The 450,530-nt window shown below is 59.3% G+C and carries 417 protein-coding genes, 2 tRNA genes and 7 pseudogenes (2 of these 426 cut by a window edge); 253 read left to right on the top strand and 173 right to left on the bottom strand.

Annotated elements, in window-relative coordinates; genetic code table 11:
* Positions 1–122, bottom strand: the start of a protein-coding gene (locus ACZ9BB_RS20165; RefSeq protein WP_476215654.1) for a hypothetical protein. It extends 424 nt beyond the left edge of the window; the window shows 122 of its 546 coding nt (coding positions 1–122); the start codon lies at positions 120–122; its stop codon lies beyond the left edge, outside the window.
* Between the two features lie 303 nt (positions 123–425).
* On the opposite strand from ACZ9BB_RS20165, the gene ACZ9BB_RS20160 reads away from it, so the two are divergent.
* On the top strand, positions 426–731 hold the full coding sequence (locus ACZ9BB_RS20160; RefSeq protein ID WP_008009657.1) for a DUF6388 family protein: 306 nt from the start codon (positions 426–428) through the stop codon (positions 729–731).
* A 50-nt stretch (positions 732–781) separates the two neighbouring features.
* On the opposite strand, the gene nadC is transcribed toward ACZ9BB_RS20160, so the two are convergent.
* A complete protein-coding gene (nadC, locus tag ACZ9BB_RS20155; RefSeq protein WP_476215652.1) occupies positions 782–1,630 on the bottom strand; it encodes a carboxylating nicotinate-nucleotide diphosphorylase in 849 nt (282 codons plus the stop codon).
* A 360-nt stretch (positions 1,631–1,990) separates the two neighbouring features.
* On the opposite strand from nadC, the pseudogene ACZ9BB_RS20150 reads away from it, so the two are divergent.
* The 5 genes and pseudogenes from ACZ9BB_RS20150 to ACZ9BB_RS20130 all read left to right on the top strand — a co-directional run bounded on the left by ACZ9BB_RS20150 (position 1,991) and on the right by ACZ9BB_RS20130 (position 7,978).
* Positions 1,991–4,199 (top strand): annotated as a pseudogene (locus ACZ9BB_RS20150) (DUF1631 domain-containing protein).
* Between the two features lie 64 nt (positions 4,200–4,263).
* Positions 4,264–4,824: a 1,6-anhydro-N-acetylmuramyl-L-alanine amidase AmpD gene (gene ampD / locus ACZ9BB_RS20145; protein ID WP_476215650.1), complete on the top strand. Its 561-nt coding sequence runs from the start codon at positions 4,264–4,266 to the stop codon at positions 4,822–4,824.
* Complete coding sequence (gene ampE, locus ACZ9BB_RS20140) at positions 4,821–5,657, top strand: regulatory signaling modulator protein AmpE (RefSeq protein ID WP_476215648.1); 837 nt, start codon at positions 4,821–4,823, stop codon at positions 5,655–5,657. The genes ampD and ampE overlap by 4 nt, the downstream gene beginning before the upstream one ends.
* A gap of 323 nt (positions 5,658–5,980) precedes the next feature.
* Positions 5,981–7,072 (top strand): annotated as a pseudogene (locus ACZ9BB_RS20135) (methyl-accepting chemotaxis protein); the annotation flags it as partial.
* Positions 7,049–7,978, top strand: coding sequence for a methyl-accepting chemotaxis protein (locus tag ACZ9BB_RS20130; RefSeq protein ID WP_476218362.1), 930 nt, complete (start codon positions 7,049–7,051; stop codon positions 7,976–7,978). The pseudogene ACZ9BB_RS20135 and the gene ACZ9BB_RS20130, both read left to right, overlap by 24 nt.
* A 202-nt stretch (positions 7,979–8,180) precedes the next feature.
* On the opposite strand, the gene ACZ9BB_RS20125 is transcribed toward ACZ9BB_RS20130, so the two are convergent.
* Together ACZ9BB_RS20125 and cra are read right to left on the bottom strand one after the other, a co-directional pair.
* The gene (locus tag ACZ9BB_RS20125; protein ID WP_476215646.1) at positions 8,181–8,960 is read right to left on the bottom strand and encodes a TatD family hydrolase; all 780 of its coding nucleotides are present in this window, start codon (positions 8,958–8,960) and stop codon (positions 8,181–8,183) included.
* Between the two features lie 3 nt (positions 8,961–8,963).
* Complete coding sequence (gene cra / locus ACZ9BB_RS20120; protein ID WP_476215645.1) at positions 8,964–9,959, bottom strand: catabolite repressor/activator; 996 nt, start codon at positions 9,957–9,959, stop codon at positions 8,964–8,966.
* Positions 9,960–10,262: 303 nt separating this feature from the next.
* Here cra and ptsP (ACZ9BB_RS20115) point away from each other — a divergent pair, with 303 nt between their 5' ends.
* From ptsP (ACZ9BB_RS20115) to ACZ9BB_RS20100, 4 genes are all read left to right on the top strand, one after another.
* Positions 10,263–13,124 carry a phosphoenolpyruvate--protein phosphotransferase gene (gene ptsP, locus ACZ9BB_RS20115; RefSeq protein WP_476215643.1) on the top strand — a complete coding sequence of 954 codons (2,862 nt, stop codon included), beginning with the start codon at positions 10,263–10,265 and terminating at the stop codon, positions 13,122–13,124.
* The gene (gene pfkB, locus ACZ9BB_RS20110) at positions 13,124–14,065 is read left to right on the top strand and encodes a 1-phosphofructokinase (RefSeq protein WP_476215641.1); all 942 of its coding nucleotides are present in this window, start codon (positions 13,124–13,126) and stop codon (positions 14,063–14,065) included. The genes ptsP (ACZ9BB_RS20115) and pfkB overlap by 1 nt, the downstream gene beginning before the upstream one ends.
* Positions 14,066–14,076: 11 nt before the next feature.
* Complete coding sequence (locus ACZ9BB_RS20105) at positions 14,077–15,816, top strand: PTS fructose-like transporter subunit IIB (RefSeq protein ID WP_476215639.1); 1,740 nt, start codon at positions 14,077–14,079, stop codon at positions 15,814–15,816.
* A 187-nt stretch (positions 15,817–16,003) separates the two neighbouring features.
* Positions 16,004–17,545 (top strand): alkaline phosphatase D family protein, encoded by a 1,542-nt coding sequence (locus ACZ9BB_RS20100; RefSeq protein WP_476215637.1) that lies wholly within the window; start codon positions 16,004–16,006, stop codon positions 17,543–17,545.
* 177 nt (positions 17,546–17,722) lie between these two features.
* Here the strand turns inward: ACZ9BB_RS20100 and ACZ9BB_RS20095 are convergent, their stop codons facing one another.
* Both ACZ9BB_RS20095 and ACZ9BB_RS20090 read right to left on the bottom strand, forming a co-directional pair.
* On the bottom strand, positions 17,723–20,251 hold the full coding sequence (locus ACZ9BB_RS20095; RefSeq protein WP_476215635.1) for a PepSY domain-containing protein: 2,529 nt from the start codon (positions 20,249–20,251) through the stop codon (positions 17,723–17,725).
* Positions 20,252–20,399: 148 nt separating this feature from the next.
* Complete coding sequence (locus ACZ9BB_RS20090) at positions 20,400–22,658, bottom strand: TonB-dependent receptor (protein ID WP_476215633.1); 2,259 nt, start codon at positions 22,656–22,658, stop codon at positions 20,400–20,402.
* A 206-nt stretch (positions 22,659–22,864) separates the two neighbouring features.
* On the opposite strand from ACZ9BB_RS20090, the gene ACZ9BB_RS20085 reads away from it, so the two are divergent.
* A complete protein-coding gene (locus tag ACZ9BB_RS20085; RefSeq protein ID WP_476215631.1) occupies positions 22,865–23,545 on the top strand; it encodes a Fe2+-dependent dioxygenase in 681 nt (226 codons plus the stop codon).
* A 57-nt stretch (positions 23,546–23,602) separates the two neighbouring features.
* Positions 23,603–24,385: a tetratricopeptide repeat protein gene (locus tag ACZ9BB_RS20080; protein WP_476218360.1), complete on the top strand. Its 783-nt coding sequence runs from the start codon at positions 23,603–23,605 to the stop codon at positions 24,383–24,385.
* 35 nt (positions 24,386–24,420) lie between these two features.
* Here ACZ9BB_RS20080 and ACZ9BB_RS20075 read toward each other — a convergent pair whose 3' ends face one another.
* The gene (locus ACZ9BB_RS20075; RefSeq protein ID WP_018929507.1) at positions 24,421–25,584 is read right to left on the bottom strand and encodes a type III PLP-dependent enzyme; all 1,164 of its coding nucleotides are present in this window, start codon (positions 25,582–25,584) and stop codon (positions 24,421–24,423) included.
* 576 nt (positions 25,585–26,160) lie between these two features.
* Here ACZ9BB_RS20075 and ACZ9BB_RS20070 point away from each other — a divergent pair.
* Positions 26,161–27,075 (top strand): putative periplasmic lipoprotein, encoded by a 915-nt coding sequence (locus ACZ9BB_RS20070; RefSeq protein WP_476215628.1) that lies wholly within the window; start codon positions 26,161–26,163, stop codon positions 27,073–27,075.
* A gap of 76 nt (positions 27,076–27,151) precedes the next feature.
* On the opposite strand, the gene ACZ9BB_RS20065 is transcribed toward ACZ9BB_RS20070, so the two are convergent.
* The 4 genes from ACZ9BB_RS20065 to ACZ9BB_RS20050 are packed head-to-tail and all read right to left on the bottom strand — an operon-like array spanning position 27,152 to position 30,602.
* Complete coding sequence (locus ACZ9BB_RS20065) at positions 27,152–28,309, bottom strand: osmoprotectant ABC transporter ATP-binding protein OsmV (RefSeq protein ID WP_476215626.1); 1,158 nt, start codon at positions 28,307–28,309, stop codon at positions 27,152–27,154.
* Positions 28,306–28,959: an ABC transporter permease gene (locus ACZ9BB_RS20060; RefSeq protein WP_007900392.1), complete on the bottom strand. Its 654-nt coding sequence runs from the start codon at positions 28,957–28,959 to the stop codon at positions 28,306–28,308. The genes ACZ9BB_RS20065 and ACZ9BB_RS20060 overlap by 4 nt, the downstream gene beginning before the upstream one ends.
* Before the next feature lie 12 nt (positions 28,960–28,971).
* Positions 28,972–29,865: a glycine betaine ABC transporter substrate-binding protein gene (locus ACZ9BB_RS20055; protein ID WP_476215624.1), complete on the bottom strand. Its 894-nt coding sequence runs from the start codon at positions 29,863–29,865 to the stop codon at positions 28,972–28,974.
* Between the two features lie 20 nt (positions 29,866–29,885).
* Positions 29,886–30,602 carry an ABC transporter permease gene (locus tag ACZ9BB_RS20050; RefSeq protein WP_192417399.1) on the bottom strand — a complete coding sequence of 239 codons (717 nt, stop codon included), beginning with the start codon at positions 30,600–30,602 and terminating at the stop codon, positions 29,886–29,888.
* 380 nt (positions 30,603–30,982) lie between these two features.
* On the opposite strand from ACZ9BB_RS20050, the gene ACZ9BB_RS20045 reads away from it, so the two are divergent.
* The 3 genes from ACZ9BB_RS20045 to ACZ9BB_RS20035 all read left to right on the top strand — a co-directional run bounded on the left by ACZ9BB_RS20045 (position 30,983) and on the right by ACZ9BB_RS20035 (position 33,768).
* Positions 30,983–32,566 carry a peptide chain release factor 3 gene (locus ACZ9BB_RS20045; protein ID WP_476215621.1) on the top strand — a complete coding sequence of 528 codons (1,584 nt, stop codon included), beginning with the start codon at positions 30,983–30,985 and terminating at the stop codon, positions 32,564–32,566.
* A 318-nt stretch (positions 32,567–32,884) separates the two neighbouring features.
* Positions 32,885–33,370 (top strand): GNAT family N-acetyltransferase, encoded by a 486-nt coding sequence (locus ACZ9BB_RS20040; RefSeq protein ID WP_476215619.1) that lies wholly within the window; start codon positions 32,885–32,887, stop codon positions 33,368–33,370.
* Between the two features lie 182 nt (positions 33,371–33,552).
* On the top strand, positions 33,553–33,768 hold the full coding sequence (locus ACZ9BB_RS20035; protein WP_476215617.1) for a hypothetical protein: 216 nt from the start codon (positions 33,553–33,555) through the stop codon (positions 33,766–33,768).
* Between the two features lie 103 nt (positions 33,769–33,871).
* On the opposite strand, the gene ACZ9BB_RS20030 is transcribed toward ACZ9BB_RS20035, so the two are convergent.
* The 8 genes from ACZ9BB_RS20030 to ACZ9BB_RS19995 form a co-directional block, all read right to left on the bottom strand.
* Positions 33,872–34,852, bottom strand: a complete 981-nt coding sequence (locus ACZ9BB_RS20030) for a peptide ABC transporter ATP-binding protein (protein WP_008009640.1) — start codon at positions 34,850–34,852, stop codon at positions 33,872–33,874.
* Entirely contained in the window at positions 34,852–35,820 is a 969-nt protein-coding gene (locus ACZ9BB_RS20025; protein WP_476215615.1) for an ABC transporter ATP-binding protein, read from the bottom strand. Before ACZ9BB_RS20025 ends, ACZ9BB_RS20030 begins: the two co-directional genes overlap by 1 nt.
* A gap of 10 nt (positions 35,821–35,830) precedes the next feature.
* Positions 35,831–36,742, bottom strand: a complete 912-nt coding sequence (locus tag ACZ9BB_RS20020) for an ABC transporter permease subunit (protein ID WP_476215614.1) — start codon at positions 36,740–36,742, stop codon at positions 35,831–35,833.
* A 10-nt stretch (positions 36,743–36,752) separates the two neighbouring features.
* A complete protein-coding gene (locus ACZ9BB_RS20015) occupies positions 36,753–37,763 on the bottom strand; it encodes an ABC transporter permease subunit (RefSeq protein ID WP_476215612.1) in 1,011 nt (336 codons plus the stop codon).
* A 73-nt stretch (positions 37,764–37,836) separates the two neighbouring features.
* Positions 37,837–39,432, bottom strand: coding sequence for an ABC transporter substrate-binding protein (locus tag ACZ9BB_RS20010; RefSeq protein ID WP_476215611.1), 1,596 nt, complete (start codon positions 39,430–39,432; stop codon positions 37,837–37,839).
* Between the two features lie 77 nt (positions 39,433–39,509).
* Complete coding sequence (locus ACZ9BB_RS20005) at positions 39,510–40,943, bottom strand: OprD family porin (protein WP_476215610.1); 1,434 nt, start codon at positions 40,941–40,943, stop codon at positions 39,510–39,512.
* Positions 40,944–41,114: 171 nt separating this feature from the next.
* Positions 41,115–42,716 carry an ABC transporter substrate-binding protein gene (locus ACZ9BB_RS20000; RefSeq protein WP_476215608.1) on the bottom strand — a complete coding sequence of 534 codons (1,602 nt, stop codon included), beginning with the start codon at positions 42,714–42,716 and terminating at the stop codon, positions 41,115–41,117.
* Between the two features lie 257 nt (positions 42,717–42,973).
* Positions 42,974–44,584 (bottom strand): ABC transporter substrate-binding protein, encoded by a 1,611-nt coding sequence (locus ACZ9BB_RS19995; protein ID WP_476215606.1) that lies wholly within the window; start codon positions 44,582–44,584, stop codon positions 42,974–42,976.
* A 698-nt stretch (positions 44,585–45,282) separates the two neighbouring features.
* On the opposite strand from ACZ9BB_RS19995, the gene ACZ9BB_RS19990 reads away from it, so the two are divergent.
* Positions 45,283–45,651, top strand: a complete 369-nt coding sequence (locus tag ACZ9BB_RS19990) for a DUF6124 family protein (RefSeq protein ID WP_476215605.1) — start codon at positions 45,283–45,285, stop codon at positions 45,649–45,651.
* 144 nt (positions 45,652–45,795) lie between these two features.
* Here the strand turns inward: ACZ9BB_RS19990 and ACZ9BB_RS19985 are convergent, their stop codons facing one another.
* Entirely contained in the window at positions 45,796–46,512 is a 717-nt protein-coding gene (locus ACZ9BB_RS19985) for an SIMPL domain-containing protein (protein ID WP_476215603.1), read from the bottom strand.
* Between the two features lie 375 nt (positions 46,513–46,887).
* Here ACZ9BB_RS19985 and ACZ9BB_RS19980 point away from each other — a divergent pair, with 375 nt between their 5' ends.
* The 4 genes from ACZ9BB_RS19980 (at position 46,888) to ACZ9BB_RS19965 (ending at position 51,497) form a co-directional block, all read left to right on the top strand.
* The gene (locus ACZ9BB_RS19980) at positions 46,888–48,150 is read left to right on the top strand and encodes an ATP-binding protein (protein ID WP_476215602.1); all 1,263 of its coding nucleotides are present in this window, start codon (positions 46,888–46,890) and stop codon (positions 48,148–48,150) included.
* Positions 48,143–48,703, top strand: a complete 561-nt coding sequence (locus ACZ9BB_RS19975) for a response regulator transcription factor (protein WP_017336511.1) — start codon at positions 48,143–48,145, stop codon at positions 48,701–48,703. The genes ACZ9BB_RS19980 and ACZ9BB_RS19975 overlap by 8 nt, the downstream gene beginning before the upstream one ends.
* A gap of 96 nt (positions 48,704–48,799) precedes the next feature.
* Complete coding sequence (locus tag ACZ9BB_RS19970; protein ID WP_476215600.1) at positions 48,800–50,527, top strand: ABC transporter ATP-binding protein/permease; 1,728 nt, start codon at positions 48,800–48,802, stop codon at positions 50,525–50,527.
* A gap of 220 nt (positions 50,528–50,747) precedes the next feature.
* Positions 50,748–51,497 (top strand): FadR/GntR family transcriptional regulator, encoded by a 750-nt coding sequence (locus ACZ9BB_RS19965; protein WP_476215598.1) that lies wholly within the window; start codon positions 50,748–50,750, stop codon positions 51,495–51,497.
* On the opposite strand, the gene ACZ9BB_RS19960 is transcribed toward ACZ9BB_RS19965, so the two are convergent.
* Positions 51,494–51,655: a hypothetical protein gene (locus tag ACZ9BB_RS19960; protein WP_476215596.1), complete on the bottom strand. Its 162-nt coding sequence runs from the start codon at positions 51,653–51,655 to the stop codon at positions 51,494–51,496. The genes ACZ9BB_RS19965 and ACZ9BB_RS19960 overlap by 4 nt on opposite strands.
* Before the next feature lie 330 nt (positions 51,656–51,985).
* Positions 51,986–52,285 (bottom strand): hypothetical protein, encoded by a 300-nt coding sequence (locus ACZ9BB_RS19955; protein ID WP_476215594.1) that lies wholly within the window; start codon positions 52,283–52,285, stop codon positions 51,986–51,988.
* A 364-nt stretch (positions 52,286–52,649) separates the two neighbouring features.
* Here ACZ9BB_RS19955 and kdgD point away from each other — a divergent pair, with 364 nt between their 5' ends.
* From kdgD to ACZ9BB_RS19930, 5 genes are all read left to right on the top strand, one after another.
* Positions 52,650–53,561, top strand: coding sequence for a 5-dehydro-4-deoxyglucarate dehydratase (gene kdgD / locus ACZ9BB_RS19950; protein ID WP_476215592.1), 912 nt, complete (start codon positions 52,650–52,652; stop codon positions 53,559–53,561).
* Positions 53,562–53,621: 60 nt separating this feature from the next.
* Positions 53,622–55,067 carry an aldehyde dehydrogenase family protein gene (locus ACZ9BB_RS19945; RefSeq protein ID WP_476215591.1) on the top strand — a complete coding sequence of 482 codons (1,446 nt, stop codon included), beginning with the start codon at positions 53,622–53,624 and terminating at the stop codon, positions 55,065–55,067.
* A gap of 78 nt (positions 55,068–55,145) precedes the next feature.
* Positions 55,146–56,519 (top strand): MFS transporter, encoded by a 1,374-nt coding sequence (locus ACZ9BB_RS19940; RefSeq protein ID WP_476218358.1) that lies wholly within the window; start codon positions 55,146–55,148, stop codon positions 56,517–56,519.
* Between the two features lie 11 nt (positions 56,520–56,530).
* Positions 56,531–58,084, top strand: a complete 1,554-nt coding sequence (gene garD / locus ACZ9BB_RS19935; RefSeq protein WP_476215589.1) for a galactarate dehydratase — start codon at positions 56,531–56,533, stop codon at positions 58,082–58,084.
* Positions 58,085–58,280: 196 nt separating this feature from the next.
* Positions 58,281–59,222, top strand: coding sequence for an AEC family transporter (locus tag ACZ9BB_RS19930; protein WP_476215588.1), 942 nt, complete (start codon positions 58,281–58,283; stop codon positions 59,220–59,222).
* Positions 59,223–59,271: 49 nt separating this feature from the next.
* Here ACZ9BB_RS19930 and ACZ9BB_RS19925 read toward each other — a convergent pair whose 3' ends face one another.
* From ACZ9BB_RS19925 to gatC, 6 genes are all read right to left on the bottom strand, one after another.
* Positions 59,272–59,652: a carboxymuconolactone decarboxylase family protein gene (locus ACZ9BB_RS19925; RefSeq protein WP_476215586.1), complete on the bottom strand. Its 381-nt coding sequence runs from the start codon at positions 59,650–59,652 to the stop codon at positions 59,272–59,274.
* A complete protein-coding gene (locus ACZ9BB_RS19920; protein WP_476215584.1) occupies positions 59,649–60,710 on the bottom strand; it encodes a calcium/sodium antiporter in 1,062 nt (353 codons plus the stop codon). Before ACZ9BB_RS19920 ends, ACZ9BB_RS19925 begins: the two co-directional genes overlap by 4 nt.
* Before the next feature lie 50 nt (positions 60,711–60,760).
* The gene (locus tag ACZ9BB_RS19915) at positions 60,761–61,135 is read right to left on the bottom strand and encodes a septal ring lytic transglycosylase RlpA family protein (protein ID WP_476215582.1); all 375 of its coding nucleotides are present in this window, start codon (positions 61,133–61,135) and stop codon (positions 60,761–60,763) included.
* 224 nt (positions 61,136–61,359) lie between these two features.
* Positions 61,360–62,805: an Asp-tRNA(Asn)/Glu-tRNA(Gln) amidotransferase subunit GatB gene (gene gatB / locus ACZ9BB_RS19910; protein WP_476215580.1), complete on the bottom strand. Its 1,446-nt coding sequence runs from the start codon at positions 62,803–62,805 to the stop codon at positions 61,360–61,362.
* A 10-nt stretch (positions 62,806–62,815) separates the two neighbouring features.
* Positions 62,816–64,267, bottom strand: a complete 1,452-nt coding sequence (gatA, locus tag ACZ9BB_RS19905) for an Asp-tRNA(Asn)/Glu-tRNA(Gln) amidotransferase subunit GatA (protein WP_476215578.1) — start codon at positions 64,265–64,267, stop codon at positions 62,816–62,818.
* Between the two features lie 16 nt (positions 64,268–64,283).
* Positions 64,284–64,571 carry an Asp-tRNA(Asn)/Glu-tRNA(Gln) amidotransferase subunit GatC gene (gene gatC, locus ACZ9BB_RS19900; RefSeq protein ID WP_007901429.1) on the bottom strand — a complete coding sequence of 96 codons (288 nt, stop codon included), beginning with the start codon at positions 64,569–64,571 and terminating at the stop codon, positions 64,284–64,286.
* A gap of 210 nt (positions 64,572–64,781) precedes the next feature.
* Between gatC and mreB the strand changes: the two genes are divergently transcribed.
* The 8 genes from mreB (at position 64,782) to tldD (ending at position 76,131) form a co-directional block, all read left to right on the top strand.
* Positions 64,782–65,819, top strand: coding sequence for a rod shape-determining protein MreB (gene mreB, locus ACZ9BB_RS19895; protein WP_002555108.1), 1,038 nt, complete (start codon positions 64,782–64,784; stop codon positions 65,817–65,819).
* A gap of 143 nt (positions 65,820–65,962) precedes the next feature.
* A complete protein-coding gene (gene mreC, locus ACZ9BB_RS19890; protein WP_476218356.1) occupies positions 65,963–67,108 on the top strand; it encodes a rod shape-determining protein MreC in 1,146 nt (381 codons plus the stop codon).
* Positions 67,108–67,599, top strand: a complete 492-nt coding sequence (gene mreD / locus ACZ9BB_RS19885) for a rod shape-determining protein MreD (RefSeq protein WP_476215575.1) — start codon at positions 67,108–67,110, stop codon at positions 67,597–67,599. The genes mreC and mreD overlap by 1 nt, the downstream gene beginning before the upstream one ends.
* A gap of 89 nt (positions 67,600–67,688) precedes the next feature.
* Positions 67,689–68,285: a Maf family protein gene (locus ACZ9BB_RS19880; RefSeq protein WP_476215573.1), complete on the top strand. Its 597-nt coding sequence runs from the start codon at positions 67,689–67,691 to the stop codon at positions 68,283–68,285.
* Positions 68,286–68,342: 57 nt separating this feature from the next.
* Complete coding sequence (gene rng, locus ACZ9BB_RS19875; protein ID WP_476215571.1) at positions 68,343–69,800, top strand: ribonuclease G; 1,458 nt, start codon at positions 68,343–68,345, stop codon at positions 69,798–69,800.
* A gap of 75 nt (positions 69,801–69,875) precedes the next feature.
* The gene (locus ACZ9BB_RS19870; RefSeq protein ID WP_476215569.1) at positions 69,876–73,679 is read left to right on the top strand and encodes a YhdP family protein; all 3,804 of its coding nucleotides are present in this window, start codon (positions 69,876–69,878) and stop codon (positions 73,677–73,679) included.
* 142 nt (positions 73,680–73,821) lie between these two features.
* The gene (locus ACZ9BB_RS19865) at positions 73,822–74,676 is read left to right on the top strand and encodes a carbon-nitrogen hydrolase family protein (protein WP_476215568.1); all 855 of its coding nucleotides are present in this window, start codon (positions 73,822–73,824) and stop codon (positions 74,674–74,676) included.
* Positions 74,677–74,688: 12 nt separating this feature from the next.
* Complete coding sequence (gene tldD, locus ACZ9BB_RS19860; RefSeq protein WP_476215566.1) at positions 74,689–76,131, top strand: metalloprotease TldD; 1,443 nt, start codon at positions 74,689–74,691, stop codon at positions 76,129–76,131.
* A 59-nt stretch (positions 76,132–76,190) separates the two neighbouring features.
* Here tldD and yjgA read toward each other — a convergent pair whose 3' ends face one another.
* Positions 76,191–76,715: a ribosome biogenesis factor YjgA gene (gene yjgA, locus ACZ9BB_RS19855; protein WP_476215564.1), complete on the bottom strand. Its 525-nt coding sequence runs from the start codon at positions 76,713–76,715 to the stop codon at positions 76,191–76,193.
* Positions 76,716–76,823: 108 nt separating this feature from the next.
* Here yjgA and pmbA point away from each other — a divergent pair, with 108 nt between their 5' ends.
* The gene (gene pmbA / locus ACZ9BB_RS19850; RefSeq protein WP_476215562.1) at positions 76,824–78,170 is read left to right on the top strand and encodes a metalloprotease PmbA; all 1,347 of its coding nucleotides are present in this window, start codon (positions 76,824–76,826) and stop codon (positions 78,168–78,170) included.
* 95 nt (positions 78,171–78,265) lie between these two features.
* Positions 78,266–78,427: pseudogene (locus ACZ9BB_RS19845) on the top strand (ZIP family metal transporter); the annotation flags it as partial.
* A 34-nt stretch (positions 78,428–78,461) separates the two neighbouring features.
* Here the strand turns inward: ACZ9BB_RS19845 and ACZ9BB_RS19840 are convergent.
* The 10 genes from ACZ9BB_RS19840 to ACZ9BB_RS19795 form a co-directional block, all read right to left on the bottom strand.
* Positions 78,462–78,737, bottom strand: coding sequence for an HPr family phosphocarrier protein (locus ACZ9BB_RS19840; protein ID WP_033058002.1), 276 nt, complete (start codon positions 78,735–78,737; stop codon positions 78,462–78,464).
* A gap of 15 nt (positions 78,738–78,752) precedes the next feature.
* Positions 78,753–79,610, bottom strand: coding sequence for an RNase adapter RapZ (gene rapZ / locus ACZ9BB_RS19835; protein ID WP_476215560.1), 858 nt, complete (start codon positions 79,608–79,610; stop codon positions 78,753–78,755).
* Positions 79,611–79,612: 2 nt separating this feature from the next.
* Positions 79,613–80,077 (bottom strand): PTS IIA-like nitrogen regulatory protein PtsN, encoded by a 465-nt coding sequence (ptsN, locus tag ACZ9BB_RS19830; RefSeq protein ID WP_476215558.1) that lies wholly within the window; start codon positions 80,075–80,077, stop codon positions 79,613–79,615.
* Between the two features lie 12 nt (positions 80,078–80,089).
* The gene (gene hpf / locus ACZ9BB_RS19825; RefSeq protein ID WP_007941242.1) at positions 80,090–80,398 is read right to left on the bottom strand and encodes a ribosome hibernation-promoting factor, HPF/YfiA family; all 309 of its coding nucleotides are present in this window, start codon (positions 80,396–80,398) and stop codon (positions 80,090–80,092) included.
* Between the two features lie 79 nt (positions 80,399–80,477).
* On the bottom strand, positions 80,478–81,971 hold the full coding sequence (locus ACZ9BB_RS19820; protein ID WP_026331852.1) for an RNA polymerase factor sigma-54: 1,494 nt from the start codon (positions 81,969–81,971) through the stop codon (positions 80,478–80,480).
* Between the two features lie 186 nt (positions 81,972–82,157).
* Positions 82,158–82,883 (bottom strand): LPS export ABC transporter ATP-binding protein, encoded by a 726-nt coding sequence (gene lptB, locus ACZ9BB_RS19815; protein ID WP_476215556.1) that lies wholly within the window; start codon positions 82,881–82,883, stop codon positions 82,158–82,160.
* Positions 82,883–83,431 carry a lipopolysaccharide transport periplasmic protein LptA gene (gene lptA, locus ACZ9BB_RS19810; RefSeq protein ID WP_476215554.1) on the bottom strand — a complete coding sequence of 183 codons (549 nt, stop codon included), beginning with the start codon at positions 83,429–83,431 and terminating at the stop codon, positions 82,883–82,885. Before lptA ends, lptB begins: the two co-directional genes overlap by 1 nt.
* Positions 83,418–83,990 (bottom strand): LPS export ABC transporter periplasmic protein LptC, encoded by a 573-nt coding sequence (gene lptC, locus ACZ9BB_RS19805; protein ID WP_476215553.1) that lies wholly within the window; start codon positions 83,988–83,990, stop codon positions 83,418–83,420. The genes lptA and lptC overlap by 14 nt, the downstream gene beginning before the upstream one ends.
* A 7-nt stretch (positions 83,991–83,997) precedes the next feature.
* On the bottom strand, positions 83,998–84,522 hold the full coding sequence (locus ACZ9BB_RS19800) for a KdsC family phosphatase (protein WP_030128008.1): 525 nt from the start codon (positions 84,520–84,522) through the stop codon (positions 83,998–84,000).
* Positions 84,522–85,496 carry a KpsF/GutQ family sugar-phosphate isomerase gene (locus ACZ9BB_RS19795; RefSeq protein WP_476215550.1) on the bottom strand — a complete coding sequence of 325 codons (975 nt, stop codon included), beginning with the start codon at positions 85,494–85,496 and terminating at the stop codon, positions 84,522–84,524. Before ACZ9BB_RS19795 ends, ACZ9BB_RS19800 begins: the two co-directional genes overlap by 1 nt.
* A 276-nt stretch (positions 85,497–85,772) precedes the next feature.
* Between ACZ9BB_RS19795 and ACZ9BB_RS19790 the strand changes: the two genes are divergently transcribed.
* The 10 genes from ACZ9BB_RS19790 to hisC all read left to right on the top strand — a co-directional run bounded on the left by ACZ9BB_RS19790 (position 85,773) and on the right by hisC (position 93,737).
* Entirely contained in the window at positions 85,773–86,582 is an 810-nt protein-coding gene (locus ACZ9BB_RS19790; RefSeq protein ID WP_476215549.1) for an ATP-binding cassette domain-containing protein, read from the top strand.
* Complete coding sequence (gene mlaE / locus ACZ9BB_RS19785; protein ID WP_367374184.1) at positions 86,582–87,379, top strand: lipid asymmetry maintenance ABC transporter permease subunit MlaE; 798 nt, start codon at positions 86,582–86,584, stop codon at positions 87,377–87,379. The genes ACZ9BB_RS19790 and mlaE overlap by 1 nt, the downstream gene beginning before the upstream one ends.
* Positions 87,379–87,846 (top strand): outer membrane lipid asymmetry maintenance protein MlaD, encoded by a 468-nt coding sequence (gene mlaD, locus ACZ9BB_RS19780; protein WP_046026814.1) that lies wholly within the window; start codon positions 87,379–87,381, stop codon positions 87,844–87,846. The genes mlaE and mlaD overlap by 1 nt, the downstream gene beginning before the upstream one ends.
* An 11-nt stretch (positions 87,847–87,857) precedes the next feature.
* On the top strand, positions 87,858–88,511 hold the full coding sequence (locus ACZ9BB_RS19775; RefSeq protein WP_476215547.1) for an MlaC/ttg2D family ABC transporter substrate-binding protein: 654 nt from the start codon (positions 87,858–87,860) through the stop codon (positions 88,509–88,511).
* The gene (locus ACZ9BB_RS19770) at positions 88,508–88,813 is read left to right on the top strand and encodes an STAS domain-containing protein (protein ID WP_476215545.1); all 306 of its coding nucleotides are present in this window, start codon (positions 88,508–88,510) and stop codon (positions 88,811–88,813) included. The genes ACZ9BB_RS19775 and ACZ9BB_RS19770 overlap by 4 nt, the downstream gene beginning before the upstream one ends.
* A gap of 115 nt (positions 88,814–88,928) precedes the next feature.
* Positions 88,929–89,180 carry a BolA family protein gene (locus ACZ9BB_RS19765; RefSeq protein ID WP_038978976.1) on the top strand — a complete coding sequence of 84 codons (252 nt, stop codon included), beginning with the start codon at positions 88,929–88,931 and terminating at the stop codon, positions 89,178–89,180.
* 22 nt (positions 89,181–89,202) lie between these two features.
* Positions 89,203–90,468, top strand: a complete 1,266-nt coding sequence (gene murA, locus ACZ9BB_RS19760) for a UDP-N-acetylglucosamine 1-carboxyvinyltransferase (protein WP_008070575.1) — start codon at positions 89,203–89,205, stop codon at positions 90,466–90,468.
* A gap of 128 nt (positions 90,469–90,596) precedes the next feature.
* A complete protein-coding gene (hisG, locus tag ACZ9BB_RS19755) occupies positions 90,597–91,232 on the top strand; it encodes an ATP phosphoribosyltransferase (RefSeq protein ID WP_476215543.1) in 636 nt (211 codons plus the stop codon).
* A gap of 124 nt (positions 91,233–91,356) precedes the next feature.
* On the top strand, positions 91,357–92,682 hold the full coding sequence (hisD, locus tag ACZ9BB_RS19750) for a histidinol dehydrogenase (protein ID WP_476215541.1): 1,326 nt from the start codon (positions 91,357–91,359) through the stop codon (positions 92,680–92,682).
* 2 nt (positions 92,683–92,684) lie between these two features.
* Complete coding sequence (hisC, locus tag ACZ9BB_RS19745) at positions 92,685–93,737, top strand: histidinol-phosphate transaminase (protein WP_476215540.1); 1,053 nt, start codon at positions 92,685–92,687, stop codon at positions 93,735–93,737.
* 124 nt (positions 93,738–93,861) lie between these two features.
* Here hisC and algW read toward each other — a convergent pair whose 3' ends face one another.
* Positions 93,862–95,022 (bottom strand): Do family serine endopeptidase AlgW, encoded by a 1,161-nt coding sequence (algW, locus tag ACZ9BB_RS19740; protein WP_476215538.1) that lies wholly within the window; start codon positions 95,020–95,022, stop codon positions 93,862–93,864.
* Positions 95,023–95,125: 103 nt separating this feature from the next.
* On the opposite strand from algW, the gene ACZ9BB_RS19735 reads away from it, so the two are divergent.
* The 3 genes from ACZ9BB_RS19735 to cysN all read left to right on the top strand — a co-directional run bounded on the left by ACZ9BB_RS19735 (position 95,126) and on the right by cysN (position 98,879).
* A complete protein-coding gene (locus ACZ9BB_RS19735) occupies positions 95,126–95,884 on the top strand; it encodes a Nif3-like dinuclear metal center hexameric protein (RefSeq protein ID WP_476215536.1) in 759 nt (252 codons plus the stop codon).
* A 169-nt stretch (positions 95,885–96,053) separates the two neighbouring features.
* Positions 96,054–96,971: a sulfate adenylyltransferase subunit CysD gene (gene cysD, locus ACZ9BB_RS19730; protein ID WP_007941268.1), complete on the top strand. Its 918-nt coding sequence runs from the start codon at positions 96,054–96,056 to the stop codon at positions 96,969–96,971.
* 9 nt (positions 96,972–96,980) lie between these two features.
* The gene (gene cysN / locus ACZ9BB_RS19725) at positions 96,981–98,879 is read left to right on the top strand and encodes a sulfate adenylyltransferase subunit CysN (RefSeq protein ID WP_476215533.1); all 1,899 of its coding nucleotides are present in this window, start codon (positions 96,981–96,983) and stop codon (positions 98,877–98,879) included.
* A 181-nt stretch (positions 98,880–99,060) separates the two neighbouring features.
* Here the strand turns inward: cysN and ACZ9BB_RS19720 are convergent, their stop codons facing one another.
* From ACZ9BB_RS19720 to ACZ9BB_RS19710, 3 genes are read right to left on the bottom strand one after another with little or no spacing between them, the layout of a single operon-like run.
* Positions 99,061–99,969: an acyltransferase gene (locus tag ACZ9BB_RS19720; protein WP_476215532.1), complete on the bottom strand. Its 909-nt coding sequence runs from the start codon at positions 99,967–99,969 to the stop codon at positions 99,061–99,063.
* Positions 99,970–102,069, bottom strand: coding sequence for a phosphate acetyltransferase (gene pta, locus ACZ9BB_RS19715; RefSeq protein ID WP_476215530.1), 2,100 nt, complete (start codon positions 102,067–102,069; stop codon positions 99,970–99,972).
* A 60-nt stretch (positions 102,070–102,129) separates the two neighbouring features.
* Positions 102,130–102,468 (bottom strand): DUF3565 domain-containing protein, encoded by a 339-nt coding sequence (locus ACZ9BB_RS19710; RefSeq protein WP_476215529.1) that lies wholly within the window; start codon positions 102,466–102,468, stop codon positions 102,130–102,132.
* Between ACZ9BB_RS19710 and ACZ9BB_RS19705 the strand changes: the two genes are divergently transcribed.
* From ACZ9BB_RS19705 to ACZ9BB_RS19695, 3 genes are all read left to right on the top strand, one after another.
* The gene (locus ACZ9BB_RS19705) at positions 102,437–102,922 is read left to right on the top strand and encodes an FKBP-type peptidyl-prolyl cis-trans isomerase (protein ID WP_476215527.1); all 486 of its coding nucleotides are present in this window, start codon (positions 102,437–102,439) and stop codon (positions 102,920–102,922) included. The two genes, ACZ9BB_RS19710 and ACZ9BB_RS19705, sit on opposite strands and share 32 nt — an antisense overlap.
* Before the next feature lie 125 nt (positions 102,923–103,047).
* The gene (locus ACZ9BB_RS19700; protein WP_476215525.1) at positions 103,048–103,530 is read left to right on the top strand and encodes a glutathione peroxidase; all 483 of its coding nucleotides are present in this window, start codon (positions 103,048–103,050) and stop codon (positions 103,528–103,530) included.
* Between the two features lie 146 nt (positions 103,531–103,676).
* Complete coding sequence (locus tag ACZ9BB_RS19695; RefSeq protein WP_476215523.1) at positions 103,677–104,780, top strand: NADH:flavin oxidoreductase; 1,104 nt, start codon at positions 103,677–103,679, stop codon at positions 104,778–104,780.
* 88 nt (positions 104,781–104,868) lie between these two features.
* Here the strand turns inward: ACZ9BB_RS19695 and ACZ9BB_RS19690 are convergent, their stop codons facing one another.
* Together ACZ9BB_RS19690 and cysZ are read right to left on the bottom strand one after the other, a co-directional pair.
* Positions 104,869–106,095: a glycosyltransferase family 4 protein gene (locus ACZ9BB_RS19690; protein ID WP_476215521.1), complete on the bottom strand. Its 1,227-nt coding sequence runs from the start codon at positions 106,093–106,095 to the stop codon at positions 104,869–104,871.
* A 40-nt stretch (positions 106,096–106,135) separates the two neighbouring features.
* A complete protein-coding gene (gene cysZ / locus ACZ9BB_RS19685; protein WP_476215519.1) occupies positions 106,136–106,891 on the bottom strand; it encodes a sulfate transporter CysZ in 756 nt (251 codons plus the stop codon).
* Positions 106,892–107,204: 313 nt separating this feature from the next.
* Between cysZ and trxB the strand changes: the two genes are divergently transcribed.
* Complete coding sequence (gene trxB, locus ACZ9BB_RS19680; protein WP_095055091.1) at positions 107,205–108,167, top strand: thioredoxin-disulfide reductase; 963 nt, start codon at positions 107,205–107,207, stop codon at positions 108,165–108,167.
* A gap of 123 nt (positions 108,168–108,290) precedes the next feature.
* On the opposite strand, the gene ACZ9BB_RS19675 is transcribed toward trxB, so the two are convergent.
* From ACZ9BB_RS19675 to ACZ9BB_RS19645, 7 genes are all read right to left on the bottom strand, one after another.
* The gene (locus ACZ9BB_RS19675; protein WP_476215516.1) at positions 108,291–109,541 is read right to left on the bottom strand and encodes a 2-aminoadipate transaminase; all 1,251 of its coding nucleotides are present in this window, start codon (positions 109,539–109,541) and stop codon (positions 108,291–108,293) included.
* A 265-nt stretch (positions 109,542–109,806) separates the two neighbouring features.
* The gene (locus ACZ9BB_RS19670; RefSeq protein WP_222589812.1) at positions 109,807–110,145 is read right to left on the bottom strand and encodes a HopJ type III effector protein; all 339 of its coding nucleotides are present in this window, start codon (positions 110,143–110,145) and stop codon (positions 109,807–109,809) included.
* Positions 110,138–110,434, bottom strand: a complete 297-nt coding sequence (locus ACZ9BB_RS19665; protein WP_476215513.1) for a DUF1244 domain-containing protein — start codon at positions 110,432–110,434, stop codon at positions 110,138–110,140. Before ACZ9BB_RS19665 ends, ACZ9BB_RS19670 begins: the two co-directional genes overlap by 8 nt.
* Before the next feature lie 68 nt (positions 110,435–110,502).
* Positions 110,503–110,874: a dihydroneopterin triphosphate 2'-epimerase gene (gene folX / locus ACZ9BB_RS19660; protein WP_476215511.1), complete on the bottom strand. Its 372-nt coding sequence runs from the start codon at positions 110,872–110,874 to the stop codon at positions 110,503–110,505.
* A gap of 2 nt (positions 110,875–110,876) precedes the next feature.
* Positions 110,877–111,437 carry a GTP cyclohydrolase I FolE gene (gene folE, locus ACZ9BB_RS19655; protein ID WP_476215509.1) on the bottom strand — a complete coding sequence of 187 codons (561 nt, stop codon included), beginning with the start codon at positions 111,435–111,437 and terminating at the stop codon, positions 110,877–110,879.
* 22 nt (positions 111,438–111,459) lie between these two features.
* Entirely contained in the window at positions 111,460–112,170 is a 711-nt protein-coding gene (gene folM / locus ACZ9BB_RS19650) for a dihydromonapterin reductase (RefSeq protein ID WP_476215507.1), read from the bottom strand.
* A gap of 88 nt (positions 112,171–112,258) precedes the next feature.
* Positions 112,259–112,828, bottom strand: a complete 570-nt coding sequence (locus ACZ9BB_RS19645; RefSeq protein ID WP_476215505.1) for an antibiotic biosynthesis monooxygenase — start codon at positions 112,826–112,828, stop codon at positions 112,259–112,261.
* 180 nt (positions 112,829–113,008) lie between these two features.
* Here ACZ9BB_RS19645 and ACZ9BB_RS19640 point away from each other — a divergent pair, with 180 nt between their 5' ends.
* A complete protein-coding gene (locus ACZ9BB_RS19640; protein WP_476215503.1) occupies positions 113,009–113,968 on the top strand; it encodes a MerR family transcriptional regulator in 960 nt (319 codons plus the stop codon).
* Between the two features lie 19 nt (positions 113,969–113,987).
* Here ACZ9BB_RS19640 and ACZ9BB_RS19635 read toward each other — a convergent pair whose 3' ends face one another.
* Positions 113,988–114,593, bottom strand: a complete 606-nt coding sequence (locus ACZ9BB_RS19635; protein WP_007901651.1) for a hypothetical protein — start codon at positions 114,591–114,593, stop codon at positions 113,988–113,990.
* Between the two features lie 54 nt (positions 114,594–114,647).
* A pseudogene (locus ACZ9BB_RS19630) lies at positions 114,648–114,851 on the bottom strand (hypothetical protein); the annotation flags it as partial.
* 99 nt (positions 114,852–114,950) lie between these two features.
* Here ACZ9BB_RS19630 and ACZ9BB_RS19625 point away from each other — a divergent pair.
* From ACZ9BB_RS19625 to ACZ9BB_RS19590, 8 genes are all read left to right on the top strand, one after another.
* Positions 114,951–115,406: a flavodoxin gene (locus ACZ9BB_RS19625; protein WP_476215501.1), complete on the top strand. Its 456-nt coding sequence runs from the start codon at positions 114,951–114,953 to the stop codon at positions 115,404–115,406.
* A 166-nt stretch (positions 115,407–115,572) separates the two neighbouring features.
* Entirely contained in the window at positions 115,573–116,355 is a 783-nt protein-coding gene (locus tag ACZ9BB_RS19620; RefSeq protein ID WP_476215499.1) for a class II aldolase/adducin family protein, read from the top strand.
* Complete coding sequence (locus ACZ9BB_RS19615; protein ID WP_476215497.1) at positions 116,356–117,258, top strand: alpha/beta fold hydrolase; 903 nt, start codon at positions 116,356–116,358, stop codon at positions 117,256–117,258.
* A 108-nt stretch (positions 117,259–117,366) separates the two neighbouring features.
* Positions 117,367–118,278, top strand: a complete 912-nt coding sequence (locus ACZ9BB_RS19610; RefSeq protein WP_476215495.1) for an SDR family oxidoreductase — start codon at positions 117,367–117,369, stop codon at positions 118,276–118,278.
* A gap of 807 nt (positions 118,279–119,085) precedes the next feature.
* The gene (locus tag ACZ9BB_RS19605; protein WP_476215493.1) at positions 119,086–120,879 is read left to right on the top strand and encodes a DUF1302 domain-containing protein; all 1,794 of its coding nucleotides are present in this window, start codon (positions 119,086–119,088) and stop codon (positions 120,877–120,879) included.
* 23 nt (positions 120,880–120,902) lie between these two features.
* On the top strand, positions 120,903–122,270 hold the full coding sequence (locus tag ACZ9BB_RS19600) for a DUF1329 domain-containing protein (RefSeq protein WP_476215492.1): 1,368 nt from the start codon (positions 120,903–120,905) through the stop codon (positions 122,268–122,270).
* A gap of 140 nt (positions 122,271–122,410) precedes the next feature.
* Entirely contained in the window at positions 122,411–124,969 is a 2,559-nt protein-coding gene (locus tag ACZ9BB_RS19595) for a LuxR C-terminal-related transcriptional regulator (RefSeq protein WP_476215491.1), read from the top strand.
* 275 nt (positions 124,970–125,244) lie between these two features.
* Positions 125,245–127,554: a dermonecrotic toxin domain-containing protein gene (locus ACZ9BB_RS19590; RefSeq protein ID WP_476215490.1), complete on the top strand. Its 2,310-nt coding sequence runs from the start codon at positions 125,245–125,247 to the stop codon at positions 127,552–127,554.
* A 27-nt stretch (positions 127,555–127,581) separates the two neighbouring features.
* Here the strand turns inward: ACZ9BB_RS19590 and ACZ9BB_RS19585 are convergent, their stop codons facing one another.
* A complete protein-coding gene (locus tag ACZ9BB_RS19585; protein ID WP_476215488.1) occupies positions 127,582–128,370 on the bottom strand; it encodes an IclR family transcriptional regulator in 789 nt (262 codons plus the stop codon).
* 166 nt (positions 128,371–128,536) lie between these two features.
* Between ACZ9BB_RS19585 and hmgA the strand changes: the two genes are divergently transcribed.
* Genes hmgA through maiA form a run of 3 tightly spaced genes read left to right on the top strand, consistent with a single transcriptional unit; the run spans position 128,537 to position 131,797 of the window.
* Positions 128,537–129,841 carry a homogentisate 1,2-dioxygenase gene (gene hmgA, locus ACZ9BB_RS19580; protein WP_476215486.1) on the top strand — a complete coding sequence of 435 codons (1,305 nt, stop codon included), beginning with the start codon at positions 128,537–128,539 and terminating at the stop codon, positions 129,839–129,841.
* Positions 129,842–129,844: 3 nt separating this feature from the next.
* Positions 129,845–131,149, top strand: coding sequence for a fumarylacetoacetase (fahA, locus tag ACZ9BB_RS19575; protein WP_476215484.1), 1,305 nt, complete (start codon positions 129,845–129,847; stop codon positions 131,147–131,149).
* Positions 131,150–131,161: 12 nt separating this feature from the next.
* Positions 131,162–131,797 carry a maleylacetoacetate isomerase gene (gene maiA / locus ACZ9BB_RS19570; RefSeq protein ID WP_476215482.1) on the top strand — a complete coding sequence of 212 codons (636 nt, stop codon included), beginning with the start codon at positions 131,162–131,164 and terminating at the stop codon, positions 131,795–131,797.
* 28 nt (positions 131,798–131,825) lie between these two features.
* On the opposite strand, the gene ACZ9BB_RS19565 is transcribed toward maiA, so the two are convergent.
* A complete protein-coding gene (locus ACZ9BB_RS19565) occupies positions 131,826–132,629 on the bottom strand; it encodes a SirB1 family protein (RefSeq protein ID WP_476215480.1) in 804 nt (267 codons plus the stop codon).
* Between the two features lie 183 nt (positions 132,630–132,812).
* Between ACZ9BB_RS19565 and ACZ9BB_RS19560 the strand changes: the two genes are divergently transcribed.
* From ACZ9BB_RS19560 to ACZ9BB_RS19545, 4 genes are all read left to right on the top strand, one after another.
* Entirely contained in the window at positions 132,813–133,832 is a 1,020-nt protein-coding gene (locus ACZ9BB_RS19560) for a Glu/Leu/Phe/Val dehydrogenase family protein (protein ID WP_476215478.1), read from the top strand.
* A 128-nt stretch (positions 133,833–133,960) separates the two neighbouring features.
* The gene (pdhA, locus tag ACZ9BB_RS19555; protein ID WP_476215476.1) at positions 133,961–135,055 is read left to right on the top strand and encodes a pyruvate dehydrogenase (acetyl-transferring) E1 component subunit alpha; all 1,095 of its coding nucleotides are present in this window, start codon (positions 133,961–133,963) and stop codon (positions 135,053–135,055) included.
* A complete protein-coding gene (locus ACZ9BB_RS19550; protein ID WP_476215474.1) occupies positions 135,048–136,034 on the top strand; it encodes an alpha-ketoacid dehydrogenase subunit beta in 987 nt (328 codons plus the stop codon). The genes pdhA and ACZ9BB_RS19550 overlap by 8 nt, the downstream gene beginning before the upstream one ends.
* A 28-nt stretch (positions 136,035–136,062) precedes the next feature.
* A complete protein-coding gene (locus ACZ9BB_RS19545) occupies positions 136,063–137,172 on the top strand; it encodes a dihydrolipoamide acetyltransferase family protein (protein ID WP_476215473.1) in 1,110 nt (369 codons plus the stop codon).
* Between the two features lie 167 nt (positions 137,173–137,339).
* Here ACZ9BB_RS19545 and ACZ9BB_RS19540 read toward each other — a convergent pair.
* A pseudogene (locus ACZ9BB_RS19540) lies at positions 137,340–137,594 on the bottom strand (YebG family protein); the annotation flags it as partial.
* A 316-nt stretch (positions 137,595–137,910) separates the two neighbouring features.
* Between ACZ9BB_RS19540 and ACZ9BB_RS19535 the strand changes: the two are divergent.
* On the top strand, positions 137,911–138,411 hold the full coding sequence (locus ACZ9BB_RS19535; protein ID WP_018927152.1) for a phosphate-starvation-inducible protein PsiE: 501 nt from the start codon (positions 137,911–137,913) through the stop codon (positions 138,409–138,411).
* Here ACZ9BB_RS19535 and ACZ9BB_RS19530 read toward each other — a convergent pair.
* From ACZ9BB_RS19530 to ACZ9BB_RS19520, 3 genes are all read right to left on the bottom strand, one after another.
* Positions 138,408–138,725, bottom strand: coding sequence for a DUF3509 domain-containing protein (locus ACZ9BB_RS19530; RefSeq protein ID WP_476215470.1), 318 nt, complete (start codon positions 138,723–138,725; stop codon positions 138,408–138,410). The two genes, ACZ9BB_RS19535 and ACZ9BB_RS19530, sit on opposite strands and share 4 nt — an antisense overlap.
* Positions 138,726–138,936: 211 nt before the next feature.
* On the bottom strand, positions 138,937–140,238 hold the full coding sequence (locus ACZ9BB_RS19525; protein ID WP_476215469.1) for a serine/threonine transporter: 1,302 nt from the start codon (positions 140,236–140,238) through the stop codon (positions 138,937–138,939).
* 63 nt (positions 140,239–140,301) lie between these two features.
* On the bottom strand, positions 140,302–141,678 hold the full coding sequence (locus tag ACZ9BB_RS19520) for an L-serine ammonia-lyase (protein ID WP_476215468.1): 1,377 nt from the start codon (positions 141,676–141,678) through the stop codon (positions 140,302–140,304).
* 135 nt (positions 141,679–141,813) lie between these two features.
* On the opposite strand from ACZ9BB_RS19520, the gene ACZ9BB_RS19515 reads away from it, so the two are divergent.
* From ACZ9BB_RS19515 to ACZ9BB_RS19495, 5 genes are all read left to right on the top strand, one after another.
* On the top strand, positions 141,814–142,761 hold the full coding sequence (locus ACZ9BB_RS19515; protein WP_476215466.1) for a LysR substrate-binding domain-containing protein: 948 nt from the start codon (positions 141,814–141,816) through the stop codon (positions 142,759–142,761).
* A gap of 213 nt (positions 142,762–142,974) precedes the next feature.
* Positions 142,975–143,385, top strand: coding sequence for an HPF/RaiA family ribosome-associated protein (locus tag ACZ9BB_RS19510; protein WP_064620217.1), 411 nt, complete (start codon positions 142,975–142,977; stop codon positions 143,383–143,385).
* Positions 143,386–143,610: 225 nt separating this feature from the next.
* Positions 143,611–144,183 (top strand): RNA polymerase sigma factor, encoded by a 573-nt coding sequence (locus tag ACZ9BB_RS19505; RefSeq protein WP_476215464.1) that lies wholly within the window; start codon positions 143,611–143,613, stop codon positions 144,181–144,183.
* Positions 144,180–145,169 (top strand): FecR family protein, encoded by a 990-nt coding sequence (locus ACZ9BB_RS19500; RefSeq protein ID WP_476215462.1) that lies wholly within the window; start codon positions 144,180–144,182, stop codon positions 145,167–145,169. The genes ACZ9BB_RS19505 and ACZ9BB_RS19500 overlap by 4 nt, the downstream gene beginning before the upstream one ends.
* 146 nt (positions 145,170–145,315) lie before the next feature.
* Positions 145,316–147,745, top strand: a complete 2,430-nt coding sequence (locus ACZ9BB_RS19495) for a TonB-dependent siderophore receptor (RefSeq protein WP_476215460.1) — start codon at positions 145,316–145,318, stop codon at positions 147,743–147,745.
* Between the two features lie 72 nt (positions 147,746–147,817).
* Here ACZ9BB_RS19495 and ACZ9BB_RS19490 read toward each other — a convergent pair whose 3' ends face one another.
* Positions 147,818–148,693 carry a helix-turn-helix domain-containing protein gene (locus ACZ9BB_RS19490; protein ID WP_476215459.1) on the bottom strand — a complete coding sequence of 292 codons (876 nt, stop codon included), beginning with the start codon at positions 148,691–148,693 and terminating at the stop codon, positions 147,818–147,820.
* A gap of 137 nt (positions 148,694–148,830) precedes the next feature.
* On the opposite strand from ACZ9BB_RS19490, the gene ACZ9BB_RS19485 reads away from it, so the two are divergent.
* Positions 148,831–149,733 carry a DMT family transporter gene (locus ACZ9BB_RS19485; RefSeq protein WP_476215458.1) on the top strand — a complete coding sequence of 301 codons (903 nt, stop codon included), beginning with the start codon at positions 148,831–148,833 and terminating at the stop codon, positions 149,731–149,733.
* Positions 149,734–149,762: 29 nt separating this feature from the next.
* Here ACZ9BB_RS19485 and ACZ9BB_RS19480 read toward each other — a convergent pair whose 3' ends face one another.
* Both ACZ9BB_RS19480 and ACZ9BB_RS19475 read right to left on the bottom strand, forming a co-directional pair.
* Positions 149,763–150,272: a DUF2165 family protein gene (locus ACZ9BB_RS19480; RefSeq protein ID WP_476215456.1), complete on the bottom strand. Its 510-nt coding sequence runs from the start codon at positions 150,270–150,272 to the stop codon at positions 149,763–149,765.
* Between the two features lie 192 nt (positions 150,273–150,464).
* A complete protein-coding gene (locus ACZ9BB_RS19475; protein ID WP_476215454.1) occupies positions 150,465–151,439 on the bottom strand; it encodes a 2-hydroxyacid dehydrogenase in 975 nt (324 codons plus the stop codon).
* Between the two features lie 273 nt (positions 151,440–151,712).
* On the opposite strand from ACZ9BB_RS19475, the gene ACZ9BB_RS19470 reads away from it, so the two are divergent.
* Positions 151,713–151,970: a hypothetical protein gene (locus tag ACZ9BB_RS19470; RefSeq protein WP_476215452.1), complete on the top strand. Its 258-nt coding sequence runs from the start codon at positions 151,713–151,715 to the stop codon at positions 151,968–151,970.
* 143 nt (positions 151,971–152,113) lie between these two features.
* On the top strand, positions 152,114–153,256 hold the full coding sequence (locus ACZ9BB_RS19465; RefSeq protein WP_476215450.1) for a transporter substrate-binding domain-containing protein: 1,143 nt from the start codon (positions 152,114–152,116) through the stop codon (positions 153,254–153,256).
* Between the two features lie 53 nt (positions 153,257–153,309).
* On the opposite strand, the gene ACZ9BB_RS19460 is transcribed toward ACZ9BB_RS19465, so the two are convergent.
* The 5 genes from ACZ9BB_RS19460 to norR form a co-directional block, all read right to left on the bottom strand.
* Positions 153,310–154,059 (bottom strand): YkgJ family cysteine cluster protein, encoded by a 750-nt coding sequence (locus tag ACZ9BB_RS19460; protein WP_476215448.1) that lies wholly within the window; start codon positions 154,057–154,059, stop codon positions 153,310–153,312.
* Between the two features lie 83 nt (positions 154,060–154,142).
* Positions 154,143–154,469: a hypothetical protein gene (locus tag ACZ9BB_RS19455; protein ID WP_476215446.1), complete on the bottom strand. Its 327-nt coding sequence runs from the start codon at positions 154,467–154,469 to the stop codon at positions 154,143–154,145.
* 85 nt (positions 154,470–154,554) lie between these two features.
* Positions 154,555–155,013: a GNAT family N-acetyltransferase gene (locus tag ACZ9BB_RS19450; protein ID WP_476215444.1), complete on the bottom strand. Its 459-nt coding sequence runs from the start codon at positions 155,011–155,013 to the stop codon at positions 154,555–154,557.
* 27 nt (positions 155,014–155,040) lie between these two features.
* On the bottom strand, positions 155,041–155,943 hold the full coding sequence (locus ACZ9BB_RS19445) for a chemotaxis protein CheW (protein ID WP_476215442.1): 903 nt from the start codon (positions 155,941–155,943) through the stop codon (positions 155,041–155,043).
* A gap of 288 nt (positions 155,944–156,231) precedes the next feature.
* Positions 156,232–157,785 carry a nitric oxide reductase transcriptional regulator NorR gene (gene norR, locus ACZ9BB_RS19440; protein WP_476215440.1) on the bottom strand — a complete coding sequence of 518 codons (1,554 nt, stop codon included), beginning with the start codon at positions 157,783–157,785 and terminating at the stop codon, positions 156,232–156,234.
* A 147-nt stretch (positions 157,786–157,932) separates the two neighbouring features.
* On the opposite strand from norR, the gene hmpA reads away from it, so the two are divergent.
* Both hmpA and ACZ9BB_RS19430 read left to right on the top strand, forming a co-directional pair.
* Positions 157,933–159,114 carry an NO-inducible flavohemoprotein gene (gene hmpA, locus ACZ9BB_RS19435; protein ID WP_476215438.1) on the top strand — a complete coding sequence of 394 codons (1,182 nt, stop codon included), beginning with the start codon at positions 157,933–157,935 and terminating at the stop codon, positions 159,112–159,114.
* A gap of 251 nt (positions 159,115–159,365) precedes the next feature.
* A complete protein-coding gene (locus ACZ9BB_RS19430) occupies positions 159,366–160,142 on the top strand; it encodes an ABC transporter substrate-binding protein (RefSeq protein ID WP_476215436.1) in 777 nt (258 codons plus the stop codon).
* Positions 160,143–160,255: 113 nt separating this feature from the next.
* Here the strand turns inward: ACZ9BB_RS19430 and ACZ9BB_RS19425 are convergent, their stop codons facing one another.
* The 5 genes from ACZ9BB_RS19425 to ACZ9BB_RS19405 form a co-directional block, all read right to left on the bottom strand.
* The gene (locus tag ACZ9BB_RS19425) at positions 160,256–160,897 is read right to left on the bottom strand and encodes a helix-turn-helix transcriptional regulator (RefSeq protein WP_476215435.1); all 642 of its coding nucleotides are present in this window, start codon (positions 160,895–160,897) and stop codon (positions 160,256–160,258) included.
* Between the two features lie 92 nt (positions 160,898–160,989).
* Positions 160,990–162,117, bottom strand: coding sequence for an NAD(P)/FAD-dependent oxidoreductase (locus ACZ9BB_RS19420; protein WP_476215433.1), 1,128 nt, complete (start codon positions 162,115–162,117; stop codon positions 160,990–160,992).
* A gap of 60 nt (positions 162,118–162,177) precedes the next feature.
* The gene (locus ACZ9BB_RS19415; protein WP_476215431.1) at positions 162,178–163,125 is read right to left on the bottom strand and encodes an ornithine cyclodeaminase family protein; all 948 of its coding nucleotides are present in this window, start codon (positions 163,123–163,125) and stop codon (positions 162,178–162,180) included.
* Positions 163,126–163,266: 141 nt separating this feature from the next.
* A complete protein-coding gene (gene rhlB, locus ACZ9BB_RS19410; protein ID WP_476215429.1) occupies positions 163,267–164,754 on the bottom strand; it encodes an ATP-dependent RNA helicase RhlB in 1,488 nt (495 codons plus the stop codon).
* 85 nt (positions 164,755–164,839) lie between these two features.
* Positions 164,840–165,496, bottom strand: a complete 657-nt coding sequence (locus ACZ9BB_RS19405; protein ID WP_476215428.1) for an alpha/beta hydrolase — start codon at positions 165,494–165,496, stop codon at positions 164,840–164,842.
* Between the two features lie 469 nt (positions 165,497–165,965).
* On the opposite strand from ACZ9BB_RS19405, the gene ACZ9BB_RS19400 reads away from it, so the two are divergent.
* From ACZ9BB_RS19400 to ACZ9BB_RS19385, 4 genes are all read left to right on the top strand, one after another.
* Positions 165,966–166,997 carry an amino acid ABC transporter substrate-binding protein gene (locus ACZ9BB_RS19400; protein ID WP_476215427.1) on the top strand — a complete coding sequence of 344 codons (1,032 nt, stop codon included), beginning with the start codon at positions 165,966–165,968 and terminating at the stop codon, positions 166,995–166,997.
* A 65-nt stretch (positions 166,998–167,062) separates the two neighbouring features.
* Positions 167,063–168,244 (top strand): amino acid ABC transporter permease, encoded by a 1,182-nt coding sequence (locus tag ACZ9BB_RS19395; protein ID WP_476215425.1) that lies wholly within the window; start codon positions 167,063–167,065, stop codon positions 168,242–168,244.
* 10 nt (positions 168,245–168,254) lie between these two features.
* Complete coding sequence (locus ACZ9BB_RS19390; protein ID WP_476215424.1) at positions 168,255–169,352, top strand: amino acid ABC transporter permease; 1,098 nt, start codon at positions 168,255–168,257, stop codon at positions 169,350–169,352.
* An 11-nt stretch (positions 169,353–169,363) separates the two neighbouring features.
* Positions 169,364–170,128 carry an amino acid ABC transporter ATP-binding protein gene (locus ACZ9BB_RS19385; RefSeq protein WP_476215423.1) on the top strand — a complete coding sequence of 255 codons (765 nt, stop codon included), beginning with the start codon at positions 169,364–169,366 and terminating at the stop codon, positions 170,126–170,128.
* A gap of 65 nt (positions 170,129–170,193) precedes the next feature.
* Here ACZ9BB_RS19385 and ACZ9BB_RS19380 read toward each other — a convergent pair whose 3' ends face one another.
* Together ACZ9BB_RS19380 and ACZ9BB_RS19375 are read right to left on the bottom strand one after the other, a co-directional pair.
* The gene (locus tag ACZ9BB_RS19380; protein WP_476215421.1) at positions 170,194–170,676 is read right to left on the bottom strand and encodes a type II TA system antitoxin MqsA family protein; all 483 of its coding nucleotides are present in this window, start codon (positions 170,674–170,676) and stop codon (positions 170,194–170,196) included.
* Positions 170,673–170,984, bottom strand: coding sequence for a type II toxin-antitoxin system MqsR family toxin (locus ACZ9BB_RS19375; protein WP_476215419.1), 312 nt, complete (start codon positions 170,982–170,984; stop codon positions 170,673–170,675). Before ACZ9BB_RS19375 ends, ACZ9BB_RS19380 begins: the two co-directional genes overlap by 4 nt.
* 165 nt (positions 170,985–171,149) lie before the next feature.
* Between ACZ9BB_RS19375 and ACZ9BB_RS19370 the strand changes: the two genes are divergently transcribed.
* From ACZ9BB_RS19370 to ACZ9BB_RS19350, 5 genes are all read left to right on the top strand, one after another.
* Entirely contained in the window at positions 171,150–171,809 is a 660-nt protein-coding gene (locus ACZ9BB_RS19370; RefSeq protein ID WP_476215417.1) for a FadR/GntR family transcriptional regulator, read from the top strand.
* A complete protein-coding gene (locus ACZ9BB_RS19365; protein ID WP_476215415.1) occupies positions 171,799–173,115 on the top strand; it encodes a CynX/NimT family MFS transporter in 1,317 nt (438 codons plus the stop codon). The genes ACZ9BB_RS19370 and ACZ9BB_RS19365 overlap by 11 nt, the downstream gene beginning before the upstream one ends.
* A 113-nt stretch (positions 173,116–173,228) precedes the next feature.
* Positions 173,229–173,699, top strand: a complete 471-nt coding sequence (locus tag ACZ9BB_RS19360) for a nuclear transport factor 2 family protein (RefSeq protein WP_008004941.1) — start codon at positions 173,229–173,231, stop codon at positions 173,697–173,699.
* Positions 173,700–173,739: 40 nt separating this feature from the next.
* A complete protein-coding gene (locus ACZ9BB_RS19355; RefSeq protein WP_476215412.1) occupies positions 173,740–174,060 on the top strand; it encodes a GIY-YIG nuclease family protein in 321 nt (106 codons plus the stop codon).
* A gap of 88 nt (positions 174,061–174,148) precedes the next feature.
* Positions 174,149–175,084 carry a glutathione S-transferase family protein gene (locus ACZ9BB_RS19350; protein ID WP_476215410.1) on the top strand — a complete coding sequence of 312 codons (936 nt, stop codon included), beginning with the start codon at positions 174,149–174,151 and terminating at the stop codon, positions 175,082–175,084.
* A 163-nt stretch (positions 175,085–175,247) separates the two neighbouring features.
* Here the strand turns inward: ACZ9BB_RS19350 and ACZ9BB_RS19345 are convergent, their stop codons facing one another.
* Positions 175,248–175,598, bottom strand: coding sequence for a glutaredoxin family protein (locus ACZ9BB_RS19345; RefSeq protein ID WP_476215408.1), 351 nt, complete (start codon positions 175,596–175,598; stop codon positions 175,248–175,250).
* Positions 175,598–176,602, bottom strand: coding sequence for a nucleoid-associated protein YejK (yejK, locus tag ACZ9BB_RS19340; RefSeq protein ID WP_476215406.1), 1,005 nt, complete (start codon positions 176,600–176,602; stop codon positions 175,598–175,600). The genes ACZ9BB_RS19345 and yejK overlap by 1 nt, the downstream gene beginning before the upstream one ends.
* A gap of 396 nt (positions 176,603–176,998) precedes the next feature.
* Here yejK and ACZ9BB_RS19335 point away from each other — a divergent pair, with 396 nt between their 5' ends.
* Positions 176,999–177,280 carry an HU family DNA-binding protein gene (locus ACZ9BB_RS19335; protein WP_007905514.1) on the top strand — a complete coding sequence of 94 codons (282 nt, stop codon included), beginning with the start codon at positions 176,999–177,001 and terminating at the stop codon, positions 177,278–177,280.
* A 215-nt stretch (positions 177,281–177,495) separates the two neighbouring features.
* Here ACZ9BB_RS19335 and rlmF read toward each other — a convergent pair whose 3' ends face one another.
* The 5 genes from rlmF to ACZ9BB_RS19310 form a co-directional block, all read right to left on the bottom strand.
* Complete coding sequence (gene rlmF / locus ACZ9BB_RS19330; RefSeq protein WP_476215404.1) at positions 177,496–178,518, bottom strand: 23S rRNA (adenine(1618)-N(6))-methyltransferase RlmF; 1,023 nt, start codon at positions 178,516–178,518, stop codon at positions 177,496–177,498.
* Between the two features lie 229 nt (positions 178,519–178,747).
* Positions 178,748–181,594, bottom strand: coding sequence for a valine--tRNA ligase (locus ACZ9BB_RS19325; protein WP_476215402.1), 2,847 nt, complete (start codon positions 181,592–181,594; stop codon positions 178,748–178,750).
* 269 nt (positions 181,595–181,863) lie between these two features.
* Positions 181,864–182,253, bottom strand: coding sequence for a DNA polymerase III subunit chi (locus tag ACZ9BB_RS19320; RefSeq protein ID WP_476215400.1), 390 nt, complete (start codon positions 182,251–182,253; stop codon positions 181,864–181,866).
* An 8-nt stretch (positions 182,254–182,261) separates the two neighbouring features.
* Positions 182,262–182,690 (bottom strand): DNA polymerase III subunit chi, encoded by a 429-nt coding sequence (locus ACZ9BB_RS19315; protein WP_476215398.1) that lies wholly within the window; start codon positions 182,688–182,690, stop codon positions 182,262–182,264.
* A 61-nt stretch (positions 182,691–182,751) separates the two neighbouring features.
* Positions 182,752–184,242: a leucyl aminopeptidase gene (locus tag ACZ9BB_RS19310; protein ID WP_476215396.1), complete on the bottom strand. Its 1,491-nt coding sequence runs from the start codon at positions 184,240–184,242 to the stop codon at positions 182,752–182,754.
* Positions 184,243–184,537: 295 nt separating this feature from the next.
* Here ACZ9BB_RS19310 and lptF point away from each other — a divergent pair, with 295 nt between their 5' ends.
* The 8 genes from lptF to pdxJ all read left to right on the top strand — a co-directional run bounded on the left by lptF (position 184,538) and on the right by pdxJ (position 193,022).
* On the top strand, positions 184,538–185,656 hold the full coding sequence (gene lptF, locus ACZ9BB_RS19305; protein WP_476215394.1) for an LPS export ABC transporter permease LptF: 1,119 nt from the start codon (positions 184,538–184,540) through the stop codon (positions 185,654–185,656).
* On the top strand, positions 185,649–186,710 hold the full coding sequence (lptG, locus tag ACZ9BB_RS19300; protein ID WP_476215392.1) for an LPS export ABC transporter permease LptG: 1,062 nt from the start codon (positions 185,649–185,651) through the stop codon (positions 186,708–186,710). Before lptF ends, lptG begins: the two co-directional genes overlap by 8 nt.
* 171 nt (positions 186,711–186,881) lie before the next feature.
* On the top strand, positions 186,882–188,681 hold the full coding sequence (gene lepA, locus ACZ9BB_RS19295) for a translation elongation factor 4 (RefSeq protein ID WP_018927092.1): 1,800 nt from the start codon (positions 186,882–186,884) through the stop codon (positions 188,679–188,681).
* Positions 188,682–188,686: 5 nt separating this feature from the next.
* Entirely contained in the window at positions 188,687–189,541 is an 855-nt protein-coding gene (gene lepB / locus ACZ9BB_RS19290) for a signal peptidase I (protein WP_476215390.1), read from the top strand.
* A gap of 184 nt (positions 189,542–189,725) precedes the next feature.
* Positions 189,726–190,415 carry a ribonuclease III gene (rnc, locus tag ACZ9BB_RS19285; protein WP_103405809.1) on the top strand — a complete coding sequence of 230 codons (690 nt, stop codon included), beginning with the start codon at positions 189,726–189,728 and terminating at the stop codon, positions 190,413–190,415.
* A complete protein-coding gene (era, locus tag ACZ9BB_RS19280; protein ID WP_018927088.1) occupies positions 190,408–191,310 on the top strand; it encodes a GTPase Era in 903 nt (300 codons plus the stop codon). Before rnc ends, era begins: the two co-directional genes overlap by 8 nt.
* Before the next feature lie 229 nt (positions 191,311–191,539).
* Positions 191,540–192,229 carry a DNA repair protein RecO gene (gene recO, locus ACZ9BB_RS19275; RefSeq protein ID WP_476215387.1) on the top strand — a complete coding sequence of 230 codons (690 nt, stop codon included), beginning with the start codon at positions 191,540–191,542 and terminating at the stop codon, positions 192,227–192,229.
* A 49-nt stretch (positions 192,230–192,278) separates the two neighbouring features.
* Positions 192,279–193,022 carry a pyridoxine 5'-phosphate synthase gene (pdxJ, locus tag ACZ9BB_RS19270; RefSeq protein WP_476215385.1) on the top strand — a complete coding sequence of 248 codons (744 nt, stop codon included), beginning with the start codon at positions 192,279–192,281 and terminating at the stop codon, positions 193,020–193,022.
* Between the two features lie 64 nt (positions 193,023–193,086).
* Here pdxJ and mltF read toward each other — a convergent pair whose 3' ends face one another.
* Positions 193,087–194,547: a membrane-bound lytic murein transglycosylase MltF gene (mltF, locus tag ACZ9BB_RS19265; protein ID WP_476215383.1), complete on the bottom strand. Its 1,461-nt coding sequence runs from the start codon at positions 194,545–194,547 to the stop codon at positions 193,087–193,089.
* A 274-nt stretch (positions 194,548–194,821) separates the two neighbouring features.
* Here mltF and purL point away from each other — a divergent pair, with 274 nt between their 5' ends.
* Together purL and ACZ9BB_RS19255 are read left to right on the top strand one after the other, a co-directional pair.
* Positions 194,822–198,718, top strand: a complete 3,897-nt coding sequence (gene purL / locus ACZ9BB_RS19260) for a phosphoribosylformylglycinamidine synthase (protein ID WP_476215381.1) — start codon at positions 194,822–194,824, stop codon at positions 198,716–198,718.
* A gap of 5 nt (positions 198,719–198,723) precedes the next feature.
* On the top strand, positions 198,724–199,035 hold the full coding sequence (locus tag ACZ9BB_RS19255) for an NGG1p interacting factor NIF3 (protein WP_476215379.1): 312 nt from the start codon (positions 198,724–198,726) through the stop codon (positions 199,033–199,035).
* Positions 199,036–199,164: 129 nt separating this feature from the next.
* On the opposite strand, the gene ACZ9BB_RS19250 is transcribed toward ACZ9BB_RS19255, so the two are convergent.
* Complete coding sequence (locus tag ACZ9BB_RS19250; protein WP_476215377.1) at positions 199,165–199,668, bottom strand: L,D-transpeptidase family protein; 504 nt, start codon at positions 199,666–199,668, stop codon at positions 199,165–199,167.
* Positions 199,669–199,714: 46 nt separating this feature from the next.
* Positions 199,715–200,266, bottom strand: coding sequence for an NUDIX hydrolase (locus tag ACZ9BB_RS19245; RefSeq protein WP_476215375.1), 552 nt, complete (start codon positions 200,264–200,266; stop codon positions 199,715–199,717).
* A gap of 146 nt (positions 200,267–200,412) precedes the next feature.
* Here ACZ9BB_RS19245 and ACZ9BB_RS19240 point away from each other — a divergent pair, with 146 nt between their 5' ends.
* The 5 genes from ACZ9BB_RS19240 to purT all read left to right on the top strand — a co-directional run bounded on the left by ACZ9BB_RS19240 (position 200,413) and on the right by purT (position 203,785).
* The gene (locus tag ACZ9BB_RS19240) at positions 200,413–201,012 is read left to right on the top strand and encodes a CoA pyrophosphatase (protein ID WP_476215373.1); all 600 of its coding nucleotides are present in this window, start codon (positions 200,413–200,415) and stop codon (positions 201,010–201,012) included.
* Positions 201,013–201,080: 68 nt separating this feature from the next.
* Complete coding sequence (locus ACZ9BB_RS19235; RefSeq protein WP_476215371.1) at positions 201,081–201,605, top strand: gamma carbonic anhydrase family protein; 525 nt, start codon at positions 201,081–201,083, stop codon at positions 201,603–201,605.
* A complete protein-coding gene (locus ACZ9BB_RS19230) occupies positions 201,602–201,817 on the top strand; it encodes a DUF1289 domain-containing protein (protein WP_007897551.1) in 216 nt (71 codons plus the stop codon). Before ACZ9BB_RS19235 ends, ACZ9BB_RS19230 begins: the two co-directional genes overlap by 4 nt.
* A 228-nt stretch (positions 201,818–202,045) precedes the next feature.
* On the top strand, positions 202,046–202,513 hold the full coding sequence (locus ACZ9BB_RS19225) for a VUT family protein (protein ID WP_476215369.1): 468 nt from the start codon (positions 202,046–202,048) through the stop codon (positions 202,511–202,513).
* A gap of 90 nt (positions 202,514–202,603) precedes the next feature.
* Positions 202,604–203,785, top strand: coding sequence for a formate-dependent phosphoribosylglycinamide formyltransferase (gene purT, locus ACZ9BB_RS19220; protein WP_476215367.1), 1,182 nt, complete (start codon positions 202,604–202,606; stop codon positions 203,783–203,785).
* A gap of 99 nt (positions 203,786–203,884) precedes the next feature.
* Here purT and ACZ9BB_RS19215 read toward each other — a convergent pair whose 3' ends face one another.
* The 4 genes from ACZ9BB_RS19215 to ACZ9BB_RS19200 form a co-directional block, all read right to left on the bottom strand.
* Positions 203,885–205,201: an MFS transporter gene (locus ACZ9BB_RS19215; protein ID WP_476215365.1), complete on the bottom strand. Its 1,317-nt coding sequence runs from the start codon at positions 205,199–205,201 to the stop codon at positions 203,885–203,887.
* Positions 205,202–205,389: 188 nt separating this feature from the next.
* The gene (ltrA, locus tag ACZ9BB_RS19210) at positions 205,390–207,096 is read right to left on the bottom strand and encodes a group II intron reverse transcriptase/maturase (protein WP_476215363.1); all 1,707 of its coding nucleotides are present in this window, start codon (positions 207,094–207,096) and stop codon (positions 205,390–205,392) included.
* Positions 207,097–208,387: 1,291 nt separating this feature from the next.
* Complete coding sequence (locus ACZ9BB_RS19205; protein WP_476215361.1) at positions 208,388–209,629, bottom strand: transporter associated domain-containing protein; 1,242 nt, start codon at positions 209,627–209,629, stop codon at positions 208,388–208,390.
* A 12-nt stretch (positions 209,630–209,641) separates the two neighbouring features.
* Positions 209,642–210,454 (bottom strand): cytochrome C assembly family protein, encoded by an 813-nt coding sequence (locus tag ACZ9BB_RS19200; RefSeq protein WP_476215359.1) that lies wholly within the window; start codon positions 210,452–210,454, stop codon positions 209,642–209,644.
* Positions 210,455–210,664: 210 nt separating this feature from the next.
* Here ACZ9BB_RS19200 and ffh point away from each other — a divergent pair, with 210 nt between their 5' ends.
* The 5 genes from ffh (at position 210,665) to rplS (ending at position 214,235) form a co-directional block, all read left to right on the top strand.
* Positions 210,665–212,041, top strand: coding sequence for a signal recognition particle protein (gene ffh, locus ACZ9BB_RS19195; protein WP_476215357.1), 1,377 nt, complete (start codon positions 210,665–210,667; stop codon positions 212,039–212,041).
* 249 nt (positions 212,042–212,290) lie between these two features.
* The gene (rpsP, locus tag ACZ9BB_RS19190) at positions 212,291–212,542 is read left to right on the top strand and encodes a 30S ribosomal protein S16 (protein ID WP_003198088.1); all 252 of its coding nucleotides are present in this window, start codon (positions 212,291–212,293) and stop codon (positions 212,540–212,542) included.
* Positions 212,543–212,547: 5 nt separating this feature from the next.
* Complete coding sequence (gene rimM / locus ACZ9BB_RS19185) at positions 212,548–213,084, top strand: ribosome maturation factor RimM (RefSeq protein WP_105340217.1); 537 nt, start codon at positions 212,548–212,550, stop codon at positions 213,082–213,084.
* The gene (trmD, locus tag ACZ9BB_RS19180; RefSeq protein WP_476215353.1) at positions 213,066–213,839 is read left to right on the top strand and encodes a tRNA (guanosine(37)-N1)-methyltransferase TrmD; all 774 of its coding nucleotides are present in this window, start codon (positions 213,066–213,068) and stop codon (positions 213,837–213,839) included. The genes rimM and trmD overlap by 19 nt, the downstream gene beginning before the upstream one ends.
* A 45-nt stretch (positions 213,840–213,884) precedes the next feature.
* Positions 213,885–214,235: a 50S ribosomal protein L19 gene (gene rplS, locus ACZ9BB_RS19175; protein WP_003175895.1), complete on the top strand. Its 351-nt coding sequence runs from the start codon at positions 213,885–213,887 to the stop codon at positions 214,233–214,235.
* Positions 214,236–214,447: 212 nt separating this feature from the next.
* Here the strand turns inward: rplS and suhB are convergent, their stop codons facing one another.
* Positions 214,448–215,266, bottom strand: coding sequence for a type III secretion system regulator SuhB (gene suhB, locus ACZ9BB_RS19170; protein ID WP_085709393.1), 819 nt, complete (start codon positions 215,264–215,266; stop codon positions 214,448–214,450).
* A gap of 248 nt (positions 215,267–215,514) precedes the next feature.
* On the opposite strand from suhB, the gene trmJ reads away from it, so the two are divergent.
* The 21 genes from trmJ (at position 215,515) to ACZ9BB_RS19065 (ending at position 234,320) form a co-directional block, all read left to right on the top strand.
* Positions 215,515–216,285: a tRNA (cytosine(32)/uridine(32)-2'-O)-methyltransferase TrmJ gene (gene trmJ / locus ACZ9BB_RS19165; RefSeq protein ID WP_476215350.1), complete on the top strand. Its 771-nt coding sequence runs from the start codon at positions 215,515–215,517 to the stop codon at positions 216,283–216,285.
* Between the two features lie 2 nt (positions 216,286–216,287).
* Positions 216,288–217,064: a serine O-acetyltransferase gene (gene cysE / locus ACZ9BB_RS19160; RefSeq protein WP_476215349.1), complete on the top strand. Its 777-nt coding sequence runs from the start codon at positions 216,288–216,290 to the stop codon at positions 217,062–217,064.
* Positions 217,065–217,301: 237 nt separating this feature from the next.
* Positions 217,302–217,793: a Fe-S cluster assembly transcriptional regulator IscR gene (gene iscR, locus ACZ9BB_RS19155; protein WP_003227911.1), complete on the top strand. Its 492-nt coding sequence runs from the start codon at positions 217,302–217,304 to the stop codon at positions 217,791–217,793.
* A 50-nt stretch (positions 217,794–217,843) separates the two neighbouring features.
* Entirely contained in the window at positions 217,844–219,058 is a 1,215-nt protein-coding gene (locus ACZ9BB_RS19150; RefSeq protein ID WP_095632458.1) for an IscS subfamily cysteine desulfurase, read from the top strand.
* An 85-nt stretch (positions 219,059–219,143) separates the two neighbouring features.
* Positions 219,144–219,530 carry a Fe-S cluster assembly scaffold IscU gene (iscU, locus tag ACZ9BB_RS19145; RefSeq protein ID WP_003443374.1) on the top strand — a complete coding sequence of 129 codons (387 nt, stop codon included), beginning with the start codon at positions 219,144–219,146 and terminating at the stop codon, positions 219,528–219,530.
* 34 nt (positions 219,531–219,564) lie between these two features.
* The gene (gene iscA / locus ACZ9BB_RS19140) at positions 219,565–219,888 is read left to right on the top strand and encodes an iron-sulfur cluster assembly protein IscA (RefSeq protein WP_007941391.1); all 324 of its coding nucleotides are present in this window, start codon (positions 219,565–219,567) and stop codon (positions 219,886–219,888) included.
* A gap of 8 nt (positions 219,889–219,896) precedes the next feature.
* Positions 219,897–220,418, top strand: a complete 522-nt coding sequence (hscB, locus tag ACZ9BB_RS19135) for a co-chaperone HscB (protein WP_476215346.1) — start codon at positions 219,897–219,899, stop codon at positions 220,416–220,418.
* 51 nt (positions 220,419–220,469) lie between these two features.
* Positions 220,470–222,335, top strand: coding sequence for a Fe-S protein assembly chaperone HscA (gene hscA, locus ACZ9BB_RS19130; protein ID WP_476215344.1), 1,866 nt, complete (start codon positions 220,470–220,472; stop codon positions 222,333–222,335).
* The gene (fdx, locus tag ACZ9BB_RS19125; protein WP_008014719.1) at positions 222,335–222,676 is read left to right on the top strand and encodes an ISC system 2Fe-2S type ferredoxin; all 342 of its coding nucleotides are present in this window, start codon (positions 222,335–222,337) and stop codon (positions 222,674–222,676) included. Before hscA ends, fdx begins: the two co-directional genes overlap by 1 nt.
* 14 nt (positions 222,677–222,690) lie before the next feature.
* Complete coding sequence (gene iscX, locus ACZ9BB_RS19120; RefSeq protein ID WP_223489030.1) at positions 222,691–222,891, top strand: Fe-S cluster assembly protein IscX; 201 nt, start codon at positions 222,691–222,693, stop codon at positions 222,889–222,891.
* Positions 222,892–222,979: 88 nt separating this feature from the next.
* Complete coding sequence (gene ndk, locus ACZ9BB_RS19115; protein WP_007903599.1) at positions 222,980–223,405, top strand: nucleoside-diphosphate kinase; 426 nt, start codon at positions 222,980–222,982, stop codon at positions 223,403–223,405.
* A gap of 28 nt (positions 223,406–223,433) precedes the next feature.
* Positions 223,434–224,582 carry a dual-specificity RNA methyltransferase RlmN gene (gene rlmN, locus ACZ9BB_RS19110; protein ID WP_476215340.1) on the top strand — a complete coding sequence of 383 codons (1,149 nt, stop codon included), beginning with the start codon at positions 223,434–223,436 and terminating at the stop codon, positions 224,580–224,582.
* A gap of 12 nt (positions 224,583–224,594) precedes the next feature.
* Complete coding sequence (pilW, locus tag ACZ9BB_RS19105) at positions 224,595–225,353, top strand: type IV pilus biogenesis/stability protein PilW (protein WP_476215338.1); 759 nt, start codon at positions 224,595–224,597, stop codon at positions 225,351–225,353.
* Positions 225,353–226,375 (top strand): RodZ domain-containing protein, encoded by a 1,023-nt coding sequence (locus tag ACZ9BB_RS19100; RefSeq protein ID WP_476215337.1) that lies wholly within the window; start codon positions 225,353–225,355, stop codon positions 226,373–226,375. The genes pilW and ACZ9BB_RS19100 overlap by 1 nt, the downstream gene beginning before the upstream one ends.
* A 3-nt stretch (positions 226,376–226,378) precedes the next feature.
* Entirely contained in the window at positions 226,379–227,488 is a 1,110-nt protein-coding gene (ispG, locus tag ACZ9BB_RS19095; RefSeq protein WP_476215336.1) for a flavodoxin-dependent (E)-4-hydroxy-3-methylbut-2-enyl-diphosphate synthase, read from the top strand.
* Positions 227,489–227,511: 23 nt separating this feature from the next.
* Positions 227,512–228,801 (top strand): histidine--tRNA ligase, encoded by a 1,290-nt coding sequence (gene hisS / locus ACZ9BB_RS19090; protein WP_476215334.1) that lies wholly within the window; start codon positions 227,512–227,514, stop codon positions 228,799–228,801.
* 40 nt (positions 228,802–228,841) lie between these two features.
* Positions 228,842–229,483 (top strand): tetratricopeptide repeat protein, encoded by a 642-nt coding sequence (locus tag ACZ9BB_RS19085; RefSeq protein ID WP_476215333.1) that lies wholly within the window; start codon positions 228,842–228,844, stop codon positions 229,481–229,483.
* Positions 229,476–230,627 carry an outer membrane protein assembly factor BamB gene (bamB, locus tag ACZ9BB_RS19080; protein ID WP_032836290.1) on the top strand — a complete coding sequence of 384 codons (1,152 nt, stop codon included), beginning with the start codon at positions 229,476–229,478 and terminating at the stop codon, positions 230,625–230,627. The genes ACZ9BB_RS19085 and bamB overlap by 8 nt, the downstream gene beginning before the upstream one ends.
* Positions 230,628–230,767: 140 nt before the next feature.
* Positions 230,768–232,237, top strand: a complete 1,470-nt coding sequence (gene der, locus ACZ9BB_RS19075; RefSeq protein ID WP_476215330.1) for a ribosome biogenesis GTPase Der — start codon at positions 230,768–230,770, stop codon at positions 232,235–232,237.
* Between the two features lie 155 nt (positions 232,238–232,392).
* Entirely contained in the window at positions 232,393–233,541 is a 1,149-nt protein-coding gene (locus ACZ9BB_RS19070; protein ID WP_476215328.1) for a pyridoxal phosphate-dependent aminotransferase, read from the top strand.
* Entirely contained in the window at positions 233,529–234,320 is a 792-nt protein-coding gene (locus tag ACZ9BB_RS19065; RefSeq protein WP_476215326.1) for an amidohydrolase, read from the top strand. The genes ACZ9BB_RS19070 and ACZ9BB_RS19065 overlap by 13 nt, the downstream gene beginning before the upstream one ends.
* Positions 234,321–234,435: 115 nt before the next feature.
* Here the strand turns inward: ACZ9BB_RS19065 and leuA are convergent, their stop codons facing one another.
* The 4 genes from leuA to ACZ9BB_RS19045 form a co-directional block, all read right to left on the bottom strand.
* A complete protein-coding gene (gene leuA / locus ACZ9BB_RS19060; RefSeq protein ID WP_476215324.1) occupies positions 234,436–236,115 on the bottom strand; it encodes a 2-isopropylmalate synthase in 1,680 nt (559 codons plus the stop codon).
* Positions 236,116–236,617: 502 nt separating this feature from the next.
* On the bottom strand, positions 236,618–237,439 hold the full coding sequence (locus ACZ9BB_RS19055; protein ID WP_476215322.1) for a peptidoglycan DD-metalloendopeptidase family protein: 822 nt from the start codon (positions 237,437–237,439) through the stop codon (positions 236,618–236,620).
* 3 nt (positions 237,440–237,442) lie between these two features.
* Positions 237,443–238,822, bottom strand: coding sequence for an exodeoxyribonuclease VII large subunit (gene xseA / locus ACZ9BB_RS19050; RefSeq protein ID WP_476215320.1), 1,380 nt, complete (start codon positions 238,820–238,822; stop codon positions 237,443–237,445).
* A gap of 216 nt (positions 238,823–239,038) precedes the next feature.
* Positions 239,039–239,935 (bottom strand): LysR family transcriptional regulator, encoded by an 897-nt coding sequence (locus ACZ9BB_RS19045; RefSeq protein WP_476215318.1) that lies wholly within the window; start codon positions 239,933–239,935, stop codon positions 239,039–239,041.
* A 100-nt stretch (positions 239,936–240,035) separates the two neighbouring features.
* Between ACZ9BB_RS19045 and ACZ9BB_RS19040 the strand changes: the two genes are divergently transcribed.
* The 4 genes from ACZ9BB_RS19040 (at position 240,036) to guaA (ending at position 244,813) form a co-directional block, all read left to right on the top strand.
* Positions 240,036–240,803: a sulfite exporter TauE/SafE family protein gene (locus tag ACZ9BB_RS19040; RefSeq protein ID WP_476215316.1), complete on the top strand. Its 768-nt coding sequence runs from the start codon at positions 240,036–240,038 to the stop codon at positions 240,801–240,803.
* Between the two features lie 174 nt (positions 240,804–240,977).
* A complete protein-coding gene (locus ACZ9BB_RS19035) occupies positions 240,978–241,526 on the top strand; it encodes a sugar ABC transporter ATPase (protein WP_476215314.1) in 549 nt (182 codons plus the stop codon).
* 140 nt (positions 241,527–241,666) lie between these two features.
* The gene (guaB, locus tag ACZ9BB_RS19030) at positions 241,667–243,136 is read left to right on the top strand and encodes an IMP dehydrogenase (RefSeq protein WP_429432436.1); all 1,470 of its coding nucleotides are present in this window, start codon (positions 241,667–241,669) and stop codon (positions 243,134–243,136) included.
* Between the two features lie 99 nt (positions 243,137–243,235).
* Positions 243,236–244,813 (top strand): glutamine-hydrolyzing GMP synthase, encoded by a 1,578-nt coding sequence (guaA, locus tag ACZ9BB_RS19025; RefSeq protein ID WP_476215311.1) that lies wholly within the window; start codon positions 243,236–243,238, stop codon positions 244,811–244,813.
* A gap of 75 nt (positions 244,814–244,888) precedes the next feature.
* On the opposite strand, the gene treR is transcribed toward guaA, so the two are convergent.
* On the bottom strand, positions 244,889–245,593 hold the full coding sequence (treR, locus tag ACZ9BB_RS19020; RefSeq protein WP_019647781.1) for a trehalose operon repressor: 705 nt from the start codon (positions 245,591–245,593) through the stop codon (positions 244,889–244,891).
* Between the two features lie 237 nt (positions 245,594–245,830).
* On the opposite strand from treR, the gene treP reads away from it, so the two are divergent.
* The 5 genes from treP to ACZ9BB_RS18995 all read left to right on the top strand — a co-directional run bounded on the left by treP (position 245,831) and on the right by ACZ9BB_RS18995 (position 253,172).
* Entirely contained in the window at positions 245,831–247,273 is a 1,443-nt protein-coding gene (treP, locus tag ACZ9BB_RS19015; protein ID WP_476215308.1) for a PTS system trehalose-specific EIIBC component, read from the top strand.
* 41 nt (positions 247,274–247,314) lie between these two features.
* On the top strand, positions 247,315–248,964 hold the full coding sequence (gene treC, locus ACZ9BB_RS19010) for an alpha,alpha-phosphotrehalase (RefSeq protein WP_476215306.1): 1,650 nt from the start codon (positions 247,315–247,317) through the stop codon (positions 248,962–248,964).
* A 94-nt stretch (positions 248,965–249,058) separates the two neighbouring features.
* Positions 249,059–250,282 (top strand): carbohydrate porin, encoded by a 1,224-nt coding sequence (locus tag ACZ9BB_RS19005; protein WP_476215304.1) that lies wholly within the window; start codon positions 249,059–249,061, stop codon positions 250,280–250,282.
* Between the two features lie 62 nt (positions 250,283–250,344).
* Positions 250,345–252,879 carry a phosphoenolpyruvate--protein phosphotransferase gene (gene ptsP, locus ACZ9BB_RS19000; protein ID WP_476215302.1) on the top strand — a complete coding sequence of 845 codons (2,535 nt, stop codon included), beginning with the start codon at positions 250,345–250,347 and terminating at the stop codon, positions 252,877–252,879.
* 2 nt (positions 252,880–252,881) lie between these two features.
* Positions 252,882–253,172 (top strand): PTS sugar transporter subunit IIB, encoded by a 291-nt coding sequence (locus ACZ9BB_RS18995; protein ID WP_218398969.1) that lies wholly within the window; start codon positions 252,882–252,884, stop codon positions 253,170–253,172.
* Between the two features lie 243 nt (positions 253,173–253,415).
* Here the strand turns inward: ACZ9BB_RS18995 and ACZ9BB_RS18990 are convergent, their stop codons facing one another.
* On the bottom strand, positions 253,416–253,739 hold the full coding sequence (locus tag ACZ9BB_RS18990; protein ID WP_476215299.1) for a hypothetical protein: 324 nt from the start codon (positions 253,737–253,739) through the stop codon (positions 253,416–253,418).
* Between the two features lie 947 nt (positions 253,740–254,686).
* Between ACZ9BB_RS18990 and ACZ9BB_RS18985 the strand changes: the two genes are divergently transcribed.
* Positions 254,687–256,063 carry a multicopper oxidase family protein gene (locus tag ACZ9BB_RS18985; RefSeq protein ID WP_476215297.1) on the top strand — a complete coding sequence of 459 codons (1,377 nt, stop codon included), beginning with the start codon at positions 254,687–254,689 and terminating at the stop codon, positions 256,061–256,063.
* On the top strand, positions 256,063–256,560 hold the full coding sequence (gene tadA / locus ACZ9BB_RS18980; RefSeq protein WP_476215295.1) for a tRNA adenosine(34) deaminase TadA: 498 nt from the start codon (positions 256,063–256,065) through the stop codon (positions 256,558–256,560). The genes ACZ9BB_RS18985 and tadA overlap by 1 nt, the downstream gene beginning before the upstream one ends.
* Positions 256,561–256,627: 67 nt before the next feature.
* Here the strand turns inward: tadA and cmoB are convergent, their stop codons facing one another.
* The 6 genes from cmoB to lon form a co-directional block, all read right to left on the bottom strand.
* The gene (cmoB, locus tag ACZ9BB_RS18975) at positions 256,628–257,584 is read right to left on the bottom strand and encodes a tRNA 5-methoxyuridine(34)/uridine 5-oxyacetic acid(34) synthase CmoB (protein ID WP_476215293.1); all 957 of its coding nucleotides are present in this window, start codon (positions 257,582–257,584) and stop codon (positions 256,628–256,630) included.
* A complete protein-coding gene (gene cmoA, locus ACZ9BB_RS18970) occupies positions 257,581–258,360 on the bottom strand; it encodes a carboxy-S-adenosyl-L-methionine synthase CmoA (RefSeq protein WP_019647788.1) in 780 nt (259 codons plus the stop codon). The genes cmoB and cmoA overlap by 4 nt, the downstream gene beginning before the upstream one ends.
* A gap of 159 nt (positions 258,361–258,519) precedes the next feature.
* Positions 258,520–259,005 carry a hypothetical protein gene (locus ACZ9BB_RS18965; RefSeq protein ID WP_476215290.1) on the bottom strand — a complete coding sequence of 162 codons (486 nt, stop codon included), beginning with the start codon at positions 259,003–259,005 and terminating at the stop codon, positions 258,520–258,522.
* Positions 259,006–259,148: 143 nt separating this feature from the next.
* Entirely contained in the window at positions 259,149–259,790 is a 642-nt protein-coding gene (locus tag ACZ9BB_RS18960) for a lysoplasmalogenase (RefSeq protein WP_476215288.1), read from the bottom strand.
* 2 nt (positions 259,791–259,792) lie between these two features.
* Positions 259,793–260,185, bottom strand: a complete 393-nt coding sequence (locus ACZ9BB_RS18955; RefSeq protein WP_476215287.1) for a protease inhibitor I42 family protein — start codon at positions 260,183–260,185, stop codon at positions 259,793–259,795.
* Positions 260,186–260,306: 121 nt separating this feature from the next.
* Positions 260,307–262,724, bottom strand: coding sequence for an endopeptidase La (gene lon / locus ACZ9BB_RS18950; RefSeq protein ID WP_476215285.1), 2,418 nt, complete (start codon positions 262,722–262,724; stop codon positions 260,307–260,309).
* Positions 262,725–262,985: 261 nt separating this feature from the next.
* Between lon and ACZ9BB_RS18945 the strand changes: the two genes are divergently transcribed.
* Positions 262,986–264,332, top strand: a complete 1,347-nt coding sequence (locus ACZ9BB_RS18945; RefSeq protein WP_476215283.1) for a Fic family protein — start codon at positions 262,986–262,988, stop codon at positions 264,330–264,332.
* Positions 264,333–264,442: 110 nt separating this feature from the next.
* Here ACZ9BB_RS18945 and ACZ9BB_RS18940 read toward each other — a convergent pair whose 3' ends face one another.
* The 3 genes from ACZ9BB_RS18940 to plsB are packed head-to-tail and all read right to left on the bottom strand — an operon-like array spanning position 264,443 to position 268,121.
* The gene (locus tag ACZ9BB_RS18940; protein ID WP_476215281.1) at positions 264,443–265,132 is read right to left on the bottom strand and encodes a DUF4197 domain-containing protein; all 690 of its coding nucleotides are present in this window, start codon (positions 265,130–265,132) and stop codon (positions 264,443–264,445) included.
* A gap of 34 nt (positions 265,133–265,166) precedes the next feature.
* Complete coding sequence (locus tag ACZ9BB_RS18935; RefSeq protein WP_476215279.1) at positions 265,167–265,565, bottom strand: YbaY family lipoprotein; 399 nt, start codon at positions 265,563–265,565, stop codon at positions 265,167–265,169.
* 51 nt (positions 265,566–265,616) lie between these two features.
* Positions 265,617–268,121: a glycerol-3-phosphate 1-O-acyltransferase PlsB gene (gene plsB / locus ACZ9BB_RS18930; RefSeq protein WP_476215277.1), complete on the bottom strand. Its 2,505-nt coding sequence runs from the start codon at positions 268,119–268,121 to the stop codon at positions 265,617–265,619.
* Between the two features lie 166 nt (positions 268,122–268,287).
* Between plsB and ACZ9BB_RS18925 the strand changes: the two genes are divergently transcribed.
* From ACZ9BB_RS18925 to ACZ9BB_RS18915, 3 genes are all read left to right on the top strand, one after another.
* Positions 268,288–268,497 carry a cold-shock protein gene (locus tag ACZ9BB_RS18925; RefSeq protein ID WP_476215275.1) on the top strand — a complete coding sequence of 70 codons (210 nt, stop codon included), beginning with the start codon at positions 268,288–268,290 and terminating at the stop codon, positions 268,495–268,497.
* A 340-nt stretch (positions 268,498–268,837) separates the two neighbouring features.
* The gene (locus ACZ9BB_RS18920) at positions 268,838–270,673 is read left to right on the top strand and encodes a hypothetical protein (protein ID WP_476215274.1); all 1,836 of its coding nucleotides are present in this window, start codon (positions 268,838–268,840) and stop codon (positions 270,671–270,673) included.
* A gap of 345 nt (positions 270,674–271,018) precedes the next feature.
* Positions 271,019–272,926 (top strand): hypothetical protein, encoded by a 1,908-nt coding sequence (locus ACZ9BB_RS18915; protein WP_476215272.1) that lies wholly within the window; start codon positions 271,019–271,021, stop codon positions 272,924–272,926.
* Positions 272,927–272,980: 54 nt separating this feature from the next.
* Here ACZ9BB_RS18915 and ACZ9BB_RS18910 read toward each other — a convergent pair whose 3' ends face one another.
* The 4 genes from ACZ9BB_RS18910 to ACZ9BB_RS18895 all read right to left on the bottom strand — a co-directional run bounded on the left by ACZ9BB_RS18910 (position 272,981) and on the right by ACZ9BB_RS18895 (position 278,106).
* Positions 272,981–273,358, bottom strand: coding sequence for a hypothetical protein (locus ACZ9BB_RS18910; RefSeq protein ID WP_476215270.1), 378 nt, complete (start codon positions 273,356–273,358; stop codon positions 272,981–272,983).
* 83 nt (positions 273,359–273,441) lie between these two features.
* A complete protein-coding gene (locus ACZ9BB_RS18905; RefSeq protein ID WP_476215269.1) occupies positions 273,442–274,251 on the bottom strand; it encodes a putative RNA methyltransferase in 810 nt (269 codons plus the stop codon).
* Positions 274,251–275,402, bottom strand: coding sequence for a succinyl-diaminopimelate desuccinylase (gene dapE / locus ACZ9BB_RS18900; RefSeq protein ID WP_476215267.1), 1,152 nt, complete (start codon positions 275,400–275,402; stop codon positions 274,251–274,253). Before dapE ends, ACZ9BB_RS18905 begins: the two co-directional genes overlap by 1 nt.
* A gap of 112 nt (positions 275,403–275,514) precedes the next feature.
* Positions 275,515–278,106: a glycosyltransferase gene (locus ACZ9BB_RS18895; protein ID WP_476215265.1), complete on the bottom strand. Its 2,592-nt coding sequence runs from the start codon at positions 278,104–278,106 to the stop codon at positions 275,515–275,517.
* 288 nt (positions 278,107–278,394) lie between these two features.
* On the opposite strand from ACZ9BB_RS18895, the gene tcdA reads away from it, so the two are divergent.
* Entirely contained in the window at positions 278,395–279,207 is an 813-nt protein-coding gene (gene tcdA / locus ACZ9BB_RS18890) for a tRNA cyclic N6-threonylcarbamoyladenosine(37) synthase TcdA (protein WP_476215264.1), read from the top strand.
* A gap of 92 nt (positions 279,208–279,299) precedes the next feature.
* Here the strand turns inward: tcdA and ACZ9BB_RS18885 are convergent, their stop codons facing one another.
* From ACZ9BB_RS18885 to map, 7 genes are all read right to left on the bottom strand, one after another.
* Positions 279,300–279,710: a SufE family protein gene (locus ACZ9BB_RS18885; protein WP_476215262.1), complete on the bottom strand. Its 411-nt coding sequence runs from the start codon at positions 279,708–279,710 to the stop codon at positions 279,300–279,302.
* Positions 279,707–280,912: an aminotransferase class V-fold PLP-dependent enzyme gene (locus tag ACZ9BB_RS18880; RefSeq protein WP_476215260.1), complete on the bottom strand. Its 1,206-nt coding sequence runs from the start codon at positions 280,910–280,912 to the stop codon at positions 279,707–279,709. The genes ACZ9BB_RS18885 and ACZ9BB_RS18880 overlap by 4 nt, the downstream gene beginning before the upstream one ends.
* Before the next feature lie 170 nt (positions 280,913–281,082).
* Positions 281,083–282,117, bottom strand: coding sequence for a 2,3,4,5-tetrahydropyridine-2,6-dicarboxylate N-succinyltransferase (gene dapD, locus ACZ9BB_RS18875; protein ID WP_123719855.1), 1,035 nt, complete (start codon positions 282,115–282,117; stop codon positions 281,083–281,085).
* Between the two features lie 33 nt (positions 282,118–282,150).
* Positions 282,151–282,513, bottom strand: a complete 363-nt coding sequence (locus tag ACZ9BB_RS18870) for an ArsC family reductase (protein WP_476215257.1) — start codon at positions 282,511–282,513, stop codon at positions 282,151–282,153.
* A gap of 244 nt (positions 282,514–282,757) precedes the next feature.
* Positions 282,758–283,957: a succinyldiaminopimelate transaminase gene (gene dapC / locus ACZ9BB_RS18865; RefSeq protein ID WP_476215255.1), complete on the bottom strand. Its 1,200-nt coding sequence runs from the start codon at positions 283,955–283,957 to the stop codon at positions 282,758–282,760.
* 230 nt (positions 283,958–284,187) lie between these two features.
* Positions 284,188–286,890: a [protein-PII] uridylyltransferase gene (locus ACZ9BB_RS18860; RefSeq protein ID WP_476215253.1), complete on the bottom strand. Its 2,703-nt coding sequence runs from the start codon at positions 286,888–286,890 to the stop codon at positions 284,188–284,190.
* 40 nt (positions 286,891–286,930) lie between these two features.
* On the bottom strand, positions 286,931–287,713 hold the full coding sequence (gene map / locus ACZ9BB_RS18855) for a type I methionyl aminopeptidase (RefSeq protein WP_476215251.1): 783 nt from the start codon (positions 287,711–287,713) through the stop codon (positions 286,931–286,933).
* A 373-nt stretch (positions 287,714–288,086) separates the two neighbouring features.
* Here map and rpsB point away from each other — a divergent pair, with 373 nt between their 5' ends.
* From rpsB to ispD, 23 genes and pseudogenes are all read left to right on the top strand, one after another.
* On the top strand, positions 288,087–288,824 hold the full coding sequence (rpsB, locus tag ACZ9BB_RS18850) for a 30S ribosomal protein S2 (RefSeq protein ID WP_154743990.1): 738 nt from the start codon (positions 288,087–288,089) through the stop codon (positions 288,822–288,824).
* Between the two features lie 193 nt (positions 288,825–289,017).
* The gene (tsf, locus tag ACZ9BB_RS18845) at positions 289,018–289,884 is read left to right on the top strand and encodes a translation elongation factor Ts (RefSeq protein ID WP_476215249.1); all 867 of its coding nucleotides are present in this window, start codon (positions 289,018–289,020) and stop codon (positions 289,882–289,884) included.
* A gap of 211 nt (positions 289,885–290,095) precedes the next feature.
* Positions 290,096–290,839 (top strand): UMP kinase, encoded by a 744-nt coding sequence (gene pyrH, locus ACZ9BB_RS18840; protein ID WP_003198235.1) that lies wholly within the window; start codon positions 290,096–290,098, stop codon positions 290,837–290,839.
* Complete coding sequence (gene frr, locus ACZ9BB_RS18835) at positions 290,836–291,393, top strand: ribosome recycling factor (RefSeq protein WP_007940501.1); 558 nt, start codon at positions 290,836–290,838, stop codon at positions 291,391–291,393. Before pyrH ends, frr begins: the two co-directional genes overlap by 4 nt.
* A gap of 13 nt (positions 291,394–291,406) precedes the next feature.
* Positions 291,407–292,162, top strand: a complete 756-nt coding sequence (gene uppS, locus ACZ9BB_RS18830) for a polyprenyl diphosphate synthase (protein ID WP_476215244.1) — start codon at positions 291,407–291,409, stop codon at positions 292,160–292,162.
* Positions 292,162–292,968 carry a phosphatidate cytidylyltransferase gene (locus tag ACZ9BB_RS18825; RefSeq protein WP_476215242.1) on the top strand — a complete coding sequence of 269 codons (807 nt, stop codon included), beginning with the start codon at positions 292,162–292,164 and terminating at the stop codon, positions 292,966–292,968. Before uppS ends, ACZ9BB_RS18825 begins: the two co-directional genes overlap by 1 nt.
* A complete protein-coding gene (ispC, locus tag ACZ9BB_RS18820; protein ID WP_476215240.1) occupies positions 292,965–294,155 on the top strand; it encodes a 1-deoxy-D-xylulose-5-phosphate reductoisomerase in 1,191 nt (396 codons plus the stop codon). The genes ACZ9BB_RS18825 and ispC overlap by 4 nt, the downstream gene beginning before the upstream one ends.
* Positions 294,156–294,207: 52 nt before the next feature.
* A complete protein-coding gene (gene rseP / locus ACZ9BB_RS18815) occupies positions 294,208–295,560 on the top strand; it encodes a sigma E protease regulator RseP (protein WP_476215238.1) in 1,353 nt (450 codons plus the stop codon).
* 72 nt (positions 295,561–295,632) lie between these two features.
* A complete protein-coding gene (bamA, locus tag ACZ9BB_RS18810; RefSeq protein ID WP_476215237.1) occupies positions 295,633–298,023 on the top strand; it encodes an outer membrane protein assembly factor BamA in 2,391 nt (796 codons plus the stop codon).
* Positions 298,024–298,068: 45 nt separating this feature from the next.
* Positions 298,069–298,572, top strand: a complete 504-nt coding sequence (locus ACZ9BB_RS18805; RefSeq protein WP_007907155.1) for an OmpH/Skp family outer membrane protein — start codon at positions 298,069–298,071, stop codon at positions 298,570–298,572.
* Between the two features lie 3 nt (positions 298,573–298,575).
* Positions 298,576–299,631: a UDP-3-O-(3-hydroxymyristoyl)glucosamine N-acyltransferase gene (gene lpxD, locus ACZ9BB_RS18800; protein ID WP_476215235.1), complete on the top strand. Its 1,056-nt coding sequence runs from the start codon at positions 298,576–298,578 to the stop codon at positions 299,629–299,631.
* A gap of 108 nt (positions 299,632–299,739) precedes the next feature.
* Positions 299,740–300,180 carry a 3-hydroxyacyl-ACP dehydratase FabZ gene (fabZ, locus tag ACZ9BB_RS18795; protein ID WP_007940511.1) on the top strand — a complete coding sequence of 147 codons (441 nt, stop codon included), beginning with the start codon at positions 299,740–299,742 and terminating at the stop codon, positions 300,178–300,180.
* Positions 300,177–300,954, top strand: a pseudogene (lpxA, locus tag ACZ9BB_RS18790) (acyl-ACP--UDP-N-acetylglucosamine O-acyltransferase). Before fabZ ends, lpxA begins: the two are co-directional and overlap by 4 nt.
* A 2-nt stretch (positions 300,955–300,956) precedes the next feature.
* A complete protein-coding gene (gene lpxB / locus ACZ9BB_RS18785; protein ID WP_476215233.1) occupies positions 300,957–302,084 on the top strand; it encodes a lipid-A-disaccharide synthase in 1,128 nt (375 codons plus the stop codon).
* Complete coding sequence (gene rnhB / locus ACZ9BB_RS18780; RefSeq protein WP_476215231.1) at positions 302,084–302,725, top strand: ribonuclease HII; 642 nt, start codon at positions 302,084–302,086, stop codon at positions 302,723–302,725. The genes lpxB and rnhB overlap by 1 nt, the downstream gene beginning before the upstream one ends.
* Before the next feature lie 82 nt (positions 302,726–302,807).
* On the top strand, positions 302,808–306,329 hold the full coding sequence (dnaE, locus tag ACZ9BB_RS18775) for a DNA polymerase III subunit alpha (RefSeq protein WP_476215229.1): 3,522 nt from the start codon (positions 302,808–302,810) through the stop codon (positions 306,327–306,329).
* 150 nt (positions 306,330–306,479) lie between these two features.
* Positions 306,480–307,427 (top strand): acetyl-CoA carboxylase carboxyltransferase subunit alpha, encoded by a 948-nt coding sequence (locus ACZ9BB_RS18770; protein WP_476215227.1) that lies wholly within the window; start codon positions 306,480–306,482, stop codon positions 307,425–307,427.
* Positions 307,428–307,579: 152 nt separating this feature from the next.
* Positions 307,580–308,908 carry a tRNA lysidine(34) synthetase TilS gene (gene tilS / locus ACZ9BB_RS18765; RefSeq protein ID WP_476215225.1) on the top strand — a complete coding sequence of 443 codons (1,329 nt, stop codon included), beginning with the start codon at positions 307,580–307,582 and terminating at the stop codon, positions 308,906–308,908.
* Positions 308,909–309,182: 274 nt separating this feature from the next.
* Entirely contained in the window at positions 309,183–310,814 is a 1,632-nt protein-coding gene (locus ACZ9BB_RS18760; protein WP_476215224.1) for a CTP synthase, read from the top strand.
* Positions 310,815–310,819: 5 nt separating this feature from the next.
* Positions 310,820–311,665 (top strand): 3-deoxy-8-phosphooctulonate synthase, encoded by an 846-nt coding sequence (kdsA, locus tag ACZ9BB_RS18755; RefSeq protein WP_007970708.1) that lies wholly within the window; start codon positions 310,820–310,822, stop codon positions 311,663–311,665.
* A 156-nt stretch (positions 311,666–311,821) separates the two neighbouring features.
* A complete protein-coding gene (gene eno, locus ACZ9BB_RS18750) occupies positions 311,822–313,111 on the top strand; it encodes a phosphopyruvate hydratase (protein ID WP_093436567.1) in 1,290 nt (429 codons plus the stop codon).
* Between the two features lie 171 nt (positions 313,112–313,282).
* Positions 313,283–313,561 carry a cell division protein FtsB gene (ftsB, locus tag ACZ9BB_RS18745; protein ID WP_192344221.1) on the top strand — a complete coding sequence of 93 codons (279 nt, stop codon included), beginning with the start codon at positions 313,283–313,285 and terminating at the stop codon, positions 313,559–313,561.
* Positions 313,558–314,265 (top strand): 2-C-methyl-D-erythritol 4-phosphate cytidylyltransferase, encoded by a 708-nt coding sequence (ispD, locus tag ACZ9BB_RS18740; RefSeq protein WP_008072677.1) that lies wholly within the window; start codon positions 313,558–313,560, stop codon positions 314,263–314,265. The genes ftsB and ispD overlap by 4 nt, the downstream gene beginning before the upstream one ends.
* A 25-nt stretch (positions 314,266–314,290) precedes the next feature.
* Here ispD and ACZ9BB_RS18735 read toward each other — a convergent pair whose 3' ends face one another.
* Entirely contained in the window at positions 314,291–315,187 is an 897-nt protein-coding gene (locus ACZ9BB_RS18735; protein WP_476215219.1) for a LysR substrate-binding domain-containing protein, read from the bottom strand.
* A 106-nt stretch (positions 315,188–315,293) separates the two neighbouring features.
* Between ACZ9BB_RS18735 and ACZ9BB_RS18730 the strand changes: the two genes are divergently transcribed.
* The 8 genes and pseudogenes from ACZ9BB_RS18730 (at position 315,294) to rpoS (ending at position 322,430) form a co-directional block, all read left to right on the top strand.
* Positions 315,294–316,406, top strand: coding sequence for an S-(hydroxymethyl)glutathione dehydrogenase/class III alcohol dehydrogenase (locus ACZ9BB_RS18730; protein ID WP_018927002.1), 1,113 nt, complete (start codon positions 315,294–315,296; stop codon positions 316,404–316,406).
* Positions 316,407–316,414: 8 nt separating this feature from the next.
* Positions 316,415–317,260 (top strand): S-formylglutathione hydrolase, encoded by an 846-nt coding sequence (fghA, locus tag ACZ9BB_RS18725; RefSeq protein ID WP_476215218.1) that lies wholly within the window; start codon positions 316,415–316,417, stop codon positions 317,258–317,260.
* A gap of 43 nt (positions 317,261–317,303) precedes the next feature.
* A complete protein-coding gene (ispF, locus tag ACZ9BB_RS18720; protein WP_476215217.1) occupies positions 317,304–317,777 on the top strand; it encodes a 2-C-methyl-D-erythritol 2,4-cyclodiphosphate synthase in 474 nt (157 codons plus the stop codon).
* A pseudogene (gene truD / locus ACZ9BB_RS18715) lies at positions 317,774–318,833 on the top strand (tRNA pseudouridine(13) synthase TruD). The gene ispF and the pseudogene truD overlap by 4 nt, the downstream one beginning before the upstream one ends.
* Positions 318,821–319,573 (top strand): 5'/3'-nucleotidase SurE, encoded by a 753-nt coding sequence (surE, locus tag ACZ9BB_RS18710; protein ID WP_476215215.1) that lies wholly within the window; start codon positions 318,821–318,823, stop codon positions 319,571–319,573. Before truD ends, surE begins: the two are co-directional and overlap by 13 nt.
* 38 nt (positions 319,574–319,611) lie before the next feature.
* On the top strand, positions 319,612–320,247 hold the full coding sequence (locus ACZ9BB_RS18705; RefSeq protein ID WP_173861137.1) for a protein-L-isoaspartate(D-aspartate) O-methyltransferase: 636 nt from the start codon (positions 319,612–319,614) through the stop codon (positions 320,245–320,247).
* A gap of 211 nt (positions 320,248–320,458) precedes the next feature.
* On the top strand, positions 320,459–321,316 hold the full coding sequence (locus ACZ9BB_RS18700) for a peptidoglycan DD-metalloendopeptidase family protein (RefSeq protein ID WP_476215213.1): 858 nt from the start codon (positions 320,459–320,461) through the stop codon (positions 321,314–321,316).
* A 106-nt stretch (positions 321,317–321,422) separates the two neighbouring features.
* Positions 321,423–322,430, top strand: coding sequence for an RNA polymerase sigma factor RpoS (gene rpoS, locus ACZ9BB_RS18695; protein WP_007907200.1), 1,008 nt, complete (start codon positions 321,423–321,425; stop codon positions 322,428–322,430).
* A 492-nt stretch (positions 322,431–322,922) separates the two neighbouring features.
* Here rpoS and fdxA read toward each other — a convergent pair whose 3' ends face one another.
* Both fdxA and mutS read right to left on the bottom strand, forming a co-directional pair.
* Positions 322,923–323,246 carry a ferredoxin FdxA gene (fdxA, locus tag ACZ9BB_RS18690; protein WP_007940535.1) on the bottom strand — a complete coding sequence of 108 codons (324 nt, stop codon included), beginning with the start codon at positions 323,244–323,246 and terminating at the stop codon, positions 322,923–322,925.
* 142 nt (positions 323,247–323,388) lie between these two features.
* Complete coding sequence (gene mutS / locus ACZ9BB_RS18685) at positions 323,389–325,959, bottom strand: DNA mismatch repair protein MutS (protein WP_476218354.1); 2,571 nt, start codon at positions 325,957–325,959, stop codon at positions 323,389–323,391.
* 319 nt (positions 325,960–326,278) lie between these two features.
* Here mutS and ACZ9BB_RS18680 point away from each other — a divergent pair, with 319 nt between their 5' ends.
* From ACZ9BB_RS18680 to ACZ9BB_RS18650, 7 genes are read left to right on the top strand one after another with little or no spacing between them, the layout of a single operon-like run.
* Complete coding sequence (locus ACZ9BB_RS18680) at positions 326,279–327,295, top strand: glycosyltransferase family 2 protein (RefSeq protein ID WP_476215211.1); 1,017 nt, start codon at positions 326,279–326,281, stop codon at positions 327,293–327,295.
* Positions 327,295–328,452, top strand: coding sequence for an NAD(P)/FAD-dependent oxidoreductase (locus ACZ9BB_RS18675; RefSeq protein WP_476215209.1), 1,158 nt, complete (start codon positions 327,295–327,297; stop codon positions 328,450–328,452). Before ACZ9BB_RS18680 ends, ACZ9BB_RS18675 begins: the two co-directional genes overlap by 1 nt.
* A complete protein-coding gene (locus tag ACZ9BB_RS18670; RefSeq protein WP_476215207.1) occupies positions 328,453–328,761 on the top strand; it encodes a hypothetical protein in 309 nt (102 codons plus the stop codon).
* A complete protein-coding gene (locus ACZ9BB_RS18665; RefSeq protein WP_476215205.1) occupies positions 328,739–329,233 on the top strand; it encodes a hypothetical protein in 495 nt (164 codons plus the stop codon). Before ACZ9BB_RS18670 ends, ACZ9BB_RS18665 begins: the two co-directional genes overlap by 23 nt.
* A complete protein-coding gene (locus ACZ9BB_RS18660) occupies positions 329,230–330,066 on the top strand; it encodes a sugar phosphate isomerase/epimerase family protein (protein WP_476215203.1) in 837 nt (278 codons plus the stop codon). The genes ACZ9BB_RS18665 and ACZ9BB_RS18660 overlap by 4 nt, the downstream gene beginning before the upstream one ends.
* Entirely contained in the window at positions 330,063–330,419 is a 357-nt protein-coding gene (locus ACZ9BB_RS18655; RefSeq protein ID WP_476215201.1) for an SMR family transporter, read from the top strand. The genes ACZ9BB_RS18660 and ACZ9BB_RS18655 overlap by 4 nt, the downstream gene beginning before the upstream one ends.
* A gap of 11 nt (positions 330,420–330,430) precedes the next feature.
* The gene (locus ACZ9BB_RS18650; RefSeq protein WP_476215199.1) at positions 330,431–331,243 is read left to right on the top strand and encodes a glycosyltransferase family 2 protein; all 813 of its coding nucleotides are present in this window, start codon (positions 330,431–330,433) and stop codon (positions 331,241–331,243) included.
* A 44-nt stretch (positions 331,244–331,287) separates the two neighbouring features.
* Here ACZ9BB_RS18650 and ACZ9BB_RS18645 read toward each other — a convergent pair whose 3' ends face one another.
* The gene (locus tag ACZ9BB_RS18645; protein ID WP_476215197.1) at positions 331,288–333,075 is read right to left on the bottom strand and encodes a hypothetical protein; all 1,788 of its coding nucleotides are present in this window, start codon (positions 333,073–333,075) and stop codon (positions 331,288–331,290) included.
* 398 nt (positions 333,076–333,473) lie between these two features.
* Between ACZ9BB_RS18645 and ACZ9BB_RS18640 the strand changes: the two genes are divergently transcribed.
* The 22 genes from ACZ9BB_RS18640 to recX all read left to right on the top strand — a co-directional run bounded on the left by ACZ9BB_RS18640 (position 333,474) and on the right by recX (position 351,182).
* Complete coding sequence (locus tag ACZ9BB_RS18640) at positions 333,474–334,208, top strand: XRE family transcriptional regulator (protein WP_305481114.1); 735 nt, start codon at positions 333,474–333,476, stop codon at positions 334,206–334,208.
* 523 nt (positions 334,209–334,731) lie between these two features.
* Positions 334,732–335,082 (top strand): phage holin family protein, encoded by a 351-nt coding sequence (locus ACZ9BB_RS18635; RefSeq protein WP_007940540.1) that lies wholly within the window; start codon positions 334,732–334,734, stop codon positions 335,080–335,082.
* A gap of 47 nt (positions 335,083–335,129) precedes the next feature.
* Positions 335,130–335,648 carry a hypothetical protein gene (locus ACZ9BB_RS18630; RefSeq protein WP_476215195.1) on the top strand — a complete coding sequence of 173 codons (519 nt, stop codon included), beginning with the start codon at positions 335,130–335,132 and terminating at the stop codon, positions 335,646–335,648.
* 3 nt (positions 335,649–335,651) lie between these two features.
* Positions 335,652–336,263 (top strand): phage baseplate assembly protein V, encoded by a 612-nt coding sequence (locus tag ACZ9BB_RS18625; RefSeq protein WP_476215193.1) that lies wholly within the window; start codon positions 335,652–335,654, stop codon positions 336,261–336,263.
* A gap of 10 nt (positions 336,264–336,273) precedes the next feature.
* On the top strand, positions 336,274–336,606 hold the full coding sequence (locus tag ACZ9BB_RS18620; RefSeq protein WP_476215191.1) for a phage baseplate protein: 333 nt from the start codon (positions 336,274–336,276) through the stop codon (positions 336,604–336,606).
* Entirely contained in the window at positions 336,603–337,598 is a 996-nt protein-coding gene (locus ACZ9BB_RS18615; RefSeq protein ID WP_476215189.1) for a baseplate J/gp47 family protein, read from the top strand. Before ACZ9BB_RS18620 ends, ACZ9BB_RS18615 begins: the two co-directional genes overlap by 4 nt.
* On the top strand, positions 337,595–338,230 hold the full coding sequence (locus ACZ9BB_RS18610) for a phage tail protein I (protein WP_476215187.1): 636 nt from the start codon (positions 337,595–337,597) through the stop codon (positions 338,228–338,230). Before ACZ9BB_RS18615 ends, ACZ9BB_RS18610 begins: the two co-directional genes overlap by 4 nt.
* Positions 338,231–340,618, top strand: a complete 2,388-nt coding sequence (locus ACZ9BB_RS18605; protein ID WP_476215185.1) for a phage tail-collar fiber domain-containing protein — start codon at positions 338,231–338,233, stop codon at positions 340,616–340,618. It abuts the gene before it with no gap.
* A gap of 10 nt (positions 340,619–340,628) precedes the next feature.
* Positions 340,629–341,054, top strand: coding sequence for a tail fiber assembly protein (locus tag ACZ9BB_RS18600; RefSeq protein WP_476215183.1), 426 nt, complete (start codon positions 340,629–340,631; stop codon positions 341,052–341,054).
* A 100-nt stretch (positions 341,055–341,154) separates the two neighbouring features.
* Positions 341,155–341,364 (top strand): hypothetical protein, encoded by a 210-nt coding sequence (locus ACZ9BB_RS18595; protein ID WP_476215181.1) that lies wholly within the window; start codon positions 341,155–341,157, stop codon positions 341,362–341,364.
* Between the two features lie 2 nt (positions 341,365–341,366).
* A complete protein-coding gene (locus ACZ9BB_RS18590) occupies positions 341,367–342,533 on the top strand; it encodes a phage tail sheath protein (RefSeq protein WP_476215179.1) in 1,167 nt (388 codons plus the stop codon).
* Positions 342,533–343,039: a phage major tail tube protein gene (locus ACZ9BB_RS18585; protein WP_347929098.1), complete on the top strand. Its 507-nt coding sequence runs from the start codon at positions 342,533–342,535 to the stop codon at positions 343,037–343,039. The genes ACZ9BB_RS18590 and ACZ9BB_RS18585 overlap by 1 nt, the downstream gene beginning before the upstream one ends.
* A gap of 117 nt (positions 343,040–343,156) precedes the next feature.
* Positions 343,157–343,738, top strand: coding sequence for a phage tail assembly protein (locus tag ACZ9BB_RS18580; protein ID WP_476215177.1), 582 nt, complete (start codon positions 343,157–343,159; stop codon positions 343,736–343,738).
* Positions 343,739–343,866: 128 nt separating this feature from the next.
* Positions 343,867–346,023, top strand: coding sequence for a phage tail tape measure protein (locus tag ACZ9BB_RS18575; protein WP_476215175.1), 2,157 nt, complete (start codon positions 343,867–343,869; stop codon positions 346,021–346,023).
* Positions 346,023–346,406, top strand: a complete 384-nt coding sequence (locus ACZ9BB_RS18570; protein ID WP_476215173.1) for a phage tail protein — start codon at positions 346,023–346,025, stop codon at positions 346,404–346,406. Before ACZ9BB_RS18575 ends, ACZ9BB_RS18570 begins: the two co-directional genes overlap by 1 nt.
* Positions 346,399–346,611, top strand: a complete 213-nt coding sequence (locus tag ACZ9BB_RS18565) for a tail protein X (RefSeq protein ID WP_476215171.1) — start codon at positions 346,399–346,401, stop codon at positions 346,609–346,611. The genes ACZ9BB_RS18570 and ACZ9BB_RS18565 overlap by 8 nt, the downstream gene beginning before the upstream one ends.
* Before the next feature lie 9 nt (positions 346,612–346,620).
* Entirely contained in the window at positions 346,621–347,637 is a 1,017-nt protein-coding gene (locus ACZ9BB_RS18560; protein ID WP_476215169.1) for a phage late control D family protein, read from the top strand.
* Positions 347,638–347,925: 288 nt separating this feature from the next.
* Positions 347,926–348,489 (top strand): glycoside hydrolase family 19 protein, encoded by a 564-nt coding sequence (locus ACZ9BB_RS18555; RefSeq protein ID WP_476215167.1) that lies wholly within the window; start codon positions 347,926–347,928, stop codon positions 348,487–348,489.
* The gene (locus ACZ9BB_RS18550; protein ID WP_476215165.1) at positions 348,471–348,989 is read left to right on the top strand and encodes a lysis system spanin subunit; all 519 of its coding nucleotides are present in this window, start codon (positions 348,471–348,473) and stop codon (positions 348,987–348,989) included. Before ACZ9BB_RS18555 ends, ACZ9BB_RS18550 begins: the two co-directional genes overlap by 19 nt.
* 80 nt (positions 348,990–349,069) lie before the next feature.
* Positions 349,070–349,570 (top strand): CinA family protein, encoded by a 501-nt coding sequence (locus ACZ9BB_RS18545; protein WP_476215163.1) that lies wholly within the window; start codon positions 349,070–349,072, stop codon positions 349,568–349,570.
* An 83-nt stretch (positions 349,571–349,653) separates the two neighbouring features.
* Positions 349,654–350,706: a recombinase RecA gene (gene recA, locus ACZ9BB_RS18540; protein WP_007940559.1), complete on the top strand. Its 1,053-nt coding sequence runs from the start codon at positions 349,654–349,656 to the stop codon at positions 350,704–350,706.
* Positions 350,707–350,714: 8 nt separating this feature from the next.
* On the top strand, positions 350,715–351,182 hold the full coding sequence (gene recX / locus ACZ9BB_RS18535; protein ID WP_476215161.1) for a recombination regulator RecX: 468 nt from the start codon (positions 350,715–350,717) through the stop codon (positions 351,180–351,182).
* A gap of 41 nt (positions 351,183–351,223) precedes the next feature.
* Here the strand turns inward: recX and ACZ9BB_RS18530 are convergent, their stop codons facing one another.
* Complete coding sequence (locus ACZ9BB_RS18530) at positions 351,224–352,342, bottom strand: LOG family protein (RefSeq protein ID WP_476215160.1); 1,119 nt, start codon at positions 352,340–352,342, stop codon at positions 351,224–351,226.
* A gap of 490 nt (positions 352,343–352,832) precedes the next feature.
* Here ACZ9BB_RS18530 and ACZ9BB_RS18525 point away from each other — a divergent pair, with 490 nt between their 5' ends.
* Positions 352,833–353,027, top strand: coding sequence for a hypothetical protein (locus tag ACZ9BB_RS18525; protein ID WP_476215158.1), 195 nt, complete (start codon positions 352,833–352,835; stop codon positions 353,025–353,027).
* On the opposite strand, the gene ACZ9BB_RS18520 is transcribed toward ACZ9BB_RS18525, so the two are convergent.
* Positions 353,028–353,453 carry a PA3611 family quorum-sensing-regulated virulence factor gene (locus ACZ9BB_RS18520; protein ID WP_007940563.1) on the bottom strand — a complete coding sequence of 142 codons (426 nt, stop codon included), beginning with the start codon at positions 353,451–353,453 and terminating at the stop codon, positions 353,028–353,030.
* A 189-nt stretch (positions 353,454–353,642) separates the two neighbouring features.
* On the opposite strand from ACZ9BB_RS18520, the gene ACZ9BB_RS18515 reads away from it, so the two are divergent.
* The 3 genes from ACZ9BB_RS18515 to ACZ9BB_RS18505 all read left to right on the top strand — a co-directional run bounded on the left by ACZ9BB_RS18515 (position 353,643) and on the right by ACZ9BB_RS18505 (position 355,727).
* On the top strand, positions 353,643–354,386 hold the full coding sequence (locus ACZ9BB_RS18515) for a tRNA-uridine aminocarboxypropyltransferase (RefSeq protein ID WP_476215156.1): 744 nt from the start codon (positions 353,643–353,645) through the stop codon (positions 354,384–354,386).
* Positions 354,387–354,637: 251 nt separating this feature from the next.
* Entirely contained in the window at positions 354,638–355,288 is a 651-nt protein-coding gene (gene erdR, locus ACZ9BB_RS18510; protein ID WP_476215154.1) for a response regulator transcription factor ErdR, read from the top strand.
* Positions 355,289–355,364: 76 nt separating this feature from the next.
* Positions 355,365–355,727 (top strand): diacylglycerol kinase, encoded by a 363-nt coding sequence (locus ACZ9BB_RS18505; RefSeq protein WP_019580981.1) that lies wholly within the window; start codon positions 355,365–355,367, stop codon positions 355,725–355,727.
* Here the strand turns inward: ACZ9BB_RS18505 and ACZ9BB_RS18500 are convergent.
* Positions 355,724–356,650: a LysR family transcriptional regulator gene (locus ACZ9BB_RS18500; RefSeq protein WP_476215151.1), complete on the bottom strand. Its 927-nt coding sequence runs from the start codon at positions 356,648–356,650 to the stop codon at positions 355,724–355,726. The two genes, ACZ9BB_RS18505 and ACZ9BB_RS18500, sit on opposite strands and share 4 nt — an antisense overlap.
* 149 nt (positions 356,651–356,799) lie before the next feature.
* On the opposite strand from ACZ9BB_RS18500, the gene fpr reads away from it, so the two are divergent.
* Positions 356,800–357,579, top strand: coding sequence for a ferredoxin-NADP reductase (fpr, locus tag ACZ9BB_RS18495; protein ID WP_003443014.1), 780 nt, complete (start codon positions 356,800–356,802; stop codon positions 357,577–357,579).
* A 64-nt stretch (positions 357,580–357,643) separates the two neighbouring features.
* On the opposite strand, the gene tsaA is transcribed toward fpr, so the two are convergent.
* The 5 genes from tsaA to rimO all read right to left on the bottom strand — a co-directional run bounded on the left by tsaA (position 357,644) and on the right by rimO (position 361,955).
* Entirely contained in the window at positions 357,644–358,342 is a 699-nt protein-coding gene (gene tsaA, locus ACZ9BB_RS18490; RefSeq protein WP_476215149.1) for a tRNA (N6-threonylcarbamoyladenosine(37)-N6)-methyltransferase TrmO, read from the bottom strand.
* Between the two features lie 241 nt (positions 358,343–358,583).
* Positions 358,584–359,054 (bottom strand): YehS family protein, encoded by a 471-nt coding sequence (locus tag ACZ9BB_RS18485; protein WP_476215147.1) that lies wholly within the window; start codon positions 359,052–359,054, stop codon positions 358,584–358,586.
* Between the two features lie 75 nt (positions 359,055–359,129).
* A complete protein-coding gene (locus ACZ9BB_RS18480; protein WP_476215145.1) occupies positions 359,130–359,840 on the bottom strand; it encodes an rRNA pseudouridine synthase in 711 nt (236 codons plus the stop codon).
* Positions 359,841–360,031: 191 nt separating this feature from the next.
* The gene (locus tag ACZ9BB_RS18475) at positions 360,032–360,505 is read right to left on the bottom strand and encodes an acetyltransferase (RefSeq protein ID WP_476215143.1); all 474 of its coding nucleotides are present in this window, start codon (positions 360,503–360,505) and stop codon (positions 360,032–360,034) included.
* 112 nt (positions 360,506–360,617) lie between these two features.
* Positions 360,618–361,955, bottom strand: a complete 1,338-nt coding sequence (gene rimO, locus ACZ9BB_RS18470; RefSeq protein ID WP_258697298.1) for a 30S ribosomal protein S12 methylthiotransferase RimO — start codon at positions 361,953–361,955, stop codon at positions 360,618–360,620.
* A gap of 289 nt (positions 361,956–362,244) precedes the next feature.
* Between rimO and ACZ9BB_RS18465 the strand changes: the two genes are divergently transcribed.
* Positions 362,245–364,146 (top strand): potassium transporter Kup, encoded by a 1,902-nt coding sequence (locus ACZ9BB_RS18465; RefSeq protein ID WP_476215140.1) that lies wholly within the window; start codon positions 362,245–362,247, stop codon positions 364,144–364,146.
* Between the two features lie 116 nt (positions 364,147–364,262).
* On the opposite strand, the gene ACZ9BB_RS18460 is transcribed toward ACZ9BB_RS18465, so the two are convergent.
* From ACZ9BB_RS18460 to ACZ9BB_RS18440, 5 genes are all read right to left on the bottom strand, one after another.
* Positions 364,263–364,589, bottom strand: coding sequence for a DUF3077 domain-containing protein (locus tag ACZ9BB_RS18460; protein ID WP_476215138.1), 327 nt, complete (start codon positions 364,587–364,589; stop codon positions 364,263–364,265).
* 638 nt (positions 364,590–365,227) lie between these two features.
* Positions 365,228–366,523: a virulence factor family protein gene (locus ACZ9BB_RS18455; protein WP_476215136.1), complete on the bottom strand. Its 1,296-nt coding sequence runs from the start codon at positions 366,521–366,523 to the stop codon at positions 365,228–365,230.
* On the bottom strand, positions 366,523–369,165 hold the full coding sequence (gene mprF, locus ACZ9BB_RS18450; RefSeq protein ID WP_476215134.1) for a bifunctional lysylphosphatidylglycerol flippase/synthetase MprF: 2,643 nt from the start codon (positions 369,163–369,165) through the stop codon (positions 366,523–366,525). Before mprF ends, ACZ9BB_RS18455 begins: the two co-directional genes overlap by 1 nt.
* Before the next feature lie 277 nt (positions 369,166–369,442).
* Positions 369,443–369,519, bottom strand: a tRNA-Met gene (locus ACZ9BB_RS18445).
* Between the two features lie 220 nt (positions 369,520–369,739).
* Positions 369,740–369,816: transfer RNA gene (locus ACZ9BB_RS18440), tRNA-Met, on the bottom strand.
* A 301-nt stretch (positions 369,817–370,117) separates the two neighbouring features.
* On the opposite strand from ACZ9BB_RS18440, the gene dinB reads away from it, so the two are divergent.
* On the top strand, positions 370,118–371,179 hold the full coding sequence (gene dinB, locus ACZ9BB_RS18435; RefSeq protein ID WP_476215132.1) for a DNA polymerase IV: 1,062 nt from the start codon (positions 370,118–370,120) through the stop codon (positions 371,177–371,179).
* Between the two features lie 63 nt (positions 371,180–371,242).
* On the opposite strand, the gene ACZ9BB_RS18430 is transcribed toward dinB, so the two are convergent.
* The 4 genes from ACZ9BB_RS18430 to ACZ9BB_RS18415 form a co-directional block, all read right to left on the bottom strand.
* Complete coding sequence (locus ACZ9BB_RS18430; RefSeq protein ID WP_476215130.1) at positions 371,243–372,196, bottom strand: hypothetical protein; 954 nt, start codon at positions 372,194–372,196, stop codon at positions 371,243–371,245.
* 17 nt (positions 372,197–372,213) lie between these two features.
* Positions 372,214–373,929 (bottom strand): proline--tRNA ligase, encoded by a 1,716-nt coding sequence (locus ACZ9BB_RS18425; RefSeq protein WP_476215128.1) that lies wholly within the window; start codon positions 373,927–373,929, stop codon positions 372,214–372,216.
* A gap of 144 nt (positions 373,930–374,073) precedes the next feature.
* Positions 374,074–375,633: an AmpG family muropeptide MFS transporter gene (locus ACZ9BB_RS18420; RefSeq protein WP_476215126.1), complete on the bottom strand. Its 1,560-nt coding sequence runs from the start codon at positions 375,631–375,633 to the stop codon at positions 374,074–374,076.
* Between the two features lie 44 nt (positions 375,634–375,677).
* Entirely contained in the window at positions 375,678–376,031 is a 354-nt protein-coding gene (locus ACZ9BB_RS18415; protein ID WP_476215125.1) for an MGMT family protein, read from the bottom strand.
* Between the two features lie 166 nt (positions 376,032–376,197).
* Here ACZ9BB_RS18415 and ACZ9BB_RS18410 point away from each other — a divergent pair, with 166 nt between their 5' ends.
* Positions 376,198–377,205: a DUF481 domain-containing protein gene (locus ACZ9BB_RS18410; RefSeq protein WP_476215124.1), complete on the top strand. Its 1,008-nt coding sequence runs from the start codon at positions 376,198–376,200 to the stop codon at positions 377,203–377,205.
* A 145-nt stretch (positions 377,206–377,350) separates the two neighbouring features.
* Here ACZ9BB_RS18410 and ACZ9BB_RS18405 read toward each other — a convergent pair whose 3' ends face one another.
* Positions 377,351–377,560, bottom strand: a complete 210-nt coding sequence (locus tag ACZ9BB_RS18405; protein WP_002554837.1) for a cold-shock protein — start codon at positions 377,558–377,560, stop codon at positions 377,351–377,353.
* A gap of 354 nt (positions 377,561–377,914) precedes the next feature.
* On the opposite strand from ACZ9BB_RS18405, the gene dcd reads away from it, so the two are divergent.
* A complete protein-coding gene (gene dcd, locus ACZ9BB_RS18400) occupies positions 377,915–378,481 on the top strand; it encodes a dCTP deaminase (protein ID WP_007904652.1) in 567 nt (188 codons plus the stop codon).
* A gap of 107 nt (positions 378,482–378,588) precedes the next feature.
* Complete coding sequence (locus ACZ9BB_RS18395) at positions 378,589–378,795, top strand: hypothetical protein (RefSeq protein ID WP_476215122.1); 207 nt, start codon at positions 378,589–378,591, stop codon at positions 378,793–378,795.
* Between the two features lie 31 nt (positions 378,796–378,826).
* Here the strand turns inward: ACZ9BB_RS18395 and ACZ9BB_RS18390 are convergent, their stop codons facing one another.
* From ACZ9BB_RS18390 to ACZ9BB_RS18355, 8 genes are all read right to left on the bottom strand, one after another.
* Positions 378,827–379,591, bottom strand: a complete 765-nt coding sequence (locus ACZ9BB_RS18390; protein WP_476215120.1) for an ABC transporter ATP-binding protein — start codon at positions 379,589–379,591, stop codon at positions 378,827–378,829.
* 13 nt (positions 379,592–379,604) lie between these two features.
* Positions 379,605–380,723, bottom strand: a complete 1,119-nt coding sequence (locus ACZ9BB_RS18385; RefSeq protein ID WP_476215118.1) for a succinylglutamate desuccinylase/aspartoacylase family protein — start codon at positions 380,721–380,723, stop codon at positions 379,605–379,607.
* Positions 380,724–380,735: 12 nt separating this feature from the next.
* Entirely contained in the window at positions 380,736–381,446 is a 711-nt protein-coding gene (locus tag ACZ9BB_RS18380; protein ID WP_476215116.1) for an ABC transporter permease, read from the bottom strand.
* Positions 381,443–382,171 carry an ABC transporter permease gene (locus ACZ9BB_RS18375; RefSeq protein ID WP_476215114.1) on the bottom strand — a complete coding sequence of 243 codons (729 nt, stop codon included), beginning with the start codon at positions 382,169–382,171 and terminating at the stop codon, positions 381,443–381,445. The genes ACZ9BB_RS18380 and ACZ9BB_RS18375 overlap by 4 nt, the downstream gene beginning before the upstream one ends.
* 56 nt (positions 382,172–382,227) lie before the next feature.
* Positions 382,228–383,010 (bottom strand): transporter substrate-binding domain-containing protein, encoded by a 783-nt coding sequence (locus ACZ9BB_RS18370; protein ID WP_258697277.1) that lies wholly within the window; start codon positions 383,008–383,010, stop codon positions 382,228–382,230.
* Between the two features lie 330 nt (positions 383,011–383,340).
* Positions 383,341–385,791, bottom strand: coding sequence for a penicillin acylase family protein (locus ACZ9BB_RS18365; RefSeq protein ID WP_476215111.1), 2,451 nt, complete (start codon positions 385,789–385,791; stop codon positions 383,341–383,343).
* Between the two features lie 326 nt (positions 385,792–386,117).
* Complete coding sequence (locus tag ACZ9BB_RS18360; protein ID WP_476218351.1) at positions 386,118–386,762, bottom strand: glutathione binding-like protein; 645 nt, start codon at positions 386,760–386,762, stop codon at positions 386,118–386,120.
* A 26-nt stretch (positions 386,763–386,788) separates the two neighbouring features.
* Entirely contained in the window at positions 386,789–386,911 is a 123-nt protein-coding gene (locus tag ACZ9BB_RS18355; RefSeq protein WP_476215109.1) for a hypothetical protein, read from the bottom strand.
* Between ACZ9BB_RS18355 and ACZ9BB_RS18350 the strand changes: the two genes are divergently transcribed.
* Positions 386,910–387,464, top strand: coding sequence for a cysteine hydrolase family protein (locus ACZ9BB_RS18350; RefSeq protein WP_476215108.1), 555 nt, complete (start codon positions 386,910–386,912; stop codon positions 387,462–387,464). The two genes, ACZ9BB_RS18355 and ACZ9BB_RS18350, sit on opposite strands and share 2 nt — an antisense overlap.
* 114 nt (positions 387,465–387,578) lie before the next feature.
* Here ACZ9BB_RS18350 and ACZ9BB_RS18345 read toward each other — a convergent pair whose 3' ends face one another.
* The 4 genes from ACZ9BB_RS18345 to ACZ9BB_RS18330 form a co-directional block, all read right to left on the bottom strand.
* Positions 387,579–387,788, bottom strand: coding sequence for an SEC-C metal-binding domain-containing protein (locus tag ACZ9BB_RS18345; RefSeq protein ID WP_007906737.1), 210 nt, complete (start codon positions 387,786–387,788; stop codon positions 387,579–387,581).
* A 5-nt stretch (positions 387,789–387,793) separates the two neighbouring features.
* Positions 387,794–388,279: an LEA/WHy family protein gene (locus ACZ9BB_RS18340; RefSeq protein WP_476215107.1), complete on the bottom strand. Its 486-nt coding sequence runs from the start codon at positions 388,277–388,279 to the stop codon at positions 387,794–387,796.
* Between the two features lie 64 nt (positions 388,280–388,343).
* A complete protein-coding gene (locus ACZ9BB_RS18335) occupies positions 388,344–388,820 on the bottom strand; it encodes a YchJ family protein (protein WP_476215105.1) in 477 nt (158 codons plus the stop codon).
* A gap of 4 nt (positions 388,821–388,824) precedes the next feature.
* The gene (locus tag ACZ9BB_RS18330; protein ID WP_476215103.1) at positions 388,825–389,322 is read right to left on the bottom strand and encodes a DUF6231 family protein; all 498 of its coding nucleotides are present in this window, start codon (positions 389,320–389,322) and stop codon (positions 388,825–388,827) included.
* Positions 389,323–389,497: 175 nt separating this feature from the next.
* On the opposite strand from ACZ9BB_RS18330, the gene ACZ9BB_RS18325 reads away from it, so the two are divergent.
* From ACZ9BB_RS18325 to ACZ9BB_RS18310, 4 genes are all read left to right on the top strand, one after another.
* Complete coding sequence (locus ACZ9BB_RS18325; protein ID WP_476215101.1) at positions 389,498–390,193, top strand: PA1041 family peptidoglycan-binding anchor lipoprotein; 696 nt, start codon at positions 389,498–389,500, stop codon at positions 390,191–390,193.
* Positions 390,194–390,283: 90 nt separating this feature from the next.
* On the top strand, positions 390,284–390,997 hold the full coding sequence (locus tag ACZ9BB_RS18320; protein ID WP_476215099.1) for a PA1041 family peptidoglycan-binding anchor lipoprotein: 714 nt from the start codon (positions 390,284–390,286) through the stop codon (positions 390,995–390,997).
* A 138-nt stretch (positions 390,998–391,135) separates the two neighbouring features.
* Complete coding sequence (locus ACZ9BB_RS18315) at positions 391,136–391,414, top strand: DUF1145 domain-containing protein (protein WP_476215097.1); 279 nt, start codon at positions 391,136–391,138, stop codon at positions 391,412–391,414.
* Positions 391,407–392,165, top strand: coding sequence for a collagen-like triple helix repeat-containing protein (locus tag ACZ9BB_RS18310; protein WP_476215095.1), 759 nt, complete (start codon positions 391,407–391,409; stop codon positions 392,163–392,165). The genes ACZ9BB_RS18315 and ACZ9BB_RS18310 overlap by 8 nt, the downstream gene beginning before the upstream one ends.
* 210 nt (positions 392,166–392,375) lie before the next feature.
* Here ACZ9BB_RS18310 and ACZ9BB_RS18305 read toward each other — a convergent pair whose 3' ends face one another.
* Entirely contained in the window at positions 392,376–392,840 is a 465-nt protein-coding gene (locus ACZ9BB_RS18305) for a CopD family protein (RefSeq protein ID WP_476215093.1), read from the bottom strand.
* Positions 392,841–392,938: 98 nt separating this feature from the next.
* Between ACZ9BB_RS18305 and dinG the strand changes: the two genes are divergently transcribed.
* The 5 genes from dinG to pdxH all read left to right on the top strand — a co-directional run bounded on the left by dinG (position 392,939) and on the right by pdxH (position 400,649).
* Positions 392,939–395,083 carry an ATP-dependent DNA helicase DinG gene (dinG, locus tag ACZ9BB_RS18300; RefSeq protein ID WP_476215091.1) on the top strand — a complete coding sequence of 715 codons (2,145 nt, stop codon included), beginning with the start codon at positions 392,939–392,941 and terminating at the stop codon, positions 395,081–395,083.
* Positions 395,084–395,179: 96 nt separating this feature from the next.
* The gene (locus tag ACZ9BB_RS18295) at positions 395,180–397,591 is read left to right on the top strand and encodes a beta-agarase (protein WP_476215089.1); all 2,412 of its coding nucleotides are present in this window, start codon (positions 395,180–395,182) and stop codon (positions 397,589–397,591) included.
* Positions 397,592–397,720: 129 nt separating this feature from the next.
* Positions 397,721–398,866, top strand: a complete 1,146-nt coding sequence (locus ACZ9BB_RS18290) for a serine hydrolase domain-containing protein (protein WP_476215087.1) — start codon at positions 397,721–397,723, stop codon at positions 398,864–398,866.
* Between the two features lie 112 nt (positions 398,867–398,978).
* Positions 398,979–399,977 carry an OmpA family protein gene (locus ACZ9BB_RS18285; RefSeq protein ID WP_476215085.1) on the top strand — a complete coding sequence of 333 codons (999 nt, stop codon included), beginning with the start codon at positions 398,979–398,981 and terminating at the stop codon, positions 399,975–399,977.
* Between the two features lie 24 nt (positions 399,978–400,001).
* Positions 400,002–400,649, top strand: coding sequence for a pyridoxamine 5'-phosphate oxidase (pdxH, locus tag ACZ9BB_RS18280; protein WP_217856680.1), 648 nt, complete (start codon positions 400,002–400,004; stop codon positions 400,647–400,649).
* Between the two features lie 5 nt (positions 400,650–400,654).
* On the opposite strand, the gene ACZ9BB_RS18275 is transcribed toward pdxH, so the two are convergent.
* Positions 400,655–400,891, bottom strand: a complete 237-nt coding sequence (locus tag ACZ9BB_RS18275; protein ID WP_476215082.1) for a hypothetical protein — start codon at positions 400,889–400,891, stop codon at positions 400,655–400,657.
* A 168-nt stretch (positions 400,892–401,059) separates the two neighbouring features.
* On the opposite strand from ACZ9BB_RS18275, the gene ACZ9BB_RS18270 reads away from it, so the two are divergent.
* Positions 401,060–401,524 (top strand): outer membrane lipoprotein, encoded by a 465-nt coding sequence (locus tag ACZ9BB_RS18270; RefSeq protein ID WP_476215080.1) that lies wholly within the window; start codon positions 401,060–401,062, stop codon positions 401,522–401,524.
* 91 nt (positions 401,525–401,615) lie between these two features.
* On the opposite strand, the gene ACZ9BB_RS18265 is transcribed toward ACZ9BB_RS18270, so the two are convergent.
* The 3 genes from ACZ9BB_RS18265 to nhaA all read right to left on the bottom strand — a co-directional run bounded on the left by ACZ9BB_RS18265 (position 401,616) and on the right by nhaA (position 404,357).
* On the bottom strand, positions 401,616–401,861 hold the full coding sequence (locus ACZ9BB_RS18265; protein WP_476215078.1) for a pyocin S6 family toxin immunity protein: 246 nt from the start codon (positions 401,859–401,861) through the stop codon (positions 401,616–401,618).
* A 15-nt stretch (positions 401,862–401,876) separates the two neighbouring features.
* The gene (locus tag ACZ9BB_RS18260; RefSeq protein WP_476215076.1) at positions 401,877–403,049 is read right to left on the bottom strand and encodes an S-type pyocin domain-containing protein; all 1,173 of its coding nucleotides are present in this window, start codon (positions 403,047–403,049) and stop codon (positions 401,877–401,879) included.
* A 120-nt stretch (positions 403,050–403,169) separates the two neighbouring features.
* Complete coding sequence (gene nhaA / locus ACZ9BB_RS18255; protein WP_476215074.1) at positions 403,170–404,357, bottom strand: Na+/H+ antiporter NhaA; 1,188 nt, start codon at positions 404,355–404,357, stop codon at positions 403,170–403,172.
* A gap of 248 nt (positions 404,358–404,605) precedes the next feature.
* Between nhaA and ACZ9BB_RS18250 the strand changes: the two genes are divergently transcribed.
* A complete protein-coding gene (locus ACZ9BB_RS18250) occupies positions 404,606–405,703 on the top strand; it encodes a PLP-dependent cysteine synthase family protein (RefSeq protein ID WP_476218349.1) in 1,098 nt (365 codons plus the stop codon).
* A 144-nt stretch (positions 405,704–405,847) separates the two neighbouring features.
* Here ACZ9BB_RS18250 and ACZ9BB_RS18245 read toward each other — a convergent pair whose 3' ends face one another.
* Positions 405,848–407,461 (bottom strand): NAD(P)/FAD-dependent oxidoreductase, encoded by a 1,614-nt coding sequence (locus ACZ9BB_RS18245; protein WP_476215073.1) that lies wholly within the window; start codon positions 407,459–407,461, stop codon positions 405,848–405,850.
* Between the two features lie 95 nt (positions 407,462–407,556).
* Positions 407,557–408,210 carry a COG3650 family protein gene (locus tag ACZ9BB_RS18240; protein WP_476215071.1) on the bottom strand — a complete coding sequence of 218 codons (654 nt, stop codon included), beginning with the start codon at positions 408,208–408,210 and terminating at the stop codon, positions 407,557–407,559.
* 148 nt (positions 408,211–408,358) lie between these two features.
* Here ACZ9BB_RS18240 and ACZ9BB_RS18235 point away from each other — a divergent pair, with 148 nt between their 5' ends.
* Positions 408,359–408,757, top strand: coding sequence for a hypothetical protein (locus ACZ9BB_RS18235; RefSeq protein ID WP_476215069.1), 399 nt, complete (start codon positions 408,359–408,361; stop codon positions 408,755–408,757).
* Positions 408,758–408,792: 35 nt separating this feature from the next.
* Here the strand turns inward: ACZ9BB_RS18235 and ACZ9BB_RS18230 are convergent, their stop codons facing one another.
* Positions 408,793–409,392, bottom strand: a complete 600-nt coding sequence (locus ACZ9BB_RS18230; RefSeq protein WP_476215067.1) for a short chain dehydrogenase — start codon at positions 409,390–409,392, stop codon at positions 408,793–408,795.
* 105 nt (positions 409,393–409,497) lie between these two features.
* On the opposite strand from ACZ9BB_RS18230, the gene ACZ9BB_RS18225 reads away from it, so the two are divergent.
* Positions 409,498–410,406, top strand: coding sequence for a LysR family transcriptional regulator (locus ACZ9BB_RS18225; protein ID WP_476215066.1), 909 nt, complete (start codon positions 409,498–409,500; stop codon positions 410,404–410,406).
* A 47-nt stretch (positions 410,407–410,453) separates the two neighbouring features.
* Here the strand turns inward: ACZ9BB_RS18225 and ACZ9BB_RS18220 are convergent, their stop codons facing one another.
* The 9 genes from ACZ9BB_RS18220 to ACZ9BB_RS18180 all read right to left on the bottom strand — a co-directional run bounded on the left by ACZ9BB_RS18220 (position 410,454) and on the right by ACZ9BB_RS18180 (position 418,104).
* Positions 410,454–410,957 carry a DoxX family protein gene (locus ACZ9BB_RS18220; RefSeq protein ID WP_476215064.1) on the bottom strand — a complete coding sequence of 168 codons (504 nt, stop codon included), beginning with the start codon at positions 410,955–410,957 and terminating at the stop codon, positions 410,454–410,456.
* The gene (locus ACZ9BB_RS18215) at positions 410,954–411,712 is read right to left on the bottom strand and encodes an HvfC/BufC N-terminal domain-containing protein (RefSeq protein ID WP_476215062.1); all 759 of its coding nucleotides are present in this window, start codon (positions 411,710–411,712) and stop codon (positions 410,954–410,956) included. The genes ACZ9BB_RS18220 and ACZ9BB_RS18215 overlap by 4 nt, the downstream gene beginning before the upstream one ends.
* Positions 411,709–412,563, bottom strand: coding sequence for an MNIO family bufferin maturase (gene bufB, locus ACZ9BB_RS18210; RefSeq protein WP_476215060.1), 855 nt, complete (start codon positions 412,561–412,563; stop codon positions 411,709–411,711). Before bufB ends, ACZ9BB_RS18215 begins: the two co-directional genes overlap by 4 nt.
* 25 nt (positions 412,564–412,588) lie before the next feature.
* Positions 412,589–412,894 carry a BufA1 family periplasmic bufferin-type metallophore gene (locus tag ACZ9BB_RS18205; protein WP_454187585.1) on the bottom strand — a complete coding sequence of 102 codons (306 nt, stop codon included), beginning with the start codon at positions 412,892–412,894 and terminating at the stop codon, positions 412,589–412,591.
* A gap of 212 nt (positions 412,895–413,106) precedes the next feature.
* Positions 413,107–413,808: an ABC transporter ATP-binding protein gene (locus ACZ9BB_RS18200; RefSeq protein WP_476215057.1), complete on the bottom strand. Its 702-nt coding sequence runs from the start codon at positions 413,806–413,808 to the stop codon at positions 413,107–413,109.
* Positions 413,809–414,576 (bottom strand): high-affinity branched-chain amino acid ABC transporter ATP-binding protein LivG, encoded by a 768-nt coding sequence (gene livG / locus ACZ9BB_RS18195; RefSeq protein ID WP_476215055.1) that lies wholly within the window; start codon positions 414,574–414,576, stop codon positions 413,809–413,811.
* Entirely contained in the window at positions 414,573–415,829 is a 1,257-nt protein-coding gene (locus tag ACZ9BB_RS18190; RefSeq protein WP_476215053.1) for a high-affinity branched-chain amino acid ABC transporter permease LivM, read from the bottom strand. The genes livG and ACZ9BB_RS18190 overlap by 4 nt, the downstream gene beginning before the upstream one ends.
* The gene (gene livH / locus ACZ9BB_RS18185; protein WP_007935857.1) at positions 415,826–416,749 is read right to left on the bottom strand and encodes a high-affinity branched-chain amino acid ABC transporter permease LivH; all 924 of its coding nucleotides are present in this window, start codon (positions 416,747–416,749) and stop codon (positions 415,826–415,828) included. Before livH ends, ACZ9BB_RS18190 begins: the two co-directional genes overlap by 4 nt.
* Before the next feature lie 227 nt (positions 416,750–416,976).
* Positions 416,977–418,104 (bottom strand): branched-chain amino acid ABC transporter substrate-binding protein, encoded by a 1,128-nt coding sequence (locus tag ACZ9BB_RS18180; RefSeq protein ID WP_476215050.1) that lies wholly within the window; start codon positions 418,102–418,104, stop codon positions 416,977–416,979.
* Between the two features lie 348 nt (positions 418,105–418,452).
* Between ACZ9BB_RS18180 and ACZ9BB_RS18175 the strand changes: the two genes are divergently transcribed.
* Entirely contained in the window at positions 418,453–418,758 is a 306-nt protein-coding gene (locus tag ACZ9BB_RS18175; protein ID WP_476215048.1) for a DUF2288 domain-containing protein, read from the top strand.
* Positions 418,759–419,833: 1,075 nt separating this feature from the next.
* Here the strand turns inward: ACZ9BB_RS18175 and ACZ9BB_RS18170 are convergent.
* Complete coding sequence (locus ACZ9BB_RS18170) at positions 419,834–422,032, bottom strand: hypothetical protein (RefSeq protein WP_476215046.1); 2,199 nt, start codon at positions 422,030–422,032, stop codon at positions 419,834–419,836.
* A gap of 199 nt (positions 422,033–422,231) precedes the next feature.
* Here ACZ9BB_RS18170 and ACZ9BB_RS18165 point away from each other — a divergent pair, with 199 nt between their 5' ends.
* Entirely contained in the window at positions 422,232–423,128 is an 897-nt protein-coding gene (locus ACZ9BB_RS18165) for an NAD(P)-dependent oxidoreductase (protein ID WP_476215042.1), read from the top strand.
* Positions 423,129–423,367: 239 nt separating this feature from the next.
* Positions 423,368–424,717 (top strand): spinster family MFS transporter, encoded by a 1,350-nt coding sequence (locus ACZ9BB_RS18160; protein WP_476215040.1) that lies wholly within the window; start codon positions 423,368–423,370, stop codon positions 424,715–424,717.
* Between the two features lie 114 nt (positions 424,718–424,831).
* On the opposite strand, the gene rapA is transcribed toward ACZ9BB_RS18160, so the two are convergent.
* Entirely contained in the window at positions 424,832–427,678 is a 2,847-nt protein-coding gene (gene rapA, locus ACZ9BB_RS18155; protein WP_476215038.1) for an RNA polymerase-associated protein RapA, read from the bottom strand.
* Between the two features lie 184 nt (positions 427,679–427,862).
* Between rapA and ACZ9BB_RS18150 the strand changes: the two genes are divergently transcribed.
* The 3 genes from ACZ9BB_RS18150 (at position 427,863) to ccoM (ending at position 428,731) form a co-directional block, all read left to right on the top strand.
* A complete protein-coding gene (locus ACZ9BB_RS18150; RefSeq protein WP_476215036.1) occupies positions 427,863–428,204 on the top strand; it encodes an aspartate-semialdehyde dehydrogenase in 342 nt (113 codons plus the stop codon).
* A 104-nt stretch (positions 428,205–428,308) separates the two neighbouring features.
* Positions 428,309–428,470, top strand: a complete 162-nt coding sequence (locus ACZ9BB_RS18145; RefSeq protein WP_007935839.1) for a hypothetical protein — start codon at positions 428,309–428,311, stop codon at positions 428,468–428,470.
* A gap of 144 nt (positions 428,471–428,614) precedes the next feature.
* Positions 428,615–428,731 carry a cytochrome c oxidase subunit CcoM gene (gene ccoM, locus ACZ9BB_RS18140; RefSeq protein ID WP_018926882.1) on the top strand — a complete coding sequence of 39 codons (117 nt, stop codon included), beginning with the start codon at positions 428,615–428,617 and terminating at the stop codon, positions 428,729–428,731.
* A gap of 167 nt (positions 428,732–428,898) precedes the next feature.
* On the opposite strand, the gene ACZ9BB_RS18135 is transcribed toward ccoM, so the two are convergent.
* Positions 428,899–430,374: an inorganic phosphate transporter gene (locus tag ACZ9BB_RS18135; protein ID WP_476215033.1), complete on the bottom strand. Its 1,476-nt coding sequence runs from the start codon at positions 430,372–430,374 to the stop codon at positions 428,899–428,901.
* 377 nt (positions 430,375–430,751) lie between these two features.
* Positions 430,752–430,952, bottom strand: a complete 201-nt coding sequence (locus ACZ9BB_RS18130) for a hypothetical protein (protein ID WP_205887505.1) — start codon at positions 430,950–430,952, stop codon at positions 430,752–430,754.
* A 666-nt stretch (positions 430,953–431,618) separates the two neighbouring features.
* Here ACZ9BB_RS18130 and pcaR point away from each other — a divergent pair.
* The 11 genes from pcaR (at position 431,619) to pcaC (ending at position 442,671) form a co-directional block, all read left to right on the top strand.
* Positions 431,619–432,461 (top strand): pca regulon transcriptional regulator PcaR, encoded by an 843-nt coding sequence (gene pcaR, locus ACZ9BB_RS18125; protein WP_476215032.1) that lies wholly within the window; start codon positions 431,619–431,621, stop codon positions 432,459–432,461.
* Positions 432,462–432,775: 314 nt separating this feature from the next.
* Positions 432,776–434,122, top strand: coding sequence for a 4-hydroxybenzoate transporter PcaK (pcaK, locus tag ACZ9BB_RS18120; RefSeq protein WP_476215030.1), 1,347 nt, complete (start codon positions 432,776–432,778; stop codon positions 434,120–434,122).
* 271 nt (positions 434,123–434,393) lie between these two features.
* Positions 434,394–435,251: a CoA transferase subunit A gene (locus ACZ9BB_RS18115; RefSeq protein WP_476215028.1), complete on the top strand. Its 858-nt coding sequence runs from the start codon at positions 434,394–434,396 to the stop codon at positions 435,249–435,251.
* Positions 435,251–436,030, top strand: a complete 780-nt coding sequence (locus ACZ9BB_RS18110; protein ID WP_476215026.1) for a CoA-transferase subunit beta — start codon at positions 435,251–435,253, stop codon at positions 436,028–436,030. The genes ACZ9BB_RS18115 and ACZ9BB_RS18110 overlap by 1 nt, the downstream gene beginning before the upstream one ends.
* Positions 436,027–437,232, top strand: coding sequence for a 3-oxoadipyl-CoA thiolase (pcaF, locus tag ACZ9BB_RS18105; RefSeq protein WP_476218347.1), 1,206 nt, complete (start codon positions 436,027–436,029; stop codon positions 437,230–437,232). Before ACZ9BB_RS18110 ends, pcaF begins: the two co-directional genes overlap by 4 nt.
* Before the next feature lie 37 nt (positions 437,233–437,269).
* Positions 437,270–437,974 carry a protocatechuate 3,4-dioxygenase subunit beta gene (gene pcaH, locus ACZ9BB_RS18100; protein WP_476215024.1) on the top strand — a complete coding sequence of 235 codons (705 nt, stop codon included), beginning with the start codon at positions 437,270–437,272 and terminating at the stop codon, positions 437,972–437,974.
* 1 nt (position 437,975) lies between these two features.
* The gene (pcaG, locus tag ACZ9BB_RS18095) at positions 437,976–438,542 is read left to right on the top strand and encodes a protocatechuate 3,4-dioxygenase subunit alpha (RefSeq protein ID WP_476215022.1); all 567 of its coding nucleotides are present in this window, start codon (positions 437,976–437,978) and stop codon (positions 438,540–438,542) included.
* Positions 438,543–438,758: 216 nt separating this feature from the next.
* On the top strand, positions 438,759–440,054 hold the full coding sequence (locus tag ACZ9BB_RS18090) for an MFS family transporter (RefSeq protein ID WP_476215020.1): 1,296 nt from the start codon (positions 438,759–438,761) through the stop codon (positions 440,052–440,054).
* A 45-nt stretch (positions 440,055–440,099) separates the two neighbouring features.
* The gene (locus ACZ9BB_RS18085) at positions 440,100–441,464 is read left to right on the top strand and encodes a 3-carboxy-cis,cis-muconate cycloisomerase (RefSeq protein WP_476215018.1); all 1,365 of its coding nucleotides are present in this window, start codon (positions 440,100–440,102) and stop codon (positions 441,462–441,464) included.
* Positions 441,465–441,475: 11 nt separating this feature from the next.
* Complete coding sequence (gene pcaD, locus ACZ9BB_RS18080; protein ID WP_476215017.1) at positions 441,476–442,267, top strand: 3-oxoadipate enol-lactonase; 792 nt, start codon at positions 441,476–441,478, stop codon at positions 442,265–442,267.
* Between the two features lie 11 nt (positions 442,268–442,278).
* On the top strand, positions 442,279–442,671 hold the full coding sequence (gene pcaC, locus ACZ9BB_RS18075) for a 4-carboxymuconolactone decarboxylase (protein WP_007935810.1): 393 nt from the start codon (positions 442,279–442,281) through the stop codon (positions 442,669–442,671).
* 154 nt (positions 442,672–442,825) lie between these two features.
* Here pcaC and ACZ9BB_RS18070 read toward each other — a convergent pair whose 3' ends face one another.
* The gene (locus ACZ9BB_RS18070; protein ID WP_476215015.1) at positions 442,826–444,085 is read right to left on the bottom strand and encodes an OprD family porin; all 1,260 of its coding nucleotides are present in this window, start codon (positions 444,083–444,085) and stop codon (positions 442,826–442,828) included.
* 616 nt (positions 444,086–444,701) lie between these two features.
* On the opposite strand from ACZ9BB_RS18070, the gene ACZ9BB_RS18065 reads away from it, so the two are divergent.
* The 5 genes from ACZ9BB_RS18065 to ACZ9BB_RS18045 all read left to right on the top strand — a co-directional run bounded on the left by ACZ9BB_RS18065 (position 444,702) and on the right by ACZ9BB_RS18045 (position 449,342).
* A complete protein-coding gene (locus ACZ9BB_RS18065; protein ID WP_019647907.1) occupies positions 444,702–444,965 on the top strand; it encodes an Os1348 family RiPP precursor in 264 nt (87 codons plus the stop codon).
* A 111-nt stretch (positions 444,966–445,076) separates the two neighbouring features.
* A complete protein-coding gene (locus ACZ9BB_RS18060) occupies positions 445,077–445,553 on the top strand; it encodes a GNAT family N-acetyltransferase (protein ID WP_476215012.1) in 477 nt (158 codons plus the stop codon).
* 15 nt (positions 445,554–445,568) lie between these two features.
* A complete protein-coding gene (locus ACZ9BB_RS18055; protein ID WP_476215010.1) occupies positions 445,569–446,729 on the top strand; it encodes an aKG-HExxH-type peptide beta-hydroxylase in 1,161 nt (386 codons plus the stop codon).
* Between the two features lie 16 nt (positions 446,730–446,745).
* Positions 446,746–448,701 (top strand): multinuclear nonheme iron-dependent oxidase, encoded by a 1,956-nt coding sequence (locus ACZ9BB_RS18050; RefSeq protein ID WP_476215008.1) that lies wholly within the window; start codon positions 446,746–446,748, stop codon positions 448,699–448,701.
* Positions 448,702–448,853: 152 nt separating this feature from the next.
* Positions 448,854–449,342, top strand: a complete 489-nt coding sequence (locus tag ACZ9BB_RS18045; protein WP_476215007.1) for a hypothetical protein — start codon at positions 448,854–448,856, stop codon at positions 449,340–449,342.
* A gap of 76 nt (positions 449,343–449,418) precedes the next feature.
* Here ACZ9BB_RS18045 and emhC read toward each other — a convergent pair whose 3' ends face one another.
* Positions 449,419–450,530: the 3' portion of an efflux RND transporter outer membrane subunit EmhC gene (gene emhC / locus ACZ9BB_RS18040; protein ID WP_476215005.1), read on the bottom strand. 349 nt of this gene lie beyond the right edge of the window; the window shows 1,112 of its 1,461 coding nt (coding positions 350–1,461); the start codon falls outside the window, past its right edge; its stop codon occupies positions 449,419–449,421.

The following is a 450,530-nucleotide window of genomic DNA, read 5'->3' as shown; positions in this document are numbered from 1 at the left end:
TACAACGCAGGGTCAGAAGTGACTTCGACAGCCGCTTGAGCCGCGCTGGCCAATGTCAGGCTGCCGAGCAGCAGGGTAGCGGTGGCAAGCCGGGTAGACAAAACCTTCGAAAAACTGCGCATCACTGGGGTTCCTTGTGAAGTACCGATATGGCACATCGCTATGACTTGGGATTTCGATTTATGTTCCCAAGGACTCTGGCACCTTATGCGCGTGGCTTTTTGTGAAATGGATGTAAAGACTCGTGTAAATCATCGGCAAAACGTCCTATATTCGTTGCCTGCATGAGCATCGCCCAGCAGTTTTCAGATGATCCCGAATGGTTCTGAAGGCCAGACAAACCGGGCTTAAAACGGTTTTTTTGCGTCAGAGAGATCCTTGATGATCCAGATCCATCTTCCATTCCCCAGATCAGCGAGAACGCCATGACCGTTAAAGAATTGACCCAAGAAGCCAGACACGAAGAAGCCCTCAAAAAGTACGCGCTAGACGCGCACGAATTGATGGAAGAGATCAAGGACCTGCCCGCCGACGATCAGAAAGACCAGATTCAGTGGGCGTTCGAGGATGAGGCAGAAGCCCAGGGTTTGCAGCCGTGGGAACTGACGCTCAAGTACACCTCAAGCCCGGAAGAGTACGAGGCCGCGCGCCTGGCCCTGCACAAGGAGGCGGCCGAGGTATTGGGCGTCGAGTGGGAAGAGTACTGCGAGATGAACAATCTGGTGGTCTGACAAAAACGCCAGCCTTCATAAGGCTGGCGTTTTTCATTCAACAAGCGCGATCAAAGGCTCAGACGCATAGACAGGTCGACAGCCTTCACATCCTTGGTCATCGCACCAATCGAAATGTAATCCACCCCGGTTTCGGCGATGGGCAGCAGCGTGCTTTCGTTGACGCCGCCGCTGGCCTCCAGTTTTGCCTTGCCGGCGTTCAGGCGCACGGCTTCGCGCATGTCATCCAGGCTCAGTTCATCGAGCATGATGATGTCGGCACCGGCCGCCAGGGCTTCTTTCAGCTCCGCCAGATTCTCCACTTCAATCTCCACCGGTTTGCCCGGGGCGATCTTGTGCGCAGCATGGATGGCTTGCGGGATGCCACCGCAGGCGGCGATATGGTTTTCCTTGATCAGGAACGCGTCATACAGGCCGATGCGGTGGTTGTGGCAGCCACCGCAGGTTACGGCATATTTCTGGGCCAGACGCAGCCCCGGCAGGGTTTTGCGGGTATCGAGCAACTTCACCTGAGTGCCGGCGACGAAGTCGGCCAGGAACTGTGCGCGAGTGGCTACCCCGGACAGCAGTTGCAGGAAGTTCAGCGCGCTACGTTCGCCGGTGAGCAGTGAGCGCGCCGGGCCTTCGAGGTGGAATAGCACCTGATTGGGTTTTACCCGCTCGCCGTCGCTCACCTGCCAATGCACCGCAACCCGCGGGTCCAGCTGCCGAAACACAGTATCGACCCACGCGGTGCCGCAGATGATGGCGGCGTCGCGGGTGATGATGGTGGCTTTGGCCAGGCGTTCGGCCGGGATCAGTTGCGCGGTGATATCGCCGCTGCCGATGTCCTCGAGCAACGCACGGCGCACGTTGGCTTCGATTTCGGCGGTCAAATCGGCGAGACGTAGATTCGGCATAACGGACTCCACAAACAAAGTGGCCCGATTATAGGGCCTTGGTGCGAGGCAACCCAAGGCATCAACGACCATCCCGTCGTTCGCAAGCCCGCATTTGGTCGATTTACGCGAGCAATCGATGCTAAGCAAGGGGCTTTTCTAAACGTCTATTTCCATGGGGAGCGCAGAGTCTGCTGGCACAACAGAGGTCTTTTATCGATAATCCGCCTTGCATTTGACGTCATAGCCTTGACGTAACTTTGGATTCCTTATTATTGAATGACAACGGGTGGTGACTGTTCCCGTTGAGCGCCGGCTGTGTAGCCTGCGCGCTCGATCTTTCTTACCGAACCACAGAATCACCGTTTCAGGGAGGCTTGGATGCACAATGACGGGAATGTAGTGCCTTTGCACAAGGCCGCTACCGACCAGGCGACTCACTCGCCGCTCGCCCGCCTGCCCGTGATTCTGCTTCAGGTTCGCGACAAGGCCGCGCAACAACTCAAGGAGGGCTTGCAGGCGCTGTTCGATAACGCCGATGACACCCTGTTCGAAATGGCCGACCGGGCCCGCAACGACATCGAGCAAAACATCTTCTTTGAAGCCATGCGCGATCTGCGCCTCAAGCGTAAAAGCATCGAGACGCGGTTTTCTCGAGCAATTCTTCGAGGCTTTCATCGGCCTCACCCAGCGCGACACCTTTCAAGCGGCCTTGCCCCCGGCATTGGCTTTCGATGCCTCGGCGCCGCTACCCCATGACGACATGGAACGTAATGTGGCGGTGGAGGCCATGGTCGGCAAAGTGCTGAGCCGCGACGGTTTCGCCCTCGATCAACTGACGGCCCGACTCAGCATGCTGCTGGGCAAGTCGCTGATCGAACGGCACAACCCCATGGGGCCGACGCTGCTCTGCGAGTATTTCTTGCAGGCCGGGCGCAACCTGGGGATGGAGATCAAGGTCAAGCTGATCATCCTTAAGTTGTTCGAGCGCTATGTACTCAGCAGCGCTGATCAGCTCTACGCCGAAGCCAATCAACTGCTGATCGCCACCGGCGTGCTGCCGGACCTAAAACCCGCTCCGGCGCGACGTGCCTCCGATCGGGCGGCCGCCAGTGTGCATGCCGACGCCGCCGAGGCAGGCGTGCACTCTGGCAACCCTCAGATGGACGATGGCGTGCAGGAGGTCTTCGCCGCCTTGCAGGAGTTGCTGTTCCACGTGCGTGGCAGCGTCGCGCCGACCCTGGAGGCCAGTGCCCAGACCCAACCCATTTCTACCCGCGACCTGCTGCGCCTGCTCTCGCACTTACAGCAATACGTGCCGGCGCTGGCGGTACAGGACGACTTCGATCTGCGTAATCAGCTCGAACAACTGCTGACCCGGGTCAGCGTCAAAAGCGGCAGGTCACGCGTGGTCGGGGTGGCCGACGAAGACGTGATCAACCTGATTGCCATGCTCTTCGAATGCATCCTCGATGACCGCAATTTGCCGGACTCCCTCAAGGCGCTGATCGCTCGTTTGCAGATCCCGATGCTGAAAGTCGCGGTACTCGACAAGAGCTTTTTCAGCCGCAGCAGCCATCCCGCCCGGCGCTTGCTCAACGAAATCGCCGCCGCGGCCATGGGCTGGGGCGAATGCGATGACCATCAGCGTGACAGCCTGTACCTGCGCATCGAGCAGGTGGTGCAGCGCTTGTTGAACGACTTTGTCGATGACCCTGCGATCTTTTCCGAACTGCTGGCGGATTTTCTCGCCTTCACCAGTGACGAGCGCCGTCGCAGCGAATTACTGGAACAGCGCACCCGTGACGCCGAAGAAGGCCGCGCCAGGACCGAACTGGCTCGCCAGCATGTCGAGCAGGCGCTGAACCAGGCGTTGGTGGGCAAGGTTCTCCCGCGCCGCGTGGTGGCGTTTGTTCAGGAGGCCTGGAGCAAAGTGCTGTTGCTGACTTGCCTCAAACACGGTGATCAGTCCGCCGAATGGCACGCCGATGTGCAGACCATGGCGCAATTGATCTGGAGCGTGCAGCGCCATGACGAACCTGACGCGAATCTGCGCTTGTTGGCGTTGGTGCCGGGGTTGCTCAAGTCATTGCGCGATGGGTTGAGCAGCTCGGCCTTCGACCCGTTCGCCACCAGCGAGTTTTTCAGCGAGCTGGAAGCCTTGCACGTTCAACTGTTCGAGCGTCCGAGCTTGAAAAGCACGCGTGTTGACGGGCCGGCGATGATTGAAGTGCGGCAGGAAATCGTGCTTCGTACCGCTGACGAAGGCCCGGTTGCTACGGCCTCGGTGTTTTTTCATGAGGACGATGTTGCTCTGCTTCAGGTCGATCAACTGCGTCCGGGCTGCTGGGTGGAGTTTCAGGAAGACGAGGAAAATACCCTGCGCTGCAAGTTGGCGGCGATCATTGAAGCCACCGGCAAGTACATCTTCGTCAACCGCACCGGGATGAAGGTGCAGGAACACAGCCGTACCGGTCTGGCCCTGGAGTTCCGGCGTGGCGCGGTGCGAACGCTGGACGACACTTTACTGTTCGACCGGGCGCTGGAATCGGTGCTCGGCAACTTGCGGCGTCTCAATCGCGGCAAGTGATCGCGCGTCGAGGGTCTATCGCGGCATACTGGGCGCCAACACAGTCGTCGTTGAAGGAACCTGTATGCAGTTGGACCCCGCGAGCGGTTGGTGTCAGGGTGTGCGTTTATGCCCCTCGCCCAACTTCAATGCGCGCCCCGAGGGCGAAATTTCCTTGCTGGTGATCCACAACATCAGCCTGCCGCCCGCGCAGTTTCTGACCGGCAAGGTGCAGGAATTTTTCCAGAATCGTCTGGATGTCACGGAGCATCCCTACTTTGCAGGGATCGCCGACCTGCGGGTATCAGCGCATTTTCTGATTGAACGTGACGGCGCCGTCACTCAGTTTGTCTCTTGTCTTGAGCGCGCCTGGCACGCTGGCGTCTCGTGTTTCGAAGGGCGGGACACTTGTAATGATTTTTCCGTGGGCATCGAGCTTGAAGGCACGGATGATCTACCGTTCACCGACGCCCAATATCAGGCGTTGACGACCCTGACCCGACAGCTGCAAAGCGCCTTCACGGGCATCACCGCGCAACGTATCTGCGGGCATAGCGACATTGCACCCGGACGCAAGACTGATCCGGGACCGGCGTTCGACTGGGCACGCTATCGCGCGGCTCTGGAAAAAAAGGAGCAACAATGAGTTTTCTGGTGCTGCTGCTGGCGGTATGGATCGAAAAGTTCTCGGCCTTGCGCCATCAGGTTCAACGTGATGGCGGCTGGGTGCGTGAACTGAACAAGCTTGAAGCCAACCCCCGCATGACGAGCCGTCCGTGGTTGATACTGCTGGTGCTGGTGTTGTTGCCGGTGGCGCTGCTGGGGTTGCTGTTGGTGGTGCTGGAGCCGGTGGCCTACGGCTTGTTGGCGTTGCCGGTGCACCTGCTGGTGGTGATTTACAGTCTGGGCCGTGGCGATCTACTGACTGGCCTGGGGCCGTTTCGCGACGCCTGGCGCCGGGAAGACCTGCAAGCCGCCGCCCATGTGGCCAAACGCGATCTGGATATCTGCGCCGACAGTGGCGAGCAACTGCTGGAGCGAGTCGAAGGGCATCTGCTGTGGGAGGCCTATCAGAGCTTTTTCGCGGTGATCTTCTGGTACTTCCTGCTGGGTCCGGTCGCGGCCCTGAGCTATCGACTGCTGGCGCTGGCCGAAGAGTACGGGCAGAACCCGGCCGTGGTCGAGCGCGCGGCACAACTGCGTCACGCATTCGATTGGGTGCCGGTGCGGCTGCTGGCGGCGAGTTTTGCGCTGGTCGGCAACTTTGTCGCGGTCAGCCGGGTGATGCTGCATGAACTGCTGAACTGGAACATCAGCGCCGCCCAACTGATCGAGAAGGTCGGGCTGGTGGCCGGGGAAATCCCGGCGCCGGTGGTGGGGCCGGATGGTATCAACAGCCTGGACCGGATCTGGGAGCTGCTGCTGCGCGCGGCGGTGCTTTGGTACGCCGGGTTTGCGTTGTGGACGGTGTTGTCGTAAACCACAACACATGTGGCGAGGGGGCTTGCCCCCGTTGGGTCGCGAAGCGGCCCCCAGGGTCCGTTCAGACAGATCGAGTTATCCGGATTTACGACTGCTTCGCAGCCGAACGGGGGCAAGCCCCCTCGCCACAGGGGGGCTCATCAGCTCCAACAACGGTACCCCGTCGTTAACCTTAAGTTACAAAACCTTCCTCCGATTTAGGCTATACAGAGACAGCGCCAATAGTGGCTATCTGCTGTATCTGCGCACCTGCCAATAAAAATAAAAAATCGAAGGGAGACTTCACAGTGAAGAGCTTGCTCTATCCCGCTGTCGCGCTGATGAACCGCCTGAGCTTCGGCATGAAGTTCAGCCTGATCAGCGTGCTGTTCCTTGTGCCGATGCTGGTGACCAACTTCTATCTGGTGCGCGACTCCTATCGCGAATTCCAGGGCACCCGGGTCGAGCTGCAGAGCCTCGACCTGCTGGGCAGCGGCCTGAGCCTGCGCCGGGACCTGGAAACCCTGAACAACCTGGTACAGATCAACGTCACCCTCGGCCAGTCCGGCAAGGCCGGTCACGTCGAGTCGAACATCAGTGCCCTGGAGCAAAGCGTGCTGACCCGTTTGCAAGGGCTGGTGGCGATGACCACTGACCCGGAACAAGTCACGTTTTTCAATGGCAAGCGCGATGAAATGATCGCGGCGTTCAAGGCCCAGCAAGGGGAAAACTCCCTGCAAAGCAAAAGTGCACTGATTGGCAAATTGCTCGGCAACGCGCAGATTTTCAGCCAGATCATTGCCAGTCAGGCCGGCCTGAGTCGCGACAGCCAGAGCGACATGCGTCAGTTGAGTGAGCTCATTACCAACGTCACGCCGGCCGTCACCCAAACGCTCGGCGAAGGCCGGGCGATGGGTTCTTACTCGTTGGGGCTGGGCTTTCTCAATTCGGCCTCGAGTACCCGATTCGATGAGTTGCTGGCGCAGATCGAAAAACTCCAGGCCGAATACGGTCTGAAATTGCAGGATGCTCTGGGCTCCAGTAAAGCCGCACGCGAAACGCTGGTCGCTCAGGCCGAAAGCAGCAAGGCCTCCCTGAAAAAGGCCAGTGAACTGTTCGAAGAACAGGTGGTGATGGCCGATTCCCTCGATGCGCCATGGCAGGCCTTTTTCGATCAGGTCACGGGCCTGATGGACCAGACCTACCAATTCAATGAAGCCACCCTGAAGTTTCTCGGTAGCCAGTTGCAGCAGCGCCTGGAGCAGCACCGCACCCACATGGTCTTGCAAGCGGTGGCGCTGGCGCTGGTGTTTGTGCTGATCTTTTACCTCTACGGCGGTTTCTACGCCTCGACCCGCACCACTCTCAAGCGTCTGGGCGCGGTGATGGACAAGGTGGCGGCCGGTGACATGACCGTGACCTTCAGCGCCAACAGCCGCGATGAACTGGGCGAGTTGGGCGAGGTGTTCACCGGCACGGTGAAAAAAATCCATGACCTGATTGAGCGGGTGGGCCAGACCGTCAGTGAAGTCGAGCGCCAGGCCGGCCAGGTCGAGAGCGTGTCCGCCCAGAGCAATCAGGCGGTGGCGGGGCAGCGGACACAAATCGAGCAGGTCGCCACGGCGATGAACCAGATGTCAGCCACTTCGCTGGAGGTGGCGCGCAGTGCTTCTGCAGCTGTCAGCAGCGCCCACAGCGTCAATGACGAGACCATCAGTGGTCGCGGGCTGGTGGAGTCCCAGCAGTGCAGCATCGCAGCCCTTGCCAGTGAGATCGATCAGTCAGTGCGGGTGATCAATCAATTGGCCAGCGACAGTCAGTCCATCAGCCGCGTGTTGGAAGTGATCAAGAGCATTGCCGAGCAAACCAACCTGCTGGCTCTCAACGCAGCCATCGAAGCCGCGCGTGCGGGCGAGCAGGGCCGGGGTTTTGCGGTGGTGGCGGACGAGGTCCGGACCCTGGCCAAGCGCACCCAGCAATCGACCGAAGAAATCGAACAGATGATCGCCAAGCTGCACGGCGGTGTTGGTGCAGCGGTCAAGGCCATGGGCACCAGCCATCAAATGGCCAATGGCACGGTGGGGCAGTCGGAAAAGGTCCAGCAGGCCCTGGAAAATATCCTCGGCGCGGTCGGCATGATCGTCGATCAGAACCAACAGATTGCCGCCGCGGTAGAGCAGCAGACTGCCGTGGCTCACGACATCGACCAGAACATCGTCGAGATCAACCGCGCCGGTGAGCGCACCGCTGACGGCGCGCACCAGACTGAAAATGCCAGCCGAGCGTTGTCGGCGCAGGTGTTGGAACTCAAGCAATTGATCAGCGCGTTCCGGGTTTAAAAAGCACCGCGAAACAAATGTGGGAGAGAGCTTTTGTGGCGAGGGGGCTTGCCCCCGTTGGGTCGCGAAGCGGCCCCCGGCGCCCATCCAGACAGACCAGGTTGTCCGGATTTACGACTGCTTCGCAGCCGAACGGGGCGATGCGGCGTTCCGACAAGCCCCCTCGCCACAGAGCTCGCACCACAGGGGATGTGTGCGGTGACTAACGCCAGTTGAACAACTCGCAGGCGTTAGCCGTGCTGGCGGCGGCCAGTCGTTCGGGACTGACTGCCATGATGGCGGCCAGTGCCTCGCAGATCGCCGGCAAATGGCTCGGGCTATTACGCTGGCCGGGGAACATGGCAGGAGCCATGTCCGGTGAGTCGGTTTCCAGTACCACCGATTCAAGGGGTAATGTGGCGATCACCCGGTGCATGCGCAGAGCCTGCGGCCAGGTTGCGGCGCCGCCGAGGCCGAGTTTGAACCCGAGCTTGATGTATTCGCGAGCCTCTTCCTGGCTGCCGGCGAAGGCATGAATGATCCCCGCCCGCTTCAAGCGAAACCGTTTGAGCGTAGCAATCACCGCCGCATGGCTGCGTCGCACGTGAATCAGTGCCGGCAGATTGAAGTCCGCCGCCAGTTGCAGTTGAGCGTCGAACAGCGCCTGCTGGCGTTCACGATCCAGGGTTTCGATGAAGTAATCCAGACCGATCTCGCCCACCGCGCATAACTGTCGATGGCCCGCTAATCGCGTCAGCCAGTCACCGAGTTCGGCCAAGTCTTCAGGGCGATGGTCATCCAGATACACCGGGTGCAAACCGAACGCCGCGTACAAATCAGGATCGCTTTGCACCAACTCCCAGACCCGCTGCCAATTGGCCTGATAAACCCCCAGCACCACCATCCGCCGCACGCCGAGGGTGCGGCTCTCGGCCAGCAGCGCCTGACGATCCTCGTCGAAGTCCGGAAAATCCAGATGAGTGTGGGTGTCGATCAGTTCCACGTTTCAGTCCTGATGAATACGCTGCTTGAACGTCCGCGCGATGGCCTGCACGCCGGGTTGGTAATCGGCCTGTTCGATGGCCGCCAGCGCCAGTTGCAGCGCTTTGTCGGCGATCAGTTGGTGCTGCTGGGACATGGCGTTGACCGGCAGCGGCAGGAAGTCCAGCAACTGCGTATCACCGAAGGTGCCCAGGCGCAGCGGACGGGTTTTCAGCGGGAAGTCGTGCAAGGCATCGAACACGCCCTGAAGCAGCACGTAGGACGTGGTCACCAGCGCATCCGGCAAATGGCCCAGACGCTGAATTAATTCTTCCATCAATTGTTTGCCGCACTCGCGGCTGAACGACTCGCCGTGCTCAATCAGTGCCTCGCCTTTGAAGCCGTTCAGCGCTTCCTTGAAGCCCGCCGCCCGCTCCTGGCTGATACTCAATTCGGGGCGTGCGCCGATCAGTGCGATCTGCTTGGGTAGCGGGTCCAGCAGGCTGCGGGTCAGGTGCAGACTGGCTTCGCGGTCGTCGCTGATCACCGAGCAGAAGTGCTCGGGTTCCATCACCCGGTCGATGGCGATGATCGGAATGCCTTTGGCCTGCAACTGGTGATAGCTGTCGTCGCCAGCCGGCAGGCAACTGGCGACAATCAACGCATCGCAGCGGCGCGCGCGGAACAGTTGCAGCAATTGCCGTTCACTGTCTGGCGCATCGTCGGAGCTGGCGATCAGCAACTGATAGCCGCGAGCCCGGGCGCCTTGTTCCAGCAGCTTGGCGATTCGTGCGTAACTGGGGTTTTCCAGGTCCGGCAGAATGAAGCCCAGGGTGCGGGTGTGCCGACTGCGCAGTCCGGCAGCCTGGGGATTGGGCGTGAAGCCGTGCTGTTCGACCACCGCACGCACGCGCTCGACGGTAGCGCTGCTGATGCGTTGCTGTTCGGCTTTGCCGTTGATGACATAACTGGCGGTGGTCACGGAGACGCCGGCCAATTGTGCAATATCACTGAGTTTCAACCCGGGTTTTCCTTTTTTGTTCGAGTTTGCCCCGACATTTTTGCCAATCCTACCCGATTCGGGCAGGCGACCATTGTCGCAGCACATCCGACAATTGGACTTCAAGGATGAGACATTATCGAGTAACGTGCCTAACATTCTAGATTAAACGTTTCAGCAGGCGTATTTTCTACGTTATAGGTCGCTTTGGACGGTTCTGCCGCGAAACCGCCAAAACTGCCCCTGAAAAGGTGTTTTCAAGCGCCTAAGCTGAAATCAATCAAAACAATACCTGGCGTCACTCGGCGCCAAAAAGGAGAAAGCATGCTCGAGCTCACCATAGAGCAGATATCCATGGGCCAGTCGGCTGTGGATAAAGCCACCGCCTTGCAACTGCTCGCTGATCGACTTGTGACCGATGGCCTGGTGGCCGACGGTTACCTTGCGGGCTTGCAGGCCCGGGAAGCCCAGGGCTCGACCTTTCTAGGCCAAGGAATTGCCATCCCCCACGGCACCCCGCAAACCCGCGATCAAGTGTTCGCCACCGGCGTTCGGCTGATGCAGTTTCCTGATGGCGTGGACTGGGGCGATGGCCAGATTGTGTATCTGGCCATCGGTATCGCCGCCAAATCCGATGAACACCTGCGTCTGCTGCAACTGCTGACCCGCGCCCTCGGTGAAACCGATCTGGGCCAGGCGTTGCGCCGCGCCAGTTCCCCCGAAGCCTTGTTGAAACTGTTGCAAGGTGCGCCGCAAGAATTGGCGCTGGACGCACAAATGATCGGCCTCGGTGTTTCTGCCGATGATTTCGAAGAACTGGTCTGGCGCGGTGCCCGTTTGCTGCGTCAGGCCGATTGCGTGAGCAACGGTTTTGCCGGCATTTTGCAGCAGGTCGACGCGCTGCCGTTGGGCGATGGCCTGTGGTGGCTGCACAGCGAACAAACGGTGAAGCGTCCAGGCCTGGCCTTCGTCACCCCGGACAAACCCATGCGCTACCTCGGTCAGCCGTTGAGCGGTCTGTTCTGCCTGGCCAGCCTAGGTGAAGCCCATCAGGCATTGCTCGAACGCCTTTGCGCGTTGCTGATCGAAGGCCGTGGTCATGAATTGGGCCGCGCCACCAGCAGCCGTGCGGTGCTGGAAGTCCTTGGCGGTGAAGTGCCGGCGGATTGGCCGAGCGCACGCATTGCCTTGGCCAACGCCCACGGTTTGCATGCGCGCCCGGCGAAGATCCTCGCGCAACTGGCGAAAAGTTTTGAAGGCGAAATCCGCGTGCGCATCGTCGATGGCCACGACAGCGCGGTGTCGGTGAAGAGTTTGAGCAAACTGCTCAGCCTGGGCGCCCGTCGCGGTCAGGTGCTGGAATTCATCGCCGAGCCCACCATCGCCGCCGATGCCTTGCCGGCCTTGCTGGCGGCCATCGAAGAAGGCCTCGGTGAAGAAGTCGAGCCGCTGCCCGTGGTGAGCCAACAGCGCGAGGTGATTGCTGATATCGCCGAAGTACTGCTCGCGCCAAACTCCGGCAGCCTGATTCAGGCAATTGCCGCCGCGCCGGGGATCGCCATCGGCCCGGCACATATTCAAGTGCTGCAAGCCATCGATTACCCGTTGCGCGGCGAGTCTGCCGCCATCGAGCGCGAACGTCTCAAGCAAGCGCTGGCGGATGTGCGTCGCGACATCGAAGGCCTGATCGAGCGCAGCAAGGCCAAAGCCATTCGCGAGATTTTCATCACCCACCAGGAAATGCTCGACGACCCGGAACTGACCGACGAAGTCGACACCCGCCTCAAGCAAGGTGAAAGCGCTGAAGCGGCGTGGATGGCGGTGATCGAAGCAGCGGCCAAACAACAGGAATCGCTACAGGACGCCTTGCTCGCCGAACGTGCCGCCGACTTGCGCGACATTGGCCGTCGGGTGCTGGCGCAATTGAGTGGCGTCGAGACACCGGCCGAGCCGGAGCAGCCATACATTCTGGTGATGGACGAGGTCGGCCCGTCCGACGTTGCGCGTCTTGATCCGGCGCGCGTCGCCGGCATTCTCACCGCTCGCGGTGGCGCCACCGCCCATAGCGCCATCGTCGCTCGTGCCCTCGGTATTCCAGCGCTGGTGGGCGCTGGTGCTGCTGTGTTGTTGCTGAAACCGGGCACGCCGCTGTTGATCGATGGCCAACGCGGTCGCTTGCACGTGGACGCCGATGCTGCGACTTTGCAGCGCGCCACCGAAGAGCGCGACACCCGTGAACTGCGCCTGAAAGCCGCCGCCGAACAACGCCATCAACCGGCGCTGACCACCGACGGCCACGCGGTGGAAGTGTTCGCCAATATCGGCGAAAGCGCTGGCGTCACCAGTGCGGTGGAGCAGGGGGCCGAAGGCATTGGCCTGCTGCGTACCGAACTGATTTTCATGGCCCACCCGCAAGCGCCAGACGAGGCGACTCAGGAAGTCGAATACCGTCGCGTGCTCGATGGCCTGGCCGGTCGACCGTTGGTGGTGCGCACCCTCGACGTCGGTGGCGACAAACCACTGCCGTACTGGCCGATCGCGAAAGAAGAAAACCCGTTTCTGGGGGTGCGCGGCATTCGCCTGACCCTGCAACGTCCGCAGGTCATGGAAGCACAGTTGCGCGCCTTGCTGCGTGCGGCCGATAACCGTCCGTTGCGGATCATGTTCCCGATGGTTGGCAGCGTCGATGAGTGGCGTCAGGCGCGGGATATGACCGAACGTCTGCGCCTGGAAATCCCGGTTGCGGACCTGCAACTAGGCATCATGATCGAAGTACCGTCAGCCGCCTTGCTGGCGCCGGTGCTGGCCAAGGAAGTGGATTTCTTCAGCGTCGGCACCAACGACCTGACGCAATACACCCTGGCCATCGACCGTGGTCATCCAACCTTGTCGGCCCAGGCTGACGGCTTGCATCCGGCGGTGCTGCAACTGATCGACATCACCGTGCGTGCGGCTCATGCTCATGGCAAGTGGGTCGGCGTGTGCGGTGAACTGGCGGCCGATCCGCTGGCGGTGCCGGTGCTGGTGGGCCTGGGTGTGGATGAATTGAGCGTGTCGGGCCGCAGCATTGCCGAGGTCAAGGCGCGCATTCGTGAACTCAGCCTGACCCAGACTCAAACCCTTGCCCAACAGGCCTTGGCCGTGGGCAGCGCAAACGAAGTACGCGCATTAGTGGAGGCGCTGTAATGGCCAAGATCTTAACCCTGACCCTTAACCCGGCGCTGGACCTCACCGTTCAGTTGCCGATTCTTGCACCCGGTCAGGTCAACCGCAGTGACGAAATGCACACCCACGCCGCCGGCAAAGGGGTGAACGTGGCGCAGGTGCTGGCCGACCTCGGGCATCAGCTGACCGTCAGCGGTTTTCTCGGGGCAGACAACCTTCAGGCGTTCGAAACCCTGTTCGCCAAACGCGGTTTTATCGACGCGTTTGTCCGCGTCCCCGGCGAGACCCGCAGCAACATCAAACTGGCAGAAAGCGACGGGCGTATCACTGACATCAACGGTCCGGGGCCGAGGGTCAGTGAAGCGGCGCAGCAGGCCTTGCTCGACCGTCTCGACCAGATTGCCCCCGGTCATGACGCGGTCGTCATTGCCGGTAGTTTGCCCCGTGGCGTGAGCCCTCAGTGGTTGCGCGAGTTGATTCAGCGCTTGAAAAAACGCGGTTTGAAGGTTGCACTCGACACCAGCGGTGAAGCCTTGCGCACAGGTCTGGCGGCCGGCCCGTGGCTGATCAAACCCAACACCGAAGAACTGGCGCAAGCACTGGATTGCGAGGTGGTTTCCGTGGGCGCCCAAGCCGAGGCGGCGAGCCGATTGCATGCACATGGTATCGAGCACGTGGTGATTTCCGACGGTGCCGACGGGGTGAATTGGTTCAGTGTCGGCTCGGCCATGCACGCCACGCCGCCCAAGGTCAGCGTGGTCAGCACTGTCGGTGCGGGGGATTCATTGCTGGCGGGCATGCTGCACGGTTTGCTCAGTGCCGATACGCCCGAACAAACCTTACGCACCGCCACCGCGATTGCCGCCATGGCCGTCACCCAGATCGGTTTTGGTATCGGCGACGCCGCGCAACTGGCGCACCTTGAACAGGGCGTACGTGTGCGTCCGCTGACAGAACAATAAGAGGGGTTGTCATGAAGTTAGCCATTGTTACGGCCTGCCCGAACGGTATGGTCACCAGTGTGCTGTGCGCACGTCTGCTCGATGCAGCGGCCCAGCGTCAGGGCTGGAGCACCAGTGTCGAAGTCGTTGACGCGGCCCATCCGGAACGCCAACTGTCGGCCGCGACTATCGAGGCCGCCGAGTGGGTGTTGCTGGTCACCAGTGCACCTGTGGATATGTCGCGGTTCGTCGGTAAACGGGTGTTCCAGAGCACCCCGGCCCAGGCCCTGCAAGATGTCGAAGCGGTGCTGCGGCGTGGGGTGGAAGAGGCCGAGGTTTATGTCGCGCCCGAAGTCGCCGCCGAGCCTGCTGCCGCCGTTAAAAGTGCTCCGCGCCTGGTGGCCATCACCGCGTGCCCGACCGGCGTCGCCCACACCTTCATGGCCGCCGAAGCCTTGCAGCAAGCGGCCAAGCGTTTGGGCTATGACCTGCAGGTAGAAACCCAGGGCTCGGTCGGCGCGCGCAATCCACTCAGCGCAGAGGCGATTGCCGATGCCGACGTGGTGCTGCTGGCGGCAGACATCGAAGTCGCCACTGAGCGTTTCGCTGGCAAGAAAATCTACCGTTGCGGCACCGGCATTGCGCTGAAACAGGCCGAAGCGACGCTGAACAAAGCCCTGGCCGAAGGCAAGCAGGAAAGCGCTTCGACCGGCGCCAAAGGCCCGGCCAAGCAAGAGAAGACCGGCATCTACAAACACCTGCTGACCGGTGTGTCGTTCATGTTGCCGATGGTGGTAGCGGGCGGTCTGATGATCGCCTTGTCCTTCGTGTTCGGCATCACCGCGTTCAAGGAGCAAGGCACGCTCGCCGCCGCACTGATGCAGATCGGTGGCGAGACCGCGTTCAAGTTGATGGTGCCGCTGCTGGCGGGGTACATCGCCTACTCGATCGCCGACCGCCCGGGCCTGGCGCCGGGGATGATCGGTGGTTTGCTGGCGAGCACCCTGGGCGCCGGTTTCATCGGCGGGATCATTGCCGGTTTCATCGCCGGCTATGCGGCCCAGGCGATTAACCGTTACGCCCGTTTGCCGCAGAGCCTCGAGGCGCTGAAACCGATCCTGATCATCCCGTTGCTGGCGAGCCTGTTCACCGGTCTGGTGATGATCTACGTGGTCGGCAAACCGGTGGCCGGGATGCTCGCGGGACTCACGCACTTCCTCGACAGCATGGGCACCACCAACGCCATTCTGCTGGGTGTGCTGCTGGGCGGCATGATGTGCGTCGACCTCGGCGGGCCGATCAACAAGGCGGCTTATGCGTTTTCGGTGGGGCTGCTGGCGTCGCAAAGTTATGCACCGATGGCCGCGACCATGGCCGCCGGCATGGTGCCGCCGATTGGCCTGGGCATTGCCACGTTCATCGCCCGACGCAAGTTCGCCCAGACTGAACGCGAGGCCGGTAAAGCGGCGCTGGTGTTGGGGCTGTGCTTTATCTCCGAAGGGGCGATTCCGTTTGCGGCGAAAGACCCGCTACGGGTTATTCCGGCGAGCATCGCCGGCGGCGCACTGACCGGCGCGTTGTCGATGTACTTCGGCTGCAAACTCATGGCGCCCCACGGCGGTTTGTTCGTGATGCTGATTCCGAATGCGATCAACCATGCGCTGTTGTATCTGCTGGCGATCGTTGCCGGGAGTCTGCTGACGGCGGTGGCGTATGCGTTGCTCAAGCGGCCGGAAACGGTGGAACTGGCGCTGGAACCGGCCAGCGCCTGACCTTATAGGTAGGAGCGAGGCTTGCCCGCGTAGGCGCAAGAGGCCTCAACATCTGAGCCGCCTGAAACGACGCCTTCGCGTGCAAGCCTCGCTCCTACAGGAGAGTGGATTGGCATTCGGACGCTTCTGTTTGTCATACCGGTTTCATGCGGCCATGTTTTAGTTTTCCTTTTTCAGGGAGAACACCATGAGCGAATTCGACCTCGGCCGCCGTCGTGTCATACAAGCTGTCGGGGCCGGGCTGTTGCTGCCCGGCCTGGCGCCGGCGGTAATTGCTTCGGTCAAGGATCGGCCGCAACTCACCGATGGCGTGCAGTCCGGCGACCTGTTGGGCGACCGGGCGATGGTCTGGAGCCGTAGCGACCGTGCGGCGCGGATGGTGGTGGAATGGGACACGCGCAGCCTGTTCAGTAATCCTCGTCGATTCGTCTCGCCATTGGCCGATGCCCGCACCGACTTCACCGCCCGGGTCGAACTCACTGGCCTGCCCGCCGATCAGGCGATTTTCTACCGCGTGACTTTCGAAGACGCCCAGAGCGGTGTCGCCAGTGAACCCTGGTTCGGTCATCTGCGCAGTGTGCCAACCGCCCGGCGGGATATTCGGTTCGTCTGGAGTGGTGACACGGTCGGCCAGGGCTTCGGCATCAACCCGGATATCGGCGGCATGCGCATCTACGAAGCCATGCGTCTGCGCCTGCCGGACTTTTTTATCCACAGCGGCGACACCATCTACGCCGACGGCCCGGTGCCGGCGCAACTGACCACCGAAAGTGGCCGGGTGTGGCGCAACATCACCAGCGAAGCCAAGAGCAAAGTCGCCGAAACCCTCGACGATTATCGCGGCAATTACCGTTACAACCTGATGGACGAAAACATCCGTCGCTTCAATGCCGAGGTCCCGCAAATCTGGCAGTGGGACGACCACGAAGTGGTGAACAACTGGTCGCCGGGCAAACAACTGGATGAGCGTTATAAAAGCAAAGATATCCACAGCCTGGTAGGCCGCGCGCGCCAGGCCTGGCTGGAATACGCGCCGATGCGTTTGCAGAGTGCCGATGGCGTCGGGCGGATTTATCGCAAGCTGAGTTATGGGCCGCTGCTGGATGTGTTCGTGCTCGACATGCGTAGTTATCGCGGTGCTAACGACGATAACCTGGGTGCCGCCAAGCCGTTTCTCGGTCGAGAACAATTGGACTGGCTCAAGCGTGAATTGAAGGGTTCCCAGGCCCAATGGAAAGTCATCGCCGCCGATATGCCTATTGGCCTCGGCGTACCCGATGGAGAAGTCAGCCCTGGTGTGGCGCGTTGGGAGGCGGTGGCTAACGGTGACCCCGGCCCGGCGCAGGGCCGTGAGCTGGAAATCGCCGAATTGCTTGGATTTTTGCGGGCGCAGCAGGTGCGCAATTTCGTGTTTCTGACGGCCGATGTGCATTATTGCGCGGCGCATCATTACCACCCGGATCGTGCGGCATTTCAGGATTTCGAACCGTTCTGGGAGTTTGTCGCCGGGCCGCTGAATGCGGGAAGCTTCGGGCCTAATCCACTGGATAAAACCTTCGGGCCTGAAGTGGTATTCGAGAAAGCACCACAGGCGCAAAACACCTCGCCGTTTGCCGGGTTTCAGTTTTTTGGCGAGGTGAATATCGATGGGCAGACGGGGGAGCTGAGTGTGGTGTTGCGGGATCTGGATGGGGTGGGGGTGTTTGAGCGCACGTTGCAGCCGGTTTGAGAAGAAGTAAGCCGATACTCGATCAATGTGGGAGCGCCCCGTGGCGAGGGGGCTTGCCCCCGTTTGAGTGCATAGCACTCACAAAATCTTTGGTACATCAGAGATTTTGGGGCCGCTTCGCAGCCCAACGGGGGCAAGCCCCTCGCCACAGGTCTCTCCCACAGGGGATCAAGGGTGTCAGTAGACGTCGCGGCGGTAGCGGCCTTGTTCGATCAAGCGCTCGACTTCATCCGCACCGAGCACTTCGTTGAGCACTTGATCCACGCCTGAAGCCATCCCCTGCAAACTGCCGCAGATGTAAATCACGGCGCCATCGGCCAGCCACTTTTTCAGCTCGCCGGCAGACTCGCGCAGGCGATCCTGCACATAGAACTTCTCGGCCTGATCTCGCGAGAACGCCAGGTCCAGTCGCGCCAGATCACCGTTGATCAACCACTCTTCCAGTTCTGCGCGGCACAGGTAATCGTGCTCACGATGACGCTCGCCAAACAGCAGCCAGTGGCGCTGCTGCCCGTCGGCAATCCGTGCCTTGAGCAAACTGCGTAACCCGGCCAGCCCAGTGCCGTTGCCCAGCAGGATCATCGGCACCGGTTCGTTCGGTAGATGGAAACCTCTGTTGCGTCGTACTCGCAGGCTGATGCTGCTACCCACGGGAGCGTGTTCGGTCAGCCAGCCGGAACCGACGCCCAGGCTGCCGTCGGCATGCAATTCCTGACGCACGATCAATTCCAGCACGCCGTCGGCGGCGATCGAGGCGATGGAGTATTCACGCATGGCCAACGGCACCAACGCGTCCACCAGCGCTTGCGCATGCAGGCCGACCAGATGCGCGCGGTTCTCGGGCAGTTGGCGGCCGGCCAGGGCTTGTTCCAGCGTTTGCGACAGGCCATCGAGCTCAACCATGGCCCGACCGTCAATCCCCAGGCCGTCGAGGAAGTGCTCGATGGCCCAGGGGCAATTGCGCGGCAGCACTTCCACCAGATCACCGGCCAGCCAGCTGCTGGTGGTGGGCGCGCTGAGGCCCAGCAGGTACACGGGCGCACCGCTGCTGTCCGGGTTCATCAATTCGCGACGGCTCAGGGTCCAGTTGTCGTAGCTGGGCGCTTGCCAGGTATCCACCGGCGCTTGTCCGGTCAGCAGGCCAAGTTGTTGCTGCCAGTGGCGCAGTGCGTAAGGATCACCGCTGTCGACTTCCACCGGGGCGAACAAGGTCTTGCCACCGTGCTCGCCCAGCCACGTGTGCAAACGACGGGCGAAGCCGCAGAAATGTTGATACTGGCGGTCACCGAGGCCGAGCACGGCATAGTTCAGGCTTTCGAGGCTCGGCGCACGCCCCAGCACTTTGCGTTCGAAACCGCGGGCGCTGTCCGGTGCTTCACCGTCGCCGAAGGTGCTGACCACGAACAGGGCGTTGCTGGAACCGCGCAGGTCCTGTTCGCTGACATCGGCCAGCGGTTGAACCTTGACGGGCAGCCCGGCGGCCTGCAATTGCCCGGCGGTCTGCCAGGCGAGCTGCTCGGCAAACCCGCTCTGGCTGGCGAAGCCGATCAACCATGCCGGTGTATCGCCGTCCGGTTGCGCGAGGCCTTTGCGGGCATCCTTGATCTGACGTTTCTTGCGTCGACGATCCAGGTACAGCAACCAGCCAGTGATGAAAAAAAGTGGCATGGTCAGCGCGGCGATTGTCAGGATAATCCGCCCGATCATCCCGAAATAACTGCCGACGTGCAGCGCATAGATGCTGGTCAGCAGCTGCGCCTTGAGGCTCTTGTCGCTATAGCGATCATGACGGCTGACGATGCCGTTCGCCGGATCGAGGGTGATCTGGTTCAGTGCGCGGTCATGAGGTGAATTCTTCAGCAGGTAGAACACGGTTGCCGGTTGCCCGGCCACTGGCGGCATACGCACGTTGTAGGACGAAAGACCAGGGCCGGCGGCGCTGTAGATGCTGCTCCACATGGCAGTGTAATCGGCGGTGGGCGCCGGCCCGCTTGGCGCGGGGCCGCGACCACTGCGCACCCGCTCGTTTTGTGGCGAGTCGGAAAGCAGCTTGGTCAGACCTTTGTTGTACCACTCGTATGACCAGGACAACCCGGTCAGCGCCAACAGCAGATATACCAACAGGCACCAGGTACCGGCCACCGAGTGCAGGTCCCAATTGAAGCTGCGACCTTTTTTCTTCCAGTCGAGGGTCAGCCAGGCGCGCCAGCTTTTCCACTGGCGCGGCCAGCGCAGGTACAGGCCGGACAGGCAGAAAAACACCAGAATCAGCGTGCAGGCGCCGGTGATCTGCCGGCCGATATCGCCCATGGCCAGCACTCGGTGCAGTTGCAGCATCAGGCCAAAGAAGTCCTGGCCCGTGACGTCGCCCATGAACTCGCCGGTGTACGGGTCGAAGTAGCGCATCGGCCCGCGACGTTCACCGGGTGGCGCCGTGAAGATCACCCGCGCGGCATTGCCGCTGTCGGTCTCGACCCAGAGCATCGAGACGGTCTTGCCCGAGGCGCCTTCGATTTTCTCCACCAGTTCGGCCGGTGGAAGCACGCCGGCGATCTGTTTCTCGACATGCAGAACAGAGGGATTCAGCGCCCGCAGGATTTCATCCTGAAACGATACTGTCGCCCCGGTAATGCCCATAAGGGCCAGGACCAGCCCGGCACTGATACCGAAAAACCAGTGCAACTGGAACAGGGTTTTCTTCAACACGTCACTCGCCTTGTTCGTTCAAAGTCATCATCACGGCGCGCATTATGCCGTGAGTTGTCGAGAAGCATTCTTTTTTACACACAAAAGCCCCGTTCACTTGGATGAACGGGGCTTTGGCCTAAGCGCTTTGGCCTTCACGCTTGCGTTATCAGAAGTGGAAGTTGGCACTCAGCAGGGCAGTACGGCCCGCGGCTACGTGGGCGTAGTGGTTCTGGAGGATCTGGTCGAAGTAGCGCTTGTCGGTCAGGTTCTGCACGTTGAGTTGCAGGTCGACGTTCTTGGTCAGGCGATAGCTGGCCATCGCGTCATAACGCCAGTAGGACGGGATCTCCACCGAGTTGGCGACGTTGCCGAACTGCGAATCGACGAAGGTTGCACCGGCACCGACGGTCAACTTGTCCGGTACCAGGTCGTAGGTCGACCAGAACGTGAAGTTGTTCCGTGGGGTGCTTGGCATGTGGTTGCCTTCATCGGCGGCGAGGGTGGTTTTGACCACTTCGCTGTCCATGTAGGTGTAGCCGCCGAAGACTCTCCAGTTACGGGTCAGCTTGCCGGAGTAGCTCAGTTCCAGGCCGTTGACCTGCTGTTCACCGTCCAGCACTTGTGTGGCGCCACCGTCCGGATCGTTGATGCGCGCGTTGGTTTTCTCGGTGCGGAACAGCGCGGCGGTCAGCGACAGATCGTCACCGAAGAAGTCCCACTTGGTGCCGATTTCGTAGTTGCGGTTTTTTTCCGGGTCCAGCGTGCTGTTGTTCGCCGCCAGTTCCAGGCCACCATTACCGCTGGTTTCGCCGGCCGGGTTGCTGGAGGTGGAGTAGGCCGCGTAGATGCTGCCGTTAGGCAGCGGGTTGTAGACCACGCCGATCTGGTAGTTCACCAGGTCGCTGGTGTTCTCGCGGGAGAAGCTGCCCGCTGGAGCTGTGCTGCTAGCGTTGGCGAAGCCGCTGGAGGCGACCTGGTAGTTGTCATAACGCAGGCCCAGGTTCAGGGACCACTGCTCGTTGAACTTCAAAGTGTCGAAGGCATAGACCGCAGCGGTCTTGGTGTCGGTATCGGTGAATGCTTTGCTGTCGCTGATCGTGCCGTTCCAGTTATCCCCAGGCGTCGGGTTGTACAGGCTGGTGCAATCGCCGGAGTTGAACAGTGCGCGGTTGCAGCGGGTGCCGCTGGCGGTCGAGGTCAGGATGTACGGGCGGTTGTGGGTGTCTTGATAGGAGAACTCGAGACCCGTCACCAGGCTGTGCTCGATGGCGCCAGTGTTGAATTTTGCACTCAGGTCGGTCTGGTTGACCCAGCCGCTGGACGTCGAGTTGCGGCTCTTCGCGCCACGGTAAGCGCTGCCATTGACCACGTTGCCCTTGCTGTCGTCCGGGTTGGTGACGATGTAGTCCAGGGTCGAACGGGACATGCGGAAACTGTTCGACAGGGTCAGGTTTTCATTCAGATCGTGTTCGATCTTGATGGTGCCGCTGTCATTGGTGGTCTGGCGGTAATCGCGACTGGTGAGGCCGTAGAAGTTGTCGCGGTTAACGTTGGCCGGCTTGTCGACGTTGTACTTGCTGCGGTTGGGGCTCAGGGTCAACGGGATGCCGTAGTCGGGCATCTCGTCGGTTTCGACGTGGTAGTAGCCGACGGTCAGGCGTGTGTCGGTGCCCAGGCCGAAGGCGAAGGACGGCGCTACGCCCCAGCGACTGACGTCCACGGTGTCACGTCCGGCGACGTTGGCTTCGTGCTTCATCAGGTTCAGACGAAAGGCCGAGGTGTCGGTCATTTGCTGGTTCAGATCGAGGGTGGTGCGCTTGGTCTGGTCCGAGCCCCAGGTGAAGCCGCCGTTATAAGCATTTCCCAGTTTGGCAGTCTTGCTCACCAGGTTCAGGCTGCCACCGGTGGAACCAGCGCCGGTGAAGGCTGACCCCGGGCCCTTGCTGACTTCGATCGATTCAACGTTGAAAATCTCACGGCTCTGGGAAGCCGGGTCGCGCATGCCGTCGACGAACGTGTCGCTTTCGGCGTTGAAGCCGCGAATGATCGGACGATCGCCGGCCGGATTGCCGCCCTCGCCAGCACCGAAGGTGATGCCCGGAGTGGTGCGCAGGGCGTCGACCAGGCTGGTGGCGCCAGTGTCGCGAATCACTTGTTGCGGAATCACGGTGACGCTTTTCGGCGTCTCGCGCAGTGGCGCGGTGTACTTCTTGGAGGCCGAGGTATCGGTCTTGTAGGAGGTGTCATCCTGCTCGCCGACAACGCTGGTTGCGTCCAGGGAAATCGCATTGGCGGGTGCTTTTTCGTCGTTCTTCTCGGCCGCGAAAACCATGTGGCCTGCAGAGCCGGCGGTGATCGCCACGCCAATTGCAGACGCGAGCAAGCGTGGTGAACTGACCGTTGATTGTGGTTGTTGGCGTGACATGTGAATTCCCCTCCCCAAGGATTTGAGGCCGCGGAATGTAGAGTAAATACGTATTTGTATCAATTGCGAAATATTACTATTAGCGACAAATTTACATTCTTTACAATTTGCCTTTACGGTTTTTGCGGTTTCATTCGTCTCTCGGGTTTTACATTGGCAATAAGAATCAATACCATTAGCGCCCCTTTGCCTGCAGGTGCCTTTCCATGTTGCTGCACATTCCCGGCGTGTTCGCGAAAGAAGAAGTGCAGCGCATTCGCGAGGCCCTGGCGCAGGCGGATTGGGCCGATGGCAAAATCACCGCCGGTTACCAGTCGGCCAAGGCCAAGCACAACCTGCAGCTGCCGGAAGGGCATCCGTTGGCCAAGGAGATCGGTGCCGCGATGCTCGAACGGTTGTGGAAAAATCCGCAGTTCATGTCAGCGGCGTTACCGCACAAGGTTTTCCCTCCGTTGCTCAACTGTTACACGGCCGGTGGCAGTTTCGACTTCCACATCGACAATGCCGTGCGTCAGCCCAAGGGCAGCATCGAGCGGGTGCGCACCGATTTGTCGGCGACGCTGTTCTTCAGTGAGCCGGACGACTACGACGGCGGCGAACTGGAAATCCAGGACACCTTCGGCACTCAGCGCGTGAAGCTGCCGGCCGGCGACATGGTCCTGTATCCCGGCACCAGCCTGCACAAGGTCAACGCCGTTACGCGTGGCGCGCGCTATGCATCATTTTTCTGGACCCAAAGCCTGGTCCGCGATGACAGCCAGCGCGCCTTGTTGTTCGAGATGGACGGGGCGATTCAGCAGCTGACACAAGATATGCCCGACCATCCCTCGCTGATTCGCCTGACCGGCACCTATCACAACCTGTTGCGGCGCTGGGTTGAGGTGTAAGTGACGGACTTTCGTTTGCGCCGCGAGGAAGTCCTCGACGGCGATCGCCTCAAAGCCATGCTCGACGAAAGCCCGGCGCGGGCGGCTCAGGCGATTCTGAGCGCCGCTCGTGAGGGCGTTCTCGATGCTCAGGCATTGCTGGGGCAGATTCTGCTCGATGGGCGGGGTATTGAGCAGGATCAACCATTGGCGCTGCGCTGGTTCGATATCGCTTCTCAACGTGGGCATTTGATGGCGCGCAACATGCTCGGTCGTTGCCATGAACACGGTTGGGGGTGTGCCGCCGATGCTTCGGTTGCCGCGCGGCATTATCGTGTCGCCGCCGAAGCCGGACTGGATTGGGCGATGTACAACTACGCCAATCTGTTAGCCACTGGCCGGGGAGTGATCGAAGATCAGTTGCAAGCGCTGAGTCTGTATCGGCAGGCAGCTGAATTGGGCCACGCGAAGTCGATGAACCTGCTGGGGCGTTATCTGGAAGAGGGCAGGGTTTGCTTGGCGGATCCGCAGGCTGCCCGTGACTGGTATCGACGCTCGGCGTTCGGCGGGGATTTTCGTGGGCAGTTCAGTTATGCCGCCGTTCTGGCGGATGAAGGCAAGATCGACGAGGCGCTGGGTTGGCTGCACAAGGCACTGGATGGCGGGAATCTGAATTTCTTGCGGGTGGCGAGCAAGGCACTGTTGAGCGCAGTGAATCCGCAAATTCGGGAAATGGCGACCCTCTATCATCAACGCTTCGTTCAGATGAGCGATGAACGGGGGGTGTATCAGGGGGGGTGTGAGAAGACCGATAGCAACTACCTCGACAGCTTGGAACATCAGACACAAAAAAGCCCATGACACGTCATGGGCTTTTTGATTTCTGCGTGTAGCGCTTACACGTAGAACGACTTCAACGGCGGAAAGCCATTGAATTCAACTGCGCTGTAACTGGTGGTGTACGCACCAGTCGACAGCCAGTACAAACGATCACCAATTGCCAGGTTCAGCGGCAAACCGTACTTGTAGTTCTCGTACATGATGTCGGCGCTGTCGCAGGTTGGGCCGGCGATCACTACTTCTTCCATCTCGCCTTTCTTCTCGGTCCAGATCGGGAACTTGATCGCTTCGTCCATGGTTTCGATCAGGCCAGAGAATTTGCCCACATCCGTGTACACCCATCGCTCTACGGCGGTACGGGATTTACGTGCGACCAAGACAACTTCGCTGACCAGGATGCCGGCGTTGGCAATCAACGAACGGCCCGGTTCCAGAATGATTTCCGGCAGGTCGTCACCGAAGTCTTCCTTGAGGAAACGGATGATTTCTTCAGCGTAGGTTTCCAGGCTGTTGGTGCGGGTGATGTAGTTGGCCGGGAAGCCACCACCCATGTTGATCAGCTTCAGATGAATGCCGTCTTCTTCTTTCAGGCGTTCGAAGATCACTTTGACCTTGGCGATCGCCGCGTCCCAGACGCTGATGTCGCGCTGTTGCGAGCCGACGTGGAACGAGATGCCGTACGGCACCAGGCCCAGGTCACGGGCGAGGATCAGCAGGTCCATGGCCATGTCGGTCTGGCAGCCGAATTTGCGCGACAAAGGCCAGTCGGCGGTGGTCGAGCCTTCGGTCAGGATGCGCACGTAGACTTTCGAGCCCGGAGCTGCCTTGGCGATGTTGCGCAGGTCGGCTTCGGAGTCGGTGGCGTACAGGCGCACGCCCTTGTCGTAGAAATAGCGAATATCTTTGGATTTCTTGATGGTGTTACCGTAGCTGATCTGGTCGGCGCTGACGCCACGGCTCAGCACTTTGTCCAGCTCATAGATCGAGGCGATGTCGAAGCTCGAGCCTTTCTCTTTGAGCAGGTCGATGATTTCCACGGCCGGGTTGGCCTTGACCGCGTAGTAGACCTTGGCAAATTCGAAACCGGCACGCAGGTCGTCATAGGCCTGGGCGATCATCGCGGTGTCGATCACCACGAACGGGGTTTCTTGTTTGTCGGCGAAGGCCTTCATTTTCTGGAAGGTTTCGCGCGCGAAATAGTCTTCGACGTTGATCGACATGCTGGGAACTCCTACTGGCAAACTAGATTAATCAATGGGTGCAAATGAACGCCCTCCGTATCCCCACTTTGGTTCGCCTACTTCCCAAGGCATGTCGCCGAAAGCAAAAAGGCCATGGGAGGCGGTGCTTCCCTTGGCCTTGCTGTCTCGTCGTCAGTACTTGAGCCGGATGGATCGTTTCCAGCATGGACGTTCGGCGCGAACTTTAGGGCGTGGGGAGCTCGAGATCAACAAAAAATGTCGCGTTTTTGCACGCTTCCGTCGTGCGGTCCCGCTCAGCCTCTGATGTAACCGACCCACATGACAGGTTGATGTTCCCCTGATCCTTCATTTTTCGTCGGGGTGCAGTGATCGACGAGTGGTTATAAGTGGTGGGTTTTAATCTCGAACAATTATGGCCAAGGCATCATTACTGTTATTTCTAGCAGGTGTGGGATGGCTGCGATCTTATTAAGGTAACAACACTTTTATTTTATCTGTGGGCTCTTTCGGGCACGCCATCAAAATGGACAGCTGTCGCTGTGGTGCTGTGTGTTTGTTTCTACCTTGAATATTAGTCGCAGGGAGTGCATGAAGATGAATAGAATAATTGTCTGGTTGATGGCATTGGTGTTGGCTGGCTGTGCGACACAAGAAGTTGCACCGGTCAAGGTGCAGGGTTCCGATGAGCAAGTTATCGAGTCTTCCGCGGTCGGTACCGCGGCATCCGGCCCGGTGACCGCGCAATACCTCACGGAACGTTACCGCAATAAGGCGAACATGTGCGGCAATAACCCTTCTGCACCGGCCTTCCTGTGTTCGGGCGTGCTGTTACGTGCCACCCAACACTCCACCCAATTTCACTTCTGGAACCCGAATCCCGCAGCTACCGGGGTTTCGTTTTCCTATCTGCGGGCGGATGCCAAGTTTAACAAACTGGTGTTTGGCTACAACAATGGCTTTATTTTTTATCCGATATTTTTTGCTCCTGTCGATAAGATGGATCCGGAAATACTCTGTTTCTTTCCGGTGGATGGGGCAACAAACAGTCGAGAACAACAGGGGTGCGGACAAGTTCCCGGCGTTCCTTCCGGAAGGCCCTGTCAGTCTCAAGGCATTAACACCGCAGCTCAATACATGACTCATTACAATAGCCATCCGTCCAAGTATGGCAAATTGTGCGGATTTGACGTTCGCGACGCTTTAGACCAGGGGGCAACCACTGCCTTCAATGAAGCGATTAAAGCACAGGGGATGGGTGGCACTTTTGCTTTCAATACGCAGAACGAATTCCGCATGGCCAAATGGGGTCAGAATATGGGTAAAACCCTCCCGGTCGAGGCGGTTTTCTATATCAACGATGCCGGTAAGGCGGGGGCGCAATATGACCAGCGAGACTTCAAGACGCAAACCGGCATCTGGATCCCGATGATCCGTATAACGTTTCCGCAAACGACGACTGCTGATGCGATCTTCCAGTTCATTCCCGCCGATCAGGCGATCTCCTCCTGATTGAACAACTTGGCCGCGCTCCCACAGGTACGGCGGAGAACCTGTAGGAGCGAGGCTTGCCCGCGAAGACGTCAGATCAGGCGACAGCAGTCTCGGCAGGCGAAACAATGCTGGTCTTGCCCCCTCGAGACTTACCAGAGCTCAAATATTCGGCAATCGATTCCTGAGTCACCTCACCCAGGAATACCCGCTCGGCGTCCATCACCGGTAGCCACGAGCGGTTGAACTCGTACATGCGCGACAGCAGGATGCGCAGATGTTCGTCGTACGCCGCGGTGGCGTTGAACTCACGCAGGTATTGCGCGCAAGTGCCGGTCTGGCGGTGCAGGTCGCGACGGCGCACGTAGCCCAAGGCTTTGTTGTCGGCACAGGTCACCACCACGTAGCGACGGTCCAGTTCGTCCATCAATTCCAGCGCTTCGGCCACCGGCGTTCCCGGGCTCACCGAGGGCGCGTTGTCCGCCGCGTCTTCGGCTTTCACCAGCAGCAGACGCTTGAGGGTGCTGTCCTGGCCGACGAAGTTGCTGACAAAGTCGTCCGCCGGGTGCGCGAGAAGCGTGTCTGGATGGTCGATTTGCAGCAGTTTCCCGGCACGGAAAATCGCGATCTTGTCGCCGAGCTTGATCGCTTCGTCGATGTCGTGGCTGACCATGATCACGGTCTTGTTCAGCGCCCGTTGCATCTCGAAGAACTCGTTCTGAATCATCTCGCGGTTGATCGGGTCGACCGCGCCGAACGGTTCGTCCATCAACAACAGCGGCGCATCCGCCGCCAGCGCGCGAATCACGCCGATCCGCTGCTGCTGGCCACCGGACAATTCACGCGGGTAGCGACTCAGGTACTGCTTGGGTTCCAGCTTGATCATGCTCATCAACTCGCGGGCACGGTCGTGGCATTTCTGCTTGTCCCAGCCGAGCAGGCGCGGAACGATGGTGATGTTTTCCTCGATGGTCATGTTCGGGAACAGACCGATCTGCTGGATCACATAACCGATGTTGCGGCGCAGGGTCACGGCGTCGAGGTCAGTGGTGTCTTCGCCGTTGATCAGGATCTTGCCGGAGGTCGGCTTGATCAGGCGGTTGATCATCTTCAGCGTGGTGCTTTTGCCGCAACCCGACGGGCCGAGGAATACGCAAATCTCGCCTTCGTTGACGGTCAGGCTTATGTCGTTGACGGCGGAAACAGTCTTGCCGTTGCTTTGAAAAGTCTTGGTCAGATTTTGAAGTTCGATCATTTGAGCAGTCCTTTTGGAGTCAGCGTGCGTTGCAGCCATTGCAGAAGCAGGTCGGCGAAAATGGCCAGAAGACTGACCAGCACGGCGCCGACGATCAGCATCGACATGTCGCTGCGGCTGATGGAAGCGAGAATGAGTACACCGAGGCCACCGGCACCGATGGTCGCGGCGATGGTCATCACACCAATGTTCATGACCACGGCGGTGCGCACACCGGCGAGGATCACTGGCACCGCAATCGGCAATTCGACCATGCGCAGGCGCTGGCCGAAGGTCATGCCGATGCCACGCGCTGCTTCGCGAATGCCAGGTTCCACGCCGGTCAGGGCCAAATAGGTGTTACGCATGATCGGTAGCAACGAGTACAGAAATACTGCGGTGATCGCCGGCATCGGGCCGAGGCCCTGGCCGAATTTCGAATAGAACGGCAGCAGCAGGCCAAACAGTGCAATCGATGGCACGGTCAACAACACTGTGGCGCTGGCTTGCAACGGGCCGGCCAGTGTCGGGAAGCGGGTCATCAGGATGCCCAGTGGCACGCCGACCAGAATCGCCAGGGTCACGGCGATGCCAACCAGGGTGATGTGCTGCCAGGTCAGGTGCAAAACCTGCGGCCAATCGAGATGGGAAAAGGCGTTCAAGAATTCCATGGCTTTTCCTCCTCAGTTGATGGGGTGCTGGCGCAGGAAATCTGCAGCAACGGATGAAGGACTTTCGTGATCGACATCGACCCGCGCATTGAGCTGACGCATGGTGGCGTCGTCGAACAGTTCGGCCAGCGGCTTGAGCTCTTCGGCGAGTTTCGGGTGGGCGTCGAGGTAAACCTGACGCACCACCGGCGCGGCGGTGTAGTCCGGGAAGTAGTGCTTGTCGTCTTCCAGCAGCTTCAGCTTGAAGGCGTTCAAACGACCGTCAGTGGTGTAGACCAGACCGGCAAACACCTGGCCATTGCGCAGGGCGGTGTAGACCAACCCGGCATCCATCTGGCGGATGTTGTTGCGCGTCAGGTTCATGCCATAGAGATCAACCATGCCATCGAGACCGTCGGAGCGGTTAGCAAACTCGGTGTCCAGGGCGACGAGGTGATTGGTCTTCGCCTCGGCCTGCATCACCGTGTTCAGTTCGCTGATGGTGCTGATCTGCGGGTAAGCCTTCGCGGTGTTTTCCGGCAGGGCCAGGGCGTAGGTATTGCTGAATTTCGACGGGGTAAGCCAGACCAGGCCTTTTTTCACGTCGAGTTCTTTCACCCGGGCGTAGGACTGAGCGCTATCGAGCTTGTCGGTGACGTGGTTGTAAGCCACCAGCGACACGCCAGTGTATTCCCACATCAGATCCAGCTGACCACTTTCGTGGGCGCTGCGGGCCAGGTTACTGCCCAGGCCGCCGGTCACCTGGGTGTCGTAACCCTTGGCGCGCAGGTATTGGGAAGTGATTTCCGCCAGCAGGGTTTGTTCAGTGAACACCCGGGCGCCGATGCGGATCACCGGTTTTTCAGCGGCTTGGGCAAATCCTGCGAGCAGCAGAACGCAGCCTATTAAAAAGCTTAATGTCTTCATGAATATTCCTTTGCCGAGGCTTAAGACGGGCGCAGGCCGCGTTCGAGCCAGAGGCGGCTGGCGAGTGTCACCAGACCGTCGAGCAGCAAGGCCAGCAGGGCGGTGCACGCCGCGCCGAGCAGCAGTTGCGGCTGATTGTTCAGGGCGATGCCGGGGAAAATCAGGCTGCCCAGGCTGTTGGCGCCAATCAGGAACGCCAGCGGTGCCGTACCGACGTTGATCGCCAGCGCCACGCGCACACCACCGATGATGATCGGCACGGCGTTCGGCAGTTCGACCCGCCACAGCACCTGAGTCGGTGTCATGCCGATGCCGACGGCCGCTTCCTTGAGCGAACCCTGGACGTTTTTCAGCCCTTCGTAGGTGTTGCGCACAATCGGCAACAGTGAGGCGAGGAACAAGGCGAAAATCGCAGGGCCGCTGCCGATGCCGAGGATACCCAGGGCGATGGCCAGTACGGCGAGAGGCGGCACGGTATTGCCGATGTTGAAGATCTGCATGAAGCGTTCGGCGCGTCCAACCATGGTCGGGCGGCTGAGGAAGATACCGGCGGGTATGCCCACTACAAGGGCGGCCAGCATGGAAACGAGGACGAGAATCAGATGAGCTTGCAGGTAAAACAACAAATCGTCGCGGTACTGTTCGATCGTGTTGATGCCAATCCAGTGGACCAGCAGGGCCAGAAGGGCGACGACAACCGCACCTCCTGTCAGCCCTTTGCCATAGCGAATAGCCACAGGCGGACTCCTTTTTTCTTTGTCGGCAAACGCAGTCCCGAGTGGCAATGCCATGCCTGGCTGCCGGGAAAATAACGTTCGCGAGAAGCAGCTCTTCATGCTGATGAAACCGCATGAGATAGAGCCATAAGCGCAGCCTCGTCAGGCTAACTTGCTGATTTTTCAGCCCCTGGTACGAGTGCCGTAACAGGGGAGTGGACGCCTCCACCTTTTAAAAGGTTCCATAATTAACAGCATTTAGCCACCCCGCATCCCGGTTTGCCCCTGTAGCAGCTGCCGAGCCTGCGAGGCTGCTGCTACACGGGTGAACGGTGGTCCGTAGATCACTTTTTAAGCTATACTCGCCGCCCTTTTTTGAATCACCTGCCAGGCGATTTCCCATGACCAAACAGGCCGCCGAAGTCGCGAAACGCCGCACTTTCGCCATTATTTCCCACCCCGATGCCGGTAAGACCACTATCACCGAGAAGCTCTTGCTGATGGGCAAGGCGATTGCGGTAGCCGGCACGGTGAAGTCTCGCAAGTCCGACCGCCATGCCACCTCCGACTGGATGGAAATGGAAAAACAACGGGGTATTTCCATTACCACGTCGGTCATGCAGTTCCCATATCGCGACCATATGGTCAACCTGCTCGACACCCCGGGCCACGAAGACTTCTCCGAAGATACCTACCGCACCCTGACGGCGGTGGACTCGGCCTTGATGGTCCTCGACGGCGGTAAGGGTGTAGAGCCTCGGACCATTGCGCTGATGGACGTCTGCCGTCTGCGTGACACACCGATCGTCAGCTTCATCAACAAACTCGACCGTGACATTCGCGACCCGATCGAATTGCTCGACGAAATCGAAGCGGTCCTGAAGATCAAGGCTGCGCCGATCACCTGGCCTATCGGTTGCTACCGCGATTTCAAGGGTGTTTATCACCTCGCCGACGACTACATCATCGTCTACACCGCCGGCCACGGTCACGAGCGCACCGAAACCAAAATCATCGAGAAGCTCGACTCCGACGAAGCCCGTGCGCACTTGGGTGACGAGTACGAGCGTTTCATCGAGCAGCTGGAGTTGGTGCAGGGCGCTTGCCACGAGTTCAACCAGCAAGAGTTCCTCGACGGCCAACTGACCCCGGTATTCTTCGGTACCGCGCTGGGCAACTTCGGTGTCGATCACGTGCTCGACGCTGTGGTCGACTGGGCGCCGAAACCGCTGGCCCGTGTCGCCAACGAGCGCACCGTGGAACCGGTGGAAGAGAAGTTCAGTGGTTTCGTGTTCAAGATCCAGGCGAACATGGACCCGAAACACCGCGACCGTATCGCCTTCATGCGCATTTGCTCCGGCAAGTACGAAAAAGGCATGAAGATGCGCCACGTGCGTACCGGCAAGGACGTACGGATCGGCGACGCGCTGACGTTCTTCTCTTCCGAGCGTGAGCAACTGGAAGAAGCGTTTGCCGGCGACATCATCGGCCTGCACAACCACGGCACCATCCAGATCGGCGACACTTTCACCGAAGGCGAAACCCTGGGCTTCACCGGCATCCCGCACTTCGCCCCGGAACTGTTCCGCCGCGTGCGCCTGCGTGATCCGCTGAAATCCAAGCAACTGCGCCAGGGCTTGCAGCAACTGGCCGAAGAAGGCGCTACCCAGGTGTTCTTCCCCGAGCGCAGCAACGACATCATCCTCGGCGCCGTCGGCGTGCTGCAGTTCGATGTGGTCGCCAGCCGCTTGAAAGAGGAATACAAGGTCGAGTGCTCGTACGAGCCGATCACCGTTTATTCCGCGCGCTGGATCGAGTCCGGCGACAAGAAGAAGCTTGAGGAATTCACCAACAAGGCCGTGGAAAACCTCGCCCTCGACGGCGGTGGTCACCTGACCTACCTGGCTCCGACCCGGGTCAACCTGGCACTGATGGAAGAACGCTGGCCGGACGTGAAATTCCGTGCGACGCGTGAGCATCACTAAGCGCTGAGTTGCAAACCCCAAAGCCCCGATGCGCGAGCCTCGGGGCTTTTTATTGTCTGGGCGGCGAGCCGCACCGGGCCAAGAAGCAATGTGCGACAACAATTGCAGATTGCAGCGAGCCATTGGCTGTAGTTCGATACATGTGGTGTGCTAGGCGTAGCAGGTTGGACGGTCTCTTGGCAGGCTTGGATGATGCGCGACTCTGCAGCCCTCCCAGTAACGTACAGTGAGACAGAATAGGTTTTGAGTCGTAGGCTAAGCGTCGTTGATGTGACTATTTGCAGGGACTCGCCCAGAATGGAAGATGGAGTACACAGGATGTCGTTTCCCACCACGCATAACCCGTTGGTCACTCTTGTCGAGACTCAATCCAGTGACTTCGAAGCGCTTGTTGCCATACGGATTGAGGCCATGCGTGAAAGCCTTGAGCGTATTGGTCGCTTCGATCCCATGCGTGCACGAGAGCGCTTTCGCGATGGTTTTTCTCCCGCGCTCACACGTTACATCGAGGTGTGCGGCGAGCAGGTTGGTTTCGTCGTAGTCAAACCGCTCATCGATGGGTTATTGCTTGATCACTTGTACATCAAGCCGAGTGCTCAAGGGCGGGGCATCGGTTCGGCTGTCCTTCGCCAAGTCTTCATGGAGGCGGATGCATCCGCATTGCCATTGCGGGTTGGTGCTCTCAAAGAGAGCGCGTCAAATCGCTTCTATATTCGTCATGGCTTTCAGTTCGTCGAAAGTAGCGAATTCGACAACTACTATGTTCGTCCGACAGTACAGGTGCGTCCGGCGGCAGATACTTGATCCTGTTTTAGATATAACCCTTATTAAAAACTGATCTGTCCAGCCATAGCATTTACCTGCAATCAGTGGCGTCCTATCTGGAGAGTCCGGCTGATCGGACCTGGATTTCATTCAGCGTCACGGCAATCGGGCTACCCGCCGTCAGGCACCCATGCAGCGTCTATGAAAGGATGGAATCGGCTATGAGCATTTTTCAACGCATTGTGTTGTTGCTTAAGGTTTTGATGATGCTGTCCCTCGGCACGTCGACGGTGGCGTGGGCAGAATGTGAGGACCATGAAAAACAGGCCTTGAACGGGCAAGGCGTGCACAGCGAGCTGATGATCGCTGCGACCGAATCAGACGATGACGACCCAGACACCGATGAGGATGAGGAAGAGGAAGACAAACAAACGTAATTGACGGATTAAAAAACCCCTCCTGCCGGACTGATGCGCAATCTGGCGGAAGGGGTCTGGTCAACTCAGTGAAAACGCGCCCCGATATCCGAGGCGCGTTTTTTTATGCCGCACCGTCGAGGAATTGCTCGGCGTAGTGACAAGCCACCTGACGGGTGTCGACCAGGCGCAGAAGCGGTTCTTCTGTGGTGCAGCGCTCGGTCGCGTACGGGCAGCGCTTGTGGAAGGCGCAGCCGGACGGCGGGTTCAGCGGGTTCGGCAGTTCGCCGACGATCTTGATTTTCGGCTTGTCCGGATCCGGGTGGATGGTCGGGGTCGCCGACAACAGCGCCTGGGTGTACGGGTGCAGAGGACGGGTGTAGATGTCCTCTTTCGGGCCCATTTCCACCGGACGGCCGAGGTACATCACCATCACGTGATCGGCGACGTGGCGCACCACCGCCAGGTTGTGGGAGATGAACACGTAGGCGGTGTTGAACTCTTGCTGCAAATCCATGAACAGGTTGAGTACCTGCGCCTGAATCGACACGTCCAGCGCCGAGGTCGGTTCGTCCGCCACCAGCACTTTGGGTTGCAGCATCATCGCGCGGGCCAGGGCAATCCGCTGGCGCTGACCGCCGGAGAACATGTGCGGGTAGCGCTGGTAATGCTCAGGCCGCAAGCCCACCTGTTTCATCATGGCCTGGACTTTCTCGCGACGTTCCGAGGCGCTCAGGTTGGTGTTGATCAGTAATGGCTCTGCAAGCTGATCACCGATCTTCTGCCGTGGGTTCAGCGATGCGTAAGGGCTCTGGAACACCATCTGCACGTCTTTGCGCAGTTGCTTGCGCTGGGCCTTGTCGGCGCCGGCGACTTCCTGCCCGGCGATTTTCAAGGAACCGGAGGACGGTTCTTCGATCAGCGTCAGGGCGCGGGCCAGGGTGGATTTGCCGCAGCCGGACTCACCCACGACAGCGAGCGTCTTGCCGGCCTCCAGTTCGAACGACACACCGTTAAGGGCGCGCACGGTCGCGTGACCCTTGAACAGGCCACGGGACACTTCGTAGTGACGAGTCAGGTTGCGGGCGGTAAGTACGACGGCCATTACGCCACCTCCTGATTCAGCGGGTAGAAGCAGCGGGCGAGGCTGTGGCTTTTCGGGTCAAGGGCTGGACGCTGGGTGCGGCAGTTGTCCTGCACGTACGGGCAGCGCGGCGACAGCAGGCAGCCTTGCGGACGGTCGTAACGACCGGGGACGATGCCCGGCAATGTCGACAGGCGCGCGGCGCCCAGGCTGTGTTCCGGAATCGCCTTGAGCAGTGCTTCGCTGTATGGGTGTGCCGGGATGTCGAACAGTTGTGGCACCTGACCGACTTCAACTGCTTGGCCGGCGTACATCACGCACACGCGCTGGGCGGTTTCGGCGACGACCGCGAGGTCGTGGGTGATCAGCACCAGGCCCATGTTCTGCTCTTTTTGCAGGGCCAGCAGCAGGTCCATGATCTGCGCCTGAATCGTTACGTCCAGCGCTGTGGTCGGTTCGTCGGCGATCAGCAGTTTCGGTTCGCCGGCAATCGCCATGGCGATTGCAACACGCTGGCTCATGCCGCCGGAGAGTTGATGCGGATAGGCGTCCATACGGCTGGCGGCGCCCGGGATTTCCACTTTTTCCAGCAGTTCGATGGCACGCTTGCGGGCGTCCTTGCGGGACATTTTCAGATGCAGGCGCAGCACTTCTTCGATCTGGAAACCGACGGTGTAGCTCGGGTTCAGCGCGGTCATCGGGTCCTGGAAGACCATGGCCAGGTCTTTGCCGACGATTTGCCGACGCTGACGGTTACTAAGCTTGAGCATGTTCTTGCCGTCGAAATTCAGGGCGTCGGCGGTGACGATCCCCGGATGCTCGATCAGGCCCATCAGCGCCATCATGGTCACGGACTTGCCGGAACCCGATTCGCCAACGATGGCCAGCACTTCGCCCTTTTCCACGGAAATGTCGAGGCCGTCGACCACCGGAACGGCGTTGGCGTCGCCGAAGCGAACGTTGAGATTCTTGATTTCTAACAGTGACATTTGAATCTCCTCAGGCGGCGTTCTTGAGTTTCGGGTCCAGCGCATCGCGCAGGCCGTCGCCCATCAAGTTGATTGCCAGCACGCTGAGCAAAATGGTCAAACCAGGCAAGCTCACCACCCACCAGGCACGTTCGATGTAGTCACGAGCCGAAGCCAGCATGGTGCCCCACTCAGGCGTTGGCGGTTGTACGCCAAGGCCGAGGAAGCCCAGTGCCGCGGCATCGAGAATGGCCGAAGAAAAGCTCAAGGTGGCCTGAACGATCAGTGGCGCCATGCAGTTGGGCAGCACGGTGATGAACATCAGGCGTGGCAGGCCGGCACCGGCCAGGCGCGCGGCGGTCACGTAGTCGCGGTTCAATTCGCCCATCACCGCGGCACGGGTCAGACGAACATAGGACGGCAACGAAACCACGGCGATGGCAATAATGGTGTTGATCAGGCCAGGGCCGAGGATGGCGACAATCGCCACGGCCAGCAGCAGGGACGGCAGGGCCAGCATGATGTCCATCAGACGCATGATGGTCGGGCCGAGCACGCGCGGGAAGAACCCGGCGAACAGTCCCATCAGGATGCCTGGAATAAGCGACATCACCACCGATGACAAGCCGATCAGCAGGGACAGGCGCGAGCCGTGAATCAAACGCGACAGCAGGTCACGACCGAGTTCATCGGTACCCAGCAGGAACTGGATATGCCCGCTTTCCAGCCAGGAGGGCGGGGTCAGCAGGAAGTCGCGGTACTGTTCGCTCGGGTTATGCGGTGCGACCCATGGGGCGAAGATCGCGCAGAAAATCACCAGCAGCATGAACATCAGGCCGGCGACGGCGCCTTTGTTCCTGGAAAACGCATGCCAGAATTCTTTGTACGGGGACGGGTACAGCAGGCTTTGATCGACTGCTACCGGTGTAGTGAGAGTGGTCATGGTCTTGATCTCAGCGCTGATGACGGATGCGTGGGTTGGCAAAGCCGTAGAGGATGTCCACTACGAAATTGACCACAATCACCAGGCAGGCGATTAACAGGATGCCGTTCTGCACCACGGGATAGTCCCGTGCGCCAATGGCTTCGATCAGCCATTTGCCGATGCCGGGCCAGGAGAAGATGGTTTCGGTCAGGACCGCGCCGGCCAGCAGCGTGCCGACTTGCAGGCCGACCACCGTCAGTACCGGGATCAGCGCATTGCGCAGGCCATGGACGAACACCACGCGTGCCGGCGACAGGCCTTTGGCGCGGGCGGTACGGATGTAGTCTTCACGCAGCACTTCAAGCATCGACGAACGGGTCATCCGCGCGATCACCGCCAACGGGATGGTGCCGAGCACGATGGCCGGCAAAATCAGGTGATGCAGGGCATCGAAGAATGCACCGACGTCATCGGCCAGCAACGTATCGATCAGCATGAAGCCGGTACGCGGCTCGATGTCGTAGAGCAGGTCGATACGCCCGGACACCGGGGTCCAGCCCAGGCTCACCGAGAAGAACATGATCAGGATCAGGCCCCACCAGAAGATCGGCATCGAATAACCCGTGAGGGAAATGCCCATCACCCCATGGTCGAACAGGGACCCTCGCTTGAGTGCCGCGATCACCCCGGCCAGAAGGCCCAGGATGCCGGCGAACAACATGGCGGCCGAGGCCAGTTCCAGGGTCGCGGGGAATAGAGAGCTGAATTCGGTCCAGACGCTTTCACGGGTACGCAAGGATTCGCCGAGATCGCCGTGGGCCAGTTTGCCAATGTAATCCAGGTATTGGGCATACAGGGGTTTGTTCAGACCTAGGCGTTCCATTGCCTGAGCATGCATTTCAGGGTCGACCCGACGTTCGCCCATCATCACTTCCACGGGGTCGCCCGGAATCATGCGAATCAACGCGAAAGTCAGCAAGGTGATGCCGAAGAATGTGGGGATCAATAACCCCAATCGGCGGGCAATAAAACTAAACATCTTGTGTGGTACCTCATCAGCCGGTTAGGCGTGCCCGGCAGCGCTGGGGTCAGCGATGCCGGGAGTTTCTTATCTACTTCACCTGGGTGGTGGCGAAGTTATTAGTGGTGAGGGGGCTAATGTGATAGCCCTCTACGTTGTTGCGCATGGCGGTGAACATCCGGGTGTGCGCCATGCTGATCCATGGCTGGTCCTGATTGAAAACGTCCTGGGCTTGTTCGTAGAGCGCCGTGCGTTCGGCCGGGTTCACTTTCGCCCGTGCTTCGTCGATCAGCGTCTGGAACTTTTCATTGCACCAGCGAGCGTAGTTTTCGCCGTTCTTGGCGGCCTCACAACTGAGCATAGGCGTCAGGAAGTTATCCGGGTCGCCGTTATCGCCTGCCCAACCGGCGGACACCATATCGTGCTCGCCGTTCTTTGCGCGCTTGAGCATTTCGCCCCATTCCATGACACGAATATCGACCTTGATTCCGACCTTGGCCAGATCTGCCTGCATCATTTGTGCGCCGAGCATCGGATTAGGGTTGGTCGGTCCGCCGCCGTTACGGGTGAACAGGGTGAACACGGTGCCATCCGGCACACCGGCTTCCTTGAGCAGGGCGCGCGCCTTGTCGAGGTCACGCGGTGGGTTGGTCAGTTTATGGTTGTAACCCAGCAGGGTATCCGGATAAGGGTTGACCGCCACCGTCGCATTGCCTTTGCCGAACAGCGCGTTGACATATGCCTCTTTGTCGAACGCGATGTCGATGGCTTTACGCACCCGTACGTCGCTTATGTACTTGCGTGTGGTGTTCATGGCGACATAGGAGACGGTCATCGCGTTCAGCTCATCAACCTTCAGGTTGGTGTCTTTCTTGATGCTCGGGATGTCATCCGGTTTTGGATACAGCGCGATCTGGCACTCGTTGGCCTTGAGCTTTTGCAGGCGCACGTTGTTGTCGGTGGCAATCGCCAGGACCAGCGCATCAGCCGGTGGCTTGCCACGGAAGTAGTCCGGGTTGGCCTTGAAACGCACCTGGGCGTCCTTGGCGTAACGCTGGAAGATGAACGGGCCGGTGCCGACCGGTTTGTTGTTCAGGTCGCCGGTCTTGTTGGCCTTGAGCAGTTGATCGGCGTACTCGGCGGAGTAGATCGAGGAGAAGGCCATGGCGATGTCGGCCAGGAACGGCGCTTCGCGGCGGGTCAGGGTGAACTTGACCGTGTTGTCGTCGACTTTCTCTACGCTTTTGAGCAGTTCCTTGAAGCCCATGCTCTCAAAGTACGGGAAGCCCACGCTCGACAGCTTGTGCCATGGGTGATTCGGGTCCAGCTGACGCTGGAAGCTCCAGACCACGTCGTCGGCGTTCATGTCGCGGGTCGGCTTGAAGTATTCGGTGGTGTGAAACTTGACGCCTTTGCGCAGGTGGAACGTGTAGGTCAGGCCGTCTTCGCTGATGTCCCAGGATTCGGCCAGCGCCGGAATCACTTCAGTGGTGCCGGGCTTGAAGTCCGCCAGGCGATTGAAGATGGTTTCGGCCACTGCGTCGGCTGTGACTGCAGTCGTGTACTGGGCCATATCGAAGCCTTCCGGGCTGGCTTCGGTACAGACCACCAAGGGTTTGGCCGAGACGCCAACAGCGACACTCAGCAATGCGGCAGCGACGGCCGCTCGTAGGGGAAGCATTTTCATCAAGAACCCTCTGCAATCGGTTGAACAGGAAAAAACCGAACGGCCAACTCGTCATGAGTCAGCCGCCGGCGTGCGTTTTACAAAATGTTGAACGGGATGGTGGTCACGAGACGGAACTCGTTGATGCTGCCATCCGCCTGGTTTTCGCTGGCACGGTGAGCGGTGTAGGTTGCGCGAACAGTGGTGGCCTTCAGCGGGCCGCTCTGTAGGGCGTAGGTCGCACCGATACCGTATTCGTAATGGGTTTCGCCATCCTGGGCCTGGATACCGTCGTAACCCTTGCCTGCTACGCCGCCGTTGCCGGTGTAGTGAGTGCCGTCGATACCCCAGCCGCGAGCCTGGTAGATGTTGAACTTCAGGCCTGGCACGCCGTATTCGGCCATGTTCAGGCCGTAGGCGATCTGGAAGGACTTCTCGTTCGGGCCGTTGAAGTCCGACAGCAGGGAGTTGGCCAGGTAGATGCCGTTGGTTTCGTGCAGGTAGTCGAAGTACTCGTTACCGTTCACTTCCTGGTAGGAGAAGGTCAGGCTGTGGGCCTGGTGGGTCAGGCCGAACGACAGGGAGTAGGTGTCGTTGTCGATCTCGCCGAGCTTGGCTTTACCTTCGTCCACGGTTTTGTAGTAGTTCAGGCCGGTGGTCAGGCTCAGGATCGAGCTATCGCCCAGTACATGGGTGGCGCCGAAGTAGTACTGGTTCCACAGGTCTTCAGCCTGGGTGCCCCAAAGGCTGGTGGTCAGGCTGGCGAATGGCTGGTAGGTGATACCGGCAGTGTGGACGTGATCGGCTTCGGCATTGGTGTCGCCGTATTCGGAACGGAATTTGCGCTGGCTTTGTTCAGTACGCGGAGAGTTACGATCGAACGTACCGAGGTCGAAGGTCAGGTTTTCCAGCTCTTCACTGTGCAGGGTCACACCTTCGAAGCTCGAAGGCAGGGCACGGTTACCGATGACGTCTACCTGCGGGCTGCTGAAGTTCTGGCGGCCGGCGGTCAGCGTGGTGTTGGAGATACGGGCCTTGACGTTGGCCAGGCCCAGTTTGCTCCACTGGCCGACGGCATCGCCGCCTTCCTTGGTCAGCGTACGGTTATTGCCCGCGCCAGGACGAGTGGTCGGTGCGCCGCCGTTGTTGGATGCCAGGTTCTCGCGATCACGTTCCAGGGCAATGGCGTTGTAGGCTGCCACTTCAGTACTGAAACCCACGGTGCCTTCAGTGAAACCGGAGTTGTACTTGACGATAGTGCCCTGAACCCAGTTGATACGACGATCAGTCGGGGTCGATACACCGTCCTTCTTGTAAGCGAACTTGCCGCCGCGCTTCAATTGCTCGTTGGCGTACCAGTTACGCGTGCTGCCGGTGATGGATTGGCCTTCGACAAAGCCAGTGGCTTCGCTCTGGGCACTTTTCTCTTTAACGGTAACCGGCGTGTACGCCTGGCTCTGGGATTCTGCGTACGCCGTGGCGGTCACGCTGCTGATGGCCAAGGCCAGTAACGCGGTGCTGCTCAGTTTCATGGTTGAAGCTCCTTACTTTCTTTTTTAATGCCGGTCTTTTTTTGGTGATCCGGCTATTTGGTTTGAACTCATTCAACGCAAGGCAAACGTTTGCTATAGGCCAGATTGTCGAATTACGGCAATACGCTTGCATGAGGGCGGAACTCGCCCCCAGCGTTTATGGCTAATCGGTTATTGGTCGATACTGACACCCGAGAACACGTTACGACCGAAAGGGCTCACCTTGAATCCTTCGATTTTGGCGCTCAACGGCTGGTTAACCGTTGAATGGGCGACGGGCGTGATCGGTACCTGCTGCTTGAGGTACTGCTGCGCCTGTTTGTAGAGCACGGTGCGCTGATCGCGATCGGTCACGACCTTGGCTTGCTTGATCAGCTTGTCGTAAGCCGGATCACACCACATGGAGTAGTTGTTGCCACCAATGGCATCGCAGCTGTACAGCGTGCCGAGCCAGTTGTCCGGATCGCCGTTGTCACCGGTCCAGCCGATCAGGCTGATGTCGTGCTCGCCGTTCTTGGTGCGCTTGATGTACTCACCCCATTCGTAGCTGACGATCTTGACCTTGAGGCCGATTTTCGCCCAGTCCGCCTGGAGCATTTCGGCCATCAACTTGGCGTTGGGGTTATACGGACGCTGGACCGGCATGGCCCAGAGGGTGATCTCGGTGCCTTCCTTCACGCCGGCAGCCTTGAGCAGTTCCTTGGCTTTTTCCGGGTTGTAGGCGGCGTCTTTGATGGTGTCGTCGTAGGACCACTGGGTCGGTGGCATGGCATTGACCGCCAGTTGACCGGCGCCTTGATAGACGGCGTTGAGAATGCCTTGCTTGTTCACCGCCATGTCCAGCGCCTGGCGCACTTCGAGCTGATCGAACGGTTTGTGCCGCACGTTATAGGCGATGTAACCGAGGTTGAAGCCGGGCTTTTCGATGAGCTTGAGCTTCGGGTCGTTCTTCAGTGCCGTCACATCGGCGGGGCGCGGGTGCAGGGTGATCTGGCATTCGTTGGCCTTGAGCTTCTGCACCCGCACCGAGGCGTCGGTGTTGATGGCGAAAATCAGGTTGTCGAGCTTGACCCGGCTCGGGTCCCAGTACTGCTTGTTGCCGCTGTAACGGATGTTGGAGTCTTTCTGGTAACTCTTGAACACGAAAGGCCCGGTGCCGATCGGCTTCTGGTTGATCTCGCTCGGCTTGCCGGATGCCAGCAACTGGTCGGCGTATTCGGCCGAGAGGATGGCGGCGAAGCTCATGGCGATGTTCTGGATGAACGCGGCGTCGACGCTGTTGAGCGTCATCACCACGGTCAGCGGCCCGGTCTTCTCGACCTTGGCGATGTTCTTGTTCAGGCTCATTCCGTTGAAATACGGGAACTCGGTCGGATAAGCCTTACGGAAGGGTTGCTGTGGATCGAGCATGCGATTAAAGGTGAACAGCACGTCGTCGGCGTTGAACTCACGAGTCGGCTTGAAATACGGGGTGGTGTGGAACTTGACGCCTTCACGCAGGTGGAAGGTGTAAGTCAGGCCGTCATCGGAAATGTCCCACTTGGTCGCCAGGCCAGGAACAACGGCGGTGCCGCCGCGCTCGAACTGGGTCAGGCGGTTGAACATGGTTTCTGCAGAGGCGTCGAAGTCGGTTCCGGTGGTGTACTGACCAGGGTCGAAACCGGCCGGGCTCCCTTCGGAGCAGAACACCAGGTTAGTCGCCGCTTGGGCGAAAGGTGCGCTGGCTAACAGGCTTGCGCCGACTAAAAACGGAATGACCGCGTGTTTAAGCATGGTGGCCTCATGATTTGTTGTCATTTTTGGATTAGAGGACGACCTCGTGAGTCGACCTGCGGATACTTATGCAGGGGCCATACCCAATGCAAGATCCGGAATGGCTGCAAACCTTAAACAGTGGCACGAACGTACCTTAATGTCGCATATGTATAAATTCCCGCACATTTGACCGTTTGCGCAGGTTTTTTACGGTGCAAATCGCGCACCGACAAGGGGCAACCGGGGCGTTTGATGCACCCGGTTGGAGCCTGGTGTTACTTATTTATACCCACGCCATAGAACGGTGTGAGGCCAAACGGGCTGATCTTGAAGTCGGTGACTTCCTTGCGCAGTGGCTGGAACACCGTCGAGTTGGCAATCGGTGTGATAGGTACTTGTTGTTTAAGGATTTGCTGTGCCTGCTGGTACAGTTTGACCCGCTGCTGTTTGTCCGTGGACACCTTGGCTTGCTGTACCAGTTTGTCGTAGGCCGGGTCACACCATTTGGCGTAATTGCTACCTTTCACCGCAGCGCAGCTGTAGAGCACGCCGAGCCAGTTGTCCGGGTCACCATTGTCGCCGGTCCAGCCGTAGATCATCGCGTCGTGTTCGCCATTCTTGGCGCGCTTGATGTACTCGCCCCATTCATAGCTGACGATGTTGGCCTTGATCCCGACTTTCTCCCAATCCTGCTGGATCATCTGCGCCGACATCCGCGCATTCGGGTTGGAGGCGCGCTGCACGGTCATGGCCCACAAATTAATGGTGGTACCGGGTGCGACCCCTGCTTCTTTCAGTAGCGCTCGTGCCTTGGTCGGGTCGTGGGGGGCGTCTTTAATGGTTGGGTCATACGACCATTGCGCCGGTGGCAAGGCGTTTTGTGCCAGTTGCCCGGCACTCTGGTAGACAGCCTTGATGATCGCCGGCTTGTCGATGGCCATGTCCAGCGCCTGACGCACCTTGAGCTGATCCAACGGCGGGTGGGTCACGTTGTAAGCGAGGAAGCCGAGGTTGAAACCGGCCTGTTTGAGCACGGTCAGGTTCGGGTCTTTCTCCATGACGTCGATGTCCGCCGGGCGCGGGTAACCGCTGACCTGGCACTCGCCGGCCTTGAGTTTTTGCAAGCGCACGGCGGCGTCCGGGGTGATCGAGAAAATCAGGTTGTCGAGTTTCACGTCCTCGGGTTTCCAGTAGGCCTTGTTGGCGGCGTAGCGTATCTGCGAGTCCTTCTGATAGCGCTTGAACACGAATGGGCCGGTGCCGACCGGTTTCTGGTTGAGGTCGGCGGCTTTGCCTTCCTTTAACAGTTGGGCGGCGTACTCGGCGGACTGCACCGAGGCGAAGCTCATGGCGAGGTTTTGCACGAACGCGGCGTCGATGTTGTTCAAGCTGAAGCGCACGGTGTGGTCGTCGATCTTGTCGATGCTTTTGATCGTGGTGTTCAGGCCCATGTCGGTGAAGTACGGCGACTCGGCGGGGTAGGCCTTGCGGAAGGCGTTGTCCGGGTCGAGCAGGCGCTGGAAGGTGAACAGCACGTCGTCGGCGTTGAAGTCGCGGATGGGGGTGAAGTAGTCGGTGGTGTGGAATTTCACGCCGTCGCGCAGGTGGAAGGTGTAGGTGAGGCCATCCTGAGAGACATCCCAACTTGTGGCCAGGCCGGGTTCGACTTCGGTACCGCCGCGTTTGAATTGGGTGAGGCGGTTGAAGACGGTTTCGGCGGAGGCGTCGAAGTCGGTGCCGCTGGTGTATTGGCTGGGGTCGAAGCCGGCGGGGCTGGCTTCGGAGCAGTAGACCAGGGTGGTGGCGGCTTGGGCGAGTGAGGCGGTGGTGGCGATTGTGGCGAGGGTAAAGGCAAGTAGAAGTGGTTTGACGGTGGTTCTTTCCATGGAGTCCCCGAGGGTTTGGCGGCGGTGTTTTCCTGAGGGTAGCGTTGTTGGTGAGATTGACGGAAATATCCGTTTGTAAGGGAGCCCCCTCTATCTCGGCATATTCAAGCTGGTTGTTGGCTTGGCGGCCTTCTAGCCGACCAGTCTCTCTCAGATTTACCCAGTCGAACTGTGGGAGCCTGCTCGCGAAGGCCTTTGGGTATGAGTTTTTTCACGCTCGTGTCCCGTTCCTTGGAACGGGAGACTTTGGCGAGAGAACCCAAGTAGAGATGCCGGCGGATTCGGTTTTGGGTGTAGGGGAAGTCCGAGTTTTTTGGTGCAGTCCATTTTGTGTAGGCATGCCGCCCGGGATGCTCTGCGTTCCATTTTTTGTGTTGAATGATGTGTAAGAAACACAGAGCTTTCCCACGCATTTTTCAGGTTGCCGGGTAGGAAGCAGTGCCTCTAATCTTTGGCTGTCGCTGAAAACTCAGTGATCGGGAGTGAGATCCCGGCTAAACGATTGGAAACCCACGCGAGCCACTCCATAATTGCCGCCAGCTTATCCGCTGCCAGCAAATGCGTTATGGCGGCTGTGTGCGGGCAGACCTCGGTCTGGCCGGGTTCCTTTTGCCGGTAATCTCACACCGCACATAGCTGCCACCTCTTCGCCGAGTGAGATCGGAAATTGATGGCTCCAACTTCAAAAGGAAAATTGCATGGATAAGTTAATCCCGGACCCACCCTTCAACACCACCACCCCCAACGCCGAAGCTTCGCGCACCGAAGAATTACTCAAAGACCGCGAAGCCATAAAACGCGCCCTCGATTACTACCTCGATCCACCCGTCCCCTATGCCGCAAAACCCCGTCGTCCCAGCACGATGTATATGATTGCCCCCAACATGGATACCGAAAGCCTGCTGGCACAAGCCTGCGAGTCATTGGCCTCGGCCAGTGTCCTGGCCAGTGATTTCGCCACGAACCTGATCGGCCCGCAGCGCAATACAGTGTTGGCGATTCAACAGATCATCATGCTGGCGGAACTGGCGGTGAATCGGGCGTTGGATAACGTCGATCCGGCGTAGACGTAGACCGCGTTATCGTTCGACTTGCCCGCGATTGACGGCAGATCAATCTACACAAGGCCTGACGGACAAACTCCATTTCTTCAGGGCAAAAAAAACCGGCGATCACTTATTGATCGCCGGTTTTCGTTCAACCCTTACCAATCACTGCATCAACACTTCAATCGCCCCATCCGCCGTCATGCTGACCTGGCTGGTGCCCGCTTCAACCTCGGGTGTCACTGGCGCTGAATCCATGGCAGCGGCTTTCATCATCATCGGCCCGCGCATGTACGGCTGTGGATAACCGTTGCTGTTGAGGTTCAGGTTGACGATTTTGTAGCTCTTGCCGCCCAAGGCATCGGTGGCCAGTTGGGCGCGGGACTTGAAGGCGGTCACGGCTTCTTTGAGCAGGGCGTCTTCGCTGGCTTTGCGGGTTGGCGTCGCGATGGCGAAGTCCATGCCGCCCATTTTCAGGTCGGTGAGCAATTCGCCGGTGAGTTTGGACAGGGCGGCGAAGTTCGAGCTTTCCAGGCGCAGTTCGGCGCGTTCACGCCAGCCGGTGATTTTCTGGCCTTTGGTGTCGTAGATCGGGTAGCTGTTGCGGCTGCCCTGACGCAGGGTGATGTCTTTGACTTCTTTAGCCTGGGCCAGTGCCTTGTTCATGGTGGTGCTGACATCGGCGGCGAGTTTGGCCGGGTCGCTGTTTTGCTCTTCGGTGTAGAGGGTCACGATCATCAAGTCACGGGCCACTTCCTGACTGACTTCAGCGCGCAGGGAGATCTGGTTGTAATGCAGCTCGTCGACGGCCAGGGCCGGGAGGCTGGCGACGGTGCCAACGCTTAAGGCAAGAAGAGCGGCGCTTCGGCGCAATGTGTGCATGAAAAACTCCTTGGACGGTGCGCAGGGGTTAGGGTCCGAGCCTGCGTGAACCCATCAGACTCTAGCTTCAACGATCCGGTTCGCCCAGTTACAACTTCTATACAGATGGAAGGCTGGTGACCCTGTGGCGAGGGGGCTTGCCCCCGTTCGGCTGCGCAGCAGTCGCAGCTAGACTGATGTGGTTTGTCTGATAAAACATGGTGGCTGGTTTTAGGACTGCTTCGCAGTCCAACGGGGGCAAGCCCCCTCGCCACAGGGTTACTCGTCGCAGATAGATGGCTGGTCACTGTGGTCGTTTGCCGCACTTTCGCCTCTCAAGCCCGCGGCTTGGTTATACTCCGTGCGATCCGCCTGGAGCGCTCATCAGGAGAGCTCATGCTCGCCCCCGTCCAAATCACTTCCGCCACTCGCCAGAATCTCTGGCGGCTCACGTTCATCCGCACGTTGGTGCTGGCCGCTCAAGCCGGTTCCGTAGGCCTGGCCTACTGGTTCGACCTGTTGCCGTTGCCCTGGATGCAATTGGCGATCACCCTCGGTTTTTCCATGGTGCTCTGCGCGCTGACGGCGATTCGCCTGCGTACATCGTGGCCGGTGACCGAGCTCGAATACGCCGTGCAACTGGCCTGCGACCTGTTTATCCACAGTGCCTTGCTGTATTTCTCCGGCGGTTCGACCAACCCGTTCGTCTCTTATTACCTGGTGCCGTTGACCATCGCCGCCGTGACGTTGCCGTGGCGCTATTCGGTGATTCTGTCGGGTATCGCGCTGGCGTTGTATACGTTGCTGCTGGCGCGGTTCTATCCGCTGGAAACGTTCCCGATCGCCCGGGAGAACCTGCAGATCTACGGCATGTGGCTGAGTTTCGCCCTGGCGGCGGCGGTCATCACGTTCTTCGCCGCCCGCATGGCCGAAGAGCTGCGTCGTCAGGAAGAATTGCGCGCCATTCGTCGCGAAGAAGGCCTGCGGGATCAGCAATTGCTGGCCGTCGCGACCCAGGCTGCCGGCGCCGCTCATGAGTTGGGCACGCCGTTGGCGACCATGAGCGTGCTGCTCAAGGAAATGCGCCAGGACCATCCCGACCCGCTGTTGCAGGACGATTTGAGCGTGTTGCAGGATCAGGTCAAACTCTGCAAAGAAACCTTGCAGCAGTTGGTTCGGGCGGCGGAAGCCAATCGTCGTCTGGCGGTGGAGATGCAAGACGTCACCGACTGGCTCGACGAAGCCCTGAACCGCTGGCACTTGATGCGCCCGGAAGCCAGTTATCGCTTCCAGCGCCTGGGCCAAGGCGCGGTGCCGCGCATGGCGCCGCCGCCGGACCTGACCCAGGCGCTGCTGAATTTGCTGAACAACGCCGCCGACGCTTGCCCCGAAGGCTTGCAAGTGACGCTGGACTGGAATGCCGAGGACTTGACCATCAGCATTCGCGACCATGGCGCCGGTGTGCCATTGGCCATTGCCGAACAGATCGGCAAACCGTTTTTTACCACCAAGGGCAAAGGTTTCGGCCTGGGCCTTTTTTTGAGCAAGGCCAGCGTGACACGCGCCGGCGGCTCAGTGAAACTCTATAGTCATGAGGAAGGCGGTACGCTCACCGAGCTGCGCCTGCCCCGTGTCGCCCGAGGAGACGAACATGAGTGACGAGATCCAAGTCGAAGGCGAAGAACTGCCGCATTTGCTGCTGGTAGACGACGACGCAACCTTCACCCGTGTGATGGCCCGCGCCATGGCCCGCCGTGGTTTTCGCGTGAGTACCGCAGGGTCCGCCGAAGAAGGCCTGACCATCGCCCAGGCCGACATCCCGGATTACGCCGCGCTGGACCTGAAAATGGACGGCGATTCGGGCCTGGTGTTGCTGCCCAAGCTGCTCGAACTCGACCCGGACATGCGCGTGGTGATCCTCACCGGTTACTCGAGCATTGCCACCGCCGTCGAGGCGATCAAGCGCGGCGCCTGCAATTACCTGTGCAAACCGGCGGACGCCGATGACGTGCTGGCCGCGTTGCTCTCCGAGCACGCCGACCTCGATACCCTGGTGCCGGAAAACCCGATGTCCGTGGACCGCCTCCAGTGGGAGCACATCCAGCGCGTATTGACCGAGCACGAAGGCAACATCTCCGCCACCGCCCGCGCCCTGGGCATGCACCGCCGCACGCTGCAGCGCAAACTGCAGAAACGCCCGGTCCGTCGCTGAACGGGCGCTGAACGATTATCGCCAGCCCTCGCGATAACACGAACCGATCCTTTATGATCGGTTCATGTGTGTTCTTTTCTTTATCGAGCCTTTTCCATGAATCAGAACGCTGAATATTCCGCGGTCAACGATGCTGTGCGCGGGCAGTTTTTTCGCAAAGTCTGGGCGATGACCACGCCTTACTGGCGCAGCGAAGAGAAGGGCAAGGCCTGGACGCTGCTGATCGCCGTGATCGCGTTGTCGTTGTTCAGCGTGGCGATTTCGGTGTGGATCAACAGTTGGTACAAGGATTTCTACAACGCCCTGCAGAAGAAGGACGAAGCGGCGTTCTGGCAATTGATCCTGTATTTCTGCGGCATCGCGGCCGTGGCGATTCTTGGCGCGGTGTACAGGCTCTACCTGACCCAGATGCTGACCATTCGCTGGCGGGCCTGGCTCACCGAGAAACACTTCGCCCGCTGGCTCGGCGACAAGAATTACTACCATCTGGAGCAGGGCGGTTACACCGATAACCCGGACCAGCGGATTTCCGAAGACCTCAATAAATTCACCACCAACACCTTGGGCCTGGGCCTTGGTTTGATCCGTAACGTCGTCAGCCTGGTGTCGTTCTCGATCATTTTGTGGGGCGTGTCGGGCAGTATCGAAGTGTTTGGCTTCACCATCCCCGGCTACATGTTCTGGTGCGCGCTGGTTTATGCCGCCGTCGGCAGCTGGCTGACACATGTGATCGGTCGTCGCTTGATCGGCCTCAACAACAACCAGCAACGTTTCGAAGCCGACTTGCGTTTCTCCATGGTGCGGGTCCGCGAGAATGCCGAGAGCATTGCGTTGTACAACGGCGAGCCCAATGAGAATCGTCGCTTGAGCAGCCGTTTCGGGCTGGTCTGGCACAATTTCTGGGACATTATGAAAGTGTCCAAGCGCCTGACCTTCTTCACCTCCGGTTATGCCCAGATCGCGATCATCTTCCCGTTCATGGTCGCCGCGCCGCGTTACTTCGCCGGCAAGATCGAGCTCGGTGAGCTGATGCAAATCAACTCGGCGTTCGGCAACGTGCAGGAGAACTTCAGCTGGTTCATCAGCGCGTACCAGGACCTCGCCGAGTGGCGTGCCACCTGTGATCGTCTACTGAGTTTCCGTCAGGGCATGACCGACAACGAAGAGCGCGCACCGGCCATCGATGTGCATAACCAGGGCTCGGCGTTGAAGGTGCACAACCTTGGCCTCGACCTCGCTGACGGTCGTCATCTGCTGACCAACGCCGACATGACCGTGGAGGAGGGCGAGCGCGTCATGCTCAGCGGTCGTTCCGGCAGCGGCAAATCGACGTTGCTGCGGGCGATGGGGCACCTTTGGCCGGCCGGCCACGGCAGCATCCGTCTGCCGACGGGGCGTTATCTGTTCCTGCCGCAAAAACCGTATCTGCCGATTGGCACCTTGCGCGAGGCGCTGAGTTATCCACAGCCCGGCGACACCTACCCGCACGAGCACTACGTTCACGTGCTGGAAACCTGCCGCTTGCCGCACCTGGTTTCGCGTCTGGATGAAGCCAACCACTGGCAGCGCATGCTCTCACCGGGTGAGCAGCAACGTCTGGCCTTCGCCCGTGCGCTGCTGTATGCGCCGCAATGGCTGTACATGGACGAAGCCACTTCGGCAATGGACGAAGAGGATGAAGCGTCGCTGTATCAGGCGTTGATCGATGAATTGCCGGGCTTGAGCATTGTCAGCGTCGGGCATCGCAGCAGCCTGAAGCGCTTCCATCCACGGCATGTGCGTATCGAGAATGGGCATCTGGTGGATCAGACCGTGACCGCCTGAATTCCACCACCTCTGTAGGAGCGAGCTTTTGTGGCGAGGGGTCTTGCCCCCGTTGGGGCGCGAAGCGGCCCCAAGTTCAAGGGACTGCTGCGCAGTCCAACGGGGGCAAGCCCCCTCGCCACAGGCCTCCCACAAGGGCCGGCGTTCACCGACGGTGATCGTACAACCGCGTTGAGCTATGATGCGGTTTCAGCCGCTTTTTTCGAGACAGACGTTCACCATGGAAAACCCGATCGACGCACCACGCCTCCCTCGCAAGCGCCGCAGCCTCGCTCAGGAACTGGTGACGGTGCTGTCCGAGCAGATCCGCGACGGTCACCTCAAGCGTGGCGACAAGTTGCCCACCGAGTCGGCGATCATGGATGCCCATGGCGTCAGTCGCACCGTGGTGCGCGAAGCGATTTCCCGTTTGCAGGCCGCAGGCCAGGTTGAAACCCGTCACGGCATTGGCACCTTCGTACTCGATACCCCGAGCCCGAGCGGTTTCCGTATTGATCCGGCCACCGTGGTGACCTTGCGTGATGTGTTGGCGATTCTTGAATTGCGCATCAGCCTGGAAGTGGAATCCGCCGGCCTCGCCGCGCAACGTCGCAGCCCCGAGCAACTGGCGTTGATGCGCGCGGCGCTGGATGCATTGAATGAAAGTGTCTCCCATGCCAGCGATGCCGTGGCTTCCGACTTCCAGTTCCACCTGCAAATCGCCCTGGCGACGGGCAACCGCTATTTCACCGACATCATGACCCACCTGGGCACCAGCATTATTCCGCGAACGCGCCTGAACTCCGCGCGCCTGGCCCATGATGATCAGCAGCACTACATGAGTCGCCTGAGCCGTGAGCATGAAGAGATTTACGATGCGATTGCGCGTCAGGATTCGGATGCAGCGCGGGCGGCGATGCGGTTGCATTTGACGAATAGCCGGGAGCGGCTGCGCCATGCCCATGAAGAGGCAGAGGCGCAGCGGGGTTAGGTGCGTTCAGGCAACACCAGCTCCGTATCGTAATCGATGTACTTAATGGAGTTGTTGCCCAACACCGTGAATTTTTTTTGGATGATTTTCAAGGTGTACCCCGACATCCATTCAAACTCGACCCAATCTCCGATGTTCACGTGGAGGTCGAATTCCATTGGCATGTCCCGAGGCTGCTGAGGAGCATCGGGCGGAAATTTAAATCGATGTGTTATTTTCATGAGCGCTGACCTGAGCAGTGATTGAGCGGCGATTTAGCCTTGTTCAGGGACTGCTTAAAACTGTTAGAAATAACAGTTTCGATGAACGGTCAGTGTGCATTTTCACTTTCCGTTGCGCCTGGAATAACGCCTTCGCGAGCAAGCCCGCTCCCACACGTGTTCTACGTCGACACATTATTTGTGCCGAAATGAAACCGTGGAAGCAGACTTGTCTAGGGCGAAACCGGGACACCTTTGCAGGGGCGAGCTACGGCTGGATGCGAAGCATTATCGAAGAACTGTCTTGGGGCTCGGTTTCCCCCCGACTTGGTAAGTTAGCGTGACAGTCTGGTTCACGCGCTTCTCCAGTTCTTTTTTGGGGACATACACCGTCAGATCTGGCGTTCTATTGTCGTCATCGTCTCCGGTCCGGACTTTTTCACCGTGCCATTTCCCGTGCTCCTGATCTTCCAAAATCGCAAAAGCCTCGTTTAATGTGAACGGATAGGCGGAATCCGGGATGCGGATTTCCAATCGATCTTCGAGCTTGGACAGTTTCAAAATAAGAATAGGGGCTGCAAGCGCCATGATGAATCTCCTCTGAATGGCAAAATTGGCCGCATCGACGTGCAGCCGGAGTCAAGCTCCTGAAGCGATTTATCTCGCGCGTTCATTCAGATCGAGTGGTCATGGCTTCGTCTCGCTCGAAGTTTGAACCCTGCACTGCGTTTGAAGACCATCTCTTCCGACAACGTATCACTTACCTTCGTACGCTCTGCGGCAGCAGATGCAGCGACTACCGCTGCCTTCCAGGGATTTTTTTGTCCAAATTTCATGGGCGGGCGATGAAATGCAGTTGACGGTTGCATTTTAAGTTGTACGATGACCTACAACTTCGGCGAAGGCTGAACGGTTTTCTCACACAACGTTGCTACCCCAGGGTGTTCGAATAATGAATCCACAAGAACTGAAGTCCATCCTCTCTTCCGGCTTGCTGTCGTTCCCGGTCACCGACTTCAATGCTCAGGGCGATTTCCATCGCGCGGGCTACATCAAGCGTCTCGAATGGCTGGCCCCATACGGCGCCTCGGCATTGTTCGCCGCGGGCGGCACCGGTGAGTTCTTCTCTCTGGCGGCCAGCGAATATTCGGAAATCATCAAGACGGCCGTCGACACTTGCGCCAGCAGCGTGCCGATCCTGGCCGGTGTCGGTGGTGCCACCCGCCAGGCCATCGAATACGCACAGGAAGCCGAGCGCCTGGGCGCCAAGGGCCTGTTGCTGCTGCCGCATTACCTGACTGAAGCCAGCCAGGACGGCGTTGCCGCCCACGTTGAAGCGGTGTGCAAATCGGTGAACATCGGCGTGGTGGTTTACAACCGCAACGTCTGCCGCCTGACCGCGCCGCTGCTGGAACGTCTGGCCGAACGCTGCCCGAACCTGATCGGTTACAAGGATGGTCTGGGTGATATCGAGTTGATGGTGTCGATCCGTCGTCGCCTCGGCGATCGCTTCAGCTACCTGGGCGGTTTGCCGACCGCTGAAGTCTACGCCGCGGCCTACAAGGCGCTGGGCGTGCCGGTTTATTCGTCGGCGGTGTTCAACTTCATCCCGAAAACCGCGATGGATTTCTACCATGCCATCGCCCGCGACGATCACGCCACCGTCGGCAAAATCATCGATGACTTCTTCCTGCCGTACCTGGACATCCGTAACCGCAAGGCCGGTTACGCGGTGAGCATCGTCAAGGCCGGGGCAAAAATCGCCGGCTATGACGCAGGCCCGGTGCGTGCACCGCTGACCGATCTGACGGGCGAAGAGTACGAAATGCTCGCCGCGCTGATCGACAAGCAAGGCGCGCAGTAACACCCGATAAAACCAAGGCCGCTGAGCAATCAGCGGCTTCTTGCGTGAGGAGATCTTCAAGTGGCTGATGCAAAGCGTTACGACAACTACATCAATGGTGAATGGGTCTCGGGTGCCGATTACTCGGCCAACATCAACCCGTCGGAGTTGACCGATACCATCGGCGACTACGCCAAGGCCGATCTGGCTCAGGTCCACGCCGCCATCGACGCCGCCCGCGCCGCGTTCCCGGCCTGGTCGACGTCGGGCATTCAGGCTCGCCACGATTCCCTGGATAAAGTCGGCAGCGAAATCCTCGCCCGTCGCGAAGAACTCGGTACCTTGCTGGCCCGGGAAGAGGGCAAGACCCTGCCCGAAGCCATCGGCGAAGTGACCCGCGCCGGCAACATCTTCAAGTTTTTCGCCGGTGAATGCCTGCGCCTGTCCGGCGATTACCTGCCGTCGGTGCGTCCGGGCGTAAACGTCGAAGTCACCCGCGAAGCCCTCGGAGTGGTCGGCCTGATCACCCCGTGGAACTTCCCGATTGCGATCCCGGCCTGGAAAATTGCTCCGGCCCTGGCCTACGGCAACTGCGTCGTACTGAAACCGGCGGATCTGGTACCGGGCTGCGCCTGGGCACTGGCGGAAATCATTTCCCGCGCAGGCTTCCCGGCCGGCGTGTTCAACCTGGTGATGGGCAGTGGTCGCGTGGTTGGCGATGCGCTGGTGCAGAGCCCGAAAGTTGATGGCATCAGCTTCACCGGTTCCGTGGGCGTGGGTCGCCAGATCGCTGTTAGCTGCGTGTCGCGCCAGGCCAAGGTGCAGCTGGAAATGGGCGGCAAGAACCCGCAGATCATTCTCGACGATGCCGACCTCAAGCAAGCGGTCGAGCTGTCGGTACAGAGCGCGTTCTATTCCACCGGCCAGCGTTGCACCGCGTCGAGCCGCTTCATCGTCACCGCAGGCATTCATGACAAGTTTGTCGAAGCCATGGCCGAGCGCATGAAGTCGATCAAGGTCGGTCACGCGTTGAAATCCGGTACCGATATCGGTCCGGTGGTATCGCAAGCTCAGCTTGAACAAGACATGAAGTACATCGACATCGGCCAGGGCGAAGGTGCGCGTCTGGTCAGTGGTGGTGGTCTGGTGACCTGCGACACCGAGGGCTACTTCCTCGCCCCGACGCTGTTTGCCGACAGCACAGCTGCGATGCGCATCAGCCGTGAAGAGATCTTCGGCCCGGTGGCCAACGTCGTTCGCGTAGCGGATTACGAGGCGGCACTGGCCATGGCCAACGACACCGAGTTCGGCCTGTCGGCGGGCATCGCCACCACGTCGCTGAAGTACGCCAACCACTTCAAGCGCCACTCCCAGGCCGGGATGGTGATGGTCAATCTGCCGACCGCCGGTGTGGATTACCACGTTCCGTTTGGTGGGCGTAAAGGTTCATCCTATGGCTCACGTGAGCAAGGTCGCTATGCACAAGAGTTCTACACGGTCGTGAAGACTAGCTACATCGGTTCCTGACACGAAACACCGCGGTATCGGCATCGATACCGCAACACAACAGATTCACCCGCGCATAAAAATAATCAGTGGGAGTACATCTACATGCAATCGACCAAGCCGACTCACGTCCGCTATTTGATCCTGCTCATGCTGTTTCTGGTGACCACGATCAACTACGCCGACCGGGCTACCATCGCAATCGCCGGCTCCAGCCTGCAAAAAGACCTCGGCATCGACGCGGTCACCCTCGGTTATATCTTCTCCGCATTCGGTTGGGCCTACGTGGCCGGGCAAATTCCCGGTGGCTGGCTGCTGGACCGTTTCGGTTCGAAAAAAATCTACGCCCTGAGCATCTTCACCTGGTCGCTGTTCACCGTGCTGCAAGGCTATGTCGGTGAGTTCGGGCTTTCCACCGCTGTCGTCGCGCTGTTCATGCTGCGCTTTCTGGTGGGCCTGGCCGAAGCGCCATCTTTCCCCGGCAACGCACGTATCGTGGCGGCCTGGTTCCCGACGGCTGAGCGCGGTACAGCGTCTGCGATCTTCAACTCGGCGCAATACTTTGCCACTGTGTTGTTCGCACCGCTGATGGGCTGGATCGTTTACAGCTTCGGCTGGCAGCACGTGTTCATCGTCATGGGCGTGATCGGCATCATCTTCTCGGGGATCTGGCTGAAGGTTATCCACAGCCCGCGCCAGCACCCGATGATCAACGACGCCGAGTTCAAGCACATCGCCGACAACGGCGGCATGGTCGATATGGACCAGGACAAAGGCAAAGGCAAAAAAGGCGACGGTCCGAAGTGGGACTACATCCGCCAACTGCTCACTAACCGCATGATGCTCGGCGTGTATCTGGGCCAGTACTGCATCAACGGTATCACCTACTTCTTCCTGACCTGGTTTCCGGTGTACCTGGTGCAAGAACGTGGCATGACCATCCTCAAGGCCGGTTTCATTGCCTCGTTGCCGGCGATCTGCGGGTTTATCGGTGGGGTGCTCGGCGGGGTGATTTCCGATTACCTGTTGCGCAAAGGCCACTCGCTGACCTTCGCCCGCAAAGCGCCGATCATCGCCGGTCTGCTGGTTTCCAGCAGCATCGTGGCTTGCAACTACGTGGACGTGGAATGGATGGTCGTCGGCTTCATGGCCCTGGCTTTCTTCGGCAAAGGCGTCGGTGCGCTGGGCTGGGCGGTGGTGTCCGACACCTCGCCGAAACAGATCGCCGGTCTCAGTGGTGGCCTGTTCAACACCTTCGGCAACCTTGCGTCGATCACCACGCCGATTGTCATCGGCTACATCATCAGCTCCACTGGCTCGTTCAAATGGGCGCTGGTGTTTGTCGGTTGCAACGCGTTGGTGGCAGTGTTCAGCTACCTGGTGATCGTCGGTCCGATTAAACGCGTGGTGCTCAAAGAGCCGCCAGTCAGCGGTCCTGAAACCAACAATAAGTTATCTGAAGCGCATTCCTGAGGAGCGGCGTCATGCAGTTGATTGAACATTCCGACTCGCCGCGCTACATCCGCCTGCACGAGCGGGACAATGTGGTGATCGTGGTCAACGATCAGGGCGTGCCGGCCGGCACCGAGTTTCCCGATGGCCTGGTGACTGTGGATTTTGTGCCGCAGAGCCACAAGGTCACCCTGGAAGACATTCCCGAGGGCGGGCAGGTGATTCGTTACGGCCAGACGATTGGCTACGCGTTACAGCCGATTCCTCGCGGCAGCTGGGTCAAGGAAGATCAATTGCGCATGCCCGTCGCGCCGCCACTGGACAGCTTGCCGCTGTCCACCGAAGTGCCGGCCGCGCAGGCACCGCTGGAAGGCTTCACTTTCGAGGGTTATCGCAACGCCGACGGTACCGTCGGCACGCGCAATATTCTGGGCATTACCACCACCGTACAGTGCGTCACCGGGGTGCTGGATCACGCGGTGAAACGCATCAAGGACGAATTGCTGCCCAAGTACCCGAACGTCGATGACGTGGTGGCGCTCACCCACAGTTACGGCTGTGGCGTGGCGATCACCGCCACCGACGCGTACATCCCGATCCGCACCGTGCGCAACCTGGCGCGCAACCCGAACCTGGGGGGCGAGGCGTTGGTGATCAGCCTGGGCTGCGAGAAATTGCAGGCCGGGCAGGTGATGCACGAGAACGACAGCTCGGTGGATTTGAGCGAGCCGTGGCTGTATCGCTTGCAGGATTCCAGCCACGGCTTCACCGAGATGATCGAGCAGATCATGGCGCTGGCCGAAACCCGCTTGAAGAAGCTCGATCAGCGCCGCCGGGAAACCGTGCCGGCGTCCGAGCTGATCCTCGGCATGCAGTGCGGCGGTAGCGATGCGTTCTCCGGGATCACCGCCAACCCGGCGCTGGGTTATGCCTCGGACCTGTTGCTGCGGGCGGGGGCGACGGTGATGTTTTCCGAAGTCACCGAAGTGCGCGATGCCATTTATCTGCTGACCTCTCGGGCCGAAAGCAAAGAAGTCGCCGAGGAGCTGGTGCGGGAAATGGACTGGTACGACCGTTACCTGGCCAAGGGCGAAGCGGATCGCAGCGCTAATACCACGCCGGGAAACAAGAAGGGCGGGTTGTCGAACATTGTCGAGAAGTCCTTGGGTTCGATCGTCAAATCCGGCAGCAGCGCGATCAACGGAGTGCTTGGCCCGGGTGAGAGATTCAAGCGCAAAGGGCTGATTTTCTGCGCGACCCCGGCCAGTGATTTTGTCTGTGGGACGTTGCAGTTGGCGGCGGGGATGAACCTGCATGTGTTCACCACCGGGCGTGGTACGCCTTATGGGTTGGCGATGGCGCCGGTGGTGAAAGTTTCGACCCGCACAGAACTGGCGCAGCGCTGGCCGGACCTGATCGACATCGATGCAGGGCGAATTGCTACCGGGCGAGCGTCGATTGAAGAGCTTGGCTGGGAGTTGTTCCACTACTATCTGGACGTGGCCAGCGGCAAGAAACAGACGTGGGCGCAGCAGCATAAGCTGCATAACGACATTACCTTGTTCAATCCGGCGCCGATTACCTGATCCTGTGGCGAGGGAGCTTGCTCCCGCTGGGGCGCGAAGCGGCCCCCAAAATGGGCCTGCTGCGCAGTCCAGCGGGAGCAAGCTCCCTCGCCACAGGTTGCTCATCGCCTGCTCGCGATGATGCCCTACCAGACGCCGATGTCTCCGGTGGCTTATCATTAGCCCCCTAACGACGCCCACCCAAGGTTCCTCCGGCATGCTGGCTATCTTCCTCGAAACCCTGAACATCACCGCGCCGGTGTTCGCCATGCTGTTTCTGGGTGTGTTGCTCAAGCGCATCGACTGGATCAACGACAACTTCATTCATACCGCGTCGGCCCTGGTGTTCAACGTCACCATGCCCGCGTTGCTGTTTCTGGGCATCTTGCATGCCGACCTGCACGCCGCGCTGCAACCGGCACTGCTGATCTACTTCTCGGTCGCGACGCTGGTGTGTTTCGCCATCGCTTGGGGCTGGGCGATCTGGAAGTGCCCGCGCGAAGACCGGGGCATTTACACCCAAGGCGCATTTCGTGGCAACAACGGGGTGATCGGCCTGGCGCTGGCGGCGAGTATGTATGGCGCTTACGGGATTTCCCTCGGGGCGATTCTCGCGGCGCTGGTGATCCTGTTTTACAACACGCTCTCGACCATTGTGCTGGCGGTTTACAGCCCGGTGATCAAGTCTGACCCGTTGAGCATTTGCAAAAGTGTGATGGTCAATCCGCTGGTCATCAGTGTGTTGGCGGCGGCGCCATTTGCCTGGTTCCAGATCGGCTTGCCGGGATGGCTGGAGAAGTCCGGCCAATACCTGGCGCAAACCACCTTGCCGTTGGCGCTGATCTGCATCGGTGGCACGTTGTCGCTGGCGGCGATGCGCAAAAGTGGCACGATGGCGCTGAGTTCAAGCCTGGTGAAAATGATCGGCCTGCCGGTGTTGGCGACGCTGGGTGCCTGGCTCTGCGGCTTTCGCGGGGCGGAGTTGGGGATTCTGTTTCTGTACTTCGGCAGCCCGACCGCCGCGGCCAGTTTCGTCATGGCTCGGCAGGCCAATGGCAATCATGAACTGGCGGCGGCGATCATCGTGATTACCACGCTGATGGCGGCGGTCACCACCAACATCGGGATCTTTTTGTTGCAGTGGGGTGGGTGGATTTAACCTCGGGAGCTGCGGTGTTCTCCAGAATAATCAACACAAATTCCGACGATTACTCCGGCTTCTGGTAGCTATCAATCACTTCCTGCGCCGCCCGAAACGCATCGATCGCCGCCGGCACGCCGGCATACACCGCGCAATGCAGCAGCGCTTCGCGAATCTCTTCCACGGTGCAGCCGTTGTTCAGCGCACCGCGCACATGGCCTTTCAATTCTTGCGGGCACTTCAATGCAGTCAGCGCAGCGAGGGTGATCAGGCTGCGGGTTTTGAGCGGCAAACCTTCGCGGTTCCACACACCGCCCCACGCATGCTCATTGACGAAGTCCTGCAAAGGTTGAGTGAACTCGGTGGCGTTGCTCAGGGCACGATCGACGAAAGCGTCGCCCATCACTTGGCGGCGGACTTCAACGCCAGGCTTTTTGTTGTCGGTCATGGCAATTCCCTCTTGTGGTGTTGGCGACGCCAGGCGCGTAGTGAGGTGAACAACAAAAACGCCACCAGCGCCGGCAGGACGAAAAACAGCATCAGGTGTTCAAGCTTGCCGGCCAGCGGCATCCCCGTGGTGAACGACACCACGTGCAGCCCATAGGCCAGGTACAAACCCAAAAACAACAGGCCTTCGGCGCGCGTCACGCGGTAGCCGGAATAGAACACCGGCAGGCACAGCACCGCTACCCCGAGCATCACCGGCAAATCGAAATCCAGGGCGTTGGGCGAGACCGACAGCGGCGACGGTGCAATCAATGCGGTAAGCCCGAGCACGCCCAAAAGGTTGAACAGGTTGCTGCCGATCACGTTGCCCACCGCGATGTCCCGCTGACCGCGCAACGCGGCGATCAACGACGTGGCCAGCTCCGGCAGGGATGTGCTGACGGCGACGATGGTCAGGCCGATGATGCGCTCCGACAACCCCAGGTCGGTCGCGACCGCCACCGCGGCGCCAAGCAGCAATCGCCCGGCGAACACCAGCATCGCCAGCCCGGCGATGATCATCAGCAGGCTGCTGAACCACGGTGCCTGCGGTACGTCATGAGCCCCCGATGTCGGGCGGGCCGAGTGCCGCGACTGGCGCAGCAGCAAGCCCAGGTACAGCACCAGCGCGGCGAGCAGAATCATGCCGTCGCCCCGGTTCAACTCTTCGTTCCACGCCAGCACGAACACCAGCAGGCTGGCGCCGATCATCAGTGGAATATCCAGGCGCACCAATTGTCGCGAAACCCGCAACGGAATAATCAGCGCCGAGAGCCCGAGGGTGACGAGAATGTTGAAGATGCTGCTGCCGATCACGCTGCCGACGGCGATGTCGGCGTTTTGCGCCAGGGTGGCTTGCAGGCTGACCGCCATCTGCGGTGCACTGCTGCCGAGGGCCACGATGGTCAGGCCGATGATCAGCGGCCGCACATGCAGTCGAGCGGCCAGGCGCACGGCGGCGCGCACCATCAGTTCGGCACCGGCGATCAGTAACAACAGACCGCTGAACAATTCAATCACGCTGATCAGGGGTAAATCGGCCAGTCCGAAAATAGTCAGCGCTCCGTCTATCAGTCGTCGAGGGCTTGCACGCGAACCTTCGCGGTGCCACTGCGCAGCATGCCCAACTGTTCGGCCGCTTCACGGGACACGTCGATCAGGCGTCCACGGGAATACGGCCCGCGGTCGTTGATGCGCACCACGCAGGACTTGTCGTTATTGAGGTTGGTAATCTTCACCCGGGTGCCGAACGGCAATTGGCGATGGGCGGCGGTCAGGCCGTGCTGGTTGAAACGCTCGCCGCTGGCGGTGCGTTTGCCATGATGCTTGGCGCCGTAATACGAAGCCGTGCCGGTCTTGTCATAGCCGTGTGGGTCGATGGTATCCGTGCTGGCACAACCGGCCAGCAGAGAGAGCAGGGCGCAGGCGCTGAGCAGACGTTTCATAAAAGGTATCCCTGAAACAAGTGTGGGAGCGAGCTTATGTGGCGAGGGGGCTTGCCCCCGTTGGACTGCGCAGCAGTCCCAAAAACTGAGCACTCGGTTTGTCAGATGCAACCCGAATCCAGATATTGGGGCCGCTTCGCGACCCAACGGGGGCAAGCCCCCTCGCCACAAAAGCCCGCTCCCACAGGGAATGGAGCCAGGCTTGAGATCTGGCTCCATTCTCATCAGCCTTCGAGCTTGCTTTTGAGCAGTTCGTTGACCTGTTGCGGGTTGGCCTTGCCTTTGGAGGCTTTCATGGCCTGGCCGACGAAGAAGCCGAACATTTTGCCGCGTTTGGCTTCGTCTGCCGCGCGGTATTGTTCGACCTGTTCGGCGTTGGCCGCGAGCATCTCGTCCAGCACCGCCGAGATCGCGCCGGTGTCGGTCACTTGCTTGAGACCGCGCTTGTCGATGATCTCGTCCGCGCTGCCTTCGCCGTTGGCCATGGCCTCAAAGACCACCTTGGCGATCTTGCCGGAGATGGTGTTGTCCTTGATGCGCAGCAGCATGCCGCCCAGTTGCTCGGCGGAAACCGGCGACTGGTCGATGTCCAGGCCTTGCTTGTTCAACAGGCTGCCCAGTTCAACCATGACCCAGTTGGCCGCCAGTTTGGCGTCGCCGCCGATGCTCACGACTTTCTCGAAGTAATCGGCTTGCTCGCGGCTGGTGGCCAGGACGCTGGCGTCGTAGACCGACAAACCGAACTGCGCCTGGAAACGCTCGCGTTTTTGCGGTGGCAATTCCGGCAGGGTGGCGCGCACGTCGTCGAGGAACGAATCCTCGATGACCACCGGCAGCAGGTCAGGATCGGGGAAGTAACGGTAGTCGTTGGCTTCCTCTTTACTGCGCATCGGACGGGTTTCGTCCTTGTTCGGATCGTACAGACGGGTCTGCTGGATCACCTTGCCGCCGTCTTCGATCAGCTCGATCTGACGCTGCACTTCGGTGTTGATCGCCTTCTCGATGAAGCGGAACGAGTTGACGTTCTTGATCTCGCAGCGCGTGCCGAACTCAACCTGGCCCTTTGGCCGGATCGACACGTTGCAGTCGCAACGCAGCGAGCCTTCGGCCATGTTGCCGTCACAGATGCCGAGGTAGCGCACCAGCGCGTGGATCGCCTTGACGTAAGCCACGGCTTCCTTGGCACTGCGCATGTCTGGCTCGGAAACGATTTCCAGCAGTGGCGTGCCGGCGCGGTTCAGGTCGATGCCGGTGGCGCCGCTGAATTCTTCGTGCAGGCTTTTACCGGCGTCTTCTTCCAGGTGCGCGCGGGTGATGCCGACGCGTTTGACGGTGCCGTCTTCCAGGGCGATGTCCAGGTGGCCCTTGCCGACGATCGGCAATTCCATCTGGCTGATCTGGTAGCCCTTGGGCAGGTCCGGGTAGAAATAGTTTTTACGGGCGAACACGTTGTGCTGACCGATCTGGGCATCGATCGCCAGACCGAACATCACCGCCATGCGCACCGCTTCCTGGTTCAGCACCGGCAATACGCCGGGCATGCCCAGGTCAACCAGGCTGGCCTGGGTATTCGGCTCGGAACCGAACGTGGTGGAACTACCGGAAAAGATTTTCGACCGGGTGGTGAGCTGGGTGTGAATCTCCAGCCCGATCACGACTTCCCATTGCATGTGTTTCTCCTCAGAAGCCGGTTGGGGTGCGGGTGTGCCAGTCAGTGTTCAACTGATACTGGTGCGCAACGTTGAGCAAGCGGCCTTCCTGGAAATACGGGGCGAGCAATTGCACGCCGACCGGCAGGCCATCGACAAAACCTGCAGGCATGGACAAGCCCGGCAGACCGGCGAGGTTGGCGGTAATGGTGTAGACATCTTCCAGGTACTCAGAGACCGGGTCGTTGTTCTTGGCGCCGAGCTTCCAGGCCGGGTTAGGCGTGGTGGGGCCGAGGATGATGTCGACCTCGTTGAAGGCTGCCATGAAGTCGTTCTTGATCAGGCGACGGATCTTCTGGGCCTTCAGGTAGTAGGCGTCGTAGTAACCGGCCGACAGCGCATAGGCGCCGACCATGATCCGGCGCTGCACTTCCGGGCCGAAACCTTCGCCACGGGAACGCTTGTACAGGTCTTCCAGGTTTTTCGGGTCTTCGCAGCGATAGCCGAAACGCACACCGTCGAAGCGCGACAGGTTGGAGGACGCTTCTGCCGGAGCGATCACGTAGTACGCAGGAATCGCGTGCTGCATGTTCGGCAGGCTGATTTCCTTGACCACGGCGCCGAGCTTTTTCAGCTCTTCAACGCTGGCCATGACCAGGTCGGCGATGCGTGGGTCCAGACCTGCGCTGAAGTATTCCTTCGGCACGCCGATGCGCAGGCCTTGCAGCGAACCGTTGAGGCCGGCGCTGTAATCAGGCACGGGCTCGTCGATGCTGGTGGAGTCCTGCGGGTCGAAACCGGCCATGCCTTGCAGCAGGATCGCGCAGTCTTCGGCGGTGCGGGCGAGCGGGCCGCCCTGATCGAGGCTGGACGCGTAAGCGATCATGCCCCAGCGCGAAACACGACCGTACGTCGGTTTCAGGCCGGTGAGGTTGGTAAAGGCTGCCGGTTGTCGGATCGAACCGCCAGTGTCGGTGGCCGTCGCTGCTGGCAACAGACGAGCGGCTACCGCAGCCGCCGAACCACCGGACGAACCACCTGGAACGCATTCCTTGTTCCACGGGTTTTTCACCGGGCCGTAGTAGCTCGACTCGTTGGCCGACCCCATGGCGAATTCGTCCATGTTGGTCTTGCCCAGGGTCACGGCTCCGGCCGCGGCCAGTTTGGCGACCACGGTGGCGTCGTACGGTGCTTTGAAGTTGTCGAGCATCTTCGAGCCGCAGCTGGTGCGGATGCCCTGGGTGCAGAACAGGTCTTTGTGGGCGATCGGCGCGCCGAGCAGGGCGCCGCTCTCGCCAAAGGCCCGACGTGCGTCAGCGGCTTTCGCCTGCTGCAGCGCCAGGTCTTCGGTGAGGCTGATGAAACTGTTGAGCTGCGGGTCGAGCTGGGCGATACGCGCCAGCAGGACTTTGGTCAGCTCTTCGGAGGAAAACTTTTTATCGGCGAGTCCGCGGGCGATCTCGGCCAGAGTCAATTGATGCATTGCAGGCTCTTTCCCTTTAGTCGATGACTTTCGGAACCAGATACAGGCCGTTTTCGACCGCTGGTGCGATGGACTGATAGGCCTCGCGATGATTGGTTTCAGTCACGACGTCTGCACGCAGGCGCTGGCTGGCTTCCAGTGGGTGGGCCAGCGGCTCGATACCGTCGGTATTGACCGCTTGCATTTCGTCGACCAGCCCGAGAATGCTGTTCAGGGCTGAAGTAATGTGTGGAAGATCGGCATCATTGAGGCCAAGGCAGGCCAGATGAGCGATTTTTTCCACGTCGGAGCGTTCAAGCGCCATGGGATTCTCCAGTGGAAAACAGGACGGACGGCGTCCGTGTGTTAGATTGTCGGAACACTACCGCATATCTACGGTCTCAAGGCCGCGATTGTGGGGCTTGGTGCACAGAAAAGCGGCCAATTTAACATATTGGCGCCTTGCCCAAAATCCCTGTCGTTGTTAGAGTTTGCCGCACTTTTTTACCCACGCGTTGCCTAGGGTCCCTTTCCCATGTTCAAGAAACTGCGTGGCATGTTTTCCAGCGATCTCTCCATTGACCTGGGCACTGCCAACACCCTTATTTACGTGCGCGAGCGCGGTATCGTCCTGAATGAGCCCTCCGTTGTGGCTATTCGGACACACGGTAATCAGAAAAGTGTCGTGGCTGTCGGCACCGAGGCCAAGCGCATGCTCGGTCGTACGCCGGGCAACATTGCTGCCATTCGTCCGATGAAGGACGGCGTGATCGCCGACTTCAGCGTCTGCGAAAAGATGCTGCAGTACTTTATCAACAAGGTTCATGAAAACAGCTTTCTGCAGCCTAGCCCTCGTGTGCTGATCTGCGTTCCTTGCAAGTCCACCCAGGTTGAGCGTCGTGCCATCCGTGAGTCGGCCCTCGGTGCCGGCGCCCGCGAAGTATTCCTGATCGAAGAGCCAATGGCTGCCGCGATCGGTGCCGGCCTGCCGGTTGAAGAAGCTCGTGGCTCGATGGTTGTCGATATCGGTGGCGGTACCACTGAAATCGCACTGATCTCCCTCAACGGTGTGGTCTATGCCGAATCCGTACGGGTTGGCGGCGACCGCTTCGACGAAGCGATCATCACCTACGTGCGTCGCAACTACGGCAGCCTGATCGGCGAATCCACCGCCGAGCGCATCAAACAGGAAATCGGTACCGCCTACCCGGGCGGCGAAGTTCGCGAAGTCGACGTTCGTGGCCGTAACCTGGCCGAAGGCGTTCCACGCGCATTCACCCTGAACTCCAATGAAGTGCTGGAAGCTCTGCAAGAGTCCCTGGCCACCATCGTTCAGGCGGTGAAAAGTGCGCTGGAGCAATCGCCTCCGGAACTGGCATCGGATATCGCCGAACGCGGTCTGGTACTGACCGGCGGTGGCGCCTTGCTGCGCGACCTCGACAAGTTGCTGGCCCAGGAAACCGGTCTGCCGGTGATCGTCGCCGAAGACCCGCTGACCTGCGTTGCTCGCGGCGGTGGCCGTGCATTGGAAATGATGGATAAACACACCATGGACCTGCTCTCCAGCGAATAAGTCGTTGGGTTGCCTCTATGCTGTTGAGCGCGCAGGCAGCACTTTGCAGTGCTGCCTGTTCGCGTTTATCTTCTGTCAGTCTGCATCCAGGCCGGTTTGATGCCGTATGAATAAAGAGAACATTTGCCTGGGAGGAGCGGCCTATTAAACCGCTTTTCACCAAAGGCCCCTCATTGGGCGTGCGCTTGTTGGTGCTGGTCGTGCTATCGGTCGCGCTAATGGTGGTCGATGCCCGCTTCACACTGCTCAAACCAGTGCGTAGCCAAATGTCGCTGGTGCTGATGCAGTCTTACTGGATCACCGACCTGCCGCAGCGGCTATGGCAAGGTGTGGCCAGCCAATTCGGCAGCCGCACTGAACTGGTCGCCGAGAACGAAAAACTCAAGACCGAAAACCTGCTGTTGCAGGGGCGCATGCAAAAGCTGGCGGCCCTCACCGAGCAGAACGTTCGGCTGCGCGAGTTGCTCAACTCCTCTGCACTGGTCAATGAGAAGGTCGAAGTGGCCGAGTTGATCGGCATGGACCCCAACCCCTTTACCCATCGCATCATCATCAATAAAGGTGAGCGCGACGGTGTGGTCCTCGGTCAGCCGGTACTCGATGCCCGTGGCTTGATGGGCCAGGTGGTCGAGTTGATGCCGTACACCTCCCGTGTCCTGCTGCTGACTGACACCACCCACAGCATTCCGGTGCAGGTGAACCGTAACGGTCTGCGGGCGATTGCCAGCGGCACCGGCAACCCGGAACGCCTTGAGTTGCGGCATGTGGCCGATACCGCTGACATCAAGGAAGGCGATCTGCTGGTCAGCTCCGGCCTCGGGCAGCGTTTTCCGGCGGGTTATCCGGTGGCGACGGTCAAGGAAGTGATCCACGATTCGGGCCAGCCGTTTGCCATTGTCCGTGCGGTGCCGACCGCCGCGTTGAACCGCAGCCGTTATTTGTTGCTGGTGTTCACTGACGGCCGTACCGCCGAGGAGCGCGCCAACGAAGCCGCCCAGGCCCAGGAGTCTCTGGACCAGCACGGCGGTGGGCCAATCATTCCGGCGACTGTGCCCAAACCGGCCTCGTCGCTGATACCGGCTGCCGTCGCTGCTCCGGCTGTTCCGGTGGCTGCACCTGCGGCACCTGCCGCCGCGACCCCGGCCAAACCTGCCGCAGCCCATCCTGCTGGCAGGTCGCCCGCCGCCGCACCGGCAGCCGCCAAACCACCGGCGGCCCAACCCACGGCCGTGAAGCCTGCTGCCAAACCGCCTGTCTCCGCGCCGGCCACCACTGGGGGAAGAGAATAATGGGCGGTACAACGTCATCCCGAAACGGCTGGATGGTCTGGCTGACCTTCGCCATCGGCATGCTGCTCAGCGTTTCGCCATTGCCGCAATTCATGGAAATCCTGCGTCCTTTGTGGCTGGCCTTGCTGTTGGCCTTCTGGGCGTTGGCCCTGCCGCAGAAAGTCGGCATGGTGACCGCCTGGTGCCTGGGGCTGGCCGAGGACGTGCTGTATGGCACGTTGCTGGGCCAGAACGCGTTGATCCTCACGCTTATTACATTCCTGGTGCTGTCGCTGCAACAGCGCCTGCGCATGTTCCCGATGTGGCAACAGAGCCTGGTGATCCTGGTGATCTTCGGCCTCGCCCAACTGGTTCAGTTGTGGCTGAGCGCCCTGACCGGCAATCGTCAGCCGACCCTGGCGCTGGTATTGCCGGCGCTGGTCAGTGCATTGCTCTGGCCTTGGGTCAGCTACGGTTTGCGCGGTTTGCGTCGACGCTACAAAATCAATTGACTGGGTCAGGCATGTGCCCGCGCCGGTGCCCTGTCTCGCCAAAAAGGAACAGTATTCGTGAGACAGGGCACTAGACAGGGAGATGTCTTATGAAACAGCTGTACCTCGCCTCAGGCTCGCCGCGTCGGCGTGAACTGCTCACGCAGATTGGCGTGCCGTTCTGCGCCATCAGCGCGGACATTGATGAAACCCCCTTACCTGAAGAGTCCCCATCGGCCTATGTCGAGCGTCTGGCGCGCGGCAAGGCCCAGGCCGGTCGCACGGCGGTCGTGTCCGACGCAGAGTTTTGCGTGCTGGGCGCCGACACCGCCGTGGTGCTGGACGGAAAAATTCTCGGCAAACCGATGGACGCAACCGAGGCGTGCACCATGCTCATGCTGCTGTCCGGGTGTGAGCATGAAGTACTGACGGCTATTGCGGTGCAGGACGGCGAGCGCTGCAAGTCTTTGGTGGTGCGCAGTCTGGTGCGTTTTCGCACGATCGGGCGTGATGAAGCGGCGGCCTACTGGGCCAGCGGCGAACCCCGGGACAAGGCTGGCGGCTACGGGATTCAAGGACTGGGCGCGGTGTTCGTCGCCGGGCTTAGTGGCAGCTACTCGGCGGTGGTCGGATTGCCGCTGTGCGAAACCGCAGAACTACTCGGCCATTTCGGCATACCCTGTTGGCAAAACCTTAACGCGCACTGAGCGTCGTACTGACAAGATGCGGCCATTATCGTGAACATGCCTGAACGAGACCCTGCCATGAGTGAAGAGATCCTGATCAACATCACGCCGATGGAATCGCGCGTGGCGGTGGTCGAAAACGGTGTGCTGCAAGAGGTCCATGTCGAGCGCACGCAAAAGCGCGGGATCGTCGGCAACATCTATAAAGGCAAGGTCGTGCGGGTATTGCCGGGTATGCAGGCCGCCTTCGTCGATATCGGTCTGGACCGCGCCGCGTTCATTCACGCCTCGGAAATTTCCCTGCGCGAAGGCCCGGCGGTAGAGAGCATCAGCGCGCTGGTTCATGAAGGTCAGAGCCTGGTGGTGCAAGTCACCAAGGACCCGATCGGCTCCAAAGGCGCGCGCCTGACGACGCAACTGTCGATTCCGTCGCGCTATCTGGTGTACATGCCGCGCACCGCTCACGTCGGTATTTCCCTGAAGATCGAAGACGAAGCCGAGCGCGAACGCCTCAAGCAAGTGGTCACCGACTGCGTGGCCAAAGAAGGCATCCAGGAAGCTGGCGGCTTCATTCTGCGTACCGCTGCCGAAGGGGCCGGGGCCGATGAAATCCTCATGGACATCCGCTACCTGCGCAGGCTCTGGGACCAGATCAACGTCCAGATCAAAACCATCAGCGCACCGAGCGTGATCTACGAAGACCTTGGCCTGGCGCTGCGCACCCTGCGCGACCTGGTGAGCCCGAAGATCGAAAAGATCCGCATCGATTCCCGGGAAACCTTCCAGAAAACCACGCAGTTCGTCGCCGAACTGATGCCGGAAATCGCTGACCGCCTGGAGCATTACCCTGGCGAGCGGCCGATTTTCGACCTGTATGGCGTCGAAGACGAAATCCAGAAAGCCCTGGAGCGCAAGGTGCCGCTCAAATCCGGCGGCTATCTGGTGGTCGACCCTGCGGAAGCCATGAGCACCATCGATGTCAACACCGGGGCGTTCGTCGGTCATCGCAACCTCGAAGAAACCATCTTCAAGACCAACCTCGAAGCCGCCACCGCCATTGCCCGTCAGCTGCGCCTGCGTAACCTGGGCGGGATCATCATCATCGATTTCATCGACATGGAAGATGAAGAGCATCAGCGTCAGGTGTTGCGCACCCTTGAGAAGCAACTGGAACGCGATCACGCCAAGACCAATATCATCGGCATCACCGAGTTGGGCCTGGTGCAGATGACCCGCAAGCGCACCCGTGAAAGTCTTGAGCAAGTCCTGTGCGAACCGTGCAGCAGCTGTCAGGGTCGCGGCAAGCTCAAGACTCCGGAAACCGTGTGCTACGAGATCTTTCGCGAAATCCTGCGTGAGGCCCGGGCCTATCAGGCCGAAGGCTATCGCGTGCTGGCGAACCAGAAAGTGGTCGACCGTTTGCTCGATGAAGAGTCGGGCAACGTCGCCGAGCTCGAAGGCTTTATCGGGCGCACCATTCGGTTCCAGGTCGAAACCATGTATTCCCAGGAACAATACGACGTGGTGCTGCTCTGAATCGTTGTATTTCAACTCCACTAGAACGGCTGGCCTCAGCTTTTTGCAGTATTTTTGCCATGGGAGCCAACTGACATGGACCGTCTGACACGCATTTTGGCCGCACTGACCCGCTGGGGCCTGGGCCTGTGCGCGTTGGTTTTGGTGCTGACGGCGCTGTTCGTCAGCCTCGGTCGGGAGTTGACGCCGCTGGTGGCCGAGTACCGTGCCGAGGTCGAAACCAAAGCCAGTGATGCCTTGGGCATGCCGCTGCAGATCGGTAAGCTCGAAGGCAACTGGAGCGGCCTCGCCCCGATTCTATTGGCCCATGACGTGATGGTCGGCGCGGGCTCCAATGCCCTGCGCCTGGATCAGGTGCGCGCGGTGCCGGATCTCTGGGCCAGCCTGCTGGCGCGCGAAGTGCGCGTCGCCCACCTGGAACTCAACGGCCTGAAGATCAGCCTCAAGGAAGGCGAGGACGGTCATTGGGCGTTGGAAGGTTTGCCGGTGCAGCAGGACCAGCCACTGGATCCGGAGCAACTGCTCAATCGCATGCAAATGGTTCAGCAACTGTCGGTGCTCGACAGCCAGATCACCTTGCAGCCGTTGGGGGAGTCGCCGCTGACCCTGACCTACGTTGGCCTCAATCTGAAAACCGGTGTGTCGCGTCAGCGCCTCGACGCCCGTTTGACCCTGCCTGACGGCCAGCCGGTTGCGATGAGCCTGCGCACCCGTATCCGCGCCAGCCAGTGGCAGGACGGCGAGGCTGAGGCTTACCTGAGCCTGCCGCAAAGTGATTGGTCGAAATGGTTGCCCGAACGCCTGACCCAACAATGGAATTTCTCCGAGATCAAGGCCGGTGGCGAGCTCTGGGTGAACTGGAGCAAGGGCAACCTGCAAAGCGCCGCGATCCGTTTGAACGCACCGCAACTCAAGGGCGCCTACGCTGAGCGCAAGCCGATCCAGATCAACAATCTGGCGCTTAACGGCTATTTCCAGCGCAGCTCCACAGGTATCCAGGTGACCCTGGATTCCCTGGCCATGAACCTGGGCGATACCCGTTGGGAATCGAAACTGCTGTTTCAACAAACCGCAGCGACCGACAAGGCGCAAGAGCGCTTGCATCTGCAAGCCGACCGTTTCGATCTCACGCCGCTCACCCCCCTGCTGAACGCCTTGGGGCCACTTCCGGAAGGTGTCGCCACCGCGGTCGAACGGCTCAAGGTCACCGGCGTTTTACGCAACGTGCTGATCGACATCCGCCCCCAGGCGACCGACGACAGCAAATTCAGCTTTGCCGCCAATCTGGAAAAGGTCGGCTTCGACGCTTATCACGGTGCACCGGCGGCGCGAAATGTCAGCGGCAGCATCAGCGGCGATCTCGGACAGGGCGAGCTGCGCATGGACAGCAAGGATTTTTCCCTGCACCTGGACCCGATTTTCGCCAAGCCATGGCAGTACATTCAGGCCAACGCCCGGTTGACCTGGAAGCTCGACAAAGAAGGTTTCACCCTGATCGCGCCGTACCTGAAGGTGCTGGGCGAGGAGGGCAAGATTGCCGGCGACTTCCTGATTCGCCTGCATTTCGATCATACCCAGGAAGACTACATGGACCTGCGGGTCGGCCTGGTCGACGGCGATGGTCGCTACACCGCCAAGTACCTGCCGACAATGTTGAGCCCGGCGCTGGACGAGTGGTTGCGCACGGCGATTCTCAAAGGCGCGGTGGATGAAGGCTTCTTCCAGTATCAGGGCTCGCTGAACCACGGCGCCGCCGAAACGGCTCGCAGCATCAGTCTGTTTTTCAAGGTTCACGATGCCGAGCTGGCGTTTCAGCCAGGCTGGCCACACGTCAGCAAGGTCAGCGGCGATGTATTCGTCGAAGACAGCGGCGTGCGGATCCTCGCAAGTACGGGCCAATTACTCGACACCCAGGTCAGCGATATCTACGTCAATATTCCCCGTGTGCCTGCCGGACAGAGCACTCATTTGTTCCTCGACGGCGGGTTCGCTGGCGGGTTGGGTGATGGCCTGAAGATTCTGCAGGAGGCGCCGATCGGCACCGCCGACACGTTCGCCGGTTGGGAAGGCGAGGGCGATCTGCAAGGCAAACTCAAACTCGATATCCCGCTGGTCAAAGGCGAGCGGCCGAAAATCCTCGTCGACTTCAAGACCGACAAGGCCCGTTTGAAACTTAGCGAGCCCACCCTGGAACTGACACAACTCAAGGGCGATTTCCGTTTCGACAGCACCAAGGGCTTGAGCGGGCAAAAGATCACGGCGCGAGCGTTCGACAAACCGGTGACCGCACAGATCTTCGCCGATGGCAATGCGGGCAAGCTCAACACTCGGGTCACCGCTGCGGGTGAGGTTGAGGTCAAGAAACTCACCGAATGGCTGAACGTCACTCAGCCGTTGCCGGCGACAGGCACGATTCCTTATCAGTTGCAGCTCAACCTTGATGGCGCCGACAGCCAATTGATGGTCAGCTCCAGTCTCAAGGGGGTGGCAGTGGATTTGCCGGCACCGTTCGGCATGACAGCCGATGTCGGGCGCGACACCGTATTTCGCATGACCCTGCAAGGGCCAGAGCGACGTTACTGGGTCAACTACGGTGAGCTGGCGAATTTCACATTTGCAGCCCCGACCGGCCATTTCGTCGACGGTCGCGGCGAGTTGTTTCTCGGTGGCGGCGATGCCGTGTTGCCCGGGGCCAAAGGCTTGCGCGTACGCGGTGTATTGTCCGAGCTGGATGTCGCCCCCTGGCAGGATCTGGTGAACAAGTATGCCGGCCAGGATCCGGGTGGCAGTGCCAAGCAGTTGCTCAGCAGCGCGGATTTCAAGGTCGGCAAGCTCAGCGGTTTCGGTACCACCCTCGATCAGGCATCGGTGCAGTTGACGCGTAAACCGGCCGCATGGGCCATGCAACTCGACAGTCAGCAAGCCAAGGGCACCGTCGGTATCCCCGATGCGAAAGCCGCACCGATTGCGGTCAATCTGCAGTACGTACGTTTGCCGGCGCCAGACCCGACAGTCCTGGCCGACGAGAATTCGCCGGATCCGCTGGCGACTGTAGACCCAACGAAGATCCCGGCGCTGGATATCACCATCAATCAGCTGTACCAGGGCCAGGATCTGGTAGGCGCCTGGCAAATGAAAGTCCGCCCGACCGCCAAGGGCATTACCCTCAATGCCCTGGATCTGGGCCTCAAGGGCATCCTCTTGCAGGGCAGCGGCGGCTGGGAAGGTACGCCGGGTAACTCCAGCAGTTGGTACAAGGGGCGGGTCAACGGCAAGAACCTCGCCGACGTACTCAAGGGCTGGGGGTTTGCGCCGAGCGTCACCAGTGAAGAGTTTCACATGGACGTCGACGGTCGTTGGCCCGGTTCTCCGGCGTGGCTGGCCACCAAGCGCTTCTCCGGCAGCCTTGATGCTTCGCTCAATAAAGGTCAGTTCGTTGAAGTCGAGGGTGGTGCCCAGGCGCTGCGCGTATTTGGCCTGCTCAATTTCAACTCCATCGGCCGTCGCTTGCGCCTGGACTTTTCCGATCTGTTCGGCAAAGGCTTGAGCTATGACCGGGTCAAAGGCCTGTTGGTCGCAAGTAATGGGGTCTACGTGACCCGTGAGCCGATCTTGCTGACGGGGCCGTCGAGCAATGTGGAACTCAACGGCACCCTGGACCTGGTGGCAGAACAGGTCGATGCCAAGTTGCTGGTGAGCTTGCCGGTGACCAACAACCTGCCAATTGCCGCGCTGATCGTCGGTGCACCGGCTGTCGGCGGGGCGCTGTTTTTGATCGATAAGCTGATCGGTGATCGCGTGGCGCGTTTCGCCAGCGTCAAATACACGGTCAAAGGCCCATGGAAAGAGCCGAAAATCACCTTCGACAAGCCTTTTTGAATTCTTTTGAAAAAGCACTCTTTGGGCCTATGGAGTAGCATGTCCAAAGGGTTTTTTGTAGCCGCCACGTTCCCTGCGGCAGCTGCTACAAAAGAGCGTCGTTGACCGGCGACAGTGTGAAATCACAAGAAAGGAAATGGCCATGTCTGTAGCGGTGATTCAAATGGTCAGCCAGAGTGATGTGCTGGCCAATCTGGCCCAGGCCCATCGTCTGCTTGAGCAGGCGGCGGCCGGTGGCGCGCGGCTTGCCGTACTGCCGGAAAACTTCGCTGCCATGGGCCGTCGAGACATTGCCGACATCGGCCGCGCCGAAGCCCTGGGTGAAGGCCCGATCCTGCCGTGGTTGAAACAGACCGCCCGCGACCTCAAGTTATGGATAGTGGCCGGCACGTTGCCGTTGCCGCCGGAGGATCAACCGACGGCCAAAGTGCATGCGTGTTCATTGCTGGTCGATGACCAGGGCCAGACCGTTGCGCGTTACGACAAGCTGCACCTGTTCGACGTGGACGTGGCGGACAATCGCGGGCGTTATCGCGAATCCGATGACTATGCTTATGGCAGTGGTGTGGTAGTTGCCGATACGCCAGTCGGTCGAGTCGGCCTGACGGTCTGCTACGACTTGCGCTTCCCGGAGCTGTACAGCGAATTGCGTGCTGCAGGCGCGGAATTGATTACCGCACCGTCAGCCTTTACCGCGGTGACCGGCGCGGCCCATTGGGATGTGCTGATTCGCGCGCGGGCCATCGAGACTCAGTGTTATGTACTCGCGGCTGCCCAGGGTGGAACGCATCCGGGGCCACGAGAGACGTTTGGTCATGCCGCGATTGTCGACCCGTGGGGGCGCGTGCTGGCACAACAGGATCAAGGCGAGGCCGTGCTGCTGGCCGAACGCGACAGCAGCGAACAGGCGTCCATCAGGGCGCGGATGCCGGTATCCACTCACCGGCGCTTTTTCTCGCAGGGCGCCCAGCGACCTGCATCAGAACGACGAATTTAAGGCGTAAAGCATATGAGCGAGTTGTTGTCCTCCGTCAGTGAACACCTCCTGGCACCTGGCGGCGTAACGATCGAGAGCCTGCAAGGCGTGCTCGGCGATCTGGCCGGACCGGGCATCGATGCCGCCGACCTGTATTTCCAGGGGCAGATTTCCGAGTCCTGGGCGCTGGAAGACGGCATCGTCAAGGAAGGCAGCTTCCACCTCGACCAGGGTGTCGGCGTGCGTGCGCAATCGGGCGAAAAAACCGGCTTTGCCTACAGTAATGCGATCACCCTCGAAGCGCTGGGCGCGGCGGCTCGTGCGGCCCGTTCGATCTCCCGGGCCGGGCAGAACGGCACCGTGCAGGCGTTCACCACCCAGGATGTCGCCCAGTTGTACGGGCCGGACAACCCGCTGGAAGTGATGACCCGTGCCGAGAAAGTCGAGTTGCTCAAGCGTATCGATGTGGCAACCCGTGCCCTTGACCCGCGTATCCAGCAAGTCACCGTGAGCATGGCCGGGGTCTGGGAGCGGATTTTGATCGCCTCCACCGACGGCGGCCTGGCGGCGGATGTGCGACCGCTGGTGCGTTTCAACGTCAGCGTGATCGTCGAGCAGAACGGTCGCCGTGAACGCGGCGGTCATGGCGGTGGCGGTCGTACCGACTACCGCTATTTCCTCAGCGACGATCGCGCCATGAGCTATGCCCGCGAAGCGTTGCGTCAGGCGCTGGTGAACCTGGAAGCGATCCCGGCACCGGCCGGTACATTGCCGGTGGTGTTGGGTTCGGGTTGGTCCGGCGTGTTGCTGCACGAAGCCGTCGGCCATGGTCTGGAAGGCGATTTCAACCGCAAGGGCAGTTCGGCCTACAGCGGGCGAATGGGCGAGATGGTTGCGTCGAAGCTCTGCACCATCGTCGATGACGGCACCCTCGCCGGGCGTCGTGGTTCGTTGAGCGTCGATGACGAAGGCACGCCCACCGAGTGCACCACGCTGATCGAAAACGGCGTGCTCAAAGGTTATATGCAGGACAAGCTCAACGCGCGCCTGATGGGCGTGGCCCGCACCGGCAACGGTCGTCGTGAATCCTACGCGCACCTGCCGATGCCGCGCATGACTAACACCTACATGCTCGGTGGCGAAAGCGACCCGGCGGAAATCATCGCCTCGGTGAAAAAAGGCATCTACTGCGCCAACCTTGGCGGCGGTCAGGTGGACATCACCAGCGGCAAGTTCGTGTTCTCCACCAGCGAGGCGTACCTGATCGAAGACGGCAAGATTACCGCCCCGGTCAAAGGCGCGACGTTGATCGGCAATGGGCCGGAAGCAATGAGCCGGGTGTCGATGGTCGGTAACGACCTGGCACTGGACAGCGGTGTGGGGACGTGCGGCAAGGATGGGCAGTCGGTGCCGGTGGGTGTCGGCCAGCCAACGCTGAAAATCGATGCGATCACTGTGGGTGGCACAGGCGCATAAGTGGTGTTGAGAAAGTGAAGCTTCGGGTGACCCGCTGGGCGGCTCACCCGACTCGGAACTCAGCGCAGACCGCGTTGAGTTTCGTCCAGCTCACGGATGTACTTGAAGATTTTACGGCTCGAGGCCGGTGGCTTGTTGGTCGCCAGTTCGTGCTGGGCCTGACGGATCAGGGAGCGCAATTGTTGACGATCGGCCTCCGGGTAATCGACGACGAATTTCTCCAGGACGGCGTCGTCGCCTGCGATCAAGCGATCGCGCCAGCGTTCCAGGCCGTGGAAACGTTCGTTGTACTGCCGGGTGGAGGCATCGAGTTGATCGAGCAGAGTCAGAATGGCGTCAGTGTTCTGATCGCGCATCAGCTTACCGATGAACTGAAGATGCCGTTTACGCGCGATGTGCGCGGTGTGCTTGGGTGCTTCGGCCAAGGCCCGGCGCAGAGCGTCGGTCAACGGCAGTTTGGCCAGCAGATCAGGCTTGAGCGTTGTGAGGCGCTCGCCAAGGTCAACCAGAGCATGCAGCTCGCGTTTGACTTGGGTTTTGCTTTTTTCTCCCCCGTCGAGGGAGTCGTCGTAAGAATCAACCATGGTGGCAGTCCGCAAAGAAACGCCGCCATGATAACCAGTCGGGGGCCGCTTGTCCGGCCCGGTCGCTCGAAGGCCCCAGCCGAAAGCAGAATTTGAGTGGAGAACAGCATGAGTGCAGTTGAAAGCGTCGGCCCACAAGCGTTGCCGGCACTGCAAGAACAAGTCGAGCAGATCATCGCTGAAGCCAAGCGTCAGGGCGCCAGTGCCTGTGAAGTGGCGGTGTCGCTGGAACAGGGGCTCTCGACCACCGTGCGTCAGCGGGAAGTCGAAACCGTTGAGTTCAATCGCGATCAGGGCTTTGGCATCACCTTGTATGTGGGGCAGCGCAAAGGCTCGGCCAGCACCTCGGCCAGTGGTTCCGAGGCGATTCGCGAAACCGTCGCCGCCGCGCTGGCCATTGCCAAACACACCTCCGAAGACGAAGCCTCGGGCCTGGCGGATGCCGCGTTGATGGCCAAGGATCTGCAGGATTTCGACCTGTTCCACCAATGGAATATTAACCCGGAGCAAGCCATCGAGCAGGCCTTGGCCTGTGAAGCAGCGGCGTTTGCCGCCGACAGCCGGATCAAGAATGCCGACGGCACCACCCTCAGCACTCACCAGGGCTGCCGGGTTTACGGCAACAGCCACGGTTTTATCGGTGGCTACGCGTCGACTCGTCACAGCCTCAGTTGCGTGATGATCGCCGAAGCCGACGGCCAGATGCAGCGCGATTACTGGTATGACGTGAACCGTCAGGGCAATTTGCTGGCCTCTGCGGAGAGCATCGGCCAACGTGCCGCGCAACGGGCGGCTAGCCGTCTGGGCGCGCGTCCGGTGCCGACTTGCGAAGTACCAGTGCTGTTTTCCGCGGAACTGGCCGGTGGCTTGTTCGGCAGTTTCCTGTCGGCGATCTCCGGCGGCAGCCTGTATCGCAAATCCTCGTTCCTCGAAGGCACCCTGGGGCAGAAGCTGTTCCCGGAATGGCTGACCCTCGATGAACGTCCGCACTTGATGCGCGCCCTGGGCAGTTCGGCTTTCGACGGCGATGGCCTGGCGACCTACGCCAAGCCGTTTGTAGAGAAGGGCGAGTTGGTGTCCTACGTACTCGGTACATACTCCGGCCGCAAGCTTGGCATGCCGAGTACCGCCAACGCCGGCGGCGTACACAACTTGTTCGTCACCCATGGCGACGAAGATCAGGCAGCCTTGCTGCGCCGCATGGGCCGAGGCCTGCTGGTGACGGAACTGATGGGCCAGGGCCTGAACATGGTGACTGGCGATTACTCCCGTGGTGCTGCGGGGTACTGGGTCGAAAACGGCGAAATCCAGTTCGCGGTCCAGGAAGTGACCATTGCCGGCAACATGCGCGACATGTTCAAGCAGATCATTGCGGTGGGTAATGACCTGGAATTGCGCAGCAACATTCGCACCGGTTCGGTATTGATCGAACGGATGACGGTGGCGGGTAGCTAAGCCTCCGGTCGCTGCACAAAAAGGCGCGCCACCCCATTGGGTGGCGCGCCTTTTCTATTGGCCCCAACCCAGATCCACCGCGGATCTGGGTGTTCGTGTTGTTGCCTTTGGGTTTGGCACTGGCGGCGGGAGCGATGTTGCTGGTGGTGGCTCACGAAGTCATCCCCGAATCGCGCCGCAACGGTCACAGACAGTCCAGCCTTGAGCTACTGATCGGGTTTTGCTTGATGATGGTGATGGATACAACACTGGCTTGATACTGACTATGTAGCAGTTGGCGAAGGGCGAGTGTTACTCGCCTTCGCCGAAGTAGTCATTGATCAAATTCACCAATGCCTGCAGCGCCTCATCAGCCTGTTCGCCTTCGGTACTCAGGTGGATTTTGGTGCCCTTGCCCGCAGCGAGCATCATCATTGCCATGATGCTTTTTCCGTCGACCGTGGATTCCGGTGTGCGTCCTACTCTGATCGTGCAATCCTTGAACTCACCGGCGACGCCAACGAATTTTGCAGACGCGCGGGCATGCAGGCCCAGCTTGTTGATGATTTCGATTTCCAGAGCAGGCATCGCGATGTGAATCCTTTAGCTGAGGTCGCGGTGGCGAACCTGGACGTTCTTCAGGGATTGTTGCAGGAACTGACCCAGACGTTCGGTCAGGTAGACAGAGCGGTGATGCCCGCCGGTGCAGCCAATGGCAATGGTGACATACGCGCGGTTACTGGCGGCAAAGCGGGGCAGCCACTTGAGCAGGTATGAGGAAATGTCCTGGAACATCTCTTCCACATCCGGCTGTGCCGCCAGGTAGTCGGCCACCGGTTGATCGAGCCCGGATTGCGCGCGTAGCTCCGGCTTCCAGTAGGGATTGGGCAGGCAGCGCACGTCGAACACCAGATCGGCGTCTACCGGCATGCCACGCTTGAATCCGAAAGACTCCACCAGAAACGCTGTACCAGGCTCCGGCTGATTCAGCAGGCGTAACTTGATGGTATCGCGCAGCTGATACAGGTTCAGATTGGTGGTGTTGACCTTGAGGTCTGCCAGGTCGGCGATTGGCCCCAGCAGATTGGTTTCGTCCTCTATCGCCTCCGCCAGCGAGCGATTGGCGCTGCTCAGTGGGTGACGACGGCGGGTTTCCGAAAAGCGTTTGAGCAGGGTTTCTTCGTCGGCGTCCAGATACAGCACATCGCACTGGATATGCCGGCTGCGGACTTCTTCCAACAGTTCGGGAAACCGTGACAGGTGGCTTGGCAAGTTGCGCGCATCGATGGACACGGCCACCAGCGGTTGTGCCAGTTCGGTATGAATCAGCGCGCGCTCGGCCAGTTCCGGCAGCAGGCCGGCAGGCAGATTGTCGATGCAGTAATAGCCGTTGTCCTCGAGTACATCGAGGGCGGTGCTTTTACCTGAGCCGGAGCGGCCACTGACGATGATCAGGCGCATGATTAATGACCGTTTTGCTCGTCCAGGACAACCTGATACAAGGCTTCGTTGCTCGGGGCGCTGCGCAGTTTTTCACGCACTTCCTTGCGATCAAGCATGCTGGCGATCTGGCGCAGCAGCTCCAGGTGTGCATCGGTGGCAGCTTCCGGGACCAGCAGCACGAACAGCAGGTCAACCGGGGCGCCATCAATGGCGTCGAAATCGATGGATGCATCCAGGTGCATCAAGGCACTGATAGGCGAGTGGCAACCCTTGAGGCGGCAGTGGGGGATGGCGATGCCGTTGCCAAAACCGGTGGAACCGAGTTTTTCACGGGCAATCAAAGCCTCGAAGACATCTTGCATCTCCAGATCCGGTACTTCGCGGGCGATCAGGTTGGCAATTTGCTCGAGGGCTTTCTTTTTACTGCCGCCCGGCACGTTCACCAGGGAACGGCCGGGGGTCAGGATGCTTTCAAGTCGGATCATGGGTTGGGAGTGTTAACGACCGGTCGCGCCCTGGAGGAGGCTCTGGGTCTTTTCCTTATGCTTTTTGAGTTGTTTATCCAGCTTGTCGGTCAGTGCGTCGATCGCTGCGTACATATCGGTATGTTCCGCATTAGCGACCACTTCATTGCCGGGAATATGCAGCGTGGCTTCGATTTTCTGCTTGAGCTTCTCGACCGTCATCGTGACCTGCACGTTGGTGATCTTGTCGAAATGCCTCTCTAATCGTTCGAGTTTTTCGCCGATGTAGGTGCGAAGAGGTTCGGTCACTTCCAGTTGGTGTCCACTGATGTTGACTTGCATACAGCTTCTCCTTCGTTGCCAGTGCATAAAGCGGCAGGCAGAAATACCTGCCACTGGAACGCTGTGGCGAGCCCGGCGGCTACATCAACCGCTTCCGTTCGCTGGAAGGCGCGATCCCGAGGGATTCGCGGTACTTGGCGACGGTACGACGGGCTACCTGAATGCCTTGTGCCTCCAGTAAACCAGCGATCTTGCTGTCACTCAACGGCTTTTTCTGATTTTCCGCCGCAACCAGTTTTTTGATGATCGCGCGGATCGCCGTGGACGAGCATTCACCGCCTTCGGAGGTGCTGACGTGGCTGGAGAAAAAGTATTTCAGTTCATAGATGCCCCGTGGGGTATGCATGAATTTTTGCGTGGTCACCCGTGAAATCGTCGATTCGTGCATGCCCACCGCTTCGGCGATGTCATGCAGCACCAACGGCTTCATGGCCTCATCGCCGTACTCCAGGAAGCCGCGCTGATGCTCGACAATCTGGGTGGCCACTTTCATCAGGGTTTCGTTACGGCTTTGCAGGCTCTTGATGAACCAGCGAGCCTCTTGCAGCTGATTACGCATGAACGTGTTGTCGGCACTGGTATCGGCGCGGCGCACGAAACCGGCGTACTGGGCGTTGACCCGCAGGCGTGGTACCGACTCCTGGTTCAGTTCCACCAGCCAGCGCTCATTGTCCTTGCGCACGATCACGTCGGGAACGACGTATTCGGCTTCGGTGGATTCTATCTGCGAACCCGGGCGCGGGTTGAGGCTCTGGACCAGTTCGATGACCTGGCGCAGTTCATCTTCCTTGAGCTTCATGCGGCGCATCAGCTGGCTGTAGTCGCGGCTACCGAGCAGGTCGATGTAATCGGTAACCAGGCGCTTGGCCTCGGTCAGCCAAGGGGTCTTGGCGGGCAATTGGCGCAGTTGCAGCAGCAGGCATTCGCCCAGGTTGCGGGCGCCGATGCCGGCGGGTTCGAATTGCTGGATGCGGTGTAGGACGGCTTCGATTTCGTCCAGTTCGATGTCCAGTTCCGGATCGAAGGCTTCGAGGATTTCCTCGAGGGTTTCGTCCAGGTAGCCCTGATTGTTGATGCAATCGATCAGGGTTACAGCGATCAGGCGATCGGTGTCGGACATCGGTGCCAGGTTCAGTTGCCAGAGCAAATGGCTTTGAAGGCTTTCACCGGCCGACGTACGGGTGGTGAAATCCCACTCGTCGTCATCGTTGCTCGGCAAGCTGCTGGCGCTGGTCTGGTAGACATCTTCCCAGGCCGTGTCGACGGGCAATTCATTGGGAATGCGCTCGTTCCAGTCGCCTTCCTCCAGGTTGTCCACCGTCGGGGCGGTTTCCTGGTAGGAGGGTTCCTGAATATCGGCGTTGGGTTGCTGTTCGGCTTTGTCGGCCAGGGGGTCGGCGTTATCGAAGTCGTCGCCTTCTTCCTGGCGTTCGAGCATCGGATTGGACTCCAGGGCCTCCTGGATTTCCTGTTGCAGGTCCAGGGTCGACAATTGGAGCAGGCGGATGGCCTGTTGCAGCTGCGGTGTCATCGTCAGCTGCTGGCCCATTCTCAAGACTAGCGATGGTTTCATGGCAGGGGCTTAACACCTTATTCGCCGGCGCACATGCGCCATCCACTACAGGGCGCCGAAGCGCCAAACATAAGCAAATTATATGCCCGAAACTGCAGTGTTTGCCTAGAGCGCTGTAACAATAAAAACTTATTGATTTTTTATTGAAGCAAGCGCTCGGGCACGACTGGCCAGGCACCTCAGTGCTTACAAGCGGAATTCATGACCCAGATACACTTCCTTGACCAAATCGTTGGCCAGGATGGTGGCAGAGTCGCCTTCAGCGATCAGCTGGCCATCGTTGACGATGTAGGCGGTTTCGCAGATATCCAGGGTTTCGCGGACGTTGTGGTCCGTGATCAGTACGCCAATGCCTTTGGCCTTGAGGTGATGGATGATCTGCTTGATGTCGCCCACCGAAATCGGGTCCACGCCGGCGAAGGGTTCGTCGAGGAGGATGAATTTCGGGTTGGTGGCCAGTGCCCGGGCGATTTCCACGCGACGGCGTTCACCTCCGGACAGGCTCATGCCGAGGTTGTCGCGGATGTGATGGATGTGGAATTCCTGCAGCAGGCTTTCCAGCTCTTTGCGACGACCGGCCTTGTCGAGTTCCTTGCGGGTCTCGAGGATGGCCATGATGTTGTCGGTCACCGAAAGCTTGCGGAAGATCGACGCTTCTTGCGGAAGATAGCCGATACCGGCCTTCGCACGACCGTGCATCGGCTGGTGGCTGACATCCAGGTCGTCGATCAGTACGCGGCCCTGGTCAGCCTGTACCAGGCCGACAATCATGTAGAAGCAGGTGGTCTTGCCGGCGCCGTTGGGGCCAAGCAGGCCGACGATCTGACCGCTGTCGATGGACAGGCTGACGTCACGCACGACCTGGCGGCTCTTGTAGCTCTTGGCCAGATGCTGAGCTTTCAGAGTTGCCATTACTGGGCCTTTTGCTCGTCGGTTTTCTTCTTCGGCTGGATCACCATGTCAATGCGAGGACGGGTCTCGGTGACCTTGTTGCCTGTCGCACGGCCAGCGCTCGCGAGCTTCTTGACCGTGTCGTAGACGATTTTCTCGCCTTGGGTGGTGTTGTTGTCTTTGTCGACGACTTTTGCCTTGTCGATCAGCACGACGCGGTTTTGTGCGGCGTGGTACTGGATGGTCACACCCCAGCCCTGAACAGGCTTGGTGTCGCCAGCGGTCTGCAGTTGCTCGAAGTAAGCGAGGTTGCCCACCGAAGTCACCACGTCAATGTCGCCGGCAGGCGTGCGGGTGATGGTCACGGTGTTGCCTTTAACGATCATCGAGCCCTGAGTGATGATCACGTCACCTTTATAGGTGGCAATGCCATTCTTGTCGTCCAGCTGGGCGTCGTCGGCCTGGATGCGGATAGGCTGCGCTTGATCGGTCGGCAGTGCCCAGGCGCTCACGCTTCCCAGTGCTGCGCCCAGACTGAGCAAAATAGGGAGGGTTTTAACGAGCCTCATACTGTCCTCTTACGTTAGATAGCAGGTGTATCCTGCTTTCTTTCAAGTACGCTTTCATTCCGTTGCCTGTCGATACACCGCCGGCGCCGTCGATTCTAACGGGTTGATCGGTCTGCGCATATTGCTGCTGCGGGAACACTGTCATACGGGTGGTGGTAATCAGGGTCTTGCGGTTTTTTTCGTCGAAACGCGTGATGCGTACCGAGTCAATCAGCTCGACCTGAGTGCCGTCCGGGTTGACTTCGCCGCGCTCGCTCTGGACGTGCCAGGGGAATTCGGTGCCACGGAACATGTTCAGGTCAGGATTGGCCAGCAACGTCACCTCGGTCGCTTTCAGGTGTTCGACCTTGTCCGACGTCATCTCGTATTGCAATTTGCCGTCGGGCAGGTACTGCACGCTGTGCGCGTTGACGGCGTAATAGTCGATCGCGCTTTCATCGACCTTCACCACCGGTTTGTCGAGGAAGCGTTCCGGGCTGATGTTCCAGTAGCCGACCGCCGCAAAAATCGCCGCGATGCAACCGAACACCAGGATGTTGCGAATCTTTTTGCTCAGCATGATGGGCTCACAGGTACGCGGCGTTTGCCGCATCGAGGCGGCCCTGGGCGCGCAGGATCAATTCACAGAATTCGCGAGCGGCACCTTCGCCACCACGGGCCTGGGTGATGCCGTGGGCGTGTTCGCGCACGAAACTGGCAGCGCTGGCTACCGCCATGCCCAGGCCGACGCGGCGAATCACCGGCAGGTCAGGCAGGTCGTCGCCCAGGTAGGCAACTTGTTCATAGCTCAGGTTGAGCTGGGCAAGAAGCCCGTCGAGCACAACCAGTTTGTCTTCGCGACCCTGGAACAGGTGTGGAATGCCCAGGTTTTTCGCTCGCCGCTCGACCACCGGCGTCTTGCGGCCGCTGATGATAGCGGTTTGCACGCCGGCGGCCATCAACATCTTGATGCCCTGGCCGTCGAGGGTGTTGAAGGTCTTGAATTCGCTGCCGTCTTCGAGAAAGTACAAGCGCCCGTCGGTCAGTACGCCATCGACGTCGAATACCGCCAGTTTGATCTGTTTGCCGCGTTGCAGCAGGTCAGTGCTCATTACATTACTCCCGCACGCAGCAAGTCGTGCATGTTCAAGGCGCCGACCGGACGGTCTTCGCTGTCGACCACGACCAGTGCGTTGATCTTGTGGTCTTCCATGATCTTCAGCGCCTCGGCGGCGAGCATCTCGGCACGTGCGGTCTTGCCGTGGGCGGTCATGACCTGATCGATGGTGGCACTGTGGATGTCGATGCTGCGGTCCAGGGTGCGACGCAGATCGCCGTCGGTGAAGATCCCGGCCAGTTTGCCGTCGGCTTCCAGAACCACGGTCATGCCCAGGCCCTTGCGGGTCATTTCCATCAGCGCGTCCTTGAGCAAGGTGCCGCGCTGAACTTGCGGCAGCTCTTGCCCGGCGTGCATGACATTTTCCACTTTCAGCAGCAGGCGTCGGCCCAGTGCGCCACCGGGATGGGAAAAGGCGAAATCTTCAGCGGTAAAGCCGCGGGCTTCCAGCAGCGCCACTGCCAGGGCATCGCCCATGACCAGGGCGGCGGTGGTCGACGAGGTCGGTGCCAGGTTCAGCGGGCAGGCTTCGTGCTCGACGTGAACGTTGAGGTTGACCTCGGCAGCCTTGGCCAGCGGTGAATCGGGATTGCCGGTGACGCTGATCATTTGAATGCCCAGGCGCTTGATCAGCGGCAGCAAGGTGATGATTTCGTTGGTGGAGCCGGAGTTCGACAGCGCCAGAATGATGTCATCACGGGTGATCATGCCCATGTCGCCATGGCTGGCCTCGGCCGGGTGCACGAAAAAAGCCGTGGTGCCGGTGCTGGCAAGAGTGGCGGCAATCTTGTTGCCGATGTGCCCCGATTTGCCCATGCCGACCACGACCACGCGGCCTTTACTGGCCAGAATCATCTCGCAAGCGCGTACGAAATCTGCGTCGATATGGGGCAGCAAGCCTTGTACGGCTTCCAGTTCGAGGCGGATGGTGCGTTGTGCAGATTGAATCAGGTCGCTGGATTGGCTCATGTCAGAAATCGTATAGCCTGATGAAAAGGCGGCGATTATAGCGGTAATGATCAAAACCCTCACGCAAGTTCGTTGCGGTTTGTCATTCCTTGTCACCGAATCCCTCTAAATAGATGATTCCAGGTGGGCATGTTGCTGAACGTGCCCGGCTTGGGCCTTGGGCGCTTGGCCTTTGCAGTGATATAGTTCGCCGCCAGTTCGGCCTGCCCGGGGAGGTATGTGCTTTCGCCAGAAAGCCAGGCGTCCGAGTGAGAGGCTGCATCGCAAGGAGTTTAGATGAGCGCCGATAACGCCTACGCGGTCGAGCTGAAGGGACTGACCTTCAAGCGCGGTTCGCGCAGCATTTTCAATAACGTCGATATTCGCATCCCGCGCGGCAAGGTCACCGGCATCATGGGGCCTTCCGGGTGTGGAAAGACCACGCTGTTGCGGCTGATAGGCGCACAATTGCGCCCTACCAGCGGCGAAGTCTGGGTCAATGGTCAGAACCTGCCGAGATTGTCGCGCAGCGATCTGTTCGATGCGCGCAAGCACATGGGCGTGCTGTTCCAGAGCGGCGCACTGTTTACCGATCTCGATGTGTTCGAGAACGTCGCCTTTCCGCTGCGTGTCCATACCGGGCTGCCGGAAGAAATGATCCGCGACATTGTCCTGCTCAAATTGCAGGCCGTGGGCTTGCGGGGCGCCATCGATCTGATGCCTGACGAATTGTCCGGTGGCATGAAGCGTCGTGTCGCGCTGGCACGGGCGATTGCGCTCGATCCGCAGATCCTCATGTATGACGAGCCCTTTGTCGGCCAGGACCCGATCGCCATGGGCGTGCTGGTGCGCCTGATCCGCCTGCTCAACGATGCGCTGGGCATCACCAGTATCGTGGTCTCTCACGATCTGGCCGAAACCGCGAGCATCGCCGACTACCTCATTGTGGTGGGTGACGGGCAAGTGTTGGGCCAGGGTACGCCCAAGGATTTGATGAAATCGGATGAACCACGTATTCGTCAATTTTTGACTGGCGAACCCGACGGTCCGGTCGCATACCACTTTCCAGCGCCGGATTACCGCGCAGATCTTCTGGGGAAGCGTTGATGCGCAAGATTTCACTGATAGAAAGAGTGCGCCGGTTCGGCCGCGCCGGCATCGATGTGCTGGAGGTATTCGGGCGTTCGGCGTTGTTCCTGTTTCATGCCTTGCTCGGTCGCGGCGGCATCGGCGGCGGTTTTGGCCTGCTGGTCAAGCAACTGCATTCGGTGGGCGTGATGTCCCTGGTGATCATCGTGGTCTCCGGGGTGTTCATCGGCATGGTGCTGGCGCTGCAAGGCTTCAACATTCTGTCCAGCTACGGTTCGGAGCAGGCTGTCGGGCAAATGGTTGCGCTGACGCTGCTGCGTGAGTTGGGGCCGGTGGTCACGGCTTTGCTGTTCGCAGGGCGCGCGGGTTCGGCGCTGACCGCTGAAATCGGCAACATGAAGTCCACAGAGCAGTTATCCAGTCTGGAAATGATTGGTGTCGACCCGCTCAAGTACATTATTGCCCCGCGCCTGTGGGCCGGCTTCATTTCCCTGCCAGTGCTGGCGATGATTTTCAGCGTGGTGGGTATCTGGGGCGGTTCGTGGGTGGCCGTCGACTGGTTGGGGGTCTATGAAGGCTCCTACTGGTCGAACATGCAAAACAGCGTGACGTTTGTCGACGATGTGCTCAACGGCATTATCAAAAGCATCGTTTTTGCCTTCGTCGTGACCTGGATCGCCGTATTCCAAGGCTATGACTGCGAGCCCACTTCCGAGGGGATCAGTCGTGCCACTACCAAGACCGTGGTGTATGCCTCTTTGGCTGTACTCGGCCTGGACTTTATTCTGACCGCCTTGATGTTTGGAGATTTCTGATGCAAAACCGCACCCTGGAAATCGGTGTCGGCCTTTTCTTGCTGGCTGGCATCCTGGCTTTGCTGTTGCTTGCGTTGCGGGTCAGTGGTCTGTCCCCGAGCCCGAGCACCGATACTTATAAACTTTATGCATATTTCGACAATATCGCCGGTTTGACTGTCAGAGCTAAAGTGACCATGGCCGGTGTGACCATCGGCAAGGTCACGGCGATCGATCTGGACCGCGACAGTTTCACCGGTCGGGTGACCATGCAACTGGAAAAGCGCGTAGATAACCTGCCGGCTGACTCCACAGCATCTATCCTGACCGCTGGCCTGCTGGGTGAGAAATACATCGGTATCAGCGTGGGCGGGGAAGAAGCCCTGCTCAAGGATGGTGGCACCATCCACGACACACAGTCATCGCTGGTGCTTGAGGACCTGATCGGTAAATTTCTGCTCAATACCGTTAGCAAAGACGCCAAATGAGGAGCTTTTGAATGATCTCTATCTTACGACGTGGCCTGTTGGTATTACTCGCGGCCTTGCCGTTGATGGCTAACGCCGTGGCGGCGCAGTCGGCGCACGATCTGGTTCAGGACACCACGACCCGGATGCTCGCCGATCTGGCGGCCAATAAAGAGAAGTACAAGCAGGATCCACAAGACTTTTATACGGCGCTGAACACCATCGTCGGGCCTGTGGTGGATGCCGAAGGTATTTCCAAGAGCATCATGACGGTCAAGTATTCACGCAAGGCCACCCCCGAGCAGATGCAGAAGTTTGTCGAGAACTTCAAAAAAGGCCTGTTCCAGTTCTATGGCAACGCTTTACTTGAATACGACAACCAGGGCATCACCGTTGGACCTGCCAAGGATGAATCGGGAGACCGTACCAGCGTTGACATGACGGTCAAAGGCAGCAGCGGCGCGATCTATCCTGTGTCTTACACACTCGAAAAGATCAACGGCGAATGGAAGCTGCGTAACGTCATCATCAACGGCATCAACATTGGCAAGCTGTTCCGCGATCAGTTCGCTGATGCGATGCAGCGCAATGGCAACGACCTGGACAAGACCATTAATGGCTGGGCCGGGGAAGTGGCCAAAGCCAAGGAAACCACCGAAAAAGCTGTCGAGAAGAAAACCCAATGAGTGAGTCGGCCATTCGCATGAGTGAAGCCGGCGAGCTGCTGCTCAGTGGCGTGCTGGATTACCGGACAGGCCCGAACCTGCGCAAGCAGGGCCAGGCGCTGATCAAGTCCAGCAACGCGGCTGCGCTGGTGGTCGATTGCTCCGCGGTGGAGAAGTCCAGCAGTGTCGGCTTGTCGCTGCTGCTGTGCTTCATGCGCGATGCTCAGGCGGCCGGCAAGGCCCTGAACATTCGTGCGATGCCCGACGATATGCGCGAAATCGCTCAGGTCAGCGAATTGACCGAGCTGTTGGCGCATCCCTGAACCGCATCTATAAAGAAGCCCCCCGTCAGAGTCCTGTGAATGCGGGGTTCGCAGGCGCGGGGCTTTTTTGTATGATGTCCGACCCGCGCGCACAGGGCGCCGATTGAGGTTGAGCATGCAGGCCAACGAAGTAAAGAGCTTCCTTGAAGGAAAGCTGTCCGATTCTCTGTCACAAGTGCAGGTAGAAGTTGAAGGCGAAGGCTGCAACTTTCAGCTGAACGTGATTAGCGATGAACTGGCGGCATTGAGCCCGGTCAAGCGTCAGCAGCAGATCTATGCCCATTTGAACCCATGGATCACCGATGGCAGCATCCATGCGGTCACTATGAAATTTTTCAGCAGCGCGGCCTGGGCCGAGCGCACCTGAGCCCAAGGGCGTCGAGATTCTTATGGATAAATTGATTATTACCGGTGGCGCTCGTCTTGATGGCGAGATCCGCATCTCCGGGGCAAAGAACTCTGCCCTGCCGATCCTGGCTGCCACCTTGCTGTGCGATGGCCCGGTGACCGTGGCCAACTTGCCGCACCTGCACGACATCACCACCATGATCGAGCTGTTCGGTCGGATGGGCATTGAGCCGGTGATCGACGAGAAGCTCAGCGTCGAAATCGACCCACGTACCATCAAGACCCTGATCGCGCCGTACGAACTGGTGAAAACCATGCGTGCGTCGATCCTGGTACTGGGCCCGATGGTTGCCCGTTTCGGTGAAGCCGAAGTCGCATTGCCTGGCGGTTGCGCCATCGGTTCGCGTCCGGTCGACCTGCACATCCGTGGTCTTGAAGCCATGGGCGCGGTCATCGACGTCGAAGGTGGCTACATCAAGGCCAAGGCTCCTGAAGGCGGCTTGCGCGGTGCGCACTTCTTCTTCGATACCGTCAGCGTGACCGGTACCGAGAACATCATGATGGCGGCCGCTCTGGCCAAGGGCCGCAGCGTTCTGGCTAACGCCGCTCGCGAGCCTGAAGTCGTCGACCTGGCGAACTTCCTGAACGCCATGGGCGCGAAGGTTTCCGGTGCCGGCACCGACACCATCACCATTGATGGCGTCGAGCGTCTGCACACCACCACTTACAAAGTGATGCCTGACCGTATCGAAACCGGCACCTATCTGGTGGCGGCAGCGGTAACCGGCGGGCGTGTGAAGGTCAAGGATACCGATCCGACCATCCTTGAAGCCGTTCTGGAAAAGCTCCGTGAATCGGGTGCTGAAATCACCTGCGGCGAAGACTGGATCGAGCTGAACATGCATGGCAAGCGGCCAAAAGCCGTTAACGTGCGGACCGCTCCATACCCAGCGTTCCCGACCGACATGCAGGCGCAGTTCATCTCCCTCAACGCCATTGCCGAAGGCACTGGTGCGGTGATCGAGACGATCTTCGAAAATCGCTTCATGCACGTTTACGAACTGCACCGCATGGGCGCTCACATCCAGGTCGAAGGCAACACCGCCATCGTTACCGGCATCGAAAAGCTCAAGGGCGCGCCAGTGATGGCCACCGACCTGCGTGCTTCGGCCAGCCTGGTGATCTCGGCGCTGATCGCCGAAGGCGATACCCTCATCGACCGCATCTACCACATCGACCGTGGTTACGAGTGCATCGAAGAGAAACTGCAGATGCTTGGCGCCAAGATCCGCCGCGTACCGGGCTAGTTTCTGCTGCATGGGCGCAGGGACGCGCCCGTTGAATTCGTTTCAAGTCGAGCCTGTTTCAGGCTCGATGTGTGTCCGGCGCCGTTTGCGACCGGACATGAGTACCTTGATAAGGACTGACGTTTCCCATGTTGACTATCGCACTGTCCAAGGGCCGCATCCTTGACGACACCCTGCCGCTTCTGGCTGAAGCGGGCATCGTGCCGACCGAGAATCCGGACAAGAGCCGCAAGCTGATCATCCCCACGACCCAGGCCGATGTGCGCTTGCTGATCGTGCGTGCCACCGATGTTCCGACCTATGTCGAGCATGGTGCCGCCGACCTGGGCGTCGCCGGTAAAGACGTGCTGATGGAATACGGCGGCCAGGGTCTGTACGAACCGCTGGACCTGCAAATCGCTCAGTGCAAGCTGATGACGGCCGGCAAAGTCGGTGCGATCGAGCCCAAGGGCCGTCTGCGCATCGCCACCAAGTTCGTCAATGTCGCCAAGCGCTACTATGCCGAACAGGGCCGTCAGGTCGACATCATCAAGCTTTACGGCTCGATGGAACTGGCGCCGCTGATCGGTCTGGCAGACAAGATCATCGACGTGGTCGACACCGGTAACACGCTGCGGGCCAACGGCCTGGAGCCACAGGAATTCATTGCTGCCATCAGCTCGCGGCTGATCGTCAACAAAGCATCGATGAAAATGCAGCATGCCCGTATCCAGGCGTTGATCGACACCCTGCGCAAGGCAGTGGAGTCTCGACACCGCGGCTGATTCACCTGCGCGACCGCAAGGCGCGCCGTCTATCCGCCTCATAGCCAGAATTCTCAGGTGCCCAAGCGGATCGAATGTTAGCTTCGGGCGCCTGAGTTTTTGCCAATCCTATGAGGCTCTCGCTATGACCGCACCGACTGCAATTCGCCGACTCAACGCTGCTGACCCGGATTTCGCACATCATCTGGATCATCTGCTGAGCTGGGAAAGTGTGTCTGACGACTCGGTCAATCAGCGGGTGCTGGACATCATCAAGGCTGTGCGCGAACGTGGCGACGCGGCGTTGGTGGAATTCACCCAGAAGTTCGACGGCCTGCAAGTGGCGTCCATGGCAGACCTGATCCTGCCGCGCGAACGCCTGGAACTGGCATTGACCCGAATCACTGTGCCTCAGCGTGAAGCGCTGGAAAAAGCCGCGACCCGCGTGCGCAGCTACCACGAGAAACAGAAACAGGACTCCTGGAGCTACACCGAAGCTGACGGCACGGTGCTGGGCCAGAAGGTCACGCCGCTGGATCGCGCCGGTCTGTATGTGCCGGGCGGCAAGGCGTCGTACCCCTCATCGGTGCTGATGAACGCGATTCCGGCCAAGGTGGCAGGTGTGACCGAAGTGGTTATGGTCGTGCCGACCCCGCGCGGTGAAGTCAACGAACTGGTGCTGGCCGCGGCCTGCATCGCCGGCGTCGACCGGGTGTTCACCATTGGTGGCGCCCAGGCAGTTGCTGCGCTGGCCTACGGCACCGAAAGCGTGCCGAAGGTCGACAAAGTGGTGGGGCCTGGCAACATCTATGTCGCCACTGCCAAGCGCCACGTGTTCGGCCAGGTCGGCATCGACATGATCGCCGGCCCGTCGGAGATTCTGGTGGTGTGTGACGGCCAGACCGATCCGGACTGGATCGCCATGGACCTGTTCTCCCAGGCCGAGCACGACGAAGACGCCCAGGCGATTCTGGTCAGTCCGGACGCTGAGTTCCTCGACAAGGTCGCTGCGAGCATCGCCAAATTGCTGCCGACTATGGAACGCGCCGAGATCATCGAAACCTCGATCAATGGTCGGGGTGCGCTGATCAAGGTTCGCGACATGGAACAAGCGATTGAAGTTGCCAACCGTATCGCGCCGGAACACCTGGAGTTGTCGGTTGCCGACCCGCAGGCCTGGCTGCCGCAGATCCGCCACGCTGGCGCGATCTTCATGGGCCGCCACACGTCCGAAGCGCTGGGCGACTACTGCGCTGGCCCGAACCACGTGCTGCCGACCTCCGGCACCGCGCGCTTCTCTTCGCCGCTGGGTGTTTATGACTTCCAGAAACGGTCGTCGATCATCTTCTGCTCCGAGCAGGGTGCGTCCGAACTGGGCAAAACCGCTTCCGTGCTGGCCCGTGGCGAGTCGCTGACCGCCCACGCCCGCAGCGCCGAATACCGTATCGTTGACGATAAGAAGGGCAACTGAACATGAGTAAATTCTGGAGTCCCTTCGTCAAGAGCCTGGTGCCTTACGTCCCGGGCGAGCAACCGAAGCTGGCGAAACTGGTCAAGCTCAACACCAACGAAAACCCGTACGGCCCGTCGCCTAAAGCCTTGGCGGCGATGCAAACCGAACTGAACGACAACCTGCGTTTGTATCCGGACCCGAACAGCGATGTGCTCAAACAAGCCGTTGCCAAGTATTACGGCGTGCAGGGTAATCAGGTGTTCCTCGGCAACGGTTCCGATGAAGTGCTGGCGCATATCTTTCACGGCTTGCTGCAACACGATAAGCCGCTGCTGTTCCCGGACATCAGTTACAGCTTCTACCCGGTCTACTGCGGGTTGTACGGCATTGCGTACGACGCGGTGCCGCTGAACGAGCAGTTCCAGATCAATCCAGCGGACTATGCCAAGCCGAACGGCGGGATCATCTTCCCGAACCCGAACGCACCGACCGGTTGCCTGCTGGCGCTGGATGCGGTTGAGCAAATCCTCAAGGCCAGCCCGGATTCGGTGGTCGTGGTGGATGAGGCCTACATCGATTTCGGTGGTGAAACGGCGATTACGCTGGTGGACCGTTATCCGAACCTGTTGGTGACTCAGACCCTGTCCAAGTCCCGTTCGCTGGCGGGCCTGCGGGTTGGTCTGGCGGTGGGGCATCCTGACCTGATCGAGGCGCTGGAGCGGATCAAGAACAGCTTCAACTCCTACCCGCTGGATCGTCTGGCGATTGTGGGGGCGGCAGCGGCGTTCGAGGATCGCGAGTATTTCGACAAGACCTGCCGGTTGGTCATCGAGAGTCGCGAGAAGGTGATCGCACAGTTGGAAGCGAAGGGGTTCGAGGTATTGCCGTCGGCGGCGAACTTCATTTTCGCCCGTCACCCGAAGCACGATGCGGCAGGGCTGGCGGCGAAGTTGCGCGAACAAGGCGTCATCGTTCGGCACTTCAAGCAAGAACGGATTGCCCAGTTCCTGCGTATCTCCATCGGCGCGCCGGAGCAGAATCAAGCACTGATCGACGGCCTCGGCGACCTCTAGAACACGCCTCGGTCCTGTGGGAGCGTGGCTTGCCCGCGATGAACGATGACGCGGTGTACCTGATACACCGCGGCGTTCCCATCGCGGGCAAGCCACGCTCCCACAGGGTTTTGGGTGTTGGCGACTACTCTTCTTCTTTTTCCTTGATCGGCGCAGGCGGTGGACGCAGGCCGATTTCTGCCGTGAGCTTGAGTTCTTTGCCGTTGCGCATGACCTGGATCGTGACCTTGTCGGTCGGCTTGATCCGTGCCACCTGGTTCATCGAGCGGCGACCGTCGCCGGCCGGTTCACCGTCGATGCTGAGGATCACGTCGCCCAGTTGCAGGCCGGCCTTCTGCGCCGGGCCGTCACGGAAAATCCCCGCGACCACAATTCCCGGACGTCCCGACAGACCAAACGATTCCGCCAGTTCCTGACTCAACGGTTGTACTTCGATGCCGAGCCAGCCGCGAATCACCTGGCCGTGTTCGATGATCGACTTCATCACTTCCATCGCCAGTTTGACCGGGATCGCGAAGCCGATGCCCTGAGAACCGCCAGACTTGGAGAAGATCGCCGTGTTGATGCCGGTCAGGTTGCCATTGGCGTCCACCAACGCACCACCTGAGTTGCCGGGGTTGATCGCGGCGTCGGTCTGGATGAAATCTTCGTAATTGTTCAGCCCGAGCTGATTGCGCCCGGTGGCGCTGATGATGCCCATGGTCACGGTCTGGCCGACGCCGAACGGGTTGCCGATGGCCAGGGCCACGTCGCCGATGCGGATATTGTCGGAACGGCCGACGGTGATCGACGGAAGGTTTTTCAGGTCAATCTTCAATACCGCGAGGTCGGTTTCCGGGTCGCTGCCGATGACCCGGGCCAGGGTTTCACGACCATCCTTGAGCGCCACCACGATCTGGTCGGCACCACTGGTCACATGGTTGTTGGTCAGCAGGTAACCTTCCGGGCTCATGATCACGCCTGAACCGAGGCTCGACTCCATGCGCTTCTGCTTGGGCGAGTTGTCGCCGAAGAAGCGGCGGAACTGCGGATCTTCGAACAGCGGATGGCTGGGCTTGTTGACCACTTTGGTGGTGTACAGGTTGACCACCGACGGTGCAGCCGTGGTCACCGCGTCGGCATAGGACACCGGGCCTTGCTGCAGGCCGAGGGTTTGCGGGGCTTGTTGCAGGTTGACGTCCAGGCTCGGTAACCCGACCCACTCCGGGTAACGCTGCATAATCAATAGAGCGATAAGCACGCCGGCCAACAGCGGCCAACCGGAAAAACGCAGCGCCTTGAGCATTAAGCATGTCCTACAGAGGTTGCAGGCGGTATGAGACCGCCCATAATGTCGCGCATTATACGAGGCCGCGCGCGCCTCTGAACGGGATATTTAGGAGTCTTTTATGGCCGTCGCCCTGAACACCCTGGTCGAAGAAGCCGACCGTTATCTTGCCAGTATGAAGATCGCCGATTACTGCCCCAACGGTCTGCAGGTCGAAGGCCGACCACAAGTGACGCGCATCGTCAGCGGTGTTACCGCCAGTCAGGCTTTGCTGGACGCGGCGGTGGAGGCCCAGGCCGACTTGGTGCTGGTGCATCACGGCTATTTCTGGAAAGGCGAGAACCCGTGCATCACCGGCATGAAGCAGCGCCGGTTGAAAACCCTGCTCAAGCACGATATCAGCCTGCTGTCCTATCACTTGCCGCTGGATCTGCACCCGGAAGTCGGTAATAACGTGCAGCTTGCCCGGCAACTGGACATTACTGTCGAAGGCCCGCTGGACCCGGACAATCTGAAAGTCGTTGGCCTGGTCGGCTCGTTGAGCGAAGCGATGACCCCTCGCGATTTTGCTCGCCGCGTGCAGGAGGTCATGGGACGCGAGCCGTTGCTGATCGAAGGCAGCGAGATGATTCGTCGGGTCGGCTGGTGCACCGGTGGCGGCCAGGGGTACATTGATCAGGCGGTGTTGGCTGGCGTCGACCTGTACCTCAGCGGCGAAGCCTCCGAGCAGACATTCCACAGTGCCCGGGAAAACGACATCAGCTTCATCGCCGCCGGCCACCACGCCACCGAGCGTTACGGTGTGCAGGCATTGGGGGATTATCTGGCGCGACGTTTCGCCCTCGAGCACATCTTCATCGATTGCCCGAACCCTATTTGATTTCAAAACTGAATGGGGTTGCCCTACAGGGGAATAGCCCAAACGAGGGGGTATATTCATATACCCTTTCGATCTAGCTTGCGTCCTGATTAGAAGAGGTCGCTGTGCTAGGATTCCCCGCTCGAACACGGCCCGCAGGCCGTCCATAAGATCGTTTTCGTGAGTAGCCATGGTCGACAAACTGACGCATCTGAAACAGCTGGAGGCCGAAAGCATCCACATCATCCGCGAGGTCGCCGCCGAGTTCGATAACCCGGTGATGCTGTACTCCGTCGGTAAAGACTCCGCCGTGATGCTGCACCTGGCACGCAAGGCATTCTTCCCGGGCAAACTTCCGTTTCCGGTGATGCACGTCGACACCCAGTGGAAGTTCAAGGAAATGTACGCGTTCCGCGACCGCATGGTCGAAGAGCTCGGCCTGGACCTGCTGGTGCACGTCAATCCCGAGGGTGTTGCGCAGGGCATCAACCCGCTCACCCACGGTAGTGCCAAGCACACCGATATCATGAAGACCGAAGGCCTCAAGCAGGCTCTCGACAAGTACGGCTTCGACGCGGCATTCGGTGGCGCCCGTCGCGACGAAGAGAAGTCCCGTGCCAAAGAGCGCGTGTATTCCTTCCGCGACAGCAAGCACCGCTGGGACCCGAAAAACCAGCGCCCGGAGCTGTGGAACGTCTACAACGGCAAGGTCAACAAGGGCGAATCGATCCGCGTATTCCCGTTGTCGAACTGGACCGAGCTGGACATCTGGCAGTACATCTACCTGGAAGGCATCCCGATCGTGCCGCTGTATTTCGCCGCCGAACGCGATGTCATCGAGATGAACGGCACCTGGATCATGATCGACGACGAACGCCTGCTCAATCACCTGAGCGACGAAGACAAGGCACGCATCGTCAAGAAAAAGGTCCGCTTCCGTACGCTCGGCGATTACCCGTTGACCGGTGCGGTCGAGTCCGAGGCCACCAGCCTGACCGACATCATTCAGGAAATGCTCCTGACGCGAACTTCCGAACGCCAGGGCCGGGTCATCGATCACGATGGCGCAGGCTCGATGGAAGAAAAGAAACGTCAGGGTTATTTCTAAGGGGTTGTCATGTCGCACGCATCTGATTTGATCAGCGAGGACATCCTCGCCTACCTGGGCCAGCATGAACGCAAGGAAATGCTGCGCTTTCTGACCTGTGGCAACGTCGACGACGGCAAGAGCACCCTGATCGGGCGCCTGCTGCACGACTCCAAAATGATCTACGAAGATCACCTGGAAGCCATCACCCGCGACTCGAAAAAAGTCGGCACCACTGGCGAAGACATCGACCTGGCATTGCTGGTCGACGGCTTGCAGGCCGAGCGTGAGCAGGGCATCACCATCGATGTCGCCTACCGCTATTTCTCCACCGCCAAGCGCAAATTCATCATCGCCGATACCCCCGGCCATGAGCAGTACACCCGCAACATGGCCACCGGTGCCTCCACCTGTGACCTGGCGATCATCCTGGTCGATGCCCGTTACGGCGTGCAGACCCAGACCCGTCGCCACAGCTTTATCGCCTCGTTGCTGGGCATCAAGCACATCGTTGTCGCCATCAACAAGATGGACCTCAACGGCTTCGACGAAAGCGTGTTCGAGTCGATCAAGGCCGATTACCTGAAGTTCGCCGAAGGCATCGCGTTCAAGCCGAGCACTATGGCGTTCGTGCCGATGTCCGCGCTCAAGGGCGACAACGTGGTGAACAAGTCCGAGCGCTCGCCGTGGTACACCGGCCAGTCGCTGATGGAAATCCTCGAAACCGTCGAAATCGCCAGCGACCGCAACTACACCGACCTGCGTTTCCCGGTGCAGTACGTCAACCGTCCGAACCTGAACTTCCGTGGTTTCGCCGGCACCCTGGCCAGCGGCATCGTGCACAAGGGCGACGAAGTCGTTGTGTTGCCGTCGGGCAAGAGCAGCCGCGTGAAATCCATTGTCACCTTCGAAGGTGAGCTGGAACACGCAGGCCCTGGTCAAGCGGTGACGCTGACCATGGAAGACGAGATCGACATCTCCCGCGGCGACTTGCTGGTGCATGCCGACAACCAGCCGCAAGTGACCGATGCCTTCGACGCCATGCTGGTGTGGATGGCCGAAGAACCGATGCTGCCGGGCAAGAAATACGACATCAAGCGCGCCACGACTTACGTGCCGGGTTCGATCACCAGCATCGTCAATCGCGTGGACGTGAATACGTTGGCCGAAGGTCCGGCCAGCGCCTTGCAGTTGAACGAGATCGGTCGGGTCAAGATCAGCCTCGACGCAGCCATCGCACTGGACGGTTACGACAGCAACCGCACCACCGGTTCGTTCATCGTCATCGATCGACTGACCAACGGCACGGTCGCGGCCGGCATGATCATCGCCCAGCCGTTGAGCCATGGCAGCAGCACTCACCACGGCAAGCTTGCCCATGTAGCCACCGAAGAGCGCGCCCAACGCTTCGGCCAGCAACCGGCCACCGTGTTGTTCAGCGGCCTGTCGGGCGCTGGCAAAAGCACTCTGGCGTATGCGGTTGAACGCAAGCTGTTCGACATGGGGCGCGCGGTGTTTGTGCTCGATGGCCAGAACCTGCGTCACGACCTGAACAAAGGTCTGCCGCAGGATCGCTCCGGGCGTACCGAGAACTGGCGTCGTGCGGCGCATGTTGCGCGTCAGTTCAACGAAGCCGGTCTGTTGACCCTCGCGGCGTTCGTTGCCCCGAGTGCCGAAGGTCGTGAACAGGCCAAGGACCTGATCGGCAAGGAGCGTCTGCTGACGGTCTACGTCCAGGCCTCGCCGACGGTGTGTGCCGAGCGTGATCCGCAAGGTCTTTACGCGGCGGCCGGGGATAACATCCCGGGCGAATCCTTCCCGTACGACGTGCCGCTGGACGCCGACCTTGTGGTCGATACTCAGTCGCTGTCGCTGGAAGAAAGCGTCAAGCAAGTGCTGGATCTGCTGCGCAAGCGTGGCGCGATCTAAGCGTTAGCTGCAAATAAAAAACCCGCAGATGAGTGATCGTCTGCGGGTTTTTTTGTGTTCTTGAGATCGCCATCGCGGGCAAGCCCGCTCCCACAGGGATCTCTAGTGAACACAAAATTTGCATTCCACACAGAACCACTGAGGGAGCGGGCTTGCCCGCGATGACGCCGGTACAGGCACCTCAAACCTTGGTGGTGTACTCGCGATGCATCTGCCCCAGCAGCGCATCCTTGTCATTCCACAGCTGATTGATCCAACCCTGAAACTCGAGCCGATACACACCGTCCTGGTCGTAGTTTTTGCCGACGAACTGCGGTGGAATCTTCAGCTCTTGAAAGTGCACCACCACATCCTTCACGTTCCCACAGAGCAAATCCCAGTAACCCGGACGCCCGGCCGGATAGTGGATGGTCACGTTGACGATGGCTTCCAGCTGGTCGCCCATGGCATCCAGCACGAAGGCAATGCCACCTGCTTTCGGCTTGAGCAGGTAGCGGAACGGTGAGCTCTGCTGTATGTGCTTGCCTTCGGTGAAGCGCGTACCTTCGACGAAGTTGAAAATCCCCACCGGGTTGTTGCGGAACTTGTCGCAGGTCTTGCGGGTGGTTTCCAGGTCTTTGCCTTTCTTCTCTGGATGCTTTTCCAGATAGGCCTTGGAGTACCGCTTCATGAACGGAAAGCCCAGCGCCCACCACGCCAGACCGATCACCGGCACCCAGATCAGTTGCTGTTTGAGGAAGAACTTCAGCGGGCGGATTCGCCGGTTGAGCACGTACTGCAACACCATGATGTCTACCCAGCTCTGGTGGTTGCTGGTGATCAGGTACGAGTGCTGATAGTCCAGGCCTTCCAGCCCGCTGAGCTGCCAGCGCGTATGCCCGAGCAGGTCCATCCAGGCTTTGTTGTTGCTGATCCAGGTTTCGTGGATGTGGCCCATCAGCCAGTCGGTGAAACGCTGGGCGATGGGGAAGGGCAGCAGCAGTTTGAAAATTGCCACCACGAACAGCGGCGTGCAGCAGGCAATCGTATTCAGCGCCAACAGCAGCGAGGCGATTACGCCGCGCACGGGTGCAGGTAGAAAATCCAGCATTTAAACATCCATAGGTCGGTTGGCAGCTTGAATCGCGGTCAATGCGATGGTGTAGACGATGTCGTCGACTTGCGCGCCGCGCGGCAGATCGTTCACCGGTTTGCGCAGGCCTTGCAGCATCGGCCCGAGGCTGACGCAGTCGGCGCTGCGCTGCACGGCTTTGTGGGTGGTGTTGCCGGTGTTCAGGTCGGGGAACACGAACACCGTGGCACGACCGGCCACCTGACTGTTCGGCGCCAGTTGCCGGGCCACGGTTTCGTTGGCGGCGGCGTCGTACTGCAACGGGCCGTCGATCAACAATGAGTTTTGTTGTTCGTGGGCGAGCAACGTCGCTTCGCGAACCTTCTCGACTTCTTCGCCACTGGCCGACTCACCGCTGGAATAGCTGATCATCGCCACACGCGGCGTGATGCCAAACGCCGCGGCCGAATCGGCGCTTTGCAAGGCAATCTCGGCCAGTTCGCTGGCGCTCGGGTGCGGGTTCATCACACAGTCGCCGTAAACCAGCACTTCTTCGGGAAACAGCATGAAAAACACCGACGACACCAGGGTGCAGCCCGGCGCGGTCTTGATCAGTTGCAGGGCCGGGCGGATGGTATTGGCGGTGGAGTGAATGACCCCGGACACCAGCCCGTCGACTTCATCCAGCGCCAGCATCATGGTGCCGATCACCACGGTGTCTTCCAGTTGTTGCTCGGCCATCGGCGCGTTGAGGCTTTTAGTCTTGCGCAGGGCGACCATCGGCTCGACATAGCGCTCGCGGATCAGGTCCGGGTCGAGGATTTCCAGCCCCGGCGGCAACTCGATGCCTTGGGCGCGGGCGACCGCTTCGACGTCCGCCGGTTTGGCCAGCAACACGCAACGGGCAATGCCGCGCGCCTGGCAGATCGCCGCGGCCTGCACGGTCAACGGCTCGCTGCCTTCGGGCAACACGATGCGCTTGTTGGCAATCTGGGCGCGCTGGATCAGTTGATAGCGGAACACCGCGGGCGACAGGCGCATTTCCCGTGGCGTGCCGCAGCGCTGGTGCAGCCAGTTGGCATCGAGGTGGCTGGCGACGAAATCGGTGATGATTTCCGCACGTTCGCGGTCATCGATCGGGATTTCCTTGTTCAAACCGTTCAACTGGTTGGCGGTGTCGTAGGAGCCGGTACTGACCGACAACACCGGCAAGCCGGCCTGCAAGGCGCCACGGCACAGATCCATGATGCGTGGATCGGGCAGGGTGTCGCTGGTCAGCAACAGGCCGGCCAGGGGCACGCCGTTCATCGCTGCGAGGCTGACGGCGAGGATGATGTCGTCGCGATCGCCTGGGGTCACCACCAGCACGCCGGGTTTGAGCAGCTCCACGGTGTTGCGCACGGTACGGGCGCAGATGATGATTTTGGTCATGCGCCGGTTTTCGTAGTCACCGGCGTTGAGCACCTGGGCGCCCATCAGGTCGGCCACGTCTCGGGTGCGTGGCGCGTTCAGTTCGGGCTGGAACGGGATGCAGCCAAGCAGGCGGAAGTCGCCACTGCGCAGCAACGGCGAATGTTCCTTCAGGCGCGAGGCAAAGGCTTCCATGCTTTCGTCGGTCTTGACCTTGTTGAGGATCACGCCGAGGACTTTCGGGTCTTTCGGCCCGCCGAACAATTGCGCCTGCAATTCCACTCGGCCGGACAACTCGGTCAGCACTTCGTTTTCCGGCGCCGAGACCAGAATCACATCAGCATCGAGGCTCTTGGCCAAGTGCAGGTTGACCCGCGCGGCGTAGCTGGCGCTGCGGGTCGGGACCATGCCTTCGACAATCAGCACGTCCTTGCCGACAGCGGCTTGCTGATAAAGGGTGATGATTTCTTCGAGCAATTCGTCCAGCTGGCCGTCGCCGAGCATCCGCTCGACGTGGGCCAGGCCCAACGGCTGAGGCGGTTTCAAGCCGTGGGTACGGGCCACCAGTTCGGTGGAGCGCTCAGGTCCGGTGTCGCCCGGGTGCGGCTGGGCTATCGGTTTGAAAAAGCCGACTTTGAGGCCGGCCCGTTCAAGCGTACGCACCAGCCCGAGGCTGATGGAGGTCAGACCCACACCAAAATCGGTGGGTGCGATAAAAAAAGTTTGCATGCGGATTCTCTAGAGTTGCATGGCAATGGTGACGGCCTATGGCTGGTCGTCTACCGATATTCAGTCGTCAAGGTTATCGCTAACCGAGCCTTGAGCGCACCAACCACAATCAAAGGGTTGGCCTATTTTTTCCTGACGTAGCACAGGGTCCATCACCCAGGCCCGGGATTGCCACGGCGGCTGATGTCGCAGGTGTTGAGTATGGCCGCAGGAAAGCTCGGCCACCCAGTGTCCGTCTTCATCCTGATGGAAGCCTGTGACCGTCGAGCCTTTTGCCGCACCCCGTCTGTCAGGGTTGTGTTCGCTTTCGGGCGATTGCTTCGCTAAACTTGGACATTCATCTTTCTTATGCAAAAGGTCTCGCCCCATGCTGATCGCCGCCAATAAGGCTGTCTCCATCGACTATACCCTGACCAACGACGCTGGTGAGGTCATCGACAGTTCCGCCGGCGGCGCGCCGCTGGTCTACCTGCAAGGCGCAGGTAACATCATCCCGGGCCTGGAAAAGGCACTGGAAGGCAAAGCAGTCGGTGACGACCTGAAAGTCACCGTAGAACCTGAAGATGCCTACGGCGAATACTCCGCCGAACTGGTCAGCACTTTGAGCCGCAGCATGTTCGAAGGCGTTGATGAGCTGGAAGTGGGCATGCAGTTCCACGCTTCCGCTCCGGATGGCCAGATGCAGATCGTCACCATCCGCGATCTGGACGGCGACGATGTCACCGTCGACGGCAACCACCCGTTGGCCGGTCAGCGCCTGACTTTCCAGGTCAAGATCGTCGACATCCGTGATGCCAGCCAGGAAGAAATCGCTCATGGTCACGTCCATGGCGAAGGTGGCCATCACCACTGATTTTCTGCGCTAAGCTTTCGAGAACTGGAGAGGCGCCCGAGGGGCGCCTTTTTTAGTCCGCGGCTGTCCCTGGTGGCACCGCCAAGTGGCTGTTTCGAGAAGAACACAGGAATTTGGAGTTCGTCATGAGTGCTTTTCACGACCTTAAACTGACAGCCCTGGATGGTCAGGAGCTACCTTTGGCGCCCTTCAAGGGGCAAGTCGTGCTGGTGGTCAACGTCGCCTCCAAATGTGGCTTGACCCCACAGTACGCAGCGCTGGAAAACCTCTACCAGCAATTCAAGGGCCGGGGTTTCAGCGTGCTGGGCTTGCCGTGCAACCAGTTTGCCGGGCAGGAACCGGGTACCGAGCAAGAGATCCAGGCGTTTTGCAGCCTCAACTATGGCGTGACCTTTCCGTTGTCCAGCAAGCTGGAAGTCAACGGTCATGATCGTCATCAGTTGTACAAACTGTTGGCGGGCGAGGGAGCGGAATTTCCCGGCGACATCACCTGGAACTTCGAAAAATTCCTGTTGGGCAAGGACGGTCGTGTGCTGGCGCGGTTCTCTCCACGCACGGCGCCGGATGATCCTTCTGTTGTCCAGGCCATCGAAAAAGCGTTGAGCTGACATCCCTCCTGTAGGAGCGGGCACCGCTCGCTCCTACAATGCTTTGTGTCTTTTAATCCTTAATCACCCAAATCAATAGTGCTGTTCAATGCTTGGCACTCTCCATATTATCGCCGTCATAAAGACTATGTCCCGTGGAGCGTCCCATGCCCGTCAAAGCCCTGTTCAAGCCTTTTCACCTTGGCGCTCTCGAGTTGCCGACCCGCGTTGTCATGGCGCCGATGACTCGTTCTTTTTCGCCGGGCGGCGTGCCCAATTCCAAAGTGATCGAGTACTACCGTCGTCGCGCCGCTGCCGGGGTTGGCCTGATCATCACCGAAGGCACCACCGTCGGTCACAAGGCCTCCAACGGCTATCCGAACGTGCCGCACTTCTACGGTGAAGCGGCATTGGCCGGCTGGAAGAAAGTCGTCGATGCGGTGCATGCCGAAGGCGGCAAGATCGTTCCGCAGCTATGGCATGTGGGCAGCGTGCGGCGCATCGGCACCGAGCCGGATGCCAGCGTGCCGGGCTACGGTCCGTCGGAAAAACTGAAGGACGGCCAGGTCGTGGTTCATGGCATGACCCAACAAGATATCCAGGACGTAATTGGCGCATTTGCCCAAGCGGCCAAAGACGCCCAGAGCATCGGCATGGACGGCGTGGAAATCCACGGCGCCCACGGTTATCTGGTGGACCAGTTTTTCTGGGAAGGCAGCAACCAGCGTACTGACGAGTACGGTGGCAGCCTGGCCAACCGGTCGCGTTTCGCCATTGAATTGATTCAGGCGGTGCGTGCGGCGGTCGGTGAGGGTTTCCCGATCATCTTCCGTTTCTCCCAGTGGAAGCAGCAGGATTACACCGCCCGTCTGGTGCAGACGCCGCAGGCATTGGGCGAATTCCTCAAACCGTTGTCCGACGCCGGCGTGGATATTTTCCACTGCTCGACACGGCGCTTCTGGGAACCGGAGTTCGACGGTTGCGAACTGAACCTTGCCGGCTGGACCCGCAAGCTCACCGGCAAGCCGACCATCACCGTCGGCAGCGTCGGTCTGGACGGCGAGTTTCTGCAGTTCATGGTCAACACCGACAAAATCGCGCAGCCGGCCAGCCTGGAAAAACTGCTGGAACGTTTGAATAACGATGAGTTCGATTTGGTGGCCGTGGGGCGTGCGTTGCTGGTGGACCCGGACTGGGCGCAGAAAGTGCGTGACGGTCGGGAGCAGGACATCCTGCCGTTTAGCCGTGATGCGCTGATGACGCTGGTTTAATGTGGCGAGGGGGCTGGCCCCCGTTGGGCCGCGAAGCAGCCCTGAAACCTGAAAATATGTTTCATCAGGCATATGGCGTGCGCTGGGTTTACGACTGCTTCGCAGCCGAACGGGGCGATGCGGCGTTCCGACAAGCCCCCTCGCCACGAGGATCGTGACAAGCCCCCCGCAACTGCCCCTCGAACTGCTCGATAATCGCCGCCCAACCCTGACGGCTCGCATGCTGGCGCGCATTAAGGCGCACACAGCGCAAAGTTTCGCGCTCCTCCAGCAGCCAACATGCCGCATCGCAAAATGCCTGTTCATCCCCAGGCATTGCCAGCACGCCGTTGTAGCCGTGGCGAATGTGCTGAGCCGCCGCAGCCTGATCGTACGCCACCACCCCCAGCCCCGAGGCTAATGCTTCAAGCACCACATTGCCGAAGGTTTCGGTCAGGCTCGGAAACAGAAACACATCCCCCGACGCATAGTGACTGGCCAAGGCTTCACCGCGTTGTGAGCCGCAGAAAATCGCCTCGGGCAGTTCTTTCTCCAGAATCGATCTTTGCGGACCGTCACCGACCACAATCAATTTCATGTTTCGCTGTGGATAAGTCTTTTTCAGCGTGTCGAAGCAGCGCTTGAGCAAGCCAAGATTCTTCTCCGGGGCCAGGCGTCCTACGTGGATGAAGGCAATGTCATCCTCGGCCAATCCCCATTGCTCGCGCAGCGGTTTCAGCCGTTTGGCTGGATGAAACAACTGACTGTCGACGCCTCGAGAGAGCAATGCCAGGCGCTCGAAACTGCGGCGCTCCAGTTCCAGTCGCTGGCTCGTGCTGGGTACCAGGGTCAGGGTCGAGCGATTGTGAAACCAGCGCAGGTAGTGGGTCAGCATGCGCGTCAGCAAGCCGAGGCCGTACTGGCTGGAGTACTGTTGAAAATTGGTATGAAAGCCACTGACCACCGAAATCCCCAAACGCCGCGCCGCGCGCAACGCCGACAAGCCCAGCGGCCCTTCGGTGGCGATGTACAACACATCCGGGCGATGGCGCTTCCAGCGCCGCAACAGCTTGTGCATCGACGACTGACCCCATTGCAGGCCGGGATAACCCGGCAGCGGCCAACCCCGGCACAGCAGCAACTCATCGTTGCTGCCCATGAGCAGGTCGCCGCCCTGACGTGGCCGCACCAACTCGACCTGATGCCCGCGCGCGCGCAAACCGTCGAACAAGCGGCCAAGGGTATTGGCCACGCCGTTGATTTCCGGTGGGAAGGTTTCGGTGATCAGGGTGATATGCAGAGCTGTCGTCATGACCTCAGTGTCGGCTGAGGCCATGTCGTCATTGTGACGGTGGGATGATGGATTTGTGACTCGATCAGCGGCGCTCTGCCACCAGATTCTCCGCACCACGCTCACGCACCCAGAACAGCGTCGCACCGGCCACGGCCGCCGGCATCATCAGGATGTTGACCACTGGAATCAGTAGCGACAGGTAAACGATCCCGCCAAAACTCATACTCTGCCAGCGCTTCTTCCGCAGCCAGGCGAGCATCTCGTTCCAGCCCAGTTTATGGTTATCCGCCGGGTAGTCGATGTACTGGATCGCCATCATCCACACCCCGAACAGCAACCACAGCGGCGCGGCGATGATGTTGACCACCGGGATGAACGACAGGATGAACAGCCCGATGGCCCTTGGCAGGAAGTAGCCGAGCTTGCGCATTTCCCGGGCCAGGGTACGGGGGATCATGGCGATCAGTTCGCCCCAGCTGAAGGTCGGGAAGTCGTCGGTGCCGCGCACCACCACCTCAACTTTCTCCGCGAGGAAGCCATTGAATGGCGCGGCGATGACGTTGGCCAGCATCGTGAAGGTGAAGAACACCATCAGCACTACCAGCGCGACGAAAATCGGCCACAGGATGTAACTGAGAAAACTCAGCCAATCGGGCAGGGACGGCATCAGCGTATCGACCCACAGGCTGAACTGATGGCCAGCCAGATAGATCAATCCGACGAACAGCACCAGGTTGATCGCCAGCGGCAACAACACAAACAAGCGCAGGCTTGGGCTCAAGACCAGTTTGAGGCCTTCACGCAGGTATTGCGGGCCGGACAGAACAGGGGCGGGCATAAGGAGCTCCAGCAAAGGGGAAACGCGCCGACCTTACCGGCTTTGCCATAGAGGCGAAAGCGCGGCGTGGGCATCGACATTAACTGTAACAAAGGCGTCTATACGTCCACTGCAACGGAATAGAGACCGCCTATGAGCTGGATTGTTAAACCGTATTTCCTTAATCTTCGCCCCCTCGATACGCTGCACCCATTCTTTTACAGGACTGTCGAGCCCAAGCCTTCCCCAAGTGCTTTCAACGGTCCTTTTTTATTCCCGCCGGCAATCCGGCGTTCCGCGCCCTGTGTTTCGGGCCGGTCAACAGGAGCAGGTCATGTCTGAAGTTCGTCATTCGCGAGTGATTATTCTCGGTTCCGGCCCTGCCGGTTACAGCGCCGCGGTCTATGCTGCCCGTGCCAACCTCAAGCCGCTGCTGATCACCGGCATGCAGGCCGGCGGTCAACTGACCACCACCACCGAAGTCGACAACTGGCCGGGCGACGTCCACGGCCTGACTGGCCCGGCGCTGATGGAACGCATGAAAGAGCACGCCGAGCGCTTTGAAACCGAGATCGTGTTCGATCACATCAATGCCGTGGACTTCGCTGCCAAGCCGTACACCCTGATTGGCGACAGCGCGACTTACACCTGCGATGCGCTGATCATCGCTACCGGTGCCAGCGCTCGTTACCTGGGCCTGCCGTCGGAAGAAACGTTCATGGGCAAAGGCGTTTCGGCCTGCGCGACCTGTGACGGTTTCTTCTATCGCAACAAGCCAGTGGCTGTGGTCGGTGGCGGTAACACCGCTGTCGAAGAAGCGCTGTACCTGGCCAACATCGCAAGCACTGTGACTCTGATTCACCGTCGCGAAACTTTCCGCGCCGAGAAGATCCTGATCGACAAGCTGAATGCGCGGGTTGCCGAAGGCAAGATCATCCTCAAGCTGAATTCGACCCTGGACGAAGTGCTGGGCGACAACATGGGCGTGACCGGTGCTCGCCTGAAGAACAACGACGGCAGCTTCGACGAGCTGAAAGTCGACGGCGTGTTCATCGCCATCGGCCACACCCCGAACACGTCGTTGTTCGAAGGTCAGCTGACGTTGAAAGACGGCTACCTGGTTGTGCAGGGCGGCCGTGACGGCAACGCAACTGCCACCAGCGTCGAAGGTATCTTCGCCGCCGGTGACGTGGCTGACCACGTTTACCGTCAAGCCATCACCTCGGCCGGCGCCGGTTGCATGGCGGCACTGGACACCGAGCGTTACCTCGACGGCCTGCAGAACGCTTCGTTCTGATTCCGTAGAAAGCAAAAAACCGGCTTCGGCCGGTTTTTTTTGTCCACGAACAATGCGATCAACCTGGTGGGAGCAAGCCCCTCGCCACAGGCTCGCACACACGGTGCGCGTCGACTTAAATGTTCAAGTTAGTTTCTGCAGGCACGCCTCAAGAATATCCAGCCCTTCCTCCAGCACGGCCGCCTCGGTAGTCAGCGGCGCCAGCAGGCGGATAATGTGCCGCGATTTGCCGCTCGGCATCAGTAGCAAGCCGGCGTCTCGGGCCAGCGCCAGCAGCTGCGTCAGTTGCGCCGAGGCCGGTGTGCCATCGGGGTTGATCAACTCGATGCCGCGCATCGCACCGACGCCGGTCAAGCGGCCCAGGTACGGTGACAGTTCGCGGGATCGCCAGGATTGGTAACGGCTGACAATCGCTTCTTCCTGTTGCGCGCCCCATGCTTGCAGGTGTGCGTCACTCATTTCGTCCAGGGTCGCCAACGCGGCGGCGCAAGCGATGGGATTGCCCGAGTAGGTGCCGCCTAATCCGCCCTTGGGCAAGTTGTCGAGCAGCGACTTGCGCCCGACCACCGCACCCAGCGGCACGCCGCCGGCAATGCTTTTGCCCAGCAGGATCAGGTCCGGCTCAATGCCCAGTCGCGTGAACGCAAAGCGTTGGCCGGTGCGGCCGAAGCCGGACTGGATTTCATCGACGATCAACAGGATGCCGTTGTCATCACAGAAACGCCGCAGCGCCTGGGCGAATTCCACGTCCATCGCCAGGAAGCCGCCTTCGCCCTGCACCGGTTCGACGATAAAACAGGCCACGTCATTGACGTCGATCTCGACGCTGAACAACCGCTCCATGGCCTTCAAGGCCTCGGCGCAGGTCACGTCATTGTCTTTGCTGGGGAAGGGCAGGTGGTACACCGGCCCCGGCAGCACACCGACTTTCTGCTTGTAGGGGGCGACCTTGCCGTTGAGGTTGAGGGTGGCCAGTGTGCGGCCGTGGAAGGCGCCGTCAAAGGCAATGATCGCCGTGCGTCCGGTGGCGCCGCGGACTATTTTCAGGGCGTTTTCCGCCGCTTCCGCGCCGCTATTGGTGAGCATGCCGCTGACCGGGTAATCCACTGGAATAAACGCAGCCAGGCGATCCATGAGTTCGATGTAGGGCACATGAGGAGCTGCGTTGAACGCATAGTGGGTCAGGCGGGTGGCTTGGTCGCGAATGGCCTCGACGATGCGCGGGTGGCAATGGCCGAGGTTGAGCACGCCAATGCCGCCGACAAAGTCGATGTAGCGTTTGCCATCGGTGTCCCAGACCTCGGCGTTTTTGCCGTGGCTGAGGCTGATGGGGTGAACGATGGAGATCGACTGGCTGATGGATTCGCTGCGCATGGATGGCTGACTCTGAAGAAGGGATACTTCTTTTTATCTAAGCCGTGAGCAGAGGTGCCCGGCAAACGAAATAAAGTTGCCGGGTCAATATTAAAAGTCGGGATGTGCCCTGATACCGATCGATGGCGACGCATAATCTGTGGTGTTGGGTCGCGAAGCGACCCTGCTTATCTTAATAAAGAAGGGGACCGCTGCGCAGTCCAGCGGGAGCAAGCGCCCTCGCCACAGGTCCAGTGTCACTCATGACGTGTTTTGCGGGCTTCAGTCAGCGGCGAGTCAGCGGCTGCTGAGCGAACTTCACACCCGCCAAGCCATGGGCAATCAACGCCCGGATATTGCCATGGTCACTGCCTTCCGGCGTCGCAACCACCGAACGGTAATGCTCGCCGAACGCCAACAGCGCTTCTTCATCGCTCAGACCTTCCAGCAGCGCCAGGCCCAGGGTCTTGCACGAACCTTCGTTCTGCCCGGCGGCATTTTCCACGCCACCGTTATTGAAGGCCTGGGGCTGATAGTCGTAACCGGCGGCGATAAATGCCAGGGTATCGGCGAAGGCATGTTCGCCGCTCTTGAGGCTGGCGCGCAGGGTGTTCAGATCACTCATTGGGTTTTCCTTTGGCGAACGCCGCTTGTTGGTCGGCGCTGGCTTCTTTCTGGTATTGGGCTTTCCACTCGGCGTACGGCATGCCGTAAACCACTTCGCGGGCTTCGTCGAGGCTGACCTCGATCTGGCGTTCGTCGGCGGCGGCCTTGTACCACTTGGACAGGCAGTTGCGGCAGAAACCCGAGAGGTTCATCAGGTCGATGTTCTGCACGTCCTTGCGGCTGTCCAGGTGGGCAACCAGCCGGCGAAAGGCGGCGGCTTCAAGTTCCAGGCGTTGTTGATCGTTCATGATGGGCTCTGTGCAATCAAATCGTGGCGCGGATGATAAAAGCCTGGCGAGCGTTGCGCCAGACGCGGTCAGCGGTTCGCGGCCAGGGTAATCGATACCGACTCGGCAAAGCGCAGGGCATGGGGCTTGTCGACTTCGACTTCGGCGTACAGCACCGACTCGTTGGCCATGACCAGATCCAGCAACTCTTGGGTCAGGCGCTCCAGCAGGGCAAAGCGATTGCCCTCCACGTGGGCGATGATCGCCTTGGTGATGGTGCGGTAATTCAATGCGTGATCGATATCGTTGTCACGCACTGCATCCTGGGCGGCGTACAGAATGGTCAGGTTGATCAGCACATCCTGTTTGTTGAGGATTTCGTCCTCGTTGATCCCGATGAAAGTTCGCAAACACAGGTCCTTGACCCGGATGCGTGCCATTCCTGGTTGAAGTTGTGGCATTGCTACTTGCTCCGTCCAATCAATTGCAGGAACTCCTGGCGGGTGTTGCTCGAATCGCGAAAGGCACCGAGCATCACCGAGGTGTTCATGGTCGAATTCTGTTTCTCGACGCCGCGCATCATCATGCACATGTGCTGGGCTTCGATGACCACCGCGACACCGGCGGCGTCGGTCACTTGCTGCACGGCTTCGGCGATTTGCCGGGTGAGGTTTTCCTGGATTTGCAGTCGGCGGGCGAACATATCCACAAGCCGTGCAATCTTCGACAGGCCCAGCACCCTGCCCGTCGGAATATAAGCCACATGGGCCTTGCCGATGAAGGGCAACATGTGATGTTCACACAGCGAGTACAACTCGATGTTGTCGACGATGATCATTTCATCGTTGTCTGAGGCAAACAGCGCGCCGTTGACGATCTCTTCGACACTTTGTTCGTAACCGTGACACAGGTAGCGCATCGCCTTGGCGGCGCGCACCGGGGTGTCTTGCAGCCCTTCGCGGTCGGGGTTTTCACCGAGGCCGATCAGGATTTCGCGATAGTTCTGGGGCAGGGATAACGTCATGGGACATCCTCGCGGGGGCGGCTTATTTGACGTGCCGTCCGCCGTTGACGGTCAGGGTCGTGCCGGTGACATAAGGGTTGTCGAGCAAATAACGCAGGCTCTGGTAGATCACTTCGCTGCCGGGCTCGATGCCCAGTGCCGATTTGGCCAGGACTTTGGCGCGGTACGCTGCGTCGTCGTCGGGATTGAACAGTAGCAGGGCTGGCGCGATACCGTTGACCTTGATGCCTGGCGCGTACTTGGCGGCAAAGGACAGGGTCAGGCTGTCGAGCCCGGCTTTGCTGGCGCAGTAGCCAATGTGCTTGCTGCTGCCCTTGCGGGTCACGTCATCGCTGATATGCACGATGTCGGCGGGATTTGAGCTCCATAGCAAATCGGCACAGTGCAGGTTGATCAGGTAGGGCGCGAGCATGTGCACGCTGAACATGCGGGTGAAGGCTGCGGCTTCGCTGCCCGGGGTTTCAGCCAGCCATTCGGAGGCGTTATGGACAATCGCCCGCAGGCTGTCGGTATGGTTCTTCAGTTCGTCGATGAACGCAAGGATTCCGGCCTCGCTGGAAAAATCCGCAAATACCGCGGTCGCCCCCAGGTTGCGCAGGGTTTGCACACCTGGGCGTTCGCTGCGGTAGCTGAAAATCACCGGATGGCCGTCTTCGAGCAAACGCTGTGCACAATGCAGGCCGACACGCTGGCCGGCACCGGTGATAAGGATTGGGGCTGCGGAAGAGGTCATGAACGGCTCACGTCGCGGTTAGAGCAAAACTATACCAGCGACGGGAGTTGTTCACCTATGTCCTGCAATGGCCTCGCGCCTAGAAAACTTATTGATTTTGGGTGGTGGGTGTTGCGGGCAACGGACGCGCAGATGGGGTGTTCAGCCAACCGGCCAGCAGCCGGGTCGACAGCGGAATGAAGAAGTAAACCATCAATGGCGTCAGGCACAGGGTGCTGACAAACACGCGGGTCAGCAAACCCGTTTCAGCCAGCAACGGCCCCAGGACAAAGTTGAATATCAGGGACACCGGGAAAAACGCCAGCCAGATGGCCACGGCCTGTTTCCAGCGTGGCGGGCGCTGGCCGACCGCACCGAACCAGCCATCGATGCCACTGACCCGATGTTCCGAAGGGTGGGCAAACAGATCACTGCCGCGTACCAGCCAGGCAGTGCGTGAAGCGGAATGCTCCCAGGCGTGCATTGTCTGCTCGTCGGCGAAGCGGAAGATAATCTGGAATTCGTCATCGTCGGGCGGTGGAGCGAGCACACCAGAGCCGAGGTAACCGGGGAAGTCGGTGGCCAGTTGTTCGCCTTCACGCAACCAGGCCATCAGGTCCTGATAACGCCCATCGGCAACGCGGCGCGCAACCATCAGTGTGACGGGTGAGGTAGACATTATGTATCTCCATAGGGCAAACGCGTCGCTCCGGATAAGAGCTTCGCCAGACACAGCGCCGGGGTGGTGGGCTGCGTCTTGGGACAAGCAAGGATTATTCCTGATTCTGTATGGGACGTCTGTTCCAATTTTGGCGGGAGCGTTAGAATGTGTCAAAATATTACATGGACGTAAATCCTGATGGCTGTGCTGACAGACCTTGCACCTGGCTTGCCCCCCATCACCTCCCTGATTCGAGAAGAACTGTTTCCGATTCGTGAGGTAGCGCGCCTGACGGGGGTTAACCCGGTCACGCTACGCGCATGGGAGCGGCGGTACGGTCTGATACAGCCGACGCGCACCGAAAGTGGGCACCGTTTGTATTCGATGACCGATATCGAGCGTATTCGCAGCATCCTTGGTTGGATAGAACGCGGTGTCGCGGTCAGCAAGGTCGGCAAGATACTGGCCAAGACCGAACCGCTCAAGGTGCTGGCGCAGGTCATTCCCAACGAACTCGTTCAAGCCGACTACGCCCAATGGCAGCTGCAGGTCAAGGCGGCGGTGAGTGCTTTCGACGAAGTTCAACTGGAGCACGTCTACGGTCAGATTTTTTCCAGTTACCCGCTGACGGTGGTATTTCAGGACATTCTGATTCCGGTCTGGAAGTTATTGCTACAACGCCATGAAGCGTTCGGTCAGATTAGCGAGTGGCTTTTTCTGGATGGTTTTCTACGATCTCGAGTGTTGCAACGCCTGTTGCTGGTACGTGTCATGCAACCGCGACGAGTGATTGTCTGCGCCCTGGCCGATCAATGTCGTGAGCTCGATGTGCTGGTCACGGCGCTGTATCTGAGCAGCGTCGATTCGGCTATTCAGTTGTTGGCTATCGGTCAGCCCTTCGACGAGTTGATCCTGGTTTGTGAGAAGGTCAAGCCCAAGGCACTGGTGCTGGTTTCCAATCATGCGCCGGCACCCGAGCTGTCACGGCGTTTGAATCGTCTGGCCATGAGCCTGGATTGTCAGGTGCTGCTGGCCGGGGATGCATCGGACCTGGCGCAGGAGAGCCTGGCCGGGTCGTCGGTCGGTTGCCTTGGGAACGAGGGATTATTGATGCGCCAGCGTCTGAAGCAGTTCCTGGCGGGAAACCTGGATACCTGAGAGCAGGCAGCCAGGTCGATCAGATATGCAATGCGGGATGGGTCAGGCGATGTTGCTGAAGGATGTACTGACGCAGTCGTTCGGTTTCGTCTTTGTCGCTCTGGCTCAACTCGTAGGCATAGAAACCTTGCTCGGTTTCACGCTCGAAGGTGCCGCGCAACGCAATCCGCTCATAGCCTGACGGGCTGAACCACAAAGCGAAGTGCTTGGGCGCCTTGGTCTTGTTGCGAACTTCCAGCAAAACCCCTTTGAACGATATTTCGTGCACCCACATCGTGCCGGGTTGCCCCTTGGCATTTTCCAGCGCCACGGGCTCTTCGAGCACCAGGCGCCATGGCCGGATCATCGGTCCGTCTTCATAGATGCTGGGGACGCCGAGGCGTAGATGCATTGCGTGAAATTCATCTTCCACCAGGTGCAGCGGGAAGGTCATTTGCTGATTTTCGAAATTGGCCTGGATGGTGACCTGCTCATGAGCCGCCAGGCGTGTGAGCAAGTCACGAATCTGCGAACCACCATTGACGAGCAGACTCGACGTCGCATCCCGCACATTGAGTTGCGGGTTGTGTTGCATGTTCTGGATAAAATCCAGCTCATCCTGCGTCAGGAGTGCGTCGCGCTGCATGATTTGCTCGAAAGGAATAATTACAAAGTCATCGGTGATTGTAGTAAATGACCACTAATTCGCAGATTGGTTTGAGCCGTTCGTCGTTTTGAATAGGGCCAGTTCTGCCTGTACTTCGGCCAGTTGCGCCTCCAGCTGCGCGACTCGCTGTTGCGCCTTGACCTGAGCCGTGACGTCTTTCTGCACCCCGACGAGATAGGTCTGCCCGTCGTGCGGGTTTTTTACCGTGCAAAGCGACAGTTCGTTCCAGAACGGGGTGAGTCCTTTGCATATCGATTGAGAGGCCGCATTCTAAAAGATCAATGAGGGCAGTGCTGTTAATATCCGGCTCTTTTACTCAGTTTCAGGATCAGATTGATGAAAGTCGCCATCCTTTCCGGCTCGGTGTACGGCACGGCCGAAGAAGTCGCTCGCCACGCTGCAAGCATTTTGAACGCTGCCGGCTTTGAAACCTGGCACAACCCGCGTGCGACACTCGCCGATGTTCAGGGCTTTGGCCCCGAAGCATTTCTGGCCGTGACATCGACCACCGGCATGGGCGAGTTGCCGGACAACCTGCAACCGCTGTATTCGGCGATTCGCGATCAATTGCCCGCCGCCTGGCGTGGTTTGCCAGGTGCCGTTATCGGACTGGGCGATTCGAGTTATGGCGACACCTTCTGCGGCGGCGGTGAGCAAATGCGTGAATTGTTCGGCGAGCTCGGCGTACGCGAAATCCTGCCGATGCTGCGCCTGGACGCCAGCGAAACCGTGACCCCGGAAACCGACGCCGAACCTTGGTTGGCGGACCTCGTCAGCGCTCTACGGGGCTGACAAGTTTGCGGGTGCTTTGACATGGATCCAGGATCATCGCCGCACTGACTCGTTTGGCCATCAAGCTGGCTGCCAATGCAACTACACGAAATCCGGGGGCTGACTAGACTGCTGTAACGTCAGTCAAACAAAAAAACAGAAAAATAAAAAACAGAGGTTCCTTGTCGTGAGCGTAGCCCCCGTCCAATCGCCACACAGTGTCCAGGATAAAGTCAGTGCCGCCGAGTGGCAGACCCGGGTCGACCTGGCGGCCTGTTATCGTCTGGTCGCCCTGCATGGCTGGGACGATCTGATCTTCACGCACATTTCGGCCAAGGTGCCGGGCACTGAAGACTTTCTGATCAACCCGTTCGGGCTGATGTTCCATGAAATTACCGCGTCGAGCCTGGTCAAGGTCGATCTGGCCGGCAACAAGTTGATGGAAAGCCCCTACGAGATCAACCCGGCGGGTTACACCATCCATAGCGCCGTGCATGAAGTCCGTCATGACGTCGTCTGCGTACTGCACACCCACACGGCGGCGGGGGTGGCGGTCTCGGCGCAAAAGCAAGGCGTCTTGCCGATCAGTCAGCAGTCCTTGTTCGTTCTCTCCAGCCTGGCTTATCACGCCTATGAAGGTGTTGCGCTGAACCATGAAGAGAAGGCGCGACTGCAAGCCGACCTGGCTGAAAACAATTTTCTGATGTTGCACAACCACGGTCTGTTGACCTGTGGCGGCACCATCGCCGACACGTTCCTGATGATGTTCACCTTCCAGCGCGCTTGTGAGATTCAGGTGCTGGCGCAGAACGGAGGCGCGGAGCTGATTGCCATTGAACCGCAGATTCTGGCGGGCGCCAGAGCGATGATTGCCGGTGTCACCAAAAGTGCCCAAGGGATGGGTGGCGCGCTGGCCTGGCCGGCGCTGTTGCGCAAGCTCGATAAACAAGACACGAGTTATAAACTCTAAATGGCCCTCGCCGAGATTCCCCTGTGTGTCTGGCGCAAACGCAGCCAGACATTTGTATTCCGCAGTCAAACCATCAGCTATTGGACTGCGGGGCAGGGTGAGCCGCTGTTGCTGATCCATGGCTTTCCGACCGCCAGTTGGGACTGGCATTACCTGTGGCAGCCGCTTGCGCATCGCTATCGGGTGATTGCCTGCGACATGCTTGGCTTCGGCGATTCGGCCAAACCGGTGAATCACCACTACAGCCTGCTCGAACAGGCAGACCTGCAACAAGCGTTGCTGGTGCATCTGAACATCGAGCAACCGATGCATGTGTTGGCACACGATTACGGCGACAGCGTGGCCCAGGAACTGTTGGCCCGGCACTACGAGGCGCGCATCAATATCGCCAGTTGCGTGTTTCTCAATGGGGGCCTGTTTCCCGAAACCCATCGCCCGGTGTTGCTGCAAAAGCTCCTGCTCACCCCCATTGGCTGGATGATTGGGCGCGCCTTTAGCCGTGACGCCCTGGTGAAGAGTTTCAAGCAGATCTTCGGTCCGCAGACTCGCCCCAGCGAAAGTGAGCTGGATGATTTCTGGAGCCTGGTCGACAGCAATCATGGGCAACGGATCATGCACAAAGTGATCAGTTATATCCCGCAGCGGCGTGTCCAGCGTGAGCGTTGGGTCAGCGCCATGCAACGCGGCGAGGTGCCGCTGCGAGTCATCGATGGCGAGGTCGATCCGGTTTCCGGCGCGCACATGGTAGCGCGCTATCGGCAACTGATTCCTGACCCGGACACAGTCCTGCTGCCGGAGATTGGCCATTACCCGCAGATTGAAGCGCCGGCGCAGGTGCTCAAGCATTATCTGGAGTTTCGCGACAGGCTGGTTTCACCGTCGCGCAAGGTGGCCTGTTCCTGACTATCGCGTTGTCTTATCGCGCACCATTCAGCCGCCTCCGTGTTCATTGTGACCGGCAGCCCCGTGCCTGACACTCGCACATTGTTCCCTGGCCTGCTGGAGTTTCCCATGAATGAGTCTGTGCGCTTCGAAGATAAAGTGGTGATCGTCACCGGTGCGGGCGGCGGCTTGGGGCGGGCGCATGCATTGCTGTTCGCCAAACAGGGCGCCAAAGTGCTGGTCAATGATCTCGGCGGCTCGGCTCAAGGGGAAGGCGCCAATGCGTCGGCGGCCGATCGTGTGGTGACGGAGATTCGCGAAGCGGGCGGTATCGCCGAGGCCAACCACGACTCCGTCACTGACGGCGACAGAATCGTGCAACACGCCCTCGATGTGTTCGGCCGTGTCGACGTTGTGGTGAACAACGCAGGCATTCTGCGCGACAAGACCTTTCACAAAATGGACGACAGCGACTGGGATCTGGTTTACCGCGTCCATGTCGAAGGTGCCTACAAGGTTACCCGCGCCGCTTGGCCGCACCTGCGCGAGCAAAACTATGGCCGCGTGATCTTCACCGCGTCGACCTCGGGCATCTATGGCAACTTCGGCCAGTCCAACTACGGTATGGCCAAACTCGGCCTCTATGGGCTGACCCGCACACTGGCCATCGAAGGCCGCAAGAACAACATCCTGGTCAACGCCATCGCCCCGACCGGTGGCACCCGCATGACCGAAGGCCTGATCCCGCCGCAAGTGTTTGAACAACTCAAGCCGGAACTGGTCAGCCCGCTGGTGGTGTACTTGGCCAGTGAGCATTGCCAGGAAACTTCGGGGTTATTCGAAGTGGGTGGCGGCTGGATGGGCAAGGTACGTTGGGAGCGCAGCCTGGGTGCCGGGTTCGATCCACGGGTGGGGTTTTCGCCGGAAGATGTGGCGGCGCATTGGCAACAGATCTGCGATTTTGATGGCGCGGCGCATCCGAAAGACAACATCGAAGCGCTGAAGGAAATGATGGAGAACTTGCAGAAGTACTCCATCTGATTGCGCGACATCTGCCGGGCTTGCCTTGATGCCAGTCAGTTAACAGAGATCCGGAAGTTGAAGCACCGTTGTGGCGAGGGAGCTTGCTTGTGGCGAGGGAGCTTGCTCCCGTTGGACGGCGAAGCCGTCCCAAAAGCGACGAACCGAACGGGAGCAAGCTCCCTCGCCACAGGTACGATGTTCCTCTCTTAAAACTTTATCAGACTGGCCTTGGGGCTTGCCCTGAGTACTGCCATCACCCCCCCGATGATTCCCAGCCTGAAAAGCTTGCGCTCATAAAAAAGGCCGCTGCAAACGCAGCGGCCAAAGTAAGACGTGGATCAGGAGCTACAAATCAACGTCAGTGAACACGGGCGATGAGTCGAAGAAATACGCTTCGAATCATCTGGATTCTGTCGCCAATGGGGTGGTCTATCATCCCCATCGCGGCGTGCTTTCAGGCCGTCTGCCGTGAAAGCCAGGCAAGAATAAGCGATTGATCGCAAAGGAAAAATAGCGATTCCAGACATGCACTGTTACAGTCTGGGCAACAGTCTTCAGCTGACCTTTTGTAGCAGCAGCTTCGCAAGCTCGGCAGCTGCTAAAAGCGAACGCAGGCAGCGCCAGCGGCTACACATCCAACTTCAATAATGTTCCATGCACTGTGCTGATAACCCTCCATCCAGCTTATCCATACTCCTCGCAAAACCTCACCCCATGCGGGCATTCATCCTTTGGAGGTACATCGCGAATACCTCCTTGGTGCGCTTATCGCTCTCAGCGAGCGGCAGTAGGGTGGGGCCTTCTGTCACTCACCGGGGAAGACGCATGACAAAAACAACAATGCGCGCCATCTTCAAACCACAAGCGCTGGCCGCTGCGGTGGCTTTGGGTTGCTGTGCCCAGGCGCAGGCTGTTTCATTCAACATCGGGGAAATCGAGGGGACCTTTGACTCTTCCCTGTCCGTCGGCGCGAGCTGGGGCATGCGCGATGCTGACAAGTCCCTGGTGGGCACGGTCAACGGTGGTACTGGGCAGTCCTCGACAGGTGACGACGGGCGCCTGAACTTCAAGAAAGGCGAAACCTTTTCCAAGATCGTCAAGGGCATCCACGACCTCGAATTGAAGTACGGCGACACTGGCGTGTTTGTCCGTGGCAAGTACTGGTACGACTTCGAGCTCAAGGACGAGGACCGCGAGTTCAAACAGATCAGTGACAATGGTCGCAAGGAAGGCGCCAAGTCTTCGGGCGCGCAGATTCTCGATGCGTTCGTCTATCACAACTATTCCATCGCCGATTTGCCAGGCACCGTGCGGGCCGGCAAGCAGGTGGTCAGTTGGGGGGAAAGTACCTTCATCGGCAACTCGATCAACAGCATCAACCCGATTGACGTGTCGGCATTCCGTCGTCCTGGCGCGGAGATCAAGGAAGGCCTGATCCCGGTGAACATGCTCTTCGCCTCTCAGGGCCTGACCGATCAGCTGACGGTTGAAGGCTTTTATCAACTGGAGTGGGATCAGACCGTTCTCGACAATTGCGGTACCTTCTTTGGTGTCGACGTGGCGGCGGATGGCTGCAACACCGGTTACACCGTCGGCAGCCCGGCGATCGCCCCGTTGGCGCCGCTGGCGTCAGCCTTTGGCCAACCTATCCAGGTCACCCGTGAGGGCGTGATCGTGCCCCGTGGCGGTGACCGCGATGCCCGGGACTCGGGGCAGTGGGGCACGGCCTTGCGCTGGCTCGGTGACGACACCGAATACGGCCTCTACTTCATGAATTACCACAGTCGCACACCGACTGTCGGTACCACCACCGCCGGGCTGTCCACACTGGCCAGCCTGCCGGGCATGGTCAGCATTGCCAACCGTCTGGCCCCGGGCAGTGGTTCGGGCCTGGCCCAAAGCGTGATGCTCGGGCGCGGCCAGTACTACCTCGAATACCCGGAAGACATTCGTCTGTACGGCGCGAGCTTCTCCACCACCTTGCCCACCGGCACTGCCTGGACCGGCGAAATCAGCTACCGGCCCAACGCTCCGGTGCAGGTCAATACCAACGACCTGACCCTGGCGTTGCTCAACCCGATCGCCGGCGGCGCCGCATCGCCCGTCGCGACCCGGCCAGGTGCCGACAACACCGGTTACCGCCGCAAGGAGGTGACCCAGGTGCAAAGCACCCTGACGCACTTCTTCGATCAAGTGCTGGGTGCCCAGCGGCTGACTCTGGTTGGTGAAGCGGCGGTGGTGCGGGTCGGTGGTCTGGAGTCGAAAACCAAACTGCGTTATGGCCGCGACTCGGTCTACGGCCAGTACGGCTTCGGTGGCGATACCGACGGTTTCGTCACCTCGACTTCCTGGGGCTACCGCGCCCGGGCGATCCTCGACTACGCCAACGTGATCGGCGGGATCAACCTCAAACCCAACCTGTCCTGGTCCCATGACGTCGCCGGCTATGGCCCCAACGGGCTGTTCAACGAGGGCGCCAAGGCCGTCAGCGTCGGTGTCGATGCCGACTACCGCAACACCTATACCGCGAGCCTCAGTTACACCGACTTCTTTGGCGGTAACTACAACGTCCTGCAAGACCGCGACTTCCTGGCGCTGAGCTTCGGCGTGAACTTCTGATCTGGCTGAGAAGGATGATGTAAATGCGCAAGATGATTCTGCAATGCGGCGCCCTGGCACTGAGCCTGTTGGCCGCTAACGTAATGGCGGCGGTCTCGCCGGAAGAAGCCAACAAGCTTGGCACCACGCTCACGCCATTGGGCGCCGAGAAGGCCGGTAACGCCGATGGCTCGATCCCGGCGTGGACCGGTGGCATCCCGAAAAATGCTGGCGCCGTCGACAGCAAAGGTTTTCTGGCCGACCCGTTCGCCAGTGAAAAACCGCTGTTCACCATCACCGCCGCAACGGTCGACAAGTACAAGGACAAGCTGTCGGACGGTCAGGTGGCGATGTTCAAACGCTACCCGGAAACCTACAAGATCCCGGTCTACCCGACCCATCGCACCGTAGGCCTGCCGGCGGAAATCTACGAGTCGGCCAAGCGCAGCGCGCTGAACGTGACCAGCATCAACGACGGTAACGGCCTGGCCAACTTCACCGGCAACCGCTACTACGCCTTTCCGATTCCCAAGAATGGCGTCGAGGTGTTGTGGAACCACATCACCCGTTACCACGGTGGCAATCTGCGACGCATCATCACTCAGGTGACCCCACAGACCAATGGCAGCTACACACCAATCCGCTTCGAGGAGGAGATCGCCGTACCGCAATTGATGAAGGACCTGGACCCGGAAAAAGGCGCCAACGTACTGACCTTCTTCAAACAATCGGTGACCGCGCCGGCGCGGTTGGCGGGCAACGTGTTGCTGGTGCATGAAACCCTCGATCAAGTGAAAGAGCCGCGTCTGGCGTGGATCTACAACGCCGGTCAACGTCGGGTACGACGCGCGCCGCAAGTGGCCTACGACGGGCCGGGGACCGCCGCTGATGGTCTGCGTACGTCGGACAACTTCGACATGTTCTCCGGTGCGCCGGATCGCTACGATTGGAAACTGATCGGCAAAAAGGAAATGTACATCCCCTATAACAGCTACAAACTCGACTCGCCGAGCCTCAAGTACGATGACGTGGTGAAAGCCGGGCACATCAACCAGGACCTGACCCGCTACGAATTGCACCGGGTCTGGGAAGTGGTCGGCACGATCAAGCCGAGCGAGCGGCACATCTACGCCAAACGCCATATGTACCTCGACGAAGACAGCTGGCAAGTGGCGCTGGTGGACCACTACGACGGTCGCGGTCAACTGTGGCGAGTGGCCGAAGGTCACGCCCAGTACTACTACGATCACCAGACCCCGGCCTACACCCTCGAAGCGCTCTACGACATCATTGCCGGCCGATACATTGCCCTGGGCATGAAGAACGAAGAGAAGCACAGCTTCGAATTCGGCTTCGACGCCAAGGCTGCGGACTACACGCCGTCTGCCCTGCGCGCCGAGGGCGTTCGGTAAGGGTTTTGATACATTGGCATCACCAGAGGCGACCTGCGGGTCGCCTTTTTTATGGGCGCTAATCAGCGTCCTGAATACTTCTCAACAAGCGGGTTGGAGAGGGCTAGGGTTGGCGGACAATTATAAAAAGGCACGCCGCAATGACCGCCATGACCCCGTGTCTGGACCGTTCAGGATTCCTGCCCCGCCTGTCCTCTCATCACCTGTCGCGGGCTCGTTTAAGCGAGCCGATATTGGCTTCGACGGCCCGGGTGAAATTACTCTGCGCACCCGCCGGCAGTGGTAAGAGCGCGTTGCTCGCCGAATGCCTGTTGCAGGCGCCAACCCAATGCCGGGTGCATTGGTTGCCATTGTCTGGCGCGGTGTCGAGCGCGGCGGATTTTCGTCAGCGTCTGGCAGAGACGCTGGGGCTGGCCTCATCGGATGAAACCGGGTTGCTGGGTTGTCTGGCGCGATTGCAGACGCCGATATGGCTGTTTCTCGATGACTATTGCCGTCTGCCGAACCCGGAGCTGGACCTGTTACTGGATCGCATGCTGGCAATCAGCAGTCCGATGCTGACCTGGTGGCTGGGCGCCCGCCGCCGGCCGCAATGCAACTGGCCAAGGTTGCTGCTCGATGATGAGTTGTACGAGTGCGAGAACGCTTCGCTGGCTTTCACGCAAGGTGAAGTCGAGCAGATATTGCAGCCCTGGGTACCCGAGCAAGCCGGCAAGGTGGCGAGTCGGATTATCCAGCGCACCGGCGGCTGGTGTGCCGGTGTACGGATTGCATTGCTGCAGAAGTGCGACTGGTCATGTCAGGACAACTCCCTGGGGCGGGCGGCCACCTTGCTCGATTACCTGGAGCATGAGTTGTTCAGCTCGCTGACACCTGAGTTGAGCGAGGCCTGGCGCGTGCTGGCCCACTTGCCCCGCTTCAATGCCCGGCTGTGCGATCACCTGTTCGGGGCCGGGGAGGGCGCTCAATACTTGCGGACCTTGCAAGCGCTGGGCTGTTTTATCGAACCTTGGGGGGACTCCAGCGACTGGCTGCAGATTTTCACCCCGTTCACGCAGTTGTTGCGCGATGAGCAATGGCCAGCGGGACGCTCTTGGCATCGGCGTGCCTGCCAGTGGTTCTGTGCTGAACAGGACTGGAAATCGGCCTTCGAACAGGCATTGCTCGCCGAGGAATACGAAGTGGCGGTCAGCCTGTTGCAGCACTTTAGTTTCGAGCACTTGTTCGAAGAGCAAATGGTCGTGCTGTTGCTGCGTTTGCATGAGCAGCAAGGCGAAGAACTGACGCTGGGGAGCCCGCAGTTGGTGGGCTTGATTACCGCGGCGCTGTTGTTCGCCGGGCGTTTCGAACAGGCAACTGCCTGCATTGCTCATTTGGCGCATTTCACGCCTCAACCCTCGGCGGTGCTTCAGCGTCAACTGATTGCACGCTGGCAGGCCCTGCAGGGTTGGCTACTGCATTTGCAGGGACGAATGGAGACTTCACGCGCGCACTTCCTTGATGCGTTGAGCGCGCTCGATCCCGAATGCTGGACGGCGCGCCTGATGTGTTTGTCCGGTCTGACGCAACAGGCCTTGCTAAGGGGCGAACTCGACGTGGCGCAAGCCCATAACCGCGAGGCGCTGTGCCTGGCGCGGGCGCAAGGTTCACTGGTGTTCGAGGGCTTGATGGAACTCGATCATGCGCAATTGCTGGAGCAACGGGGGGCGGCGGTGCGGGCTGAAAGTGTACTGACCAATATGTACGAGCTGCTCTGCCAGCAGACAGATCGGCCTATACCCTTGCTGGGACGCATTGATCTGCGACGTGGACGACTGGCGTTATGCATGGGGCAGGAGGAAAGGGCGGCCGAACTCTTTCAGCGCGGGCTGGACGACTGTCTGCGCAGCCATGACAAGCGTGTGCTCTATGGGTTTCTCGGCCTGGCACAACTGGCGGCTAATCAAGGCGATTATGCTCAGGCATTTGTGCGCTTACGCGATGCCGAACGGCTGATGCAGCAGCGGCTGATTCCGGAAACTGTTTACCGGGGGGTGCTGTTGCAAGTCAGTAGTCATTTCTGGTTGCAACAGGGGCGTGCCGAATTGGCGTGCGAGGCTTTGAGCCGGGTGCTCAATCACTATCGCGGGCCGCAGGCACAGCAGGCGCCACCGGCCACGCTGGAGCTGATCCCACGCATCGAATATTTGCTGATTCTCGCCAAGGTTCGGTTGGAGCACGATGCGAGTGATGCCGCAGCACAGCTCGAATCATTGATGGAGCAGGCACAGGCGCGCGAAATGTGGGCACTCGCCACCGAACTGCAACTGGCCCTGGCTGAAGTGCTATGGCTTGAGGGGCAAACTGCTAAGGCCATTGATGCATTGCAGGAAGGAGAACGCAATGTGGCGCGGTATCAGACTCGCCAGTTGTTAAGTGAATTGCGCCAGCGTCAGCCGTTATTGCTCAATGAGCAAGCCACTCTTCTAGCGTCTGATCAACTTTGCATGCGGACAGGTGAAACAGACACATTAAGTCAGCGTGAACTACAAGTGCTCAAGCTGATTGCACAGGGTCATTCCAATCAAGAGATTGCCGAGGTGCTGTTCATTTCATTACATACCGTCAAAACTCACACACGACGCATACATGCGAAGTTGCGGGTTGAGCGCAGGACGCAAGCGGTGGCCAAGGCCAAGTTGTTAGGGCTGTGGAATTGATCCGGAATACGGAGAATATATAATGGTTTACTTCATGTTTATATTGGGGGCGAAGTTACAAATGGTTTAAGTCGTAAATGCCTGGTATTACTTGGATGTTTTCATATTGAGCTGCCCCTGAATTAATTTGGTTAGGCGAGTTTCTCGCTCCATTTTTTTGAAAGGGTAACAAATGAATATTATGAATACCTCTATTCCCCCCCGCGGATCGTCCCCAATGGCTTGAGCAGGTCAGTATTACCGACCAACTTCATTATGGGGGGCTCGAACAGCAGTTGATTGCAAACAGGGCCGATCTGGAAAGGCAACTTAGAGGGCATGTCAATGTACAGGTTTATGCTCGTAACCTGGCCAGCCAGTTTCTGCAGCTGGAATTTGACAGCAGCCTTGATCCCGACACTCTTATGACCATCAGCCAATACGAGTTCGACGAGGCCGGCTGCAAAATCAGACAGGAAGACAAGCGTTCTCTGACAGATTTATTGTTGTGGGGCCTACACGAGGAAGGTCGGCGTGCAAGTATCACGCTTGAAGGTGAAGGCATTCCTTTCGGATTGAATCAGCAATGGCTGGAGGAAAACTGGAACGGGGACTTCCGTGCGTCATATGGTCGGGATTTGCGCGCCGCTTACGAGCGCAGTGCTGTGCTCGCCGCCATGAAAAATGTCACCCGGGATCAGTTATTGCTGAGTGCATTTACCGCGAAGCTTCGCGGACATCTCAACGACACCAATCTTCAGCGGATCGAGCTTGCCGTCAATGGCGATACGAACATGACGCTGGCGCCATTGATGCTCATAGGTGACGGCGCTCGGAACACTCGACCGTTCGCGGAGCTGGTTGCCATTGGAAGCCGCAGCCCCAGCCAGGATGACTGGCTCCTGTATGCACCGGATTCGCCTGGTGGACAGGACTGGTATGAGTTGCCGGGTTTCAGGCAACTTGGCGGCGAGATCTGCAGCTGGATGGCCAAGCCAGAGGGGCAAGCCTATCTGGTCTGGCGATCCCATGCGCTGGATCGCGAAGTGATCGCCGGTTATCTGAAAAAGATCTCACAACGACCTGATCTATGGCGTGGTGTCCAGCCGGTGCCAACCCCTTACACAGGACCCGAGGTGCTAAATACGGTTGTTTTCAATCATCGAGCCTGGCTGGTGGCACAGGAAGAAAGCCAAACGCCCTATTACTATCGCACCGCATCCGATGAGTTGCGTCAGACGTTTACGCGCATCAACACGGAGCTTAAGGCGCTCAAAACCGTTGAGGTCCGCGAGGCTGGCTTTATCACCTATGAGCGTTTTTGCCATCAACTGATCAAGCAGCGTGTGGAAGAAATCCTGCTGGGCAGAGGTGACGTAGTCGCGATTGATCCTGATCGGGTTTACGTGCAAATCAGTCATGACCAACAGATGACACTGACTCGGTTGATTGCCGATGAAACGCACTTCTACGCTGGTAACGCCGATCGGGACAAGTATCCGCGTTTTACGATGGCAACAGATCACCCGCCACTCGACAAACTTGATATCCGCGATATCGCCGGTTGGTCGAGAACGTTGCGCGCGGGCGAGCAGTACATTGATATGTTGCGCACGACTCATGTTAATCGCTCCCATCCCGAAGGCATCTTCAAACGCAAGATTTACATGGGCATCATGAAACGTCAGATGACCGTGGCAGCGATGCAGGCGCTGTTCACCGGATGTTTGACGAGGAAACACTTCGAGGAGCTGAAAAAGGTAATTGTGGCATTCGATCATCCGCAACCGGACTGGCAGGAGGGCGAGGCACCTGGCGATGTACCTCACAGTGCCCTGTTTAAACTCCATCTCAAGAAGCGCCTGGTAGTCGGGGTATTTGTTTTCAGGCTGCATATCGCCGGGACGATTGAGCAATACCTGTTCACGCCTGATGCTCCAGATGGTTATGAGATACGACCATTCAAGGACTTTGTAAGTGCGGTGAAAACCCGTGGTCTGGGTGATTACCTCTACGACCGTGTGCACGAGAAGTATCAGCCGGGCGTGGGCGCTTATTTGACCGATCTCGAACAATTGGCCCACTTCACTGAGGCACCGGAACTGGAGCGCAACAGTCGGGTCACGGATCTGTACGACTGTTATAGCGATGTGGTGTACAAGATCATTTCGGATGTTGATGCGAAAACACAAAGCCTTGAAGAAATCATCACCGGCCTGGTGTACAACGCCGTCCTGACAGCCGTCAGCGTCATCGGCATTGTCTATCCGCCAGTCAGTATTGCCTTGAGCGCAGCCTTGCTGACCAAGAATCTGGTGCAAGGCGCCGAGGCTTACTCGGAGGGCAATCGGGCCAAGGCCCTGATCCATTTCAGGGATGCGCTGATTGAGTTGGCGTTGTTGGGCAAGGCAGGATATGTGGGTTCGCAGCCCACCAAAATACAGAAAGATCTGATCGGATTATTGGGGGATGTATACACCGTGGAATGGTTTTTCTCCCAAGCCACTGGACAGCCTCGACTACATGAACGGGTGCTGGAGGTGATTCAGCAGGTTCTCGACGATCCTCAAAGCGCTACCAGCAAAACCACCATCATCCAGCGTTAATGACGGTCCGCTGGTTTTGCGTCTGGCTCAGCGACTGAGATCATCAGCCTGATACCCCATCCGCCAACTCACGGCCCGTGTCGCCGCCAACAACCGCTGCGCCGCCGGGCCGTTTTCGTCTGCGTGGAACAACGACGTCGGGCCGACGATGGTCAACACCGCAGCGATCTGTCCGAGGGCGTTGAACACCGGTGCCGATAAGGCGTCCACGCCGGGCATCAGCAAACCGTGCACATGATGCAGACCGCGTTCGCGAATCTGTTCGCACAACGTCGCGTAGGCTTTTTCATTGGCCAGCGGATGGGCATCGACGGTGATTTCCTGCCTGCGCAATTCATCGGTTTCCCGATGCGGCAAATAGGCACTGAATACCAGCCCCGTCGACGAGCTGAGCAATGGTAGAACCGAACCCAATTGCGTGACCACCGTCACCGCGCGCACCGCCGGTTCGATGTGCACCACCGTCGCGCCCTGATTGCCCCATACCGCGAGAAAGCAGGTCTCATTCAGGTCATCGCGCAGTTCGGCCAAGGGCAGAGCGGCGACTTTCAGCACGTCCATACTGTTCAGGGCAGCGAGGCCGACCCGCAGCGCTTCACGGCCCAGGCCGTAATGGTTGGTGGCGGTGTTCTGCTCGGCAAACCCGCTGGAGATCAGCGCCTGCAGATAACGGTGAACCTTGCTTGCCGGCATCTGCACGTGTTCGGCCAGACGCGACAGCGAGGTGGATGGCGACAGCTCGGCAAGCGCCTTGAGGATGTCGGTGCCGACCTCGGCCGAGCGGACTTTCTGTTTACCGTTGCTTTCGCTGGTCATGGAGGCGGTGTGATCCCGGGACGAATGGGCGTCTTTATAGCTTGACGGTCAATACCAATCAAATTACGTTATGCGTAATTGAATTACGATAAAAATAACCCAGGCGTGCCAAGACCTCTCAAGCAGAGTGCCAGGCCACTGCCTACTCCCCGTTCAGGAGGGCTCCATGAACCTCGATCCAACGGCGCCAGCACTGGCTTATCAGTCAGGCTTTGGTAACGAATTCAGCAGCGAAGCGTTACCCGGCGCACTGCCCGTCGGTCAGAACTCCCCGCAAAAAGCCCCTTACGGTCTTTACACCGAATTGTTCTCAGGCACTGCGTTCACCATGGTTCGCAGCGAAGCGCGGCGCACCTGGATGTACCGGATTCAGCCGTCGGCCAATCACCCGGCATTCGTCAAACTGGATCGGCAATTGGCCGGTGGCCCGTTGGGTGAAGTGACCCCCAATCGCCTGCGCTGGAATCCCTTGGAGATTCCGACCGAGCCGACCGACTTCATCGACGGGTTGGTGAGCATGGCTGCCAACTCAGGCATGGAAAAACCGGCCGGGATCAGCATCTATAACTACCGCGCCAACCGTTCCATGGAGCGCGTGTTCTTCAACGCCGACGGCGAACTGCTGCTGGTGCCGGAACTGGGCCGACTGCGCATCGCCACCGAACTGGGCGTGATGGAGCTGGAGCCGCTGGAAATCGCCGTGCTGCCTCGCGGGCTGAAATTCCGCGTCGAATTGCTCGATCCGCAAGCCCGCGGCTATATCGCCGAAAACCATGGCGCGCCACTGCGCCTGCCAGACCTGGGGCCGATCGGCAGCAACGGTCTGGCTAACCCGCGAGACTTCCTGACCCCGGTGGCGCATTACGAAAACCTCAAGCAACCGACCACCCTGGTGCAGAAATTCCTCGGCCAGTTGTGGGGTTGCGAGCTCGATCATTCACCGCTGAACGTGGTCGCCTGGCACGGCAATAACGTGCCGTATAAATATGACCTGCGCCGTTTCAACACCATCGGCACCATCAGTTTCGATCACCCGGACCCATCGATTTTCACCGTCCTGACCTCGCCGACCAGCGTGCACGGTCTGGCCAATCTCGACTTCGTGATCTTCCCGCCACGCTGGATGGTCGCCGAGAAAACGTTCCGTCCGCCGTGGTTCCACCGCAATCTGATGAACGAATACATGGGCCTGATCCAGGGCGAATACGATGCCAAGGCCGAGGGTTTCGTGCCCGGTGGCGCCTCGTTGCACAGCTGCATGAGCGCCCATGGCCCCGACGGCGAGACCTGCACCAAGGCGATCAACGCGGAGCTGGCGCCGGCTAAAATCGACAACACCATGGCGTTCATGTTCGAGACCAGTCAGGTATTGCGCCCGAGCCGGTTCGCCCTGGATTGCCCGCAACTGCAAAACAACTACGATGCCTGCTGGGCCACGCTGCCCGCCACTTTCGACCCGACCCGGAGATAACCCATGACTCAGACTTCCATCACTCGTAGCTGGGTTGCCTCCGCCAACGGCCACGCGGATTTTCCGCTGCAAAACCTGCCGTTGGGCGTGTTCAGTGTGAAGGGCTCCGCGCCGCGCAGTGGCGTGGCGATCGGCGACCATATCTTTGATCTGGAAGCGGCACTGGATGCCGGGTTGTTCGACGGTGTTGCGAAGAAAGCAGCCGAAGCCACCCGTGGCGGTCAGCTGAATGCGTTTTTCGAACTGGGTCGCGAGGCACGCGTCGCCTTGCGTGAACGCTTGATCGAATTGTTCAAGGAAGGCAGCACCCTGCACGGCAAGATCGAGGCCCAGGGCGCAAAACTGCTGCCACTGGCGGCGGATTGCGAAATGCACCTGCCGGCGAAGATCAACGATTACACCGATTTCTACGTCGGCATCGAGCACGCGCAGAATGTCGGCAAACTGTTCCGCCCGGATAACCCGTTGCTGCCGAACTACAAGTACGTGCCGATCGGTTATCACGGTCGCGCCTCGACCATTCGCCCGTCCGGCACCGACGTGCGTCGGCCGAAAGGCCAGACTCTGCCGGCCGGCCAGACCGAGCCGGTTTTTGGTCCGTGCGCACGTCTGGACTATGAGCTGGAACTGGGCATCTGGATCGGTCAGGGCAACGACATGGGCGACTCGATCGCCATCGGTGACGCTGCCGATCACATCGCCGGTTTCTGCTTGCTCAACGACTGGTCGGCGCGAGACATCCAGGCTTGGGAATACCAGCCGCTGGGTCCGTTCCTGTCCAAGAGCTTCATCACCAGCATTTCGCCCTGGGTGGTGACTGCCGAAGCGCTGGAGCCGTTCCGTCGGGCGCAGCCTGCGCGTCCTGAAGGCGATCCGCAGCCGTTGTCATACCTGTTCGACAAACGTGATCAGGCCGCCGGTGCCTTCGACATCGAACTCGAAGTACTGCTGCTGACCGAAGCGATGCGCGAGCAGAATCTGCCGGCCCATCGCCTGACCCTCAGCAACACAAAACACATGTACTGGACTGTCGCGCAGATGGTGGCGCACCACAGCGTCAACGGCTGCCAGTTGCAGGCCGGTGATCTGTTCGGTTCGGGCACGTTGTCCGGTCCTGAAAGCGGTCAGTTCGGCAGCCTGCTGGAAATCACCGAGGGCGGTAAAAAGCCGATCGAACTGGCCTCGGGCGAGGTGCGTAAATTCCTCGAGGACGGCGACGAAATCATCCTGCGGGCACGTTGCAGCCGTGAGGGTTTTGCTTCCATCGGTTTCGGCGAATGCCGTGGCAAAGTACTGCCGGCGCACTAAGAGGATCGGCTCATGGAACTCTATACCTACTACCGTTCGACCTCGTCTTACCGGGTGCGCATTGCGCTGGCGTTGAAGGGGCTGGATTACCAGGCGCTGCCGGTCAACCTGATCGCGCCGCAGGGGGGCGAACATCGCCAGCCGGCGTATCTGGGCATCAACCCGCAAGGCCGGGTGCCAGCCTTGCGCACCGACGAAGGCGAATTGCTGATCCAGTCGCCGGCAATCATCGAGTACCTGGAAGAGCGTTATCCACAGGTGCCGCTGCTGTCCAAAGACCTCGCTGCCCGCGCTCATGAGCGTGGCGTGGCGGCGGTGATCGGTTGCGATGTTCATCCGCTGCACAACGTCAGCGTGCTCAACAAACTGCGGCAGTGGGGGCACGATGAACCGCAGGTGGTCGAGTGGATCGGTCACTGGATCAGCCAAGGGTTGGCAACGGTGGAGCAATTGATCGGGGACACCGGTTATTGCTTTGGCGATCAACCGGGGCTGGCGGATGTTTATTTGATCCCGCAGCTCTATGCGGCCGAGCGCTTCAATATTTCCCTTGAAGCCTACCCGCGAATTCGTCGAGTGGCGGCATTGGCGGCGACACATCCAGCCTTCTTCCTGGCCAATCCGGCGAATCAGCCCGATACCCCGTAAAACCGTACGCTCCTACAGGAATTGGTGATTAATGGACGATGGCGTTGGGCGGCAAGTGCCCCAGTCGTTCGGTCAGGCGAATCCGCTGGATCGGGTCGTCACAGAGCAGCAGCGCATGCTCCAGGTCAAAGCGCTCGGCATTCGGGCAGTCCAGCCGTTGGTAGAGGCTGGCCCGGGCCAGATAGTCGGAGGTGCTGGCGTTGCCCAATTCCAGCACGCGCTCGGCGTCGACCAGAGCATCGATGTAGTCATCGTTCGTGAGGTGCAATTGGCGCAGGTTGCGCGACAGCCGTTGCAGCATCTGCGCAGGTTCGGCGGTTTGCAAATGCTCGGCGCCGAGTTTCATGTTCGGGCCGTACTGGCGTTGCAGCAACTCCCGGCAATCGTTGGGGTACAGCCGGCGCCCGCCGCACGGGTCGAGCAGATGATCGGCGCCTTGTACCCGCAGCAGGAAATGCCCGGGGAAGTTGACCCCGACCATGGGAATCTCCAGCCTTCTGGCCAGTTCCAGCGCAATCAGGCCCAGCGTCAGCGGCTGGCCGCGCCGACGTTCCAGCACCTTATTGAGCAGCGCCACTTGCGGACGCAAGGGCGTGGAGTCGTCCTGGGCGAACCCCAGGTCATTCATTCGGCGCAACAACGGTTGCGCCAACTCACTCACCGGCAGCATCGGCAACCCATAGCTGACTCGTTGTTGCAGGTCCTTGAAGTCCGCCAGCACCGTTTCGGGATTCAGCTCTTTATCGTGTTCGGCGGCGATCCACAGCGCTGCCTCGAACAGCGCAGGCGGTGATCGTTGCAGACAGTCGAAAAAGCGTTGGCGCGGGGTCATCAAAATCTCCGGGGAATGCCTCGTTTTAGCCCCGTCGCACGCTTTCGTCCAGTACCGAACACAGGCGGTAACAGGTTATGTCTGAAAGCCTCTAAAGCGGCGCCGCTTATTCCGGCGCGTTTCTGCAATTTTTGTGCACAAGCCTATACTGGCGACTACAAGAAGTGATTCGGGAGCCCTACGATGTTCGCTCTCATGCAAAGCACTCGCCTTGAATCGCTGCACCTGAGCGTCGATCCGGTCACCGGGTTGAAGGCGGTGATTGCCATCCATAACAGCCGCCTGGGACCTGCCCTGGGCGGGTGTCGTTACCTTGCCTACCCCAGCGATGAATCCGCGATCGAGGACGCTGTGCGCCTCGCCCAGGGCATGAGTTACAAGGCAGCCCTGGCCGGCCTGGCTCAGGGCGGTGGCGTAGCGGTGATTGTTCGCCCGGCCCATGTGGAAAACCGCGCCGCAGTATTCGAAGCGTTCGGGCGCTGGATCAATCAGCTCGACGGTCGCTACATCACCGCCATCGACGCCGGCACCTCGGTGGCGGACATGGATTGCATCGCTCAGCACACGCAATTCGTCACCAGCACCACCGCCGCGGGCGACCCTGCGCCGCATGCCGCCATGGGGGTATTCGCTGGCATTCGCAGCACCGCCATGGCCCGCTTGGGCAGCGATAATCTCGAAGGACTGCGCGTCGCCATTCAGGGCCTGGGCAACGTCGGTTATGCCTTGGCCGAGCAGTTGCACGCTGCCGGCGCCGAGCTGTTGGTCAGTGACATCGATCAAGGCAAAGTGCAACTGGCCATGGAGCAGTTGGGCGCTCATCCGATCGCCAACGAAGCGCTGCTCAGCACCCCTTGCGACATTCTCGCGCCTTGTGGTTTGGGCGGTGTGCTTAACAGGACCAGCGTGACGCAACTGCGCTGCTCGGCGGTCGCAGGTTCGGCGAACAACCAACTGACTCATCTTGAAGTCGCCGATCAGCTGGAACGCCGAGGCATTTTGTATGCGCCCGATTACGTGATCAATGCCGGCGGGCTGATCTATGTGTCGCTCAAACACCGCGGGGAAGCGCTGACGACCATCACCGCGCACTTGTCGAAAATCAGTTCACGGCTGACCGAAGTCTTCGCCCATGCCCAGGCGGAAAAACGTTCCCCGGCCCGGGTGGCGGATGAGTTGGCGCAGAAAGTGCTGTACCGGTGATGCTGCGCGGGTGAAAAGTTTGAATCGATAAAGGAGCGCGAGCCTATCCGGCCATTGCTCCCAAGCCCCGCGCCACAAACGTCGGGCGTGACCATTGCACGCTGACCCCGCGTGCCAGGAGCCCTGTGATGCTTCACAAGGTTGAGCTGCCTTACACCCGTTTTTTATCCCCTGATGGCCAGCCGCTCGGCGATCTTCCCGCCTGGGCCGACGACTTCAATTTGCTGACGCGCCTGTATCGGCAGATGGTCCTGACCCGCCTTTTCGATCAGAAAGCTGTTGCCCTGCAACGCACCGGACGTATTGGCACCTACGCGCCTACTTTGGGCCAGGAAGCCATTGGCGTCGCGGTCGGCAGCCTGATGCACGCCGAAGATGTGCTGATTCCCTATTACCGCGACACCGCCGTGCAGTTGATGCGCGGCGTGCGCATGGAAGAAATCCTGCTGTATTGGGGCGGCGACGAGCGTGGCAGTGACTTTGTCGATCCGGCGGTGGCCCAGGATTTCCCGATCTGCGTGCCGATCGCCACTCAAGCCCTGCATGCCTGCGGCGTCGCCAGCGCCTTTAAAATCCGCGGCGAGCATCGGGTCGCCGTCACCACTTGCGGCGACGGCGGAACCAGCAAAGGTGATTTCCTCGAGGCCCTCAATGTCGCTGGCGCCTGGCAGTTGCCGGTGGTGTTCATGGTCAATAACAACCAGTGGGCAATCTCGGTACCGCGACGAATTCAGTGCGGCGCCCCCACTTTGGCCCAGAAAGCCATTGGCGCCGGCTTCCATGGCGAGCAAGTCGACGGCAACGACATACTCGCCGTGTATGACCGCGTGCAAGCGGCCCTCGAACGGGCGCGCCACGGTAAAGGCCCGGTGCTGCTCGAATGCCTGAGCTATCGCCTCGGCGATCACACCACCGCCGACGATGCCACGCGCTACCGGTCGGCGGACGAGGTCAAGCAGGCCTGGCTCGAAGAACCGATCAAACGCTTGCAACGCTTCATGGCCGGGCAGGGCGTGTGGGACGAAGGCCGCGAACAGGCGCTGGTCAGCGAATGCCAGGGTTTGGTGCAGCGTGCTGTGGATAACTTCGAAGCGGCGGGCCTGCAGGCACCGGAATCGGTGATCGATTATGTCTACGCCCAGTGGCCGCAAGCCTTGGCCGAGCAACGTGAAGATTTCCTTGAACGGGTGGCGCGCCGGACAGGAGGTTCGAGCGATGAGTAACGGCAAAGTGACGCTGCTGGAAGCGGTGAATCTGGCGTTGCATCGGGCCATGAGCGAGGACGAGAACGTCATTGTCCTCGGTGAAGACGTCGGGGTGAACGGTGGCGTGTTTCGCGCCACGCTGGGCCTGCGCGACAGCTTTGGCTTCAAGCGGGTGATCGATTCGCCGCTGGCCGAAACCATGCTCGGCGGGCTGGTGGTGGGCATGGCGGCCCAAGGCCTGAAACCGGTGGTGGAAATCCAGTTCATGGGCTTCATCTACGCCACCATGGAGCACTTGGTGTCTCACGCCAGCCGCATGCGCAACCGCACGCGCGGGCGGATCACCTGCCCGATGGTGATGCGCTCGCCGATGGGCGCAGGGATTCGCGCGCCGGAACATCACAGTGAAAGCACTGAAGCCCTGTTCGCGCACATTCCGGGGTTGCGGGTGGTGATCCCGTCCTCGCCTGCACGGGCCTATGGTCTGTTGCTCGCCGCCATCGATGACCCCGACCCGGTGATATTTCTCGAACCCACCCGACTCTATCGAATGAACCCGCAACCGCTGCTCGATGACGGCAAGCGCCTGCCGCTGGACCGCTGTTTCACCCTGCGTGAAGGCAGCGACATTACCTTGATCAGTTGGGGCGCCAGTGTGATGGAAACCCTGCAAGCCGCCACGCAATTGGCCGAGCAAGGCATCTCGGCGGAAGTGATCGATGTCGCCAGTATCAAACCGCTGGACCTCGACACCCTGGAGGCCTCGGTGCGCAAGACCGGTCGCTGCGTGATCGTGCATGAAGCGCCGCGCTCTTGCGGGGTCGGCGCGGAAATCGCCGCCAGCCTCTACGAACGGGTATTGCTGGATTTGCAGGCACCGATCCAGCGGGTTACCGCGCCAGACATTCCGCCGCCGCTGTATCGACTGGAATCGCTGTACATGCCCGGTGTCGAAGACATTCTTCATGCCTGCGACAGCGTATTGCTGCATTCCTGAACAGACGCCTGAGGCCGAGGAGGTTGCGATGAAATATTTCAAACTGCCGGATCTGGGCGAAGGCTTGCAGGAAGCGGAAATCGTCCGCTGGCACGTCAAGGTCGGCGATACCGTCAAGGCCGACCAGCTATTGGTATCGGTGGAAACCGCCAAGGCGCTGGTAGACATTCCGGCGCCCTACGACGGTGTGGTGGCGAAAACGTTTGGCGGCGAGGGCGACATCCTGCACGTCGGAGAACCGCTGCTCGGTTACGAAGGCGAAGCGGATGCGGGCACCGTGGTAGGGCGACTGGAGGGCGGCGGCACGAATCAGGAGGATGCCTTTTTTATCGGCGCTGCGCCTTCGACCCGCGAATACCTGGCGAACCGCGCCACGCCGGCAGTGCGTCAACTGGCACGCCAGCTTGGCGTTGAACTGAGCGCATTGGTCGGCTCCGGCCAGGACGGCCAGATCACCCGCAGCGATGTGGAAAGCGCAGCCCAGGTTGAACGTGAGCGTTTCGGCGGCGAGAAGCTGCGTGGTGTGCGACGCAGCATGGCGCTGAACATGGCCAGGTCTCATGCCGAAGTGGTGCCGGTGACGATTTTCGGTGATGCCGACCTGCATCGCTGGGGGCAGGCGCGAGAACCACTGATTCGTCTGGCTAAAGCCATGGCGGCGGCCTGCGCGGTGGAGCCGGTGCTCAACAGCGCCTTCGATGGCAAATCCCTGTCGCTCAAACAACACGAACGGCTCGACCTGGGTATTGCCGTGGATACGCCTGACGGCTTGTTCGTGCCGGTGCTGCGCGATGTCGGCAATCGCACATCGGCGGATTTGAAAGAGGGTGTGATGCGCCTGCGGGCCGATGTGCAGGCGCGCTCGATTCCGCCTCAGGAGATGATGGGCGCGACCCTGACGCTGTCGAATTTCGGCACTTTGTTCGGCCGCTACGCCAACCCGGTGGTGGTGCCGCCGCAAGTGGCGATCCTCGCCGCCGGGGCGATCCACGATGAACCGGTGGCGGTCGAAGGCGCGGTGGTGGTGCATCCGATCCTGCCACTGTCCCTGACTTTCGATCACCGTGTGGTCACCGGCGGCGAGGCGGCGCGGTTCTTCAAAGCGTTGGTCGAAGCGCTGGAGCAACCCGAGGCCTGACTTTTTGCGGACATGAAAAAGGCCCTGAGCCATTGGACTCAGGGCCTATTCAATTCGGGTATTGCTTACTTCGGCGTCTTGGCGGCTTTGGCTGGCTTGGTCGGCTCAGCAGGCGCCACTTCAACAGGTGCAGCGACTTCAACGGGGGCAGCTTTTTCAGCGACTTCAGCCGGCGCATTCAGCAGTTCGGACAGCGCGTCCGGCTGGCTCTTGAATGCCTTGGCGAACACATCGCGGTTCTTCGCCATGTAGATCCCGGCTTCTTCCACTTGCTGTTCGGTCAGGGACGGAACGGCTTTTTGCAACACTTCAGCCAGCAATTCGGCCAGTTCGAGCATTTTGTCATGACGGTCAGCTTCGGCTTTATCCATGAACAAGCGCTCCAGATCTCGGCTGCTGCGGTATACCACTTCGACGGCCATTCACCACCTCACATGCCTTCACATTAGTTGTCTGTTTCGACTACTGTATCTATATACAGCGAAAAGGATAAGCGAATCCCTGCGCTTTGGGTAGTGGCTTTTTAATGTAGACCGGATTCAGGGTTTGTCAGGTGAACGGCGGCGCTCCGTTCGCGGCTACAGGTTTGGTGTTGACCTGCGACCAAACGCCACGGAGCGCGTTTTAAAGCACCTCGCCATCATGTGGCACGTAACCCCTGGCCTTTTTTCTGCATGCAGAACAACCGTCACGTCCAACCCGCATCATCCGCTCGAACCGAGCTAAGGAACAATCATCGTGAAAATCAACTGGGCCGAGAACCTGCGGCAGAACGTGCACCAATTGGCCGAGTCCCTGGGCAACCTGTTCGTCGAGACCTTCCACTACCTGGCGCTGTTCGCCATCGGTGCGGTGACTGCCTGGGCGGCGGTCATGGAGTTCATCGGGATGCTGGAACAGGGGCACATCAAGATCGATGACATCCTGTTGCTGTTCATCTACCTGGAACTGGGGGCGATGGTCGGGATTTACTTCAAGACCAACCACATGCCGGTGCGCTTCCTGATCTACGTGGCGATCACCGCGCTGACGCGGCTGCTGATCTCCAACGTCTCACACCACAATCCGCCGGACCTGGGGATCATCTACCTGTGCGGTGGGATTCTGCTGCTGGCGTTTTCGATTCTGGTGGTGCGTTACGCTTCGTCGCAATTTCCTTCGGTGAAGATCGAACACCCGCAGCGCAAGATCGGTGCGGGTTCCGGTGAGCATCCCGAAGTGGAGAAGGGCGAGCTCTAAAGCCCGATTTCAGGTCGGGGCCGGGCTTTGGCCTGTGGCGGCGGCAGCTTACGGTTGTCGCCGTCGGTCATGGCTTCGAGGATGGCCACGGCGCATTGACCCTGTTCGATGGCGATGCCGAACTGAATGCTTTGCACCAGGCGTTTGAGGCGTTTGGGGTCATTGCGTTGTTCGGCGCTGATCATCCGTTTGGCCACCACGCGGCCAGCGTTGGAGAGGGTCAGCATGATGCTGCCGTCCAGGCCCTGGATGCTCAGGTTGATTTGATAATCCGCTGCAAAAGCATCGGTAATGAGCTGAAAAGGGTTGTCCATAATGCGTCACCGCCTGATTGAACGTGCAGTTGTTGACGGCCATGATCGGGATTAGTTCGCAATACCAGACCACCGGCCTTCCATGTTCATGCGCTTTCTTCCGTGCCGCGTAGGGGATACAGCAAGGGGCATGCCGGAAAAACTGTCGGACAATGGATACGGCAAAAAAAACGGCGGGCACCTTGGCCCGCCTTCTTTTTGCCTGCCCGTTTCAGGGCATAAATGAATAGATGATCGCAGACAGTGCAATCAGACCGACCAGCACCACGAACACGTTCGAGGCCTGGCCTGAGTACTGGCGCAAGGCTGGCACGCGGCGGATGGCGTACATCGGCATCAGGAACAACAGGCACGCAATGATCGGCCCGCCGAGGGTTTCGATCATGCCCAGGATGCTCGGATTGAAGGTCGCCACGGCCCAGCAACTGAGGATCATGAACAGCGCAGTGAGGCGGTTCAGCCAACGGGCGGACATGACTCGACCACGGCCACGCAGGCTTTTCACGATCAGGCCCTGAAAGCCTTCGCTGGCGCCGATGTAATGGCCGAGGAAGGATTTGGTGATTGCCACCAGCGCAATCAGTGGTGCGGCATAAGCAATGACCGGCGTCTGGAAGTGGTTGGCCAGGTACGACAGGATCGAAATGTTCTGCGCCTTCGCCGCGGCCAAATCAGCCGGGGACAACGCCAGCACACAGCTGAAGCAGAAGAACATCACCGTGACGACCATCATCGCGTGAGCGATTGCGAGAATGCCGCTGCTTTTGCGTTCGGCTTGCTCGCCGTAACGCTGTTTCTGATCGACGGCGAAGGCGGAGATGATCGGCGAATGGTTGAACGAGAACACCATCACCGGAATCGCCAGCCACAACGTTTTGAAGAACAGCGGTAGCGGCATGCCTTCGCTGGCGGTGGCAAAGAACGCGCCGTTCCAGTTCGGAATCAGGCTGATACCCAGTAGCAGCAATGCCGCGACGAACGGGTAAACCAACACGCTCATGCATTTGACGATGACGCCCTGACCACAACGCACGATCGCCATCAGGCCGAGAATCAGCCCCAGCGACAGAATCGCCCGAGGCGGCGGTGTCATGTGCAACTGGTACTCCATGAGACTGCTCAAGGTGTTGGTCAGCGCCACGCTGTATACCAGCAGAATCGGAAAGATCGCGAAGAAATACAGCAACGTGATCAGCTTGCCGGCGCCGATGCCGAAGTGTTCTTCCACCACTTCGGTGATGTCCCCGGAACGGCCGGACAGCACGAAACGCGTCAGGCCACGGTGGGCGAAGAAGGTCATCGGAAAGGCCAGTACCGCTAGGAGCAGCAGTGGCCAGAAACCACCGACACCGGCGTTGATCGGCAGGAACAACGTGCCGGCGCCAATCGCTGTGCCATAGAGGCCAAGCATCCAGGTGGTGTCGTGTTTACTCCAGCCTTTGTGGGTTATTTCTCTATTACGTGTCAGGTCTACAGCGGGATTATCGGCAGCAGGTGTACGTATTTCGGTCATCGTTTTTGCCTCGTTATTATTCTTGCTCGGGCTCACGTATTGCGGACGGTCAGGAAGTGCTCCTCAGCACTCCACCCAGCTCACCGCCAGGCCGCCCCGTGAAGTTTCTTTGTATTTGTCGTGCATGTCGGCGCCGGTGTCGCGCATGGTGCGGATCACCCGGTCCAGGGAAATGAAGTGTTTGCCGTCGCCGCGCAGGGCCATTTGCGTGGCGTTGATCGCCTTCACCGCGGCTATCGCGTTGCGCTCGATGCACGGCACCTGCACCAGGCCGCCGACCGGGTCGCAAGTCAGGCCGAGGTTGTGTTCCAGGCCGATTTCGGCGGCGTTTTCCAGTTGCTCCGCAGTGGCGCCGAGCACGTCGGCCAAGCCGGCGGCAGCCATGGCGCAGGCCGAACCGACCTCGCCCTGGCAGCCGACCTCAGCGCCGGAGATCGAAGCGTTTTTCTTGCAGAGAATGCCTACGGCGGCCGCGCCCAAAAAGAACGCCACGACGTCATCGTCCGACGCGTCCGGGTTGAATTTCATGTAGTAGTGCAGCACGGCGGGAATGATCCCTGCCGCTCCGTTTGTAGGCGCGGTGACCATCCGCCCGCCAGCGGCGTTTTCTTCGTTCACGGCGAGGGCGAACAGGTTGACCCACTCCATGGCTGAGAGGGTGGAGCTGATGACATTCGGTTTGCCGATTTCCAACAGGCTGCGGTGCAGTTTCGCGGCTCGGCGCGGAACATTCAGGCCGCCGGGCAGAATGCCTTCGTGCCGCAAACCTTGCTCGACGCATTCGCGCATCACCGACCAGATATGCAGCAATCCCTGGCGGATCTCGGTATCGCTGCGCCAGGCCCGTTCGTTGGCCATCATCAGCTCGGAAACCCGCAGGCCGTGTTGGTTGCAGAGTTTGAGCAATTCGGCGGCGCTGGAAAAATCGTAGGGCAGCACCACGTCGCTGGCCGGTGCGATGCCAGACTCGGCTTCGGCCGCTTCGATGATGAAACCACCGCCCACCGAGTAGTACGTCTGCTCGAACAACTCACCGGTTTCGCCAAAGGCTGTCAGAGACATGGCGTTGGGGTGGTAGGGCAGGCACTCGTCGAGCAGCAGGAGGTCGCGCTGCCAGTTGAAGGCAATGGTCGATTGGCCTGCCAGGCGCAGTTCGCCGGTTTCGCGCAGGTGCTGGATACGTGAATCGATAGAAGTCGGGTCGATGCTGTCCGGCCATTCGCCCATCAGGCCCATGACGCAGGCGCGGTCAGTGGCATGGCCGACGCCAGTGGCTGAAAGCGAACCATAAAGTCGGATTTCTACCCGCCGTACGTCATCCAGCGAACCTTGCTCATCCAGGGCCTGGGCGAAGGTCGCAGCGGCGCGCATCGGGCCAACGGTGTGGGAGCTGGACGGACCGATGCCGACTTTGAAGAGATCGAAAACACTGATAGCCATGCTAAAGCCTATACAAACAATGGAAGAGAAATCGCCGCCATTTTTGTAGGCCAAGCGCAATGTCGGCGATACTGCCTACCTCGGTCCTACGTGACCAACGAAACTTCCTAAGAAAGCCTTTAGCAGGACTAAACGATGAGCCGTCAATTGCACGCCCAGACGTACGTCTGGCTGCACGTGTTTTCCTGTGCCGCGCGGCACTTGTCGTTCACCCGTTGCGCCGAAGAACTGCACATCACGCCGGGTGCGGTCAGTCAGCAAATTCGGCAACTGGAAGAGCGGCTGGGTTTTCGCCTGTTTCACCGTCGCGCCCGGGGTGTGGAGTTGAGCGCCGAAGGCCAGCGATTGGCTATTACCGTCAACGAAGCCTACGGCAGCATCGATGCGGAATTGCGACGACTGGATGCGGGAATGATCAGCGGGATTTTGCGCGTGCGCTCGATTCCATCGTTCCTGAGTAAATGGCTGACCCCGCGCCTACCGCGTTTGCAGCAGCGGTTTCCGGATATCCAGTTACGGCTGGTGGCCGAAGACAGCAGCATCCCATTGCACGAAGGCGAGTTCGATCTGGCAATTGATCTCAATGACGGCAGTTATCCCGGATTGTTATCCACAGCCTTGCTCGACGAGCAGATATTTCCGGTGTGTGCCCCGAGCCTGTTGCGCGGGCGGCCGCCGCTGCATGGCCCGGCGGACTTGGTGCATTTTCCGCTGTTGCACGACATCACCGCCTGGCGTGGCAGCTACGAATACGCGGAATGGGAGTATTACCTCAATGCCATCGGCTTCGAGGGCGCTGACGTGCGGCGTGGGCACACCTTCAATCGCAATCACCTGACCATTGAAGCGGCAATTGCCGGCATGGGCGTGGCGATTGCGCGGCGAACACTGCTCAACGATGAGCTGGAGCGCGGGACGTTGATCGTGCCGTTTGGCCTGTCGGTGCCCAATCACAAGCGTTACGTGCTGCTTTATGCGCCGGGGGCGCTGAGCCATCCGGGCGTGCGTGCGGTGCATGACTGGCTGGTGGAAGAGGCAGCGGTTTTTCGCAGCCTGCACCCACTGGCGGAGCGGCAGATGTGAGCAATTATGACAAAAGAGCGAGGCGACCCAACTCCCGACCATAACAGTGCTTTTGCTCCTTGTCCGGCTTTTTTTGCGAATGAAAATTTATCTTCTTTTAGGGGTTGAAATGTTCTGCACACACACCGATTGTGTAACCAAGAGGTTGCGGTGATGACGCCCAAGGGCCAGCCGATGCGCCTCTTGCGAGCTAGCTGAAATAAGGGAAGAACTATGCAAATCCAAGTCAATAGCGATAACCATATTCAAAGCAGTAAACGACTGGAGGAGTGGGTACGTACTACCATTGAGAGCACGCTCGAACGTTATGAAGAGGACCTGACCCGCGTCGAGGTCCATCTGCGGGACGAGAACGGCGACAAGCCTGGTCCCCATGACATGCGCTGCCAGCTGGAAGCGCGGCCAAAGGGCCACCAACCGATTTCCGTTACTCATAAAGCCGACTCCCTGGAATTGGCGATCGACGGGGCAGCCGAAAAACTTGAACATGCTCTGGAGCATATGTTTGGCAAATTGCGCGGCAAACCACGCGCCGCTGTGGTGCCGTTCGATAGGGGCGCTCATGCCGATGCGCTGCTTGAAGATGAATTTCTCGAGAACGAACAGGCTGCGCTCAACGGCTGAGGCCTGATTCACCTTTTACCTTCCTGATGAAAGCGGGCCTGCGATTGCAGGCCCGTTTTTGTTTCAGTGTCCACCGGTCCCCTGGGGCGAGGGAGCTTGCTCCCGGCAATCGGCGCTTGGCCGTTATCTCATCGCCTCCTTTGCGTATGAGAATATTTATCATTAATATCACTGGCTTGTTGGTCCCGTGGCGTTCACGAGGCCGTACCCGGTTTCTGTGACCCGATGATCACCCGCCCTCCCGAATCCCATGACGCCGAGCACGATGAATATCGCGGCGATCGTGCGCATTTTCTTCAGGTGTTCCTGTCCCAGCGTTCGCAGATGGAAGCGCTGGTGAGTCGTCGTGTCGGCTGTCGGGCGACGGCGGCGGATCTGGTACAGGACTTGTTCCTGCGTTTCTGGCGCCGGCCGCTGGTGCAGGTCGAAGAACTCAGCACGTATCTGCTGCGTTGCGCCGGCAACATCGCCATCGACCATTTACGCAGTGAAGGCGCGCGAGTGCGGGTCAACGAAGGCTGGATGCCGGAGCCACCGGACAGTCAAGGTTGGGAGCCGCAAGCGGCGCTGGAGGCGGGCAACGATTTGCGTCACGTCGAAGCCGCCTTGCGCGCATTGCCCGAGCGCACGCGGCAGATCTTTCTGCTCAACCGTATCCATGGCCGCAAATACGCCGAAATCGCCAAGGCCATGGGCCTGTCCCAAAGCGCTGTGGAAAAACATATGATGCGCGCCCTTGAGGCTTGCAAAGCCAGCCTGCGGGAACCCCAACCGCGCACGCCAGGGAACGCACCGTGAACCACACCGAACGCGTCACGCCGACACCCGCTCAGGAGCAAGCCGCCTTCGCCTGGCTGAGTCTGTTGCACGACCAGCCCAGCAGCGGTGATCAGCTCACGTTCAGTCGCTGGTTGCAGGCCGATCCGGCCCACGCCGAAGCGTATGCCCGGGCGCAAGTGGTGTGGGAGTTGAGCGAAGTACCGGCGCGGACCCTGGCTGATGAAGATGCTTTTGCCTTGCAGGGTTACCTCAATGCCATGAATCGCTCGGGCCGGGCCGGGGTTCGGCGTTGGTCCGGTGCGTTGGCGATGGCGGCGTGTCTGCTGCTGATGATCAGCGTCGGCGCAGGTTGGCAGCCGTCACGCTGGGTCGATGATCTGGGCGCGGACTATGTGTCGGCACCGGGGGAAATTCGCACCGTCACGCTGGCGGATCAGTCGCAAGTGACGCTGGATGCCGACAGCGCCATCGCGGTGGATTTCAGCCGGGGTGAGCGGCACGTCCAATTGCGTCGTGGCGCCGGTTTTTTCAGCGTGACGCATACCGGCGAGCCATTTGTGGTGGGGGCGGAAAAAGGCGAGGCGCGGGTACTGGGCACGCAGTTCGAAGTGCGTCTGCAGCCCCATGGCGCCCAAGTCACGGTGTTATCGGGGCGGGTTGGAGTGACGGCGGACAAGAACACCGCACAGCAAATTCTGAGCGCCGGCCAGCAAGTTGCTTACAGCAACGGTTCAGCGGAAAAACTCCACGCCGTCGACAGCGAAGCGCAGTTGGCCTGGCGTCAGGGCTGGCTCAATTACTACAAGGCGACACTGGCCGATGTGGTGCAGGATCTGCGGCGTTATTACCCGGGGCGCATTGTGTTGCTCAATGAGGAACTGGCGGTGCGGCGGGTCAGTGGCAGTTTTCCGAGCAAGGATCCGCAGGCGGTGTTGAGTTCGCTGCAGGGCGTGATGGGGTTTGAGCAGCATCATGTTTTGGGGCAGTTGATTATTTTGCGGTGAAGCATCGGGCCTCATCGCGAGGTACTACATCTTCCTGCATAAAAATATTTTCAACTTTCTGGTGAGGTAAACCCGAGCGCCATTCGTGTAGTGACTGAAACTGCGAGTCATTCGCATCCCGTAGGTTCTACACAGGTCAGTGAGCAATGAAGTCCAGGGCAAAATCGGGTTCGGTCAAACATTGGTTCGGTGCGTCTGCATTAAGCATTTCAGCATTGGCATTACTGCCGTCGAGCGTGGCATCGGCGGTTGAGGCCAGCAGTACCCAGCAGCGCACGCAGTTCAGTTTTGCCATGGCCGCCAAACCGCTGCCCCAGGCCCTGAGCGACTTCAGCCGGATCACCGGCATCAGCGTGGTCTACACCGACGAAGCGCCTTACGGCATTACCGCTCCGGCGCTCAGCGGGCAGATGAGCGCCGAACAGGCGATGCAGCGTTTGCTCAGCGGTTCGGGTTTCACCTTCCGTCGCACCGACGCCCAGACCCTGGCCCTGGAACCCGTGCCCAGCGAAGGCACGTTGAACCTGGGTGCGACCACCATCACCTCGGTGGCGCAACAACCCATGAGTTATCAGCCGCCGCCCACCAGTTCGGTGATGCGTTCGTCAGCCTTGCTCCAGGAAATCCCCCAGACCGTCAACGTGATCCCTGCTCAGGTCATTCGCGATCAGGCGCCACGCAATCTGGATGATGCGCTGGCCAACGTCAGCGGCATCACCCAGGGCAATACACTGGCGAGTACCCAGGATTCGGTGATGACCCGCGGTTTTGGCGACAACCGCAACGGCTCGATCATGCGCGACGGCATGCCGGTGATCCAGGGCCGTGGCCTGAATGCCACTGTGGACCGGGTTGAAGTGCTCAAAGGCCCGGCCTCCTTGCTCTACGGCATTCAGGACCCGGGCGGCGTGGTGAACATGGTCAGCAAGAAGCCCGAGCTTGAGCAATACAACGCGCTGACCCTGCGCGGCTCGACCTACGGCGACGGCAAGAACGGCAGCGGGGGCAGCCTCGACAGCACCGGCGCGCTGGGCGATTCCGGGCTGGCCTACCGCATGGTCCTGGACCACGAAGACGAAGATTACTGGCGCAATTTCGGCACCCATCGCGAGACGCTGGTAGCGCCGTCCCTGGCCTGGTTCGGTGAAAGCACCAAGCTGCTGTTCTCCTATGAACACCGGGAATTCCTGACCCCATTCGACCGTGGCACCGTGATCGATCCGCGCACCAACCACCCGTTGGACATCTCGCGCAATGAGCGCCTCGACGAACCGTTCAACAACATGGAAGGCCGCTCGGACCTGTATCACTTCGAAGCCGATCACGAACTCAACGATAACTGGAAAGCCCACTTCGGCTACAGCTGGAACCGCGAAACTTACGACGCCAGCCAGGTGCGCATCACCGCCATCGACACCAAGAAAGGCACGCTGACCCGCAGCATGGACGGCACTCAGAACGCCATCAGCACCGACCGTTTCACCACCGCCAGCCTTGAAGGCAAAGTCAATGTACTGGGCATGCAGCACGACTTGGTGTTCGGCGTCGATGACGAGTACCGCAAGATCTACCGCGAAGACTTGATCCGCCAGAAAAGCCTGAGCACCTTCAGCTACGTCAACCCGGTGTATGGCCGCGAAGTGGCAGGCACCACCGTCAGCCCGGCCGACAGCGCCCAGACCGATGAACTGCGCAGCGATTCAATATTCCTGCAGGACTCGATCCACCTCAACGACCAGTGGATTCTGGTGGCTGGCGGGCGTTTCCAGGAATACGACCAGTACGCCGGCAAAGGTGTACCGTTCAAGGCCAACACCGATAGCAACGGCCAGAAGTGGGTACCGCGCGCCGGCTTGGTGTACCGCTACACCGACGCGCTGTCGTTCTATGGCAGCTACACCGAATCCTTCAAACCCAACTCGACCATCGCGCCGTTGAGCGGCAGCAGCACCGTGCTCGATGGCAGCGTTGCACCGGAAGAAGCCAAGTCCTGGGAAATCGGCGCCAAGCTCGATATTCCGGGGCGCGTGACCGGTAACGTCGCACTGTTCGACATCAAGAAACGCAACGTGCTGGTGGCCAACTCGGAAGGTCCGACCACGATCTACAGCGCCGCCGGCGAAGTGCGCTCCCGTGGCCTGGAAGTGGATTTGACCGGGCAGCTCAGTGACCGCTGGAGCATGATCGGCAGCTATGCCTACACCGATGCCGAAGTCACCGAAGACCCGGATTACAAAGGCAAGCGCCTGCAAAACGTCGCTAAAAACACCGGCTCGCTGTCGGCGGTCTACGACTTCGGCACTATCGTCGGTGGCGATCAGTTGCGGGTTGGCGCGGGTGCGCGTTATGTCGGCGAGCGGGCGGGTAACGCGGTGAATGATTTCGACCTGCCGAGCTACACCGTGGCCGATGCGTTCGCCACGTATGACACCAAGGTCGAAGGACAGAAGGTCAAGTTCCAGCTCAACGTGAAGAACCTGTTTGACCGCACCTACTACACCTCGGCGGCGAGCCGGTTCTTTGTGTCCATGGGCGATTCGCGGCAGGTGACGCTTTCCAGCACATTGGAGTTCTGACCAGAGACCGCGTCATCGTTCATCGCGGGCTTGCCCGCGATGGCTGCCTGACAGGCGCTGAAAATTTCAGGGCTACCGCAAAAACGCCTGCCGATATTCCCCCGGCGTCCCACCCAGTGCCTGGCGAAACCGGTTGGTGAAATGACTCGCACTGGCAAACCCGCACGCCAAGGCAATCTCCCCCAATGGTTGCGACGTTGCGCGCAACAATTCCCGCGCGCGGCTCAGTCGGCGGGCCAGCACATACTGATGCGGCGGCAGGCCGAAGCTCACACGAAACATTCGCGCAAAATGATATTCCGACAGCGCGCATAACGCCGCCAGTTGCCCAAGGCTGATCGCTTCGGCCAATCGATGGTCGATGAATTCCACCAACTGCCGTCGCTGATGCGCCGCCAATCCACCCTTGAGGCGCAAGCCCTGGCGCACGCCGACCTGGCTGAGTAAGGCATGGCTGAGCATTTCGTGGGCCAGGCTGCTGGTGAGCAGCCGTTCGCCCGGCTCGTCCCAGTTGAGGGCGATCAACTGCCGAAAACGTCGGGCCTGCTGCGGGTCTTCGAGGAAGGTGTGCTCGCGCAATTGCAATTCCCGCGGCTCGCGATCCAGCAGCGTGACGCAGCCAAGGGCAAATTGTTCGGGGCTGAAATACAAGTGGGCCAGGCGAATGGTGCCGTTGATCACCCAGCCAGACTGATGGTCGGCCGGCAGAATGCACAGCTTGTCCGGGCCACCCTTGATGCCGGGTTGGTCGCGGCGAAAGGTGCCGGTACCGCCATCGATGTAGCAGGACAGGGTGTGATGACTCGGTGCTTCATAGTCCTGGGCGTCGTGATGGTTATTCCACAAGGCCGCAGACAAGCCGTCACCGAGCTCGGCGCTGTGCTCCAGGCGAGCATTGGGCGAGCGGTTGAGGGCTTGAAAGACTTGCAGCGATTCCAGTGCGGCCATGATCGGTTCTCTCCAACGCCTTGCATCCTACTCCGTAGACATTGGCCTGCCAGCCCGCCGACCGACAAAAGCGCAAGTTTATGCAAGTGCAAAAGGCGTTCGCACCGGACACTGAAGGCCTATTCAGGAGTCTGGCCATGAACCTCTCGTTATACCTGCTGACCGTGCTGATCTGGGGCACCACCTGGATTGCCTTGAAATGGCAATTGGGCGTGGTGGCCATTCCAGTGTCGATTGTCTATCGCTTCGGCCTCGCCGCGCTGGTGCTGTTCGTAATGTTGCTGCTTAGCCGGCGGCTGCAAATGATGAACCGTCGTGGGCATCTGATTTGCCTGGCGCAGGGGCTGTGCCTGTTCTGCATCAACTTCATGTGCTTCCTCACCGCCAGCCAGTGGATCCCCAGCGGTCTGGTCGCCGTGGTGTTTTCCACCGCCACCTTGTGGAACGCCCTCAATGCGCGGGTGTTCTTCGGTCAGAAAATCGCCCGTAACGTGCTGATGGGCGGCGCTTTGGGCTTGTTCGGGCTTGGGCTGTTGTTCTGGCCGGAGCTGGCCGGTCATACCGCCAGTCCGCAAACCTTACTCGGGTTAGGGTTGGCGCTGCTCGGAACCTTGTGCTTCTCGGCGGGCAACATGCTTTCGAGTTTGCAACAGAAGGCCGGCCTGAAACCCCTGACCACCAACGCCTGGGGCATGGCGTATGGTGCGGCGATGTTGTCGGTGTGGTGCCTGGTCAAAGGCATCCCGTTCGACATGGAGTGGAATGCACGTTACATCGGCTCGCTGTTGTATCTGGTCATTCCCGGCTCGGTGATCGGCTTCACCGCCTACCTGACGCTGGTCGGGCGCATGGGCCCGGAACGTGCCGCTTACTGCACCGTACTCTTTCCGGTGGTGGCGCTGAATGTATCGGCGTTTGCCGAGGGTTATCAATGGACGGCGCCGGCACTGATGGGGTTGGTGCTGGTGATGCTGGGCAACGTGCTGGTATTCCGTAAACCCAAGGCGCCGATGGTCCAGGCGAACGGCAAGTTGGCTTGAAACCAATTAAAGGTCGGGCGCGTTAATACTCAGTGCTCGATCTTCAAGGCCACATAAACTAATAAAGGCAAGATGAAGTCGGTGATGTGTCGAGCCCAGTCCTTGGCATTCCACTCTTGTGATTCGTCCATGTTGAACCATTCGACACCGACAACTTGCAAGCAGACGTAATAGATGAAAAAGGCGATCATTAATCCGATGAGGGCGAATTTTTTTGCCTCGTGGAATTTCTTGGCGCTGCTATTTATGTTTCGGTAAAGATGGTAGGTGCCCACCAGACAGTAAACGGTAAAGAGAACTTCAAGTGTAATGATTAGCCAATAAATTCGATGGTGAAGCATGGGCGAAGTAATGGCTCGATAGCTGTACTTCGGATTGTTGCTGGTGGTGTCCATACTCAGGACGTGAGCGACGTACTCATAGTTGGTGGGATAGTCGGTAAAGTTGCTATACATCACCAGCAGGCCAAAGAAACTTATAAACAGCATCAGTGTGGCTTTACTGATTCTGATGATTTGATCGGTTGTCAGATGATTCAAGGTAATTATTCTCCAAAACTGATTTCCGTCAGAGCCGGGTAAGTGAGGAGAGTTTATCGTGCGGATTGTTTGTTTGGTGACGGACTGAATTGCAAGGTGTGTATTAATTACGAGGTTAGTTATAGTTTTCTGTTGTCAGGATGTTCTATTTCAGTATCAACGGGCAGGCGTTTGAACACCTGCCCGTTTTCGTCAGCCTTTCCAGACTTGCGGATTGACCAGATCCTGTGGCCGCTCACCCGACAGGGCGCTGCGCAAGTTGGCCATGGCTCGATTGGCCATGGCTTCACGGGTTTCGTGGGTGGCCGAGCCGATGTGCGGCAAGGTTACGGCATTTTTCAGTTGAAACAGCGGCGACTCGGCCAGCGGCTCTTTCTCGTAAACGTCCAGGCCGGCACCGCGAATCCGGTTGTTTTGCAGCGCCTCGATCAGCGCGGGTTCATTCACGACGGGACCGCGGGAGATGTTCACCAGAATCGCGCTCGGTTTCATTAAAGCCAGTTCGCGATGGCTGATCAGGTGTCTGGTTTTTTCGCTGAGCGGCACCACCAGGCAAACGAAATCGGCTTCGGCCAGCAGTTGGTCGAGGCTGCGCAACTGCGCGCCGAGTTCCTGTTCCAGCGCTATCTTGCGGCTGTTGCCGCTATAGAGGATCGGCATGTTGAAGCCCAGCCGACCGCGACGGGCAATGGCCGCGCCGATGTTGCCCATGCCGACGATGCCCAGGGTTTTGCCATGCACATCGCAACCGAACAACGGGGCGCCGACGGTGGCCTGCCATTGGCCGGCCTTGGTCCAGGCATCCAGCTCGGCGACACGGCGGGCGCTGCTCATAAGCAGGGCGAAGGCCAGGTCGGCGGTGCTTTCGGTGAGCACGTCGGGGGTGTTGGTGAGCATGATCCCGCGTTCGTTGAAGTAGGCGACGTCATAGTTGTCGTAGCCGACGGAGACGCTGGAAACCACTTCCAGTTTGCTGGCATTTTCCAGCTGTGCGCGACCGAGTTTGCGGCCGACGCCGATCAGGCCGTGGGCGTGGGGCAGGGCTTCGTTGAACTGGGCGTTGATGTCGCCGTTTTTCGGGTTCGGCACGATCACGTCGAATTCTTGTTTGAGGTGATCGACCATTTCGGGGGTGATACGACTGAAGGCGAGGACGGTCTTTTTCATGGGAGGAGGGCTCGTCAGGCAGTGATGAATGGTAAGCACGCTAACATTCTTGGCCGCTTTTATGCGAGCTGCGCGAATCAACTCAGGTTCGTTCATCGCGAGCAGGCCACAGTGGTTTATCGTCGTTCACAGGTTCGGAGTACGGCAGCGGTCGGTCAGTCAGCACAAAACCTGACGGACCAACTGCAGCTTGCGGCTCACGGGACAGGTATACTGCCGCCTTTCGCGGCTCGCCTACCGGGCCCGACTCTATGTGCATCACCCGGAGCTTTCATGACTTCCCCGACACAACCGCCGGTTGTCGACGCTTTGAGCGACGACCAGGCAGACCTGCCAGACAGCGTCGACTCCAGCGCAGACAGCGAAACCAAAGCGGCAATCCCGGCGTTCAAGTTCCCGTTCAAACCGGGTGAATTGGCTGCCGCGAAAAATGCCAGCCAGCCTTGGTACAAAAACGGCGCCAAGAACGGTCACACCAAGACCCCTGGCGCAGCGCCTCCCGGCACGCGTCGTTCGATGGGTAAACGCTGATAGTTCAGGTATTTTGTTGGCGGGTAACTAGTCCTCCCGCCAATGAGACAGTTCCCACAAGGACGCGCGATTATTCCTCTAGGAAAGACGGTTGTCATTCATCAAGAATTCACGCCCTGTGAATTTTTGATGAGGGTCGCCAGATGTCTCTGCTGAAAAACCTGTCCCTGCTCTCTCTGGTGGCCCTGAACACCGGCTGCGTGTCCTCTGCGGTCGATCCGCAGATTCGCTTCGGGGTCGAAGCCCTGGTTCCACCGTTCGAGAGCCGTAACGACAAAGGTGAGCTAGTCGGATTGAACATCGAGTTGGGCAACGCACTGTGTGCTGAACTCGAATCCCGCTGTGTCTGGATCGATCAGGATTACGCGACTAACCTCCATGCCCTTGAAGCCGGCCGCTTCGACGTGATCATGCCGATGACAGCTACACAGGCGCGGCGCGAGCGGGTCGATTTCACCGACAATCTTTATCCCCTGAGTAGCCGTCTGGTGGCGCGCAAAGGCGCGACGTTGCAACCGGATGTGCAATCGCTCAAAGGCAAGCGTATCGGCGTCCTGGCGGGTACCAGTCGTGAAGCGTTCGCCAAGGCGCGTTGGGCGGACGCGGGCGTAACGGTGCGCAGTTTTCAATTCAACGATCAGTTGATTGCCAGTCTTCTGGCGGGCGAGATCGATGCCACCCTGCAAGACTCCATCGAAATCACTCAAGCGCTGCTAAGCCAACCTCAAGGACAGGCGTTCGACTTCGCCGGTCCTGCCCTCAACGATCCGATGCTGGGCAATGGTGTGGCGATGGCCGTGCGCAAAAGCGACACCCGCTTGCGCGATAACCTGAATGCAGCCCTTGAGCGTCTCAAGCAAAATGGCCAGTACCAAGCGATTACCGAGCGCTACTTGCCGCCAGCAGTACCCGATTCACCACGTTACTTTCCGAATGAAGAAGGCTTGCCATTTTCCGATGCGGTACAGGCCGGTGAGACCCTTTATCTTTCCGGGATGCTCGGTCTGGATGCCGATGGCCAACTGGTCAAGGGCGGGATTGGCCCGCAAATGACCCAGGCCTTGGAGAACCTGCGCACCGAACTGCAACGTCGAGGCTCATCCCTCGCTCATGTGGCCAAATGCACGGTCATACTTGCCGATATCAAAGACTTCGATGCCATGAATGCGGTTTACCGCCGGACTTTCCCAGCCGATCGCCTACCTGCCCGGACAACGTTCGCGGCTAAAAAACTGCTGGCGAATGCTCGGGTGGAAGTTGAATGCCTTGCGGTTGCTGCTCGCTGACTCACCATCAGACAAGCCACTGTGCAACTAAAGTTGTGCAGTGGTTGGGTGTTTCAGGCTGCCCGCAACGAAATAAACGCATAGCTAACCGGTGTATCGGTTGCCACCTGTGCACCCGCCGCCTGCACTTGCCCGGCAATATCCTCACCCGACACGTGAAACAGCCAATCACTGCTCGACTCCATCTGCGATTGCGCTGAAATCTGATCGATAACCGTGGCAAACGCGTTCATATCCGGCAAATAAGCGGTAAATCCATCGCCCTTCAACGCTGTCGTCCGAATCCCCAATAACGCACAAATCGCCTCCTTGGTCTGAATCTCATCGCGATCCGCCTGACGGGAGCGCTGGATCAATCCTGCCAGTTCCTGATCCACCAGCTCTCCCCCAATGATCAAATCCGGCCCTGTTACCCAGGACTCGGGCGGGCATTCCTTGATAGATGGGTTGAGCGGGATGTGCGGGTTGATTTCCATCGGATAGATGCGGCACACCAGCGGTCGGCGTTCGTAGATGCGGCAGAGGTTGTCTTCGTCAAGATTCCGGCAGGGGCCGACGTTGTACGCGGCAAAGGTGATCGCCACATGGGCCTTGCTGGCGCCGCTTCGAACCGCCACCGAACGGCGTTCGGCGTGTTCGCGTTGCTGCGCGGGCAGGCCCAGGCCATTGGCGAGGAAGGCCTCCACCAGCACGATCACCTGACCGCCATCGGCCGCCCACATCCGGGCTTCGGCCAGCGTCAGGGGCACATGGTGGTCGTTGCAGCATTTGCCACAACCTACGCAGGAAAACGTTGTATTCATTGAACGGCCAGTCACCTGAAAGGGCATGAAGCGGCGACAAAATGCCACCGCAAAGGTTTGTGCCGAAGCAAGTTATGCGCCATTCATTGCGCTTTTGCTGTTGGGCGGATGGAGTCCCACTCGGTCACGTAGGCGGTTTTGCCCTGTTTGTTGTAGAGGCACAGCTCGGTGCCTTGCTGGCCTTTCATGTGTTTTTGCGGGTACTGGCCTTGTAGCAGAAGCGCGGTGTAACCGACCCGGTCATCGAATTGCGCGGCATTGCCGACGGGTTTGGCGTTCTTCAGGCCGCTGGCCTTGGTGCAACTGGCGAGCACGGCTTTGTCGTAGGCGGCCCAGGCGTCGGGGCTGGAGGCGTGGGCTTGGGTGGCGAGGGTGGTGAGGCAGAGGAAGGTCAGGGTTGTGGCTTTCACGATCAGGCATCCTTGGCGTGTAGTGGTCGAGGTCGAAGTATACCTGATGGCTTGATACTGATTGTGTGGGCCCGCGAAAGCGATATCAGGTTGGCACCAGCTCCCGCCGGACCACATACATCCCGGCGCTTTCATACAAGCGTTGCGCCCGAAGGTTGTTTTCCAGCACCTTCAGATCCACAAAACCCTCGCGGCGCTGCTCAAACACCTTGAAAGCATGCAGCAGCAGTGCACGGCCAAGTCCGAGGCCCTGAGCGCGCGGATGCACCACCAGGCTCTTGATGTAGGCACTGGTCCAGCACTGGGCAACGCCGACGATTCCTTCGGCGTCGAACGCGATGAAGCACAGGGACGGATCGTATTCGGGATCGGTTTCGAAACGCTGTTGCCAGACATCCAGCGCCGGTACGCGACCGCTACCTTCCCGATAGCCCAGTTCCATCAAATGATGAACGGCTTCGGCGAGGTCAGGACGGTACTGGGTCAACTCAATGCCATTTGGCCAAGTGCAAGGCGGCACATCCTCAGCCAGGTTGCGCCGCATCAGAAAACAAAAGTCCTCGGCCAAAACTCAGTGACCTTGTTCGGCGACGGCCCTGGCCGCCGCGATCAGGCATTTGGTCAGTTCTGGCGAGGAGAATTTGGTCAGCACGCCGTTAGCCCCGGCCAATCGAGCTTTCTCGCTGTTCATCGCGCTGTCCAGCGACGTATGCAGCAACACATAGAGGTGCGAGAAGTCCGGGGTTTCCCGCAGGGTGCGGGTGAAGGCGTAGCCATCCATTTCCGACATTTCGATGTCCGAGACGATCAGGTTGATCTGCTGGGCGGTGCCTTGCAGGTCCAGCAGGCAGTCGATGGCTTCCTTGGCGCTGCGGGCAGTGTGGCATTGCAGACCAAGGTTGCGCAGGGTGTGTACCGATTGTTGCAGGGCCACCTGACTGTCATCGACCACCAGAATCCGTGCATTGCCGAGTACTTCGGCATCTTCCATGCTCAGCTCAGTCGGGGCCATTTCGATCTGCGCCGGGGCGATACCGTGGATGACCTTTTCAATGTCCAGTACTTGCACCAGGGTGCCGTCGACCGAGGTCACGCCGGTGATGTACGAACGCACACCACCGGAGCCGAAGGGCGGTGGCCGGATGTCGGTGGTCAGGCAATGGACGATCTTGCTCACTGCCTGAACGTGCAGGCCCTGCTTGGAACGGCTGATGTCGGTGACGATCAGGCAGCCACCGTTCGGGTCTTCCAGCGGTCGCTCGCCGATGGCGCGGCTCAGGTCGATCACCGACAGCGACGCGCCGCGCAGGGTGGCGATGCCTTTGACGTGGGGGTGCGACTCCGGCAGCTTGGTCAGCGGCGGGCAGGGGATGATTTCGCTGACTTTCAGCAGGTTGATCGCCATCAGCTTGCCGCTGCGCAAGGTAAACAGCAGAAGCGAAAGTGAATCTGCGCGGGCTTTGTTGGAAGACATAAAAACCTTCTGTGGAAAAAGGTGAGGCGATTACGGGTATCGCCAACAACTATCGATGCCGGGTTATCGACTTGTCGGGGGCAGGCTTTAGGGGAAATGCCCATTACCAGTAACGGTGAAGCCCTGTGGCGAGGGAGCTTGCCTGTGGCGAGGGGGCTTGCCCCCGTTGGAGTGCGAAGCGCTCCCGTTTTTTTTCAAGACTAACCTCATCACTCATTTCACGACCGCTTCGCGGCCGAACGGGGGCAAGCCCCCTCGCCACAGAAGTACCTAACCATGATGTCGGGGTTACTTCATACCCAACCGCTTGGCCATCCGCCCCAGATTAGCCCGATCCAGACCCAGCTCACGGGCCGCCCTGGCCCAATTGTTCTGGTGCCGTTCCAGGCAGGCGCTGATCAGTTGGCGCTGATAATGCTCGGTGGCCTCACGCAAGTCTCCTGAAATTAACGCCGCTGCTGGCGCGGCACCCATTGGCTCCGGCGCGGGTTCAACGCCGCCATCGGGCAGATCCAGATCCGCAGCACTCAAGCTGAGAATCTTCGGCCGTTGCTTGCAGTTGCCCAGTGCCTTCAACGCACTGCGACCAATCAAATGCTCCAGCTCCCGCACGTTCCCCGGCCAGTCATACGCCAACAATGCCGCTTGCGCATCGCTGGTCAGGCGCAGGCTGTTGAGGCCCATGCGTGAGCGGTTTTGTTCCAGGAAGTAGCCGCTGAGCAGCAGCACATCCCGACCGCGATCCCGCAGTGCGGGCACCAGCAGCGGGTAAACGCTCAGGCGATGATAGAAGTCGGCGCGGTAGCGACCGCTGCGCACTTCCTCGGCCAGGTCGCGGTTGGTCGCGGCGATCAATCGCACGTCAACCTGATGTTCCTGGTCCGATCCCAGCCGCTGCAATTGCCCGCTCTGCAACACTCTCAGCAATTTGGCTTGCACCGTCAGCGACAGTTCGCCGACCTCATCGAGAAACAACGTGCCGCCATTGGCCAGTTCGAACTTGCCACGACGATCATTGGTCGCGCCGGTGAAGGCGCCGCGCACATGGCCGAACAATTCGCTCTCCACCAGCGTATCCGGCAGGGCGGCGCAATTGAGGCTGATGATTGGTTTGTCGGCCCGTGGGGACGCCGCGTGGATGGCCTGGGCCACCAGCTCTTTGCCGACCCCGGTTTCACCGGTGATCAGCACCGTCAAGTCGCTGCCGCCCACCAGGCTGATCTCTTCCATCAGGCGTTTGTGAGCCTTGCTCTGGCCGATCATTTCACGGTTTTGCTGGCCGCTGGCCTGACGGTAAACCTCGGCGCGCTGATGTTCGTCTTCGGCGCGAATGGCCAGCCGCTCGATGCGCTCGGCGGCATTGACCGTGGCGGCGGCGAGGCTGGCGAACGCTTGCAGGGCGTCCAGTTCGATCGGTTCGAAGCGTTCGGGGGCGAGAGCGTCGAGGGTCAGTAAACCCCACGGACGTTCGTCGATAAACAGCGGGCAGCCCATGCAGTCGTGGACTTCCAGGTGATCGTGAAGACCCTCGACCAGGCCGTCATAAGGGTCGGGCAAGTCGCTGTCGGCAGCGAAGCGAGTCGGGCCGGGGCTGCTGAGCAGCGCTTCGAAGCGCGGGTGTTCGCTGATCTTGAAACGTCGGCCGAGGGTGTCGGTACTCAATCCATCCACAGCCAGCGGCACCAGCCATTCGCCGTCGAGTCGCAGCAGGGCAGCGGCGTCGCAGGGGAGCAGGGCGCGCATGGCTTCGAGCAGGCGCCGATAGCGCTCGCCTTCGGGCAGTTCGCGGGACAGGTCGGAGACCAGGGGCAGCAGGGTGGTGAGCAGTAGTTTTGCAGTCATAGTGACTCCGTGTAGTCGGTATGACTATAAATCGATGTGTGTCGATATGACTACTGTGCTTTTAACATATTGATTTATAAGTATTTAATTGTTGGCATGGAAACTGATAAGCAAAGGTTATTCATATAAAGCCCAGGAGTTGCTCTTATGCTTAGCGTTCAAGACCGTGCCATCATCAAATCCACCGTGCCGCTGCTGGAGAGCGGTGGTGAAGCGTTGATCACTCACTTTTACCGCATGATGCTCTGCGAATATCCAGAGGTGCGCCCGCTGTTCAACCAGGCCCACCAAGCCAGTGGTGATCAGCCTCGTGCCCTGGCCAACGGTGTATTGATGTATGCGCGGCACATCGACCAACTCGATCAGTTGGGCGACCTGGTGGCCAAGATCATCAACAAGCACGTGGCCCTGCAAATCCTTCCGGAACATTACCCGATCGTGGGTAGCTGCCTGCTGCGAGCAATCTCTGAAGTGTTGGGCGACGAAATTGCGACGCCTGAAGTGATGAGCGCCTGGGGCGCGGCCTACAACCAATTGGCCGAGATCCTGATCGGTGCCGAAGCCAGCATCTACGACCAGAAAGCCCAGGCTCCGGGCGGTTGGCGCGGTGCGCGGGAGTTCATTGTGGTGGCCAAGGTCGAGGAGAGCGCGGAAATCATTTCGTTTTACTTCGAACCGGCGGACAAAGGCCCGATTCTCGCTGCCGAGCCTGGCCAGTACATCGGTATGAAACTGATCCTCGATGGCGAAGAAATCCGGCGTAACTATTCGCTGTCGGCACTGGCCAACAAAGGCCAGTACCGCATCAGCGTCAAGCGCGAAACCGGCGGCCGCGCTTCCAACCATTTGCACGATCAACTGCACGTCGGCGCGAGCATCATGCTGTTCCCGCCAGCGGGCGATTTCACCCTGACCGCCAGCGACAAGCCGCTGGTGCTGATCAGTGGCGGCGTCGGCATCACCCCGACGCTGGCGATGCTCGAGGCGGCGCTGGCGACCGAGCGGCCGGTGTACTTCATCCATTGCGCGCGCAACGGTAGCGTTCATGCCTTCCGCGACTGGATCGATGGCTTGGCCGAGCGTCATCCGCAGCTCAAGCGTTTCTATTGCTATGCCGAAGATGACGGCGTCAGCCCGGCGGCGCACCAGGTTGGCCTGTTGAGTCAGGAACAACTCGGCGAGTGGTTGCCGGCGCAGCGCGATGTGGATGCGTACTTCCTGGGGCCTAAAGGCTTCATGGCGGCAGTCAAGCGTCACCTCAAGGCCTTGGGCGTGCCGGAAAAGCAAAGCCGTTATGAGTTCTTCGGGCCGGCCGCGGCATTGGAATAACTGTTCGCGGTAATTTCCTGGGGGCCGGGTCGGTGCTTCGCCAACAAGCGAAGCACCGACCCGGCCCTTTTTACATTGGGCCACACTCTGATTCCATCAGCCGACCAGAAGCCGGGCATCAGGCTGTTTACTCGATTGACGAATAATACGTAAAAGTCCAGTATGGAATTCTAAGTACAAAAAAGCGTGCATCCTCGTTTCAGTTTTTCTTCTGTCTTGCCAAACCTACAACAACCCGCGAGAGAACGAACATGAAGAAATTTCCCCTCATCACCGGCCTGGCCTTGAGCCTGTTGGCGTGCAGCAGCCTGTTCGCCGCCGAGAAAGACCTGCGTATCGGTATCGAAGCGGCTTATCCGCCATTTGCGTCCAAAACCGACAAAGGCGAGATTGTCGGTTTTGACTACGACATCGGCAATGCCCTGTGCGCTCAGATGAAGGTCAAATGTGTGTGGGTCGAAGGCGAATTCGACGGTCTGATTCCTTCCCTGAAAGTGAAGAAAATCGACATGGCGCTGTCGTCCATGACGATCAACGAAGACCGCAAGAAGTCGGTGGATTTCACCCACAAGTACTACTTCACCTCGTCGCGTCTGGTGATGAAGGACGGCGCGGTCGTGGATGACCAGTACGCCAGCCTCAAAGGCAAGAATGTCGGCGTGCAGCGCGCAACCACCACCGACCGCTATGCCACCGAGGTTTTCGAACCCAAGGGCATCAACGTCAAGCGCTATGGCAACAACGAAGAAATCTACATGGATCTGGCCGCCGGCCGCCTCGATGCCATTTTTGCCGACACCATTCCGCTGAATGATTTCCTGTCGATGCCGCGTGGCAAAGGCTATGCGTTTGTCGGGCCGGAGCTCAAGGATCCGAAATACGTGGGCGAGGGCGCCGGGATTGCCGTGCGCAAGGGCAACACGCAGTTGGTGGCGGACCTGAACAAGGCTATCGACGACATTCGCGCCAACGGTGAGTACCAGAAGATTTCGCAGAAGTATTTCAAGTCGGATATTTACGGCGATTGATCGATCGCTATCGCGAGCAGGCTCGTTCCCACATTAGTCTTGCGCATGCAGGTCCATTGTGGGAACGAGCCTGCTCGCGATGGGGCCATGGCAGACAGCACACTTCTCAGGGCTCAACCCTTCAATTCCTTCAAATGCTTGTACACCGTCGCCCGGCCCATGTTCAGCACATTGGCTACATAGTTGGAGGCGCTTTTGCCTTTGAAGGCGCCTTCGGCGTGCAGCGCCAGCACCAGTTCGCGTTTGTGGTCGCGGGTCAGCACATTCAGGCTCAACTGACGTTCGCGTAGCCAGGCATGCAGAAAGGTGTTGATCCGCTCCTGCCAGTCATCGCGAAACAGTGAGTCCGGTTGTGGAATCAGTTTGGTCGGTGACAGGAACAGATCCAGCGCCGCTTTCGCGTTTTCGAACAACGAGATATTCAGGTTGATGCACAGCACCGCCAGCGGATGACCTTCGCTGTCGCGCAGCACGCTGCTGAGGCTGCGAATCTTCTGGCCGTCCCAGTTGAGCTTTTCGTACGGCCCGATGTTTCGTTCGCTGACCTCTTCGCTGAGCATGTCTTCCAGCGATGAGTCGTCGCCGATTTCCCGTTTGGACAGGTTGTTGGCGATGTAATCGACCTTTTGCGTGCGCAGGTCGTGCAGCACCACCTCGGCGTGAGGAAAGAACAACGTGGCGATCGCATCGGCAATTGCGCGGTAGTTGTCCATGGACGCATTGTTCACGGCCGAGTCTTTTTCAGGTGCGTTCATACAGTGGAGCTCCAGGCAGCATCAGCGCCCCGTTAAAAAGGGGCGCTGGAAGTTTGCCGCAATCGTGTGGGCACGTCACCTGAGGGTGAAAATCAACCCAGGCGGGCGGGGGAGAGCATCTCGGCATCCAGGCCGAAGCGGGTGAGTTGCTCGGGCAAGGCTTCGCCGCGCACCAGCGCAGCGCTGGCCTGGCCCATGGCCGGCGACGTCTGGATGCCATAGCCGCCTTGTCCCGCCACCCAGAACAGGCCAGGTACGTGCTGATCGAAGCCGGACAGCAAATCCCCGTCGCGCACGAAACTGCGCAGGCCGGCCCAGGTGCGGGTCGGGCGGCGGATGGTCAGGGTGGTGGCCTCTTCGATCTGGTAGATGCCCATGGCAATGTCCAGCTCTTCGGGCTGCACATCGTGCGGTTCCACCGGGTCGGCGTTGGCCGGTGAGCCGAGGAACATGCCGGCGTCGGGTTTCATGTAGAAGGATTCATCGAGGCTGACCAGCATTGGCCAGTCATGGATATCCAGGCCCTCGGGGCCGGCGAAGATAAAGGCTGCGCGACGCTTGGGTTGTAGGCCCAGCGGTCGGGCGCCGGCCAGCTCGCCAATCTTGTCGGCCCAGGCGCCGGCGGCGTTGATGATGATCGGAGCGCTGAATGTCTGAGTGTTGGTCTGAACCTGCCACAGCCCTTCGGCGTCACGGCTCAGGCTCAGCACTTCGCTGTCGGTATGCACTTCGCCTTTATTACGCCGGATACCGCGCAGATAGCCTTGATGCAGGGCATCGGTATCGATGTCGCTGGCGGTCGGGTCGTAGATCGCGCCATGGACTTTTTCCCGGCGCAGGATTGGCAGCCGCGCACAGGCTTCGTCGGCGCTGAGCAGTTGCATCTGCGGCACGGTGGCTTTGGCGCTCAGGTATTGATTGTTCAGCTCGGCCGGATCGCCAGTGAAGTCGACGGTCATCTCACCGCGCGGGGTCAGCAGCGGGTGTTCGCAGAAACCGGGCGGCGGCGCATCGAAGAAGTCGCGGCTGGCCTGGGTCAATGCCCGAACCTGTGGCGTGCCGTAGGCGGCGGTGTACAGCGCCGCCGAGCGTCCGGTGGAGTGATAGGCCGGATGGGATTCGCGTTCGAGCACAATCACCCGCCCGTGCTGCGACAGCCAGAAACCGGTGGAAGCGCCGGCAATCCCGCCGCCGATGATGATGAAATCTGCCTGGCTCATGAACGTCTCCTGTGGGGCGCAAATGCCGAAATTGTGGAATTCCCCTGTAGGTTTGTGGTGTTAGTGCTGTAGGCGGTAAAGGGCATTGGCCAGCGCAATGTCTTCCAGCCCCAGGCCGATGGAGCGGAAGAACACATGTCGGTCGTATTCAGGGCGCTGCACTTTTTCGCTGAGTAAGTCGGGCAGGTCGCCGATGATCAGGCGTTTGTCCCAGCCATGCTGCTCGCCGGCAATCAGCATCTCGCCGGCCGAGCCCGGGGTGGTCTGACGATAGTCGCAGAAGACCTGCATGTCATTGAGGCTCTGTGGCGGCACTTCATGGGCGCGTGGGGCATTGGTGCTGATGGAGGTGATCAGCGCCGGTTTGCTCAACCTGGACGGGTCGATCACCGGTCCGGCGGACGAAGTGCAGAGCATGATCACGTCGGCGTCCTGAATCGCGGCTTCGCGACTGTTGACGATGCTCAGTCGCGGGTCGAGGTTTTTGAGCGGTGCCAATGCTTCGGCGTTCTTGCCGCTCAGGCTCGGCGAATAGAGGTTGATGCTTTGCCAATCTCGCAGATCCTTCACGTAGTGCAGATGCGCCTGGGCCACTTTGCCGCTGCCGATGATCGCCAGGCGCCGGGCCTTCAGCGGGGCGAGGGCATCGACCGCCACCGCCGTCGTCGCGGCGGTGCGTGCCGTGGTCAGTTCACCGGCATCGCAGAGCAGCAGCGGCTGGCCGGTCTGCATCGACATCAGCAGTGTCCAGGCGGTCACCAGCGGACCTTGCTCGCGCACGATGTAAGGCGAGGTCTTGACGCCATACACGCCGTCTTCGGCCAGCACGCCCAGGTAGTTGATGAAGTCCCCGGCACCCTTTGGAAATTCCACCAACTGTTGTGCTGGCTGCACGGCTTGCCCGGCGGCCAGATCGCGAAACAATTTGCGCAGGATTTGCGGCACGTCCACTTGCGCCAGCAGTTCGCAGGCCTGGGGTTGGGGGATCACGTAAGGCGTGCTGGACATTGGTCGGCTCCGGGCGCTGAAAGTAAACTGATTTGTCCATTATGGACTTTTAGTTGTATCGAGCAAGCTCCTGTTGAAAAAAACCAGACGAAAAAAAAGCGCAGTCCGTTTCCGGCTGCGCCTTTTATATTGCGACCCGCGTTACGGGCGCTTGCGCTCAACCGCCCGCAGCAGATGCGTCGGTGGCGTTTCACAACTGATCTTGCGACCCAGCAGCGCCTCGATGGACGGTAGCTGGTAAGAGTCGTCTTCACCGGCGAAGCTGATGGACACACCATCGGCGCCGGCACGGCCGGTACGACCGATGCGGTGCACGTAATCGTCCGGGACTTCCGGCAGGGTGAAGTTGATCACGTGGCTGATGCCATCGATGTGGATGCCGCGACCGGCAACATCGGTGGCCACCAGCACGCGGATCTTGCCTTCGCGGAAACCTTCCAGGGTCTTGATGCGCTTGTGTTGCGGCACATCGCCCGACAGTTGCGCCGCGTTGACGCCATCGCGTACCAGGCGTTCTTCGATGCGCCGCACTTCATCCTTGCGGTTGGCGAAGACCATCACCCGTTCCCAGCCGTTATCGTTGACCAGGTTATAGAGCAGTTTGTATTTGTCGGCGCCGGCCACCGCGTAGATGTGTTGCTCGACGTTTTCGCTGGCCACGTTCTGCGCTTCGATCTCGACGATCGACGGGTCGGTGGTCCATTGCTTGGCCAGGTTCATCACATCGTCGGTGAAGGTGGCGGAGAACAGCAGCGTCTGACGCTCGTTCTTCGGCGGGGTCTGACGAATGATCTGACGCACTTGTGGGATGAAGCCCATGTCGAGCATCCGGTCGGCTTCGTCCAGCACCATGACTTCGACCATGTCCAGGTGCACGTCGCCGCGCTGGTTGAAGTCGAGCAAGCGGCCCGGAGTGGCCACGAGGATGTCGCAGTGACGGGCTTCGAGGTGCTTGAGCTGCTTGTCGAAGTCCATGCCGCCGACAAACGTCATGACGTTGAGGCCGGTGTATTTGGTCAGGTCGGCTGCGTCCTTGGCGATCTGCACCACCAGTTCCCGGGTCGGGGCAATGATCAGTGCCCGCGGTTCACCCATGTAGCGTTCTTTGGGCGGCGGGGTTTGCAGCAGCTGAGTGATGATCGAAATCAGGAACGCGGCGGTTTTGCCGGTGCCGGTCTGGGCGCGACCGATGGCGTCTTTGCCCGCGAGGGTGAAGCCAAGCACCTGTGCCTGGATCGGCGTGCAATAGGGGAAGCCCAGGTCCTGAATGGCGTGCATCAGTTCGGGGGCGAGTTTGAAATCGTGGAAGCGGGTTTTGCCTTCCTGGGGTTCGACAACGAAGTCTTCGAGTTTCCAGGGAATAACCGGCGCTTTTGGCTTTGGTTCGCGACGCGGTTTGGCTGGTTTCGGGGCTTCGCTGCGCGGCTGTTCAGAGACAATGGCCGGGGCAGAGGGGGCGGTCGGTGTGGTCACCGGCTCGTGCTTCGGTGCCGCTACGGTTGCGGTCCGGCCAGGCTGATTACCGTCGGTGCGGTGGCTGGGAGTATGAGAAGGAGCGCTGGAGACTGGCGCGAGCTGCTCAGTCTCGCTTTTACCGAACATTTTCTTGAGTGCTTTGAGCACGGTCATCTCATCAATTGGTTAAGGAATATACGCCGGGCAGTGTAATGCAAGAAACGGGCGCGGCGTAGTGGGATGGATCAATGGGTAGCTTTTAGCGCAAACGCCCTGCAAGCCAGACGCCGATGTCGCGAATTTCTTCGGGTAACACTTCGTGGCCCATTGGGTATTCCTGCCATGTCACGGTGACACCATGCTGCTTTAAATACTCATAGGCGGTCCGGCCCATGGAGTTTTGAACCACCTCATCGTACTGACCGTGCAATGACAGCACCGGAATGCGCTGCTGGCTGGCGGAAAGCTCCAGTTCATCACTGAAGGTCGGGGCATAAGTAGACAGGGCGAGTACGCCGCCCAACGGTCCCTGCCATTTCAGGAAGGCCGTGTGCAAAACCACGGCGCCGCCTTGGGAAAAACCGGCGAGAAAGATCCGCGAGGCGTCTATTCCGCTGGCCTTCTGTACTTCAATCAAATCAACGACCCGTTGCGCGGACTCCTCCAACTGCTCGCGGCTGATGGCGCGGGCCGGGCTCATGGCCAAAATGTCGTACCAGCTTGGCATCTCGTAGCCACCGTTGATGGTGACGGCGCGAGTCGGGGCCTGGGGCAAAACGAAACGGGTGCTGAGCAGGTTTTCCTGTAGCGCTTCGGCTACCGGCAAAAAGTCGTAGCGGTCGGCACCCAGCCCGTGCAGCCAGATTACGCAGGCGTCTGCGGGCTTGACGGGTTGAAGAATCAGGGGCTCGGTCATGTCTGCTCCATTGTTGTGCGTGCGCTCTCATTAAGTGCGAGGTTCGAGTGCGCAACCGGTTTATCAGTTAAGAAGATGTCGCAAGGTTGAAAGTTTTGCTATTGATCTTGCGCTGAATCGCTTTAGCGAGCGGTCTGGTACGGGCTTTGCTATGGGGAAGCCTGTGCAACCAATCTCATGCCTGGCGGTAACACTATCAGTGTATGGCTGGTCATGGGATAGCAAAGAATCCGGTGATGGATGTTCGCCAGTGGCCGCTACGGGCTTCGCGAACGTGAAAGGGCTACAGCCCGTTCGGCCGATTGGTGAGAAGTGAGTTATCCATGATGTGGATTTTCTCCTACTAGACTCATAGCGACGGTCCTTATGTCGGTTGACCCTAAAAAAAGCCAACACGGGTCAGCAACGCCTCAAAAGGGTGCGACAGGGCTCAAGCTCCGACACAACAAGAGCAAAACTGGAGGTTTGAATGAAGATGTTGAAATCCACCCTGGCGGTCGTGACTGCAGCCGCAGTGCTCGGTGTCAGTGGGTTCGCTCAGGCGGGTGCAACCCTGGATGCAGTGCAGAAGAAGGGTTTTGTACAGTGTGGCGTGAGCGACGGTCTGCCGGGTTTCTCGGTTCCGGACTCTACCGGCAAGATCGTCGGTATCGATGCTGACTTCTGCCGCGCTGTAGCTGCTGCAGTATTTGGTGATGCGACCAAGGTCAAATTCAGCCAGTTGAATGCGAAGGAGCGTTTCACTGCTCTTCAATCCGGCGAAATCGACATGCTGTCGCGCAACTCCACCATGACCAGCTCCCGTGACGCGGGCATGGGCCTGAAGTTTCCTGGCTTCATCACCTATTACGACGGCGTGGGCTTCCTGGCCAACAGCAAGCTGGGTGTGAAAAGTGCCAAGGAACTCGACGGCGCGACCATCTGTATTCAAGCCGGTACCACCACCGAATTGAACGTGTCCGACTACTTCCGCGCCAACGGCCTGAAGTACACCCCGATCACCTTTGACACTTCCGATGAAAGCGCCAAGTCGCTGGAATCCGGTCGTTGCGACGTGCTGACCTCCGACAAGTCCCAGTTGTATGCACAGCGCAGCAAGCTGGCCTCGCCTAAAGACTATGTGGTTCTGCCTGAAACCATTTCCAAAGAACCTCTGGGCCCGGTCGTGCGTAACGGCGACGACGAGTGGCTGGCCATCGTGCGCTGGACTGGCTACGCCATGCTCAACGCTGAAGAAGCCGGTATCACTTCGAAAAACGTCGAGACTGAAGCCAAGTCGACCAAGAACCCGGACGTCGCCCGTCTGCTGGGCGCTGACGGTGAATACGGCAAGGATCTGAAACTGCCAAAAGACTGGGTCGTGAAAATCGTCAAGCAAGTCGGTAACTATGGCGAAGTCTTCGATAAAAACCTCGGCAAGGGCACTCCGCTGGAAATCGACCGTGGCTTGAACGCCCTGTGGACCAACGGCGGCATTCAATACGCACCACCAGTGCGCTGATGGTTCTATCACCCGGTGGGCCAACCACCGGGTGATGTTCTGTTCCATTATTTCCGGGGCACTTCATGCAAAATTCAATCGGCGCACCAAAGCAGAGGCTCAGTCTCAGCGATCCACGAGTGCGTGCGTGGGTATTTCAGATCATCACGATTGTCGCGGTGATCTCGTTGGGCTGGTTTCTGTTCGATAACACTCAAACCAACCTCCAGCACCGGGGCATCACCTCGGGTTTCGACTTTCTCGAGCGCAGCGCCGGTTTCGGTATCGCTCAGCACCTGATCGACTACACCGAATCGGACAGCTATGCCCGGGTGTTTCTCATCGGCCTGCTCAACACACTGTTGGTGACCTTTATCGGCGTGATCCTGGCGACGATTCTGGGGTTCATCGTGGGTGTTTCCCGGCTGTCACATAACTGGATTATCAGCAAACTGGCGACGGTGTACGTGGAAGTGTTCCGCAACATTCCGCCGTTGCTGCAAATCCTGTTCTGGTACTTCGCGGTATTCCTGAGCATGCCGGGGCCCCGTAACAGCCATAACTTCGGCGACACCTTCTTCGTCAGCAGCCGTGGCCTGAATATGCCGGCAGCGTTGATGGCGGACGGTTTCTGGCCGTTTGTGATCAGCATTGTCGTGGCCATCGTCGCCATCGTGCTGATGTGCCGCTGGGCCAACAAGCGTTTCGAAGCGACCGGCGTACCGTTCCACAAGTTCTGGACCGGCCTGGCGCTGTTCCTGGTGATCCCGGCACTGTGTGCATTGATCTTCGGCGCACCGCTGCACTGGGAGTTGCCAAAGCTGCAAGGCTTCAACTTCGTTGGTGGCTGGGTACTGATCCCGGAACTGCTGGCGCTGACCCTGGCCCTGACGGTGTACACCGCGGCATTCATCGCCGAGATCGTGCGTTCGGGCATCAAGTCGGTCAGCCACGGCCAGACCGAAGCGGCCCGCTCGTTGGGGCTGCGCAATGGACCGACCCTGCGCAAGGTGATCATTCCACAAGCCCTGCGCGTGATCATTCCGCCGCTGACCAGCCAATACCTGAACCTGGCGAAAAACTCCTCGCTGGCGGCCGGTATCGGTTATCCGGAGATGGTGTCGTTGTTTGCCGGTACGGTACTGAACCAGACCGGGCAGGCGATCGAAGTCATTGCCATCACCATGAGCGTGTACCTGGCGATCAGTATCAGCATTTCCTTGCTGATGAACTGGTACAACAAGCGCATTGCGCTGATCGAGCGGTAAGGAAGAGCGCATGACGACTCATACTTTCAAACCCGACATGCCACCACCGAGCAGCAGCATCGGTATTGTGGCGTGGATGCGGGAGCACATGTTCTCCAGCTGGATCAACACCCTGCTGACGCTGTTCGCGTTCTATCTGATTTATCTGATAGTTCCACCGATCGTGAACTGGGCATTTCTGGATGCCAACTGGGTGGGTACCACCCGCGCCGATTGCACCAAGGACGGCGCCTGCTGGGTGTTCATCCAGCAGCGCTTCGGCCAGTTCATGTATGGCTACTACCCGACAGACCTGCGCTGGCGCGTAGACCTGTCCGTGTGGCTGGCGGTGATTGGCGTGGCACCGTTGTTCATCGCACGGGTTCCACACAAGGCAATCTACGGCCTGAGCTTCCTGGTGCTCTACCCGATCGTTGCCTACTTCCTGTTGCATGGCGGTGTGTTCGGCATGGACACCGTGGCGACCAGCCAGTGGGGCGGCCTGATGCTGACCCTGGTGATCGCTACCGTCGGTATCGTCGGCGCACTGCCGCTGGGTATCGTTCTGGCCCTGGGCCGTCGTTCGAACCTGCCGGCGATTCGTGTGGTCTGCGTGACCTTCATCGAATTCTGGCGGGGCGTGCCGTTGATCACCGTGCTGTTCATGTCTTCGGTGATGTTGCCGTTGTTCCTGCCTGAAGGCATGAACTTCGACAAACTGCTGCGGGCGTTGATCGGTGTGATCCTGTTCCAGTCGGCCTACATCGCTGAAGTGGTGCGTGGCGGTCTGCAAGCGATCCCCAAAGGTCAATACGAAGCGGCTGCAGCGATGGGCCTCGGTTACTGGCGCAGCATGGGCCTGGTGATTCTGCCGCAAGCCCTGAAGCTGGTGATCCCCGGCATCGTCAACACCTTCATTGCGCTGTTCAAGGACACGAGCCTGGTGATCATCATCGGCCTGTTCGACCTGCTCAACAGCGTCAAGCAAGCCGCCGCCGACCCGAAATGGCTGGGCATGGCCACTGAAGGCTATGTGTTCGCGGCCCTGGTGTTCTGGATTTTCTGTTTTGGTATGTCCCGCTACTCCATGCATTTGGAACGTAAGCTGGACACTGGCCACAAGCGTTAGGAGCGTAGTTTATGAGTGAAGCGATCAAACAGCCTGTGAGCTCTGAAGGCATTATTCAGATGCAGGGCGTGAACAAGTGGTACGGCCAGTTCCACGTCTTGAAAGACATCAACCTGAACGTCAAACAGGGCGAGCGTATCGTTTTGTGCGGTCCGTCGGGTTCCGGCAAATCCACCACCATCCGTTGCCTCAATCGTCTGGAAGAACACCAGCAGGGCCGCATCGTGGTCGATGGCGTGGAGCTGACCAACGACCTCAAGCAGATCGAAGCGATTCGCCGTGAAGTCGGCATGGTGTTCCAGCACTTCAACCTGTTCCCGCACCTGACCATCCTGCAGAACTGCACCCTGGCGCCGATGTGGGTACGCAAGATGCCCAAGCGCAAGGCCGAGGAAATCGCCATGCATTACCTGGAACGCGTACGCATTCCGGAGCAGGCGCACAAATTCCCGGGTCAGCTTTCCGGTGGTCAACAGCAGCGCGTGGCGATTGCCCGTGCCTTGTGCATGAAACCAAAAATCATGCTGTTCGACGAGCCGACTTCGGCTCTCGACCCGGAGATGGTGAAAGAGGTTCTGGACACCATGATCGGCCTGGCCGAAGACGGCATGACCATGCTCTGCGTGACCCACGAAATGGGCTTCGCCCGCACCGTGGCCAACCGCGTGATCTTCATGGACAAGGGTGAAATCGTCGAACAGGCCGCGCCGAACGACTTCTTCGATAATCCGCAGAATGAGCGGACGAAACTGTTCCTGAGTCAGATTTTGCATTGATGCAGGACTGACCCGTAAAAACCAACCCGGCCTCGCGCCGGGTTGGTTTTTTGTACTTCTGGTGCTCAGGACACAGTGAGCGTTTCATGTTCCTTGTGCACTGTATCCTTGAAACCCCTCAAGTCCGCTCCTTCACCCAAGGCTTTCGCATCGGCGAGCAAGTGCGGATAGCGATCCAGCAAGCGCATCAGCAGCATCAACGCTTTCGGTGGAAGTACTTCACCACGCTCGTAGCGGGAGAATGCGTTGTGTCCGCCGCCGGACAGCAGAAGTACGGCTTCTTTTTGCGACAGATGCAGTTTGCGGCGGATGCGCTTCATCTCGTTGCCGATCATTTGTCTGCCGGCGATGACCAGCTCGTCGCACGCATCTGAATAGCGCTCCGAGCAACCGGGGTCGAGTATGACTTCTGCGCATGCCTGGCACTCCCATCCGGATAAATTGTCGACCCGGCGCTCCATTCCCTTGACGCTCATGGTTTCGCCGCGACCTTCGAAGTGCCTCATTCCCTCACGCGCGCCGCAGCTGAAGCATTGTTTTGTAATCATGGTTTTTTCTCCTTGAAGGAGATCACCGGAGGTTCACTGCCTGAGCAGTAAGTGACCTTGATGTAAATCTCCAGATCGTGCGAAGTGATGTGGTACACGTCTTGCCAAATCCGATGATCGTCATAGGTAGTCATTGATTTGTACAACATCTTGCTGTGCAATTCGAAAACGACTTCTTGCATTTCCCTGATGCTAAAGCCCAGGTCTCTGCCGTTTTTCCGTGCCGTCTTGGTAAACGCGTTTTTCCCGAGCCGCCTGACATCCTCCTTGATCGCCACCAGGTTGTAATGGGGTGTGTTCTTCTCCATAAGAAACCTTGAACCTGCCCTAGAAATTACCCTTAAAGGGTAATTTTGACTAATCGAAAATCCCGCTCCATTCCTTCTCTCTGATCGTAGGCGGTTGCCGTCCTACATGAAGCTGACTAACATGTCAGAAAATTCATCCTATGATTGGATGAAAGGGCGAATCCTATGTCAGATATTTCTCCATTAGTTAAACGATCCTTGGTCGACCAGGCCTTGGACCAGTTACGCCTGCGCATCAATCAAGGTGTCTGGACGGTCGGCCAGCGCTTGCCCACCGAACCGGAACTGGCGACTGAGCTGGGCATCAGCCGCAATACCGTGCGTGAAGCCATGCGCGTGTTGGCGTTTTCCGGATTGATCGAGATCCGCCAGGGCGACGGCAGCTATCTGCGGGCGGTGGTCGATCCTTTGGACACGATGAAAGCGTTGTCCCGTTGTTCGCAGGAGCAGGCCAGGGAAACCCGGCACATTCTGGAAGTCGAAGCCATCGGTCTGGCTGCATTACGCCGCACTGATGAAGACCTGGTGGCATTGCACGAAGCGCTGGGCGTCAGCGGCAGCCACTACCACGGCGATCTCGATACCTACATCGCTTGCGACCTGGTGTTTCACCGTCGACTGGTGGATGCGGCGCACAACCCGACCCTCAGCGAGCTATATCGCTATTTCTCCAGCATCGTCGGTGCGCATTTGCGTCAGACCCTGAACATCACTCCCCGACGCCAAGCGGTGTTCGACCTGCATGTCGAACTGCTCGAGGCCGTCGAACAACGCGACCCGGAACGGGCTAAAGCCCTGATGAGGCAGTTGATCAATGAACCTTGAAACCGAGAGCCCGATGTCCACCCAGCAGGCCAGTAACAGCCGCATCACTGAGCTCAAGCGTACGGCGGAGCTCGAAGAGCTGTTGATCGACGCCGAGGCCGATGACGAACAAGTTCAGCAAACTCACCCGGTCCTTCAGCGGCCATGGCTGCTGTTGCTCGGCCTGATTCTGGTGGCGCTGAACCTGCGTCCGGCGCTGTCGAGCATGGCGCCGATGCTCAGCGAGGTCTCGAAAACACTGGGGCTATCGGCTGCCCAGGCCGGTTTGCTGACAACCTTGCCGGTACTTTGCCTCGGTCTGTTCGCGCCGTTGGCGCCAGTGCTGGCGCGACGTTTTGGTGCCGAACGGGTGGTGTTGGGGATTCTTCTGATGCTGGCTGGCGGGATCATGTTGCGCAGTTCGTTCGGCGAGGTCGGCCTGTTCGCCGGTAGCGTGATGGCCGGCGCCAGTATCGGGGTGATCGGCGTGCTGCTGCCTGGCATTGTTAAGCGCGATTTCCCGAAACAGGCCGGCACCATGACCGGCGTCTACACCATGGCCCTGTGCCTGGGCGCGGCCATGGCGGCTGGCGCGACCGTGCCGTTGAGCGAACATTTCGACAACCGCTGGGCCCTGGGCCTCGGTTTCTGGATGGTTCCGGCCTTGGTCGCGGCGATGTTCTGGTTGCCGCAAGTCGGTCAGAAACACGGCGCGCACCACGTTGCCTATCGTGTCCGAGGTTTGTTGCGCGATCCGCTGGCCTGGCAAGTGACCTTGTACATGGGCCTGCAATCGTCTCTGGCCTACATCGTATTCGGTTGGCTACCGTCGATTCTGATCGGTCGCGGCCTGACACCAACCCAGGCCGGGCTGGTGCTGTCGGGTTCGGTGATTGTCCAGTTGATCAGCTCGCTGGCAGCACCCTGGCTGGCAACCCGTGGCAAGGATCAGCGACTGGCGATCGTGATCGTCATGGTAATGACGCTCGGCGGTTTGTTCGGTTGCCTTTATGCACCGATCGATGGCCTGTGGGGCTGGGCGATCCTGCTGGGATTGGGGCAGGGCGCTACGTTCAGCCTGGCGTTGACCCTGATCGTGCTGCGTTCGCGGGACGCCCATGTCGCGGCCAACCTGTCGAGCATGGCCCAGGGCTTCGGTTACACCCTGGCGTCCATGGGGCCGTTCGCGGTCGGTGTGGTGCATGACTGGACCGGCGGCTGGACTGCCCTGGGCTGGATCTTCGGCGTCATCGGCCTCGGTGCGATCATCGCCGGCCTGGGGGCCGGGCGTTCGCTGTACGTTCAGGTTCAAAGCGAGAAGGTTTGACGCTTGCGCACTGTCGGTATTCGGGCCACGAATGCCGATAGTGTTCCGCGCATTTGTTGACTATCGTGCAGGCAATCTTTCGAAGCCACTTTGCAACCCCAGGGAGCCTGTCCATGAGTGATGCCCACAACGCCTTGATCACCCGGTTCTATCAAGCCTTCCAGCGGCTGGATGCCGAAGCCATGAGCGCCTGCTACACCGACGATGTGGTATTCAGTGATCCGGCGTTCGGCGAACTGCGCGGTCGCGATGCCGGCGACATGTGGCGCATGCTCACTACCCGGGCCAAGGACTTCTCCCTGACCTTCGATAACGTGCGTAGCGATGAGCGCACCGGCGGTGCCCATTGGGTGGCGACGTACCTGTTCAGCCAGACCGGCAATATTGTGGTCAACGACATTCAAGCGCGTTTTGTGTTTCGCGACGGCAAGATCTGCGAGCATCACGACAGTTTTGATCTGTGGCGCTGGTCGCGTCAGGCGCTGGGTTTCAAAGGGCTGTTGTTGGGCTGGACACCGGTGGTAAGCAATGCCGTTCGTGCTCAGGCCTTGAAGGGCCTGAAGGCATTCCAGGCCAGTCGCTGATAAGATCGCGGCTTGTTTCCTTTCAAGCCTTGATCGTCACGTGAGCACCTCGAGCGAATCTTCCGTCATTAGCCCCGAACCGTCGCTGCCTGCCAGCAAACCCTGGTTCGTATACCTCGTTCGTGCGGCCAATGGTTCGCTCTACTGCGGGATCAGCGACGATCCGGTTCGCCGCTTCGCTACCCACCAAAGTGGCAAGGGCGCGCGTTTTTTCCTGTCCAGCCCGGCCGTGGCGCTGGTGTACACCGAAGCCTGCCGCGACAAAAGTGAAGCACTGCGCCAGGAACGCCTGATCAAAAAACTCAAGAAAAGTGCCAAGGAATGTCTGGTGGCAAGTGCGGCGGTGGGCTCATCAATCTGACTGATAAGCGCCCATCAGGCAGATGGGTAGGCTGCTTGTGGATTGCGCGCTAAGCTGCGGGTTCCTTATCCGAGCGGCGGAGCCGAGCATGTCCGAGTTGATCCTTCATCACTACCCGACGTCCCCTTTCGCCGAAAAGGCCCGCTTGCTGCTGGGCTTCAAGGGGCTGTCCTGGCGCTCTGTGATGATCCCGCCGATGATGCCAAAGCCCGATCTGACGGCCCTGACTGGCGGCTACCGCAGGACGCCGGTATTGCAGATTGGCGCTGATGTCTATTGCGATACCGCGCTGATTGCTCGTCGTCTGGAGCAGGAAAAAGCCTTGCCGGCGTTTTTCCCGGAGGGCCAGGAAATGATCACCGCGACCTTCGCGGCGTGGGCCGATTCGGTGGTGTTCCAGCATGCGGTCAGCCTGGTGTTCCAGCCGGCTTCGGTGGCGGTGCGCTTCGGTAAATTGTCGCCGGAAGCGATCAAGGGATTCCTGGCCGATCGCGCCGGCTTGTTCAGCGGTGGTAGCGCCACACGGTTGTCGGCCGAGCAGGCTCGGCATCAATGGCCAACGATCATGGCGCGACTGGAGCAACAGCTTCAGCGTGAGCAGGGCGACTTCCTGTTTGGCGAGCCATCGATTGCCGACTTTGCCCTGGCCCACTCATTGTGGTTCCTCAAGGCGACGCACGTAACGTCACCGTTGGTGGATGCCTGGCCAGCCGTTTCGGCGTGGTTGGCTCGTGTGATGGGCTTCGGTCATGGCGCGTTCAGCGAGATGACCTCTGAGGAAGCGCTTGAGGTCGCGCGCAACGCCACGCCAGCCGCGTTACCGGATGAGCAGTTTGATGAGCCGAACGGCTTCGAGGTTGGCCAGCAGGTGGTGATCGCTGCGACCGATTACGGTGTTGATCCGGTAGCGGGAGAGTTGCTGTTTTCTGGCAGCGAAGAGTTGATCCTGCGCCGCGAAGACGAACGGGCCGGCGTGGTGCATGTGCACTTTCCGCGGTTCGGGTTTCGCATCGAAGCGCTGTAACTTTATATCGCAGATGTTTGGACTGGCTCGAAACTGTGGCGAGGGAGCTTGCTCCCGCTTGAGTGCGCAGCGCTCACAAAATTGGCATTCATTGCGAAGAGTTTGGGCCCGCTACGCAGGCCAGCGGGAGCAAGCTCCCTCGCCACAGGTGAGTCCGAACGGGTTATTCCAGCGCCGCAAGAACCTTGTCCGGGTCATACCCGCGAATCAACGTGCCGTTCACATCGATCAACGGAATCCCGCGCCCCCCCAGCGCCTCGTAGGCTTTGCGCGCCTGGGCATCTTTCTCGATATCGAATGCCTTGTACGGAATGCCTTTCTGGTCGAGAAAACGCTGGGTCAGCTTGCAGTAGCCGCACCATTCAGTAGCGTAGAGTACGACGTTGGCCTTGGCCTGGGTCTGCTCGGACACCACCTGCGAGGGATGGAGAACCCGCTCGATCTTGCCCCAGTTCTGGTAAGCCACGACCACCAGCAGGATCAGCAGGAACTTCTTCAACACGCCGCCGAGCATCAGTTGCGTCGCTTGAGCTGGTCGGTCAGTTGGGTCGGCAAGCCTTTGATGATCAGCGTGCCGGCTTCTTCGTCGTATTCGATCTTCGAGCCCAGCAGGTGCGCTTCGAAGCTGATGGACAAGCCCTCGGCACGGCCGGTGAAGCGGCGGAACTGGTTCAGGGTGCGTTTGTCCGCCGGGATCTCTGGCGACAGGCCGTAGTCTTTATTGCGGATGTGATCGTAGAAGGCTTTCGGGCGCTCTTCGTCGATCAGTCCGGACAATTCTTCCAGGCCCATGGGCTCGCCCATTTTTGCCTGGCTGCTGGCGTAATCCACCAGGGTCTTGGTCTTTTCGCGCGCGGACTCTTCCGGCAAGTCTTCGCTTTCGACGAAGTCACTGAAGGCCTTGAGCAGGGTGCGGGTTTCGCCGGGGCCGTCGACGCCTTCCTGGCAGCCGATGAAGTCGCGGAAGTACTCCGAGACCTTTTTGCCGTTCTTGCCTTTGATGAACGAAATGTACTGCTTGGATTGCTTGTTGTTCTGCCACTCGGAGACGTTGATGCGCGCCGCCAGGTGCAACTGGCCAAGGTCCAGATGTCGTGAAGGGGTCACGTCCAACTGATCGGTCACCGCCACGCCTTCGCTGTGGTGCAGCAGGGCGATGGCCAGGTAATCGGTCATGCCTTGCTGGTAATGCGCGAACAGCACATGGCCACCGACCGAGAGGTTGGATTCTTCCATCAGCTTTTGCAGATGCTCGACCGCCACCCGGCTGAAGGCCGTGAAATCACGACCACCGTCGAGGTATTCCTTCAGCCAGCCGCTGAATGGAAACGCGCCAGACTCCGGATGGAACAGCCCCCAGGCTTTGCCCTGTTTGGCGTTATAGCTTTCGTTCAGGTCGGCGAGCATGTTCTCGATGGCCGCGGACTCAGCCAATTCAGAGTCGCGGGCGTAAAGAACTGCAGGTGTGCCGTCGGGTTTTTTGTCGATCAGGTGGACGATGCAATGACGGATCGGCATGGGCTTCTCGGCTGAGTGAAGAGAGGAGGGCGTGCTCCCCCGAAAAAGCGCCCAGTGTACCGCAACCACTGGTTTTGGCGTGGTACGAAGGGCAATTCGGCGCTGCCCGGTAGCCCTTATGCAGTTTTTTCCCGATTTAGAGCAATAAAGCTGACCAAATGGGTAGCTAGAGGCGGATATTTCCCCGTCTCTGTGCTAGTTTTGCCCGGTCTTACGCGAAGTCACTGCGTTAAGCGTGCATTCAGCATTTGTCAGGTCGAACCAAACCCTGATTTCGGTATCTATAACCCCGACTCGTCGAGGTTATGCCGAGGGTGCCAGATCCAGAAGATCGGGCTCGATGGCTGACACTGCACTCTGCAATCCATATGAATTTGATAGGGAAGGAACACTACAATGGCTCTTACTAAAGACCAACTGATCGCCGACATCGCTGAAGCTATCGACGCGCCAAAAACCACCGCGCGTAACGCTCTGGACCAACTGGGCCAAATCGTTGCCGATCAGCTGGAAAACGGCGGCGAAATCACCCTGCCAGGTATCGGCAAGCTGAAAGTGACTGAGCGTCCTGCCCGTACCGGCCGCAACCCTTCGACTGGCGCTGCCATCGAAATCGCTGCCAAGAAAGTTATCAAGCTGGTTGTGGCCAAAGGCCTGACCGACGCTGTTAACAAGTAAGACTTGTTAGAAAAAAAACCGTGCTCCGGAGCAATCCGGGCACGGTTTTTTTGTGCGTGCGATTTACCACAAACACCGCTAAACCAATGTGGGAGCGGGCTTGCTCGCGAAGTCGGTGTGTCAGTCACCATTGAAGTCGACTGACACACCGCCTTCGCGAGCAAGTCGAATCGTCGCACCGCCGCTCCCACAGTTGATCTACGTCGGTCAGTTAATCAGCTTTTGCGCGCCCAGCGTTCACGCCAGACCTGCTGCTCGCTTTTAGTCTGGAACGTCCAGGCGACAAAGCGGCTTTGCTTCTGCCCCTGAGACATTTCCACGACCTGGCTTTCCAATACGCCAGCCTTTTTCAGCGCCGTCTGGATCGCCGGCAGGTTTGAAGCTTTCGAGACCAGGGTGCTGAACCAAAGCACTTTGTGTTGGAAATGCGCGCTCTCGGCAATCAGTTGCGTCACAAAACGTGCTTCGCCACCTTCACACCACAGTTCGGCCGATTGGCCGCCAAAGTTCAGTACCGGCAGTTTGCGTTTCGGGTCGGCGCGGCCCAGTGCGCGCCATTTCCGCTCGCTGCCCTTGGTGGCCTCGTCCATCGAGGCGTGGAATGGCGGGTTGCACATGGTCAGGTCGAAGCGTTCGCCGGGTTCGAGCAGGCCCAGCAGAATATGCTTGGGATTGGTCTGCTGGCGCAGCTGGATGGCTTTGTTCAGCCCGTTGGACTGCACGATGGCTTTGGCCGCGGCCACGGCGGTCGGATCGATTTCCGAACCGAGGAAGTGCCAGCGGTAGTCGCTGTAGCCGATCAATGGATAGACGCAGTTGGCGCCCATGCCGATATCGAGCACCTTGACCGGCGCACCGCGAGGGATCTCGCCGTCGTTGACGCTGGCCAGCAGGTCGGCCAAAAAGTGCACATAGTCGGCACGGCCCGGAACCGGTGGGCACAGGTAATCGGCCGGGATGTCCCAATGGGCAATGCCGTAGAACGCCTTGAGCAGCGCCCGATTGAACACCCGCACCGCGTCCGGGCTGGCGAAGTCGATACTCTCCTTGCCATACGGGTTGATGATCACGAACTTCGCCAGTTCCGGCGTGCTCTTGATCAGCGCCGGGAAGTCGTAACGACCCTGATGGCGGTTGCGCGGGTGCAGGCTGGCTTTCTCGCGGGGCTCCACGGCTTTGGCCGGGGTCGCGGATTCAGGCTTTTTGCGCGCAGGTTTGGGTGTGCGGGGGGCGGTCATGGGCGAGGTCGATTCGGGTATGGCTAAAAGTGGCGGGTATTGTCCCACAGACAATGGCAGCGCGGGGGATCCAGTAGGAGCGAGGCTTGCCCGCGAAGGCCGCGACACGGTCAATCAGGTACACCGCGTAATCGTTCTTCGCGGGCAAGCCTCGCTCCTACAGAAAGCGAAAAGGGCGAGCATGAAAAAGGGAGGCCATCTGGCCTCCCTGTTTCATTGCGATTTGCCGTTACAGGCTGGCAATCCGCGCATGCTGCTCGGCCAGCTTGCCCAAAGCCTGTTCAGCTTCAGCCAGTTTGGCGCGTTCCTTCTCGATGACTTCGGCCGGGGCCTTGTCGACGAAACCGGCGTTGGACAGCTTGCCGCCCACCCGCTGAACTTCGCCCTGCAGACGCAGGATTTCCTTGTCCAGACGGGCCAGTTCGGCGTCCTTGTCGATCAGGCCGGCCATCGGCACCAGCACTTCCATCTCGCCAACCAGCGCGGTGGCGGACAGCGGTGCTTCTTCACCAGCCTTCAGCACAGTGATCGATTCAAGACGCGCCAGCTTCTTCAGCAGGACTTCGTTCTCGGTGAGACGACGCTGATCTTGCGCGCTGACGTTCTTCAGGAACAGCGGCAGTGGCTTGCCCGGGCCGATGTTCATCTCGCCACGAATGTTACGCGTGCCGAGCATCAGGCCCTTGAGCCATTCGATGTCGTCTTCAGCCGCCTGATCGATGCGTGCCTCAACGGCCACTGGCCAAGGTTGCAGCATGATCGTCTTGCCTTTGATACCGGCCAGCGGCGCGACGCGCTGCCAGATTTCTTCGGTGATGAACGGCATGAACGGATGAGCCAGGCGCAAGGCGACTTCCAGTACCCGAACCAGCGTACGGCGGGTGCCGCGTTGACGTTCGACCGGCGCATTTTCGTCCCACAGCACAGGCTTGGAGAGTTCCAGGTACCAGTCGCAATACTGGTTCCAGATGAACTCGTACAAGGCTTGTGCAGCCAGGTCGAAACGGAACTGATCGAGCTGACGAGTGACTTCGGCTTCAGTGCGTTGCAACTGCGAAATGATCCAGCGATCCGCCAGGGACAGCTCGTAGGCTTCGCCGTTTTGACCGCAGTCTTCGCCCTTGTCCAGCACGTAGCGCGCAGCGTTCCAGATCTTGTTGCAGAAGTTGCGATAGCCTTCGACGCGGCCCATGTCGAACTTGATGTCGCGACCGGTCGATGCCAGCGAGCAGAACGTGAAGCGCAGGGCGTCGGTGCCGTAGCTGGCGATGCCGTCGGCGAACTCGTCGCGGGTCTGCTTCTCGATCTTCTTCGCCAGTTTCGGCTGCATCATGCCGGAGGTGCGTTTCTGCACCAGTTCTTCCAGCTCGATACCATCGATGATGTCCAGCGGGTCCAGGACGTTGCCCTTGGACTTGGACATCTTCTGGCCCTGGCCATCACGCACCAGACCATGCACATAAACGGTCTTGAACGGAACCTGCGGCGTGCCGTCTTCGTTCTTCACCAAGTGCATGGTGAGCATGATCATCCGGGCAACCCAGAAGAAAATGATGTCGAAACCGGTGACCAGCACGTCGGTGGAGTGGAATTTCTTCAGGAACTCAGTCTGTTCTGGCCAGCCGAGTGTGGAGAAGGTCCACAGACCGGAACTGAACCAGGTGTCCAGAACGTCGTTGTCCTGTTGCAGCGCAACGTCCGGGCCCAAGTTGTGCTTGGCCCGTACTTCGGCTTCGTCGCGACCGACGTAGACCTTGCCCGACTCGTCGTACCAGGCCGGGATCCGGTGACCCCACCACAGCTGACGGCTGATGCACCAGTCCTGGATGTCGCGCATCCACGAGAAGTACATGTTTTCGTACTGTTTTGGCACGAACTGAATGCGGCCGTCTTCAACCGCAGCGATGGCCGGCTCGGCCAATGGCTTGGTGGACACGTACCACTGGTCGGTCAGCCATGGCTCGATGATGGTGCCGGAGCGGTCGCCTTTCGGCACTTTCAGGGCGTGGTCGTCGACGCTGATCAGCAGGCCGGCCGCTTCGAACGCAGCGACGATTTCCTTGCGGGCCTGCTCGCGGTTGAGGCCGACGAAATCGGCGGGCAGCGTGCCGTCGATTTGCTCGTTGACGCTGCCGTCGAGGTTGAACACCTGGGCCGCGGGCAGCACGTCAGCATTCTTGTCGAAGATGTTCAGCAGCGGCAGGTTGTGGCGCTTGCCGACTTCGTAGTCGTTGAAGTCGTGGGCTGGGGTGATTTTCACGCAGCCGGTGCCGAATTCAGGGTCGCAGTAATCGTCGGCGATGATCGGGATGCGGCGGCCGACCAGCGGCAGCTCGACAAATTTGCCGATCAGGGCTTTGTAGCGTTCATCGTTCGGGTTAACTGCCACGGCGGCGTCGCCGAGCATGGTTTCCGGACGCGTGGTCGCGACGATCAGGTAGTCGTTGCCTTCAGCTGTTTTGGCGCCGTCGGCCAGCGGGTACTTCAGGTTCCACAGGAAACCTTTCTCGTCATGGTTCTCCACTTCGAGATCGGAAATCGCCGTGTGCAGCTTGGTGTCCCAGTTGACCAGACGCTTGCCGCGGTAGATCAGGCCGTCTTCGTGCAGGCGCACGAACGCTTCTTTAACCGCTTCCGAGAGGCCGTCGTCCATGGTGAAGCGCTCACGGCTCCAGTCCACGGACGAGCCGAGACGACGGATCTGACGGCTGATGTTGCCGCCGGACTGATCCTTCCACTCCCAGACTTTCTCGAGGAATTTTTCGCGGCCAAGATCATGGCGATTCTGGCCTTGGGCTTCGAGTTGACGCTCCACCAGCATTTGCGTGGCGATACCGGCGTGGTCGGTGCCTGGCTGCCACAGGGTGTTGCGACCCTGCATGCGGCGGAAACGGATCAGGGCGTCCATGATCGCGTTGTTGAAGCCGTGACCCATGTGCAGGCTGCCGGTGACGTTCGGCGGCGGGATCATGATGGTGTAGGACTCGCCCGCGCCTTGCGGGGCGAAGTAGTTCTCGGACTCCCAGGTGTTGTACCAGGAAGTTTCAATGGCGTGCGGCTGGTAGGTCTTATCCATGCGCGGCGGGACCCTATTGGCATTTATTCAGGAAAAGCCGGCAAGTATAGCGGGGCATGGGGCGTAGGGCGAGCGAGTGCAGACCGGGCGCAGATCAAATGTGGGGGAAGAGTTTTTGTGGCGAGGGAGCTTGCTCCCGCTGGGGCGCGAAGCGGCCCCAATATCTGCAAGTCGGGTGTGTCAGGTACAACCCATGCTCAGGTTTTACGACTGCTTCGCAGCCGAGCGGGAGCAAGCTCCCTCGCCACACAAGCTCGCTCGGCTCTGGGTTATTCGTACTGGCTGAGTAACCGCTCCATCCGCGCGTCGAGGCGGCGTTTGATTTCAGTTTCGATGTGCGGGGCGAAGTCGTCGATCACATCTTGCATGATCAACTGCGCGGCGGCGCGCAGTTCGTTGTCCAGGTGCAGTAGCGCGTCGGGGCCCTTGCTGGCGGCAGGCGACGGTTGCGCGGCTGGGGCCGGAGGGGGTGTTGTTTCGACCGGTTGCGGCGCATTGCCGACGGTGTCGAACAGCATGGGAATCTGTTCCTGATCGCTTTCGATGACCGTGTCGGTCAGCAAGGGCGGTTGCAGGTTGTCATCGCCGAGCAGTTGGCGGATCGACTCGAGGTCATCCAGCAGATGCGCGGACTTTTGCGAAGGTTTTGGAGTGTCCATCGGAATGCTCAGAGTCGCTGTAAACGGTGATCTTGCAGAGGATAGCCCTGTTCTCGGTAGAAACGGAAACTCTCCCGCGCAGCCGTACGAATCGTCGGATCTTCCACCACCACTTCTGCCACGCGGGCGAACTGTTTGGCAAAGGCCGGGACTTTAAGGTCGATATTGACCAGCAGATCCTGATGCTGGCCACAATCATCGCCAATCCCCAGCACAATCAAACCCTCTGGCTCGCTTTCAGCGGGGCCGTGAGGCACGAAGCTTTCGCCCTTGAAGGCCCACAAACGCGCATCGAGGTCGTCGCGCTGGGCGGCATCGCTGCAATGCAGGTAAATGCGGTGGCCCATGCGCCAGGCTTTTTCGGTGAGCTTGCAGGCGAAATCCAGCCGCGCCGAAGGATCGGCGCTGGGCAGGATATAGAAGTCGACTTTGGTCATTGCGGTTCCTGAGCCCTTGAGCGGCGTCACCAGAAAGCGGCGCCGCTCGGGGTCATCGGTTTCAGGCTTTGGCGCGGTCCAGCAGGTACTGGGTCAGCAGGGGAACCGGACGGCCAGTGGCGCCCTTGTCCTTGCCGCCGCTGGTCCAGGCCGTGCCGGCGATGTCCAGGTGCGCCCAGTTGAGGTTCTTGGTGAAGCGCGACAGGAAGCAGGCGGCGGTGATGGTGCCGGCTTTCGGGCCGCCGATGTTGGCGATGTCGGCGAACGGGCTGTCCAGCTGCTCTTGGTATTCATCGAACAGCGGCAGTTGCCAGGCGCGGTCGTCGGCGGATTGGCCGGCGCTCAGCAGTTGCCCGATCAGCTCGTCGTTGTTGCCCAACAGGCCCGACGTGTGGGAACCCAGGGCGACGACGCAAGCACCGGTCAGGGTGGCGATGTCGATCACGGCTTGTGGCTTGAAGCGTTCGGAGTAGGTCAGGGCATCGCACAGCACCAGACGGCCTTCGGCGTCGGTGTTGAGGATTTCCACGGTCTGGCCGCTCATGGTGGTAACGATGTCGCCCGGGCGCGAAGCGTTGCCGCTCGGCATGTTCTCGGCGCAGGCCAGGATGCACACCAGGTTGATCGGCAGTTTCAGCTCAAGCACGGCACGCAGGGTACCGAACACGCTGGCGGCGCCGCCCATGTCGTACTTCATTTCATCCATGCCGGCGCCCGGCTTGAGGCTGATGCCGCCGGTGTCGAAGGTGATGCCTTTGCCGACCAGTGCGTACGGCTTCTCGGATTTCTTGCCGCCGTTGTATTGCATGACGATCAGGCGCGGCGGTTGGGCGCTGCCCTGGCCGACGGCGTAGAACGAGCCCATGCCCAGGTCCTTGATTTTCTTCTCATCGAGGACTTCGACTTTCAGACTCTTGAATTCTTTGCCCAGGCTCTTGGCTTGTTCGCCAAGGAACGTCGGGTGGCAGATGTTTGGCGGCAGGTTGCCCAGGTTACGGGTGAAAGCCATGCCGTTGGCGATCGCGGTGGCGTGGGCCACGGCGCGCTCGACTTCAGCCTGGGCTGCCTTGATGGTCACCAGGGTGATTTTCTTCAGGGCGAGCGGGTCGGCTTTCTGGCTCTTGAACTGGTCGAAGGTGTACTCGCCGTCCACCAGGGTTTCGGCCAGCAGACGGGTCTTGCCGTAGCTGTCACGGCCCTTGACCACGACTTCGTCCAAGGCCAGCACTGCATCGCTGCCGCCCAGGCCTTTAAGGGTGTTGAGGATACCGGCGATGATCTTGCGGAACGGGCGATCGCCCAATTCTTCGTCCTTGCCCACGCCCACCAGCAGCACACGTTCGGCCTTGAGGTTCGGCAGGCTGTGCAGCAACAGGCTCTGGCCAACTTTGCCGGCCAGGTCGCCGCGCTTGAGTACCGCGCTGATGGCGCCACCGCTCAGTTCATCGAGTTGTTTGGCAACGCTGCCGAGCTTGCGGCCTTCGCCGACGGCGACCACCAGTGTGGCGGTCTTCAACGTTTCCGGGCTAACGCTTTTTACAACCAGTTCCATGTCTGGGTCCCTGAATTAATGGTCAAAGTGCGCGACGCGCAGAGGCTTGCTTATAAGTAGAAAGACGCAGGTAGCAGTGCCAGCGACAAAGGCCGCAGTTTGAACCTCGCTGCCCGCGCCTGACAACCCTCGGTTGTATGAACTTCAGCGGTTCAGGCGCCGGCTTGAGCATGCGCAGTGACAGGCGCACTCAATCACAGGATAATGCGCATCTTTTTCGGCGGCTCTGCCCTGTGGGCCGGCTGATATGTTTGCTTGTTTGGCCGCTTAGCCTGACAACCCTGGAGTGTCTGGTTTGATTGTCTTCCGTTATCTATCCCGCGAAGTCCTGTTGACCTTGAGCGCCGTCAGCGCCGTGCTGCTGGTCATCATCATGAGCGGACGCTTCATCAAATACCTCGCCCAGGCAGCTTCCGGGCTCCTGGACCCGGGCTCGTTGTTCCTGATCATGGGTTTCCGTCTGCCGGGTTTCCTGCAATTGATTCTGCCCTTGGGGTTGTTTCTCGGGATTCTGCTGGCCTATGGCCGTCTGTATCTCGAAAGCGAAATGACCGTGTTGTCTGCCACTGGCATGAGCCAGCAGCGTCTGTTTGCCATGACTCTTTTTCCGGCCACGCTGGTTGCGCTGGTGGTGGCTTGGCTGAGCCTGAGCCTGGCGCCACAAGGTGCCAACCAGTTCCAGCTGCTGCTGAACAAACAGGACGCCCTGACTGAGTTCGATACCCTCGAACCAGGCCGCTTCCAGGCTTTGCGCGACGGTACTCGGGTGACTTACACCGAACAACTGTCGGATGACCGCATCAATCTGGGCGGCGTGTTCATCTCGCAAAAAAATGTCAGTTCCGAAAAAAAGGATCGGGGGATTTCCATACTGGTGGCCGAGAAGGGCCGTCAGGAAATCAGGCCCGATGGCAACCGTTACCTGATCCTCGACAACGGCTACCGCTACGACGGTAATCCGGGGCAGGCCGACTACCGTGCCATCAAGTACGACGAGTACGGCGTATTGCTGCCTAAACCGGACGTCAGCGACGAAGTGACCGACCGTGACGCGATGACCACCAGTTCCTTGCTGGGCAGCGACGACATCCGCTCGCGTACCGAACTGCAATGGCGTCTGTCCCTGCCGTTGCTGGTCTTCATCGTGACCCTGATGGCGGTGCCGCTGTCGCGCGTCAACCCGCGCCAGGGCCGTTTCCTCAAGCTGCTGCCGGCGATTCTTCTTTATATGGCTTACCTGACCATCCTGATTGCCGCTCGCGGCGCCCTCGAAAAGGGCAAGATCCCGCCGGTGTTGGGCTTGTGGTGGGTGCATGCAGTTTTCCTGGTCATCGGTCTGGGCTTGCTGTACTGGGAGTCGCTGAGCTTGAAGATGGCGAGTCGCCGCAGCGCGCTGGAGGTGGCCCGTGGATAAGCTCGATCGCTACATTGGTAGCAGCGTGTTCATCGCGATCCTGGCAGTGCTGGGGATTATTTTGGGGCTGGCAACGCTGTTCGCTTTCATCGACGAGATGAGCGAAGTCAGCGATACCTACACGCTGATGGATGTCCTGAGTTACGTGTTACTGACCGCGCCGCGCCGCCTGTACGACATGTTGCCGATGGCGGCGCTGATCGGTTGCCTGATCGGCCTCGGCAGCCTGGCCAGCCACAGCGAGCTGACCATCATGCGTGCTGCGGGCGTGTCGATCGGGCGGATCGTCTGGGCCGTGATGAAGCCGATGCTGATCCTGATGGTGGTAGGGCTGGTGATCGGCGAATACGTCGCACCGGCCACGGAAGTCACCGCCCAGGCCAACCGCTCGCTGGCCCAGGGCAGTGGCGATGCGCAAAGCGCCAAGCACGGCCTGTGGCACCGTCAGGGTGAGGAGTTCATTCACGTCAACTCCGTGCAACCCAATGGTCTGCTGTACGGCGTGACCCGTTATCGCTTCGACGATCAGCGCCACATCCTGTCTTCGAGCTTCGCCAAGCGTGCGGAATTCGATACCGATCACTGGCAACTGACCGATGTCACGACGACGCTGTTCCATGAAAAAAGTACCGAAGTGGTGACTGCTCCGGTGGAACGCTGGGAAATAGCCCTGAGCCCGCAACTGCTGAGTACCGTGGTGATGGCGCCCGAGTCGTTGTCGATCAGCGGTCTGTGGAATTACATTCACTACCTGGCTGACCAGGGCCTGAGCAACGGTCGTTACTGGCTGGCGTTTTGGGTCAAGGTGTTGCAGCCTCTGGTGACTGCCGCATTGGTGTTGATGGCGATTTCCTTCATCTTCGGTCCGTTGCGTTCGGTGACCCTCGGTCAGCGGGTCTTCACTGGCGTGCTGGTGGGCTTCACCTTCCGAATCGTTCAGGATTTGCTCGGGCCTTCGAGCCTGGTGTTCGGCTTCTCGCCGCTGTTTGCGGTGCTGGTGCCGGCTGGTGTCTGCGCCCTGGCCGGGGTCTGGTTGCTGCGCCGGGCCGGTTGATCGCGGGTTTTTCCGGGTCTTGCTTGTCACTCAAAACGCCCCTGTCGCAAGACCGGGGCGTTTTTGTAGGCGCCGTCTGACCTGCAAACGTGACGCTTGCGCCGTGGATCAGGTACAATTCCCGGCTATTTTTCGGCGGGCTATGCCTGCAGCCTTTTTGAGTGTTGATCCGTGAGTGATTTGAGTCATATCCGCAATTTCTCCATCATCGCCCACATTGACCATGGCAAGTCGACGCTGGCCGATCGCTTCATCCAGATGTGCGGCGGCCTTGCCGAGCGCGAAATGGAAGCCCAGGTGCTGGACTCCATGGACCTGGAACGTGAACGCGGGATCACCATCAAGGCCCACAGCGTCACCCTTTATTACAAAGCCCGCGATGGCATCAACTACCAACTGAACTTCATTGACACCCCGGGCCACGTCGACTTCACCTATGAAGTCAGCCGGTCGCTGGCGGCCTGCGAAGGTGCGTTGCTGGTGGTCGATGCCGGTCAGGGCGTCGAGGCTCAATCGGTTGCCAACTGCTACACGGCGATCGAGCAGGGTCTGGAGGTCATGCCAGTCCTGAACAAGATCGACCTGCCACAGGCCGATCCAGAGCGCGTCAAGGAAGAAATCGAAAAAATCATCGGCATCGATGCCACCGACGCGGTCGAGTGCAGTGCCAAGACCGGTCTGGGCGTCGATGAAGTGCTCGAGCGTCTGGTTCACACCATTCCCGCGCCGACCGGCAACATCGAAGATCCGCTGCAAGCGTTGATCATCGACTCCTGGTTCGACAACTACCTGGGCGTTGTGTCCCTGGTTCGTGTGCGCCACGGTCGAGTGAAGAAGGGCGACAAGATTCTGGTCAAGTCCACCGGCAAGATCCACCTGGTGGACAGCGTCGGTGTATTCAACCCGAAACACACCCCTACCGTCGACCTGAAGGCCGGTGAAGTGGGCTTCATCATCGCCAGCATCAAGGACATTCACGGTGCGCCAGTGGGCGATACCCTGACCTTGAGCTCGACGCCGGACGTCGATGTGCTGCCAGGCTTCAAACGCATTCAGCCGCAGGTGTACGCCGGCTTGTTCCCGGTCAGCTCCGACGACTTCGAAGACTTCCGCGAGGCGCTGCAAAAGCTCACCCTCAACGATTCGTCGCTGCAATACACACCGGAAAGCTCAGACGCACTGGGCTTCGGCTTCCGTTGCGGCTTCCTCGGCATGCTGCACATGGAAATCATCCAGGAGCGCCTGGAGCGCGAATACAACCTGGACCTGATCACCACGGCGCCGACGGTAATCTTCGAGCTGCTGCTCAAGACCGGTGAGACGATCTACGTCGATAACCCGTCCAAGCTGCCGGACCTGTCTGCCATCGAAGACATGCGCGAGCCAATCGTGCGCGCCAATATTCTTGTGCCGCAAGAACACCTGGGTAACGTCATTACCCTGTGTATCGAAAAACGTGGTGTGCAGGTCGATATGCTGTTCCTCGGCTCCCAGGTACAAGTGACCTACGACCTGCCGATGAACGAAGTGGTGCTGGACTTCTTTGATCGTCTGAAATCCACCAGTCGCGGCTATGCTTCTCTGGACTACCATTTCGATCGTTACCAATCGGCTAGCCTGGTGAAACTGGACGTGCTGATCAACGGTGACAAGGTCGACGCCCTGGCGCTGATCGTGCACCGTGACAACTCGCACTACAAAGGTCGCCAGTTGACCGAGAAGATGAAAGACCTGATTCCGCGGCAGATGTTCGACGTGGCAATCCAGGCCGCCATTGGCGGTCAGATTGTGGCGCGTACAACCGTCAAGGCACTCAGAAAGAACGTATTGGCCAAATGCTACGGTGGTGACGTCAGCCGTAAGAAAAAGCTGCTGGAAAAGCAAAAGGCCGGTAAAAAACGCATGAAGCAGGTCGGTAACGTGGAAATTCCACAAGAAGCCTTCCTTGCAGTGCTCAGGTTGGATAGTTAGGTCCTATGTCACTAAATTTCCCGCTGTTGCTGGTCATCGCCGTGTTCGTCTGCGGCCTGTTGGCGTTGCTCGATCTGCTGTTCCTGGCGCCACGGCGCCGGGCTGCCATCAACTCCTATCAGGGGAGCGTCAGCCAGGCTGACATGGTGGTGGTCGAGAAACTGAACAAAGAGCCGCTGCTGGTCGAATACGGCAAATCGTTCTTCCCGGTGTTGTTCATCGTGCTGGTGCTGCGTTCGTTCCTGGTGGAACCGTTCCAGATTCCTTCCGGCTCGATGAAACCGACCCTGGACGTCGGCGACTTCATTCTGGTGAACAAGTTTTCTTACGGGATCCGCCTGCCGGTGATCGACAAGAAAGTCATCGAAGTCGGTGATCCGCAGCGCGGCGATGTGATGGTGTTCCGCTACCCGAGCGACCCGAACGTCAATTACATCAAGCGGGTTGTGGGCCTGCCGGGTGACCAGATTCGCTATACCGCCGACAAGCGCCTGTTCGTCAACGGTGAGTCGATTGCCGAACAACTGGTCGGCTCCGAGCCGGGCACGTTGGGCAGCGCCGAGCTCTACAAGGAAAAACTCGGCGTCGCCGAGCACCTGATCCGCAAGGAAATGAGCCGTTACCGCGCAATGCCGGATCATTCGTGGACCGTGCCTGCCGGGCACTACTTCATGATGGGCGACAACCGCGACAATTCGAACGACAGTCGCTACTGGGATGATCCAAGCATTCCCAAGGATCTGCTGGGCATGGTTCCCGACAAGAATATCGTCGGCAAGGCTTTCGCAGTCTGGATGAGCTGGCCGGAACCGAAACTCAGTCACCTGCCGAATTTTTCGCGGGTTGGCCTGATCAAGTAATCACACACGGCGCTGTTGAACACAGCGCCGAATGCATTTCTGGAGCCGGCACAATCGGCGACAGGAGCATGAAAACAACGATATTCAGGACGTTATTTTTGAACACAGCGTTAATTGTCCCAAGCCTGCGCCGCCTCTCGGCCCTGGCGGTGGAATCCAACCACGAACTCAGCGTGGGTAAACCGTGAGCGTCTCCTTAAGCCGTCTCGAGCGTCAGCTCGGCTACACCTTCAAGGATCAGGAACTGATGATCCTGGCCCTGACTCACCGCAGCTTTGCCGGGCGCAACAACGAACGCCTGGAATTCCTCGGTGATGCCATCCTCAACTTCGTCGCCGGCGAGGCGTTGTTCGATCGCTTCCCGCTGGCCCGCGAAGGCCAGTTGTCGCGTTTGCGCGCGCGTTTGGTGAAAGGTGAGACCCTGGCCGTATTGGCCCGTGGTTTCGACCTGGGCGAATACCTGCGCCTGGGCTCCGGCGAATTGAAAAGCGGCGGTTTCCGTCGCGAGTCGATTCTGGCTGATGCCCTCGAAGCGCTGATCGGTGCGATCTATCTGGATGCCGGCATGGAAGTGGCGCGCGAGCGCGTGCTGGCCTGGCTGGCCGGAGAGTTCGAAGGCCTGACACTGGTCGACACCAACAAAGATCCGAAAACCCGCCTGCAGGAATTCCTGCAATCGCGTGGCTGTGAGCTGCCGCGTTACGAAGTGGTGGATATCCAGGGTGAGCCGCATTGCCGGACGTTCTTCGTCGAATGTGAAATCATCTTACTGAATGAAAAAAGCCGAGGTCAGGGTGTGAGCCGTCGTATTGCCGAACAGGTAGCGGCCGCCGCAGCACTGATTGCCCTGGGTGTGGAGAATGGCAATGACTGATTCAACCGCAACTCGCTGTGGCTATGTTGCCATCGTCGGCCGTCCCAACGTGGGCAAGTCCACGCTGCTGAACCACATTCTGGGCCAGAAGCTGGCAATCACCTCGCGCAAGCCGCAGACCACCCGTCACAACATGCTCGGCATCAAGACCGAAGGCGATGTGCAGGCGATCTACGTCGACACCCCGGGCATGCACAAGGGCGGCGAAAAGGCCCTGAACCGCTACATGAACAAGACCGCTTCGGCGGCGTTGAAAGACGTCGACGTGGTGATCTTCGTGGTTGACCGCACCAAGTGGACTGACGAAGACCAGATGGTTCTCGAGCGCGTTCAGTACGTGACCGGCCCGCTGATCGTGGCGCTGAACAAGACCGACCGCATCGAAGACAAATCCGAGCTGATGCCGCACCTGACCTGGTTGCAGGAGCAATTGCCGAACGCGCAGATCATGCCGATCTCGGCCCAGCACGGGCACAACCTCGACACGCTGGAGCGAGTGATCGCCGAGCACCTGCCGGAAAACGATCACTTCTTCCCGGAAGACCAGATCACCGACCGCAGCAGCCGCTTCCTCGCGGCTGAACTGGTACGCGAAAAAATCATGCGCCAGATGGGCGCCGAGCTGCCGTACCAGATCACCGTGGAAATCGAAGAGTTCAAGCAGCAGGGCAAAACCCTGCACATTCATGCCTTGATCCTCGTCGAACGTGACGGCCAGAAGAAGATCATCATTGGCGACAAGGGCGAGCGCATCAAGCGCATCGGCACCGAGGCACGCAAGGACATGGAGCTGCTGTTCGACTCCAAGATCATGCTCAACCTGTGGGTCAAGGTGAAAGGCGGCTGGTCCGACGACGAACGCGCCTTGCGTTCGCTGGGGTACGGCGACTTGTAAATCGTCCAGCAGCACATCGATTCAATTGTGGGAGCGAGCTTTTGTGGCGAGGGAGCTTGCTCCCGTCGGCCGATCCGCGCCCGGGCGAAGCAGTCGTAAATCCTGGCATCGCGTTTTTACCTGAAACACTGAGGTGCATGGTTTTGGGGCCGCTTCGCAACCCAGCGGGACGGTGCGGCGTTCCGACAAGCTCCCTCGCCACAGTGGATCTCCAGAGATTCGGAAACTGATGTCATCCAGCCCGCCAACCGGTCAACCCGCCTACGTGCTCCATTCCCGCGCCTACCGCGAAAGCAGCGCGCTGGTGGATTTCCTCACGCCGCAAGGGCGGCTGCGGGCGGTGTTGCGCAGTGCGCGGGGCAAGGCCGGGACGTTGGCGCGGCCGTTCGTGCCGCTGGAAGTCGAGTTTCGGGGGCGGGGTGAGCTGAAAAATGTCGGCCGCATGGAAAGCGCCGGTGTTTCCACCTGGCTCAACGGCGAGGCGCTGTTCAGCGGTCTCTACCTCAACGAATTGCTGATCCGTCTGCTACCCGCGGAAGACCCTCACCCTGCGGTTTTCGATCACTACGCCGCGACCTTGCTCGCCTTGGCCGAAGGCCGTCCACTGGAGCCGTTGCTGCGTTCTTTCGAATGGCGGCTGCTCGACGATCTCGGTTACGGCTTTGCGCTGAACACCGACATTCACGGCGACCCCATTGCCCCGGATGGCCTCTACCGCTTGCAAGTGGATGCAGGCCTGGAGCAGGTCTATCTGTTGCAACCCGGTCTGTTCAATGGCGCCGAACTGTTGGCCATGGCGGACGCCGACTGGTCCGCGCCTGGTGCGCTGTCCGCCGCCAAGCGATTGATGCGCCAGGCACTGGCCGTTCATCTGGGTGGTCGTCCTCTGGTCAGTCGCGAGTTGTTTCGCAAGCCCTGATCACCCCGTATGCTGTGCACCGAACTTTCCCTCTTTCAGGAGCGCTTCCGTGACCACCAGCAATCGCATTCTTCTTGGCGTGAACATTGACCACGTTGCCACCCTGCGTCAGGCCCGGGGTACTCGTTACCCGGATCCGGTCAAGGCAGCACTGGACGCGGAAGAGGCGGGCGCTGACGGCATCACCGTGCACCTGCGTGAAGACCGTCGGCACATTCAGGAGCGCGACGTGCTGCTGCTCAAGGACGTGCTGCAAACCCGCATGAACTTCGAAATGGGCGTCACCGAAGAAATGATGGCGTTCGCCGAACGCATCCGTCCGGCGCACATTTGCCTGGTCCCGGAAACCCGTCAGGAACTGACCACCGAAGGCGGCCTGGACGTGGCGGGGCAGGAGGCACGGATCAAGGCGGCGGTGGATCGCCTGGCGAAGATCGGCTGTGAAGTGTCGTTGTTCATTGATGCTGACGAGCGGCAGATCGAAGCGTCCCGCCGTGTCGGTGCACCGGCCATCGAATTGCACACCGGGCGTTATGCGGATGCCGAGACGCCAGCCGAAGTCGCTGAAGAACTCAAGCGTGTAGCCGATGGCGTGGCGTTTGGTCTGGCCCAAGGGTTGATCGTTAACGCCGGCCACGGTCTGCACTACCACAACGTCGAAGCAGTCGCGGCGATCAAGGGCATCAACGAACTGAACATCGGTCATGCGCTGGTGGCCCATGCGTTGTTCGTCGGCTTCAAGTCGGCTGTATCGGAGATGAAGGCGTTGATTCTGGCCGCCGCAAAAGCTTAAAGCCAAACACAAAACCAGTGTGGGAGCGAGCAGGCTCGCTCCCACACTTGATTGGTGGTGGCTGTTAAAGCGGCGGGGTTTCCTGGCTCGGCTTGGTCTTGTCGACCCCCGGCACATGCAGGTTGCCCTCAGCGATCTGATTGCCTTCCAGCTGCGGCTGCGTGACCCACGTCAGGATGTCGTAGTAACGACGAATGTTCGCCACGAAGTGCACCGGCTCACCGCCCCGGGCGTAGCCGTAACGGGTTTTGCTGAACCACTTCTTCTCGGACAGGCGCGGCAGGATTTTCTTCACGTCCAGCCACTTGTCCGGGTTCAGCCCTTCCTTGGCCGCCAGTTTGCGCGCGTCATCCAGGTGACCGCTGCCAACGTTGTAGGCTGCCAGCGCAAACCACGTACGATCCGGCTCCTGGATCGATTCATCCAATTGGTCCTTCATGTAGGCCAGGTACTTTGCACCGCCCATGATGCTCTGCTTGGGGTCGAGTCGATTGGACACGCCCATGGCTTGTGCAGTGTTCTGGGTCAGCATCATCAATCCGCGCACGCCGGTCTTGGACGTGACCGCCGCTTGCCACAGTGATTCCTGATAACCGATCGCGGCTAGCAGGCGCCAGTCGACTTTTTCTTTCTTGGCGGACGCTTTGAAGTGCTGTTCGTATTTGGGCAGTCGTTGCTGCAAGTGCTGGGCGAAGGTGGTGGCGCCCATGTAGCCGAGTACATCGACGTGGCCGTAGTAACGATCTTTCAAGCGTTGCAAGGTGCCGTTTTTCTTCACCTTGTCGAGGTAGGCGTTGATCTCGTTGAGCAAGCTGTTGTCTTCGCCGGCGGCCACGGCCCAGCTCTGATTGCTGGCGTCACCGAGATCGAAGGCGACCCGCACGTTGGGGAAGTAGACCTGGTTCATCGCCACTTCGTTGGAATCGACCAGGGTCAGGTCGATCTGACCTTCGTCGACCATGCGCAGCAAATCGACGACTTCAACTGCGTCGGACTCTTCATATTCAATGCCCGGATATTTCTTTTTCAGCTCTGCCAATTGCTCGGCGTGGGTACTGCCCTTGAGCACCATGATCTTCTTGCCGACCAGATCGCCGGCGTCGGTGGGGCGCGACTGGCCGTTGCGGTAGATGATCTGGGGGGTGACTTCGAGGTAGGAGTGGGAAAACCGCACCTGCTTTTTGCGCTCTTCGCTGCTGACCAGGCCGGCGGCAGCCAACACCGGGCCGTTGGGCTTGCCCACCTGATTGAACAGGTCGTCGAGGTTGTCGGCGGTTTCGATCTTGAGTTCGACCCCCAGATCGTCGGCGAAGCGCTTCACCAGCTCGTATTCGAAGCCGGTTTCACCGTTGCGATCCTGAAAGTAGGTGGCGGGGCTGTTACGGGTAACCACCCGCAGCACGCCATCCTCCTTTACGCGCTCCAGCGTGTTGGGTTTATCAACACAGCCACTGAGCATCAGGAAGAGTCCGGTTGCGATCAGCCATTTGGCGTACCGCGGACGCAAAGCCGTTGGGGAAAACATTTGCGCAGTATACGCAAAGCACCACGAGCGCCATATCTCGACAGCGAAGGGCTTGTCTGCTAGAGCATCAAAAACCTGTCTGGAGCCCGCAGGAATGGGCCCGGACAGCATTTTGTGACAGAAAAAATAACCCCCGGCGCCCACCTGTTTCAGGCCAGAATCCCCGGCCCGACGTTCGGGTACAGCCGCGTGTACCGTTTCGGGTGATGTCGCGGGCGGTTTAGGCTAGAATGCACGGCCTCAAAGCACACCCCTTCCCGAGGCTGTCCCGAAGATGTTGATCCTGCGCGGCGCTCCTGCCCTTTCTGCCTTTCGCCACAGCAAACTCCTTGAGCAACTGAGCCAGAAGGTTCCGGCTGTCAGTGGCTTGTATGCTGAATTCGCTCACTTCGCCGAAGTTACCGGCGTCCTGACCGGCGACGAACAGCAGGTGCTTGCGCGCCTTCTGAAGTACGGCCCTAGCGTTCCAGTACAAGAGCCAGCCGGTCGTCTGTTTCTGGTGTTGCCACGTTTCGGCACTATCTCGCCGTGGTCCAGTAAAGCCAGCGATATCGCTCGCAACTGTGGCCTGACCAAGATCCAGCGCCTGGAGCGCGGCATCGCGTTCTACGTCGCCGGCCAGTTCAGCGACGCCGAAGCGCAGCTTATCGCTGATGGGCTGCACGACCGCATGACCCAGATCGTGCTGGGCAACCTCGAACAAGCCGCCGGGCTGTTCAGCCACGCCGAACCCAAGCCACTGACCGCGATCGATGTTTTGGGTGGCGGCCGCGCCGCGCTGGAAAAAGCCAACGTCGAGCTGGGCCTGGCCCTGGCCGAAGACGAAATCGACTACCTGGTCAACGCCTTCATCGGCTTGAAGCGCAACCCGCATGACATCGAACTGATGATGTTCGCCCAGGCAAACTCCGAACACTGCCGTCACAAGATCTTCAACGCCAGTTGGGACATCGACGGTCAGAGCCAGGAAAAAAGCCTGTTCGGCATGATCAAGAACACCTACCAGATGCACAGCGAAGGTGTTCTGTCGGCTTATAAGGACAACGCTTCGGTGATCGTCGGCTCCGTGGCCGGCCGCTTCTTCCCGGACCCTGAAACCCGCCAGTACGGCGCGGTGCAGGAGCCGGTGCACATCCTGATGAAAGTCGAAACTCACAACCACCCGACCGCGATTGCCCCGTTCCCGGGCGCATCCACTGGTAGCGGCGGTGAGATTCGCGACGAAGGTGCAACCGGTCGCGGCGCCAAGCCAAAGGCCGGCCTGACCGGTTTCACCGTGTCGAACCTGCAGATTCCGGGCTTCGAACAGCCGTGGGAAGTGCCATACGGCAAGCCTGAGCGCATCGTGACCGCGCTGGACATCATGATCGAAGGCCCACTGGGTGGCGCCGCGTTCAACAACGAATTCGGTCGTCCGGCCCTGACCGGCTACTTCCGTACTTTCGAACAGTCGATCACCACCCCGCGTGGCGACGAAGTGCGCGGTTATCACAAGCCGATCATGCTGGCCGGCGGTATGGGTAACATCCGTGCCGAACACGTGCAGAAAGGCGAAATCACCGTTGGCTCCAAGCTGATCGTTCTCGGCGGCCCGGCGATGTTGATCGGCCTGGGCGGCGGTGCAGCGTCCTCGATGGCCACCGGCACCAGCTCGGCCGACCTGGACTTCGCTTCGGTACAGCGCGAAAACCCGGAAATGGAGCGTCGCTGCCAGGAAGTCATCGACCGTTGCTGGCAGTTGGGTGACAAAAACCCGATCAGCTTCATCCACGACGTCGGCGCGGGCGGTCTGTCCAACGCCTTCCCGGAACTGGTCAACGATGGCGACCGTGGTGGCCGTTTCGAACTGCGTAACATTCCAAACGATGAGCCGGGCATGGCCCCGCACGAAATCTGGAGTAACGAATCCCAGGAGCGCTACGTTCTGGCGGTCGGCCCGGCAGACTTCGAACGCTTCAAGGCGATCTGTGAACGTGAGCGTTGCCCGTTTGCGGTAGTCGGCGAAGCCACTGCCGAGCCGCAACTGACCGTGACCGACAGCCACTTCGGTAACAGCCCGGTGGACATGCCGCTCGAAGTGCTGCTGGGCAAAGCCCCGCGCATGCACCGTTCGGCCGTTCGCGAAAACGAGCTGGGCGACGATTTCGATCCGTCGACCCTCGACATCGCCAACTGCGTCGAACGCGTCCTGCATCACCCGGCCGTGGCCAGCAAGAGCTTCCTGATCACCATCGGCGACCGCACCATCACCGGCCTCGTGGCCCGTGATCAGATGGTCGGCCCGTGGCAGGTTCCGGTAGCCGACGTTGCCGTTACCGCCACCAGCTTCGACGTCTACACCGGTGAAGCCATGGCCATGGGTGAGCGCACTCCGCTGGCCCTGCTGGACGCTCCGGCGTCGGGCCGCATGGCCATCGGCGAAACCCTGACCAACATCGCCGCTTCGCGCATCGCCAAGATCTCCGACATCAAACTGTCGGCGAACTGGATGTCCGCCGCCGGTCACCCGGGTGAAGACGCACGTCTGTACGACACCGTGAAAGCGGTCGGCATGGAACTGTGCCCTGAGTTGGGCATTACCATTCCGGTGGGCAAGGACTCCATGTCCATGGCCACTCGCTGGAACGACGAAGGCGTCGACAAGACCGTGACCTCGCCGATGTCGTTGATCGTGACCGGTTTCGCGCCAGTGGCTGACATCCGTCAGACCCTGACCCCGCAACTGCGCATGGACAAGGGCACCACCGACCTGATCCTGATCGACCTTGGTCGCGGCCAGAACCGCATGGGCGCCTCGATCCTCGCTCAGGTTCACGGCAAACTCGGCAAACAGGCACCGGACGTCGATGACGCCGAAGACCTGAAAGCCTTCTTCGCCGTGATCCAGGGCCTCAACGCCGACGGTCACCTGCTGGCTTACCACGACCGTTCCGACGGTGGTCTGCTGACCAGCGTGGTGGAGATGGCCTTTGCCGGCCACTGCGGCCTGAGCCTGAACCTCGACGGTCTGGCAGAAACCTCCGCCGACATCGCCGCGATTCTCTTCAACGAAGAACTGGGCGCTGTGATCCAGGTTCGCCAGGATTCCACCGCGGACATCCTCGCGCAGTTCAGCGCTGCCGGCCTGGGCGACTGTGTGTCGGTGATCGGTCAGCCGATGAACAACGGCGAGATCAGCATCACCTTCAACGGCGACACCGTATTCGAAGGTCAGCGTCGTCTGCTGCAACGTCAGTGGGCTGAAACCAGCTACCAGATCCAGCGTCTGCGTGACAACGCCGACTGCGCCGAACAAGAGTTCGACGTGCTGCTGGAAGAAGACAACCCGGGTCTGAGCGTCAAGCTCAGCTACGACGTCAACCAGGATGTCGCCGCGCCTTACATCAAGAAAGGCATTCGCCCACAGGTTGCCGTTCTGCGTGAGCAGGGCGTCAACGGTCAAGTGGAAATGGCGGCCGCGTTCGACCGCGCCGGTTTCAACGCGATCGACGTGCACATGAGCGACATTCTGGCCGGCCGTGTCGACCTGAATGACTTCAAGGGCATGGTCGCTTGCGGCGGTTTCTCCTACGGCGACGTACTGGGGGCCGGTGAAGGCTGGGCCAAGTCCGCGCTGTTCAACAGCCGCGCTCGCGATGCCTTCCAGGGCTTCTTCGAACGTACCGACAGCTTCACTCTCGGTGTATGCAACGGTTGCCAGATGATGTCCAACCTGCACGAGTTGATTCCGGGCAGCGAGTTCTGGCCGCACTTCGTGCGTAACCGTTCCGAGCAGTTCGAAGCCCGTGTGGCCATGGTGCAGATCCAGGAGTCGAACTCGATCTTCCTGCAAGGCATGGCCGGTTCGCGCATGCCGATCGCCATCGCCCACGGTGAAGGTCATGCCGAATTCGCCAGCGAAGAAGCGCTGCTGGAAGCCGATCTGTCGGGTTGCGTGGCGATGCGTTTCGTCGACAACCACGGCAAGGTCACCGAGCAGTATCCGGCCAACCCGAACGGCTCGCCGCGCGGGATCACCGGTTTGACCAGCCGCGACGGTCGCGTGACCATCATGATGCCGCACCCGGAGCGTGTGTTCCGCGCCGTGCAGAACTCGTGGCGTTCGGAAGACTGGAACGAAGACGCACCCTGGATGCGTATGTTCCGTAATGCTCGCGTGTGGGTGAACTAAGAGCTATGTACAAGCTCAGCTTTTTTGTTCCGGCCAGCCATGTCGAGGTGGTCAAAAGCGCTGTGTTCGCTGCCGGTGGCGGGCGGGTCGGGGCTTATGATCACTGCGCGTGGCAGGTGTTCGGGTTGGGTCAGTTTCGTCCACTGGGGGGCAGTCAGCCGTTCATTGGTGAAGCGGGACAGGTCGAGCAGGTTGAGGAGTGGAAGGTTGAGCTAGTGGTCAGCGATGAGTTGATTCGGGCGGTGGTGGTGGCTCTGAAAGAGAGTCATCCCTATGAGATGCCGGCTTATGAGGTATGGCGGCTGGAAGATTTTTGATCTTCCTGGCTGCTGAAATGAGAAACCCGCTGAAAGTGATTTCAGCGGGTTTTTTGTTACCTGCAATTTGACTGATGTACACCGTTCAAAACTGTGGGAGCAGCTCCTCGCCAGCCTTGAAGGTTGCCGTTAAGGGCGAATCTCAATCATCGTGCCGTCAGGCACCAAACCCCAGACTTCACGCATGTCCATGTTGCGCATGGCAATGCAGCCGTCGGTCCAGTCCAGGGTGTGGAACAGGTCTTCGGGGTTGTCTTCGGTGTCCGGGGTGCCGTGGATCATGATCATGCCGCCGGGCTCGACGCCTTCGCGCCGGGCGCGTGCGGAGTCGCTGATATTGGGGTAGGAGATGTGCATCGCCAAATTGAAGCGGTCACTGGTTTTACGCCAGTCCAGCCAATAAAAACCTTCAGGGGTGCGTTTATCGCCTTCCATCAATTTCGGCCCGATGGGGCGTTTGCCCAATGAAATGCGATAGGTTTTGATTGGCTTGCCGTCGTTGAGCAACTGCAATTGGTGGGCGGATTTGAGAACCAGGACTTTTTCGATGACTTTGCCGTCCAGGGTTTCCACGGTGGAAGCCTGGGAAACAGTGATGAACGACAAGCAAAACAGGGCAAGCAACCAGCGCATTGAAACGATATCCCTAAGAGTGTCGCGGCTATTTTATTTATAGATATTAGATGATGGCAGGCTGAGCGAGTGGCGGGATCGATTCGGACCGCACGGGGTAGACCTCGGTCCGCCGGTCAGCGAAGAAGTATTCTAAGGTACGGCCCACCGTGCGGAAAGCCAGTTCGTCCCACGGGATGTCGGCTTCTTCGAAAAGCTGCACTTCCAGGCTCTCCACGCCGGCGGCAAAATCCAGATCCACCAGCTCGGCGCGAAAAAACACATGCACCTGGCTGATGTGCGGCACGTCGATCAGTGTGTAGATACTCAGGTTGCGCACCCGGGCACAGGCTTCCTCAAAGGTCTCGCGAATGGCGGCCTGTTCGATGGTCTCACCGTTTTCCATGAAACCGGCGGGCAGGGTCCAGTAACCGCGCCGTGGCTCAATGGCGCGACGGCACAGCAACACCTTCGAGCCCCAGGTCGGCACACAACCGGCGACGATATTGGGGTTCTGGTAATGAATGGTATGACAGCTGTCGCAGACAAAACGCAGGCGCGAATCGCCTTCGGGAATGCGCTGGGTCACCGGGTTGCCGCATTGACTGCAAAATTTCATGCTTGGGTTCCTGAATGCTGTGCCTATCTTGGCGTGCAGCGGTGTCGGTCGGCAAGTTGTCGTTTCGCGACATGAGGCTGTTCGGGGCTTGGGCGGCCGATGCGATTGGTGCATGATGCAGGGTAAGGCACAGATCGAGAAGACTCATGCTGGACGAGCTACTGCACCGGGTAAGCAATCACACGCCGCGTACGCTGGAAACCGACCGACGTTTCCCCGAAGCCGCGGTATTGCTGCCCATCACCCGCAGTGACGAACCGGAACTGGTCCTGACCCTTCGCGCCAGCGGGCTCTCGACCCATGGCGGCGAAGTTGCCTTCCCTGGCGGGCGCCGCGACCCGGAAGACCCAGACCTGATTTTTACTGCCCTGCGCGAAGCCGAAGAAGAAATCGGCCTGCCGCCGGGGCTGGTCGAAGTGATCGGCCCGCTGAGCCCGCTGATCTCCCTGCACGGCATCAAGGTCACGCCCTATGTCGGCGTGATTCCGGATTTCGTCGAATACCAGGCCAACGATGCCGAGATCGCTGCAGTGTTCAGCGTGCCTCTGGAATTCTTCCGCAAGGACCCGCGCGAGCACACCCACCGCATCGACTACCAGGGGCACAGTTGGTACGTGCCGAGCTATCGTTATGGCGAGTACAAGATCTGGGGGCTGACGGCGATCATGATTGTCGAGTTGATCAACTTGCTCTATGACGCGAAAATCAGCCTGCATCAACCGCCCAAGAGTTTTATCAACACCTGAAGCCATCGCTCGTATGGCGTGAATCCCGCTTTTCGCTAGTGAGCCAGCCTGGCCTTGAGGACAACAAGATGAAATACCGCCTGGGCGACGCCCGCGTCGATACCCATCCGCAGAGCTGGGTTGCACCCAATGCCGTGCTGGTGGGCAAGGTCAAACTGGAAGAAGGCGCCAACGTCTGGTTCAACGCCGTGTTGCGTGGCGACAACGAATTGATCCTGATCGGCAAGAACAGCAACGTGCAGGACGGCACCGTGATGCACACCGACATGGGCTACCCGCTGACCATCGGCACCGGCGTGACCATCGGCCACAATGCCATGCTCCACGGCTGTACGGTGGGCGATTACAGCCTGATCGGCATCAACGCGGTGATCCTCAATGGTGCGAAAATCGGCAAGAACTGCATCATCGGCGCTAACTCGCTGATCGGTGAGGGCAAGGAAATTCCGGACGGTTCGCTGGTCATGGGCTCGCCGGGCAAGGTGGTGCGCGAGTTGACCGAGTCGCAGAAGAAAATGCTGGAAGCCAGCGCCGCCCACTATGTGCACAACTCGCAGCGTTATGCCCGTGATCTGGTCGAGCAGGAAGAATGAGCACCACTGAACGACCAGTCCCGTCGCCGTGCGTGAATATTTGCGCGCTGGATGAGGATGATATTTGCACCGGATGTCAGCGCACGGTGGAAGAAATCACCCGCTGGAGCCGGATGGACAACGCAGAGCGGCGCAAGGTGTTGGGGTTGTGTCATGAGCGGGCGAAATCGAGTGGGTTGATCTGGATGCTGCCATCCAAATCCGATTCCTGATGGTTGTACGCGGTTCTGTGGCGAGGGGGCTTGCCCCCGTTCGGCTGCGCAGCAGTCGTGAAATCAGCAAATGCCGTACGCCTGAAAGAATAAAGTCGCAGGTTTAGCGCCGCTTCGCAGCGCAACGGGGGCAAGCCCCCTCGCCACAAAGCTCCCTCGCCATAGGTTATCTGTGCGCTGAAGATGAAGTACCCTGTGCACCAAAATCGACAGGTATTCCCACGCCCCATGCTCTTCCTGATCGCCTACATCGGCAGCGTCGTGCTGATCAATTACGCCTTTTCCAGCGCTCCGCACCTGGACATCATCTGGTCGGCCTGGGGTGGTCTGGTGTTCGTGCTGCGCGACATGGTGCAAACCCGCTTCGGTCACGGCGCGATCGCGGCGATGCTGGCGGCGCTGGTGTTGTCCTACGTCACCTCCGACCCGTCCATCGCCCTGGCCAGCGCCATCGCGTTCGCCGTGTCCGAATGCATCGACTGGCTGGTGTTCAGCATCACCAAACGTCCGTTGCATGATCGTCTGTGGATAAGTTCGGCCCTGAGCATCCCGCTGGACACCTTCATCTTCTTCGGCATGATCGATGCGCTCACACCGGGCGTACTCCTCACCGCGCTGGGCTCCAAGTTCGCCGGTGTGACGGCTGTTTGGCTGATCATGGCCTGGCGCTTGCGTAATCAGGCCGTCGTCAGCTGAAGCCAAACCCTCAGGTTCATGTAAAATGCCGCGCTTTCTCCCTATGGGAAGCGCGGCTTCCCTCGATGATCCGCTTCTTGAGGACCTGAGATGACCCGTATCGGAACTCCATTGTCGCCTACCGCGACCCGCGTATTGCTGTGTGGCTGTGGCGAGTTGGGCAAGGAAGTGGTGATCGAGCTGCAACGCCTGGGTGTTGAAGTGATTGCCGTGGATCGTTATGCCAATGCACCGGCGATGCAAGTCGCCCATCGCAGCCATGTGATCAACATGCTCGACGGCGCCGCCCTGCGTGCGGTGATCGAGGCCGAGAAGCCGCACTTCATCGTGCCGGAAATCGAAGCCATTGCCACCGCGACCCTGGTGGAACTGGAGTCCGAAGGTTTCACCGTGATTCCGACCGCTCGCGCCGCACAGCTGACCATGAACCGCGAAGGCATCCGTCGCCTGGCTGCTGAAGAGCTGGACCTGCCGACCTCGCCGTACCACTTCGCCGACACCTTCGAGGATTACAGCAAGGCAGTCGAAGACCTGGGCTTCCCGTGTGTGGTCAAACCGGTCATGAGCTCCTCGGGCAAAGGCCAGAGCTTGCTGCGCAGCATCGATGACGTGCGCAAGGCCTGGGATTACGCCCAAGAAGGTGGCCGCGCCGGTAAAGGCCGCGTGATCGTCGAAGGCTTCATCGACTTCGATTATGAAATCACCCTGCTGACCGTGCGTCACGTTGGCGGCACTACGTTCTGCGCGCCAGTGGGTCACCGTCAGGAGAAGGGCGACTATCAGGAATCCTGGCAGCCACAAGCCATGAGCCCGGTTGCTCTGGCTGAATCCGAGCGCGTTGCCAAAGCCGTGACCGAAGCCCTGGGTGGCCGTGGTCTGTTTGGCGTCGAGTTGTTCATCAAAGGTGATCAGGTCTGGTTCAGCGAAGTCTCGCCGCGCCCGCATGACACCGGTCTGGTGACCCTGATTTCCCAGGACCTGTCGCAGTTCGCGCTGCACGCACGGGCGATCCTGGGCCTGCCGATTCCATTGATCCGTCAGTTCGGCCCATCGGCGTCGGCGGTGATTCTGGTGGAAGGGCAGTCGACCCAGACCGCTTTCGCCAACCTGGGCGCTGCGCTGAGCGAGCCGGATACTGCATTGCGTCTGTTCGGCAAGCCTGAGGTCAATGGCCAGCGTCGGATGGGTGTAGCGTTGGCGCGTGATGAGTCGATCGAAGCTGCACGGGCTAAAGCGACCCGTGCTTCCCAGGCTGTTGTTGTAGAGCTGTAACCGAGTCGCGGCTATCGCAGGCAAGCCTCACTCCTACAAATCTGCGCCGAAGTTCGACGTGGACCTGTAGGAGCGAGGCTTGCCCGCGAAGCTTTTGCCTCAGGCAACCCGATTCAAATCATTATTACGCGTCTCTTTCAGGCACAGCACCGCTATCAAGCTAAGCACCGCCGCCCCTGACACATACCCGCCGACATAACTCAAACCACCCATCGCCACCAATTTCTGCGCAAAGAACGGCGCCGCCGAGGCTCCGACAATGCCGCCCAGGTTGTAGGCAGCCGATGCGCCGGTATAGCGCACGTGGGTCGGAAACAGCTCTGGCAGCAACGCGCCCATCGGCGCAAACGTCACACCCATCAGAAACAGTTCGATACACAGGAACAGCGCCACGCCCCAGGTCGAGCCTTGGGTCAGCAGCGGCTCCATCAGGAATCCGGACAGAATCGCCAGCACGCCACCAATGATAAGCACGGGTTTGCGCCCGAAACGATCACTGGCCCAGGCCGACAATGGTGTCGCGGCCGCCATGAACAGCACCGCGAAACACAGCAGGGCGAGGAAGGTTTCGCGGGTGTAGCCAAGCGTCGATACACCATAACTGAGCGAAAACACCGTCGAGATGTAGAACAGCGCGTAACACACCACCATCGAACCGGCACCCAACAGCATCGGCGCCCAGTATTGGCTGAACAACTCGACCAACGGGATTTTCACTCGCTCCTGGCGAGCCACGGCATTGGCGAACACCGGCGTCTCGTGGAGCTTGAGGCGTACGTACAAGCCCACCATCACCAGCGCGGCACTGAGCAGGAATGGAATGCGCCAGCCCCACGAACGGAACTGCTCGTCATTCAGGCTCATGGCCAGGGTCAGGAACAGACCGTTGGCCGCCAGAAACCCGATCGATGGGCCGAGTTGCGGAAACATGCCGAACCAGGCGCGCTTGCCTTTGGGCGCGTTCTCCGTGGCCAGCAATGCTGCGCCGCCCCATTCACCGCCCAGCCCCAGGCCTTGGCCGAAGCGCAGCACGCAAAGCAGGATCGGTGCCCAGGCGCCAATGCTGTCGTAACCCGGCAACACGCCGATCAGCGTGGTACACACGCCCATCAGCAGCAGCGAGGCGACCAATGTCGATTTGCGTCCGATGCGGTCGCCGAAGTGGCCGAACAGCGCCGAACCCAGAGGCCGTGCAAGGAAGGCGATACCGAAGGTGAGGAACGCCGACAGCATTTGGGCGGTGCCGGAGGTTTGCGGAAAGAACACCGGACCGATCACCAGCGCTGCCGCAGTGGCATACACGTAGAAGTCGTAGAACTCGATGGCGGTGCCGATGAAACTCGCGGTGGCCACCCGGGTGGCGGAGTTTGTCGGTTGGGCAGGCGCAGTGTCGCTGAACGTTGTGCTGGTCGTCATGCAGTTATCCCTGACAGTCATGGGCCCCAGTGGAGCGAATTATTATGGTTGAACACCCAGGGATGTGGGTTTTAACGCAAGAGTGCGGGTAGCACGGGGTATGGCGGGGCTTGGTGTCGGGTAGCCCCACTCCATTGCTGGAATGAGGCCCCCTAAGAACCGTACGTGCGCCTTTCAGCGCATACGGCTCAAGCCTTCGCTAAGCCTCGATCAGAGGCCGGTTTGTTCACTGTCAAATCCAACACATGGAGCCGCTGGTGACAAACTGGGTGTAACAATACTCGATTGCCCAAAGAGTCGTCACCGCCTTGAGTGCGGTAAACGATGTGGTGGTCATGCCACCCGGTTTCTTTGGTAACCTCCTGCCCACATAACGCACACCTTCCTTGTTGTTGCTGAAACAGGCTAATTATCTGCTTTCGGTACTTCAGCTTTTTGAGCATCCGTTCCATACGAAGCTTCTCGCCCATTTCCTCCATTGATGGATCGAAGGGGTTGTACCCTCCGCTCACCTTTTTGTGGCGTTCGATGGATGTTTCGGCTATCGAGTACAGCTTCAGGGTTACAAACTCTCCCTTTTTGTTCATCACCTTGACGGCAAATACCCAGTTACGTTGCTCGTGAGCATGGAAATACTTCCTCCGCACCCATGAGGCGTTCTTGTTTGGATGCCGCCGTTTGGCCCAGCGCCATAGTGCGTGGAATATCAGGTAATCCATGCGACTGTATGCCTGCTTTGCCACCACAGGTTGGTGATAAAGCGCCCAGCCCCGCAGCATCGGGTTCAGCGTTCGGATCAGGTCCTCCTGCCTTACCGTCTTTTTGGTGCTTATGACTTCTTTTACCTTGCGATAGAACGTTTGCACGTTCTTCTTGCTTGGTTTGATCAGGAGCTTCCCGTCGTACTTGCGGAAATTCCATCCCAGAAAGTCGAAGCCTTCATCCATATGGATGACATGGGTTTTCTCGAGTGATAACTCCAGCCCTCGCACCGCGAGGAACTGTTCCACCCAAGGTTTGACCTCGTTCTCCAGTATCTCTTTCGAGCTGCCGGTGATCACAAAATCATCCGCATATCGCACCACATTGATTTTCAGCTTTTTGGCCCTTGTCACGCCCAGATGTTGCTTGAGCTGAGTTTCCAGACCATCCAGCACCATGTTTGCCAAGGTGGGAGAGATAATCCCTCCTTGTGGTGTACCCGCATTCGTTGCACTCAGGTGCCCCTTGTGTATCACGCCAGCTTTCAACCATTTCCTGAGGATCGTTTTGTCCGTGGGGACGTTGGCGATCAGCCAGTCGTGGTTGATATGGTCGAAACAGCCTTTGATGTCCGCCTCCAATACCCATTTAGACGAAGCCTTTTGGGATAGGGAGATGAACAGCTGTCCCATCGCATCCGCCGTCGAGCGTTCAATCCGAAAGCCGTAGCTGTTCGGATCTCCCGTGGTCTCTGCGATGGGCGCCAGAGCCAGCAGATACAGCGCCTGCATGGCCCTGTCAGTCATGGTTGGAATACCCAGAGGGCGTTCCTTGCCATTCGACTTCGGAATGAACACACGCCGTAAAGGCCGTGGCTTATATCCGTGGCGCCTCAACCCGTTTGCCGCTTCCCATTTGGCATTGGGTGTATCCCAGAGCACGCGGTCGACTCCCGCCGTGCGCTTACCCTGGTTTTCAGTGACTCGCCGTACGGCCAAGAATCTGGCCGTTCGAGAGTGGGTCAGCATCCGTTGCAAGGCTTTCACCCTGCGCCATTGGCCTTCCCGACAAGCCTTCGCAATCCGTACCTGCATTGCCCGAACATTCCGCTGAACACGACGCCAATCGATGTCGTGCCACTGCTGCGGAACGCCGGAGGGCGCAGACACGGCCTTTAGGCTGTGTTCTATCATGCTGCCTTCCTCTCAAGTTTCCCCGGACAGAAGACGTACGCATCCCCTGACGGGAATGGACGTTCCCGTCAGGGTCGGATTAATTGGAGACCACTACTGCTGGCCTCTAAGATCATTGAGACAGGTTCAGTCAGAGTTCATGCGACGAAAGACCACGCAGAAGTCTGCCCGGTTTCCCGTGGGGTAATGTCTCAACCCCTATCCGAACCATTACAGCCCGGCGTTCGCTTTCTCTGCGATCCCATACCCGCACAGCCAACAGATCCCCTTGCGGTTCACCTGCCCGAAGGCAGCCATACGGGCTTACCACGTTCCCTGCCTGTCACACGATTGGTTTAGGGTCTGCCTATTCACCGGTGGTCTTGTGACGACGTATCCCAACCGCTTAAAGGGATAACCGACCACGTACCTTTTGGTTCGAGCCTGACAGCAGTTTGGGCTCGTCAATCGTTACGATGTTTATCAGCAGTTCACCTGAGTTACCCATGCCAATCAGCCTGGCGCCTCAACCCGGCACTGCTCCGAGTATCTACATTCCGCCTCACGACGGTGATGTACCTATTAGGGGCTACTTTGTAAGAAGAGCTTCACACCTCACCGTTACCAGTGACGCATGTCTTCGTAGGCTATCGTTGGTCGCACAACGAGTCCGCTGCCACCTTGCAGGCAAGGTAGATGGACAATGACAGACAGAGCTTTCGCTCATGTCTCCGAGAGTTGACGAGAGCAGGAACTGCTTATGCAGCATGCTCGAAGAAGTATTGCCTCGTGTGTCTGAGGCGGGAAATAACCCCTGCGGGGATTATTTTCCGCAGGGTTGTGCCTAGAAACAGGCTGGGATGAAACGAGATGAAAGTGCACTCCCGAACCGGGGGAACCGGTTCTTCGGTCAGCGAATAGAGTGCGAGCCGACCTGGATTATGCAGCCGCCAAAGCGGCCAAGTCCTTGAAGCATATGGACTTCTGGGGGGGCCTCAGGATCATGCTCCTGAGCTCAAGTTCTCATTTTGAGAACCCTTCTGGATGCTTTGCACCCCGAAGTTCGGAGACACGCTCTGCGTGTCGCACAAGCGGCTCGATTATAGGAAGGCGGCTAATGATTCAACAAGCGGCTTGGAGGGTGCGATGGCTTTAGTGGCGAGGGAGCTTGCTCCCGCTCGGGCGCGTAGCGGCCGCAAACGGCTGAATGCATTCCAGGATAATCGCGCTGTCTGTGATCGGGTCTGCTTCGCAGTCCAGCGGGAGCAAGCTCCCTCGCCACAGGCAAGCCCCTAGCTACAGGAGGGGGCTGTCAGATTTTGGAAAGGGCAGGCACTGAGCTGGTATGCCAGATCAACACCCGGGTGACGCGATTGTCTTCCGTCTCCAGAATCTCCAGCCGATAACGCCCGATCTTCAGGCACACCGCACTGTCTGGAATCGTCTCCAGCGCCTCGGTCACCAACCCGTTGAGGGTTTTTGGGCCATCGCTGGGCAAATGCCACCCCAGGCTTTTGTTCAATTCGCGAATCGACGCTGCACCCTCGATAACCAGACGCCCATCGGCCAGCGGGTGAATGTGCGGGTTATCCAGGGTGTGCTGGCTTTCGAACTCACCGACGATTTCTTCGAGAATGTCTTCCAGGGTCACGATGCCCAGTACTTCCCCGTACTCGTCGACCACCATGCCCAAGCGGCGCTGCTGCTTGTGGAAGTTCAGCAATTGCAGCTGCAACGGCGTGCTTTCCGGTACGAAGTACGGTTCGTGACTGGCCGCCAGCAGCGCTTCCAGGGTCAGGCTGGAATCGGGCAGCAAATGGCGGATCTGCCGGGTGTTGAGCACCGCTTCGACCTGATTGATGTCGCTGTGGAATACCGGCAGTCGGGTGCACTTGTTGTGGCGCAGCTGCTCGATGATTTCTTCGAGAGGATCGTCCAGGTTGATCCCTTTGACGTCACTGCGTGGCACCAGAATATCGTTGACCGTGATGTTATCCAGCGCGTGGATGCCCGACAGCGGATGCGGGCGAGAGGCCACGTGTTCGTGATCGTCGTGCCGATCTGCCGGTGTATCATCCTCGCTTTGCTGAACCACGCTGGCTTTGCGGGCGAATGGCCGCATCAGCAGTTGGCTGATGCCATTGAGCAGCCAAGCGGCCGGGTAGACGATTTTCAAGGGGATGCCGAGCAGCGTGTTGCCCAGGGCCAGGACGGCTTCCGGGTGGCGGACGGCAAGGGTGCGCGGCAGGTAGTCGGCGAACACCAGCAACACTGCGCCGGCACCGAGGCAGGCAATCCAGGGACCGTTTTGCGCCCAGATGAAAATCGCTAGCAAGGTACTGATGACCACCACCAGTGCGCGGCAGAAAGTGTTACAGAGGATCAGGCTGTTGAGCGGGAAACTCGGCTTGGCCACTGGTTTGTCGCTCGAACGCGAGGCCGCGCGCTGGGCCAGCAAATGCTGATGTGCAACTTCGATGGCGGTAAACAACCCCGACCATAAAATCAGCAGGGCCAGCACCGCGAGCATCGGCCCTATGGGCAAGTCGTCCATTAATGCCGCCCGTCAGATATGCAGAATGTATTCGCGGACCAGCTTGCTGCCGAAATACGCCAGCATCAGCAGGCAGAAACCGGCAAGGGTCCAGCGGATGGCTTTGTGTCCGCGCCAGCCGAGGCGGTTGCGCCCCCATAGCAGCACGCTGAATACGATCCAGGCCAGGCATGCCAGCAGGGTTTTATGCACCAGGTGCTGGGCGAACAGATTCTCGACGAACAGCCAGCCGGAGATCAGCGACAGCGACAGCAGGCTCCAACCGGCCCAGAGAAAACCGAACAGCAGGCTTTCCATGGTTTGCAGCGGCGGGAAGTTCCTGATCAGCCCGGACGGGTGCTTGTGCTTGAGCTGATGGTCCTGAACCAGCAGCAGCAAGGCCTGGAACACCGCGATGGTGAACATGCCGTAAGCGAGAATCGACAAGAGGATGTGGGCGAGAATACCTGGCTCTTCGTCAATGATCTGCACCGTGCCGGCGGGCGCAAACTGTGCCAGCAGCGCGGTTGCGGCGCCCAGCGGGAACAGCAATAGCAGCAGATTCTCCACAGGAATTCGCGAGCAGGCCAGCAGGGTCAGGGCGATGACCGCCGCGGCAATCAGGCTGGCAGCGCTGAAAAAGTCCAGGGCCAGGCCGATCGGTGTCAGCAGAAAGGTGATCAGGCTGGCGCTGTGGGCCAGCACGGCCAGTACGCCGAGCGTGACCAGCAGGCGCTTGTTCGCCTTGGCGCCGGTGGCCAGACGAGTGCCCTGATAGAGGGTCGCAGCGGCATATAAGCAGGCGGCGGCGAGGGTGGTAAGCAAACTGGGTGACAAGGGGAGCATAAATCCTGTTAGGCAAGCCCGAAAGGCGCTGAGTTTGGCATAGAACCCACATGGCACGAAAGACCATACAACCTGACGGCGAGGTGTCCGCCAGACGCAGTCTTCGCTATAATCCGCGACCTGCCCACGCCGCAGGCTCGCCGAGCACATGTTTATTCCGGTCTGGGCCGCCATTATCCCGGTCTACACAGGGCCTGAAAGGATCGCGCAATGTTTGAAAACTTAACCGACCGTCTCTCGCAGACGCTGCGCCATGTCACCGGCAAGGCCAAGCTGACCGAGGACAACATCAAAGACACCCTGCGCGAAGTGCGCATGGCGTTGCTCGAAGCCGACGTCGCCTTGCCGGTGGTCAAAGACTTCGTCAACTCGGTCAAGGAGCGCGCTGTCGGCACCGAGGTGTCGCGCAGCCTGACGCCGGGCCAGGCCTTCGTGAAAATCGTCCAGGCCGAACTTGAAAGCCTGATGGGCGCGGCCAACGAAGACTTGAACCTGAGCGCCGTTCCGCCGGCCGTGGTGCTGATGGCCGGTTTGCAGGGTGCGGGTAAAACCACTACCGCCGGCAAGCTCGCGCGCTTTCTTAAAGAGCGCAAGAAGAAGTCGGTCATGGTCGTGTCCGCGGACGTTTACCGTCCGGCAGCGATCAAGCAGCTGGAAACCCTGGCCAACGACATCGGCGTGACATTCTTCCCGTCCGACCTGAGCCAGAAGCCGGTCGACATCGCGCAAGCGGCTATTAAAGAAGCGAAGCTGAAATTCATCGACGTGGTCATCGTCGATACCGCCGGTCGTCTGCACATCGATGAAGAGATGATGGGCGAGATCAAGGCGCTGCACGCCGCGATCAACCCGGTCGAAACCCTGTTCGTGGTCGATGCCATGACCGGCCAGGACGCCGCCAACACGGCCAAGGCCTTCGGCGATGCACTGCCGCTGACCGGTGTGATCCTGACCAAGGTCGACGGCGATGCCCGTGGCGGTGCTGCGCTGTCGGTACGTGCCATCACCGGCAAGCCGATCAAGTTCATCGGTATGGGCGAGAAGAGCGAAGCGCTCGAACCGTTCCATCCTGAGCGTATCGCTTCACGCATCCTCGGCATGGGCGACGTACTCAGCCTGATCGAACAGGCCGAAGCGACCCTCGATAAGGACAAGGCCGACAAACTGGCCAAGAAGCTGAAGAAGGGCAAGGGCTTCGACCTCGAAGACTTCCGCGATCAGCTGCAACAGATGAAGAGCATGGGCGGCCTCGGCGGTCTCATGGATAAACTGCCGAACATTGGCGGCGTGAACCTGGCGCAGATGGGCAATGCCCAAGGCGCGGCAGAGAAACAGTTCAAGCAGATGGAAGCCATCATCAATTCCATGACCCCGGCCGAGCGCCGCGACCCTGAGCTGATCAGCGGTTCGCGCAAGCGCCGGATCGCCATGGGTTCCGGTACTCAGGTGCAGGACATCGGTCGCTTGATCAAGCAGCACAAGCAGATGCAGAAGATGATGAAGAAATTCTCCGCGAAAGGCGGAATGGCCAAAATGATGCGCGGCATGGGTGGTATGTTGCCCGGCGGCGGCATGCCAAAAATGTAAAAGATTCGCGTCGGCAGTCATGTCGGCGCTGTCCACGGCAACGTGGATTCTCCAGCAAACCCGCCATTCGCGGGAGCTGACTCGCCGTTTTAACCGACGGCCCTATAGCAGATCTGAATGGCACACTGATAGGCGCCAGAAAAAGACATTTGCAAAAGTCCGGATATTCCTTAGAATATGCGGCCTTTCGGGCACCTATGCCCGCTGTGCATTTAGATTTGCAGCACCGACTACAGGAACGATGTTCACATGCTAACAATCCGTCTTGCCCTTGGCGGCTCCAAAAAGCGCCCGTTTTACCACTTGACCGTAACCGACAGCCGCAACCCGCGCGACGGTTCGCACAAGGAACAGGTTGGTTTCTTCAACCCTGTTGCTCGTGGTCAAGAAGTTCGTCTGTCCGTGAACCAAGAGCGCGTAGCCTACTGGCTGAGCGTTGGTGCACAACCTTCTGAGCGCGTTGCTCAGTTGTTGAAGGAATCTGCTAAGGCTGCGGCCTGAGCAATATGAACGCGACGCCAGCTGTTGCTGATGATTTGATCGTTATCGGCAAGATTTATTCTGTTCACGGCGTTCGCGGCGAAGTGAAGGTGTATTCCTTTACTGATCCGATTAAGAACCTGCTGGATTACAAAACCTGGACGCTCAAGCGTGAGGGCAATGTAAAGCAGGTGGAGCTGGTCAGCGGACGCGGGAACGACAAGTTCCTGGTCGCAAAGCTCAAGGGTCTCGATGATCGTGAAGAAGCGCGTCTTCTGGCCGGTTATGAGATCTGCGTGCCGCGCAACCTGTTCCCTGAATTGACCGACGGCGAGTACTACTGGTACCAGCTGGAAGGTCTGAAGGTCATCGATACTCACGGGCAACTGTTCGGGAAAATCGATCATCTTCTGGAGACCGGCGCCAATGATGTAATGGTGGTCAAGCCTTGCGCTGGCAGCCTGGATGATCGCGAACGCCTGTTGCCCTATACGGAGCAATGCGTGTTGGCCGTCGACCTTGCCGCGGGCGAGATGAAGGTGGAATGGGATGCGGACTTCTAAACGTGGCTAACCTGCGCGTAGAAGTGATCAGTTTGTTTCCCGAGATGTTCTCCGCCATCAGCGAGTACGGCATCACCAGTCGTGCGGTGAAACAGGGGCTGTTGCAGCTTACCTGTTGGAATCCGCGAGACTACACGACGGATCGACATCACACTGTGGATGATCGCCCATTTGGCGGTGGTCCGGGCATGGTGATGAAGATCAAGCCCCTGGAAGATGCTCTGGTTCAGGCCAAGGCAGCAGCCGGGGAGGGAGCGAAGGTAATTTACCTGTCCCCCCAAGGCCGTCAACTGACTCAGTCGGCGGTGCGCGAGTTGGCGAATCTGGATGCATTGATCCTGATTGCCGGTCGCTATGAAGGCATTGACGAGCGTTTTATTGATGCTCATGTCGATGAAGAGTGGTCGATTGGTGACTATGTTCTGTCTGGCGGTGAGCTGCCGGCGATGGTCCTGATCGATGCGGTTACACGACTGCTGCCTGGAGCTTTAGGGCATGCGGACTCCGCCGAGGAAGATTCCTTTACGGATGGTTTGCTGGATTGCCCGCACTACACCCGACCGGAGGTGTATGCGGATCAGCGTGTTCCCGACGTATTGCTAAGTGGCAATCACGCGCACATCCGGCGTTGGCGTTTACAGCAGTCCCTTGGTCGGACCTATGAACGACGCGCCGATCTTCTGGAAAGCCGCTCGCTTTCTGGAGAAGAGAAGAAGCTGCTCGAGGAATACATCCGCGAGCGGGACGATAGTTAACAACGTATCGATGGTAGATCCGACGATTTACCTTAGGAGCACAGCATGACTAACAAAATCATCCTTGCACTCGAAGCAGAGCAGATGACCAAAGAGATCCCTACCTTTGCCCCGGGCGACACCATTGTCGTTCAGGTGAAAGTGAAGGAAGGCGATCGTTCGCGTCTGCAAGCGTTCGAAGGCGTAGTTATCGCCAAGCGTAACCGCGGCGTAAACAGTGCATTCACCGTTCGTAAAATCTCCAACGGTGTTGGCGTAGAGCGTACTTTCCAGACCTACAGCCCGCAAATCGACAGCATGGCTGTCAAGCGTCGCGGTGACGTACGTAAAGCCAAGCTGTACTACCTGCGTGACCTGTCCGGTAAAGCAGCTCGCATCAAGGAAAAACTGGCTTAAGTCCAGCTTCCGATGCCGAAGCGCCGGCCTGTTCAGGCTGGCGATTCAAGAAAATGCCTCGTATCGAAAGATACGGGGCATTTTTCGTTATAGGTGCATGTAAAGGTCGGTTAAGGCGCGGAATCTGTGGGGCGTTGGGGGGATTTTTTTCTGTGCGCAAAAAAACGCCCCGAACAAGTCGGGGCGTTTTTTGAGGTGCGGTGCTTGTGCGTTTAGCGCTTCAGCGAAGCTGGCAGGTGCGGCTGGATCGCCGTCAATACTGCCTTGAAGCACTTGGTGTTGCCGGCGACGACGTGGCCTTTTTCGAGGAAGTCGTGACCGCCGGTGAAGTCGCTCACCAAGCCGCCAGCTTCCTGGATCAGCAGCGCGCCTGCAGCCATGTCCCACTCGGACAGGCCTGATTCCCAGAAAGCGTCGAAACGGCCGGCAGCCACGTAGGCCAGGTCCAGACTTGCCGAACCGGCGCGGCGGATGCCGGCAGTCTGGCCAACCAGGGCGCGGAACATGCCCAGGTAGTTGTCGAGGTTGTCCATCTGGTCGTCACGGAACGGGAAGCCGGTACCCAGCAGGGCGCCGTCCAGGCTAGTGCGACCGCTGACGCGCAGGCGACGACCGTTCAGTTGGGCGCCGCGACCACGGCTGGCGGTGAATTCTTCCTGGCGAACCGGGTCCAGAACAACGGCGTGTTCCAGGCGGCCGCGGTATTTGCAGGCGATGCTGACAGCGAAGTGGGGAATGCCACGCAGGAAGTTGGTGGTGCCGTCCAGTGGGTCGATGATCCACAGGTATTCTTCGCCTTCGATACCGCTCCCGGCGTGCATGCCGGTTTCTTCACCCATGATCGAGTGATTCGGGTAGGCCTTGCGCAGCGCATCGATGATTTTCTGTTCGGCGGCGCGATCCACCTCGGATACGTAATCCTTGGCGTCTTTTTCGTCGACCTTGATGGTATCCAGGCGCTCGATGGAGCGGAAGATCAATTCACTGGCGCTGCGGGCGGCGCGCAGCGCGATATTCAGCATGGGCTGCATGGATGTGTCACCTAAGGTTGTTAAAGAAAGCCGGGCATTCTATCAGAAAGTTTCTACAGGTGAAGGTCGGCGTTCGCTTTCATGGCTTAACGGTATGTTCCGCCTCGCAAATACGTTCACATTTGGAGAAGTGGCAACGCAGCATGCCGACATTGAGCGCCGTTGAAAGTGAGTAGCTATTTTTGAGGCGGGGCACCCTGAGGAGCTGTAAGATTCTGCTCCCGATAATGTGTTCGAGAGCGTCTCCCTTGCTGCAAAACATTCGTGTCGTCCTGGTCAATACCAGTCACCCCGGCAATATCGGTGGGGCTGCGCGTGCCATGAAGAACATGGGCCTGTCGCGGCTGGTGTTGGTCGAACCGCGGTTGTTCCCGCATCACGAAGCTGATGCACGTGCGTCCGGTGCCGGTGACATCCTTGAAAGCGCGCAAGTCGTTGCCACCCTGGAAGATGCCTTGGTCGGCTGCAATCTGGTACTCGGTACCAGCGCTCGTGATCGTCGCATTCCCTGGCCATTGCTCGATCCCCGCGAATGCGGTGTGAAGGTGGTCGAGGAAGCGGGGCAGGGCGCCGAGATCGCGTTGGTGTTCGGTCGTGAAGATTCCGGCCTGACTAACGAAGAGCTGCAGCGATGTCATTATCACGTGCATATCCCATCAGACCCCGAGTTCAGTTCGCTGAATCTCGGGGCGGCGGTGCAGGTGTTGAGCTATGAAGTGCGCATGTCCTGGCTGGCGGCCCAAGGTCAGCCGAGCAAGGTCGAGAAGGAAGAAGTGGCGTCCACCAAGAGTGGTGAGCTGGCGACCATGGATGAGCTGGAGCGATTCTATGAGCACCTGGAACAAACCCTGGTGGCCATCGAATTCCTCGACCCGGAAAAACCACGGCACTTGATGGCGCGCCTGCGCCGGTTGTACGGACGCAGCTCGGTCAGCCGGGCGGAAATGAATATATTGCGTGGCATCCTCACGGAAACCCAGAAAGCGGCCCGTGGCGAGCTTCTAAAGCGGAAGGATTAATGATGTTCGAGCGTTTGCGTGAAGATATCCAGAGTGTTTTCCATCGTGATCCAGCGGCACGTAATGCGTTTGAGGTTCTGACGTGCTACCCGGGCATGCACGCCATCTGGATGCATCGCCTGTCGTCGGCATTGTGGGGCGCGGGCTGGAAATGGCTGGCACGTCTGGTATCGAACTTCGGTCGCTGGTTGACCGGGATCGAGATTCATCCAGGTGCCAAGGTCGGTCGTCGCTTCTTTATCGATCATGGCATGGGTATCGTTATCGGTGAGACCGCCGAAATCGGCAACGACGTCACCCTTTATCAGGGCGTGACCCTTGGCGGCACCAGTTGGAACAAGGGCAAGCGTCATCCGACGCTGGAAGATGGCGTGGTGGTCGGGGCGGGCGCCAAGGTGCTCGGCCCGTTTACTGTTGGTGCGGGGGCCAAGGTGGGTTCCAATGCTGTTGTCACCAAGGCAGTTCCGCCGGGTGCGACGGTAGTAGGGATTCCGGGGCGGATTATCGTCAAGTCTGACGATGAGCAGGATGCCAAGCGCAAGGCCATGGCCGAGAAGATCGGTTTCGACGCCTACGGTGTCGGCGAAGACATGCCAGACCCGGTGGCCCGGGCGATTGGTCAGTTGCTCGATCACTTGCAGGCGGTCGATGGTCGTCTGGAGGGGATGTGCGGAGCGTTGAAGGATCTGGGCAGCAACTACTGCGCCAAGGATCTGCCTGAGTTGCGTGAAGAAGACTTTGCCTGTGTAAAAGGCAAGGATCAAAGCCAGGCCAGTTAAACCGAGTCAGCTTCATCGCGGGCAAGCCCGCTCTCACAGGATGCTCATCGTCCTTGTGGAGGCGGGCTTGCCCGTGATGAACGATTACTCGGTACTGCTGGCTGTTAGCGCTCAGCCTTTGTTATGATGCGCGCGCTCTTTTGCGGGTAAACCTGAGTAAAGCACTAGGTCTTATAGTTGACTTAAATACTCGGGAATTGCATACTCGCCCCATTCCGAACTCCGTGGTAATTGTCCATGCGACTGACTACAAAAGGCCGATACGCCGTGACCGCCATGCTTGACCTGGCGTTACACGCGCAGCACGGGCCGGTGTCCCTGGCCGATATCTCCGAGCGCCAAGGCATCTCCCTGTCCTACCTCGAGCAGCTTTTTGCCAAATTGCGCCGCAGCAATCTGGTTTCCAGTGTTCGCGGTCCAGGCGGTGGCTACCAGCTGTCGCGCGACATGCAGGGCATCCAGGTGGCCCAGGTGATCGATGCGGTCAACGAATCGGTCGATGCTACCAAATGCCAGGGCCAGGGCGATTGCCATTCCGGCGACACCTGTCTGACCCACCATTTATGGTGCGATCTGAGCCTGCAGATTCACGAATTTCTGAGCGGTATCAGCTTGGCTGACCTTGTAACTCGCCGTGAAGTGCAAGAAGTAGCCCAGCGTCAGGACCAGCGTCGTTGCAACAGCAAGGCGCCACGCCTGGACAAGATTGAAGCGTCCGCCGTCGAATGACAGCCAAAGAGCTAGCGGCACGCCAGCCAGCCTGATTTAGGAGATAGTCCATGAAATTGCCGATTTACCTTGATTACTCTGCGACCACCCCGGTTGATCCGCGTGTCGCGCAAAAGATGAGTGAATGCCTGCTGGTTGACGGAAACTTCGGTAACCCGGCGTCCCGTTCCCACGTGTTCGGCTGGAAAGCTGAAGAGTCCGTCGAGAACGCTCGTCGTCAGGTCGCCGACCTGGTTAACGCCGACCCGCGCGAAATCGTCTGGACCTCCGGTGCCACCGAATCCGACAACCTGGCAATCAAGGGTGCGGCGCATTTCTACTCCACCAAAGGCAAGCACCTGATCACCACCAAGATTGAGCACAAGGCTGTCCTCGACACCATGCGCCAACTGGAGCGTGAAGGTTTCGAGGTTACCTACCTCGACCCTCGCGAAGATGGTCTGGTGACCCCGGAGATGGTCGAAGCCGCCCTGCGCGACGACACCATCCTGGTCTCGGTCATGCACGTGAACAACGAAATCGGCACCATCAACGACATCGCCGCCATCGGCGAACTGTGCCGCTCCAAGGGCATTCTGTTCCACGTCGACGCCGCTCAGTCCACCGGCAAGGTCGAGATCGACCTGTCGAAACTGAAAGTCGACCTGATGTCGTTTTCTGCCCACAAAACCTACGGCCCTAAAGGCATCGGCGCGCTGTACGTCAGCCGCAAGCCGCGTGTTCGCATCGAAGCGACCATGCACGGCGGCGGTCACGAGCGCGGCATGCGTTCCGGTACCCTGGCGACCCACCAGATCGTCGGCATGGGCGAAGCTTTCCGTGTGGCCAAGGAAGACATGGCCGCCGAGAACGTGCGCATCAAAGCCCTGAGCGACCGCTTCTTCAAGCAGGTCGAAGGTCTGGAAGAGCTGTACGTCAACGGCAGCATGACCGCCCGCGTACCGCACAACCTGAACCTGAGCTTCAACTATGTTGAAGGCGAATCGCTGATCATGGCGCTCAAGGATCTGGCGGTTTCGTCCGGTTCGGCCTGCACCTCGGCATCGCTTGAGCCTTCGTACGTACTGCGCGCCCTGGGCCGCAACGACGAACTGGCACACAGCTCGATTCGCTTCACCTTCGGCCGTTTCACCACCGAAGAAGAAATCGACTACGCCGCGCAGAAAGTCTGCGAGGCCGTCACCAAGCTGCGCACTCTGTCGCCGCTGTGGGACATGTACAAAGACGGCGTCGACATTTCGAAAATCGAGTGGGCGGCACACTGATATTCAAGTCGCCGCAACCGGGCCCTGCGAATCGACGATTGGCAGGGCTTCAAGAGCGACTCCTGATGAGTGAGGATTAAGAATCATGGCTTACAGCGAAAAGGTCATCGACCACTACGAGAACCCGCGCAACGTCGGCAAGATGGACGCAGAAGATCCTGATGTCGGCACCGGCATGGTCGGCGCTCCGGCGTGCGGTGACGTGATGCGTCTGCAGATCAAGGTCAACGAGCAAGGCATCATCGAGGACGCCAAGTTCAAGACCTACGGTTGCGGTTCGGCGATCGCCTCCAGCTCTCTGGCGACCGAGTGGATGAAAGGCAAGACTCTGGATGAAGCAGAGACCATCAAGAACACTCAACTGGCCGAAGAACTGGCCTTGCCGCCAGTGAAAATTCACTGCTCCGTACTCGCTGAAGACGCTATCAAGGCGGCCGTTCGCGACTACAAGCAGAAGAAAGGCTTGATCTGACTTTCAAGATTTGGCGACGAGTAAGGAGTCACCGATGGCTATCAGCATGACAGAAGCGGCTGCTCAACACGTGCGACGCTCCCTCAACGGGCGCGGCAAGGGTGATGGGATTCGTCTGGGTGTTCGCACCACGGGCTGTTCCGGCCTTGCCTATGTGCTGGAGTTTGTCGACGAGGTGGGCGCGGACGATCAAGTGTTCGAAAGTCACGGCGAGAAAGTGATTATCGACCCGAAAAGCCTGGCATACCTGGACGGCACCGAGCTCGATTTCGTCAAGGAAGGGTTGAACGAAGGCTTCAAGTTCAACAATCCCAACGTACGCGGTGAATGTGGCTGCGGCGAAAGCTTCAACATCTGAGGCTGCTTGTGGGTACTCCTTGTCATTTCGCTTTATTTGAGCTGAAACCGAGCTTCCGTCTGGATCTCGATCAGTTGGCCACGCGCTATCGTGAGTTGGCGCGCGGTGTTCATCCGGACCGCTTTGCCGACGCTTCCGAGCGTGAGCAGCGGCTGGCGCTCGAGCAATCCGCGAGCCTCAACGAGGCCTACCAGACGCTCAAAAGCCCCCCCAAGCGCGCGCGATACCTGCTCGCCCTGGGTGGTCGCGAGCTGCCGCTGGAGGTCACGGTGCATGATCCGGAGTTTCTTCTGCAGCAGATGCAATGGCGCGAAGAACTCGAAGACCTGCAAGACAGCGCCGACCTGGGCGGCATTGCCGTGTTCAAGCGCCGCTTGAAGGTCGCGCAGGATGAACTGAACGAAAGCTTCGCAGCCTGTTGGGATGATGCAGCGCAACGTGAGCAGGCCGAACGCCTGATGCGGCGCATGCAGTTCCTCGACAAGCTCACCTACGAAGTGCGCCAGTTAGAAGAGCGCCTCGACGATTAACCCAGTGCCGCTCCGGTCGCACGCCTGATATACAGATAAGTCCTGATTACGATGGCCCTACTGCAGATCGCCGAACCCGGCCAAAGTCCTCAACCGCACCAGCGTCGTCTGGCTGTGGGGATTGACTTGGGCACTACCAATTCGCTGGTCGCTGCGTTGCGCAGTGGTCTTTCCGAGCCTCTGGCCGACGCTGATGGGCGGGTTATCCTGCCGTCCGCCGTGCGCTATCACGCCGATCACGTCGAAGTCGGCGAATCGGCCAAACTGGCCGCCGCCACCGATCCCTTGAATACCGTGCTGTCGGTCAAACGCTTGATGGGTCGTGGTCTGTCCGACGTCAAGCAATTGGGCGATCAACTGCCGTACCGTTTTGTCGATGGCGAGTCGCACATGCCGTTCATCGACACGGTGCAAGGCCCGAAAAGTCCGGTCGAAGTCTCCGCCGATATCCTCAAGGTGTTGCGTCATCGCGCTGAAGCGACTTTGGGTGGCGAGCTGGTCGGCGCGGTGATCACCGTTCCGGCTTATTTCGATGATGCTCAGCGTCAAGCCACCAAGGATGCGGCCAAACTGGCCGGCCTGAACGTGCTGCGTTTGCTCAACGAGCCAACCGCCGCTGCCGTGGCTTATGGTCTGGATCAGCAGGCAGAAGGCCTGGTCGCCATTTACGACCTGGGCGGCGGTACTTTCGATATTTCGATTCTGCGCCTGACTGGCGGTGTGTTCGAAGTGCTGGCTACCGGCGGCGACAGCGCCCTGGGTGGCGATGACTTCGACCACGCAATCGCTGGCTGGATCATCCAGGGCGCCGGTCTGTCGGCTGACCTCGATCCAGGCGTGCAACGCAATTTGCTGCAAACCGCTTGTGCGGCAAAAGAAGCCCTGACCAACTCCTCGTCCGTCGAAGTCGCTTATGGCGGCTGGAAGGCCGAGTTGACCCGTGAAGCCTTCAATGCGCTGATCGAGCCGATGGTTGCTCGCAGCCTGAAAGCCTGTCGTCGCGCGGTGCGTGATTCTGGCATCGAGCTGGAAGACGTTCACGCTGTGGTCATGGTCGGCGGCTCGACGCGTGTGCCTCGCGTCCGCGAAGCTGTTGCGCAGGCCTTCGGTCGCGAGCCGCTGACCGAAATCGATCCGGATCAAGTCGTGGCCATCGGTGCCGCGATCCAGGCCGATACCCTGGCCGGTAACAAGCGTGACGGCGGCGAACTGCTGTTGCTCGACGTGATTCCGTTGTCCCTGGGGCTGGAAACCATGGGCGGCCTGATGGAGAAGGTGATTCCGCGCAACACCACCATCCCCGTCGCCCGGGCGCAGGACTTCACCACCTATAAAGATGGCCAGTCGGCCATGGCGATTCACGTCTTGCAGGGCGAGCGTGAGTTGATCAGCGACTGCCGCTCCTTGGCACGTTTCGAATTGCGCGGGATTCCGGCGATGGTGGCGGGTGCGGCGAAGATTCGCGTGACCTTCCAGGTCGATGCCGACGGTCTGCTCAGTGTTTCGGCCCGTGAACTGGGTTCGGGTGTCGAAGCCAGCATCCAGGTCAAACCGTCCTACGGCCTGACCGACGGCGAAATCGCCAAGATGCTCAAGGATTCGTTCCAGCACGCCAATGACGACAAGGTCGCCCGGGTATTGCGTGAGCAGCAGGTCGATGCCCAACGCCTGATCGAGGCGGTGCAGGGCGCCCTGGATGTCGATGGCGAGCGCTTGCTCGATGCCGAAGAGCGCATGGTCATCGAATTGCAGATGCAGGAACTGGCCGAATTGATGAAAGGCACCGATGGTTACGCCATCGAGCAGCAGACCAAGCGTCTGTCGCAGGTGACCGATGCCTTTGCTGCCCGCCGCCTGGACTCGACGGTGAAAGCCGCTCTGGCGGGGCGCAATCTGAATGAAATCGAGGATATCTGATGCCGCAGGTCATTTTTCTACCCCACGAGAAGTTCTGCCCGGAAGGCATGGTTGTGGAGGCTGAGCCCGGCATCTCCATCCTCGAACTGGCCCATGAACACCATATCGAAATGGAAAGCGCCTGTGGCGGCGTCTGCGCCTGCACCACTTGCCACTGCATCATTCGCGAAGGTTTTGACTCGCTGGAAGAAGCGGATGAGCTGGAAGAAGACTTTCTTGATCGGGCCTGGGGCCTGGAAGCGCAATCGCGTCTAGGCTGTCAGGCGATCGTCGGGACTGAAGACCTGACCGTCGAAATTCCGAAATACTCGCTCAACCACGCAGCTGAAGCTCCGCACTGATTCAAGGAATTGTCATGAAACTCAAGTGGACTGATGTGCTGGAGATCGCAATCCAGCTGGCTGAAACCAAGCCTGATGTTGACCCTATGTCGGTCAACTTCGTCGATCTGCGTAAATGGGTGATGGAATTGCCCGAATTCGACGACAAGCCTGAGCATTGTGGCGAAAAGATCCTGGAGGCCATTCAGGCCCACTGGATCGAAGAACGCGACTGAGCCACGCAGCAGGTTAGGCAATACCCAAGAACCCGCGTATAATTCGCGGGTTTAATTTTTCGCAAATTACCGTTTCTGGAGTTACACCATGGCTGTTCAACGTACTTTCTCCATCATCAAGCCTGACGCTGTTGCTAAAAACGTCATCGGCGAGATCACCACTCGTTTCGAAAAAGCAGGCCTGCGCGTTGTAGCTTCGAAACTGAAGCAACTGTCCAAAGCCGAAGCCGAAGGCTTCTACGCTGAACACAGCGCTCGTGGTTTCTTCAACGACCTGGTTGCTTTCATGATCTCCGGTCCGGTTGTCGTTCAGGTTCTGGAAGGCGAAAACGCTATCGCTCTGAACCGTGAACTGATGGGCGCTACCAACCCTAAAGAAGCTGCTGCCGGCACCATCCGTGCTGACTTCGCTGATTCCATCGACGCCAACGCCGTACACGGTTCGGACTCCGAAGCCGCTGCTGCTCGCGAAATCTCGTACTTCTTCGCAGCTACTGAAGTAACCACTCGCTAAGCATTGGCTTAAGAGTGAAGGTGAATCCATGACTACATCGACTGTAAAAACCAACCTGCTGGGTCTGACTCAACAGGAAATGGAAAAATTCTTCGACTCAATCGGGGAGAAGCGTTTCCGTGCCGGTCAGGTAATGAAATGGATTCACCACTTTGGCGTCGATGATTTCGACGCCATGACGAACGTCAGCAAGGCCTTGCGCGAGAAGCTCAAGGCTGTTGCTGAAATTCGTGGTCCGGAAGTGGTCAGCGAGGACATCTCCAGCGACGGCACCCGTAAGTGGGTGGTGCGCGTGGCGTCCGGCAGCTGCGTCGAGACCGTTTACATTCCCCAGGGCAAACGCGGCACATTGTGCGTTTCGTCCCAGGCAGGCTGTGCCCTGGATTGCAGTTTCTGCTCCACCGGCAAGCAAGGTTTCAATAGCAACCTCACCGCCGCCGAAGTCATCGGCCAGGTGTGGATTGCCAACAAATCCTTTGGCAGCGTCCCGGCAACCGTCGACCGTGCCATCACCAACGTGGTGATGATGGGCATGGGTGAGCCGCTGTTGAACTTCGACAACGTCGTGGCCGCCATGCATCTGATGATGGATGACCTGGGCTATGGCATTTCCAAGCGCCGCGTAACCCTGTCGACTTCGGGTGTGGTGCCGATGATCGATGAGCTGTCCAAGCACATCGACGTCTCCCTGGCGTTGTCCCTGCACGCACCGAATGACGCATTGCGTAACCAATTGGTGCCGATCAACAAGAAGTATCCGCTTAAGATGCTTCTGGAGTCGTGTCAGCGCTACATGTCGTCCCTGGGCGAAAAGCGCGTACTGACCATCGAGTACACCTTGCTCAAGGACATCAACGACAAGGTTGAACACGCGGTCGAAATGATCGAGTTGCTCAAGAACATTCCTTGCAAGATCAACCTGATCCCGTTCAACCCGTTCCCGCATTCCGGTTACGAGCGCCCGAGCAATAACGCGATTCGTCGTTTCCAGGATCAGCTTCACCATGCAGGCTTCAACGTCACCGTACGCACCACCCGCGGTGAAGACATCGATGCCGCGTGTGGCCAATTGGTAGGGCAGGTGCTGGATCGCACCCGTCGCAGCGAACGTTATATCGCCGTGCGTGAGTTGAGCGCTGAAAACGATATGGCACAAAACGCTGCGAACAATAATTAAGAGAGGATCTCTATGTCCCTGCGCCTAGCGCTGCTTGTGCTGTTGGCCAGCCTTTGTGCTGGTTGTGTCCTGTCGGGCGATTTCAACCCGATGAAGACCAGCAAGGGCCGTGACGAAGCGCGTGCCGCCTACGTGCAGCTGGGCTTGGGATACTTGCAACAGGGCATGACCGAGCGCGCCAAAGTCCCGTTGAAAAAGGCGTTGGAGCTGGACAGCTCGGACCCTGACGCCAACGCGGCGCTGGGGTTGGTGTTCCAGGCCGAGATGGAGCCGGAACTGGCCGATCAGCATTTTCGCAAGGCGCTGTCTTCGCGTCCTGCCGACGCGCGAATCCTGAACAATTACGGCAGTTTTCTGTTCGAGGAAAAACGTTACAAAGAGGCGTACGAGCGCTTTGAACAGGCCGCCGCCGATACCTTGTATCCTGAGCGTTCACGGGTTTTCGAGAACCTGGGCATGACCGCTTCAAAGCTTGGCCAACGTGACCTGGCCCGCCAGCAACTGGAAAAAGCCCTGCGCTTGAACCGTCAACAGCCACGTGCCTTGCTGGAAATGGCTGAGTTGTCCTTCGAAGACAGGCATTATGTGCCCGCGCGTGACTATTACGATCGTTTTAGCCTGCTCACCGAACAAAATGCACGTAGTCTATTGCTCGGCGTTCGGCTGGCAAAAGTGTTCGAAGATCGCGACAAGGCCGCCAGTTTCGGCCTGCAACTAAAACGACTCTATCCCGGTACGCCGGAATATCAGCAATACCTGTCGGAGCAATGATGAAAGCGGCGCATCCCGAAGTTGTAGCAGCGAATCGCGTTAACCCCGGTGAGACTTTGCGCCAGGCTCGCGAAAGCAATGGCTGGTCGCTGGCCGAAGTGGCTCTGAAGCTCAACCTCACCGTCAATTCCCTGAGCAATCTGGAAGCCGGCGCTTTCGACAAACTGCCCGGGCACACCTTTGCCCGTGGTTATATTCGCGCGTACGCCAAATTGCTGGGCATGGACCAGGCTGTTCTGGTCCAGCAGTTCGACCAATCCACCGGCACCGACTCCCAGGGCAGCAACGTCCATAGCCTGGGGCGTATCGAAGAGCCGGTTCGGGTTTCCCATACCATTTTGCGAATTGTCAGCCTGCTGTTGCTGATTGCGGTGATTGGCGGTGGTTTTGTCTGGTGGCAGGATCAAACCTCATTGCGCACCAAGGACCTGATCGGCCTGGCCCCGGAACACGTTGAAGTCGAAGGCGCCGACGGTACCACTCAGATCCATCCGCTGGACGAGCCGGAAGACCAGGCTGTTGCAGAAGGTCAGGCTGAAGGTGAAGTGGCTCTCGCTTTGCCTCAGGCCGAGGAGCCAGTCAGTGCCGAAGCGAGCGCTCCGGTTCCAGCGCCCGCGACCCCGGTGGCAACGCCTGCGGCTCCGGCTCACACTGCTCCGGTTGCCCCGTCGCCGGCGACACCTGCCCCGGCTGTTCCAGCTGTGCCGGCACCGGTCGTGACCGCTCCGGTTACCCCGACCGTTCCAGCCCCTGCTCCGGCACCCGCTGCTCCGGTGGCTGGCCAAGGGCAGGTTCAACTGCAATTCACCGCCGATTGCTGGACCCAAGTGACCGACGGCACCGGTAAGGTGCTGTTGAGCGGTCTAAAGCGTAAAGGCGAAAGTGTTTCCGTCAGCGGCAAACCGCCCTTTGCCGTGCGTCTGGGCTTCGCCCGTGGCGCGCAGGTCAGTTACAACGGGCAGGTGGTTGATGTCGCTCCGTTCACCAGTGGCGAGACTGCTCGCCTGAAGTTGGGTCAATAAGTCATGCACGGCGAATCTCCAATCAAACGTCGCGAATCCCGCAAGATCTGGGTCGGTAATGTGCCCGTGGGCGGCGATGCGCCTATCGCTGTGCAGAGCATGACCAACAGCGACACCAATGACGTGGCCGCCACCGTGGCCCAGATCAATCGTCTGGAAGCCGCTGGTGTCGATATCGTGCGGGTTTCGGTGCCGGACATGGACGCCGCCGAAGCTTTCGGCAAGATCAAGCAACTGGTCAAAGTGCCGTTGGTGGCCGACATTCACTTCGACTACAAGATCGCACTGCGTGTCGCCGAACTGGGCGTCGATTGCCTGCGGATCAACCCGGGCAACATCGGTCGTGAAGACCGCGTGCGCGCGGTGGTCGATGCCGCCCGTGATCGCGGGATTCCAATCCGCATCGGCGTGAACGCCGGTTCCCTGGAAAAAGACCTGCAAAAGAAATACGGCGAGCCAACCCCGGCTGCGCTGGTCGAGTCTGCGTTGCGTCACGTCGAACACCTCGAACGCCTGAATTTCCAGGACTTCAAGGTCAGCGTAAAAGCCTCCGACGTGTTCATGGCCGTCGCTGCCTACCGTTTGCTGGCCAAGGAAATCGTCCAGCCATTGCACTTGGGCATCACCGAAGCCGGTGGTTTGCGTTCAGGCACGGTGAAATCCGCCGTGGGCCTCGGTATGCTGCTCGCCGAAGGGATTGGCGATACTATTCGCATCTCGCTGGCGGCCGACCCGGTCGAGGAAGTGAAAGTCGGTTACGACATTCTCAAATCCCTGCACCTGCGTTCCCGTGGCATCAACTTCATCGCCTGCCCGAGCTGCTCGCGGCAGAACTTCGATGTGGTCAAAACCATGAACGAGCTGGAAGGGCGCCTCGAAGACCTGCTGGTGCCGCTGGATGTCGCGGTGATCGGTTGCGTGGTCAACGGGCCGGGCGAAGCCAAGGAAGCCCATATCGGCTTGACCGGCGGCACGCCAAACCTGATTTACATCGACGGCAAGCCGTCGCAGAAACTGACGAATGACAATCTGGTGGATGAGCTGGAAAAGCTGATTCGCCAGAAAGCGGCCGAAAAGGTCGAAGCCGACGCTGCAGTAATCGCCCGCGGCTGATCGAACGAATTTAAGGATTTATAGTGAGCAAGTCTCTGCAAGCCATTCGTGGCATGAACGACATCCTGCCCGAACAGACTCCCCTGTGGCGTCATTTCGAGGGCACCGTCTCGCGTTTGCTGGATAACTACGGTTACAAGCAGATTCGTATGCCTATCGTCGAGTTCACCGAGCTGTTCAAACGCTCCATCGGTGAAGTGACCGACATTGTCGAAAAAGAGATGTACACGTTCGACGACCGCAACGGCGATTCCCTGACCCTGCGCCCCGAAGGCACGGCGGCCTGTGTGCGTGCGGTACTCGAGCACGGCATCACCGGCGGCGGTCAGGTGCAGAAACTCTGGTACATCGGCCCGATGTTCCGTCACGAACGTCCGCAGAAAGGCCGCTATCGCCAGTTCCATCAGATCGGCTGCGAAGTCTTCAACCTCGACGGTCCGGACATCGACGCCGAGCTGATCGTGCTGACCTGGCGCCTGTGGGGCGAACTGGGTATCCGCGATGCGGTCAAGCTCGAACTCAACAGCCTGGGCACCAGCGAGTCCCGTGGCCGTTATCGAGAAGCGCTGGTCGAATACCTCACCGCGAGACTGGATCAACTGGACGAAGACAGCCAACGCCGTCTGAAGACCAACCCGCTGCGGGTTCTGGACACCAAGAATCCCGACACTCAAGCGGCATTGGCCGACGCGCCAAAGATGGCCGATTACCTCGACGAGGAATCCCGCGTGCACTTCGAGGGCCTCAAGGCTCGTCTGGACGCCGCCGGCATTCCTTATGTGATCAACCCGAAGCTGGTTCGCGGGCTGGATTACTACAGCAAGACCGTTTTCGAATGGGTCACCGACAAGTTGGGCGCCCAAGGCACTGTGTGTGCCGGTGGTCGCTACGACGGTCTGGTGGAGCAGATGGGCGGCAAGCCGACCACGGGCGTCGGTTTCGCCATGGGCATCGAGCGTCTGGTGCTGCTGCTTGAAACCCTGGAGCAGATTCCCGAAGAAATCTCCCGTCAGGTCGATGTCTACCTCTGCGCCTTCGGTGAAGCCGCAGAGCTGGCCGGTCTGACCCTGAGCGAGCGTGTTCGTGATCAATTGCCCAACCTGCGCCTGCAAGTCAATGCCGGTGCCGGCAGCTTCAAAAGCCAGTTCAAGAAAGCCGACAAGAGCGGTGCGCTGTACGCATTGATCCTCGGTGACGACGAAATGGCCCAGCAAGTGGTAGGTTTCAAACCCCTGCGTGGCCAGGGCGAACAACAAAGCATTGCCTGGGATGCGCTTGCTGCACACCTGGCCACCTGCGTCGTGCAGGGTTGAAGCTGTCAAACAGCCGATTTAGCGATTAAGGAGTATTGGGGTGTCGAGTACCGAAGACGAACATCTGGCGGAGTTTAAGGACTGGTGGACACGCAACGGCAAGCCCCTGGTCACTGGCGGCTTGTTGGCGCTGGTCATCGTGTTCGGCTGGCAGGCCTTTCAGAAGTACCAGAGCAATCAGTCGCAAGGCGCCTCGATGCTCTATCAGCAGTTGCTGGAAACCACGCTGACGCCTGATGGCAAGCCTGATGCTGCCCGTGTTTCGGATCTGGCCGGCAAGCTCAACAGCGAGTTCGGTGGCACCGCTTACGCGCAATACGGCAGCCTGTTCGTGGCGAAAGTCGCGGTCGACAGCGGCAAACTGGACGACGCAGCCAGCGAGTTGAAAGCCATTGTCGCCAAGCCGGCCAACCCGGCTCTGGGTGAAATCGCCCGTCAGCGCCTGGCGCAGGTATTGGCCGCACAGAACAAGGTCGATGAAGCCCTGAAACTGCTCGAAGGCGATGCCGACCAGGCCTTCCTGGCTACTCGCGAAGAACTCAAAGGCGACCTGCTGGTGCAGTTGGGTCGTACCGACGAAGCGAACGCGGCGTATCAAAAAGCCAAGGCGGCACTGTCGGATGAAGCGGCGGTCGGCGGCCTACAAATCAAGCTGGACGACCTGGCCAAAGGGGATGCGTGACGTGATCCGTTGGAAACATGCAGCATTGCTGGCTCTGGCCATATTGGCCGCGGGTTGCAGCAGCAACAGCAAAAAAGAATTGCCACCGGCCGAGTTGACCGACTTCAAGGAAGAAGTGGTTCTGCAAAAGCAGTGGAGTCGTTCGATCGGTGACGGTCAGGGCGAAACCTACAACATGCTGGTTCCGGCAATCGATGGCGATACCATCTATGCCGCCGACGTCACCGGTGTGGTGATGGCGATGGATCGCAGCAATGGCGACGTCAAATGGAAGAAAGATCTCGAGCTGCCTGTCTCCGGCGCCGTTGGCGTGGGTTACGGTCTGGTCATGATCGGGACCCTCAAGGGCGAAATCGTTGCCCTGGATGCCAGCAGCGGTGAAGAGAAATGGCGCGCTCGCGTGACCAGTGAAGTCCTCGCGCCGCCGGCCACCAACGGTGACGTTGTCGTGGTTCAGACCCAGGACGACCGTCTGATCGGTCTGGATGCCGCTACCGGCAACCAGCGCTGGTTGTATGACAGCACGCCGGCGGTTCTGACCCTGCGCGGCACCAGCGCACCGATCGTCACCAACCGCCTCGCGGTGGCTGGCCTGTCGACTGGTAAAGTGGTCGCTCTCGATGTGTCCAACGGCGTGCCGGTGTGGGAACAGCGCGTAGCGATTCCACAAGGTCGTTCGGAACTGGAGCGTGTGGTCGATATCGACGGTGGCTTGCTGCTGTCCGGCGGTACGCTGTATGTCGCCAGCTATCAGGGTCGCGTCGCGGCACTGGACCTGGAAAGCGGTCGTCAGCTCTGGCAGCGTGATGCTTCCAGCTACGCCGGCGTTGCCCAGGGTTTTGGCAGCGTCTACGTGAGCCTGTCTGCGGGCACCGTTGAAGGCGTCGACGAACGTTCCACCACTGCCTTGTGGAGCAACGATTCGCTGGCTCGCCGTCAACTGTCGGCTCCGGAAGTGTTCTCCAGCTACGTTGCAGTCGGTGACATGGAAGGCTACCTGCACCTGCTGAGTCAGGTGGACGGTCGTTTCGTCGGCCGCGAACGCATCGACAGCGACGGCCTGCGTGCCCGTCCGCTGGTGGTGGGTGACACGATTTATGTATATGGCAACAGCGGCAAACTGGAAGCCCTGACCATCAAGTAATGGTTTGACTATGCTTGGGGTTAGTTCCCCAAGCGGCCCCGTTCTGCGGGGCTCGCAGCGCTTACAGGCGCTGCCCCGAGCACCAGCCGCTGCCTCGCAGCGGCTTTTGTATTTTCTGAAATAACGAAGTGGAGAGCCGCATGGTTCCCGTAATCGCCCTGGTGGGCCGACCGAACGTCGGCAAGTCCACCTTGTTCAACCGCCTGACCAGGACTCGCGACGCCATTGTCGGCGACTTGTCCGGTCTGACCCGTGATCGCCAATACGGTGAGGCCAAGTGGCAAGGGCGTTCCTACATTCTGGTCGACACCGGCGGTATCTCCGGTGACGAGCACGGTATGGACGAAAAAATGGCCGAGCAGTCGCTGCTGGCCATTGAAGAAGCGGATGTCGTTCTGTTCCTGGTAGATGCCAAAGCCGGTTTTACCGCCGCCGACCAGATGATCGCCGAGCACTTGCGCAAGCGTAACAAGCGTTCCTACGTGGTCGCCAACAAGGTCGACAACATCGACCCTGAAATGGCCCGCGCCGAATTCGCCCCTCTGGGCATGGGCCACGCGATCCCGATCGCCGGTGCTCATGGTCGCGGCATCACCCAGATGCTGGAAATCGCCCTGAGCGACTTCCCGAAGGACGAAGAAGAACCGGAAGAAGGCGAAGAAGAGGTCGTTGCCGAAGGTGAGGAAGCCAAGCGCATTCCTGGCCCAAGCGAAAAAGACGGTATCAAGATTGCCATCATCGGCCGTCCGAACGTCGGCAAGTCGACCCTGGTCAACCGCATGCTCGGTGAAGACCGGGTTATCGTTTATGACCAGCCCGGCACCACCCGCGACAGTATCTACATCCCGTTCGAGCGTAACGACGAAAAGTACACGCTGATCGACACCGCCGGTGTGCGCAAGCGCGGCAAGATCCACGAAGAAGTCGAAAAGTTCTCCGTGGTCAAAACCCTGCAAGCGATCAAAGACGCCAACGTGGTGATCTTCGTGATGGACGCCCGCGAAGGCGTGGTGGATCACGACCTCAACCTGCTGGGCTTTGCCCTTGAGGCAGGGCGTGCATTGGTGATCGCGATCAACAAGTGGGACGGCATGACGCCGAGCGAGCGCGACTTCGTGAAAGTCGAGCTGCAACGTCGTCTGTTCTTCGTCGACTTCGCCGATATCCACTTCATCTCGGCCCTGCACGGCACTGGCGTAGGCAACCTCTACGCGTCGGTACAGAACTCGTTCAAGTCCGCGGTCACCCGCTGGCCGACCAACCGCCTGACCCAGATTCTGGAAGATGCGGTTGGCGAGCACGCGCCACCGATGGTCAACAATCGCCGGATCAAATTGCGTTATGCCCACTTGGGTGGCGCCAACCCGCCGATCATCGTGATCCACGGGAACCAGATCGAGAAGGTGCCGAAGTCTTACGTCCGTTACCTGGAAAACACGTACCGTCGTGTACTCAAGCTGGTCGGTACGCCGATCCGTATCGAGTTCAAGGGCGGCGAGAACCCGTATGAAGGCAACAAGAACTCGCTCACCGACCGCCAGGTCAACAAGAAGCGTCGCTTGATGTCGCACCACAAGAAGGCCGACAAGAAGCGCCGCGACAAGCGTTGATTTGAGGCTGCCCATTCTGTTGGGATGGGCTTGTTGTGGCGAATGTATTAGAAGAAGGGCGCCGGTTGGCGCTCTTTTTTTATGGGCGCCGTATGGGCTATTCTCGGGCTCTCCCGTGCCGCCGTTAGAGCCGGGTGTAGAGCAGGGAATCACCGATGATCACCAGTAAGCTGCCGAATGTCGGCATCACTATCTTCACCCAGATGTCTCAGCTCGCGGCGCAAACCGGGGCGATCAATCTGTCCCAGGGATTTCCTGATTTCGACGGCCCACAGGCCCTGCGCGATGCTGTCGGTCGGCATATCGCCAGTGGCCACAATCAGTATTCGCCGATGACCGGATTGCCGGCGTTGCGTCAGCAGATTGCGGCGAAGATCGCTCGCAGTTATGGCGCCCATGTCGACGCCGACAGCGAAGTGACGGTCACTCCCGGCGCAACCCAGGCGATCTTCTGCGCGATTCAAGCAGTTATCCACAGCGGCGACGAAGTCATCGTGTTCGATCCGGCCTACGACAGCTACGAGCCCTCGGTTGAGCTGGCGGGTGGTCGTTGCGTGCACGTGCAGCTGGGACTGAACGATTTTGCCATCGATATCGACAAACTCAGCGCCGCTCTCTCCCCGCGCACCCGGATGATCATCCTCAACACCCCGCACAACCCAAGTGGCGCGCTGATCAGTCGTGCCGAGCTGGATCAACTGGCGGCGTTGATTCGCGACCGCGATATCTATGTGATCAGCGACGAAGTCTACGAACACCTGGTATTCGACGGTGTGCCTCACGTCAGCGTATTGGCCCACGAAGAACTCTATCAACGCGCATTCGTGGTCAGCTCATTCGGCAAGACTTATCACGTCACAGGCTGGAAAACCGGTTATGTCGTCGCGCCACCGGCCTTGAGCGCGGAGCTGCGCAAGGTTCACCAGTACGTCAGTTTCTGCGGCGTGACGCCGCTGCAATACGCGTTGGCCGATTACATGGCCGAGCACCCGGAACACGTCGAAGAGTTGCCGGGCTTCTATCAGGCCAAGCGCGATCTGTTCTGTGATCTGCTGGCGCCATCGCGTTTCAGCTTCAGCCGCGTGGCCGGTACTTATTTCCAGTTGGTCGATTATTCGCAGATCCGCCCAGACCTCAACGACGTCGAGATGGCGCTGTGGATGACCCGTGAACATGGCGTTGCGAGCATTCCGATCTCGGTGTTCTACCAGACTCCACCCGAAGGCCAGCGCCTGGTGCGTCTGTGCTTTGCCAAACGCGAGGAGACCCTGCGTGAAGCAGCGGCAAAACTATGCGTGATCTGAGTGCTCTGCCCAATCTGAATCTCGCACTGATCCAGACCACCCTGGCCTGGCATGATCGTCAGGCCAACCTGGCGCATTTCGAGCCGTTGCTGGAACAGGCTCGCGGCGCTGACCTGATCATCCTGCCGGAGATGTTCACCACCGGTTTCTCCATGGAGTCGCAAACCCTCGCCGAACCGGAAAACGGCCCCACCAATAAATGGTTGCGGGCTCAGGCGGCGAAACTGGACGCGGTGATTACCGGCAGCGTCATCATCCAGGCTGCTGATGACAGCCATCGCAACCGTCTGTTGTGGGCACGGCCGGACGGGGAGGTGTGGCACTACGACAAGCGTCATCTGTTCCGTATGGCGGGCGAGAACAACTACTACACCCCAGGCGAACGTCAGGTGCAGTTCGAGTTGAAGGGCTGGCGAGTGCGGCCGCTGATTTGCTACGACCTGCGCTTCCCTGTCTGGAGTCGCGACCCGCAAGATACTGACTTGTTGCTGTACACCGCCAACTGGCCGGGTGCACGGCGTCAACACTGGAACCGTCTGCTGCCGGCGCGGGCGATCGAAAACCTCTGCTATGTGGCGGCGGTGAACCGCATCGGTACCGATGGCAAAGGCTTTGCGTATACCGGTGACAGTCAGGTCCTGGATTTTCACGGTGAGACGTTACTCAGTGCAGGCGATGCCGATGGCGTATTCAAGGTCGTTCTGGATGCAGCGGAACTGGCGGCTTATCGCACGCGGTTTCCGGCGAATCTGGATGCCGATACCTTTGAGTTCACCTGAGATTGTCGTTGCCTGACCTGCTCGCGATGGGGTCATGACAGGCAACACAGAAATCCCAAACAAACAAAAAGGCCCCGAGGTTCTCACCCCGGGGCCTTTGTCATTTCAGAAAGCCTTACGCCGCTTTCGCTTCCGGCTGGCTCAGGGAGCGGTTCAGCGCGCTGAACAGGGCCTTGAAGCTGGCGGTGGTGATGTTTTCATCGATGCCGACGCCGTGCACTGCACGTTCACCGTTCACCCGCAGTTCAATGTAAGCAGCCGCTTTGGCATTGGTGCCCGCGCCGATGGCGTGTTCGTTGTAGTCCATGATCTCCACCGGGATCGGCAGCCCGGCCACCAGCGCTTCCAGGGCGCCGTTGCCTTTGCCACGCCAGTGCAGGTTGGTTTCGCCCTGGCCTTTACTGGAGACTTCCACTTCCACGGCGCTGTGACCGTTTTCTTCCTGCAAGCGATGGCTGACCAGCGCGTACGGAGTGTTGGCCTGCAAGTACTCGCTGTGCAGCAGCGCGTGGATCTGCTGGGCCGTCATCTCAAGGCCCAGGCGATCAGTTTCACGCTGCACGACCTGGCTGAATTCGATCTGCATGCGGCGCGGCAAGCTGATGCCGTATTCCTGTTCCAGCAGGTAAGCGATACCGCCCTTGCCCGACTGGCTGTTGACGCGAATCACCGCCTCGTAGCTGCGGCCGATGTCGGCCGGGTCGATCGGCAAGTACGGCACTTCCCACAGGGCGTCCGGTTGCTGCTGGGCGAAGCCCTTGCGGATCGCATCCTGGTGCGAGCCAGAGAACGCGGTGTGAACCAGGTCGCCGACATACGGGTGACGTGGGTGCACAGGAATCTGGTTGCACTCTTCGACGACTTTGCGCACGCCATCGATGTCAGAGAAGTCCAGCTCAGGGTCGACGCCCTGGGTGTAGAGATTCAATGCCACGGTCACCAGATCGACGTTACCGGTACGCTCGCCGTTACCGAACAGGCAGCCTTCGACACGGTCGGCGCCGGCCATCAGGCCCAGCTCGGTGGCGGCCACGCCAGTGCCACGGTCGTTGTGGGTGTGCAGGCTGATGATCACGCTGTCACGACGGTTGATGTGGCGGCCGAACCATTCGATCTGGTCGGCATAGATGTTCGGGGTGGCGCATTCGACGGTGGCGGGCAGGTTGAGGATCACCTTGTGCTCAGGCGTCGGGTTCCACACTTCGATGACCGCGTCGCAGACTTCCTTGGCGAATTCCAGCTCAGTGGCGCTGAAGGTTTCTGGCGAGTATTCGAAGGTCCACTCGGTTTCCGGTTGCTGGGCGGCGTATTTGACGAACAGCTTGGCGGCGTTCACGGCGATGGCCTTGATTCCGTCCTTGTCCTGGTTGAAGACAATGCGGCGGAAGGAAGGGGAGGTCGCGTTGTACAGGTGAACGATGGCTTTCTTGGCGCCGCGCAGGGATTCGAACGTGCGCGCGATCAAGTCTTCACGGCCCTGGGTCAGCACCTGAATGGTGGTGTCGTCCGGGATGTGGCCGTCTTCGATCAGCGTACGCACGAAGTCGAAGTCGGTTTGCGAAGCGGCCGGGAACGAGGCTTCGATTTCTTTCACACCGACGGACACCAGTGTCTTCCAGAAGCGCAGCTTCTTGACCGCATCCATTGGCTCGATCAGCGACTGGTTGCCGTCACGAAGGTCCGAGCTGCACCAGATCGGCGCGGCGGTAATGGTCTTCGACGGCCAGGTGCGATCCGGGATGTCGATAGTCGGGAATGCGCGGTATTTCGAAGACGGGTCTTTGAGCATGCTCATCGGAAAATCCTTGTTGTGTGGGCCGAAAAAAGGCGGCCTGCCGGTGGATCAAATGTTCTGGTAAAGCGTAAGACGAGGCACCGCGATTCAGCCTGGCAGTCGTGCACTGACGAGGCACAGACTGCGGTGCTGGCGGAGCTGAATGAGGGTGTGAGAGGTTTTCATGCCTTCAACCCTAACCGCGAGGGGAAAGGATGGCAAGCAGTCGAAAAAAATTGAGAGGAATACTCGAAAAACGGGGTTGTGCGAGATTTTATTGCTCGTAATAGGCTGAAGCGTTTGCATGTTTGCGCAGTGTCTCAGCCATGCGCAATCGATAGGAGGTGGGTTGAGTGGATGATGGGAGTGTTCAGTTTATCTGCGGGTTTCGGTGATGCTCAGGCCGTCTTCGCGGGCAAGCCCGCTCCCACAGGGTTTTGCGTTGTAGCAAAATTTTGAGTTCAACCCGCAAACTGTAGGAGCGAGGCTTGCCCGCGAAGAGGCCGGTAGCCTCAACAACTATTTATGGCTGAAACGCGCCAATGAAAATCGCCGGATCCACCCGCGCATCATTCAGGCTGACATTCCAGTGCATATGCGGCCCGGTCGCACGGCCAGTTGAGCCGACTTTCCCGACCACGTCACCGCGCGCCAGTTGCTGCCCAACCTTCACGTCGATCTTCGACATGTGGCAGAACATGCTGATAAAGCCCTGGCCGTGGTCGACGAACACCGTATTGCCGTTGAAGAAGTAGTTGCCGATCAGGATCACCTTGCCGGCGGCCGGGGTCTTGATTGGCGTGCCGGCGGGCACCGCAAAGTCGAGGCCTGCATGGGGGTTGCGTTCTTCACCGTTGAAAAAACGGCGTACGCCGAACTTGCTCGACAGCGGCCCGTTGACCGGTTTGTCCAGCAGCAGGTTGCTTGGGGTATTGGGACTGAAACTACGGTATGCGTTGATCTGCTCGGCCAACTCGCCTTCGATGCGCTTGAGGTTTTCCGGGTTCGGATTGACCTGCTGCGTGTTCTTCAGGGTGATGTGCTGTTCCGGGTATTTCTTGTTGCCGACGGTGAAGCTCAGGTTACGACCGCCGCTGCTGATTTGCTGTGTCCCCGGCTTGACCGTCAACGGCACGCCGACGATAGCCAGCCAGTTGTTCTGCTCCTTGACCACCAGCACCGGTTTGCCTTGATAACTGGCTTTCGGCGCCTGGGCGAAGGTGCCCAGATCGACTACCGCCACGCCGCCCGGCACCGGTTTGTTCAACAGGCGGGTGATGTAGCTGTCGGCGTGGGCGTTGAAGGTCAGGCACAGCAACAGCAGCGGAGCTAAGAAACGCGGCATGGATCAATCCAGTAAAGAAAGGGTGACAGGCGTCAGGTGATTATCTTCGACCCGCACTTGCAGTTCGCCTTCGCCCAGTCTGGCTTTCAGGCGCTGGCCGGTGTGGGTCTGCGCGGCGCTGCGGATTGCGTTGCCGCGCTCGTCCAGCAGAATGCTGTAGCCACGGGCGAGGGTCGCCAACGGGCTGACCACATGCAGCGTCTGCATCTGACTTTGCAGTTGCAGGCGGCGAGACTTGAGCCCTTCACGCATGGCCCGGGGCAGGCGCTCGGCGAGGCTGTCGAGGCGCTGGCGAAGCATCGCCAGTTGCCGCCCGGGATGTTGCCCGGCGAGGCGGGTTTCCAGGCGGATCAAACGTTCGCGACGGGTATTGAGGCTGCGTTCGAAGGCCCGGCGCATGCGCATGTCCAGATCATCCAGACGTTGCGCCTGCTGACGCAGACGTTCGCCGGGATGGCGCAGTCGGCGTGATATACCTTCCAGGCGCAGCCGATCACGCATCAGGCGGTCGCGCATGCGCATCACCAGGCGCCGATGCAGGCTTTCGACCCGACGCACCAGATCACTGGAATCCGGCGCGAGCAGTTCGGCAGCGGCGGAAGGCGTCGGGGCGCGGACGTCGGCGACGAAGTCACTGATTGACACATCGGTTTCATGGCCGACAGCGCTGACAATCGGCGTCACGCAGGCATCCACGGCGCGGGCCACGGCTTCTTCGTTGAAACACCAGAGGTCTTCCAGCGAGCCGCCGCCACGGGCCAGGATCAATGCGTCGAAACCACGAGCGTCTGCCTGTTTCAGCGCACGGACAATCTGCGCGGTGGCTTCGCGGCCTTGTACGGCGGTAGGGATCAACGTCAGTTGCACCTGCGGCGCGCGGCGGCGAAACACGCTGATAATGTCGCGGATCACCGCGCCGGTGGGCGAGCTGATGATTCCGATGCGTTGCGGGTGCGCCGGCAACGGCACTTTGCGTTCGGCGCTGAACAGGCCTTCGGCACTGAGCTTTTCCTTCAACGCATCGAAGGCCAGGCGCAGAGCGCCATCACCGGCCGGCTCCACAGTGTCGAGGATCAGTTGATAGTCGCCACGGCCTTCAAACAGCGAAACCTTGCCGCGAACCTTGACCGCCAAGCCGTCCTTCAACGCCTGGCGAACCCGCGCGGCATTCTGCCGGAACAGCGCGCAACGCACTTGGGCGCCGCTGTCCTTGAGGGTGAAATACACATGGCCGGACGCCGGGCGGGCGAGGTTGGAGATTTCGCCTTCGACCCAGATGTTGCTGAACACGTCTTCGAGCAACACCCGCGCGCGGCCGTTGAGCTGGCTGACAGTCAGGACTTCCCGGTCCAGGCCGAGTCTTGCAAAGGGATCTTTAATCATGGGGCGCAGTTTAAAGGCATTCGGCAAACAATCTCCATGCTCCACGCAAATCCCTTTGTGGGAGCGACCTGTGGCGAGGGGGCTTGCCCCCGTTGGGCTGCGAAGCAGCCCCAAAATCTCTGATGTATCAAAGATCTTGTGAGTGCTACGCACTCAAACGGGGCGATGCGGCGTTCCGACAAGCCCCCTCGCCACAGGTCGCTCCCGCAGGTGTTGCTACGGCAATCGGGTGAAATGCTCAACGAATTGTTGGACCAATGCCGTGGGATTTTGCCGGCAGGCGAGGGCGACGGTGCTGTGGCAATCCGGGTCGGCCAAGGGGAGGAAGTGGATATCCGGCGGCGCGATGTCCTGCATTGATTCCGGCAACAGCGCGATGCCGAATCCGGCCTGGATCAATTGCAGTTGCGTGGTTTTGCGTGACACCACTCGAGCCGCCTTGGGAAAGAACCCTTGGCGCATGCACAACTCGGCGGACAGATAACTCAAACCGCCACGCTGTGGATGAGGGATGGAAATAAACGCTTCATTCTTCAACTGTGCCAGATCGATGCCTTGCGCGGACTTATCCACAGCCAGCCAATGATTTGGCGGCACCGCCAGCAACAGACGCTCGCGGTACAGCGGAACAATCTGTACCCCTTCACGCTGACGCAGCACCGGCAGGCGCAACAGACCCACATCAACGCGACCTTCGGCCAGTTCTTCCAGTTGCGCTTCAGAGGACAGCTTGGCGATGTCCATCGACACACCGGCGTGCCGATCGAGATAAATGCTGATACCTCGCAGCAGCCGACCACTCATTGGCACAGTGCTGGAATGACTCAGGCGCAAGACGCCAACTTGGCCGCTGCCCACTTGGGTTGCCATCTCGCTGGCCTTGGTCAATTCGTTCAGCAGGTTTCTGGCCCGAGGCAAGAAGGCTTCACCCGCTGCTGTCAGTCGGGGCTGGCGCGCGGTGCGTTCGAACAGCGGCGTTTGCAGTCGGGTTTCCATGTCCTTGATCTGCCGGCTCAAGGCCGATTGAGCAATAAACAGTCGTTCGGCCGCAGCGCTGAAGCTGCCGCTCTCGGCAATTTCCACGAAGTAACGCAATTGGCGGGTTGAAAGCACCAGGTATGCCTTTTCGAGATGGGTTGTCGGCTTTGAAGATATTAGTCGCAACGCTCGTCGCTGGCTAAAGTCATCACAGGAATAAAAGGAAGCCGTGTCGATGAATGTGCTGGAGTTGCTACACCAATGGCCGTGGGGTGCGGTGGATTGGCTGGTGATCGGGTTGGGCGTTGCCCTGGCCTACATCGTGTTCGGTATCGCCGGGTTCGGCACTGCGCTGGTGGCGGGGCCGATTCTGATTCTGTTCATGCCACTGTCGAAAATCGTGCCGCTGCTGGTGTTGCTGGATTTCGTCGCGGCGTTCGGCAATTTGCTGCCCTCGCGGCGGAATGTGGCGCGCCCCGAGTTGCTGCGGCTGCTGCCGTGCATGGCGGTGGGCTGCACGTTGGGAGTGATTTTCCTGCTGAACCTGAAATCCGATGTATTGCTGCTGTTGATGGGGCTGTTTATCAGCGCCTATGCGATTTACAGCCTGTGGATTAAAACCCGTCCGACACAATTGTCCGTCGGTTGGGCAGTGCCGATGGGCACGGTGGGCGGGATGTTCGGGGCGCTGTTTGGCAGTGGCGGCTTTTTATATGCGATCTATTTGAACAGTCGGCTGCCCAAGGATGAGGCCCGGGCGACCCAGAGTGCGCTGATCAGTTGCAGCACCGTGGTGCGTTTGAGCCTGTTTGCCCTCGCCGGAGTGTATGCCGAGCTACCCTTGTTGGTGTTGGCGCTGTGTTTGTTGCCGGCGATGGCGCTGGGCTTGTGGATTGGCCGGCGGTTGACCATGAAATTGTCCCGCGAGGCGTTTGTGCGGCTGGTGACCTGGTTGGTGCTGGCCAGCGGGATTGCCTTGATCGGGCGTTATTTGAGTACTTGACCGGATTTCGTCAGGGATTAAGCTGCCGGCCGTCCTGGGGCTATCGCGGGCAAGCCTCGCTCCTACAAGGGATTGGTGTCGTTCCATTAATTTCCCTGTAGGAGCGAGGCTTGCCCGCGAAGGCGTCATCCGACACGCCGCAGAAATATCCATTTGACGCAGTAGGCTTGCACCATGAACACCCAAAGCATCATCGTCCCGAAAATCTCCACACTGCCGGTACACGAACCCCGGGCCCGGGCCGTCGTGCGTTGGCTGGTGCGCAAGAACATCATCAAAGAAGAACTGAGTACCTGTGGCCGCACCGGCAATCGCATGGCCCACGCCATCGCCGACGGCGCCCGCGCCGTGGTCCTGCACCCTGACGCGTTGCCGTTCGGCGAGCCGATCAATGGCCTGGAGATCATCACCAAGCGCTGCATCTATACACCGGCCAAGGGATTTCTCGAAGAAGCCGGCTGCGCCGAGTGCCGCAAGGAAATCGGCGAAGCGCTGTTCGAGAGCCTGGAAGACTGGATGCCGGGGCGCACCGATAACTTCACGTGCCCTGAATGCGGGCATGAAGACGACATCAACGGCTTTTTGTTCTTGCAGGAATGCGGCTTTTCCAACCTGGGTTTCATCTTCAATAATTGGCTTGAGGCCGGGTTCAAGCAGAGCTTTATCGATGAGTTTGCCGATTGGCTGGATCAACCCGTGAGTTGGGTCAAGGTCGAACTCTAATGGTCCCTCGCTCCTACGGAACATGTGCCAAAACACCCGTCGATCGACCGCGTCGATAATAGACAGAGTTTTACATTGAACCCGAGGGGGTGTCTGACTATAATGGCGCGCTTCCATTTTCCCGCTCGGGAGCCCCCGCGATGCTGCGTATCAGCCAAGAAGCTCTGACCTTCGACGACATTCTTTTAGTGCCCGGTTATTCCGAGGTTCTTCCTAACGAAGTCAGTCTCAAGACCCGCCTTACCCGTGGCATCGAGCTGAACATTCCACTGGTTTCTGCTGCCATGGACACCGTTACTGAAGCCCGTTTGGCAATTGCCATGGCTCAGGAAGGTGGCATCGGCATCATCCACAAGAACATGACCATCGAGCAGCAAGCTGCCGAAGTGCGCAAGGTCAAGCGTTATGAGGCCGGCGTGGTCAAGGACCCGATCACCATCGAGGCTGACGCCACGGTTCGTGAGCTGTTCGAACTGACCCGCCTGCACAACATCTCCGGCGTTCCGGTGCTGCACGATGGCGACTTGGTCGGCATCGTCACCTCCCGTGACGTGCGTTTCGAAAACCGTCTGGACGTCAGTGTCCGTGAAGTGATGACGCCTAAAGAGCGTCTGGTCACGGTCAAGGAAGGCGCCAACAAGAACGATGTGCGCGAACTGCTGCACAAGCACCGCATCGAGCGCGTGCTGATCGTCGACGACAAGTTTGCCCTCAAAGGCATGATGACCGTCAACGACATCGAAAAAGCCAAGGCTTACCCGCTGGCCAGCAAGGACGATCAAGGTCGTCTGCGCGTTGGCGCTGCGGTCGGCACCGGTAAAGACACCGGTGACCGCGTAGCTGCCCTGGTCCACGCGGGTGTTGACGTAGTAGTGGTCGACACTGCTCACGGTCACTCCAAAGGCGTGATTGATCGCGTTCGCTGGGTCAAGCAAAACTTCCCTGAAGTGCAGGTCATCGGCGGCAACATCGCCACCGGCGCTGCCGCCAAGGCCCTGGCCGAAGCCGGCGCTGACGCAGTCAAGGTCGGTATCGGCCCGGGCTCGATCTGCACCACCCGTATCGTCGCCGGTGTCGGCGTACCGCAAATCAGCGCCATCGCCAACGTCGCCGCTGCCCTCGAAGGCACCGGCGTTCCGTTGATCGCCGACGGCGGCATCCGTTTCTCCGGTGACCTGTCCAAGGCTATCGTGGCCGGTGCCTCCTGCGTGATGATGGGCTCGATGTTTGCCGGTACCGAAGAAGCGCCAGGCGAGATCGAACTGTTCCAGGGCCGTTCGTACAAGGCTTATCGTGGCATGGGTTCGCTGGGCGCCATGTCCCAGGCTCAAGGTTCCTCCGACCGTTACTTCCAGGACTCCTCCGCGGGTGCCGAGAAGCTGGTTCCGGAAGGTATCGAAGGGCGTGTTCCCTACAAGGGCACCCTGAGCGCGATCATCCATCAACTGATGGGCGGCCTGCGTTCCTCGATGGGTTACACCGGCAGCGCCGACATCGAAGAAATGCGCACCAAGCCTGAGTTCGTGCGGATCACCGGTGCCGGCATGGCCGAGTCCCACGTTCACGACGTACAAATCACCAAAGAAGCGCCAAACTACCGCGTAGGTTGAGGCTTCAAGCAAATCGTTAAGCAACCGGGGCTGTTTTATTCAGCCCCGAGTTGTTTCTGAATCACGACTGTTTCTGAATTATCTAGACGAGACTGAATCATGGCCCTCGACATTCACGCTCACCGCATCCTGATCCTCGATTTCGGTTCCCAGTACACCCAACTGATCGCCCGCCGCGTGCGTGAAATCGGTGTGTACTGCGAACTGCATCCGTTCGACATGGACGACGAAGCGATTCGCGAATTCGCTCCAAAAGGCGTCATTCTCGCTGGCGGCCCCGAGTCCGTGCATGTAGCCGACAGCCCACGCTGCCCGCAAGCGGTGTTTGACCTGGGCGTACCGGTCTTCGGTATCTGCTACGGCATGCAAACCATGGCTGAACAGCTGGGTGGCAAGGTTGAAGGTTCCGACCTGCGTGAGTTCGGTTATGCCCGCGTTGATGTGGTCGGCAAGAGCCGTCTGCTCGATGGCATCGAAGACCATATCGACGCCGATGGCCTGTTCGGTCTCGACGTGTGGATGAGCCACGGTGACAAAGTCACCAAGATGCCGGAAGACTTCCACATCCTGGCCAGCACCCCGAGCTGCCCGATTGCCGGCATGTTCAACGATGCTCGTGGTTACTACGGCGTGCAGTTCCACCCGGAAGTGACCCACACCAAACAGGGTGGTCGCATCCTCTCGCGCTTCATCCTCGACATCTGCGGCTGCGAAGCCCTGTGGACACCTTCGAAGATTGCTGAAGACGCCATCGCCCAGGTCCGCGCCCAGGTTGGCACCGACAACGTTCTGCTCGGCCTGTCCGGCGGCGTGGACTCCTCGGTGGTTGCCGCGCTGCTGCACAAAGCCATTGGCGACCAACTGACCTGCGTGTTCGTCGACAACGGCCTGCTGCGCCTGCACGAAGGCGAGCAAGTGATGGCCATGTTCGCCGAGAACATGGGCGTCAAAGTGATCCGCGCCAACGCCGAAGAACAGTTCCTCGGTAACCTGGCGGGCGAGTCGGATCCGGAGAAGAAGCGCAAGATCATCGGCCGTACCTTCATCGACGTGTTCGATGCCGAATCCTGCAAGCTGGACAACATCAAGTACCTGGCTCAGGGCACCATCTACCCGGACGTGATCGAGTCGGCTGGCGCGAAAAGCGGCAAGGCGCACGTGATCAAGTCGCACCACAACGTGGGCGGCCTGCCGGAAGAAATGAACCTCAAGCTGGTTGAACCGCTGCGCGAGCTGTTCAAGGACGAAGTCCGTCGTCTGGGCCTGGAACTGGGCCTGCCGTACGACATGGTCTACCGTCACCCGTTCCCGGGCCCGGGCCTGGGCGTGCGGATCCTCGGTGAAGTGAAGAAGGAATACGCCGACCTGCTGCGTCGCGCCGACCACATCTTCATCGAAGAACTGCGCAAAGCCGACTGGTACCACAAGGTCAGCCAGGCATTTGTGGTGTTCCAGCCAGTGAAATCGGTTGGCGTTGTCGGCGATGGCCGTCGTTACGCCTGGGTCGTTGCCCTGCGTGCCGTGGAAACCATCGACTTCATGACCGCGCGTTGGGCTCACCTGCCTTACGAACTGCTGGAAACCGTCAGCGGCCGGATCATCAATGAAATCGAAGGCATCTCCCGCGTCACTTACGACGTGTCGAGCAAGCCGCCGGCGACGATTGAGTGGGAGTGAGCCCGCGCAAGCCTTGATGGTTTGATCGCAAGAAAAAAGGCCCCGTGAACGCGAGTTCACGGGGCCTTTTGCGTTTCAGCGCCGGGCGACGTCGGAGAAGTAGAACTTATCCAGCGTATGCCGCGACTCGGTGTACTCGAACTGCCGGCCATCCTGCAAAAACGTCTGGTTACTGACCACGATCACATGGCTCTGGCCGTCGAGATCCAGGTGTTGCTGGTCGTCCTTGCTACGGGGCACTGCTTCGATGGTGCGCTGGGCGTAGGCGATTTGTAGTTGCAGGGTCTGCTCGATGAAGGCGTAGATCGAGTGCTCGGCGATGTCGCGGGACAGGCCGGGAATCACGTCGCTGACGAAATGGTTGATGTCGAGGATCACCCGTTTGCCATCGATCCGCCGCACGCGCTTGATCCGTGTGATCAGGCTGCCTTCTTCGGCCTTGATGTGTTCGAGCAGCGGGCCTTCGAGGGGGATCTGGGTGAATTCGACCACCTCGGTGCTGACGTCATTGCCCAGTCGCGGGTAGGTTTCCTGGAAGCTGACGATGCCGCCGAGTTGAAACTCGATCGGGTTGGTCGACAGCACGAAGGTGCCTTTGCCGTGGACTTTCTGGGCGAAGCCGCGCTCCTGCAATTGCTCGATGGCCTTGCGCACGGTGCCGCGACTGGCCTGGTAGCTGTCCATCAGTTCGGTTTCGGAGGGCAGTCGGGCGCCGCGTTCCAGACGTTCGGTCGTGATGCTGGCAAGCAGATCGCTGTAGATCTGGTTGTATTTACTCATGGGGATGGCTCTGTGCCGCGCTGTACTCAAGGTTTTGAACCTTAAGGGCAGGGTAGGGGTTTGTCCATGCGGGTTTAGGTTTCTTTGACTTTTGAGGTAGGAAATATCGCCGCTTGTCGGGTTCGGGATAAACAAAACCAAACTCGTCTGTACGAGTTGTTGCAATAACTCGTACAGACGAGTACTTTTCGCTTCGGCGTGCTGCCAATAACAAAAAACTACAGCGCAAGGACAATCATGAGCCACGACTATCCGAACATCGTCACCGAGCTGCTGCACAGCCTCGGTGGCAGCGATAACCTCGAGCAGGCCGCGCATTGCGTCACACGCTTGCGCCTGGCCCTCAAGGATCCGAGCCTGGTCGACAGTGCCACGCTGAACCAGATCGATCTGGTCAAAGGTTCGTTCTATACCGGTGGCCTGTTCCAGGTGGTCATCGGCCCCGGCGAAGTGGAAAAGGTCTATGCCGAACTGCGTCGGCAAACCGGTCTTGCCGTTTCAACCATCGCTGACGTTAAACAGAAAAGCGCCGACAAGATCAACGCCATGCAGCGGCTGGTGCGGGTGTTTTCCGACGTGTTCATGCCGATCCTCCCGGCACTGATCATTGCCGGCCTGCTGATGGGCATCAACAACCTGATCGGCGCCAAAGGCATGTTCATAGAGGGCAAGACTCTGCTGGAGGCTTACCCGACGCTTGATGGCCTCTGGAGCCTGATCAACCTGATGGCCAACACTTCCTTCGTATTCCTTCCGGCGCTGGTGGGCTGGTCGGCGGCCAAACGCTTTGGCGGCAGCGAAATCCTCGGCATCGTGCTCGGCCTGATGCTGGTGCACCCGGACCTGCTCAACGCCTGGAACTACGGCAAAGCGGTGGCTGGGCTGGAGGGGCAGAGCCTGCCGTACTTCGACATCCTTGGCATGTTTCAGATCGAGAAGGTCGGTTATCAGGGGCAAATCCTGCCGATCCTGATGGCGGCCTATGTGATGAGCGTCATCGAAAAGTGGCTGCGGGCGCGGGTGCCTAACGCCGTGCAATTGCTGGTGGTGCCGATTACCACCATCGTCGTCACCGGTGTGCTGGCGCTGGCGGTGATTGGCCCGGTGACCCGTCACCTGGGGATTCTCATCACCGAAGGCGTAGTCACCCTGTTCGATCTGGCACCGATGGTCGGCGGCGCGATTTTCGGCCTGCTCTACGCTCCGCTGGTGATCACCGGCATGCACCACATGTTCCTCGCGGTCGATTTGCAACTGATCTCCACCCAGGGCGGCACGTTCATCTGGCCGATGATTGTCATGTCCAACCTCGCCCAGGGCAGTGCAGCGCTGGGGGTGTTCTACATGACCCGCAGTGTGCGGGACAAAAGCATGGCCTCGACCTCGGCGATTTCCGCTTATTTCGGCATCACTGAACCGGCGATGTTCGGGGTCAACCTGCGCTACAAGTTTCCGTTCTATGCGGCCCTGATCGGCTCGGCCCTGGGCTGCATCTTCCTGTCGTTGAACAAGGTCCAGGCCTCGGCGATCGGCGTCGGCGGCTTGCCCGGTTTCATCTCGATCATTCCGCAGTTCATTCCGATGTTCGTGGTCGGGATGGTGATTGCCATGGTCGTGCCGTTTGTTCTGACCTGCGGGTTGAGCATGAAGATTGTCCGGCCCGGGTATCGGGTCGCCTGATAGATCGCATTCGCCAGTACCTATTCAAAAAGGAATCCGCCATGCAAGACTGGCAACGTTCGGTGATCTACCAGATCTACCCGAAGAGTTTTCACAGCCACGCCGGCAACCCCACGGGGGATTTGCTCGGCGTCGTGGCCAAGCTCGATTACCTGCACTGGCTGGGTGTCGATTGCCTGTGGATCACGCCGTTCCTGCGTTCGCCCCAGCGCGACAACGGTTACGACATCAGCGATTACTACGCCATCGACCCAAGCTACGGGACCATGGCCGACTGCGAGTTGCTGATCGCCGAGGCCGGCAAGCGCGGAATCAAATTGATGCTCGACATCGTGGTCAACCACACCTCGATCGAACACACCTGGTTCCAGCAGGCCCGCAGCAGCCTCGATAACCCTTACCGCGATTTCTACATCTGGCGCGACCAGCCGAACAACTGGGAATCCAAGTTCGGCGGTTCGGCCTGGGAGTACGAAGCCCAGACCGGTCAGTATTACCTGCACCTGTTCGACCACACGCAGGCCGATCTGAACTGGGACAATCCCAAGGTGCGCGCCGAAGTGTTCAAGATGATGTGTTTCTGGCGCGACAAGGGCGTGGGCGGTTTCCGGCTGGACGTGATCAACCTGATCTCCAAACCGGCGGACTTCCCCGAGGACAACAGCGACGGTCGGCGCTTCTACACCGACGGCCCGAACGTCCACGAATACTTGCAGCAGATGCACCGTGAAGTGTTCGAAGGCCATGACCTGATCAACGTCGGCGAGATGTCGTCCACCAGTCTGGAACACTGCATTCGCTACTCGCGGCCGGAGTCGAAAGAGCTGTCGATGACCTTCAACTTTCATCACTTGAAGGTTGATTACCCGAACCTGCAAAAGTGGATTCGAGCCGATTTCGATTTCCTCGAGCTCAAGCGCATCCTCTCCGACTGGCAGACCGGCATGCAGGCCGGCGGCGGCTGGAACGCGCTGTTCTGGTGTAACCACGATCAGCCGCGGGTGGTCTCGCGGTTTGGTGATGACGGTGAGCATCGGGTGGTGTCGGCGAAGATGCTCGGCACGGCCCTGCATTTCCTTCAAGGCACGCCGTTTGTGTATCAGGGCGAAGAACTGGGTATGACCAATCCGGGGTTCGATCACATTGATCAGTACCGCGACGTCGAAACCCTGAACATCTTCCGGCTCAAGCGCGAGGCAGGTAGCAGCGACGTCGACAACATGGCGGCGATCATGCAGAAGTCCCGGGACAACGGCCGCACGCCCATGCACTGGAGCCCCGAGCCAAATGCGGGTTTCAGCACGGTCGAACCCTGGATCGGCGTGCCGACCAACGTGGCGCAAATCAACGTCGCCCACCAACTCGACGATCCGGATTCGGTGCTGCATCACTATCGTCAGTTAATTGCCCTGCGCCGCAGTGAAACGTTGATGTCCGACGGCGTGTACCGGCAGTTGTTGCCTGAGCACACACAAGTCTGGGCGTACGTGCGTGAAGGCCAAGGCGAACGTTTGCTGGTGCTGAATAACTTCTATGGCACGCCATGCGAAGTCGAACTGCCGCCAGAAGTGATCAACGAATCGATGGTGCAATCTCTGGTCATCAGCAACTACCCGGACTGCCCGCCGCGCAATCGGCAGGTGTTTCTACGGCCCTATGAGTCGTTCGTTCTGCGCCTGACTGACCACTAAAAAACACTAATTAAAAAAACACGCAGAACACTGCGCGGGGGAGTTTTGCGCGCTGATTTTGCTGCTTCGCACAATAAAAATAATGAGGTGGTTCTTGAAAACAACAATAAATCGCAGTCTTTCAGTCGCGAGCGTGTGCCTGGCGTTACCGTTGTCGGCCCAGGCGCTGGACTTCGCCGGCTATTTGCGTAGCGGTGTTGGCACCTCGGTCAACAGCAGCTCGCAGTCGTGCTTTCAATTGCCGGGCGCACAGTCGAAATACCGCTTGGGTAACGAATGCGAACAGTATGCGGAGCTGGAATTGCGTCAGGATCTGTTCACCCTGGACGACGGCTCGGTGCTCAGTGTCGACGGCATGGCTTCGCTGTATAACCAGTACGACCGCAGCCTGACGTTCAACGGGGACAACGGCTCGGTGCGCATGCCGCAGTTGTATGCGCAATGGTCGAACATGCCCAGCCTCAACGGCGGCTCGCTGTGGGCCGGTCGGCGTTACTACAAGCGCAACGATATCCATATTTCCGACTTCTACTACTGGAACCAGAGCGCCACCGGCGGCGGTATCGAAGATGTGCTGATCGGCGATCTGAAATACAGCTACGCCTTCTCGCGCAAAGACAACCTGTACCAGAAGGACTACATCAACCGTCACGATTTCAACGTCGCCGGCTTCGACACCAACCCCGGCGGTGAGCTGGAATTCGGCCTGAGCTACATCGACAAACCCGACAGCCGCGACGCTCATCGCGGCTGGGCGATCACCACCCAGCATGTGCAGAAGGGCTTTCTGGGCGGCAAGAACAAACTGGCCTTCCAGTACGGCGAAGGCCCCGGTACCGGGTTGGGCTATACCGGTAACGTGAAGCTGGACGACAGCAGCAAAAGCTACCGGGTGGTGGAGTTCTTCGACTGGCAAGTGACGCCGCGCTTCGGCGGCCAGGTCGAAGCGGTCTACCAGAAAGACATTCGCCCGGACGGCGCCGACCAGAACTGGATTTCCCTTGGGATTCGCCCGGCCTATGCGATCACCGAGCAGTTCAAACTGGTGACCGAACTGGGCCACGATCAAGTCGAAGCCACGGGCGGGACGCGCAAGCTGAGCAAGTTCACCTTCGCCCCGACCTGGTCGCCCAAGGGCCCGGATTTCTGGGCGCGCCCCGAGGTGCGTCTGTATTACACCTATGCCAGCTGGAACGAGGCGGCCAAACGGGCGGCCAATGAACTGGCGGCGGGTTCGGCGTTATCCGACACCGGCGCCTTCGGCACGGCGCGACACGGTTCAAACGTCGGATTGCAGGTCGAGTACTGGTGGAAATAAGCGATGCTGTCGGAGCCTCGCGCTCCATCAGCACTTCAAAGAACAAAACAGCAGGTGACGTCATGGCCACACCCCAACAATTGCAACTGCTGGCACCCTTGTCCGGCGTGCTGATGCCGCTGGACCTGGTGCCCGATCAGGTGTTTTCCAGTCGCGTGATCGGCGATGGTCTGTGCATCGATCCGACCTCAAACACCTTGTGCGCGCCGCTGGCTGGCGTGATCAGCAATGTGCAGGCCAGCGGGCATGCCGTCAGCATCACCGACGACAACGGCGTGCAGGTGTTGATGCACATTGGCCTCGATACCGTGAACCTGGCCGGCAAGGGCTTCACCCGGTTGGTGGAGGAAGGTCAGCGGGTTGAGGTGGGGCAGGCGCTGATTGAGTTCGATGCCGATTACATCGCCTTGAACGCTCGCAGTTTGTTGACCTTGATGCTGGTGGTCAGCGGTGAGCCGTTCACCTGGCTGACGCCTGAAGCGGGTGTGGTGGACAGCGGGCAGCCGCTGCTGAGTCTGCATCCATCTGAAGTGGCGGCCGATGGGCGGCTGCCGGAGGAGGGCGAAGCGCTGTTCTCCAAACCGGTGACGCTGCCCAATCCCAACGGCTTGCACGCCCGTCCTGCGGCGGTGTTCGCCCAGGCGGCGAAGGGCTTTTCGGCGAGCATTTGCCTGCATCGACAGCAGGACAGCGCGAACGCCAAATCCCTGGTAGCGCTCATGGCGTTGCAGACCGCTTTTGGCGACGTCGTGCAAGTCAGCGCGGTGGGCGCGGATGCCGAAATGGCGATCAAGACGCTGGCCGAGTTGCTGGCCGCCGGTTGTGGCGAAGCCGTGACGGTAATGGCTGAGGTCGGGACGGTTGCCGCCGGGGCCTCATCGCTGAAGGTACTGCGTGGAGTGTGTGCATCGGCGGGGTCGGCGTTTGGTCAGGTGGTGCAGATTGCCGAGCAGACCCTTGAAGTCAGTGAGTCCGGCAGAGGCGTGCACGTTGAGCGCGAGCATCTGTCCCGGGCGTTGGCGGCGGCGATTGTGGACTTGCAGCAGTTGCGTGACAGCGCCACGGGTGACGCCCAGGCAGACATCTTCAAGGCACATCAAGAACTGCTCGAAGACCCAAGCCTTTTGGATCAGGCCCTGGCCCTGATCGACGCAGGCAAAAGCGCCGGTTTCGCCTGGCGTGCGGCTACCGAGTCGACGGCCACTTTGTTCAAAAGCCTGGGCAACGCCTTGCTGGCCGAACGGGCCGCGGATTTGGCCGATGTCGGTCAACGGGTGCTCAAGCTGATTCTCGGCGTAGAGGAGCATGCGCTGGAATTGCCGGAAGAGGCGATTCTGATTGCCGAACAACTGACGCCCTCGCAGACGGCTGGCCTGGACACACGCAAGGTGCTGGGGTTCGCGACGGTTGGCGGTGGTGCCACCAGCCACGTGGCGATTCTCGCGCGGGCCTTCGGCTTGCCGGCGATCTGCGGCTTGCCGGTTCAGGTGCTGACACTGATCAATGGCACCCGGGTGTTGCTCGATGCCGACAAAGGCGAGTTGCAACTGGACCCTGATCTGGCCGCCATCGAGCAATTGCAGGCCAATCGTCAGCTGCAAAAGAAACGCCAGCAATACGAGTTGGCAAATGCAGGGTTGGCCGCCTGTACCCGCGATGGGCATCACGTTGAAATTACCGCCAATATCGCGTCCCTGGCCGAAGCCGAACAGGCCATGGCACTGGGCGGCGAGGGCGTCGGGCTGTTGCGTTCGGAGTTTCTTTATCTGGACCGCAACCATGCGCCGAGCCATGACGAACAGGCCTCCACCTACAGCGCCATCGCCCGCGCGTTAGGGCCAGCGCGCAACCTGGTGGTGCGCACCCTGGATGTCGGCGGTGACAAACCGTTGGCCTACGTGCCGATGGACCGCGAAACCAACCCGTTCCTGGGCATGCGCGGCATTCGTTTGTGCCTGGAGCGTCCGCAGCTGTTGCGCGATCAGTTCAAGGCGATCCTGAGCAGCGTCGGGCTGGCTCGCCTGCACATCATGCTGCCGATGGTCGCGCAGCTGTCGGAGTTGCGGCTGGCTCGTCAGCTGCTTGAAGAAGAGGCGCTGGCATTGGGCCTGACTGAACTGCCGAAACTGGGGATCATGATTGAAGTACCGGCAGCGGCGCTGATGGCTGATGTGTTTGCGCCCGAAGTGGATTTCTTCTCCATCGGCACCAACGACCTGACCCAATACACCCTGGCCATGGACCGCGATCACCCACGGCTGGCCAGTCAGGCCGACAGTTTTCATCCCTCGGTATTGCGCTTGATCGCCACCACCGTGAAAGCCGCCCATGCCCATGGCAAATGGGTCGGGGTATGCGGCGCCCTGGCTTCGGAAAACCTGGCGGTGTCGTTATTGCTGGGGCTTGGCGTGGATGAACTGTCGGTGAGCGTGCCGTTGATTCCGGCGATCAAAGCGGCGGTTCGCGAAGTGGACCTGCTGGACTGTCAGGCCATCGCCCAGCAAGTGCTGGGGCTGGAAAGTGCCGAGCAGGTACGCGAGGCGTTGCGGCTGCACCACGAGGCAACGGTCGATACTTCACTGGTTCTGGAGAACTGAGCATGTTCGAGAAAATGCAGCGGGCGTTCTGGAAAGCGTTGACGCCGGACCTGGTAGTGGATGAGCCGAAAGTGGAGGCCCAGCCGGTTGGCGGTTTGGCCGCGAATATCGTCGCCGCGCTTGGCGGAATGGATAATCTCAAATCGCAACAGCCAGTGGCGCTGACCCGTGTGCGGGTGGAATTGCGGGATGTGGCGCGGATGGACCGGCAGGCTTTGACGGTGGCAGGGGTGCCGGGGGTGATGATGCTGGAGGATGGAGTGGTTCATCTGATCGCCGGTCTTCAGCCATAACCGTAATTCTGTGGTGAGAGGGCTTGCCTGTGGCGAGGGAGCTTGCTCCCGCTGGGCTGCGCAGCAGCCCCAAGATCTCCAGCCAACCCAAACCCCTGTGGCGAGGGAGCTTGCTCCCGCTCGACTGCGCAGCAGTCGCCAAACCAAACACCGCGGTATGTCTGACAAAACCGGATTGCTGTTTTTGGGGCCGCTGCGCAGCCCAGCGGGAGCAAGCTCCCTCGCCACAAAAGCCACTCGGCGCTACTCCGAAGACCGAGCCCGCAACCGCCGCCCAATCACATCCAGCACATCACAGCCATCGCGCAACGGAATGGCGCAGAGCAAGGCAAAATCACTAAGAATGAACGACTCACACTCGACCGACCCACGCATCGACATGTTCTCAAGCACCTGCGTGACGGCGCGAATTCGATAGTTGGCAGCGTCATACAAAACATCGAGCGGCGCGTGGGTATCGACGAACAGGGTCGGCATGTCGTTGCAGTTGCTGGTGAGCGCCATGAAGCGGTTGTCGGGGTGGGGCATTGGTTTTTCGTAGGGTGGATCGGGATGAAGACTTTTCATTTTTAAACCTCTGGTAGAAGTGAAGCTACCATCGGCCTTCCTACAGGCTTGGGTGGCAGCTATACGCGGGGTAGGAATATCGAGACCAGAGAACTCGACCACACCGAAGCGTGCCCGCGCACAGCCGCCGCAACTGATCTTACGGACACACGTTGATGGCCGCAATTCAGGTGTCGACGCCAAAGCGTCCTCTCTAGTCTTGAAGGGTTCCTACACCCCACCACTGAATTTTCAGTGACCACCAGAGACTATCGATTGAAAACATTCCACACCAGTTCATGGAAGCCGCCGCAGGTTGAAGGAAACTTCCGATGACCTTGCCCAGAAATTTCGTAACCTGTAAGACCGCCTTCGCGGGCAAGCCTCGCTCCTACAGATCACCACCGTCCTGTAGGCGCGAGGCTTGCCCGCGATTGAACGCGAAACGGTCATAAAATCTATCTGCCTCAGAGATAACAGGCCTTACTGTCGAGTTCTTGTTCGATGCGGGCAACGTGCTCCATCAACGCACCGAACGATAAGAGGCGGGGTTAAAAATCGGTTCGAACATGAGCAATCCCTCGCGCAGAAAATTAGGCGCGGGGACTTTGCGGGGGATGGATCGGGAAAGAAGTCGGGAAAGGTGGAAATGGATGTAGGGGGATTCGCTGATTAGCGGCGACTAAGTAACGTTCAGCGAAGCGGCCCTAAATTCTGTAATCGCATTGCATCTGATACATCGCGCTGGATGGTTTACGACTGCTTCGCAGCCGAACGGGGGCAAGCCCCCTCGCCACACAGGGTTTCATTTCATTCAATTAGCTGAGGTTGAACACCAGGTGCATTGCCAGCCGTGTTTGACTGTGACCATCCGCCGCGCTGCCCTTACTGTTTCTCAACCGCAGGTGTATCGTATTCGCCTTTTGCAGGCTCCGCGCCTGTGGCTGATACGTGAGGTAGTTGAGTTCATGTCCTTTACCCGTCGACAAATACTCGGTGGTCTGGCCGGTCTTGTGGTGGTTGGCGTGGGGGCCGGTGGCGCGTCGCGTTACTGGCTGGGCAAGATGGCCGATGCAGACGCCGGCCATGACTACGAGCTGATCGCCGCACCGCTGGACGTCGAACTGGTGGCCGGGCACAAGACTCCTGCCTGGGCGTTTGGCCCGTCGGCGCCGGGCACCGAGTTGCGCGTGCGTCAGGGCGAATGGTTGCGGGTGCGCTTCATCAACCATTTGCCAGTCGCCACCACCATCCACTGGCACGGCATCCGCCTGCCGCTGGAAATGGACGGCGTGCCGTACGTCTCGCAACTGCCGGTGCTGCCGGGCGAGTACTTCGACTACAAATTCCGCGTGCCCGACGCCGGCAGCTATTGGTATCACCCGCACGTGAATAGCAGCGAAGAACTCGGTCGCGGATTGGTCGGCCCGCTGATCATTGAAGAGCGCGAGCCCACCGGTTTCAAGTACGAAAAAACCTTGAGCCTCAAGAGTTGGCACGTCGATGAAGAGGGCGCGTTCGTGCCATTCAGCATTCCTCGCGAAGCGGCCCGTGGCGGCACGGCGGGGGGCTTGTCGACCATCAATGGCGTCTCGCAAGCGGTGATCGACTTGCCTGCCGGGCAGATCACTCGCGTACGGTTACTCAACCTCGACAATACGCTGACGTACCGCCTCAACATCCCCGGCGTCGAAGCGCAGATCTATGCGCTGGATGGCAATCCCATCGAACCGCGCCCATTGGGCAAGGAATACTGGCTGGGGCCTGGCATGCGCATTTGCCTGGCGATCAAGGCACCGCCGGCCGGTGAAGAATTGTCCCTGCGCAACGGCCCGGTACGCCTGGGCACCTTTCGCTCAGTGGCCAATACCGACGCGCCGACCGCGTGGCCGCCGGCGCTGCCCGCCAACCCGGTGGCCGAGCCGGACCTGGCCAATGCCGAGAAACTCAACTTCAATTTTGAATGGGTGGGCTCAGTGTCGGTGAATGTCGACAACGGCAAGCCGCCAAGCCTGTGGCAGATCAACGGCAAGGCCTGGGACATCACCGACAAGACCTGTGCCGACCGACCGATTGCCAAGCTCAAGAAAGGCAAAAGCTATATTTTCGAATTGAAAAACATGACTCAGTATCAGCACCCGATCCACCTGCACGGCATGAGCTTCAAAGTCATTGCCTCGAACCGGCACAAGGTCGTCCCGTACTTCACCGACACCTACCTGTTGGGCAAGAACGAGCGCGCGCAAGTGGCGCTGGTGGCGGATAACCCGGGGGTCTGGATGTTCCACTGCCATGTGATCGACCACATGGAAACCGGCCTGATGGCCGCCATCGAGGTGGCGTGATGCGTCAGATTCGCCCCGCAGCGATTATCGACCGCAGCCGTGATCGTGATTTCATGCGCGAAGCCCTGACCCTCGCCGCCGAAGGTGCGGCACTGGGTGAAGTGCCGGTGGGCGCAGTACTGGTGCAGGATGGTGAAATCATTGGGCGCGGGTTTAATTGCCCGATCAGCGGCAACGACCCCAGCGCCCACGCCGAAATGGTCGCGATCCGCGCCGCCGCCCAGGCCGCCAGCAACTATCGCCTGCCGGGCAGTACGCTATACGTGACGCTTGAACCGTGCAGCATGTGCGCCGGGCTGATCGTGCATTCGCGGATTGCGCGGGTGGTGTATGGCGCGCTGGAACCCAAGGCCGGGATTGTGCAGAGTCAGGGTCAGTTCTTTACCCAAGGCTTTTTGAATCACCGGGTCTTGTATGAAGGCGGGGTGTTGGCGGAAGAGTGCGGCGCGGTGTTGAGCGAGTTCTTCAAGGCCCGTAGAGCCAAACCAGCAGACTAAACACCGACCCATTGTGGGAGCGAGCTTGCTCCCACAAGTGATTTCCATTGTTTGGGAGATCGGGGTTTTACTTACGGGCAACAATCACCGCACGCATCGGCGCCGGCAGCCCTTCAATTGTCTTGCTGTGATCTTCCGGATCAAGGAAATCGCTCAACGACTGATACTTCATCCACTCCGTCCCGCGTTGTTCCTCGACAGTGGTCACGCTCACATCCACGCAACGCACATCGCTGAAACCTGCACGACGCAGCCACAGTTCCAGCGCCGGCACCGACGGCAGGAACCACACGTTACGCATCTGCGCATAACGGTCTTCCGGCACCAGCACCTGTTGTTGATCGCCTTCGATCACCAGCGTCTCCAGCACCAGTTCACCACCTTTGACCAGGCAATCCTTCAGCGCCAGCAAATGCTCGATCGGCGAGCGGCGGTGGTAGAACACGCCCATGGAAAACACCGTGTCGAAGCCTTCCAGATTCGGCGGCAGGTCTTCGAAAGGGAATGGCAGGTGCCAGGCATTGGGCTCGGACAGGTAACGCTGCACGGCCTGGAACTGGCAGAAGAACAGCCAGTTAGGGTCGACACCAATCACGCTGTCGGCCCCGGCGCCGAGCATGCGCCACATGTAATAGCCATTGCCGCAGCCGACATCGAGGATGCGTTTGCCCTTCAGGTCCAGATGCTTCGCTACCCGGGACCACTTCCAGTCCGAGCGCCATTCAGTGTCGACATGCACGCCGAACAGGTCGAACGGCCCTTTGCGCCAAGGTGATAATCCCATCAGCGCGGTACGCATTTGCGCGCGGGTCTCAACGTCGCAATCGGTGTCCAGCTTCAGGCCGTTCAACAAGTCGACTTCGCTCGGCTGAATCTTCGGCAACGCGTCCAGCGCGCTCTGCCAGCGTTCCAGGTCGCCGTGACCTTTTTCCATTTTTTTGTCGAGTTGCGCTTGCAGGGTGTTGGCCCAATCGGCCAGCGGCGTGCCGGCCAAACGGCGGGCGAGGGGGGACAGATCAATCATGGCAAGGCAATCAACGAGGCAAAGTTAAGACACTGGAACCACGGCACGACTTTCGAGAACCCGGCGGCCAACAGGCGTTCGCGGTGTTCTTCGAGGCTGTCGGGCTTCATGACGTTTTCGATGGCGCTGCGCTTCTGGGCGATTTCCAGTTCGCTGTAGCCGTTGGCGCGTTTGAAGGCCACGTGCAGGTCGGTGAGCAGCGCGTGTTCTTCGGGATCGTTGAAGCGCAGCTTCTCCGAGAGGATCAGCGCGCCACCGGGCAACAATGACTGGCGGATGCGCGCAAGCAACGCGGTGCGCTGGTCCGGGGCGATGAATTGCAAAGTGAAGTTCAGCGCCACCACCGAGGCTGGCTGGAACTCGAGGGCGAGGATGTCGCCTTCGATCACTTCCACCGGCAGCAACTCCTGGAACATCGAGTCCTGGCCGTTGAGGTACTCGCGGCAACGCTCGACCATGGCCGCGGAGTTATCCACAGCGATCACCCGGCAACCGTCGGTGCGCACGTGACGGCGCAAGGCCTGGGTCACCGCGCCGAGGGACGAGCCCAGATCGTAGAGCACGCTGTTGGGCTGGGCGAACTGCGCGGCGAGCACGCCGAGGTTTTCCACGATGGTCGGATAACCCGGCACCGAGCGCTTGATCATGTCCGGGAACACCCGCACCACGTCCTCGTTAAAGGCGAAGTCAGGCACCTGGGCCAAAGGCTGGGCGAAAAGGCGATCGGATTCTTTGCTCACGGCGGTTCCAGCGGCATAGGTGGAAAAGGCCGGCATTTTAGCCAAATTGACGGGGGGATGCGCGGGTTGTCTGATAAAGCGTGGGGAAGGCGTGGCGGGAGTTCTGTTTTGCGAAAATCAGGGAGCAGAGCAAAGAGATGAGGCGCAGACTGGTGAGTGGCCAAACCCCGAAAATGAGGTTTGGCCATTGATGGTTTAGCGTGGCTCCATCAATACGATATAAGTAGATTTTCCGGAAATCTTGAGTTCTTTATTTCTCTCGTTTACGCCTTTAAAATCAAATCCGATCTGATAATGCAGTTTTTCTCCGGTATTTTCGATTGCCTCTACGGTGAAGGATCCACTTTGGGGGTTATATTGGAAAGATGTAGTGAAGCCCGGGATGGTTCCCGTTTCAAAATAGTATGCTTCAAAAGGGAAGTTGGGGTCCGTGACTGAATAGGTACCGGACTTGATGTTTTTATCAAATACAAGCACTAGCCCTTTTTTGCTTCTGTGCGAGTAGTCTTGGGTATTAGCCCGACTGACCAAGGCGATCAAGCTGCTGCTCGGATCGGCCTCAAATTCAACGATTTGGGTCTCTAAATCTACGCGATTGGAAACTGTGGCCACAGTTTTCGAGCTGACGGTAATAATTGGTTCTACACCAGCAATAGCATTATTGCTTTTAAAAAAACTCATGATGTTCTTCCTTGGATTAATATTCGTGGTGGGGTGAAGCCACTTAAAGATTAAGTAGATGGAAAGAACTCGGCTACTGTCAGATCTGACAGGTTTTTATCACTTTTTGAAATAAATAAGCGATTCTCTATAATGGTTTTCGTTTAATTGTTATTTGTTTTACTGGTAAACGCTGATGCGGCGATACCCCATTGCCCCAGCCAATAGCTGAGAATGATCACGTATGGCGCGGCGGCAAATGGTGATACGAAACGGTTAATGCCAATCACGCTGTCAGAAAACACAAACGCCACCGCGCCCGCCGCCGCCAGCAGCGCCGAGCGTTTGGGCACGTTGGTGCCGAGTCGGGCCAGGGCGCGCCAGAGCATCGCGCTGATGGCCAGGCCATAAACGATTACCGGGACCAGTAACGGACCCAAGCCATTGGAAATCAGGATCCCCAGCAGTACCGAGCCCACGCTCAACGCGAGGATCAACGGCAACAGCGCCAGACGCCGGCAATCGCTCAAATAAGCCTTCAGATATGCCAGATGCGCGACCAAAAACGCCCCAAGGCCAAACACGAACAAATCCCCAGGCCATGCCAGCAGCACGTCGCCGATCAGGGAGAAAATCAAACCCAGGCTGATCCAGCGTCGATAGTCACTGGGCGGCGCGTCGTGCAACCAGCCGAGCAGGGCCAGCACCGGTAACGGTTTGACCAGCAGGCAAAGCAGCGCGGCATGCACGCTCAGGCCATACAGAAACGTGACCGCGCCCATCAGCGCCAGAATCAGCCAGCCCACGATCAGTTAACCGCGATGGCGCAGTCGAAGGTTTTCACCGCCGGTACTTCGGGTGCCCATGGTTGTGAATAAGTCAGTCGCAAGCGGCCAGTGCCGGCGGCGAAGGCCTGGAAGCGCCAAGTGGAAATGCCCGCGCTGCCGACAATCCCGGCGTCTTCCGGGTTGCTGTAAACCTCGGGGCTGAGCGCGCGCAACACGCCACCGGCCGAATCCTGGATCGCCCAGCGGTAACCCGTGGTCGGGTTGCTGGGCAGGGTCAGGATCAGGTTTTGCCCGTTGTTCAGTTGCACCGGGCATTCGCTTTGTTTTTCCACAGTCACGTTGTGTTTCGGTTGCGTGGCGCAAGCGCTCAGCAGGGCGAGGGCGAGCGGGATAAACAGGCGGGTGGGGGACATAAGTCAGCGGCTCCGGCATTCACGACGAACGGCGAGCATAACTGAAGATGAGACAAAGTGTGACGGCGTTGCGGGAGATGATCGTTCCCACGCAGAGCGTGGGAACGATCAGTTACGGGGGTTAGAACAGAATTTTCGCCACATCCGCAAAGCGCTTGGCAAAGTGCACGGTAATTCCTTCTTTCAGATACTCGGGCAGTTCTTCAAAGCTTCCACGGTTAGGCTCCGGCAGGATCAACTCGAAAATCTTCTGCCGCCGCGCCGCGATGACTTTCTCACGCACCCCGCCAATCGGCAGCACATGCCCGGTCAACGTCAGTTCGCCGGTCATGGCCACGCCTTTTTTCGGTGGCTGGTTGCGCGCCAGCGAAAGCAGGGCGCTGGCCATGGTTACGCCGGCGCTCGGGCCGTCTTTGGGCGTTGCGCCCTCCGGTACATGGAGGTGGACGAAGGCTTCGTCGAAGAACGTCGGGTCACCGCCGAATTGCTTCAGATGGGAGCTGACGTAGCTGTAGGCGATTTCCGCCGACTCTTTCATCACCTCTCCCAGTTGCCCGGTGAGTTTGAAGCCACGGTTGAGGGTGTGAATGCGCGTGGCCTCGATTGGCAGGGTAGCGCCGCCCATGCTGGTCCAGGCCAGCCCGGTGATCACCCCAACACCCGACAGCACTTGCTCATTGCGGAACACCGGTCGGCCGAGTGAGGCCTCCAGGTCTTTCGGGCCGAGTTTGATCACCGCTTTCGGTTCGTCGAGCAGCTTCATCACGGATTTGCGCACCAGTTTGCCGAGGTTTTTTTCCAGCTGCCGCACCCCTGCTTCACGGGCGTAGCCATCGATCAGCGCTCTGAGGGCGTTGTCGTTGATACTCAGACTGCCCTTGGACACACCGGCCTTTTCCAGCTGTTTCGGCCACAGGTGACGCTTGGCAATGGCGACTTTTTCTTCGGTGATGTAACCCGACAGGCGAATCACTTCCATCCGGTCCAGCAACGGGCCGGGAATTGAGTCCAGGGTGTTGGCGGTGCAGACGAATAGCACTTTCGACAGGTCCAGACGCAAATCCAGATAGTGATCGAGGAATTCGACGTTCTGTTCCGGGTCGAGGGTTTCCAGTAGCGCCGAGGCCGGATCGCCCTGGTAGCTCTGGCCCATCTTGTCGATCTCGTCGAGCATGATCACCGGGTTCATCACTTCGACGTCTTTCAGCGCCTGGACCAGTTTGCCCGGCTGCGCCCCGATGTAGGTGCGGCGGTGGCCCTTGATCTCGGCTTCGTCGCGCATGCCGCCAACGCTGAAGCGATAGAACGGCCGACCGAGGGATTCGGCGATGGATTTGCCGACACTGGTCTTGCCCACGCCCGGCGGGCCCACCAGTAACACGATGGAGCCGCTGATCTCGCCTTTATAGGCACCGACCGCGAGGAATTCGAGGATGCGGTCCTTGATGTCGTCGAGGCCGGCGTGGTGTTTGTCCAGCACCTTGCGCGCGTGTTTGAGATCGAGTTTGTCCTTGCCGTACACGCCCCAAGGTACCGAGGTCGCCCAGTCGAGGTAGTTGCGGGTCACCCCGTACTCCGGCGAGCCGGTCTCGAGGATCGACAGTTTGTTCATTTCCTCTTCGATGCGTTTTTGCGCCTGGGGCGACAACACCTTGCCGGTCAGACGTTGCTCGAACTGCTCAATGTCGGCGCTGCGATCGTCCTTGGTCAGGCCCAGCTCTTGCTGGATGACCTTGAGTTGTTCCTTGAGGAAGAACTCGCGCTGATGCTCGCCGATCTTGCGGTTCACTTCGGCGGAGATTTCTTTCTGCAATCGCGCGACTTCGACTTCCTTGCGCAGCATTGGCAGGACTTTTTCCATGCGCTTGAGCATCGGCACGCAGTCGAGCACTTCTTGCAGCTCGCTGCCAGTGGCCGAGGTCAGGGCGGCGGCGAAGTCGGTCAGCGGCGACGGGTCGTTGGGGCTGAAGCGGTTGAGGTAGTTTTTCAGCTCTTCGCTGTACAGCGGGTTGAGCGGCAGCAGTTCCTTGATCGCGTTGATCAGCGCCATGCCGTAGGCCTTGACCTCGTCGGTCGGCTCGGGGGACTGATGCGGGTATTCGACTTCCACCAGATACGGCGGGCGATGGTGTTTGAGCCAGGCCTTGATGCGCACGCGGCTCAGGCCCTGGGCGACGAATTGCAGTTTGCCGTTTTCGCGGCTGGCGTGGTGGACTTTGACCAGGGTGCCGTATTCCGGCAGGGCCGAGGTGTTGAAGTGGCGCGGGTCTTCCTGAGGCGTGTCCATGAAGAACAGGGCCAGGGAGTGGTGCTCGGATTGGCTCACCAGTTCGAGGGTTTCGGCCCATGGCTCTTCGTTGACGATCACCGGCAGCACTTGCGCCGGGAAGAAGGGCCGGTTGTGGATCGGGATGATGTAGACCTTGTCCGGCAGATTCTGTCCCGGCAGGGTGAGGCCTTTGCCGGGAGCGTGGTGTTCGGTTTTGTCTGTTTCGGCGTATTCGCTCGGGTCTTCAGGGAATTCTTGCTGGTCGGTCATGGGGCACCTGCGCAATAGGGTATGGATCTTAGATGGGGCAGGCCTTGGGTGGTTTCAATGGGGATGGGTATTTCCGGGTGTGTGTTCAGGGTTTTGACAGGTCTTGGCGGCCTTTGGGCCGACCCGGCCGGCGTGGTTCAGGGTTTTAGATAAGAGCCTGTCCAAGCTCCTACGTGTATTTCAGATCCTTCTGATATTGAGTCAGAGTAGGCGGGGTGCTGTACTCAAGGCTCAGTTTCGTAAGTTTTTGAGCCGACAGTGATGAAAAAACCGCCCCTGCTGAGGGGAAAGTCTGACCCGGTGTTTGACCTGTTGGGGCAGTCGCCGCACAAGGAGCGTCTTTCGGACTACCTCGCACTGCTCAAGCCTCTGGACGATCAGGGGCGCTATCTTCCTTTTGATGAGTTGCGCTACCGCTGGTCGCCGGGGCTGGATTCGAACCTGTGCTGGGCCTTGGTCAAGAAAGCCCGGACCGCTCAGTATTCCAGCCTTGTGCCATTGGGCGAGCCCATTCAATGGGGCCGGTTTGTGCTGACTCCATTGGCACAGAAAGCTGTTTCGGCCGTCGATCGACAAGCGACAACGGCAGCGCTGGAGTACATGACTGGCCAGATCGGCGAGCGAGTGCATTTCAGCTACCTGCTCAATGATCTGATCGAAGATGAAGCGATCAGCAGCAGCCAGCTCGAAGGCGCGGCAACCACGACCCGGGTGGCCAAGGACATGCTCAAGCGCAAGCGCTTGCCGCGCACGCCGGATGAGCGGATGGTCATCGGCAACTACAAAATGATGAACTTTGCCTGGGAAAAACGTTATGAGCCCCTGAGCATCGAGTTGATTACGGCCATGCATTGTGTGGGCGTCGAGGGCATTGATGACCCGCAATATTCACCGGGGGCTTTGAGGTTCAACGAGGATGTGGTGGTGCAGGACGGCGAGGGCAACACCGTTCATGCACCGCCTCCCGCCGCGGGGCTCGCGTCACGATTGCAGGTGCTGTCGAAGTGGATCAATCAGTCCCACGGCGACCCCGACCAAGTGGATTACCTTCACCCCTTGATCAAAGGCATCGCGCTGCATTTTGCGCTGGGCTATGAGCGTCCTTTTCGCGATGGCAATGGTCGGGTCGCACGGGCGTTGTTTTACTGGTTCATGTTCAAGAATGACTTCTCTGCGTTTCGCTACATCGCGATCAGTCTGTTGCTGCGCAACGCGCCGGTAAAATACGGGCGTTCGTATCTGAATACCGAAGCCGATGACCTGGACCTGACCTATTTCATCGATTTTCAGTGTTCAGTCATCGTCCGCGCTGTCAGCGCGTTTACCGAGGCTTATCGAAAAAGCCTGGCCTATACCGAAAGTTTTGATCGATGGTTGCTTGCCTCAGGTTTTTTCGACCGGCTCACCGAGAAACAGCGAGCCGTATACCAGGTGGCCAAGAGTGGCATGGCCAAGGAATTCACGGCGGTCAATGTGAAGGAGAATCTGGATTGCTCTTACAACACCGCCTCGGCCACCCTGAACGGGTTGGTCGAGTTGAAGGTGTTCGAGAAAAGGAAGATGGGCCGCGGGTGGGTGTTCTTCTTGCGGGCGGCGTCGGCGGTCTGATCCTTTGTTGAAGCGAGCCTGCTCGCGATGAGGCTGTGTCAGTCGACATCAACTGTGCTGACGCACCGCAATCGCGAGCAGGCTTGCTCCCACGGGATAGGAGTCGAGGTTTAGAGCGTGCCGAACACTTTCTTCGCCAAACTGGTCGCCGCCGCCGCAGGGTTCTGGCGAATGGATTCTTCCTGTTTGCCGATCATCTCGAACAAACCGTTCAACGCTTGCTCGGTGACGTAGCTTTCGATGTTGGCATTTTTCGCATCCAGCACGCCCAGCGTCGCGGCTTGCCCGGCGAATGCGTTGTACTGCTGGGCCAGGCCGACCTGGTCGGTGGCTTGCTTGACGATCGGCAGGAATTTGGTGCGGATCTGTTCGCGACTGGTTTTGCTCAGGTACTGGGTGGCCGAGTCCTTGCCGCCGCTGAGAATCCCCTTGGCATCCTCCACGCTCATCTTCTTCACCGCATCCACCAGGATTGGCTGAGCCTGCGTTACCGCCGCTTCAGCCGCTTTGTTCATGCTGGTTTCCAGTTGATCGACCTGATCGCCCATGCCGAACTGTTTCATTTTCTTGGCGACTTTGTTCAGATTGCCCGGCAATTCGATTTTCACGTCCGGGTTGTTGCTGAAGCCGCCGGGTGTGCCAAGTTGTTTTACGGCCAGTTGCGCGCCTTGGCTCAGGGCGTCCTTGAGACCGCCAGTGGCGTCTTGTTGTGACAGATCACTGAGTGACAGTGCCAGGGCGTTGGCGCAGATCATCAAGCCTGCGCACAGGCCGGCGAAGCGAAGGGTAGGGCGGAGCATGGCGGCTTCCTTGTTTGGAAAAAAGAAAAGTGAGTTAGCGGGCGGCGTCGACGCGGATTTTCAGTGGCTGCGGATCTTTGCCATCCAGTTGCACGGCATGATGCTCAGTGGTGATGAACATCAATTTGCCGTCCACTTCGATCCGCGCGCTGACGGCATAACGATGGCCGGGTTTGATCTGAGCCGGGTCGTAGCTCAGATGAAACGGCAGCGGCACCTGGCCTTTCACTGGACCTTTCTGTTCGTCGAGTACCAAGGCCGGCGCGTCTGCCAGTGATACATCCTGCAGGCTGACGCTCAAGACTGCACTGGGCGGCAGAGCGATGCGTTGCCGGTAGAACACTTCGCCATCGAGGCTGGTCTTGGCGGCGGGTTGCAGGGTTTGACAGGCACCGAGCAGGCTGGTCAGTAAGAGAAGAGAAAGTTTTTTCATCGCAGATCTCCGTATCAAAGGCGCCAGAAGAAGCCTGGCGCCTGTAGGAATTTAGTCGGTTTGCACCGCCGCCGCGACTTGATCCGCCGCGTCTTCACTGCGATGCAGCGCCACCTGACGGATCGACAAGCGAATCTCCGCCGGCAATACCCGCTTGGCCGCGCCTTCGGCCAGTTCGCCGAGCAGTTGGTGATAGCTCAGCTTGCCGGCTTCGTCGCGGCGCAGCACGTCGAGGTCCAGCATCGTCTGGATAAAGTGACGGAACAGGCTCTTGTCGAAGAACTCCGGCGCGTTCAGGCCGTGGAGGATCGACAGACGCTGGGCCATGACCGTGCACAGATCTTCCAGTTCTTCGGCGCTGATGCTGTTCTGGCCGCAGTTGAGCAGCAAGGAAACGGTCATGTAGAAGCGCTGCAAGGTCTGGGCGATGCTTTTCGACAGTAGCGTCAGCAGTACGAAATGCCGTGAGCTCGGTGCCGGACGCAGGTACACGTCTTTCTCGAAACGCAGCAGGTCTTGCTCGACGAAAGCTTCGAGCCACTGATCGATCACGCCATCGAGTTCGTCCAGCGTCCAGCGAATGAACAGCTCCGATTGCAGGTACGGATACAGCGCGCGGGTGTAGCGCAGAATCTGCTCGCGGCTCATGCGCGAGGTGCTCTGGAAGAAACTCGCCAGCAGCGACGGCAACGCGAAGATGTGCAGCACGTTGTTGCGGTAGTAGGTCATCAGGACGGCGTTTTGTTCGTCCAGGTACAGAATCTTGCCCAGCGCATCGCTTTGCTCGGACAGCAGGTCCATGTCCTTCACGTGCTCGATCAGCGCCCGTCCGTCACCTTCCGGCAGGGTGGTATGCGAGGAGTAGGGAACCTTGCGCAACAGCGCCAGATACAGATCGAGTACCCGCGCCATGGCGCGATCGTCCAGGGCCAGACGGATGGTGGACAGCAGCGCCAGGGCTACCAGATTCACCGGGTTGATCGCCGCCGCTTCGTTCAGATGCTGCGCGACTTTCTCGCCGAGGCGGTTGGTGGTTTCGTTGAGCCAGGCCGGTTTGAATTGCGGGCCGAGTGCCTGTTGGCGCCAGTCTGGCTGTTCGCTGTCGAGGAACTCCGCCAGTTTGATCGGCTCACCGAAGTTGACCGCCACCTGACCGAAACGCTGTTTGAGCGCGCCGATGACTTTGAAGATGTCGAAAATCGATTCTTTCTTCTTGCTCGCGCCACGCAATTCGCCGAGGTAGGTGCGACCTTCCAGCACGCGCTCGTAACCGATGTACACCGGCACGAAGACGATCGGCATACGCGACGAACGCAGGAAGCTGCGCAGCGTGATCGCGAGCATCCCGGTTTTCGGTTGCAGCATGCGCCCGGTGCGCGAACGGCCGCCTTCGACGAAGTACTCGACCGGGAAACCTTTGGTGAACAGGGTGTGCAGGTATTCGTTGAACACCGAGGTGTAGAGCGGGTTGCCCTTGAAGGTGCGGCGCATGAAGAACGCACCGCCACGGCGCAGCAGGCTACCGATCACCGGCATGTTGAGGTTGATCCCGGCGGCAATGTGCGGCGGGGTCAGGCCGTTGCGAAACAGCAGGTACGAGAGCAGCAGGTAGTCGATGTGGCTGCGATGGCACGGCACGTAGATCACTTCGTGACCCTGGGCGACTTTCTGCACGCCTTCGATGTGGTTGACCTTGATGCCGTCGTAGATCTTGTTCCAGAACCAGCTCAGCACCACTTCCAGAAAACGGATCGCGGTGTAGGTGTAGTCCGAGGCGATCTCGTTGCCGTAGCGCAGGGCCTGGGCCTTGGCTTTTTCCGGCGAGATGTTCTCGCGCTCGGCTTCGTCGAGGATTGCCTGTTTGACCGAGGGCTGATTGAGCAGGCCTTTGACCAGGTTGCGGCGGTGGGAAATGTCCGGGCCGATTACCGCAGCTTTCAGGTTGCGAAAATGCACCCGCAGAATCCGCTGGGCCATGCGCACGGTGCGCTCGTGGCCTTTGTTGTGCTCGATCAGTTCACGCAAATGGATCGGCGCCGAGAACTGCACCCGGGTCTTGCGCCCCAGCACAATGATGCTCAGCAACCGGCGCAAACGCCCAGTGACGGCCCAACTGTCGGCGAACAGCAGTTTCCACGGGCTCGACTCGCTGTCCGGCGATTGGCCCCAGAACACGCTGACCGGAATGATCTGCGCGTCTTCGGCGGCGTTCTGGCTCAGGGCGCTGACCAGGCGGGTCAGGGTCGGCGGTGCGCCACGCTTGTCCTGACGGCCGAGCCAATCGGGCTCCGGCGTCAGGTAAAAGAACGCAGCGGGCTCTATCAACGCCCCCACCGATACCGGCAACACCGGGCGCGGCAGGCCGGCCTTGGTGCACTCGGTATCGACCACGGCGAGATCGGTCAGCGAAGGATTTTGCAGGACGTAGAACACCGGCCGGCTGCGGTCGAGGTCAAGGGTGAACGACGACTGGTTGATTGTCTCCGAGCGAACCCAGAGGTACAGCAGTCGGCGCAGGGCGCCAAACACAAGACGGCGGAACGGGGAACGGGTCATACGGCTTCTGCATGAGTGGATAAAACCAAGCAATTGCTTGGGCGACCGATAGTGTGCCGTATTCGCCGAAAATCGGCAAAAAAGCGCCTAAGTAAACTTGAGTTGAGAGTTTTCGCGGCTGTCATATACTCGGCCGTTCAAAATAAAAACAAGGGGGTAACTAGATATGGCTGCACGCGAAACCGGCAATGTGAAGTGGTTCAACGACGCCAAGGGCTATGGCTTCATTCAGCGTGAGGACGGGGTGGACGTGTTCGTGCACTACCGCGGTATCCGCGGCGAAGGTCATCGCTCGCTGACGGAAGGTCAGCAGGTTGAGTATGCGGTGGTGACCGGGGAGAAGGGCTTGCAGGCTGAGGATGTTGTAGGGTTGTAAACCTTAAGATCAAAAGATCGCAGCCTTCGGCAGCTCCTACAGGGCTTTGTGTACACCTGTAGGAGCTGCCGAAGGCTGCGATCTTTTTTGTGAGCGGGTAAAACCTGAAAGCAATGCTGTATGAATGGCCACCTGTCAGTTTTGACAGTGGACGGTTTTTTTCCTCACGCCTACCCTCGCGAAATACGATCCCTGGAGTCAGATCTTTCAGGGCTTTGCTCCATTCGAGAGGAAAGCGGTCATGTGGAAAAGTATTTCGATTCTGTTGGTCTTGGGTGTTGCTGGATGCGCGGTGCAATCCACTTCCACACACGTCCCGCCCGCATCCTCCATCCGAGCAATGACAGCCCTGTCATCACCGCAACAGGATGATGTTCAGAGTATTTCCGCCGCGCAGTCGTCGGTATTCAAGGTGGTCGAAGCGCCAGCCGGCGAGTTGAACGCCGATACCCTCGGCACCGAGGCGAACGTGCAGGTCAGTTACCCAAACCTGGCGCCAAGGGATACCGTCGGCGTGCGCCTGACCGGCGTGGCACTGCGTGATGCGCCGATCCAGACCGTATCCACCGTGGGCACACTGACGTTCAAGTTGCCCAAGGCGTGGGTGACTGAAAACAAGGGGCGTACGGTCAATCTGACTTACACCTATAAGGTGGGCGGTGCGGGCAGTCTGATCACCTCGTCGCCGTTGAGCATCCATGTGGTGGGCGCTCAGGGCCTGAATGTGTTCAAGGTGGTCGAAGCGCCAGCCGGCGAGTTGAACGCCGATACCCTCGGTACCGAGGCCAATGTGCAGGTCAGTTACCCGAACCTGGCGCCAAGGGATACCGTCGGCGTGCGCCTGACCGGCGTGGCACTGCGTGATGCACCGATCCAGACCGTATCCACCGTGGGCACACTGACGTTCAAGTTGCCCAAGGCGTGGGTGACTGAAAACAAGGGGCGTACGGTCAATCTGACTTACACCTATAAGGTGGGCGGTGCGGGCAGTCTGATCACCTCGTCGCCGTTGAGCATCCATGTGGTGGGCGCTCAGGGCCTGAATGTGTTCAAGGTGGTCGAAGCGCCAGCCGGCGAGTTGAACGCCGATACCCTCGGCACCGAGGCCAACGTGCAGGTCAGTTACCCGAACCTGGCGCCAAGGGATACCGTCGGCGTGCGCCTGACCGGCGTGGCACTGCGTGATGCGCCGATCCAGACCGTATCCACCGTGGGCACACTGACGTTCAAGTTGCCCAAGGCGTGGGTGACTGAAAACAAGGGGCGTACGGTCAATCTGACTTACACCTATAAGGTGGGCGGTGCGGGCAGTCTGATCACCTCGTCACCGTTGTCCATCCGGGTTATTGGTGAAGTGCCTGTAGGAGATGGGCAACGTGTTGCCAATGACCTCAATGCGCAGTATGCCGATACGCGACAAAATTGTGGCAGTGCTTCGCTACCTGCAGCGCTGTGCTCGGGTGTCATATTGCGGGCGACGATTAACGGCACCGGCTATCGCGCCTGGAACCCCAGTCCACTCTCGCAGCAGAACGGTGGTGTTTCGTTTTTCTATTTGCGTAAAGATGCGCTCTTCAAAGCATTTCCTGCCAACTATCCAAACACCAGTGGTTTCGTCTTTTTTCCATCACAACAACGCCCGACGGGGAGTATGGAAATTCCGGTTCTATGCACTTTTCCAATAGACGGAGGCAGTGACATCAGGGCCGACCAGGGTTGTGGCGTATCCAGTAATTATCCAATCGTCAGTCGCTCTTGCGAGCAGCAGGGAATTACCACGGCAGCAGGATGGCTCACCCATTACAATCAAGGGCCGGCAGGATGGAAATACCAGCGTCAGTGTGGTTTCAACGTACGATCCAGCCAAGGAGCTCTGGCTGCAAATGCGTTTTATCAGGGGATACTAGCCATGAAGTTAATGGGAGCCGAGTCGTTCAACTCCTGGAATGAAATACGTCTGGCTACCTGGCCACAGAACATCCATACAACCATTCCGATCAAGGCGTTCTTTTATACGAGCAACGGTCTGGCGAACGCCCGATACAATCAGCAGGATTTTTACAAGTACTCGAGCAAGGCGATACCAATTATCAAACTGACGCTGCCCAGAACAACTGCCGAGTCCGCGCAGTTCGAATTCATAAAGGCTGATCAGGTCGTGGGCAACTGGAACTGAGGGCAGCGATTCCGTAAATCTCAAGATCAAAAGATCGCAGCCTTCGGCAGCTCCTACAGGGGAATGCATTCCAACTGTAGGAGCTGCCGAAGGCTGCGATCTTTTGCTTTCAAGCGGTTTTCCAGGTGATCTCTTCTTCACCATTGGCGCTGATGCGCATCCAGCGATCGGCTGTCTCTTCGCCTTCCCTCTCAACCCACGTCGCGTAATTTCTCACCCTGATGCTGGGTGTTTAACCACCTGTCATATCTGACAGTAGACCGCTTTTTTTCACCAGCCTAACCTCGGCGAACATCATCTCTGAGCTCGTATTGGCGGGCGCAGAAACAGTCGGGAGTGATCGACATGTGGAGAATCATTGGCTTTTTGCTGGTGCTGACTGGGTGCAATTCTCAAGGCATCCCATCCGACCATCAACTGCCGACTTCCGACCCGGCAAAGTCTTCGGTCATGACAATACCGGTGCAGGGCGGTGGCGAGGTGTTCACTACCCAGCAAGCCACAGTGTTCAAGGTGGTTGAAGCACCTGCCGGTGAGTTGAATGCCGACACCCTGGGCGCCAATGCCACCGTGCAGGTGAGTTACCCGAGCCTGGCGACCCGCGATACCGTCGGTGTGCGCCTGACAGGCGTGGCGTTGCGTGATGCGCCGATTCAGACCGTCTCTACGGTCGGCGTACTCACGTTCAACTTGCCCAAGGCGTGGATTACCGAGAACCTCAATCGTACGGTGACCTTGACTTACACCTATAAGGTGGGCGGCGCCGGCAATCTGATCACCTCGTCACCCTTGAGCATCCGTGTGACAGGCACTCAGGGCCAAGCGGTGTTCAAGGTCGTCGAAGCACCAGCGGGCGAGTTGAACGCCAGCACCTTGGGCGATAACGCAACAGTGCAGGTGCGTTACCCGACGCTGGTGGCCCGCGATACCGTCGGTGTGCGCCTGACTGGTGTGGCGTTGCGTGATGCGCCGATTCAGACCGTCTCTACGGTCGGCGTACTGACGTTCAACTTGCCCAAGGCGTGGATTACCGAGAACCTCAATCGCACGGTGACCTTGACCTATACCTACAAGGTGGGCGGCGCCGGCAATCTGATCACCTCGTCACCCTTGAGCATCCGTGTGACAGGCGCTCAGGGCCAGGCGGTGTTCAAGGTCGTCGAAGCACCGTCCGGCGAGTTGAATGCCGACACCCTGGGCGCCAATGCCACCGTGCAGGTGCGTTACCCGACACTGGCGGCCCGCGATACCGTTGGTGTGCGCCTGACTGGTGTGGCGTTGCGTGATGCACCGATTCAGACCGTCTCTACGGTCGGCGTACTGACGTTCAACTTGCCCAAGGCGTGGATCACCGAGAACCTCAACCGCAGTGTCAACCTCACCTACACCTACAAGGTGAGCGGTGCGGGTAGTCTGATTACGTCGTCGCCGCTGGTGGTCAGGATTGTGGGTGCAACCGCCCCGACCGATGGGCAGCGTGTGGCGAATGAGCTTAATGCGCAGTATTCCAACACCAGCAATACCTGTCCGGGTAATAAAGCTGCATATGAATGCAGCGGCGTGTTGATTCGCACGGTGGATGATTCGACGGCGTTTCGTGCCTGGAATCCAAGCCCTGGGGCTGTCACGCTGGGCGGAGTCTCGTTCAGCTACATGAAGATCGGCATTGGTATGAATCAGCTGCAGGGCGGTCGTACCCAAGGCTTTGTGCTCGAACCGGGTCAATACTTTACGGCCAACGGGGGCTATCCCCTTCAGGTGTTGTGTTCATATCCTTATGATGGCGGCACTTTGATTCGCAGTGCTGCCGGCTGCGGTGCGGCGTCCAATTTTCCAAGCAACAGTGGCCCGTGTGCTGCGCAGGGCATCAATACACTGGCGACCTGGCGTGCACACTTTCAGCAGTATCCGGCAAACAGCACAAACCGTTATCACCATCAATGCAGTTTCGGTCCGGATCAGGCGTCATTCGCACTCAGCCTGACCTCGCGAGAAAATCCTGCGGCAGAACTTGCCGCTTGGCGACAAAACGAGGTGATGATCAAAACCTGGCCCCAGAACACCTCGAACCTGCCGATCAAGGCTTTTATCTACTTCAATACCGCGAGCCGGGCGGTGGGTGTCGAAGGGGCGAAAAACATCCAGAGGGACTTCCTCAAAATGACAGGCAGGCGAATTCCTGTGATTCGGGTCACGCCGAATGTCACGACGGGCGATATCTTCAGCTACTTTGGCGCAGACCAAGGAATTTAAAAGGGTGGTGCCCGATGCCATGTTCGTTCATCAACGAGCATGGCGTTTGAGGGGTCAGGCAGTTTTCCAGGTGATCTCTTCTTCACCATCGGCGCTGATACGCATCCAGCGATCTGCCGTCTCTTCACCTTCTTCCTCGACCCAGCTACCCGGCGCGCAACGCACTTCGACGTTCAGCGCGACAAAGGCTGCGCGGGCGCAGGCGATGTCGTCTTCCCATGGGGTCTGGTCGCTTTCCAGGTACAGGCTGTTCCATTTGCCAACGGCTTTCGGCAGCCAGGTGACCGGCACGCTGCCGGCCTTGCACTTGTAGGTCTGGCCTTTCTGAACCCAGTCGGTGCACGGGCCTAAAGCCGCGCCGAGCCAGGCCGCGATGGCCTTGTAGTCGACGTCGGCGTCTTTCAGGTAAATCTCGATATCGGGTTGGCGCATGGATGTCCTCACTGCGGTTCTGAAAAATCCATTCGCGGATTTAGCCGGCCTCAAGCTGTTGCTCAAGACCAAATTTTAAGAGTTTATTGAAGAACAAAATAATCGTAGCGCATCGACACAGTGACCTCGAACGGCTCGGCCTGTTCGATAACCGCCGCCCGGCGTTCGGCACTGGCGCGCCAGCCGTGGGGTGTCATGGCCAACAGGTTCGCGCGGTCCTGACCACTGGCAAGCGTCAGTTTGAATTCCAGGGTTTCGCTGTGTTGCAGCGTCATGCCTTCCGGCACCAGCGCCAAGTGCTTGTCGTCGGTATACTCGCGCACTTCGTCGTACAGGCGTTCGCGCAATTCCATCAGATGGCCGCTGGTCGGCCCGACTTTCATCAAGCCGCCGCCGGGGCTGAGCAGGCGTTTGGCTTCCTCCCAATCCAGCGGGCTGAACACGCTGGCGAGAAACTGGCAACTGCCAGAGGCCAACGGTACCCGGGCCATGCTGGCGATTAACCAGGTCAGCGCCGGGTTGCGTTTGCAGGCGCGTTTGACCGCTTCCCGTGAGATATCCAGGGCGTAGCCGTCGGCGTTGGGCAAGGCTTCGGCGATTTGCGCGGTGTAGTAACCCTCGCCACAACCGATGTCCAGCCAGCGCTGGGGCGCGTACTGCGCCGCCAGTTCCGCCAGACGCTTGGCCACCGGCGCGTAATGGCCGGCGTTCAAAAAGTCGCGACGGGCTTCGACCATCGCCTGGTTATCCCCAGGGTCACGGCTGTTCTTGTGCTGCACTGGCAACAGGTTCAGGTAACCCTGCCGCGCACGGTCGAAACGATGCCCGGCGGGGCAAGCCACGCCGTTATCCACCGCGTTCAGCGGTTCGTTGCAGATCGGGCAGGCGAGCATCAGGCGAGCAACTTGATCAAAGTCTGGTAGTAGATTTCGGTCAGCACGTCGAGGTCGGCAGCCAATACGCGCTCGTTGACCTGGTGGATCGTCGCGTTGACCGGGCCCAGTTCGACCACTTGGGTGCCCATGGTCGCAATGAAGCGTCCATCGGAGGTACCACCACTGGTGGACGCCTTGGTCTCGCGGCCGGTGATGTCCTTGATGCTCGCCGACACCGCGTCGAGCAGGGCGCCCGGCTCGGTGAGGAACGGCAGGCCGGACAGCGCCCAGTCGATGTGCCAGTCCAGGTCATGCTTGTCGAGAATATCGGCGACGCGTTTTTGCAGGCCTTCGACGGTGGATTCGGTGGAGAAGCGGAAGTTGAACACCGCCACCAGATCACCCGGAATCACGTTGGTCGCGCCGGTGCCGGAATTCACATTGGAAATCTGGAAACTGGTTGGCGGGAAGAAATCGTTACCGTGGTCCCAGTGCTCGGCAGCCAGTTCGGCCAGCGCCGGGGCAGCGAGGTGGATCGGGTTCTTCGCCAGGTGCGGATACGCCACATGGCCCTGCACACCGCGCACGGTCAACTTGGCGCCGAGGGAACCGCGACGGCCGTTCTTGACCACGTCACCCACCAGGGTGGTACTCGACGGCTCGCCGACAATGCACCAGTCCAGACGCTCTTTACGGGCGGCAAGGCGCTCGACCACAGCCTTGGTGCCATGGTGCGCCGGGCCTTCTTCGTCGCTGGTGATCAGGAAAGCGACCTTGCCTTTGTGGTCCGGGTAATCGGCGACAAAGCGCTCGGCTGCCACGGTCATGGAGGCCAGGCTGCCTTTCATGTCGGCCGCGCCACGGCCGCAGAGCATGCCGTGTTCGTCGATCACCGCGTTGAACGGGTCGATCTGCCAGGCCGTTACCGGACCGGTCGGGACCACGTCGGTGTGGCCGGCGAAGCACAGCACCGGACCTTCGTGTTTACCGTGGGTCGCCCAGAAGTTATCCACATCTTCGATGCGCATCGGTTCCAGCTTGAACCCGGCATCGCCCAGGCGCTGCATCATCTGCTTCTGGCAATCGGCGTCGACCGGCGTCACGGACGGACGGCGGATCAGGTCGATGGCGAGTTGAAGGGTCGGCGAAAGGTCGGCGTGGGCCGTCATGGAAAACTCCGGAGCTTTTATTTGTAGGGGATTGGGGCAAGGCCTGCAAAATGGCGGTTATCTTAAAGCAAAACGGCGGCCATTGGCCGCCGTTTAGTGCATCTGTACTGATTTAGACAGCCGGTGCTGGCTCAGCCTCAACTGTCGGTTTCGGCAGTGAAGACAGGAACGCCATGATCAGCGCCGCCAGGTACGGCAGCGACTGCACCAGCAACATGGTCACCCAGAAGCGCATGTCGTTGCTCGGTATACCCTGCACCAGGAAGATCCCCAGCGCCGCGCCCCACAGCAGCAGCATGATGAACAGCTCTTCGCGAGCCTCCGAAATCGCCACCCAGAAGCCGTGGTTGTCGGCATTTTTTGGGGTGCGGAAGAACGGAATGCTGCTGGTGAAGAAACCGTACAGCACCGCTTTGGCGATGGTGTGCGACAACGCCAGCCCGGCCAGCGCCGCGCAGAACGCATCTTTCAGGTTGACCCCGACCGCACGGCGGTACAGGAAGATGATCTTGCCCACCTTGAACACGAACAGCGCCAATGGCGGGATCGCGAAAATCAGCAGCGGTGGATCGACCCGTTGCGGCACGATGATCATCGCCGCCGACCACAACAGTGCACCGATGGTGAAGAAAATGTTCATGCCGTCCGCCACCCACGGCAGCCAGCCCGCGAGGAAGTGGTAACGCTGGCCACGGGTCAACTCGGTGTCCTTGCCGCGCAGCAGGCTGGCGGTGTGACGCTTGATGATCTGAATCGCTCCGTAGGCCCAGCGGAAACGCTGCTTCTTGAAGTCGATAAAGGTATCGGGCATCAGGCCCTTGCCGTAGCTGTCGTGGTAATACGCCGCCGACAGGCCTTTTTCGAACACCCGCAGGCCCAACTCGGCGTCTTCACAGATGCACCAGTCAGCCCAGCCCAGTTCCTCGAGCACCGAACGCCGGGTCATGGTCATGGTGCCGTGCTGGATGATCGCATCGCGATCGTTACGGGTGACCATGCCGATGTGGAAGAAACCTTTGTATTCCGCGTAGCAGAGCTTCTTGAAAGTGCTTTCGTTCTGGTCGCGGTAATCCTGTGGCGACTGCACCACGGCGATTTTCGGATCGGCGAAGTGCGGCACCATATGCTTGAGCCAGTTCGGGTGCACGCAGTAGTCCGAGTCGATCACCGCAATTACTTCGGCATCCTTGGCGGTGTGCGGAATCAGGTAGTTCAGCGCGCCGCCCTTGAAACCGGCCAGTGGCGCAACGTGGAAGAACTTGAAGCGCGGGCCGAGGGTTTCGCAATAATCGCGCACCGGTTCCCAGACTGCCGGATCCTTGGTGTTGTTATCGATGATCAGGACTTCGAAGTCCGGATAGTCGAGGTTGGCCAAGGCGTTGAGGGTCTGTTTGACCATCTCCGGCGGCTCGTTGTAGCAAGGTACGTGAATCGACACTTTCGGTCGGTAGTCCGAATCGCCCACCACTGGCAGGAATTCACGCCGGCGTTTGTGGGTCCAGACCGCTTCGGCCAGTTCATGGGCTTCAGTCAGCAGAACGATGAACACTCCGAGCGCACCGAGGGCGAGCAGGAAACCCACTGTCAGACTGAACCAGGTGCTGTATTGCTGGCTGTAGTCGTAACCGATCCACACCAGCACCGAACCGCACAAGAACGCGATAAAGGTCAGGAAGGTACGGCCACGTTGACGCAGGGCCGAGCCGTCGATCATCAGCAGGGTCAGGGACAGCAGCGCCAGCACTACCGAGCCGATGGCCAGCACGCGCCATTGCGGGATCGCCACCACCGGGCCTTCGAAGTTGAATTTCTGCTGGCGTGCGGCGTTGAACACGCCCCAGTACGCGCCTACCGAACCTTCGTCGCTGACCTTCCACGGTTGGTCAAACGCTTCGATCACGAAGTAGTTGAAGCCCTGGCGGTTGAGCTTGTTGACCAACGTGCGCAGGTAAATCGCCTGGTCCGCCGGCGATGCATCGGCACCACCACGCATGCGGCCGTTGCTCGGCCAGCCGACTTCGGAGAGCAGCAACGGTTTTTTCGGGAACATCTTTTTCAGGTCGCGGGCGCGGTCGAGAACGAACTGACCGGCCTTGTCCACAGGGATGAACTCCCAGTAAGGCAGGACGTGAGCCGCGATCAGGTCGACGTGCTTGGCCAGTTCCGGGTGTTCTTCCCAGACGTGCCACTGTTCGGAGGTGGTGACCGGAACCTTTACGGCCGCGCGCACGCGATCCAGGATCACGCTCAGCTCGGCAGCGGTGATTTCCTTGCGGAAGATCGCCTCGTTACCGACCACGACGCGAACCACACTGCGGGAGGTGTTGGCCAGTTCGATGGCGCGCAGGATCTCGCGCTCGTTGCGTTCCTGGTCCGGGCTGATCCAGATCCCCAGGGTCACCCGCAGGCCGAATTCTTCCGCCAGTTTGGGGATGTCCTCCAGCGTGCCGTCGACCGAGTAGGTCCGGATGTTGTCCGTCAGCTTGCTCATGATCTCCAGGTCGCGACGCATTTCATCGTCGGTCGGGTACTGAGCTTTTTGCGGGTACTGGCCTTGCTGAAACGGCGAGTACGAAAAGCCGGAGATCTGCTCAGGCCAGTTGGGGGCGGTGACCGGGCGATTAACCAGCGCCCAGAAACCGGTGAACAAGGCGGCGATTGCAAGAACCACGACCAGGTTGAGTCCAAATTTACGCGATGACATAGCTATTTCAGGTTCCAGGGGCTACTGAACGAAGGAACGGTCGGCGGCCGGCTGCCAAGGGGCGGGGGCGCGCATCCTACACTGGGCGTTCACTGACCGTACAGCGGACAGGGAAATGCCGGACATTGGGCACTCTAAGTCGACTTAAGTTCTTTGACCGGAGCGCTGTAGTCCAATTCCAATAAGTTTGTAGGCAATTTAGGCAGTCAAGACCGCCGTTTATAGACCCAAAGATGTTCTTGGCCGCCGACGGCCCTATAATGCGCGCCGGTTTTTGGGGTAATGGTCATGAGTACAGAAGATCCGCGGTTTGCTGGCATCGCCCGCTTGTATGGCATCGAAGGCCTTGAGCGTTTGCGTGCGGCCCATGTGGCGATCGTCGGCGTCGGCGGCGTCGGCTCCTGGGCGGCGGAAGCCGTTGCCCGATGTGGCGTGGGCGAAATTTCGCTGTTCGACCTGGACGACGTCTGCGTCAGCAACGCCAACCGTCAGCTGCATGCGCTGGACAGCACCGTCGGCAAGCCCAAGGTCGAGGTGATGGCCGAGCGCCTGCGCGGGATCAACCCGGACTGCACGGTCCATGCGGTGGCGGACTTCGTCACCCGCGAAACCATGGCCGAGTACATCACGCCGAACATCGACTGCGTGATCGACTGCATCGACAGCGTCAACGCCAAAGCGGCGCTGATTGCCTGGTGCAAGCGACGCAAGATCCAGATCATCACCACCGGCGGCGCGGGCGGGCAGATCGACCCGACACTGATCCAGGTTTGCGACCTGAACCGCACGTTCAATGATCCGTTGGCCTCGAAAGTGCGCTCCACGTTGCGCCGCGACTATGGTTTCTCGCGCACCGTGACCCGTCATTACAGCGTGCCGTGTGTGTTTTCCACCGAGCAACTGCGCTACCCGAAACCCGATGGCAGCATTTGCTTGCAGAAGAGTTTCGTCGGCGATGGTGTGAAGCTCGACTGCGCCGGGGGCTTTGGCGCGGTGATGATGGTAACGGCGACATTCGGTATGGTCGCGGCGACCAAGGCTGTGGATAAGATTGTGGCTGGGGTTCGGCGCCCGGCGGATCGGGTCAAGCCGCAGGTTTAACCCGATCCCTGTAGGAGCGAGCGGTGCGGCGATCCGACTTGCCCGCGAAGGCGTTTTGTCTGACACCCCGCTTTCGCGGGCAAGCCTCGCTCCTACAGGGGCGTAGACAACTCACGCATCCGCTGTAAAACAGCATTCAAGCCGTTGCTACGGGACTGGGACAACTGGCGACCCAGCCCCAGCTGATTAAACCAATCCGCCAAATCCACCTGCTGCAACTCAACTGCGGACAACCCATTGACCCGCGCCAGCAGCAGCGCCACCAACCCGCGAATCAACCGCGCATCGCTGCTGGCGCTGAATTGCCAATGTCCGTCCTGCAGCGTGCCGACCAGCCACACTTGGCTTTCACAGCCATGCACGCGGTTGGCGTCGACTTTATCCACATCGCTCAACGGTGGCAGGCGGTCACCCCATTGCATCAGCAGCCGCGCCCTCTGTTCCCAGCTTGCAGCCTGCTGAAAAGTATCCAGCGCCGTGACGGCATCGGCGGGCAAGGTCATCGCAGTAACTCCAGGGCCTGGTCTAGCGCTTCAAAGAAGCGCTCAAGATCTTCGGAATCGTTGTACAACGCCAATGACACCCGAATCGCCCCGGCCAGCTCAAGGCTTTTGAGCAACGGCATGGCGCAATGATGACCGGCGCGCACGGCGATGCCCTGTTCGGTCAGCAAATGCGCCAAATCAGAGTTATGCACACCCTCGACGACAAAACTGGCCAGCGCCAGTTGCGGCTTGCCCAGCAGGCGAATGCCGTTACGGGCTTCAAGGCCCTTGAGCAAATAGTCATGCAACGCCGCTTCGTGGGTGGACACGGCGTCCTGATCCAATCCGGCCAGATAGTCCAGGGTCGCGCCCAGACCGATCACACTGGCGATCGGCGGCGTACCGGCCTCGAACCCCAGCGGTGCGGGACGAAAGCGGGCGTCGTGGTAGTTGGCATCCAGCACCATTTCGCCGCCGAACTGCCAGGGGCGCAGTTGCGCCAGCGCTGCGTTACGCCCGAACAGAACGCCCAGGCCATCGGGGCCGTAAAGCTTGTGGCTGGAAAACACATAGAAGTCACAACCCAGTGCCTGCACGTCGTGCCGACCATGGACCACGCCTTGGGCGCCGTCGATCACGGTCAGCGCGTTGTGTGCCTTGGCCATCGCCAGTAACGAGGGCAACGGCTGCCAGGCGCCGAGCACGTTGGACAGCTGACTGACCGCCAGCAGGCGAGTACGCGGGCCGATCAAGTGAGCGGCAGCTTCAAGGTCAATCAAACCGTCGGCATCCAGCGGCAGGATGATCAGTTTCAAGTCGCGACGGTGGGCCAGTTGCTGCCACGGCAACAGGTTGGCGTGATGCTCCAGGGCGCTGATGACAATTTCATCGCCCGGATTGAATAAATGTTCCAGGCCATAGGCCAGGAGGTTAAGCGCGGACGTCGCGCCGTGGGTAAAGATGATCTGCCCGCAATCGCCGGCATTGAGCCATTGCGCAACTTTGCTGCGGCTGTCCTCGAACGCCTGAGTGGCGTGGGCGCCGGGCAAGTGTTGCGCCCGATGCACGTTGGCCGCGCCGTTGGCGTAGTAATGCGCCAGGGCATCCAGCAGGGCTTGAGGTTTTTGCGTGGTAGCGGCGTTGTCCAGATAGGTCTGGTCTTGCCGTTGCAAGGCGGCGATGGCCGGAAAATCGGCGCGCCAGGGAGAGGGAATCATCATGCTATCGGGCCCTGGTTAACATGGGCGGGGTGTACGCCTGACCTGATGGTCGGGTCTACGCCGGACCTGTGTAGGAGCGAAGCTTGCTCGCGAAGGCGTCATTACTGGCGCCAAAAGCTTCGCGGGCAAGCCTCGCTCCTACAAGTTCAGGTGATCGTTTGACGCTCTGCTTAGTTGTGAGCGTGCAGCGCTTCGTTCAACTCGATGGCCGATTTGTGGGTTTTGCACTCCACGGCACCGGTCTCGGAATTGCGGCGGAACAGCAGATCAGGCTGACCGGCCAGCTCACGGGCTTTAACGACTTTGACCAGTTTGTTGTGCTCATCCAGCAGCGCAACCTTGGTGCCGGCCGTCACGTACAGGCCCGACTCAACGGTGTTGCGGTCGCCCAACGGGATACCGATACCGGCGTTGGCGCCGATCAGGCAGCCTTCGCCGACCTTGATCACGATGTTGCCGCCGCCCGACAGAGTGCCCATGGTCGAGCAGCCGCCGCCCAGGTCCGAACCCTTGCCGACGAACACGCCAGCCGACACACGACCTTCGATCATGCCCGGGCCTTCGGTGCCGGCGTTGAAGTTGACGAAACCTTCATGCATCACGGTGGTGCCTTCGCCCACGTAAGCGCCCAGGCGAATACGTGCTGCGTCAGCGATACGCACGCCGGCCGGTACCACGTAGTCGGTCATTTTCGGGAACTTGTCCACCGAGAACACTTCCAGCAGCTCGCCGCGCAGACGGGCTTCCAGTTGATGTTCGGCCAGTTCGGCCAGATCGATGGCGCCCTGACTGGTCCAGGCCACGTTCGGCAGCAACGGGAAAATCCCGGCCAGGTTCAAGCCATGTGGCTTGACCAGACGGTGGGACAGCAGGTGCAGCTTGAGGTAAGCCTCAGGCGTGGAGCTCAGTTGCGCGTCTTCGGCCAGCAACGTGGCGACCAGCGGCTTGTGGCTCTCGGCCAGACGGGTCAACAGTGCCGCTTGTGCAGCGTCGACGCTTTTCAGCGCTTCGGCCAGTTGGGACGCCTGAGCGGTGCTGAAGGCGATGGCCTGATTGCCTTCGGTGTAGCCCAGAACCGGTGCAATGGCGGCGACCAGTTCGGCCGACGGGTTGAGCAGTGGCTGCGCGTAAAACACTTCCAGCCATGCGCCTTGACGGTTTTGAGTGCCGACACCGAAGGCCAGGCTGAACAGGGTAGTGGACATGTTGATACCTCTAACAAAATGGAACGGGCTGCCTTACTTGAGTGCGGCCACGTAGATATCTGGCTTGAAGCCAATCAGGGTTCGGTCACCGAGATCGAGCACCGGGCGCTTGATCATCGAAGGTTGTGCGAGCATCAGTTCGATGGCTTTGCGCTGGTCGAGATCGGCTTTGCGTTCGTCGTCGAGCTTGCGAAAGGTCGTGCCTGCACGGTTCAACACCACTTGCCAGCCGTGCTCGTCGCACCATTGGGTCAGGTGTTCACGGTCGATTCCGACCGTTTTGTAATCATGGAAGTCATAGCTCACAGCGTGTTCATCGAGCCAGGTGCGCGCCTTTTTCATGGTGTCGCAGGCTTTGATGCCGAAAAGGTGCAACGTTTTGCTTGAAACGGTCAAGGAATCGCCCCCTTTACAGGTGCTGAAAATAAAAGGTGACGGATTATGCCATGACCAGACGGTTTCGCGTCGGCTGTGGTCGGGTTTGTCTTTTTGTTGTGACCGTCCGTTGTTCCATGAACGGTCACCTGCAGTCTAAGCGACTAACATGGCACTTCAATGCTGTCGATTTTGTAGGGGGAGCAAGTTGGAGTTTTGTGTCATGAGTTGCCCGCGCTGCATTGCACAGTGCGGGCGGGAGTAGTTACTTGCGTCGGGTAATGAACGCGCGAATGCGCTCGGCCGCTTCTACGCATTCAGCCAGCGGTGCGACCAATGCCATACGCACACGCCCGGCGCCCGGATTGACGCCATCGACGTCCCGGGACAAGTAGGAGCCCGGTACCACGGTCACATGTTCCTGTTCGAACAGGTCACGGCAGAACGCCGCGTCATCACCATTCACATTCGGCCACAGGTAGAAACCACCGTCCGGACGCTGTACGTCCATCACCGGGCTGAGGATCTCCAGTACTGCATCGTATTTTTCGCGATATAGCGCACGGTTGGCGCGTACATGCACTTCATCGTTCCACGCGGCAACGCTGGCCAGTTGGGTCTGAACCGGCATCGCGCATCCATGGTAGGTGCGATAGAGCAGGAAGCCCTTGAGAATGTCGGCATCACCGGCGACAAAGCCCGAGCGCAGGCCCGGCAGGTTGGAGCGCTTGGACAGGCTGTGAAATACCACGCAACGCTTGAAGTCCTGGCGACCCAGTTCGACGCAAGCGCTGAGCAGGCCGGCCGGTGGGGTTTGCTCGTCGAAATACAGTTCGCTGTAGCATTCGTCCGCGGCGATCACGAAGTCATATTCGTCGGCCAGGGCAATCAGTTTCTTCAGGGTATCGACCGGAATCAGTGCGCCGGTCGGGTTGCCCGGTGAGCACAGGAACAGGATCTGGCAGCGTTTCCAGATGTCCGGAGAAACAGCGTCAAAATCCGGGTTGAAGCCGTTTTCATCCAGGCACGGCAGGTAATGCGGCTTGGCGCCGGCGAGGAATGCCGCGCCTTCGTAGATTTGATAGAACGGATTCGGGCTGACCACCAGCGCGTCTTCGCCACGGTTGACCACAGTCTGGGTGAACGCGAACAGCGCTTCGCGCGTGCCGTTGACCGGCAGCACATTGCGCGTCGGGTCGAGCCAGCCGCTCGGGACGCTGAAGCGGCGTTCGCACCAGGCGGCGATGGCTTCACGCAAGGCAGGGATGCCGAGGGTGGTCGGGTACACGGCCATCTGATCCAGATTGCTTGCCAGGGCTTCGGCGACAAAAGCTGGCGAGCGGTGTTTCGGTTCGCCGATGGACAGCGCGATGGCGCGCTTGTCCGGGTTTGGCGTGACGCTGCCGAGCAGGGCGCGGAGCTTTTCGAACGGGTAGGGCTGCAACTGGTTCAGAGCGTTGTTCATGAGGGCCTCGTTCAATGTGGGAGGGCTAGTGTGGTGTTGGGGGCTTGTTGTGGTGAGGGGGCTTGCCCCCGTTCGGCTGCGCAGCAGTCGTAAAACCTTTGTATGCGGTGTATCTGATACATCGCGATGCAGGTTTTGGGGCCGCTTCGCAGCCCAACGGGGGCGAGCCCCCTCGCCACAACAAGCCCCTGTCCACAGGAAGTCCGTTCCCACAGGGGAAAATGGTTGGTTCAGATGCTGATGCGCGACAGTTTGATATCGGGTTCCTGGCTGACGCTCAGCTGTTCGACGATTGCATCCTGCAAACGGCTGCATAGCAGTGGGTCGGACAGCGGCTGATTGTTCGCGTCGGTGATGAAGAACACGTCTTCCACGCGTTCGCCCAAGGTGGCGATCTTGGCGTTCTGCAGCGACAGGTCGAACTCGAGGAAAATCGTGCCGATCCGCGCGAGCAACCCGGGGCGGTCGGGTGCGCTGAGTTCCAGCACGGTCACCGGACGCTGGGCATCGTTGTGGATCGTCACCTGTGGCGCAAAGGCAAAGTGCTTGAGCTGACGAGGCACCCGACGCTGGATAATCGTTGGGTAGTTGTCCGGGTTGCGCAGAGCTTCGGTCAGGCCGTCGCGGATCTGCTTGACCCGCGCCGGGTTGTCGCCGATCGAGTCGCCATCGGTGTCGAGTACGATATAGGTGTCGAGGGTGAACTGGCTGCTGGAGGTGATGACCCGGGCGTCGTGAATGTTCAGGTTGAGCTGGTCCATCGCGGCCACGGTCACGGCAAAGAAGTCGTGCTGGTCCGGTGCATAGATGAAGATCTGCGTACCGCCCTCGAACTCGCGCTGGGTGGTTTCCTTGATCAGTACCAGCGGCCCCCCGTCGGCCGGCTGCTGCAGGATCGCGTCAGTGTGCCAGGCCACGTCGCCGGCGGTGTGACGCAGAAAGTAATCATCGCCCAATTGCGCCCAGAGCTGCTCGACGTCGTCCGGGTCGGTGCCGCCGCGAACCAGGATGTCCAGCGCCGCGCTCTGGGTCTGGCGGATCTGTTCTTCGCGATCCACCGGGTTTTCCAGGCCACGACGCAAGGCGCGTTTGGTCTCGGTATAAAGCTGGCGCAACAGGCTCGCGCGCCAGGAGTTCCACAGCGTCGGGTTGGTTGCGTTGATGTCGGCAACGGTCAGCACGTACAGATAATCGAGGCGGGTTTCATCGCCGACGGTCTGCGCGAAATCGTGGATCACATGCGGGTCGGACAGGTCCTTGCGCTGGGCCGTGGTCGACATCACCAGATGGTTCTGCACCAGCCACACGATCAGGCGGCTGTCCCAGATCGGCAACTGATGGCGCTGGCAAAAGGCCTCGGCATCCACTGCGCCGATTTCCGAGTGATCGCCATGCCGGCCCTTGCCGATGTCGTGGTACAGGCCGGCCAGGTAAATCAGTTCCGGCTTGGGCAGTTTGGCCATAAGCTTACTGGCCAATGGGAATTTTTCCGACACCTGGGTGTATTGCAGCTTACGCAGGTGCTTGATCAGGTTCAGGGTGTGTGCGTCGACCGTATAGATGTGAAACAGGTCGTGCTGCATCTGCCCGACAATAAAGCCGAACTCCGGCAGATAACGCCCAAGAATTCCGTAACGGTTCATCCGCCGCAGGTTGCGGTGGACGCCGATCTTGCACTTGAATAATTCGATGAACAGGCTGGTATTGCGAATATCGTTGCGGAAGTCGTCGTCGATCAGATGACGGTTCTCGCGCAGCAGACGGATGGTATCGGCGCGTACGCCTTTGATTTCCGGCTGTTGGGCCATCAGCACGAAGATTTCGAGCATGGCGAACGGTGTGCGACGGAACACATTGTCGTTGCGCGCTTCGATGTAGCCGTCGTGCAACTGGAATCGCGAGTTGATCGGCTGTGGCGGCGCTTCGTCCTCCGGTGCCAGGATCACTTCTTCAAAGTGCTGGATGATCAAGTCGCTGAGCTGCGCGATGCTCATGACCACCCGGTAGTACTGCTGCATGAAGTTTTCGATGGCGTGCTTGGCGTCATTGCCGACGAAACCCAGCAGCCCGGCAATCGTGCGCTGGTGATCGAACAGCAGGCGGTCTTCAGAGCGACCGGCGAGCATGTGCAACGCGTAACGCACTTTCCACAGAAATTCCTGGGACGAAGCCAGCAGGGCGTTCTCGCTCTCCACCAGGAAACCTTCGCCCGCCAGGGCTCGCAGGTTCAGGGTGCCGTACTCACGACGGGCGACCCAAAGAATCGTCTGAATATCCCGCAGGCCGCCGGGCGAGCCTTTGACGTTGGGTTCCAGGTTGTACTCGGTGTCGTTGTACTTGTGGTGACGGGCTTTCTGCTCGGCGCGCTTGGCCAGGAAGAACTCTTTACTGGGCCACATGTGCGCGGTGCTGGTCACGTCCAGCATGCGCTGGCGCAGGCGCTCGGGGCCGGCAATGGTGCGGCTTTCCATCAGGTTGGTGATCACCGTCAGGTCGGCGCGGGCTTCCTCGGCGCATTCGTCCACCGAGCGAACGCTCTGGCCGACTTCCAGGCCGATGTCCCACAGCAGTGTCAGAAAGCGCTCGATGGAGTCACGGAAAACTTCGTGATCGGCATTGTCCAGCAGGATCAATAAGTCGACGTCGGAATAGGGGTGCAACTCGCCGCGACCGTAGCCGCCGACCGCGACCAGCGCGATGTCGGCATCGAAGCTCCAGTTGAACTGTTCCCAGGCCTTTTGCAGGATGTTATCGACGAACCAGGCACGATCCTCGATCAACCGGCGAATGTCCCGGCCGCTGCGAAACCGCTCGTCGAGCACCTCGCGGGCCTGACGGATCGCCTTCTTGAAAGCAGCGATAGGGCTTGCCTTCAGGGCCAGTTCCGCCTGGAACTGGCCGCGGTCGAAGAGTTCGGGATCCACCTGCGGCATCGATTGGCTTTCCTTTCTATAAGGCTGGGAACGGGCGGGATCAGGCCGAAACGCGCGCGATGGTATCGTCGCTGCGCAGGGTGAAGATCTCGTAGCCAGTGTCGGTCACCAGCAGGGTGTGTTCCCATTGCGCCGACAACTTGCGGTCCTTGGTGATTGCGGTCCAGCCGTCGCCCAGCACCTTGGTGTCGGCCTTGCCCTGGTTGATCATCGGTTCGATGGTGAAGGTCATGCCGGCTTTCAGTTCCATGCCGGTGCCGGCGCGGCCGTAGTGCAGGATCTGCGGCTCTTCGTGGAACACCTTGCCGATGCCGTGGCCGCAGAACTCGCGAACCACCGAGAAGCCGTTCTTTTCGGCGTGCTTCTGGATCACTTCACCGATATCGCCCAGGCGGCAGCCGGGTTTAACCAGTTCGATGGCCTTGTACATGCATTCCTGAGTCACCTGGGACAGACGCTCGGCCCAGACTGGCACGGTGCCGACGTGGAACATGCGGCTGGTGTCGCCGTGGTAACCGTCCTTGATCACGGTGACGTCGATGTTCAGCGTGTCACCATCCTTCAGCGGCTTCTCGTTCGGGATGCCATGGCAGACCACGTGGTTGATCGAGGTGCAGATCGACTTCGGGAAGCCTTTGTAGTTGAGCGGGGCAGGAATGGCTTTCTGCTCGTTGACAATGTAGTCGTGGCAGATGCGGTCCAGCTCTTCGGTGGTGACACCCGGTTTGACATAATCGGCAATCATTTCCAGCACATCGGCGGCCAATTTGCCGGCGATACGCATTTTGGCGATGTCCTCTGGGGTTTTGAGGGTGACGGTCATACAGGCTCTCTCTGCGCTCAATGGCGCCTTCTAAAACGAAATGGGCATTGCGCGAGCAATCGCCGCGGCCCTGAAAAACGCGATTCTATCAGACGATCAGCGCAAATCTGAGCCTCTGTGCATCGCTTCTCTCTATAGGATGGCGCATTCTGGAGGGATTCCAAGGTCGGGACGAAAAGCATTCGCCAGGTTTTCAGAATCCGGGTTCCGTTTTTTCCTGCCTTGTGATATAAAATGCGCCGCTTTCCGGGGATACCCTGAAAAGCTTAAATCCACACACGTGTCGACACGATGACCTGGGTGCCTTCAGCTGATGCTGCTGGTTGGTCATTGGGATACGTGGAGGCCAAACCCGACTTATTAAGGAACTATCATGTCCCAAGTCAACATGCGCGATATGCTGAAGGCCGGTGTGCACTTCGGTCACCAGACCCGTTACTGGAACCCGAAAATGGGTAAATACATTTTCGGCGCGCGTAACAAGATCCACATCATCAACCTTGAAAAAACCCTGCCAATGTTCAACGAAGCTCTGACTTTCGTAGAGCGTCTGGCCCAGGGCAAAAACAAGATTCTGTTCGTCGGCACCAAGCGTTCTGCTGGCAAGATCGTTGCTGAAGAAGCAGCACGTTGCGGTTCGCCGTACGTCGATCACCGCTGGTTGGGCGGCATGCTGACCAACTTCAAAACCATCCGTGCTTCCATCAAGCGTCTGCGTGACCTTGAAGTACAAGCCGAAGACGGTACTTTCGCCAAGCTGACCAAGAAAGAAGCGCTGATGCGCACTCGCGATCTTGAGAAGCTGGATCGTTCCCTGGGTGGTATCAAGGACATGGGCGGTCTGCCAGACGCTCTGTTCGTTATCGACGTTGATCACGAGCGCATCGCGATCACCGAAGCCAACAAGCTGGGCATCCCGGTTATCGGCGTAGTCGATACCAACAGCAGTCCGGAAGGCGTTGACTACATCATCCCAGGCAACGATGACGCAATCCGCGCTATCCAGCTGTACATGGGTTCGATGGCTGACGCTGTAATCCGCGGTCGCAACCACGTTGCTGGCGGTACCGAGCAGTTCGTTGAAGAAACTCCGGTAGCAGCGGCTGAGTAATTGACGCCTTGGCGTTGACTCAGTAAGCAAAAAGGGGGCTTGGCCCCCTTTTTGCCACCTCGAAAACCATTTGTCGGCAGCGCAGCTACAGCATTTGTAACGTGCAGCGGCTAACAAGGGTGGTTCGGGAAGAATTGATCGCCCGTTCGATCGGGTGGAATGGTTGAAAACCTATCCAAGAGGAATTTTGAAAATGGCAGAGATTACTGCAGCGTTGGTCAAAGAACTGCGCGAGCGTACTGGCGAAGGCATGATGGACTGCAAAAAGGCCTTGACCAAGGCTGGCGGCGACATCGAAAAAGCCATTGATGACATGCGTGCTTCGGGCGCCATCAAGGCAGCCAAAAAAGCAGGCAACGTTGCTGCTGAAGGCGCGATCGCTATCAAGGCTGACGACAAGTCCGCCGTGCTGCTGGAAGTCAACTCGCAGACCGACTTCCTGGCCCTGCAAGACGACTTCAAGAGCTTCGTTGCTGCCAGCGTAGAAAAAGCCTTCGCCGAAAAACTGACCGACGCAGCTCCGCTGATCGCCGCTCAGGAATCGGCTCGTGAAGCCCTGGTGGCCAAAGTTGGCGAAAACGTCAACATCCGTCGCCTTGTGCGCGTAGAGGGTGACGTTGTCGGCACCTACCTGCACGGTAACAAGATTGGCGTTGCTGTCGTTCTTAAAGGCGGCGATGTTCAGCTGGCCAAAGAGATCGCCATGCACGTGGCCGCAAGCAACCCTGAGTTCCTGCTGCCATCGCAGGTTTCGCCAGAAGCCATCGAGCGTGAGAAGGGCGTTTTCCTGACCCTGAACGAAGACAAGATGAAAGGCAAACCAGCCGAAATCGTCGAGAAGATGATCGCTGGCCGTATCTCCAAGTTCCTGGCCGAAGCCAGCCTGGTCGAGCAAGCTTTCGTCATGAATCCGGAAATCACCGTTGGTGCTCTGGCCAAGAAAGCTGGCGCTGAAATCGTTTCCTTCACCTACTTCAAGGTTGGCGAAGGCATCGAGAAGCCAGTTGACAACTTCGCTGAAGAAGTTGCCGCGCAACTGGCTGCTGCCAAGCAACAGTAAGACGGTTTTTTAACTGTCGCCCTGAAGAGGCTGCCCGCTCACGCGCGCAGCCTCTTTTCAGATGGGGATGCCAATTTATTTGGCTTCTCGTCGGAACTGGCTTACAAAGCCGTGTTCCGATGGCGCTGTGATAGCGTCAAGCTAGAGTGAACGCAGGCTGCAAACAGCCCGCAAAGAATTTTTTTAAAATACGCCGCAGGAGAGATTCGCAATGGCTCAGCAGGGCAGTGGTTATCAGGCTCGCTATAAACGCATTCTACTCAAGCTTAGCGGCGAGGCCCTGATGGGCTCGGAAGAGTTCGGGATCGATCCGAAAGTTCTGGATCGCATGGCGCTGGAAGTTGGCCAACTGGTCGGCATCGGTGTTCAGGTCGGTCTGGTGATCGGCGGCGGTAATCTGTTCCGTGGCGCGGCGCTCAGCGCGGCCGGCATGGATCGGGTCACTGGCGACCACATGGGCATGCTGGCCACTGTAATGAATGCCCTGGCGATGCGCGATGCGCTGGAACGTGCCAATATCTCGGCCATCGTAATGTCGGCCATTTCCATGGTTGGCGTGACCGATCACTATGATCGCCGCAAAGCCATGCGCCACCTGAACTCCAAGGAAGTCGTGATTTTCGCGGCCGGTACCGGTAATCCGTTCTTTACTACGGATTCGGCGGCCTGCCTGCGAGCGATCGAGATCGATGCCGATGTCGTGCTCAAGGCGACCAAGGTCGATGGCGTCTACACCGCTGACCCTTTCAAAGACCCGCATGCCGAGAAGTTCGATCATCTGACTTATGATGAAGTGCTGGATCGCAAGTTGGGTGTAATGGATCTGACGGCCATTTGCCTGTGCCGCGACCACAAAATGCCGCTGCGCGTATTTAACATGAACAAGCCCGGCGCCCTGCTGAACATCGTGCATGGCGGCGCTGAAGGGACCCTGATCGAGGAAGTTCAACAATGATCAACGAAATCAAGAAAGACGCTAAAGAGCGCATGCAGAAATCCGTAGAATCGCTGGCGCACAACTTCGGCCGTATCCGTACCGGCCAGGCGCACCCAAGCATTCTGGAAGGCGTGATGGTTCCGTACTACGGTGCCGACACTCCGATCAAGCAGGTGGCAAACATCACCGTTAAAGACGCTCGTACCCTGCAAGTCGTTGCCTTCGAGCGCAACATGCTGGGCGCGGTCGACAAGGCCATCGGTAGCGCTGGCCTGAACCTCAACCCGACCAACCTGGGTGAGTTGCTGCTGATCTCCATGCCAGCCCTGACCGAAGAAACCCGCCGCGGCTTCACCAAGCAGGCTCGTGATGTAGCTGAGGATGCCCGTGTTGCCGTGCGCAACATCCGTCGCGATGCAAACAGCTCGCTGAAGGACCTGGTCAAGGAAAAGGAAATCAGCGAAGACGAAGAGCGTCGCGCCACTGGCGAGATCGACGATCTGACCAAGAAATTCGTGGCTGAAATCGACGCTAAGTTGGCGGAAAAAGAAAAAGACCTGATGGCCGTATAAGGGTCGAGTTTTAATGGATAAGACAAAGCAGACTGCGCCGTCCGCGGTGCCGCGCCATGTCGCGATCATCATGGATGGTAACAATCGCTGGGCGAAAAAACGCTTTATGCCGGGTGTCGCCGGGCATAAAGCGGGCGTGGATGCGGTGCGTGCGGTGATCGAGGTATGTGCCGAGGCCGGGGTCGAAGTATTGACCCTGTTCGCGTTCTCCAGCGAGAACTGGCAGCGCCCGGTCGATGAAGTCAGTGCCTTGATGGATCTGTTCTTCAAGGCGTTGCGTCGTGAGGCCAAGCGCCTGAACGACAACAACATCAGTTTGCGCATCATTGGTGACCGTTCGCGTTTTCACCCGGAGCTTCAGGCCGCCATGCGCGAAGCCGAGGCAATGACTGTCGGCGCCAACCGCTTTGTCCTGCAGATCGCCGCCAACTACGGCGGTCAGTGGGATATCGCACAGGCTGCGCAGCGTCTGGCACGCGAAGTTCAGGCCGGGCATCTGCGTCCGGAAGACATTACCCCCGAGCTGTTGCAAACCTGTCTGGCGACCGGTGACCTGCCGCTGCCGGACTTGTGTATTCGTACCGGTGGCGAGCATCGCATCAGCAACTTCCTGCTGTGGCAACTGGCTTACGCCGAGTTGTACTTCTCCGACCTGTTCTGGCCGGACTTCAAACACGATGCCATGCGCAATGCGCTGGTCGATTTCGCTTCTCGCCAGCGTCGCTTCGGTAAAACGAGTGAGCAGGTCGAGGCTGGAGCCCGGGTTTAATGCTTAAACAACGAATCATCACGGCGCTGATCTTGCTGCCGATTGCCCTGTGCGGGTTTTTCCTGCTCGAAGGCTCCGGTTTTGCGCTGTTCATCGGGTTGGTGGTGACGCTCGGTGCATGGGAGTGGGCGCGCCTGGCAGGTTTTGCCGCCCAGTCGATCCGCGTTGCCTATGCGGCAGTGGTCGCATTGATGCTGTTTATCATGCACATCCTGCCGGGGCTTGCGCCTTGGGTCTTGGGCGCTTCGGTGCTCTGGTGGGGCGTGGCGACATACCTGGTGCTGACCTATCCACGGTCCAGTGAGCACTGGGCCAGTGCGGCTTGCAAGCTGGTGATCGGTTTGTTGATTCTGTTGCCGGCCTGGCAAGGTCTGGTCCTGATCAAACAGTACCCCTTGGGCAACTGGCTGATCATGGCGGTGATGGTGTTGGTCTGGGGGGCGGATATTGGTGCGTACTTTTCCGGCCGGGCCTTTGGCAGGCGCAAGCTGGCGCCGCAAGTCAGCCCTGGCAAGAGCTGGGAAGGCGTGTACGGTGGTTTGCTGCTGAGCCTGGTGATCACGGCGGTCGTCGGCTTTGTGCGGGACTGGAGTTTCGCTCAGGCGCTGATGGGGCTGTTTGGTGCCGCAATGGTCGTGTTCATTTCAGTGGTGGGTGATCTCACCGAAAGCATGTTCAAGCGCCAGTCGGGGATCAAGGACAGCAGTAATCTGCTGCCAGGTCACGGCGGTGTACTGGATCGTATCGACAGCCTGACGGCGGCGATTCCGGTATTCGCCGTGCTGCTGTGGATGGCGGCACCGTGAGCCGCCCGCAACAGATTACCGTACTCGGGGCGACCGGTTCGATTGGTCTGAGCACTCTCGACGTTATCGCCCGTCATCCCGAGCGTTATCAGGTGTTCGCCTTGAGTGGTTTCACTCGTTTGAGTGAGCTGCTGGCGCTGTGCGTGCGTCATGCGCCACGCTTCGCGGTCGTTCCGGAATCGGGTGCTGCCCGACGCTTGCAGGACGATTTGCATGCGGCTGGTCTGTCGACCCGCGTTCTGGTGGGGGAGGAGGGCTTGTGTCAGATAGCCTCCGACCCGCAAGTCGATGCAGTAATGGCAGCCATCGTAGGGGCGGCGGGCTTGCGTCCGACCCTGGCGGCGGTCGAGTCTGGCAAGAAGATACTTCTGGCCAATAAGGAAGCGCTGGTGATGTCCGGTGCGCTATTCATGCAGGCGGTGCGTAAGAGCGGTTCGGTGCTACTGCCGATCGACAGCGAGCACAACGCGATTTTCCAGTGCATGCCACGGGATTTCGCCCGAGGACTGGGTGCGGTCGGTGTGCGTCGGATTTTGCTGACAGCCTCTGGCGGCCCGTTCCGGCAGACACCCATGGCCGAACTGGCGCATGTTTCCCCCGAGCAAGCGTGCGCTCACCCGAACTGGTCCATGGGGCGCAAGATTTCGGTGGATTCGGCCAGCATGATGAACAAAGGGCTCGAGCTGATCGAGGCCTGCTGGCTGTTCGATGCCACGCCGTCCCAGGTCGAAGTGGTGATTCACCCGCAGAGCGTGATTCATTCGCTGGTCGACTACATCGATGGTTCGGTCTTGGCGCAGTTGGGCAATCCGGATATGCGCACGCCAATCGCCAATGCCCTGGCCTGGCCGGAGCGGATCGACTCGGGTGTTGCGCCGCTGGACCTGTTCGCCATCGCTCGCCTGGATTTCCAGGCTCCCGATGAAGAGCGTTTCCCTTGCCTGCGTCTTGCGCGTCAAGCCGCCGAGGCTGGCAATAGCGCACCGGCCATGCTCAATGCTGCGAATGAAGTGGCTGTTGCAGCCTTTCTCGACGGACGGGTTCGCTATCTGGAAATCGCGAGTATTATCGAGGAAGTGTTGAACCTCGAGCCTGTGGTTGCGGTAGATGATCTCGAGGCAGTGTTCACGGCCGATGCGAAAGCTCGGGTACTGGCCGGGCAATGGTTGAGTCGTCACGGGCGATAGGTGCTGCAATACGTTGCCCCATGCGGCACTGATAGGATTGCGGAGAAAGTAGATGAGCGCGCTCTATATGATTGTCGGCACCCTGGTAGCGCTGGGCGTGCTGGTCACCTTCCACGAATTCGGCCATTTCTGGGTCGCTCGTCGCTGTGGGGTCAAAGTGCTGCGTTTCTCCGTAGGCTTCGGCATGCCGTTGCTGCGCTGGCACGACAGCAAAGGCACTGAATTCGTGGTTGCCGCCATCCCTCTGGGCGGCTACGTGAAGATGCTCGATGAGCGCGAAGGCGAAGTACCGGCCGATCAGGTCGATCAGTCCTTCAATCGCAAATCCGTCCGTCAGCGCATTGCCATCGTGGCGGCCGGCCCGATTGCCAACTTTCTATTGGCAATGGTGTTTTTCTGGGCATTGGCAATGCTGGGTAGCGAGCAGGTGCGGCCGGTTATCGGTGCGGTCGAGTCCGGCAGCATCGCCGCCAAGGCCGGTTTGAGCCCGGGTCAGGAAATTATTGCCATCGACGGCGAGCCGACCTCCGGCTGGGCTGCGGTGAATCTGCAACTGGTCCGCCGTCTGGGGGAGAGCGGTTCCCTTCAATTGCTGGTCCGCGAACAAGGCTCCACGGTGGATTCTCCCCGTGAGCTGGCGCTGGACAAGTGGCTCAAGGGCGCTGACGAGCCGGATCCGATTCGTTCGCTGGGTATTCGTCCCTGGCGTCCGGCATTGCCGCCGGTCCTGGCCGAGTTCGATCCGAAAGGGCCGGCGAAGGCCGCTGGCCTGAAGATCGGTGACCGCCTGTTGGCCCTTGATGGCAAGGCACTGGATGACTGGCAGCAGGTGGTCGACATCGTCCGTATGCATCCAGATACCAAAATCATGCTGCACGTCGAGCGCGATGGTGCTCAAATCGACGTCCCTGTGACACTGGCCGCTCGCGGCGAGAGCAAGGCACCCAGTGGTTATCTGGGGGCTGGGGTGAAACCGGTCGATTGGCCGCCAGAAATGATTCGTGAAGTCAGTTATGGTCCCGTGGCTGCAATTGGCGAGGGTGCTCGACGCACCTGGACCATGAGCGTACTGACCCTCGATTCGCTCAAGAAAATGTTGTTCGGCGAGCTCTCGGTAAAAAACTTGAGTGGACCGATAACCATTGCTAAAGTGGCGGGCGCTTCTGCCCAGTCGGGCGTCGCTGATTTCCTGAATTTCCTTGCTTATCTGAGTATTAGCCTGGGGGTTCTGAATTTGCTGCCCATTCCTGTACTGGATGGGGGGCATTTGTTGTTTTATCTGATCGAGTGGGCGCGTGGTCGTCCCTTGTCGGATCGGGTGCAAGGTTGGGGGATACAGATCGGTATCAGTTTGGTGGTCGGGGTGATGTTGCTTGCTCTGGTCAATGATCTAGGTCGACTGTAACGCTTCGCTGAATTGCGAATCTGCCGCATTTTGCGGCAGTTTTTATTGCCAGTTGGAATAAGAAAGGACTTCATGAAACGTCTGCTGCTAACTGCGGTTCTCACCGTATTGATGATCGCCGAAGTTCACGCCGAGTCCTTCACTATCTCTGATATTCGCGTCAATGGCCTCCAGCGGGTCTCCGCGGGTAGCGTCTTTGGTGCCTTGCCGTTGAACGTCGGCGAACAGGCGGATGATCGTCGCCTGGTGGAATCCACTCGTGCGTTGTTCAAAACCGGGTTCTTTCAGGATATCCAGCTGGGTCGCGATGGCAACGTCCTAGTCATCACTGTAGTCGAGCGTCCGTCGGTCGCCAGTATCGAGATCGAAGGCAACAAGGCGATCTCCACTGAAGACCTGATGAAGGGCCTCAAGCAATCCGGTCTGGCCGAAGGCGAGATCTTCCAGCGCGCCACCCTCGAAGGTGTGCGTAACGAGCTGCAGCGTCAATACGTCGCTCAAGGTCGCTACTCGGCTACCGTCGATACCGAAGTGGTGCCGCAGCCGCGTAACCGTGTTGCCCTGAAGGTCAACATCAACGAAGGCACCGTTGCGGCTATCCAGCACATCAACGTGGTGGGTAACACGGTCTTCCCCGATGAAGACCTGATCGACCTGTTCGAACTCAAGACCAGCAACTGGCTGTCGTTCTTCAAGAACGACGACAAGTATGCCCGTGAAAAACTCTCCGGTGACCTGGAGCGTCTGCGCTCCTACTACCTGGACCGTGGCTATATCAACATGGATATCGCTTCGACCCAGGTGTCCATCACCCCGGACAAGAAACACGTCTATATCACTGTCAACGTCAACGAAGGCGAGAAGTACACCGTTCGTGACGTCAAGCTCAGTGGCGACCTGAAAGTGCCTGAAGACCAGGTCAAGTCCCTGCTGCTGGTTCAGAAGGGCCAGGTGTTCTCGCGCAAGCTGATGACCACCACGTCCGAACTGATCACCCGCCGTCTGGGTAACGAGGGTTACACCTTCGCCAACGTCAACGGCGTGCCTCAGCCTCACGATGACGACCACACGGTCGACATCACGTTCGCTGTCGATCCGGGTAAACGTGCCTACGTGAACCGCATCAACTTCCGTGGCAACACCAAGTCCGAAGACGAAGTGCTGCGCCGTGAAATGCGTCAGATGGAAGGCGGCTGGGCTTCGACCTACCTGATCGACCAGTCCAAGACTCGTCTGGAACGTCTGGGCTTCTTCAAGGAAGTCAACGTCGAAACGCCGGCCGTGCCGGGTGTCGATGACCAGGTTGATGTGAACTACAGCGTTGAAGAGCAGGCGTCCGGTTCGATTACCGCCAGCGTCGGTTTCGCCCAGAGTGCCGGCCTGATCCTCGGTGGTTCGATCACTCAGAACAACTTCCTGGGTACTGGTAACAAGGTCAGCATCGGTTTGACCCGCAGCCAATACCAGAGCCGCTATAACTTCGGTTATGTCGACCCCTACTGGACCGCTGACGGCGTGAGCCTGGGTTACAACGCTTTCTACCGTACAACTGACTACAAAGACCTCGACGTCGACGTAGCCAGCTATGCCGTAGACAGCCTGGGTGCTGGCGTGAGCGTCGGTTACCCGATCAGCGAGACTTCGCGCCTGACCTTCGGTCTAACTGCACAGCAGGACAAGATCAAGACCGGCCAGTACACCGTTGACGAGATTTTCGACTTCGTTAACCGCGAGGGCGACAGCTACCTGAACTTCAAGGCTTCGGCCGGCTGGTCCGAGTCCACTTTGAACAAAGGCGTATTGGCGACCCGTGGTCATTCCCAAAGCCTGACCCTGGAAACCACCACGCCTGGTAGTGACCTGTCGTTCTTCAAGCTTGATTACCGTGGCCAGTTGTTCCAGCCATTGTCTGAAAACTACACCATGCGCCTTCACACCGAACTGGGTTATGGCGATGGCTACGGTTCGACCGATGGCTTGCCGTTCTATGAAAACTACTATGCTGGTGGTTTCAACTCGGTTCGTGGTTTCAAGGACAGTACCCTCGGTCCTCGCAGTACCCCAAGTCGCGGTGCGGCTGTGACGGGTAACACTGGTACGCTCGCTGACCCGGACCAGGACCCGCTGCCGTTCGGTGGTAACGTTTTGATTCAGGGCGGTGTCGAAGTTCTGTTCCCGCTGCCATTCGTCAAGGATCAGCGTTCCCTGCGCACTTCCGTTTTCTGGGACGTGGGTAACGTTTTCGACTCCAAGTGCGACAAGACGACGAACGCAAATGTCGGTTCAACCGCTCAAACAGCGTGTAACGACATTAGCCTGAGCAACATGGCCAGTTCCGTCGGTGTAGGCGTGACCTGGGTTACCGCACTGGGTCCTCTGAGCTTCGCGTTGGCCATGCCGGTCAAGAAACCGGATGACGCTGAGACTCAAGTGTTCCAATTCTCCCTCGGCCAGACGTTCTAAGCGTCTGACCCAAGATAACGACAATGGATTTTGTAGGAGTGCATCGTGCGTAAGTTGACTCAATTGGTTCTCCTGGCGACCGTACTGGTAGCAGGTCCGGCTTTTGCCGACATGAAAATCGCCGTTCTGAACTATCAGATGGCACTGCTGGAATCCGACGCGGCGAAAAAATACGCCGTGGATGCCGAGAAGAAGTTCGGCCCACAACTGACCAAGCTCAAGAGCCTGGAAAGCAGTGCCAAGGGTATTCAGGATCGTCTGATGGCTGGCGGCGACAAAATGCAGCAAGGCGAGCGTGAACGTCTGGAGCTCGAGTTCAAGCAAAAGGCCCGTGATTTCCAGTTCCAGTCCAAGGAACTGAACGAAGCCAAAGCCGTTGCCGACCGTGAAATGCTGAAGCAGCTCAAGCCGAAACTGGACAGCGCTGTGGAAGAAGTCATCAAGAAAGGTGCTTTTGACCTGGTCTTCGAGCGTGGCGCAGTGATTGATGTCAAGCCTCAGTACGACATCACTCGCCAGGTTATCGAGCGCATGAATCAGCTGAAGTAACCCATGACAGCGACCATAAAGCTCGGCCAGTTGGCCGAGTTCCTCGGCGCCACCTTACGTGGCGACCCGAAGAAAGACATTACTGGGCTAGCCACTTTGCAAGAGGCTGGCCCAGCTCAGTTGAGCTTTCTGGCAAATCCTCAATACCGTAAATACCTGGCTCACAGTCAGGCCGCAGCTGTATTGCTGAAGGCCGCTGACGCTGAAGGTTTTGCCGGTGATGCGCTGGTGGTGCCTGATCCGTATCTGGCCTATGCGCGTATTTCCCACTTGTTCGATCCCAAGCCCAAGGCGCCTGCCGGTATTCATCCGACAGCGGTGGTGGCAGCAGATGCAGTGGTCGATCCAGCGGCGAGTATCGGTGCTTTTGCGGTCATCGAAAGTGCAGCGCGTATTGGTGCTGGTGTGACCATCGGGGCTCATTGCTTCATTGGCGCTCGCAGCGAAGTCGGTGAGGGCGGCTGGTTGGCCCCGCGCGTCACGCTGTATCACGACGTGCGCATCGGCAAGCGTGTGGTGATTCAGTCCGGTGCCGTACTCGGTGGTGAAGGCTTCGGTTTTGCCAACGAGAAGGGTGTTTGGCAGAAAATCGCCCAGATCGGCGGTGTCTCGATCGGGGATGACGTGGAAATAGGCGTAAATACTGCTATCGATCGCGGCGCTCTGGCCGATACCGTCATCGGTAATGGTGTGAAGCTCGACAACCAGATTCAGATTGCCCACAACGTCCAGGTCGGTGACCACACCGCCATGGCCGCGTGTGTAGGGATTTCCGGCAGCACCAAAATCGGCAAGCACTGCATGCTTGCCGGTGGCGTTGGGCTGGTGGGGCATATCGACATTTGCGACAACGTTTTCCTTACCGGGATGACCATGGTTACCCACTCGATTACCGAGCCGGGTTCCTATTCTTCCGGTACGGCGATGCAACCGGCAGCCGAATGGCGCAAAAGCGCGGCACGTATCCGTCAGCTCGATGACATCGCGCGACGTCTGCGACAGCTGGAAAAGCGTGTAGGGGACGTGACCCCTGACGGTATTGCTTCATCAGATGGCTGATACCATTTCCATATCAAGTGTGCACAGCCGCTAGACTGCCTCCTTGATTTGCTAGAGGGGTGCGCGTCAGTCGCGCGCTCCCAATCTTTACATAGGCTTCCCCCCGAAATGATGGACATCAACGAGATTCGCGAATACCTGCCTCACCGTTACCCGTTCCTGCTGGTGGACCGGGTCGTGGATCTGGATGTGGAAGGCAAGCGCATTCGCGCCTACAAGAATGTCAGCATCAACGAGCCGTTCTTCAATGGTCACTTCCCTGCGCATCCAATCATGCCGGGCGTATTGATCATCGAGGCGATGGCCCAGGCTGCCGGGATCCTTGGTTTCAAAATGCTCGACGTGAAACCGGCCGACGGCACCCTTTACTACTTCGTCGGCTCAGACAAACTGCGCTTCCGCCAGCCAGTGCTGCCGGGCGATCAGTTGATCCTTGAAGCCAAGTTCATCAGCTGCAAGCGTCAGATCTGGAAGTTCGAATGCCAGGCTTCGGTCGATGGAAAACCGGTCTGCTCTGCTGAAATCATCTGCGCGGAACGCAAACTATGAGTTTGATTGACCCTCGCGCAATCATCGATCCGACGGCCGTTCTGGCCGACGACGTCGAAGTCGGCCCTCTGGTCGATCATCGGCGCAGGTGTGGAAATCGGCGAGGGGACAGTGATCGGGCCGCATGTGATTCTCAAGGGCCCGACCCGAATCGGTAAGCACAACCGCATCTACCAGTTTTCTTCGGTAGGCGAGGACACGCCCGATTTGAAATACAAGGGCGAAGAAACCCGTCTGGTCATCGGTGACCACAACGTCATCCGCGAAGGCGTGACGATTCACCGCGGGACCATTCAGGACCGTTCGGAAACGACCCTGGGCGATCACAACCTGATCATGGCCTATGCCCACATCGGTCACGACAGCGTTATCGGCAACCACTGCATCCTGGTCAACAACACCGCGTTGGCGGGCCATGTGCACGTGGAGGACTGGGCGATCCTGTCCGGTTTTACCCTGGTTCACCAGTATTGCCATATTGGCGCCCACAGCTTTTCCGGCATGGGTACTGCCATTGGCAAGGACGTTCCAGCCTACGTCACGGTATTCGGCAACCCGGCCGAAGCCCGCAGCATGAACTTCGAAGGCATGCGCCGTCGCGGTTTCAGCGAAGATGCGATCCATGCGCTGCGTCGTGCCTACAAGGTGGTTTACCGCCAGGGCCTGACGGTCGAGCAGGCGCTCGCCGAGTTGGCCGAACCCTCGCTGCAGTTCCCGGAAGTCGCGGTGTTCCGTGATTCCATCCAGTCTTCGTCTCGCGGCATCACCCGTTAACCATGGCCAATCTGTGTGTTGCGCTGGTGGCGGGAGAGGCTTCCGGTGACATTCTAGGTGCGGGCCTCATGCGCGCGCTCAAGGCCCGGCATCCGGCGGTCGAGTTCATTGGTGTCGGCGGTCCGCTGATGCAGGCTGAAGGCCTGACCTCGTATTTTCCGATGGAGCGCCTTTCCGTCATGGGCCTGGTGGAAGTGCTGGGCCGTTTGCGCGAGCTGTTGGCGCGTCGCAAGAAACTGGTCGCGGATCTGATCGCCCGGAAGCCGGACGTGTTCATCGGTATCGATGCCCCGGACTTCAACCTCAATATCGAACTCAAGCTGCGTCAGGCCGGGATCAAGACCGTGCATTACGTCAGCCCGTCGGTCTGGGCCTGGCGACAGAAGCGGGTGCTGAAGATTCGCGAAGGCTGCGATCTGATGCTGACGCTGTTCCCGTTCGAAGCGAAATTCTATGAAGAGAAGGGCGTGCCGGTGCGGTTTGTCGGGCATTCCCTGGCCGATGCGATCCCGCTTCAGGCCGATCGCGCCGCCGCGCGGGCCGAACTTGGTTTGCCGGACGGGCCGCTGGTCGCCCTGATGCCGGGCAGCCGTGGTGGTGAGGTCGGGCGCCTCGGCGCGCTGTTCCTCGACACCGCCCAGCGCTTGCGGGCCATGCGTCCGGGCGTGCGGTTCGTCATGCCGTGTGCGAGCCCGGAGCGCCGGGCCCAGCTTGAAGAGCTGCTGGCCGGTCGCGATCTGCCGCTGACTTTGCTCGATGGCAAATCCCATCTGGCCCTGGCGGCTTGCGACGCGGTGTTGATCGCTTCGGGGACGGCTACGCTGGAAGCATTGCTATACAAGCGACCGATGGTGGTCGCTTATCGCTTGGCACCGCTGACGTTCTGGATTCTTAAACGGATGGTGAAGAGCCCTTATGTCTCGTTGCCGAATCTGCTGGCCCAGCGTTTGCTGGTGCCGGAATTGTTGCAGGACGATGCGACGGTCGAAGCCTTGGCCCAGACCCTGTCGCCACTGATCGAAGGTGGCCAGGAGCAGACCCGAGGCTTTGACGAAATCCACCGAACCCTGCGCTTGGATGCCTCCAATCAGGCAGCGGACGCGGTACTGAACCTGATTGGCAGAGCATAATGAGCAAAGCAAGCAAGCAGCTGGGCCTGGATTTTATGCTGGTCGATGAAGTTGTAGATCTGGTGGCGGGTGTTGATGAAGTCGGTCGCGGCCCGCTGTGCGGTGCCGTGGTGACGGCGGCGGTGATCCTCGACCCGAGCCGGCCGATCCTCGGTCTCAACGATTCGAAGAAGCTCTCCGAGGCCCGCCGCGAAGCGCTGTACGATGAAATCTGCGAAAAAGCCCTGAGCTGGCATGTCGCTCGCGCCGAAGTGGAAGAAATCGACGAGCTGAACATTCTTCACGCCACCATGCTGGCCATGCAGCGTGCGGTCGAGGGCCTGCACATTCAGCCGAAACTGGCGATGATCGACGGCAACCGCTGCCCGAAACTCTCGATGCGCGCCGAAGCGGTGGTGCAGGGCGACAGCAAAGTGCCGGCCATCGCCGCGGCGTCGATTCTGGCCAAGGTCAGCCGTGATCGTGAAATGGCGGCGTTCGAACTGATTTACCCGGGGTACGGCATTGGTGGTCACAAAGGCTACCCGACGCCCGTTCATCTGGAAGCGCTGACGCGTCTGGGGCCGACACCGATTCACCGCCGCTCGTTCGCCCCGGTGCGCCTGGCATATGAAGCGCGGGAAAACCTGATCGAGGGTTAGTCGCAGGCTGATGTTTTACTCAAGGCCCGGTACAATCCGGGCCTTGTTGTCTTCACGTTTCTAGTTTCTAGACAGGATCACCATGCCGGCTTCATTCGTTCATCTACGCCTGCACACTGAATATTCCCTGGTCGACGGTCTGGTGCGGATCAAGCCGCTGGTCAAGACCCTGGTCGGCATGAATATGCCTGCCGTGGCGGTCACCGACCAGAACAACATGTGTTCCCTGGTCAAATTCTACAAAGCCGCCATGGGCGCGGGGATCAAGCCGATCTGCGGTGCCGACCTGTGGCTGTCGAACAAGGATCCGGACAACCCCTTGAGCCGGATCAGCCTGCTGGCGATGAACGCCGTGGGTTATCGCAACCTTACCGAACTGATCTCCCGTGGCTTCATCGACGGCCAGCGCAATGGCTCGATCATCATCGAGCGCGAGTGGGTGGCCGAAGCCAGCGAAGGCTTGATCATGCTGTCGGCGGCGAAAGAGGGCGAGATCGGCCTGGCCATGCTCAGCGGCAACCCGGACGAAGCCGAAACCCTGGCTCGCGAGTGGATGGCGGTGTTCCCGGATCGTTTCTACCTGGAGGTCCAGCGCACCAATCGCCCCAATGATGAAGAGCAACTGCACGGCGCCGTGGCCCTGGCCGAGAAAATCGGCGCGCCGCTGGTGGCGACCAACGACGTGCGCTTCATCAAGCAGGAAGATTTCGAAGCCCACGAAACCCGCGTTTGCATCGGTGAGGGCCGCGCCCTCGACGATCCGCGGCGTTCGAAGAATTACAGCAATCAGCAATACCTCAAAAGTGCCGAGGAAATGGCCGAGCTGTTCAGTGACCTGCCCGAGGCGCTGGAAAACACTGTCGAGATTGCCAAGCGCTGCAACATCGAAGTGAAGCTGGGCAAGCACTTCCTGCCCAACTTCCCGATTCCCGATGGCATGACCATCGACGAATATTTCCGCAAGGTCTCTTTCGATGGCCTGGAAGAACGTCTCACCGTTCTGCTGCCCAAGGACACCACCGAAGACTACGAAGCCAAGCGCCAGGTCTACGTCGACCGGCTGAATTTCGAGCTGGATATCATCATCCAGATGGGCTTCCCCGGTTACTTCCTGATCGTGATGGACTTTATCCAGTGGGCCAAGAACAACGGCGTACCGGTCGGTCCTGGCCGTGGGTCGGGTGCCGGGTCGCTGGTGGCCTATGTGCAGAAGATCACTGATCTCGACCCGCTGGAATATGACCTGCTGTTCGAACGTTTCCTTAACCCGGAACGGGTTTCCATGCCCGACTTCGACGTCGACTTCTGCATGGACGGTCGTGACCGGGTGATCGAGTACGTGGCCGAGAAATACGGCCGTAACGCGGTTAGCCAGATCATCACCTTCGGTTCGATGGCGGCGAAAGCAGTGGTCCGTGACGTGGCGCGGGTGCAGGGCAAGTCCTACGGCCTGGCGGATCGTCTGTCGAAGATGATTCCGTTCGAAGTCGGCATGACTCTGGAAAAGGCCTACGAACAGGAAGAGATCCTGCGCGACTTCATCAAGGTCGATGAAGAGGCTGCGGAAATCTGGGAAATGGCCCGCAAGCTTGAAGGGGTTGTGCGTAACGTCGGCAAGCACGCCGGTGGCGTGGTGATCGCGCCGACCAAACTGACCGACTTCTCGCCGATCTATTGCGACGAAGCGGGCGACGGTCTGGTAACCCAATTCGACAAGGACGACGTCGAGGCGGCCGGTCTGGTGAAGTTCGACTTCCTCGGTCTGCGCACCCTGACGATCATCGACTGGGCGCTGAAAACCATCAACCGCGACCGCGCCAAGGTCAACGAGCCGCCGCTGGATATCGCCTTCATCCCGCTCGACGACAAACCGACCTACACGCTGCTGCAAAAAGCTGAAACCACTGCGGTGTTCCAGCTTGAGTCGCGCGGCATGAAAGAGCTGATCAAAAAGCTCAAGCCCGACTGCCTGGAAGACTTGATCGCACTGGTGGCCCTGTTCCGTCCGGGCCCGCTGCAATCGGGCATGGTGGACGACTTCATCAACCGTAAGCACGGTCGCGCGGAACTCGCGTACCCGCACTCGGATTACCAGTACGACGGCCTCAAGCCGGTATTGGCGCCGACTTACGGCATCATCCTGTATCAGGAACAGGTGATGCAAATTGCCCAGGTCATGGCCGGTTACACCCTTGGCGGTGCGGACATGCTGCGTCGAGCCATGGGTAAGAAAAAACCGGAAGAAATGGCCAAGCAGCGTGGCGGTTTCATTGAAGGTTGCGCCACCAACAATATCGACGCCGACCTGGCCGGTAACATTTTCGACCTGGTGGAAAAATTCGCCGGTTACGGCTTCAACAAATCCCACTCCGCCGCCTACGGCCTGGTGTCGTACCAGACCGCATGGCTGAAAGCCCACTACCCGGCACCGTTCATGGCGGCGGTACTGTCGGCGGATATGCACAACACCGACAAGGTCGTGACCTTGATCGAAGAAGTGCGGACCATGAAGCTGCGCCTCGACGCACCGGACGTGAACACTTCGGAGTTCAAGTTCACGGTGAATGACGAAGGCCGGATTATTTACGGGCTGGGCGCGATCAAGGGGGTGGGCGAAGGTCCGGTAGAGGCGATCACCGAGGCGCGTCTGGATGGCCCGTTCAAGGATCTGTTCGATTTCTGCGCCCGGGTCGACCTCAAACGCATCAACAAGCGCACCCTGGACGGCTTGATTCGCAGTGGTGCGCTGGATCGTCTGGGCCCGTATTTCCACGATGAACCGAAAGCCTATCAGGCCAACATCGACCGCAACCGGGCGGTCTTGCTGACGGCGATGGAAGAGGCGATCAAGGCGGCTGAACAAACGCTCCGGACCCACGACAGTGGCCATGCCGATCTGTTTGGCGGCCTGTTCGTTGAAGAAGACGCCGACGTATACGCCAATCACCGCAAGGCCAAGGAACTGACCCTCAAGGAGCGGCTGAAGGGAGAGAAAGACACCCTGGGCCTGTACCTGACCGGTCACCCGATCGACGAATACGAAGGTGAAATCCGCCGCTTCGCCCGTCAGCGCATCATCGACCTGAAACCTGCGCGTGATACTCAGACGGTCGCGGGTATGATCATCGCCCTGCGCGTGATGAAGAACAAAAAGGGCGACAAGATGGGGTTCATCACCCTCGACGACCGCTCCGGGCGGATCGAAGCCTCGCTGTTCGCCGATGCATTCCATTCCGCGCAGTCGCTGTTGCAGACCGACGCGATGGTGGTGGTCGAAGGCGAAGTCAGCAACGACGATTTCTCCGGTGGCCTGCGGCTGCGGGTCAAGCGGGTGATGAGCATGGAAGATGCACGCACCAACCTGGCCGAAAGCCTGCGACTGAAGTTGCAGACCAAGGATTTGAAAGGCGATCAGCTACGCTGGCTGGGTGAGTTGTTCAAGCGTCACCGCGGCGCGTGCCCGATCACCATGGAGTACACCAGCCCTGATGCGAAGGCCTTGCTGCAGTTCGGCGAGACCTGGCGGATCGACCCGGCGGATGCCTTGATTCAAGCCTTGCGTGACCAGTTCGGGCGAGACAACGTCTTCCTCCAATACCGTTGACGGTCAGGCGCCATTCCTTATCCTTGGAACGCACCTGATCCCGACCAGAATTTTTAATCTCGACCTGAACGCGCCTGTCCCTTAAGGTAGGGCGCGAATAGACAACCGGCCGGCCCAAGCTCTCTTGGACGCGACCCTAGACGGACGCCTATGAACCCGAATTTTCTAGATTTCGAACAGCCGATCGCCGACCTGCAAGCCAAGATCGAAGAGTTGCGCTTGGTCGGTAATGACAATTCGCTGAATATCGGCGATGAGATCTCCCGCCTGCAGGACAAGAGCAGCACGCTGACTGAAGACATCTTCGGCAAGCTGACCAGCTGGCAGATCGCGCGTCTGGCGCGTCACCCGAAACGTCCATACACCCTGGACTACATCGAACACATCTTCACCGAGTTCGATGAGCTGCACGGCGACCGCCACTTCTCCGACGATGCTGCCATCGTTGGCGGTGTTGCCCGTCTGGACAACCAGCCGGTGATGATCATCGGTCACCAGAAAGGCCGCGAAGTGCGCGAGAAAGTTCGCCGCAACTTCGGCATGCCGCGTCCGGAAGGCTACCGCAAGGCATGCCGCCTGATGGAAATGGCCGAACGTTTCAAAATGCCGATCCTGACCTTCATCGATACCCCGGGCGCTTACCCTGGCATCGACGCCGAAGAGCGCAACCAGAGCGAAGCGATTGCCTGGAACCTGCGCGTCATGGCTCGCCTGAAAACCCCAATCATCGCCACCGTGATCGGTGAGGGTGGTTCCGGTGGCGCACTGGCGATCGGCGTCTGCGATCAGCTGAACATGCTGCAATACTCGACCTACGCGGTGATTTCGCCGGAAGGTTGCGCCTCGATCCTGTGGAAAACATCCGAGAAGGCACCGGATGCCGCTGAAGCCATGGGCATCACTGCCGAGCGTCTGAAGGGCCTGGGCATTGTCGATAAAGTGATCAGCGAGCCATTGGGTGGCGCTCATCGTGATCCGGCCGCTGCGGCAGCCTCGATCCGGGCCGAGCTGAGCTCGCAACTGGCGATGCTGAAGAAATTCGATAACGAGGCGCTGCTGGCCCGTCGTTACGAGCGTCTGATGAGCTACGGTCTCTGATCTGACGTTGCTTCGGCAAATGCTGGATAACTAATGTGGGAGCGAGCCTGCTCGCGATAGCGGTACAACAGACAACAAATTTGTTGAATGTTAAGCAGCCTTCGCGAGCAGGCTCGCTCCCACATTGGGTTTATGTGAAGTGATCGACGTCTATGAATCCTTCGAAGATTGATTTGCCTGCCAGACTCCTGCTGAATCTTGCACCGTGGCGCAACGCCACAACCTGGCGCATCGCCTTCTCCGGTGGCCTCGACTCCACCGTCCTGCTGCACCTTCTCGCGCATCTTGCGAAAAACCAAACCCTGCCGGCACTGACCGCCATCCATGTCCACCACGGCCTGCAAGCTGCGGCTGATGCGTGGCCTGGACATTGTCAGTCGGTCTGTGATGCGTTGGGAGTGCCGCTAGAGATCGTGCGTGTTCAGGTTGAACCCGGCGCCAGCCTTGAGCGTGCGGCGCGGGATGCGCGTTATGGCGCTTTCATCGCGGTGACTCACGCCGGTGACGTGCTGCTCACTGGCCAACACCGTGACGATCAGGCGGAAACCTTGTTGTTTCGGCTGATGCGTGGGGCAGGGGTGAGAGGGCTATCAGGCATGCCAGGCCTGCGGCCGCTGGGCAAAGGGCATCTGCTGCGACCATTGCTCGACGTCACTCGCGCCGAGCTTGAGGCCTACGCGACTGAATATCAGTTGAGCTGGATCGAGGATCCGTCGAACCAGGACCGCCAGTTCTCGCGCAATTACCTGCGTCATCAGGTGTTTCCTGTGTTGAGCGCACGCTGGCCGCAAGCGGTAGCGACCATTGCCCGCAGCGCGGCGCATCTGAGTGAAGCGCAGGGATTGCTCGATGAGTTGGCGCAGATCGATTTGGCCCACGCCCGCACGGTCAGTGATTTCGATTGGCTGGGGTTGCCGTCGCTGGAGTTGACGCCACTGGAAAAACTGTCTGACGCGCGTCAGCGCAATGCACTGAGTCATTGGCTCAAACCGCTGACACCTTTGCCGGACAGTGACCATTGGTCGGGTTGGGAGAATTTGCGCGATGCTGCCGGCGATGCGCATCCGCTTTGGCGGCTGGCGCAGGGTGTATTGCATCGCGCCGGTGGGCGTCTCTGGTGGTTGTCGGGTGGTTGGCTGCGTACGCCGTCATCGTCGGTGACGTGGGTCGATCCCTCGGTATCGCTGGCGTTGCCGGATAATGGTGTACTCACACTCACCGGTCAGATTCCCGATGGCCCGTTGCAGATCCGCTATCGTCAGGGTGGCGAAGTCATGCATCTGCCTGATCGTGGCCACCGTGACTTGAAGCGTTTACTCAACGAAAGCGGTGTGCCGAGCTTCGCCCGTGGCAGATTGCCGCTGGTCTACAGAGGCGAGCAATTGCTGGCGGTGGCGAACCTGCGGGGGCTAAATGGCAGTGAGCGCAGTGGCTGGTATTTGCATTGGCAGCCGCCGATCGAAGATCAAGGTTTGAGCTGAAAGGGGCTTTCCGGTAGACTACGCTCCCTTCTTGATACAACTTCTGTGGATTCGCCTGAATCGCAGGAGTTGCCGATTACCAAGCAGTCTTTGCTGGGCGATTCCAAAAAATGTGTAGCGAGCAACCTACCGGTGTTCCATCTTCCGGTCTGTCCCAACGCGGCGGTTTTTTTGAAAGGTGCACTGTGATTAATGCAGGTGATCGGGGGCTTCGGCCTTCCTTCGCTTTCCCCGGCGGCTCGGACCGCTTTAACGCAGACTTCTAGGGTTTTTCATGACGCGCTACATATTCGTCACGGGCGGTGTTGTTTCTTCATTGGGGAAAGGCATTGCCTCGGCTTCATTGGCGGCCATCCTGGAGGCGCGGGGACTTAAGGTCACCATGCTGAAGCTGGACCCGTACATCAACGTTGACCCGGGCACCATGAGCCCGTTCCAGCACGGTGAAGTGTTCGTCACCCACGACGGCGCCGAGACCGACCTGGACCTGGGCCACTACGAGCGGTTCATCCGCACGACCATGACCCAGAACAACAACTTCACCACCGGCCGTGTCTATGAACACGTGCTGCGCAAAGAGCGCCGTGGTGATTACCTGGGCGCCACCATCCAGGTGATCCCGCACATCACCGACGAAATCAAGCGCCGGATCATCAAGGGCGCCGGCGATGCCGACGTGGCCATGGTCGAGATCGGTGGCACCGTGGGTGACATCGAGTCGCAACCGTTCCTCGAAGCGATCCGTCAATTGCGTTTCGAAGTCGGCGCCAAGCGCGCGATGCTGATGCACCTGACGCTGGTGCCGTACATCGCCACTGCCGGCGAAACCAAAACCAAGCCAACCCAGCACTCGGTCAAGGAACTGCGTTCCATCGGCCTGCAGCCTGACGTGCTGGTGTGCCGCTCCGATCACCCGATCGATATCTCGTCGCGTCGCAAGATCGCGCAATTCACCAACGTTGAAGAACGTGCGGTGATCGCGCTGGAAGACGCCGACACCATCTACAAGATTCCGGGCATCCTGCACTCCCAGGGCCTGGATGATTTCGTCGTCGAGCGTTTCGGCCTGCAATGTGCCGGTGCCGATCTGTCCGAGTGGGAAGCGGTAGTCGATGCCAAGCTGAACCCGGAACACGAAGTCACTATCGCCATGGTCGGCAAGTACATGGAGTTGCTGGACGCCTACAAGTCGCTGATCGAAGCGATGAGTCACGCCGGCATCAGCAACCGCACCAAGGTCAACCTGCGCTACATCGATTCCGAAGACATCGAAAACCAGGGCACCGCGCTGCTGGAAGGTGTCGACGCGATTCTGGTGCCGGGCGGTTTCGGTCTGCGTGGCGTTGAAGGCAAGATCACCGCCGTTCAATACGCTCGCGAAAACAAGGTTCCATACCTGGGCATCTGCCTGGGCATGCAAGTGGCGGTGATCGAGTTCGCTCGTAACGTCATGGGCTGGAAGGACGCCAACTCCACCGAGTTCGATCGCACCAGCGGTCACCCGGTCGTGGGCCTGATCACCGAGTGGGAAGATGCCACCGGCGCAGTCGAAACCCGTACCGAAACCTCCGATCTGGGCGGCACCATGCGCCTTGGCGCTCAGGACTGCCTGCTTGAGCCAGGTTCCCTGGTGCACGATTGCTACGCCAAGGACGTGATCGTCGAGCGTCACCGTCATCGCTACGAAGTGAACAACAACCTGCTGCCGCAAATCATCGAGGCCGGTCTGAAAATCTCCGGTCGCTCCGGTGATGGCGCGTTGGTTGAAGTGGTCGAAGCACCGGATCATCCATGGTTCGTCGCTTGCCAGTTCCACCCTGAGTTCACCTCGACACCACGCGACGGTCACCCGTTGTTCAGCGGTTTCGTCAAAGCCGCTTTGGCTCAACACCAGAAGAAGGCATAAACCTGATGGCACAGAAGATCATCCGCGTAGGCGATATCGAGATTGCCAACGACAAGCCAATGGTGCTGTTCGGTGGCATGAACGTGCTGGAAAGCCGCGACATGGCGATGCAGGTCTGCGAAGAGTACGTAAAGGTCACCGAGAAACTCGGCATCCCTTACGTGTTCAAGGCCAGTTTCGACAAGGCGAACCGTTCTTCTGTGACCTCTTACCGTGGCCCCGGCCTGGAAGAGGGCATGCGGATTTTCCAGGACATCAAGCAAGCCTTCGGCGTGCCGGTCATCACCGACGTCCACGAGCCTGATCAGGCCGCGGTCGTCGCTGAAGTCTGCGACATCATCCAGCTGCCGGCCTTCCTGTCGCGCCAGACCGACCTCGTGGTCGCGATGGCCAAGACCGGCGCGGTAATCAACATCAAGAAAGCGCAGTTTCTCGCACCTCAGGAAATGAAACACATCCTGAACAAATGCGTGGAAGCCGGTAACGATCAGTTGATCCTCTGCGAGCGTGGTTCGAGCTTCGGCTACAACAACCTGGTGGTCGACATGCTCGGCTTCGGCATCATGAAGCAGTTCGAATACCCGGTGTTCTTCGATGTGACCCACGCGCTGCAAATGCCTGGTGGTCGCTCCGATTCCGCCGGCGGTCGTCGTGCCCAGGTCACCGACCTGGCCAAGGCTGGCATGAGCCAGTCGCTGGCCGGTCTGTTCCTTGAAGCGCATCCGGACCCGGACAACGCCAAATGCGACGGCCCTTGCGCCTTGCGTCTGGACAAACTGGAACCCTTCCTGGCCCAGCTCAAGGCACTGGACGAATTGGTTAAAAGTTTTCCGACAGTAGAAACCGCGTAAACCCCGATTCTCCGGTAAAGTACTGCACGGTTTAACGCTCAGGCCCTCGGGCTTGAGCCTTATCGTCCGCAAGCCTGCCCGCTGTCTGTCACTTGCCGACGATAAAAGATTTCCTTCAGCTGCGTCGTTTTCGTCAACTTTGGAGTGTTCACAACAATGGCAAAAATCGTCGACATCAAAGGTCGTGAAGTTCTCGACTCCCGTGGCAATCCCACTGTGGAAGCAGACGTGCTTCTCGATAACGGCATCATCGGCAGTGCTTGCGCGCCGTCCGGTGCTTCCACTGGCTCGCGTGAAGCGCTCGAGCTGCGTGATGGCGACAAGAGCCGTTACCTGGGCAAAGGCGTACTCAAAGCCGTAGCCAACATCAATGGTCCGATCCGTGACCTGCTGCTGGGTACCGATCCAAGCGACCAGAAAGCGCTGGATCACGCGATGATCAAGCTCGACGGCACCGAAAACAAAGCGACCCTGGGCGCCAACGCGATCCTCGCCGTTTCCCTGGCCGCGGCCAAGGCAGCAGCACAGGACCAGGACCTGCCGCTGTACGCACACATTGCCAACCTGAACGGCACCCCGGGTGTTTACTCGATGCCGGTTCCGATGATGAACATCATCAACGGTGGCGAACACGCCGATAACAACGTCGACATCCAGGAGTTCATGGTTCAGCCGGTAGGCGCCAAGTCTTTCTCGGAAGGTCTGCGCATGGGCACCGAGATTTTCCATCACCTCAAAGCTGTGCTGAAGGCTCGCGGCCTGAGCACTGCGGTCGGCGACGAAGGTGGTTTCGCACCTAACCTGGCTTCCAACGAAGACGCTTTGAAAGTGATCTCCGAAGCCGTGGCCAACGCCGGTTACAAGCTGGGCACCGACGTGACCCTGGCTCTGGACTGCGCGGCCAGCGAATTCTACGAAGACGGCAAGTACAACCTGTCCGGCGAAGGCCAGGTGTTCACCGCTGAAGGTTTCGCCGACTACCTGAAAGGTCTGACCGAGCGTTACCCGATCATCTCCATCGAAGACGGTCTGGACGAGTCCGACTGGGCTGGCTGGAAAATCCTCACCGACAAGATCGGCGAGAAGACTCAGCTGGTAGGCGACGACCTGTTCGTGACCAACACCAAGATCCTGAAAGAAGGCATCGACAAAAAGATCGCCAACTCGATCCTGATCAAGTTCAACCAGATCGGCACCCTGACCGAAACCCTGGAAGCCATCCAGATGGCCAAGGCTGCTGGTTACACCGCCGTGATCTCGCACCGTTCCGGCGAAACCGAAGATTCGACCATTGCCGACCTGGCCGTGGGCACCTCGGCTGGCCAGATCAAGACCGGTTCGCTGTGCCGTTCCGACCGCGTTTCCAAGTACAACCAACTGCTGCGTATCGAAGAGCAGTTGAATGGCAAAGCCAAGTACAACGGCCGTAGCGAATTCCGCGGCTGAGTAGCAAAGAGTAAAAAAGACACCGGATTGTGTCGAAAAATCGCGACAGCGATGAATTTGCCACTAATCTGATGCCTTATTAGCACAAGCCTGGTTCTTCCAGGCTTCGTGCTATCAGAAGCTTCAAAGTTATGGCATGGCTGTCTTTTTTCACTGGATACCTGATATTCGATGCGCAGTCCCAATTGGTTGTTTCTCGTCTTGCTCTTGCTGCTGGCTGGCCTGCAGTACCGCCTGTGGGTGGGTAATGGCAGTCTGGCGCAAGTGGCCGAGCTGAAGCAGCAGATTGCGGATCAACACGCCGAGAACGAGTCTTTGCTGGAGCGCAATCGGGTGATGGACGCCGAAGTCAGCGAGTTGAAAAAGGGCATGGAGACCGTTGAAGAGCGGGCTCGCCATGAGTTGGGCATGGTCAAGGATGGTGAAACCCTTTACCAGTTGGCCCAATGATTAATTCGTTACCGGCCTTCTGGGCCGTGATTCCTGCCGCGGGCGTCGGTGCCCGTATGGCTGCGGACCGTCCCAAGCAATACTTGCAGCTGGGCGGGCGCACTATTCTCGAACACAGCCTCGGCTGTTTCCTCGATCATCCTGCCCTGAAGGGGTTGGTGGTCAGTCTTGCTATCGATGATCCTTACTGGCCGAACCTGGCGTGTGCTGCCGACCCGCGTATTCAGCGGGTTGAAGGCGGCGCCGAGCGTTCCGGGTCGGTACTCAATGCGTTGCTGCATCTGCACGCCCAAGGTGCTGACGATGAGGATTGGGTGTTGGTTCACGACGCCGCGCGACCGAATCTGGCGCGTGATGATCTTGATAAATTGCTCAGTGAGCTGGCTGACGATCCGGTGGGTGGTTTATTGGCGGTGCCTGCACGCGATACCCTCAAGCGGGTCGATAAGCATGGGCGTGTGCTGGAAACGGTGGATCGCAGTGTGATCTGGCAGGCTTATACGCCGCAGATGTTTCGCCTGGGCGCATTGCATCGGGCGTTGGCGGATAGTCTGGTGGCCGATGTTGTCATCACCGATGAAGCTTCGGCCATGGAATGGGCGGGTTTGGCGCCGCGCCTGATTGAAGGGCGATCCGATAACATCAAAGTCACTCGACCTGAAGACCTCGAATGGTTGCGTCAGCGATGGGCCAACCGCCGCTGAAAGGTAACTGAAAGTACAGGTTGATCTAACCCCGATACTCCGGCCGTTCGGCCAACCCTTCTTTCAAGTAATCCACCAACTTGCGCACTTTCGGCGACAGATGCCGTTGCTGCGGATAAAGCGCCCACACGGCGGTATTCGGTGGTTGGTGGGCCTCCAGCAGCGAAATCAACGCGCCGCTTTTCAAGTGTTCCAGCACGTAATAATCGGGCAACTGACACAATCCCACCCCTTGCAGCGCGGCATCCAGCACCGCTTGCCCACTGTTACAGCGCCAGTTTCCCTGTACTCGCTGGGAAAATTCCCGCCCGTTCTGTTCCAGTTGCCAGATGTCCGAGCTACCGATGAGGCAGTTATGGCGACTCAATTCCGACAGACTATGTGGGCGACCATAGCGCTCCAGGTAGGACGGCGAGGCACACAAGTACATGCGCCGTGGCGCCAGACGTGTCGCGACCAGTCTTGAATCCTGCAGGCGACCGAGACGTATGGCCAGGTCCAGCCCTTCGTGTACCAGATCGAGCGGGCGATTGCTCAGTTCGATGTCGACGCGCAGTTGTGGATACAGCCCCATGAAGCGTGTCACCAGTGGCACGATGAAGCGCTCACCGTAGGCCACGGCACAGGTCATGCGCAGCATGCCTTTGGGTTCACTGGTCAGGTCACCCACCGCGCGCAAGGCTTCTTCACGACCGTCCTGCAAACGCTGGCAATGTTGCAGAAAGGTTTGCCCGGCTTCGGTCAGCGTGACCCGACGGGTGCTGCGATAGAGCAAACGGGTTTGCAGGCGCTCTTCCAGCCGTACGATTTGACGGCTGATGTGGGAGGAAGACACTCCAAGACGTTCAGCGGCGGCGGTGAATTGGCTGCATTCGGCCACCGCAACGAATTCATCGATGCCTTCCCAGCGGTTTTCGGACATCAGGATTATCCCTATACAGCAATAATGTTTTGCTTTTGTCCTGATTATTCATCCTCAGGCGCTGTATTACACTCCCTGTCTCGTTTTTATTCACTGGAGAGCCAGCATGATCAAGTCGCGCGCCGCCGTTGCCTTCGAGGCCAAGAAACCCCTCGAGATCGTTGAAGTCGATGTCGCCATGCCCAAGGCTGGGGAAGTCCTGCTGCGCGTGGTTGCTTCCGGTGTCTGCCATACCGATGCCTACACCCTCTCGGGCGCGGACCCGGAAGGTATCTTCCCGTCGATCCTGGGTCACGAAGGTGGCGCGGTGGTCGAAGCGATCGGCGAGGGTGTGACCTCGGTCGCCGTCGGCGATCATGTGATCCCGCTGTACACCCCGGAATGTGGCAAGTGCAAATTCTGTCTGTCGGGTAAAACCAACCTCTGTCAGGCGATTCGCGCGACGCAGGGTAAAGGCCTGATGCCGGATGGTACTTCGCGTTTTTCCTACAAAGGCGAAACGATTTTCCACTACATGGGCACCTCGACGTTTTCCGAGTACACCGTGTTGCCGGAAATCTCCGTCGCCAAAATTCCTAAAGAAGCACCGCTGGAAAAAGTCTGCCTGCTGGGCTGTGGCGTCACCACCGGCATCGGTGCGGTGATCAACACTGCCAAGGTCAAACCGGGGGACACCGTCGCGATCTTCGGCCTGGGCGGCATCGGACTGTCTGCCGTGATCGGCGCGGTCAAAGCCAAGGCTGGCCGGATCATCGCCATCGACATCAACCCGGCCAAGTTCGAAATCGCCAGGCAATTGGGCGCCACCGATTGCGTAAACCCGAAAGACTTCGATCGCCCGATTCAGGAAGTGATCGTCGACATGACTGATGGCGGCGTCGACTTTTCCTTCGAATGCATCGGCAACGTCCAGTTGATGCGTGCCGCACTTGAGTGCTGCCACAAAGGTTGGGGCGAGTCGGTGATCATCGGCGTGGCTGGCGCTGGTCAGGAAATCTCCACCCGTCCATTCCAATTGGTTACCGGTCGTGTCTGGCGCGGTTCGGCGTTCGGTGGTGTGCGCGGGCGTACCGAGCTGCCAAGTTACGTCGAAATGGCCCAGACCGGCGAAATCCCTCTGGATACCTTCATCACCCACACCATGGGCCTGGAAGATATCAACAAGGCGTTTGACCTGATGCATGAAGGCAAAAGCATCCGTAGCGTCATCCATTTCTGAGGTCGCTCATGAGCCTGGAAAATATCTCCTGTCAGAAAAGCTTCGGCGGCTGGCACAAGCGTTATCGGCACCGCTCCGACGTGCTCGGCTGCGACATGGTGTTTGCCGTGTACCTGCCGCCGCAAGCGGAGCAGGGCGGTAAGCTGCCGGTGCTGTATTGGTTGTCCGGCCTGACCTGCACCGACGAGAACTTCATGCAAAAGGCCGGTGCCATGCGCATGGCGGCCGAGCTGGGGCTGATCATCGTTGCGCCGGACACCAGCCCTCGCGGCCCTGATGTGCCGGGCGATCCGGATGGCGCCTGGGACTTCGGCCTCGGTGCCGGGTTTTATCTGAATGCCACGCAGGAGCCATGGTCCCGGCACTATCGGATGCATGACTATGTCGTGCAGGAATTGCCGGCATTGGTTGAAGCGCATTTCCCGGCGTCGGACAAGCGCGGCATCAGCGGTCATTCGATGGGCGGCCACGGCGCGCTGGTCTGCGCGTTGCGCAATCCGGGGCGTTATCTGTCGGTGTCGGCCTTTTCGCCGATCAACAATCCGATGGATTGCCCCTGGGGTCAGAAAGCCTTTTCCCGTTACTTGGGTGAAGACCGTTCGAAGTGGCGCGAGTGGGATGCCTGTGCATTGATCGCCGAGGCAGACGAGAAGCTGTCGCTGTTGGTCGATCAGGGTGATCGTGATGATTTCCTGGCCACCCAGCTCAAGCCTGAAGCCTTGCAGCAGGCGGCGAAACTTGCGGGTCATCCGCTGACGTTGCGCTTGCAACCGGGCTACGACCACAGCTATTTCTTCATCGCCAGCTTCATTGACGACCACTTGCAGCATCACGCACGCGCCCTAGGCGCCTAATGCAGGTAGAATCACGCCCTGACAAAAATCGGGGCGTTTTTTTATGCGTATTGGCCACGGCTATGATGTGCACCGTTTCGCTGAAGGCGATTTCATCACTCTGGGCGGCGTGCGGATTGCACACAGCTTCGGGCTGCTCGCCCATTCCGACGGTGATGTCCTGCTGCACGCCTTGAGCGATGCCTTGCTCGGCGCTGCCGCGTTGGGTGATATCGGCAAGCATTTTCCGGACACCGACCCGCAATTCAAGGGTGCCGACAGCCGTGGGCTGTTGCGTCACGTCGTCGCACTGATCCACGCCAAGGGCTGGAAAGTCGGCAACGTCGATAACACCATCGTTGCCCAGGCCCCGAAAATGGCCCCGCATATCGAATCGATGCGCGCGCTGATTGCCGCGGATCTTCAAGTTGAGTTGGATCAAGTGAACGTGAAAGCTACCACCACCGAAAAGCTCGGCTTTGTCGGGCGCGAAGAAGGCATTGCCGTGCATTCCGTTGCCCTGTTGCTGCGCGCATGAATGAAGCGCAATTGCTCGGCCCGCGGGCCTATGGTCAAGCCCTCGGCAGCGCGGTGCTGAAAGCCACAGCGGAAGATTTCCAGGTCGACGAAGTCCTCGATATTCCCCTGAGCGGCGACGGCGAACACCTGTGGATCTGGGTGGAAAAGCGCGGCCTGAATACCGAAGAAGCGGCGCGGCGCATCGCTAAGGCGGCGGGCGTGCCGTTGCGTACTGTCAGCTACGCGGGCCTCAAGGACCGTCAGGCGCTGACTCGTCAGTGGTTCAGCGTGCAACTGCCGGGCAAGGCCGACCCTGATCTGTCGGCGGCGGAAAACGACACGTTGAAAATCCTCAAGACCAGTCGGCACAAACGCAAGCTGCAACGCGGTGCCCATTCGGCCAACGGTTTCACCTTGCGCCTGACGCAGTTCGCCGGTGATAAGGCGGCGATCGAAGAGCGTCTGCAACTGATCGCCAAACAAGGCATTCCCAACTATTTCGGCGCTCAGCGTTTCGGTCATGACGGTGGCAACGTCGTCGATGCCCGCGCCTGGGCGGCGCGCAAGGCCCTGCCGGAACAACGTAATGTGCGTTCGCGCTTGCTCTCCACCGCGCGCAGTTTTCTGTTCAATCAGGTGTTGGCGGCGCGCGTCGCTGATGGCACCTGGCAGCGCGCTCAGGTGGGTGACCTGCTGGCGTTCACCGATAGCCGCAGTTTCTTCCCGGCCGGTGAAGCCGAATGCAGCGACCCGCGCCTGGCGATTCTCGACCTGCACCCGACCGGCCCGCAGTGGGGCGAAGGTGACTCGCCGGCATCGGGCGCAGTCCATGAACTGGAGCAGGCAATCGCCGCCCGCGAAGCGGATCTGCGCGATTGGTTGATTAACGCCGGAATGAGCCACGAACGTCGGATCCTGCGGCTGCCCATTGGCGGGTTGACGTGGCATTATCCTTCGCTGGACATTCTGCAACTGGAATTCGTCCTGCCGGGCCGGATGCTTCGCCACCGTATTGGTGCGTGAACTCGTCGATCTGGTGCCGGTGGGGCAGACGGACAGCCCATGCGTATTCTGATTTCTAACGACGATGGGGTAACCGCACCCGGTCTCGCCGCGCTCTATGCTGCGCTGGCGGATTACACCGAATGCGTGGTTATCGCCCCGGACCAGGACAAAAGCGGCGCCAGCAGCTCGCTGACGCTCGACCGTCCGTTGCACCCGCAAACCCTGGCCAACGGCTTTATCAGCCTCAACGGCACACCCACCGACTGCGTGCACCTGGGCCTTAACGGCTTGCTGGAGTTCGAGCCGGACATGGTGGTTTCCGGCATCAACCTGGGGGCGAACCTGGGAGACGACGTGCTGTATTCCGGCACTGTGGCGGCAGCCCTCGAGGGACGTTTCCTCGGGCGCCCTTCGTTTGCCTTTTCGTTCGTCTCACGGCAAGTGGATAACCTTCCCACAGCGGCCTATTTTGCGCGCAAACTGGTAGAGGCCCATGCGGATCTTGATCTGCCACCGCGCACGGTACTGAACGTGAACATTCCCAACTTGCCGCTGGAACACATCCGCGGTATCCAGCTGACCCGCCTCGGTCATCGCGCCCGGGCCGCTGCGCCGATAAAAGTAGTCGATCCGCGCGGCAAGTCCGGTTACTGGATCGCTGCAGCGGGGGACGCTGAAGATGGCGGCCCGGGCACTGATTTCCATGCGGTGATGCAAGGCTATGTTTCAATTACTCCACTGCAACTGGATCGTACCTTCAATGATGCCTTCAGAAGTCTCGATGGCTGGCTGGAAGGGCTGCGCAAATGACTCGTGAACAAGACGATATTCTGCGACGCGGCATCGGGATGACTTCTCAACGGACCCGTGAGCGCCTGATTCAACGCCTCTATGAAGAAGGGGTGTCCAACGCCAAGGTGCTGGAAGTCATCCGCCGCACGCCACGCCACCTGTTCGTCGATGAGGCGCTGGCCCATCGCGCCTATGAAGATACCGCGCTGCCGATCGGGCATAACCAGACCATCTCCCAGCCTTATATGGTGGCTCGCATGAGCGAACTGCTGCTGGAAGCCGGTCCTCTGGACAAGGTGCTGGAAATCGGCACCGGTTCGGGTTACCAGACGGCAGTGCTGTCGCAGTTGGTCGAGCGGGTTTTTTCCGTGGAGCGCATCAAAGTCCTGCAAGACCGGGCCAAGGAGCGCCTGGTGGAACTGAATCTGCGCAACGTGGTGTTTCGCTGGGGCGACGGTTGGGAAGGCTGGCCGGCACTGGCACCGTACAACGGCATCATCGTTACCGCCGTGGCCACCGACGTGCCTCAGGCGCTGCTCGATCAGCTGGCGCCCGGCGGGCGACTGGTGATTCCGGTCGGCTCCGGTGAAGTTCAACAATTGATGTTGATAATTCGTGAAGAACAGGGCTTTTCCAGGCGTGTTCTGGGGGCGGTGCGCTTCGTGCCATTGCTCAACGGGCCGCTGGCCTGAGCATTTGTTTTAGCACGCTGAATTCTCTTCGATTGCCCGGGTCTTACAGCGGCATCGATCGGTTAAACAGAATTTATCGGCAGACAGCAAACGTGTGCGTGAAGCGAATCCGCTTCATTAAAGGTAAAGCCTGTTCGGCCCGTTATACTTGCGACACTTCATGCCGGAGCACGGCAATCCACATTTTCAGCCACCACAAAGGGAGCGGCGGGTGAGTCTCACAGTCATTGCGCAGCGAATGGGTATAACGAGCTTTCAGCGTCTGGTGACTGGCCTTGTCATGAGTACCTTGCTGGTCGGATGTTCCAGCACCAAATCAGGTAGCGCGAGCGTCGTCGATCGCAACAATGCAGTCGCCCAGCGTCCGGCCGTGACCACCGGCCAATACATTGTCCGACCCAAGGACACTTTGTTCTCCATCGCTTTTCGCTACGGTTGGGACTACAAAGCCCTCGCGGCACGGAACAACATTCCTACGCCTTATACGATCCATCCGGGTCAGACGATTCGCTTCGACGGCCGCAGCGGTTCAACGCCGACGACGGTAGTGAGTTCGTCCAGTTCCTCGCCTTCATCGTCGAGTAAAACCACGGTAATTCGGCGCCAGGCAAATGGCACGACGACCAGTACAACGGTGCTTGCACCGTCCGTCGCCAGCAAGCCGGCACCTGCGCCACTGCCGCCTGCCGGTCCGGCCCCGACGGGCTGGGGATGGCCTTCTAATGGCATTCTGATTGGTAAATTCTCTTCAAACGGTAGTTTGAATAAAGGAATTGATATCGCCGGAGATTTGGGACAGCCTGTTTTAGCTGCGTCTGATGGGACGGTGGTATACGCCGGGAGTGGCTTAAGGGGCTACGGCGAATTAGTCATCATCAAACACAGCGATACCTACGTCAGTGCCTACGGACATAACCGCAGGCTGTTGGTTCGGGAGGGGCAGCAGGTCAAGGTCGGACAGACAATTGCCGAAATGGGGTCAACGGGTACAGACCGGGTGAAACTGCATTTTGAGATTCGCCGACAAGGTAAACCTGTAGATCCGCTGCAATTCCTGCCGCGTCGTTGATTTGTGAGCCAGCCTGTTCCGTCACGTAGAGGGAACAGGCTCCAGCGTTGCCAGGGATCAAGGCGCCGCTTGAGCTTGAGGTCGAACTCACCAAAGGACTATAACAATGGCTCTCAGTAAAGAAGTGCCGGAGTTTGACATCGACGATGAGGTTCTCCTTATGGAGACCGGCATCGCTACGGATTCGATGTCGAATGATGAAGGGGACGCACCACCTTCCGTTCGTGCCAAATCCAAACACTCCGCTTCGCTAAAGCAACACAAGTACATCGACTACACACGGGCACTCGATGCCACGCAGCTGTACCTCAACGAAATCGGCTTTTCCCCATTGCTCTCCCCGGAAGAAGAAGTTCATTTTGCGCGGCTGTCGCAAAGTGGCGATCCGGCCGGGCGCAAACGCATGATTGAAAGCAACCTGCGGCTGGTGGTGAAAATCGCCCGGCGTTACGTCAATCGTGGGCTGTCGCTGCTGGACCTGATCGAAGAGGGCAACCTCGGCCTGATCCGTGCAGTGGAAAAGTTCGATCCTGAACGCGGTTTCCGCTTTTCGACCTACGCCACCTGGTGGATTCGTCAGACCATCGAGCGCGCGATCATGAATCAGACCCGGACCATCCGGTTGCCGATCCATGTGGTCAAAGAGCTCAACGTGTACTTGCGGGCTGCACGGGAGCTGACTCAAAAGCTCGATCACGAACCCTCACCCGAAGAAATCGCCAACCTGCTGGAGAAACCGGTAGGCGAGGTCAAGCGTATGCTCGGCCTGAACGAGCGGGTTTCTTCGGTCGACGTCTCGCTGGGTCCGGATTCGGATAAAACCCTGCTGGACACTCTGACCGACGACCGCCCGACCGATCCATGCGAACTGTTGCAGGACGACGACCTGTCACAGAGCATCGATCAGTGGCTCTCGGAGCTGACCGACAAGCAACGCGAGGTGGTCGTACGCCGCTTCGGCTTGCGAGGTCACGAGAGCAGCACGCTTGAAGACGTAGGCCTGGAAATCGGCCTGACCCGGGAGCGGGTCAGGCAGATTCAGGTTGAAGGTCTCAAGCGTCTTCGGGAGATTCTCGAGAAAAACGGCCTGTCGAGTGAGTCGCTGTTCCAATAAGCAATTCGCTCAACCGGCAACAAAAAGCCCCGACGGGTTTGACTGGTTCGGGGCTTTTTGCTGTCTGGGATATGAGAGGTGCATTGTTTTTGGCGCCGCCTCAGGTTTGTAGTCTTGTGGTGTAAGTCTTTGCTTACTCTTTCGTAAGTGTTCACTATTTTTACACCCTGGCAGTTGTCTGTTCAACGTGTGCCCACGGTTTATCTAATTGATTTATATGCTTATTTTTTTAGGTTAACGATATATTACAGGTGGTTTCAGCCATAAAGGCCGATTGCGCTTGGTGGGGAATTCTCTAGTATTTGAACTGTGTCGACGGATAGACACGCCCTTCAAGGATGAGGGGAATGGACATCGCAGGAAGCGATTCATCAGGACGATGAAAAGGAATACAGGGAATAGGGAAAAATGCGGGCGGGTCAAACCGCCCCTTTTTTTGCCTGCAGAAAAGCAAAAAGGCCCGCAAGGGGCCTTTTCGAGAACGCGCGGTAATCAGCGTTCGAGGTGTTCGATCTTGCCTGGCTTGCCATCCCATTCAGCGGAATCGGGCAATGGATCTTTCCGCTCGGTGATGTTCGGCCATACTTCGGCCAACTCCATGTTCAGCTGAATGAAGTTTTCCATGCCGGCGGGCACTTCATCTTCAGAGAAGATGGCCACGGCAGGGCATTCTGGTTCGCACAGTGCGCAGTCGATGCACTCATCCGGGTGAATCACCAGGAAGTTCGGGCCTTCGTAAAAGCAGTCCACCGGACAGACTTCTACGCAGTCGGTGTACTTGCACTTGATGCAGTTGTCGGTGACGACGAAGGTCATTTCTAATTTTCTCCTCAGGCGGCGGCAGCGGAGCCCCTTCAGGACGGGGTCGCCAGGTTCGGGAGCGATAGTCTGCAGGCCAGGCTATGAACCTGCAGCATCCCAAACCGCGCGAGATTCTAACAGCTTGCAGGCAAGTGCGTTAGATCCGTGTCTTTAATGTATAGAGCATTTCCAAAGCCCTGCGCGGGGTCAGGTCATCCAGATCGAGCTTGGCCAGTTCATCCAGCACCGGGTGCGGCAGGCTGGCGAACATGTCGCTCTGTTGTGGTGCGGCCGGTTTGCCTTTCGCCGGCATCGGCACAACCTCATGGGGCAGCGCAGTGGACTCCAGTCGGCTCAAGTGTTCACGAGCACGCACGATCACCTCGCTCGGCACACCGGCCAGTTGCGCTACCGCCAGGCCATAGCTCTGGCTGGCAGGCCCAGGCAATACGTGGTGCAGGAACACGATGCGTTCGTTGTGTTCAGTGGCATTGAGGTGCACGTTGGCCACCAGCGGCTGGGCTTCCGGCAACACCGTCAACTCGAAATAGTGGGTGGCGAACAGGGTATAGGCCCGCAACTGCGCCAGACGCTCGGCCGCGGCCCAGGCCAGGGACAGACCGTCGAAAGTGCTGGTGCCGCGCCCGACTTCGTCCATCAGCACCAGGCTGCGCTCGGTGGCGTTGTGCAGGATGTTCGCGGTTTCGCTCATTTCGACCATGAAGGTCGAGCGCCCGCCCGCCAAGTCATCGCTGGAGCCGATCCGGGTGAAGATCCGGTCGACCAGGGACAATTCGCAACTGGCCGCCGGCACGAAGCTGCCGATGTGCGCCAGCAGCACGATCAACGCGGTCTGACGCATGTAGGTGGATTTACCGCCCATGTTCGGACCGGTGATCACCAGCATGCGGGTGTTGTCGTCGAGGCTCAGGTCGTTGGCCACGAACGGCGTGGTGAGTACTTGCTCGACCACCGGGTGACGCCCCTGGCTGATGCGCATGCACGGCTCGCTGACGAAGCGTGGGCAGTTCAGGTCCAGGTTCAATGCACGCTCGGCGAGGTTGCTCAGCACGTCCAGCTCGGCCAATGCGGCGGCTGTGTCCTGCAAGGGCGGCAATTGGGCGATCAGGTCTTCGAGCAGCGCTTCGTAGAGCATCTTCTCGCGCGCCAGTGCCCGGCTCTTGGCCGACAGCGCCTTGTCTTCGAACGCTTTCAGTTCCGGGGTGATGAAGCGCTCGGCGCCCTTGAGGGTCTGGCGACGGATATAGTCCGCCGGTGCCGACTCGGCCTGTTTACTCGGCAACTCAATGAAGTAACCGTGAATGCGGTTGTAACCGACCTTGAGGTTGGCCAGGCCGGTGCGGGCCTTCTCCCGGGCTTCGAGATCGATCAGGAACTGCCCGGCGTTTTCGCTGAGCGATTGCAGTTCGTCGAGTTCGCTGTCGTAACCGGTTTTCAACACGCCGCCGTCACGGATCACCGCGGGCGGATTGTCGATGATTGCTTTTTCCAGCAGCGCCGCGAGTTCCGGGTAGGTGCTGGTAGTCGCCGCCAATTGAATGATGTGCGGGGCTTCCAGCTCGGTCATCGCCACTTGCAACTCCGGCAATGCACCGAGCGCATCGCGCAGACGCGCCAGGTCACGAGGACGGGCATTGCGCAGGCCGATCCGCGCCAGAATCCGCTCGATGTCACCGATTTCCTTGAGCTGCGGTTGCAGTTTCTCGAAGCGATAACGATCAAGCAGGCAGGTGATCGAAGTCTGACGTGCCAGCAATACGGTCAAATCCCGCAGCGGACGATTCAGCCAGCGGGTCAACAGACGGCTGCCCATGGCGGTCTGGCAGCGGTCGACCACCGATTGCAGGGTGTTGTCGCGACCGCCGGCCAGGTTGGTGTCCAGTTCCAGGTTGCGGCGGCTCGCGCCGTCCAGCACCACGGTGTCGTCCAGGCGTTCATGACGCAGGCTGCGCAAGTGCGGCAGGGCGGTACGCTGAGTTTCCTTGGCATAGCTGAGCAGGCAACCAGCAGCGCCGATCGCCAGGGTCAGGTTCTCACAGCCGAAACCTTTCAGGTCCTGGGTGGAAAATTGCTGGCAAAGACTTTTCAGCGCCGAGTCACGCTCGAAATCCCACGGCGCACGGCGACGAACCCCACGACGTTTTTCCGCCGGCAGATCCTTCGGCCAATCGTCCGGGATCATCAGCTCTACCGGGTTGACCCGCTCCAGTTCCGCCAGCAGGTTTTCCCAGCCTTTGATCTCCAGCACAGTGAAGTTGCCGCTGGTGATGTCCAGTACTGCCAGACCGAACAGACGTTCGTCACCCAGCACCGCCGCGATCAGGTTGTCCCGACGCTCATCCAGCAGCGCTTCATCGCTGACCGTACCGGGGGTGATGATCCGCACCACCTGACGATCCACCGGGCCTTTGCTGGTGGCCGGGTCGCCGACCTGCTCACAAATCACCACCGACTCGCCGAGTTTTACCAGTTTCGCCAGGTAACCTTCAGCGGCGTGGTAAGGAATCCCACACATCGGAATCGCCTGCCCCGCCGATTGCCCACGGGCGGTCAGGGTGATGTCCAGCAACTTGGCGGCCTTCTTCGCGTCTTCATAGAAGATCTCGTAGAAGTCGCCCATGCGATAGAACATCAGCTGGTCGGGGTGCTGGTTCTTCAGGCGCCAGTACTGCTGCATCATCGGGGTGTGGCTGGATAAATCTGAAATTGCTTTATTCATCAGTGGCTTATGGATAAATATCAAAGTCTTGGGCGGAAATGGGCGTTTCGATTCGCAAATTGCGACTCTATAGCTCGCGGGGTCAGCACATGACGCAAGGTTAACATGCCTGGTGATTGTGAGTCGGGAGCCGGCAGCGTTGGGGGGCTATTCTATGATGCCTGAGCATTTGCGCTTGTGGCGGCGTCTCGACGGGATTGCGAAAATAGCGGGGCGAGCGGCAGAGGTGCCTGGATCGAACCTAAGCGGTGTATCATGCTGCGCGATCTTTTTTAATTACTCCTTTAAACATTGAAGTGAACTTTAAATGGATTTTTATCCCTGTTTCCTGTCCGTGGTTTTCGTCGTGCGCAATCAAGCGCTCTCGATCGAGAAAATCCTCACGGATGCCGCGTCTGTTATCGGCCAGATTGTCAGTGATTATGAGCTGATCATCGTCGACAACGCCTCGGACGACGACAGTATTGCCGTCATGAAACGTTTGACCGGTGAACAGGGACTGGCCAATCTGCAGGTGTATGCCCTGACCCAGGAAGTGGACGCCGATGCGGCCTCTTGGGTCGGAATGGAGAATGCGCTAGGGGATTTCGTGGCGGTAATCGATCCGTTGGCGGATGACATCGGCTTCTTGCCTGAAATGCTGGATCAGGCGGTCAGAGGTGCCGATGTGGTGTTTGCCAACAATGCGCAGAAACCGCTTCAGAGTCTGGCGTACCGCTGGGCGTTCAAGCTGTTTCATGGGCTTTATAACTGGTTCAACGGTGTGCATCTCGCCAAAGAGGCCCCGTTCTACCGCATCCTCAGTAAAAGCGTGATCAATTTCATTCTTCAGCACCCGCAGCCGACGGTCACTTATCGTCATTTGCCCGCTACCGGCGGGTTTTCCCGTGCCTACCTGAGTTACAGCTCAACGCCTAAAGCGTGCCCGAAGAAACGCTTGGGTGAGAGCATCGACCGTGGCATGCGCCTGCTGGTCTCGACCACCCGAGCGCCGATGCGTCTGGTAACAACGCTGTCGCTGTTCGGGGCCTTGGCCAATCTGGTCTATTGCGTTTATGTAGTCGCTGTCGGTCTGCTGAAAACCGATGTAGCGCCGGGCTGGATCAGCGTTTCGTTGCAGCAGTCAGGGATGTTTTTCCTTATTTCCCTGGTGCTACTGGTGTTGGGCGAGTACATCCTGAACATGGCCAGTCTGTCAAATGAAGGGCCCAGATACCATGTGGGTCAGGAGTTCACCAGTGCGCGCATGACCCGTCTGGAGAAACTGAATATTGAAGAGGTGAGCTCAAAGCCGGCCACGATCGTCAGTGACAGGGTTTCCTGATGCAGAACCGGCATCCCGATCAGGATGTGGTGGTGATCGGCGGCGGGTTTTACGGCGCTGTCATCGCTGTTTACCTGGCCAGGCAACGTGGCCTCAAGCGTGTAGTGCTCGTAGAGCGGGAACCGCAGCTAATGACGCGCGCCTCCTACAATAATCAGGCGCGGGTGCATAACGGTTTTCACTACCCGCGTAGCTTTACCACGGCCTATCGCAGCCGGGTCAATTTGCCCCGCTTTGTCCGCGACTGGCCAGAGGCGGTCAAGACTGATCTCACCAAGCTCTATGCCATTGCCCGCCGCAACTCGAAATGCACGGCTCGGCAGTTCGAACGGTTTTGCCGGAATATCGGTGCCGAGATCCAGGTAGCGGACCCAGGTTTGCATGCACTGTTTGATCCCCGTCTGATCGAAGAAGTGTTTCTGGTCGAGGAACACGCGTTCGACAGTACGAAACTGGCCGCCTGGGCTGAGCGTGAGCTCAGCGAGAGCGGAGTGCAGATTCGTTATCAGACTCGAGTGACGGCGATTTCGAGATCGACTGACGCAGCGCTGAACGTCACGGTCCAGAGACGCGACGGCATCCTGGAGCAGTTGTCCAGCCGGTATGTATTCAACTGCAGTTACAGTGGCCTCAATCAGTTGACTGGAGATTTCCCCGGCGTCAGCACCGGTCTGAAGCAGGAGATCACCGAGATGGCACTGATGCAGATGCCTCCGGCTCTGGACGACTTGGGGGTAACAGTGATGGATGGGCCATTTTTTTCGATGATGCCATTCCCGGCTCGCGGTCTGCATACACTGTCCCATGTCCGCTATACCCCGCATTTGCACTGGAATGACCAGCAGGGTCTCGATCCCTACCAAAAACTGTCGCAATACGACCGTGTCAGCCGTGTGGATCGGATGATTCGCGACGTCGGCCGGTACATCCCGGCAATGCTCGATGCGCGCTATGTGGAGTCGCTGTTCGAAATCAAGACGGTGCTGGTGAAGAATGAGAGTGACGATGGTCGGCCCATTTTGTTTGAGAAACATGCCGAGCTGCCGGGTTGTTATTCGGTGTTGGGCGGAAAAATCGACAATGTTTACGATGTTCTGGAAAAGCTCGATTCGGAAGAATTTCCAACGAGTCAGCCGGGGAACAGCCAGGAGCAATAAATGAACAATGCATTGATAGGTTTCTCGGGTTTTGTGGGAGGGACGCTACTCAAGCAAGCGCAGTTCGAGTCGCTTTATCGTTCGACCAACATCGCCGATATTGAAGGGCAATCGTTCGATACGGTGGTATGCGCTGGTGCACCTGCGCAAAAGTGGATCGCCAACCGTGAACCGGAAGCCGATCGATTGAAAATCGAAGGTTTGATCGCTCACCTGAGGACACTCACCTGTCGCCGGTTCATCCTCATCAGCACAGTCGATGTGTTCAAGAAAGCGGTGGACGTCGATGAAGACACACACCGTGGATGAGACCGGGTTGCACGCTTATGGTTTGCACCGTCGTTTGCTGGAGAAGTTCGTCGAGGCGCATTTCCCCGAGCACCTGATCGTTCGCCTCCCAGGGCTGGTAGGCCCGGGCCTGCGCAAGAACGTGATCTTCGACTTCCTGAACGACAACAATCTGCAGGCGATCGATAGCCGTGGCGTGTTTCAGTTCTATCCGATGGTCAATCTCTGGTATGACATCCAATTGGCACTGCACGCTGGACTGAAGCTGGTACACCTCACCGCAGCGCCGATCAGCGTGGCGGATGTTTCGCTGGGCGGGTTCGGTCAGACGTTCGACACCACATTGGGTAACCCGATCGGGTTCTACGACATGCAAACGCGCCATGCGTCGGTATTCGGGGCATCCGGTCGCTATCAGTACAGTGCCCGTGAAACCCTGCAGGCGGTCAGGGCCTACGCGCAATCCGAGCCACATGCGGTCGTGAATCCATGAGGCTGGCTATTTCCAACATCGCCTGGGACGTCGCTGAAGATCAAGCGGTGGCCGAATTGCTGCAACGCTATGGCGTCGATGCCATCGATATTGCGCCAGGCAAATACTTCCCGGTACCAGCAGATGCTAGCGCCCAAGACATCGTGCGGGTCAAAAGCTGGTGGGCTGAGCGTGGGATCGAAATCACCGGCATGCAGTCATTGCTGTTCGGCACCACCGGACTGAACGTGTTTGGCTCCGATGAAAGTCAGGCAGCGCTGTTGCGACACCTGAGCGCAATCTGCCGGATTGCCGGGGAACTGGGGGCCACGCGGCTGGTGTTCGGTTCGCCGAAAAATCGCGATCGCACCGGCCTGAATGATCAGCAGGCTCTGGACGCAGCAGTGAGATTTTTCCGCAAGTTGGGCGATGTTGCCCAAGCCAGTGGGGTCTTCATTTGCCTGGAACCGAACCCGGTCTGCTACGGCGCGAACTTCATGACCACCAGTCCTGAAACTGCGCATGTGGTGCGCCAGGTTGCTCATCCCTCCATCCGAATGCAATTCGATACCGGTGCGTTGGCCATCAACGATGAAAACCCTCTGGCGCTGTTGGAAGATTGTGCCGAGCTGATCGGCCATGTGCATGCCAGTGAACCGAAGCTGGTGCCGTTGGGTGACGGTGGCATCGAACACGGGAGTATGAGCGCTGCAGTGCAGTGCTATCTGCCGGAGCATGTGGTGTCCATCGAAATGGTCGCCACGGCCAACGAGCCGCATATCGTCTCGATTGAACGTGCGTTGGTCAAAGCCATTGAGTTCTACGGCGTTCGAGATGAGGGGAGTGTTCAATGAAGTGGATGATTCTGATCCTGGGCATCTTGTCCAACGCATCGGCCAGTGTTCTGATCAAGATTGCCATGACACCGCCTCGTCGGTTTCCGTCGTATGCCGATCCGATGAGCGCGTTGAGCAACTGGCCGTTCTGGCTGGGACTGGGTCTTTATGGCACAGCGTTTCTGCTCTATGCCGCGGCACTCGCTCGTCTGCCACTGAACGTTGCACATCCTGTGTTGACGGCGGGCGCTGTGGCGGCCGTCGCTCTGTCCTCCGTCCTTATTTTTCGTGAACCCTTCCACTGGACGACAGGGGCGGGGATTTTATTGGTAATTTCCGGCGTAGCGCTGATTACGGCGCGCGTGGCCTGATGGAACACAAAATGACGTCTTCTGTAATTGACCCTGTCGTGCGTAGCACCTGGCAGGTACCTGCCTTTGAGACACCGCTGTGGCTGGGCCGTCAGCATGCCTTTTGCGTGGTCATTCCGCTGATTAACGAAGGTGAACGGATCAAGAACCTGCTGGCCAGGATGGCTGCACTGGGCATCGCCTCCCACGCCGATATCATTATTGTCGATGGCGGCAGCACCGATGGCTCTCTGGTGCTGGATGCGCTGCAACAGGTTGGTGTTCGAGGCCTGCTGGTGAAGACCGGCTCAGGCAAACTCAGTGCACAATTGCGCTGTGCCTATGCATTTGCCCTGGATCAGGGTTACGAAGGCATTGTCACCATCGACGGCAACGACAAGGACGATCCTGATGCCATCCCGCGTTTTATCGAGGCTCTCCAGCAGGGGGTCGACTTTGTCCAGGCCTCGCGCTTCGTGGACGGTGGCGTCGCGGAAAACACCCCTGCATCACGGGACTTTGCAATTCGCTTCATTCACGCACCGATGTTGAGTCTGACTTCCGGTTTCAAATGGACCGACACCACCCAAGGATTCCGCGCATACAGCCGAAAGTTGTTGCTGGATCCGAAGGTAGCGATTTTTCGCGATGTGTTCATGACTTACGAGTTGCTGGCGTATCTGTCTTATCGCGCGCCTAAGCTGGGTTACCGCTGCGTGGAGTTGCCGACAGTACGGCGCTACCCCAAAGGCGAGGTACCGACGAAGATCAGCGCCTTCAAGGGCAATCTGTCGGTGTTGGAGATACTGTTTAAGGCGTGTCGGGGGCAGTTCAACCCGCGGTGAGACCCACAAATAACGGCGCCGGGTGGCGCCGTTACCAGCCATGCTTATTTTTCCAGCAGTGTCGTTGAGCAATATTGGGCATCGACTCGGGTGACTTTGTAGATATGGCCGCCGGGTATGTCGAACACGGAAGCATTACTCTTCCAGAACTCTTCCGACGAGTTATCGGCATACACATAATCAAACATGCACAGCCTTTTGCGGAAAAGGTTGAGTCTGTCTTGGATCTGACTGTCGCTCTGATAGATAAAGTATGTCTGGTTATACGACATGTATCTCAATGGCAGCGTTTTTTGCCGGAATATGAAATACCCGAAGCTCGTGTCTTTCCCGTCGATGTATAAAATAAGTTCGGTACCGGTTGCGTATTTTTTCAATTGTTCGCCTTTGATGCGGTATTCCTCGTTCAGGGGAACAGGCGGTCTTTTGCTCTGAACGAAAATCGATTCCATAGGCGGAGCAACGACATAACTCAACGCTGCCATGGCAATCGCAATCAAAAAGCCGCGCACGATCGAGAGGTTTTCCCTTGCCACCAGGAACAGCAAGAGGAATGTAGCGAAGAACACGACAAGGAAGTAACGAGAAAAAGATTGGAAATCGTTGAACCAACCCGAGGCTACCGCCACATAAGCCAGGAAAAACAAGTAACCGACGCCTGTCAATAATAGAAGCGAGAAAGCCAGCGCCGCTGATTTTTTATCAGTCTTTGTGCTGAAATTCACCAGCCACCCAAAACCGGTCATCAGGCAAATAAACTCCCACAGCGGTATGCCTGGAGTCAAAATCGCCAATGGATAGGCGGGAGCAAGGAAGTTTGCGTGGGGGAACAGGTTCGTCAGGACATGGTGAATGCCCGATGCCGTATTGCTGACGAATCCTGGGCCCATGAACAGCACTGAAGGCCCTCGAAATTTTATGACCATGTCATAGGCCGCTACATAAATCTCCCATGAGGCATAGATCGCTACCGCCGGAACAAAGAGCACACAGCCCTTGATCAACGTGGATTTGAGGTCTTGTTTGGCGATCAAGTAACGGTTGGCGACGAAGTAGGCGCAGACGAAAACCGCCAGAATGATGCCGACATGTTTGAGCAATACCAGACCAACAACCGAAAATAACGTGATCCAGAAGCTCTCATTGTCGGTCTCGCGCGCGAACCGTAGGGCGCACAGGAACAGGAGTGCCTGCAGCGGATCGACCAGAAGCGTCAGCACCAGGGACTGGAAAAGAGCCAGGTAGGTAAAGAATATGACGAGTAGAGTGACCAGCCACTTGCTGACGGATTGTGAATAGGCAACGCAGTACAGGCACGCCAGACTGAACAGCCAAGTCATGAAGTAGGACGCGCTCACGCCGCTACCGTCCAATAGCGTGGTGGCGAAGTACCTCAGTAGCGTGATGCCGGGAATATAGTTTGGAAACACCAGTGATTCTTTGGCCATCGGCAAATTGCCGGTGATGGATAAAAACTCGACTTCCGCTCCCCAATGCGAGAACTCGTCCCAGACCCAATATTCCGCGCCCCAGGAAATAATCAGTGCGATGGCAAAGAAAATGGCGAGTTCGACGGCCTGACGCAGTAATGCGAAGCGCTCCTCGCCACCCTTGAGCAATCTCCACAATGAGAGGCCGCCGCCAATCACCGCACAGGCGATCACGACTTTGATCCCGACCCCCAGTTGTTGCACGCAACCGAATACATAAAGAACAATCATCGTGAAAATCAGCGAGATGATGTGTTCGGTGTGGTACCTGGAAATAAATAGCCTCGAGACGAAGGCGCTAAGTCCCAAAAAAACAAAATACGCAACTAATACCTGTGTCACCCTTTTCTCCTGCCTGGAAGGTGCGATCAACCTCTGAAACCGTTGTTGGGCTCAGAGCCAAATTAAGTGATAGCGCCGGGATACTAACTTAAACGCTCAAGGAATTCAGGGTGAATCCTCCAAGGTTGGGAGTGGTTCCAGCCCGTTCAAGATTTTGCTGCAATAAATCATCGTCCACAAAAAAGCCCCGGATCGTAAGATTCGGGGGCTTTCTCGTTTTGCGTAGGGTGTAAAATCGGTCAAGGATTAAGGAAGTGTGCTTGTCAGACTTTTCGCGGCGGGCGCAAGCATGGGCGATCCGCACCTCGCAGGCATGAATGCCTCCGATGTACGTTCCATGTTCGTATTATGCAAATCAGCATTTGTCTTCCGAAAAAAGATCAAGCACTATGCGCGTTATGCAAAAACGCAATGTTTCTACCGTCTTAAGAGCACTGCTTGACCAGCACGGAATCTCCCCCACGGAGCTTCACCGTCGCACCGGCGTGCCTCAATCCACTCTCTCGCGCATTCTCAGCGGGAAGATCGTCGATCCTTCGGATAAACATATTTCGAAGATCGCCGAATACTTCGCCGTGAGCACCGATCAGTTGCGGGGGCGCGCGGATGTCGCGCCGGCCGCCAGCGCCGGGCGCGATGAATTGCATTCGGAACTCAAGGACATAAGCCTGTGGGATGACGATACGCCCGTCGATGACGACGAGGTGTCGGTTCCCTTTCTTCGCGAGGTTGAATTGGCTGCTGGATCAGGAAGATTCGTCATCGAAGAGAGCGAGCGCTCTAGCCTGCGCTTCGGCAAGCGTAGCTTGCGCCACAACGGCGTGCAGTTCGACCAGGCCAAATGCGTGACCGTGCGCGGCAATAGCATGTTGCCGGTGCTGCGTGATGGCGCCACGGTTGGGGTGAATGCCGGCAAATGCGGGATTGGCGACATCGTCGACGGCGACCTGTACGCCATCAATCACAATGGCCAGTTGCGGGTGAAACAGCTTTATCGCCTGCCGACGGGGATTCGCCTGCGCAGCTTCAATCGCGATGAGCATCCGGACGAGGACTACAGCTTCCAGGAAATCCAGGAAGAGCAGATCGTCATCCTCGGTCACGTCTTCTGGTGGGGCATGTACGCCCGTTAACCTCACCGCTGTCAGGTAAAACCCGCTCATCGGCGGGTTTTTTTTCGTCTGTCGAAAACCGCCAACGCCTTTGTCTGCGGGGCTTTAATGCATTTGTGCATTTCCAATGCATAAATAAATGCATTAATGCATTGACTGTGTATGCATCAATGCATATTCTTTGTCTCAAGCGGCCCAACAAGGCGGCTCGAAACGAAGCTCTTTAGTTCCATCACAAAGGCAGCGATGAACCGGCCTCAACGGTTCAGAGGGTTGGCAACTGACCCGGGTGTGCAGCGTAAAGCACCAGAAGCAGTTATCCGGCGGGCAGGGACCGCGGTCGGAAAAACAATCTGAATGGACTCGTACCGCGCCAGTAGCGCCGAAAGGTCAGCTTCCTTTTTTGTACACAGGACTAAAGGAAGGCGAAGGACCGCATTACTGAAAAGCCCGGCCAATGCCGGGCTTTTTGGAATGCCTACCTCAAGAGACATCGCTTGAATCCAACACATATCACTCATCAATCACCCCCTGGAGGCGTGACATGACAAACGAGCAACAAGCGTTGCTGGACATGCCGATCTGGCTGGTCATCCTCCTCGCCGTGGTGGGTGGGGTGTCCGGCGAAATGTGGCGCGCCGACAAGGAGGGCGCCCGTGGCTGGTCGCTGCTGCGGCGCCTGGCGCTGCGCTCCGGGGCCTGCATGATCTGCGGCGTCTCGGCCATCATGCTGCTGTACGCCGCCGGCGTGTCGATCTGGGCCGCAGGGGCTTTTGGTTGCCTGACTGCCATGGCCGGAGCGGACGTGGCCATCGGACTTTATGAACGCTGGGCTGCCAAGCGGATTGGCGTTTGCGAAGTGCCGCCGCGCGATTCTCACCCCGATCAGCAGTGAGCCGGCATCGCTGATCTTCGCATTGCTACAGGAACAGGAGGCCATTAATGCCCGCCGTCATCGAAAAACCGTCGCAGCTGTTTTCCGCCATTACCGAGACATTGCTCATCGCCATTCCCGGCTTGAAGGTCGGGAGTCATCAAGACTTCGACGGCACTGTCGATCTGCCTTGGGTACTGATCGCCATCGAGCGCGATGCGCCGGGCAACCGCGCCAACGACGGACGTATCGCTCATGTCCTGACGGTTTCCTTGCAAGTCGTGTTGCCCGGTGCAGGCGCAGGGTTGGCGGCTTGCGATCTGGCCAGTGAGTTGAAAAGCCTGGTCGCCGATAACCGCTGGAAACTGCCGGGCGATCAATGCGATCTGCCGATGAATATTGATGGCATCCCGTCCACGTTTATCAGCGGCACCCAGGAATACAACGCCTGGACCGTTTCATTTACCCAGACGCTGTACCTCGGGCCATTGCTGCTGGACGACCCGCTGGGCATTCCGAAATTCGCCCGTACCTGGGAAGTGTCGAACATCGACGACCCGGATCAATACACCGCACTCGAGGGCTGACCCATGTTTGATGCGCTGTTACGTATGCAACTGGGGCCGATCATCGAGCGTTTGGCCGAGATGGAAACCGAGCTTGAAGACCTGCATCGACGTGCCGACAGTTTCTGCCGCATTGGCGTTTGTCAGGAGGTCGATGCGGCCAGCAACACCTGCAGGGTCAGTCATGGGGAGCTGCTCACCCCAGCGATCAGGTTTTTCAATCCGAGCGCCGGGGCACAGAGCGAGTCGCGGATTCCCTCCGTGGGCGAGCAGTGCCTGTTGCTGAACCACGGTGGCGGCGAGGGCGGTGGGCAGTCAGTTGCGTTGTTCGGCCTGAACGGCGGCCAGTTTCCGCCCGTCTCGACCCAGGCATCGCTGACGCGTCGCCTCTATCAGGACGGCACGGAAAGTGGCTACGACGATGCCAGTCATGTCCTGCACTGGAAAAACGGCCCGGCGGCGTTCAGCGGCTCCCGTGAATCCCTCGAGTTGAGCATCGGCCCGGCGAGGCTGGCGCTGACGCCTGAAGCCATCGAATTGCAACTGGGCGCCGTCGGCCTGCGGCTCGACGCTTCCGGTGTGCATCTGAGCGGCCCGTTGGTGGATCACCAGGGTCGCGTCATCAGTACTGCATAAAGAGCTTCCCATGATCGGAATCGATAGAAACACCGGCGCAACGGTCGACGACTGGCTGCAGTTTGTACAGCGCGCAACCCGGGCGCTGACCACGCCTTTGGGCACGCGTCAGAAGCGCCCTTTGTATGGTTGCGCACTCACTGAGTTGCTGGGGCAGAACCTCGGCGACGACCTGCTGATTCTTGCCCAAAGCCATGCGGCCCAAGCGTTTTACAACAAGTACAACGGCATCGACGATTTTGAACCGCAGGTCATTGTGGCCAGCCGGTACGGTGCCGGGCTGCTGTTGCGCTTCGCCGGGATCTGGAACAACCGCAAACAAACCTTCGAGGTGGTGGCATGAGTATGTTGATACCGGGCCAGAACCAGTTGGCCGAACCGGCAATCGTCACGATCGAAGCGTTCGAGGATTTGCTCGCAGAGTTCAAAACCTTCGTCGTCGAGTACGTCGGCGCCCGTTCCCCCGAGAGCGCGACCAAGCTTTTGGTCAGCCTTGAAAACGAAAGCGAGTTGCTGACTCTGGCCCTTGAGGCGTTCTGTGTACGGCTGCAAATCCACGAACGCAAATACAACGCTCGCATCAAGCAGATGCTGGCGTGGTGGGCCACCGGGACCAATCTCGATGCGCGCCTCGCGGACATGGGGCTAGAACGTCAGATGCTCGATCCGGGCGACCCGGCGGCGTTCCCGCCGGTTGCCCCAATTTTTGAGAGCGACGACGACGCCCGGTTGCGTTACTACCTGGCGCCGCATGCCCCGGCGGCCGGCTCTCGCATGCAGTATCGGCGTGAGATCTTCACCCTTGGCGAACGGCCTGCCGTGAAGGTGGAAACCGCGGCGGCGGGTGTGGTGACGGTCACTTACACCTTCGACCCGGACGGCTATGCAGCGCAGGTCAAGGACGGCAATGGACACCGGACCGCGCCTGGCGAAGTCACGGTCACGGTGCTTTCCCGGGAGGGCGATGGCACACCATCCGAAGCGCTGCTCGACGGTGTTCGCCAGCATTTCGCCCGGCCTGATGTACGACCCGAAACGGACCTGGTCACGGTGCAGGCGGCGCAAATCAAGAACTACAAAATCCGGGTGATCGCGAAGATCAATCCGGGTCCTGATTCCGGGCTGACCAAAGTCGCCGCGCAACAGCAGTTGCAGGCGTACGCCGATGCCTGTCATCGCCTGGAAGGGCGGGTGGACCCGAGCTGGATCGACTACACGCTGCACAGCGCCGGCGCGGTTCAGCTACAAATCCTTGAGCCGGTAGCACCGATTGTGACGAGCGCTTTTCAAGCGCCGTATTGCACGGGAGTCGAGGTCGAGGTGGATACGTTATGAGTGACGTCACACCTCGCCCGAGCTTGTTGCCGGCCAACAGCTCACCACTGGAAAGGGCGCTTGATCTCGGTTTCGCCCGGTTGCTTGAGCGCATTGACCCGCCGTTCCCCGAACTGATGAACCCCGCCGAAACACCGCTGGCATTCTTGCCGTATCTGGGCGCGGATCGCGGGGTCAGCGAATGGAGCTCCGAGGCGGCCGAGTCTGAAAAACGTTTGACGGTAGAACTCGCCTGGCCCACCGCACGGCAGGCCGGGACGCGAAAGGCGCTGGAAAACGCGGCCAAGGGATTGCAGTTGATGCCTGAGGTGCGCGCCTGGTACGAGCAAATGCCACCCGGCCCGCCTTACAGCTTTTCCGTCAGGGCCTTTACCGAACAGCCTTACAGCGAAGAAATCGACGCCCGTCTCGACCGTCGCCTGGCCGATGCCAAAAGCGAACGGGACATCTTGTCGGTCTCGGTAGGCTTGAGTGCATTCGGTACTCACGTCATCGGCGCCGCCACCGTGTGCGGTGAGCTGACCACGGTTTATCCGATTGTCATCGAAGGGCTTGAAGCCTCGGGTCAGGCCTTCATGGCCGCCGGGCTCTACACCGTCGAAACCTCCACTATTTATCCACAGGGGTCCTAAATGGCCGACTATTACACCCTGCTCACCAATGCGGGGATCGCCTACGAAACCGCCTGCAAGGCGGCGGGCATACCGATCAAGTTGTCGCAGATTTCCGTCGGTGATGGCGGCGGCGCGGTTTACAACCCGGCCGCGACTGCTACGGCGCTCAAGCGTGAAGTGTGGCGTGGGCCGCTCAATGCGCTGTTCCAGGATGAGAAGAATCCGAGTTGGTTGCTGGCCGAAGTGACTATCCCGCCTGAAGTGGGCGGTTGGTATGTGCGTGAGGCTGGGCTGTGGACCGATACCGGCATTCTGTATGCCATCGTCAAGTATCCGGAGTCGTTCAAACCGGTGCTGGCGACTTCGGGGTCGGGGAAAGAGTTTTATATTCGTTCGATTTTCGAGACCAGTAATGCGGCGTTGGTGACGTTGTTGATTGACGACACTGTGGTCAAGGCGACGCGTGCGTGGGTGATGAGTTACCTCGCTGAAGAACTCGGCAAACTCGATGGCAAGCAATCGGTGCGGGTTGCCGCCACCGCCAACGTGGTGTTGAACGGTGCTCAGCAGATTGACGGTGTTGCGGTGGTGGCGGGGGATCGGGTGTTGTTGTCGAACCAGACGCTGGCCAAGGACAACGGCCTGTGGGTAGTTGCCAATGGCGACTGGGTACGGGCGAGTGATGCCAACACCAGCGCGAAAGTTACACCGGGCCTGACCGTCATGGTCGAAGAGGGCACGGTGAATGGTGATTCGCTGTGGCACCTGACCACCAACGGGCCGATTACCCTGGGAACGACAGCGCTGACGTTTGAAATGTTGGCAGGGCGGACGGGGATTCAGCCGGGGACTTACAAGAGTCTGACTGTGGACAAGTATGGCCGGGCAACCGGCGGTTCGAACCCTGAAACGCTGGCCGGATTTGGTATCAAGGATACGTACACCAAGGCTGAAATCGAGGCGATGATTGCCGAGGCTTCGGCGCTTCCGGTTGGCGCGATGGTGCCGTTTCCTTTGGATAAAGTCCCGCCGGGTTTTCTTGAGATTGACGGCAGTGTGAAGAGCATTGCGGTCTATCCGGATCTGGCAGCATTCCTCGGCACGGTATTCAACAAGGGGGATGAGGGGGCCGGTAATTTCCGTTTGCCTGAATCGCGCGGCGAGTTTTTGCGCGGTTGGGATCATGGGCGCGGCGTCGATGCTGGCCGTGCAATCGGCAGTTGGCAGGCTGATGACAACAAGGCGCACTCCCATACCGTAACCCGGATGCAGGCCTTCGCCAATGCGTCGGGGAGTAATCCGGCGGCGGTTGTCGTGGACAACGGCAACATGGCCGTAACCCTCAACTTCGGTACAGGCTTCAATAGCTCTGGAGGGACGGAGGCTCGACCGCGAAACATGGCGGTGATGTGGTGTATCAAGGCTTGGAATGAGCCGATCAATCAGGGGCAGATTAATATCGCCGAATTGGTCAAAGAAGTGGAAAGACTGAAATCTGCAGTTCCGGTTGGCGCTGTTTTGTCATTCCCAATGGGCATCGTTCCTCCTGGTTATCTTGAGCTGGATGGTAGTGTGCAGAGCATTGCGGCCTATCCCGATTTGGCGGCTTACCTTGGGACTGCGTTCAACAAGGGGGATGAGGGTGTTGGTAACTTCCGTTTGCCGGAGTCTCGTGGTGAGTTCTTGCGTGGTTGGGACCATGGGCGTGGGGTAGATGCGGGTCGAAATGTGGGTAGCTACCAAGCTGGCACCAAGACGCAGGGTGACAATGGCGTTGCTCCTGCCGTTCAGGGTATTGGCAACTCCGACGCGATTGATGCCGATCCGGCACCTGGCTTCACTGGCGATATTTACTACACCGCTACTGGAGTCACAGCCGCCAGCTTTAGCGGCTCGTACTGGAAAACAGTTCGTCCTCGAAACCTCGCCGTCATGTGGTGCATCAAGGCCTGGAACGCGCCGATCAATCAGGGAAACATTGATGTTGCGGCGCTGCAGACGTTGGCTGTGCAAGCTACTGAAATCAATCGGGGCACGGCCAAGATCGCAACTCAGGTGCTTACGGATGCCGGCGCCGATGACACCACAATCGTGACGCCGAAAAAACTTCGCTGGGGATTCCAGATCCTCAAGGGCTCCAATGGTTATTTGGTTTTTCCGAGCTGGCTGGGAGGTTTGATTCTTCAATGGGGTGGTGGGGCAACCGCTGCCGGCGGAACGACCAGTATCGCGCTACCAATTGTGTTCCCGACTGCAGTGTTAAAGGCCTTTGTTTCTGCGTCTGGAACAAACTCTGTTCCGACTGTCGGCGTGGTTGCTACGAACTCGATAGGGATCAACTGCTTTAGTGGTAACACGGGCGTCGGTAAAGCAGAAAACGTCCAGTTTCTAGCCATTGGCTACTAAGGGGAAAAGTATGTTCACTTCAAAAAAAGCTCGCGGTTTCTACGACGCAGCAATCCATGCCTCGATGCCGGATGACGTGGTTGAAATCTCTGCTGGGAATCACGCTGAGCTGCTGGCCGGTCAGTTAGAAGGCAAAGTTATTACCTGGGGTGATGATGGCTTTCCGGTGCTTGTTGATCCGCTGCCGCCAAGTGATGACGAGCTGGCTGCTATCGAACGGGCTTGGCGGGATCAGTCGCTCTCTGAAACGGATGGTGTAGTGACGCGTCATCGCGACGAACTTGAGGAAGGCATTGAGCCTACATTGACTGCTGCGCGGTACACCGAGATTCAGGTGTACCGCCGGGCCCTTCGCAATTGGCCGGAAGCGGGAGAGTTTCCGCTAATCAAGCACCGCCCGACCGCGCCGGAATGGCTCTCAAGCCTGTCTCAATAAGCGCCCCGCACTGACGGGGCGTTTTCTTAACCGTCAAATTCGCAACAACACCCAACAGCCCCTCCTGCAAGGGGCTTTTTTTATTTCTGGAGAAACCCAAATGGCACTACGCCAAACCTACACCGTGCTCCTCCCATTCCCCACCGGAGGTGGCCACTGGTCGAGCATCGGCCAGGAACTCGACCTGCTCGATGTGGAGGCCAGTGCGTTGCGCAGCGCCGGTCGTCTGGAGCTGAAAAAAACCGAGGCTGCCGAGTCGGCCTCTACATCCATCCCGGCCAAAAAGGCCGCTGCCAAGAAGGCTGAATAACCATGGCTGAAGTTTTGAACTTCGAGCACAACGGCATTACCGTCAATGCCACTGAATCTCCCGAGGCCATGGGTGGCCTGGGGGACAACGTCATCGGTCTGGTCGGCACCGCGCCGAAAGCGGATCTGCTGATTCCGCGCAATGCGCCGTTCCGCATCAACAGCTTCACCACACAGGCACTGCTGGATCCGACCGGCACCGAGTCGGGCACGCTGTTCCATGCGGTGTTCCAGATCCTGAAAGTGGTCAAGGTGCCGGTCTACGTGGTCATCGTCGAAGAGGGCGCAACCCCGGCCGACACCGTGAACAACGTGATCGGCGGTATCGAGCCGTCGACCGGTCGAAAACTGGGTCTGGCCGCGCTTGGCGGTGTGCCGGAAGACCTGACCATCATCGGTGCACCGGGCTTCACCGGCACCAAAGCGGTGGCCAGTGAGTTCGCCTCGTTCGGCAAGCGTATCAAGGCACGGGTAGTACTCGACGGCAAGGACGCCGCAGTCGCCGATCAAGTGACTTACAGCCAGGAGCTGGGCGGCGCGGACCTCGGTTTCGACCGCTGCCTGCTGGTGCACAACATGCCGTCGGTGTACTCCAAGGCAGCGAAGAAAAATGTGTTCCTGGCGCCTTCGAGCCTGGCCATCGCTGCGCTCGCCAAGGTCAAGCAATGGGAGAGCCCGGGCAACCAGGTGACCTACGCCGAAGACGTTTCGCGGGTCGTGGAATACAACATCCTCGACACCTCCACCGAAGGCGATCTGCTCAACCGTTACGGTATCAGCTACTACGCCCGGACCATCCTTGGCGGCTTCTCGCTGCTGGGTAACCGCTCCGTCACCGGCAAGTTCATCAGCTACGTCGGCCTTGAAGATGCGATCAGCCGCAAGCTGGTGAAAGCCGGCCAGAAGGCCATGGCCAAGAACCTGACCAAGTCGTTCATGGACCAGGAGGTCAAACGCATCAACGACTGGCTGCAAACCCTGGTCGCCGACGAAACCATCCCGGGCGGCAGCGTGTACCTGCACCCGGAATTGAACAGCGTCGAGAAGTACAAAAACGGCACCTGGTACGTGGTCATCGACTACGGCCGCTACGCACCAAACGAACACATGATTTATCAACTCAACGCCCGCGATGAAATCATCGAGCAGTTCCTGGAGGACGTTCTCTAATGTTTACCAACCGCGTAAGACAGGCCATCGCGGCCACCCTGCAAGGCCTGCCGTTGTCGGCGACTGTGGAAGAATTCACCCCGCCGAAGATCGAATTCGAGATGGAAAACATGGTCGGTGGCCGCTTCATCGGCGAGGAAATGGCCAAAAGCGGCAAGGCGCTGACCTCCAAGCTGATTCTGCAAGGCGCGGGTCCAGAAATCATGCTCGCCCTGGGTGTGAAACTGGGCGACGACATTCTGCTGAACGTGCGTGAAGCCGGACAGGATCAGGACGGCAACACCTGGTTCACCTACCACACCGTCGGCGGCAAGCTGAAGTCCCTTGAGGAAGCCGTTCTCAAAATGAACGAGAAGCCCAAGACCACCCTCGAGCTGTCCTGCCGCACCTACAACCGTCTGGAGAATGGCATCCCGGTGATCGACATCGACGTGCGCACCCAGAAGTTCGTGCTCAACGGCGTCGACATTCTCGGCGACGCCCGCCGCGCTGTGTTGCTGCCGTAACACCAAGGACAGCCAAGACGCACAACTTGTGGGAGTGAGCCTGCTCGCTCCCACAAGAATTGTGGCGAATAGCTCCCTGCGCAGCACCCTTTCATGAATCACCAAGGAATTACTTACATGTCCTGGATGCCCCCAAAACATGAACTGTTGTCGCCGATTACCGGTGATGACGGATCCGAGATCGAGCAGATCCAACTCAAACCGTTGTACTACGCCGCGCAGAAAGAGGCCCTGGCCCGTGCCGGCGATGATGAGGACGATCAGTTCTTCGAGCTGGCCAAACTGGCCACGGGGTTGTCGGTCAAGGAACTCGACCAGATCAAGCGCCCGGACTACGTGAGCATCGCGCAGTACGTGCATGAGATGTCGACTCGCCCTGCTTCGTACTTTCTGGAACAGCAAGCGCAGGGCGAACAATCGGTAGACCCCGATCAAGTGCCACTGCTGCAACCGCTCAACGTGGCGGGCCGCAGCATGACCTCGCTGACCCTGGAAATGCCGGTGCTGCGCGCCACCAAAGCGATGAAGAAACTGAAGACGGCCAAAGAACGCGCCGAGTTCATCACCGCCCATTGCACCGGGCTGATGCTGCCCGATCTGGACCTGCTGACCGTGCCCGACTGGACACAGCTTCAGGTACGCATCGACGATTTTTTAAACAAACCGGCGGACTTCTTTCGGAGCGCGACATCGAAGTAATCCTCGATGTGGTGCCGCTCATTTACTCGGTAAGTGAGGCGGAAATTCTGGAGTGGGACGCCGGCAAGGCATTGCGCCGTTACGACATCGCGATCACTCGCCTTGGCGTGAAACAGGAGTAGAGCGGAATGGCAGACAGTAAGTATTCGCTGTCCGGTGCGAGCATCGAATTGCCGCAACTCGGCAGCGCGTCTGAAACGTCGGGGCTGAACCTGGCACTGACCACGGCCAGCCTCGACATCCGTCTGCTGGTGTCGGAGCAGGTAAAGCTGCGTGAAACCTTGGCGTTGCTGAACATTGCCCTGTCGTCGCAGCAGTCGCTGCTCAAGGCGAACGCTTCGGTGTCGGCGGCAGGCAGTGAGCCAAAGTCAAAGCTCAAGGCTGAGGTTGATCAGCGCACGCCGCCGGATTTACTCAAGTCTGCGATGGCGACTGAGCTGGCGATGGTTGAACTCAACCAAGTGCTGAAACTGGACAACGTCCAGTTGCAGAAACTGTCGGAGGCCAACCTGAAAATGGCCACTGACAAGCAGGTTGCTCCGAGCGGGGCAACGGCGGTTCAACTGGCCCAGGTCGAGTTGGCGGCGGCGAAGGCGGGTATCGGGGACGGGCTCGATCCGGCCAAAAAACAGGATGAACTGCTGAACTTCACCCGCGATAGTGCGGTGACGGCGTCGGCGTTCAATCTCGACGTGAAGGCCGCCAGCGAGATGCTGATGGGCTGGCGCACCTCGATGAAGCTGGATCGGGGACAAAGCCTGAGCCTGGCGGACGCAACCAACCATCTCGGCAACAGCGGCCTGAATGTCAAAGCGGCAGACATCGGCTCTGTCGTGCAACGCAGTGGCGAGGCGGGCATCGCCGCGGGAATGACCCCGGAACAGATGGCGGCCCTCGCGGCGGCGTTCTTGAACAGCGGCGCGGACAAGGCCGGTGCCGGTGAGGCTTTGAAAGGTTTCACCACGGTTTTGGCCAAGGGGAACGCGGCCTCACCGGAACAGCGCAAGGCCTGGGCTGACCTGGACGGTAAATTTAATCCCGGGATGTTGGCTGATGGCCTGCGCAAGGATGCACCGGGAACGATCAACTTGGTGCTTGATGCACTGAAGAAAAAACCTGCAGAAGAGCAGCAGTCACTGACCAAGACATTGTTCGGTGATAACGCGGCGATTCTTGAACTGATGAAAAAACCGGAAGACGTCCAAAAGGCTTTTTTGCTGGTGTCCGAGCGGACATCCGACGGGGCGTTGCCGAAATACAACGGCTCCGTAGCGAAAACCGCCGAGGCGCTGGGGGAAACCTCGCAAGGGCGCTGGAATGCGCTGGATGCGAGTAAAAACCGAATGTTTGCTGCGGGCGGCAATGCTTTGGCACCGTTGACTGACGGCTTGATGGTGTCGCTCGGTGCATTGGCCGATGGTTTGAGCGGGGTCGCTGAAGCACAACCGAAAGCTACTGCAGGATTGCTCGTACTCGCAGGGGCCATTGCGTTGGCGCGTGGCGCTGAAATCAAGGTAGCGATGGCCTCGGCCATCACCGCTGCCGCGACAAAACTACTGGTTCTGGCAGGTGCGCGACCGATCCCCGAAGCGGGGGATCGGACAGTTGATGCCAAGGCACGCGGCCGTAAGGGCAAAAAACAACCCCGAGGCGGTAGGGCCGAAAAAGGTACTACTCCTGGAAAAGCCGCGATCAAACCCTTCCCTAAAAGCACTACCAAGCTGCCACGTATGTCGACCGGGAGTCGCTTGCTGGGTGCCGCCAGAATGGGCTCGGCAGTCACCAAACGGGTCGCGCCACTGATGCTGCTCAGTGCTGGTTACGATGCCGTCAAAGGCTTGCAGGCCGGTGATACCAAAGCGGTCGGCGGGGCGCTGGGCTCGGCCGGTGGCGGGCTCGCCGGTACTTATGCCGGCGCTGCTGCCGGCGCCATGATCGGCAGCGTGGTGCCTATTCTGGGCACCGCAGTCGGTGGGGTGATCGGTGGCTTGTTGGGTGGTGTGGCGGGCAGTTGGGGAGGGGAATGGCTGGGTGAAAAACTCGCTACGCCCGCCGACAAGCTCGCCGCTCCAGATCAGGTCAGCAAAGACCTGACCAACGCCCAGACGAGTAATCAACAGAACACGGTCAACGCGAACATCTACATCAACGGCCAGGATCAGGCCAGCGCCAGTCAATTGGCGAACCTGGTTGTGCAACAGATCACGGGCCAATTCGGATTGATGACCATGCCCAACTCACTCGCCATGCGAAGTGACGCGGCCCTGACCGACGGAGGTACGTGATGCGTCAGCAAATGGCGTTGGGCAGTTTCATTTTCGGCCTGTCCAGAAACTTCGCCTACCACAGCCTGGTGCGCACCTCGGATGGCGGCTGGAAGAGCATCGACATTCTCACCAGCAAACCAAAATCCAGTCAGGTCGGCCAAGGCCTGCAAGGGCTGACGATAACGGGCAAGTCGATGTACGCGACGGCCATGGATCGGCTCGATGAGCTGCGTGCATTGCAGGCATTGCGCATCCCTTTGCCGCTGGTTGACGGCATCGGCCGCAACTGGGGCCTATGGCAGATCAACAAGGTGTCGGAAACCCAAAGTGACGTCATTGATGACGGCACCGCGATGGTGGTCGGCTGGGTGGTCGATTTGACGGAGTTCGCTAATGCGTAGGGTTCGAAGTATCGCCGGTGATTCGGTGAATCTGTTGCTTTACCGCGAGCTTGAGCGTTGTGACGACGCCACCGAGCAAGCGCTCTGGCTTCTCAATCCGGACCTTGCTGAATGGGGGCCGGTATTGCCGGCGGGGGTGTGGGTTGTCCTGCCGGAAGTGGATTCGAAACCCGTTGCACCCACACCGGTTTCGGCCTGGGATTAAGGAGGCAGCATGTCACTGGGTTTCACGCCTGCGGTGGAAATTTACGGAGCGAACGCTGCGCTGCTCAACGAGCGATTGCTCAGTTGGACGCACATCGACGCGGCGGGGATCGAGTCGGATCAACTGACGCTCCTCATCAGTCTGGATGGACTTGAAGGGTTGCCCAGCCTGGGCGGAAAAATCGGCCTGCGGGTCGGTTATCTGGAGTCGGGGCTGGTGGATAAAGGTGAGTTCGTCATTACCCGGCGCACGCCGACTCTGTTTCCTTTGCGTCTGACACTGGTGGCTACGGCGGCGCCATTCAGTGCGGCGGATCAGACCGGATTCAAGCAGCGCCGGTCGGTCAGCCATGGCCCGACGACCTTGGGTGCGCTGTTTCGTCAGTTGACGTCCAGGCACGGCTTTTCCCCCCGTGTGGCCCCGGATCTGTCGCTGATAAAAATCGAGCACATCGATCAGTCCAACGAAACCGACATGGGTTTTCTGACGCGACTGGCCTACCTGCATGACGCCGTCGCCAAACCGGTCAACGAGCTGTATGTGCTGGCACGGCGCGGTCAGGCGAAATCGTTATCGGGCAAAGTTCTGCCGACCATAAAGCTGTCGGTGACGACCAACAATCGCCCAGGGGATCACTCCTTTATCTCTGCCGTTCTGGATGAAACCGCCCGGGCGAAATACCAGGGCTGCAAGACCAGTTGGTGGGATGTGGCGGCCGGCAAAGTGCGGGTCGAGGAGAGCGGCATCGCGCCGTTCAAGACTCTCCGCCAGCGTTTTCAGAGCGCAGACGATGCCCGGGCCGCCGCCGAAGGCGAGGTGCGCCGGATGATGCGTGAAGCGCTCAAGGTGACGATCGAATGCCCTGGCAATCCGGGATTGTCCGCTGAAGGGATCGTTTTGCTGGACCCCACCTGGCCGGATTTCATGCGCGGTCGCTGGTCGATCGACAAAGTCACCGCCAGCGGTGATCGGGAAAAAAGCTATCGCTGCAAGATTGACGCGACCTGCCTGGACGCCAAGGCCTGACACCAACTCCCTGCGGGAGATTCTATGGTTGAGGGGAAGCCTGCTCCCACATTTTGTTCAGTGTCCCGCACAACCCTTGCGTACAACCGAGATCTCTGTGGGAGCAGCCTGCTCGCGATGAGGCCATCAAAACCAGCGTTGATGTTGCCTGATCCACCGCCCATCGCGAACAGGCTCACTCCCACAGGTTTCTGACTGCACCTTCCATACAACTGGAGCTCCCTCATGAAGATCACTCCGATCCTCACTGATTTTGGGAGTGTCATCCATTAACCACAGGAGCGAGCGATGCGCTTCACCGATCAACAATTGCTCAACATTTTCCCCAACGCCCGCACCCAAGCGAGCGTTTTCATTTCCGCCCTAAACACCGCTATGTCTAACCGCAACATCAACACCCCCAAACGCATCGCCGCCTTCCTCGCGCAAGTCGGTCACGAGTCGGGGCAATTACAGTACGTACGTGAGCTGGGCAGCCCTCAATACCTGAGCAAATACGACACCGGCACGCTAGCCATTCGCTTGGGCAACACCCCGGAACCCGACGGCGACGGTCAAAAGTACCGTGGCCGTGGCCTGATCCAGATCACCGGCCGCAACAACTACCGCCAATGCAGTCTCGGCCTGTTTGGCGATGAACGTCTGTTAGCTCTGCCTGAAATGCTGGAGCAGCCTCAGTGGGCGGCCGAATCAGCCGCGTGGTTCTGGGAACAGAATGGCCTGAATGAATTGGCCGATCGCGACCAGTTCAACAGCATCACCCGCCGTATCAACGGCGGGCTGAACGGCTTGCAGGATCGACTGGAACTCTGGGCGCGGGCGAGGGCGGTGCTATGCCAGTCTTCGGCCTGATCTCCTGGCGGGTGATCGGCCTGCTGGTGCTGGCCGGCTGTTCTGCTGCACTGGCTTGGAAGGTTCAGGATTGGCGCTACGGTCGGCAACTGGCGGAGCAGGCCAGGCTGCACGCCGAGACGCTGAATCAATTGACCCTGGCGGCCGCCACGCAGCAACAGGCCAACCAGGACAAGCGTCTGGCCCTGGAGCAACGACTTTCGGCCAGTGAACAAACCCATTATCGAGCGCTTAGCGATGCCGAACGTGATCAAGGTCGCCTGCGCGATCGTCTTGCCACTGCTGATGTGCGCTTGTCAGTCCTCCTCGATGCCCATGACGCGGCCTCAACCTGTGCAGTGCCAGCCGCCTCCCGCACCGGCGGCGTGGATCATGGTGCCCCGCGAGCCCGACTTGACCCGGCGTATGCTCAACGAATTATCGCCATCACCGACACAGGCGACCGCGGGCTGATTGCCTTGCAGGCATGTCAGGCCTATGTCAGAGCCCTCGCTCGCTAACATTTTGATCGATCCTGAACCTTGCAAGCGTGATCGGCTCGTGTACGGTAGGCCTCATTCCGCTCGATCAGGAGAGAGTCGTGAAAGATATCACTCAGCTGGCCGCTGAACTTGGCAGACGCTTGCAGGTTCTCAATGCCCACGTCACCACGGCCGAATCCTGCACCGGTGGCGGGATTGCCGAGGCGATCACGCGTATTCCGGGGAGTTCGGCGTGGTTCGAGGCCGGTTATGTCACCTACTCCAACCGACAGAAAACCCGGCAGCTGGATGTCCCGGCCGAGTTGTTTTCGACCGTAGGGGCGGTCAGTCGCGAGGTGGTCGAGGCCATGGTCCGCGGCGCGCAGGAAAAAAGCCGGGCGCGTTTTGCCGTGGCGGTCAGCGGTGTGGCGGGGCCGGACGGCGGTTCGCCGAGCAAGCCCGTGGGCACGGTGTGGCTGGCCTGGGGCATTGGCGATCAGGTGTTCAGCGAGGTCCAGTACTTTCCTGGTAACCGTGACGAGGTCCGCCGACAAACGGTGAAGGCCGCGCTAGAGGGGCTGCTGCGCCATGTCGCTGGAGAAATCTCAAATCAGGGGTAGGCGATCCTGAAACGCTGTGGAATAATACTGGCTACTTATACAGGTGTTGGCCGTCAGGCCTTATTGATTACGTGAGGACTTTAATGGACGACAACAAGAAGAAAGCCTTGGCTGCGGCCCTGGGTCAGATCGAACGTCAATTCGGCAAGGGTGCCGTAATGCGTATGGGCGATCAGGACCGTCAGGCGATCCCGGCCATTTCCACTGGCTCTCTGGGTCTGGACATCGCGCTCGGCATTGGCGGTCTGCCAAAAGGCCGTATCGTTGAAATCTACGGTCCTGAATCCTCCGGTAAAACCACCCTGACACTGTCGGTGATCGCCCAGGCTCAAAAAGCCGGCGCGACCTGCGCATTCGTCGACGCCGAACACGCCCTCGACCCTGAGTACGCCGGCAAACTGGGCGTCAACGTCGACGACCTGCTGGTTTCCCAGCCAGACACCGGCGAGCAGGCCCTGGAAATCACCGACATGCTGGTGCGTTCCAACGCCGTTGACGTGATCATCGTCGACTCCGTGGCCGCTCTGGTGCCAAAGGCTGAAATCGAAGGCGAAATGGGCGACATGCACGTGGGCCTGCAAGCCCGTCTGATGTCCCAGGCGCTGCGTAAAATCACCGGTAACATCAAGAACGCCAACTGCCTGGTGATCTTCATCAACCAGATCCGCATGAAAATCGGCGTGATGTTCGGCAGCCCGGAAACCACCACCGGTGGTAACGCGCTGAAGTTCTACGCCTCGGTTCGTCTGGACATCCGCCGTACTGGCGCAGTGAAAGAAGGTGATGAAGTCGTCGGTAGCGAAACCCGCGTCAAAGTCGTGAAGAACAAGGTGGCTTCGCCGTTCCGTCAGGCCGAGTTCCAGATTCTTTACGGCAAGGGCATCTACCTCAACGGTGAGATGATCGACCTGGGTGTTCTGCACGGTTTCGTCGAGAAGTCCGGTGCCTGGTATGCCTACAACGGCACCAAGATCGGTCAGGGCAAGGCCAACTCGGCCAAGTTCCTGGCAGACAACCCGGAAATCGCCGCGACCCTCGAGAAGCAGCTGCGCGACAAGCTGCTGACCCCGGCACCGGACGTCAAGGCTTCGGCCGTCAGAGAGACTGAAGACGACCTGGCTGACGCTGATATCTGATCGATCCAATGACCGCCGTACTCGATACACTCGTCGCGGTGCGGCGAACCGCAATGGACCTGCTCGCGCGACGCGAGCACGGTCGAGTCGAGCTGACGCGTAAACTGCGTCAGCGCGGCGCCCTCCCTGAAATGATCGACACAGCACTCGACCGCTTGACGGAAGAGGGCCTGTTGTCCGAATCCCGTTACCTCGAGAGTTTCGTTTCCTACCGTGCCCGTTCCGGTTATGGCCCTTTGCGAATTCGCGAAGAGCTGAGCCAGCGCGGTCTGCAACGTACCGACATCGAGCTGGCTTTACGCGAGAGCGGTATCCACTGGCAGGAACAACTGGAAGACACCTGGCGGCGCAAATTTTCCGGGCATTTACCGATAGACGCCCGGGAGCGCGCCAAGCAGGGCAGGTTCCTGAGTTATCGGGGATATTCCATGGAGATGATCAACCGCTTGTTCAGCGGCCGAGGGATGGACGATTGAATAAAAACGGCCCGCTATTTCGATAGCGGGCCGTTTTTTGTTCAGGTCACCTTGGACGGTTCTCGCGTACGCTGTTGTGCCTGAGGTTTGGACTGGGCCCAGTTTTCCGGCAGGTTGATGTAGTCCACCAATTCCCGCAGACGGCCATGATCACGAGCATTGAACGTGAAGGACAGTCGCGCCAGATGGCTGAACTGCGCTTCGTCGTGCTCCTCGCCACTGTAGGTGTGTTGATGGAAATGATCGCTCAGGCACAAGTCGGCGAACGCCTCCTGTATGTGTTCAAGCGCCCGGTCGCTGAGTTTGTGATTCATGCGAATCACGAACTGATGCTTGAGCCAGCGGCTGGAGTGGAAGTTGCTGTAGAACTGGTTGATCTGCTCCACTGCGTCTTCAGCGCTGTAGACCAGGCTCAACAGCTTCATGTCGGTCGGCAGGATGTAGCGATTCTCCTCCAGTTGATGATGAATGAAGTCCAGCGCGCCTTGCCAGAACGTGCCGCCTGGTGCATCCAGTAGCACCACGGGCACCAGCGGGCTTTTACCGGTCTGGATCAGGGTCAACACTTCCAGCGCTTCATCCAGCGTACCGAAACCGCCAGGGCACAGGACCAGCGCATCGGCTTCCTTGACGAAGAACAGCTTGCGGGTAAAGAAAAAGTGGAAGGGCAGCAGGTTGGCGGTGCCATTGACCGTGGGGTTGGCATGTTGCTCGAAGGGCAGGGTGATATTGAATCCCAGGCTGTGTTCCAGGCCGGCACCTTCATGGGCCGCCGCCATGATGCCGCCACCGGCACCGGTGATGACCATCATGTCCGAGCGCGCCAGGGCGGCGCCAAGTTCTCGGGCCAGACCATACAGCGGGTGTTCGATCGGTGTGCGGGCCGAGCCGAAAACGGTGACTTTGCGGCGCCCCTTGAACTGCTCCATCACACGAAAGGCATGCTCGAGTTCGCGCAGGGCTTGCAGGGTGATCTTGGCGTTCCAGCGGTTGTGATCTTCCTGGGCCATGCGCAGCACAGTCAGGATCATGTCGCGGTAAATCGGGATGTTGGGGCTGTTGGGTGAAACCAGGTTGAGTTGTTCTTCGACCTTGCTGGTGAGGTCGTGGCCGCTTTCTTGAAAATGACGGCTCAGGAGGTCATTCGGTTGGTAAGGCATTCAACTTCTCCTTCTGCACAGAACCCTCGGCCCGACAAAACACTCGTCGGCGCCGCGACACCCCTTGTGTCGCTGTCTGCCCAAGCCCTTGCCTGGGCGCTCCACCTGACTCGGTTGCAATCGAGCCATCCATACGGGCTCTGTTTATCCCTTGAATGAAAGAAACGTTCGCACAATAAGACGCGCCATGGGCAGCCCCTTTTCTGCCCTTGAAAAAAACAACGTGAACACTTTGAATTTAGACCCTCGCAACGATTTGCGCTGGTTTGATCATTGCGCCGTAAAGTCTTTCCTGGCAACCGCTTATTGACGATTTGCAAGGTGCTTTCACCGCTCGTCTGAACGCGAGCCGTATGTCCTGCGCTCTGATTTACTAAGTTACAGGCGTCACACGACAACGTTGCGTCAATGGCAGGACGCAACGTTCAAGCAATTAAGGGATTTATCGCGTGATCAACGGCGATCAATGCGTGCAGGGAGGCGAGAAATCATGCCCAGCGTCACTCTGGAGATCGATGCGCAACTGTATCGATTGTTGAAAGCATCGGCCGAGACCCATCATTTGAGTCTCGAAGAGGAGTGCTGCCGACGTCTGGAGGGCGGGGAGCGGCGTTCGCGCTACTTGCAGGCGCTGTTGGCAGAGCTGCGCGCCGAGGATGAACAGCGGCGCGCCAATGCCAGATAATTATTTCTTCTTCGCGGGAGTCGCTTTCGGGCAGTCCGATTCCTGGAAGCTTGCAGAGCCGACCGGGCGGTTGGTCTTCACCTCGGTAAAGTCGTAACGCATGATCGCGCCCTTGGCCATCAGCTTGCGGAACCCTTCGTTTCTGCATACGGAGGCGCCAAGCTGGAAGTACACCGCTTTTGGATCGGCGCGCATTTTTTCGGCGTGGCTGCTTTGCACGCTCAAGTGGTTGATCAGCACTTTTCCTTCGGCAGTGTAGCCCTGATCAAGAATGTCTTCGTTGATCGCCCGTGGAGTGCCAACGCTGCTTTGTACGGCGACGTTTCGCAGCTCTCTGTTCAGATTCTGCTCACTCAAGGAAGCAGCCTGAGCGCTGAAGGACGACGCCAGCAAAACGGCAGCGGTGGGAACGATAAGGCGCAGCATGAAACTCTCCTGGTTCAGTGACTGGTGGTTCGACCAGCCACGTGGCTGTGCGTTCAGTGGCGGCGAATTATAGGGGAGGAGGCCTGGACGGTACAGGCTTGCGCCAGTCGCTCTGGTAAACTGCTGCCACTTTTTGTCCTGCCGAGTGCTTTTTGTGTCGAGTTTTCCTGTCTGCCGGTGTTGCTCACGATGAACCATGCCCCCAACGCCGTAGCCCGCTTGCGTGATCAGCGAGAGGAAGAGGGCATCAAGCCGATTCAGGCCCGTGGCTGGCGGGCGCCGCGCTGCCGTGCTTGCCGGGTGATCGAGAGCCACTGTCTGTGCGCCTGGCGCCCGCAGGTCGAGACCCGCAGCGGCGTGTGCCTGATCATGACCAACAAAGAAGTGTTCAAGCCGAGCAATACTGGTTGGCTGATTGCCGATGTAGTGCGCGACAACCATGCATTCATCTGGTCGCGCACCGAAGTCGACGAACAATTGTTGGCGCTGTTGGCCGACCCGCAATGGCAGCCATACCTGGTGTTTCCAGGCGAATACGTCGAGCCCGAGCGAGTCACCCACAGCGTCGAGGTCGATGGTACCAAGCGCCCACTGTTCATTCTGCTGGACGCCACCTGGACCGAAGCCCGGAAGATTTTCCGTAAAAGTCCCTATTTCGATGCATTCCCGATTTTGAGCCTGCTCCCCGAGAAGCTTTCACGCTACCGATTGCGCAGGTCTACGCGCAGTGAGCACCTGTGCACGGCGGAAGTCGCGGCGCTGTGCCTCGATCTTGCCGGCGATACAGCAGCTGCATCGGCACTGGACGCCTATTTTGATGTGTTCAGCCAGCATTACCTGGACGCTAAACATCAGCTGGACATGAATGTTGCGACCCCGGCCCACGCCGAGCTGATGCCTTTTGTGCAGCATGCCGCACCTGTTGTTTGCTGAGCGTCGCCCATACTGCAAACAACGAGGCCCGTTGGCAGCGCCATGCAACTTGACCACCCCGGCTTCGCTGGGCATGCTTGGCGCCGATCAGGATGCGGCCAAGGTTTTGTACGCCATATTTTTTACGTGAAGAGCCACGTGATTGGCGTTGAACGTGCCCTGTTGGTGCCGCTGCGTGGCTGCACCTCGAGTTGTTTTGGCGAGGCCTGAATGCATCAGGCATCCCATAAAAAAACAGGATCATTTGAAGAATGGCCACATACGAAATCCTGATTGCCGATGACCACCCTCTTTTTCGCAGTGCCTTGCATCAAGCGTTGACCCTGGGCCTTGGCCCGGATGTCCGTCTGGTAGAAGTGGCGAGCATTGCCGAACTGGAAACCCGTCTGAGCGAAAAGGCCGACTGGGATCTGGTATTACTGGACCTGAACATGCCGGGCGCTTACGGTTTTTCCGGGTTGGTGCTGCTACGTGGGCAGTACCCGCAGATTCCGGTGGTGATGGTGTCGGCTCAGGAAGAGGCGTCGATCATGGTGAAGTCCCGTGAGTTCGGTGCCAGTGGTTTCATTCCCAAGTCCAGTGACCTTAGCGTTATTCAAAAAGCCGTACGCGCGGTACTCGATGGCGACGTTTTCTGGCCGCCCCAGGCCTTCGAGGCGGTCAGCGTTTCCGCCGAAGCCAAGGCTGCCAGCGAAGGCCTTGCCAGCCTGACACCCCAGCAGTTCCGGGTGTTGACCATGGTCTGTGAAGGTTTGCTGAACAAGCAGATTGCTTACGAATTGAGCGTTTCAGAAGCGACGATCAAGGCCCACGTCACGGCCATTTTCCGTAAGTTGAATGTACGGACCCGAACTCAGGCGGCGCTGCTCTTGCAACAACTTGAGTCAATTTCGAGCCACTAAGGTGCTACGCGTTCACGCTTTTTTGACTTTGCTTAATCTAGCTTTCCCACTTCTTTTTTGGTCAGTTGCTTACTCTATGTCACCTTTCAAAGGCCAGACCGGCCTCAAACGCATCCTTAACGCCTCCGGCTATTCCCTGGACGGCTTGCGCGCGGCTTTCACCGGCGAAGCAGCCTTCCGGCAGTTGGTGTTACTTAATGCCATCCTGATTCCGCTGTCGTTCTTCCTGAATGTCAGCCGTGTGGAGCAGGCGCTGCTGATTGCTGTCTGCCTATTGGCCTTGATCGTCGAATTGCTCAACTCGGCGGTGGAAGCGGCCATCGACCGCATTTCCCTTGAACTGCACCCCCTGTCCAAGAACGCCAAGGACATGGGCAGCGCCGCTCAATTGGTGGCCTTGAGCATGATTGCTCTGGTGTGGGCGGTGATCCTGCTTTAAGCGATGGAGGGCAGGACGATCTCATCGCTACGCTGAACCCCGGCGGTGAACGCGCGACACAGTTCAAGAAATTCGCGCATCGCCGACGTCTGATATTTCTGTTTGTGCCAGATGAAATAGAACTGCCGCGCCAGGTCCAGATCCGGTGTTTCCACTGGCACCAGACTGCCGCGGCGGAACGCATCGCGCAGTGCCAGGCGCGAAATGCAGCCAATCCCCAAACCTGACTCCACCGCGCGCTTGATCGCTTCGGTGTGTTCCAGTTCCAGGCGAATGTTCAGCGAGCTGCGATGGTGTCGCATGGCCTGGTCGAATGTCAGCCGCGTGCCCGAGCCTTGCTCGCGGAGAATCCACGCCTCATGACTCAGCTCCTCCATGGTCGCTATGCCACGTTTGGCCAGCGGATGCTGGGGCGCACAGAACACCACCAGCTCATCTTCGACCCAACTCTGCACTTCGATGTCTGGATGGCTGCAGTCGCCTTCGATTAGACCCAGATCAATTTCATAGTGCGCGACCTGTTGCACGATGTTGGCGGTGTTCTGCACATGCAGCTTCACCTGGCTTTCCGGATGGCGCTGCATGAAGCTACCGATTAGCAGGGTGGCGAGGTAATTGCCGATGGTCAGGGTCGCGCCGACCGCCAGGGAGCCGAAACCGGACTTGCCGTTAAGCAGGTCTTCGATCTCCTTGGCCTGATCGAGCAGGGCCACCGCCTGCGGCAGCAGCTGTTTGCCGAGGGCGTTGAGGCTTAGCCGTTTGCCGGCGCGATCGAACAGCTGACAGCTGCACTGACGCTCTAGCTCGGTGATCGAGGTGCTCGCCGCCGATTGTGAGAGGTTGAGCAGACCCGCAGCACGGGATACGCTTTCCTGCTGAGCGACGGCGACGAATACTTGAAGTTGACGGAGAGTAAATCGCATATCGATATAACCGATAACCCTTATCTTAATAATCCATTTAACAGATATTGTCGCTGCCATTAGAATGCGATGCAATTGCGCGCAGCAGCTCATTTTTCCAGAGCGGGCGCAGAGCATGCGCAGACCAAATCTCCAGGAGTCCCACGTACATGAGCAACATGAACCACGAGCGTGTCCTCAGTGTTCACCACTGGAACGACACTCTGTTCAGCTTCAAGTGCACCCGTGATCCGGGCCTGCGCTTCGAGAACGGTCAGTTCGTGATGATCGGCCTGCAACAGCCCAACGGCCGCCCGCTTATGCGCGCTTACTCGATTGCCAGCCCGAACTGGGAAGAGCATCTGGAGTTCTTCAGCATCAAGGTGCCTGATGGTCCACTGACTTCCCAGTTGCAGCATCTGAAGGAAGGCGACGAGATCATCATCAGCAAGAAGCCTACGGGCACGCTGGTGCTGGACGATTTGAAACCTGGCAAACATTTATACCTGCTCAGCACCGGTACCGGTCTGGCGCCATTCATGAGCGTCATCCAGGATCCGGAAACCTATGAGCGTTTCGAAAAAGTGATCCTGTGCCACGGCGTGCGTTACGTCAACGAAGTCGCTTACCGCGAGTTCATCACCGAGCACCTGCCGCAGAACGAGTTCTTCGGCGAGGCGCTGCGTGACAAGTTGATCTACTACCCGACCGTGACCCGCGAGCCGTTCGAGAACGAGGGCCGTCTGACCGACCTGATGCGCAGCGGCAAGCTGTTCAGCGACATCGGTCTGCCGCCGATCAACCCGCAGGACGACCGCGCCATGCTGTGCGGTAGCCCGAGCATGCTCGACGAGACCAGTGAAGTGTTGAACAGCTTCGGCCTGAAAGTTTCGCCACGGATGCGCGAGCCGGGTGATTACCTGATCGAGCGTGCGTTCGTCGAGAAGTAAGCCACATAAAAGCCAAAGACCGCATTGTCTGAAAAGACGATGCGGGCTTTTTCGTTTCTGGCGTTTACGCGTTCGCGGGAATGACTTCGAGGACGCGGATCACGCCCGCCTCGGGGTAATGCCAGCGTACATCCAGGTCCCAGAACTGCGCGCCGTATTCCCTTTCCGGTGCAGGCATCTGGTACGCCGGGCGTGGGTCTTGTGCCAGGCATTGCTCGATCAGCTCGACCAAGGGCTCGTCAAGCCGCTGAGCGTGGCCGTGAGCCTGTTGCAGCGCCGAGTCTGTCCACTGCACGGGAATCAACGGTGGCGGGGCACTGGCGATGCTGTTGGACGCCGTGTCGATGATGTCGGCGTAAGGCACGTAGGGTTTGATGTCGAGCACCGGCGTGCCGTCCAGCAAGTCGATGCCGGAGATCCACAGCCGATTGGCTTCGACCTTGTCCAGTTTGACCACCGACTGGCCGATGCCATTGGGCCGGTGCGTCGCTCGAGTGGCGAATACGCCCATGGATTTGTTACCGCCCAGGCGCGGAGGGCGGACTTTCAGGCGTGGCTTTTCTTCCAGGGCCTGATGGAACAGGAACAGCAGCCAGACGTGGCTGACCTGTTCCAGCCCCTGCACCGCATCGCCCTGATCGAACGGTGCCACCAGCTCCAGCACGCCGCGAGCGGCCGGGGCCAGTTGCGGTTGGCGCGGAATGGCGAACTTCTCCTTGAAGCAGGAGCGCACGAAGCCGATCGGGGAAACACTGTAGGTCATGGTCTGGGGTCGAGGCGGGGATTAGGGCGGCATGATAACCCGAGCGGTTGCCAGATCGGTGGTGCCTGTCAGTCCGTCATCGCGGGCAAGCCACGCTCCCACAGGGTTTTCGAGCGAACACAACTGTTGTGTACGGCATAAAACCTGTGGGAGCGTGGCCTGCCCGCGATGGCCGCACCACCAATCTCAGAGATGCCACCACCCTTGCAGGAGCGGTGGCAATTCAAGGTTCGCGGGCGATTTACTGTGGGCGCACGCGCAGGGTCAGGCCCTTGAGGAAGTTGCGCAGCAATTGATCGCCGCACGGGCGGTAATTGGTGTGGCCGAACTTGCGGAACAGCGCGCTCAGCTCAGGCTTGGACACCGGGAACTCGGCCGCCTTGAGAATGGCGTGCATGTCGTCTTCCTTCAATTCGAAGGCCACGCGCAATTTCTTCAGGATGATGTTGTTGGTCACCGGCACTTCGATCGGCTGCGGCGGACGGCTTTCGTCCTTGCCACGCTTGAAGATCACCAGGCCGTCGAGGAAATGCGCCATGACCTCGTCCGGGCAGCGCACGAAGCCTTCCTCGTCTTCCTCTTTTTTGTCGAGGTACGTCACCAGGTCTTCCAGGGTCACCTCCATGCCGCCGAGTTTGATGATCTCGATGACTTTCTTGTCACTGATGTCGAGCATGTAGCGCACGCTGCGCAGTACGTCGTTATGAATCATGTGTGCAGTCCTGATATTCAGCTGTGGGCGCCGCATGACACTGCGGCGCCGAAATGTATGGCGGCGGGAAAAGCCTTAGAACTTCTCTTTGCCGGACAGGTAGCGCCATTGCCCCACAGGCACTTTGCCGATGGACACGCCGCCGATGCGGATGCGACGGATGGCAACGACCTTCAGGCCGACGGCCTGGCAGAACAGGGCGATCACGCCCGGTTGCGGGTTCTTCATGGCAAAACGCAGGCGGTTTTCGTTCTGCCAGCTGGCTTTGACCGGCGGCAGTTCCTTGCCCTTGTAGGTCAGGCCGTGGTTCAGGCGGTTGAGGCCGTGAGCCACCATGTCGCCTTCGACCTCGACCACATACTCTTGCTCGATCTTGCTGGCGTCGGCGGTGAGCTTGCGCAGGATCTTCCAGTCCTGGGTAAACACCAGCAGACCGCTGGCATTGGCCTGCAGGTCGGCGCTGGCGGTCAGGCGCAGGAAGTGGCCCTTGAGCGGGCGTTTGCCGTAGCGGTGTTCTTCGCTCAGGGTCTCGGCGCTGAGGGTTTGCATGGCCGTGTCCGCATCCATCCCCACAGGGACGTTCATCAGGATGGTTACCGGCTCCGGGGCGGTGGCCTTGGCTTCGGGGTCGAGCTCGACTTTCTGGGTGTCGACCTTGAATTGCGGCTCGTCGATGACTTCACCGTCCACGGTGACCCAGCCGCCCTCGATGAACAGCTCAGCCTCCCGACGGGAACAGCCGACGAGTTCGATGAGGCGTTTGGAGAGACGAATCGGGTCAGTCATGACAGGGCCGTAACAAAAAAGGGGTGGGCATTGTACCTGCTGGGCGCCGGTTAATCCCGGCTCCATTTGCCGCATGTGCTTTTAATGTGGGAGCGAGCCTGCTCGCGAATACAACCTGTCAGCCGACATCAATGTCGGTTGACACTCTGCTTTCGCGAGCAGGCTCGTTCCCACATGGGTTCTGTATGGTGTCAGCCATGCTGCGAGTGTTGCTGGTTTTGGCGTAAGCGCATGTGCAGCAATGGATAAGGCTGGCCCATGCCATCGACTTCCGAGCGGCCAATCACCTCGAACCCCTGCTTGAAGTAAAACCCCAAGGCCTGCGGATTCTGCTCATTGACGTCCAGCTCATCGGCGTTCAGGTGTTCCAGGGCATAGCGCAGCAATTGCTTGCCCAGGCCCTTGCCCCGGTGGTCCGGATCGATGAAAAGCATTTCGATCTTGCCCGCCGCGACGCCGGCAAACCCGGTGATGCGCTGGCGCGAGTCTTTGGTGCAGATCAGCATCACCGCGTCGAGGTAGCGGGTCAGTACCAGATCCTTCAGCAATTCGATGTAGCTGTCGGGCAGAAAGTCATGGGTGGCGCGCACCGAGGCTTCCCACACTTGGATGAGTTCTTCGTAGTCGCTCTGTTTCGGTGTGTGAATGACCGAGTATTGGTGCATGCCCGCTGGCCTCTCTTGCGTGGATGACGCGAGTTCTTTCTCCCACAAAACGATAGACGTAAAAAAGCCCCGCATCTCGTCAAGAGAGCAGGGCTTTTCGTATTTTTTGCGTTTAGATCTGTTCAGCCCACAGGTCGTATTCGTCGGCGTCGGTCACTTTGCACCAGACTTTGTCGCCTGGCTTCAAGTTGCTGCCGTTGTCGATGAACACGTTGCCGTCGATTTCCGGGGCATCGAAGAAGCAACGGCCGACCGCGCCTTGCTCGTCGACTTCATCGACCAGCACTTCGATTTCACGGCCGATGCGCATTTGCAGGCGTGCCGAGCTGATGGCCTGCTGGTGCGCCATGAAACGCTCCCAGCGGTCTTGCTTGACGTCGTCCGGAACGATCTCCAGGTCCAGATCGTTGGCCGGTGCGCCTTCAACTGGGGAGTACTGGAAGCAGCCAACGCGGTCCAGCTGCGCTTCGGTCAGCCAGTTCAGCAGGTACTGGAAGTCTTCTTCGGTTTCGCCGGGGAAGCCGACGATGAAGGTCGAACGGATGATCAGGTCCGGGCAGATCTCGCGCCAGTTCTTGATCCGCGCCAGGGTCTTGTCTTCGAAGGCCGGGCGTTTCATGGCTTTGAGGACTTTCGGGCTGGCGTGCTGGAACGGGATGTCCAGGTACGGCAGGATTTTCCCGGCGGCCATCAGCGGGATCAGCTCGTCGACGTGCGGGTACGGGTAAACGTAGTGCAGACGCACCCAGACGCCGAGGGTGCTCAGGGCTTCGCAGAGTTCGGTCATGCGGGTTTTCACCGGCGCGCCGTTCCAGAAACCGGTGCGGTATTTCACGTCGACGCCGTAGGCGCTGGTGTCCTGGGAGATTACCAACAGCTCTTTGACGCCGGACTTGACCAGGCGCTGGGCCTCGTCGAGCACATCACCGACCGGGCGGCTGACCAGTTTGCCGCGCATCGACGGGATGATGCAGAAGCTGCAGCTGTGGTTGCAGCCTTCGGAAATCTTCAGATAGGCGTAGTGGCGCGGAGTCAGTTTGATCCCTTGTGGCGGCACCAGGTCGATCAGCGGGTTGTGATCCTGGCGCGGCGGCACCACGTCGTGCACGGCGTTGACCACTTGCTCGTACTGCTGCGGACCGGTCACGGCCAGCACGCTCGGGTGCACGTTGCGGATGTTGCCTTCTTCCACACCCATGCAGCCGGTCACGATGACCTTGCCGTTTTCCTTGATGGCTTCGCCGATCACTTCCAAAGACTCTGCCTTGGCCGAGTCGATGAAGCCGCAGGTGTTGACCACCACGACGTCGGCGTCCTGATAAGTGGACACAACGTCATAGCCTTCCATACGCAGCTGGGTAAGGATGCGCTCGGAGTCGACCAGTGCTTTCGGGCAACCCAGGGATACGAAGCCGACTTTTGGATTGGCTGGCGCAGGAGTGGTGGACATGTCTAACCTCGGTGTTTGGGACGCCTCCAGCCGAAGACGGCAAGGCGACAGACGGGCGCTATGTTGCGCCTCTGGTCAAAAAGTGCGCAATTCTAGCGATGAGAGGCGCACTTGACCAGCTTTATGCAGGGAAATACGACGAGTGCTGCGCTATGCTTCGCGCCGTTACGCTTTACCGATTTTCTACAGTCAACAAAACGTCTGTAACAACAAGTAAAACAGTGCATGCTGCACGACAAAGCATAGTGCTTCTTCGAAGAAGCCCAGGTCTGAGTAGTAGGAGTGATGGATGGGGCAGGCAAGTAGTCAGGCGATAGCCGGTGGGCATTCGGCGGCGAAGCCGATCAGCATGCTGGTCGCGGCGGTCGGCGTGGTTTATGGCGACATCGGCACGAGCCCGTTGTACACCCTCAAAGAAGTGTTTTCCGGTGGCTATGGCGTGTCCGTCAACCATGACGGCGTGCTGGGTATTCTGGCGCTGATCTTCTGGTCGCTGATCTGGGTCGTGTCGATCAAATACATACTGTTCGTGCTGCGTGCCGACAACCAGGGCGAAGGCGGGATCATGGCCTTGACCGCTCTGGCCCGACGAGCGGCGGGGGGGCGTGCAAAATTGCGCACGTTGCTGGTGGTCTGCGGGCTGATCGGTGCGGCGCTGTTCTATGGTGACAGCATGATCACCCCGGCGATTTCCGTACTGTCGGCGATTGAAGGGCTGGGGCTGGCTTTTGAAGGCATTGACCATTGGGTGGTGCCACTGTCGCTGGTGGTGCTGGTGGCGCTGTTTCTGATTCAACGTCACGGTACGGCGCGGATCGGCATTCTGTTCGGGCCGATCATGGTCACCTGGTTTCTGGTGCTCGGTGCGATGGGCGTGTATGGCATCAGCCAGCACCCGGAAGTGTTGCAAGCGATAAACCCTGGGTGGGGCGTACGCTTCTTCATGGACCACCCAGGCATGGGGATCACGATTCTTGGTGCCGTGGTGCTGGCCTTGACCGGTGCAGAGGCGCTGTACGCCGATATGGGCCACTTCGGTCGCAAGCCGATCGCTCGGGCCTGGTTCATCCTGGTGCTGCCGGCCCTGGTGCTGAACTACTTCGGGCAGGGCGCCTTGCTGCTCGGTGATCCGGAAGCGGCCCGCAACCCGTTCTATCTGTTGGCGCCAAGCTGGGCGCTGATCCCGTTGGTGGCGTTATCGACCATGGCCACGGTGATTGCCTCACAAGCGGTCATCTCCGGTGCGTTCTCCCTGACCCGTCAGGCAATCCAGCTTGGCTACATTCCACGCATGGAGATTCAGCACACTTCCAGTGCCGAACAAGGCCAGATCTATATCGGCGCGGTGAACTGGTCGCTGATGGTTGGCGTCATTCTGTTGGTGCTGGGGTTCGAGTCCTCCAGTGCCCTGGCCTCGGCCTACGGTGTGGCGGTGACGGGCACAATGCTGATGACCACTATCCTGGTGTCGGCGGTGATGTTGCTGTTGTGGAAGTGGCCACCTGTCCTCGCGGTTCCGGTGTTGCTGGGCTTCCTGTTGGTGGACGGACTCTACTTCGCCGCCAACGTGCCGAAAATCATTCAGGGCGGGGCGTTCCCGGTGATCGCCGGTATCGTGCTGTTCGTACTGATGACTACCTGGAAACGCGGCAAGCAACTGCTGGTGGAGCGTCTTGACGAAGGCGGTTTACCGTTGCCGATCTTCATCAGCAGCATCCGCGTGCAACCGCCGCATCGTGTCCAGGGCACAGCTGTGTTCCTCACCGCTCGCCCGGATGCCGTGCCTCACGCGCTGTTGCACAACCTGCTGCATAACCAGGTGCTGCACGAGCAGGTGGTGTTGCTGACGGTGGTGTACGAAGACATCCCGCGCGTCCCGCCACAACGGCGTTTCGAGGTCGATTCCTACGGCGAAGGGTTCTTCCGGGTGATCCTGCACTTTGGTTTCACCGACGAGCCGGACGTGCCGCAAGCGCTGAAGCTGTGTCATCTCGATAACCTGGACTTCAGCCCGATGCGCACCACGTACTTCCTCAGTCGCGAGACAGTCATCGCCTCCAAACTCGAAGGCATGGCCCGCTGGCGCGAGGCGTTGTTCGCCTTCATGCTGAAAAATGCTAACGGCAACCTGCGGTTCTTTAACCTGCCGCTGAACCGGGTGATTGAGTTGGGTACTCAGGTCGAGATGTAAGCCACATCAAAAAAGCCCCCGTTGCTTGAAGGTAGCGGGGGCTTTTTATTGTCTGGCACTTGATCCGAACCTACGAAAATCCCACAGGGGATTTGAGTGTTTGCTGGAATGTGCCTTTACTGGCTTTCAGGCAGCGCTTCTTCAGATTCGGTCTTTGTCCGGGCAGGTCGCGGGGTCAGCACCTTCACCACATCATCAATCACTGCCTTGCCCATTGCCGTCAAATAATGCGCGGCCCAGGCGTGGCGGTCGGTGTCTTTTATGTAGGCCGCATCCTCGGCAAATGATTTGGCGAGGAACAGCAGGTCGGAAGCTTGCGACAAGGCATCAACGATGGGGACGCCGGCGCGGACGTTGAATAATGCCTGATCGGAGCAGTAGATGAGGGGCGTGAAACCGATGGTTTTTAGTTCTGAGGGAGCGGGCGAATCTGTTTTGCTCATGTCTAACTCCTTAACCCGAGGGAGCGGCCACGTTCGTTTCCAAGCGAATGGGTGGCAGCTGTGCGCAGGTTGGAAAACCGGGAGCTAAGGAACCGGCACGCCCGAAGGCGTCCCACGCACAGCCGCCATAACAGGATCGCAGCTGTAAAAACCGCTGCCGTACTGATGGGGGGCGCTGTTGCACTTAACTCGACGGGTTTCCAAGCCCGATCGCTGAATGGTCAGCGACGTCCGGAGAGTATCCCGTCGAAGAAAAGCGCAACAAGGCGGCAAAGAGCCCAAAAAGGACGATTCGGAGTTTGCCTACAAGGTCTGCGGGCGTCATCTGATATTGCGATACCTTGAGTAAACAAAACTAAACGTGGCGAGAGAGCTTACATGACGTTCGGCTCATCAAGCCGGTGGAATGATTCGTTTGGTCAACTCTTGAATTTTCATTTGGCCTCGGTTAGCAACTGTCCTCTATCCTGGGACTGAGGACAGTTCATGAAGGTATAACGGAAGGCGATGAAATCCCTTGTGGGAGCGAGCAAGCCCGCTCCCACAGGGGATCTGCGGTGTTTGGTTTAATTGCACTCATATGAAAAAGCCCCCGCAACCATAAGGCAGCGGGGGCTTTTTTGTGAGCGCGGCTCAGCTCACTCCTGAGCAGCCGTCTCCTTCGCTTGACGCTTCACGATGGCATCCACCAACCGCTGGGCCAGGGCCGGGTAGTTCTCGTCGAAGTGATGGCCGCCAGGCAGTTTCATCGCTTCGCCCACGGCGGTCTTGTCGGTGCAGCCGCTCTCGTCGACTTCTTCTTCACCGTAGATGCACACCACTTTCGCGGCGGGCAGCTTGGCCATTTCCGGGCCGGTGGCGGCTTCTTTGCCGGCGTTGCCGAGCCAGCCTTCGACTTCGATCTCGAAGCTGCCGGTGCGGGCGAAGGCCAGCAGGATGATTGCGTCGATCCGCTGCTGCTCCGCTTCCGGCAGGCGGTTGTAGATGGCAGGCAGTACGTCGGCGCCGAATGAGTAGCCGGTCAGGATGAAGCGCTTGGTGCCCCATTTCTGCCGGTAGTGCTGCATCAGTTCGGTCAGGTCCAGAGCGCTTTGTTCCGGGCTCTTGTGCTGCCAGTAGTAGCGCAGTGTGTCGATGCCGACCACCGGATAGCCGATCTTGGCCATTTCGCCGGCCACGTCGCGGTCCAGGTCGCGCCAGCCGCCGTCGCCGGAGAGGAACAGGGTGACGGTGTCCTTGGCCTGACCGGCCGGCACTTCGACCACCGGAATCTGCAGGCCGCCGGCGGCTTTATCGCCACCGACGAGGGTTTTGCGCAGTTCGTTGTTCAGCACTTGCGGCAGGTTGATGTCGTAGTCGCTGATGCTGGTTTCGGCGTTGGGCTGGTCACGCACGAAGCCGGCGCTGGTGTCGTCCGGGTTGTCGTTCCAGGCCACCAGCCAGTGACCGTGGGCAGCACTTTTTGGCAGCAGGTGCGTGCAGCCGGGCTTTTCCAGGGCCAGGTCAACCGAAATGGCCTGGGCCTTGTCATCCTTCTGCTCGGCCAGCCAGCGCCACGCCAGCACGGCGCCAGGGCCGATGCCGCTGACCAGGGTTGCCGGGCCTTTGAGTGTTCTGAGGCCTGCTTGCAGGGCGCGACCTTGTTGGATGCAGTCCTTGGGCAGGATCACCTGGACGATCTGCGCCGAGCCGCTACGGCTCAGGGTCATCAATTGTTTGTCGCTGAGCTTCTGCTCTTCATTGACCGCCACCAGCACCTGGGCGCGCGGCGTGGTGCCGGGGATGACGCGGGTCATCGCGGCACCATCGGCCGGCGTCAGCAGTTCGAGGGTTGGTTCTGGCGCCGGGCGTTTCAGGTACCAGTAACCGCCACCAGCTATCAGGGCCAGCACTACCAGTGTGGCCAGTACGTACCGCAGGGAGCGTTGAATCATCAGCGTTTCACCAATCCAGTCAAGCCGCCCGCAATCAGGGCGGCAGTGTCGGCCAGGGCGACCAGCGGATCGAGTCCGGCGGGCACGGCCATATAACGAGGTTCCCAGTCGGGCTGGAACTTGTCTTTGAAGCGGCGCAAACCTTGGAAGTTGTACAGCTGCTCACCACGGCGGAACACCATCGACCCCAGGCGCTGGGTCAGTGGTGCACCGCGCCGGGGTTGCAGCCCCGACAACGGCACCATGCCCAGGCTGAAGCGTGCGTATCCATGATTTTTATAATGTTGAATCAGGCCGACCATCATGAACTCCATGGTCAGCTTCGGGGCGTCGGGGTGTGCGCGCATCAGGTCGAGGCTGGCCAGTTCATGGCCGTAGGTCTCAAGCAGGTTGGCGAACGCCACCGGGCGCCCTTCGAAACGAATCACCGCGACGCGGAAGTGCTTGAGGTAGTCATCACTGAAACGCCCCAGCGAGAAGCCTTTCTCGCGCACATTCTTGCCGGTCAGCCAGGCGTCCGAAATAGCCTTCAGCTCGTCCATTGGCGCTTGCCCCGGCTCATGGATCTCCAGTGACAGACCGTCACGGGTGCCGCGGTTCCAGGTGTAGCGCAAATCCTTCATCTCTTTGCCTTTGGCCTCGAGATCGAAACGCTTGAGGTCGACCCGGGCTTCTTCGCCGAGCTTGATCGCGGTCAGGCCGATGTCCATGTAGTACGGCAGGTTTTCGGCACGCACTTGATAAAACACAGGGCGGGCGTGATGGATATCGCACAGGTCACGGAACTGCCAGATCATTTCCGCCCGTTGCTGGGTCGGGCCGATCGGATCATACAACGCTACCAGGCTGCGGCCACGGCGGGCGTACATCAGAAATGCTTCGTCGTTGGGATGAAACAGCAGTGCTTTGTCACCGGTCAGGGCCAGGCCGCCATCCGGCTGGGACGAAGCCATCAGGATGTTTACCGCGCGCTCCAGTTCATCGGACGTTGGCAGGTGGATCACCGGGCGCGCGGTACGCAGCAGCCAGGTCAGGGACACCACCACCAGCAGGACCGCGGCGCCAAGCAACGAACGCAGGCCGCGTGGGGCGTCAGCGTCGAGGGTGAACTGCCACCAGAGCTGATGGCTGTACGGAACGTCCTGATAGGCGAACAACAGCAACCAGATCGATGCGCCGAGTACGCAGAGGCTGGCCACCAGATACAGCGGCGAAAACGGCACTTCGGTCAGACGGCTGGGGCGGTAGAACGAACGTCGGAAAACCCCCAGCAGGCTCGCCGTCAGGGTCATCAGGCAGGCCTCTTCCCAGTCGAACCCCTTGAGCAACGAGAGCAGGGCGCCTACCAGCAACAAAATGGTGGTCAGCATCCAGGCGGCCGACAGGCGGCGACGCAGGCCCTGAGCCAGCAGCAGGCAGAGCACGCCAACCAGGCTGGCGCCAAAGTGCGAGGCGTCAACCAGCCGATGCGGAATCAGAAAGCCGATGTGTTCAAGGCGGGTATCGATCTCCGGCGTTACACCGGAGAACAGCAGCACCACGCCGGACAGGAACACCAGCACCGCCAGAATCGGCGCGGCCAGGCCTGATGTGGCACGCAGGGACTGGCGCGTTTGAAACAGGCGCTGGCCTTCGTTGATCAGCAGCAGGACACAAGCCACCAGCAGCGGCAACACCACATAAATCAGACGGTAGAGCAGCAGCGCAGCCGCCAGCGGCGCGGCACCGAGTTTGTCGGCGAAGGCCGCCAGCAAAATCGCTTCGAACACCCCGACACCGCCCGGTACATGGCTGAGTACGCCGGCGGCCAGGGCCAACAGATAGACCAGCAGGAACGCACCGAAGGGCGGTGCTTCCGGCAGCAACAGATAGAGTACCGTCGCGGCGGCGGCCACATCCAGGGCGGTGATGACCAGTTGCAGGAAAGTCAGGCGGCGACCCGGCAGGCGCAAGGTGCGGCGGCCGGCCTTGACCAGCAGGTTGTCCGGGTAAGGCTGTTCCGGCAAGCGACGACGGTAGATGCCGATCGCCAGTACCGAAGAGAGCAGCAGCACGGCCACTGCAATCGCACCCAGCAACGTCTCGGAGAAACCCAGGGCCACGGAAGCGGCGGGCAGGTTGCTGAGGGTGGCGAGGGCGGCCAAAGGGGGGAGGGCGCAGCCGAGCGAGAGGCTGGCAAACAGCGTCATGTGCGCGACTTCGGAAGCCCCCACGCCATGACGCGCATATAAACGGTAGCGAACCGAGCCTCCCGACAGCAGCGAAAGACCGATGGCATTGCCGATGGCGAATGCGGTGAAGCCGCCCAGCGCCAGTATTCGTGGTGCCAGAGTTACGCCGGCATAACGGCTGGCCGACCATTCGTAACCCAGCAGAATGATGAAGCCGACGACAGTCGCGCCGAGTGCACCCAACAAGGCCGGTTTCGGCACTTCAAGGATCGAGTCGTGCAGCGCATACAGATCGAGTTCGCTCAGCAGATGACGACAGGCAATCAGCGCGATGGCGAACAGCAGCAAAGTGACCGCCAGCCCGATGGGCTGACGGTATTTGCTGATTCGATCCAGCAAGCGCAGACGCTCGGCTTTGATCGGTTGTGTCGCTGTGACGGTGTCTTGTGGATCAGACGAGTTGGCGCGCATCAATCACCTCTTGGATTGTGCGCGACAGGATGGGGGTATCCAGCCAAGTTACCAATCCCTGTAGAAAAAAATAATCACAAATATTAACGCCTCTCACCGGCTGTCGGCGATGGCGCCTCATCAGTCGTTGAGGATTCCGTCTGCGGTTCAGCGGGGTCTGAATTCACAGTCTGGCGATCCCGAACGGCTCACTGCACAGTGGCAGATCATTGTTGCGAAAGGACTTTTTCAACAGATACAAAAAAGGCCACTCTTTCGAGTAGCCTTTTTTGATGTTTGGTTGCGGGAGCCGGATTTGAACCGACGACCTTCGGGTTATGAGCCCGACGAGCTACCAGACTGCTCCATCCCGCGTCTGTGTGGCGGCATTCTACAGGCGAACGCCGGAGTGTCAACCGTTAATCCCAGTATGGCTCAAATAAGTGTAAAACGACGGTGAACGGTCGCAGGGGAGACCTAAGTTTCGGAATCAGAACGATTTCTTGTTTCTGTGCCGAAAGGCATAGACCGCTGATTTTTATAAAACAGGCGCGCACAAAAAAGGCCACTCTGTCGAGTAGCCTTTTTTGATGTTTGGTTGCGGGAGCCGGATTTGAACCGACGACCTTCGGGTTATGAGCCCGACGAGCTACCAGACTGCTCCATCCCGCGTCTGTGTGTCGGCATTCTACAGAGGATCGCCGGGCTGTCAACCTTAAATCTCGGTAAAACCTGTTTCTGTTCAAGCGCTTAGGTGCAGGCAGGGACGAGTGATCGGTCTGAAACGCAAGCAGGGCAAGGCTTGTTGCTCTATTGAGAGGATGCTTTCGATTGAGAAAATAAATTCCTCCGGCGCTTTTCCTACGAATGAAAAAGAACATTCCGAGTACTGGTGCTATATACAGGTGTCAGTGAGATACTGCCGGTCCGGGTCGCCAATACTTCATTTATTCGCCATGAACACCGCTTTTATATGACGCAGCGAAAAATCATCCACGTCGATTGTGACTGTTTCTACGCCGCCATCGAGATGCGTGACGACCCGCGCCTGGCCGGTAAGCCACTGGCGGTGGGCGGCTCGGCGGATCGGCGTGGCGTGATTGCCACCTGCAACTATGAAGCGCGGGCTTATGGTGTACGTTCAGCCATGTCTTCCGGACATGCCTTGAAACTCTGTCCGGACCTGACCATCGTCAAGCCGCGCATGGATGCCTATCGAGACGCATCGAAGGAAATTCATACGATCTTTCGCGATTACACCGATCTGATCGAGCCGCTTTCCCTGGATGAGGCCTACCTCGACGTGTCGGACAGCGCGCATTTTGGCGGCAGCGCCACGCGAATCGCCCAGGATATTCGCCGTCGGGTGTCCAACCAGCTGCACATCACCGTGTCGGCCGGCGTGGCGCCGAACAAGTTTCTTGCCAAGATCGCCAGTGACTGGAAAAAGCCCAATGGCTTGTTCGTGATCACGCCGGATCAGGTGGAGGACTTTGTCAGTGGCTTACCCGTGAGCAAGCTGCACGGCGTTGGCAAAGTGACCGCCGACAAACTGGGCAAGCTTGGCATCGTCGATTGCTTGCAGTTACGCGAGTGGAGCAAATTGGCGTTGGTGCGCGAATTTGGCAGCTTTGGCGAGCGACTCTGGAGCCTGGCCCGTGGGATCGATGAGCGGTTGGTGCACAACGACAGTCGCCGGCAGTCGGTCAGCGTCGAAAACACCTACGACGTGGATTTGCCGGATCTGCTGAGCTGTCTGGATAAATTGCCCGAGTTGCTGGAGTCCCTGAATGGTCGCATGGCACGGATCGACAGCAGCTATCGCCCGGGCAAGCCGTTCGTCAAAGTGAAGTTCCATGATTTTACCCAGACCACGTTGGAGCAGGCCGGGGCAGGGCGGGATCTGGGGAGTTATCAGTTGATGCTGACCCAGGCTTTCAATCGAGGCGGGAAACCGGTGCGGTTGTTGGGGGTTGGGGTGAGGCTGGAGGATTTGCGGGGCGGGTTTGAGCAGATGGAGTTGTTTGAGCGGTAGTTCAGCGTTGAATGTAAGGCTTCATCGCGGGCAAGTCGGATCGCCCGCGATGCTTTCAAGCGTTTAATTCGGTCCCGGATCCGCCACCAGTCGCCCGGCATCCTTGGTCAGCGACTTGAGGAATTCAGCCTGCAACTCGGGATCGTTGCGGGTCAGTTCGATCAGGCTCTGTTCCAGCTCGCTGGCTTCTTCTTCCAGACCCAGTTCCGACAGACGTTTGACCCGGTGCACCCACTGGCTCACTTCGTCGTCTTCGAGGTCGTCGTAAATCAGCCCATGCGCTTCGAGCAGCTTGCCTCGCAAGTTGCTGCTGATCGCCAGGGACGAATCGGTGTGCACGTCGTCCTTGTTGTCCTCGACGCTGATCTGCAGCTTGCCCAGATGATTGAGGTCATGTTCGGCGAACGGACTGTCCAGCAGGTTCAGGCGCAACACACCGTTACGGTCGGTGCTCAGCTCGAAGGTGTCCTTGCCGGCCTTGACCTGCACCGGACGCTCGCTCCACGGCAGGCTCGAATATTCCGTGCGCTTGTCACGCTGCACTTCGTCGATGCCCGCCAGGTTCTGTTGCGCCCGGCCATGGGACTGCACGTTCATGAACGGGTTGAGCCCGGCGAAACCGTAGCTGAGCCAGTCCTTCGTCACGCTGTCCGGCAGATTGCCGAGGGCGAACACGTTGACCACGTTCGCACCGACACCGGCCACCACGGCCACCGCGCCCAGCGGGATCTCATAGATCTCCCTCCAGGGTTGGTAAGGCGTGTAGCGGTCATAGTGGCGCGTGACTTCGAACTCGGTGACTTCGAAGGTCTTCTGCTCGTGGATCTTCACCCGGCGTTGCGGCAGCTCAAGCACCTTGGGCTCGCCGACATCGATCTGCAGGCTGTGATCGAGCAGTTTGCGCTCGACCCGTTCCTCGTGCTCGCTACGTTGTGACATCTGATTGGCACAGCCGCTGACCAGCAGGGCGCCGCACAGGGCGGCACCACCGAGGCCTAAGGTGTTTCGCTTGAACATGACGTCCCTATCTGGTGTCAGCGGCGGATACGGGCCTGGAGAAAGGACAGCACATCAGCGACCGGCAGCGCTTGCGCCTCGGCCTCGGTGCGGCTCTTGTATTCCAGGTTACCGTCGGCGAGGCCGCGGTCACTGACCACGATCCGGTGTGGAATGCCGATCAGTTCCATGTCCGCGAACTTGATGCCAGGGCTGGTTTTCTTGTCGCGGTCATCCAGCAGCACTTCGAAGCCGGCGGCAGTCAATTCTGCGTAGAGCTTGTCGGTGGCTTCGCGAACCTGCTCGGTTTCGTAGCGCAGCGGTACCAGGGCAATCTGGAACGGAGCCAGGGCGTCGCTCCAGATGATCCCGTTGTCGTCGTTGTTCTGCTCGATGGCGGCAGCTACCACGCGGGACACGCCAATGCCGTAGCAGCCCATTTCCAGGGTGACCGGCTTGCCGTTCTCGCCCAGCACTTCGCACTTCATTGCCTTGCTGTACTTGTTGCCCAGCTGGAAGATGTGCCCGACTTCGATGCCGCGTTTGATTTCCAGGGTGCCTTTGCCGTCAGGGCTTGGGTCGCCTGAGACAACGTTACGCAGGTCGGCGACGGTCGGAACCGGCAGATCGCGCTCCCAGTTCACGCCGAAGTAGTGCTTGTCGTCGATATTGGCACCAATGCCGAAGTCACTCATCAGCTCGACGGAACGGTCGATGATGATCGGCAGCGGCAGGTTCAACGGGCCCAGGGAGCCGGCGCCGGCGCCAATGGCATCGCGCAGTTCGGCTTCGGAAGCCATGACCAGCGGGCTGGCTACGCCAGGCTGGTTGGCGGCCTTGATTTCGTTCAGCTCGTGATCGCCACGGATGATCAGGGCAATCAGTTTGCCTTTCTCTTCAGCGTGCACCACCAGGGTCTTGATGGTTTTTTCGATCGGCAGGTTGAAGCCTTCGACCAGTTGCGCGATGGTCTTGGCGTTCGGTGTGTCAACCAGGCGCAGCTCTTCGGTCGCAGCGGCGCGAGAGGTTTCCCGTGGTACGGCTTCGGCTTTCTCGATGTTCGCGGCGTAGTCGGAACCGTTGCTGAAGACAATGTCGTCTTCGCCGGATTCGGCCAGTACGTGGAATTCGTGGGAGCCGGCACCACCGATCGAGCCGTTGTCGGCTTCAACCGGACGGAACTTCAAGCCCAGGCGAGTGAACACGTTGCAATACGCCTGGTGCATGCGGTCGTAGGTGACCTGCAGCGATGCCTGATCGGCGTGGAACGAATAGGCGTCCTTCATGATGAACTCGCGGCCGCGCATCAAACCGAAGCGTGGGCGGATTTCGTCACGGAATTTGGTCTGGATCTGATACAGGTTGATCGGCAGCTGTTTGTAGCTGCTCAATTCGTTGCGCATCAGGTCGGTGATCACTTCTTCGTGAGTCGGGCCGGCGCAGAAGTCACGACCATGGCGATCCTTGAAGCGCAGCAATTCAGGGCCGTATTCTTCCCAGCGACCGGATTCCTGCCACAGTTCAGCCGGTTGGGTACTCGGCATCAACACTTCGAGAGAGCCGGCGGCGTTCATTTCTTCCCGCACGATGGCTTCGACCTTGCGCATCACTCGCAAGCCCATGGGCAGCCAGGTGTACAGGCCCGAGGCGAGTTTGCGGATCATGCCGGCGCGCAGCATCAGCTGATGGCTGATGACGACCGCGTCGGAAGGCGTTTCTTTCTGTGTGGCGAGCAAAAATTGACTGGTGCGCATGGTTGGCCGTTGTCGGTTGCTGATGACGAGAAATGACGGAACATTGTACGGGCGAGATCTGCTGGCGTACAGGAGTGCGGCCGGCTGTGTGGGCAGAGGGCGAGATTCTGCTCGCCATCTGCGATGCTTGCGGCGTAAAGAATCCTACGATTCTTCCGCGACCGGGGTCTGAGCCGGCTCCGGCGTCGGCGTCGGACCGGCGCGACGGTTTTCCTGGAACCAGTGCAAGGCGATCAGCAACAGGGTCGGCACGCCCAGCAGGGCGGTGATCAGGAAGAAATTGTGATAACCGAATTTCTCCACCATGACCCCGGAGTAGCCACCGATCAGACGGGGCAGCAAGAGCATGATCGAACTGAGGAGGGCGTACTGGGTGGCGGAAAACTTGAGGTTGGTCAGGCTCGACAGGTAAGCGACGAACGCCGAAGTCGCCAGGCCAGAGCTGAAATTATCCAGCGAGATGGTGACGATCAGCATTTGCAGATTGGGACCCATGTCCGTAAGCATCAGGAACAACAGGTTGGTAGCGGCCGATGAAACGCCGCCGATGAACAGGATGGGCAGGATGCCGAAGCGTACGATCAGCAGGCCGCCCATGCCGGCACCGACGAGCGTCATGATCAGGCCGAAAATCTTGCTGACGCTGGCAATCTGATCTTTGGTGAACCCTTGGTCGATGTAGAACACGTTGGCCATCACACCCATGACCGTGTCGGACATCCGATAAGTGGCGATCAGCCCGAGCAGCAGCAGGGCTTGCCAGCGGTAACGCAGGATGAAGTCGTTGACCGGCGTCAGCACCGGCGCCAGGCCGCGTCGCCCCATGGCCGACAAGCACAGAGCGGTGAGCGTGATGTAGAGAATTGCCCGCAGGAACGCGCGGTCTTCGAGCAGCAGGTCGAGCAGGCTCACGCCGTTGAACAGAACACTGGCGAAGTCGGTGTAGTAGAGCTGGGTGAACATGGCCGGTACCGACACCAGCAGCACGATCAGTACGAACACAGACACTAATTGATGCACGAAGCTGTAGCGTCCGGCCTGAAGCTGAGTGCGCAGTGGCACCGGCGGTTCGCGCATGAACAGGGTGGTCAGCAGCGCCGGGATCATCAAGACGCCGAATAGCACATAAGTGCCGGTCCACGCCGCATGTTTATAGTTGAATCCGGTGGAGCCGAACCCTTCGGCGAAGAACAGTGCGCCGGCCGTCGCCAGCAGGGCGGCGACCCGATAACCGGCCATGTAGCTGGCGGCCAATGCGGCCTGGCGGTTTTCTTCGGCGATTTCCAGACGATAGGCATCGACGGCAATGTCTTGCGTTGCGGAAGCGAAGGCGACGACCACCGCGATGGCGATCAGCCAGGACAGGTGCTTTTGCGGATCGCAGAAACCCATCCCGATCAGGCCGAGGATCACCAGAGCCTGGGCCAGGACCAGCCAGGAGCGTCGTCGACCGAGCTTGCCGAGCAGTGGCAGGCGCCATTGGTCGAGCAGCGGGGACCAGACCCATTTAAAGGCGTAGGCCAGGCCGATCAGGCTTGCATAGCCGATGGTTTCGCGGGCAACACCGGCTTCGCGCAGCCAGACTGAAAGCGTCGAAAACACCAGCATGTAGGGCAGGCCGGCGGCGAAACCAAGCAGCAACAACACGAGCGTCGAGGGGCTGGCATAGGCGGCGAGCGCGGCGCGCCAGGTTTTACGGGGCATGGGCTGGAGTCTGCCTCAAGAATTACGGAAACAAAGCGCGCACTCTAACCGCTGTGCTCTACCGGGCGCCAGCCATGACGCTGAATATCAACACGATTGTTCAGGACACTGATGCCTTCCATGCGCAATCGGGCCCGTTGTTCATCCCCCGACGGGCTGCCCACGGGCAGGCTGATCCGGCCGCCGGCACCCAGCACCCGGTGCCAGGGTAATTTGGTGTCGCCGGGCAATTGGCTCAGCGTTCGCCCGACCCAACGGGCGGCGCGACCCAATCCCGCCAGTTCGGCAAGCTGGCCGTAACTGACGACTTTACCCTCGGGCACTTGTGCCAGGGTCAGGTAGAGCGCCGTGCGTCGGATTTGCGCCGCGCTTTCGGTTTCAGCAGTGGGGTTGGTCACGTCCGGGCTTCCTGAAAAAAAGTGCGCATTACCGTCTGTAGAGTAAATCCTGAATCGTCCATTGAGAAATGAACTCAATAGAAATAGTCGGGTCAGTGCTTGTCAGGGCCTTATTCTTAGGGATAAAGCCGACTTTTTTTCGCAAAGTTGAGCTTTCGATTCGCTTATGTTGTCCAGAACCTTGCTGTGCCTCGCTGTCGTCAGTGCTTCCACTCCCTTGCTCGCCGATACCGTCTGGTTGAAAAACGGTGACAAATTGAGCGGCAAAATCACAGTCTTCGACGGCGGCAAGCTGTTGATCCAGACCCCGTATGCCGGGGCGGTGTCGATTGACTGGAAAGAGGTGAAAACCCTGGAAAGCGATCAGCAATTGCTGGTCAAGCAAGATGCCTACACCGGCGAGAAAGCCAAGTCGCTACACTCGGCGGAGGATGGCAAGGTCACCCTGGCAAACGGCGATGGCCCCAAGACCGTGGAACTGGCCAGTATCCAGCAGATGCTCAAGCCTAAACCGGTGGTCGAGGATTTGGTGTTTAAAGGCAATGTCGACATGGCGCTGGATTATCAGCGGGCCGAAAGAGATACCGATGATTATGACGTCGACTTCAAGACCTCCGCGCGTCATGGTCGGTGGCGCCATACGGCGGAAGGCGAGTACAACCGCGAGTTCCAGGATGACGTGGTCACCACGGATAATTGGCGGGCTGAGTACGCCCTCGACCGTTTTCTTACCGAAAAATGGTTCTGGCAAGGTCGTTTGAACTACAAGCGCGACAAAGTCGAAGAGCTCTCCCGGCAGCGTACCGTCGGTACTGGCCCCGGTTATCAATTCTGGGATAACGAACTGGGCGCCTTTTCCCTGGGCTCGTTGGTCAACCGTACGGATTATGAGTTCTCGGACGGCAGCAAGAAAAATTTCTATTCCTTGGCTATGAAGTGGGATTACAACCGTTACCTGATCGGCAAGAAGGTGGAGTTCTTCACCAATGGCGAAGTTGGCAAGCCGTTGTCGGGCGTAGCTGATTACGCACTCGATGCGGAAATGGGCTTGCGCTACAAAGTGACCGATTGGGCATCGCTTAACCTGAAGGCCGAACGAGACATTATCAGCGGTACTGACGATGCGGACCTGAGCAAGACCCGTTACACGGCGGGTTTTGGCGTGGCCTGGTAACACGCACAAAAATCAAAAGATCGCAGCCTTCGGCAGCTTCTACGGGAGCTGCTGAAGGCTGCGATCTTTTTTTGCCATGCAAAACACACAGGCACAAAAAAGCCCCGCTTTTGAGGGCGGGGCTTTTTACTAAAGCAAGTACAAGTTAGATAACTTGAACTTCTTCAGCTTGCATGCCTTTCTGACCGCGGGTAGCGATGAAAGAAACCTGTTGGCCTTCTTTCAGGCTTTTGAAGCCGTCGGATTGGATAGCTTTGAAGTGAACGAACAGGTCGTCACCGGATTGTGGAGTGATGAAGCCGAAGCCTTTTTCATCGTTGAACCACTTAACGGTACCGGTTTGGCGATTAGACATGGTGTAACTCCTTGAACAAAGATAACTGCGACTCAGGAAGAACCCTGGCCGAGACTGAGTGCAAAGAGCAGGAAAAATTCTTGTAGATGGTTGGATCGAAATTCAACATATCGTGTAGAGATTCTCAGTGACACAAGCAGCACAGTGGCGCCACCTTAACCCTTTTTCCGGAACGTGCCAATGGTTCTTGCGAAGGTTTCTCTTTTTTAATGACTGACGGTTCATAACATGGCGGTGAGACCCCGGAATTCACGGGGGATCGGCGAGAATTGTCTCCCGGACTTTGAACCCGGAGCGCCTGCCCGGTAAGATGCCGGACAGAATTTTTCCACCTCGCTATTCAGGACACCCGCCATGAGCATCAAATCGGACAAGTGGATTCGCCGCATGGCGCAGGAACACGGCATGATCGAGCCTTTCGTCGAGCGCCAGGTGCGCGGCAGCGACGATAGCCGTGTGATCTCCTACGGCGTGTCCAGCTACGGCTACGATGTGCGTTGCACCAATCACTTCAAGGTGTTTACCAACATCAATTCGGCGATCGTCGACCCGAAAAACTTCGATGCTGGCAGCTTCGTCGACATCCACAGCGACGTGTGCATCATTCCGCCGAACTCCTTCGCTCTGGCCAGCACCGTCGAATACTTCCGCATCCCGCGTAACGTATTGACCATTTGCCTGGGTAAAAGCACCTACGCGCGTTGCGGCATCATCGTCAACGTCACGCCGCTCGAGCCTGAGTGGGAAGGTCACGTGACCCTGGAGTTTTCCAACACCACCAATCTGCCGGCGAAAATTTACGCGAACGAAGGCGTGGCACAGATGTTGTTCCTTGAGTCGGACGAAGAGTGCGAAGTCTCCTACAAGGACCGTGGCGGCAAGTATCAGGGCCAGCGTGGCGTGACCCTGCCGCGCACCTGAGTCAACCGTCTGACAAATCGTTGGAATTCCTGAGCGGGCGTACACTCTATGGGGTGTACTGCTCCGATTCGCGCAAGGCGGGTCGGTCCATCGCTCAGGAGTGCTTCATGAAGATCGATCCGCGAATAAGTGCCGAACTGGCAAGGCTTGAGCCCAATCAGGTTGGCATGCTGGCCTGGTCCTTGTTGGCACATCCGCCAGTCATGGCAGGGGGCATCCCCACTCAGCCTGATCCCGACACACCCAATGAAGATCCGACAGAACCCGGAGAGCCCACCCTGCCGGATGAGCCGCCTCCCGCGCCTGTTGTCTGATACCTGTAGGAGCTGGCGAAGGCTGCGATTTTTACTTCAGGTTGCCGCTGAGGAACTGCTTCAACCGCTCACTCTTCGGATTACCCAGAACATCCTCCGGCGCACCTTCTTCTTCCACCAGCCCCTGGTGCAGGAACAGCACCTGGCTCGACACCTTGCGGGCGAAGCTCATTTCATGGGTGACCATGATCATGGTCCGGCCTTCTTCGGCCAGGCCCTGAATTACCTTGAGCACTTCGCCGACCAATTCCGGGTCGAGTGCTGAGGTCGGTTCGTCGAACAGCATGACTTCCGGCTCCATGGCCAGTGCGCGGGCAATGGCTACCCGTTGTTGCTGACCGCCTGACAGGAACGCCGGGTACTGATCCGCCACGCGTGCCGCCAGGCCAACCTTGTCCAGATAACGTCGGGCGCGGTCTTCGGCCTCTTTCTTGCTGCAACCGAGCACCCGGCGCGGGGCCATGGTGATGTTTTCCAGCACGGTCATGTGGCTCCACAGGTTGAAGTGCTGGAACACCATGGCCAGGCGGGTGCGGATACGTTGCAGTTCATCGGCATCGGCGACGTGGATGCCATGACGATCCTTGACCATGCGGACTGGCTGGTCGTCGAGGCTCATGGTGCCGTCGTTGGGTTGTTCGAGAAAGTTGATGCAGCGCAAAAAGGTGCTTTTGCCCGAGCCGCTGGCGCCGATCAGGCTGATGACGTCGCCGGTTTTGGCTTTGAGCGAAACGCCTTTGAGCACCTGATGATCGCCATAGCTTTTATGCAGGCCTTCGATGGTCAGTTTGTACATGGGGCATGCATCCTCAAGGCGAAAGTAGGTAGCCGCTGCGATAGGCTTCGGTGCCCGCGACATGGGCGATCACCATGCCGGCAGTGGCCATGCGCCGCAGCGAACGGGCGTACATCAGCCCGGCGGCGGTGCAATGAACAGGGGTGACGTGATCATTGATCGGGTCGATGACTTCGGCGATCAGTTGCCCGGCCTCCAGGTATTCCCCGGGCAGGGCAGTGAATACCAGCAGACCGCCCACCGGTGTCGCCACCGGTTCGACACCGGCCAGCGGTGTGGCCGGGTAGGCCAGTTCCGGCAGTGGCGCCGGCTCGCCGGCAATCGCGCCGAAGTAAGTCAGATAATCGATCAGCGCCTGGCAATCGAGGCTGGCCAGCGGGTGATTGACGTCGCCCTGGCCGCGCAATTCGACGGTAACCGAAAAGCTGCCCAGTGGAATGTCGAAATGCTCGCCGAAGCGCTCCTTCAACTGCCACCAGAGCAGGGTGAAGCATTCATCGAACGACTGGCCGCCAGAGTCGGTGGCCAGCAGGCTGGCTTCGGACCCGATGTAGCGCGCCAATGGCTCGACCTGCGGCCAAGCCTCGGGCGTGGTGTAGAGGTGCGCCACGGCTTCGAAATCGCAATGCAGGTCCAGCACCATGTCCGCATCGCAGGCCAGCCGTTGCAGGGTCAGGCGTTGGGATTGCAGTTGGGTGCCGGCGGTCTGCCGCGCCAAAGCCTTGCGCAGGCTGTCGCGGATCAGTTCGAGGTTACGCTGCGGATCGTCGCCAAGCAGGCCTTCGATTTCGTTGCCGACTTCTTCACTCAAATCGACGAACCAGCGATTGAAGTTTTGCCCGCTTTCCAGCTCGTAGCGTCCCAGTGGAACGTCCATCAATACTTGTTCCAGGCCAACCGGGTTGGCCACGGGCACCAGCACGATTTCGCTGCGCAGCCGGCCGGCGGCTTCCAGCTCAGCCAGGCGTTGCTTGAGGTGCCAGGCCACCAACATGCCAGGCAGTTCATCGGCATGCAGGGAGGATTGGATGTAAATCTTGCCTTTGGCCGACGGCGGGCCGAAGTGAAAGCTGTGGATCTGTCGCACGGTCCCCGGCAGCGGGGCCAGCAGGTCATGAATCTGGTGGCGCATGTACGAATTGTCCTAGTGAGTCGGCCCGAGGAAAGCCAGCCATCGGCGTTCGGCGAGGCGGAACAGGCCGACTAGCGCAAAGGTAACGGTCAGGTAGATCAGCGCGGCGATGCCGAACGACTGGAACGTCAGAAAGGTCGCAGAGTTCGCGTCGCGAGCGACTTTCAGGACATCGGGGATGGTCGCGGTGAATGCCACGGTGGTCGAGTGCAGCATCAGGATCACTTCGTTGCTGTAATAAGGCAACGAGCGACGCAGGGCTGACGGCATGATCACGTAGGCATAGAGCTTCCAGCCTGACAGACCGTAGGCCTTGGCTGCTTCGACTTCCCCGTGGGCCAGGCTGCGAATCGCCCCGGCGAAGATCTCCGTGGTATAGGCACAGGTGTTCAGGGCGAAGGCCAGGATCGTGCAGTTCATCGCATCGCGAAAGAACGCATCGAGGACCGGCTGGGCGCGCACGGCCGCCAGGCTGTAGATGCCGGTGTAGCAAATCAGCAACTGGATATACAGCGGCGTGCCCCGGAACAGGTAGACGTAAAATTGCACCGGCCAGCGGATGTAGACCTTGGATGAAACCCGAGCGATGGACAGCGGGATCGACACCAGAAAACCGATGAAGATCGAAGCGCTGAGCAGCCACATGGTCATGGCCAGGCCGGTGATGTTGTAACCGTCGGTGTAAAGGAAGGGTTTCCAGTATTCCTGCAAAAGTTCGATCATCGTACGGCCTCCCGGGAGCCGGCGGCGTAGCGGCGTTCGAGCCAGCGCAGGACCATGTTGGACGCGCTGGTGATCAGTAGGTAAATCAATGCGGCGAGTACCAGGAAGTAGAACAGTTGATAAGTGCTTTTGCCGGCATCCTGCGCAGCTTTGACCAGGTCGGCGAGGCCGATGATCGAGACCAGTGCGGTGGCCTTGAGCATCACCATCCAGTTGTTACCGATACCCGGCAGGGCGAAGCGCATCATTTGCGGGAACACCACGAAGCGAAAACGTTGGCCGCGTTTGAGCCCGTAGGCAGTGGCAGCTTCGACCTGGCCCCGTGGCACGGCGAGGATCGCCCCGCGGAACGTTTCAGTGAAGTACGCGCCATAAATGAAGCCCAGGGTGATGACCCCGGCGCTGAACGGGTTGATCTCGATGTATTCCCATTCCATGAAGTCGGTAAACGAGGTCAGCCAGGTTTGCAGGCTGTAGAAGATCAGCAGCATCAGTACCAGGTCCGGTACTCCGCGAATCAGCGTGGTGTAGCACTGGGCCGGTATCCGCAGCAGTTTGACTTTTGACAGCTTGGCACTGGCGCCCAGCAGGCCGAGCAACACGGCCACCATCAGCGACATCACCGATAATTTGATGGTCATCCAGGTGCCTTCCATCAGCAACGGACCGAAGCCCTGAAGGCTGAAGGCAGAGAGCCCCAAGTGTTGTAATAGGTTTTCGAGCATAAATCAGCAACCTGATCGGGTGAAAAAAGCGCCCATCGCGAGATGGGCGCCGGGCATTATTTGCCGCTGTACAGGTTCAGATCGCCAAAGTGTTTCTTCTGAATGGTGGCGTAGGTGCCATCGTCGTGTAACGCTTTGATACCTTTATCCAGAAGCGCCTTGAGGTCTTTGTTACCTTTAGAGATGCCGATCGCTGTTTTGGCTGGCAGCAATTCGCTGTCCACCGGTTTGCTGATTTCGTAATCGGTGCCTTTTGGCGACTTCAAGAAGCCCAGTTCGGCTTGCAACATGTCCTGGATCGCGGCGTCGAGACGGCCGGAAGTCAGGTCGGAATACACCTGGTCCTGGTTCTGATAGGCCTGGGTTTTCACGCCAGCCTTGTCCAGAACGGCTTTGGCGTACGCTTCCTGGATGGTGCCTTGCTCGTAGCCTACGGTTTTGCCCTTCAGCGAGGCGACGTCTTCGGTCAGGCCAGAACCTTTTTTGAACACGTAAGCGGTTGGGCCGGAGAACAGCTCGCTGGAGAAGTCGATGACTTTTTCGCGGGCCGGGGTGACGGTCATCGAAGAGATCACACCGTCGAATTTATTGGCTTTGAGGCCTGGAATCATGCCGTCGAAATCGCTTTCGACCCATTTGCACTTGACCTTCAGCTCGGCGCAGATCGCATTGCCCAGATCGATGTCGAAGCCTACCAGGCTGCCATCGGCGGCTTTGGACTCGAACGGCGCGTAGGAAGGGTCAACGCCAAAACGCAATTCTTTGTATTCCTTGGCCAGCGCGGAGCCGGCAGCCATGCACAACGCCAGTGCAGAAAGGGTCAGCAATGCTTTTTTCATTATTCAATCCCTAAGAACCAATATGAGCGCTTGTGGCGCAGAAGTACTGTTACTGGAAAGCGTAAGACCTATTAAAAGTAGCAATTTCCGAACCAGAGTGCCGAACAAGCGTTTAAAAGGTGATACAAGAAGTGGCAAAGCGGGATCTTTGCACAAAAACAGGGCATCGACAGATTCCTGTGCCTGGGTGGTGCGCAGAATGGTGAGGGGCCAGGCGAACGTTGTTACAAAGATCTTTGGCGAGGGAGCAAGCTCCCTCGCCACAATGGATTTTCAGCATCAATGGGGACCGGCAGCATGCTTTAGCGAGCAAGCCCGGTCCCTCTCGGGTTACTTGCCCGGCGTCAGCGTCAACCGCGTCTTGCCGTACACCTTGTCAAAGTTCTGCGGTTGCATCGGCAGGCTCATGTATTGCCCCTTGAGCCATGGATCGACGCTGTCGAGGTAGTGCGGGCTGGCCGGGTTGCCGGACTGGCCGGTGCCGTTCTGCCCCATCAACGGTTCGGCCTGGCCGAAATCGACGATAAAGCGCATGGCCGGCGCCTGCGTGGTGTTGAAGTCCTGCCCCCAACTGAACGCGGCGGTGTTGAGTGTGGTGTGGTCGCCGCCAGCCGCCAGCGGGCCGCGCACGGTCTGGCCGTTGGCGTTTTTCCACTCGTAGCGGTGCAGTTTGCCCCACTGCCAGGCTTTGTGATCTCCCCCCAACTGGCTGTCTCCCGCGCTGATTGCCGATGCCAGGCTACGGGCCAAAATCGCCGGTTTGTCCTCTTTCTGCGCCGTGCGCAAATCATCCCAGAACGGACTGTCCTCACGGCCCAGTAGGTGATCGGCCTGTGCCGCGTAGGACAATTTGCCGTTGGCGATAAAGGCTTTCCACGCCGGACTGCTTTCCGGGCCCAGTTCGTCGAGGAAAATCTGCTTAGTGCTTTCCTGCAAAAACAGCTCGTAAATCGCCGCGTCGGCGGAGGTCGGGCTGAGTTTGCCGTCGAAGGCCATCAAACGGGTATAGGCCTGGCGAGCCTTGTCGCGATCAGCCGCCGGCAACGCTTCGATAGCCTGTTTGAGCGGCTGGGACATGCCCGGCGCTTCAAACATCTTCTTCAGCTTGGCGGCGAAGGTGGTGGTCTGGTCGTATTGCATGGCGATCAGACTGCGGGTGTCGTGTTTGCCCACGCCAGCCAGTTCGGCCATGCGCTCGCCGCGTTCCGGTGCCGACCAGGAATTGGATAGCTGCATGCCGTAACCGTGGGGAATGACCCGTTGGTTGGCGGTGCCGAGCCAGCCCTGCGCTGGGTCCTGGTCATACGGATGGAGCATCGGGTCGGCGTAACCGTCCCAATCGTAGCGACCTTCCCAGCCCGGCGATGGCAGCAAGCCTTCGCCTTCGCGACGGTTCGGGTAGCGACCGGTGACTTGCCAGCCGATATTGCTGGTATCGGCAAACACCAGATTCAAAGCGATGGCGCGGATCTCACGGCTGGCGTCCGAGGCCTTCTCGGCGCTCTGTGCTCGGGACAGGTCAAAAAAGGCGTCCAGGGTTTTGTCGTCGGTGAAATTCGGTGTCTGCAAGGCCAGGCCCAAACCATTGGCCAGGGCAGTGCCTTGGGCGCTATTGAGCAGCGGCCCGTGGCGGGTTTCGTACACCGCTTCGCGAATCGGTCGCTGACCTTTGACGAAGTAGGTTTCGTTACGCACGATTGCCGGCTGCCATTTACCGCCCACATCAAAGGCAAGGCCATTGCCCTGGCGTTTGATTTTTTCCAGGAACAGGTCCTGGTTGTCGCCCATGACCGTGGTCATGCTCCACGCCACTTTGCCGTTGAAACCACCGAGTACCATCGGCAACCCGGCAATCGTCATGCCAGCAACCTGATACTTCGGCGCGTGAATCTGCACGTAACTGAACAGCGACGGCACGCCCAGCGGCCCATGGATGTCGCTGGCCAACAGGCTTTTGCCGCTGCGGCTGCGTTGCGGGCCGATCGCCCAGTTGTTCGAGGACGTAGCGCCCAGCAGATTCATCCCGGACAGTGTGTCCGTGGCTTTGCTGATTTCATTCAGCCCCGGAATTTGCCCGTTGAGTTTGATGCCCTGAAGTTTTTCGGCTTCAGTCACCGGTAGTTTTTCGTCGGGAGCGGAAGGCGTCAGCCACGCCAGTTTGTCGGTACTGACGGTCTGGGCCAGCATCAGCGAGGCGATTTCTTCCGGCAGGTTCGCCGATTGGCTGAAATTCAGCAGGCAGAACATCAGCGCCGAATCTTCCGGTTTCCAGTATTCAGGCTTGTAGCCGGTGGCCGCGAGATCGGCAGGCAGTTTGTCGCGGTAGCGGAACAGGTAGGCGTTGACACCACGGGCATAGACTTCGAAGAAACGCTTGAGGCGCGGCGAAGAGGCCTTGTACAGCTCACTCGCGCTTTTCTTCAGGTTGACCGCACGCATGTAGCGGTCGGCGTCGAGCAGATCAGCGCCGGACATCTCAGCCAGACGGCCCTGGGCCAGCAGGCGCAGAGTGACCATTTGCGTGATGCGGTCGCTGGCGTGCACGTAGCCGAGGGCGAACAGCGCATCGTGGAAGCTGCTGCTCTCGATCAGCGGCATGCCCATGGCATTGCGCCGAATCGAAACGTTCTGCGCCAAGCCCTTGAGCGGTTGCACGCCAGAGGTGGGTACAAGGGTGTCCTGAGCGTTCCAGGTCTGACAACCGGTCAGGCTCAAAACACCGGCTACTGCTGCGGCAACGCCGAACCGGGGAAGAAAATGTGTGAGGGCTGGCGAGGCCATGGCAAAGCTCCTGCGGGGGTAGTGGTGCCCCGCCTCGAAAGTCCGAGGCGGGGCACAATAAAGGCGCTACGTTAGTGAGCAGGAGGTGGCCGTGCAAGCGGGGTATAGGGTTATTTCAATATTTGTCTGATAAACCACAAACTTGTGGGCGATGCATTACCTGTGGCGAGGGGGCTTGCCCCCGTTGGACCGCGAAGCGGTCCCAATACCGAGGACGATGTTCCTCAAGAGAACTGCGGTGATGTTTTCACGACTGCTGCGCAGCCGAACGGGGGCAAGCCCCCTCGCCACAGGGTTTGTGGATATCTGAGGGGGTTGTGTTGGTCTCAGGACTTAGGCGGATTGACCTTGGCCACCAGCGCATACGCCTTCACCGTCGCCGGGCGGTTCTGGATGTGGTTGAACCAGCGCAACACGTTAGGGAAGTCTTCCAGGTTCTGGCTCTGCCATTTGTGAGAAACGATCCACGGGTAGATCGCCATGTCGGCAATGCTGTATTCGCCGCCGGCGACAAAATCATTGTTCGCCAATTGCTTGTCGAGTACCCCGTAAAGGCGGGCGGTTTCGTCGATGTAGCGCTTGATCGCGTAGGGGATTTTCTCTGGCGCGAACTGGCTGAAGTGATGATTCTGCCCGGCCATCGGCCCCAAGCCACCCATCTGCCAGAACAGCCACTGCAACGCTTGCTGACGACCGCGCAGGTCCTTGGGCAGGAACTTGCCGGTTTTTTCCGCCAGGTACAGAAGAATCGCCCCCGACTCGAACAACGACAGCGGAGCACCGCCATCGGCCGGTTCATGATCGACAATGGCTGGGATTTTGTTGTTCGGCGAGATCTTCAGGAATTCGGGTTTGAACTGCTCGTTCTGGCTGATGTTGATCGGGTAAACGTTGTACGGCAGGCCTGCTTCTTCAAGGAATATCGAAATCTTGTGGCCGTTGGGGGTGGTCCAGTAATACAGGTCGATCATGAAGTACTCCAAGTCAAGAGACATCGTCAGGTACGGACAGCGACCGCCGGCATCAGGTCGTCCTGTTTGCGTTTGATGGCTTGCCAGTAGGAGGAGGTGATGCTGAAGTGCGGAAAATTCAATGACCTGAGCAAGAGAAAAGTCGGCATGAAGCTCAAGAGCAACGCGGTACTGATCATCATCGATCAGCAAAAAGGCATTTTGCATCCCAGGTTGGGTCGTCGAAACAACCCTCATGCCGAAGAGCGCATCCTGGAACTACTGGGGCATTGGCGTCGAACCGGACGACCGGTGGTTCATGTGCAGCACCTGTCCCGTTCAGAGGATTCAGTGTTCTGGCCGCAGCAATCGGGGGTGGAATTTCAGGAGCGTTTTCAACCCTTGGCTGGCGAGCAAGTGATTCAGAAGCAAGTGCCGGATGCATTTTGTGCGACGGGGCTGGAGGCGTTTTTGCGTAAAACGGGGGGCGATCAGTTGATCATCGTTGGTGTGGCGACCAATAACTCGGTGGAATCCACAGCGCGAACGGCCGGGAATCTGGGGTTTGAAACCTGGGTTGTGGAGGATGCGTGTTTTACCTTCGATAAAGCGGATTACTTTGGTAATGCTCATTCTGCCGAGGAAGTACACGCGATGTCGCTGGGCAATTTGCATGGGGAATATGCGACAGTCGTCAGCACTGTGCAGATTTTGCAGGCGTGAGGCTTGCCCCGCGAAAACGATTTAACTGACAAATTGATAGTGAATGTACGTCCGTCATCGCGGGCGAGCCCGCGATAGCGATTCAACAGGCGAAGAAGTTCTTCGCCCGAAGCATCAAGCGCCGTGGCACTTCTTGAATTTCTTGCCGTTGCCGCAAGGGCAAGGGTCGTTGCGGCCGACGTCTTTCAGGGCGTTGCGCACCGGTTCCTGGTGGGCGTGGCCGCAGTTCGGGCCGTGGACATGGCCATGGTCGTGATCATGGTGGTCGTGATGGTCATGATCGTGGTTGCAGTCAGGGCCATGGACATGAGGTTGCTGGGTCATCGGGGTCACTCCGGAATTAAATCGGCGGCGATTATCACGCCATTGCGCGCCAGGTGCACGTAGTGGGCGATGAATATACCGGTTTCCAGTTCACCTTCCAGACGATAGGGAATGGGTTGGTCGGGTTTTTTCAGCAGTTTCACCAAGTCCCGGACTTTCGGCCACAGGTTGGTGCGGATTGGCACTTTAAAATAAGCGCTGCGTTTGGGGCCGACCGTGAACCAGTGTTCGTGCTCGCCTTCGGTCAGCAGAATGTCCCCCAGATGAATGCGATATTCCAGGGCGCGCACCGTCAGGTCTTGGTCATTGGGATTGTCGACGCGAAAATGCAGTATGAATTTCTGTTCCAGCAGCTTGGCCCGGACCACCTCGACCTTGGCCAGATGCACCTGCGGCTCCGGCAGGTCGTTACTGAACCACGACGCACAGCCGCCGAGCCCCAGAAACAGGAGCAGGGTGAGGACGTGTAATGCGCGCCGCTGGGTGTTCATGGTCGTGTTTCTCCCTTTGTAGCAGCTGTGAACGCAGCCTTCGGCCGCTGCTACAGGGATCACTTCAAGCGCCGAAGTAACTTGCGCAGCACTTCTTGAATTTCTGACCGCTGGCGCATGGGCATGCATCGTTGCGCCCGGCCTTGAGTGGCACGGTGGGGTCGATGAAGTACCAGTGGCCGGCGTTCTGCACGAATGACGAACGTTCGCGGTGGCTGTGTTCGCCGCTGCTGTCGTGCCAGCGAGCGGTGAAGGTGACGAAGGCGTGTTCCGGCTGGCCGCCGAAAACCTCGGCGCTTTCCACCTCCAGGCCCAGCCAGGTGCTTTGGGCGCTCCAGTCGCTGATCGACTGGCGATCCAGGCCGGCCTGTTGCGCGGGCAGGGTGGTTGCCACCAGATAGTCGATCAGCCCCAATACATAGGCGCTGTAGCGCGAACGCATCAAGACTTCAGCGCTGGGGGCTGGATGGCCGGCATGGTAATGGCCGCAGCAGGCATCGAGCAGCGTGCCGCTGCCGCAAGGGCAAATAGATGTACTCATTGCGTTACCACCAATATTTCCCGAAGTTTTCCGGATTGGCCCAGAAACGTGAATTGAGCCAGTCGGGCACCTGTTTGTAGTCAAGCAGATCGTAAGTGAATAGCGTCAGCACTTGATCGTCGCGCTGGAAGCGTTCGCTGGCTTGCAGGGCCAGGGAGAAAAAATCCGTCTCCTGCCAGCCGCTGGCCGGCAAGTCGGCCAGCACCGCAATGCGACTGGCATTGAGGTTGCGTATCCCGCCGAGCAGATTCAAGCCGTCGCGTTTGGGCAAGTGTTCGAGGCAATCGACCACCAGCGCCAGATCGAACCGCTGCGCCGCCAGTTCGGCGGGCAGTGGCCCGGGCGCAGCGAAGGCGACGACGCTGTCCGGGTGTGCGAGTTTGAACGCCGCGAGCGCGGGGAATTCGCTGGCGCCAATCAGCAACAGACGCGCCGGGGCGTAACGATCAAGCAAAGCGGCCAACGCCTGTTGGGGCGTGCGCGAAGAAATAGCTGCAATCATCGAATATCCTCAATCAGAACGCCAAGACTAGCCTGTAGAGCGGGTTTAACCAAAAAGCGGCGATCTTCCATGAACATGGGGCTAAACAGCAATGGCCTATTGCTGGCGGAGATTAAAAGTCGGGTCTTTACTCCCTAGAATCGGTTTTAAGCCGATCCCTCAGGAGAAGAACTAGATGAGCATAATTCGGACAGCATTACCCTTGGTTCTGCTAACCAGTGTGTTGACTGGTTGCGCAGGTTTGCAGAAAACCGACTGGCCGACCTGTGCGGCGGTCGGTGGTGTCGTTGGTGCAGGGCTCGGCGCGACCGAGAGCTCGGCATGGGCGGGTTATGGCGCGCTGCTGGTCGGCGGCACGGCAGCGGCCTATTGCTGGGTGCACGGTGATGGCGATGAAGACGGCGATGGCGTGCCGGATAGCCGCGACAAGTGCCCGGGGACGCCTAAAGGCGTGCGAGTCGATGCCAACGGCTGCCCTCCACCCGCGCCTGTGCCGGTGGTCGAAGAGAAGGCAGTGGTCAAGGAAGAGGTCATCGTTATCCGTGATGTTCACTTCCAGTTCGACTCGGCCAAGCTCACCCCATCTGACAAAGAGGTACTCAACACCATTGCCACGCGCCTGAAACAGGAATCCTCCAGCACCCGGCTGACCGTAACCGGTCATACCGACAGCGTCGGCAGCGATAAATACAACCAGAAACTGTCGGATAAACGCGCCCATTCGGTGGTGGAATACCTGATTTCCCAAGGCGTGCCACGCAGCAGTTTCGTGTCTGTGACCGGTGCCGGTGAAAGCCAGCCGGTAGCCGATAACAAAACCGCTGACGGCCGTGCGCTGAACCGGCGTACGGAAATCAAAATCGACCGCTAGGCCCCTCGCGCTCCGCGGCTTGTACAGTCGCGGATGCGGGTCTTTACTCCTGTGTGACCGGTATGGGCCGGTGACACAGGAGCATTCACAATGAGCGTTCTCACAAGGACCGTCTTGCCGGTTCTGCTGCTTGGCAGCCTTCTGTCCGGTTGCGCGACTCACAGCGATGGCACTGCCCCTCTCAATCAACGTACCTGGCCGATCTGCAGCGTCATTGGCGGATTGGTCGGCGGTGGTTTGGGCGCGATCGAAAGTGGTGGCTGGGCAGCGGGTGGAGCGGCGCTCGGGATCTTGACCGGTGGCTTGATCTGTTACGCCCAGGATGGCGATGAAGACGATGATGGCGTCTTCGATCGACGTGATCGTTGCCCCGATACGCCCGCCAATACACCTGTCGAACATCACGGTTGTCCGTTGCCGCAATACCCGGCCAGCGCGAAACCCGTTGAACCACCGGTATCCGAAGTCATCACCCTGAACGGTAACGTGTTGTTCGCATACAACCAATCCGAGCTGATGCCCGAAGCGCGCAGTCAGCTGGATTCGCTGATGGCCAAATTGCAGAGCGCGGATGTGGTGAGCATTAAAGTCATCGGTCATACCGACAGTCAGGGTTCGGACGCCTATAACCAGAAACTGTCGGAACGTCGTGCCAGCAGCGTCGCTGCCTACCTGTTGAGCCAGGGAGTGGCGCCGAACAAGCTCACCAGCGAAGGCCGGGGCGAAAGCCAGCCGGTGGCCGATAACGACACGGAAGAAGGGCGCGCGCAAAACCGTCGCGTTGAGTTGCACATTAATCGCTAAGCCCTGTGATAGAGCCGTCGGATGACGATCCGGCGGCCCAGCGGCGACCTTCTGGAAGAATTTTCTGTTGCCCTCTGGCTTATCCCGCGTGGAAGCCGTTACTGTGCGCGCAAAGAATAATTCTCAACGGAGGAGTGTATGAAGGTGTTTTGGGGGCTGGGGAAGTTGCTGACCCTGCTGTTCTGGCTGGTGGTGCTGGTCAATCTGCTCATGCCGTTTGTTCATCCGCTGCACCTGCTGGTCAATCTGGCCGGCAGCCTGTTGGCGCTGACCCATCTTCTGGAAGTGGTACTGTGCAACCGCAGTCTCAAAGGCCGAGCCCACCCTTGGCGTGATCGCCTGAAGATTGTCTTTTTCGGCGTTTTCCACCTGCAAACCATTCCGGCCCCGACCACTGCGAAGGCTTCCCATGCGTAAACTCTGTCTGCTCGCCGCACTTATCAGCCCATTGGCCTGCGCCCAAGTGGTGAGCGTTGAAAGCAATTCGCTGATGCGCTTGCCCAACACCGCCAGCTCCTTGCAACTGGAACGCCTGGACGTCGCCGATTACGGCACTTTGCTGATTCCTTCGAATGTGACCGAACTGACGGTCAATGAGCTGCATCTGGGGCGTGATGCGCGGATCGCCATAGTGCCGAGCGAGCAGGCTCTGGCATTGAAGATCAACCGAGCCCAATTGTCCGAAGGCAGCCAGATCACCGCACGGGGCGCCCCCGGGACTTACCTCAAGGCTGCCCGCTCCGGGCGCAACCTGGATGTGCAGATCAAAGCGCTGAACGCCGCACAATTATTGGTCGACGCTCGCGGTGGCGCGGGCGCACCGGGTTTTGTCGGCCTCGACGGGGCTAATGGCCAGGCGCCGGGTTGTACCTGGGGCCAGGCCGGTCACGGCGCCGATGGCAGTGATGGCAGCGACGGCCAACCAGGTGCGCCAGGGGCGCAGGTTCGGCTGGAAGTGCCGCGTGATTACCCGGCGGCGCGGATCAAGGTCGAGGTGGCGGGCGGAGTCGGTGGCGCGGCAGGGCCGGGTGGCAAACCGGGCGCGGGCGGCAAGGCCAAGGGGTGCTTCGTTTATAAAGCCGATGGTGGCAAGAGCGGTCGTCCTGGCGCCGATGGCCAGCCAGGGCCTGCCGGGGCGGCGGGTTCGGTGAGCATTCAGCGGTTGTAAGAACTCACAAATCACTCTGTGGTGATGGAGCTTCTGTGGCGAGGGGGCTTGCCCCCGTTGGGTCGCGAAGCGGCCCCAAAACCCGCGCGATTCCATTTTTCAAAAGTGAACGCGGTGACTGGTTTACGACTGCTTCGCAGCCGAACGGGGGCAAGCCCCCTCGCCACAGAAAAGCCATTTTTACAGGCAAGTCCGTCACCACGAGCCGCCTCAGAACATCGGCCGAGCCGCAGCGATCGCCACCAACACCAATCCGACTATCAGATTGATCCCCACCAACCGGCGAATCTTGCCCAGCACCGCGGCACCCGCTGGCCAATCCTGAGCCGCCACCGCCATGCGCAATTCCGGCAGCATCAACGCCTGAATCCGGATAAACAGCGCGGTCATCACCACATACAACCCCATCATCACTTGCACGTAACGCGGTGCCGCTTCAAACCCGGCGAACTGCAAATGAATCATGCCCACACCGCTGATCGGCAAAAGCACCACCGCGACCCAGACCCAGCGGAAAAAACCTTGAAACACTTCTACCCAGAGCTTCAACCGGGCAGGGCCTTCCAGCGCCTTCATCGCCGCGGGGCGCAAGACCATCCAGGCGAAAAACATGCCGCCGACCCACACCAGGGCGGCGACGACATGCAGGGTATAAACGATGCCAAAAGGTGTCATTGAGGTACTCCGTTCTGCGCGGGATTAAATAGCGGGGTATGATAGCGGCCGATCCGAAGTACTGAAAATTTATCCAGCCTTTTTGCGCCCGACAATCCATGATCAGCACTGAACTCAAAACCACGATCCAGGGCGCCTATTCGCGTTTTCTCGAAGCCAAGAGCCTCAAGCCGCGCTACGGCCAACGCCTGATGATCGCCGAAATTGCCAAAGTCCTCGGTGACATCGACACCGATGACGAAGGCCGGCGCAGTGGCGACCCCGCGATTGTCGCGGTGGAAGCCGGCACCGGTACCGGCAAAACCGTGGCCTACAGCCTGGCGGCTATCCCCGCCGCCAAGGCCGCCGGCAAGCGTCTGGTGATCGCCACAGCCACCGTGGCCCTGCAAGAACAGATCGTCTACAAGGATTTGCCCGACCTGATGCGCAACAGCGGGCTGAATTTCAGCTTCGCCCTGGCCAAGGGGCGGGGGCGCTACATGTGCCTGTCCAAGCTCGACATGTTGCTCCAGGAAGGTCATGCACAAACCGCCACTGCGCAGCTGTTCGAAGAAGAAGGCTTCAAGATCGAGGTCGATGAGGCCAGCCAGAAGCTGTTCACCAGCATGATCGAGAAGCTCGCCGGCAATAAGTGGGACGGCGATCGCGACAGTTGGTCGACGGCGCTCGAAGACGCCGACTGGGCGCGCCTGACCACCGATCACAGCCAGTGCACCAACCGTCATTGCCCGAACTTCGGCCAGTGCGCCTTCTACAAGGCGCGCGAAGGCATGGGCAAGGTCGACGTGATCGTCACCAACCACGACATGGTCCTGGCCGACCTGGCACTGGGGGGCGGCGCCGTACTGCCGGACCCGCGTGACACCATCTACGTATTCGACGAAGGCCATCACCTGCCGGACAAGGCCATCGGCCACTTCGCGCATTACACACGCCTGCGTTCCACCGCCGACTGGCTGGAAACCACCGCCAAGAACCTCACCAAATTGCTCGCCCAGCACCCGTTGCCGGGGGATCTGGGTAAGTTGATCGAGCAGGTTCCGGAGCTGGCGCGGGAGATCAAGACCCAGCAGCAGTTCATGTTCAGCGCCTGCGAGCAGGTTGCCGACTTCAAGCCCGGCGAAGACGTCGAAGGCCGCGAGCGGCCGCGTCACCGATTCGTCGGCGGGGTGATTCCCGAGCACATGCGTGAAATGGGCATCGAGCTGAAGAAAGGCTTCGCCCGGCTGACCGACCTGTTTACCCGGCTCACCGAACTGCTCAAGGAAGGCATGGACGGCGAGGTCAACATCGGCATCGCCAGCAACCAGGCCGAAGAGTGGTATCCGCTGTTCGGCAGCCTGTTGTCGCGCTCTTCGGGCAACTGGGAGTTGTGGACCGCTTTCACCGTCGAAGACCCGGAAGACAACCCGCCCATGGCCCGTTGGCTGACCCTGGCCGAAAGCGGTTCGCTGTTCGACATCGAGGTCAATGCCAGCCCGATCCTTGCGGCAGACATGCTGCGGCGCAATCTGTGGAACGTGGCTTACGGGGCGCTGGTGACATCGGCGACCCTGACCGCTCTCGGCACCTTCGACCGCTTCCGCATGCGCGCCGGCCTGCCTAAAACCGCCGTGACCGCAGTGGTCCCAAGCCCCTTCCACCATGCCGACGCCGGCGTGCTGCGGGTGCCGGACCTCAAAGCCGATCCGCGTGATGCACCGGCGCACACCGCGGCGATCATCCGCGACCTGCCGCAACTGGTAGAAGGCTCCCGTGGCACCCTGGTGCTGTTCTCATCGCGTAAACAGATGCAGGACGTGTTCGACGGCCTGGACCGCGACTGGCGCAAGCAAGTGTTTATTCAAGGCAACCTGTCGAAGCAGGAAACCCTGAACAAGCACAAGGCGCGGGTCGATGGCGGGGATTCCAGCGTGCTGTTCGGCCTGGCGAGCTTTGCCGAAGGCGTGGATTTGCCCGGTGCCTACTGCGAGCACGTGGTGATCGCCAAGATCCCGTTCTCGGTGCCCGACGATCCGGTCGAAGCCGCGCTGGCTGAGTGGATCGAGGCTCGCGGCGGCAATCCTTTCATGGAAATCTCCGTGCCGGACGCCTCGCTGAAACTGGTCCAGGCCTGCGGTCGCCTGCTGCGAACCGAAGAAGACCGCGGCACCATCACCTTGCTTGACCGTCGTTTGGTCACGCAGCGCTACGGCAAAGCTATCCTCAATGCGTTGCCGCCATTTCGTCGTGAAATTTCCTGATGCACCGGTGGGCAAATCGGCCCACCGCGTTGTCTACCTCACTGCCACCGCTTTTCCACTGGCCCATTGATGGTCGTAAGGGAGATCCACGTTCCTATGATTCGCCGTTCGTTGCCCGCTGTTTTTGCCTTGATGTTTGCAGCCCCTTTACTGGCGGCACCTGCCGGCCAGCAGACGCTGTTCAACTTTGTGCGTCCCGCCGATGTGGTTCAGGTAGCGACCCAGGACGCCAGCCTGCCGCAATCCAATGCGGAGCAAACGGCCGAAGGCGAAGTGCTGCGCCGCGTGACCTTCAACCCGGCCGCCCAGCCGACCTTGCGCCTGACGCCGCAGACCGGTGCCTGGGACTGGTCGCAGTCGGGTGTCATGAGCCTGCGGATCCAGAGCGCGATGAACTGGGCCGTGACCCTGAACGTGACCATCCAGAGCAACGACGGCAAGACCCTGGTCAGCCGCGTCGATCTGCCGGCCGGCCCGGCGCAAACCCTGCTGGTGCCTCTGGTCGCCAGTTCGCCGCTGAGCCAAGGCATGAAAGCCGGTCCGCCGATGCCAATGACCTTCGAGGGGCAACGTGTATTGCTGGCCGACAGCACCGGTGAGCTGGATCGCAGCCAGGTGGTGTCGGTGACTTTGTCGATGGATCAGCCCAAAGTCGCCCAAAGCATCCTGCTCGAGCGCTTCGGCGTGCAGGATGGCGAGGCCGTCACCCAAGCCGCTTATGGCAACCTGGTGGACGCTTACGGTCAATCGACCCGGGCCAAATGGCCGGAGAAAGTCAGCAGCGACGAGCAACTGAAATCCGCCGCGGCCAAAGAACAGCAACAACTGAAAACCTGGCTGGCCGAGCGCGAGAAGGCGCCCCTGGACAAGTTCGGCGGCTGGACCAAAGGCCCGGCGTTCAAGGCCAGCGGTTTTTTCCACACAGAAAAACGAGACGGTCGCTGGTACCTGGTGACTCCAGAAGGCCATCCGTTCTATTCGCTTGGGGTCAACACCATTACCCCGAGCGTCAACCAGACCTACGTCGCCGGTCGCGAGTGGATGTTCGAGTCCCTGCCTAAACCCGACGAGCCCCTGGCCAGCCACTATGGCGAAGGTGACAACCGTGGCGGCAACGGCGCCGATCAGGGCAGAGCCTACAACGCCGGCCGCTGGTACGATTTTTATGGCGCCAACCTGCAGCGCCTTTACGGCGAGCCGTGCGTCATCACCAGTGAGACCAAAGCGGGTGTTGCCGACGCGGCTCAAGCGGACGCAGAAACGGCGCAGAAACCGACCGCCGCGCCATGCACCTCGCAGGCCTTCGACGAACAACGTTGGGCCAGTCACACCCTCGATCGCCTGCAGGCCTGGGGCTTCAACACCATAGGCAACTGGAGCGCACCGGTGCTGGGCAATGCCGACCGTGTGCCGTACACCTTGCCGTTGTCGATTGTCGGCGATTACGCCAGCATCAGCACTGGCAGCGATTGGTGGGGCGGCATGCCCGACCCGTTCGATCCACGTTTCGCCATGGCCACCGAACGCGCGGTGGCCATCGCCGCCCGCGACCATCGCGATGATCCCTGGCTGATCGGTTACTACGCCGACAATGAACTGGCCTGGGCCGGTCCCGGCGATGACCCGAAGGCCCGCTATGCGCTGGCCTATGGCACGTTGAAAATGACCACCGATGTGCCGGCCAAACGCGCCTTTCTCAAACAACTGCGCGACAAGTACCGCAACCAGGCGGGTCTGTCGAAAGCCTGGGGTATTGACCTGCCGGCCTGGGAATTGATGGAAGACCCGGGCTTCGTACCGCCGCAACCGAGCGCCGAATACCCGGAAATCGAAGCCGACTTCAAATACTTCCAGAAGGTCTTCGCCGACACTTACTTCAAGACCCTTTCCGACTCGCTCAAATGGCACGCGCCGAACCAGTTGTTGCTCGGTGGCCGCTTTGCTATCAGCACCCCCGAAGCGGTCGAGTCCTGCGCGCAATACTGCGACGTGTTGAGCTTCAACATGTACACCCTGCAACCCCAGGACGGCTACGATTTCGCCAAACTGCGCAGCCTGGACAAACCGGTGCTGATCACTGAATTCAATTTTGGATCGAAGGATCGCGGGCCGTTCTGGGGCGGCGTGACACAACTGGCCAAGGAAGAAGATCGCGGCCCGGCTTACGCCCACTTCCTCAAACAGGCGATGAGCGAACCGTCGATTGTCGGCGTGCACTGGTTCCAGTACCTCGATCAACCGGTCACTGGTCGTCTGCTGGACGGCGAGAACGGGCACTTCGGGCTGGTAGGCATTACTGATCTGCCGTTCCAGGGCTTTGTCGACAGTGTGCGCAAAAGCAATTTGCAGGCTGTTGATCAACTCGGCAAAGAGGCCGAGAAGGCCAGGGCGGAGGCGGAAAAAGCCGCCGAGAACCATGAGGGCGAGGGCGGCAAGCAAGGCGCCGTCGGCAAAGGTGCGCAGAAGGGCGCCGGCCATGCGGGTGGGCATTCGGGCAATGGTCATTAAACACTGAGATCCCCACAAGGCTCCTGATTAATTTCATGGGCGACCGCCCGGCCCGACCCTGTTCCCAAAACCCTCAAGGGCTGGAACAATGCGGGCCACTTTGTAGAGCGTTTATCCGGGAGAGTTGCGTTGCAGATTCAGGGTCATTACGAGCTTAAGTTCGAAGCGGTGCGCGAAGCTTTTGCGGCGCTGTTCGACGATCCTCAGGAGCGTGGCGCGGCGTTGTGCATCCGGATCGGCGGGGAAACCGTTCTCGACCTCTGGGCCGGCACCGCCGACAAAGACGGCAGCGAAGCCTGGCACAGCGACACCATTGCCAACCTGTTTTCCTGCACCAAGACCTTCACCGCCGTGACCGCGCTGCAATTGGTGGCCGAAGGCAAGCTGCAACTGGATGCCCCGGTCGCCCGTTATTGGCCCGAGTTTGCCGCTGCCGGCAAAGAGTCCGTGACCCTGCGCCAATTGCTCTGCCATCAGGCCGGCCTGCCGGCCCTGCGTGAATTGCTGGCCCCCGAAGCGCTTTACGACTGGCAGACCATGGTCGATGCCCTGGCCGCCGAAGCGCCATGGTGGACGCCGGGTCAAGGTCACGGTTATGCGGCGATCACCTATGGCTGGCTGGTCGGTGAATTGCTGCGTCGCGCCGACGGTCGTGGGCCGGGCGAATCCATTGTGGCGCGGGTCGCGAAGCCTTTGGGGCTGGATTTCCACGTCGGCCTCGCCGACAAAGAATTCCATCGTGTGGCGCACATCGCCCGTGGCAAGGGCAACGTCGGCGATGCCGCGGCCCAGCGCTTGCTGCAAGTGACCATGCGCGAGCCGACGGCCATGAGCACGCGGGCCTTCACCAACCCACCGTCTATAATGACCAGTACCAACAAACCGGAATGGCGGCGCATGCAGCAGCCGGCCGCCAATGGCCACGGCAATGCCCGCAGCCTGGCCGGTTTCTACGCCGGTCTGCTCGACGGCAGCCTGCTGGAAAGCGAAATGCTCGACGAGTTGACCCGCGAACACAGCGTCGGCGAAGACAAGACTTTATTGACCCGGACCCGCTTCGGCCTGGGTTGCATGCTCGATCAACCGGATGTACCCAACGCCACCTACGGCCTCGGCCCACGGGCGTTCGGTCACCCGGGTGCCGGCGGTTCCATCGGTTTTGCTGACCCAGAATACGATGTGGCCTTCGGCTTTGTGACAAATACCCTGGGGCCGTACGTCTTGATGGATCCACGAGCCCAACAGCTTGTGCGAGTACTGGCCACTTGTCTGTAAATCACGCTTGAGGGGGCCAGGGCCGGAACCCGAAAGCCTTTGTGGTTTCAAAGCGCTGTTTATCCGGGCCAACCCGGTCTGATTCTTCATTACTTCATTTTGTGGATATCCAATGTCATCCAATAAAACCCTCGCCCTGGCCCTGTGCTTCGCTATCACCGGTTGCGCACAAACCCCACAAAATGACGCCGCAGGCGCTAGCAGCTGGTGGCCGTTCGGTTCTTCCGACAAGGTTGCGGCGAAAGAACCCGCTCCAGCCCCTGCGCCCCTGAAACCGGCTGCCACGGCACCCGTCGCCAAGGCTGAAAGTTCGTCCCCCTGGTACTGGCCGTTCGGTGGCAAGGAGCAGGGTGCCGCCACCCAGGGCACCGCCAAAGCCGTGCCGATGCCTGATCCGAAAGTTACCCAGGCCTGGCTCAACGATTACGAACCGCGCCTGCGCGAAGCGATCAAGGGCAGCAACCTGAAACTTGAGCGTCGTGATGACGTATTGGTTGTCACCGCACCGGTAGAAGGTTCGTTCAACCCGGATCGTCCGGCCATGCTGCTGCCGGTGACCCTGGGTCCATTCACCCGTGTCGCGAAGATCCTCGAAGTCGATCCAAAGACTGCCGTGCTGGTACTCGGTCACAGTGATACCTCGGGCTCTGCGCCGGCCAACGTGAAACTGAGCCAGGAGCGCGCCCAAGCGGTGGCGGCGATCTTCCGTCTCAGCGGCCTGCAGCGCGATCGCCTGATGCTGCGCGGCATGGGCGGTGAGGAACCGCGTGCCACCAACGACAGTGCTGACGGTCGTGCCTTGAACCGTCGCGTCGAACTGTTGGTGACCCCGCAAAACACCATGGTCGCGTTGCTGGCCAAGTACAATATGCCGGCTCCTGCGCCAGTGAAGGTGCTTGTCGCGCAAGACATCAAGCCAGTGGCTAAGCCTGTGACCCCGGCACCTGCTGCCAAGAAAGCGGCAGTACCGGCCACGAAAAAGGCACCGGCCAAGAAAGCAGTTGCCAAGAAAGCGCCTGCTAAAACCGCTACTCCAGCGAAAAAGACTGTACCGGCCAAAGCGGCTGTCGACACCAAGAAAGTCGTTGCCGGCGATGACACAAAGAAGTGATTCGTTAACCAAAAGGAATGCGCCATGACCCGGCCCTTGGCAGATATGCGTCGCGACTACACAAGAGATGGCCTGACCGAGGCGCAAGCCCCGGCCGAGCCGTTCGCGCTGTTCCACCAGTGGTTTGCCGACGCGGTGAAAACCGAGCAGGTGCCGGTGGAGGCGAATGCCATGACGCTGGCCACCGTCGATCAGGACGGTCGGCCGCATTGCCGAATTCTGCTGCTCAAGGGCCTGGACGAGCAGGGCTTCACCTTCTTCACCAACTACGAAAGCGACAAGGGGCAGCAACTGGCAGCCAATCCATTTGCAGCCATGACGTTCTTCTGGCCGGCCCTGGAGCGCCAGGTGCGCATCGAAGGGCGGGTGGTGAAGGTCACGCCTGAAGAGTCCGACGCTTACTATCAGGTTCGCCCGCTGGGCAGTCGTCTCGGTGCCTGGGCCTCGCCCCAGAGCCGTGTGATCGCCGATCGCGGCGAACTGGAAGCATTGCTCAAGAACACTGAGCAACGTTTCAGCGACACCCAGCCTCACTGCCCCGAACACTGGGGCGGTTATCGCTTGCTACCCGAGCGCATCGAATTCTGGCAGGGCCGTCCGAGCCGTCTGCACGATCGCCTCAACTACCGCTTGCAGGGCGCCGACTGGGTTCGTGAACGCCTGGCACCTTAAACGGTCTACCGATCGGGATAACCTGCCGCAGCGGCTTCAAGCCACTGAGGCAGGTCCCTGCGCTTGATCTTCTGCGCTTGAGCGTTCGCCAGTTGCTGGAGCATGAAGACTCTTTTCTGCTCGTCTTTACCCGCCAGTGACAACGCCAGATCGCGGTCCATCCAGCGTTTTATCCGCACGTACAGCCACCAGTGGAAGTACAGACCGGCAACGGTCGTGACGACAATGATGAAGTAATCCATGAAAATCCTTGGGTCAGCGGCGCAGATTTTGTAATTTGACGCTACTGTGTGGTGAATTCGAAAAAGCCCTGTACCGGGCCTGAATGAAACCAATTTTATCCGGGCGATGCAGTGACAGGCGTCAAGCCGCGGGTTTTAATGGATACCTGTCCTATGGAGTTTGATGCTATGCGTAAGTCTGTTCTACTGGTTGCTTCCTTTTCCACGATGGCAATGTTGCTCACTGGCTGCCAATCGAGCCTGACCGGTGACTCTTACTCCCGTGACGAAGCGCGTCGTGTGCAGACGATTCGCATGGGCACCATTGAAGCCCTGCGTCCGGTGAAAATCGAAGGCACCAAAACCCCAATCGGCAGCGCTGCGGGCGCAGTCGTAGGTGGCGTCGGCGGTAGCGCCGTCGGCGGCGGTCGCGGCAGCATTGTCGCAGCAGTCATCGGCGCCGTTGCAGGCGGCCTGGTAGGTTCGGCCGCCGAAGAAGGCCTGACCCGCACACAAGGTGTCGAAATCACCGTGCGCGAAGACGACGGCAGCATGCGCGCCTACGTGCAGGAAGTTCAGCCAAACGAAGTGTTCCGCGTGGGTGAGCGGGTGCGTATTTCCACTGTTGGTGGGACTAGCCGCGTTTCGCACTAAGCGGGAATGTAGGGTAAAAGAAAACCCCGATCAGGTGACTGGTCGGGGTTTTTTGTGTCTGCTGTTTTCGGGTATGCCAGATTCAATATCGTTAGTCTTGGCAAAGTCCCATGTAGTACACCAAGTCGTCTCTGAAAGAGTCACCAACCAGTTCCATAATCGTGTTGGCTTGAGTGGGGGATAATTTGTGCTCGCCCATGGGTATATCCCACAAGGTTGACCAGCCCATGACGTTGAGCACTGCCACCTCTAAGGTCTGCGGCACATCCTTTTCGTATTGCAATGAATCGTCCGGGTTCGGCTCGTCGAAGAAACCGGAGATTTCAATAAATATCATTCTTGGTCCTCATCGTTACTTTGTTGATGTCCGTCTCTCAGGTTTTGCTTTGCCAGTCTGTTCGCCCGTTTTTGCATCAAACTCTCCTAAGTGATCCCCTGCCCAGTTGTACACTTCGACGGCGCCATGCTGATAATCCCATTCATAAATGCGCTTCTTACTTTCCCAGCGTTTTCGATTTCCCTTAGTCTGAACACGAATAGCATCGGGGAATGCCGGCAGAACCTTTGGTGGAGGATGATAACTGTGGTCACCACTGATAGGCCTTGCCACCACTACGTATAACGGCTTTAACCCCGAGTCCACCGGAAACACAAGAATGAAATCCTTGTACTCAGGCGGATACACCGGGTTCACGATGATGCTGTCAGCCGCCTTCGTCGGTGGGTAAACCCAGATGTGCGGCGCTTGCGGTGCGGCTTCCAGGGCGGGGATGCCGAGGATGTTTGAACCGTCCTCGGCCGGTGTCCAGATCAGCTCTATACCGTCCCCAAGATCTGCCACTTGCTGACTGCCGCGCAGGGTGAACTGCACGACATCAACCATTTCCCAGTCACGGTTTTTGCCAGTGTAGAAACCGTATCCCTTGAGACTGCCATCAGCCTGTTGCTCGACTCTGAGGCGTACACGAGTGCGGGCCTGTTTGAGCGCGCGCAGTTGGTCTTCGGTGTAGAGCGAGCTGTCGCCAAGGCTCGAAGGCATGACCAGGGCCACCAGACCTGCCAAGGTGGCCGCGGCGGTGCTGGCGGCGACGGCGGGTAATGCGGCGAACGCTGAGCCACCCAGGGCGAAGCTGCCGAAACCCGCTGGAATGGCGGTGCCACTGATTTTCTTGAGTGGGATGCCACCGCTTTCATCAGCCTCGCGAGCGCCGAGCAGGATCAGCTCGCCGTAATCCTTCAGGCTGTCGGTGGGCACCATGCCTGAGGGATTCGTATAGTCGATGATTGCGTCGGGCAGTTTGCAGGACTTGGCGAACACGCATCCTGCACGGACAACGTCATCTTTTTCTGCAGAGCCTGGAAGACTGTCTTCGAAGGCCTGCTGTCTGGCGAGCATGGCGTCGTAAGCGCTTTGTCTGGCATCGCGCTTGGCCAGTTCGGTGGCCGTCATGTAGCGGTGGGTGACGTGATGTCCATCGCCTGACGGCGGGTTTTGCACCCGGGGGATGTCCTTGTTGCCAGCCACTGATTGTCCTTTCGCTCGTCCATGGGCAGCCCCGGAAGAGGGGCTGCACGACGTTAACGAACGTGGCTAATCGTGGCTGTAGGACGAATCCTGAATGTCGCTAAGAGTGTTCTCTATCGCTCAGGATTGCAGTGCGGCGCTCTTGCGACTCGCCGCTGCCGTCACCGCATAACCGATCAATGCCGCCAGTATCGAGCCGGTCAGAATCCCCATGCGGTCCATCCCGGCGTATTCACTGGTGCCGGGCACGAAGGCCAGGGAACCGACAAACAGGCTCATGGTGAAACCGATGCCGCAGAGGATCGCCACGCCCAGCACCTGGCCCCAGTTGGCGCCTTGGGGGAGGGCGGCGATGCCGATTTTTACCGCCAGCCAGGTCAGGCCGAACACGCCGACGGTCTTGCCCAACAGCAGGCCGACAGCAATGCCCATCGGCACGTCGTGGGTGAAGCTTTCGACAGTCACGCCGCTCAGGGACAGGCCGGCGTTGGCGAAGGCGAACAGTGGCAGGATGCCGTAGGCCACCCACGGATGCAGGGCATGTTCCAGGGTCAGCAGTGGCGAAGGCTCGGCGTTTTTCGTGCGCAGTGGAATGCAGAAGGCCAGGGTCACGCCGGCCAGTGTCGCGTGCACGCCGCTCTTGAGTACGCAGACCCAGAGGATCAGCCCGATGATCATGTACGGCCCGAGCTTGACCACACCGAGCCGGTTCATCCCGATCAACGCCGCGATGCAGGCTGCGGCCAGCGCCAGGGACAAGGTCGACAGTGCGCCGGAATAGAAGATCGCGATGATGATGATCGCGCCCAGGTCATCGATGATCGCCAGGGTCATCAGGAACAATTTCAGCGACACCGGCACGCGTTTGCCCAGCAGGGCCAGTACGCCGAGGGCGAAGGCAATGTCGGTGGCCGTCGGGATGGCCCAGCCACTCAGCGCGGTCGGGTTGTCACGGTTCAAAAACCAGTAGATCAGCGCCGGCACCACCATGCCGCCAATTGCGGCCGCACCGGGCAGGACGATCTGCGACGGTTTCGACAGTTGGCCGTCGAGGACTTCGCGCTTCACTTCCAGGCCGATCAACAGGAAGAACAGGGCCATCAGGCCGTCGTTGATCCACAGCAGCAATGGCTTGGCGATTTTCAGCGCGCCGATCTGAGCCACCACGGGGGTGTCCAGCAGACCGCTATAGAGCCATGACAGCGATGAATTGTTGATGATCAGGGCAAGGACAGCCGCGGCGATCAACAACAGACCGCTGGCAGCTTCCAACTGAAAGAAACGCGTGAACGTGCTACGCAGAGGCAAGGTCGCTCTCCATCGATGAATTCAAAAGGTGGCACACCCTAACCCGTACCGTTAGTTGTTAAAACAAAAGTTATATTCTTTTTTGTTATATACCGTTACAACGTGATCGGGCAGCAGGGACCTGAGCCTAGCAGTTGCCGGACGTATTGGATCTCAGCTGTATCTGTGCATGATGTAGGTTCTTTCCTAAGCTTGTGGGCTGAGCCTTGCGACAAGGCCGACTCTTTGCCTGATTCAACGAGAAAACCATCATGAGCGACAACCGACAGTGGGCCCGCGAAGCCATCCGGATCATCGAAGCCGACTTCCAGCGCAGCGCCGATACCCACTTGATCCCCTTGCCGCTGCCGGGGTTGCCGGGCATCGAGTTGTACTTCAAGGATGAATCGAGCCATCCCACCGGCAGCCTGAAACACCGCTTGGCGCGCTCATTGTTCCTCTATGCGCTGTGTAACGGCTGGCTCAAGCCCGGTGCGCCGGTGATCGAGGCGTCCAGTGGTTCGACGGCGATTTCCGAGGCGTACTTCGCCCGGATGCTGGGGTTGCCGTTCATTGCAGTGATGCCGGCCAGCACCTCCAAAGAGAAGATTGCGCAGATTGCTTTCTACGGTGGCAAGAGTCATCTGGTGGACGATCCGACGCAGATCTACGCCGAATCCGAACGCCTGGCTCGCGAACACGACGGTCACTTCATTGACCAGTTCACCTACGCCGAGCGCGCCACTGACTGGCGAGCCAACAACAACATCGCCGAATCGATCTTCCAACAGATGCGCTTCGAGCAGTATCCGGAACCGAGCTGGCTGATTTCCAGCCCCGGCACCGGTGGCACCACCGCGACGCTGGGCCGTTACGTGCGCTATCGCCAGCATCGCACCCGTGTGCTGTGCGCCGATGCCGAGCGTTCGGTGTTCTTCGATTACTACCAGAGCGGCGACGCCAGCCTGCGCTTGGATCACGGTTCGCGAATCGAGGGGATTGGTCGGCCACGGGTGGAAGCGTCGTTTCTGCCCAAGGTGATCGATGCGATGGTCAAGGTGCCGGACGCCTTGTCGCTGGCGGCGATGCACTATCTGGCGCAGCGTCTGGGACGGCATGTGGGCGGATCAAGCGGTACCAACCTGATTGGCGCGCTGATGGCGGCGCAACAGATGAAAGCGGCGGGGGAGTCAGGGTCGATCGTGGCGATTCTGTGCGATGGCGGCGAGCGCTATGCCACCACCTATTACGATCAGGCCTGGCTCAAGGCCCAAGGGTATGAGTTGAGTGGGTTGATGGATGCGGTGGCGGCCAGTGTCGAGCGCGGCGAGCCGCTGCCGGCCAGCGTGTTGCGCGCCAATATCTAAATCTTTCAGACACTGAAGACCCTTGTGGGAGCCGGGCTTGCCCGCGATGGCGGATTCAAATTCAACGGATGCGTTGACTGATCCACCGCTATCGCGGGCAAGCCCGGCTCCCACAGGTTATGTGTTGTTTCGGGGATTTGCGTGTCAGGCCTCGAGGCCGAGAATGTCTCGGGCCACCGCTTCAGCGATGCGAATCCCGTCGACGCCTGCCGACAGAATCCCGCCCGCATAACCCGCACCTTCACCGGCCGGGAACAAGCCCTTCACGTTCAGGCTTTGCATCGACTCGTTACGGGTAATGCGCAGTGGCGATGAGGTGCGTGTCTCGATCCCGGTCAATACCGCGTCGTGCAGCGAGTAGCCACGAATCTGCTTCTCGAATGCCGGCAAGGCTTCGCGAATCGCTTCAATGGCGAACGCCGGCAAGGCCAGCGCCAAATCACCCAGAGCAACGCCCGGTTTGTAGGACGGCTCGACGCTGCCCAACTCGGTGGACGGCTTGCCGGCAATGAAGTCGCCGACCAGTTGCGCTGGCGCTTCGTAATTGCTGCCGCCCAGCACAAAGGCGTGGGATTCCAGGCGTTCCTGCAATTCGATGCCGGCCAGTGGGCCGCCCGGGTAATCGACTTCCGGGGTGATGCCGACGACGATCCCGGAGTTGGCGTTGCGCTCGTTACGCGAGTATTGGCTCATGCCGTTGGTGACCACGCGGTTCGGCTCGGAGGTTGCCGCCACCACGGTGCCGCCCGGGCACATGCAGAAGCTGTAGACCGAACGACCGTTCTTGGCGTGGTGCACTAGTTTGTAGTCGGCCGCGCCGAGTTTCGGGTGCCCGGCGTATTTGCCCAGGCGCGCGCGGTCGATCAGCGACTGCGGGTGTTCGATGCGGAAACCCACCGAGAACGGCTTGGCTTCCATGTACACGCCACGGCCGTGGAGCATGCGGAAGGTGTCCCGGGCGCTGTGGCCGAGGGCCAGAATCACGTGTTTGGAATGGATCTGCTCGCCGCCATTGAGCTCGACGCCGACCAGTTGGCCGTCGTCGATCAGCACATCGGTAACGCGCTGCTGGAAACGTACTTCGCCGCCCAGGGCACGAATCTGCTCACGCATGTTTTCCACAACGCCAGTCAGACGGAACGTCCCGATGTGCGGCTTGCTGACGTAGAGGATTTCTTCCGGCGCACCGGCCTTGACGAACTCGTGCAAGACTTTGCGACCGAGGAATTTCGGGTCTTTGATCTGGCTGTAGAGCTTGCCGTCGGAGAATGTCCCCGCGCCGCCTTCACCGAATTGCACGTTGGACTCGGGGTTGAGCACGCTTTTGCGCCACAGGCCCCAGGTGTCCTTGGTGCGCTGGCGAACTTCGGTGCCGCGTTCGAGGATGATCGGCTTGAAGCCCATTTGCGCCAGCAGCAGCCCGGCGAAGATCCCGCACGGGCCGAACCCGACCACGATCGGGCGCTGGCTCAGGTCGGCCGGCGCCTGGCCGACCACTTTGTAGCTGACATCCGGCGCCACGTTGACGTTACGGTCATCGGCGAATGTGCGCAGCACTGCCGCCTCATCGCGAACGTTGAGGTCGATGGTGTAGATGAAGCACAGTTCGGAGGACTTTTTGCGCGCATCGTAGCTGCGCTTGAACAAGGTGAAATCGAGCAGGTCATCACTGGCGATGCCCAGGCGCTGCACGATGGCAGGGCGCAGGTCTTCTTCGGGATGGTCGATCGGCAGCTTGAGTTCGGTGATTCGTAACATGACGGGATCCGGTTCGCGGGGCGCACAACTGCGCCAAGGCGTTTGAAGCCCGCGATTATAAGCCTCAAAGGATGATTCCCGTGAGGCAAAAACGATCAGTCGTTTCGCGATCCGCCGAAATACCCACAACCGCGTTGCACCTGGCCGTCAATGCGCAGCTCGGCGCTCATGTGCTGCACGCTGCCGGTGCTGCTGTCGACGCAGCGTTGCGGCGCGACCCAGAGTTCGATGCGCTGATTATTGGCTTCGGTACTGAGATTGAAGCGGCCATCGCCCAGTTGCTCTTCAACGTACGGCAGGGCCAGGGGCGGCTGACCGGCGCGGTCGATGACCATGCCTTTGCCGCTGACTTTGACGCTCCATTCAGGGCCATGGCCAGCGGCGCGCAAGATCAACAGTTTGAAATTGGGATCATCACACGCCGTGCCCGAACGCTCGACACGGTACAACTGCTGCAGATCGAGCTGGTTGTCGGAGATCCGGCCACGCACGTCGGCGAACAGCTTGCCCCGCTCATCGGCCAGGGTTGCGGCCTCTTGCAGGACGCTGGTGCCGCCGCTGTCGTTGACCACCAAGCTGCGCTGCTCATTGCACGGCTGGAACAGCAGCTTGCCGTCGGCCGCCGTCAACTGGCCCTGCAGGCGGGTCTGGCCCACATGGGAAGCACTTTCGCGCGGGCCATCAAGCAACTGGCAAGCAGTGAACAGCGGAAGCAGGGCAACAAGCACTAAGGAACGGGCAAAACACATCGTTGAGTCTCCTGACAAGTGTCGCCACGTTACTCAGCCTGACCGTTCATCACAACCTAAGAGTTGGACTTGTCGAAGATCCGAAGCCGGTGCAAGCAACATTCGGCTTTACTACAGGCACTGAGGCGAAAGGAATTAGGGCGTAACCTTGTCGGCGTTTTCGTTGAAAGGAGGTTTTATGAGGGGAATAGGGAAGCTGCTTTTTTTGGCGTTGGGAATGGCTGGAGCGCTGCAGTGCCTGGCGGCAGAAATCGCTTTTTCGTCCGGATCGGATTTCACCGAGATGAGTCTTGAACTCAGGAGGGCGGGTGATATCAATCCGCAATCTATCGGGCTTCAGGTTACGCTGAGTCCTGATGCGCAGCGTCGCTTGGCGCAGATGACGCGTGAGGAAATGCATCAGTCGTTGACGCTGTTCATCAATGGGTTGCTGGTATCGACCGCGACGATTCAATCGGTAATCGAAGGCCCAAAACTGGCGATATCTGTACCGCGCGAGATAGCTCGCAATCTGGTACCTACGCTGCTGGAGCCTTCTGTACCTTAAGGCGACGCTGAGGCAGCGCCGCACTTGGGGCTTGTTCAGCCAACGCGGTAGGTCTGGCCAGTCTGCAAGCCTTCCACGCTTTTGGCGTAGGCCAGCGCCACTTCGGCGGCGGGAACCGGTTTGAAGCCACGGAAGTACGGAGCATAACTGCCCATGGCTTCGACCAGCACGTTCGGGCTGACCGAGTTGATGCGCAAACCGCGCGGCAGTTCGATCGCTGCTGCACGGACGAAGCTATCCAGGGCGCCGTTGACCAGGGAGGCCGAGCTGCCGGTACGAATCGGATCGTGGCTGAGAATTCCGGTGGTGAAGGTGAATGAAGCACCGTCATTGGCGAATTCCCGGCCGATCAGCAGCAGGTTCACCTGACCCATCAGCTTGTCCCGCAAGCCGAGCTCGAAGTCTTGTTCGGTCATGGTCGCCAGCGGCACGAAGTTGACGCTGCCGGCGGCGCAGATCAGCGCATCGAAGTTGCCGGTCTGTTCGAACAATTTGCGGATCGAGGCGCTGTCACTGATGTCGACCTGAAACTCACCGCTTTTACGGCCGATACGGATGATTTCGTGGCGCTGGGACAGTTCATGGTCAATCGCCGAACCGACGGTGCCAGAGGCGCCAATCAAAAGAATTTTCATCGTGCTGTACCTGAATGGGTTGGATTTAACTTTAAGTTTAGAGTGGTTTTTTCCATAGATAAGCGGGCTAATAGGCAACCTTTGGTTTTCAAATGGAAACAATCGATGAGCGAAATGGACGACCTGGCGGCATTCGCGGTGTTGATCGAGGCGGGCAGTTTCACCTTGGCTGCCCAGCAACTGGGCTGCAGCAAAGGGCAACTCTCCAAGCGCATCAGCCTGCTGGAAACGCGGTTCTCCGTGGTGTTGCTACAACGCACCACACGCCGCTTGAGCCTGACGGCAGCAGGCGCGGCGCTGTTGCCGCAAGCCCAGGCGCTGGTGGTTCAAGTCGAGCGAGCACGTCAGGCCTTGGCGCGGTTGAAAGACGACATGGCTGGCCCGGTGCGGATGACGGTTCCGGTTTCATTGGGGGAAACCTTCTTTGACGGCGCGCTGCTGGAGTTTTCCCGGCAATACCCCGAGGTGCAGATCGAACTGGAGCTCAACAATAACTACCGCGACCTGTCCCGGGACGGTTTCGATCTGGCAATCCGCTCGGAGGTGGCCAACGACGAACGTCTGGTTGCCCGTCCGCTGCTGGCCTGGCACGAGATGACCTGCGCCAGCCCCGGGTACCTTGAGCGATTCGGTGAGCCACTGACGCCTCAGGCACTGGCGGAACATCGCTGCCTGCTCAACAGCCATTACAGCGGTCGCGAAGAATGGCTCTATCACCAACTGCACGAGTTACTGCGGGTGCGAGTGTCGGGGCCGTTCGCCAGCAATCATTACAACCTCTTGAAGAAAGCTGCACTGGCGGGCGCTGGCATTGCGCGTTTGCCGTCCTACCTGCTGCAAGAGGAATTGGCTGACGGGCGTTTGCGCTGGCTCCTGCGCGATTATCAGACCCGTAGCATGCCGATGTACCTGGTGCATCCGTATCAGGGCGGTTTGCCGAAACGCACCCAAGTGCTGGCGGATTACTTGATCGGTTGGTTCAAGCGCAGTGGCGAGGCGTTGGATCGGCTTTAACGATAGCGGTAGGTCACTGAAATCTGATTCATCCCACAAGGGGATCTTCATCGTCTGGAGTTTTGAGGTCTGGCATACCGCTTGGCAATCAGATAATCAATCGACAACTTGCCCGGCCCGGTCGCCATCAAGTACAGCAACACCGCAACCCAGGTGCCGTGGGTCGGATAAGCATCGGGGTACACGAACAGCTGAATGGTCAGGGTCATACCCAACAGCGCCAGGGCCGAAAAGCGAGTGGCGAAGCCGATCAGAATTAGCACTGGAAAGAAGTGCTCGGCGAAAGCCGCCAGGTGCGCCGCCAGTTCCGGGGAGAGTAGCGGCAGGTGATATTCACTCTGGAACAACGGGATGGTCGAGTCCGCCAACCTTGGTACGCCGAGTTGAAACGTGCCGTCGATCAAGTCGATGGCCAGGCCTTCCACCTTGGTCTGCCCGGACTTCCAGAACACCGCGGCAATGGAAAAACGCGCGATAAAGGCGATCAGGCTGTGGGGGATTTTTTCCAGCCGCTTGATGGTGCGGGCGATGGGGTTCTGATGAAGGTTCATGGCGATACCTTGTGGCGTAAATGGGTAATGACGTTGTGGCTGATCAGCAGTGCCAGGGTTTGGCTGAGGTCGAAGGCGGGCTCTGTTTCCAGCGCTTGGGTCAGCGGTTGGCCGAGTCGCAGGTTCTGAATGAACGTGCTGGCGCCGAGGTCGATGGCAAAGACCTCAACCTCCAGATCGTTGCGCAACACCAGCGCGTTTTGCCCGTGGCCGAGGTCGATCCCGGCCAGCGTTGCGTCCTGTTGATGGGCCGCCCAGATTGCGACCACGGCGAAGGCTGAAGTCAGCAGGTTCAGGGAGGGGTGAAGCCCGACCGTCAGCTCGCTCAGAGCCTGTGGGTCCAACAGCGCGGTCTTGATCTGCTCATGGCTCAGGGGGTGCGCGTCGGCGGCGTGATAAGCCTGCACGCGCAACCGTTCCAGTCGTGCCACGTCAGCCAGATACGGCACGCTGGCTGCCGGTTCAAAGCTGTCGATGAACTTGGCGAAGTCCTTGCCGTAGTCGTTGATGAGTGGGCCTTGAGGCGGGCAACGCTGCACATACAGCGCCGCCATCGCCCGAAAGAATGCCTCGCCCACCAACTGCGAAACCACCGGGTAACTGTCGGCCAGGGCATTGATCAGCGAGCCCTGCACATTGTTGCGATACACCGCGAAACGGCTGGCCGGATCGGCGCCATTGGCACTGAACATGCCGTCGGGGCAGGGCCGTTGCGAATCGAGCAGGGCGGCGGCAAACGCAGCTTGAGTGCTCATGATCGGCCCCCCGCGCAATGCAGCAACTCATCGGCGTGACGGGCTTCGGCGTGCAGCACGCTGAAGGCCGGTAACCGGTTGTCGCGTTCGATCAACGTGGCGATCGGGCCGACTCGTTCCAGCACCTGTTGGTACAGTGCCCACACCGCGTTATCGATGGGTGCCCCGTGATCGTCGATCAACAGACGGTCGCCGAGGCAGTCGGTGTCTTCGGCAAACCCGGCCAGATGAATCTCTCCCACCGCCAGCAGCGGCAGCGCGTCGATGTAGGCCAGCGGATCTCTTTGATGATTGATGCAGGAGACGTAGACGTTGTTGACGTCCAGCAGCAGGCCGCAGCCGGTGCGGCGAATGACTTCGCGGATGAAATCCGCTTCATCGATTGTCGAGCGCTGGAACGCCAGATACGTCGCCGGGTTCTCCAGCAGCATCGGGCGTTTGAGAGCGCTCTGCACCTGATCGATGTGCTCGCAGACACGGTTCAGCGTCGGCGCATCGTAGGCCAGGGGCAGCAGGTCGTTGAGAAACACCGGACCATGGCTGGACCAGGCCAGGTGTTCGGAAAAGGACTGGGGTTGATAGCGTTCGATCAGCACAGCAAGCCTTTGCAGGTGCTGACTATCCAGCGGACCTTCGGCTCCGATGGACAGGCCAACGCCGTGCAGCGACAGCGGATACTGCTCGCCGATCAACCCCAGGAAATGATGAAACGGGCCGCCGGCCACCATGTAGTTTTCGGCGTGGACTTCGAAGAAACCGATGTCCGGTTGTGTACCGAGCACTTCACGAAAGTGCTCGGTCTTGAGCCCCAGCCCGGAGCGGGGCGGGAGCCCGGTAAATAAATGGTTCATGGTCGACACTCAGGCTGGGTTCTGATTACGACTTGGCTTTGTAGGCTTCCATCTGGCCGAAACCGGTTGGCGAGGTCTGGCTCATCGTGGTGGCGCAGGTGCCTTTAGGCACCAGTTTGAAGGCGTTTGGCTGGTAGTCGGTTTTGGCGGTGCCGGCGCAGGTCGTGCCAGCGCCTGCGGCGCAATCGTTGTGACCTTTCATGGCCACGCCGAAGCATTTTTCCATGTTGGCGTCAGCGGCGTGAGCAGTGGAGACAGCGGCGATGCTCAGGGCAGAACCGAGGGCCAGAACCAGGGCGGTGGCGGACAGGGTGCGGGTGGTAGCAGTCATGATGTTTCTCCGAAATTGAGCTTGGGTTGGCAAGCGTTTGTGCTTGCTTACCGCTCTAGAGAAACGACAAGGCGGGGTGTTACAGCTGACAGAGATTTTTTTTCAGGAATCCTCAAAACACCACGAATCTCCTGTGTGATCCTCATTGTTGTGAGGTTTGTGCCAGGCACAAAAAAACGGCCCGAAGGCCGTTTTTTGTTTACCGCAAAGGCTTAACCGCCGAGGTACGCGTCGCGCACTTTCGGGTCGGTCAACAGCGCTTCACCGGTACCGGTCATCACCACCCGGCCGTTCTCCAGAACGTACGCACGGTCGGCGATTTTCAACGCCTGGTTGGCGTTCTGCTCTACCAGGAACACCGTCACACCGTCCTTGCGCAGCTGTTCGATGATGTCGAAGATCTGCTGAATGATGATCGGTGCCAGGCCCAGCGATGGCTCGTCGAGCAGCAACAGCTTGGGCTTGCTCATCAGCGCACGGCCGATGGCGAGCATTTGCTGTTCGCCGCCAGACATGGTGCCGCCGCGTTGGGCAAAGCGTTCTTTCAGGCGTGGGAAAAGTCCGAGGACCTTGTCCATCTGTTCCTGATAGTCGCCCTTGTCGGTGAAGAATCCGCCCATGGCTAGGTTCTCTTCCACGGTCAGGCGGGCAAACACCCGACGACCTTCCGGCACGACCGCGATGCTTTTACGCATGATCTGCGACGAGTCCTGGCCGACGAGTTCTTCGCCCATGTAGCGGATGCTGCCGCTGTGGGCTTGCGGCGAACCGCAGAGGGTCATCAGCAGGGTCGACTTGCCGGCGCCGTTGGCGCCGATCAGGGTCACGATCTCGCCCTGGCGGACTTCGACGTTGACGCTGTGCAGCGCCTGGATCTTGCCGTAGAAAGTGGAAACGTTTTCGAACTGCAGCATTTACGCTTCCCCCAGATAGGCTTTGATCACTTCAGGATTGTCGCGGATCTGCTCCGGCGTGCCGTTGGCCAGTGGTGTGCCCTGGTTGATCACGAAGATGTAGTCGGAGATGCTCATCACCAGTTTCATGTCGTGTTCGATCAGCAGCACGGTCACGTCATGCTCTTCACGCAGGGTGCCGATCAGCGCCTTGAGGTCGTCGGTTTCCCGCGGGTTGAGGCCGGCGGCCGGTTCGTCGAGCATGAGGATGCTTGGACGGGTCATCATGCAGCGGGCGATTTCCAGGCGGCGCTGCTGACCATAGGCCAGGGTGCCGGCCGGACGGTTGGCGAACTCCTTGAGGTTGACCTTGTCGAGCCAGAACTCGGCGTATTCCATGGCCTCACGTTCGCTGCGGCGAAACGCCGGGGTCTTGAACAGACCGGCCAGAAAGTTGGTATTCAGGTGCCGGTGCTGAGCAATCAGCAGGTTTTCCACGGCGGTCATTTCCTTGAACAACCGCACGTTCTGGAAAGTACGCACCACGCCTTTGCCGGCGATCTTGTGACCGGGCAGGCCTTCGATCGCTTCACCGTTGAGCTGGATGGTGCCGGCGGTTGGCTGGTAAAAACCGGTCAGGCAGTTGAACACGGTGGTCTTGCCGGCACCGTTAGGGCCGATCATCGATACCACTTGTTTCTCTTTGACGCTCAAGGCTACGCCATTGACCGCCAACAGGCCGCCGAAGCGCATGCTCAGGCCATCTACTTTCAGGATCTCTCTGCTCATTTACGCAGCTCCATGTGAGGACGTTGCATGGGCAGCAGACCTTGTGGACGCCAGATCATCATCAGCACCATCAAGGCGCCGAACATCAACATGCGGTATTCGCTGAAGTCACGCATCAGTTCGGGCAACAGGATCATCACGACAGCCGCGAGAACCACGCCCAACTGCGAGCCCATGCCGCCCAGCACCACGATGGCGAGGATGGTGGCCGACTCGATGAAGGTGAATGACTCTGGCGTGACTAGGCCCTGACGCGCGGCGAAGAAGCTACCGGCGAAACCGGCGAAGCAGGCACCCAGGGTGAAGGCCGACAGTTTGATCACGGTCGGATTCAGGCCCAGGGCACGGCAGGCGATTTCGTCTTCGCGCAAGGCTTCCCACGCACGGCCGATCGGCATGCGCAGCAGACGGTTGATCACGAACAGCGCGAACAGCGCCAGCAACAGCGCCACCAGGTAGAGGAAAACCACCTTGCTGACCGGGTTGTACGTCAGGCCGAAGAACTCGTGGAAGGTCTGCATGCCTTCGGCGGCCGTTCTTTCGAAGGTCAGGCCGAACAGCGTCGGTTTGGGAATGTTACTGATGCCGTTCGGTCCGCCGGTGAGGCCCGTCAGGTTACGCAGGAACAGACGGATGATCTCACCGAAGCCCAGGGTCACGATCGCCAGGTAGTCACCGCGCAGTCGCAGCACCGGGAAACCGAGCAGGAAGCCGAAGGTGGCCGCCATCATCCCGGCAATCGGCAGGCAGATCCAGAAGCTCAGGCCGTAGTAGTGCGACAGCAGCGCGTAGCTGTAGGCGCCCACGGCGTAGAAACCGACGTAACCCAGATCGAGCAGACCGGCCAGGCCGACCACGATGTTCAGGCCCAGGCCGAGCAGCACATAGATCAGGATCAGCGTGGCGATATCTACAGCACCGCGCGAGCCGAAGAACGGCCAGACCAGTGCGACGACGATCAACCCCATGATGATCCAGCGCTGGGTTTTGGGCAGGGTCAGGAAGTGGCTCGCGCTCGCCGGGATCAGTTTCCCCTTGGGCATCGAGCGCATGGCCGCCGAGTATTGATGGTCGAACAGCACACGCAGGAACATCAGTACCGAGCAGACGGTGATGATGATCATCGTGGAGGTACTGGCACCTTGCACTTCGAGATTGATGCCGGCGATGGACAGTTTCAGACCGAGTACCGGGTAGGCTACGGCCCACACCAGCAAGGCGCTGAAGAACGCCTGTTTAAAATTCCTGATCATACTTTCTCAACCTCCGGGCGGCCCAACAGGCCGGTTGGCCGGAATAACAACACCAGAACCAGAAGACCGAAAGCCACCACGTCCTTGTACTGGTCACCGAATATATCGGCGCCGAAGGCTTCGGCTACCCCCAGCACCAGCCCGCCGAGCATGGCGCCCGGAATGCTGCCGATGCCGCCCAGAACCGCCGCGGTGAAGGCCTTGAGGCCCACCAGGAACCCGGCGTTCGGGTTGATCACGCCGTATTGCATGCTCAGCAGTACCGCCGCCACGGCAGCCAGGGCTGCACCGATGACGAAGGTCAGGGCGATGATGTTGTTGGTGTTGATGCCCAGCAGGTTGGCCATCTTGATGTCTTCGGCACAGGCCCGGCAGGCACGTCCCAGACGTGAACGCGAGATGAACTGGGTGAGGCAGAGCATCACCACCAGGGTCACCACGAACACCAGGATCTGCATGTAGGAAATCAGCACTTCCTCTGCACCACCCGGACCGAAGCTGAAGCTGCCCGGAATCAGGTTGGGGATCGATTTGTCCTTGGAGTCCTGCGAGAGCAGTACGGAGTTCTGCAGGAAGATCGACATGCCGATGGCGGAGATCAGCGGGATCAGACGGTTACTGCCGCGCAGAGGGCGGTAGGCGATCCGTTCGATACTGTAGCCGTAGGCACTGGTCACTACGATGGTCGCCAGGAAAGCGGCGGTCATCAACAACGGCAGAGAATGGATACCCAGCATGGCCAGTCCGGCAAGGACGATGAAGGCCACGTAGGAACCGATCATGTAGACCTCGCCATGGGCGAAGTTGATCATTCCAATAATGCCGTAAACCATTGTGTAGCCAATGGCTATAAGGGCATAGGTGCTGCCAATGGTCATCCCATTAACCAGCTGTTGGAAGAAGTGATAGATCTCAGGCATTACAACGCTCCTAAAAACCTGATACGCATTTCACTGGTGGAGTCATGTTCCGGCCCGGGCTGTGTGGTCTGTGGCCACCTTCGCACGAGCGTTTGCCAGCGAACCGCTGGTGACGGTTTTAAGATTTTCAGGTGAATCAGTTCCCGGATCACGGGACCCTGACCCATTAACCTCGTAAAACAAAGCCCACTGCTTGCGCAGTGGGCTTTATGACTCATGGAGCCAGCTTACTGAGGCTTGACTTCAGTCTTTGGTTTACCGAAGTGCCACTCGTAGACCACGAACTTGAAGTCCTTCAGGTCGCCCTTGTCGTCGAACGACAGGTCGCCGGTCGGGGTCTTGAAGGTACCTTTGTGGATGGCTTCAGCCACCTTGGCGGTGTCTTCGCTCTTGGCGGCCTTGATGCCTTCGGCGATCACTTCGACAGCCGAGTAGGCCGGGAACACGAACGGACCGGTCGGGTCCTGCTTCTTGGCGGCGAACGCATCAACCAGAGCCTTGTTGGCAGGGTCTTGGTCGAAGGATTTCGGCAGGGTCACCAGCAGGCCTTCGGAAGCGTTCTGGGCAATTTGCGAGATGGAGTCGTTGCCGACACCTTCAGGCCCCATGAACTTGGCTTTCAGGCCTTTTTCCTGGGACTGGCGCAGGATCAGACCCAGCTCCGGGTGGTAGCCGCCGTAGTAGACGAAGTCGACGTTGGCTTGCTTGAGCTTCTGGATGATCGAGGAGAAGTCCTTGTCGCCGGCGTTGAGGCCTTCGAACACGGCAACCTTGACGCCTTTCTTCTCAAGGGTCTGTTTAACGGAGGTGGCGATGCCTTCACCGTATTGCTGTTTGTCGTGCAGCACGGCAACGATTTTCGGTTTTACGTGGTCGGCGATGTAGTTACCGGCGGCAGGGCCCTGGGCGCTGTCCAGACCGATGGTGCGGAACACCATTTTGTAACCACGGGTGGTGATGTCCGGGCTGGTGGCAGCCGGGGTGATCATGATCACGCCTTCGTCTTCGTAGATGTCCGAAGCAGGTTGAGTAGAGCTGGAGCAGAGGTGACCGACAACGAATTTCACACCGTCGTTGACCACTTTGTTGGCAACGGCCACGGCTTGTTTAGGGTCGCACGCGTCGTCGTATTCCTTGGCTTCGAGCATCTTGCCGTCGACACCACCTTTGGCGTTGATCTGCTCGATGGCCATTTTGGCGCCGATGAACTGCATGTCGCCGTATTGCGTGACCGGACCGGTTTTCGGGCCGGCGATGCCGATCTTGATGGTGTCAGCTGCGAACGAATGGCTGGCAACCCCGGCCAGAACCATAGCGGCAAACAGTCTGGAAATCTGCTTAGTAGCCTTATTCATAGTGCTCCACTCTTACTGTTGTAATTTTTATAGTCCTGGCGGCCTAGGTCGCAGAACCGGCTAGATAGTTGAATATCTCCCGGAAATGTCCCTGGCAACTGTACCGGTACAGTGTAGAGCGCCGGTCCTTCGCTTGAAAAGCTGGCTGCTGGGGACAAAACTTGGAGGTGTCGCCTTATTGACAGAAAAAGACAGAATTGCGGCGGGAGTTTAGCTCAATAGCGGCCTTGTTCGAGGCAATCCCTGGCTTTCCTGAGTTTCTCTATCAATGACTCCATTGAATCTGGGTTTTTCTGCCGGATCGGCGACGTTATCATTCACGTCGATTTCTTCAGCGGACAGCAACCCATGACTCAAGAACCTAGCACCCTCTATGCCAAGCTGCTTGGTGAAACTGCATCTATTACCTGGAAGGAGTTGGAGCCGTTCTTTGCCAAGGGTGCCCTATTGTGGGTCGATCCTGGTCTGGATTTGATCGCTGCGGCCGAAGCGGTAGCTACCGATGAAGGCGAGAAAGTGGCTGCCTGGCTGGCCGCCGACAAGGTCGCCAAGCTGTCTGAAACACGGGCGCTGGATCTTTTTGAACGCGATCCGCTGCTGTGGGCAGTTGTTGTTTCACCGTGGATTATGATCCAGGAAAGGGCGCAGGCTTGAATGTCTGCACCGATTTGGTGCTGGTCTTTGTCGGACAAAAGTGTGTAGCCGAGTAGCGTGATGGCAGGTTGCCGTAGAGAAAGGCCACGCCTGACGGTGACGTAAACGTAACGGGAACAGTTGGGTGAGTCGCCAAGGGCTGCTTAATTGTTTCTGGATGTTGGCATTTATGGGGTGAATCCAATGCCGCCATCGCGGGTATCTACACATCTTCCCGATTCGGTGTACATATCCATTACTGCGGTAATGGCCACTTAGGGTTCCGCCCTTACGGCGGGTCACTTGGAAAAGCCCCAAGTAACCAAGGGCTTTTGCCCCTGTCGTTCGGTGCCTCGCCCAGGCTCGGCATGCCCTCGCTCCGGTCCTGCTCCGTGGGCCCGCCGCGATCGGCCATCCATGGCCGTGCGCGGCTAACCCGGCATCCATGCCGGGTTGCCCACTGCGCAGAACCTGCACTCGGCCTCTCGAGGGGGCGGCGCGTCAATATCAAAAGCTGCAGGCGAGCTAACGCTCGGCCTGTTGAGTGGTGAAAAGCACAGCGCGCTGATTTGGATGTCTCTGATTTTTTGTGGGAGCTGGCTTGTCGCTCGTCGCATCGCGGCGATGGATGGCGGCCTGTCAGCCGACCAGTCTTCCCCGGATGTACCCCGTCAAACTGTGGGGCCTGCTCGCGAAGCTGTTGATCTTGCCGTTGCCGTTGCTTTGGCTTTTGATCTTGATCTGTCTGCCCCTTTCCCAGAGGCCGAACGCAGGTATTGCGCAGGGGGCACCGCGGCAAGGATGCCGCGGTAGCCGCCCCCGGCCATGGATGGCCGATGGCGGCGGGCCCCCGGAGCAATGCCGGAGTTGAGGGCATGCCGAGCCTAAGCGAGGCACCGAATGGCGGGGCAAGAGCCCTTGGTTACTTGGGGCTTTTCCAAGTGACTCGCTGTAAGAGCGAAACCGCCAGCGGCCGTGACCGCAGAAACGGATATGTACTCCAAAAACAGCAAGCCCCGGCAGTGAATCTCTGTAGCTTAAGAGATGTGTAGATACCTATGCCGCGATTGGGGAGACTCGGTCCCTTGGCCTGAACTCAATAAGCCGTCTTGCCCGTATGGTTATTCAAAGAAATAACCTTGGTCTTGCCAATCCGGTGACGGTAGATCTCGCGCAGGTACTTGATCGCCTTCTTCACGCAATCGCGCGACAAACGAATGTCATTGATCGAGACGAACTTGTCCTTGTCGTTGATCAGCTCGCGGTACTTCTTCTCGTACATCGGTTTGATCGCGTACCAGTTGGTGTCGAGGATTTTCGCCGGGTTTTCGAATTCGTTGAGCAGGTCGTCGATCCGGTCCTCGTCGAAGTCTTCATTAATGATGAAGTCCAGGATCGAGTTATCCAGGGTCTCGTCGAAGCGGTACGGGTTTTTCGCAAAGCAACGCTTGATAAACGCCACGATCAGCGTCAGGAAGTCGTCCGACAGGCACGGGCTCTTGGCGATCAGGGTGGTCAGCGACAGGTTGGCCGACGCACCGATCACCAGCGCGTAACGCTTGAGCGTGGTGTTGGGGAACAGGCTGTTGAGGTGGGTCTTCAACCGGTTCAGGTCCATGTAGGACAGCTTGTAGTCCTTGGGTAGCGAAACAATCGACACCACCGACGAGCAGTTCTTGAAGAAGTGCAGGTCGTGCAACGCGGCCGCGTCATAACCCGAATTCTTGTACTGCTCAAGCGAGGCGCGATAGCGCTTGGACTCGATCGGCAGCAGGCTGATGCCTTCGATCGCCTGGGTGACTTTGTTGAAGTGCGGCAGGTCGATGGAGCGGAAGAACAGGTCGTCGATGTTCAGGCGCTGCGGCTCTTTCTCGAACACCTTGAACTTGTCGCTGCTCGGCGCCGGGGTTTCCGGAACGACGGATTCGGCGTAGGCAATCGCCACGGGGCCGGCCAGACTCATGAACAGGTCGTTGGCGTCCAGGCGAATGGTTTCGCCAATGTCGATGCCGGCGCGACGGAAATAGTTCTGGTCGTAGTCGGTAGTGACTGCCTGCGCCGTCAGAATGTTGAAGATCTGCTGTGAGATGTACTGGTTGGCGTGCTTTTCCATGGCATTGACATCAATGTTCTGGATGTTGCCGTCATCGCTTTCTTCGGCATAGCGCATGATGTCGTTGGAGATCAGCATCATGGCGTTCCATGGGCGGATACGGCCCATGACACTGGCTTCGCTGCTGTCTTCGTTGGCGAAGTTGTAGGAGAAGTCCCACTCTTCCGACAGGTATTTGCACAGCAAGCGACCGGCGTTGATGTGCAGCGCCTCGGACATTTCACTGCGGTGATCGGAAATGTTCGGCAGTACGCAAATGCCACTGGTGAAAATCGGCTCGAAGACGAATGAATGACCGCTCTTGCCGTCGTGCTCGTCCATCGGCTTGGTGTCGAACGTCTTGTTCATGTACGAGTGCTGCTGGGCCAGGCCGAACTCCGAAGCCATGCCCGAACCGGTACCGCCGCCGGCACTGAAGATCGAGAAATACAGGCGCGACTGGTTGGCCTTGATGCCGCAGCTGTCGATCAGGTACGAGTGAATCATCTTCCAGTCAGGGCTGGAAAAGCGCTGGGTGTCCTTGTTCAGGATGATCTTGGCCAGGTACTGGCCGAGGATCGGCGCGTTACCGGCGCCACCGGCGTGGACTTCCGACAAGTCCATGATTTTCATTTTGCTGTAGTCGCGCAGGAAACCGCTTTTTTCGCCCTTGCGCGAGAAGCGGATGCGACCGGCGATGTCTTTGTCCAGGTCGCCGAGCATCACCAGCGGTTCGACCAGGAATACCGGTTTGCTGGCCTTGTTCGGCCCCAGTCGCAGGTTGTTGCGAATCCACTGCGCCGGACTGTAACCCTTCTCGGCGTAGCGTTTGTCCGGCGACAGACGGTCTTCGTTATTGAATTCGTTGAGGTAAAACTTGCGGGCGTTGTACACCAGCTCCGCCACGTCCAGTGCGATGTTCGAACCACAGCGGCCCAGGCCGATCAGGCATACCGACGGGAACTGCTGATCGTTGTGCTGTTCACTGTCGCCTTCCAGATGGGGCGGACGCGGGAACACCAGGTCACGCAGGCCATCGAGGTTGTCGAGGATGCGGTCGGTATTGGTTTCGGTGAAGTACAGGTATTGCTGAGTCGCCAGTGGACGTGACGGGGGCAATGGCTTCGACGATGAGGGGCTGTTCGCCGCGGGGCTCAGGGTCAGGTCGGATACCGCGGTGGCCGGATTGTTTTTAGAAGTCATTGTGCGCCATATACCTGGACTGGTCGGCTCGGCGACAAGGTTGTCATCGAGTCATCACGGAATGGGATCTCGCGTCTTTTCGTGGCGCGAATCTGGCCCGGGCGTCAGGGTCTTGCCCTGAGCGTCGCTCGGGGGAATCCTTTCCTTAATCATGATGAATCGGCCAATATCCGATGATCTTTAATCAAAAAGAGGCTAAATGATGGCAGCGTTACCTTCGCTGGGTTTTGCAGGAATCGGCTTGATGGGCTTGCCGATGTGCCGACGCCTGTTGGCGGCGGGTTATCCGCTGACGGTGTGGAACCGCAACCCGGCCAAGTGCGCGCCGCTGGTCGAGGCCGGCGCACGGCAAGTGGTGACGCCGGCCGAGCTGTGTCAGCACGCGGACCTGGTGATGCTGTGTCTGGCCGATACGGCTGTTGTGCGTGAGGTGGTGTTTGGTCCCGCAGGCGTTGCCGAGGGTGGGAAAAGCGGCCAGCTGTTGGTGGACTTTTCCAGCCTGGAACCCACAGCGACGCGGGAAATGGCGACAGCACTGGCCTGTAAAACCGCTATGAGTTGGCTCGATGCACCGGTGTCCGGCGGGGTGATCGGTGCCGAGGCCGGCAGCCTGGCGATCATGGTCGGTGGCGAGGCGGCAGACCTTGCGCGCGTGCGGCCGGTGTTGATGACCCTTGGCCAGCGCGTGACCCACATGGGCGCTGTCGGGGCAGGGCAGGTGACCAAGGCCTGCAATCAGATGATCGTCGCCTGCAATGCCCTGGTCATTGCCGAAGTGGTGGCCCTGGCCGAGCGTTCCGGGGTCGATGCGCACCTGATCGCCGAGGCGCTGGCCGGTGGGTTTGCCGATTCAAAACCGTTGCAGATTCTCGCGCCGCAAATGGCCGAGAGCCGTTTCGAACCGGTGAAATGGCACGTACGCACGCTGCTCAAGGATCTCGACAGCGCCGTGAAGTTTTCCCGCGAACAGGGCTCGGCCACGCCGATCAGCGGATTGGCCGCACAACTGATGCGCCTCCATGGGGGGCAGGGATTTCTGGAAAAAGATCCGTCGACGCTAGTGCAGCTATACCGCGAGCCAGACTCAAAGGATTGACGGTATGCGTGTGCTTGCGCTGGTTGATTTCGGCCAGCACCGGACACAACTCGGTCAGCGGCACCGGAGGTGGCCTTGGGGATGTCCTGAATGAACTGGCGGTCGGCCGCGCTAACGGCCATGGCTGGATATCAGCCTTACAAATAATGACAGACAGCACTGGCGGGCCTGACTAGATTGAAGGCTCCGGGCTTGAATGCGTTGGCAATGAAGCCCCATGACAATAAAGAGACGGACCCATGCAGAACTCGACCCAAGCGGCGAATGCCTGGCGCATTCTGTTCCTGCTGTTCCTGGCCAACCTGTTCAATTTCTTCGACCGCACCATCCCTGCCATTATCATCGAGCCCATCCGCATGGAGTGGCACCTCAGTGATTTTCAGTTGGGGATTATCGGGACTGCCTTCACTATCGTTTACGCCATCGCCGGCCTGCCCCTGGGGCGATTGGCCGATACCGGATCGCGCAGCAAACTGATGGGCTGGGGCCTGGCGACATGGAGTGGGCTGACCGCGATCAACGGGTTGGTGGGCAGTTTCTGGAGTTTCCTGATCGTGCGCATGGGCATCGGCATCGGTGAGGCCAGTTACGCACCGGCCGCCAACTCGCTGATCGGCGATTTGTTCCCGGCTCACCGACGGGCTCGGGCCATGGGTATTTTCATGCTCGGTTTGCCGTTGGGCCTGCTGCTGGCGTTCTTCACCATTGGCTGGATGGTCAAGGCGTTTGACAGCTGGCGTGCGCCGTTTTTCATTGCGGCGGTGCCGGGGTTGATCCTGGCAATGTTCATGTTCTTCATCAAAGAACCTAAACGCGGTGCGGCAGAAAGCGTGCAAGTGTCTCAGGAGCGCGTAGACCGACCGATCCGTCGAGTGCTGGCGGTGCCGACTTTCCTGTGGCTGGTGATGGCGGGGCTGTGTTTCAACTTTGCCACGTATGCCTGCAACTCGTTCCTGGTGCCGATGCTGCAGCGCTATTTCCTGATGCCGTTGCAAGAGGCGGCGGTGGCGACCGGGGTCATCGTCGGCGTGACCGGGTTGTTCGGCCTGACCCTCGGTGGCTGGATCGCCGACAAGATTCACCAGCGGGTGGCCAATGGGCGTTTGTTGTTTGCGGCGTTCAGCCTGATCATTTCGACGTTGTGCACGGCCTGGGCGCTGCACGCCGGACGGATCGAGATCGGGGTGTTTGTCGCGGTGTTCAGCCTGGGCTGGTTGTTCGCCTACAACTTCTATACCTGCGTGTACACGGCGATTCAGGACGTGGTCGAACCGCGCTTGCGCGCCACGGCCATGGCGTTGTTCTTTGCCGGGTTGTATTTGTTGGGCGGTGGCTTGGGGCCGGTGGTGGTGGGCGGTCTGTCCGATCACTTCGCCCATGCCGCGATGCTCTCCGCTGGCGCCGAACAGATGACCGAGGCGTTCAAGGCTGTCGGCCTGCATGACGCGATGTACCTGATCCCGGTGGCGTTGTTCTTCACCATGGTGTTTCTGTTTTTGGCGTCGCGGTGTTTTGTCAGGGATGCCAAGCGGATGAAGGAAGGGTTGGTGGTGGTGGTTGAACCTGCGGGTTCTGCGGTGACTGCCTGATCGCTATCGCGGGCTTTCCCGCGATGAGGCCCTCAAGAGCACAACAACTATCAAACACACAAAAAAGGCCCGCATCGCTGCGGGCCTTCTTATTTTCAGCGATGGAGCAGGGGATTAACCCGCCACCAACACCCGAATCGCTTCCAGTCGCAGCGCCGCCTTGTCGAGCATGGCCAGGCCTTGCTCACGCTGCTTACGCAGCGCAACCAGTTCACTGTCGCGCACGGTCGGGTTGACCGCTTGCAGCGCGGTCAGGCGTGCCAGTTCTTCGTCGGTATCCGCCGCCAGACGACGTTGTGCCTCGGCCACGCGCTCGGCGTGACGCGGGGTGATCTTCTCTTCGCCGGCGTTGATCCGTGGCGTCAGCTGGTCGCGCTGGGCCTGGATGAACTTGTTGGCGCTGGCGCGGGGCACGCTTTCCAGTTGATCGTTCAGGGTATCGAACGACACCCGGGCCGACAGGTCATTGCCATTGGCGTCGAGCAGGCAACGCAGGGCGGCCGGCGGCAGGTAACGGCCCAGTTGCAGCGAACGCGGGGCAACCACTTCGCTGACATAGAGCAGTTCCAGCAACACGGTGCCCGGTTTCAACGCCTTGTTCTTGATCAGCGCCACGGCGGTGTTACCCATCGAGCCGGACAAGACCAGGTCCATGCCGCCCTGAACCATCGGGTGTTCCCAGGTGATGAACTGCATGTCTTCGCGAGACAGCGCCTGGTTGCGGTCGTAGGTGATGGTCACGCCTTCGTCGTCGCCCAGCGGGAAGCTGGCGTCGAGCATTTTTTCGCTTGGCTTGAGGATCAGCGCGTTTTCCGAATGGTCTTCGCTGTCGATGCCGAAGGCGTCGAACAGGGTTTCCATGTAGATCGGCAGGGCGAACTGATCGTCCTGCTCGAGGATGTCCTCGACCAACGCATCCCCTTCGCCAGCGCCGCCGGAATTGAGCTCCAGCAAACGGTCGCGACCGGTGTGCAGCTCGGCTTCCAGACGCTCGCGCTCGGTGCGGGCTTCGTCGATCAGCGCTTGCCACTCGCCGTCATCGGCCGTTTCCAGCAGTGGCAGCAGGCGTGGGCCGAACTGATGCTGCAGGGCGTTACCGGTCGGGCAGGTGTTGAGGAACGCGTTCAGCGCTTCGTGGTACCACTGGAACAGCCGCTCTTGCGGGCTGGTTTCCAGGTACGGCACGTGCAATTCGATGATGTGTTTCTGGCCGATCCGGTCGAGACGGCCGATACGCTGCTCCAGCAGGTCCGGGTGCGACGGCAGATCGAACAGCACCAGATGGTGCGAGAACTGGAAGTTGCGACCTTCACTGCCGATTTCCGAGCAGATCAACACCTGAGCGCCGAATTCTTCGTCGGCGAAATAGGCGGCGGCGCGGTCACGTTCCAGGATGTTCATGCCTTCGTGGAAAACCGTGGCCGGAATGCCGGAACGTACGCGCAGGGCGTCTTCCAGGTCCATGGCGGTTTCGGCGTGGGCGCAGATCACCAGCACTTTGGTGCGCTTGAGCATTTTCAGGGTGTCGATCAGCCACTCGACACGTGGGTCGAATTTCCACCAGCGCTCTTCTTCGTTGGCGTCCGGCTGGGCCTGGAAGCTGACTTCCGGGTACAGCTCGGCGTGATCGCCCAACGGCAGTTCGAGGTATTCGGCCGGGCATGGCAGCGGGTACGGGTGCAGTTTGCGCTCCGGGAAACCCTGCACGGCGGCGCGGGTATTACGGAACAGCACGCGACCGGTGCCGTGACGGTCCAGCAATTCGCGCACCAGGCGGGCGCTGGCTTCGGTGTCGCCATCGTTGACGGCGGTCAGCAGCGCTTCGCCTTCGTTACCGAGGAAACCGTGAATGGTCTTGTGCGCTTCAGGTGACAGGCGCCCTTTGTCCAGCAGCTCCTGAACGGCTTCGGCCACCGGGCGATAGTTTTCGCTCTCGGCGCGGAAGGCGTGCAAGTCATGGAAACGGTTCGGGTCGAGCAGGCGCAGACGGGCGAAGTGGCTGTCCTGGCCCAATTGTTCCGGGGTCGCGGTCAGCAGCAATACGCCGGGGATCGTTTCCGCAAGCTGCTCGACCAGGGAGTACTCAGGACTGACCTGATCTTCGTGCCACACCAGGTGGTGCGCTTCGTCGACCACCATCAGGTCCCAACCCGCCGCGAACAGTGCATCCTGGGCCTTTTCGTCCTCCACCAGCCACTCAAGTGCAACCAGCGCGAGCTGGGTGTCTTCGAACGGGTTGGTGGCATCGCTTTCAATAAAGCGTTCTTCGTCGAACAGCGCGACCTGCAGGTTGAAGCGGCGGCGCATTTCCACCAGCCATTGGTGCTGGAGGTTTTCCGGCACCAGGATCAGCACGCGGTTGGCGCGGCCCGAGAGCAGTTGGCGATGGATCACCAGACCGGCTTCGATGGTTTTACCCAGACCCACTTCGTCTGCCAGCAAAACCCGTGGCGCAATGCGGTCGGCGACTTCACGGGCGATGTGCAGCTGGTGCGCGATCGGTTGCGCACGCACACCACCGAGGCCCCAAAGCGCGGACTGCAACTGGCGGCTGGTGTGTTCCAGGGTGTTGTATCGCAGGGAGAACCAGGCCAGCGGGTCGATCTGCCCGGCGAACAAACGATCGCTGGCCAGACGGAACTGAATGAAATTCGACAGTTGGGTTTCCGGCAGGGTAACCACTTCGTTTTGCCCGTTGAGGCCGTGGTAAACCAGCAGGCCGTCGACGTCGTCGACTTCTTGTACGGTCAGTTTCCAGCCTTCGAAGTGAGTGATCGAGTCACCCGGCGAAAACCGCACGCGGGTGAGGGGCGCATTCCGTAGCGCGTACTGGCGAGTCTCGCCAGTGGCCGGGTAGAGCACGGTCAACAAGCGGCCGTCCTGTGCCAGAACGGTGCCTAAACCCAGCTCGGCTTCGCTGTCACTGATCCAGCGTTGCCCCGGTTGATACTGCTGCGCCATGCTGCCTGACTCCCACCTTGAAAAAGCGGGCTATCTTAACGGAATGAGCCTTCAGGACCAAAGGATTACTCATACAGGAACTGTCGAAGGCGGCTCCTGCCGGTGCATTGGGTCACAAGTTTTCGACCGATGGCTCAAGTCGCCATCCCCGCAGCCGACAGCCTGCTGACAGGAGACTAATAATATGTTGCCACCGATGCTCCCTTTGAGCGCCGTGCCGATCACCTCACAGCAGGATCCGATCCGTCAGCGCCCGGATATTCCGCCCGTGGTGCCGGTGCAGGAAAGCTCCAGCGAAAGCACGATCGACCTGCAAAACCGCGACCCTGAAGAGGCGCGCCTGCAGCTGCGCGAGGAACAGCGTCGGCAACAGGAGCGCGAGCGCCGTCGTCGTGAGGCCGATGAGGATCCTGAAGAGCATCTGGCGATCCCCGGTAATGAGCTCAATGCCGACAACACCGTGCCGGTGGTGCCGTTGATGGAGAATCAGCCACGCCAGGGGTTGTGGGTCGATATCGAGATCTGAAGTGTCGGATACTGGTCAGCGCCCGCGCCAGACCGCATTATTGGCGCAATCCTGTCGCCTTTAGCCGGCAGCTGAATTCATTTCCAAGCGATGCACTGAACGCCATGAGCCAAGATGACAAGCTGATCGACCTCAATTCTGAACGTGCCAAGCGGGTTCATGACCTTAATGAAAAGCGCTTGAACGAAGTGCGCCAGGCATTTGAGCAGGCGATGCCGTTGGGTAAAGCGAAGAAAAAGCCGAAGAACAAACCGAAAAAGCGTTGAAACACCCTGCATCTGTTGATGCAGGTCAGTTATTTCCCTTCCTTTACGCCCAGTCTCGGGCGGCATTGATCCCGGTCAATTTTCTCTCCTGCCCGATTGGTTAACTTAGCCCCATCGCAACAGGGCAAGTGCAGGAGGCCAGTCATGTTTTTCGACAACGTGGTGATCGCCGGAGTGCTGACTGTCGGCCTCATGGTTCTGTTTTTTGCAGGGTTTGGATTTTTTATCTGGAAGGATTCGCATAAGCGGAGAAAACCGTAGGTCTTTCTGGAGCAATGAGCACGCAAGGCATTTTGGGCGACTTCGGTCGCCCTTTTTTTGTTCGCAGTTTTCTATTGGATACACAGACCAACTGTGGTGTAGAGAAAAACAGTAGCAATAAAAAAGGCGCGAACCTTACGGAACGCGCCTTTTTTGTGCCGCTTGTATCAGCTACCCAGTGCCTTCGACGCCAGCCAGAACAGGCCGGCCGACAGGGCCACGGTGGCTGGCAGGGTCAGGACCCAGGCCAGCAGGATGGTTCTGACGGTGCCACCTTGCAGGCCGCTTTTGTTCGCGACCATGGTACCTGCCACGCCTGAGGACAGGACGTGGGTGGTGGAGACGGGCAGGCTGAAGATGTTGGCCATGCCGATCATGCTCGCAGTGGTGATCTGCGCCGACATGCCTTGGGCATAGGTCATGCCTTGCTTGCCGATTTTCTCGCCGATGGTCAGTACCACGCGTTTCCAGCCGACCATGGTACCCAGGCCGAGGGCCAGTGCGACCGCCAGAATCACCCAGAACGGGGCGTATTCAGTGGTGGTGGTCAGGTCCTTGCGCAGTTTGTCCAGGTCAGCCTTTTCACGGGCAGCGAGGCCAGGCAGCTTGCTGACTTTCTTCGCCGTGTCGTCCAGGCAGAGCAGGTAACGACGCACTTCGATGCGGCTTTCCGCCGGCAGCGAGTGGTAGTCGGCTACACCCTTGAGGGTGTCGAGCAGGGCGGCGATGGTCGGTTCGGTCTGTTGCGGGTTGCAACGGAATTTCTCCGGCAGATCACCTTGCACGCTCTTGCCCAGGGCCAGGTATTCACCCAGCGTATCGGCATTGCGCTTGTAGAACTGGCTCAGGTGCAGGGTCGCATCGCGAGTCCGCTCGATCTGATAGGTGGTGCTGCCCAGGTCGAGTACGAACTGCGCCGGCACAATACCGATCAGCACCAGCATGATCAGGCCGATACCTTTCTGGCCATCGTTCGAGCCGTGCACGAAGCTGACCGCCATCGCCGAAATCACCAGCACCAGACGGTTCCAGAATGGCGGGTGCTTCTTGTCGTCGATCTTGCGGCGCTGTTCCGGGGTCTTGTGCATCTTGGACAGCGGACGCCACCATTTAAGACCGATCAGCACCAGGGCGGCGATCAGGAAGCCGGCCATTGGCGAGAACACCAGGGACGCACCGATATCGATCGCCTTCTGCCAGTTCACCCCGTCGGCCAACGGAATGTCGTTGATCAGGGCGTTGGCCAGGCCGACACCGAGGATCGAACCGATCAGCGTGTGGGAGCTGGAGGCGGGGATACCGAAGTACCAGGTGCCCAGGTTCCAGGTGATGGCGGCGGCGAGCAACGAGAACACCATGGCCAGTCCGTGACCGGTGTTCACATTGATCAGCAGTTCTACCGGCAGCAGGTGAACGATGGCATACGCCACGCCCACGCCGCCCAGCAGCACGCCGAGAAAGTTGAACACACCGGAAAAGAACACCGCCAGATGAGGCGGCATGGCTTTGGTGTAGATAACAGTGGCCACCGCGTTTGCAGTGTCATGAAAGCCGTTGATGAACTCGAAGGCGAGGACAAAGGCCAGGGCGAGCAAGAGGCTCACAAGCACCCAAGCATCCAGTCCGCTGAATAAATCGATCATGAAGGTTTTCTGACCCGGTCGTAAGGGGGCGCGATTATGCCAGAAAAGATGGGTAATCGATGCACTAGCTGCTCATCGGTTACATTCTTCAACGAATTAATTTGCGGCAGTCCCCTGAGCCCCGGGCTTTTTCAGGATTTTCCAAGTGATTGAGTTTTCTTGGAAAGGCAGCAGCCACAAGGCTTTCTCCCATCGAGACGAGAGACTTGAACGCTTGTGTGAAATATCTGAGAAGAGAGTCGGACAGGAGCCATTTACCTCATCCAATGGATGAGGGGACCGCCGCCCGCTTGTAGCGGGCGCGAAAAGCATCATCGATACAACCCGCTTTTAACGGGTGCAGACGCAGGCTCTTGAAAGGATTCAAGCCGAGGCGGTCATGGCTCTTCGGCTTTGAGTTCCTTTTCCATCTTCTGCAATTCCTGGGTGAAGGCCTGATCCTGAACAGTGGCGCGTTTACGCCAAGGTTTGCGTTCGGGGTCGGGCTGAGCGGCGTAGGTGGTGACTTCCCCGCCGTAAACTTCCTTGTAACGTTGTTCCTGGCGCTCAAGTTCCGCGCGCAGTTCGTCTTTCGTCACAGTGCTACCTGATTGAGTTGAGATTAATTCTGGTGAAACGCGCTGCATCCGATCTATTGACCCTGCCCGTCGAAAGGACAATGCCTGATATGGCATTATTTTCACGGAGCAATCAATACTTCCTTGTTGCAGGCGGCCACGGCACCAGAGAAAAACAGCTGACGTAGCATCAGTCTCCTGTTTCAGCGAGCGCGTTGGCGGAGCATATGAAATGAGCGTCAGGCGCTTGCTGCGGACAGCGGCAATGGATATTGCGCTGCCGGTTGGCGGAATCGGCAGGTAAAAAACCGGTCGCCACTGAGATGCATTATAGCGGTGGATTCAAAGAACACTATCTCTGGAGAGTTAAAAGTAGTTCGCCCTGCGTGATTGTTTTGTTACTCGAAACTTTACGCCTAACTACGATGGGGCTGAACGCCAATTGCTGCGGTGACTTTCTGGCGTCATTAAGCCGAAGATATTATTACATCGCCCTCCTTTTAGTCAGCGACCGAAAATAACAACTGTGTTGCGAGAAGAGTGAAAGCGGCAGGACTCATTCGAATAGAGCTGATTGCGATTATCGGCTGATGGTTCGATAATCGCCCAATCTTGGCGGCGTATGGCTTGTGTGCCAGACCGGGAGCCGCTTGTAATAGTCGCTGATCCGTGTAGGAAAAACCTGATATGAACGATCAAATGCGCAATTCCTTCGCTTCAGTGGCACCGCCGATCGTTGCCTCGCCCGCCAAGCGAATCCAGGCCCTGACCGGTGACCCGGATTTCATGACCTCCCTGGCCCGTGGGCTTGCAGTGGTACAAGCATTCCAGGAGCGCAAGCGGCACCTGACCATTGCGCAGATCAGCCACCGCACGGAAATTCCCCGCGCCGCTGTGCGACGTTGCCTGCACACCCTGATCAAGCTCGGCTACGCCACTACCGACGGGCGCACCTATTCGCTGCTGCCCAAAGTATTGACCCTGGGCCATGCTTATTTGTCGTCGACCCCGCTGGCGGTTTCTGCCCAGCCATACCTGGACCGGATGAGCGAGCAACTGCACGAGGCCTGCAACATGGCTACCCTGGAAGGCGATGACATTTTGTACATTGCGCGCTCGGCGACCACCCAGCGGCTGATTTCCGTCGACCTCTCGGTGGGTGGGCGGTTACCGGCCTATTGCACGTCCATGGGCAGGATTCTTCTCGCCGCGCTGGACGACACCTCCCTGCGCGAATACCTCGACCATGCCGAACTGCAAGCCAAGACCAGTCGCACCTTGCGTACACCCGAGGCATTGCTCGAATGCCTGCAAGAGGTTCGGCAACAAGGCTGGTGCATCGTCGATCAGGAATTGGAGCAGGGCCTGCGCTCGATTGCCGTTCCGGTGTACGACGCTTCCGGGCAAGTAGTGGCGGCGCTAAACGTCAGCACCCATGCCGGCCGGGTCAGCCGCAGCGAGCTGGAGCAACGTTTCTTGCCTGGTTTGTTGAGTGCCAGCCGCGACCTGAGCGCGCAACTCTTTGCATAGCGGTTTTCCTGTAAGCCGTGCACCTAAGCTGTTCGATAAACGCACAGAGTCGCGTTTATCGAATTGACGCTCTTTCCCTCGGATCATTAATGTCGCGGCAGCGTCATCCGGCACTGCTGGCCTCAGCCAGTCGCCGGACGACGACCCCAATAATAATGAGAAGAGGCATCGCCATGCGCACGTTTCCCGACTGTCGCTGTTCCCGCCGGTTTGGCTGCCGAAACCGGATCGCCTGATCCGACCTCCCTTTCTTGTGACCGCGTCAGCCCCGGCTGGCACCTGTTCGACTGCGTTCTTTGCGTGGAATAAAAATAATGAACCAGCCTCAGTCTGCTGTAGGAAACTGCCTCGACGTGCAGTCCTTCATCAACGCTCAACCCATTTCGCGCTATCAATGGCGGGTGGTGATTCTGTGTTTCCTGATTGTCTTTCTCGATGGCCTCGACACTGCGGCCATGGGTTTTATTGCACCCGCACTGTCCCAAGATTGGGGCATCGATCGCGCCAGCCTGGGCCCGGTGATGAGTGCGGCGTTGATCGGCATGGTCTTTGGTGCCTTGGGTTCCGGCCCGTTGGCTGACCGCTTCGGGCGAAAAGTCGTACTGGTGGGCGCGGTGTTGTTGTTCGGCGCTTTTAGCCTGGCGTCGGCTTACAGCACTAACGTCGATCAGTTGCTGGTACTGCGTTTCCTCACCGGCCTGGGCCTGGGCGCCGGCATGCCGAACGCCACCACGCTGCTGTCCGAATACACGCCGGAGCGCAAGAAGTCCCTGCTGGTGACCAGCATGTTCTGCGGCTTCAACCTCGGTATGGCCGGTGGCGGGTTCATCTCGGCCAAACTGATCCCGGCCTTTGGCTGGCACAGCCTGTTGCTGATCGGCGGGGTTCTGCCGCTGATCCTCGCCGTCGTATTGCTGTTGTGGTTGCCGGAATCGGCGCGCTATCTGGTGGTGCGCAATCGTGGCACGGACAAAGTGCGCAAGGCCCTGGCGCCGATTGACCCGGCAGTGGTGGCCCAGGCTTCGAGCTTCAGTGTGCCGGAGCAGAAAACCGTGAAGGCCCGCAATGTGTTTGCGGTGATCTTTTCGGGCACTTACAGCACCGGCACGTTGTTGCTGTGGCTGACGTACTTCATGGGGCTGGTGATCGTTTATCTGCTGACCAGTTGGTTGCCGACGCTGATGCGTGACAGCGGCGCGAGCATGGAGCAGGCAGCGTTCATTGGGGCGTTGTTTCAGTTCGGTGGGGTATTGAGTGCGGTAGGCGTGGGTTGGGCGATGGACCGGTTCAATCCGCACAAGGTCATCGGCACTTTCTACTTGATGGCCGGGGTGTTTGCCTACGCGGTAGGGCAGAGCCTGGGCAACATCGCATTGCTGGCGACCCTGGTGCTGGTGGCCGGGATGTGTGTCAACGGTGCGCAATCGGCGATGCCGTCGCTGGCAGCGCGGTTTTACCCGACTCAAGGGCGGGCGACGGGTGTGTCGTGGATGCTCGGGATTGGCCGCTTCGGCGCGATCCTCGGTGCGTGGATGGGCGCAACGTTGCTGGGCCTGGGCTGGAACTTCGAGCAGGTGTTGACGGCGCTGGTGATTCCGGCCGCGTTGGCGACCACGGCGGTGGTGATCAAGGGCATGGTCAGCCATGCGGATGCGACCTGAGGGCAGGTTTCAGATTCTTTAGCGAGTTTGATGAGCCTCTTCGCGGGCAAGCCCGCTCCCACAAGGATTGCGCATCAACCTGTGGGAGCGGGCTTGCCCGCGAAGCTTTTCAGGATCGGTAGTGAGACAACAATCTGTTCGATAAACGAACACTCAGTCGATTATCGGATTGTTTAGGGTATTTCAGGGGCTTACTCTTCAGTCATTCCGGCGCAGAACCTCGCGCCTTTTTCTACCACTGTCGGTTCATAAAAAAACGGGAGCCTGCCCCATGGCTGAAATCCTTTCGCTGCATGACGCGGTGAAGCAGTTCGTCAACGACGGTGATACCGTCGCGCTCGAAGGCTTCACTCACCTGATTCCTACGGCGGCCGGTCACGAAATCATTCGCCAGGGCAAGAAAAACCTGACCCTGGTGCGGATGACGCCTGACTTGATCTACGACCAGTTGATCGGTGCCGGTTGTGCTCGCAAACTGATTTTCTCCTGGGGCGGCAACCCCGGCGTGGGCTCGCTGCACCGTCTGCGTGACGCAGTCGAGCGGCAGTGGCCGCATGCGCTGGAAATCGAAGAACACAGCCATGCCGACCTAGCCAATGCCTACGTCGCGGGCGCTTCGGGCTTACCGTTCGCGGTGCTGCGTGCCTACGCCGGTTCCGACCTGCCGAAGGTTAACCCGCTGATCAAAACCGTCACGTGCCCGTTCACCGGCGAAGTGCTGGCGGCGGTGCCGTCGGTGCGCCCGGACATCACCGTGATTCACGCGCAGAAGGCCGACCGCAAAGGCAACGTGCTGCTCTGGGGCATTCTCGGTGTGCAGAAAGAAGCGGCGCTGGCAGCCAAGCGCTGCATCGTCACCGTTGAAGAAATCGTCGATGACCTCAATGCTCCGATGAACGCTTGCGTGCTGCCGACCTGGGCCTTGAGCGCGGTCTGCCACGTACCGGGTGGTGCTCATCCGTCCTACGCTCACGGTTACACCGAGCGCGACAACCGTTTCTATCAGGCCTGGGACCCGATTGCCCGCGACCGTGAAACCTTCACCGCGTGGATCAACGAGTACATCCATGGCTGCGCTGACTTCAGCGAGTTCCAGGCCAAGCTGGCCGCTGCTTCGGAGGCCAAGTAATGACTTACACCACCAATGAAATGATGACCGTCGCCGCTGCCCGCCGCTTGAAAAACGGTTCTGTGTGCTTCGTCGGCATCGGCCTGCCATCGAAAGCCGCCAACCTGGCGCGGCTGACTTCTTCGCCAGATGTAGTCCTGATCTACGAATCGGGTCCGATCGGTGCCAAGCCGAGCGTACTGCCGCTGTCGATCGGTGACGGTGAACTGGCGGAAACCGCCGACACTGTCGTCCCGACCGGTGAGATTTTTCGCTACTGGTTGCAGGGCGGACGCATCGACGTCGGTTTCCTCGGTGCTGCGCAAGTCGACCGCTTCGGCAACATCAACACCACCGTCGTTGGCGACTACCACGCGCCGAAAGTTCGTCTGCCAGGTGCTGGTGGCGCGCCGGAGATCGCCGGTTCCGCCAAGAGCGTACTGATCATCCTCAAGCAGTCGGCGCGCTCCTTTGTCGACAAACTCGACTTCATCACCTCGGTCGGCCATGGCGAGGGCGGTGATTCGCGCAAGCGTCTCGGCCTGCCGGGCGCCGGTCCCGTCGGCATCATTACTGACCTGTGCATCATGGAACCCGAAGCGGACACCCATGAATTCGTGGTCACCGCGCTGCACCCGGGCGTGACCCGCGAGCAAGTGATCGCCGCTACCGGTTGGGCGATTCGTTTTGCTGACCAGGTTGAAAACACCGCCGAGCCAACCGAGGTCGAGTTGACGGCGCTGCGCGATCTGGAAGCCCGCACTGCTGCCGCCCACGGCCAAGCCCCCGGAGAAGCCTGATGCGTGACGTTTATATCTGCGACGCCATTCGCACCCCCATCGGCCGTTTCGGCGGAGGCCTGTCGATGGTTCGCGCCGATGACCTGGCCGCCGTGCCGATCAAAGCGCTGATGGCGCGTAACCCGTCGGTGGACTGGAACGCGGTGGACGAGGTGTTCCTCGGTTGCGCCAACCAGGCCGGCGAAGACAACCGCAACGTGGCACGCATGGCCTTGTTGCTGGCGGGGCTGCCGGAAACCATTCCGGGCGTGACCCTCAATCGTCTGTGCGCTTCGGGCATGGATGCGATCGGCACTGCCTTCCGGGCCATCGCCAGCGGCGAGATGGAACTGGCGATTGCCGGCGGCGTCGAGTCGATGTCCCGCGCACCATTCGTGATGGGCAAGGCCGATGCGGCGTTCTCGCGCAACATGAAGCTGGAAGACACCACCATCGGCTGGCGTTTCATCAACCCGTTGATGAAAGCCCAATACGGCGTGGATGCGATGCCGCAGACCGCCGATAACGTGGCCGATGACTACAAGGTTTCCCGCGCCGATCAAGACGCTTTCGCACTGCGCAGTCAGCAACGCACGGCCGCCGCGCAAGCTGCAGGATTTTTCGCTGAAGAAATCGTCGAAGTGCGCATCGCCCACAAGAAGGGTGAAAGCGTCGTCGCGCAGGATGAGCATCCACGCGCTGACACGACTTTGGAAACCCTGGCCAAACTCAAACCGGTCAATGGACCGGACAAAACCGTCACCGCCGGCAATGCCTCCGGTGTGAACGACGGTGCGGCGGCGTTGATTCTGGCCTCGGCCGAAGCCGTTAAAAAGCACGGCCTGACCGCCCGCGCCAAAGTGCTCGGCATGTCCAGCGCCGGTGTTGCACCGCGAGTGATGGGCATTGGTCCGGTACCGGCGGTACGTAAATTGACCGAACGCCTGGGCCTGGCGGTCAGCGATTTCGACGTGATCGAACTCAACGAAGCCTTCGCCAGCCAAGGCTTGGCCGTGCTGCGTGAGTTGGGGCTGGCTGACGACGCGGCCCAGGTCAACCCGAACGGTGGCGCCATTGCCTTGGGTCATCCGCTGGGCATGAGCGGTGCGCGCCTGGTGCTGACCGCGCTGCATCAGCTGGAAAAAACCGGTGGCAAGAAAGGTCTGGCGACCATGTGTGTCGGTGTCGGTCAGGGCCTGGCTTTGGCGATCGAACGGGTCTGACACACAGAAGTGACTAATAAGAACAGAGGAAAGCGCAATGACTGACAAGCCTGGTTACCGTCGCCCGCAAGCGGGCACTCAGCCGGAATACCTGCACCCTCCTTATCAATCCACCAACCTTCGTTCGCCGTCCAAGCCGTTGGTGTTTTTGCCTCATTCGCTGTCGGAAATCACCGGGCCGACCATCGGCGCCGAGCGCATTCAAGAGAAGGACAACGACCTGACCGCGCAGCATCAGGGCGAACCACTGGGTGAGCGGATCATCATCCACGGCCGCGTGCTGGATGAAAACGGTCTGCCGGTGCCGGGGATTCTGGTGGAGATCTGGCAGGCCAACGCAGCCGGTCGCTACAACCACAAGCGCGACCTGCACGACGCGCCGCTGGACCCGAACTTCACCGGCACCGGCCGTACCGTGACCGACGCCGATGGCTGGTATCAGTTCCAGACCATCAAGCCCGGCGCCTATCCGTGGGGTAACCACCACAACGCGTGGCGCCCGGCGCATATCCATTTCTCACTGTTCGGGCCGAGTATTCTGACGCGCCTGGTCACTCAGATGTATTTCCCGGGCGACCCGTTGCTGGCCTACGACCCGATCTACAACTGTGTGCCCGATACCAGCGCCAAAGAGCGCCTGATCGCCAGTTTCGACCTGGAAAAAACCATCCCTTCCTATGCCCTCGCTTATCGTTGGGACATCGTTTTGCGCGGCCGCGACGCCACGCCGATGGAGAAATAAGATGACGCTGAATGCGACCACGTCCCACACCGTCGGACCGTACTACCACATCGGCCTGACCTGGCTGAACCGTGAAGACCTGACCGTTGAACAGACCCTCGGCGAGCGTGTGGCGATCACCGGGCAAGTCGTCGATGGCAATGGCGATTTCGTCAACGACGCCATGCTCGAGGTCTGGCAGGCCAACGCCGCCGGCAAGTACGACCACCCCGAAGACGATCAGGACAAACCCCTGGACCCGAACTTCGAAGGGTTTGGCCGGGTGCCGGTGGATGCGCAAGGGCGCTTTCGCTTTACCACGATCAAACCGGGCACCGTGGAAGGCCTGAAGGGCACGACCCAGGCGCCACACCTGGTGGTGCTGGTGTTTGCTCGCGGGTTGGTGAAGCACTTGCTGACGCGGATTTACTTTGATGGCGAACCGGCCAACGTGGCGGATCCGCTGCTTGAATGCGTGCCTGCCGAACGCCGCAACACCTTGCTGGCGAAGCAGGATGCTGCGGGTGTTTATCAGTGGAATGTGATTCTGCAGGGGACGGATGCGGAGACGGTGTTTTTTGATTATTGAGTGACGAGGGCTCCGACTGACCAAGGAGTTTTTTGTGGCGAGGGGGCTTGCCCCCGTTGGCTTGCGAAGCAAGCCCAAGACCGGTTGGCGCGGCCTGTCAGGTAGACCGCGCCAACCGGTTTACGACTGCTTCGCAGCCGAACGGGGGCAAGCCCCCTCGCCACAATTGTTGCAAAGTATGTCTAGACTCTCACGGTCCCCAAAGAGTGAAAAACAATGACAACCCTCACATCTCTCTATACCGGTGAAGAACGCAGCAAAAGAATCTTTGCAATTGTCGGCGCCTCGTCCGGCAACCTGGTCGAGTGGTTCGACTTTTACGTCTATGCCTTCTGCGCAATCTACTTCGCCCCGGCGTTTTTTCCGTCTGATAACCCCACAGTACAGCTGGTGAACACGGCAGGCGTCTTCGCTGCCGGGTTTCTGATGCGCCCCATCGGCGGCTGGATCTTCGGTCGGCTGGCGGATAAACACGGGCGCAAGAATTCGATGCTGATCTCGATTCTGATGATGTGCTTCGGTTCGTTGCTCATCGCCTGCCTGCCGACCTACAGCAGTATCGGTGTCTGGGCGCCGATCCTGCTGCTGTTCGCGCGCTTGCTGCAGGGTTTGTCGGTGGGCGGCGAGTACGGCACCACCGCGACCTACATGAGCGAAGTTGCCCTCAAGGGCCAACGCGGGTTCTTCGCGTCGTTCCAGTACGTGACGCTGATTGGTGGACAGTTGCTGGCGGTGTCGCTGGTGGTGATCCTGCAGCAGTTCCTCAACGAGGATGAATTGCGTGCCTACGGCTGGCGGATTCCGTTCGTGGTCGGTGCGGCCGCGGCGTTGATTTCGTTGTTCCTGCGTCGTGCGCTCAAGGAAACCAGCAGCAAGGAAATGCGCGAAAACAAGGACGCCGGCAGCATCGGTGCGCTGCTGCGCGATCACAAGGCTGCCTTCATCACCGTGCTGGGTTACACCGCCGGCGGTTCGCTGATTTTCTACACCTTCACCACGTACATGCAGAAATACCTGGTGAACACCGCCGGCATGCACGCCAAGACCGCCAGCTACATCATGACCGGCGCGCTGTTCCTTTATATGTGCATGCAACCGTTCTTCGGCATGCTCGCCGACAAGATCGGCCGGCGCAATTCGATGCTCTGGTTCGGCGCCCTCGGGACGTTGTGCACCGTACCGATCCTGTTGAGCCTGAAAAGTGTCAGCAGCCCGTTCCTGGCATTTGTGCTGATTACCGTGGCGCTGGCGATCGTCAGTTTCTACACCTCCATCAGCGGTCTGGTGAAAGCCGAAATGTTCCCGCCAGAGGTGCGCGCCTTGGGCGTCGGCTTGGCGTATGCGGTGGCCAATGCGATCTTCGGCGGTTCGGCGGAATATGTGGCGCTGAGCCTTAAAGCCGTGGGCATGGAAAACTCGTTCTACTGGTACGTGACGGTGATGATGGCAGTGGCGTTCCTGTTTAGCCTGCGTCTGCCAAAACAGGCCAAGTATTTGCAAAACGACCTTTGATCTCTATGCGTGGGCCTGACCGGCCCACGCCTGCAAGGACTGTTTATGAACCAGCGACCGGGCAATCAATTGTTCGATGCCTATTTCACGGCACGCGACATGCGTGAGGTGTTCTGCGACCAGGGCCGGGTTCAGGCCATGCTGGATTTCGAAGCTGCACTGGCTCGGGCCGAGGCGCGAGTTGGGCTGATTCCGCAGACGTCTGTTGCGTCTATCGAAGCGGCATGTCGGGCCGAGCATTACGACTTCGCCGCGTTGGGTGAGGCCATTGCCACGGCGGGGAATTCGGCGATTCCACTGGTCAAGGCGCTGGGCAAGCAGATCGCCAAGAGCGATGCCGAAGCCGAGCGTTACGTGCATCTGGGCGCGACCAGCCAGGATGTAATGGACACCGGCCTGGTACTGCAACTGCGCCGCGCGCTGCAACTGATCGAAGCTGATCTGACGCAGTTGGGGGAAACCCTCTCGACCCAGGCCAAGCGGTACGTCGCCACGCCGCTGGCCGGGCGCACCTGGTTGCAACACGCGACACCGGTCACCCTCGGCATGAAGATCGCCGGTTGGCTGGGCGCGGTGACTCGTAGCCGCCAGCGTCTGCTGGAACTCAAACCGCGCTTGCTGGTGCTGCAATTCGGCGGCGCCTCCGGCACGCTCGCGGCCCTTGGCGAACAGGCGATGCCGATTGCCGAAGCCTTGGCCGCGGAACTGCAACTGAGCTTGCCGGAACAACCCTGGCACACCCAGCGCGATCGTCTGGTGGAGTTCGGCGCGGTGCTTGGCTTGATCGCCGGCAGCCTCGGCAAACTCGGCCGCGACATCAGCCTGTTGATGCAGACTGAAGCCGGCGAAGTGTTCGAACCGTCGGCGCCAGGCAAGGGCGGTTCCTCGACCATGCCGCACAAACGCAACCCGGTGGGCGCGGCGGTGCTGATTGGTACGGCGACACGGGTGCCGGGTCTGCTCTCGACCTTGTTCAGCGCCATGCCGCAAGAACATGAACGCAGTCTGGGTCTGTGGCATGCCGAGTGGGAAACCCTGCCGGAGATCTGCTGTTTGGTGTCAGGCAGCCTGCAGCAAGCGCTGTTGGTGGCTGACGGACTGGAAGTGGATGCCGACCGAATGACTCGCAACCTCGACCTGACCCAGGGCCTGGTGCTGGCCGAAGCGGTGAGCATCGTGCTGGCGCAACGGGTCGGTCGCGACACCGCGCACCACCTGCTAGAGCAATGCTGCAAGCGTGCGGTGGCCGAGCAACGTCATCTGCGCGCGGTACTCGGCGACGAGCCGCAGGTGACTGCCGAGCTGTCGGACGCTGAACTCGATCGTCTGCTGGACCCTGCCCATTACCTCGGTCAGGCCCATACCTGGGTCGAGCGAGCGGTGGCTGAACATTTTGCGTTGATAGCCTGAAGGAGACTGCTGTGGCATTCGTACAACTCGCCGAGGGCGAACTGCACTACCAACTCGATGGGCCTGTCGGGGCACCAGTGTTGGTGCTGTCCAACTCACTGGGCACCGACCTGCACATGTGGGACGCGCAAATCCCGGCGTTCACCGAGCATTTCCGGGTGCTGCGTTTCGACACCCGTGGTCACGGCAAATCGTTGGTGACGCCGGGGCCGTACAGCATCGAGCAATTGGGCCGCGACGTGCTGGCGCTGCTGGATGCCTTGCACATCGAACGCGCGCATTTCTGTGGCCTGTCCATGGGCGGGTTGATCGGCCAATGGCTGGGGATCAATGCCGGTCAGCGTTTGAACAAACTGATCGTGTGCAACACCGCGGCGAAAATCGGCGATCCATCGGTGTGGAATCCACGGATCGAATCCGTACTGCGCGACGGCGCGGCGGCGATGGTCGCCCTGCGCGATGCGTCGATTGCGCGCTGGTTCACCGCGGATTTTGCCGAGGCCAATCCGGCAGCGGCGAAGCAGATTACCGACATGCTCGCGGCCACATCACCTGAAGGTTACGCGGCCAATTGCGCGGCCGTGCGCGATGCCGATTTCCGCGATCAGTTGTCCTCGATCAAGGTGCCGCTGCTGGTGATAGCCGGCACTGAGGACGCAGTGACGCCGCCATCTGGCGGGCATTTCATTCAGGAACATGTGCGGGGCGCGGAGTACGCCGAGTTCTACGCCGCGCACCTGTCCAACGTCCAGGCCGGTGCTGCGTTCAGCGACCGGGTGCTGGCGTTTTTGTCAGCTCATTGAGGGGATTTTTTGTGGACGAGAAACAACGTTACGACGAGGGCATGAAAGTCCGTCGCGCAGTACTGGGCGACGCCCACGTCGACCGCAGCCTGAACGCGCTGACCGAGTTCAACTCGGAGTTCCAGGAGATGATCACCCGCCACGCCTGGGGTGACATCTGGACCCGCCCGGGCCTGCCGCGCCACACCCGCAGCCTGATCACCATCGCCATGCTGATCGGCATGAACCGCAACGAAGAGCTCAAACTGCACCTGCGTGCCGCCGCCAATAACGGCGTAACCCGCAGCGAGATCAAGGAAGTGATCATGCAAAGTGCGATCTATTGCGGTATTCCGGCGGCCAATGCGACCTTCCACCTGGCCGAGTCGGTGTGGGATGAGTTGGGGGTTGAGTCGCGGGAGTAACTGTCCACCACAACTCCTGTGTGAGCGGGCTTCTGTGGCGAGGGGGCTTGCCCCCGTTGGGGCGCGAAGCGGCCCCAAAAGCTTTGCGACTGCTTCGCAGCCGAACGGGGGCAAGCCCCCTCGCCACAGAAGCCCGCTCCCACATTTTTTGTGTTTACAGCAGGCTGATCGGATAGCTGACGATCAACCGGTTCTCGTCGAACTCGTTGTTGCTGAAGTCGCGGCGGATGGTGGAGTTGCGCCATTTGACGTTGAGGTTTTTCAGCGTACCGCTCTGCACCGTATAGCCCAGCTCGCTTTCACGGCCCCATTCCTTGCCGTCGCTGGTGGTGGAGGTGTGGACGTTGTCGCCACTGATGTAGCGGTTCATCAGGGTCAGGCCCGGCACGCCCAGAGCGGCGAAGTTGTAGTCGTGGCGCACTTGCCAGGAGCGTTCCTTGGCGTTGTCATAGCTGGCGTTGTAACTGTCGTTGGCCAGGGTGCCGCCGCTGGTGCCGTTGACCCGCATCCAGGCGCTGTCGCCGGTGAGTTTTTGCAGGCCTACGTAAAAGGTGTTGCCACCGTATTTGGCCGAGAACAGACCCGACCAGGTCTTGTTGTCCAGCTCGCCCGCCCGGGCGCTGCCGTCATCCTGGCCGTAGAAGAACCCCAGATTGGCGCCCAGCGTCCAGTCGCCCAGCGGTTGGGTGTGGATCAGGTTGACGTATTGCTGGCTGTAAATGTCTTTGAGTTCAGCATTCCACAGGCCGATCTGAGTGCGCTTGTCGTTGAAGACGTATTCGCCGCCCTGGAAGTTGAAGCGGTCTGACTTGAAGGCCGCTTTGCCGGTCATCGACATGTCATTCATGCTGCTGTCGTCGCGCGGGCTGTTGGCGCGGAACTGGCCGCCGTAGAGCGTCAGGCCGTCGATTTCCTTCGAAGTGATCTGGCCGCCACGGAAGGTTTGCGGCAGCGAGCGACCGTCGTCCGAACGCAGGATCGGCAGCACCGGCATCCATTCGCCGACCTTCACTTCGGTCTGGGACAGTTTCGCCTTGAACGCCACATTAGTGCGGCCGAAGTTGTCCGCCGGGCGACCATCGTGATCCAGCGGCAGCAACTGCGTTCCGCCGGTGCCTTTGCCGCCGTCGAGCTTGACTGAATACAGCCCCAACACGTCCATGCCGAAACCGACAGTGCCCTGGGTGAACCCGGATTTGGCGTCGAGGATGAAGCTTTGCGTCCACTCTTCAGCCTTGCCCTGGCTCTTGGTCGGGTTGGTGAAGTTACGGTTGATGTAGAAATTGCGCAGGTTCAGGTTGACCTTGGCGCCTTCGACAAAACCCGCTTCCTCGGCCATGGCGGGCAGGGCCGCACTGGCCAGGGCGATGGCGATCAGGCTGGGAAAGAAATACTGCGTGGTGGAAGGCGTCATGGGCTTGGGTCTCTCTAATTGTAAGGAATGAAGCAGTACACAGCCGCAACCAGGGGTTGCAGACAAAAATTCGAATACGGATAGGGCGCGGGCGAGATCAGCCGGAGCGGGTAGGGCGAGTCGTCATGGGGTCGGACCTGTTGTTATTGGTTTATGCAGGTGCGGGCAATGGTGCGAGGGATGGGCGGGGCGATTCAATTGGCTGAATGGGGTTTTGGGCGATTAACGAACACTTATCGATGCCTGCCGGTTCACGGATGACACAAGGCATTCTTAATTAAATCCAATGGTTATACGGTTCAATAATGGTTTCCGCTGATGTGTTCTATTAATGACGCTTTGTTATTGGTTGATATTAGGTGGAAGTATTTATTGCTTTAGTTGTAAGAGGTTTCCTACAGTGTTTACGGTCATTAAAGGTGTATCGATAAACGCCAGTTAAACTTGAAAAATTGGTGTTGTCGCTTATCGTGAAAAGATTTAAAGAGAGCCCTGGGCATGGCTGGAAAAGAAAAGAGGTCTTGCTATATTCAAAGTCCTCAGGCGGGTAAAAGACACTCTCGCGCTTTGTCAGAGGGATATTTTTCGTCATGCCGAAATAACAAGGAGAAGTACCATGGGTAATAAAGTCAATCAGGAACGTTTGGCCTCGGTTCTGGGACGGGCCGTGCTGGACGAAAAATTTGCCAGCGCCTTACACAGTGATCCGGCAGGGGCGGCTAAAAATATTGGCGTGCACTTAAGTACTGACGAGATCGCAGCGGTTAAAGGTATTGATGCTGCAAAACTGACGGCAGCGTCCTCCAGCATCCGGAACAACCTGGGGATACGCGCGGTATTTGATACACAGAACCAGCAGCAACAAGCGCGCATGGATTAACGGTGGGTGATGCCATTTGGCGTGCCACGAAAGGTGGGCTTTCACAGTGGTACGCCGAATGGCCTTATTAGACTCATGACCTCAAGCGCACGGGCACGGAGTGAATGACTCATGTCTGTCACCTTGGCTCCAATGAATGACGCGGACTTTGTTACGTTCGCCGAAAGAGCCGTTGCAGAGTATGGCGACGGGATGGTCGCCGCGGGCGAGTGGGGTCGGGAGCAAGCGTCGCAAAAGGCACGAAGTGTCTTCGAACAATTGTTGCCGCAAGGGCGACTGACTGAAAAAAACCAACTCTGGGTGATCAAGGATCAAGCGCGTCGTGTCGGTGAGTTATGGATCGCCGAACGAAATGCCGGTGTCGGGAAGATCGCCTTCATTCTGGATATTTACATTGACCCCGGCGAGCGCCGCCAGGGTTATGCAAAACAATCGCTGCTGGCCCTCGAGTCATGGGCGCGCCAGGCGGGATGCGAGGAAGTTCGACTCCATGTTTTTGGTCGCAACGATGCGGCTCGTCGTCTCTATGAACAGTTAGGTTATGGCATTGCCAGTCTGACGATGGCGAAGCCATTGCCGCCAGCCTAAGGGAAGGTTGAGGAAATGGATATTGGGAGCAGTGGTCAACGTGAATTATCCGTTGACGATTTATTTCAGGGCACGACATTTTTACCGGATTCGGAGCCCTCACGATTTGAAGTGCTGCTGGAGCAAGTCAGTCGAAACCGCTACACATGCTTTGCAGCGTTGTACACCGAACTATTTCAACTATTCCCCCGCGCTCCGCAGTTGGCGGAATTTTTTGAGCAGGCCTTTAATCTTATAGTGCCGCCAACCCGAGAGCAGCGTTTGATTATTAATGATCCGGTGTTTCAAATATGGAACTTGCTGGCTTCTCATCACACCAATCTGGTCATAACGAAAAAGGCGGCGGATACCCATGAGTTAGAGAAGATGCTCATTGAGTTTCCAGAAATGCTGGCGCGTGTGAAAGCAACGGACACTGCTCGTCCGAACGACTATTGCCCGCCTGTGTATCGGTTCAATGTCGATCCGCTGGTGGCGATAGCCGCTCCGCCCAGTTATGAGTTTCCGGAAGATGAAGCTACCCGCAAGCAGTTGGAACATGGCGGTTATTCCGTAAACTTTTTTCGCGATGTGGTGAATATTGCCTTGTTGCGCATAGAACACACCTGGCCCGCCTGCCACGAACAATTTAGAAAGCTGGTCAAGTCTATTTGTTATTTGCCCGATGGTTCGTTTCGAAGCTGCTCGGCTTCCCGCTTTACCGGGATCATCCTCATATCGAGCCGGGATGATTCGATACTTGATCTGGAAGAGTCTCTGGTGCATGAGGCCACTCATCAATTGCTCTATAACATTGTAGAAGTGTGTCCGGTGCTCAACGAAGAAGCTTCGCGGGAGGCGGTGTGTACGTTGCCGTGGTCGGGGCAGAAACGTGATCTGTATGGCTATTTCCATGCGTTTTTCGTGTACATCGCGTTGGTCAAATACATGGGGCGGGTTCGTTCACGCTCATCTCGCGAACTGCTACGGGCGCAAAAACGTTTGGTGTTCATCCTGCAAGGCTTGATCAAGGCTTTGCCGGATTTCGAAGCCAGCGCCGATTTCACACCCCAAGGACGTCAGCTTCTGGAAAACCTGATTAAAGAGGTCAGAACACTGGAAAACCAGTATGCCGGGCTGTTAGCGATATCGGGGACTCAAGCTGAGCGACAACGCTTGCTGGGCATGACCGGTTGATGCCAGGGAGGCTCATATGGGGATGTTTGATGCCTCGCAATATCCCGAGGCCGGAGTAGGGCTGGAATACCATTTGCCACGGCACAGTCTTCAGGATGACCTGCCGGAGAATGGACTCGACCGCACCGTCGAACGGATTCTCACTGAGGGCTTGCCGCATTTCGATTACGTCGAGTTTCAGCCGACACACTGCATCCTGGAACCTCGTTTACTTGAGGTCAGTGCCCGAGTGCCGAGCTTGCTGCATTCGTCCAGTTTGTCCCTGGGCAGCGTGGGGATCGCGATGGATCGCGAGTTTCTAAACATGACGCGACGATTGTGCGACAAAACCCGCTCGCCATGGCTGGCCGAGCATATTTCCTGGTCACGGTTCCAGGGCGGCGATACCCAGCACTTCATTTTGCCGACCCTGGCCCGCGAGGTGGCTGACACGGTGGTGGCCAATGCCATTGAATTGCAGGAACTCACGGCAACACCGCTGGTGCTTGAAAACGCACCGCGATTGTTTGCATTGCCCGGTGCGCAAGAGCAGCCCGAAGGCGAGTTCATTTGCAGCGTGGTGGAGCGCAGTGGCTCGGGTTTTCTGCTGGACCTCGACAGCGCAATCACGACTGCCAGAACCCAGGGTTATGATCTGAACGACTACTTGCGTTCGTTGCCGCTGGACCGGTTGATTGAAATTCACACCGGCCATCCGCGACGGGATTGGGACATCTTGCGTCATTTGTTCGCATCATCCCCGGTGAAAGCGATCACCCTTGAGTGGGATATTTCCCGCAAAACCGATGACGCAGAGCTGTTGACGTTGATCAAGGCGATCAAATCCTTGAGACCCAAGGCGCTGTTCTGGCAGGGGCGCGATCAACAGACCGCGCAAGAGACGCCCTCGACGGGCGCGCAGACCCTGTTGAAACTCAGGGAAAGCACCTGGCTGAGCGTCGGCTCGGCGTCGTTTTTTATCCGGGATCGGCAGCAGGACCTGAGCCTGGAGTTTGGTGTGGCGTTCCTGCCGTTACTGCGCCACTTCCTGAGCCCGCAGACGCTGGAAAGTGCCTTGTTACTACCGGATGTTCTGCAGAGCCCCGCACAGGACGACAACCTGGCGTTCCTGAGGACGCTGGTCAGCCACGGTGTTTTGCTGCCTGCTACGAATCAATCGCCGATTGCCCCGTCCCTCAACCTTTGGACTCACTGGGACGCGGCGCTGGAGTTTTACCTGAGTACCCGGACCGATTCGCACACGCCCTACATCAGCGTCGTCGAGCTGGAAACCGAGCTTGAGCAGAAGGCCTCGGCACGACGCCAGCCCTCGGCATTCAAGGACTATTGGTCCCATCCGTTCATTGCCCTGGAAAACCCGCTGTTGCTGCCGTCGTGCGCGATCGCTCAGCCGACGTTGCTGGACTCGCTGTGCAATCGCCGCACATCGCGAACCTTCAGTGACCGGCCGTTGAGTTCGGCGCAGCTGTCGCTGTTGCTCTACTACACCTGGGGCGCGACCGTCATGGAAACGAACCACATGGGCGACTACTTCCTGAAGAAAACCTCGCCAGCCGGTGGTTCGCTGCAGGGCACCGAAGTGTATGCGGTGCTGATGAATGTGCAAGGTTTCGAGCGGGGCCTTTACCATTATTCGGTACGCCGTCACGGGCTTGAATTGTTATCTCTGGAAGATCCACGAGCCTGGATCAGCGAAGCCTGTGGCGGGCAGCCATGGATCGAGGATGCGGCGGCGGTATTCGTTTCTACTGCGCGGGTCGAGCGGATGGCCTGGAAATACGAATTCAGCCGCGCACTGCGGGTGGCGCTGATGGATGTCGGGCATCTGAGTCAGACCTTTTCACTGCTGGCCACCGCCCTGGAGTTGGGCTGTTTCACCACGGCGGCATTGCGCGATGAAATGTTCGAAAACCGCTTAGGGCTCGATTATCTGGAGGAACCGGTGTTTCTGGTCAATGGGGTTGGAGTGTGAGAGCGAGGCGCTGTGTTTTTCATGGGGCGAAAGTGGGCTGTACCTGTTATTTCTGACAGTTGTTAAAGGGTTGGGTCGGGCTTAGTTTGATTGAGGGAAGAGTGCTCGGATGTCCTCCCCATCAACCAACCATTTGCCAAGGATCAAATATTATGGGCATCACACTGAATAAAGAGGCCAGGAAAGTCGAAGGCATTGATAGAAATACCCTTGATAAAAGGGGGACCACGACTGGCTTTATTGAGCTGGAGGTTACAGAAAACAACGAAACACGGACCTTAAGCACCAAAAACGTCATTTTTGTTAACGAAAACAGGATGGTGCTTCAGGGGCATTTCGGAGTCGGCGACGGCGTGCCAGGCGTTTTGATTATGTTGATGAAACCATTGGTGGTAGGTGCCTATTCTCTTGGTAATCCGATGGCAGGAAATCCCGATGGAATAGCGATTTTTGGGGAGGTCTATGAGGGTAACGTCGTCGGTGGGACCTACGGCGATGGTCAACTAACTGTCATCGAGGCATCGTCAACCGAAAGGGAAACGACGCTAAAGGGATCTTTTCACTTCGAGTACACATTAGACGGAAAGCACGTATTTGTCGTGTCCAGGCAATTCGAAGTCAAGTACGTGCTTAATCACTAGCAACGGCGATTTGCCGGCCTGATGACAAGCGAAAAAAAGCCCACCAATCGGTGGGCTTCGTGTTTTTACCGCGCTATCAGAACAACTTCATCTTCGGTGCTTCTTCTTTCAACGGCTCGTTCTTTGCCGTCTGTTCATTCCAGCCACCACCCAATGCCTTGTACAGATTGACCGCACTGGTCAGCTGCGCCAGGCGGTCGGTGATCAGCGCCTGTTGGGCACTGAACAGCTGGCGCTGGGCATCGAGGAAGGTCAGGTTGCTGTCGACACCGATGCGGTAGCGACGCTCGGCCAGACGGTAGTAGTCCTGGTTGGCGCTGACGAAATCACGCTGAGCCTGCAACTGCTCGGTGTAGGTCTGGCGTGCAGCCAGGCCATCGGCGACTTCCTGGAAGGCCGTTTGAATGGACTTCTCGTAGTTCGCCACGCCGATGTCTTTCTGGATTTTCGAGTAATCCAGACTGGCGCGCAGGCTGCCGGCGTTGAAGATCGGCAGGTTGATCTGCGGCTGGAACAACCAGGTGCCCGAACCACCCTTGAACAGACCGGACAGGTCCGGGCTCAGGGAGCCGGCATTGGCGGTCAGGCTGATACTCGGGAAGAACGCAGCCCGTGCCGCGCCGATGTTGGCGTTGGCGGCTTTGAGGTTGTACTCGGCCTGGAGGATGTCCGGACGGCGTTGCAGCAAGTCCGACGGCAGGCCGGCCGGTACTTCGCTCAGCAGGTCGTCCGACAGTGGCTTGGCCGCTTGCAGATTGGCCGGGATACCGGTGCCGAGCAGCAACACCAGGCTGTTTTCATCCTGTGCGACCTGACGGGTGTATTTGGCCTGTTGTGCGCGGGCGTTTTCCACCGAGGTACGCGACTGGGCCAGATCCAGCGCCGAGGCTACACCCACTTCGTTGCTGCGCGAGGTGAGCTTGTAGCTCTCCTCGAACGCACCGAGGGTTTCCTGGGTCAGTTTCAACAGCTCTTTGTCAGCCTGCCAGGTCAGGTAGGCATTGGCCACACTGGCCACCAGGCTGATCTGCGTGCTGCGTCGTGCTTCTTCAGTGGCGAAGTACTTCTGCAGGGCTTCTTCGCTCAGGCTGCGAACCCGACCGAACAGGTCGAGTTCATAGGCGCTGACGCCGACGGTGGCCGAGTAGGAACTGGAGATGGCTGCTTCACCGGTCTGCGAGGCCCGTG

It is taken from the genome of Pseudomonas sp. TE3552 (assembly GCF_056278945.1).
Note: the sequence above shows the minus strand (reverse complement) of the source record. Positions and strands in the feature narration are given on the sequence as shown.

What these genes read in the sequence shown, in the direction of transcription:
- ACZ9BB_RS20160 (WP_008009657.1), top strand. Translation starts at nt 426, where the DNA reads ATGACCGTTAAAGAATTGACCCAAGAAGCCAGACACGAAGAAGCCCTC.
- nadC (WP_476215652.1), bottom strand. Translation starts at nt 1,630, where the DNA reads ATGCCGAATCTACGTCTCGCCGATTTGACCGCCGAAATCGAAGCCAAC.
- ampD (WP_476215650.1), top strand. Translation starts at nt 4,264, where the DNA reads ATGCAGTTGGACCCCGCGAGCGGTTGGTGTCAGGGTGTGCGTTTATGC.
- ampE (WP_476215648.1), top strand. Translation starts at nt 4,821, where the DNA reads ATGAGTTTTCTGGTGCTGCTGCTGGCGGTATGGATCGAAAAGTTCTCG.
- ACZ9BB_RS20130 (WP_476218362.1), top strand. Translation starts at nt 7,049, where the DNA reads ATGACCGTGACCTTCAGCGCCAACAGCCGCGATGAACTGGGCGAGTTG.
- ptsP (WP_476215643.1), top strand. Translation starts at nt 10,263, where the DNA reads ATGCTCGAGCTCACCATAGAGCAGATATCCATGGGCCAGTCGGCTGTG.
- pfkB (WP_476215641.1), top strand. Translation starts at nt 13,124, where the DNA reads ATGGCCAAGATCTTAACCCTGACCCTTAACCCGGCGCTGGACCTCACC.
- ACZ9BB_RS20105 (WP_476215639.1), top strand. Translation starts at nt 14,077, where the DNA reads ATGAAGTTAGCCATTGTTACGGCCTGCCCGAACGGTATGGTCACCAGT.
- ACZ9BB_RS20100 (WP_476215637.1), top strand. Translation starts at nt 16,004, where the DNA reads ATGAGCGAATTCGACCTCGGCCGCCGTCGTGTCATACAAGCTGTCGGG.
- ACZ9BB_RS20090 (WP_476215633.1), bottom strand. Translation starts at nt 22,658, where the DNA reads ATGTCACGCCAACAACCACAATCAACGGTCAGTTCACCACGCTTGCTC.
- ACZ9BB_RS20085 (WP_476215631.1), top strand. Translation starts at nt 22,865, where the DNA reads ATGTTGCTGCACATTCCCGGCGTGTTCGCGAAAGAAGAAGTGCAGCGC.
- ACZ9BB_RS20080 (WP_476218360.1), top strand. Translation starts at nt 23,603, where the DNA reads ATGCTCGACGAAAGCCCGGCGCGGGCGGCTCAGGCGATTCTGAGCGCC.
- ACZ9BB_RS20075 (WP_018929507.1), bottom strand. Translation starts at nt 25,584, where the DNA reads ATGTCGATCAACGTCGAAGACTATTTCGCGCGCGAAACCTTCCAGAAA.
- ACZ9BB_RS20070 (WP_476215628.1), top strand. Translation starts at nt 26,161, where the DNA reads ATGAATAGAATAATTGTCTGGTTGATGGCATTGGTGTTGGCTGGCTGT.
- ACZ9BB_RS20065 (WP_476215626.1), bottom strand. Translation starts at nt 28,309, where the DNA reads ATGATCGAACTTCAAAATCTGACCAAGACTTTTCAAAGCAACGGCAAG.
- ACZ9BB_RS20060 (WP_007900392.1), bottom strand. Translation starts at nt 28,959, where the DNA reads ATGGAATTCTTGAACGCCTTTTCCCATCTCGATTGGCCGCAGGTTTTG.
- ACZ9BB_RS20055 (WP_476215624.1), bottom strand. Translation starts at nt 29,865, where the DNA reads ATGAAGACATTAAGCTTTTTAATAGGCTGCGTTCTGCTGCTCGCAGGA.
- ACZ9BB_RS20045 (WP_476215621.1), top strand. Translation starts at nt 30,983, where the DNA reads ATGACCAAACAGGCCGCCGAAGTCGCGAAACGCCGCACTTTCGCCATT.
- ACZ9BB_RS20040 (WP_476215619.1), top strand. Translation starts at nt 32,885, where the DNA reads ATGTCGTTTCCCACCACGCATAACCCGTTGGTCACTCTTGTCGAGACT.
- ACZ9BB_RS20035 (WP_476215617.1), top strand. Translation starts at nt 33,553, where the DNA reads ATGAGCATTTTTCAACGCATTGTGTTGTTGCTTAAGGTTTTGATGATG.
- ACZ9BB_RS20030 (WP_008009640.1), bottom strand. Translation starts at nt 34,852, where the DNA reads ATGGCCGTCGTACTTACCGCCCGCAACCTGACTCGTCACTACGAAGTG.
- ACZ9BB_RS20025 (WP_476215615.1), bottom strand. Translation starts at nt 35,820, where the DNA reads ATGTCACTGTTAGAAATCAAGAATCTCAACGTTCGCTTCGGCGACGCC.
- ACZ9BB_RS20020 (WP_476215614.1), bottom strand. Translation starts at nt 36,742, where the DNA reads ATGACCACTCTCACTACACCGGTAGCAGTCGATCAAAGCCTGCTGTAC.
- ACZ9BB_RS20015 (WP_476215612.1), bottom strand. Translation starts at nt 37,763, where the DNA reads ATGTTTAGTTTTATTGCCCGCCGATTGGGGTTATTGATCCCCACATTC.
- ACZ9BB_RS20010 (WP_476215611.1), bottom strand. Translation starts at nt 39,432, where the DNA reads ATGAAAATGCTTCCCCTACGAGCGGCCGTCGCTGCCGCATTGCTGAGT.
- ACZ9BB_RS20005 (WP_476215610.1), bottom strand. Translation starts at nt 40,943, where the DNA reads ATGAAACTGAGCAGCACCGCGTTACTGGCCTTGGCCATCAGCAGCGTG.
- ACZ9BB_RS20000 (WP_476215608.1), bottom strand. Translation starts at nt 42,716, where the DNA reads ATGCTTAAACACGCGGTCATTCCGTTTTTAGTCGGCGCAAGCCTGTTA.
- ACZ9BB_RS19995 (WP_476215606.1), bottom strand. Translation starts at nt 44,584, where the DNA reads ATGGAAAGAACCACCGTCAAACCACTTCTACTTGCCTTTACCCTCGCC.
- ACZ9BB_RS19990 (WP_476215605.1), top strand. Translation starts at nt 45,283, where the DNA reads ATGGATAAGTTAATCCCGGACCCACCCTTCAACACCACCACCCCCAAC.
- ACZ9BB_RS19985 (WP_476215603.1), bottom strand. Translation starts at nt 46,512, where the DNA reads ATGCACACATTGCGCCGAAGCGCCGCTCTTCTTGCCTTAAGCGTTGGC.
- ACZ9BB_RS19980 (WP_476215602.1), top strand. Translation starts at nt 46,888, where the DNA reads ATGCTCGCCCCCGTCCAAATCACTTCCGCCACTCGCCAGAATCTCTGG.
- ACZ9BB_RS19975 (WP_017336511.1), top strand. Translation starts at nt 48,143, where the DNA reads ATGAGTGACGAGATCCAAGTCGAAGGCGAAGAACTGCCGCATTTGCTG.
- ACZ9BB_RS19970 (WP_476215600.1), top strand. Translation starts at nt 48,800, where the DNA reads ATGAATCAGAACGCTGAATATTCCGCGGTCAACGATGCTGTGCGCGGG.
- ACZ9BB_RS19965 (WP_476215598.1), top strand. Translation starts at nt 50,748, where the DNA reads ATGGAAAACCCGATCGACGCACCACGCCTCCCTCGCAAGCGCCGCAGC.
- ACZ9BB_RS19960 (WP_476215596.1), bottom strand. Translation starts at nt 51,655, where the DNA reads ATGGAATTCGACCTCCACGTGAACATCGGAGATTGGGTCGAGTTTGAA.
- ACZ9BB_RS19955 (WP_476215594.1), bottom strand. Translation starts at nt 52,285, where the DNA reads ATGGCGCTTGCAGCCCCTATTCTTATTTTGAAACTGTCCAAGCTCGAA.
- kdgD (WP_476215592.1), top strand. Translation starts at nt 52,650, where the DNA reads ATGAATCCACAAGAACTGAAGTCCATCCTCTCTTCCGGCTTGCTGTCG.
- garD (WP_476215589.1), top strand. Translation starts at nt 56,531, where the DNA reads ATGCAGTTGATTGAACATTCCGACTCGCCGCGCTACATCCGCCTGCAC.
- ACZ9BB_RS19930 (WP_476215588.1), top strand. Translation starts at nt 58,281, where the DNA reads ATGCTGGCTATCTTCCTCGAAACCCTGAACATCACCGCGCCGGTGTTC.
- ACZ9BB_RS19925 (WP_476215586.1), bottom strand. Translation starts at nt 59,652, where the DNA reads ATGACCGACAACAAAAAGCCTGGCGTTGAAGTCCGCCGCCAAGTGATG.
- ACZ9BB_RS19915 (WP_476215582.1), bottom strand. Translation starts at nt 61,135, where the DNA reads ATGAAACGTCTGCTCAGCGCCTGCGCCCTGCTCTCTCTGCTGGCCGGT.
- gatB (WP_476215580.1), bottom strand. Translation starts at nt 62,805, where the DNA reads ATGCAATGGGAAGTCGTGATCGGGCTGGAGATTCACACCCAGCTCACC.
- gatA (WP_476215578.1), bottom strand. Translation starts at nt 64,267, where the DNA reads ATGCATCAATTGACTCTGGCCGAGATCGCCCGCGGACTCGCCGATAAA.
- gatC (WP_007901429.1), bottom strand. Translation starts at nt 64,571, where the DNA reads ATGGCGCTTGAACGCTCCGACGTGGAAAAAATCGCTCATCTGGCCTGC.
- mreB (WP_002555108.1), top strand. Translation starts at nt 64,782, where the DNA reads ATGTTCAAGAAACTGCGTGGCATGTTTTCCAGCGATCTCTCCATTGAC.
- mreD (WP_476215575.1), top strand. Translation starts at nt 67,108, where the DNA reads ATGGGCGGTACAACGTCATCCCGAAACGGCTGGATGGTCTGGCTGACC.
- ACZ9BB_RS19880 (WP_476215573.1), top strand. Translation starts at nt 67,689, where the DNA reads ATGAAACAGCTGTACCTCGCCTCAGGCTCGCCGCGTCGGCGTGAACTG.
- rng (WP_476215571.1), top strand. Translation starts at nt 68,343, where the DNA reads ATGAGTGAAGAGATCCTGATCAACATCACGCCGATGGAATCGCGCGTG.
- ACZ9BB_RS19870 (WP_476215569.1), top strand. Translation starts at nt 69,876, where the DNA reads ATGGACCGTCTGACACGCATTTTGGCCGCACTGACCCGCTGGGGCCTG.
- ACZ9BB_RS19865 (WP_476215568.1), top strand. Translation starts at nt 73,822, where the DNA reads ATGTCTGTAGCGGTGATTCAAATGGTCAGCCAGAGTGATGTGCTGGCC.
- tldD (WP_476215566.1), top strand. Translation starts at nt 74,689, where the DNA reads ATGAGCGAGTTGTTGTCCTCCGTCAGTGAACACCTCCTGGCACCTGGC.
- yjgA (WP_476215564.1), bottom strand. Translation starts at nt 76,715, where the DNA reads ATGGTTGATTCTTACGACGACTCCCTCGACGGGGGAGAAAAAAGCAAA.
- pmbA (WP_476215562.1), top strand. Translation starts at nt 76,824, where the DNA reads ATGAGTGCAGTTGAAAGCGTCGGCCCACAAGCGTTGCCGGCACTGCAA.
- ACZ9BB_RS19840 (WP_033058002.1), bottom strand. Translation starts at nt 78,737, where the DNA reads ATGCCTGCTCTGGAAATCGAAATCATCAACAAGCTGGGCCTGCATGCC.
- rapZ (WP_476215560.1), bottom strand. Translation starts at nt 79,610, where the DNA reads ATGCGCCTGATCATCGTCAGTGGCCGCTCCGGCTCAGGTAAAAGCACC.
- ptsN (WP_476215558.1), bottom strand. Translation starts at nt 80,077, where the DNA reads ATGATCCGACTTGAAAGCATCCTGACCCCCGGCCGTTCCCTGGTGAAC.
- hpf (WP_007941242.1), bottom strand. Translation starts at nt 80,398, where the DNA reads ATGCAAGTCAACATCAGTGGACACCAACTGGAAGTGACCGAACCTCTT.
- ACZ9BB_RS19820 (WP_026331852.1), bottom strand. Translation starts at nt 81,971, where the DNA reads ATGAAACCATCGCTAGTCTTGAGAATGGGCCAGCAGCTGACGATGACA.
- lptB (WP_476215556.1), bottom strand. Translation starts at nt 82,883, where the DNA reads ATGGCAACTCTGAAAGCTCAGCATCTGGCCAAGAGCTACAAGAGCCGC.
- lptA (WP_476215554.1), bottom strand. Translation starts at nt 83,431, where the DNA reads ATGAGGCTCGTTAAAACCCTCCCTATTTTGCTCAGTCTGGGCGCAGCA.
- lptC (WP_476215553.1), bottom strand. Translation starts at nt 83,990, where the DNA reads ATGCTGAGCAAAAAGATTCGCAACATCCTGGTGTTCGGTTGCATCGCG.
- ACZ9BB_RS19800 (WP_030128008.1), bottom strand. Translation starts at nt 84,522, where the DNA reads ATGAGCACTGACCTGCTGCAACGCGGCAAACAGATCAAACTGGCGGTA.
- ACZ9BB_RS19795 (WP_476215550.1), bottom strand. Translation starts at nt 85,496, where the DNA reads ATGAGCCAATCCAGCGACCTGATTCAATCTGCACAACGCACCATCCGC.
- ACZ9BB_RS19790 (WP_476215549.1), top strand. Translation starts at nt 85,773, where the DNA reads ATGAGCGCCGATAACGCCTACGCGGTCGAGCTGAAGGGACTGACCTTC.
- mlaE (WP_367374184.1), top strand. Translation starts at nt 86,582, where the DNA reads ATGCGCAAGATTTCACTGATAGAAAGAGTGCGCCGGTTCGGCCGCGCC.
- mlaD (WP_046026814.1), top strand. Translation starts at nt 87,379, where the DNA reads ATGCAAAACCGCACCCTGGAAATCGGTGTCGGCCTTTTCTTGCTGGCT.
- ACZ9BB_RS19775 (WP_476215547.1), top strand. Translation starts at nt 87,858, where the DNA reads ATGATCTCTATCTTACGACGTGGCCTGTTGGTATTACTCGCGGCCTTG.
- ACZ9BB_RS19770 (WP_476215545.1), top strand. Translation starts at nt 88,508, where the DNA reads ATGAGTGAGTCGGCCATTCGCATGAGTGAAGCCGGCGAGCTGCTGCTC.
- ACZ9BB_RS19765 (WP_038978976.1), top strand. Translation starts at nt 88,929, where the DNA reads ATGCAGGCCAACGAAGTAAAGAGCTTCCTTGAAGGAAAGCTGTCCGAT.
- murA (WP_008070575.1), top strand. Translation starts at nt 89,203, where the DNA reads ATGGATAAATTGATTATTACCGGTGGCGCTCGTCTTGATGGCGAGATC.
- hisG (WP_476215543.1), top strand. Translation starts at nt 90,597, where the DNA reads ATGTTGACTATCGCACTGTCCAAGGGCCGCATCCTTGACGACACCCTG.
- hisD (WP_476215541.1), top strand. Translation starts at nt 91,357, where the DNA reads ATGACCGCACCGACTGCAATTCGCCGACTCAACGCTGCTGACCCGGAT.
- hisC (WP_476215540.1), top strand. Translation starts at nt 92,685, where the DNA reads ATGAGTAAATTCTGGAGTCCCTTCGTCAAGAGCCTGGTGCCTTACGTC.
- algW (WP_476215538.1), bottom strand. Translation starts at nt 95,022, where the DNA reads ATGCTCAAGGCGCTGCGTTTTTCCGGTTGGCCGCTGTTGGCCGGCGTG.
- ACZ9BB_RS19735 (WP_476215536.1), top strand. Translation starts at nt 95,126, where the DNA reads ATGGCCGTCGCCCTGAACACCCTGGTCGAAGAAGCCGACCGTTATCTT.
- cysD (WP_007941268.1), top strand. Translation starts at nt 96,054, where the DNA reads ATGGTCGACAAACTGACGCATCTGAAACAGCTGGAGGCCGAAAGCATC.
- cysN (WP_476215533.1), top strand. Translation starts at nt 96,981, where the DNA reads ATGTCGCACGCATCTGATTTGATCAGCGAGGACATCCTCGCCTACCTG.
- ACZ9BB_RS19720 (WP_476215532.1), bottom strand. Translation starts at nt 99,969, where the DNA reads ATGCTGGATTTTCTACCTGCACCCGTGCGCGGCGTAATCGCCTCGCTG.
- pta (WP_476215530.1), bottom strand. Translation starts at nt 102,069, where the DNA reads ATGCAAACTTTTTTTATCGCACCCACCGATTTTGGTGTGGGTCTGACC.
- ACZ9BB_RS19705 (WP_476215527.1), top strand. Translation starts at nt 102,437, where the DNA reads ATGCTGATCGCCGCCAATAAGGCTGTCTCCATCGACTATACCCTGACC.
- ACZ9BB_RS19710 (WP_476215529.1), bottom strand. Translation starts at nt 102,468, where the DNA reads ATGGAGACAGCCTTATTGGCGGCGATCAGCATGGGGCGAGACCTTTTG.
- ACZ9BB_RS19700 (WP_476215525.1), top strand. Translation starts at nt 103,048, where the DNA reads ATGAGTGCTTTTCACGACCTTAAACTGACAGCCCTGGATGGTCAGGAG.
- ACZ9BB_RS19695 (WP_476215523.1), top strand. Translation starts at nt 103,677, where the DNA reads ATGCCCGTCAAAGCCCTGTTCAAGCCTTTTCACCTTGGCGCTCTCGAG.
- ACZ9BB_RS19690 (WP_476215521.1), bottom strand. Translation starts at nt 106,095, where the DNA reads ATGGCCTCAGCCGACACTGAGGTCATGACGACAGCTCTGCATATCACC.
- cysZ (WP_476215519.1), bottom strand. Translation starts at nt 106,891, where the DNA reads ATGCCCGCCCCTGTTCTGTCCGGCCCGCAATACCTGCGTGAAGGCCTC.
- trxB (WP_095055091.1), top strand. Translation starts at nt 107,205, where the DNA reads ATGTCTGAAGTTCGTCATTCGCGAGTGATTATTCTCGGTTCCGGCCCT.
- ACZ9BB_RS19675 (WP_476215516.1), bottom strand. Translation starts at nt 109,541, where the DNA reads ATGCGCAGCGAATCCATCAGCCAGTCGATCTCCATCGTTCACCCCATC.
- ACZ9BB_RS19670 (WP_222589812.1), bottom strand. Translation starts at nt 110,145, where the DNA reads ATGAGTGATCTGAACACCCTGCGCGCCAGCCTCAAGAGCGGCGAACAT.
- ACZ9BB_RS19665 (WP_476215513.1), bottom strand. Translation starts at nt 110,434, where the DNA reads ATGAACGATCAACAACGCCTGGAACTTGAAGCCGCCGCCTTTCGCCGG.
- folX (WP_476215511.1), bottom strand. Translation starts at nt 110,874, where the DNA reads ATGCCACAACTTCAACCAGGAATGGCACGCATCCGGGTCAAGGACCTG.
- folE (WP_476215509.1), bottom strand. Translation starts at nt 111,437, where the DNA reads ATGACGTTATCCCTGCCCCAGAACTATCGCGAAATCCTGATCGGCCTC.
- folM (WP_476215507.1), bottom strand. Translation starts at nt 112,170, where the DNA reads ATGACCTCTTCCGCAGCCCCAATCCTTATCACCGGTGCCGGCCAGCGT.
- ACZ9BB_RS19645 (WP_476215505.1), bottom strand. Translation starts at nt 112,828, where the DNA reads ATGTCTACCTCACCCGTCACACTGATGGTTGCGCGCCGCGTTGCCGAT.
- ACZ9BB_RS19640 (WP_476215503.1), top strand. Translation starts at nt 113,009, where the DNA reads ATGGCTGTGCTGACAGACCTTGCACCTGGCTTGCCCCCCATCACCTCC.
- ACZ9BB_RS19635 (WP_007901651.1), bottom strand. Translation starts at nt 114,593, where the DNA reads ATGCAGCGCGACGCACTCCTGACGCAGGATGAGCTGGATTTTATCCAG.
- ACZ9BB_RS19625 (WP_476215501.1), top strand. Translation starts at nt 114,951, where the DNA reads ATGAAAGTCGCCATCCTTTCCGGCTCGGTGTACGGCACGGCCGAAGAA.
- ACZ9BB_RS19615 (WP_476215497.1), top strand. Translation starts at nt 116,356, where the DNA reads ATGGCCCTCGCCGAGATTCCCCTGTGTGTCTGGCGCAAACGCAGCCAG.
- ACZ9BB_RS19610 (WP_476215495.1), top strand. Translation starts at nt 117,367, where the DNA reads ATGAATGAGTCTGTGCGCTTCGAAGATAAAGTGGTGATCGTCACCGGT.
- ACZ9BB_RS19605 (WP_476215493.1), top strand. Translation starts at nt 119,086, where the DNA reads ATGACAAAAACAACAATGCGCGCCATCTTCAAACCACAAGCGCTGGCC.
- ACZ9BB_RS19600 (WP_476215492.1), top strand. Translation starts at nt 120,903, where the DNA reads ATGCGCAAGATGATTCTGCAATGCGGCGCCCTGGCACTGAGCCTGTTG.
- ACZ9BB_RS19595 (WP_476215491.1), top strand. Translation starts at nt 122,411, where the DNA reads ATGACCGCCATGACCCCGTGTCTGGACCGTTCAGGATTCCTGCCCCGC.
- ACZ9BB_RS19585 (WP_476215488.1), bottom strand. Translation starts at nt 128,370, where the DNA reads ATGACCAGCGAAAGCAACGGTAAACAGAAAGTCCGCTCGGCCGAGGTC.
- hmgA (WP_476215486.1), top strand. Translation starts at nt 128,537, where the DNA reads ATGAACCTCGATCCAACGGCGCCAGCACTGGCTTATCAGTCAGGCTTT.
- fahA (WP_476215484.1), top strand. Translation starts at nt 129,845, where the DNA reads ATGACTCAGACTTCCATCACTCGTAGCTGGGTTGCCTCCGCCAACGGC.
- maiA (WP_476215482.1), top strand. Translation starts at nt 131,162, where the DNA reads ATGGAACTCTATACCTACTACCGTTCGACCTCGTCTTACCGGGTGCGC.
- ACZ9BB_RS19565 (WP_476215480.1), bottom strand. Translation starts at nt 132,629, where the DNA reads ATGACCCCGCGCCAACGCTTTTTCGACTGTCTGCAACGATCACCGCCT.
- ACZ9BB_RS19560 (WP_476215478.1), top strand. Translation starts at nt 132,813, where the DNA reads ATGTTCGCTCTCATGCAAAGCACTCGCCTTGAATCGCTGCACCTGAGC.
- pdhA (WP_476215476.1), top strand. Translation starts at nt 133,961, where the DNA reads ATGCTTCACAAGGTTGAGCTGCCTTACACCCGTTTTTTATCCCCTGAT.
- ACZ9BB_RS19550 (WP_476215474.1), top strand. Translation starts at nt 135,048, where the DNA reads ATGAGTAACGGCAAAGTGACGCTGCTGGAAGCGGTGAATCTGGCGTTG.
- ACZ9BB_RS19545 (WP_476215473.1), top strand. Translation starts at nt 136,063, where the DNA reads ATGAAATATTTCAAACTGCCGGATCTGGGCGAAGGCTTGCAGGAAGCG.
- ACZ9BB_RS19530 (WP_476215470.1), bottom strand. Translation starts at nt 138,725, where the DNA reads ATGGACAACCCTTTTCAGCTCATTACCGATGCTTTTGCAGCGGATTAT.
- ACZ9BB_RS19525 (WP_476215469.1), bottom strand. Translation starts at nt 140,238, where the DNA reads ATGACCGAAATACGTACACCTGCTGCCGATAATCCCGCTGTAGACCTG.
- ACZ9BB_RS19520 (WP_476215468.1), bottom strand. Translation starts at nt 141,678, where the DNA reads ATGGCTATCAGTGTTTTCGATCTCTTCAAAGTCGGCATCGGTCCGTCC.
- ACZ9BB_RS19515 (WP_476215466.1), top strand. Translation starts at nt 141,814, where the DNA reads ATGAGCCGTCAATTGCACGCCCAGACGTACGTCTGGCTGCACGTGTTT.
- ACZ9BB_RS19510 (WP_064620217.1), top strand. Translation starts at nt 142,975, where the DNA reads ATGCAAATCCAAGTCAATAGCGATAACCATATTCAAAGCAGTAAACGA.
- ACZ9BB_RS19505 (WP_476215464.1), top strand. Translation starts at nt 143,611, where the DNA reads ATGATCACCCGCCCTCCCGAATCCCATGACGCCGAGCACGATGAATAT.
- ACZ9BB_RS19495 (WP_476215460.1), top strand. Translation starts at nt 145,316, where the DNA reads ATGAAGTCCAGGGCAAAATCGGGTTCGGTCAAACATTGGTTCGGTGCG.
- ACZ9BB_RS19490 (WP_476215459.1), bottom strand. Translation starts at nt 148,693, where the DNA reads ATGGCCGCACTGGAATCGCTGCAAGTCTTTCAAGCCCTCAACCGCTCG.
- ACZ9BB_RS19485 (WP_476215458.1), top strand. Translation starts at nt 148,831, where the DNA reads ATGAACCTCTCGTTATACCTGCTGACCGTGCTGATCTGGGGCACCACC.
- ACZ9BB_RS19475 (WP_476215454.1), bottom strand. Translation starts at nt 151,439, where the DNA reads ATGAAAAAGACCGTCCTCGCCTTCAGTCGTATCACCCCCGAAATGGTC.
- ACZ9BB_RS19470 (WP_476215452.1), top strand. Translation starts at nt 151,713, where the DNA reads ATGACTTCCCCGACACAACCGCCGGTTGTCGACGCTTTGAGCGACGAC.
- ACZ9BB_RS19465 (WP_476215450.1), top strand. Translation starts at nt 152,114, where the DNA reads ATGTCTCTGCTGAAAAACCTGTCCCTGCTCTCTCTGGTGGCCCTGAAC.
- ACZ9BB_RS19460 (WP_476215448.1), bottom strand. Translation starts at nt 154,059, where the DNA reads ATGAATACAACGTTTTCCTGCGTAGGTTGTGGCAAATGCTGCAACGAC.
- ACZ9BB_RS19450 (WP_476215444.1), bottom strand. Translation starts at nt 155,013, where the DNA reads ATGCGGCGCAACCTGGCTGAGGATGTGCCGCCTTGCACTTGGCCAAAT.
- ACZ9BB_RS19445 (WP_476215442.1), bottom strand. Translation starts at nt 155,943, where the DNA reads ATGTCTTCCAACAAAGCCCGCGCAGATTCACTTTCGCTTCTGCTGTTT.
- norR (WP_476215440.1), bottom strand. Translation starts at nt 157,785, where the DNA reads ATGACTGCAAAACTACTGCTCACCACCCTGCTGCCCCTGGTCTCCGAC.
- hmpA (WP_476215438.1), top strand. Translation starts at nt 157,933, where the DNA reads ATGCTTAGCGTTCAAGACCGTGCCATCATCAAATCCACCGTGCCGCTG.
- ACZ9BB_RS19430 (WP_476215436.1), top strand. Translation starts at nt 159,366, where the DNA reads ATGAAGAAATTTCCCCTCATCACCGGCCTGGCCTTGAGCCTGTTGGCG.
- ACZ9BB_RS19425 (WP_476215435.1), bottom strand. Translation starts at nt 160,897, where the DNA reads ATGAACGCACCTGAAAAAGACTCGGCCGTGAACAATGCGTCCATGGAC.
- ACZ9BB_RS19420 (WP_476215433.1), bottom strand. Translation starts at nt 162,117, where the DNA reads ATGAGCCAGGCAGATTTCATCATCATCGGCGGCGGGATTGCCGGCGCT.
- ACZ9BB_RS19415 (WP_476215431.1), bottom strand. Translation starts at nt 163,125, where the DNA reads ATGTCCAGCACGCCTTACGTGATCCCCCAACCCCAGGCCTGCGAACTG.
- rhlB (WP_476215429.1), bottom strand. Translation starts at nt 164,754, where the DNA reads ATGACCGTGCTCAAAGCACTCAAGAAAATGTTCGGTAAAAGCGAGACT.
- ACZ9BB_RS19405 (WP_476215428.1), bottom strand. Translation starts at nt 165,496, where the DNA reads ATGACCGAGCCCCTGATTCTTCAACCCGTCAAGCCCGCAGACGCCTGC.
- ACZ9BB_RS19400 (WP_476215427.1), top strand. Translation starts at nt 165,966, where the DNA reads ATGAAGATGTTGAAATCCACCCTGGCGGTCGTGACTGCAGCCGCAGTG.
- ACZ9BB_RS19395 (WP_476215425.1), top strand. Translation starts at nt 167,063, where the DNA reads ATGCAAAATTCAATCGGCGCACCAAAGCAGAGGCTCAGTCTCAGCGAT.
- ACZ9BB_RS19390 (WP_476215424.1), top strand. Translation starts at nt 168,255, where the DNA reads ATGACGACTCATACTTTCAAACCCGACATGCCACCACCGAGCAGCAGC.
- ACZ9BB_RS19385 (WP_476215423.1), top strand. Translation starts at nt 169,364, where the DNA reads ATGAGTGAAGCGATCAAACAGCCTGTGAGCTCTGAAGGCATTATTCAG.
- ACZ9BB_RS19380 (WP_476215421.1), bottom strand. Translation starts at nt 170,676, where the DNA reads ATGATTACAAAACAATGCTTCAGCTGCGGCGCGCGTGAGGGAATGAGG.
- ACZ9BB_RS19375 (WP_476215419.1), bottom strand. Translation starts at nt 170,984, where the DNA reads ATGGAGAAGAACACACCCCATTACAACCTGGTGGCGATCAAGGAGGAT.
- ACZ9BB_RS19370 (WP_476215417.1), top strand. Translation starts at nt 171,150, where the DNA reads ATGTCAGATATTTCTCCATTAGTTAAACGATCCTTGGTCGACCAGGCC.
- ACZ9BB_RS19365 (WP_476215415.1), top strand. Translation starts at nt 171,799, where the DNA reads ATGAACCTTGAAACCGAGAGCCCGATGTCCACCCAGCAGGCCAGTAAC.
- ACZ9BB_RS19360 (WP_008004941.1), top strand. Translation starts at nt 173,229, where the DNA reads ATGAGTGATGCCCACAACGCCTTGATCACCCGGTTCTATCAAGCCTTC.
- ACZ9BB_RS19350 (WP_476215410.1), top strand. Translation starts at nt 174,149, where the DNA reads ATGTCCGAGTTGATCCTTCATCACTACCCGACGTCCCCTTTCGCCGAA.
- ACZ9BB_RS19345 (WP_476215408.1), bottom strand. Translation starts at nt 175,598, where the DNA reads ATGCTCGGCGGCGTGTTGAAGAAGTTCCTGCTGATCCTGCTGGTGGTC.
- yejK (WP_476215406.1), bottom strand. Translation starts at nt 176,602, where the DNA reads ATGCCGATCCGTCATTGCATCGTCCACCTGATCGACAAAAAACCCGAC.
- ACZ9BB_RS19335 (WP_007905514.1), top strand. Translation starts at nt 176,999, where the DNA reads ATGGCTCTTACTAAAGACCAACTGATCGCCGACATCGCTGAAGCTATC.
- rlmF (WP_476215404.1), bottom strand. Translation starts at nt 178,518, where the DNA reads ATGACCGCCCCCCGCACACCCAAACCTGCGCGCAAAAAGCCTGAATCC.
- ACZ9BB_RS19325 (WP_476215402.1), bottom strand. Translation starts at nt 181,594, where the DNA reads ATGGATAAGACCTACCAGCCGCACGCCATTGAAACTTCCTGGTACAAC.
- ACZ9BB_RS19320 (WP_476215400.1), bottom strand. Translation starts at nt 182,253, where the DNA reads ATGGACACTCCAAAACCTTCGCAAAAGTCCGCGCATCTGCTGGATGAC.
- ACZ9BB_RS19315 (WP_476215398.1), bottom strand. Translation starts at nt 182,690, where the DNA reads ATGACCAAAGTCGACTTCTATATCCTGCCCAGCGCCGATCCTTCGGCG.
- ACZ9BB_RS19310 (WP_476215396.1), bottom strand. Translation starts at nt 184,242, where the DNA reads ATGGAACTGGTTGTAAAAAGCGTTAGCCCGGAAACGTTGAAGACCGCC.
- lepB (WP_476215390.1), top strand. Translation starts at nt 188,687, where the DNA reads ATGTCACTAAATTTCCCGCTGTTGCTGGTCATCGCCGTGTTCGTCTGC.
- era (WP_018927088.1), top strand. Translation starts at nt 190,408, where the DNA reads ATGACTGATTCAACCGCAACTCGCTGTGGCTATGTTGCCATCGTCGGC.
- recO (WP_476215387.1), top strand. Translation starts at nt 191,540, where the DNA reads ATGTCATCCAGCCCGCCAACCGGTCAACCCGCCTACGTGCTCCATTCC.
- mltF (WP_476215383.1), bottom strand. Translation starts at nt 194,547, where the DNA reads ATGTTTTCCCCAACGGCTTTGCGTCCGCGGTACGCCAAATGGCTGATC.
- purL (WP_476215381.1), top strand. Translation starts at nt 194,822, where the DNA reads ATGTTGATCCTGCGCGGCGCTCCTGCCCTTTCTGCCTTTCGCCACAGC.
- ACZ9BB_RS19255 (WP_476215379.1), top strand. Translation starts at nt 198,724, where the DNA reads ATGTACAAGCTCAGCTTTTTTGTTCCGGCCAGCCATGTCGAGGTGGTC.
- ACZ9BB_RS19250 (WP_476215377.1), bottom strand. Translation starts at nt 199,668, where the DNA reads ATGCGCTGGTTGCTTGCCCTGTTTTGCTTGTCGTTCATCACTGTTTCC.
- ACZ9BB_RS19245 (WP_476215375.1), bottom strand. Translation starts at nt 200,266, where the DNA reads ATGAAATTTTGCAGTCAATGCGGCAACCCGGTGACCCAGCGCATTCCC.
- ACZ9BB_RS19240 (WP_476215373.1), top strand. Translation starts at nt 200,413, where the DNA reads ATGCTGGACGAGCTACTGCACCGGGTAAGCAATCACACGCCGCGTACG.
- ACZ9BB_RS19235 (WP_476215371.1), top strand. Translation starts at nt 201,081, where the DNA reads ATGAAATACCGCCTGGGCGACGCCCGCGTCGATACCCATCCGCAGAGC.
- ACZ9BB_RS19230 (WP_007897551.1), top strand. Translation starts at nt 201,602, where the DNA reads ATGAGCACCACTGAACGACCAGTCCCGTCGCCGTGCGTGAATATTTGC.
- ACZ9BB_RS19225 (WP_476215369.1), top strand. Translation starts at nt 202,046, where the DNA reads ATGCTCTTCCTGATCGCCTACATCGGCAGCGTCGTGCTGATCAATTAC.
- purT (WP_476215367.1), top strand. Translation starts at nt 202,604, where the DNA reads ATGACCCGTATCGGAACTCCATTGTCGCCTACCGCGACCCGCGTATTG.
- ACZ9BB_RS19215 (WP_476215365.1), bottom strand. Translation starts at nt 205,201, where the DNA reads ATGACGACCAGCACAACGTTCAGCGACACTGCGCCTGCCCAACCGACA.
- ltrA (WP_476215363.1), bottom strand. Translation starts at nt 207,096, where the DNA reads ATGATAGAACACAGCCTAAAGGCCGTGTCTGCGCCCTCCGGCGTTCCG.
- ACZ9BB_RS19205 (WP_476215361.1), bottom strand. Translation starts at nt 209,629, where the DNA reads ATGGACGACTTGCCCATAGGGCCGATGCTCGCGGTGCTGGCCCTGCTG.
- ACZ9BB_RS19200 (WP_476215359.1), bottom strand. Translation starts at nt 210,454, where the DNA reads ATGCTCCCCTTGTCACCCAGTTTGCTTACCACCCTCGCCGCCGCCTGC.
- ffh (WP_476215357.1), top strand. Translation starts at nt 210,665, where the DNA reads ATGTTTGAAAACTTAACCGACCGTCTCTCGCAGACGCTGCGCCATGTC.
- rpsP (WP_003198088.1), top strand. Translation starts at nt 212,291, where the DNA reads ATGCTAACAATCCGTCTTGCCCTTGGCGGCTCCAAAAAGCGCCCGTTT.
- rimM (WP_105340217.1), top strand. Translation starts at nt 212,548, where the DNA reads ATGAACGCGACGCCAGCTGTTGCTGATGATTTGATCGTTATCGGCAAG.
- trmD (WP_476215353.1), top strand. Translation starts at nt 213,066, where the DNA reads ATGGGATGCGGACTTCTAAACGTGGCTAACCTGCGCGTAGAAGTGATC.
- rplS (WP_003175895.1), top strand. Translation starts at nt 213,885, where the DNA reads ATGACTAACAAAATCATCCTTGCACTCGAAGCAGAGCAGATGACCAAA.
- suhB (WP_085709393.1), bottom strand. Translation starts at nt 215,266, where the DNA reads ATGCAGCCCATGCTGAATATCGCGCTGCGCGCCGCCCGCAGCGCCAGT.
- cysE (WP_476215349.1), top strand. Translation starts at nt 216,288, where the DNA reads ATGTTCGAGCGTTTGCGTGAAGATATCCAGAGTGTTTTCCATCGTGAT.
- iscR (WP_003227911.1), top strand. Translation starts at nt 217,302, where the DNA reads ATGCGACTGACTACAAAAGGCCGATACGCCGTGACCGCCATGCTTGAC.
- ACZ9BB_RS19150 (WP_095632458.1), top strand. Translation starts at nt 217,844, where the DNA reads ATGAAATTGCCGATTTACCTTGATTACTCTGCGACCACCCCGGTTGAT.
- iscU (WP_003443374.1), top strand. Translation starts at nt 219,144, where the DNA reads ATGGCTTACAGCGAAAAGGTCATCGACCACTACGAGAACCCGCGCAAC.
- iscA (WP_007941391.1), top strand. Translation starts at nt 219,565, where the DNA reads ATGGCTATCAGCATGACAGAAGCGGCTGCTCAACACGTGCGACGCTCC.
- hscA (WP_476215344.1), top strand. Translation starts at nt 220,470, where the DNA reads ATGGCCCTACTGCAGATCGCCGAACCCGGCCAAAGTCCTCAACCGCAC.
- fdx (WP_008014719.1), top strand. Translation starts at nt 222,335, where the DNA reads ATGCCGCAGGTCATTTTTCTACCCCACGAGAAGTTCTGCCCGGAAGGC.
- iscX (WP_223489030.1), top strand. Translation starts at nt 222,691, where the DNA reads ATGAAACTCAAGTGGACTGATGTGCTGGAGATCGCAATCCAGCTGGCT.
- ndk (WP_007903599.1), top strand. Translation starts at nt 222,980, where the DNA reads ATGGCTGTTCAACGTACTTTCTCCATCATCAAGCCTGACGCTGTTGCT.
- rlmN (WP_476215340.1), top strand. Translation starts at nt 223,434, where the DNA reads ATGACTACATCGACTGTAAAAACCAACCTGCTGGGTCTGACTCAACAG.
- pilW (WP_476215338.1), top strand. Translation starts at nt 224,595, where the DNA reads ATGTCCCTGCGCCTAGCGCTGCTTGTGCTGTTGGCCAGCCTTTGTGCT.
- ACZ9BB_RS19100 (WP_476215337.1), top strand. Translation starts at nt 225,353, where the DNA reads ATGAAAGCGGCGCATCCCGAAGTTGTAGCAGCGAATCGCGTTAACCCC.
- ispG (WP_476215336.1), top strand. Translation starts at nt 226,379, where the DNA reads ATGCACGGCGAATCTCCAATCAAACGTCGCGAATCCCGCAAGATCTGG.
- bamB (WP_032836290.1), top strand. Translation starts at nt 229,476, where the DNA reads ATGCGTGACGTGATCCGTTGGAAACATGCAGCATTGCTGGCTCTGGCC.
- der (WP_476215330.1), top strand. Translation starts at nt 230,768, where the DNA reads ATGGTTCCCGTAATCGCCCTGGTGGGCCGACCGAACGTCGGCAAGTCC.
- ACZ9BB_RS19070 (WP_476215328.1), top strand. Translation starts at nt 232,393, where the DNA reads ATGATCACCAGTAAGCTGCCGAATGTCGGCATCACTATCTTCACCCAG.
- ACZ9BB_RS19065 (WP_476215326.1), top strand. Translation starts at nt 233,529, where the DNA reads ATGCGTGATCTGAGTGCTCTGCCCAATCTGAATCTCGCACTGATCCAG.
- leuA (WP_476215324.1), bottom strand. Translation starts at nt 236,115, where the DNA reads ATGAGCATGCTCAAAGACCCGTCTTCGAAATACCGCGCATTCCCGACT.
- ACZ9BB_RS19055 (WP_476215322.1), bottom strand. Translation starts at nt 237,439, where the DNA reads ATGCCGCGTTTCTTAGCTCCGCTGCTGTTGCTGTGCCTGACCTTCAAC.
- xseA (WP_476215320.1), bottom strand. Translation starts at nt 238,822, where the DNA reads ATGATTAAAGATCCCTTTGCAAGACTCGGCCTGGACCGGGAAGTCCTG.
- ACZ9BB_RS19040 (WP_476215316.1), top strand. Translation starts at nt 240,036, where the DNA reads ATGAATGTGCTGGAGTTGCTACACCAATGGCCGTGGGGTGCGGTGGAT.
- ACZ9BB_RS19035 (WP_476215314.1), top strand. Translation starts at nt 240,978, where the DNA reads ATGAACACCCAAAGCATCATCGTCCCGAAAATCTCCACACTGCCGGTA.
- guaB (WP_429432436.1), top strand. Translation starts at nt 241,667, where the DNA reads ATGCTGCGTATCAGCCAAGAAGCTCTGACCTTCGACGACATTCTTTTA.
- guaA (WP_476215311.1), top strand. Translation starts at nt 243,236, where the DNA reads ATGGCCCTCGACATTCACGCTCACCGCATCCTGATCCTCGATTTCGGT.
- treR (WP_019647781.1), bottom strand. Translation starts at nt 245,593, where the DNA reads ATGAGTAAATACAACCAGATCTACAGCGATCTGCTTGCCAGCATCACG.
- treP (WP_476215308.1), top strand. Translation starts at nt 245,831, where the DNA reads ATGAGCCACGACTATCCGAACATCGTCACCGAGCTGCTGCACAGCCTC.
- treC (WP_476215306.1), top strand. Translation starts at nt 247,315, where the DNA reads ATGCAAGACTGGCAACGTTCGGTGATCTACCAGATCTACCCGAAGAGT.
- ptsP (WP_476215302.1), top strand. Translation starts at nt 250,345, where the DNA reads ATGGCCACACCCCAACAATTGCAACTGCTGGCACCCTTGTCCGGCGTG.
- ACZ9BB_RS18995 (WP_218398969.1), top strand. Translation starts at nt 252,882, where the DNA reads ATGTTCGAGAAAATGCAGCGGGCGTTCTGGAAAGCGTTGACGCCGGAC.
- ACZ9BB_RS18990 (WP_476215299.1), bottom strand. Translation starts at nt 253,739, where the DNA reads ATGAAAAGTCTTCATCCCGATCCACCCTACGAAAAACCAATGCCCCAC.
- ACZ9BB_RS18985 (WP_476215297.1), top strand. Translation starts at nt 254,687, where the DNA reads ATGTCCTTTACCCGTCGACAAATACTCGGTGGTCTGGCCGGTCTTGTG.
- tadA (WP_476215295.1), top strand. Translation starts at nt 256,063, where the DNA reads ATGCGTCAGATTCGCCCCGCAGCGATTATCGACCGCAGCCGTGATCGT.
- cmoB (WP_476215293.1), bottom strand. Translation starts at nt 257,584, where the DNA reads ATGATTGATCTGTCCCCCCTCGCCCGCCGTTTGGCCGGCACGCCGCTG.
- cmoA (WP_019647788.1), bottom strand. Translation starts at nt 258,360, where the DNA reads ATGCCGGCCTTTTCCACCTATGCCGCTGGAACCGCCGTGAGCAAAGAA.
- ACZ9BB_RS18965 (WP_476215290.1), bottom strand. Translation starts at nt 259,005, where the DNA reads ATGAGTTTTTTTAAAAGCAATAATGCTATTGCTGGTGTAGAACCAATT.
- ACZ9BB_RS18955 (WP_476215287.1), bottom strand. Translation starts at nt 260,185, where the DNA reads ATGTCCCCCACCCGCCTGTTTATCCCGCTCGCCCTCGCCCTGCTGAGC.
- lon (WP_476215285.1), bottom strand. Translation starts at nt 262,724, where the DNA reads ATGACCGACCAGCAAGAATTCCCTGAAGACCCGAGCGAATACGCCGAA.
- ACZ9BB_RS18945 (WP_476215283.1), top strand. Translation starts at nt 262,986, where the DNA reads ATGAAAAAACCGCCCCTGCTGAGGGGAAAGTCTGACCCGGTGTTTGAC.
- ACZ9BB_RS18940 (WP_476215281.1), bottom strand. Translation starts at nt 265,132, where the DNA reads ATGCTCCGCCCTACCCTTCGCTTCGCCGGCCTGTGCGCAGGCTTGATG.
- ACZ9BB_RS18935 (WP_476215279.1), bottom strand. Translation starts at nt 265,565, where the DNA reads ATGAAAAAACTTTCTCTTCTCTTACTGACCAGCCTGCTCGGTGCCTGT.
- plsB (WP_476215277.1), bottom strand. Translation starts at nt 268,121, where the DNA reads ATGACCCGTTCCCCGTTCCGCCGTCTTGTGTTTGGCGCCCTGCGCCGA.
- ACZ9BB_RS18925 (WP_476215275.1), top strand. Translation starts at nt 268,288, where the DNA reads ATGGCTGCACGCGAAACCGGCAATGTGAAGTGGTTCAACGACGCCAAG.
- ACZ9BB_RS18920 (WP_476215274.1), top strand. Translation starts at nt 268,838, where the DNA reads ATGACAGCCCTGTCATCACCGCAACAGGATGATGTTCAGAGTATTTCC.
- ACZ9BB_RS18915 (WP_476215272.1), top strand. Translation starts at nt 271,019, where the DNA reads ATGTGGAGAATCATTGGCTTTTTGCTGGTGCTGACTGGGTGCAATTCT.
- ACZ9BB_RS18910 (WP_476215270.1), bottom strand. Translation starts at nt 273,358, where the DNA reads ATGCGCCAACCCGATATCGAGATTTACCTGAAAGACGCCGACGTCGAC.
- ACZ9BB_RS18905 (WP_476215269.1), bottom strand. Translation starts at nt 274,251, where the DNA reads ATGCTCGCCTGCCCGATCTGCAACGAACCGCTGAACGCGGTGGATAAC.
- dapE (WP_476215267.1), bottom strand. Translation starts at nt 275,402, where the DNA reads ATGACGGCCCACGCCGACCTTTCGCCGACCCTTCAACTCGCCATCGAC.
- ACZ9BB_RS18895 (WP_476215265.1), bottom strand. Translation starts at nt 278,106, where the DNA reads ATGTCATCGCGTAAATTTGGACTCAACCTGGTCGTGGTTCTTGCAATC.
- tcdA (WP_476215264.1), top strand. Translation starts at nt 278,395, where the DNA reads ATGAGTACAGAAGATCCGCGGTTTGCTGGCATCGCCCGCTTGTATGGC.
- ACZ9BB_RS18885 (WP_476215262.1), bottom strand. Translation starts at nt 279,710, where the DNA reads ATGACCTTGCCCGCCGATGCCGTCACGGCGCTGGATACTTTTCAGCAG.
- ACZ9BB_RS18880 (WP_476215260.1), bottom strand. Translation starts at nt 280,912, where the DNA reads ATGATGATTCCCTCTCCCTGGCGCGCCGATTTTCCGGCCATCGCCGCC.
- dapD (WP_123719855.1), bottom strand. Translation starts at nt 282,117, where the DNA reads ATGTCCACTACCCTGTTCAGCCTGGCCTTCGGTGTCGGCACTCAAAAC.
- dapC (WP_476215255.1), bottom strand. Translation starts at nt 283,957, where the DNA reads ATGAACAACGCTCTGAACCAGTTGCAGCCCTACCCGTTCGAAAAGCTC.
- ACZ9BB_RS18860 (WP_476215253.1), bottom strand. Translation starts at nt 286,890, where the DNA reads ATGCCGCAGGTGGATCCCGAACTCTTCGACCGCGGCCAGTTCCAGGCG.
- map (WP_476215251.1), bottom strand. Translation starts at nt 287,713, where the DNA reads ATGACCGTCACCCTCAAAACCCCAGAGGACATCGCCAAAATGCGTATC.
- rpsB (WP_154743990.1), top strand. Translation starts at nt 288,087, where the DNA reads ATGTCCCAAGTCAACATGCGCGATATGCTGAAGGCCGGTGTGCACTTC.
- tsf (WP_476215249.1), top strand. Translation starts at nt 289,018, where the DNA reads ATGGCAGAGATTACTGCAGCGTTGGTCAAAGAACTGCGCGAGCGTACT.
- pyrH (WP_003198235.1), top strand. Translation starts at nt 290,096, where the DNA reads ATGGCTCAGCAGGGCAGTGGTTATCAGGCTCGCTATAAACGCATTCTA.
- frr (WP_007940501.1), top strand. Translation starts at nt 290,836, where the DNA reads ATGATCAACGAAATCAAGAAAGACGCTAAAGAGCGCATGCAGAAATCC.
- uppS (WP_476215244.1), top strand. Translation starts at nt 291,407, where the DNA reads ATGGATAAGACAAAGCAGACTGCGCCGTCCGCGGTGCCGCGCCATGTC.
- ACZ9BB_RS18825 (WP_476215242.1), top strand. Translation starts at nt 292,162, where the DNA reads ATGCTTAAACAACGAATCATCACGGCGCTGATCTTGCTGCCGATTGCC.
- rseP (WP_476215238.1), top strand. Translation starts at nt 294,208, where the DNA reads ATGAGCGCGCTCTATATGATTGTCGGCACCCTGGTAGCGCTGGGCGTG.
- bamA (WP_476215237.1), top strand. Translation starts at nt 295,633, where the DNA reads ATGAAACGTCTGCTGCTAACTGCGGTTCTCACCGTATTGATGATCGCC.
- lpxD (WP_476215235.1), top strand. Translation starts at nt 298,576, where the DNA reads ATGACAGCGACCATAAAGCTCGGCCAGTTGGCCGAGTTCCTCGGCGCC.
- fabZ (WP_007940511.1), top strand. Translation starts at nt 299,740, where the DNA reads ATGATGGACATCAACGAGATTCGCGAATACCTGCCTCACCGTTACCCG.
- lpxB (WP_476215233.1), top strand. Translation starts at nt 300,957, where the DNA reads ATGGCCAATCTGTGTGTTGCGCTGGTGGCGGGAGAGGCTTCCGGTGAC.
- rnhB (WP_476215231.1), top strand. Translation starts at nt 302,084, where the DNA reads ATGAGCAAAGCAAGCAAGCAGCTGGGCCTGGATTTTATGCTGGTCGAT.
- dnaE (WP_476215229.1), top strand. Translation starts at nt 302,808, where the DNA reads ATGCCGGCTTCATTCGTTCATCTACGCCTGCACACTGAATATTCCCTG.
- ACZ9BB_RS18770 (WP_476215227.1), top strand. Translation starts at nt 306,480, where the DNA reads ATGAACCCGAATTTTCTAGATTTCGAACAGCCGATCGCCGACCTGCAA.
- tilS (WP_476215225.1), top strand. Translation starts at nt 307,580, where the DNA reads ATGAATCCTTCGAAGATTGATTTGCCTGCCAGACTCCTGCTGAATCTT.
- ACZ9BB_RS18760 (WP_476215224.1), top strand. Translation starts at nt 309,183, where the DNA reads ATGACGCGCTACATATTCGTCACGGGCGGTGTTGTTTCTTCATTGGGG.
- kdsA (WP_007970708.1), top strand. Translation starts at nt 310,820, where the DNA reads ATGGCACAGAAGATCATCCGCGTAGGCGATATCGAGATTGCCAACGAC.
- eno (WP_093436567.1), top strand. Translation starts at nt 311,822, where the DNA reads ATGGCAAAAATCGTCGACATCAAAGGTCGTGAAGTTCTCGACTCCCGT.
- ftsB (WP_192344221.1), top strand. Translation starts at nt 313,283, where the DNA reads ATGCGCAGTCCCAATTGGTTGTTTCTCGTCTTGCTCTTGCTGCTGGCT.
- ispD (WP_008072677.1), top strand. Translation starts at nt 313,558, where the DNA reads ATGATTAATTCGTTACCGGCCTTCTGGGCCGTGATTCCTGCCGCGGGC.
- ACZ9BB_RS18735 (WP_476215219.1), bottom strand. Translation starts at nt 315,187, where the DNA reads ATGTCCGAAAACCGCTGGGAAGGCATCGATGAATTCGTTGCGGTGGCC.
- ACZ9BB_RS18730 (WP_018927002.1), top strand. Translation starts at nt 315,294, where the DNA reads ATGATCAAGTCGCGCGCCGCCGTTGCCTTCGAGGCCAAGAAACCCCTC.
- fghA (WP_476215218.1), top strand. Translation starts at nt 316,415, where the DNA reads ATGAGCCTGGAAAATATCTCCTGTCAGAAAAGCTTCGGCGGCTGGCAC.
- ispF (WP_476215217.1), top strand. Translation starts at nt 317,304, where the DNA reads ATGCGTATTGGCCACGGCTATGATGTGCACCGTTTCGCTGAAGGCGAT.
- surE (WP_476215215.1), top strand. Translation starts at nt 318,821, where the DNA reads ATGCGTATTCTGATTTCTAACGACGATGGGGTAACCGCACCCGGTCTC.
- ACZ9BB_RS18705 (WP_173861137.1), top strand. Translation starts at nt 319,612, where the DNA reads ATGACTTCTCAACGGACCCGTGAGCGCCTGATTCAACGCCTCTATGAA.
- rpoS (WP_007907200.1), top strand. Translation starts at nt 321,423, where the DNA reads ATGGCTCTCAGTAAAGAAGTGCCGGAGTTTGACATCGACGATGAGGTT.
- fdxA (WP_007940535.1), bottom strand. Translation starts at nt 323,246, where the DNA reads ATGACCTTCGTCGTCACCGACAACTGCATCAAGTGCAAGTACACCGAC.
- ACZ9BB_RS18680 (WP_476215211.1), top strand. Translation starts at nt 326,279, where the DNA reads ATGGATTTTTATCCCTGTTTCCTGTCCGTGGTTTTCGTCGTGCGCAAT.
- ACZ9BB_RS18675 (WP_476215209.1), top strand. Translation starts at nt 327,295, where the DNA reads ATGCAGAACCGGCATCCCGATCAGGATGTGGTGGTGATCGGCGGCGGG.
- ACZ9BB_RS18670 (WP_476215207.1), top strand. Translation starts at nt 328,453, where the DNA reads ATGAACAATGCATTGATAGGTTTCTCGGGTTTTGTGGGAGGGACGCTA.
- ACZ9BB_RS18665 (WP_476215205.1), top strand. Translation starts at nt 328,739, where the DNA reads ATGAAGACACACACCGTGGATGAGACCGGGTTGCACGCTTATGGTTTG.
- ACZ9BB_RS18660 (WP_476215203.1), top strand. Translation starts at nt 329,230, where the DNA reads ATGAGGCTGGCTATTTCCAACATCGCCTGGGACGTCGCTGAAGATCAA.
- ACZ9BB_RS18655 (WP_476215201.1), top strand. Translation starts at nt 330,063, where the DNA reads ATGAAGTGGATGATTCTGATCCTGGGCATCTTGTCCAACGCATCGGCC.
- ACZ9BB_RS18650 (WP_476215199.1), top strand. Translation starts at nt 330,431, where the DNA reads ATGACGTCTTCTGTAATTGACCCTGTCGTGCGTAGCACCTGGCAGGTA.
- ACZ9BB_RS18640 (WP_305481114.1), top strand. Translation starts at nt 333,474, where the DNA reads ATGCAAAAACGCAATGTTTCTACCGTCTTAAGAGCACTGCTTGACCAG.
- ACZ9BB_RS18635 (WP_007940540.1), top strand. Translation starts at nt 334,732, where the DNA reads ATGACAAACGAGCAACAAGCGTTGCTGGACATGCCGATCTGGCTGGTC.
- ACZ9BB_RS18630 (WP_476215195.1), top strand. Translation starts at nt 335,130, where the DNA reads ATGCCCGCCGTCATCGAAAAACCGTCGCAGCTGTTTTCCGCCATTACC.
- ACZ9BB_RS18625 (WP_476215193.1), top strand. Translation starts at nt 335,652, where the DNA reads ATGTTTGATGCGCTGTTACGTATGCAACTGGGGCCGATCATCGAGCGT.
- ACZ9BB_RS18620 (WP_476215191.1), top strand. Translation starts at nt 336,274, where the DNA reads ATGATCGGAATCGATAGAAACACCGGCGCAACGGTCGACGACTGGCTG.
- ACZ9BB_RS18615 (WP_476215189.1), top strand. Translation starts at nt 336,603, where the DNA reads ATGAGTATGTTGATACCGGGCCAGAACCAGTTGGCCGAACCGGCAATC.
- ACZ9BB_RS18610 (WP_476215187.1), top strand. Translation starts at nt 337,595, where the DNA reads ATGAGTGACGTCACACCTCGCCCGAGCTTGTTGCCGGCCAACAGCTCA.
- ACZ9BB_RS18605 (WP_476215185.1), top strand. Translation starts at nt 338,231, where the DNA reads ATGGCCGACTATTACACCCTGCTCACCAATGCGGGGATCGCCTACGAA.
- ACZ9BB_RS18600 (WP_476215183.1), top strand. Translation starts at nt 340,629, where the DNA reads ATGTTCACTTCAAAAAAAGCTCGCGGTTTCTACGACGCAGCAATCCAT.
- ACZ9BB_RS18595 (WP_476215181.1), top strand. Translation starts at nt 341,155, where the DNA reads ATGGCACTACGCCAAACCTACACCGTGCTCCTCCCATTCCCCACCGGA.
- ACZ9BB_RS18590 (WP_476215179.1), top strand. Translation starts at nt 341,367, where the DNA reads ATGGCTGAAGTTTTGAACTTCGAGCACAACGGCATTACCGTCAATGCC.
- ACZ9BB_RS18585 (WP_347929098.1), top strand. Translation starts at nt 342,533, where the DNA reads ATGTTTACCAACCGCGTAAGACAGGCCATCGCGGCCACCCTGCAAGGC.
- ACZ9BB_RS18580 (WP_476215177.1), top strand. Translation starts at nt 343,157, where the DNA reads ATGTCCTGGATGCCCCCAAAACATGAACTGTTGTCGCCGATTACCGGT.
- ACZ9BB_RS18575 (WP_476215175.1), top strand. Translation starts at nt 343,867, where the DNA reads ATGGCAGACAGTAAGTATTCGCTGTCCGGTGCGAGCATCGAATTGCCG.
- ACZ9BB_RS18570 (WP_476215173.1), top strand. Translation starts at nt 346,023, where the DNA reads ATGCGTCAGCAAATGGCGTTGGGCAGTTTCATTTTCGGCCTGTCCAGA.
- ACZ9BB_RS18565 (WP_476215171.1), top strand. Translation starts at nt 346,399, where the DNA reads ATGCGTAGGGTTCGAAGTATCGCCGGTGATTCGGTGAATCTGTTGCTT.
- ACZ9BB_RS18560 (WP_476215169.1), top strand. Translation starts at nt 346,621, where the DNA reads ATGTCACTGGGTTTCACGCCTGCGGTGGAAATTTACGGAGCGAACGCT.
- ACZ9BB_RS18555 (WP_476215167.1), top strand. Translation starts at nt 347,926, where the DNA reads ATGCGCTTCACCGATCAACAATTGCTCAACATTTTCCCCAACGCCCGC.
- ACZ9BB_RS18550 (WP_476215165.1), top strand. Translation starts at nt 348,471, where the DNA reads ATGCCAGTCTTCGGCCTGATCTCCTGGCGGGTGATCGGCCTGCTGGTG.
- recA (WP_007940559.1), top strand. Translation starts at nt 349,654, where the DNA reads ATGGACGACAACAAGAAGAAAGCCTTGGCTGCGGCCCTGGGTCAGATC.
- recX (WP_476215161.1), top strand. Translation starts at nt 350,715, where the DNA reads ATGACCGCCGTACTCGATACACTCGTCGCGGTGCGGCGAACCGCAATG.
- ACZ9BB_RS18530 (WP_476215160.1), bottom strand. Translation starts at nt 352,342, where the DNA reads ATGCCTTACCAACCGAATGACCTCCTGAGCCGTCATTTTCAAGAAAGC.
- ACZ9BB_RS18525 (WP_476215158.1), top strand. Translation starts at nt 352,833, where the DNA reads ATGCCCAGCGTCACTCTGGAGATCGATGCGCAACTGTATCGATTGTTG.
- ACZ9BB_RS18520 (WP_007940563.1), bottom strand. Translation starts at nt 353,453, where the DNA reads ATGCTGCGCCTTATCGTTCCCACCGCTGCCGTTTTGCTGGCGTCGTCC.
- ACZ9BB_RS18515 (WP_476215156.1), top strand. Translation starts at nt 353,643, where the DNA reads ATGAACCATGCCCCCAACGCCGTAGCCCGCTTGCGTGATCAGCGAGAG.
- erdR (WP_476215154.1), top strand. Translation starts at nt 354,638, where the DNA reads ATGGCCACATACGAAATCCTGATTGCCGATGACCACCCTCTTTTTCGC.
- ACZ9BB_RS18505 (WP_019580981.1), top strand. Translation starts at nt 355,365, where the DNA reads ATGTCACCTTTCAAAGGCCAGACCGGCCTCAAACGCATCCTTAACGCC.
- ACZ9BB_RS18500 (WP_476215151.1), bottom strand. Translation starts at nt 356,650, where the DNA reads ATGCGATTTACTCTCCGTCAACTTCAAGTATTCGTCGCCGTCGCTCAG.
- fpr (WP_003443014.1), top strand. Translation starts at nt 356,800, where the DNA reads ATGAGCAACATGAACCACGAGCGTGTCCTCAGTGTTCACCACTGGAAC.
- tsaA (WP_476215149.1), bottom strand. Translation starts at nt 358,342, where the DNA reads ATGACCTACAGTGTTTCCCCGATCGGCTTCGTGCGCTCCTGCTTCAAG.
- ACZ9BB_RS18485 (WP_476215147.1), bottom strand. Translation starts at nt 359,054, where the DNA reads ATGATTCATAACGACGTACTGCGCAGCGTGCGCTACATGCTCGACATC.
- ACZ9BB_RS18480 (WP_476215145.1), bottom strand. Translation starts at nt 359,840, where the DNA reads ATGACTGACCCGATTCGTCTCTCCAAACGCCTCATCGAACTCGTCGGC.
- ACZ9BB_RS18475 (WP_476215143.1), bottom strand. Translation starts at nt 360,505, where the DNA reads ATGCACCAATACTCGGTCATTCACACACCGAAACAGAGCGACTACGAA.
- rimO (WP_258697298.1), bottom strand. Translation starts at nt 361,955, where the DNA reads ATGTCCACCACTCCTGCGCCAGCCAATCCAAAAGTCGGCTTCGTATCC.
- ACZ9BB_RS18465 (WP_476215140.1), top strand. Translation starts at nt 362,245, where the DNA reads ATGGGGCAGGCAAGTAGTCAGGCGATAGCCGGTGGGCATTCGGCGGCG.
- ACZ9BB_RS18460 (WP_476215138.1), bottom strand. Translation starts at nt 364,589, where the DNA reads ATGAGCAAAACAGATTCGCCCGCTCCCTCAGAACTAAAAACCATCGGT.
- ACZ9BB_RS18455 (WP_476215136.1), bottom strand. Translation starts at nt 366,523, where the DNA reads ATGATTCAACGCTCCCTGCGGTACGTACTGGCCACACTGGTAGTGCTG.
- mprF (WP_476215134.1), bottom strand. Translation starts at nt 369,165, where the DNA reads ATGCGCGCCAACTCGTCTGATCCACAAGACACCGTCACAGCGACACAA.
- dinB (WP_476215132.1), top strand. Translation starts at nt 370,118, where the DNA reads ATGACGCAGCGAAAAATCATCCACGTCGATTGTGACTGTTTCTACGCC.
- ACZ9BB_RS18430 (WP_476215130.1), bottom strand. Translation starts at nt 372,196, where the DNA reads ATGTTCAAGCGAAACACCTTAGGCCTCGGTGGTGCCGCCCTGTGCGGC.
- ACZ9BB_RS18425 (WP_476215128.1), bottom strand. Translation starts at nt 373,929, where the DNA reads ATGCGCACCAGTCAATTTTTGCTCGCCACACAGAAAGAAACGCCTTCC.
- ACZ9BB_RS18420 (WP_476215126.1), bottom strand. Translation starts at nt 375,633, where the DNA reads ATGCCCCGTAAAACCTGGCGCGCCGCGCTCGCCGCCTATGCCAGCCCC.
- ACZ9BB_RS18410 (WP_476215124.1), top strand. Translation starts at nt 376,198, where the DNA reads ATGTTGTCCAGAACCTTGCTGTGCCTCGCTGTCGTCAGTGCTTCCACT.
- ACZ9BB_RS18405 (WP_002554837.1), bottom strand. Translation starts at nt 377,560, where the DNA reads ATGTCTAATCGCCAAACCGGTACCGTTAAGTGGTTCAACGATGAAAAA.
- dcd (WP_007904652.1), top strand. Translation starts at nt 377,915, where the DNA reads ATGAGCATCAAATCGGACAAGTGGATTCGCCGCATGGCGCAGGAACAC.
- ACZ9BB_RS18395 (WP_476215122.1), top strand. Translation starts at nt 378,589, where the DNA reads ATGAAGATCGATCCGCGAATAAGTGCCGAACTGGCAAGGCTTGAGCCC.
- ACZ9BB_RS18390 (WP_476215120.1), bottom strand. Translation starts at nt 379,591, where the DNA reads ATGTACAAACTGACCATCGAAGGCCTGCATAAAAGCTATGGCGATCAT.
- ACZ9BB_RS18385 (WP_476215118.1), bottom strand. Translation starts at nt 380,723, where the DNA reads ATGCGCCACCAGATTCATGACCTGCTGGCCCCGCTGCCGGGGACCGTG.
- ACZ9BB_RS18380 (WP_476215116.1), bottom strand. Translation starts at nt 381,446, where the DNA reads ATGATCGAACTTTTGCAGGAATACTGGAAACCCTTCCTTTACACCGAC.
- ACZ9BB_RS18375 (WP_476215114.1), bottom strand. Translation starts at nt 382,171, where the DNA reads ATGCTCGAAAACCTATTACAACACTTGGGGCTCTCTGCCTTCAGCCTT.
- ACZ9BB_RS18370 (WP_258697277.1), bottom strand. Translation starts at nt 383,010, where the DNA reads ATGAAAAAAGCATTGCTGACCCTTTCTGCACTGGCGTTGTGCATGGCT.
- ACZ9BB_RS18365 (WP_476215111.1), bottom strand. Translation starts at nt 385,791, where the DNA reads ATGGCCTCGCCAGCCCTCACACATTTTCTTCCCCGGTTCGGCGTTGCC.
- ACZ9BB_RS18360 (WP_476218351.1), bottom strand. Translation starts at nt 386,762, where the DNA reads ATGATCGACCTGTATTACTGGACCACCCCCAACGGCCACAAGATTTCG.
- ACZ9BB_RS18350 (WP_476215108.1), top strand. Translation starts at nt 386,910, where the DNA reads ATGAAGCTCAAGAGCAACGCGGTACTGATCATCATCGATCAGCAAAAA.
- ACZ9BB_RS18355 (WP_476215109.1), bottom strand. Translation starts at nt 386,911, where the DNA reads ATGCCGACTTTTCTCTTGCTCAGGTCATTGAATTTTCCGCACTTCAGC.
- ACZ9BB_RS18345 (WP_007906737.1), bottom strand. Translation starts at nt 387,788, where the DNA reads ATGACCCAGCAACCTCATGTCCATGGCCCTGACTGCAACCACGATCAT.
- ACZ9BB_RS18340 (WP_476215107.1), bottom strand. Translation starts at nt 388,279, where the DNA reads ATGAACACCCAGCGGCGCGCATTACACGTCCTCACCCTGCTCCTGTTT.
- ACZ9BB_RS18335 (WP_476215105.1), bottom strand. Translation starts at nt 388,820, where the DNA reads ATGAGTACATCTATTTGCCCTTGCGGCAGCGGCACGCTGCTCGATGCC.
- ACZ9BB_RS18330 (WP_476215103.1), bottom strand. Translation starts at nt 389,322, where the DNA reads ATGATTGCAGCTATTTCTTCGCGCACGCCCCAACAGGCGTTGGCCGCT.
- ACZ9BB_RS18325 (WP_476215101.1), top strand. Translation starts at nt 389,498, where the DNA reads ATGAGCATAATTCGGACAGCATTACCCTTGGTTCTGCTAACCAGTGTG.
- ACZ9BB_RS18320 (WP_476215099.1), top strand. Translation starts at nt 390,284, where the DNA reads ATGAGCGTTCTCACAAGGACCGTCTTGCCGGTTCTGCTGCTTGGCAGC.
- ACZ9BB_RS18315 (WP_476215097.1), top strand. Translation starts at nt 391,136, where the DNA reads ATGAAGGTGTTTTGGGGGCTGGGGAAGTTGCTGACCCTGCTGTTCTGG.
- ACZ9BB_RS18310 (WP_476215095.1), top strand. Translation starts at nt 391,407, where the DNA reads ATGCGTAAACTCTGTCTGCTCGCCGCACTTATCAGCCCATTGGCCTGC.
- ACZ9BB_RS18305 (WP_476215093.1), bottom strand. Translation starts at nt 392,840, where the DNA reads ATGACACCTTTTGGCATCGTTTATACCCTGCATGTCGTCGCCGCCCTG.
- dinG (WP_476215091.1), top strand. Translation starts at nt 392,939, where the DNA reads ATGATCAGCACTGAACTCAAAACCACGATCCAGGGCGCCTATTCGCGT.
- ACZ9BB_RS18295 (WP_476215089.1), top strand. Translation starts at nt 395,180, where the DNA reads ATGATTCGCCGTTCGTTGCCCGCTGTTTTTGCCTTGATGTTTGCAGCC.
- ACZ9BB_RS18285 (WP_476215085.1), top strand. Translation starts at nt 398,979, where the DNA reads ATGTCATCCAATAAAACCCTCGCCCTGGCCCTGTGCTTCGCTATCACC.
- pdxH (WP_217856680.1), top strand. Translation starts at nt 400,002, where the DNA reads ATGACCCGGCCCTTGGCAGATATGCGTCGCGACTACACAAGAGATGGC.
- ACZ9BB_RS18275 (WP_476215082.1), bottom strand. Translation starts at nt 400,891, where the DNA reads ATGGATTACTTCATCATTGTCGTCACGACCGTTGCCGGTCTGTACTTC.
- ACZ9BB_RS18270 (WP_476215080.1), top strand. Translation starts at nt 401,060, where the DNA reads ATGCGTAAGTCTGTTCTACTGGTTGCTTCCTTTTCCACGATGGCAATG.
- ACZ9BB_RS18265 (WP_476215078.1), bottom strand. Translation starts at nt 401,861, where the DNA reads ATGATATTTATTGAAATCTCCGGTTTCTTCGACGAGCCGAACCCGGAC.
- ACZ9BB_RS18245 (WP_476215073.1), bottom strand. Translation starts at nt 407,461, where the DNA reads ATGTTACGAATCACCGAACTCAAGCTGCCGATCGACCATCCCGAAGAA.
- ACZ9BB_RS18240 (WP_476215071.1), bottom strand. Translation starts at nt 408,210, where the DNA reads ATGTGTTTTGCCCGTTCCTTAGTGCTTGTTGCCCTGCTTCCGCTGTTC.
- ACZ9BB_RS18230 (WP_476215067.1), bottom strand. Translation starts at nt 409,392, where the DNA reads ATGAAAATTCTTTTGATTGGCGCCTCTGGCACCGTCGGTTCGGCGATT.
- ACZ9BB_RS18225 (WP_476215066.1), top strand. Translation starts at nt 409,498, where the DNA reads ATGAGCGAAATGGACGACCTGGCGGCATTCGCGGTGTTGATCGAGGCG.
- ACZ9BB_RS18220 (WP_476215064.1), bottom strand. Translation starts at nt 410,957, where the DNA reads ATGAACCTTCATCAGAACCCCATCGCCCGCACCATCAAGCGGCTGGAA.
- ACZ9BB_RS18215 (WP_476215062.1), bottom strand. Translation starts at nt 411,712, where the DNA reads ATGAGCACTCAAGCTGCGTTTGCCGCCGCCCTGCTCGATTCGCAACGG.
- bufB (WP_476215060.1), bottom strand. Translation starts at nt 412,563, where the DNA reads ATGAACCATTTATTTACCGGGCTCCCGCCCCGCTCCGGGCTGGGGCTC.
- ACZ9BB_RS18205 (WP_454187585.1), bottom strand. Translation starts at nt 412,894, where the DNA reads ATGACTGCTACCACCCGCACCCTGTCCGCCACCGCCCTGGTTCTGGCC.
- ACZ9BB_RS18200 (WP_476215057.1), bottom strand. Translation starts at nt 413,808, where the DNA reads ATGCTGCAGTTCGAAAACGTTTCCACTTTCTACGGCAAGATCCAGGCG.
- livG (WP_476215055.1), bottom strand. Translation starts at nt 414,576, where the DNA reads ATGAGCAGAGAGATCCTGAAAGTAGATGGCCTGAGCATGCGCTTCGGC.
- ACZ9BB_RS18190 (WP_476215053.1), bottom strand. Translation starts at nt 415,829, where the DNA reads ATGATCAGGAATTTTAAACAGGCGTTCTTCAGCGCCTTGCTGGTGTGG.
- livH (WP_007935857.1), bottom strand. Translation starts at nt 416,749, where the DNA reads ATGCCTGAGATCTATCACTTCTTCCAACAGCTGGTTAATGGGATGACC.
- ACZ9BB_RS18180 (WP_476215050.1), bottom strand. Translation starts at nt 418,104, where the DNA reads ATGAATAAGGCTACTAAGCAGATTTCCAGACTGTTTGCCGCTATGGTT.
- ACZ9BB_RS18175 (WP_476215048.1), top strand. Translation starts at nt 418,453, where the DNA reads ATGACTCAAGAACCTAGCACCCTCTATGCCAAGCTGCTTGGTGAAACT.
- ACZ9BB_RS18170 (WP_476215046.1), bottom strand. Translation starts at nt 422,032, where the DNA reads ATGACTTCTAAAAACAATCCGGCCACCGCGGTATCCGACCTGACCCTG.
- ACZ9BB_RS18165 (WP_476215042.1), top strand. Translation starts at nt 422,232, where the DNA reads ATGATGGCAGCGTTACCTTCGCTGGGTTTTGCAGGAATCGGCTTGATG.
- ACZ9BB_RS18160 (WP_476215040.1), top strand. Translation starts at nt 423,368, where the DNA reads ATGCAGAACTCGACCCAAGCGGCGAATGCCTGGCGCATTCTGTTCCTG.
- rapA (WP_476215038.1), bottom strand. Translation starts at nt 427,678, where the DNA reads ATGGCGCAGCAGTATCAACCGGGGCAACGCTGGATCAGTGACAGCGAA.
- ACZ9BB_RS18150 (WP_476215036.1), top strand. Translation starts at nt 427,863, where the DNA reads ATGTTGCCACCGATGCTCCCTTTGAGCGCCGTGCCGATCACCTCACAG.
- ACZ9BB_RS18145 (WP_007935839.1), top strand. Translation starts at nt 428,309, where the DNA reads ATGAGCCAAGATGACAAGCTGATCGACCTCAATTCTGAACGTGCCAAG.
- ccoM (WP_018926882.1), top strand. Translation starts at nt 428,615, where the DNA reads ATGTTTTTCGACAACGTGGTGATCGCCGGAGTGCTGACTGTCGGCCTC.
- ACZ9BB_RS18135 (WP_476215033.1), bottom strand. Translation starts at nt 430,374, where the DNA reads ATGATCGATTTATTCAGCGGACTGGATGCTTGGGTGCTTGTGAGCCTC.
- pcaR (WP_476215032.1), top strand. Translation starts at nt 431,619, where the DNA reads ATGAACGATCAAATGCGCAATTCCTTCGCTTCAGTGGCACCGCCGATC.
- pcaK (WP_476215030.1), top strand. Translation starts at nt 432,776, where the DNA reads ATGAACCAGCCTCAGTCTGCTGTAGGAAACTGCCTCGACGTGCAGTCC.
- ACZ9BB_RS18115 (WP_476215028.1), top strand. Translation starts at nt 434,394, where the DNA reads ATGGCTGAAATCCTTTCGCTGCATGACGCGGTGAAGCAGTTCGTCAAC.
- ACZ9BB_RS18110 (WP_476215026.1), top strand. Translation starts at nt 435,251, where the DNA reads ATGACTTACACCACCAATGAAATGATGACCGTCGCCGCTGCCCGCCGC.
- pcaH (WP_476215024.1), top strand. Translation starts at nt 437,270, where the DNA reads ATGACTGACAAGCCTGGTTACCGTCGCCCGCAAGCGGGCACTCAGCCG.
- pcaG (WP_476215022.1), top strand. Translation starts at nt 437,976, where the DNA reads ATGACGCTGAATGCGACCACGTCCCACACCGTCGGACCGTACTACCAC.
- ACZ9BB_RS18090 (WP_476215020.1), top strand. Translation starts at nt 438,759, where the DNA reads ATGACAACCCTCACATCTCTCTATACCGGTGAAGAACGCAGCAAAAGA.
- ACZ9BB_RS18085 (WP_476215018.1), top strand. Translation starts at nt 440,100, where the DNA reads ATGAACCAGCGACCGGGCAATCAATTGTTCGATGCCTATTTCACGGCA.
- ACZ9BB_RS18070 (WP_476215015.1), bottom strand. Translation starts at nt 444,085, where the DNA reads ATGACGCCTTCCACCACGCAGTATTTCTTTCCCAGCCTGATCGCCATC.
- ACZ9BB_RS18065 (WP_019647907.1), top strand. Translation starts at nt 444,702, where the DNA reads ATGGGTAATAAAGTCAATCAGGAACGTTTGGCCTCGGTTCTGGGACGG.
- ACZ9BB_RS18060 (WP_476215012.1), top strand. Translation starts at nt 445,077, where the DNA reads ATGTCTGTCACCTTGGCTCCAATGAATGACGCGGACTTTGTTACGTTC.
- ACZ9BB_RS18055 (WP_476215010.1), top strand. Translation starts at nt 445,569, where the DNA reads ATGGATATTGGGAGCAGTGGTCAACGTGAATTATCCGTTGACGATTTA.
- ACZ9BB_RS18050 (WP_476215008.1), top strand. Translation starts at nt 446,746, where the DNA reads ATGGGGATGTTTGATGCCTCGCAATATCCCGAGGCCGGAGTAGGGCTG.
- ACZ9BB_RS18045 (WP_476215007.1), top strand. Translation starts at nt 448,854, where the DNA reads ATGGGCATCACACTGAATAAAGAGGCCAGGAAAGTCGAAGGCATTGAT.